Origin of the sequence: Paenibacillus sp. FSL K6-1096 (genome assembly GCF_037977055.1) — a bacterium.
Lineage (GTDB): Bacteria > Bacillota > Bacilli > Paenibacillales > Paenibacillaceae > Paenibacillus_AQ.
In genome coordinates, this window is record NZ_CP150274.1 from 1,095,757 (window position 1) to 1,557,129 (window position 461,373).

Annotated in this window: 390 protein-coding genes, 2 pseudogenes, 4 riboswitches and 2 other annotated features (2 of these 398 cut by a window edge); of the genes and pseudogenes, 124 read left to right on the top strand and 268 right to left on the bottom strand. The window is 54.8% G+C overall.

The window, feature by feature from the left end; translation table 11 throughout:
• The 6 genes from MHI24_RS04970 to MHI24_RS04995 all read right to left on the bottom strand — a co-directional run.
• Positions 1–323: the 5' end (the start) of a flagellar brake domain-containing protein gene (locus MHI24_RS04970; protein ID WP_340024461.1), read on the bottom strand. Its footprint begins 331 nt before the window's first position; 323 of the gene's 654 nt are visible here — the first part of the coding sequence; it begins with the start codon at positions 321–323; the stop codon falls past the left edge of the window.
• Positions 324–479: 156 nt separating this feature from the next.
• On the bottom strand, positions 480–1,838 hold the full coding sequence (ypeB, locus tag MHI24_RS04975) for a germination protein YpeB (protein WP_340024462.1): 1,359 nt from the start codon (positions 1,836–1,838) through the stop codon (positions 480–482).
• 117 nt (positions 1,839–1,955) lie between these two features.
• The gene (locus tag MHI24_RS04980) at positions 1,956–2,102 is read right to left on the bottom strand and encodes a hypothetical protein (protein ID WP_340024463.1); all 147 of its coding nucleotides are present in this window, start codon (positions 2,100–2,102) and stop codon (positions 1,956–1,958) included.
• A gap of 77 nt (positions 2,103–2,179) precedes the next feature.
• On the bottom strand, positions 2,180–2,875 hold the full coding sequence (prsW, locus tag MHI24_RS04985; protein WP_340024464.1) for a glutamic-type intramembrane protease PrsW: 696 nt from the start codon (positions 2,873–2,875) through the stop codon (positions 2,180–2,182).
• Positions 2,876–2,947: 72 nt separating this feature from the next.
• Positions 2,948–3,562: a genetic competence negative regulator gene (locus tag MHI24_RS04990; RefSeq protein WP_340024465.1), complete on the bottom strand. Its 615-nt coding sequence runs from the start codon at positions 3,560–3,562 to the stop codon at positions 2,948–2,950.
• Between the two features lie 252 nt (positions 3,563–3,814).
• Complete coding sequence (locus tag MHI24_RS04995) at positions 3,815–4,180, bottom strand: hypothetical protein (RefSeq protein WP_340024466.1); 366 nt, start codon at positions 4,178–4,180, stop codon at positions 3,815–3,817.
• Positions 4,181–4,265: 85 nt separating this feature from the next.
• Between MHI24_RS04995 and MHI24_RS05000 the strand changes: the two genes are divergently transcribed.
• Positions 4,266–5,174, top strand: a complete 909-nt coding sequence (locus MHI24_RS05000) for a polysaccharide deacetylase family protein (RefSeq protein ID WP_340024468.1) — start codon at positions 4,266–4,268, stop codon at positions 5,172–5,174.
• A gap of 91 nt (positions 5,175–5,265) precedes the next feature.
• Here MHI24_RS05000 and MHI24_RS05005 read toward each other — a convergent pair whose 3' ends face one another.
• Genes MHI24_RS05005 through MHI24_RS05015 form a run of 3 tightly spaced genes read right to left on the bottom strand, consistent with a single transcriptional unit; the run spans position 5,266 to position 7,078 of the window.
• On the bottom strand, positions 5,266–6,111 hold the full coding sequence (locus tag MHI24_RS05005; RefSeq protein WP_340024469.1) for a metallophosphoesterase: 846 nt from the start codon (positions 6,109–6,111) through the stop codon (positions 5,266–5,268).
• Positions 6,108–6,488 (bottom strand): hypothetical protein, encoded by a 381-nt coding sequence (locus MHI24_RS05010; protein WP_340024470.1) that lies wholly within the window; start codon positions 6,486–6,488, stop codon positions 6,108–6,110. Before MHI24_RS05010 ends, MHI24_RS05005 begins: the two co-directional genes overlap by 4 nt.
• A complete protein-coding gene (locus MHI24_RS05015; protein ID WP_340024471.1) occupies positions 6,485–7,078 on the bottom strand; it encodes a type II CAAX endopeptidase family protein in 594 nt (197 codons plus the stop codon). The genes MHI24_RS05010 and MHI24_RS05015 overlap by 4 nt, the downstream gene beginning before the upstream one ends.
• A 68-nt stretch (positions 7,079–7,146) precedes the next feature.
• Here MHI24_RS05015 and MHI24_RS05020 point away from each other — a divergent pair, with 68 nt between their 5' ends.
• The 8 genes from MHI24_RS05020 (at position 7,147) to MHI24_RS05055 (ending at position 16,947) form a co-directional block, all read left to right on the top strand.
• Entirely contained in the window at positions 7,147–8,052 is a 906-nt protein-coding gene (locus MHI24_RS05020) for a hypothetical protein (RefSeq protein WP_340024472.1), read from the top strand.
• Between the two features lie 116 nt (positions 8,053–8,168).
• Positions 8,169–8,394 (top strand) — a binding site (T-box leader).
• Positions 8,395–8,617: 223 nt separating this feature from the next.
• Complete coding sequence (serA, locus tag MHI24_RS05025; RefSeq protein WP_340024473.1) at positions 8,618–10,210, top strand: phosphoglycerate dehydrogenase; 1,593 nt, start codon at positions 8,618–8,620, stop codon at positions 10,208–10,210.
• 201 nt (positions 10,211–10,411) lie between these two features.
• Positions 10,412–11,368 carry a WYL domain-containing protein gene (locus MHI24_RS05030; RefSeq protein ID WP_340024474.1) on the top strand — a complete coding sequence of 319 codons (957 nt, stop codon included), beginning with the start codon at positions 10,412–10,414 and terminating at the stop codon, positions 11,366–11,368.
• 67 nt (positions 11,369–11,435) lie between these two features.
• Positions 11,436–12,686, top strand: coding sequence for a methyl-accepting chemotaxis protein (locus MHI24_RS05035; protein WP_340026602.1), 1,251 nt, complete (start codon positions 11,436–11,438; stop codon positions 12,684–12,686).
• Positions 12,687–13,190: 504 nt separating this feature from the next.
• Positions 13,191–13,289: riboswitch (cyclic di-GMP riboswitch) on the top strand.
• 143 nt (positions 13,290–13,432) lie between these two features.
• The gene (locus tag MHI24_RS05040; protein WP_340024475.1) at positions 13,433–15,046 is read left to right on the top strand and encodes a thiamine pyrophosphate-binding protein; all 1,614 of its coding nucleotides are present in this window, start codon (positions 13,433–13,435) and stop codon (positions 15,044–15,046) included.
• A gap of 45 nt (positions 15,047–15,091) precedes the next feature.
• Positions 15,092–15,460 carry a carboxymuconolactone decarboxylase family protein gene (locus tag MHI24_RS05045; RefSeq protein ID WP_340024476.1) on the top strand — a complete coding sequence of 123 codons (369 nt, stop codon included), beginning with the start codon at positions 15,092–15,094 and terminating at the stop codon, positions 15,458–15,460.
• Positions 15,461–15,565: 105 nt separating this feature from the next.
• Positions 15,566–15,916, top strand: a complete 351-nt coding sequence (locus tag MHI24_RS05050; RefSeq protein ID WP_340024477.1) for a hypothetical protein — start codon at positions 15,566–15,568, stop codon at positions 15,914–15,916.
• A 38-nt stretch (positions 15,917–15,954) separates the two neighbouring features.
• Positions 15,955–16,947, top strand: a complete 993-nt coding sequence (locus tag MHI24_RS05055) for a 3-oxoacyl-[acyl-carrier-protein] synthase III C-terminal domain-containing protein (protein WP_340024478.1) — start codon at positions 15,955–15,957, stop codon at positions 16,945–16,947.
• An 85-nt stretch (positions 16,948–17,032) separates the two neighbouring features.
• Here the strand turns inward: MHI24_RS05055 and glpK are convergent, their stop codons facing one another.
• The 21 genes from glpK to MHI24_RS05160 form a co-directional block, all read right to left on the bottom strand.
• Positions 17,033–18,526: a glycerol kinase GlpK gene (gene glpK, locus MHI24_RS05060; RefSeq protein WP_340024479.1), complete on the bottom strand. Its 1,494-nt coding sequence runs from the start codon at positions 18,524–18,526 to the stop codon at positions 17,033–17,035.
• 127 nt (positions 18,527–18,653) lie between these two features.
• Complete coding sequence (locus MHI24_RS05065) at positions 18,654–20,090, bottom strand: ATP-binding protein (protein WP_340024480.1); 1,437 nt, start codon at positions 20,088–20,090, stop codon at positions 18,654–18,656.
• Positions 20,091–20,807 (bottom strand): response regulator transcription factor, encoded by a 717-nt coding sequence (locus MHI24_RS05070; protein WP_036727360.1) that lies wholly within the window; start codon positions 20,805–20,807, stop codon positions 20,091–20,093.
• A 75-nt stretch (positions 20,808–20,882) separates the two neighbouring features.
• The gene (gene ccsA / locus MHI24_RS05075; RefSeq protein ID WP_340024482.1) at positions 20,883–22,145 is read right to left on the bottom strand and encodes a cytochrome c biogenesis protein CcsA; all 1,263 of its coding nucleotides are present in this window, start codon (positions 22,143–22,145) and stop codon (positions 20,883–20,885) included.
• Positions 22,142–23,830 (bottom strand): cytochrome c biogenesis protein ResB, encoded by a 1,689-nt coding sequence (locus MHI24_RS05080; RefSeq protein WP_340024483.1) that lies wholly within the window; start codon positions 23,828–23,830, stop codon positions 22,142–22,144. The genes ccsA and MHI24_RS05080 overlap by 4 nt, the downstream gene beginning before the upstream one ends.
• Positions 23,827–24,351 carry a thiol-disulfide oxidoreductase ResA gene (gene resA, locus MHI24_RS05085; protein WP_340024484.1) on the bottom strand — a complete coding sequence of 175 codons (525 nt, stop codon included), beginning with the start codon at positions 24,349–24,351 and terminating at the stop codon, positions 23,827–23,829. Before resA ends, MHI24_RS05080 begins: the two co-directional genes overlap by 4 nt.
• A 111-nt stretch (positions 24,352–24,462) precedes the next feature.
• Complete coding sequence (locus MHI24_RS05090) at positions 24,463–25,221, bottom strand: pseudouridine synthase (protein ID WP_340024485.1); 759 nt, start codon at positions 25,219–25,221, stop codon at positions 24,463–24,465.
• 20 nt (positions 25,222–25,241) lie between these two features.
• Positions 25,242–25,586, bottom strand: coding sequence for an N-acetylmuramoyl-L-alanine amidase (locus MHI24_RS05095; RefSeq protein WP_340024486.1), 345 nt, complete (start codon positions 25,584–25,586; stop codon positions 25,242–25,244).
• 521 nt (positions 25,587–26,107) lie between these two features.
• Positions 26,108–26,641, bottom strand: a complete 534-nt coding sequence (locus MHI24_RS05100; protein ID WP_340024487.1) for a spore maturation protein — start codon at positions 26,639–26,641, stop codon at positions 26,108–26,110.
• Positions 26,642–26,647: 6 nt separating this feature from the next.
• Positions 26,648–27,325, bottom strand: coding sequence for a nucleoside recognition domain-containing protein (locus MHI24_RS05105; RefSeq protein WP_340024488.1), 678 nt, complete (start codon positions 27,323–27,325; stop codon positions 26,648–26,650).
• 102 nt (positions 27,326–27,427) lie between these two features.
• Positions 27,428–28,789: a D-alanyl-D-alanine carboxypeptidase family protein gene (locus MHI24_RS05110; RefSeq protein ID WP_340024489.1), complete on the bottom strand. Its 1,362-nt coding sequence runs from the start codon at positions 28,787–28,789 to the stop codon at positions 27,428–27,430.
• A 167-nt stretch (positions 28,790–28,956) separates the two neighbouring features.
• Positions 28,957–29,442, bottom strand: coding sequence for a GerW family sporulation protein (gene ytfJ, locus MHI24_RS05115; protein WP_340024490.1), 486 nt, complete (start codon positions 29,440–29,442; stop codon positions 28,957–28,959).
• Between the two features lie 77 nt (positions 29,443–29,519).
• Complete coding sequence (locus tag MHI24_RS05120) at positions 29,520–30,218, bottom strand: DUF2953 domain-containing protein (RefSeq protein ID WP_340024491.1); 699 nt, start codon at positions 30,216–30,218, stop codon at positions 29,520–29,522.
• A gap of 200 nt (positions 30,219–30,418) precedes the next feature.
• Positions 30,419–31,030, bottom strand: a complete 612-nt coding sequence (gene scpB, locus MHI24_RS05125) for an SMC-Scp complex subunit ScpB (protein ID WP_340024492.1) — start codon at positions 31,028–31,030, stop codon at positions 30,419–30,421.
• Positions 30,999–31,790, bottom strand: a complete 792-nt coding sequence (locus MHI24_RS05130) for a segregation/condensation protein A (protein ID WP_340024494.1) — start codon at positions 31,788–31,790, stop codon at positions 30,999–31,001. The genes scpB and MHI24_RS05130 overlap by 32 nt, the downstream gene beginning before the upstream one ends.
• A gap of 133 nt (positions 31,791–31,923) precedes the next feature.
• A complete protein-coding gene (gene ribE, locus MHI24_RS05135; RefSeq protein ID WP_340024495.1) occupies positions 31,924–32,391 on the bottom strand; it encodes a 6,7-dimethyl-8-ribityllumazine synthase in 468 nt (155 codons plus the stop codon).
• A 47-nt stretch (positions 32,392–32,438) separates the two neighbouring features.
• Complete coding sequence (locus MHI24_RS05140; RefSeq protein ID WP_340024496.1) at positions 32,439–33,692, bottom strand: bifunctional 3,4-dihydroxy-2-butanone-4-phosphate synthase/GTP cyclohydrolase II; 1,254 nt, start codon at positions 33,690–33,692, stop codon at positions 32,439–32,441.
• Positions 33,693–33,748: 56 nt separating this feature from the next.
• Complete coding sequence (gene ribE / locus MHI24_RS05145) at positions 33,749–34,417, bottom strand: riboflavin synthase (RefSeq protein ID WP_340024497.1); 669 nt, start codon at positions 34,415–34,417, stop codon at positions 33,749–33,751.
• Positions 34,418–34,449: 32 nt separating this feature from the next.
• The gene (ribD, locus tag MHI24_RS05150; RefSeq protein WP_340024498.1) at positions 34,450–35,550 is read right to left on the bottom strand and encodes a bifunctional diaminohydroxyphosphoribosylaminopyrimidine deaminase/5-amino-6-(5-phosphoribosylamino)uracil reductase RibD; all 1,101 of its coding nucleotides are present in this window, start codon (positions 35,548–35,550) and stop codon (positions 34,450–34,452) included.
• Between the two features lie 221 nt (positions 35,551–35,771).
• A riboswitch (FMN riboswitch) is annotated at positions 35,772–35,945 on the bottom strand.
• Between the two features lie 106 nt (positions 35,946–36,051).
• Entirely contained in the window at positions 36,052–36,453 is a 402-nt protein-coding gene (mscL, locus tag MHI24_RS05155; protein WP_340026603.1) for a large conductance mechanosensitive channel protein MscL, read from the bottom strand.
• A gap of 425 nt (positions 36,454–36,878) precedes the next feature.
• Positions 36,879–40,367 carry a collagen binding domain-containing protein gene (locus tag MHI24_RS05160; protein WP_340024499.1) on the bottom strand — a complete coding sequence of 1,163 codons (3,489 nt, stop codon included), beginning with the start codon at positions 40,365–40,367 and terminating at the stop codon, positions 36,879–36,881.
• A gap of 275 nt (positions 40,368–40,642) precedes the next feature.
• Here MHI24_RS05160 and MHI24_RS05165 point away from each other — a divergent pair, with 275 nt between their 5' ends.
• The gene (locus tag MHI24_RS05165) at positions 40,643–41,380 is read left to right on the top strand and encodes a TIGR02206 family membrane protein (protein ID WP_340024500.1); all 738 of its coding nucleotides are present in this window, start codon (positions 40,643–40,645) and stop codon (positions 41,378–41,380) included.
• 110 nt (positions 41,381–41,490) lie between these two features.
• On the opposite strand, the gene MHI24_RS05170 is transcribed toward MHI24_RS05165, so the two are convergent.
• The 5 genes from MHI24_RS05170 to MHI24_RS05190 all read right to left on the bottom strand — a co-directional run bounded on the left by MHI24_RS05170 (position 41,491) and on the right by MHI24_RS05190 (position 47,267).
• Entirely contained in the window at positions 41,491–41,922 is a 432-nt protein-coding gene (locus MHI24_RS05170) for a peptidylprolyl isomerase (protein ID WP_238650100.1), read from the bottom strand.
• A gap of 130 nt (positions 41,923–42,052) precedes the next feature.
• Positions 42,053–43,387: a diaminopimelate decarboxylase gene (lysA, locus tag MHI24_RS05175; protein WP_340024501.1), complete on the bottom strand. Its 1,335-nt coding sequence runs from the start codon at positions 43,385–43,387 to the stop codon at positions 42,053–42,055.
• A 191-nt stretch (positions 43,388–43,578) separates the two neighbouring features.
• The gene (locus MHI24_RS05180) at positions 43,579–45,243 is read right to left on the bottom strand and encodes a spore germination protein (RefSeq protein ID WP_340026604.1); all 1,665 of its coding nucleotides are present in this window, start codon (positions 45,241–45,243) and stop codon (positions 43,579–43,581) included.
• A gap of 957 nt (positions 45,244–46,200) precedes the next feature.
• Positions 46,201–46,626, bottom strand: coding sequence for a stage V sporulation protein AB (locus MHI24_RS05185; protein WP_340024502.1), 426 nt, complete (start codon positions 46,624–46,626; stop codon positions 46,201–46,203).
• Complete coding sequence (locus MHI24_RS05190; RefSeq protein WP_340024503.1) at positions 46,623–47,267, bottom strand: stage V sporulation protein AA; 645 nt, start codon at positions 47,265–47,267, stop codon at positions 46,623–46,625. Before MHI24_RS05190 ends, MHI24_RS05185 begins: the two co-directional genes overlap by 4 nt.
• Before the next feature lie 192 nt (positions 47,268–47,459).
• On the opposite strand from MHI24_RS05190, the gene MHI24_RS05195 reads away from it, so the two are divergent.
• A complete protein-coding gene (locus tag MHI24_RS05195) occupies positions 47,460–48,632 on the top strand; it encodes a hypothetical protein (protein ID WP_340024505.1) in 1,173 nt (390 codons plus the stop codon).
• A gap of 81 nt (positions 48,633–48,713) precedes the next feature.
• Here the strand turns inward: MHI24_RS05195 and MHI24_RS05200 are convergent, their stop codons facing one another.
• Entirely contained in the window at positions 48,714–49,676 is a 963-nt protein-coding gene (locus MHI24_RS05200; protein ID WP_340024506.1) for a DMT family transporter, read from the bottom strand.
• A gap of 127 nt (positions 49,677–49,803) precedes the next feature.
• Positions 49,804–49,951, bottom strand: a riboswitch (FMN riboswitch).
• 194 nt (positions 49,952–50,145) lie between these two features.
• Between MHI24_RS05200 and MHI24_RS05205 the strand changes: the two genes are divergently transcribed.
• The gene (locus tag MHI24_RS05205; RefSeq protein ID WP_340024507.1) at positions 50,146–51,324 is read left to right on the top strand and encodes a substrate-binding domain-containing protein; all 1,179 of its coding nucleotides are present in this window, start codon (positions 50,146–50,148) and stop codon (positions 51,322–51,324) included.
• Between the two features lie 588 nt (positions 51,325–51,912).
• On the opposite strand, the gene MHI24_RS05210 is transcribed toward MHI24_RS05205, so the two are convergent.
• The 5 genes from MHI24_RS05210 to MHI24_RS05230 form a co-directional block, all read right to left on the bottom strand.
• Complete coding sequence (locus MHI24_RS05210) at positions 51,913–53,391, bottom strand: carboxylesterase/lipase family protein (protein ID WP_340024508.1); 1,479 nt, start codon at positions 53,389–53,391, stop codon at positions 51,913–51,915.
• Between the two features lie 19 nt (positions 53,392–53,410).
• On the bottom strand, positions 53,411–54,568 hold the full coding sequence (locus MHI24_RS05215; protein ID WP_340024509.1) for an AI-2E family transporter: 1,158 nt from the start codon (positions 54,566–54,568) through the stop codon (positions 53,411–53,413).
• Between the two features lie 115 nt (positions 54,569–54,683).
• Positions 54,684–55,415: an SDR family oxidoreductase gene (locus tag MHI24_RS05220; RefSeq protein ID WP_340026605.1), complete on the bottom strand. Its 732-nt coding sequence runs from the start codon at positions 55,413–55,415 to the stop codon at positions 54,684–54,686.
• Positions 55,416–55,450: 35 nt separating this feature from the next.
• Positions 55,451–56,260, bottom strand: coding sequence for a GNAT family N-acetyltransferase (locus MHI24_RS05225; RefSeq protein ID WP_340024510.1), 810 nt, complete (start codon positions 56,258–56,260; stop codon positions 55,451–55,453).
• A gap of 109 nt (positions 56,261–56,369) precedes the next feature.
• Positions 56,370–56,729: a (2Fe-2S) ferredoxin domain-containing protein gene (locus MHI24_RS05230; RefSeq protein WP_340024511.1), complete on the bottom strand. Its 360-nt coding sequence runs from the start codon at positions 56,727–56,729 to the stop codon at positions 56,370–56,372.
• 147 nt (positions 56,730–56,876) lie between these two features.
• Between MHI24_RS05230 and MHI24_RS05235 the strand changes: the two genes are divergently transcribed.
• From MHI24_RS05235 to MHI24_RS05245, 3 genes are all read left to right on the top strand, one after another.
• A complete protein-coding gene (locus MHI24_RS05235; protein WP_340024512.1) occupies positions 56,877–58,466 on the top strand; it encodes an AraC family transcriptional regulator in 1,590 nt (529 codons plus the stop codon).
• Positions 58,467–58,808: 342 nt separating this feature from the next.
• Complete coding sequence (locus MHI24_RS05240; protein WP_340024513.1) at positions 58,809–59,594, top strand: ABC transporter substrate-binding protein; 786 nt, start codon at positions 58,809–58,811, stop codon at positions 59,592–59,594.
• A gap of 144 nt (positions 59,595–59,738) precedes the next feature.
• Entirely contained in the window at positions 59,739–59,969 is a 231-nt protein-coding gene (locus tag MHI24_RS05245; protein WP_340024514.1) for a hypothetical protein, read from the top strand.
• On the opposite strand, the gene MHI24_RS05250 is transcribed toward MHI24_RS05245, so the two are convergent.
• From MHI24_RS05250 to MHI24_RS05385, 28 genes are all read right to left on the bottom strand, one after another.
• On the bottom strand, positions 59,966–61,072 hold the full coding sequence (locus MHI24_RS05250; protein ID WP_340024515.1) for a GerAB/ArcD/ProY family transporter: 1,107 nt from the start codon (positions 61,070–61,072) through the stop codon (positions 59,966–59,968). The genes MHI24_RS05245 and MHI24_RS05250 overlap by 4 nt on opposite strands.
• A gap of 32 nt (positions 61,073–61,104) precedes the next feature.
• Entirely contained in the window at positions 61,105–62,313 is a 1,209-nt protein-coding gene (locus MHI24_RS05255) for a Ger(x)C family spore germination protein (protein WP_340024516.1), read from the bottom strand.
• Entirely contained in the window at positions 62,303–63,859 is a 1,557-nt protein-coding gene (locus MHI24_RS05260) for a spore germination protein (RefSeq protein ID WP_340024517.1), read from the bottom strand. Before MHI24_RS05260 ends, MHI24_RS05255 begins: the two co-directional genes overlap by 11 nt.
• A 150-nt stretch (positions 63,860–64,009) precedes the next feature.
• Positions 64,010–65,050: an NAD(P)/FAD-dependent oxidoreductase gene (locus tag MHI24_RS05265; RefSeq protein ID WP_340024518.1), complete on the bottom strand. Its 1,041-nt coding sequence runs from the start codon at positions 65,048–65,050 to the stop codon at positions 64,010–64,012.
• Between the two features lie 28 nt (positions 65,051–65,078).
• Positions 65,079–66,113 carry an iron ABC transporter permease gene (locus MHI24_RS05270; RefSeq protein WP_340024519.1) on the bottom strand — a complete coding sequence of 345 codons (1,035 nt, stop codon included), beginning with the start codon at positions 66,111–66,113 and terminating at the stop codon, positions 65,079–65,081.
• Positions 66,114–66,115: 2 nt separating this feature from the next.
• Positions 66,116–67,174, bottom strand: coding sequence for an iron ABC transporter permease (locus tag MHI24_RS05275; RefSeq protein WP_340024520.1), 1,059 nt, complete (start codon positions 67,172–67,174; stop codon positions 66,116–66,118).
• A gap of 204 nt (positions 67,175–67,378) precedes the next feature.
• Positions 67,379–67,600 (bottom strand): hypothetical protein, encoded by a 222-nt coding sequence (locus tag MHI24_RS05280; RefSeq protein ID WP_340024521.1) that lies wholly within the window; start codon positions 67,598–67,600, stop codon positions 67,379–67,381.
• A 74-nt stretch (positions 67,601–67,674) separates the two neighbouring features.
• Positions 67,675–69,369, bottom strand: coding sequence for an oleate hydratase (locus MHI24_RS05285; protein ID WP_340024522.1), 1,695 nt, complete (start codon positions 69,367–69,369; stop codon positions 67,675–67,677).
• A gap of 130 nt (positions 69,370–69,499) precedes the next feature.
• Positions 69,500–70,108: a TetR/AcrR family transcriptional regulator C-terminal domain-containing protein gene (locus MHI24_RS05290; protein WP_340024523.1), complete on the bottom strand. Its 609-nt coding sequence runs from the start codon at positions 70,106–70,108 to the stop codon at positions 69,500–69,502.
• Between the two features lie 83 nt (positions 70,109–70,191).
• A complete protein-coding gene (locus tag MHI24_RS05295) occupies positions 70,192–70,932 on the bottom strand; it encodes a metallophosphoesterase family protein (RefSeq protein WP_340024524.1) in 741 nt (246 codons plus the stop codon).
• 195 nt (positions 70,933–71,127) lie between these two features.
• A complete protein-coding gene (locus MHI24_RS05300) occupies positions 71,128–72,711 on the bottom strand; it encodes a sigma-70 family RNA polymerase sigma factor (protein ID WP_340024525.1) in 1,584 nt (527 codons plus the stop codon).
• Between the two features lie 80 nt (positions 72,712–72,791).
• Positions 72,792–73,343, bottom strand: coding sequence for an RNA 2'-phosphotransferase (locus tag MHI24_RS05305; RefSeq protein ID WP_340024526.1), 552 nt, complete (start codon positions 73,341–73,343; stop codon positions 72,792–72,794).
• 505 nt (positions 73,344–73,848) lie between these two features.
• A complete protein-coding gene (gene sigF / locus MHI24_RS05310; RefSeq protein ID WP_238650125.1) occupies positions 73,849–74,604 on the bottom strand; it encodes an RNA polymerase sporulation sigma factor SigF in 756 nt (251 codons plus the stop codon).
• Between the two features lie 11 nt (positions 74,605–74,615).
• The gene (gene spoIIAB, locus MHI24_RS05315) at positions 74,616–75,074 is read right to left on the bottom strand and encodes an anti-sigma F factor (protein ID WP_340024527.1); all 459 of its coding nucleotides are present in this window, start codon (positions 75,072–75,074) and stop codon (positions 74,616–74,618) included.
• Positions 75,071–75,424 (bottom strand): anti-sigma F factor antagonist, encoded by a 354-nt coding sequence (spoIIAA, locus tag MHI24_RS05320; RefSeq protein WP_340024528.1) that lies wholly within the window; start codon positions 75,422–75,424, stop codon positions 75,071–75,073. Before spoIIAA ends, spoIIAB begins: the two co-directional genes overlap by 4 nt.
• A 227-nt stretch (positions 75,425–75,651) precedes the next feature.
• Positions 75,652–76,863, bottom strand: coding sequence for a D-alanyl-D-alanine carboxypeptidase family protein (locus MHI24_RS05325; protein WP_340024529.1), 1,212 nt, complete (start codon positions 76,861–76,863; stop codon positions 75,652–75,654).
• 180 nt (positions 76,864–77,043) lie between these two features.
• Positions 77,044–78,054: an acyltransferase family protein gene (locus tag MHI24_RS05330; RefSeq protein ID WP_340024530.1), complete on the bottom strand. Its 1,011-nt coding sequence runs from the start codon at positions 78,052–78,054 to the stop codon at positions 77,044–77,046.
• 406 nt (positions 78,055–78,460) lie between these two features.
• Positions 78,461–79,423, bottom strand: coding sequence for a dipeptide ABC transporter ATP-binding protein (locus MHI24_RS05335; protein WP_340024531.1), 963 nt, complete (start codon positions 79,421–79,423; stop codon positions 78,461–78,463).
• Entirely contained in the window at positions 79,420–80,397 is a 978-nt protein-coding gene (locus tag MHI24_RS05340; RefSeq protein ID WP_340024532.1) for an ABC transporter ATP-binding protein, read from the bottom strand. Before MHI24_RS05340 ends, MHI24_RS05335 begins: the two co-directional genes overlap by 4 nt.
• Before the next feature lie 96 nt (positions 80,398–80,493).
• Positions 80,494–81,774 (bottom strand): ArgE/DapE family deacylase, encoded by a 1,281-nt coding sequence (locus MHI24_RS05345; RefSeq protein ID WP_340024533.1) that lies wholly within the window; start codon positions 81,772–81,774, stop codon positions 80,494–80,496.
• Positions 81,775–81,892: 118 nt separating this feature from the next.
• Positions 81,893–83,494, bottom strand: coding sequence for an ABC transporter substrate-binding protein (locus MHI24_RS05350; protein ID WP_340024534.1), 1,602 nt, complete (start codon positions 83,492–83,494; stop codon positions 81,893–81,895).
• 142 nt (positions 83,495–83,636) lie between these two features.
• The gene (locus tag MHI24_RS05355; RefSeq protein WP_340024536.1) at positions 83,637–84,533 is read right to left on the bottom strand and encodes an ABC transporter permease; all 897 of its coding nucleotides are present in this window, start codon (positions 84,531–84,533) and stop codon (positions 83,637–83,639) included.
• Between the two features lie 30 nt (positions 84,534–84,563).
• Positions 84,564–85,574 (bottom strand): ABC transporter permease, encoded by a 1,011-nt coding sequence (locus MHI24_RS05360; protein WP_340024537.1) that lies wholly within the window; start codon positions 85,572–85,574, stop codon positions 84,564–84,566.
• A 236-nt stretch (positions 85,575–85,810) separates the two neighbouring features.
• Positions 85,811–87,337, bottom strand: a complete 1,527-nt coding sequence (locus MHI24_RS05365) for a PucR family transcriptional regulator ligand-binding domain-containing protein (RefSeq protein WP_340024538.1) — start codon at positions 87,335–87,337, stop codon at positions 85,811–85,813.
• 325 nt (positions 87,338–87,662) lie between these two features.
• Positions 87,663–88,313, bottom strand: a complete 651-nt coding sequence (locus tag MHI24_RS05370) for an aspartate/glutamate racemase family protein (protein ID WP_340024540.1) — start codon at positions 88,311–88,313, stop codon at positions 87,663–87,665.
• A 43-nt stretch (positions 88,314–88,356) separates the two neighbouring features.
• Entirely contained in the window at positions 88,357–89,301 is a 945-nt protein-coding gene (locus tag MHI24_RS05375; RefSeq protein WP_340024542.1) for an aminopeptidase, read from the bottom strand.
• An 18-nt stretch (positions 89,302–89,319) separates the two neighbouring features.
• Complete coding sequence (locus MHI24_RS05380; RefSeq protein WP_340024543.1) at positions 89,320–89,988, bottom strand: AroM family protein; 669 nt, start codon at positions 89,986–89,988, stop codon at positions 89,320–89,322.
• A 94-nt stretch (positions 89,989–90,082) separates the two neighbouring features.
• A complete protein-coding gene (locus MHI24_RS05385) occupies positions 90,083–91,033 on the bottom strand; it encodes a DUF1177 domain-containing protein (protein ID WP_340024544.1) in 951 nt (316 codons plus the stop codon).
• A 242-nt stretch (positions 91,034–91,275) separates the two neighbouring features.
• Here MHI24_RS05385 and MHI24_RS05390 point away from each other — a divergent pair, with 242 nt between their 5' ends.
• From MHI24_RS05390 to MHI24_RS05430, 9 genes are all read left to right on the top strand, one after another.
• Complete coding sequence (locus tag MHI24_RS05390) at positions 91,276–92,322, top strand: serine hydrolase (protein ID WP_340024545.1); 1,047 nt, start codon at positions 91,276–91,278, stop codon at positions 92,320–92,322.
• Between the two features lie 180 nt (positions 92,323–92,502).
• The gene (locus tag MHI24_RS05395) at positions 92,503–92,853 is read left to right on the top strand and encodes a hypothetical protein (RefSeq protein ID WP_340024546.1); all 351 of its coding nucleotides are present in this window, start codon (positions 92,503–92,505) and stop codon (positions 92,851–92,853) included.
• 75 nt (positions 92,854–92,928) lie between these two features.
• On the top strand, positions 92,929–93,615 hold the full coding sequence (locus MHI24_RS05400; protein ID WP_340024547.1) for a response regulator transcription factor: 687 nt from the start codon (positions 92,929–92,931) through the stop codon (positions 93,613–93,615).
• Positions 93,616–94,929, top strand: coding sequence for a HAMP domain-containing sensor histidine kinase (locus MHI24_RS05405; protein ID WP_340024548.1), 1,314 nt, complete (start codon positions 93,616–93,618; stop codon positions 94,927–94,929).
• A 101-nt stretch (positions 94,930–95,030) separates the two neighbouring features.
• Positions 95,031–95,729: a response regulator transcription factor gene (locus tag MHI24_RS05410; protein WP_340024549.1), complete on the top strand. Its 699-nt coding sequence runs from the start codon at positions 95,031–95,033 to the stop codon at positions 95,727–95,729.
• Between the two features lie 2 nt (positions 95,730–95,731).
• Positions 95,732–96,688 carry a HAMP domain-containing sensor histidine kinase gene (locus MHI24_RS05415; RefSeq protein WP_340024550.1) on the top strand — a complete coding sequence of 319 codons (957 nt, stop codon included), beginning with the start codon at positions 95,732–95,734 and terminating at the stop codon, positions 96,686–96,688.
• Between the two features lie 121 nt (positions 96,689–96,809).
• The gene (locus MHI24_RS05420; RefSeq protein ID WP_340024551.1) at positions 96,810–97,733 is read left to right on the top strand and encodes an ABC transporter ATP-binding protein; all 924 of its coding nucleotides are present in this window, start codon (positions 96,810–96,812) and stop codon (positions 97,731–97,733) included.
• Complete coding sequence (locus MHI24_RS05425; protein WP_340024552.1) at positions 97,705–98,484, top strand: ABC transporter permease; 780 nt, start codon at positions 97,705–97,707, stop codon at positions 98,482–98,484. The genes MHI24_RS05420 and MHI24_RS05425 overlap by 29 nt, the downstream gene beginning before the upstream one ends.
• Positions 98,485–98,496: 12 nt before the next feature.
• Positions 98,497–99,270 carry an ABC transporter permease gene (locus MHI24_RS05430; protein ID WP_340024553.1) on the top strand — a complete coding sequence of 258 codons (774 nt, stop codon included), beginning with the start codon at positions 98,497–98,499 and terminating at the stop codon, positions 99,268–99,270.
• A gap of 183 nt (positions 99,271–99,453) precedes the next feature.
• Here MHI24_RS05430 and MHI24_RS05435 read toward each other — a convergent pair whose 3' ends face one another.
• The 11 genes from MHI24_RS05435 to MHI24_RS05485 all read right to left on the bottom strand — a co-directional run bounded on the left by MHI24_RS05435 (position 99,454) and on the right by MHI24_RS05485 (position 110,100).
• Positions 99,454–100,860 carry a hypothetical protein gene (locus tag MHI24_RS05435; RefSeq protein ID WP_340024554.1) on the bottom strand — a complete coding sequence of 469 codons (1,407 nt, stop codon included), beginning with the start codon at positions 100,858–100,860 and terminating at the stop codon, positions 99,454–99,456.
• A gap of 206 nt (positions 100,861–101,066) precedes the next feature.
• Entirely contained in the window at positions 101,067–102,398 is a 1,332-nt protein-coding gene (locus tag MHI24_RS05440; RefSeq protein ID WP_340024555.1) for a pyrimidine-nucleoside phosphorylase, read from the bottom strand.
• A complete protein-coding gene (locus MHI24_RS05445; RefSeq protein WP_340024556.1) occupies positions 102,398–103,261 on the bottom strand; it encodes a purine-nucleoside phosphorylase in 864 nt (287 codons plus the stop codon). The genes MHI24_RS05440 and MHI24_RS05445 overlap by 1 nt, the downstream gene beginning before the upstream one ends.
• Positions 103,262–103,320: 59 nt before the next feature.
• Positions 103,321–104,145 carry a purine-nucleoside phosphorylase gene (locus MHI24_RS05450; RefSeq protein WP_340024557.1) on the bottom strand — a complete coding sequence of 275 codons (825 nt, stop codon included), beginning with the start codon at positions 104,143–104,145 and terminating at the stop codon, positions 103,321–103,323.
• Between the two features lie 18 nt (positions 104,146–104,163).
• Positions 104,164–105,342 carry a phosphopentomutase gene (gene deoB / locus MHI24_RS05455; protein WP_340024558.1) on the bottom strand — a complete coding sequence of 393 codons (1,179 nt, stop codon included), beginning with the start codon at positions 105,340–105,342 and terminating at the stop codon, positions 104,164–104,166.
• A 189-nt stretch (positions 105,343–105,531) separates the two neighbouring features.
• Positions 105,532–106,425, bottom strand: a complete 894-nt coding sequence (xerD, locus tag MHI24_RS05460) for a site-specific tyrosine recombinase XerD (protein WP_340024559.1) — start codon at positions 106,423–106,425, stop codon at positions 105,532–105,534.
• A gap of 141 nt (positions 106,426–106,566) precedes the next feature.
• Entirely contained in the window at positions 106,567–106,800 is a 234-nt protein-coding gene (locus MHI24_RS05465; protein ID WP_340024560.1) for a DUF4227 family protein, read from the bottom strand.
• 224 nt (positions 106,801–107,024) lie between these two features.
• Positions 107,025–107,492, bottom strand: coding sequence for a Fur family transcriptional regulator (locus tag MHI24_RS05470; RefSeq protein ID WP_238650149.1), 468 nt, complete (start codon positions 107,490–107,492; stop codon positions 107,025–107,027).
• A 154-nt stretch (positions 107,493–107,646) separates the two neighbouring features.
• Positions 107,647–108,276, bottom strand: a complete 630-nt coding sequence (gene spoIIM, locus MHI24_RS05475) for a stage II sporulation protein M (protein ID WP_340024561.1) — start codon at positions 108,274–108,276, stop codon at positions 107,647–107,649.
• 67 nt (positions 108,277–108,343) lie between these two features.
• Positions 108,344–109,528, bottom strand: a complete 1,185-nt coding sequence (locus MHI24_RS05480; protein ID WP_340024562.1) for an endonuclease Q family protein — start codon at positions 109,526–109,528, stop codon at positions 108,344–108,346.
• Positions 109,528–110,100: an NUDIX hydrolase gene (locus tag MHI24_RS05485; protein ID WP_340024563.1), complete on the bottom strand. Its 573-nt coding sequence runs from the start codon at positions 110,098–110,100 to the stop codon at positions 109,528–109,530. The genes MHI24_RS05480 and MHI24_RS05485 overlap by 1 nt, the downstream gene beginning before the upstream one ends.
• A 77-nt stretch (positions 110,101–110,177) precedes the next feature.
• Between MHI24_RS05485 and MHI24_RS05490 the strand changes: the two genes are divergently transcribed.
• Positions 110,178–110,351, top strand: coding sequence for a hypothetical protein (locus MHI24_RS05490; RefSeq protein WP_340024564.1), 174 nt, complete (start codon positions 110,178–110,180; stop codon positions 110,349–110,351).
• Between the two features lie 86 nt (positions 110,352–110,437).
• Here the strand turns inward: MHI24_RS05490 and MHI24_RS05495 are convergent, their stop codons facing one another.
• Entirely contained in the window at positions 110,438–111,565 is a 1,128-nt protein-coding gene (locus MHI24_RS05495) for a M20/M25/M40 family metallo-hydrolase (protein ID WP_340024565.1), read from the bottom strand.
• A gap of 103 nt (positions 111,566–111,668) precedes the next feature.
• Here MHI24_RS05495 and prli42 point away from each other — a divergent pair, with 103 nt between their 5' ends.
• Positions 111,669–111,770 (top strand): stressosome-associated protein Prli42, encoded by a 102-nt coding sequence (prli42, locus tag MHI24_RS05500; RefSeq protein WP_340024566.1) that lies wholly within the window; start codon positions 111,669–111,671, stop codon positions 111,768–111,770.
• A gap of 73 nt (positions 111,771–111,843) precedes the next feature.
• Here the strand turns inward: prli42 and lipB are convergent, their stop codons facing one another.
• The 5 genes from lipB to lpdA form a co-directional block, all read right to left on the bottom strand.
• Entirely contained in the window at positions 111,844–112,557 is a 714-nt protein-coding gene (gene lipB / locus MHI24_RS05505) for a lipoyl(octanoyl) transferase LipB (protein WP_340024567.1), read from the bottom strand.
• 60 nt (positions 112,558–112,617) lie between these two features.
• Complete coding sequence (locus MHI24_RS05510; protein WP_340024568.1) at positions 112,618–114,036, bottom strand: dihydrolipoamide acetyltransferase family protein; 1,419 nt, start codon at positions 114,034–114,036, stop codon at positions 112,618–112,620.
• Positions 114,037–114,375: 339 nt separating this feature from the next.
• The gene (locus MHI24_RS05515; protein WP_340024569.1) at positions 114,376–115,362 is read right to left on the bottom strand and encodes an alpha-ketoacid dehydrogenase subunit beta; all 987 of its coding nucleotides are present in this window, start codon (positions 115,360–115,362) and stop codon (positions 114,376–114,378) included.
• A gap of 3 nt (positions 115,363–115,365) precedes the next feature.
• Positions 115,366–116,397: a thiamine pyrophosphate-dependent dehydrogenase E1 component subunit alpha gene (locus MHI24_RS05520; RefSeq protein WP_340024571.1), complete on the bottom strand. Its 1,032-nt coding sequence runs from the start codon at positions 116,395–116,397 to the stop codon at positions 115,366–115,368.
• Positions 116,398–116,692: 295 nt separating this feature from the next.
• Complete coding sequence (gene lpdA, locus MHI24_RS05525) at positions 116,693–118,114, bottom strand: dihydrolipoyl dehydrogenase (protein ID WP_340024572.1); 1,422 nt, start codon at positions 118,112–118,114, stop codon at positions 116,693–116,695.
• Between the two features lie 167 nt (positions 118,115–118,281).
• On the opposite strand from lpdA, the gene MHI24_RS05530 reads away from it, so the two are divergent.
• Positions 118,282–118,575: a DUF2627 domain-containing protein gene (locus MHI24_RS05530; RefSeq protein ID WP_340024573.1), complete on the top strand. Its 294-nt coding sequence runs from the start codon at positions 118,282–118,284 to the stop codon at positions 118,573–118,575.
• A 585-nt stretch (positions 118,576–119,160) separates the two neighbouring features.
• On the opposite strand, the gene MHI24_RS05535 is transcribed toward MHI24_RS05530, so the two are convergent.
• From MHI24_RS05535 to MHI24_RS05550, 4 genes are all read right to left on the bottom strand, one after another.
• Complete coding sequence (locus MHI24_RS05535) at positions 119,161–120,264, bottom strand: IS4 family transposase (RefSeq protein ID WP_340024575.1); 1,104 nt, start codon at positions 120,262–120,264, stop codon at positions 119,161–119,163.
• 307 nt (positions 120,265–120,571) lie between these two features.
• The gene (locus MHI24_RS05540; RefSeq protein WP_340024576.1) at positions 120,572–122,419 is read right to left on the bottom strand and encodes an ABC transporter ATP-binding protein; all 1,848 of its coding nucleotides are present in this window, start codon (positions 122,417–122,419) and stop codon (positions 120,572–120,574) included.
• Positions 122,400–124,211 (bottom strand): ABC transporter ATP-binding protein, encoded by a 1,812-nt coding sequence (locus MHI24_RS05545; RefSeq protein WP_340024577.1) that lies wholly within the window; start codon positions 124,209–124,211, stop codon positions 122,400–122,402. Before MHI24_RS05545 ends, MHI24_RS05540 begins: the two co-directional genes overlap by 20 nt.
• An 18-nt stretch (positions 124,212–124,229) precedes the next feature.
• Entirely contained in the window at positions 124,230–124,439 is a 210-nt protein-coding gene (locus MHI24_RS05550; RefSeq protein WP_340024578.1) for a hypothetical protein, read from the bottom strand.
• Between the two features lie 183 nt (positions 124,440–124,622).
• Between MHI24_RS05550 and MHI24_RS05555 the strand changes: the two genes are divergently transcribed.
• A complete protein-coding gene (locus MHI24_RS05555) occupies positions 124,623–125,192 on the top strand; it encodes a thymidine kinase (protein WP_340024579.1) in 570 nt (189 codons plus the stop codon).
• A gap of 81 nt (positions 125,193–125,273) precedes the next feature.
• On the opposite strand, the gene MHI24_RS05560 is transcribed toward MHI24_RS05555, so the two are convergent.
• From MHI24_RS05560 to MHI24_RS05570, 3 genes are read right to left on the bottom strand one after another with little or no spacing between them, the layout of a single operon-like run.
• Positions 125,274–125,852, bottom strand: coding sequence for a hypothetical protein (locus MHI24_RS05560; RefSeq protein ID WP_340024580.1), 579 nt, complete (start codon positions 125,850–125,852; stop codon positions 125,274–125,276).
• A gap of 16 nt (positions 125,853–125,868) precedes the next feature.
• Positions 125,869–126,129, bottom strand: coding sequence for a hypothetical protein (locus MHI24_RS05565; RefSeq protein WP_340024581.1), 261 nt, complete (start codon positions 126,127–126,129; stop codon positions 125,869–125,871).
• Positions 126,130–126,149: 20 nt separating this feature from the next.
• Positions 126,150–126,668 carry a DinB family protein gene (locus MHI24_RS05570; protein ID WP_340024582.1) on the bottom strand — a complete coding sequence of 173 codons (519 nt, stop codon included), beginning with the start codon at positions 126,666–126,668 and terminating at the stop codon, positions 126,150–126,152.
• Positions 126,669–126,804: 136 nt separating this feature from the next.
• On the opposite strand from MHI24_RS05570, the gene MHI24_RS05575 reads away from it, so the two are divergent.
• The 4 genes from MHI24_RS05575 to MHI24_RS05590 all read left to right on the top strand — a co-directional run bounded on the left by MHI24_RS05575 (position 126,805) and on the right by MHI24_RS05590 (position 128,856).
• Positions 126,805–127,470, top strand: a complete 666-nt coding sequence (locus tag MHI24_RS05575) for a hypothetical protein (protein ID WP_340024583.1) — start codon at positions 126,805–126,807, stop codon at positions 127,468–127,470.
• A gap of 504 nt (positions 127,471–127,974) precedes the next feature.
• The gene (locus tag MHI24_RS05580; RefSeq protein WP_340024584.1) at positions 127,975–128,094 is read left to right on the top strand and encodes a cyclic lactone autoinducer peptide; all 120 of its coding nucleotides are present in this window, start codon (positions 127,975–127,977) and stop codon (positions 128,092–128,094) included.
• A 21-nt stretch (positions 128,095–128,115) separates the two neighbouring features.
• Positions 128,116–128,454 carry a LytTR family DNA-binding domain-containing protein gene (locus tag MHI24_RS05585; protein WP_340024585.1) on the top strand — a complete coding sequence of 113 codons (339 nt, stop codon included), beginning with the start codon at positions 128,116–128,118 and terminating at the stop codon, positions 128,452–128,454.
• A gap of 222 nt (positions 128,455–128,676) precedes the next feature.
• The gene (locus MHI24_RS05590; protein WP_340024586.1) at positions 128,677–128,856 is read left to right on the top strand and encodes a sporulation histidine kinase inhibitor Sda; all 180 of its coding nucleotides are present in this window, start codon (positions 128,677–128,679) and stop codon (positions 128,854–128,856) included.
• A 73-nt stretch (positions 128,857–128,929) separates the two neighbouring features.
• On the opposite strand, the gene MHI24_RS05595 is transcribed toward MHI24_RS05590, so the two are convergent.
• On the bottom strand, positions 128,930–129,238 hold the full coding sequence (locus tag MHI24_RS05595) for a hypothetical protein (protein ID WP_340024587.1): 309 nt from the start codon (positions 129,236–129,238) through the stop codon (positions 128,930–128,932).
• A 321-nt stretch (positions 129,239–129,559) separates the two neighbouring features.
• Here MHI24_RS05595 and MHI24_RS05600 point away from each other — a divergent pair, with 321 nt between their 5' ends.
• The 3 genes from MHI24_RS05600 to MHI24_RS05610 all read left to right on the top strand — a co-directional run bounded on the left by MHI24_RS05600 (position 129,560) and on the right by MHI24_RS05610 (position 130,541).
• Positions 129,560–129,919 (top strand): hypothetical protein, encoded by a 360-nt coding sequence (locus MHI24_RS05600; RefSeq protein ID WP_340024588.1) that lies wholly within the window; start codon positions 129,560–129,562, stop codon positions 129,917–129,919.
• Positions 129,920–129,930: 11 nt separating this feature from the next.
• Positions 129,931–130,002 (top strand): hypothetical protein, encoded by a 72-nt coding sequence (locus MHI24_RS05605; RefSeq protein WP_340026606.1) that lies wholly within the window; start codon positions 129,931–129,933, stop codon positions 130,000–130,002.
• A gap of 155 nt (positions 130,003–130,157) precedes the next feature.
• Positions 130,158–130,541, top strand: coding sequence for an Rpn family recombination-promoting nuclease/putative transposase (locus tag MHI24_RS05610; protein ID WP_340024589.1), 384 nt, complete (start codon positions 130,158–130,160; stop codon positions 130,539–130,541).
• A gap of 791 nt (positions 130,542–131,332) precedes the next feature.
• Here MHI24_RS05610 and MHI24_RS05615 read toward each other — a convergent pair.
• From MHI24_RS05615 to MHI24_RS05745, 27 genes are all read right to left on the bottom strand, one after another.
• Positions 131,333–131,911, bottom strand: a complete 579-nt coding sequence (locus MHI24_RS05615) for a hypothetical protein (protein ID WP_340024590.1) — start codon at positions 131,909–131,911, stop codon at positions 131,333–131,335.
• Positions 131,912–132,338: 427 nt separating this feature from the next.
• Positions 132,339–133,157 (bottom strand): sporulation transcription factor Spo0A, encoded by an 819-nt coding sequence (gene spo0A / locus MHI24_RS05620; RefSeq protein WP_340024591.1) that lies wholly within the window; start codon positions 133,155–133,157, stop codon positions 132,339–132,341.
• A gap of 198 nt (positions 133,158–133,355) precedes the next feature.
• Positions 133,356–134,465 carry a SpoIVB peptidase gene (gene spoIVB, locus MHI24_RS05625; RefSeq protein ID WP_340024592.1) on the bottom strand — a complete coding sequence of 370 codons (1,110 nt, stop codon included), beginning with the start codon at positions 134,463–134,465 and terminating at the stop codon, positions 133,356–133,358.
• Positions 134,466–134,603: 138 nt separating this feature from the next.
• A complete protein-coding gene (gene recN, locus MHI24_RS05630) occupies positions 134,604–136,331 on the bottom strand; it encodes a DNA repair protein RecN (RefSeq protein WP_340024593.1) in 1,728 nt (575 codons plus the stop codon).
• A 50-nt stretch (positions 136,332–136,381) separates the two neighbouring features.
• Complete coding sequence (argR, locus tag MHI24_RS05635) at positions 136,382–136,831, bottom strand: transcriptional regulator ArgR (protein ID WP_340024594.1); 450 nt, start codon at positions 136,829–136,831, stop codon at positions 136,382–136,384.
• Positions 136,832–136,863: 32 nt separating this feature from the next.
• Entirely contained in the window at positions 136,864–137,343 is a 480-nt protein-coding gene (locus MHI24_RS05640) for a hypothetical protein (RefSeq protein ID WP_340024595.1), read from the bottom strand.
• 74 nt (positions 137,344–137,417) lie between these two features.
• A complete protein-coding gene (locus MHI24_RS05645) occupies positions 137,418–138,311 on the bottom strand; it encodes a TlyA family RNA methyltransferase (RefSeq protein WP_340024596.1) in 894 nt (297 codons plus the stop codon).
• Between the two features lie 42 nt (positions 138,312–138,353).
• Positions 138,354–140,258, bottom strand: coding sequence for a 1-deoxy-D-xylulose-5-phosphate synthase (gene dxs / locus MHI24_RS05650; RefSeq protein WP_340024597.1), 1,905 nt, complete (start codon positions 140,256–140,258; stop codon positions 138,354–138,356).
• Positions 140,259–140,352: 94 nt separating this feature from the next.
• Positions 140,353–141,207 (bottom strand): polyprenyl synthetase family protein, encoded by an 855-nt coding sequence (locus MHI24_RS05655; RefSeq protein ID WP_340026607.1) that lies wholly within the window; start codon positions 141,205–141,207, stop codon positions 140,353–140,355.
• 85 nt (positions 141,208–141,292) lie between these two features.
• Positions 141,293–141,550 (bottom strand): exodeoxyribonuclease VII small subunit, encoded by a 258-nt coding sequence (gene xseB / locus MHI24_RS05660; protein ID WP_340024598.1) that lies wholly within the window; start codon positions 141,548–141,550, stop codon positions 141,293–141,295.
• Positions 141,522–142,907, bottom strand: coding sequence for an exodeoxyribonuclease VII large subunit (gene xseA, locus MHI24_RS05665; RefSeq protein WP_340024599.1), 1,386 nt, complete (start codon positions 142,905–142,907; stop codon positions 141,522–141,524). The genes xseB and xseA overlap by 29 nt, the downstream gene beginning before the upstream one ends.
• Positions 142,908–142,916: 9 nt before the next feature.
• Complete coding sequence (gene folD, locus MHI24_RS05670; RefSeq protein WP_340024600.1) at positions 142,917–143,774, bottom strand: bifunctional methylenetetrahydrofolate dehydrogenase/methenyltetrahydrofolate cyclohydrolase FolD; 858 nt, start codon at positions 143,772–143,774, stop codon at positions 142,917–142,919.
• A gap of 56 nt (positions 143,775–143,830) precedes the next feature.
• Complete coding sequence (nusB, locus tag MHI24_RS05675; protein WP_238650187.1) at positions 143,831–144,280, bottom strand: transcription antitermination factor NusB; 450 nt, start codon at positions 144,278–144,280, stop codon at positions 143,831–143,833.
• Positions 144,281–144,517: 237 nt separating this feature from the next.
• Positions 144,518–144,751: a DUF2273 domain-containing protein gene (locus tag MHI24_RS05680; protein WP_340024601.1), complete on the bottom strand. Its 234-nt coding sequence runs from the start codon at positions 144,749–144,751 to the stop codon at positions 144,518–144,520.
• A gap of 15 nt (positions 144,752–144,766) precedes the next feature.
• Positions 144,767–145,306 carry an alkaline shock response membrane anchor protein AmaP gene (gene amaP, locus MHI24_RS05685; RefSeq protein WP_340024602.1) on the bottom strand — a complete coding sequence of 180 codons (540 nt, stop codon included), beginning with the start codon at positions 145,304–145,306 and terminating at the stop codon, positions 144,767–144,769.
• A gap of 73 nt (positions 145,307–145,379) precedes the next feature.
• Positions 145,380–145,796, bottom strand: a complete 417-nt coding sequence (locus MHI24_RS05690; RefSeq protein WP_340024603.1) for an Asp23/Gls24 family envelope stress response protein — start codon at positions 145,794–145,796, stop codon at positions 145,380–145,382.
• Between the two features lie 119 nt (positions 145,797–145,915).
• Positions 145,916–147,259, bottom strand: coding sequence for an acetyl-CoA carboxylase biotin carboxylase subunit (gene accC / locus MHI24_RS05695; protein ID WP_340024604.1), 1,344 nt, complete (start codon positions 147,257–147,259; stop codon positions 145,916–145,918).
• 55 nt (positions 147,260–147,314) lie between these two features.
• On the bottom strand, positions 147,315–147,824 hold the full coding sequence (gene accB / locus MHI24_RS05700) for an acetyl-CoA carboxylase biotin carboxyl carrier protein (protein WP_340024605.1): 510 nt from the start codon (positions 147,822–147,824) through the stop codon (positions 147,315–147,317).
• 271 nt (positions 147,825–148,095) lie between these two features.
• Positions 148,096–149,013 (bottom strand): SpoIIIAH-like family protein, encoded by a 918-nt coding sequence (locus MHI24_RS05705; protein WP_340024606.1) that lies wholly within the window; start codon positions 149,011–149,013, stop codon positions 148,096–148,098.
• A 97-nt stretch (positions 149,014–149,110) separates the two neighbouring features.
• Complete coding sequence (gene spoIIIAG, locus MHI24_RS05710) at positions 149,111–149,743, bottom strand: stage III sporulation protein AG (protein ID WP_340024607.1); 633 nt, start codon at positions 149,741–149,743, stop codon at positions 149,111–149,113.
• Between the two features lie 18 nt (positions 149,744–149,761).
• Positions 149,762–150,565: a stage III sporulation protein AF gene (gene spoIIIAF / locus MHI24_RS05715; protein WP_340024608.1), complete on the bottom strand. Its 804-nt coding sequence runs from the start codon at positions 150,563–150,565 to the stop codon at positions 149,762–149,764.
• A 50-nt stretch (positions 150,566–150,615) separates the two neighbouring features.
• A complete protein-coding gene (gene spoIIIAE / locus MHI24_RS05720; RefSeq protein WP_340024609.1) occupies positions 150,616–151,866 on the bottom strand; it encodes a stage III sporulation protein AE in 1,251 nt (416 codons plus the stop codon).
• A gap of 47 nt (positions 151,867–151,913) precedes the next feature.
• Positions 151,914–152,303 (bottom strand): stage III sporulation protein AD, encoded by a 390-nt coding sequence (gene spoIIIAD / locus MHI24_RS05725; protein WP_340024610.1) that lies wholly within the window; start codon positions 152,301–152,303, stop codon positions 151,914–151,916.
• Between the two features lie 9 nt (positions 152,304–152,312).
• Positions 152,313–152,516: a stage III sporulation protein AC gene (gene spoIIIAC / locus MHI24_RS05730; protein ID WP_020426549.1), complete on the bottom strand. Its 204-nt coding sequence runs from the start codon at positions 152,514–152,516 to the stop codon at positions 152,313–152,315.
• A gap of 13 nt (positions 152,517–152,529) precedes the next feature.
• On the bottom strand, positions 152,530–153,048 hold the full coding sequence (gene spoIIIAB, locus MHI24_RS05735; protein WP_340024611.1) for a stage III sporulation protein SpoIIIAB: 519 nt from the start codon (positions 153,046–153,048) through the stop codon (positions 152,530–152,532).
• Positions 153,041–154,045, bottom strand: a complete 1,005-nt coding sequence (spoIIIAA, locus tag MHI24_RS05740; protein ID WP_340024612.1) for a stage III sporulation protein AA — start codon at positions 154,043–154,045, stop codon at positions 153,041–153,043. The genes spoIIIAB and spoIIIAA overlap by 8 nt, the downstream gene beginning before the upstream one ends.
• Before the next feature lie 82 nt (positions 154,046–154,127).
• Positions 154,128–154,370, bottom strand: a complete 243-nt coding sequence (locus MHI24_RS05745; protein WP_340026608.1) for a YqhV family protein — start codon at positions 154,368–154,370, stop codon at positions 154,128–154,130.
• Between the two features lie 348 nt (positions 154,371–154,718).
• On the opposite strand from MHI24_RS05745, the gene MHI24_RS05750 reads away from it, so the two are divergent.
• On the top strand, positions 154,719–155,585 hold the full coding sequence (locus MHI24_RS05750) for a YitT family protein (RefSeq protein WP_340024613.1): 867 nt from the start codon (positions 154,719–154,721) through the stop codon (positions 155,583–155,585).
• A 110-nt stretch (positions 155,586–155,695) separates the two neighbouring features.
• Here MHI24_RS05750 and MHI24_RS05755 read toward each other — a convergent pair whose 3' ends face one another.
• From MHI24_RS05755 to MHI24_RS05770, 4 genes are all read right to left on the bottom strand, one after another.
• A complete protein-coding gene (locus MHI24_RS05755; protein ID WP_340024614.1) occupies positions 155,696–156,949 on the bottom strand; it encodes an aspartate kinase in 1,254 nt (417 codons plus the stop codon).
• Positions 156,950–157,250: 301 nt separating this feature from the next.
• Positions 157,251–157,808 carry an elongation factor P gene (efp, locus tag MHI24_RS05760; RefSeq protein ID WP_340024616.1) on the bottom strand — a complete coding sequence of 186 codons (558 nt, stop codon included), beginning with the start codon at positions 157,806–157,808 and terminating at the stop codon, positions 157,251–157,253.
• 45 nt (positions 157,809–157,853) lie between these two features.
• Complete coding sequence (locus MHI24_RS05765; RefSeq protein WP_340024617.1) at positions 157,854–158,924, bottom strand: Xaa-Pro peptidase family protein; 1,071 nt, start codon at positions 158,922–158,924, stop codon at positions 157,854–157,856.
• A gap of 77 nt (positions 158,925–159,001) precedes the next feature.
• The gene (locus MHI24_RS05770) at positions 159,002–159,493 is read right to left on the bottom strand and encodes a YqhR family membrane protein (protein ID WP_340024618.1); all 492 of its coding nucleotides are present in this window, start codon (positions 159,491–159,493) and stop codon (positions 159,002–159,004) included.
• Positions 159,494–159,641: 148 nt separating this feature from the next.
• Between MHI24_RS05770 and MHI24_RS05775 the strand changes: the two genes are divergently transcribed.
• Together MHI24_RS05775 and MHI24_RS05780 are read left to right on the top strand one after the other, a co-directional pair.
• Positions 159,642–160,646, top strand: a complete 1,005-nt coding sequence (locus MHI24_RS05775; RefSeq protein WP_340024619.1) for a DUF1385 domain-containing protein — start codon at positions 159,642–159,644, stop codon at positions 160,644–160,646.
• 7 nt (positions 160,647–160,653) lie between these two features.
• On the top strand, positions 160,654–160,992 hold the full coding sequence (locus MHI24_RS05780) for a hypothetical protein (RefSeq protein ID WP_340024620.1): 339 nt from the start codon (positions 160,654–160,656) through the stop codon (positions 160,990–160,992).
• A gap of 423 nt (positions 160,993–161,415) precedes the next feature.
• On the opposite strand, the gene MHI24_RS05785 is transcribed toward MHI24_RS05780, so the two are convergent.
• The 3 genes from MHI24_RS05785 to mntR form a co-directional block, all read right to left on the bottom strand.
• Positions 161,416–162,402, bottom strand: a complete 987-nt coding sequence (locus MHI24_RS05785; RefSeq protein WP_340024621.1) for a patatin-like phospholipase family protein — start codon at positions 162,400–162,402, stop codon at positions 161,416–161,418.
• Between the two features lie 65 nt (positions 162,403–162,467).
• Complete coding sequence (locus MHI24_RS05790) at positions 162,468–164,138, bottom strand: family 10 glycosylhydrolase (protein WP_340024623.1); 1,671 nt, start codon at positions 164,136–164,138, stop codon at positions 162,468–162,470.
• Positions 164,139–164,316: 178 nt separating this feature from the next.
• A complete protein-coding gene (gene mntR / locus MHI24_RS05795) occupies positions 164,317–164,742 on the bottom strand; it encodes a transcriptional regulator MntR (RefSeq protein WP_340024624.1) in 426 nt (141 codons plus the stop codon).
• 192 nt (positions 164,743–164,934) lie between these two features.
• Here mntR and splB point away from each other — a divergent pair, with 192 nt between their 5' ends.
• Positions 164,935–166,011 carry a spore photoproduct lyase gene (splB, locus tag MHI24_RS05800; protein ID WP_340024625.1) on the top strand — a complete coding sequence of 359 codons (1,077 nt, stop codon included), beginning with the start codon at positions 164,935–164,937 and terminating at the stop codon, positions 166,009–166,011.
• Positions 166,012–166,019: 8 nt separating this feature from the next.
• Here the strand turns inward: splB and MHI24_RS05805 are convergent, their stop codons facing one another.
• The 26 genes from MHI24_RS05805 to MHI24_RS05930 all read right to left on the bottom strand — a co-directional run bounded on the left by MHI24_RS05805 (position 166,020) and on the right by MHI24_RS05930 (position 202,765).
• Entirely contained in the window at positions 166,020–166,733 is a 714-nt protein-coding gene (locus MHI24_RS05805; protein WP_340024626.1) for a cytochrome c biogenesis protein CcdA, read from the bottom strand.
• A 74-nt stretch (positions 166,734–166,807) separates the two neighbouring features.
• Entirely contained in the window at positions 166,808–167,611 is an 804-nt protein-coding gene (locus MHI24_RS05810; protein ID WP_340024627.1) for a metal ABC transporter permease, read from the bottom strand.
• Between the two features lie 601 nt (positions 167,612–168,212).
• Positions 168,213–168,962, bottom strand: coding sequence for a metal ABC transporter ATP-binding protein (locus tag MHI24_RS05815; RefSeq protein WP_340024628.1), 750 nt, complete (start codon positions 168,960–168,962; stop codon positions 168,213–168,215).
• 34 nt (positions 168,963–168,996) lie between these two features.
• Positions 168,997–169,983, bottom strand: a complete 987-nt coding sequence (locus tag MHI24_RS05820) for a zinc ABC transporter substrate-binding protein (protein ID WP_340024629.1) — start codon at positions 169,981–169,983, stop codon at positions 168,997–168,999.
• Between the two features lie 164 nt (positions 169,984–170,147).
• Positions 170,148–172,169, bottom strand: coding sequence for a methionine--tRNA ligase (gene metG, locus MHI24_RS05825; protein WP_340024630.1), 2,022 nt, complete (start codon positions 172,167–172,169; stop codon positions 170,148–170,150).
• A gap of 54 nt (positions 172,170–172,223) precedes the next feature.
• Positions 172,224–172,483: a binding site (T-box leader), on the bottom strand.
• 37 nt (positions 172,484–172,520) lie between these two features.
• Positions 172,521–172,784, bottom strand: a complete 264-nt coding sequence (gene yidD / locus MHI24_RS05830; RefSeq protein ID WP_340024631.1) for a membrane protein insertion efficiency factor YidD — start codon at positions 172,782–172,784, stop codon at positions 172,521–172,523.
• A gap of 1 nt (position 172,785) precedes the next feature.
• The gene (locus MHI24_RS05835) at positions 172,786–173,247 is read right to left on the bottom strand and encodes a Fur family transcriptional regulator (protein WP_340024632.1); all 462 of its coding nucleotides are present in this window, start codon (positions 173,245–173,247) and stop codon (positions 172,786–172,788) included.
• A gap of 171 nt (positions 173,248–173,418) precedes the next feature.
• Positions 173,419–175,725, bottom strand: a complete 2,307-nt coding sequence (locus tag MHI24_RS05840; protein WP_340024633.1) for a stalk domain-containing protein — start codon at positions 175,723–175,725, stop codon at positions 173,419–173,421.
• A gap of 306 nt (positions 175,726–176,031) precedes the next feature.
• Positions 176,032–176,820, bottom strand: a complete 789-nt coding sequence (locus MHI24_RS05845; RefSeq protein ID WP_340024634.1) for a response regulator — start codon at positions 176,818–176,820, stop codon at positions 176,032–176,034.
• The gene (locus tag MHI24_RS05850) at positions 176,798–178,651 is read right to left on the bottom strand and encodes a sensor histidine kinase (RefSeq protein WP_340024635.1); all 1,854 of its coding nucleotides are present in this window, start codon (positions 178,649–178,651) and stop codon (positions 176,798–176,800) included. Before MHI24_RS05850 ends, MHI24_RS05845 begins: the two co-directional genes overlap by 23 nt.
• 27 nt (positions 178,652–178,678) lie before the next feature.
• Positions 178,679–179,509: a carbohydrate ABC transporter permease gene (locus MHI24_RS05855; protein WP_340024636.1), complete on the bottom strand. Its 831-nt coding sequence runs from the start codon at positions 179,507–179,509 to the stop codon at positions 178,679–178,681.
• Positions 179,509–180,393: a sugar ABC transporter permease gene (locus tag MHI24_RS05860; RefSeq protein WP_340024637.1), complete on the bottom strand. Its 885-nt coding sequence runs from the start codon at positions 180,391–180,393 to the stop codon at positions 179,509–179,511. Before MHI24_RS05860 ends, MHI24_RS05855 begins: the two co-directional genes overlap by 1 nt.
• A 206-nt stretch (positions 180,394–180,599) precedes the next feature.
• Entirely contained in the window at positions 180,600–182,006 is a 1,407-nt protein-coding gene (locus MHI24_RS05865; protein WP_340024638.1) for an extracellular solute-binding protein, read from the bottom strand.
• A gap of 202 nt (positions 182,007–182,208) precedes the next feature.
• A complete protein-coding gene (gene pflA, locus MHI24_RS05870; protein ID WP_340024639.1) occupies positions 182,209–182,946 on the bottom strand; it encodes a pyruvate formate-lyase-activating protein in 738 nt (245 codons plus the stop codon).
• 121 nt (positions 182,947–183,067) lie between these two features.
• The gene (pflB, locus tag MHI24_RS05875; RefSeq protein ID WP_340024640.1) at positions 183,068–185,329 is read right to left on the bottom strand and encodes a formate C-acetyltransferase; all 2,262 of its coding nucleotides are present in this window, start codon (positions 185,327–185,329) and stop codon (positions 183,068–183,070) included.
• 262 nt (positions 185,330–185,591) lie between these two features.
• Entirely contained in the window at positions 185,592–188,213 is a 2,622-nt protein-coding gene (gene adhE, locus MHI24_RS05880) for a bifunctional acetaldehyde-CoA/alcohol dehydrogenase (protein ID WP_340024641.1), read from the bottom strand.
• A gap of 680 nt (positions 188,214–188,893) precedes the next feature.
• On the bottom strand, positions 188,894–189,532 hold the full coding sequence (locus MHI24_RS05885) for a hypothetical protein (RefSeq protein WP_340024642.1): 639 nt from the start codon (positions 189,530–189,532) through the stop codon (positions 188,894–188,896).
• A 186-nt stretch (positions 189,533–189,718) separates the two neighbouring features.
• Complete coding sequence (locus tag MHI24_RS05890; RefSeq protein ID WP_340024643.1) at positions 189,719–191,179, bottom strand: extracellular solute-binding protein; 1,461 nt, start codon at positions 191,177–191,179, stop codon at positions 189,719–189,721.
• Between the two features lie 131 nt (positions 191,180–191,310).
• Complete coding sequence (locus MHI24_RS05895; RefSeq protein ID WP_340024644.1) at positions 191,311–192,183, bottom strand: carbohydrate ABC transporter permease; 873 nt, start codon at positions 192,181–192,183, stop codon at positions 191,311–191,313.
• A 1-nt stretch (position 192,184) separates the two neighbouring features.
• Positions 192,185–193,108, bottom strand: a complete 924-nt coding sequence (locus MHI24_RS05900; RefSeq protein WP_340024645.1) for a sugar ABC transporter permease — start codon at positions 193,106–193,108, stop codon at positions 192,185–192,187.
• Between the two features lie 117 nt (positions 193,109–193,225).
• Entirely contained in the window at positions 193,226–194,554 is a 1,329-nt protein-coding gene (locus MHI24_RS05905; protein ID WP_340024646.1) for a response regulator, read from the bottom strand.
• Complete coding sequence (locus MHI24_RS05910; protein ID WP_340026609.1) at positions 194,532–196,364, bottom strand: histidine kinase; 1,833 nt, start codon at positions 196,362–196,364, stop codon at positions 194,532–194,534. The genes MHI24_RS05905 and MHI24_RS05910 overlap by 23 nt, the downstream gene beginning before the upstream one ends.
• Before the next feature lie 247 nt (positions 196,365–196,611).
• Positions 196,612–197,412, bottom strand: coding sequence for an alpha/beta hydrolase (locus MHI24_RS05915; protein WP_340026610.1), 801 nt, complete (start codon positions 197,410–197,412; stop codon positions 196,612–196,614).
• Positions 197,413–197,496: 84 nt separating this feature from the next.
• A complete protein-coding gene (pgmB, locus tag MHI24_RS05920; RefSeq protein ID WP_340026611.1) occupies positions 197,497–198,126 on the bottom strand; it encodes a beta-phosphoglucomutase in 630 nt (209 codons plus the stop codon).
• 5 nt (positions 198,127–198,131) lie between these two features.
• Positions 198,132–200,462: a glycosyl hydrolase family 65 protein gene (locus MHI24_RS05925; RefSeq protein ID WP_340024647.1), complete on the bottom strand. Its 2,331-nt coding sequence runs from the start codon at positions 200,460–200,462 to the stop codon at positions 198,132–198,134.
• A complete protein-coding gene (locus MHI24_RS05930) occupies positions 200,462–202,765 on the bottom strand; it encodes a glycosyl hydrolase family 65 protein (protein ID WP_340024648.1) in 2,304 nt (767 codons plus the stop codon). Before MHI24_RS05930 ends, MHI24_RS05925 begins: the two co-directional genes overlap by 1 nt.
• Before the next feature lie 391 nt (positions 202,766–203,156).
• Between MHI24_RS05930 and MHI24_RS05935 the strand changes: the two genes are divergently transcribed.
• A complete protein-coding gene (locus MHI24_RS05935; protein ID WP_340026612.1) occupies positions 203,157–203,873 on the top strand; it encodes a Crp/Fnr family transcriptional regulator in 717 nt (238 codons plus the stop codon).
• Positions 203,874–204,323: 450 nt separating this feature from the next.
• Here the strand turns inward: MHI24_RS05935 and MHI24_RS05940 are convergent, their stop codons facing one another.
• From MHI24_RS05940 to ric, 7 genes are all read right to left on the bottom strand, one after another.
• Positions 204,324–204,806, bottom strand: coding sequence for an NUDIX hydrolase (locus MHI24_RS05940; protein ID WP_340024649.1), 483 nt, complete (start codon positions 204,804–204,806; stop codon positions 204,324–204,326).
• Between the two features lie 42 nt (positions 204,807–204,848).
• Positions 204,849–205,496: a dTMP kinase gene (tmk, locus tag MHI24_RS05945; protein ID WP_340024650.1), complete on the bottom strand. Its 648-nt coding sequence runs from the start codon at positions 205,494–205,496 to the stop codon at positions 204,849–204,851.
• Positions 205,497–205,828: 332 nt separating this feature from the next.
• On the bottom strand, positions 205,829–206,647 hold the full coding sequence (locus MHI24_RS05950) for a formate/nitrite transporter family protein (protein WP_340024652.1): 819 nt from the start codon (positions 206,645–206,647) through the stop codon (positions 205,829–205,831).
• A gap of 19 nt (positions 206,648–206,666) precedes the next feature.
• Positions 206,667–207,008: a nitrite reductase small subunit NirD gene (gene nirD / locus MHI24_RS05955; protein WP_340024653.1), complete on the bottom strand. Its 342-nt coding sequence runs from the start codon at positions 207,006–207,008 to the stop codon at positions 206,667–206,669.
• A gap of 26 nt (positions 207,009–207,034) precedes the next feature.
• The gene (gene nirB / locus MHI24_RS05960) at positions 207,035–209,461 is read right to left on the bottom strand and encodes a nitrite reductase large subunit NirB (RefSeq protein ID WP_340024654.1); all 2,427 of its coding nucleotides are present in this window, start codon (positions 209,459–209,461) and stop codon (positions 207,035–207,037) included.
• 210 nt (positions 209,462–209,671) lie between these two features.
• The gene (locus tag MHI24_RS05965; protein WP_340024655.1) at positions 209,672–210,361 is read right to left on the bottom strand and encodes a hypothetical protein; all 690 of its coding nucleotides are present in this window, start codon (positions 210,359–210,361) and stop codon (positions 209,672–209,674) included.
• 133 nt (positions 210,362–210,494) lie between these two features.
• Positions 210,495–211,223 carry an iron-sulfur cluster repair di-iron protein gene (ric, locus tag MHI24_RS05970; protein ID WP_340024656.1) on the bottom strand — a complete coding sequence of 243 codons (729 nt, stop codon included), beginning with the start codon at positions 211,221–211,223 and terminating at the stop codon, positions 210,495–210,497.
• A 199-nt stretch (positions 211,224–211,422) separates the two neighbouring features.
• Between ric and MHI24_RS05975 the strand changes: the two genes are divergently transcribed.
• Together MHI24_RS05975 and MHI24_RS05980 are read left to right on the top strand one after the other, a co-directional pair.
• Positions 211,423–211,638, top strand: a complete 216-nt coding sequence (locus MHI24_RS05975; protein ID WP_340024658.1) for a helix-turn-helix transcriptional regulator — start codon at positions 211,423–211,425, stop codon at positions 211,636–211,638.
• Positions 211,625–212,068 carry a hypothetical protein gene (locus tag MHI24_RS05980; RefSeq protein ID WP_340024659.1) on the top strand — a complete coding sequence of 148 codons (444 nt, stop codon included), beginning with the start codon at positions 211,625–211,627 and terminating at the stop codon, positions 212,066–212,068. Before MHI24_RS05975 ends, MHI24_RS05980 begins: the two co-directional genes overlap by 14 nt.
• A 79-nt stretch (positions 212,069–212,147) precedes the next feature.
• Here the strand turns inward: MHI24_RS05980 and MHI24_RS05985 are convergent, their stop codons facing one another.
• The 3 genes from MHI24_RS05985 to MHI24_RS05995 form a co-directional block, all read right to left on the bottom strand.
• Positions 212,148–212,870, bottom strand: a complete 723-nt coding sequence (locus tag MHI24_RS05985; RefSeq protein ID WP_340024660.1) for a hypothetical protein — start codon at positions 212,868–212,870, stop codon at positions 212,148–212,150.
• A gap of 312 nt (positions 212,871–213,182) precedes the next feature.
• On the bottom strand, positions 213,183–213,500 hold the full coding sequence (locus MHI24_RS05990; RefSeq protein WP_340024662.1) for a helix-turn-helix domain-containing protein: 318 nt from the start codon (positions 213,498–213,500) through the stop codon (positions 213,183–213,185).
• Between the two features lie 125 nt (positions 213,501–213,625).
• Positions 213,626–213,955 carry a hypothetical protein gene (locus MHI24_RS05995; protein WP_340024663.1) on the bottom strand — a complete coding sequence of 110 codons (330 nt, stop codon included), beginning with the start codon at positions 213,953–213,955 and terminating at the stop codon, positions 213,626–213,628.
• Between the two features lie 132 nt (positions 213,956–214,087).
• Here MHI24_RS05995 and MHI24_RS06000 point away from each other — a divergent pair, with 132 nt between their 5' ends.
• Together MHI24_RS06000 and msrA are read left to right on the top strand one after the other, a co-directional pair.
• The gene (locus MHI24_RS06000) at positions 214,088–214,699 is read left to right on the top strand and encodes a VTT domain-containing protein (RefSeq protein ID WP_340024664.1); all 612 of its coding nucleotides are present in this window, start codon (positions 214,088–214,090) and stop codon (positions 214,697–214,699) included.
• Positions 214,700–214,788: 89 nt separating this feature from the next.
• Positions 214,789–215,775 (top strand): peptide-methionine (S)-S-oxide reductase MsrA, encoded by a 987-nt coding sequence (gene msrA / locus MHI24_RS06005; protein WP_340024665.1) that lies wholly within the window; start codon positions 214,789–214,791, stop codon positions 215,773–215,775.
• 60 nt (positions 215,776–215,835) lie between these two features.
• Here msrA and MHI24_RS06010 read toward each other — a convergent pair whose 3' ends face one another.
• Positions 215,836–216,969, bottom strand: a complete 1,134-nt coding sequence (locus MHI24_RS06010) for a DUF4349 domain-containing protein (RefSeq protein ID WP_340024666.1) — start codon at positions 216,967–216,969, stop codon at positions 215,836–215,838.
• A 358-nt stretch (positions 216,970–217,327) separates the two neighbouring features.
• Here MHI24_RS06010 and MHI24_RS06015 point away from each other — a divergent pair, with 358 nt between their 5' ends.
• Positions 217,328–217,480: a DUF1540 domain-containing protein gene (locus MHI24_RS06015; protein ID WP_238650251.1), complete on the top strand. Its 153-nt coding sequence runs from the start codon at positions 217,328–217,330 to the stop codon at positions 217,478–217,480.
• A gap of 59 nt (positions 217,481–217,539) precedes the next feature.
• Here MHI24_RS06015 and metE read toward each other — a convergent pair.
• Together metE and MHI24_RS06025 are read right to left on the bottom strand one after the other, a co-directional pair.
• Positions 217,540–219,871 (bottom strand): annotated as a pseudogene (gene metE, locus MHI24_RS06020) (5-methyltetrahydropteroyltriglutamate--homocysteine S-methyltransferase).
• Positions 219,872–220,039: 168 nt separating this feature from the next.
• A complete protein-coding gene (locus MHI24_RS06025; RefSeq protein WP_340024668.1) occupies positions 220,040–220,900 on the bottom strand; it encodes an undecaprenyl-diphosphate phosphatase in 861 nt (286 codons plus the stop codon).
• A gap of 229 nt (positions 220,901–221,129) precedes the next feature.
• Here MHI24_RS06025 and MHI24_RS06030 point away from each other — a divergent pair, with 229 nt between their 5' ends.
• From MHI24_RS06030 to MHI24_RS06040, 3 genes are all read left to right on the top strand, one after another.
• A complete protein-coding gene (locus MHI24_RS06030; protein ID WP_340024669.1) occupies positions 221,130–222,158 on the top strand; it encodes an NADH:flavin oxidoreductase/NADH oxidase in 1,029 nt (342 codons plus the stop codon).
• A gap of 107 nt (positions 222,159–222,265) precedes the next feature.
• Entirely contained in the window at positions 222,266–222,700 is a 435-nt protein-coding gene (locus tag MHI24_RS06035) for a MarR family transcriptional regulator (RefSeq protein ID WP_340024670.1), read from the top strand.
• A 163-nt stretch (positions 222,701–222,863) separates the two neighbouring features.
• Positions 222,864–223,598, top strand: a complete 735-nt coding sequence (locus MHI24_RS06040) for a class I SAM-dependent methyltransferase (RefSeq protein WP_340024671.1) — start codon at positions 222,864–222,866, stop codon at positions 223,596–223,598.
• A gap of 351 nt (positions 223,599–223,949) precedes the next feature.
• Here the strand turns inward: MHI24_RS06040 and MHI24_RS06045 are convergent, their stop codons facing one another.
• From MHI24_RS06045 to MHI24_RS06065, 5 genes are all read right to left on the bottom strand, one after another.
• Entirely contained in the window at positions 223,950–224,636 is a 687-nt protein-coding gene (locus tag MHI24_RS06045; RefSeq protein ID WP_340024672.1) for a YitT family protein, read from the bottom strand.
• Between the two features lie 321 nt (positions 224,637–224,957).
• Complete coding sequence (locus tag MHI24_RS06050) at positions 224,958–225,458, bottom strand: Crp/Fnr family transcriptional regulator (protein WP_340024674.1); 501 nt, start codon at positions 225,456–225,458, stop codon at positions 224,958–224,960.
• 155 nt (positions 225,459–225,613) lie between these two features.
• Positions 225,614–227,539 carry a fructose-specific PTS transporter subunit EIIC gene (locus tag MHI24_RS06055; RefSeq protein ID WP_340024675.1) on the bottom strand — a complete coding sequence of 642 codons (1,926 nt, stop codon included), beginning with the start codon at positions 227,537–227,539 and terminating at the stop codon, positions 225,614–225,616.
• A 46-nt stretch (positions 227,540–227,585) separates the two neighbouring features.
• Entirely contained in the window at positions 227,586–228,497 is a 912-nt protein-coding gene (gene pfkB, locus MHI24_RS06060) for a 1-phosphofructokinase (RefSeq protein WP_340024676.1), read from the bottom strand.
• A gap of 38 nt (positions 228,498–228,535) precedes the next feature.
• Positions 228,536–229,297: a DeoR/GlpR family DNA-binding transcription regulator gene (locus MHI24_RS06065; RefSeq protein WP_340024677.1), complete on the bottom strand. Its 762-nt coding sequence runs from the start codon at positions 229,295–229,297 to the stop codon at positions 228,536–228,538.
• Between the two features lie 299 nt (positions 229,298–229,596).
• Here MHI24_RS06065 and MHI24_RS06070 point away from each other — a divergent pair, with 299 nt between their 5' ends.
• Positions 229,597–229,890, top strand: coding sequence for a hypothetical protein (locus tag MHI24_RS06070; RefSeq protein ID WP_340024678.1), 294 nt, complete (start codon positions 229,597–229,599; stop codon positions 229,888–229,890).
• Between the two features lie 37 nt (positions 229,891–229,927).
• Here the strand turns inward: MHI24_RS06070 and MHI24_RS06075 are convergent, their stop codons facing one another.
• A complete protein-coding gene (locus MHI24_RS06075; protein WP_340024679.1) occupies positions 229,928–230,401 on the bottom strand; it encodes a general stress protein in 474 nt (157 codons plus the stop codon).
• A 161-nt stretch (positions 230,402–230,562) separates the two neighbouring features.
• Here MHI24_RS06075 and MHI24_RS06080 point away from each other — a divergent pair, with 161 nt between their 5' ends.
• Entirely contained in the window at positions 230,563–231,705 is a 1,143-nt protein-coding gene (locus MHI24_RS06080) for an AI-2E family transporter (protein ID WP_340024680.1), read from the top strand.
• Between the two features lie 68 nt (positions 231,706–231,773).
• Here the strand turns inward: MHI24_RS06080 and MHI24_RS06085 are convergent, their stop codons facing one another.
• The 4 genes from MHI24_RS06085 to MHI24_RS06100 form a co-directional block, all read right to left on the bottom strand.
• Positions 231,774–232,178 carry a hypothetical protein gene (locus MHI24_RS06085; protein ID WP_340024681.1) on the bottom strand — a complete coding sequence of 135 codons (405 nt, stop codon included), beginning with the start codon at positions 232,176–232,178 and terminating at the stop codon, positions 231,774–231,776.
• A gap of 29 nt (positions 232,179–232,207) precedes the next feature.
• On the bottom strand, positions 232,208–232,876 hold the full coding sequence (gene ung, locus MHI24_RS06090; protein WP_340024682.1) for a uracil-DNA glycosylase: 669 nt from the start codon (positions 232,874–232,876) through the stop codon (positions 232,208–232,210).
• 71 nt (positions 232,877–232,947) lie between these two features.
• Positions 232,948–233,625 carry a ribonuclease H family protein gene (locus MHI24_RS06095; RefSeq protein WP_340024683.1) on the bottom strand — a complete coding sequence of 226 codons (678 nt, stop codon included), beginning with the start codon at positions 233,623–233,625 and terminating at the stop codon, positions 232,948–232,950.
• 114 nt (positions 233,626–233,739) lie between these two features.
• Positions 233,740–234,315, bottom strand: a complete 576-nt coding sequence (locus MHI24_RS06100) for a TetR/AcrR family transcriptional regulator (protein WP_340024684.1) — start codon at positions 234,313–234,315, stop codon at positions 233,740–233,742.
• A 162-nt stretch (positions 234,316–234,477) separates the two neighbouring features.
• On the opposite strand from MHI24_RS06100, the gene MHI24_RS06105 reads away from it, so the two are divergent.
• The 3 genes from MHI24_RS06105 (at position 234,478) to MHI24_RS06115 (ending at position 237,384) form a co-directional block, all read left to right on the top strand.
• Positions 234,478–235,032, top strand: coding sequence for a hypothetical protein (locus MHI24_RS06105; RefSeq protein WP_340024685.1), 555 nt, complete (start codon positions 234,478–234,480; stop codon positions 235,030–235,032).
• Positions 235,033–235,045: 13 nt separating this feature from the next.
• Positions 235,046–236,410 (top strand): metallophosphoesterase, encoded by a 1,365-nt coding sequence (locus tag MHI24_RS06110; RefSeq protein WP_340024686.1) that lies wholly within the window; start codon positions 235,046–235,048, stop codon positions 236,408–236,410.
• Positions 236,411–236,481: 71 nt separating this feature from the next.
• Positions 236,482–237,384 carry a manganese catalase family protein gene (locus MHI24_RS06115; RefSeq protein WP_340024687.1) on the top strand — a complete coding sequence of 301 codons (903 nt, stop codon included), beginning with the start codon at positions 236,482–236,484 and terminating at the stop codon, positions 237,382–237,384.
• Positions 237,385–237,464: 80 nt separating this feature from the next.
• Here the strand turns inward: MHI24_RS06115 and MHI24_RS06120 are convergent, their stop codons facing one another.
• Positions 237,465–238,574: a DNA alkylation repair protein gene (locus MHI24_RS06120; protein WP_340024688.1), complete on the bottom strand. Its 1,110-nt coding sequence runs from the start codon at positions 238,572–238,574 to the stop codon at positions 237,465–237,467.
• A gap of 192 nt (positions 238,575–238,766) precedes the next feature.
• Between MHI24_RS06120 and MHI24_RS06125 the strand changes: the two genes are divergently transcribed.
• The 7 genes from MHI24_RS06125 to MHI24_RS06155 all read left to right on the top strand — a co-directional run bounded on the left by MHI24_RS06125 (position 238,767) and on the right by MHI24_RS06155 (position 246,393).
• A complete protein-coding gene (locus MHI24_RS06125; RefSeq protein WP_340024689.1) occupies positions 238,767–238,985 on the top strand; it encodes a hypothetical protein in 219 nt (72 codons plus the stop codon).
• Positions 238,986–239,180: 195 nt separating this feature from the next.
• Positions 239,181–240,176 carry a LacI family DNA-binding transcriptional regulator gene (locus tag MHI24_RS06130; RefSeq protein WP_340024690.1) on the top strand — a complete coding sequence of 332 codons (996 nt, stop codon included), beginning with the start codon at positions 239,181–239,183 and terminating at the stop codon, positions 240,174–240,176.
• A 137-nt stretch (positions 240,177–240,313) separates the two neighbouring features.
• Positions 240,314–241,735 carry a tagaturonate reductase gene (locus MHI24_RS06135; RefSeq protein ID WP_340024691.1) on the top strand — a complete coding sequence of 474 codons (1,422 nt, stop codon included), beginning with the start codon at positions 240,314–240,316 and terminating at the stop codon, positions 241,733–241,735.
• 30 nt (positions 241,736–241,765) lie between these two features.
• The gene (locus tag MHI24_RS06140) at positions 241,766–243,253 is read left to right on the top strand and encodes an altronate dehydratase family protein (protein WP_340024692.1); all 1,488 of its coding nucleotides are present in this window, start codon (positions 241,766–241,768) and stop codon (positions 243,251–243,253) included.
• A 135-nt stretch (positions 243,254–243,388) separates the two neighbouring features.
• A complete protein-coding gene (uxaC, locus tag MHI24_RS06145) occupies positions 243,389–244,813 on the top strand; it encodes a glucuronate isomerase (protein ID WP_340024693.1) in 1,425 nt (474 codons plus the stop codon).
• A 15-nt stretch (positions 244,814–244,828) separates the two neighbouring features.
• On the top strand, positions 244,829–245,521 hold the full coding sequence (locus tag MHI24_RS06150) for a rhamnogalacturonan acetylesterase (protein WP_340024694.1): 693 nt from the start codon (positions 244,829–244,831) through the stop codon (positions 245,519–245,521).
• A 29-nt stretch (positions 245,522–245,550) separates the two neighbouring features.
• A complete protein-coding gene (locus MHI24_RS06155) occupies positions 245,551–246,393 on the top strand; it encodes a sugar phosphate isomerase/epimerase (RefSeq protein WP_340024695.1) in 843 nt (280 codons plus the stop codon).
• 628 nt (positions 246,394–247,021) lie between these two features.
• Here MHI24_RS06155 and MHI24_RS06160 read toward each other — a convergent pair.
• Positions 247,022–247,855 (bottom strand): MBL fold metallo-hydrolase, encoded by an 834-nt coding sequence (locus MHI24_RS06160; protein ID WP_340024696.1) that lies wholly within the window; start codon positions 247,853–247,855, stop codon positions 247,022–247,024.
• Positions 247,856–248,062: 207 nt separating this feature from the next.
• On the opposite strand from MHI24_RS06160, the gene MHI24_RS06165 reads away from it, so the two are divergent.
• Positions 248,063–248,386: an antibiotic biosynthesis monooxygenase gene (locus MHI24_RS06165; RefSeq protein WP_340024697.1), complete on the top strand. Its 324-nt coding sequence runs from the start codon at positions 248,063–248,065 to the stop codon at positions 248,384–248,386.
• Between the two features lie 174 nt (positions 248,387–248,560).
• Entirely contained in the window at positions 248,561–250,498 is a 1,938-nt protein-coding gene (locus tag MHI24_RS06170; protein ID WP_340024698.1) for an NAD(+) synthase, read from the top strand.
• 75 nt (positions 250,499–250,573) lie between these two features.
• On the opposite strand, the gene MHI24_RS06175 is transcribed toward MHI24_RS06170, so the two are convergent.
• From MHI24_RS06175 to MHI24_RS06190, 4 genes are all read right to left on the bottom strand, one after another.
• Positions 250,574–251,002 carry a GreA/GreB family elongation factor gene (locus MHI24_RS06175; RefSeq protein WP_340024699.1) on the bottom strand — a complete coding sequence of 143 codons (429 nt, stop codon included), beginning with the start codon at positions 251,000–251,002 and terminating at the stop codon, positions 250,574–250,576.
• A gap of 181 nt (positions 251,003–251,183) precedes the next feature.
• On the bottom strand, positions 251,184–252,095 hold the full coding sequence (locus tag MHI24_RS06180; RefSeq protein WP_340024700.1) for a methyltransferase domain-containing protein: 912 nt from the start codon (positions 252,093–252,095) through the stop codon (positions 251,184–251,186).
• 206 nt (positions 252,096–252,301) lie between these two features.
• Entirely contained in the window at positions 252,302–252,706 is a 405-nt protein-coding gene (locus MHI24_RS06185) for an Rrf2 family transcriptional regulator (protein ID WP_340024701.1), read from the bottom strand.
• A 64-nt stretch (positions 252,707–252,770) separates the two neighbouring features.
• Positions 252,771–253,577 carry an alpha-L-rhamnosidase C-terminal domain-containing protein gene (locus MHI24_RS06190; RefSeq protein WP_340024702.1) on the bottom strand — a complete coding sequence of 269 codons (807 nt, stop codon included), beginning with the start codon at positions 253,575–253,577 and terminating at the stop codon, positions 252,771–252,773.
• 99 nt (positions 253,578–253,676) lie between these two features.
• Here MHI24_RS06190 and MHI24_RS06195 point away from each other — a divergent pair, with 99 nt between their 5' ends.
• Entirely contained in the window at positions 253,677–255,422 is a 1,746-nt protein-coding gene (locus MHI24_RS06195) for an ATP-binding cassette domain-containing protein (protein WP_340024703.1), read from the top strand.
• 95 nt (positions 255,423–255,517) lie between these two features.
• Here the strand turns inward: MHI24_RS06195 and MHI24_RS06200 are convergent, their stop codons facing one another.
• A complete protein-coding gene (locus tag MHI24_RS06200; protein WP_340024704.1) occupies positions 255,518–258,712 on the bottom strand; it encodes an alpha-mannosidase in 3,195 nt (1,064 codons plus the stop codon).
• Between the two features lie 153 nt (positions 258,713–258,865).
• Positions 258,866–259,906, bottom strand: a complete 1,041-nt coding sequence (locus MHI24_RS06205) for a LacI family DNA-binding transcriptional regulator (RefSeq protein WP_340024705.1) — start codon at positions 259,904–259,906, stop codon at positions 258,866–258,868.
• Between the two features lie 127 nt (positions 259,907–260,033).
• Between MHI24_RS06205 and MHI24_RS06210 the strand changes: the two genes are divergently transcribed.
• Both MHI24_RS06210 and MHI24_RS06215 read left to right on the top strand, forming a co-directional pair.
• Positions 260,034–260,672: a TetR family transcriptional regulator gene (locus MHI24_RS06210; RefSeq protein ID WP_340024706.1), complete on the top strand. Its 639-nt coding sequence runs from the start codon at positions 260,034–260,036 to the stop codon at positions 260,670–260,672.
• A 10-nt stretch (positions 260,673–260,682) separates the two neighbouring features.
• Positions 260,683–261,957, top strand: a complete 1,275-nt coding sequence (locus tag MHI24_RS06215) for an MFS transporter (protein ID WP_340024707.1) — start codon at positions 260,683–260,685, stop codon at positions 261,955–261,957.
• A 71-nt stretch (positions 261,958–262,028) separates the two neighbouring features.
• On the opposite strand, the gene MHI24_RS06220 is transcribed toward MHI24_RS06215, so the two are convergent.
• A complete protein-coding gene (locus MHI24_RS06220) occupies positions 262,029–262,544 on the bottom strand; it encodes a hypothetical protein (protein ID WP_340024708.1) in 516 nt (171 codons plus the stop codon).
• A gap of 214 nt (positions 262,545–262,758) precedes the next feature.
• Here MHI24_RS06220 and MHI24_RS06225 point away from each other — a divergent pair, with 214 nt between their 5' ends.
• A complete protein-coding gene (locus MHI24_RS06225) occupies positions 262,759–263,775 on the top strand; it encodes an ABC transporter substrate-binding protein (RefSeq protein WP_340024709.1) in 1,017 nt (338 codons plus the stop codon).
• A gap of 351 nt (positions 263,776–264,126) precedes the next feature.
• On the opposite strand, the gene MHI24_RS06230 is transcribed toward MHI24_RS06225, so the two are convergent.
• The 6 genes from MHI24_RS06230 to MHI24_RS06255 all read right to left on the bottom strand — a co-directional run bounded on the left by MHI24_RS06230 (position 264,127) and on the right by MHI24_RS06255 (position 271,845).
• Positions 264,127–265,482: a glycoside hydrolase family 30 beta sandwich domain-containing protein gene (locus MHI24_RS06230; RefSeq protein ID WP_340024710.1), complete on the bottom strand. Its 1,356-nt coding sequence runs from the start codon at positions 265,480–265,482 to the stop codon at positions 264,127–264,129.
• A gap of 15 nt (positions 265,483–265,497) precedes the next feature.
• Positions 265,498–267,135: a sugar ABC transporter substrate-binding protein gene (locus MHI24_RS06235; RefSeq protein ID WP_340026613.1), complete on the bottom strand. Its 1,638-nt coding sequence runs from the start codon at positions 267,133–267,135 to the stop codon at positions 265,498–265,500.
• A 57-nt stretch (positions 267,136–267,192) separates the two neighbouring features.
• Complete coding sequence (locus MHI24_RS06240) at positions 267,193–268,068, bottom strand: carbohydrate ABC transporter permease (protein WP_340026614.1); 876 nt, start codon at positions 268,066–268,068, stop codon at positions 267,193–267,195.
• 26 nt (positions 268,069–268,094) lie between these two features.
• The gene (locus MHI24_RS06245; RefSeq protein ID WP_340026615.1) at positions 268,095–269,018 is read right to left on the bottom strand and encodes an ABC transporter permease subunit; all 924 of its coding nucleotides are present in this window, start codon (positions 269,016–269,018) and stop codon (positions 268,095–268,097) included.
• 277 nt (positions 269,019–269,295) lie between these two features.
• Positions 269,296–270,315, bottom strand: a complete 1,020-nt coding sequence (locus tag MHI24_RS06250; RefSeq protein ID WP_340024711.1) for a LacI family DNA-binding transcriptional regulator — start codon at positions 270,313–270,315, stop codon at positions 269,296–269,298.
• 765 nt (positions 270,316–271,080) lie between these two features.
• A complete protein-coding gene (locus tag MHI24_RS06255; protein ID WP_340024712.1) occupies positions 271,081–271,845 on the bottom strand; it encodes a YheC/YheD family protein in 765 nt (254 codons plus the stop codon).
• A gap of 218 nt (positions 271,846–272,063) precedes the next feature.
• Here MHI24_RS06255 and MHI24_RS06260 point away from each other — a divergent pair, with 218 nt between their 5' ends.
• Positions 272,064–272,864: a DUF6492 family protein gene (locus tag MHI24_RS06260; protein WP_340024713.1), complete on the top strand. Its 801-nt coding sequence runs from the start codon at positions 272,064–272,066 to the stop codon at positions 272,862–272,864.
• Between the two features lie 15 nt (positions 272,865–272,879).
• A complete protein-coding gene (locus MHI24_RS06265; protein ID WP_340026616.1) occupies positions 272,880–273,893 on the top strand; it encodes a sugar phosphate nucleotidyltransferase in 1,014 nt (337 codons plus the stop codon).
• Positions 273,894–274,271: 378 nt separating this feature from the next.
• On the opposite strand, the gene MHI24_RS06270 is transcribed toward MHI24_RS06265, so the two are convergent.
• Both MHI24_RS06270 and MHI24_RS06275 read right to left on the bottom strand, forming a co-directional pair.
• Positions 274,272–275,066: a Nif3-like dinuclear metal center hexameric protein gene (locus MHI24_RS06270; protein WP_340024714.1), complete on the bottom strand. Its 795-nt coding sequence runs from the start codon at positions 275,064–275,066 to the stop codon at positions 274,272–274,274.
• Between the two features lie 91 nt (positions 275,067–275,157).
• Entirely contained in the window at positions 275,158–277,242 is a 2,085-nt protein-coding gene (locus tag MHI24_RS06275; protein WP_340024715.1) for an alpha-glucuronidase family glycosyl hydrolase, read from the bottom strand.
• A gap of 274 nt (positions 277,243–277,516) precedes the next feature.
• Between MHI24_RS06275 and MHI24_RS06280 the strand changes: the two genes are divergently transcribed.
• Positions 277,517–278,422 (top strand): AraC family transcriptional regulator, encoded by a 906-nt coding sequence (locus MHI24_RS06280; protein ID WP_340024717.1) that lies wholly within the window; start codon positions 277,517–277,519, stop codon positions 278,420–278,422.
• A gap of 66 nt (positions 278,423–278,488) precedes the next feature.
• Here the strand turns inward: MHI24_RS06280 and MHI24_RS06285 are convergent, their stop codons facing one another.
• Positions 278,489–279,142 carry a GntR family transcriptional regulator gene (locus MHI24_RS06285; RefSeq protein WP_340024718.1) on the bottom strand — a complete coding sequence of 218 codons (654 nt, stop codon included), beginning with the start codon at positions 279,140–279,142 and terminating at the stop codon, positions 278,489–278,491.
• 226 nt (positions 279,143–279,368) lie between these two features.
• Here MHI24_RS06285 and uxuA point away from each other — a divergent pair, with 226 nt between their 5' ends.
• Entirely contained in the window at positions 279,369–280,445 is a 1,077-nt protein-coding gene (gene uxuA, locus MHI24_RS06290; protein WP_340024719.1) for a mannonate dehydratase, read from the top strand.
• Positions 280,446–282,062 carry a mannitol dehydrogenase family protein gene (locus MHI24_RS06295; RefSeq protein ID WP_340024720.1) on the top strand — a complete coding sequence of 539 codons (1,617 nt, stop codon included), beginning with the start codon at positions 280,446–280,448 and terminating at the stop codon, positions 282,060–282,062.
• A 216-nt stretch (positions 282,063–282,278) separates the two neighbouring features.
• Here MHI24_RS06295 and MHI24_RS06300 read toward each other — a convergent pair whose 3' ends face one another.
• The 3 genes from MHI24_RS06300 to MHI24_RS06310 all read right to left on the bottom strand — a co-directional run bounded on the left by MHI24_RS06300 (position 282,279) and on the right by MHI24_RS06310 (position 286,650).
• Positions 282,279–283,865, bottom strand: a complete 1,587-nt coding sequence (locus MHI24_RS06300) for a glycoside hydrolase family 43 protein (RefSeq protein ID WP_340024721.1) — start codon at positions 283,863–283,865, stop codon at positions 282,279–282,281.
• A complete protein-coding gene (locus tag MHI24_RS06305; RefSeq protein WP_340026617.1) occupies positions 283,862–285,817 on the bottom strand; it encodes a YjhG/YagF family D-xylonate dehydratase in 1,956 nt (651 codons plus the stop codon). The genes MHI24_RS06300 and MHI24_RS06305 overlap by 4 nt, the downstream gene beginning before the upstream one ends.
• A gap of 74 nt (positions 285,818–285,891) precedes the next feature.
• On the bottom strand, positions 285,892–286,650 hold the full coding sequence (locus MHI24_RS06310) for an IclR family transcriptional regulator (RefSeq protein WP_340024722.1): 759 nt from the start codon (positions 286,648–286,650) through the stop codon (positions 285,892–285,894).
• A 94-nt stretch (positions 286,651–286,744) separates the two neighbouring features.
• Between MHI24_RS06310 and MHI24_RS06315 the strand changes: the two genes are divergently transcribed.
• A complete protein-coding gene (locus MHI24_RS06315; RefSeq protein WP_340024723.1) occupies positions 286,745–287,656 on the top strand; it encodes a dihydrodipicolinate synthase family protein in 912 nt (303 codons plus the stop codon).
• Between the two features lie 99 nt (positions 287,657–287,755).
• Positions 287,756–288,784, top strand: coding sequence for a sugar diacid recognition domain-containing protein (locus tag MHI24_RS06320; protein ID WP_340024724.1), 1,029 nt, complete (start codon positions 287,756–287,758; stop codon positions 288,782–288,784).
• 64 nt (positions 288,785–288,848) lie between these two features.
• Here the strand turns inward: MHI24_RS06320 and MHI24_RS06325 are convergent, their stop codons facing one another.
• From MHI24_RS06325 to MHI24_RS06335, 3 genes are read right to left on the bottom strand one after another with little or no spacing between them, the layout of a single operon-like run.
• The gene (locus MHI24_RS06325; protein ID WP_340024725.1) at positions 288,849–289,991 is read right to left on the bottom strand and encodes a glycerate kinase; all 1,143 of its coding nucleotides are present in this window, start codon (positions 289,989–289,991) and stop codon (positions 288,849–288,851) included.
• Positions 289,992–290,020: 29 nt separating this feature from the next.
• Positions 290,021–291,322 (bottom strand): SLC13 family permease, encoded by a 1,302-nt coding sequence (locus MHI24_RS06330; RefSeq protein ID WP_340024726.1) that lies wholly within the window; start codon positions 291,320–291,322, stop codon positions 290,021–290,023.
• Between the two features lie 18 nt (positions 291,323–291,340).
• Positions 291,341–291,928 carry a hypothetical protein gene (locus MHI24_RS06335; protein WP_340024727.1) on the bottom strand — a complete coding sequence of 196 codons (588 nt, stop codon included), beginning with the start codon at positions 291,926–291,928 and terminating at the stop codon, positions 291,341–291,343.
• A gap of 685 nt (positions 291,929–292,613) precedes the next feature.
• On the opposite strand from MHI24_RS06335, the gene MHI24_RS06340 reads away from it, so the two are divergent.
• The 5 genes from MHI24_RS06340 to MHI24_RS06360 all read left to right on the top strand — a co-directional run bounded on the left by MHI24_RS06340 (position 292,614) and on the right by MHI24_RS06360 (position 299,783).
• A complete protein-coding gene (locus MHI24_RS06340; RefSeq protein WP_340024729.1) occupies positions 292,614–294,404 on the top strand; it encodes a sensor histidine kinase in 1,791 nt (596 codons plus the stop codon).
• Positions 294,397–295,995, top strand: coding sequence for a response regulator transcription factor (locus MHI24_RS06345; RefSeq protein ID WP_340024730.1), 1,599 nt, complete (start codon positions 294,397–294,399; stop codon positions 295,993–295,995). The genes MHI24_RS06340 and MHI24_RS06345 overlap by 8 nt, the downstream gene beginning before the upstream one ends.
• Positions 295,996–296,082: 87 nt before the next feature.
• The gene (locus tag MHI24_RS06350; protein WP_340024731.1) at positions 296,083–297,039 is read left to right on the top strand and encodes an ABC transporter permease subunit; all 957 of its coding nucleotides are present in this window, start codon (positions 296,083–296,085) and stop codon (positions 297,037–297,039) included.
• A gap of 9 nt (positions 297,040–297,048) precedes the next feature.
• Positions 297,049–297,951, top strand: coding sequence for a carbohydrate ABC transporter permease (locus tag MHI24_RS06355; RefSeq protein WP_340024732.1), 903 nt, complete (start codon positions 297,049–297,051; stop codon positions 297,949–297,951).
• A gap of 77 nt (positions 297,952–298,028) precedes the next feature.
• Positions 298,029–299,783: an ABC transporter substrate-binding protein gene (locus tag MHI24_RS06360; protein WP_340024733.1), complete on the top strand. Its 1,755-nt coding sequence runs from the start codon at positions 298,029–298,031 to the stop codon at positions 299,781–299,783.
• A 68-nt stretch (positions 299,784–299,851) separates the two neighbouring features.
• Here the strand turns inward: MHI24_RS06360 and MHI24_RS06365 are convergent, their stop codons facing one another.
• Positions 299,852–301,060 carry a helix-turn-helix domain-containing protein gene (locus MHI24_RS06365; RefSeq protein WP_340024734.1) on the bottom strand — a complete coding sequence of 403 codons (1,209 nt, stop codon included), beginning with the start codon at positions 301,058–301,060 and terminating at the stop codon, positions 299,852–299,854.
• Positions 301,061–301,234: 174 nt separating this feature from the next.
• Between MHI24_RS06365 and MHI24_RS06370 the strand changes: the two genes are divergently transcribed.
• A complete protein-coding gene (locus MHI24_RS06370) occupies positions 301,235–302,566 on the top strand; it encodes an MFS transporter (RefSeq protein WP_340024735.1) in 1,332 nt (443 codons plus the stop codon).
• 681 nt (positions 302,567–303,247) lie between these two features.
• Here MHI24_RS06370 and MHI24_RS06375 read toward each other — a convergent pair.
• The 6 genes from MHI24_RS06375 to MHI24_RS06400 form a co-directional block, all read right to left on the bottom strand.
• Positions 303,248–303,895: a FusB/FusC family EF-G-binding protein gene (locus MHI24_RS06375; protein WP_340024736.1), complete on the bottom strand. Its 648-nt coding sequence runs from the start codon at positions 303,893–303,895 to the stop codon at positions 303,248–303,250.
• 299 nt (positions 303,896–304,194) lie between these two features.
• Complete coding sequence (locus MHI24_RS06380) at positions 304,195–305,529, bottom strand: glycoside hydrolase family 30 beta sandwich domain-containing protein (protein WP_340024737.1); 1,335 nt, start codon at positions 305,527–305,529, stop codon at positions 304,195–304,197.
• A gap of 46 nt (positions 305,530–305,575) precedes the next feature.
• On the bottom strand, positions 305,576–307,585 hold the full coding sequence (locus tag MHI24_RS06385) for a beta-galactosidase (protein WP_340024738.1): 2,010 nt from the start codon (positions 307,583–307,585) through the stop codon (positions 305,576–305,578).
• 39 nt (positions 307,586–307,624) lie between these two features.
• Entirely contained in the window at positions 307,625–308,449 is an 825-nt protein-coding gene (locus tag MHI24_RS06390; RefSeq protein WP_340024739.1) for a carbohydrate ABC transporter permease, read from the bottom strand.
• Positions 308,450–308,461: 12 nt separating this feature from the next.
• Entirely contained in the window at positions 308,462–309,352 is an 891-nt protein-coding gene (locus MHI24_RS06395; RefSeq protein WP_340024740.1) for a sugar ABC transporter permease, read from the bottom strand.
• Between the two features lie 87 nt (positions 309,353–309,439).
• On the bottom strand, positions 309,440–310,789 hold the full coding sequence (locus MHI24_RS06400; RefSeq protein ID WP_340024741.1) for an extracellular solute-binding protein: 1,350 nt from the start codon (positions 310,787–310,789) through the stop codon (positions 309,440–309,442).
• 190 nt (positions 310,790–310,979) lie between these two features.
• Here MHI24_RS06400 and MHI24_RS06405 point away from each other — a divergent pair, with 190 nt between their 5' ends.
• Both MHI24_RS06405 and MHI24_RS06410 read left to right on the top strand, forming a co-directional pair.
• Positions 310,980–312,788 (top strand): sensor histidine kinase, encoded by a 1,809-nt coding sequence (locus MHI24_RS06405; protein WP_340024742.1) that lies wholly within the window; start codon positions 310,980–310,982, stop codon positions 312,786–312,788.
• 43 nt (positions 312,789–312,831) lie between these two features.
• Positions 312,832–314,421, top strand: a complete 1,590-nt coding sequence (locus MHI24_RS06410; RefSeq protein WP_340026618.1) for a response regulator — start codon at positions 312,832–312,834, stop codon at positions 314,419–314,421.
• A 32-nt stretch (positions 314,422–314,453) separates the two neighbouring features.
• On the opposite strand, the gene MHI24_RS06415 is transcribed toward MHI24_RS06410, so the two are convergent.
• From MHI24_RS06415 to MHI24_RS06425, 3 genes are all read right to left on the bottom strand, one after another.
• Complete coding sequence (locus MHI24_RS06415; protein ID WP_340024743.1) at positions 314,454–315,254, bottom strand: hypothetical protein; 801 nt, start codon at positions 315,252–315,254, stop codon at positions 314,454–314,456.
• 21 nt (positions 315,255–315,275) lie between these two features.
• Entirely contained in the window at positions 315,276–316,373 is a 1,098-nt protein-coding gene (locus MHI24_RS06420; RefSeq protein WP_340024744.1) for a glycosyltransferase, read from the bottom strand.
• A 359-nt stretch (positions 316,374–316,732) separates the two neighbouring features.
• Entirely contained in the window at positions 316,733–317,506 is a 774-nt protein-coding gene (locus MHI24_RS06425; RefSeq protein WP_340024745.1) for an exosporium glycoprotein BclB-related protein, read from the bottom strand.
• Positions 317,507–317,954: 448 nt separating this feature from the next.
• On the opposite strand from MHI24_RS06425, the gene MHI24_RS06430 reads away from it, so the two are divergent.
• Positions 317,955–318,224, top strand: a complete 270-nt coding sequence (locus MHI24_RS06430) for a DUF6870 family protein (RefSeq protein WP_340024746.1) — start codon at positions 317,955–317,957, stop codon at positions 318,222–318,224.
• Between the two features lie 44 nt (positions 318,225–318,268).
• Positions 318,269–319,963 carry a recombinase family protein gene (locus tag MHI24_RS06435; RefSeq protein WP_340024747.1) on the top strand — a complete coding sequence of 565 codons (1,695 nt, stop codon included), beginning with the start codon at positions 318,269–318,271 and terminating at the stop codon, positions 319,961–319,963.
• Here the strand turns inward: MHI24_RS06435 and MHI24_RS06440 are convergent.
• The 4 genes from MHI24_RS06440 to MHI24_RS06455 form a co-directional block, all read right to left on the bottom strand.
• Positions 319,960–320,331 (bottom strand): hypothetical protein, encoded by a 372-nt coding sequence (locus tag MHI24_RS06440; protein WP_340024748.1) that lies wholly within the window; start codon positions 320,329–320,331, stop codon positions 319,960–319,962. The two genes, MHI24_RS06435 and MHI24_RS06440, sit on opposite strands and share 4 nt — an antisense overlap.
• 269 nt (positions 320,332–320,600) lie before the next feature.
• Complete coding sequence (locus tag MHI24_RS06445; protein ID WP_340024749.1) at positions 320,601–322,517, bottom strand: DUF2264 domain-containing protein; 1,917 nt, start codon at positions 322,515–322,517, stop codon at positions 320,601–320,603.
• A 14-nt stretch (positions 322,518–322,531) separates the two neighbouring features.
• Positions 322,532–323,674, bottom strand: a complete 1,143-nt coding sequence (locus MHI24_RS06450; RefSeq protein ID WP_340024750.1) for a glycosyl hydrolase — start codon at positions 323,672–323,674, stop codon at positions 322,532–322,534.
• Between the two features lie 47 nt (positions 323,675–323,721).
• Positions 323,722–325,536, bottom strand: coding sequence for a hypothetical protein (locus MHI24_RS06455; protein ID WP_340024751.1), 1,815 nt, complete (start codon positions 325,534–325,536; stop codon positions 323,722–323,724).
• A gap of 125 nt (positions 325,537–325,661) precedes the next feature.
• Here MHI24_RS06455 and MHI24_RS06460 point away from each other — a divergent pair, with 125 nt between their 5' ends.
• Positions 325,662–326,492, top strand: a complete 831-nt coding sequence (locus MHI24_RS06460; protein ID WP_340024752.1) for an AraC family transcriptional regulator — start codon at positions 325,662–325,664, stop codon at positions 326,490–326,492.
• A 53-nt stretch (positions 326,493–326,545) separates the two neighbouring features.
• Here MHI24_RS06460 and MHI24_RS06465 read toward each other — a convergent pair whose 3' ends face one another.
• Positions 326,546–327,316, bottom strand: a complete 771-nt coding sequence (locus MHI24_RS06465; protein WP_340024753.1) for a response regulator — start codon at positions 327,314–327,316, stop codon at positions 326,546–326,548.
• 18 nt (positions 327,317–327,334) lie between these two features.
• Positions 327,335–329,119, bottom strand: coding sequence for a histidine kinase (locus tag MHI24_RS06470; RefSeq protein WP_340024754.1), 1,785 nt, complete (start codon positions 329,117–329,119; stop codon positions 327,335–327,337).
• Positions 329,120–329,310: 191 nt separating this feature from the next.
• Here MHI24_RS06470 and MHI24_RS06475 point away from each other — a divergent pair, with 191 nt between their 5' ends.
• The 11 genes from MHI24_RS06475 to MHI24_RS06525 all read left to right on the top strand — a co-directional run bounded on the left by MHI24_RS06475 (position 329,311) and on the right by MHI24_RS06525 (position 341,670).
• On the top strand, positions 329,311–330,648 hold the full coding sequence (locus MHI24_RS06475; RefSeq protein WP_340024755.1) for an ABC transporter substrate-binding protein: 1,338 nt from the start codon (positions 329,311–329,313) through the stop codon (positions 330,646–330,648).
• Positions 330,649–330,660: 12 nt separating this feature from the next.
• The gene (locus MHI24_RS06480; protein ID WP_340024756.1) at positions 330,661–331,533 is read left to right on the top strand and encodes a sugar ABC transporter permease; all 873 of its coding nucleotides are present in this window, start codon (positions 330,661–330,663) and stop codon (positions 331,531–331,533) included.
• A complete protein-coding gene (locus tag MHI24_RS06485; RefSeq protein WP_340024757.1) occupies positions 331,533–332,363 on the top strand; it encodes a carbohydrate ABC transporter permease in 831 nt (276 codons plus the stop codon). The genes MHI24_RS06480 and MHI24_RS06485 overlap by 1 nt, the downstream gene beginning before the upstream one ends.
• A 184-nt stretch (positions 332,364–332,547) precedes the next feature.
• Positions 332,548–333,723: a hypothetical protein gene (locus MHI24_RS06490; protein ID WP_340024758.1), complete on the top strand. Its 1,176-nt coding sequence runs from the start codon at positions 332,548–332,550 to the stop codon at positions 333,721–333,723.
• 238 nt (positions 333,724–333,961) lie between these two features.
• Positions 333,962–335,122, top strand: a complete 1,161-nt coding sequence (locus MHI24_RS06495; RefSeq protein ID WP_340024759.1) for a YncE family protein — start codon at positions 333,962–333,964, stop codon at positions 335,120–335,122.
• Between the two features lie 213 nt (positions 335,123–335,335).
• Entirely contained in the window at positions 335,336–335,569 is a 234-nt protein-coding gene (locus tag MHI24_RS06500) for a hypothetical protein (protein WP_340024760.1), read from the top strand.
• 92 nt (positions 335,570–335,661) lie between these two features.
• Entirely contained in the window at positions 335,662–336,576 is a 915-nt protein-coding gene (locus MHI24_RS06505) for a hypothetical protein (protein WP_340024761.1), read from the top strand.
• On the top strand, positions 336,573–337,748 hold the full coding sequence (locus tag MHI24_RS06510; protein WP_340024762.1) for a hypothetical protein: 1,176 nt from the start codon (positions 336,573–336,575) through the stop codon (positions 337,746–337,748). The genes MHI24_RS06505 and MHI24_RS06510 overlap by 4 nt, the downstream gene beginning before the upstream one ends.
• Before the next feature lie 179 nt (positions 337,749–337,927).
• Positions 337,928–339,094 carry a hypothetical protein gene (locus MHI24_RS06515; RefSeq protein ID WP_340024763.1) on the top strand — a complete coding sequence of 389 codons (1,167 nt, stop codon included), beginning with the start codon at positions 337,928–337,930 and terminating at the stop codon, positions 339,092–339,094.
• A 210-nt stretch (positions 339,095–339,304) separates the two neighbouring features.
• The gene (locus MHI24_RS06520; RefSeq protein WP_340024764.1) at positions 339,305–340,465 is read left to right on the top strand and encodes a YncE family protein; all 1,161 of its coding nucleotides are present in this window, start codon (positions 339,305–339,307) and stop codon (positions 340,463–340,465) included.
• Positions 340,466–340,509: 44 nt separating this feature from the next.
• Entirely contained in the window at positions 340,510–341,670 is a 1,161-nt protein-coding gene (locus tag MHI24_RS06525) for a hypothetical protein (protein ID WP_340024765.1), read from the top strand.
• Between the two features lie 63 nt (positions 341,671–341,733).
• On the opposite strand, the gene MHI24_RS06530 is transcribed toward MHI24_RS06525, so the two are convergent.
• The 4 genes from MHI24_RS06530 to MHI24_RS06545 all read right to left on the bottom strand — a co-directional run bounded on the left by MHI24_RS06530 (position 341,734) and on the right by MHI24_RS06545 (position 350,773).
• Positions 341,734–347,334, bottom strand: coding sequence for an S-layer homology domain-containing protein (locus MHI24_RS06530; RefSeq protein ID WP_340024766.1), 5,601 nt, complete (start codon positions 347,332–347,334; stop codon positions 341,734–341,736).
• Between the two features lie 158 nt (positions 347,335–347,492).
• The gene (locus MHI24_RS06535) at positions 347,493–348,332 is read right to left on the bottom strand and encodes a carbohydrate ABC transporter permease (protein ID WP_340024767.1); all 840 of its coding nucleotides are present in this window, start codon (positions 348,330–348,332) and stop codon (positions 347,493–347,495) included.
• Between the two features lie 15 nt (positions 348,333–348,347).
• Positions 348,348–349,286 carry a sugar ABC transporter permease gene (locus MHI24_RS06540; protein ID WP_340024768.1) on the bottom strand — a complete coding sequence of 313 codons (939 nt, stop codon included), beginning with the start codon at positions 349,284–349,286 and terminating at the stop codon, positions 348,348–348,350.
• Positions 349,287–349,429: 143 nt separating this feature from the next.
• Positions 349,430–350,773: a sugar ABC transporter substrate-binding protein gene (locus MHI24_RS06545; protein ID WP_340024769.1), complete on the bottom strand. Its 1,344-nt coding sequence runs from the start codon at positions 350,771–350,773 to the stop codon at positions 349,430–349,432.
• Positions 350,774–351,015: 242 nt separating this feature from the next.
• On the opposite strand from MHI24_RS06545, the gene MHI24_RS06550 reads away from it, so the two are divergent.
• The 4 genes from MHI24_RS06550 (at position 351,016) to MHI24_RS06565 (ending at position 358,411) form a co-directional block, all read left to right on the top strand.
• A complete protein-coding gene (locus MHI24_RS06550) occupies positions 351,016–352,821 on the top strand; it encodes a sensor histidine kinase (protein ID WP_340024770.1) in 1,806 nt (601 codons plus the stop codon).
• 40 nt (positions 352,822–352,861) lie between these two features.
• A complete protein-coding gene (locus tag MHI24_RS06555; RefSeq protein WP_340024771.1) occupies positions 352,862–354,484 on the top strand; it encodes a helix-turn-helix domain-containing protein in 1,623 nt (540 codons plus the stop codon).
• Between the two features lie 535 nt (positions 354,485–355,019).
• On the top strand, positions 355,020–356,018 hold the full coding sequence (locus MHI24_RS06560; RefSeq protein WP_340024772.1) for a substrate-binding domain-containing protein: 999 nt from the start codon (positions 355,020–355,022) through the stop codon (positions 356,016–356,018).
• Between the two features lie 98 nt (positions 356,019–356,116).
• Positions 356,117–358,411 (top strand): alpha-galactosidase, encoded by a 2,295-nt coding sequence (locus MHI24_RS06565; RefSeq protein WP_340024774.1) that lies wholly within the window; start codon positions 356,117–356,119, stop codon positions 358,409–358,411.
• A 124-nt stretch (positions 358,412–358,535) separates the two neighbouring features.
• Here the strand turns inward: MHI24_RS06565 and MHI24_RS06570 are convergent, their stop codons facing one another.
• The 7 genes from MHI24_RS06570 to MHI24_RS06600 form a co-directional block, all read right to left on the bottom strand.
• Positions 358,536–360,974: a hydrophobe/amphiphile efflux-3 (HAE3) family transporter gene (locus tag MHI24_RS06570; RefSeq protein ID WP_340024776.1), complete on the bottom strand. Its 2,439-nt coding sequence runs from the start codon at positions 360,972–360,974 to the stop codon at positions 358,536–358,538.
• A 61-nt stretch (positions 360,975–361,035) separates the two neighbouring features.
• Positions 361,036–362,694, bottom strand: coding sequence for an AarF/ABC1/UbiB kinase family protein (locus MHI24_RS06575; RefSeq protein ID WP_340024777.1), 1,659 nt, complete (start codon positions 362,692–362,694; stop codon positions 361,036–361,038).
• 13 nt (positions 362,695–362,707) lie between these two features.
• Entirely contained in the window at positions 362,708–363,010 is a 303-nt protein-coding gene (locus MHI24_RS06580) for a hypothetical protein (protein ID WP_340024778.1), read from the bottom strand.
• 22 nt (positions 363,011–363,032) lie between these two features.
• Complete coding sequence (locus MHI24_RS06585; protein WP_340024779.1) at positions 363,033–363,830, bottom strand: patatin-like phospholipase family protein; 798 nt, start codon at positions 363,828–363,830, stop codon at positions 363,033–363,035.
• A gap of 75 nt (positions 363,831–363,905) precedes the next feature.
• Positions 363,906–364,583 carry an Lrp/AsnC family transcriptional regulator gene (locus tag MHI24_RS06590; RefSeq protein ID WP_340024780.1) on the bottom strand — a complete coding sequence of 226 codons (678 nt, stop codon included), beginning with the start codon at positions 364,581–364,583 and terminating at the stop codon, positions 363,906–363,908.
• A 157-nt stretch (positions 364,584–364,740) separates the two neighbouring features.
• Entirely contained in the window at positions 364,741–366,165 is a 1,425-nt protein-coding gene (locus MHI24_RS06595) for an SPFH domain-containing protein (RefSeq protein ID WP_340024781.1), read from the bottom strand.
• A gap of 15 nt (positions 366,166–366,180) precedes the next feature.
• Entirely contained in the window at positions 366,181–366,681 is a 501-nt protein-coding gene (locus MHI24_RS06600) for a hypothetical protein (protein WP_340024783.1), read from the bottom strand.
• Positions 366,682–367,053: 372 nt separating this feature from the next.
• Positions 367,054–367,232, bottom strand: a riboswitch (cyclic di-AMP (ydaO/yuaA leader).
• 329 nt (positions 367,233–367,561) lie between these two features.
• On the opposite strand from MHI24_RS06600, the gene MHI24_RS06605 reads away from it, so the two are divergent.
• From MHI24_RS06605 to MHI24_RS06615, 3 genes are all read left to right on the top strand, one after another.
• The gene (locus MHI24_RS06605) at positions 367,562–368,188 is read left to right on the top strand and encodes a TetR/AcrR family transcriptional regulator (protein ID WP_340024784.1); all 627 of its coding nucleotides are present in this window, start codon (positions 367,562–367,564) and stop codon (positions 368,186–368,188) included.
• Positions 368,189–368,216: 28 nt separating this feature from the next.
• Positions 368,217–370,571, top strand: coding sequence for an MMPL family transporter (locus MHI24_RS06610; RefSeq protein WP_340024785.1), 2,355 nt, complete (start codon positions 368,217–368,219; stop codon positions 370,569–370,571).
• A gap of 91 nt (positions 370,572–370,662) precedes the next feature.
• Positions 370,663–371,100: a GNAT family N-acetyltransferase gene (locus MHI24_RS06615; protein ID WP_340024787.1), complete on the top strand. Its 438-nt coding sequence runs from the start codon at positions 370,663–370,665 to the stop codon at positions 371,098–371,100.
• A 178-nt stretch (positions 371,101–371,278) separates the two neighbouring features.
• Here the strand turns inward: MHI24_RS06615 and cls are convergent, their stop codons facing one another.
• The gene (cls, locus tag MHI24_RS06620) at positions 371,279–372,721 is read right to left on the bottom strand and encodes a cardiolipin synthase (RefSeq protein WP_340024789.1); all 1,443 of its coding nucleotides are present in this window, start codon (positions 372,719–372,721) and stop codon (positions 371,279–371,281) included.
• Between the two features lie 36 nt (positions 372,722–372,757).
• A complete protein-coding gene (locus MHI24_RS06625; RefSeq protein WP_340024790.1) occupies positions 372,758–373,129 on the bottom strand; it encodes a helix-turn-helix domain-containing protein in 372 nt (123 codons plus the stop codon).
• A 171-nt stretch (positions 373,130–373,300) separates the two neighbouring features.
• Between MHI24_RS06625 and MHI24_RS06630 the strand changes: the two genes are divergently transcribed.
• On the top strand, positions 373,301–373,888 hold the full coding sequence (locus tag MHI24_RS06630) for an NAD(P)H oxidoreductase (protein ID WP_340024791.1): 588 nt from the start codon (positions 373,301–373,303) through the stop codon (positions 373,886–373,888).
• A gap of 20 nt (positions 373,889–373,908) precedes the next feature.
• On the opposite strand, the gene MHI24_RS06635 is transcribed toward MHI24_RS06630, so the two are convergent.
• The 23 genes from MHI24_RS06635 to MHI24_RS06745 form a co-directional block, all read right to left on the bottom strand.
• Complete coding sequence (locus tag MHI24_RS06635; RefSeq protein ID WP_340024792.1) at positions 373,909–374,796, bottom strand: PhzF family phenazine biosynthesis protein; 888 nt, start codon at positions 374,794–374,796, stop codon at positions 373,909–373,911.
• A gap of 292 nt (positions 374,797–375,088) precedes the next feature.
• A complete protein-coding gene (locus MHI24_RS06640) occupies positions 375,089–376,321 on the bottom strand; it encodes an IS110 family transposase (protein WP_340020827.1) in 1,233 nt (410 codons plus the stop codon).
• 455 nt (positions 376,322–376,776) lie between these two features.
• Positions 376,777–378,273, bottom strand: a complete 1,497-nt coding sequence (locus MHI24_RS06645; protein ID WP_340024793.1) for a glycoside hydrolase family 20 protein — start codon at positions 378,271–378,273, stop codon at positions 376,777–376,779.
• A 31-nt stretch (positions 378,274–378,304) separates the two neighbouring features.
• Positions 378,305–381,043: an alpha-mannosidase gene (locus MHI24_RS06650; RefSeq protein ID WP_340024794.1), complete on the bottom strand. Its 2,739-nt coding sequence runs from the start codon at positions 381,041–381,043 to the stop codon at positions 378,305–378,307.
• Positions 381,044–381,049: 6 nt separating this feature from the next.
• Positions 381,050–382,048, bottom strand: a complete 999-nt coding sequence (locus tag MHI24_RS06655; RefSeq protein WP_340024796.1) for a glycoside hydrolase family 130 protein — start codon at positions 382,046–382,048, stop codon at positions 381,050–381,052.
• A 38-nt stretch (positions 382,049–382,086) separates the two neighbouring features.
• Positions 382,087–383,406 carry a glycoside hydrolase family 125 protein gene (locus MHI24_RS06660; RefSeq protein ID WP_340024797.1) on the bottom strand — a complete coding sequence of 440 codons (1,320 nt, stop codon included), beginning with the start codon at positions 383,404–383,406 and terminating at the stop codon, positions 382,087–382,089.
• A 19-nt stretch (positions 383,407–383,425) separates the two neighbouring features.
• Complete coding sequence (locus tag MHI24_RS06665) at positions 383,426–386,572, bottom strand: alpha-mannosidase (protein ID WP_340026619.1); 3,147 nt, start codon at positions 386,570–386,572, stop codon at positions 383,426–383,428.
• An 18-nt stretch (positions 386,573–386,590) separates the two neighbouring features.
• A complete protein-coding gene (locus tag MHI24_RS06670) occupies positions 386,591–388,885 on the bottom strand; it encodes a glycoside hydrolase family 3 N-terminal domain-containing protein (RefSeq protein ID WP_340024798.1) in 2,295 nt (764 codons plus the stop codon).
• Between the two features lie 75 nt (positions 388,886–388,960).
• Positions 388,961–389,878 carry a carbohydrate ABC transporter permease gene (locus MHI24_RS06675; protein ID WP_340024799.1) on the bottom strand — a complete coding sequence of 306 codons (918 nt, stop codon included), beginning with the start codon at positions 389,876–389,878 and terminating at the stop codon, positions 388,961–388,963.
• A gap of 29 nt (positions 389,879–389,907) precedes the next feature.
• Positions 389,908–390,834, bottom strand: a complete 927-nt coding sequence (locus MHI24_RS06680; protein WP_340024800.1) for an ABC transporter permease subunit — start codon at positions 390,832–390,834, stop codon at positions 389,908–389,910.
• A 91-nt stretch (positions 390,835–390,925) separates the two neighbouring features.
• A complete protein-coding gene (locus MHI24_RS06685) occupies positions 390,926–392,434 on the bottom strand; it encodes an ABC transporter substrate-binding protein (protein ID WP_340024801.1) in 1,509 nt (502 codons plus the stop codon).
• Between the two features lie 210 nt (positions 392,435–392,644).
• A complete protein-coding gene (locus MHI24_RS06690; RefSeq protein ID WP_340024802.1) occupies positions 392,645–394,162 on the bottom strand; it encodes a response regulator transcription factor in 1,518 nt (505 codons plus the stop codon).
• Positions 394,155–395,981 carry a sensor histidine kinase gene (locus MHI24_RS06695; RefSeq protein ID WP_340024803.1) on the bottom strand — a complete coding sequence of 609 codons (1,827 nt, stop codon included), beginning with the start codon at positions 395,979–395,981 and terminating at the stop codon, positions 394,155–394,157. Before MHI24_RS06695 ends, MHI24_RS06690 begins: the two co-directional genes overlap by 8 nt.
• 104 nt (positions 395,982–396,085) lie before the next feature.
• Positions 396,086–398,893, bottom strand: a complete 2,808-nt coding sequence (locus MHI24_RS06700) for a hypothetical protein (RefSeq protein WP_340024806.1) — start codon at positions 398,891–398,893, stop codon at positions 396,086–396,088.
• Between the two features lie 836 nt (positions 398,894–399,729).
• Positions 399,730–400,725, bottom strand: a complete 996-nt coding sequence (locus MHI24_RS06705) for a glycoside hydrolase family 43 protein (RefSeq protein ID WP_340024807.1) — start codon at positions 400,723–400,725, stop codon at positions 399,730–399,732.
• Entirely contained in the window at positions 400,722–402,242 is a 1,521-nt protein-coding gene (locus MHI24_RS06710) for a glycoside hydrolase family 43 protein (RefSeq protein ID WP_340024809.1), read from the bottom strand. Before MHI24_RS06710 ends, MHI24_RS06705 begins: the two co-directional genes overlap by 4 nt.
• A gap of 324 nt (positions 402,243–402,566) precedes the next feature.
• Positions 402,567–408,515, bottom strand: coding sequence for an S-layer homology domain-containing protein (locus tag MHI24_RS06715; protein ID WP_340024811.1), 5,949 nt, complete (start codon positions 408,513–408,515; stop codon positions 402,567–402,569).
• Between the two features lie 183 nt (positions 408,516–408,698).
• Positions 408,699–409,787: a response regulator gene (locus MHI24_RS06720; protein ID WP_340024812.1), complete on the bottom strand. Its 1,089-nt coding sequence runs from the start codon at positions 409,785–409,787 to the stop codon at positions 408,699–408,701.
• A gap of 136 nt (positions 409,788–409,923) precedes the next feature.
• Complete coding sequence (gene treR, locus MHI24_RS06725; protein WP_340024813.1) at positions 409,924–410,643, bottom strand: trehalose operon repressor; 720 nt, start codon at positions 410,641–410,643, stop codon at positions 409,924–409,926.
• Between the two features lie 78 nt (positions 410,644–410,721).
• Complete coding sequence (gene treP, locus MHI24_RS06730) at positions 410,722–412,710, bottom strand: PTS system trehalose-specific EIIBC component (protein ID WP_340024814.1); 1,989 nt, start codon at positions 412,708–412,710, stop codon at positions 410,722–410,724.
• Between the two features lie 67 nt (positions 412,711–412,777).
• Positions 412,778–414,493 (bottom strand): alpha,alpha-phosphotrehalase, encoded by a 1,716-nt coding sequence (gene treC, locus MHI24_RS06735; RefSeq protein ID WP_340024815.1) that lies wholly within the window; start codon positions 414,491–414,493, stop codon positions 412,778–412,780.
• 798 nt (positions 414,494–415,291) lie between these two features.
• Positions 415,292–416,395, bottom strand: coding sequence for a Gfo/Idh/MocA family oxidoreductase (locus MHI24_RS06740; RefSeq protein WP_340024816.1), 1,104 nt, complete (start codon positions 416,393–416,395; stop codon positions 415,292–415,294).
• A 27-nt stretch (positions 416,396–416,422) separates the two neighbouring features.
• Positions 416,423–417,082, bottom strand: coding sequence for a ThuA domain-containing protein (locus MHI24_RS06745; RefSeq protein ID WP_340024817.1), 660 nt, complete (start codon positions 417,080–417,082; stop codon positions 416,423–416,425).
• Between the two features lie 190 nt (positions 417,083–417,272).
• Between MHI24_RS06745 and MHI24_RS06750 the strand changes: the two genes are divergently transcribed.
• The 13 genes and pseudogenes from MHI24_RS06750 (at position 417,273) to MHI24_RS06810 (ending at position 435,598) form a co-directional block, all read left to right on the top strand.
• A complete protein-coding gene (locus tag MHI24_RS06750; RefSeq protein WP_340024818.1) occupies positions 417,273–418,106 on the top strand; it encodes an AraC family transcriptional regulator in 834 nt (277 codons plus the stop codon).
• 121 nt (positions 418,107–418,227) lie between these two features.
• Positions 418,228–418,419, top strand: a complete 192-nt coding sequence (locus MHI24_RS06755) for a hypothetical protein (RefSeq protein WP_340024819.1) — start codon at positions 418,228–418,230, stop codon at positions 418,417–418,419.
• A gap of 192 nt (positions 418,420–418,611) precedes the next feature.
• A complete protein-coding gene (locus MHI24_RS06760) occupies positions 418,612–420,345 on the top strand; it encodes a collagen-like protein (RefSeq protein ID WP_340024822.1) in 1,734 nt (577 codons plus the stop codon).
• Positions 420,346–420,414: 69 nt separating this feature from the next.
• Positions 420,415–421,610 (top strand): annotated as a pseudogene (locus MHI24_RS06765) (collagen-like protein); the annotation flags it as partial.
• Positions 421,611–422,665: 1,055 nt separating this feature from the next.
• Entirely contained in the window at positions 422,666–424,402 is a 1,737-nt protein-coding gene (locus tag MHI24_RS06770; RefSeq protein WP_340024823.1) for a collagen-like protein, read from the top strand.
• Between the two features lie 108 nt (positions 424,403–424,510).
• The gene (locus MHI24_RS06775; protein WP_340024824.1) at positions 424,511–425,227 is read left to right on the top strand and encodes a hypothetical protein; all 717 of its coding nucleotides are present in this window, start codon (positions 424,511–424,513) and stop codon (positions 425,225–425,227) included.
• The gene (locus MHI24_RS06780; RefSeq protein WP_340024825.1) at positions 425,209–426,252 is read left to right on the top strand and encodes a hypothetical protein; all 1,044 of its coding nucleotides are present in this window, start codon (positions 425,209–425,211) and stop codon (positions 426,250–426,252) included. The genes MHI24_RS06775 and MHI24_RS06780 overlap by 19 nt, the downstream gene beginning before the upstream one ends.
• 508 nt (positions 426,253–426,760) lie before the next feature.
• On the top strand, positions 426,761–428,497 hold the full coding sequence (locus MHI24_RS06785; RefSeq protein ID WP_340024823.1) for a collagen-like protein: 1,737 nt from the start codon (positions 426,761–426,763) through the stop codon (positions 428,495–428,497).
• A gap of 108 nt (positions 428,498–428,605) precedes the next feature.
• Positions 428,606–430,348: a collagen-like protein gene (locus tag MHI24_RS06790; protein WP_340024826.1), complete on the top strand. Its 1,743-nt coding sequence runs from the start codon at positions 428,606–428,608 to the stop codon at positions 430,346–430,348.
• Between the two features lie 210 nt (positions 430,349–430,558).
• Positions 430,559–430,999: a hypothetical protein gene (locus MHI24_RS06795; protein WP_340024827.1), complete on the top strand. Its 441-nt coding sequence runs from the start codon at positions 430,559–430,561 to the stop codon at positions 430,997–430,999.
• 437 nt (positions 431,000–431,436) lie between these two features.
• Entirely contained in the window at positions 431,437–432,504 is a 1,068-nt protein-coding gene (locus tag MHI24_RS06800) for a hypothetical protein (protein ID WP_340024829.1), read from the top strand.
• 244 nt (positions 432,505–432,748) lie between these two features.
• Complete coding sequence (locus tag MHI24_RS06805; RefSeq protein WP_340026620.1) at positions 432,749–433,948, top strand: MFS transporter; 1,200 nt, start codon at positions 432,749–432,751, stop codon at positions 433,946–433,948.
• A 252-nt stretch (positions 433,949–434,200) separates the two neighbouring features.
• Positions 434,201–435,598 carry a collagen-like protein gene (locus MHI24_RS06810; protein WP_340024831.1) on the top strand — a complete coding sequence of 466 codons (1,398 nt, stop codon included), beginning with the start codon at positions 434,201–434,203 and terminating at the stop codon, positions 435,596–435,598.
• A 17-nt stretch (positions 435,599–435,615) separates the two neighbouring features.
• Here the strand turns inward: MHI24_RS06810 and MHI24_RS06815 are convergent, their stop codons facing one another.
• Together MHI24_RS06815 and MHI24_RS06820 are read right to left on the bottom strand one after the other, a co-directional pair.
• A complete protein-coding gene (locus tag MHI24_RS06815; protein ID WP_340024832.1) occupies positions 435,616–435,795 on the bottom strand; it encodes a hypothetical protein in 180 nt (59 codons plus the stop codon).
• A 234-nt stretch (positions 435,796–436,029) separates the two neighbouring features.
• A complete protein-coding gene (locus MHI24_RS06820) occupies positions 436,030–436,713 on the bottom strand; it encodes a GDSL-type esterase/lipase family protein (RefSeq protein WP_340024833.1) in 684 nt (227 codons plus the stop codon).
• Between the two features lie 209 nt (positions 436,714–436,922).
• Between MHI24_RS06820 and MHI24_RS06825 the strand changes: the two genes are divergently transcribed.
• The 4 genes from MHI24_RS06825 (at position 436,923) to MHI24_RS06840 (ending at position 440,083) form a co-directional block, all read left to right on the top strand.
• On the top strand, positions 436,923–437,606 hold the full coding sequence (locus tag MHI24_RS06825) for a pectate lyase (protein WP_340024834.1): 684 nt from the start codon (positions 436,923–436,925) through the stop codon (positions 437,604–437,606).
• Between the two features lie 248 nt (positions 437,607–437,854).
• Positions 437,855–438,628, top strand: a complete 774-nt coding sequence (locus MHI24_RS06830; protein WP_340024836.1) for an amino acid ABC transporter substrate-binding protein — start codon at positions 437,855–437,857, stop codon at positions 438,626–438,628.
• Positions 438,629–438,654: 26 nt separating this feature from the next.
• Positions 438,655–439,314, top strand: a complete 660-nt coding sequence (locus tag MHI24_RS06835; protein ID WP_340024837.1) for an amino acid ABC transporter permease — start codon at positions 438,655–438,657, stop codon at positions 439,312–439,314.
• A 25-nt stretch (positions 439,315–439,339) separates the two neighbouring features.
• The gene (locus tag MHI24_RS06840; protein ID WP_340026621.1) at positions 439,340–440,083 is read left to right on the top strand and encodes an amino acid ABC transporter ATP-binding protein; all 744 of its coding nucleotides are present in this window, start codon (positions 439,340–439,342) and stop codon (positions 440,081–440,083) included.
• A 278-nt stretch (positions 440,084–440,361) separates the two neighbouring features.
• On the opposite strand, the gene MHI24_RS06845 is transcribed toward MHI24_RS06840, so the two are convergent.
• Complete coding sequence (locus MHI24_RS06845) at positions 440,362–441,492, bottom strand: AI-2E family transporter (RefSeq protein WP_340024838.1); 1,131 nt, start codon at positions 441,490–441,492, stop codon at positions 440,362–440,364.
• Between the two features lie 177 nt (positions 441,493–441,669).
• Here MHI24_RS06845 and MHI24_RS06850 point away from each other — a divergent pair, with 177 nt between their 5' ends.
• Positions 441,670–442,341 (top strand): response regulator transcription factor, encoded by a 672-nt coding sequence (locus MHI24_RS06850; protein ID WP_340024839.1) that lies wholly within the window; start codon positions 441,670–441,672, stop codon positions 442,339–442,341.
• On the top strand, positions 442,338–443,411 hold the full coding sequence (locus MHI24_RS06855; RefSeq protein WP_340024841.1) for a HAMP domain-containing sensor histidine kinase: 1,074 nt from the start codon (positions 442,338–442,340) through the stop codon (positions 443,409–443,411). The genes MHI24_RS06850 and MHI24_RS06855 overlap by 4 nt, the downstream gene beginning before the upstream one ends.
• Here MHI24_RS06855 and MHI24_RS06860 read toward each other — a convergent pair.
• Positions 443,401–444,462 carry a suppressor of fused domain protein gene (locus MHI24_RS06860; RefSeq protein WP_340024842.1) on the bottom strand — a complete coding sequence of 354 codons (1,062 nt, stop codon included), beginning with the start codon at positions 444,460–444,462 and terminating at the stop codon, positions 443,401–443,403. The two genes, MHI24_RS06855 and MHI24_RS06860, sit on opposite strands and share 11 nt — an antisense overlap.
• A 164-nt stretch (positions 444,463–444,626) precedes the next feature.
• Here MHI24_RS06860 and MHI24_RS06865 point away from each other — a divergent pair, with 164 nt between their 5' ends.
• Both MHI24_RS06865 and MHI24_RS06870 read left to right on the top strand, forming a co-directional pair.
• Positions 444,627–446,384 (top strand): ABC transporter ATP-binding protein, encoded by a 1,758-nt coding sequence (locus MHI24_RS06865; RefSeq protein WP_340024843.1) that lies wholly within the window; start codon positions 444,627–444,629, stop codon positions 446,382–446,384.
• Entirely contained in the window at positions 446,384–448,144 is a 1,761-nt protein-coding gene (locus MHI24_RS06870) for an ABC transporter ATP-binding protein (protein WP_340024844.1), read from the top strand. Before MHI24_RS06865 ends, MHI24_RS06870 begins: the two co-directional genes overlap by 1 nt.
• A gap of 85 nt (positions 448,145–448,229) precedes the next feature.
• Here MHI24_RS06870 and MHI24_RS06875 read toward each other — a convergent pair whose 3' ends face one another.
• The 11 genes from MHI24_RS06875 to MHI24_RS06925 form a co-directional block, all read right to left on the bottom strand.
• Positions 448,230–449,414, bottom strand: a complete 1,185-nt coding sequence (locus MHI24_RS06875; RefSeq protein ID WP_340024846.1) for an NADP-dependent malic enzyme — start codon at positions 449,412–449,414, stop codon at positions 448,230–448,232.
• Between the two features lie 263 nt (positions 449,415–449,677).
• Positions 449,678–451,030 carry a 2-hydroxycarboxylate transporter family protein gene (locus MHI24_RS06880; protein ID WP_340024847.1) on the bottom strand — a complete coding sequence of 451 codons (1,353 nt, stop codon included), beginning with the start codon at positions 451,028–451,030 and terminating at the stop codon, positions 449,678–449,680.
• A 418-nt stretch (positions 451,031–451,448) separates the two neighbouring features.
• Positions 451,449–452,156, bottom strand: coding sequence for a response regulator (locus MHI24_RS06885; protein WP_340024848.1), 708 nt, complete (start codon positions 452,154–452,156; stop codon positions 451,449–451,451).
• 64 nt (positions 452,157–452,220) lie between these two features.
• Positions 452,221–453,822: a DcuS/MalK family sensor histidine kinase gene (gene dcuS / locus MHI24_RS06890; protein WP_340024849.1), complete on the bottom strand. Its 1,602-nt coding sequence runs from the start codon at positions 453,820–453,822 to the stop codon at positions 452,221–452,223.
• Positions 453,823–453,914: 92 nt separating this feature from the next.
• On the bottom strand, positions 453,915–455,495 hold the full coding sequence (locus MHI24_RS06895) for a sensor domain-containing diguanylate cyclase (protein ID WP_340026622.1): 1,581 nt from the start codon (positions 455,493–455,495) through the stop codon (positions 453,915–453,917).
• Positions 455,496–455,597: 102 nt separating this feature from the next.
• Positions 455,598–456,155 carry a hypothetical protein gene (locus tag MHI24_RS06900; protein WP_340024850.1) on the bottom strand — a complete coding sequence of 186 codons (558 nt, stop codon included), beginning with the start codon at positions 456,153–456,155 and terminating at the stop codon, positions 455,598–455,600.
• 150 nt (positions 456,156–456,305) lie between these two features.
• Positions 456,306–456,452: a lmo0937 family membrane protein gene (locus MHI24_RS06905; protein WP_340024852.1), complete on the bottom strand. Its 147-nt coding sequence runs from the start codon at positions 456,450–456,452 to the stop codon at positions 456,306–456,308.
• A 101-nt stretch (positions 456,453–456,553) separates the two neighbouring features.
• The gene (locus MHI24_RS06910; protein ID WP_340026623.1) at positions 456,554–457,207 is read right to left on the bottom strand and encodes a class I SAM-dependent methyltransferase; all 654 of its coding nucleotides are present in this window, start codon (positions 457,205–457,207) and stop codon (positions 456,554–456,556) included.
• 232 nt (positions 457,208–457,439) lie between these two features.
• Positions 457,440–460,223: an alpha-mannosidase gene (locus tag MHI24_RS06915; protein ID WP_340024853.1), complete on the bottom strand. Its 2,784-nt coding sequence runs from the start codon at positions 460,221–460,223 to the stop codon at positions 457,440–457,442.
• 22 nt (positions 460,224–460,245) lie between these two features.
• Positions 460,246–461,067, bottom strand: coding sequence for a carbohydrate ABC transporter permease (locus MHI24_RS06920; RefSeq protein ID WP_209871669.1), 822 nt, complete (start codon positions 461,065–461,067; stop codon positions 460,246–460,248).
• 21 nt (positions 461,068–461,088) lie between these two features.
• A protein-coding gene (locus MHI24_RS06925) for a sugar ABC transporter permease (protein ID WP_340024855.1) crosses the window boundary here: on the bottom strand, positions 461,089–461,373 show its 3' end. 582 nt of this gene lie beyond the right edge of the window; 285 of the gene's 867 nt are visible here — the last part of the coding sequence; the start codon falls outside the window, past its right edge — the gene reads right to left on this strand; its stop codon occupies positions 461,089–461,091.

Genomic DNA, 461,373 nt, shown 5'->3' on the forward strand with positions numbered 1-461,373 from the left:
CGGAGGAAGCTGCGCCGCTGAATTTTGTAAATCGCTTCGGGCGCAGGCTTGCGCAGCCGCACCATCCGGATCACTTCTTCCTTGAACCCGGTCACATGGGTGGTGAAATAATTCTTAATGCCGCCCTCAGTGATATAGTATACGGACAGCTCATCTCCGACAAACAGCTTTTTGAGCCGCCCGTTACCCTCCTGCATCGGAATTTCAATAAGAAAGTTATCCTCCTCCATGTCGGCAATCCTGGCCCGGTATTCAATCTCAGACTGCGCCGCATCGCTGGAAGCAACCTGAAGGTATAAATGTTCATTGATTTTGGGATACAAACCTGTCACCGCCGCTTGAGTTAGTAATAAATGCTAAGGAGATTATAGCATGGCTCCCCGTACCAGGTCAGAAATTTATTTCCCCCGTGCATCAACCCTCCGTCTGCAATAAAAAGACGCTCTCCGGTCCCGGAAAGCGTCTTCTCATACTTAAACTTATTTATCCTGCGCTCCTGAGGAGGTGCGGATCTGCTCTACCGCCTCTTCGTGGCCGTCTGCGGCGTTCAGATAGATGCGGAACTGGGAGCCGTTGATTTTGCCGCCGAATTCATAGGTCAGCACCTCTTCGGCATCCTCATTCTCGATCCATGCCAGCCGGTTGTACAGCTCCTTGAAATCGGGGTTCAGCATCGCTCTGGCTTCAGCCAGGGACAGCTGCGGCTTCGGCAGCACGCGCTTCTCCTTATGCTCATGGACATAGTCGCTGGCCTGAAAGCCCGTAGGCTCCCCGTTGTCCAGCCCGACCCGCACCGTCAATTTCTCGGGGTAGATCAGAACGCCGTCCTGGCTGCTGACGAAGGTCAGATTGCCCAGATTGTCATACCGGTCCGCACTGACTGCAGTCATCCCGGGATACCCCTTTTTCTCCAGGAACTTGCCCGCCTTCTCCACCGCCTGCTTCATCGGCACCTTGGCCGGTCCCACCTCGCGGTTGTCATTATAGGAGATCAGCAGTCCCCCTTCAGCCGTGAAGTCCATGCTGACCGGCTCCTTGTGCTCTGCGGAAGTTACCTTAGCCGTGTAGGAAGCCCATTCGGTCCCCTTCCCGTTCTCCTGAATCTTCACCTTGGCGCCGCCGCCAAGCTCGGCGAATTTCAGCGCCTTCGCTTTGATCTCCTCCGCTGTAACAGGCTTGCCGCCCAGCTTCTTCACTGACCGCTTATCATAGATGCTGGCAACCGAGGGGCCATAGTCCAGCTCCGGGTAGGCTGCAACGCGCTTATCAACGGTTTTGAACCCGTCAATGATAGTGTTGTCCTCCGCCTTCGCCGAAGTGGCTAATGCAGACTCGACATCCATCCAGCGCAGCTTCTTGCTGATAACCTTATCCTGCACCGCCTGCAAATCCTTCGAGATCTCGGCTGAATTCGTATACAGCGTCTTCAGATTCGCCATCTCGCCTTCGGTCAGCGGCTTTTTGGTGAAGTCGCGTACGGCGGCCTTATAGGAGAAGTTAGAGATTTTCGAGAGGAATTCCTCCGTTTCACTGAACGGCAGCAGCGTAAGCGGCAGCTGGTTGATCTCGTTCTGCGCCTCGCTGGTAATCCGCCATACGTTGACCAGCCCCTTACGGTGCATACCGTTGGAGGTGGTGTTCACGGCCAGCGTATTGCCCAGCTCTCCGTGCAGCCGCTCCACATGATAGGACAGATCGTGGAACGCCCGCTGATACTGGTTCTCCGCTTTGATCAGAATCGCATTCTTCTCCAGATTCTCCTGATAGCCCCAGACCAGCGCTCCAATCAGCAAGAGGGCGGTCAGCGGGAACATGATAGCACTTAATCTTTTATACATGGGTCCGCATAACTCCTTTCAGCAGCTTATTGCCGTTAGTTTGACAATAACTGAGAAGACTTATGCACTTAGCGCCAAACCTTCGCAAACCGGAATCTCAGCTTCTTAGTGTCAGCACTAGGCCCGCTCTTCAATCTCAAAGCCGCTCACGCTGCTGCACAGGCACTGCTTGAAGCCGGTCTGGATGACACCCTGTTCTTTATTGCCTCTTAATATGTAGGTTTCACCGCACTGCTTGCAGACAATCCGAACTTTTACACGCAAAAAAAGACACCTCTCTCCTTCCTGGAATCCCTTGCTCTTGAGGAATTGCCCTTCAGGATTAAGTGTGTCCATCTCGTTTACAGGTTAACCTCTTCCTCACGCTTCAAAAAACGAAACGGGGAGCGGCTGTTGGCCCGCGCCACCTTGCCCATGCCCCTGTACCATAATATAGCCATCAGCGGCACGATGAACCAGATCCAATATCTCGCGGTGTTAGTTAGCAGGAAATCATAGATTCCATGCCACAGCCAAGGCAGCAGCAGGGAGATTAGCAGAATCTTCCGCGTCCTGACACCGCCCGAGAACTTGGCCCTGCCCATATGGTAGCCCATAATGACGCCGAACATGGCATGTCCGGAAACCGGAAGAAGCGCCCTAACGATCATTGTGCCGAATGAAGCATTGCTGTACCAGGCATACATTACATTCTCTATTGTTGCGAAGCCGAGCGAGATCGCCACGGCATATAGTATTCCATCATAAGGCTCGTCAAATTCGGTATGATTGTAGATCATATGGTACAGCACGAACCACTTCATAGCCTCTTCCACACCGGCGGAGATCAGAAAGGAATCTGCATAAGGGCCGCCGTCCAGGCCAAGGACAAGCCCTCTCTGGATAATCATAATCGGAAATACGATAATCATGCCCAGCAGAAACACCTTCAGCACCATATGAAGCGGTTCCTGGTCGTACTTGTCTTTCAGATAGAAAAAAGTCAGCAGCGCAAGTCCCGGTGCTACTGCTGACGTAATGACCGATAACAAAAGCACCGATTAGCCTCCCTTGCGCCTAAACTTATGTCTGCTGTATGAAGGGTGTCCTCATCCGGCTCCCCGCGCTGATTATTCCTGGCGTTTGAAATGAGTGCACAGGGTCTGGATAGCGTTCTCTGCCATGACCAGCTTCCCGTACTCGGCCAGCACGGCCTCGGTGACCGGAGAGGAATCTCCAAATTCGGCAAGCACGCCTACAAGTCCAGATAAGGCTGACTCTTCAAATTCCTTCGGATCGAAGTAGAGATACCATTTATCGTTATAAGAATACAGCTGTCCTTGGGAAGTAATATTGCCGATGAGTACATGGGCCGCTTCAACCAGCACCTCAAAATCGCGGAACGCATACACAATGGAGTCGCTTTGTTCAAGAGTAACTTCCATTTCGTAAATCTCTTCAGGCAATTCATCTTCCCCGGCCCCACCGTACTGATGGTGATCATATTTCCCCCGGGTCACAATAACGACCATACCTTGCGCGGGCAATGCGAACACTTCCACGGCAAGCGGACCTGTGGCGTCAAAACCCAGCTCGCTGTACGCCTGGTCCATCATCTCCGTAAAGAGGTCGTGCACCTTGGGAACCTCCTGCCACATATCTTCCTTCTGGATGCCCCGCTCGCTCAGGTCGTCAAAAGTGAGGAAAATCCGTATCTTATCTTGACTTAATCGCTCTATTCTCATGACAGGATCCTCCTTTTGCAAGCTCATTTAGTATTAATGTATGATGAGTCCCGAGTAATGAGCCAAAAATGGTTACTATGTATGTATGTTATCATTTTGCCGCTGCAAATGCACGTAAATAAATACAGATTCGGCCCATTTCGCGGCCCATTCTGTTCCGGACCCGGCTGCTGTGCCCCTCAGGAGGTAAAAAAAGAATCATTCCGGCGATGACCGGCATCGCCAAAATGATTCTGAAGCGGCTCAGCGGGGTTACAAACCCGGTATGGCGGTATGCGTATCCTTAAGAATCTGTTCCACCTCATGCTTCACATCGGGGTTGCTGCGGATGAAGTCCTTCAGCATGTTCAGGTTGGATTCTCTGGATTTGAGCGAAGCTGCATCTTTGTGCTCGCCGCCGGAGGCATGGTCTTTATGATCCGGTCTGCCGTCCGCAGCGGTGCTTCCGAAGCCGGTCATAGCCATCCCCATAATTTTATCCTTGGCTTTGTCGCCGGCGCTGTACGAGGAGCCGCCCGCATTCAGCAGGGAGGACATCATGCTGCTGCGTTTTTTGGACATAATCATACTGGCGGCAGCCCCGATCAGTACGCCGCACAGAAATGACGAAGTATTCATATCTCTAACCTCCTTGTATGGTAAAATCATGCTTAGTGTTCGCGGAAAGATTCCGGCTCATACAGCCAAACAACAAGAAAGCGAGATGAAAAAAGTGGGTAAAGCAACAATTACGCTGCTCCTGGCGGCTTGTCTGCTGTCAGCTTGCAGCACGGGCGGAAATTCGGGGAACACGGCATCAGGAAATGAACCAAGTCCTTCCGCAAGCGTACAACCGGCCGCAACAGCGCAGCCGTCAGCAACACCGGAGGCTGCGGCTTCTCCTGAAGCTACGCCGGCTGCTGCCGGAGGCGGAGAGAGTACCTTAGCGCCGCAGCCGACTGAGGCTGCCGCCGCACCGGCGGAGGTGCCGCTGCTGTACCATATGAACAAGAATTACGATATCGTGCCTAACGATGAGGCTACGAACAAGAAGGTGGTCCTGCTGACCTTCGATGACGGGCCGAAGGAAGCGGCGATGATCAACCCGCTGATGGATACGCTGGACAAGCATAAGGCCAAAGCAATCTTCTTCGTCAATGGCTACCGGGTGAAGGAGCACCCCGAGCTGCTGGAGCTGATTCACAGCCGGGGCGGAATTATCGGGAATCACAGCTGGGATCATATTGTGCTGAAGGATAAGCCCGAAGCCGAAGTGAAGAAGCAGATTGAGGATGTCCAAAAAATTGTCAAAGAGACGATCGGCGAAGCGCCGCATTTCTTCCGTCCGCCGCACGGTGCAGGCGGTGATGTCGGCAAGCGGATCGCCGCCGAGAACGGCATGCTCTACATGACCTGGTCCAATGGCTCCCTGGACTGGGAGATGAAGGCCAAGGACACCGGCAAAACCGAGAAGCTGATTGCCAATGTGACCAGCCAGCTTCATTCCGGCAGCAATATTCTGATGCACGAGCTGCCTTGGACCGTAGAAGCGCTCGATTCCCTGCTGACCACGCTTGAGGGCAAGGGCTACAGCTTCGTCGATCCGCGCAGCATCGAGCTGAAGATGCGCTGAGCCTGAACGATACCTCCGTTTCAACAAGCAGAAACAAGGCCGTCCCCCGGCGGGGACGGCCTTGTTTGCGTGCACGTACATATTCAAAAGGTTACTTAGAGACGGAATTATCACTCCGGCGCAGCGTCAGCACATGCAGCTCGGCCGGACTCCCCCAGCGCAGGGGCAGATGCGCCGTGCCGAACCCGCGGCTGATCAGCAGCTTCAGCGGCGGCATACCGGAGCCCTGCGGCCGGGGAAGCTCGTACATGCCCGCAAGATACTTGCGGTAGAACGGATCGGTGTGCCTCTGCCCGATGAAGGGCAGCACAATCTGGCCTCCGTGGGTGTGCCCGGCCAGGATCAGATCGGCCGGCACCTCCTCCTGCATGGACAGCCAGAGCGGATCATGCACCAGGATGATCCGGCAAGTGTCCGCAGAAGGTGCACCGGTGGCAGGCAAAGGCCCGTAGGCCTTCTTGCCGCCTTGCCGCGGGAAATCTACTCCGGTCAGGATCACCCTCGCTCCCGCCCGCTCTATAACACAGTTCTCATCCACCAGCAGCCTGGCTCCGCTTCCCCGGATGATATTATCCACCAGGGAGATATTCGCCCGGTAATCATGATTGCCGTGAACAGCATACACAGGTGCAATGGAAGCGGCCAGTTTCATATTCTTCAGCAGGCGGTCCATCGGGCTGCCCTTCTCCGTCAGATCACCGCCCAGGAACACCGCATCCACCTTCCCTTGCAGCGGCAGCAGCAGCTCCTCCGGCAGACGGCGGCGGTGCGTGTCGGTAATGAACAGAATCCGGTAGCCGTCGAAGGCGGCCGGCAGGCGCTCCAGGAAGATATCCTGCGTGACCAGCCGGCTCCTGAAGGCAGCCGCAACCATCGCTGCTGCCATAACAGCTCCTGCGCCAAGGAATACAGCCGCAAGAACCAGCAGCCATATCATGGCCACAGCTCCCGCAGCGGAGGCGCCCCTTCGATGCCCCAGTACAGCAGGAACGCCAGCAGCATCAGGAAGAGGACAATCAGCGAGTTTACGAACATTTTACTGAATCTGATCCGCTCAGACGGATAGCTCTGCGTGCGCGACGGGGTCTCTCCACTCTCCGACTGGCGGTTCTCCTGCTCTGTGTTCACAGCGCCCCGGCGTCTTGCCAGACGGTCCTTTCTGGACAATGTGCCCGCTGCTGCCACCGCCGGCTTCCCCGCCTGTGCCGCTGTGTCCGCAGCAGATAAGCTTGCGGAGCCTCTGGACGAAGGCTTCTGTCCTTCACCCTTGGTATGTTTCTGGCGGGACCTTACCCGGCTTAATTGTTCTGTCATGACACCCTCCTGTAACGAATCACCATACCGGAGAACAGATCTATAAGGAAATGGCACAGGATCGGTGCCCACAGACTGCCCGAATGGATGTAGATATACCCGAGACCATAGCTGCTGAGAAAGACCCAGCCTGTAGGAATCCAGTGCCGCAGATACCGCACATGGATGACCGCGAACAGTATGCTTGTCCAGTATGGCCCGAGTGAATGCTGGATCGCTCCGCGGAACAGCAGCTCCTCGCAGACGGCAACCACAGCCGAAATAACAACGATATGCCACAGCGGCCGGTTGCCGAAAAGAAGCTCATTGATCCCCCCGTCATCCATGCTGTCTTCAGGAACAATATGGGTCAGCAGGAAATCAACAGCCAGCATAATAGCCGCGAGGCCGAGACCCCAGTACACGAAATGTACACTATCCGGAAAATTTAATATGTGAATAGGATTTCTTTTCTGTAATAATATCCATATCAAACCGATAAATAACGTAAGGCCTTGTGTAATGTATAGATTAACCAGTAACAGCTTGTCTGTTAACTGCTGCGGATCGGCCTTTTTTATTTTGAACTCGCCTAGTTTGAATTTTTTCATTATAACCTGCCTGTTCTATTAAATGTTTGTACATAAGATCATTTCACTTTACGAAGGAGCACCTAATCATGAACAGCCGTACCTCCCGCACTCAGATGTTATACACACTAGGATTTTTATTTTTTCTGATTTCCTCATTCGCTTCCTTCTTCACAGGAGTTAAGGTTGGGGCAGATAAGACCGAAGCCAAATATGCACAGCTGACCGGCCACAAGAGCGGCGAGGAATTCTCCGGCTCCTACCAGCAGCAGGATCTTGTTACTTTTTATCATAACGTATTTCTGCCGTACCGGGAATTCAAGCGCAGCTGGAACGAACAGGTGGACAGTCTCGCCCGCAGCTCGGATGCGCGGCAGAATGCGGCTACGCTGAAGAATCTGGGCATTCTGGCCGATAAGCAGTACGACAAGGTTACCCAGGACTCCCTGTTCACCAACTCGCCGCTGCTCTATGATTCCCAGCTCAATATTCTGAAGAGTCTCACGCTCTTCTCCCAGGCCTCAGGCAAGGTGACTGCAGGCTCTTCAGGTGCGGAGGCGGCCAAGCTGCTGCGCAGCGATAACTTCACGGCCAGTGCCGTGAAGTTCGGCTTGCTCGCCCAGAAGAACTTCTACGATGCTATGCTGAAATGGGGAGCCAAGACGAACCCGGCCATTCCGGGGCAAGCCGCCGGGCAGAAGACTATCTCGTTCATCCAGTGGAAAAAGATGCCGCTGCTGCTGAAGAATGCCACAATCGCGGATATCATGCTGAACCGCGGCATTTATGCCGGCTACGACCCGCAGGACATCACAGCCAAGATTGACGATATGATCTATTCCGGGACCGCCAGCTCCCTGGGGCTTAATGATATTCAGTCCTCGGTCAACCTGCTGATCTCCACCGGCGCAGTGCAGCAGCAGGACTTCATCAAATGGCGGGAGCAATATTACGGCAAGGAAGTAATGCCGCAGCTTCCCTTCTTCTATGAGTAGGACCAGTTATTGCATCATAACGAAAATTACGGCTCACTTCAAGGCGGAGCACCCGCCTGAAGAATCCTATTGACACACCCGCCATCACCATGTTACATTATGACAAAATTAATCAAGCAAAACCGATGATGGAACAAAGATTACTTGCAGTCTTCAGAGAGCCGGTGGGTGGTGCGAACCGGTGGCGGACATTAATCTTTAGCGCTCCTGAGCTATTGTATTGAACCTTAGTAGATACAATCGGATCACTCCGTTACCAGTGTGGCCTTAGCAGGCCAATGAGGCTGCTTCTTGAACGTTGCAGTGAATTAGGGTGGTACCACGACAACTCTCGTCCCTTACTACGGCAGTAGTATGGGGTCGGGAGTTTTTTTGCAGCCGGTAAGCACCGGAATTCCGCCTTTCTGCATCCAATTTCTTTCGTGCGGCAGCGCGTTACTTCGACATTCTTCTGCTTCTATGGCTGCCGGATCACCTCTTGCAACATCTGGTATTGCGGATTGCCTTACCCGGGCATCCTTGGCATACTTATCAGCTTTTCCATTTTGAAGGAGGACAAGAGACCATGTTTAAAGTATTAGTATCGGATCCGATCAGTGATTTGGGCATTCAGCAATTGATGGACGCAAGTGATGTGACGGTAGACAAGAAGACAGGACTCAGCGAAGATGAGCTGGTTGCCATCATTGGCGAATATGACGGCCTGCTCGTCCGCAGCCAGACCACCGTAACTGACAGAATTATCGCAGCCGGTACTAATCTCAAGGTAATCGGACGCGCCGGAGTCGGTGTCGACAATATCAAGCTGGAGTCGGCGACCCAGCGCGGTGTCGTTGTCATCAACGCGCCGGACGGCAACACGATTACGACCTGTGAACATGCTTTTGCCATGATGATGGCACTGGCCCGCCATATTCCGCAGGCTTACGCTAAGACGATCTCCGGTGTATGGGACCGCAAGACCTTCATCGGTGTCGAGCTGCGCGGCAAAACGCTTGGCGTGCTCGGAATGGGACGGATCGGCAGCGAGGTCGCCAAGCGCGCCAAAGCCTTCGGAATGGAGATTCTCGCGTATGATCCGTTCCTGACGGCAGACCGCGCCGAGAAAATGGAAGTGAAGCTGGCATCGGTGGACGATATTGTCCGCGGGGCAGATTTCATTACTGTGCATACGCCGCTTACCCCGGAGACCCGCCATATGATCTCCCGCCCGCAATTTGAGGTCATGAAAAAAGGGATGCGCATCATCAACTGTGCCCGCGGCGGCGTAATCGACGAAATGGCGCTGGTTGAAGCAATCGACAGCGGCATTGTTGCCGGAGCAGCCTTCGACGTCTTCGAGAAGGAGCCGCCGCAGGCCGACCACCCGTTCCTGACGCATCCGAAGATTATCGTAACCCCGCATCTGGGCGCTTCGACCATTGAAGCCCAGGAGAATGTGGCGATCGACGTATCGGAGCAGGTGCTGCATATTCTGCGCAACGAGCCGTTCATCAACGCGGTTAACATTCCGCCGGTAGCTCCAAGCGTGATGAACAAGCTGCAGCCGTACTTCACCCTCGGCGAGAAGCTGGGCAGCTTCGCAAGCCAGATTACCGACGGGGCGATCCGCGAGATTCATGTGGAATATGCCGGAGATCTCTCCGATGTGGATACCCAGCCGCTCACCCGTTATGTGGTCAAGGGCGTGCTCTCCCGCCACTTCGCGGCCGATGTCAACATCGTCAATTCGATGCATCTGGCGAAGACCCGGGATGTAAATGTAGTAGTGACCAAGGCCTCCAAGACCAAAGGCTTCACTAACCTCATCACTGTAACGCTTAAGGCAGAGCATGATGAGGAACGCCTGGTAGCCGGTACTCTGCTGCAGGGCTACGGCGAACGGATTGTCAAGGTCAACAAATTCCCGGTGGATATCGCTCCGGAAGGCAATCAGATCGTTATCTCGCATAATGATAAGCCGGGGATTATCGGACATGTCGGTACGCTGCTTGGCGAGAATGATGTCAACATCGCCTCGATGCAGGTTGGCCGGACCATCGTCGGCGGAGCAGCGCTTATGCTGCTGACTGTTGACAAGCCGGTGCCGCAGGAGGTTCTGGTGAAGCTGGCCGGACTGCCTGAGATCAACACCGCAGAGGAAATCATTCTGAATTAATTCTTATGTAGTCAAAATCAAACACTCCCCCGGATTGCAGGCGCTGGCCTTGCACTCCGGGGAGTGTTTTTGCTTTTACTCTGCAATCCGGAACGCCGGGACTTGTCTTTCATTTGCGTAAACCCGTATTCTTTATTAATATATACCTTATATATGACAACCACTGACATATATAATTATTCGTTTAAGGGGGCTGCCGTGATGAGAGCTGACCGTCTGTTATCTATTCTGCTGCTGCTCCAGAGCCGGGGCAAACTCAGTTCAAGCGAGCTGGCACAGCGCCTGGAGGTCTCGGAGCGGACGATCTTCCGTGATATGGAGGCGCTGGGCACCGCCGGTATCCCCGTACTGGCTGAACGCGGCCGTGAAGGCGGCTGGAGACTGGCTGAGGGCTACCGGACCTCACTGACCGGAATGAACCCGGGCGAGATCGCCGCGCTGCTGCTGCCCGCTGATCCGGCGATCCTGCAGGCGCTGGATATGGAGGAGGAGTTCTCCTCGGCAACCCGCAAGCTTCAGGCAGCCGTAATGCGTCAGCCCTCCACGCTTACGGGCTTCCTCAGCGAGCGGGTGTATATTGACGGCGCGGGCTGGCATCCTTCCGGTGAGGTGTATCCCTGCCTCACCATCCTCCAGCAGGCCGTATGGGAGGAACGCCAGGTGCTCATAACCTATGTACGCGGCGAAGACACAGCCGAGCGGACCATCTCGCCGCTGGGGCTTGTCGCCAAACGCGGTGTCTGGTATGTTGCCGCCGATACCGCAGGAGGACTGCGGACCTACCGGGTCTCCAGGATCACCCGGGCGGAAATCACCGGCGAGCCGGTGGTACGGCCGGCGGATTTCAACCTGGCGGAATATTGGGAGGCGTCCACCGCCGCGTTCAAATCCGCACTCCCCCGTTATCCTGCCAGTCTGCTCGTGACGGCGGACACCATGAAGGAGCTTGAGCGGGAGCGTTATGTCCGCATTCTGCACCAGGAGCCGGCTGCAGACCCTGGCTGGATCAAGGCGGAGGCCGAATTTCATACCCTGGAGTCGGCCTGCAAGATCATTCTGTCCCTCAGTCCGGGTATCAGGGTGACCGCACCGGAGGAGCTGACATCCGCTGTGACTTCGGCTCTGCGTAGGGCTTCGGCATTATATGAATTCTTATAGACCAATCGCCCTATAATCCCCTATAATATTACAATACACATTAATTTTTTAGGGGGAACTTTTCATGATGGACTGGATGAGTAAGCTGTCATTGAAACAAAAGATCGTTACCGGCTGTTACCTGGTCGCCGCTTTATTCGCTGTCCCGGTGCTGATCACACTGATCCTGATGGACAGGCTGTTCGTCGGCATCATCCTTGTGGCGGTGCTGGCTGCGCTGACTTATCCGCTCTCGCGCTTCATTGAGAGAACGCTTACATCCTCATTTGATAATATCTCCAATGTGACCCACACGATCGCCAAAGGCGATTTCACCAGCCGGGCCGACGAGACCGGGTCCATGGGGGACATCAGCCGTTCCTTCAACACCATGATCGACAAGCTCAAAAAAATCCTGACGGATGCCTCCCAGATTACCCGCCATGTTATGGACGCGAGCCGCGGCATCGAAGACAAGAATGCAAACTTGAAGATCGTTATGGCACAGGTCGCCTCCTCCTCCAATGAACTGGCGCTGGGTGCCAATGAGATCTCCGGCGATATCGCAGGGATGACGGAATCCATCAAGGATATAGAGACCAAGGTTTCCAACTACACGAACTCTACCAAAGAAATGAACAGACGCTCTGTACATACATTAGAACTGGTTGAGAAGGGTCGGCAGTCTGTAGATACCCAGGCCGAAGGGATGCGGAAGAACATCCAGGCCACGCAAAAGGTCGCCGATACCATCGAGGCCCTCTCACAGAATGCCCGCGGCATTACGATGATTACGAAGACCATTACTGAAATCGCCGAGCAGACCAACCTGCTGTCGCTGAATGCCTCGATTGAAGCGGCCCGCGCTGGTGAGCATGGCCGCGGCTTCGCCGTAGTAGCCCAGGAGGTCCGCAAGCTGGCTGAAGAATCAACCGCATCCACCAAAGAAGTGTTCGGTCTGGTACGCAGCATCGAAGCGGATATCAAGCAGGCCATCGATCATATCGCCATCAACGAAGAGGTTGTCCAGATGCAGAATGAGATGATTACCGAGACAGCCCACATTTTCTCCCAGATCGTAAACAGCGTCCAATACATAACCGAGCAGATCGCCTCCTTCTCGGCAGAGAGCGACCTGATGCTGGAGAGCGCGCTCAAGATCTCCGGAGCCATCGAGAATATCTCGGCCATTACCCAGCAGACGGCAGCCGGGACCGAAGAGGTATCCGCTGCCATGAACGAACAGATTCATGCCCTGCAGTCCGTCGCCGATGAGACAGAGCGGATGACCCAGGCTGTATTCCAGCTGCAGAAGACGATTCAAATCTTCAAATTCTAGCCTTGTCAGAGACAGGCATATTTGCAGGTTCACCTGCGGATGTGCCTGTTTTTTTGCCCCAAAATGAAGATTGTTATGTAATATTCACAAATTGTTAAGATTGTGCATAACGCATAAAAATGAGCTTTGTACTTCTTGACTGCCCGCCTTTTGAGGCTATATGCTCAATGCTTTTCCAGCCACCAAACGCATGATTCTTTAGCCCTACTTTCGTTCTTCCCTCCCCTCTATCCTCTGCTAAAACCTTCTACAAGCCTAATAACCCCCCCTTGTTAATGAGTCTCAAGGCTTATAATGCATAATTCCTTGGTTCACTGATTATTTGCATTTTAAGACTTTTGGCATCCTGACAGCGCTTCATTCAAAAGTTTGAAAATCAAAATATTTATTCGTTTTAACTCCTGATTATTCGTCAAATTCCGAGCTTCTTCTCACGGGGTATATTGACAAAAGCGGAGCTAGGAATATATTGTAAAGGAAAATTCCCCTTAGCCTTATATATAACAACATACCGGGCAAAATTCTCCGAAAGGAAATGACGCAAAGCCATGGATCTACAGTCTCATTCACCAGCAATGGGACCATGACAGCCAGGTTGCTGAACAACGTTGAACGCCTATTAGCGTTCTATTGTGGTGATTCGTGCAACAGACCTGTGCTCCTTTTTCAGAGTACAGGTTTTCTATTGCTAGATAGACAAACTAACAACTTGCGGGGTGGATGTTCTGAAGACAGTTGCAGATTATATGGCTGAAGCATTACGGAATCTTGGGGTTACCCATGCTTTTGGAATCATAGGCAAGTCGATTTGTCCCATCGCTCTTAAGCTTGTTGACTACGGTATAGAATTCATTCCCGGCAGGCATGAATCCAGCTCCGGCTTCGCAGCCGGCGGCTACGCCCTTCAGACCGGCAAACTCGGCATTGCCTTCGGCACCTCCGGTCCGGGCGGAACCAATCTGCTCACCGCAGCCGCCCATGCCAAGGCCAATAATCTTCCGGTTCTGTTCATCACCGGGCATCAGTCCATTAAGGAGCTGGGCATCCCTCAGTGTCAGGATTCGACATCCTACCTGGCCGATCTGGCGGAAATGTTCAGGCCGGCTACCCTATACAGCAAGCTGGTAGAGCGGGGTGACCATTTCAGTACGATTCTCAACCATGCCCTGTCCATCGCCCTAGGTGACAAAAAAGGCCCGGTCCATCTCTGCATTCCGTTCGATGTTCAGACAGAGCGCCTGGAGGAGTGCCGGGTTGTTCTGCCCGAGCGGGAGCGGCTCGTCAGCTACCATAACTATGAACGGGTTCTGTCCGCCATTCAGACTTCCGCCAGTCCGCTGATTATTGCCGGCAAAGGGGTTAACCGCTCCGGCGCACACAAGGAGCTGGTTCAATTCGCCGAGACCTTCAACATCCCTGTAGTGACCTCCCCCGGAGGCAAAGGCGCGATTGCGGAAGATCATCCGCTCTATCACGGTCCTGTCGGAGTTGGCGGCTGTGCTCACGGCGATGAAATGATGAACAGCAGTGACCTGCATATCGTACTGGGCTCCCGGCTCAGCGATATGACCATCTGCAATCTGAAGCCGGAGAATCATCCGAAGCTACTGATCCAGTTCGATACAGATCCTACCTTTGTCGGCAAAATCCTCAGCTCCCCTGCCATCTATGTCGGCGGCGATCTGCGGGACAATCTGGAGCTGTATCTGCAGAAGACGGCCCCTTCTGCGGTTGTCAGACGCAAGCTCCCGGTTCCTCCCCGTCCGCAGGAAGAGCTGCCTGAGCTGCCCAAGCTCTCCATGGCTTCGGTGATGAGCTCGATGAGCGGGCTGATTCCATATCACAGCAAAGTATTTGTCGATGACGGCAGCCACGGGTTCCATGCGGTGAAATGGTTCAAGGTCAGGAAGCCGGGAAGCTTCATATTTGATGCCTACTTTGCCTGCATGGGCAATTCAATTGGCATGGCCATCGGCGCCAAGGCTGCCTCTCCCGAAGAGACCGTCTTCTGCATTACCGGTGACGGGTGTTTTATGATGCTCGGAACTGAAATCAACACCGCGGTTTGCAAGAATATCCCAGTAATTTTCATCGTTGTAAACAACAAGCAGCTGGATATGGCCTTGAAAGGGATGGAGAAGACAACCGGCCGCATTGACGGAACAGTATACGAGGTTCCGGTGGATGCTGTGAAATTTGCTGAATCTCTGGGCGCAGCCGGCTTCCGCTGTGAGACGCAAGAGGAATTCGCCGCCGCAGTCAGCGATGCGCTCGCTCTGAACCGGACAGCCGTTATCGAGCTGCTGACCGATCGCGATGAAGTGCCGCCTACTGCCCACCGCACGCTGGATCTCAGTTAAGCCGGACCATTCATAACCAGTAACCTACAATCAGGAGGCAGACGAGTGAATACGAACATCAACCGCGGGCTGGATCATTTCAACAATCTCTCCGGAGACTACGGGGCCAAGGCCCTGGCTCCGATCAAAGAGCATTTCCCGGAATTAGCCGAGTTTATTATGGGGAACGCCTATGGCGATATTTTTCAGCGGACTACGATTGGCTCAGACTGGAAAGAGATTGCAGTGATCTCTTCTCTGATCACAATGGGCCAGTATGAACAGCTTGGCGTTCATTATGTAATGGCGCTGCGGGTAGGCATGACCGTCGATCAGCTCAAAGGCATTCTGCTTCATCTGGTGCCGGTAATCGGCGCTCCAAGGGTTATTTCGGCCTTCAATGTGCTGCTGGATACCCTTGAGGATATCAAATAGCAGAGCGCTGAGGTCATACCAACACTTCACTTTAGGTTTTGCAACATGATAACCATACCTTAACGGCTGAATTATCATGTTATTTCAAATATAGGAGAGATCAACATGGGACAATTTGTTCTGAAGACAGACACTGCTAAGAAAGTCATTAATATTGAACTGGAAGGAACCTTCTCCAACGAGGACGGACTGAAATCCATCCAAGCCTATCAACAGACCATTAATCCGATTAACCCGGCCGAATATGCCCTTGATATCGATTGCCGCAAGCTGAACGTCACTGCTCCTGATGTCGTGCCGCTGCTGGAAGGCTGCTTCATCATGTTCAAGTCGGACGGCTTCCAGAAGGTAAGTCTGACCCTGGAGAACAATCCGATTCTGAAGATGCAATTAGCCCGCCTGGGACGCAAAGCCGGCCTTGAGAACCTGGAGATCACCTCCACCGTTCAGGCTTAAGCACACTTACGCTATCATAACTTTGAGGAGGGTCTACTATGGCGGGAATTCGTATTAAGGACATTGATATCTACCATCCAAGCACAAGAATCGGCAATGATTTCTTCATTCAGCACTTTGATGATAAAGGCATTGATATCCGTGGACTGTTGGCCACTCTGGGCCGTGAATACCGCTACAGCATCGACAACCCGGATGAGAACTCCTTGACGATGGCTTATGAAGCCGCGAGCAATGTTCTGGAGAAGACAGGGCTCACCGGTGCAGACATTGACCTGATCGCTTATGCAAGCCAAACGCCTGAATACATTTTTCCTACGAATTCATTGATGATCCACCGGCTTATTAACGGGCCGTCCCATGCGATCTGCATCGACAGCAACGCCAACTGTGCGGGAATGACCGCTTCTGTAGAGCAGGTCAGCCGTCAGATGATGGCGAATCCGCGAATCCGCCGCGCCCTGGTTATCGGCTCGGATCATGTTGCTCCGCATGCGGACAAGAATGATGCCGTGTACTATGCCAACTTCGGCGATGCTGCCGCCGCAGTTATCTTGGAACGTGACGAGAATTCAGTAGGCTTCATCGACTCGATCTACCAGACGGATACCTGTGTATACGGCAATTCCCTGTTCCCGGCAGAAGGCTTAGCCAAGCTGGGACGCAGCGGTGTAGCCGCCGGAGAGTTCAATGTGAAGTTCATTCCGTTCGATGATTCGATCTGTGTGGATGCCGCCTCAGAGTCCATTAATACGTTGCTCAGCAATAACGGGATTGCCCCGGAATCGGTGAAGGCCGCCTGCTTCTCGCAGCTGTCCCTGCCGAATATTCAAGCCGTCTCCGGCAAAACCGGGATCGACCCGGACGCCGCCGTATACATAGGCGATGAATTCGGCTACACCTCAACAAGCAGCCCGTTCATTGCCCTGCACAAAGCAGTCTCGACCGGACAGCTGGAGCGCGGCGACAAAGTGCTGTTCTGGACGGTTGGCGCCGGATGGCAGAATGTTGCTTTTGTAATGGAATACTGATACAGCCGCAAACGGCCCGCAGCAGAATTTCTGCCAGCGGGCCGTTTGTGTTGGTACCTATAGGTTCAATCCGATAAGAATAAGTTCAAAGCCTGCCCTCATGCTTCTCCCAGCCCATGGTCCGCGATACGGCATCCTGCCAAGCATGATAGCGGCGTTCGCGTTCTTCCGGCTCCATCTGCGGCAAGAATACCTTCTCTGCCTTGTTGAAGCTCTCCAGCTCCTCCCGGGTCCAGACTCCGGAGGTCAGCCCGGCCAGCAGCGCCGCGCCAAGGGCGGTGGTCTCCGCATAAGTGGTACGCGTCACCTCACTGCCCAGGATGTCGGCCTGGAACTGCATGAGCAGATTATTGCGGACAGCGCCGCCGTCCACCCGGAGGCCGGTGAGCGGCATCCCCGCATCCTTCTCCATGGCTCCGATCACGTCCCGCGATTGGAAGGCCAGCGATTCCAGCGTAGCCCGGACCAGATGAGCGGAGGTTGTCCCCCGTGTTAATCCGAATATCGCTCCCCGTGAATACATATCCCAATAGGGAGCTCCCAGCCCGGTGAAAGCCGGTACGACCACCACCCCGTCGCTCTCCTCCACCTCACTGGCCTTCGCTTCTGAATCTCCCGGGGCGGCTATCAGCCCCAGCCCCTCCTGCAGCCACTGTACCGCTGCTCCGGCTACAAACACACTGCCCTCCAGGGCGTAATAGAGCTCGTCCCCCATACCCCAGGCTACCGTCGTGAGCAGCCCGTGGCTGGAGGCAACCGCCTCTGTTCCCGTATTCATCAGAATGAAGCAGCCCGTGCCATAGGTGTTCTTGGCGCTGCCTGCCTCAAGGCAGGTATGCCCGAACAATGCCGCCTGCTGATCGCCCAGCACGGAACGGATAGGGATTTCCAGACCGAACCACTGCGGGTCACAGGTCCCGAAGTCGCCGCCCGACATTCTCACCTCGGGCAGGATGGACGGCGGGATGCGGAGCGCATCCATGAGCCCCTCATCCCACTTGCGCTCGTGAAGATTGTACAGCATCGTCCGGGACGCATTGGTGACATCCGTTGCATGCACAGCACCAGCGGTCAGCTTCCAGATCAGCCAGGTGTCGACGGTTCCCGCCAGCAGTTCCCCCTTGGCTGCCCGTTCTCTGGCACCCGGCACATGATCGAGAATCCAGGCCAGCTTGGTTGCCGAGAAATAGGCGTCAATGACCAGTCCCGTCTTGGCCGCAATCTCTTCAGCCATTCCCCGGGACTTCAGTTCCTCGCACAGTCCGGCGGTCCGCCGGTCCTGCCAGACGATCGCCGGATAGATAGGGACCCCGGTCGCCCTGTCCCAGATCAGGGCCGTCTCCCGCTGGTTGGTGATGCCGATCGCCGTGATCTGCTCCGCCGGAGTAAGGCTTGCTTCAACCGCATCTCTGGCAGCAGCAAGCTGGCTCTCCCAGATTTGCTCCGGGTCGTGCTCAACCCAGCCCGGACGGGGGAAGGACTGCCTGATCTCATATTGTCCCTGCGAGATCATACCAGCCTTATCGTCAAACAGAATCGCCCGTGAGCTGGTAGTGCCTTGGTCCAAGGATAAAATCATTATGCCCAGCCTCCTGCAAGCCTCAGCTTGATTAGTATGTTCCACGATAAACAAGATTAATGTGGTTATTTCAACAAAAAGCACCTCTGCTCTCAGAGGCGCTGTCATGCGTGGTCTTGGTTTACTGTTATTCGACAGGAAGCCGCAGGGTAAACGTGGTTCCTTCTCCAAGCTTGCTGGAGGCGTGAATGCTGCCGTGATGCAATTCGACGATATTCTTCACGATGGCCAGGCCCAGCCCGGTTCCCCCCGGCTCTCCGCTGCGCAGACGGGCTTTGTCTGCCTTGTAGAAGCGGTCGAAGATAAAGGGCAGATCGTCAGGATTGATCCCGGCTCCCTCATCCTTGATTACAATCTCCACATAGCTCTTGCTGTCCTGCATGATCTTATCGGCCAGGATCGACACTCTGCGGTTGCCCGGAGTGTGCCGGAAGGCGTTGTCCAGCAGATTCGTCAGCACCTGCTCCAGCTTGTCGCCATCGGCAGCCTGGAGCAGCAATTCCGGCGCAGACCGCTTCAGCTCAAGCAGAATATCCCGCTCCTTGGCTCTGACCGAGAACTTGCGGTAGACCCGCTCCAGCAGCTCGTCTACATCCACCTGCGCTTTCAGCACGTCTGTGTGTCCCGCTTCCATGCGTGCCAGATCCAGCAGATCCTTCACCAGACGGCCCATCCGCAGGGATTCATCATGAATGACCTGCACCAGCTCGCTGCTCTCCTCCGGAGAGGCAGCCATGCCGTCCAGCAGCGCTTCACTGTAGCCCTGCATCATGGAGAGCGGAGTACGGATCTCATGCGACACATTGGCCACGAAGTCCCGCCGCATCTTCTCCAGCCGCACTTCCTCCGTTACATCGCGCAGCACGGCAACGACTCCGCGCAGCTTATCTTCAGAGTAGAGCGGAGCCATATGGACCGACCATACCCCTTGCCGGACATGGATGTTCGAGCGCTGGTCCCCGCCCTCCCTGAGCGTATTCTGGAACAGCGGGCGCAGCGGCGGCGGCACCTTGCCGGCAGCGGAGTCCGGCAGACCGGTGGTGCCGTCCTCCTCCTGGTCCCAAGCAAGGTCGCTCCAGGCTTCCAGCAGGGACTGCCCGTGCGGGTTGGTCAGAATAATCGCGCCGCCGATATCAAAGGTAATCACCGCATCGCTCATACTGCGCAGGACACTGGACAGATGCCCCTTCTCATTATTGAGATTGCGTATATTCTCTTCCAGCTCTTCCGCCATATGATTGAATGAGGTCGCCAGCTGGCCGATCTCATCGCTTGTTACCAGCGTCAGTCTGGTTCCATATTCCCCGCGGCGGATATTGTTCGCCGCCTCAATGACCTGCTGCATCGGCTGCGTGATCTTGGTGAACAGGAACAGCGCAAAAAATGTAGTCAGCGAGAACCCGATCATGCAGGTATACATGAACAGGCGTTTGATGGCCCCGGAATTAGTGAAGTTGCTGTCGATATAGGGCAACAGGAATAGCCCCAGAGTGATGAGCACGACAGCAACGAGACAGATGATCGTGATCCACAGCTTCCCGACAAGGCTTCTCCAGAAGTTCACTTATTTGGGCACCTCAAGCTTATAGCCTACTCCCCACACCGTGGTGATCATCGCCGCCGATTCCGGGGAGACCTTGTTCAATTTCTCGCGCAGGCGCTTAACATGGGTATCCACCGTACGCAAATCGCCGAAGAATTCATAATTCCATACATCCTTCAGCAGCTCCTCGCGCGAGAATACCTTGTCCGGTGAGATAGCCAGATAATGCAGCAGCTCATATTCCTTCGGCGTCAGGCTGACCTCTTGCCCGCCTGCGCTCACGCGGTGCGCATCATGCTCAATAATCAGGAACGGGAACACGATATTATTGCTTGAATTGCTCTCCTTGGACAGAAAAGCAGTTGCAGAGGAGCGGCGCATAATCGCCTTGACCCGGTAGATGACCTCGCGCGGGCTGAAGGGCTTAACCACATAATCGTCTGCGCCCATCTCGAAGCCCTGCACCCGGTTGATCTCCTCACCCTTAGCCGTAAGCATGAGAACCGGCGTCGATTTGACCCCTCTGAGCCGGGTCAGCACCTCGATGCCGTCGATGCCCGGCAGCATAACGTCCAGCAGAATCAGGCCGTAGTCATTGGCTGTTGCTTTGCGCAGGGCGATCTCTCCGTCCTCCGCCTCGTCAATCTCGTAGCCTTCTTTTTCAAGATACATTTTGAGCAGGCGGCGGATACGTTCTTCGTCATCCACCACCAGAATTCTATTCAAGTGCTCAGCCATTTACACAACAACCCCTTCATCAAATACAGTAGAACGCCACCCTGATGCCTATGCCTGACCGGAGAACGGAATTGCTCAGTCGGTCCCTGCATAAGAATGAAGTCCGGCAATAACCAGGTTAACGCCGACCAGCGTGAACATTACAATCAGAAAGCCGAGTACAGCAAGCCAGGCAGATTTCTGCCCCTGCCATCCGCGGGCTAGCCGCAGATGGAGATACGCACTGTAGAACAGCCAGGTGACGAGTGCCCAGACCTCCTTCGGGTCCCATCCCCAGAACCTGCCCCAGGCCACCTCAGCCCATATCATGGCAAAAATCAAAGCCCCCAGGGTAAAAATCGGGAACCCGATGGCAATCGCCCGGTAAGTAATCTCATCGAGGTCGCGCTCATCAATTCCGTCAAGCACCGGATGAATCGCCCGGCCGAGCGGCTTCCGCACGATCAGCCGGAGAAGCCCATACAGAACAAGCCCGGACAGCAGTGACCAGATCACCGTATTGAACTTGCGTCCTGCATTAACCCCGTTCATCCAGGAGGGTGCTTCAAACAAAGGCTTCTTCATGCCAAGAAACGGCTGGAAGCTCTCAATTTCGCTATGGTAAGGTGCCACAATCGGCGGCATTTTATAACTCACTTTCTCTATTGTACTATCTTCCTGCCCGGGGCTGTCAATCGTTACGTTCGTACGGATGAAAACTGATTCATAGCCTGCGCCGCGGAAGGCAAATACAGATCCGAGAAACCCAATTATAACAATGATTGAGAACAGAGTAAATTCGACAAGCCGCTGCTGCTTGCGGTCGCTGCGTTCCCTGCTGCTGAAATTCACCGTCCGCAGCAGGTACATCAGACCGGCGGCAAAGCCAACGGCGAAGAAGGATTCCCCCAGCGCCGCCAGCGTGACATGAATGTTCAAATAGATCGATTTCAGTGAAGGAATAAGCGGCTGCACTTCCTGGGGAAACACAGCTGCATACGCCATTACAATAATGGAGATCGGAACCGCGAAGACCCCAAGAATCATCTTGCGGTAGATCGCGAAGATGACGGTGAAGGCCGTCATCACCATCATGGATAGGAAGGTCATGAATTCATACATATTGCTGACCGGGATATGGCCCGCTCCCATCCAGCGGGTAATGAAATAAGCCAGATGGCATAAGAGGCCGAGCGAAGAGACGATAAAAGCGATTTTGCCCCACCGTGCGGTATGCTCCTCCGGCTTCCGGCCGGACCATTTCCGGCCCATAATGGCAATCGTGAACAACATGAATGCACCGCTGTATAAGAAGAATGCTGCAATAAAGACATCACTGCTGAAATCGAGCAAGTTCATGCCAGGCCTCCTCCGTTGTCCAATGATTGTTCATCGACTGTCATGTCTATTTTCTCCAGAATCGAGACCAGCTCCCGGCGGAAGCCGAACCAGTTCTTGTTCGTGTGGCCGCCCAGCACCAGCTCCCCGCCGTCAACAGTCAGCCAGATGCGTCTATGCTGCCAGTAGAAGCCGAGAATAAGCCCCAGCATCACGATTCCCGCGCCGATCCAGACGAACGGCATTGCCCGGTCCACACGCACATTCAGATAAGTAGTGGATTCCGCGAAGTCCACATCCGTCATACTGCCGACCTCTAGCTCCAGGAAGCGCTCCCCGCCGCCCAGCTTGTCGTTGATGGCATTCTGCTGGAACTGCTCCTTATCCACCTGCTTCGGAAAATAGAAATACTGCTGCCCTTCTGCAGGCAGGTCCGGCCCGCTGATCAGAAACAAAAACGCCGGAGCGTTCGGATACGGTGACTTGGATACCGGACGGCCTTCCTCGTTGAGTCCAAAGTCCATATACTTCTCCTTCAGCTCCAGCGTGTACGGCCCCGCCTTGAAGCTGCGCTGCGACCCCTTCATTTCCAGCTTGAACTTGCCGTAGCTCTCACCGGTTGAAGCGTTCACAAGATCGGGCTGCACAGAACGCAGTACAGGCGTCAGGTCATAATCAAACTGATACGCTTTCAATCCTTTGTAGCTAAGCGGAGAGTTCACCTGGATGTCATGCCAGGCTACCTCACGGAGCTGCGGTTCCTTGGAAGGATCGCTGCAGCCGGACGTACATTCATAGAGAACCGCCTTGGTCTCGTAGAGCTTAGGCAGCACCTTTTTGCCCCGGAATTCTTCCGGCATCTCTTCGTCCGTATAGAACTCCACTGTAAACTTCTCGTTCTTGAGGTACAGGGTGGTATCCGGTATCTTCACCGCCTCGCCCTGCGGAAAAGCAAGATGCTGATCCATATTCAGGCCGGGCAGTCCTCTCGCCAGTACAGCGAGCAAAAAAATAATCAGGCCAATATGTATTACATAAGGTCCCCAGCGGCTGAAACGGTGCTTCTCGGCCAGCAGAGCGCCGCCGTCTGTCTTGACCCGGTATCCCCTCTTCCTGAGCGGCTCTTCAATGCGGGCCACCCATTGCTCCGGTTCCTCTTCTACCGGCCGGATCAGCGTGAGCTTCTGGCGGGTCAGGAACTGGCGGTGCTTGCGGACCTTCTGCCGGGTGAGCGCTTTGTACAGCGGCAGCACACGGTCGAGGCTGCAGATGACCAGAGAGGCTCCAATCATGACCAGCAACGTCACAAACCACCAGGATTCATAGGTATGCGAAAGGCCGAGTCTATAATATATATTCCCGGCAGTTCCATACGTTTGTGGATAATAAGCCTCAGCATCAATGTTCAGAAACGTGCTCTCTTGCGGAAAAATCGTTCCCAGCATCGCGCCGAGCAGCGTCAGCACAATCAGGTAGATGGCTACCTTGACCGAGGAAAAAAAGTTCCAGACCTTGTCGATGATCCCCGGACTCACCCGCTGAGAACGGCGGGCTACCCCGTCATAGCGCATCTCAAGGTTGGCGGTGGAATTCCACTCCTTCTCGTCCAGCGGCTTGCCGCAGGCTTCACAAAGAACGGTCCCCACCGGATTCTGGTGACCGCATTCGCATTTGGTATTGCTGATCAGCGGCATATGCTCCTTCATCGTCCCACCAGCTTCCCGATTTGCTCATCCAGGGAGCTTAAATTCAGTTGGCCGGTATGAATGGTTTCCACCTTGCCCTTCGTATTAATGAAGAAGGTGGTGGGCAGCGGGGAGACCCCGTAGCTGCGGACTGCATCCCGTCCCTTATCCATGACTACCGGAAAGTTAATGTCAACCTGCTTAACGAAATTCTCCACAGTCATCTGATCCTCGCCCACATTCACGCCTAAGACGACCACGCCCTGGTCTTTCCATTTCTCCCATTGCGTCTGCAGTGCAGGCATTTCCTTCACGCAGGGTCCGCACCAGGAGCCCCAGAAATTAAGCACCACGGACTTCCCTTTGTATTCCTCCAGCGTATGTGTCACGCCGTCCAGCCCCAGCAGTTCAAAATTCGGTGCTTTTCCGCCTTCCTCAGGCTTGCCGTCCCCTCCGAATACAGAGGAGCTGATGGCGTAGCCTCCAAGCAGAAGAATTAGAAATAGGATCACGATTTGGATTGGCTTTCTGGCTTTGCCCACACGCCCTGCCCCCTTCTGTGACGCAACTCATTACTTTAGTTGTTAGGTGTGAACATCCTATGAACATTATAACGAATTTTGTCACAGTTTTAGGAGAGGAAATTGTGAACATTATGTGTCTTTACGGGTAGGATTCTCTCTGAGCGCTCCGGCTCTGGCCATCTGCTGCAGGTGGTTGATTTCATCCTTGGTCAGATGGCGGTAAGAGCCGCGTTTGAGATTCTGCAGCAGAATATCCCCGAACGAAATCCGCTTCAGCCGGATTACCGGATGTGAGATCGCTTCAAACATCCGCCGGACCTGGCGGTTGCGGCCTTCATGGATGGTAATGCTGATGACCGATTCCTTGTTCTCTTCGTCGATATCCTTGTATTCAACCTCCGCCGGCGCGGTCATGCCGTCCTCCAGCTTGATGCCGGCCTTCAGCTTGTCCAGTGCCGTGCCATGCGGTATCCCCTTGACCGTGGCCAGATACGTCTTCGGCACGTGATGCTTCGGATGCGTGAGCAGATTGGCGAACTCCCCGTCATTGGTCAGCAGGAGCAGCCCTTCCGTATCATAGTCCAGCCGGCCTACAGGGTATACACGCTCTGTGATGCCCTTCAAGTAATCGGTAACGACCTTGCGGCCCTTATCATCGGATGCGCTGGTAATTACACCCTTGGGCTTGTTGAACATAATGTAGATTTTATTCTCGCCCCGGATCAGTCTGCCCGAGACCTTGATGATATCTGTTGCCGGGTCTGCTTTCGTGCCAAGCGTAGTCACGAGTTCCCCGTTGACTTCCACTTTACCGGCCAGAATCAGTTCTTCACATTTGCGTCTGGACGCCACACCTGCCTGCGCCAGAACTTTCTGTAATCTTTCCATTGTCGATGACTCACCTCAGGTTAATGATAACCATCAGCGGCATAAATCACAAGGTCATTCCACGGAAAAAATGCACCGGGGCAACCCGGGCTGTGCGGTTCCACAACTAATGGGGAAATGTGGTAGCGCCGTGCCAGCTCCAGAATCAGCTTGCCTGCAGCGAACAGCTGCTCCTGGCGCTCTGAAAGCGGCGGGATCTCGTCCGCCTCCCCGTAATTGCCTTCCAGGCAAATATGAATATGCTCAGGGTCAGTCAGCAGCGGCGCAGCATAGATGTTGCCGCCCAGCCCGACCCAGAAGTCAAAGCCTTTGCCGTTAATCGACGGACAGCGGGAATGATGTAATATGAAGCCTTTGTAATCCACCCTTGGTCAGCTCCCTCTGTGTTGGTGAAATAGCATATGAAGGGTGGGGGCGGTGGGTGAGGACCGGTTTTTAAAATAAATGCGTTGACTTACACGTTGACTTAATCGTAACTCCGGGGAATGCTTGGACTTCCGGCCGCTATTAAAGTTGGATTTCCTTGATTCCGCTGCCATGTGGCAGTAGAAATCCAACTTTAAAGGCGGACGCTCCCGCTCCTCCAGTTCCAAGCTTCCCCTCCGTTACTCCGTCAACGCACGCACAAACAGTCCTCACCACCTGGGAAGGGGTGAGGACTGGGGCAAGCGGCTGCGCAGCAGCGCTTGGGGAACCTTAATCATTCCGCCTTGAGTTCCGGCGGCTTTAGTCAGAAGATCAAGTGCATTAATACCCTCCATTTTACTCAGAAGACGACTTTACCGAAATCAGGTGCATTTATACACTTCATTAGCTCACCAAGCCGACTTTTTCCGAAATCAAGTGCATTAGTACACCTCGTTAGCTCATCCAGCCGACTCTAACCCTACCCGAACACCAACAAACATACTGCGATGGCGGCGACGAAGCCGACGAGGTCGGAGAACAGGCCGACCTTGAGGGCGTAGCGGCCGTTACGGATGCCGACAGCGCCGAAATAGACGGTCAGCACATACAAGGTGGTATCCGTGCTGCCCTGTATAGTAGAAGCAATCATCCCGATCAGCGAGTCGGGGCCGTGGACACGGATCAGGTCTGTGGTATAGGCCAGTGACCCGGTGCCCGTCAGCGGACGCAGAAGTCCCAGCGGGAACACCTCGGGCGGAATGCCGAGGCCCGTAAGCATCGGGCTGATCAGGCCCATCAGGAAATCAAGCGCGCCGGAGGCGCGGAAGACGCTGATCGCCACCAGCATCCCGACCAGATGGGGGATGATGGCGATCGCTGTGCCGAAGCCGTCTTTGGCGCCTTCCACGAACGATTCATAGACCGGAACCTTACGCGTGAATGCATACAGCGGGATAAAGGTGACCATTACCGGAATCGCCCAGGCCGAGATAAGACTGATCAGTTCTAACAAGGACGGTCACCCTTTCACAGAAGATGGCGGGAGCGCCGCGTTTCCTGGCGCTGAGCCGGGGCCGGGGCCGGAGCCTGTAACAGGCGGCGCTCCCGGCGGCCGGCGCAGCAGGGCCAGACGGCGGCACAGCCTGTCCGCAGCGATGGCGGCCAGCGTAGCGACAGCCGTCGCCGCGAGCGTCGTGCCGACAATCGCCGCCGGGTCCGCCGAGCCGTAATTCAGCCGGATCGCGATCAGGGTGGCCGGAATCAGCGTAATGCTGGCCGTATTCAGTGCAAGCAGCGTACACATCGCCGGCGTCGCCGTGTCTTTATCGGGATTCAGCGTCTGCAGCTCCTGCATCGCCTTAATGCCCATCGGTGTAGCCGCATTGCCCAGCCCCAGCAGATTGGCACTCATATTCGAGAGGATGTAGCCGATCGCCGGGTGCCCCTTGGGCACATCCGGGAACAGAAAAGCGACCACCGGTCCCAGCACCCTGGCAATCTTCTTCAGCAGGTCGGCCTCCTCTGCAATCCGCATAATTCCCAGCCAGAAGACCAGCACGCTGATCAGCCCGAAGCTTACCGTGACCCCGCTCTTCGCCCCGTCGAACACGGCGGCGGTGAATTCGTTCATCCGCCCGTTGGCCGCGGCGAAGCCGAAGCCGATCAGAATCATCCCCAGCCAGATTCCATTTAACATCGCTTCCCCCTCCTCCTCAAGCATTCATGAAGCTCTATCAGCACCGCCGTGGTCGTCAGGAGCCTCTGCCGGTAATGGAGCTGAGTGTGCTATCAGCCTCCACTATGCGGCTCCCCGGTCCGTCACACTCTGGAACAATGCCCGCAGCGCGCTGCCGAAGGCCTGCAGCCAGTTGCCCGCCGGGTAAGCGGAGGCACTTGCACTTTCACTGCTGTATTTCCGCTCATAAGCAGGTGTCTCCGGCGGCAGTTGTCCTGACGTGTACACCGGAACCCGGCCGATCTCCTGACCGCCGAGCTGCAGAATGATCACACCCCTAAGCCCGAAGCTGAGGTCGCCCGCAGCGGCGCGCGCCTCCGCCCTGCCCGCACCCGCACTGTCCAGCCCCGCACTTGTACTGGCACCTTCACCTGATCCTGCTCCCGTCCTTGCACTGGCTCCTGCCCCCGCTCCTGCACTGGCACCTTCACTCCCTCTGGAGCCAGCTTCAGTTCCAGCTGCACTCTGCCCGTTAGTCAGCACCAGCTTGTTCACCAGCCGCTCTTCCTCTCCCTGCCCCAGCGGGTAGGCAAAAGTCTTCCCGGTCACCAGGCCGTAGCCCTTAACCGCTTCCCCCCGCTCCACCAGCGTCTTCAGCGGATAGTGGTTGAAGCCGAAGTCGAGCAGCGCGGCATGGTCATTCCAGTCATTGCCGTCGTTCAGCGTGACCGCTACCAGCTGCTGCCCGTTCCGGGTAGCGGAGCTGACCAGGCAGCGCAGCGCTTTTTTGGTATACCCGGTCTTCACCCCGTCGGCCCCTTCGTAGAGGCGCAGCATCTTGTTCTTGTTGCTCCATTTGTAATCCCATTTCTCATACGGATTGTCCGCCGTCTTCTCCTTGGTGGCCACAATCTCCTTGAACACCGGGTTATGCAGCGCATAAGCGGTCAATACGGCGAGATCATTGGCGCTGGAATAATGGCCTTCTGCATCCAGCCCGTGCGGATTGGCGAAATGCGTATTTTTCAGATTCAGCTCCTGCGCCTTGGCATTCATCAGGTAGACGAAGCCCTGCTCCGAGCCGCCGACATGCTCTGCAATGGCAGTGGCCGCATCATTGCCGGAGCGCAGCATCAGCCCGTACAGCATATCCCCCAGCGTCATTTCCTCACCCAGCTTGAGGTACAGGGAGGAGCCTTCCTTCGCATAGGCATTCTTGCCAACCTTCACCTTGGAGGTGATGTCACCATTCTCTATCGCCACAATCGCGGTCATAATCTTGGTCAGGCTGGCAATCAGCATCGGCTCATCCCCCCGGCTGCTGTACAGAAGTCTGCCGGATGTCACATCGATCAGCGCTGCTGCCCGGGCATGGGTGGATACAGACTGGTTCTCAGCCTGGAGGGCAGACACCGGGACCAGCGCAAGCAGCAGACACAGGATCAGGGACAGCATTGATTTTCGCGTGATTGTCTTCATGTTCATCCTCCGGCTTCTTATCCGTTCCCGGGGGAACGGTTCTTCAGTCTTGTCTGGTTGTACAAGTGTATGCGGCGGGCGGTGCAGGTATGTCCAATCCGTCCTTATCCATGAAAAAGAGGCATCACCCCTAAGGCGATACCCCGCTTCTCTTATTCGGGCCGCAGCAACGGTTAATGTGCCGACGGGTTATGGTGCGGTTCCGTTTTGACTACAGTCTTGGTTACCTCGACAGGAGTTTCTTCCCCTACATGGACACCGTTCGTCTGGAACATGCTCTGGATTTTATCGATCAGGTGCGGCGTGGCATCAATGATTTTCTCAAACAGATGGGTCTGATTGTCAAGCGGCACAATATGTACCCCTTCCCTGCCAACGACCAGGAATGCGATTGGACGAATCGATACACCGCCCCCGCTGCCGCCCCCGAAGGGAAGCATTTTGACACCGGAACCGCTGCCGTTCACGCCCGGAGCATCGTCTTCCACTCTGAAGTCACTGCCCCCTGCGGCAAAACCGAACGCCACCTTGCTGATCGGCAGAATCACACTGCCATCCGGCGTTTCCACAGGATCTCCGACAATTGTATTGACATCAACCATGCCTTTGATATTTTCCATCGCGGTCTGCATGAGACCTTGGATCGGATGCTCTGACATTGCTATTCTCCTCCTCGTGATATAAATGTACCTGCAGTATCTAGCTTGCCCACTATGGATGGGAGTATGTAGATTTTTTAGGCGCGTTCCCGGCTCAGCAATTTCTTCCACCGGCCCAGACCGCCTTCGATCTTCGAGGCCCGGCGCAGCAGGAGCAGCCCTGAGTACAGGGCATACCCGGCAGACAGCTTCCCCTTACATACCGCCTCTGTGGCAAAAGAAAATTCGTCGCGGAACACCGGAGCCACGAACATTCTCGGAGCTTTCAGCAGTCTTACACGCTGGGAGACGAATCCGATCATCGTCCACTTCATGCCCCATAATGCCCCGGCCGCCGTGGCGGTAGCAGCAGCATCGCCGAGAGAGAAATCCGTAGACCAGTCGAACGTGCTAATCTCGATATGGGACAAGGTGTCCCTAAACCATTTGTTGAGGCCCTTGGTAGCCTTGAGAGCAATACGAACGTTCTTGAGCCAGTCCGTGACCGCTTCTTTATCCACCTGCGCCTCCTCGTCTGAGTCCCGCTTCACCGGCGCGATGCCGCTTTGTTCAATGTGGACCTTAATTCCCCGTTCCAGATTCTCGAACACCAGGATCGGCACCTCATAATGGAACTTGACCAGTCCAAATACAGCTTTGATATCGAATTCAATCCGGTCATCCTTGCCCTTCCTGCATGCCCGAAAATGAAAATGGATCGAAGAGGCCAATACCAGCAGGAACATCAGAAGAACGAGCAGCAGCAGAATCAATGGAATCGCCAGCCATAACGTCACACGCTTAACCTCCAAGCAGCTTGTAGAATGCGGAAATATCGAGCCTATGGATTAGTATGGCAATTCTGGCAGAATAACATTCCGTTATAGCAAAATAACCCCACATAGTGAGGCTTTAGCTTCGTGATGCTTATCAAAAAGAAAACCGCCGCCCCGGCAGGGGCTGGCGGTCTTACCGGGACAGCGGCAGTGCGCTGCGGTTATTCTGTGTCAGGCTCAGGGACCTCATCGAAGGTCATCTGGCTGTCCAGCTTGCTGAACAGCAGCTGAGTCTCCTCTTCCAGGTCTTCGGAGGTATCGAAGCTGGACGGCTCCGGCAGCTCCTTCAGACTGGCCAGCCCGAAGCTGTCCAGGAACGACTTGGTCGTTCCGTACAGAATCGGACGGCCCACGGCTTCGGCCCGGCCCACCTCTTGAATCAGATCCTTGTTGCCGAGGGTATGTATCGCCCGTTCAGACTTAACCCCCCGGATCTCCTCGATCTCCACCCGTGTAATCGGCTGCCGGTAAGCCACAATGGCAAGCGTCTCCAGCGCCGCCTGAGACAGGGACGATCTGGAGGGCGAATAGGCCAGCCGCTCGAAATACTGGGCGTGCTCCGGCAAAGTTGCCAGCCGATAGTTCCCGGCAATCTGCACCACCTGCAGGCCGCGGCCCTGCGAGACATAATCCTGTCTTAAATCATCCAGCGCGCGGGTCGCCAGTTCCGGCCGCTGCTCGGTAATCTCGGCAATCTGCCGGACAGACAGACCTTCATCACCGGAGAGAAACAGCAGGCCTTCAATAATCGATTTCAGCGTGTTGTAGTCCACTGAACTCTTCTCCCCCTCTCCATTCCATTACAATATCATCGAACAATTTCTCCTGGTAACAGAAGATTGCCCGCATCTTCATCAGCTCCAGAATCGCCAGGAAGGTCGTAACAATCTCATGCCGGTCCATCTCCTCATGCAGCAGGGACGAGAAGCGCAGCCGGCCGCCTATACCTGTGCGCTGGAGCGCTTCAGTCACATCGCGAATCCGGTCCTTGACCGAGATCTCATCCCGGGTGATCCGCTGGTATGAGGTCCGCCGGGCCGCCTTGCTGAGCGCCTTGCGGAACGCGGCAATCAGATCGGCGGTATGCAGCCCCTTGGGAATCAGATCGGCCTGAGCTGGAACGTAGGGGCCAAGATCCTCAGGCTCCTTCGTAAAAATCAGACTGCGCTCACTCTCCATATCCAGCAGCTGCACCGCGATGCTCTTGAACTTGCGGTATTCAATCAGGCGCTGCACCAGCTCCGCGCGCGGGTCATAGCCGTCGTCCTCATAATAATCGAAGTCCTCGATTTCAATGACCGGCGGCTTCGGCAGCAGCATTTTGCTTTTGATCGACAGAAGGGTTGCTGCCATCACCAGAAATTCGCTGGTAATCTCCAGCTCAAGCTCCTTCATGCCCTGCAGGAATTCCATATACTGCTCGGTGATCTCGCTGACCGGAATGTCCTGGATGTCGATTTCCGCCTTGTCAATCAGATGCAAGAGCAGATCGAGCGGACCTTCGAACGTCTCCAGCTTGTACAATACAGTCACGCGGTTTCCTCCAGCCCAAAAAAAGTAAAGTGCAGCGCCGCACGGACGCTACACAAGTAGAAAGATCTATGTTCATGCTTTCTTCTCATACATATAAATAAGCACGATTTAGGCTGATTCGTCAAGAGGCGTATTATTTGAACAGCTTGTTGAGATTGGCCATTTCGATGGCCGCTGCTGCGGCATCCCAGCCCTTATTGCCGGCTTTGGTCCCGGAGCGCTCAATGGCCTGTTCAATATTCTCAGTGGTCACCACACCAAAGATTGTCGGAACACCGGTCTTCAGGTTAATGGCCGCGACACCCTTAGCCACTTCATTGCACACATAATCATAGTGGGTGGTAGAGCCGCGGATGACGGTACCAAGCGTGACTACTGCATCGTATTTGCCGCTTTCGGCCATTTTCTGGGCAATCAGCGGAATTTCAAACACGCCCGGCACCCAGGCCACATCAATCTCGTCATCGGCCACGCCATGGCGCTTGAAGGCATCCAAGGCTCCCGAGAGCAGCTTGCTGGTAATGAATTCATTGAAACGGCCAACCACGACACCATATTTCAGTCCCTCGGATACTAAATGTCCTTCTAAATAGTTCGGCATTGTGTTCATCAACCCTTCTGGTATAAGATAATGTTCTTTGGCAAGAGTCAGTTCTTGGACGCCTCATTCTGTTCGATATCGTCAAATTTCAGCAGATGGCCAAGCTTCGCCTGCTTCGTATGCAGATAACCCGTATTGTCCTTGTTCTCCGGCATCTGAATCGGCACCCGCTCCACCACCTCAAGGCCATAACCTTCCAGACCTTTGATCTTGCGCGGATTATTGGTCAGCAGCCGGATCTTGCGCAGCCCCAGATCCTTCAGAATCTGTGCCCCGATGCCGTAATCCCGCAGGTCAGCGGCGAAGCCCAGCTTCAGGTTGGCATCCACCGTGTCCAGCCCCTCTTCCTGCAGCTTGTAGGCACGCAGCTTGTTGATCAGGCCAATGCCCCGGCCCTCCTGCCGCATATAGAGCAGCACGCCGCGCCCGGCTTCCTCGATCTGGCGCAGTGCCGCTTCGAACTGCGGTCCGCAGTCACAGCGGTGCGAATGGAACACATCACCGGTCAGGCACTCGGAATGCACGCGTACCAGAACCGGCTCGTCACCGGAGAGATCGCCTTTGACCAGCGCGACATGCTCCTTGTCATCCACCTCGTTGGTGTAAGCAATCGTCTGAAACACACCAAAGTCTGTCGGCAGATTCACCGCCACCTCGCGGTTAACGAGCTGCTCCTTCTCATTGCGGTAATGGATGAGGTCCTTGATGCTGATCAGCTTGAGATCATGCTTCCTGGAGATCTCAATCAGATCAGGCAGGCGGGCCATCGTGCCGTCCACCTTCACCACCTCGCAGATCACGCCTGCGGGGTAAGCGCCGCACATACGGGCCAGGTCAACAGCCGCCTCAGTGTGGCCCGACCGCCGCAGCACGCCGCCCTTCTTGGCGATCAGCGGGAACATATGCCCCGGCCGGCGGAAGTCGCCCGGCTTGGCCGCCGGGTCCAGCAGCGCCTTGATCGTCATGGAGCGCTCTGCGGCGGATATGCCGGTAGTGGTGTCCTTGTGGTCCACCGACACCGTAAACGCTGTGCCGTGATTATCCGTATTCTGGGCAACCATCGGTGTAAGCTCCAATTCCTCCGCGCGTTCTGCCGTAATCGGCACGCAGACCAGACCGCGTCCTTCAGTAATCATGAAGTTGATCACTTCGGGTGTTGCCCGTTCCGCCAACGCTACGAAGTCTCCTTCATTCTCGCGGTCTTCGTCATCGACAACGATGATGACCTTCCCGCGCATCAGATCGTAGATGGCCTCCTCAATGGGGTCAAGGATGCGGTCTTTGGGTTCCTGCTCGCTCATCTTACTGTCCTCCTAATGGCTGTCCGCCCCGGGGCGGTAATCAGCCTAATCTATATTTATACGAAACCGTTGGCCGCCAGGAAGTCATGGCTGATCTTCGAGCTGCCCTTCGCCTCTTCATCGCCCGCACGCGAACCGTAATGGAGCAGATGATCCACGTATTTGCCCAGCACATCGCATTCCAGATTAACGCGGTCGCCGGGACGCTTATGGTTCAGTATGGTCTCTCCAAGCGTATGCGGGATGATGGATACCGTGAAGGTGGCAGCTTCTGCCGTAACCACGGTAAGGCTGATGCCATCAATGGTAATTGAGCCTTTGGGAATGATGAATTTGAACAAATCCTTGCGCTCCGGCGCAATCCCGAACACCACCGCATTCTGATTGCGCTTGACGCTGCGGATCTCGCCGGTACCGTCCACATGCCCCTGGACAATATGTCCTCCAAAGCGGCCGCCCGCCGCCATGGCGCGCTCCAGATTAATCCGGCTGCCGGGCCGCAGCTCCTTGAGCGTGCTGTTACGGTATGTCTCGGGCATGACATCCACAGTGAAGTGGCTGTCTCCGAGCGAGGTAGCCGTAAGACAGACACCGTTGACAGCCACGCTGTCGCCGATCTTCAGATCATCCATAATGAGGGAGGCGCCGATGCTCAGTACCATCATCTCCCCGCCGCCGCTCACGCTGCGGAGTACGCCTACCTCTTCAATTAAGCCGGTGAACATGCCATCCCTCCTTAATCGTTATGCCTTCGCTTCTAACGTACAGGGGTGCCGCTGACACAGATATTATCCCCGAGCACCTCTACTTCCAATCCTTCAAGCAGTACAGCATCGCGCATCAGCTCCACGCCCTGGAAGTCGAAGGTCCCGGCCGCCGCTGCACCGCCGCCTACAATCTTCGGGGCGAAGAACAGCACAACCCGGTCAACGAGTCCTTGCTCCAGCATCGCCCCGTTCAGCGTGCCGCCGCCCTCCAGCAGAATCGAGCCGATCTCCATCGCCCCCAGCGCAGCCATAGCCGCCTGCAGATCCACCCGGGGACCGGAGCCTGCATCGATCACCTGAACCCCGGCTGCAGCCAGCGCAGCCCGGCGGTCAGGATCGGCAGCTTCGGTGGTTACGACTACCGTAGGTGCCAGTCCGTCTGTGACCACAGCACTGTCGAGCGGAAGCCTCAGCGAGGAGTCGATAATGATCCGCAGCGGATTCAGTCCAGGCACATTCAGTCTCGTGGTCAGCGAAGGGTTATCGGCAATAACCGTATTCACTCCGACCATAATTCCCTGATGGCGGTGGCGCAGCGTATGTACCAGCTCCCGCGCTTCCGCATTGGAGATCCATTTGCTGTCACCGGTCCGGGTGGCGATCTTGCCGTCCAGCGTGCTGGCGCTCTTCAGGGTGACGAACGGCTGCTTCGTGAGAATGTATTTGATGAACTTCTCATTCAGCCGCAGCGCACGGCTGCGCAGCAGCCCCACTTCGACGTCGATCCCCTGTTCACGCAGCATCTCGATCCCCCGGCCGGCGACCTGCGGGTTAGGGTCTTCACAGGCCACCACGACCCTGGCGACGCCTTCATCGATCAGGCGCTGGCTGCATGGAGGCGTGATGCCGTAATGGCTGCAAGGCTCAAGTGTGACATAAGCGGTGCTGCCCTGTGCTTTGCCTGCCGCCATATTCAGCGCATGCACCTCCGCATGTCCGGTGCCGCGCTGCAGATGGGTTCCAATGCCGATCATAACTCCATCCTTCACCACTACACAGCCAACTACGGGATTAATTCCCGTCTGGCCCTGTGCCCGCTCCGCCATATCCAGCGCAAGGGACATGTAAAACTCGTCATTCATCTTATCCATGTCTTGCCTCCTGTTCCCCGGCTGTATTCTTAAGGTGTACCATCCAAACAGAAAAACCCGTCTCAATCTCCAGGAGGAGTTCAAGACGGGATATATGAGAGGTAACGATAGACCTGTAAAAGCGTGCGTCAATAAACATCAGACCTTACGGATTGTGAAACTTGGCACATATCATCCGAAAAACCTGCGGTCCGGCCGCACTGCCAAAGGCAGCTCGTCAATCTCTCCTTCTTCCATCCAGACTATACTGTCGGTCCCGGAATTGCACCGGGTCCACCGTCCGTGTAATGCTCATACGGAACGGGTAGCGGACTGAGCAGCAGATCCGGCTTACTTAAGCCAGATCCCGCAGCATCACCGCCGGTAGGGAATTGCACCCTGCCCTGAAGGATTGATCTATTCAGTTCAATTCTAGATTACGCCTACAACAAAATTATCACTTCACTGCCGGAAATGCAAGTGCGTTTCAGAAATTAACTATATTTATGTAACTTAATTCCCTTATATACCCGACTCACGCTGCTTGTCCGCTCTCAGCAGGTCACGGATTTCGGTCAGCAGGACCACCTCCGGTGCAGGAGCAGGCGTCTCAACCACCTCGACCTTAACCGTCTCCTTGCGTCTGAACCGGCTGCTCAGCTTCACCACCAGGAAGATGGAGAAGGAGATAATGAAGAAGTCGACAACGGTCTGCAGGAACATGCCGTACTTCACAGCAGCTTCACCACTACCGAAGCTAAGCCCTTGCAGGTTAATCCCTCCGCTGATCAGGCCGATAAGCGGCATAATAATGTCACTCACCAGCGAGGTGACAATCTTCCCGAATGCGGCACCAATTACCACCGCCACCGCCAGGTCGAGTACATTGCCTTTCATAGCAAATTCTTTGAATTCCTTCCACATCACGATCTTCCTCCGATACTATATTTTTAAATTTGAAATTATTATAGCATTTATGAGTCAAGCTGAAACCTGCTGCTTCAAAATTTCCTGTTCCCCCTACTGTCTCCTGCAAGCCCCCCCTGCCTCCGCAGCGCGGAATGTAGCCGGTTTTCCGATTACATTTGGCCCTCGCGCCTTCGTGATGCCTAATGTAGCCGGTTTTTCGATTACATCTGGCCCTCGCGCCTCCGCCATGCCCATTGTAGCCGGTTTTTCGATTACATCTGGCCCACGCGCCTCCACCATGCCCATTGTAGTCGGTTTTTCGATTACATTCTGGCGCACAACCGGATGCAGCCATAAGAAAGAGGTACGGAAACGCCGCAGCGCTCCCGTACCTCTATTCCTTTCATCCCAGTCTCTATTCCATTCATCCCAGCCCCAGCCTAGTCCTGCTTCCGCGGCTTGCGGAAGACGCGGCTGAGGATGAAGCCCGCCAGGATCAGGCCGGCGCCTGTCAGGTAGACCGGCATCGGGCTGCTCTCTCCGGTCTGCGGCAGCCTTGCTGGGCCGTCATCCGTACCGGAGACCGTCCCTTGCGGAACCGCATCATCTTCAACATCTATATCCGCATTGCCCAGCGGGATATCATCGTCAGCCGGCGTTACCACTACCGGAGTCGGTTCCGGGGTCACGGTGCCTGCCGGAGCCGATGGCTGCGCGGTTCCCGGCACGCCAGGCCCTGCCGGAACCTCGGGATCATCGATGATGACACCCGGTTCAAATGTCCCTGCTGGTGTAGGCACCGGAGTGAATACCGGACCTCCACTAGGTGATGTCGGAACAGGCGTGGACTCCGGCCCCGTTGAATCTGTAGGAGCTGGTGACGGGTTCACAGTTGGACCTGAAGTCTCAACCGGTGTATCCGTCGGCACCGGCGTAGCTGTTGGTGTTGGCGTCACTGTAGGCGTTGGCTGCTCTGCCAGCTTATTGTACAGCGTCAGATTTACCACTGCCGATGAGCCGATCGTAACCGGATGCTCTCCCGGATCAAGCACATAGCCTTGCGGAGCCGCAGTTTCGATCAAAACATAGCTGCCCAGCCAGAGATTGTTGAAGGCCGCAATACCTGCTGCATCTGTAGTGCGGGTATTCACCAGCACCCGTTCGCTGCCGTTCAGGCGGTATAGCTCATAGGTTGCTCCGGCAAGCGGCTTGGCGGTACCGCCCTCTTCAAGCTTGAGGACATTCAGCGTGCCTCTGACTCCGCTGCCGGTTCCCGAGCCGCTGGAGACTCCAACAATAATCTCCTTGGTCGTCTCCTTGTTAATCAGCTTCACATTGTTGCCGCTGAAGCTTACAGCGTTGACCAGCTTATCGCCTGTGTTCGCCATGATCAGCGACTGATATTCCAGCACATAAGCGGAACGGATATCATCCGGGAAGCTTAAGACGAAGGATTGCTTCCCTTCAGCATCGGCGCTGATATTCAAATAGTAATCGACATCCCGGACCAGTGCCGGGCCGCTTTTTGTCACCTCACCGCCAGCAGAGACCGTTGTTCTGTACAGCTGGAAGCTGTCCGGCAGCAGAATCTGGTTCGTGCTCGGCACATCCGTAATCACGGCATCCTTCACATGGGACTGGGTGCGGTTAATTGCAATCGTCCAGTTCAGCTTATCGCCGTTCTGTACCCCGTCCTTGAACACATATTCGTCCCCGTGCGGAATGTCTACCGACGCCTTCAGATCCTTAGATACGCTCTTCTCCCCGTCCAGCAGCTTGGCGGTATTGGCCACCTTGGCTCCAATCAGCTGATCTGCCAGACTCGTTCTGAAGACCACATAATAAGGCGAATCGATCGCTTTGTCCCAAATAACCCTCAGCTCATTATTACTTCCCACACTGTAGCTGTATTCACTCCGGTTCACCTCATCGCCGCGGCTGTGGCTTCCATCCTTAGCAATGTTCATCTTATAGATATGGAGTGAGTCAGGGACCAGCGACTGGCCGTCAGCCAGCAGATCCCGTACCTGCGGATTCGCAATGGCTTTGCTGTTGTAGTTGATGCCTACAGTCCAGGTCAGCTCTTTGGCAGAGGCATTATAAGCCCCGGATTTGAAGCCGTTGTTCTTCACCTCGGGAATGGGAATGAACTTGCCCTTGGCTTCAGTCCACAGCGCTTTGCCGTCGCTGTCCTTCCAGTCAATCCGGGCGACGTTAATGAATTCATCCGTGCTGCCATTGAGCCAGTCATTGCTGAATTCCGTGCGGTAACTGATCGTATAAGTTCCATTAACCGGTGAATTAAATTTCACCTTGAAGCTCTCATTCGGCTGGACCGGCGAACCGATAATTACCGAGTAGGCCGAAGGGTTAATGACTGTTCCGGACAGCGTACGGACAACCAGGGAGCCTGGGATTAATTTCTGGCCGCCCTCCGGGAACCCGTCCGTAACCACCACTTCATTCATCGGATAGTTATCGCCGTTAAAAGTTATTTTCCAGTCTGTGGTATGTTTGTTGTAATCTACGCCCGACAGATTCTTGTAAATGATAATCGGCCGGATCAATTGGGTGGCCCCGCTGCTGTAGGTGCTGTCAGAGACCGTATTGGTAATCTTCGTATCGCTGAAAACACGGTCTGCGGCTTTGGTCGTATATTCGATCAGATAAGCCGAGTTCACCGTATGCTTGAACGCCAGTCTGAAGCCCTTGTCGGCATCGCCGGTAACGGGTGTAAGCGTATAATCCTCACCTGCGGTCAGCGCCGGGCCTTTGGCTGCTTCTCCGGCAGAATTCAGTGTAACCGGATAGACACGGAGCGAATTCTCAACCAGGAGCTGGGAGCTGCTGAAAATATCCGTCAGCACCGCATTCTCCGGCGAGATAGTACGGTTATTGTAGTTGTACTCGATGGCCCAGGCGATAGTCTGGGTGCCCCAGTCATAACGCGTTGCCTTCTTGTTCAGACTGCCGCCGCGTTCGATCTCCACCGTAGCCGATGCATTTGCCGGAGCACGGCCTTCTCCAGTGAATGTCGCTGTATTGGTGAAGCTCGGCAGATTATCGTTAACAACCCGGGTCGTATATACGATGCGGTATGCGCCAGTAATTACCGGGGCATTGAATTTCAGGCCAAGCGTACCGTCTGCGACAACCGCTGAATATTGGCTGCTGTCCACCAGCGGTCCTTGGGTCACTGTGCCGTCAAGCAGAACGTTCAGCTGATAGACCGACAGGGTAACGGTGCTGTCCAGTGACAGCCCGGCAGGAATCGGATCCGTAACCGCCGCCTGGCTAACGGCCTCCAGACGCTTGTTGACATCTACCGTCCATTCAATATGGTCCGCATTGAAGCCGCTGGAGACCCCCTGCTTGGTGATGGTAGAGCCGACCGTAGGCTTGAACGAGACCGTCACAGTCTGGACCCCGCCGTTCACCGGGAACAGAATCTGCTGGACCGTGCTGCCGCTGATCACCTGCTTGTCAAACTGGGTATTAATACGCAGGGTGCCCTGTACATTGGCGTGACTCTCGATGTAATCGTTGAAGGTCATGACCACCTGATGGGTCGCCTGGCTGACCGTAAATGTTCCTACGGTCCCCTCATCGGACGTAAGATCGCCCTGAATGTCATTGAACAGCCTGAACTGCTCGGGCAGCTGGAAGGTGAAGGTGTCTCCCTGACCATACCCTTGACCATCCGGTAGTGACCAGGTGTAGTCCAGCGTCACTGTGGAGTCGACATCATACACACTGCCCGTCACTGTCTGTCCATCCGGCCCATATACTGCCATGGACACACTGGTAATAATGTCCCGGTCCTGCTCAATTGCCGCGGCAGTAGCCTGCTGGGTGAATCCCAGCCCGTAGGCAAACTGCACCATCAGCAGAATCAGGACCATTGCCAGGCTTGTTCTTTTTTTCACCATTTACCATAAGCCCCCGTTCTTAATATTGATTAGACAACATGCCGGAAGAATGGCTGCTGACCGCACCGGTACCAGACACACTTTACCTGGAGGCTTCCATATGTATATACGGGTACGGGCATCCACTTCTGTAAATCAACTAGCAAACTTGCCTTTTCTGCCCATCCCGGACGATATATACTTATATCACCTAAGAGTAGAACTTTAGAATCAGATTTATTAAAAAAATGAAATTTTATTTTCGTAGATTATTTCGACATCAAGGAGAGATAGGTATGAACCGCAATCCATTCTGGGACCGCGTGCGCGAGAGTGATTTCGTCATGCTCTCCGCCTCCCATCTGACCGCCCTGCTGATTATCGCGCTATGTATCCTGCTGCTGTTCTTCGCCCGGTTCACCCTGCGCAACCGTCCCGGCCTGCGTCTCCTGACCCGCCTGTTGCTGGTGCTGCTGCTCGCTGCTTCCGAGGGCGGGCTGCATGTCTGGTATCTGTCTCACGGAACCTGGGCCGGCAGTACCTCCCTGCCGCTGGAGCTATGCGGGATTACGCTGCTCCTGTCCATCGTTATGCTGCTTACGCGCAGCAGGCTGCTGTACAGCTTTCTTTATTTTGCCGGGATCGGCGGGGCCTTCATCGCCCTGCTCACCCCCAATCTGGTCTATCCGTTCCCGCATTTCCGCTTCCTGCTGTTCTTCATCGCCCACGGATCAATTATTCTCGCATCGCTGTATATGACCTGGGTGGAGGAATATAAGCCTGCCTGGCGTTCCCTGTTCTTCACCATGCTCTGCCTGAACGTTGTCGCTGCCTGTGTCTATGCCGCCAATCTGCTGCTGGATTCCAACTATATGTTCCTGATGCGCAAGCCAAGTACCTTGTCGGTGCTTGACTATTTCGGACCTTATCCCTACTATCTGCTGGTCGAGGAAGGCTTCGCGTTCATGTTCTTCCTGCTGATGCTTCTGGTGTTCTTCAAGCTGCCGGAGCGGTTCAGGCAGAGACGGACCTAAAGAGTATATGTACAAAAAAGCACCCGGCTGGATAATCCAGCCGGGTGCTTCGGCGTTAACCCCGGGAAGGCAAGCCTTCCCCGGTTAACGGTATATGCGTGTTGTGTAAATTATACTTCTACAACTTCAACACTTGTCATCTTGTCGCGGCCTTTGAAGGCATCGACCAGCTCCATGCCTTGAACCACCTTGCCGAATACAGTGTGTACTCCGTCAAGATGCGGCTGCGGGGCATACGTGATATAGAACTGGCTTCCGCCGGTGTTCTTGCCGGCATGGGCCATAGCCAGGACGCCGCGCTCATGCTTGTTCGGGTTGATCTCGCAGTCGATGGTGTAGCCAGGACCGCCGGTGCCGGTGCCGTTAGGGCATCCGCCTTGAGCTACGAAGCCCGGGATAACACGGTGGAATACCAGTCCGTTGTAGAAGCCGTCATTCGCCAGCTTCTCGAAGTTAGCTACTGTATTAGGGGCATCCTGGTCGAACAGGTCGATCAGCACGACACCGCCGTTCTCAAGGGTAATCTTTGCTTGCTTCGCCATATGTAAATGACTCCTTTCGAGTTGACAGAAATAGAACACATCCATTAGTTTACTATGAAACGCGGCACAAAGCAAAGCAAGCGGGGACCGCCCCGCTTGCCGCTATTCCACATGCCCTGAAGGACAGGACTTACTTCGTTACTGCCTGTTTCGCGATACGTGCCGGAATCACATCATTGGCTACAATGTCCTGATGGGTCTCGCGGCGCACAACCAGATCGCTCTGCCCGTTCTGCACGAACACCACTGCCGGACGGCGGATACGGTTGTAGTTGCTGGCCATGGAGTAGTTGTAAGCCCCTGTGCAGGCTACAGCGAGCAGGTCGCCGCTGTCCACCTTCGGCAGCTCGACATCCCAGATCAGCATATCGCCGCTCTCGCAGCATTTGCCGGCGATGGAGACCGTCTCTTCGTTCGCCTCTGTAGCCCGGTTCGCAAGCACTGCTTCATACTTCGATTCATACAGGGCAGGACGCGGATTATCGGTCATGCCGCCGTCAACGGCTACGTATTTGCGCACGCCAGGAATCTCCTTGCTGGTGCCCACTGTGTACAGAGTTGTACCGGCATCGCCAACGATGCTGCGGCCCGGCTCCACCCAGATCTGCGGCAGCTTGTCGCCGATGCCCGCGAAGTGCGTCTTCACCGCATCGGTGATCGCTGCCACATATTCCGACACCAGCAGCGGTGTATCGCCGTCCACATAACGGATGCCGAAGCCGCCGCCCAGGTTCACCACCGGGAAGCTGATGCCCAGCTCATCCTTGACCATGCGGGTGAATTCAGCAATCCGCTGTACGGCCAGCTGGAAGCCTTCGGTCTCAAAAATCTGCGAGCCGATATGCGAATGCACGCCGAGCAGGTTAAGATTAGCCTGACTGTCCGCCTGGCTGACCGCTTCACGGGCAGAGCCGTTGCCGATGTCGAACCCGAACTTGGAATCCGTCTGGCCGGTGGAGGCATACGCATGATGGGCATGGGCTTCAACGCCAGGCGTCACGCGCAGCAGAATATTAACGGTAACTTCCTTGCGGGCCGCAATCGCCTGCAGCATATGAAGCTCCACCAGGTTGTCGACAACGAAGCAGCCGATTCCGGCATCGATCGCCATCTCGATCTCATCCGGCGTCTTGTTATTCCCGTGGAAGTGAATGCGCTCGGCCGGGAATCCGGCCTGCAGCGCGGTGTACAGCTCTCCGTCGGATACGACATCCAGCGACAGCCCTTCCTCATCCGCCAGGCGGCACATCGCCATCACGGAGAACGCCTTGCTGGCATAGGCCACCTGGAAGCCCAGACCGGAAGCGGTGAAGGCATCCATGTATTCGCGGCAGCGTTGGCGGACCAATTGCTCGTCCACTATATATAGCGGTGTACCATACTCCGCCTTCAATTCGGTTACATCACATCCGCCGATCTCCAGATGCCCTGCATCGTTAATTCGGCTCGTCCCGTGTAAAAACATTGCGCAGTCCTCCAATTTCTGTGGAATATCCGTTCCACCCTGTCTAGTATATGATTTGGCGCCCCGTCTCGTTCATAAGATCCGGTCCCGGAGACGAAATCCGGCTTATTGCGGGGCGGTTTAGTGTATTCAGTATAACAGACAATGGGAACGCCATAGAATGGACTAATTTGCAGTTGTTTTGTATTTTCCTACGATTTGCGCGGAGCATCCTTATTTGCAGGCATCCGGGTATTGTCTCTTGTTTTGTTGAAGGACGGCCTTGTTTTGGAGCTGAGCACCGGCATGCGCAGGATGATTTCAGCCATTGCTTTTGCATTAAATGGTATAAACGGCCACATGTACGGCGAATTGTAGGAGCGGTGGGTGGTCAGCAATACCACCAGCAGCGTCGAGCCGATCATGAACCCGGGAATCTGGAACGCGGCCACGGCCAGCAGCAGCCCAAGCCTGACAATCCGGTTAGCCAGCCCCAGCTCATAGCTCGGTGTAGCAAACATCCCGATCGCCGCGACTGCCATATAGAGCACCACCTCGTTGACGAACAGGCCGGTCTGCACAGCGATATCACCGACCAGAATAGCAGCGATCAGCCCCATCGCCGATCCTAGCGGGGTTGGTGTATGCACCGCAGCCATCCGCAGCAGATCCACCCCCAGCTCAACGATCAGGAACTGGGCGATGAGCGGGATTTTGGCTGTCTTTTGCGGACCAATGAATTCCAGCATCGCCGGCTTCAGCTCCGGGTGAAGGACCAGCAGCATCCACAGCGGAAGCAGGAACATCGATGCGAAAATCCCGATGAACCGCACCCAGCGGAGATACGTTCCCATGAACGGCGTCTGGCGGTTCTCCTCCGCGTGCTGGCAGAGGTCGAAGAAGGTCGTCGGCAGCACCATGACACTTGGCGAGGTATCGACAAACACAACGACACGGCCCTCCAGCAGATGGGAAGCCACAATATCCGGCCGCTCCGAGTAACGGACCAGGGGGAAGGGATTCCAGCCGCCGCCGACAATGGCTTCCTCCAACTGCTTATCCGCCAGGGGGATTCCATCGAGATTTACATTTTTGAGCTTATCCGTCACAGCCTGTACCTGGGTCTTGTCGACAATATCATCAATGTAGGCTAAGCAGACATCCGTCCGGGTACGCCGCCCGATCTGGTGCATCTCCAGCTTCAGCCCGGGGTCGCGGACCCGTCTGCGGACCAGGGCGACATTGCTCAGCAGCGTCTCTGTGAAGCCGTCGCGCGCACCGCGGACCACCCGTTCAATCGACGGCTCATCAGGGCTGCGGGCAGGATACGAACGGGTATCCATAACAATGACCTGGGTTTCGCCTTCAATGAAGAACACACTCATGCCCGACAGCACTTTATTGATGCTCTCGCTGAGCAGCTCGCCCTTCTCCACCTGCACATGCGGGATATACTCACTCATGAAGCTGGCGAACACATCGGTGGATACATGATCCGGGGTCAGATAGGTCAGGCGCTTCAGAATTTCGTCAATGATGGTATCCTTGGCGAACCCGCTGACACAGAGCAGCGCGGCACGGCGGCCGCCGAAGGACATCTCCCTGAACACGATATCAAAAGAAGAGCCTAAGCCCAGCACCTCGGTCAGCGTCTTCTTGGTATCCTCCAGCGATGCCGGGATCTTGTCATTGCCCTGCCAATATTCAATAGACGCCTCCAGAGAATCCGAGCGTTCACGGTCACGCTTCTCCTGCAGCGGGTCTTTCGGCTGATCTGCCGCCTTCTTCTCCTGTCCGGGCTCCGCTTTCCCGGAGGCAGACTTCTTAGCATTCTCAGACTTCTCTGGCTGGCTGGACGGGCTTGCACCCTCCGCTATATCCTCGTCATCCTCTAGCTCTTCATCCTCACCGAATAACCGGGCGAAAAAGCCCTTGTGGCTCTTCTCCTGGCCCTGATCCTCTGCCCCCAGCTCATCCGCCGCCTCTGTATCCTGCGGGGGATCCATGGCCTGGGCTTCCTGCCCTTCAGCACTGTCCTGGCCCGCCTTTGGCGCAGGATCGGGCTCCTGCCTGGAGCCGTCCTCACTTTCCTGATCTCCCTGTCCGGTCATGCCCGGCTCATCCGCTGCCTCCATCTCCTGCCGCTGCCCATCCCCGGAGCCAGCTTCTTCCCCCTCTTCCGGCCCGGCCTCGTCTCCGAACAGGCTGCTGAAGAAGCCCTTAATGCCGCCCCCGGAGGAGTCCTGCTCCTCCTCAGCTCCGGCGGATGCACCGCTATCCGGGCCTGCTCCTCCGTCAGCGCCCGCGCCGTCTGAGGCGGAGGTATCCTCCTTCGCCTGGTATTCACCGGCTCCAGCCGGACTTCCGCTGTCATCCGCATCAGCGCTGTCCTTCGCCGCTGCCTCCGGCGCATCCGCTGCACCTGCGGTCTCCTCACCGCCGGACGGCTCATCATTCCCGCCCAGCCCGGCGGCGCTGTTCCCGCCATTGTCTCCGCCTGTCCCGGCGGCCGCGCTGTTGCCGCCGTGGTCTACGGCGTTCCCTTCAGTCTCCCCGTCCCCCAGGGGTTCCTCCGCCCCACCAGATGCAGATGACGATGGAGCATCCTTGCCGGACGGGCTGTCCTGCTGCCCGTCCTCCGCCGGAGCGGCTGACGCCCCCAGGTCCGCTGACGCCTCCAGCTCCTGACTCCGGCCGCTGCCGCTGTCCTGCGGCTGGTCACCGGCCGCCCGCTCCTCCTGCGGCGGGTTCTGCCGCGCAGCGTTCTCTTTCTTCTGATCCTCTTCCACCTGATCTCCGCTGTGAATGTACCTTACCACGCTCTTGCCCCCTTTTTACTGTCGGTATACAAACCAGTCAAACAACGATCCCGCTACCTTGCCGCAGACCATCGCCATCAGCAGGCCAAACAGCAGATGGGTCATATGCAGCCGCTTGGCCAGGATCGGCAGGACGTTCAGTACCTCGGTCAGCGCAGCCGCCAGCATGCCGATAAAAATGCCATTGAACAGCCCGACCCCCAGCTCTGCCAGCGGTCCTGCTGTGATTTTCCAATTCCAGAAGTCGCTCACCGTTCCCAGCAGCGAACCGCCGACCATGGCGCCTTCATACCAGTGAACCTTGTCGTAGGAGGAGGTGAGCTGCGCCAGCCGGGGGATGATGTCCAGCACAACGAACAACGCAATCACCCCGCCGCCCACAGCAACGCCCCCGGCAATCCCCAGCAGCAGATGCAGGCCAAGCGATAAAGGGGCGGTCATGCTCCCCCCTCCCGGCGGCGTTTCATTTTGCGGTACTCCTCATTGATGACGTACTGGTCGATATTTTTCTGATACAGAAACATTTCCACCTCAAGCGGGGTCGGCTCCTCGTTCCATTTCTTTTTGAACAGATGATTGAAAAAAATCACCATCCCCAGCCCAATCCCCAGCGAATAGGCGATCTGAAACAGATAAGGGTGCTCATCCCTGTGCCCGGTCAGCATCTCCACAATGCGGATTTGCACCTCTTGCATACTGACGTCGGCATGAAAGTTCATAATCGTCAGCGCGGAGCCAAAGAACAGCAGCAGCCACACCAGCACAAACAGGGCAATCGACGGCTTGCCGGCTGTAGCGGGACCCGCAATCTGCACAATCGTCCGCCCTTCGCCGATCGGCTGGATGTCTGCATGGGGATACAGCTCCTGAATCTTCGGAATGACGGTCAGCAGATCCACCAGAATCAGATTGCCGTCACTCTCCCGGGGCTGGAGCAGCAGCAGTGAATACAACGGCTCCCGCCATTCCTGCCGGGTGATCAGATAAGCCACATCGCGCAGCAGCACACTTTGTCCCTTGGGGACCGTAACCCGGTTTTTGAGCTGAATGTAAATGGCCGGAGCCGTATGGTCAGAGTTCATCCGCTGAAGCCTCCCTCAGGTTGGAGTATGGAGCAGGTGAAACAGCAAGAATAACGGTAGTATGGGAGGAAAGGCTTATTTTTACTCTTGAAACCCGGAATTCATATAGATTTGAATCGGGACCTGCGAAACATTTGGAAAATAGAACCGTCTATATAGGCGATATAGTTGAGGGAGAGGATGGAAGTACAAATGAAGAGAATGCTGCGTCAACATTTACGCCTGACACTCAGTGCGGCTATGCTTCTGGCGCTTGCCGCCCCGCTGAGCGCACATGCCGCAGAAGAAATTAACGTCTACGATTCGTATGTCAGCAAGAACAGCGGAGTCGAGCTCCATTCGGTCAGCCAGCTGGACGGGAGCCAGTTTGTCAACGCGGTGATTGCCAGGCAGCCGGACGGGACGTTCGCGAGGTGGCCGGAGCCGTTTTTGTTTTTCCGGAATAATGGAACCGGTAACCTGCCGCTGACAAACAACGATGACCCGGAGCAAGCCTATGTCTATGATACACAGAGCCAGTCCATTGTCCGCAAAAGCAACTACATCTTGTCGCCGGACGGCCGCTGGGGTTATCTGGAGCGTTCACGTTATGGCTGGCAGGAGGGGATTGCCGGGAGCAGCAGATATATGGGAAAATTCAACGACCAGTATCTCCGCGATACAGCTGCCGGTAAAGTTACCGTCTATTATTCCAGTCAACGCAGCTACAATGCCTTATGGATGAAACAGCACTCGCTGCTGGAGGGAAGATATGATGAGGCCAGCAAGCAGAATGTGATCAGCACTTACGATCCGGCAACCGGGAAACGTAAGGAGCTGGTGAAGGGCACGCTATACAATTGGAACCTCGAGAAGGGAATAATCCAATATGCCAAAAATGAGCCGCAGCGCCTTCCCTGGGTCTATAACCTGAAGGATGGAACGTCACGGCTGGTGAAGAACGACAGTGAGCTGACAGCCCTGTTCCCGTCCCGGTCCGCCCCCCGTGCGGAGCTCTCTCTGCCGAAGACCACCGTGCTGAAGGATCTGCCGGTCGCTGAAGTGCCTATCACTATGGGGTACGAATACAATGTGAATCTGGACGGCAAAGGTGTCGATGTCTCCACCATTTTCTCCAAGGGCGGACAGGAATGGATTCCGGTGAAGCCGCTGGCGGCCGCTCTGGGCTGGAAGATTGAAGTGATGAATATTACCCAGACAGGCGATCCGTCCGCCGCATATATCAATAAGATCACGAACGGCAGCAAGGAGACCGTCCTTACGCCCGTAAACAGCTTTACTTCCGGAAACAGGCTGTATATGACCCAGGCCCAGATCAAGGAGCTTGGCTATAATGCGGTTAAGTTAACACCTTATTTGAAGTAATCTCTGATTAGCAAAAATAAAGAGGATGCTCAGCCGTTGAATAGCGGCTTGTGGCATCCTCTTTCGTATATAAGGCGAAGATTAGTTCTGCTGAAGCTGCTCCGCCTGGCTGCTCTGCTGATTGGAGATGAAGAACAATGCGGTCCAGATCAGGGCGAAGCCGATCAGCTGCGGCAGGGTCACCAGCTGGTGATAGACAATCCAGTTGATCAGAATCCCGGTCATCGGGAAGCTCAGCTCGGCCAGCGTAGCTACGGAGGCCTTGGTGGTATTCAGACCCTTGTAATAGAGCAGCATACTGAGCAGTCCGGGCAAAAGGGCCTGCAGCAGCAGGTTAACGGCCACCGCCGCTGATCCGCCGATTCCACCGTTAATCTGCCAGGGAGCGCCCTCCATGCTCGTAATTACGAACAGCAGCGGGAGCGCAAGAATGAAGCGCAGGGAGGTGACCGTCTCATACTTCATCGAGCCCAGCAGGTAGCGGCCCATTACCGTGGAACCGCCCCACAGGGCGGCAGCGCCCAGCGCCATCAGGCTGCCGACACCGATGAAGCTGTTCACATGGCCGAAGGGAATCGTCCAGCCGAAGGTCAGCAGATACGTTCCGGCCAGGGCCACGATGATCAGCGGCGCGAAATTGCGCGGCAGGCGTTCCTTCAGGATCACAGCGGCAAGCCCGATGGCGAACAGCGGCTGAAGCTTCTGCAGCAGCAGCACAGCGTTGAAGTCTCCGCTCGTTAACGCCTTGGTGAACAGAATCGTCGCCAGGGCTGAGCCGCCCCACGATACGATCAGCAGCGCTGCGGCCTGGCGCAGGCGGATGCCCTTCAGCTCTGCGCGGTTGCGCCAGAGCACCGGCGCTGCCGCCACGAATAGCACCACATGCTCCAGCAGCACGATCTGTGAAGAGGTCAGCGATTTGAGCAGAATAATCCGGAACAGCGGGTCAACGCCCCAGAGCGCCGCCCCCAGAACCACCAGCCAGAAGCCGCTGCGCAGCGGTGCGGTACGGACCCCGCGCGATGAAGCCGATACATTACTCATCTTTCATTTCTCCTTGTCGATACAAACCCTCGATAAGCGACCAAAAGCCCCCGCGTCTCCTATACAGGAGTACCACCCGGGGGCCATTATCAATAAAGACAACCGGAATACACCGCCGCCTCTATCTTATGATCCTCTCCCATCCGGACTTTACCGTCGGCTCTGGATTGTCACCAGATCAGTCGCTTCCTCTTGTGATAGAGTAACGAGTCGCGGGCTTAGTTCGCTTGAACATCACCGCCGGTCAGGAATTTCACCTTACCCCGAGAATCTTGTATGCTGTTATTATTTTCACAATCTCAGGATACCTCTCTTTTTGCATTTCGTCCAGCTTTTTTATGCAAATTCAAGAAAATACATCATTCTATCATCCAAATTCTTCTCGGTTTGGAAGTTTTGCAGGCATCATGTAGAATAGAACAGGATTGAAGGGTCTCATATTACATTAACTACAATTTTGGAGGTCAACTTGAAGAGAACTTTTCTGTTGAATCTGCTGTATTCCATTCTTGCCCTGGCAGGCATCGCGGCTGCCGCCTTCATTGCTTATTTCATAACCGCATTTACCGGAGGAATGCTGTTCTATGGTCCGCTGGTCCTGGTAATCGCCGGGGGCCTTGCCCTGCTCTCCGTCATCTCCATCTTCGGCCTGTTCAGCTCGCGGGTACGCCGGATCATGCTGTCAGGGTTTATCGGGCTTTGTGTGCTGGCAGCCGCAGGCTATGAGATCAGACAGGCTTATATCCACAGCTTGGCGGAGGTTAGAGAAGGCGAGGTCAATCTGACCCAGTATGCCCCCTTTGCAGACGATACCAAAGCTGCTGCCCTGGGCCGTACAGCTTCCTATCAGCTCACGGATAACCTGCCGCGGCTGGACGGGGCTACGGCGCTGTACCCGCTGTATTCGGCTTTTGCCCAGGCGGTCTATCCGCAGGATCACTATTCCCCCTTCGTGCAGAAGGAAGGGACCGATTACGTGGTATGCACCAGTACCTCCGAGGCCTACAAGCGGCTCATTACCGGAGAAGCCGATATCATCTTTGTTGCGGCGCCTTCATTGGCCCAGACGAAGCAGGCGGAGCAAGCTGGTGTAGAGCTGAAGCTCACCCCGATCGGACGCGAAGCATTCGTCTTCTTCGTCAACAAGCGTAATCCGGTCAGCAGCCTGACCATAGAGCAGATTAAGGACATCTACTCAGGCACCTTGACCAACTGGGAACAGGCCGGCGGCAAGGACGCTCCCATCCGGGCCTTCCAGCGGGCCGAGGACAGCGGCAGCCAGACCCGGCTCCAGAAAATAATGGAGGACCGCCAGCTCATGGCCCCGCCGAAGGAGAATGTCGCAGACATCATGAGCGGCATCATCAGCCTAACCGCCAGCTACCGCAATTACAAGAATGCGCTGGGCTTCAGCTTCCTGTTCTACGCGTCACAGATGAATGCCAGCGATGAGATCAAGCTGCTGGCCATTGACGGGGTGCCGCCCTCCAAGGAGAGCATCCGCAGCGGAGACTATCCGTTCACAACCGAGTTTTACGCCGTAACCGCCGGCAGTACCAACCCGAACATCGAGCCGTTTCTGAACTGGATACTGTCAGCCGAAGGACAGGAGCTGGTGGAGAAGACCGGGTATACACCGGTGAAATAAGCAGAGGCAGCAGCGTCCTTTGGGGGAAGGATGCTGCTGCCTCATCGCTTTCTGGTGGCAAACATTTGGCCCGAATACCGCACACCCAGCGCTCGCCCATTGTAGCCGGTTTTCCGCATACGTTCTAAAGCGTTCTTCCACTCATTCCGGCGGTACGCCTAACTCGGGCCAATCTGAGTGTTTTCTTTCTCACTGACCGCTTGTATGGAGCAGCATTGTTGCACTTTTTGCATGATTTCTCTATAACTGTTACTGGCTGCGGGCACATTGTTGCATCTTTTGCAGGAATTCTGGTGTTTAGAGTAAGTTAGTGCTGGAGTTGTTGCATTTCGTGCAGGATTTCAGCATAGGCCGATTCTACTGAGCAGTATTGCTGCAATTCGTGCATGATTTTCTCTATAAATGTTACTGGCTGTGGAGCATAGGGCTCATTCCTTATCACAGCAGCGCCTAATGTGTTTGGTTTTTCGATTACATTCCGCCGCCTACCCACGCCGCCACCCAGTGTATCCGGTTTTCCACTTACATTCCGCCAGCATACAACAGCAGCCCTCCCGGAGGTCCTTCCCCGGTGAGGGCTGCTGTTATTTATCCCGCATAATGCTCAAAGATCCGTCCGCGCTTCACCCCGTCCGGGTCCTCCACCACCTGCGTGATCCGGTCAAACACCATCGTAGCGCGTTCCTCCGGTGTGTACTGCGGCCAGTCCAGCTCCGGGAGCGCTGGATCACCCTGGCGGGCGAAGGCGGTCCAGGTCCGCTGCATCGCTTCAGCCACCCGGACCATGTCCGGGGTCACGCTCAGGCCATACTGCTTCAGCAGCGGCAGATTATTGAATACATACAGAATCTCCGCCCCGTGAATCGCCTTCTCCAGCAGCGGATGGCCGGCAACCGTCCAGTCGAACCGGTACATCCAGACGGGAGCATGGGCACACTGCTTCTCCGCGAACGAAATGGAGCTGGCCCAGAAGAACAGGTCGGTCAGCACCTCAGCCTGACCCTCCCAGGAGCGGTTGTAATCCGCAGTCAGCGCTGAGAGGTCATCCACTCCCATCAGCTGCTCCAGCGCTTTGAGCGATTGCTCGAAGTTATCGGCCTTCTGCCCTTCGCGGAAGAACAGATTGCCTTCGTGCAGATTCGTTCCGATCAGCAGCGGAATCCCGCTTGCCGCCCCGGCAGCAACGGCCTGCGCCGGCTCCTGCGGCAGGGTGGAGGGCTCCACGACCGGCTGGAAGTACATGCTCATGGAGTCGCCCGACAGCTTGTACGTCATCCGGCCTGCCGCCTCCATAATGCGGTCCGCCGGCAGCGTGTGCAGCAGCCGGGTGTCGCCGCCGGGCTGCAGGCCCAGCTCGGCCAGGAAGGCGGCGGCGATCTGCTCGCCCTGCTGCGCAGTCAGCGTCTGCGCTGCGCCGCTCTCCATAATGGCGCGGGCGAACAGTCCCTTCGCTGCCGGCATCGCCAGCAGTGCAGCAATGCTCATGCTCCCGGCCGATTCGCCGAACACCGTGACCCGTGCCGGATCGCCGCCGAAGGCAGCGATATTCTGCTGCACCCATTCCAGGGCCGCAATCTGATCCAGCAGCCCCAGATTGGAGCCCAGTCCTCCGCCCAGATGGGACAGATGCAGGAAGCCGAGCGGTCCAAGCCGGTAGTTCACGGTGACGACCACGACATTCCCGGAGGCCGCCATATGGGTCCCGTCGAACATCGGCTGGCTGCCCGCCCCGGTCACGAAGGTGCCGCCGTGAATCCACACCATGACCGGCAGTGCTGCCCCGGGCGAAGCGGCCGGAGACCAGACATTCAGATACAGGCAGTCTTCATCATAGACGGGACTGGTTCCGCCAAAGCGCGTGCTGCTGGTGCTCACCGGCTGCAGGCTGACCGGCCCGAATTCCCGGGCCTCCCGCACACCGCTCCAGGACTGCGGCGGCACCGGCGCACGGAAACGCAGCTCGCCGACTGGAGGAGCGGCGAACGGAATCCCGCGCCACACCTTCACCCCGTTGCCCTGTTCCCCTTGCAGTTGCCCATAAGCTGTATTCACCAGTAGTCCTGTCATTGCACTCATCCTTTTCGCTTTATTCCTCGGTCTTCTCTTCAATCACCTTATAGAGCCCGGAGCGGAAGCGGAACCACTGGAAGATGTGGGTCACGACCACCTTGAGCACGGCATATCCCGGAACAGCAAGGATGATGCCAAGCACTCCGAACATTTTACCGGCAAATATAATCACAAAAATAATCGTAATCGGGTGAATCTTCAGCGACTTGCCCATGATCTGCGGCGAAATAAACTTCCCTTCGATCAGTTGGACCGCCGTCCAGACAATAATCATCTTCAGCAGCATGAATGGTGAGGTAACCATTGCCACGATCAGCGCAGGGGTTATCGCAATAGCAGGGCCCAGATAAGGGACGACCGCCGTACATGCAGCAACAATCGCCAGTACCAGCGAATACTCCAGCCCGATAATCAGGTAGCCGATATAGAGTAGCGCACCGATGCAGCAGCTGACGATAATCTGTCCGCGGATGTACGACGCCACCTGGCTGTTCATTTCCTGCATCACCATGCGGGTCTGCGGCCGCAGCGCCGTCGGGATGAATCTCATGAGGTAATCAGGCAGCCGCTTGCCGTCACGCAGCAGATAGAAGAGGATGAATGGCGTAGTCACCACGGCCAGCACAATCTCGGTCAGGGTTCCCACGAAGTTGCCCACCCCGGTAGCCGCATTATTCAGGAAGCTGGTTGCCCAGGCGGTCACTTTGCTGGTGATATCGCTCAGATCGGTGCCGATATTGGCCTGAAGCTTGCTGAACAGCTCACTGCCGGTAAGCTGGAGGAATTCCTCCTGAATCTGGGCGCTGTATTTGGGAAAATTATCGATCAGCCCCATCAGCTGGGTGCGGATGAGCGGGATCACGGTCAGCAGAATCAGCGTAATGATGCCGATAATGACCAGATACAGAATGACAATTCCGTAAGCCCGCTTCACGCGGCTGCGCTTCTCCAGCCTGTCCACCAGCGGATTCAGCAGATAGTAGGCGATTCCCGAGAGCAGCAGCGGCGCGGCCACGGTATGCAGCAGCACAGACAACGGCTTGAATATAAACGGAATCTTGGAGAATACCAGAATTGTAAGTCCAATCAGCAGGACGATTAGCAGCCACACCACAAACTTGTTATTCAGAAAAAACTTCTTGAATTTATCCGGCCATACCTGACGTCTATCCATAGACTGCCGTCCCCCCTGCTGCAACTTGTTCGATCAGAAGTGTGATTATTTGCACTATCTATTAAGCATAGTAACCCGGTGGCTGCAAGTCAAATCACATACTGTGTGCTCCGGCTTAGCGCAAATAACAGCCGTTGTTGATATCGAAGGTTGCTCCGGTGTAGCCCTTTGCCCTGCTGCTCAGCAGAAAAACAACTGTCCCGGCAATATCCTCCGCCAGCAGCGGTTCCGGGGTTAGCTGATGCTCCAGATACTCCTGCTGCCTCCAGGCCGGAATATGGGCCATCATCGGGGTGGCCGTCATGGTCGGAGCCACTGCATTCACCCGGATGTACGGGGCAAAGTTCATGGCGCAGCTCTTAGTCAGTCCTAGCACCGCTGCCTTGCTTAACCCGTACACCGCATCCGAGCTGCCTTCCTGACCGGAGACGGAGGACATATTGACGACGACACCCTGGCGCTTCTGCGCAAGCAGCAGCCGTCCGAAGCCCTGCGAGAGGTAGACATAGCCCTTAACGTTAATATCTAGCACCCTGCCGATCTCCTCCGGTGTATAATCCAGCAGACTGCGGCCCAGATAGATCCCCGCATTGTTGACCAGGCCGCTTACATCCGCATGCTCTTGTCCTATGTATTCGTAAAAGGCTTCTACCTCGCTGTATTGGCTTACATCCAGCTTGCAGGTGACGAGTCTGGCTGAATCCGCCTCAGTCTTCAACTCCTCCAGGCGCTCCGCATCCAGGTCACAGCCTATCACCTTTGCCCCTTCCTTCAGGCCCAGCCTTACGATCTCCTTGCCGATGCCTGAAGCGGCTCCGGTCACTATTATTTTCATGCCTTGCAGCATCATTAGACACTCCTCCCTGTACTTGGCTTAATAGCTTACTGAAAGCGCAAATCCGTGATACTTCCCGTCCGCCTGAAGCCCACCGACTGATAGACCTTGTTGGAATCGGGGTTCGCCGCATCGGCATAGAGCATGGGCGTTAGGCCCTTGCTGAGCAGCTCAGTACAAAGCGCTGCTACAGCCGCACTGGCATACCCGTGCTTGCGGAACTCATGCGGAGTGTACACCTCATTAATCCGTGCATATCTGGCAGACTGATGGGCCAGATTCACCATCGACACCGGCTGGTCCCGGTCGATCCACAGACGAAGCTTGCCTGACTCTGTAACCGCTGCGGCATAATCCAAATGATCCTCCGGTGCACTCTCTGTGCCGAAACAATCCTGCATGAATCCGGCTAAATACCCGGCAACCAGCGGGATATCGCCCGCTTCCGCCTGCACCAGCTTCCCGCTGACCCCCTGCGGCATCTGCACCTGCGGGCAGTGATAGGCCTCCATCCTCATCCGGACATGGTAAGCCCTTCCGGTAAGCTTACCATACGCATCGGCGAACAGCCTTCCCGTTTCTTGCGTGCCGATAACCCCCGGCAATTCGCGGTATGCCAGCATTTCCGCCAGCTCCTGGACAAGGGAACGGCGCCTCCCTTCAGCCAGCTCCGGTGATAACCATAACCACGAGTTACGCCCGGGGCTATGAGCGAAGATCAGGTCATTCTCCTCCGTCTTCAGCCGCATGTCTTCCTGATTCCCCGCGATCATGTGAATCAGATTATATTCCACCTCTTCCTGCATGAACAGTCTGCTGTTCAGCACCTCATCCCCCGGCCCAAAGCTTACGAACATCCATATTCCCCCTCTCAGGTTTTCTATCTATTGTAAAGCTCCCTTTGGCAAAAATAAACAGCCCGGAGCCGGAAGTACTCCGTCAGCGGGCTGTGCTAAGTCTATTATATTATTTCTTCTTCTTTCCTTTGGCACCCTTGGGGGTAGCGGCCTTGAAGCCTTCTTCATACGTATAGAGCAGATTCTCTTCGAGCTGTTCTCCCTTCAGCACCTTGCGCACCAGGCTTTTGGCCGACTTAGGGGTGACATTCCTGTACCATACGCCTTCCGGGTAGGAGATCACAACACAGGCATCCGAGCATCTTCCGTTGCAGCGGGTTACCGTTGTATGGATCAGCGCGTCTGCCCCTTGCTTCGTTATCTCATCCTCAATCGCTTCCGCTACCTCTTCCCCCTTGTGCTTCTTGCAGTCACTTCCGTTACAGATCAGCAAATGGCTGACCGTTCCTTGCAGATTCCAGGTTGTCATGGCCGTTCCGCCCCCTTCAATACAACAATACGCTGCTTGTCTTTAACCCTAAACTTTACCTTCCATCCCGGGGATCGTCAATAGAAGGAAAGACTGTTATACTATAATTGAGAATGATTATCATCTATGAAAAGAGTGACCCGAAACATGCAGACGCGAAATGCCAGCAGTTCATTGCCTAATCCTCACAGCTTTTATATTCCGGTTCATGTAACGGCTCTGGACAAGGCTGCCTTTGACCGCCAAAAAGCCATTCCCCCCTTCACCTCATTCCTGGCGGTGGTCACCGGAGGAAGCGCAGACATTGAGCTGAATGGCGAACGTATCCGCCTGTCCGCCGGTCATATTGTGTGCAGTGACAGCTCGGCGGATATTTGCCTGCCGCGCAGTCCTAAGCTGCAGGGCGTGTGGATCGAATATACGGTGATCTCCGGCAACAGCCGGCCCTTCAGCCCGCTGAACGATGCCCTGCCGGTCCGAAGCTGTCCCCTCCATATAAGCACGCTTGCTGTGCAGCTTCTTAACTGCTGGAGCCAGCCGGAACAGCGCAAGCCGTTTGCCCTGCAATTCCTGTTCACGGAGCTGCTGACTGAGCTGTATAACAGTGCTGCGGAATACATAGAACCGCAGGCTCAGTGGATTGACCGTGTATTGCATTATATTGAGTCGCACTATAATGAAGATTTGACGAGAGAACAGGCCGCCGGACTTGCCGGAGTCACCCCGGAGCATTTCTCCCGTGCCTTCCGCAAGCTCACCGGACAGACCTTCAATGAATATATCACGCTGCTGCGCATCCGTAAGGCCCAGCAGCGCATCCTTACCGGAGCGCCGAATCTGAGTACACTGGCACTTGAGGTCGGTTACAGCGAAGGAACCTATTTAAGCCGCAAATTCAAACAGGTCGTAGGAGTTTCGCCTTCAGCCTATCACCGCAAGAGCAAATCGGTAGTCTCACTGAATTTCAATCACACGGCCAGCCTCCATGCGCTCGAAGTCATTCCCCGGCTGGGGGTCTATTCGGCCTGGATGGAGAGTCTGCAGCCCGTTCCCTCCAGGAAGAAGCTTCCGGATGAAGGAACCCGCTCCGCAGGTCTATATGAACGTCTATCGTCCGCCCGGCCGGATGTCATTATCAGCTACTCCTTGCCTGACAATAGCAAGCAGCTCCTGTCCGTCGCTCCGGTGATTGAGATTCCCTTCATGCAAATGGACTGGCGGGAGCAATTCCGGCTGATTGCCGAGGTGACCGGACGTCAGCCGCAGGCAGAGGCCTGGCTAAGCCTCTATGACTGGCATTGTCACCAGGCTAATCAGCTGCTTGACCGGCGGATCGGTGACCGCGGAACCGCCATGGTCCTGGAGCTTGGTGCAGAGACGGCTTATTGCTTCAGCAGCAGCTACGGCCGCGGGACGCAGATTCTGTATCATGATCTTGGCTTCCGCCCGCCGCTTGGCCTCGTTGCCGAGGGTCTGCTGGATAAGGGCTATTTAGAGCTTGCCTTCCATGACATTGCCCGCTACCCCGCTGACCATATTTTCATTACCTCAAGCAGAGAGTCTGCTGAAGCGCTAAAGCCGCTGCAGAGCTTTCTTCACCCTGTAGAGCAACCTCCTGCCAATGACTCTTCAGGCGGAAGAATCTATTTCCTGAATCAGCCTGGTATGTTCTACGGCTTCGATCCGCTCTCCTCCGAGGCTCAATTGAAGGTCCTGATGCAGGCGCTGACATCATAAATTTACATAGCCGGAGATCACATTCAGCCATAGTCTAATCAGAGCAAACTCTGTAAAGTGTTATTGAGAATGATAATCGTTCTATATTAAGGAGGCTGCATTTTGAAAATCCCGTATTTATATTCACACCACATTCACCGGAAAGCATGGATGTTTCTTTCTCTGCTTCTGGCATTGACTCTTATGGCCTCGGGTTGCGGAAACAACATTTCTACTACCAGCAGTGATGCTGCTTCAGCTAATGCTAACGGAACACCCGCTCCCTCCCCTCAGCCGGAGAAGGCTGCTGCAACCGCGGCTCCGGCCTTCCATACTGTAACGACTGTGAATGGAGATATTGAGGTGCGGACAGCACCGCAGCGGATTGTTGCCGAGGAATATCTGGGCAGCCTGATGGCACTGGGTACGATTCCGGTCGGTGCGCCCGGGCTTGCACTGGAGAATATGTATTTCAAAGAATTCTTAACAGGAGTCGCCGATACCGGCACTTATGGTAAAATGTCACCGGAGAAGATCATCGCGCTGAATCCCGACTTAATTATCTCCGGCAATGCAGACAACTATGCAACGCTCAGTAAGATTGCCCCAACGGTTATTGTGCCATATGGCGACTTGAAGAATGCGCATGAAGAGCTGACCTATTTCGGCAAGCTGCTGGGCAAGGAGCAGGAAGCAGCAGCATGGCTGGCTGATTACGATAAGCGTATCGCTGACGCCAAGTCCCGTGTAGATGCAGCCATCCCTGCCGGGGCCACATTCAGCATTTTCGAGCATGCAGACAAGTCCACCTGGGTCTACGGGGACAACTTTGGACGCGGAGGACAGCCCGTCTATCAGGCACTGGGGCGCAAGCCGCCGGCTGAAGTTGCTGCTGATATCATGGAGAAGCAATGGGCAGAATTATCCGCTGAGACCCTGGGCAATTATGCCGGTGATTATCTGGTCATCACTGACAATACCCTGACTGCTGAAGACTTCCAGGCAGATCCGATCTGGGGCAGCCTGCCGGCCGTCAAGAACGGGAATATCTATGTATGGAAAGAAGAGCGCTCCTGGTATTATGATCCGATTGCCGTTCTGGCCCAGACGGAGGAGTTGGCCGATTGGCTGACCTCGATACAACAATAATGGAGTAAGGAGCAAGCTGCCCGGAGCCTGGAATGGCTTCCGGCAGCTTTTGGCGTTTACCCTCCTCATGACCCGGGGATACTATCTGTAGCCCGCCGGCCGGACCCGGTCAATACATGAGCGGTGCGAGAAGGAGTACAATCCATGAAGATTCTCGGTATCTATGCCCTGTTCGCTCTTCTTACGCTTGCGTTAATAGTCATCATTGATGTAATATCCGGGATCGGCCTGCTTGCCTCCCTTCATTCCCTATCCACGATCTTTGCCACTACAACCTTGCAGGAATCGATTTGTATCACGATCTTCCTGCTTCTTCCGTTCATCCAGGTAGCCTATCATGCTTCTAAGCGTCACTCCCGCCGGAAACCGTCTTAGTTCTGCCGGCGGTACAGGCCGAATTTGCTCCGGATGATATGGATCACCAGCAGCAGAATCGGAATCACCGCGCAGAATACCGGCAGAATCGTCTCCAGAAAACCCTTCCCGTCCTTCAAATGCTCCGAGTAATTCTGAGCGCTGACAAAGGAGCTGAACAGCATGATTACCCCCGCCGGATTCACCAGCTTGCGCGTATCACGGATATTAAAAAGATCAGCGGCTATAGCTACTGCAGCGTAGCAATAGACCGTCAGCTTGAAGAACACCCCGATGATCAGGGTCAGCATGACCAGCGCATCCAGCCGTTGAATGAAGTTGGCAATATTCACCAGTGTAATTGTTGTGAACATAGGGAAGGTCGTCCGGCTGTACAGGTTCTCTCCCAGGACAGCCATCTCAATAGCATGGGTGAAGCTGAGCAGAACTGCGCTGAGGATGATGGCCGTAATTCCGGCTTTTTTAACCTTACGGGATTGGTTGAAATGGGGCAGGATAGTCGTGAAGCACATCAGCTCTCCGTATGGAAAGATCAAAATGTTAGGGTAGGCAGATTTGAGAGCTTCCCTGTAATCGCTCATATGAAGCGGAAACAGATTTCTGTAGTCCACCAGTCCGGCAGCAATAACGGCTATAATGCAAATGCAGCCCATTAATATTGTTATCCAGAAGAAAATCTCCGCCGTTCTCGCAAACACCTCAATCCCCTTGTTCAGGATGTACATCACGGCCACAATCATGATTGAATTAATAATCAGGATCGGGGTCTTGTCATAGGATGCTGTGATCAGCAGATCGCCTGCTTCCCGCAGATTTCTGGAGCCGTTATACAGCAGCACCGGGAGAAACAGCAGACCCAGCGGCCAGCCCAGCCACGGGCCTAGAATTTTCCGCGCGTAGCCGCTGATGATCTGGTCCGGAAATTGAAGGTTGAGATTGGCGAACACCAGATAAAGAAGAAGTCCTCCGGGAAGTGCAAACAGAACAGCGAGCCAGACCGCATGTCCGCTCTCCAGACCGATCGGGACCAGCACCGCCGTTCCCAGCTCAAACAAGACGATCATGGAGAGCAATTGGCTCGCGCTCACCGCTTCTTTTCTCATATACTATCACCTGATTTCTGCATCTAAGCCGATTATTTGCCTTCGGGGATATACGGTTTCAGGCTCATGCCTGTGCTGCGGATGTAGGCTTCCACATGCAGATCCAGTCTCCCTTGAGCGAAGATCCGTCCCCAATTGCCGTCAAGCTGCGCCCACGCCTGCGGATTCTTCCGCTTCAGTTCATTACCGAAATTGAAAATATCGCTCTCCAGCTCCTGCCCCCTCCGGAAAGCCTGCTTCACTTCCTCCTCCGTCCGCATCGCCAGCTCTTTCTCCAGCTTGACGATCTCTTCCCGCCGGCTCAGATCCACGTAGCTGTCCGTTTCATTGACGCTCCCCTCTTCAGCGATTGTCACATGAAAGACAGGAAGCCCGTTCTCCACCGTGGTCTTTACCGTGGTTCTCGAATAGAGGATGTTAACGGCGATTGAATCTTTTCGCTTCGGGGCATCGATGTTAATAACGGTCTCTTCCATTTTATCCAGCAGCCACTGCGTTCCCCGCGCTTCTGAATCCTTCATCCAATAGAGCAGCTTGCCTTGCCGGAAAACTCCAAGCCCGTTCATGATCATCTTGGTGGGGGTCTCCGACTGCTCCAGATTACTGCTCTTCATGCCCTCCTCCACACTGCCTTTGATCTTCACCGCATTGATCGTCACATCCCCTTCCCCCGTAATGCCGTTAATGACATCGAAGACGCTGATCGTCCGGTTCTCCCCCCACACCCTTGAGGTATTCTGCGTCTTCTTGACCAAACCCGTGGATGGAATGCTCTCCACTGCGGTGAGCAGCCTCATGACGGATGCGGCGTCACTATCGCGGGCGACCAGTATGGCCGAGTTCAGCCGCAGCTCATGGGACCGCTCGAAGATATCGAACACATCGTTAATCCCGCTCCGGGCCAGGCTCTCTCCCAGAACAATAAGCTGGGTATGGGCAAAAAAAAGCTGGCGGGTCACATTCTTGGAAGCCCGCCGCAACGCTCCGAACATCGTTTTGTCTGTGGCGGACACCACGACAACGGCAGGCTTTCCGCTTCCGGGCGACGCACTGGTCGAGGTCGAAGAGGGATTAACCAGTTGGAACGTTACCTTGTATTCATCCGTCTCGGGCAACAGATCCATCCCTATACCGTTCACTATGGCCAGCTCATTAAGCTCCCGGCTGTTCCAGCAGCCGCCCAGCGGCAGCACCAGGAGCGGGATGACGGTTAACAACAGCAACAGCCGCTTAAGATTCATCGGATTTCCTCTTGGAGGCCCCTGTAGCCGGAGAAGCCGGGGTGTTGCGGCTGTTCTTCCGCAGACGCGGTCTGAGCTTCATGAAGCTCTGTGGCGAGCGGATGAAGGTATCCCGCAGGTTCTCGGGGACAAACGGCCCCATCGGCGTCATATAGGGTACACCAAGGGAACGCAGACTGCACAGGTGGGCGATCAGAATAATGGTGCTGATTGCGATGCCGTATAGCCCCATGAACGCGGCAACCGCCATAATGACGAAGCGCAGCATCCGGATGGATAACGCCATATTGAAGGCAGGCGTGGCGAAGCTGGAGATCCCGGTCAGCGAGACCACAATGACCATGGCTGGAGAGACAATTCCCGCCTGCACTGCTGCGGTCCCGAGCACCAGACCTCCGATAATCGACACGGTCTGGCCGATCGGCGAAGGCATCCGGACCCCCGCTTCACGGATTATCTCGAACGTAACCTCCATCAGAATTGCTTCGACGAAGGCGGGGAACGGCACACCTTCGCGCTGGGACGCCAGGTTGATCAGCAGCGGGGTCGGGATCATCTCCTGATGGAAGTTGAGGGCTGCGACGAAAATTGCCGGGCCGTACAAAGAAATAATTAGGCACACAAACCGCAGCATCCGGATTAGTGAGGAGATATCATAGCGCTGATAGTAATCCTCCACCGTATGAAAGAACATGAAGAACGTGGTCGGGGCAATCAGCACAAACGGAGTTCCGTCCACGAAGATGGCAATCCGGCCGTCCAGCAGGTTGGCTGCCACGCTGTCGGGGCGTTCCGTATTGAACAGTGTAGGGAACGGGGAGTACTTGTTGTCCTCCACGATCTGCTCAATATAGCCCGACTCCAGGATTGAATCGACCTCGATGCTCTTAAGCTTGTCTTTGAACACCTGGATCATCTCATCATCGGCAACACCGCGGATATACATCAGTGTGATGTCGGTGTGGGTGATATCGCCCAGCTTCATCGTTTCGGTCCACAGATCGGGATTCTTGATGATTTTGCGGACCAAAGCGATATTCGTGCTCAGGGTCTCTGTGAAGCTCTCCTTCGAGCCGCGGATCGCGACCTGGGTTCCCGCCTCCGTAACCGCTCTGACCTCTCCGCCGCTGGTGCTGCCGCTGACGCCTCCCTCCTGCCCGTCCACCAGCATAATCGTATCGCCCGACAGCAGCGCTTCCAGCAGCCCGTTGATGTCGCTGACCAGCTTCTCTTTGCCGATGCTCAGGGCGTTCTCTTTGATGTAGGCATAGACCTCCTGCGGGGTGACAGCAAGCAGCTCGCCGTCATGCCTGGTCTGAAAGGACATTACATGACTAATGAAGTGCTCAACCATATCCTTGTCAGTAATTCCGGACATATATATCGCTGCGACACGTCCGCTTCTATTAATCAAATCATAGGTGCGAATGACAAGATCGGGACTGTTCCCCAGTCTGGATTGAATCTCGCTGATATTATCTTGGAGCTTAGGGGAGATTGGCTTAGCAGACGCGGCAGGCGACTTAGACGGTTTAGACTTATCCATATCAGCACCTCCTGCCTTTTACTATTTGCCCGCCCCCCTGTTTTTATGCAGCATATGGCAGCCCCGCCATTCGCGGCAACAATAAAAGCTGTCCCCCGCACGGAACGACCGTGGAGAAACAGCTTAGATAGGTGATACAAGTCAATTAAACTAGTGGTCATCGGTGACGCCAAGCGCCTTATTCTTCTCCTTAAAGCGTTCATTATGCGAGGAGACGTAGGCTACCTTCTCCGCCTGCGGGTCGATATACAGCTTCGCACTGTTAAGCGCCAGCACCGCATCGGTGAAGGTTCCGGCAATCAGTCTTACCTTGCTCTCATAATTCACGAAATCACCGGCGGCGAACACGCCCGGCAGATTCGTCTCCAGCTTGCCGCTGACGTTCGCGCACCATTCGCCCATATCCAGGCCCCATTCTCTGAGCGGACCGAAGTCGCTTTTGAGCCCGTGGTTCACGATGACGGCATCCACCTCAAACTGCTCCTGCTCGCCGGTCTCCACGTGGCTGATCGTCACCTGGTCAATCTCGGCGCCATTGCTGCTGTGCAGCTGGCTGACCGCGTACGGCGTGCGCACCTCGACCGAGGATTCCTTCATGCGGGCAATATTCTTCTCATGCCCGCCGAACTGATCCCGGCGGTGCACTACCGTAACGCTTGCGGCAATGCCCTCCAGCTCATTTGCCCAGTCCACAGCTGAGTTGCCGCCGCCCGAGATCAGCACGCGCTTGCCCCGGAAGGGCTCCAGCTCCTGCACGGTGTAGTGCAGGTTCGTCACCTCATAGCGGTCTGCACCCTCAATTTCCAGCTTGGCCATCTGCAGAATGCCGTAGCCGATCGTCAGAATAATCGTCCGGGTCCAGTGCTGCTCGCCCGTGGACGAGGTCAGAATATAAGTTCCGTCCTCCTGCCGGGCCTGATGAATAATCTGCTGGCCGAGCACGATCGTGGGATCGAAGGTCCGCGCCTGCTCGGCCAGCTGGTCAATTAACTGGCGGCAGAGGGTGGGGGTGACGCCGCCGACATCCCAGATCATTTTCTCCGGGTAGATCAGCATTCTTCCGCCCAGCTCTTCCTTCGCTTCGATCAGCTTCGTCTTCAGATCCCGCATTCCGCTGTAAAAAGCCGTATACATACCTGCGGGACCCCCGCCAATAATCGTTACGTCGTATAATTCCAATGCGTCGTTCATGTATTATCCCTCCAAGGTCTGGTTGTATTTAGGATTTGGCACGGGCCAGAAGATACAGGAAATAAGGAGCGCCGATTACCGCCACTACAATACCGGTCGGAACCTCCGACGGCTGGAGAATCCAGCGTCCGATCGTATCGGCCGCCATGACAAGCAGCGCTCCGAGCAGCGCCGAGACAGGCAGCATCAACTGATGCTTCGGCCCGACCAGGCGTCTGGCCAGATGCGGGCCGACCAGCCCGACGAAGCCGATGCCGCCGCTGACCGCTACGCTGGAGGCGGCCAGCCCGACCGCTGCCGCCAGCAGCCGGAACTGCTCGCGCTTCACATCTGCGCCGAGCCCGGTGGCCGTCTGCTCACCCAGATGCAGCACATTCATCACCCTTGCCTTATAGAAGACATAAGGCAGAAGAATGACCACCCAGGGGAGCAGGGTCAGGACGAACTTCCAGCTTGTGCCCCAAATGCTGCCCGCTAGCCAGGTGGCGACGAACTGGTATTTCTCCGGGTCCAGGCGCAGCGTCAGCACGATCATCGCCGCGCTCATTCCCGCTGCGACGGCAACACCGGTCAGCAGCAGACGAACCGGGGCAATCCCCTCATGCCGCTTATAGGCAAGGCTGTAGATCAGCGCAGCCGTCCCGGCCGCCCCGGCAAAAGCAATAACCGGCAGCAGATAGACGGGGGCGGCTGAGGTCGTCGGATAGAACGAGACCAACAGCATAACCATCAGCCCGGCTCCGGAATTAATGCCAAGAATGCCCGGATCAGCCAGATCGTTGCGGAACACTCCCTGCATCACTGCGCCGGACACTGCCAGAGCGGCACCAATCAGCAGCGAGATCACGATCCGCGGGAGCCGGAACTGGAACAGAATCAGCTCCTGCTTCTCCGTCCCCCGGCCAAGCATGGTATGAAGCAGTTCCTGCGGGGTCAGCCTTATGTATCCTGTATTCACACTTATAATGAACATAACAACAATCAGAACGGCCAATACACTTATCACGGTCAGACCCTTCCTGAGTCTGGCCTCTTCAGAGAACGGGTTCTTTACACTCTGCATCTTCACAGCTCCCTTCTTTCTTTGCGGGCCAGATACAGGAAGAACGGTACTCCGATCAGCGCAATGATAGCACCCACCGGCGTCTCATGCGGCGGATTAATCATCCGGGCGCTCAGATCGGCCGCAACCACCAGCAGCGCACCCAGCACTGCCGAGCAGGGAATAATCCACCGGTAATCCACCCCTACGAGGTAGCGTGTCAGATGGGGAATAATCAGGCCGACAAACCCTACTGCGCCAACAATGGCAACCGAGGCTCCGGCCAGAATCAGGACGATCAGCGTCCCGGCCAGCTTGACCAGCCCGGTCCGCTGCCCCAGCCCTCTGGCAACATCCTCCCCCAGACTGAGCATCGTAATCGAACGGGAGAGAGCCACCGCGCCAAGGATGGTGGCAATGACCCAGGGCGACATTACCTGGAGCTGGATCCATTTCGTTCCGGCAAGGCCGCCGGCATACCAGAAGGCAAGGTCTTGTCCGATCCGGAAATACAGCGCGATGCCCTCACTCAGCGCCGTGAGCAGTGCACTGAGGGCGGCACCGGCCAATACCAGGCGCGCCGGGGTCAGCCCGCCTTTGGCCAATGAGCCTATTCCGTAGACGATTCCTGCTCCGGCACCCGCCCCGAGGAAGGAATACAGAATCAGATACATAAACGGCACAGCCGGAAAAAATGCAAAGCAGACTGCCAGCGCAAAACCGGCGCCTGCGTTAATGCCCATCAGTCCCGAATCCGCCAGCGGATTGCGGGTCATTCCCTGCATGATGGCTCCCGCCACGGCGAAGCTCGCACCCACCATCACCCCGCCCAGCACCCGGGGCAGCCTTAGCTCCCGGATAATCTGATGCTCTGTAATATCCGGATTGAAATGAAAAATTGCGGTCCATACGACCGAAAGCTTGATATCCGCTGCCCCGAACGAGACGGACACTGCAATCCCCAGCGCCAGCACGATCAGTCCGCCGATCAGGATCAAGGTTGCCGCCAAGGGGCGGGACCGCAGCTTCAGCGGCTCCGGCTTCCGGTCAAGCCCGCTCCCGGACACTGCCTGTTGATTCATGAATGTCACCTGTTTCTTATGAAATTGATTCTCATTATCATTATAATATTGTAATAGAGACATCCATGTTTGGCAATGGATAAAAAATAAAGACAGCCCATTCCTCAGGCCCATCCCCAAAAGGATGAACCTGAAGCGTGAGCTGCCTGTGTGGGACTGCTGGTTGTATACCGGTATTTCCGCGATACTCCAGCACCACTGCCATTACCTCGTATAGTCCTCGTATTCCTCTCTCCGGTTCAGCTTAGCGTACATATACTCATCATTCTTCAGCCTGTATAACTGGCCCATCGCGCCGAAGATAATCAGCAGCAGGACAATCAGTGCATACGCATAGGTGAACTGGTCGATATAGAAGCAGATTACAATCGCCGCAAAGGTCAGCAGCAGCAGCCCGAGGGCGATCCGGCTTAGCATTTTCTTCATTAACGTTCCTCCACAGAATCATCTTGGTCTTAATGTAGCATATTCTGCGGGCGAATCTTGTCGAAACCTGGCAATTAGATCAGCTTAGAGATCAACGTTCCGGCCAGCAGCTCGCCGAGCGTCTTGTCCAGCGGCAGCGGCTTGTTGCCGAGACAGGTACGCACAGCGGTCAGCAGGACCCGGATATCGTATTTGCTCGGGTGGACGGGGATCACTTCTTTTTCCAGCTTCAAAAGCTCATACACCGCCATCATGGCCGAGCGGACCGAATATTCCACCGTGAAGACGCAATCGTCCGGGACTTCGGCGAACTGGCCGAGGAAGGCCAGATTCACGCTGCCCTGCGGCACCACCTGCGGACGGTCCCCGGCAACACGCGGCATGAACTGGGATGTAATGTAGGGCATCATGCACGGAATAACGTTAACGGTATGCTCCAGAATCTCGGGAATGCGGTCCGCGAGGCCCATATGGTAGCACAATTCCTCCAGCAGCTCGGCTCCGGTGCAGTCGCTCATTTTCTTATGAACATAGTCGCCTTCAGCATCCGGGAACAGGCCGTACGCCCAGAGGACCTTCACATTGTCCGGCTGATTAATGAAATGCGGCTGCTTCGGTGCGGTCCAGGACATCATCCAGCCCGAATCCTTGATCGTAACTACGCCGCCCATCCCTGGCGCATCTCCAGTCAGCTCCAGCAGATGCGGGAAGACAATCTCATCATCGGTCAGAGTAATCGTGAATGACAGCCACTTCGACTTGTCGATATCGCCGCAGAACACCTCAGGACGGCCGAAATCCGGGGATTTCGCGGCAAGCTTTTCCCATAGGCTCCAGCAGCCGCGCTCCGTCACAGAGCGGTTCAGCACAGCCGGATGATGCAGATCACCCAGCGTCGAATTCTCTGTCATCGAGCCGTTCGTAACCATGACCAGATCCCCGCGGGCAACAGCGATGCGTCTCTGCAATCCGTTCACCAGCAGCTCTATAGCGGTAACCACCTTCTCCCCGCCGGTCAGGTCCAGCGTGAGATCGGTGACCTGATGATTTTTGTCAAAATGAACGCCCTCCCGCTCCAGCCACTTCATGAGAGGCAGAATCAGCGAATCGAACTGGTTGTATTCGGTATGCAGAATGCCCTTCAGCCGGTTCATTCCCGAGATCAGGTGCATGAACCGCTCCATGTAACGCTTGACCTCAACCACACTGTGCCAGTTCTCGAACGCGAACATCGACCGCCAGAAGTACCAGAAGTTCGTCTCCAGGAAGCTCGGGTCAAAAAACTGCTCAATTGTCACCGCCCCCAGCCGCTCCTCGGTAGCCAGCGCCAGCTTACCCAGTTGCAGGGAATGTGCGGTGGAGAGGCCAAGCGTGGAGAAATCGGCGGGGGTGCCCTGCTTCTCGACCAGGCGGCAATGCGATTCAATCGGTTCGGCCAGATTCAGCTCGCGGAATTCATCCAGCACCGTCCGGTCCGGGTTAGTCAGTGATGGAATGAAGCCGAACAGCTCCATGAAGCACTCGAAATGCTCCTCAATCTCGCGTCCGCCCCGGGCGCTGTAGCCGTCCTTGGCATTGCCCGCCCCGTCCATCGAACCGCCGTATACCGCCGACTGCTCCAGAATATGAATATTCCGGCCGGGCATATGCCCGTCACGGATCAGGAACGCCGCCGCCGACAGGGAGCCGATTCCGCCTCCAACCAGATATGCCTTGCGCGAAGCGATGCCTTCCTTCACCCGGGGATGAATTCTCTGATATGTACCCATGTGTCCTCTTCCTTCCTTAATCAGGGGATAAGTGCCTGCTAACTGCCTTCACTATATCCGCCGTGAACCCGGAATACGATGGACACCTTGATGCTTCTGTACAGGGATTACACATCCCTTATGGATTGTGTCATTTCTCAGCCGGAATGGCAGCCGACCAGTAATGCGCAAGCCCCCGGGCGATGCTGCCGTCCATAATCCGCCCCACTTTGTCCACTAGTCCCGCCGGATCGGAGTTGGCCCCTGCCCGGAGCCAGTGAATCACCTGTTCAAGAATCGCCAGCGTATAGAAATCGGCAAAATCCAGCCTGGCCTGCATCCTCACCTGCTCCGTAATGAGCGCCCGGCTGGTCTCCTCCCGCTCGTCCAGCTCCTCCACCACCCGGATCATCACGCGATAGATAACGCCGTACAGGAACTGCTCCAGATGCTCGCGCCCCAGGGAATGGAAGGTGTTCAGACACATGGTTTTGTTGTCTACCGTATAGCGCAGCACACTTAAGAACCCCTGCTTCCAGCCGGCAATGCAGCAGTATTGGTCCAGCCCTTCGATGACCTCTAATTTGTAGATCCAGCCAAGCAGCTCATAGATATCCTGAAAATGATTATAGAAGGTATGCCGCGTCACCCCGCAATCTGCGGTCAGCTGCTGGATGGTTATTTTGTTGAGGGGGGTGGTGAGCATCAGCTTTTTGAGAGACCGGGCTAAAGCGTTCTTGGTTAAGAGTGAACTCGACATCTCTTCCTCCTGAACTCTTCGAATTTGATATTCCAATTATAACCATTTCCCGGTTCCATTTCATCCCGGCTGCTCCACAGCCGTTACTCCCGCTCGCCGAGCCGGACTGAATAGGTCTTATATCCTGCATCGCTAATTTCCAGGCAGTTCAGCTGCTCACCGTATACACAGCCGCCGTCGATGCCGATTTTGTCGCCCAGCGGACTGAACCAGACACCTGCCCCGTCCTGCAGATCCACCGTAGAGGTATGGCCGAACACAACCGTCTTCTCCGTAGAAGTTACAGGATGATTATAGAACGGCTCCCGGATCCAGATAAAATCATACTCCCGCTGGCTCCGCCAATCGGCTAGAGAAGGATCTATTCCTGCATGGACGAACAGATGGGTATCCGTCTCATAGTAGAAGGGCAGCGAGCCCAGGAAATCCAGATGCTCCTTATACTCAGTACGCATGAATTGCTTCATCTCCGTATAGTCCTTCCAGCCTGAATCCGGGTGCAGCAGGACGGAATCCCGGCCTCCGCAATAGCTCAGCAGGGTCTGGAATCCCCCATTCGTAATCCAGTGGGTATCCCGCTTGTCATCTTCACCCGCCAGCGCATCTAACGCCATCTGGTCATGATTGCCCCGCAGCACAATAACCCCCTCATCTTCGGCAAGCCGCTTCACCTCCTCTACGACCGCTCTGCTGTCCGGCCCTCTGTCCACATAATCGCCCAACAGAATCAATTGATCCCTGGAGGGGTTATAGTCCGCGCGGCGGAGCAGCAGGTTGAATTCTTCTATACAGCCGTGGATGTCACTAATCACTAACGTTCTCATGCCGCTCTCCTCCTTCTTCACATGAAACTATACTATCACAAGATGAACGCAAAATTCCCTCACAAAGTGGGGCTTTAGCGTAGATGATGACTCAGGTACTTTGCGGGGACCCCAAAACATATCAATTCTTATCTAACAAAAAAAGAGGTTCACCCGCTGAGCGTTAGCTTAACGTTTGAACCTCCGTTTTACATTCTATTCTGCTTGGGCCGGTACGGGCCTTCCCGCAGCGCTGTCCCAGCGCCAGGAGGCGTTATGCCCCTGCAGGTGCAGGCCGCCGTACCATTCATCAATGCCTTGTCTTAGCACCCGGTCCGCGTCCCCAGCCAGCACCTGCTCACCCAGCGCTGTCAGTCTCACGCTGCGGTTCAGGAAGTCCGGGACTTGCCGGTAATCTGTAACCTCTGCCACTCCGTCAATTCGCAGCAGCGGATTCCCGCCAGCCGTCAGGGAACGCAGGATTTTCCAGTATTCCGTGTCGCCCATACCCAGCCGGTGCAGCTCATCCGTCACCTGCCGGAATAGCTTCAGCGGCGTATCAGTTCCGCTAGCCACAGCTTGAAGGGTGGTCTGTTCAGCGATCCCGAGGCCGTTCTCAACAGAAGGCAGCCGGGAGAGATGGGTCTGGAAGGCGTCATAGGCAAAAGCGAGCGCAGTGCCTGCCAGCTCCTCCCTGTGCTGCTCCAGATAATCGGCGAGCGTGCCCGGATTTGAGGCTGCATAAGCCTGCCACAGTCCGCTGCCGAGCGTAAGCTCCCTGCGCCCGATATTCTGCCAGGTTCCGCGCAGGGCGCCAAGCTGGTCTGCCGTCAGCTGCCCCAGGCCATGGAACGGTTCAATCCCGGGGAATTCGCCGATGCAGAGCAGGCTCAGCTTCGTTTTGCCAAGCTTTTGCCCATTGAACCAGTCTAGCAGATATGCCAGCATACTCTGGTCGAACAGATCATGCTCGAACCACAGCACCACCTCATCATACTGGCGGAAGCCGCTGATCCTGCGCTCCTGCTCCTCGCATCCCGCCATATATTCAGCCGAAGGAATGCCCATTGTTGATTGCAGAACCTCCGCCCGCAGCTTCCGTGCCTGCTCTTCCGCCGGATCTATGAATATCGGGCCAGCCGGATAAATCTCTCTCCATACCAGCACCTCTCCCTGAACAATACCCTGCTTCAGCTTGTCGCCTACGGAATCACCATTCACAATATGCAGCATACGCGCTCCCCCTTCATGTAACAGATGAAATGCGGCGGCCAGATCAGCAACAGGTAAAGCGCCCTTCAGCTTGCGTCTGCCGTCGTACAGCCTTTTTTTGAGTGCAGCGGCTGAAATGCCCAGATAACCCGCAATCTCCTGCACCGAGTACCCATAGAAGTAGAACAGCTGAAGCGGAATTCGCAGCTTGGGCGGCAATTCGGCCACACAGCGGTGCAGCACTCCCGTCCATTCCCGGCGTTCCGCCACTTCCTGAGCGCCTGGTGCAGCCCCGGCGACATGCTCCGCCGCCTCCAGAGGCAGCAGCACCTGAGCCTTCCGCCGCAGCAGCCGGTGGCATTGCCTGACGACAATCGTCTTGAACCATCCCGGGAACGCCGCCGGCTCCTGGAGGCTGCCGAGGTGCATATAAGCTTCAATGAATGCTTCCTGCACGGCATCCTCTGCCAGCTGAACATCGCCCAGCCGGTCATAAGCCACGACATAAGCCATCCCCCGCACATGCTCCGTCAGCTGCCGGAAGGCTTCCGCATCACCCTTCTGCGCCTGTTCGATCCACTGTTGCATATGTCTCCCGGACCTCATTTCTGTAAGTTGTTCTTCTGTTCTAATCATAAGTGCCGTTCCGGGAGAGAATGGTTACATTTCTATTCCGCGGCTCCAAGGACGGAGATGAACTCCGGCGGAAGCTCGTCTGCCAACCATATGTTATGATTGCCATGGTAGAATTTGATCCCGTCAGCGGCGGCCCGTCCGGCATCGATGGTTAAGATCACAGGACTCGGGTCCTTGCGTCCTCCCACCAGCTTGGCGGTATCCGTATCCACCGAGAAATGGACATACTGTCTCTTCATCGGCTTCAGACCCTCATGCAGAATCGTGTCCACCCATTGCCGGGCGGTTCCGTGGTACAGAACGGAGGGCGGGGCTGCGTCCTGTTTGATGATTTTTTGCGGAACAGAGTGCCCGTACAGCGCCCTAATCCGCCCGTCCACAATCTCATGCCGCTGCTTGTCCGATGCTGCGATCATCTTATCCAGATCCTCCGCTTGGACCGGCTGCCACTTCTTGTTCTGCTGCAAGGCATGGAGCAGCTGCCCAATATCCACCCATCCCTGTTCATCCAATTCCAGCTCATACTCCCACGGCGCATGACGCAGAATGTATGACACCTCTTTACTAAGCTTCATATAGTCCATTGGATTCAGCTCCTTCATTAATCCATTGTTGCTAATCGTCATCGATTATTACGAGTTTAGCATAGGTGAAGCTTCCGGAATAACCGTGACAAGGCCATTGATGCGCTCCATCAGCCAGATGAACGGACAGACATTCCGCTATTTCTGCTAATCAGGCGGTTATGCGGAGTGTGCGGACTCAGTGCAATTCGTTATCCGGCTAATTTCCGCATGATTGGGAGCCGAATAGTCACGATAGCGGAATCTCAGTCCGTCTCAGCTCCAAAAAGAGCCTTTTCGGCGAAATTAGGGAATCGGAGTCCGTCTGAGTCTGGTTAGTACAAGGGGCGTTGTGGGTTGTGCTCCCCGGCCTCACTATAAGTGCACGCAAAAAGCCGCCCCTCCCGAGGCGGCCCCTCCTTGCACCCGTCACTGTACATCATTTGCCCTAACATGCTACAATACGGACCCGGCCGCTGGCGGCCAGGCTTCCTGCCTGCTGCACTGCTGCTTGCTGTACCGGAACCTACTGCGCAATCTGCTCGCGGATATTCGCGAGAATCTTCTTCTCCAGCCTCGACACCTGCACCTGCGAGATGCCGAGGCGGCTGGCGACCTCCGACTGGGTCTGATCGCGGTAGTACCGCAGGTACACAATCAGCCGCTCGCGTTCGGTCAATGCGCCAATGGCCTCGTTCAGCGCCAGCTTGTCGAACCAGCGCTCCTGCGAGTCGTCAGCGATCTGGTCGATCAGGGTGATCGGGTCGCCGTCGTTCTCGAAGACGGTCTCGTGAATCGAGGTCGGCGGCTTGTTGGCCTCCTGGGCGAAGACGATTTCTTCAGGCGTGACGCCCAGCGCCTCCGCCACCTCACCGATGGTCGGCAGGCGGTCAAGCGTCTTCGACATCTCGTCCTTCATCTTGCGCACCTTGTTGGCCATCTCCTTCAGCGAGCGGCTGACCTTGAGCGTGCCGTCATCGCGGAGGAACCGCTGGATCTCGCCGATAATCATCGGCACCGCATAGGTGGAGAACTTGACCTCATAGCTGAGGTCGAACTTATCAACGGACTTCAGCAGTCCGATACAGCCGATCTGGAACAGATCATCCGGTTCATATCCGCGGTTCATAAACCGCTGGACCACCGACCAGACGAGGCGGATATTGCAGTTGACCAGCGTGTCGCGGGCCGTATGGTCTCCGGCCTGACTGAGCGCGATGAGACGTTTGACCTCCGCATCGTCCAAATAGGTCGGCGGAGCTTTTTTTGCTTCGGCATCCATGGCTCCAACCCCTAATTGTATAAAGCTTTTTTCGAGACGATGGTTTTCTTCATGGAGATGGAGGTTCCCCGTCCCGGTTCACTGGTAACCTCGAATTCATCCATGAAATTCTCCATAATGGTGAAGCCCATACCCGAGCGCTCCAGCTCCGGCTTGGACGTATAGAGCGGCTGCTGGGCCAGCTCCAGATCCTCAATGCCCCGGCCCTGATCCTCGATGACCAGATGAACCGTCTCCTTCTCGATGGAGGCCGAGATGCTGACAATTCCTTCCGGATCGCTGTCGTATCCGTGAATGATGCAGTTGGTGACCGCTTCAGACACCACTGTCTTCAGATCGTTCAGCTCCTCCATCGTTGGATCAAGCCGGGAGACGAACGCTGCTACGACAACGCGCGCGAACGATTCATTCTCCGACAATGCGGCAAACTGGACACTCATGAAATTACGGGCTTTGCTGCTGTTCGTCATAACGCAACCTCCAAATCCGAGAGTGCGGCGCTCTCGTTGTCATATAGGGGCATGATTTTGAACAAACCCGACATTTCCAGCAGGCGCTTCACCGGCGCATTGGCATCGCAGACGGCCATCTTCCCGCCCTTGGCGCGGATCAGCTTATACCTGCCGAGAATGACTCCAAGCCCTGAGCTGTCCATGAACTGCAGGTCCTTCAGGCTAAGGATCAGATGCTCCACCTGGCCCCGCATAATTGCTTCATCCATATCCATTCGTACGTAATCGGCTGCATGATGGTCCAGCTCTCCGGACAACCGGACAATCAGCACACCCCGGTGATGCTCCATCTCCACATGAGAATTCATTCTTGCCACTCTCCTCTTCGTTGCTGGGTCAACCGCCCTGTAACTTCATAACTTTCCCCTACAGGGACAAGGTTTCTACACCGCAAATGAGGATTCCTGCCTCACGACAAAACTAGAAGAAAACCCCTAATAACCTACATAAAACACAGAAGCACTCTACAAAAAGGAACAAATAAGTGGAAACAGCATTCCCGTCCTTTCAGGGACGGCAACGCACCGGCCGCCGCTTAATCCTTCGTAAACATTGAGCCTGTAGCCCGCTTGAACAACTTCCACCAGCCGGCCTTGGCGATATTCTCGCCTGCCTTCAGCTCGTATTCCTTCAGCATGTCGTTCCCCTGGTACACCACCAGCTTGCCGACCGTCTGGCCTTCAGCCACCGGCGCCTTCACATGCTCATTCAGCACCAGCTCATGGCGGATTCCTTCCTGGGTCACTCCTTTACGGAGCAGGATACTGTAGTCCTCCTCTGCAACCAGCGGCAGCTGGCTCTTGACGCCCTTCTCTACTCGTACGGTGCCGATCGTATCGCCTGCTTTGTGAATCGTATGCAATTTGTACTGGGAAAACAGGTAGTCGAACATCGCCGACACTTCGCTGTTACGCGTCTTGGTGTTCGGCTCGCCCAGCACCACCGCTACCGCACGCAGGCCGTCTCTCGACGCCGTAGCGGACAGGCAAAACTTCGCTTCCGAGGTGTAGCCGGTCTTGAGGCCGTCAGCCCCCGTATAGAAGCGCACCAGCTTGTTCGTATTCACCAGCCAGAACGGCTTGGGCGAATCCTTGCGCAGATAATCCTGGTAGGAGCCGGTGTATTTGATAATCTGCTCATGCTTCAGCAGCTCCCGGCTGATGACAGCAATATCATGCGCGGAGGAATAATGGTTCGCTGCCGGCAGCCCGTTGCAATTAGCAAAATGCGTATCCTTCAGGCCCAGCTCCTTCGCCTTCTCGTTCATCAGGTCCACGAACGCGCTCTCCGAGCCGGCAATTTTCTCTGCCATGGCTACAGAAGCGTCATTGCCGGAGGCCATCGCGATACCTTTTAGCATATCGTCCACCGTCATTTCCTCACCCGGCTCCAGAAAAATCTGTGAACCGCCCATCGATGCGGCATACTCGCTGGTCCGCACCTTGTCGGTTAGCTGCAGCCGTCCTTCATCCAGTGCCTCCACCGTCAGCAGCATAGTCATAATCTTGGTAATACTGGCCGGCGGAAGCTTATCATGGCTATTCTTCTGGTAGATAACCGTGCCTGTACTGGCATCCATGAGAATGGCAGAGCGTGCTCCAGGGGCCAGATCAGCGGCAGAAGCTCCTCCGGCGGAGCCGGAACCCGCGTTGCCTTTGGCTTTTTCCTCGGCGAAGGCGCCTGTTGCCCCTCCCAGAACCGATACGGCGATGCACAGCGCAAGCGTAACATAACGAATTTTCCTCACAATGGTTCCCCTCCTGAACTTAACCTTCATTTCACAGGTACTGTGTTCCAGTTTCGTCCAAAAGGCAGGGAATTATTCCATTGGGGATCAACAAAAAACAAGCTTCCCCTTGTCCCGAGCGACAATTGATGAGGAAGCCTGCTTCAATCTGCTTATTATGACTATGAGTTGCTCTGCCCGCTATCGTACACTGCCCGCATTGACAACTGGACGGCTGCGGCCGCCATGCCCCAGATAGAGCCTGGACAACACAGGGGAGCGCATGGCCCACATGGCTGCGAACAGCGGAACGGCGACACCAACGAGTGTAAAGGGCACCAACCCGTAATCTGTACCGAGCAGGTACTTAAGCCCGTAGTTCAGCGGCAGATGCAGGTACATGATGGCAATGGAGTTGCGCCCCAGCGCCCCCATCCAGTCCAGCGGCACCAGCTTCGAGAGCTGGTAGACTGCGGCGCAGATCGTCAGGGAGATCATCAGCGGAACCGCCAGGTCCAGCACCAGCGCGTCATACTCCTTGTATTTCATATTCAGGCTGTAATGGATGATTCCTTGCCGCTCCAGCAGCAGCACCAGCCCGGATAACGGAAGCAGCAGCGGCAGCGCCCAATAGCGGCGGAGCAGCGCAGGGATCAGGGTTTTACCGTAGAAGCCAATGGCATAATACGTGACGGCCAGCAGGGATACGTCGGCATTCCAGGGCATATTGAACGTTCGGAGGACGGTCAGTGAGATGAGATGCGACAGCAGATAAGCGGAGACGATCAGGAGAATTTGCGTGCGGCGGGAATACCGGATGATGTATCCGAACAGCAATTGAGTGAACAGCAGGCAGGTGATGAACCAGAACACCCCGTAAGGTCCGGTCAGCGTCATGCCGCCGTATAACAGCCTGGCTATATTCTCGGCGAAGCCTTTTACATTCAGGGTGAACAGCAGCAGCACCGCCGCAATTAGCAGTCCATAGGCGAAGTAGGGTGTCATCAGCCCCCGGGTGCGCTTCAGCGCCCATTGCAGATACCGGCCGGGCTCCACGGGCTTGAAGACCAGTCCGCTAAGGATGAAGAAGAGCGGCATCCGGAACCACGATAGATAATGATTCGCTGCAGCATCGCCGGAATGGCCCATGACCACAAAAATAATACTGAATCCCTTGGCGGCATCAATCCATAATTCACGCGGTTTATTCACTGTTCCCTTCCATCTCCTCCCATTATCAGCAGTAATTTAATATAATTATAAAAGCGCCGCTGTTTCTTTTCAAATTTTAATGAAATTTTTCAGCCGAATTTCTGAAACACAATTCTCTTAACAACGGGAAATCCGCTGCAAAAATAAGCCGATCTTCCTAGAGCGCTCCTTTCGGCCCCGGTGGGGCTTAAATAGGGCTAAAGTCGGGCGTCAGAGCGGGGAGATAGCGGGTAATGGAAAGGTCGCTGGCTAGGCGTGGGGATGCAGGGAGACGGGACGCGAATGTGATCGGTTTTTCGATTACATTTGAGAAGTGAGAGCCGGGAGTGTGGAGTGGCACTAGTAGCCTGGCAGACAGCGTAAGGGCCACCCGCTGGCGGATGGCCCTCTCTTGCTGTTGCTATATTTATACCAGGTGGCAGGCTGCCTGATGGCCCGAATCCACCTCACGCAGCTCCGGTGTCTCCGTCCGGCAGCGGTCCACCGCATAAGGACAGCGGGGGTGAAAGGCGCAGCCGGAGGGCGGAGTCTCTGGGTTCGGCACATCTCCGGTCAGGACGATGCGCTCCTTCTTCAGCCCCGGATTCGGGACCGGTACAGCGGACATCAGCGCCTGCGTATACGGATGCAGCGGCTTCGCGAACAGCTCCTTGGTCGGGGCCAGCTCCACAATCCGCCCCAGGTACATCACCGCCACGCGGTCGCTGATGAACTTCACGACCGACAGGTCGTGAGAGATGAACATATACGTCAGGCCGTATTGCTCCTGCAGATCCTGCATCAGGTTCAGCACCTGGGCCTGAATGGAGACATCCAGCGCGGATACCGGCTCATCGCAGACAATGAACTTCGGATTCAGCGCAAGCGCACGGGCGATCCCGACCCGCTGGCGCTGTCCTCCGGAGAATTCATGGGGATAGCGGTGGGCCTGATAGGGGGATAAGCCCACTACCTCCATTAGCTGCTCAACCCGGCTTTTTAGCTCGCCTGCTGGAGCGGAGCCATGGGTCCGAAGCGGCTCCTCCAGAATGCGCTGAACCGTCCAGCGGGGATCGAGCGAGGCGTACGGGTCCTGGAACACCATTTGCATATCGGTACGGAACTTGCGGAGCTGCTCAGGATTCAGGGCCCGTACATCCGTGCCCCCGAACCTGATCTCGCCGTCCGTCGGCTCGATCAGCCGCAGGATGGCCCGGCCGGTGGTCGATTTGCCGCAGCCGGATTCGCCGACCACCGCCAGCGTCTCCCCCTGCTCCACGGATAAGGTGATCCCGTCCACCGCTTTGACAGCGCCGACCTGCTTGGCGAAGAAGCCTTTGCGGATCGGATAGTGCTTTTTAAGATTGCGGACTTCAAGTAATGTCGTCATAGTACCCCCTCCTGCTGCAGAATACAGCGGCACGTATGGCCCGGCTGCACTTCCAGCAGCTCAGGCTGCTGCTCGCGGCAGCGGTCCACCGCCACCGGGCAGCGCGGCGCGAACCGGCAGCCGGCCGGCAGGTTCGCCGGATTCGGCACCTGACCCGGAATTGAGCGCAGCCGTTCCTCATCCCCGGCAAGCTGAGGCAGGGAAGCCAGCAGCCCTTGCGTATACGGATGCAGCGGCTGGCTGTACAGGGTAGCCACATCGGTCTCCTCGACAATCTGGCCGGCATACATGATAACGACCCGGTCACACATCTCGGCGACGACGCCCAGATCATGCGTAATCATGAGGATCGACATGCCTTCGTTCTTTTGCAGCTCCCGCATCAGATCGAGAATCTGCGCCTGAATGGTTACATCCAGCGCCGTGGTTGGCTCATCAGCTATGAGCAGTTGGGGATTACAGACCATCGCCATCGCGATCATCACCCGCTGCCGCATTCCGCCGGAGAGCTGATGGGCATACTGCTGCGCAATCTTCTCGGGGCGGGGAATGCCGACCTTGCGGAGCATCTCCACCGCCCGGGCATCGGCTTCCTTCCTGCTCAGCTTCATATGGTAGCGCGCCGATTCGGAGATCTGGCGGCCGATCTTGAACACCGGATTGAGTGAGGTCATCGGCTCCTGAAAGATCATTGCAATCCGGTTACCCCGGATGCTCCGCACCTCATTCATCGGCATCTTCAGCATATCCTTGCCTTCAAAGCGGATCTGGCCGGAGGCAATCCGGCTGATCCGTTTGGGCAGCAGCTGCATGATGGAGAGGGAGGTGATGCTTTTGCCGCAGCCGGATTCACCGACAATCCCGAGTGTCTCGCCTTTGCGCACTGACAGACTGATGCCGTCCACCGCACGGATGGTCCCCGCCGCTGTCTGAAATTCAGTGCATAGCCCTGATACCTCCAGCAGTTCTGTCATGATTACCCCTCCTCCAAAAAACTCCCCACAAAGTGATGTTTTGCTTCGATGTTTACTCAGGTACTTTGCGGGGGCCCCAACTAATTATTTCTCTTCTTATTTCTCTTCTTCCACGCCCAAATATTTCAGCGCCGTCAAGGCATAGACCTTCGCACACTGGATGATCTGCCAGACGGGAGCTTTTTCATTAAAGTTATGAATCGTGGACAGCTCGGCCGGGCCGTATTGCAGCACAGGAATGTTATGCGTCCGGAAATGGCGGGCATCGCTGGAGGCCCATTGCAGCACCCCGTATGCCTCTTCCCCGCTGACCTCGCAGATACTCTCCACCAGATCCTTGACCACCGGCTCCTCATTAGAGGTCCAGTTGGCGTTGCCCTGGAAGCCGAAGCCCTTCACTTCAGACTCAATGCCTGCTTCCAGAAGCAGGGAGCGGGCACGGTCCAGCACATCGAGGTAATCCACCCCGAACGGCACCCGGGAATCGACCTGAATGGTGCAGCGGTCCGCTACCACATTCACTTTGGTTCCGCCCTGGATCGTTCCAATGTTCACTGTTACATGGTCGAACACCTGATAGGCCACGGAGCCGTCATCTTCACGCTCCTTCACATAATCCTGCGAGATCCGGATGATCTCCCGCACCTCCTCCGGCACTTCAACCTTGATGTCCCACAGCCGCTGCAGCGCTTCAATCCCCTTGGCCGCCTTAACAATGGCGCTGTCGCCGACAACCGGCGCGAGGCTGCCGTGGCCCGGTGTCCCTTCCACAGTGAATTCAAACCAGCAGCTGCCCTTTTGCCCGATGGTCGGGTTCAGCGGGCCGGAAGGCTCGGCAATCACCGCAGCGGTTCCGGTAATCAGCCCGCGCTCCAGCACCCAGGGCACGCCCAGATGGCCGCCCGTCTCTTCATCGGGTACGATCAGCAGGGACAGGTCGCCCTTCAGCGGCACGCCCAGCTTCGACATCAGCGCAGTGACGTAGATTAACCCGGCCAGGCCAGCCTTCATGTCAGATGCCCCCCGGCCCAACAGGTAGCCGTCCACGATATCGCCGCAGAACGGATCAAAGTCCCAGCGCGAGCGGTCTCCCGCCGGAACGACATCGGTATGTCCGCAGTAGATCAGTTTTTTGCCGGTGCGCTCTTCCGCCCCTGCCTCAAAGGTCGATACAAGGTTGAACATCGTCTCGGTTGCCGGATAGATCGAAGTGTCGATCCCCGCTTCCTTCAGATAATTAATAATGAAAGCGCTGATCTCCCGCGAATCGCCCGGCGGATTCTCCGAAGGGAAACGGATCAGCTGGGAGCACAGCTCCAGCAACTCCTCTGTTCCGGCGTCGATCGCATCCAGCACCTTGCTTCTCCAGTCCGTCATGGTTCCGACTTCTCCTTTGCGGCCCCGCCGGCCTGCCTTAGGGCAGGTACGGGGTCCTGTGAATTTGTGCAAAGAGGGACAAGCCAGGGGCCTGTCCGCTCTCTTTTAGCCAAAATGCTTATTCTGTAATTGACAACGGATAGAAGCGGATGACTTCATCCGGGTAGAACGCATAGCCGCTGATCTTGTTGCTCATGCCAACAATGCGGTTGTATTCGTACAGGTACGCCCAAGGTGCTTCGGTGGTGATGATTTCCTGTGCTTTTTTGTACAGCTCATTGCGCTTCGCTGTATCTGTTTCGGTGTTCGCCTGCTCCCACAGCTTGTCTACTTCGGCATTCTGGTAGTTGATGTAGTTGGAAGAGCCCTTGCCGTACAGCAGGAAGCCGAGGTGATAGCCGGGATCATTGACGAATGATGTCCATTTCGAGATATAGGAGGTCAGATTATTGGTCTTCTGCTGCTCCAGGAACTGGGCGCGGGCCAGCTTGTTGATCTTCATCGTGACGCCGATTTTGGCCAGTTCGGCCTGGATCAGCACCGCATCGTCCTCCCAGTCATCGAAGCCGGAGCCGAGTGTGAAGTCGAAGGTGAACCCATTTTCATAGCCAGCTTCCTTCAGCAGCTCCTTGGCTTTGTCCAGATTGTGCTCGTAAACATAACCTGCATCGGTGAAGCCCGGCGTGTTGCTGGCTACTGCACTCTTCATCTGCTTGGCCTGGCCGTACATCACCCCGCTCAGCAGCTGATCGTAAGGAATCGCATAGTTGATCGCCTGACGGACTTTTACATTATCGAATGGCTTAACCTTGTTATTCATCCCGAAGAAAAGAATCCGGTTGCTCGCATTGGAGGCCACGGTCAGTGCAGTATTCTTCTCCAGCGAGGAAACATCCTTCGGAGGAATCTCAATCGCCATATCGACATCGCCTTTATCCAGCAGCAGCACGCGGTTGGAGGCTTCCTTGGTGAATTTCAGCGTGACCTTGCCCAGGCTTGGCGCACCCTGCCAGTAGTTCTGGTTGGCGGTGAACACCGCTTCCGTTGCCGGGTCCCACTTCGTCAGTGTGAACGGGCCGGAGCCGGCGGCATTTGTCTTCAAATAATCGGCACCCTCAGCCTCGACCTTTTTCTGGTCCACGATGGAGAAGGTGTACATAGCGAGAATCTGCAGGAAGTTATGGTTAGCACCCGTCAGGGTCACTTCAACGGTCGAAGAATCTTTTACCGCTACGGATTTAATGGAGGCCATGCCGTAGAGGAAGCTGCCGGAGCTGGATTTCGCCACCCGGTCAAAAGAGTACGCCACCGCCTCAGCATCCACCGGATTGCCGCTCTGGAAGGTTACGCCGGACTTCAGCTTGAACGTGTACACCGTGTTGTCGGCGTTCACTTCCCAGCTCTCGGCCAGCATCGGCTTAATATCCTCGGTGTCGGCAATGCTTGCACCATTCTCTGTCTTGACGCCGTAGGTAACCAGCTGATCATAAGCGGCCAGCACGAGCGTATCTGAGGTCAAATCGTTGGCTTCTGCCGGATCAAGCGTGGTGCCGCCCTCGGAATAGGCAACCGTCAGGTTCTTCTGGACCGGAGCCGCCGTAGCGGTGCTTCCTGTCTCTGCCGGTGTGGCAGCCGGGGTCTTCGGATTGGCGCTGCTGGCGCAGCCGGCAAGCATGATTGAAAAAGCGACGAGTGTGGACAACAGCTTAACTCTTTTCATCAATAATTCCTCCCTTTTCTATATCCTGCCTGCGTAACAACAATGGTGCTGCTGTGATCCTCTCTGCCGCTGAAGCTCCGGCGGGTCGTGATCTATCTAGATCGGGAACGGTGCGGCCCTTGGGAGAATCCCCGGCCCTGCCTCATTTGCCCGAACGCAACCGCGGGTCAAGCACATCCCGGAAACCGTCTCCGAGCAGGTTGAAGCCTAAGATGGAAGTGGCAATGCCCAGCCCGGGAAAAGTAACCAGCCACCATTGCCCGGAAATGATATATTCCCGGCCTTCCGAGATCATCGCGCCCCATTCGGCAACCGGAGGTCTTACTCCAAGCCCCAGGAAGCTTAAGCTGGAAGCGGTCAGGATGGCAAAGCCCATCCCGAGCGTCGCCTGCACCAGGAGCGGGGCAAGCGCATTGGGCAGAATGTGGCGGTACAGAATCACTGTATTCTTCACGCCGATCGCCCGGCTGGCTTCAATATATTCCTTCTCCCGCAGCGAGACCGTCTGCCCGAACATCAGCCGGGCGAATTCGGGAATGCCGACAATGCCGACGGCGATCATCGCACTGCTCAGCCCGGCCCCGATTGAGGCGGCAATGGCCATCGACAATACCAGTGACGGGAAGGACAGCAGGATATCCATGAACCGCATGATGATGGTTCCGGTGCGTCCGCCGTAGTAGGCGGCAATCCCGCCCAGCGGCACCCCGATCAGGAAGGATATGGAGACGGCGATCAGGCCGGTCCAGATGCTGATCCGTGCGCCGTACAGAACCCGGCTGAGAATATCCCGGCCGAAGTTATCGGTGCCGAACCAGTGGCTGCCGGAAGGCGCCTGCAGCTTGCTCGCCATATCCGTAACGTATGGATCATGCGGGGCCAGCCACGGGGCGAAGATCGCAACCACGGTCCAGATCAGGATGAAGGTCAGCCCGATGGCTGCCAGGCGGTTGTGCAGCAGCAGGGACCAGATCGTCCTGGGCTTCGCCTGTACCGGCTTCACCGGGCTGCCCTGTGCTGAATGTGCTGCAGTACTCACAAGCAATCTCCTCCTCTCACACAAGCTGTTCTATTCATAGCGGATTCTCGGATCGATCAGGCCGTAGATCAGGTCTACCGCCAGGTTAATTCCGCAGTAGAGCACAGCGCTGACTAAGGTAAATGCCTGGATTGGCGCATAATCCGCAGCCAGTATCGAGTCGGTGACATAACCGCCGATGCCCGGCCAGGAGAACAGCGTCTCCGTAATGACCGCGCCGCCCATCAGGAAGCCGAATTGCAGGCCCAGCACAGTCAGTGTCGGAATTAATGCATTGACCAGCGCGTGCTTGCAGATAATAGCGGATTCCCGCAGCCCTTTGGCCCGGGCGGTGCGGACGAAGTCCTGGTCCACAACCTCCAGCATACTGGAGCGTGTCATCCGGGCAACGATCGCCATCGTGCCGGTACTGAGACAGAGCGCCGGAAGCAGCAGATGGGCGAGGCTGCTCTTGAGTGCGGCGGTATCGGCGGAGAGCAGGCTGTCCAGCACGTACAGCCCGGTAATATGCACCGGCGGGTTCAGATCCCCGCTGATCCGGCCCATCGGTGCCGGTGCCCACCCCAGAATGGAGTAGAACACGTAAATGAACATCAGACCGAGCCAGAAGATGGGGACACAGGCTCCGATCAGCGAGAACACCCGGGAGATATGGTCAAGAATCGACTCCTTGCGGGTGGCGGCAATAATGCCGACCGGGATCGCTACCAGCACCGCGATCAGAATGCTGGCCAGGGTCAGCTCGATCGTAGCCGGGAAGCGCGAGGCCAGATCGCTCGCCACCGAATGCCCGGTATGATAGGCATAACCGATATCGCCCCGCAGCAGTTGCCCGATATAGGCGAAGAACTGAATATACAGGGCCTTGTCCAGCCCCATATCCTGACGGATTTTGTTCACAACCTCCTCCGGTGCCTGTTCGCCGGCCAGCATAATCGCCGGGTCGCCCGGCAGCACTCTTGACAGGATGAAGGTGATCACGATAATGCCGAGCAAGGCCGGAATCATCTGCACAAGCCGTTTTAGTGTATAAGCAAACAATGAATCAACCCCCTTACAGCTTCTGTGCCTCTTACGGCCGAATGTCTCTACTCATGTCAGGTCCTGCGTGAATCCTTTGTCTTATTAAAGTATTGAGCTAATTCTACAGTCAATTTCACCAGCCCTCTACGTCCCGTTCAGCTAAAAAAAAGCACAACCGTTTGTCGGTTGTGCACTATCCGCCCCTATGAATGTTATCTTTGCTTACATGACTTCCACAAAACTTCCAACCCGTCCTATTTTTCCTGGAGGTAGTAGTAGATCAGGCACAAATGGCAGACGAACTGCTCGCGCGGATCATTCAGATCAAAGCCGGTAATATCCCTGATCCGCTCCAGCCGGTATTTGACGGAATTGCGGTGGATGTAGAGGCTGTTCGCCGTCTCGATCAGGCTGCCGCGGCACTCCAGATAATGATAGAAGGTCAGCAGCATATTGCTGTCATGCTCCTGGTCATAGTGCAGCAGCTTGCCCAGCTTGCGCTCGAACAGCCGCCCGAACCCGGGGCCGTCCAGTCCCTCCAGCAGGTGGTAGACCTCCATGTCTTCATAGCGGGTGATTACGCCGGGGCTCTGCCCGAGCCTTCTGGAGATCGACAGCGCCTTGCGCGCTTCGTTATAACTGGTGTAGATATCCCACAGGTATTCCGGGGTTCCGATGCCGCAGCGGTAGCCGCTTAAGCCCTCGCCTTTGTCCTGCAGCCAGCCGGCCAGCGTCTGCTCCCACTGCTCCTCGGCGTCGCCGCCCGGCGTGAACCTGCGCCCCTCCTGGGTAGGCAGGAACAGCACCGCCCGGCTGGAGCGGTATTCCACGTGCGGTGTAACGCCGCGTCTTTTCGCTTCCCGCTCCAGCAGCCGGTTCACCGTCTCCTCGCTCGGCGCGGTCTCGCCTTCAATGACGGCCACCTCCCACTTATGCTCCGGGTTCATCCCGAGCTGGCGCGCCCGCCGCTGCACCTCATGCTTCGACGGCAGCGGCGGCGTCATCAGCTCATCGATGAAGTTGCCGCGCAGCCGGAATTCGGTGTCCTCGGCCACCTTGCGCCGCATCAGCTCCAGGGCGAAGACGAGCCGTGCCTGCTCGATACCGACCTCTTCCATATCATCAAGCTGCTCCTTGTCCACCAGCAGCCGGGCGACCGTCCGGCGGTCCACATGAATGTTCCAGTTCAGCGGCGATTCACTCCGTGTCCAGTCATAATCTGCCGGAGAGGATACGATAATCTTCCGCTCCGTATCCACCAGTGCCACCGGAGCCTTGAGGAACTCGGCCACGCTGTCGCTGACGGCCTGGATACCGCTGTTCTCCAGCACCATGGTGGTCAGCGTGCGGTAGACCTCCTCCGCCCGCCGCAGCAGCATCGCCTGCCGCCCGAGCAGCAGCTCCATCACCGGCTGGGTGATGTCCGTATAAGGAATTTCCGGCGGGATCTCCACAATCGGCAAGCCGCAGGCATTGCTGGCCTCGATTGCCCCTTGCGGAATCTCCTTCAGGAAGCGGGCCGGCTTGATCGCCAGCGCGGCCGCGCCCAGATTGTCGAGCGTATAGATCAGCTCGGTCAGCAGCGAAGGATCATGGCGGATCGAATAGGCGGTGGTCAGCAGCATGACCCCTTCGCTGATCCAGCCCTTCAGATCGGGCACCTCCATAATATCGACGAACCGGACCACCCGGTCCAGCCCCTGTTCGCCGCTGATGACCTTCGCTTTGCCAAGAACCGGAAGCTGCATCAGCTCCCGTAGCGTCATTCCTCGTGTATTCAACGTTCCGCCTCCCTCTGCTGTCTTCAGTATTAGATTGTTTTTCCTGAAATATGCCACATGCATGCCGCCAGCCTACATGTGTGTTCCAGCTAGTGTATCAGAGATTTCCGCCGAGCCACAGGAAATAGATATCCATTTACGGCATATTTTCGGTGTGAAAGCGTATTAGGTAGAAATTGGTAATGTTTTTCCCCAACCTCATAAACTCCTAATCGCCAAAAAAAGCGTTCCTCCGGCCTAAGCCAAAAGGAACGCTTAAAAGGGTGGCGTAAAGATAGCCGCCGGGCTGTGCTTCGGTGCTTAGGCTTCCGCCGTGAACCTGCGCCTACACCCTCCGCGCCGCACCCGCCGCCGTGGCAGAGGCTGCCGCCCCGAGGCAGAGGATCGGGTCGAACGCGCGGATGCCCAGCTGTTCTTCCAGCTCTGCGGCCAGCCCGATTGTGGCGAAGCCGGTGCAGGCCAGCACCAGGACTTCCGCCCCGCGCTCCACCAGCCGGGCGGCTCCGGCCAGTGCGCCTGCCCGTCCTTCAGGCGTGCCCAGATCCAGCGTGGTCGTCACGCCATCGGGGCGGTCCATGCCGATGTAGGCCTCACCGAGAATGCCGCGGATCAGCGGCGGGACCTCCTCCAGAATGGTCAGCACGCCCACCCGGCTGCTGTAGGCCATCGCCATATGGGCTGCACAGGAGCCTGCCCCCAGAACAGGAATCCCCACCGCTTCCCTGCACTCCGCCAATGCCGGATCGGCGGCACAGCTGATGCCGATGGCCGTGCAGCCCTGCTGCTCCAGCTCCCGGGCAAGCGCGATAATCTTCGGAATAGATTCTGCCTCCGTCTCGTCATTGAACACTCCCCGGGGCTGATCCGGGATGGAGCGGCTCATCACCGGCAGACCATACCGCTGCCCGATTAGATCTCCATGCAATTTCAGGCCTGTGCTGTCCTGCAATGTGATGACACGTATGATTCCAAGCATCCCTGTCTCCTCCTCGCCCCTAATATCGCTGCCTTGGCTTCGCTTAGAGCAATTCCCCGGCACGCATAATCAGCTTATCGTCGATATACACATCCGGCTTCATCACCACAGCGTCAATATGTACGCCTGCCGCGACTACCCCGCCGAACGTATTATTGCTGCCAAAAGCCACATGAATCGTGCCGTACACCTTCTCGTCCTCCAGCACCACACCTGTAATTCTGGCCTTGTTATTCGTCCCAATGCCGAACTCGCCCAGCAGCCGGCCGTCGCCTGCTCCCAGCATGTCCAGCAGCTTAGCGCCATGCTCACCATCGGCAGCGACCAGCCGTCCCTGCTCCACCGTCAGCACCATCGGGCTGTCCAAGGCTCCTATCCCGGCAATCGAGCCGTCCACCTTGATCTGGCCGTCAGCCGTGCCCTCCAGAGGGGCAATATACGCCTCACCTGAAGGCAGGTTACCCGATTCACCCGGATTCAGGTACAGTCCGGTACTGAGGATGCCCTCACGGCTCTCAATGGAGAAGCTGAGCGCAAGCCCGTCCTTCTCCACGCGTACCCGTCTGCCCGCCGACAGCAGCGCCGCAACCTGCTCGGTCAACGCTTTTACCTGGGCATAGTCCGCTGTGATCGCCCCATGGCTGAACATATCATCCGTGATCCCCGGCATGGTGGCTACCCGGGTTCCCGCTGCTGCGGCCTGTTTGCGAGCTGCGGTATGCGTCATCGAATGTGTCGTAATGCACACCGCCACATTCGCCTTCGCCATCGCTTCCGCAACAGGGGCCGGAGGCTCTTCACCCGACTTGCTGCGCGGCTGCATCACCAGCAGCATGGCCTCCGCGCCCAGCCGCTTGCCGGCCTCATAGACCGATTCCGCCAGCTCCCGCTTATCATCATCAGCCACTACAGCCAGCAGTTCTCCGCCGGCAAGCGCCAGACAATCCTTAAGAACGTTCATACTAATTGCTATTCTTGCTTCACTCATCTTCATTTCCTCCCGGATTTACACCATTTCTGCAATCAGCTTGCCCATCAGGGCATTAGACAGCACGGCGGGCACTCCTGCGGAGGCCGCCCACTCTCTATGCTGCTCCACATATCCCATACAGTCAAGCACGATCACATCCGCCTGGTCCCGCAGACGCTCCGCAGCAGCACGGAAATCCGCCTCCGTCCCGGTATAAGGCGAGGCCGCTGCGAACGGTATCCGCTTCCCCCCGCCGGCGAATTTCTCATTCATCGCCTCTTCCTGCTCCGGCAGCGGGCCGATCAGTCCCAGGCGGCGTCCGTCCAGCATCGCCCGGACCACCGGAGGAATCATCCGGTCCGGTTCAATCAGATGGGCAGATGAGGTATGCAGCCCCGGGAACACTCCGGTGCAGGCCAGCAGAATCGTGCGGATGCCTGCGGCTTCCATAGCATCAAGCTTCCCTTGGAGAACGGATTGTATCCGCTCGCGGGAGATGACTACGGCTGTTCCATCCGTCATCCGGGTGGTCAGCACATATTCACCCGGGCCGGGACTGAATTGTGCCCTCACCTGATCTGCCGTGAAGCCGTCCAGCACCCCGGACTGCACCAGCCCGGTTTTGCCCTCAAGGTACTTCTCAAGAATCGGCGCCACATCGCTGCGCGGCGCTTGTCCAATCGTAATTAGTCCGATGTTCTTCATTCCTGTCCCTCCAGACGCTATGGGATACCCCGGGATGTCTAGCAGAGCAGGCGCTGATTGAAGCTCAGCGCCTGCCTGCCATGCCATTATTCTGTTATTGCGAGAGGACCGCAGGATTGCCCATCGTCTGCAGCACCTTCATTGAACCGTATAAGCCGTTAATGTGCGAGAATTCTGCTTCGTCATAGAAGGAGCAGGTTCCTTGTGTGAATTCCTTGGCTGTCTCGATGGCGAAGCGCACCGCCTGGGCGATATCTACTTCATGGCTGGCACCCGTTCCGCAGCCCGGAACCATCGACTGGGCCGTGATCGCCAGCCCCACCACCGGCGCAGAGGTCGCAACGGCAGGCTGAAGGATCGAATTGATATGATACAGCCCGTTGCCGTAAGGCGTAATATCCTGCGTAGTCACCGGAAAAGTCACCGGATACTGCCCCGTTGTCATTTCCTTAATGCGCAGCAAATCTTCGCTGACCCGCAGAATGTATCCTTCTTTGACGGTCGGAGAGATTGCGATCCCTTTGTGGTTCACCACGCGGTTGCCTTTGGTGGTATCAATGGAGAGAACCGCTTCCATCTCCGGCAGCACCTCATGCTCATTCATCTGCAGAATGTCCACAGGGGAATCCATGAAATCCACCGGCTCATGCGGCAGGGTCGGAGCATCCGGGCAAATATGAGTCGTGACCAGCACATCCCCCTTCAGAATATCCCCTTTGAGCTGCATGTCCGCCAGCTTGAGCGCTGAAGCGATAGCTGCTACTGCACCGTCCGCATCAGAGACGATACCGACCCGGCTGGGGCGCGCCCCGATCCCGCCAAGCCGTCCGACAATGCCGAATGTAGGTGCAGATCCGCCCCCCAGCTTGCCGCTGCTGCCTGGAATCGAGATTTTGACGAATTCTGTGCTGCCCTTCTCCCCTTCTACCTTCTGTACCTCAACCTTAACCGCTGGATATGCGGCGAATAACTGCTTGACCTGCTCACCATTGACATAAGCGCTGTCCAGTGAATTCAAGACTGTAATTGTTTGATGAAGTGCCATATTGATTCCTCCCCGGTCCAAGCTCATGTTTGTGATGTTTGCATTTATACTATCTCATCCGGCAAAATGTCCACAATGTGCCGCCCTGCCAAACCTGAACAGCTTTTCTTGTCCTTTGCAGATAAACCTTACGTGCAGCGTGCACTCTTCCGGCGGATCTCCGGTAAATAAAGGTTATTTCTCCCAAAACGCGAACTATTACATAACCCCAGCAGTTATTTCAGACAGGAGGTGGCTTACCGGTGAAGCCTGAACATAAGATTATGAATGAAAAATTAACCGGGCTGATGAGTGAAGAAGCGCAGCGTTCAAAGTTCTCAGGGGTCGTACAAGTGGCGGACCGGGAACATATCCTGGCAGCAGCAGCTTACGGGCTGGCCAATATCGCGGAACTGCGGCTCAACCAGCTCCACACCCGCTTTCCTATCGCTTCCGGCAGCAAATTATTTACCGCTATTGCGGTCTGCCAGCTCGTAGAGCAGGGACGGCTTACCTTTGACGCCAAAATACTGGACATCCTGCCCAAGGCGGAATTCCCTCTATTCGACCCTGAGATCACCGTGCATCAGGTACTGACACACAGCTCCGGCATCCCGGATTATTTCGACGAGGAGACGATGGATGATTTCGCTTCACTGTGGGAGGAGACCCCGATGTACACGCTGCGGCGGCCGGCAGATTTCCTGCCCCTGTTCGCCGGTCAGCCGATGAAGTTCGCTCCCGGCGGGCGTTTCCACTACAATAATGCCGGTTATATCCTGCTCGCCTTGCTCATCGAAGCGATAAGCGGCAAGACATTTACTAAGTATGTAGAGCAGCATATTTTTCAACCGTGCGGGATGAAGGATTCCGGTTATTTCGCGCTTGATGCGCTGCCGGCCCATACTGCACAAGGATACATCGACGGAGACAGCGGGCAAAAGATCAGCAACATCTACTCGATTCCGGTGGTTGGAGGCGGAGACGGCGGAGCATATGTCACAGCTGCAGATATGCATAAGCTATGGAGCGGCTTGCTTGAACACAAGCTGCTGACGCCAGCGGTAACGGACTTGTTGTTAACGCCGCATATTCATGAGCGTGAGGATAGCTTTTATGGCTATGGCGTCTGGATTCAGGTCCGTGGCCCAAAAATACACAAATATCACATCATGGGCTACGATCCCGGAATCAGCTTCCATTCCGCCTGTTATCCCGGAAGCGGCTTAACCTGTACCGCGATCTGCAACCAGAGCAACGGGGCTTACCGGATGATGGCAGCCGTGGAGCCGAATTTGCCGGTGAAGTAGCATTATGTTCGCGCTGGACTGCCTATAACCATGAATGATCTTAAGAGCCTTAGTCCGGTTCCCCGGCTGAGGCTTATTGCTGTATTTGCCTCAACCTACAGGTTCGCTAAAGGTTCGCGCATTATGATGGAGTTGTAAGGCAGCTGCCTGCAAAATAACAGGAACATGGAGGTAATCGAAGTGACAGACAAATGGGCAAACCCGCGTCGTACAGGTAAAAGAAAAGCCGCCGCCATTGCACTGGCCGCAGTAGCAGTGTTATCCGTCAGCACGCTGACCGCATTCGGGGCAAGCGCTCCGGACAGTGTTGAAGTCACAACGGATAAACATGGAGAGCATAGCGTAAACGCCAGCACTCCCCCCTATGATGCGGCTAACGATGTGAATGCTGCCGTTGCTGCCGCAGCCGCAGCATTAGATGGCGCTAGCGCAGTAGTGAACCAGGAGGGCGGCAAATTCCGCTACTCTACAGACGGCGGACAGACCTGGAGTGAGCACGCTCCTGAGGGTGTCAGCGTAGACGCCCGGTAAATTAAACGGTAGGATGGATGGCAAGGAGGCCAGGCGGTCCCTTTTGCCACCCATCCTATATTCGGGAGCTGAACCATGAAGATACTGATGGTTGAAGATGAAAAATATATAGCGGAAGCCATCGCCCAAGTACTGAAGCAAAATAATTATAGCGTTGATCTGGCGCATGATGGTGAATATGGGCTGGATTGTGCCCTTTCCGGTATTTACGATATGATTATTCTTGACATTATGCTGCCCAAGAAGGACGGGCTGACCTTGCTCCGGGAAATGCGGGCAAACGGCATGAAGACACCGACCCTCCTGCTGACAGCCAAAGGCCAGATTGAAGAGAAGGTGTACGGCCTGGACTGCGGTGCAGACGATTATTTGCCCAAGCCCTTCCATACAGATGAACTCCTTGCGCGGCTGCGGGCACTAGCGCGGAGGCCTTCCGAATTAAATAACGAAGGAATCCTGGAGGCTGGCGATCTCCGGTTTAACCCGCACACCCTGCTGCTGACATGCGGCGCAAATCAAACAACCTTATCGCCAAAAGAAGCGCAGCTGCTGGAATTGCTGATCCGCAGAATGAGCACCGCTGTTTCCAAGGAGCAGATCATTGATAGATTGTGGGGTTATGATTCCGACGCCGGAGATAATCATGTCGAAACCCATGTATCACTCCTGCGCAAAAAGATAACCCGGCTGCAATCCGGCGTTATATTACGCACCATCCGGGGCGCAGGGTATGTGCTCCTGAGCGGGGAAGGCGGAGCCTAAATGCTTAAACGGCTGCGGAATAAAATTCTTGTGCTGAATATGCTGCTGACAACTGTAGTGGTGGCGATTGCCTTTGCGTTTATTTATCTGGTCATGGACAGCCAGATCCAAGCGGAAAACAAGAGAAAGCTGGACGCGATAACTGAAGGGAAAATTTCTTTTGCCGCTCAAGAGACGAATACGGACGGATCAGAGGATGCGGTTGCTGCCGATACAGTGCAGCAGCGGCTGCCCGCTGACTACGCATTGTCCTTCCATGTTAAGCTGGACCCGTACGGCAAGCTCCAAAATATTGATTCCCTGATCGATCTGCCGGAAGCCTCTTATCATCTGGCCGCAGAAACAGCGTGGAAACATAAAGACGGTCATGGACCTATATCCATCAACGGCAGGCTATGGCAATATGCTGTCGTACCCGCCACCAGCACCCAAGTCATCAATGAGAACGGTATGCAGACAATTATTGCTGCTCAAGACGGAAGCTATCAGATTTCGTTTCTGGATGTAACCGGCAGCATGGAAACATTAAGAACCCTGGCCATAACCTTTGTCTTTGTGATCCTCGCTGTGCTGGCTGCCATATTTCTGATCAGCCTTATGTTTGCCAACCGCTCGATCCGGCCCGTATCAGAGGCGTGGGAGAAGCAGCGGCAGTTTGTCGCGGACGCTTCCCATGAGCTCAAAACGCCGCTCTCCATTATCAACGCCAACTATGACGTTCTTGTATCCAACCAAAATGAAACGATTATCAGCCAAATCAAATGGCTCGAATACATGAAAGCCGGTACAGACCGGATGACGGAGCTAATTCACAGCCTTCTCTCTCTGGCAAGACTGGAAAGTGAAACTGCGGAAATCAATAAAGTACCCTTTAATATCAGCAGCAAGGTCTCTGACATCATTGAATCCATGGCGGCGGCCTTACACGAAAAAAAAATAACACTCACCTTGTCCATCGAGCCGGGGATTGTGATTAACAGCGATATGGACAGGGTTACGCAGGTATTTACCATTTTGTATGACAATGCGATTAAATACACGGAGTTTAGCGGACAAATCGGGGTCTCCCTGACACAAACCAGCCGGCTTATCACCTGTACCGTGTGCAACAGCGGGGATGGAATTGCGCCCCGGGATTTAACGAGAATATTTGACAGATTCTACCGAATAGATCAAGCCCGGACAGGAGATACTGGAGGTCATGGCTTGGGCTTATCCATTGCGAAGGCCTGTATCGATCAACTCGGAGGCCAACTAACCGCCTCAAGTGCGGATAATGAAATGACAACCTTCTCATTTAAGCTATCAAAATAAACCAAGCCGTACGCCAGCAATCGCTGAAACGTACGGCTTGGTTTGTTCATGTTCAATAAATACTGCTAAACTGGATACAGACTTAGCTAGGAGGTTACGGGATGCAAAGCAATATATTGATTATTGATGATGACATAGAGCTATGCCGGTTACTCAAAAAATGCGTGGACAAAGAACATATCACTGCCGACCTGGCACATACCGGTACAGAGGGCTTGAATCTAGCCGCGCAAGGTAACTATCATCTGATTGTCCTGGACATTATGCTCCCCGGCTTGGACGGCTTTCAAGTACTTGAAAAAATCAGAGATATGAGCAGCGTTCCGGTATTAATGCTGACGGCTAAAACAGCAAGCAGCGATAAAGTAAACGGCCTGCGGTCAGGTGCGGATGATTATCTTACCAAACCATTTGATGTTGATGAATTTACTGCGCGTGTGCTTTCTTTAATCCGCAGATATACAACCTTAAATAACGGCTCCATTGAAAAAGCGAATCGTCTTATATTTCAAGGGCTTAGGATTGATATAGATAACCGGATTATTACTGTCGGAGAAGAACCCGTCGAATTATATGCAAAGGAATTTAATATTCTCTGCTATCTCGCCAGAAATCAGGGAAAGATTCTGACCAAACAGCAAATATATGAAGAAGTCTGGCAGGAACAATATGCCTATGATGACAACAATATCATGGGCTACATCAGCAAGCTGCGGAAAAGCATTGAGCCTGACCCGAACAACCCGACTTATATTCAGACCGTTAAGGGCGTAGGATACCGTTTTAGCAGGGATGTGTAACGATGGAGCGCATGTATATTAATCAAGGACTGTTTATCGTTCTGTGTATTGTCGCTGTTATCGGTGTAGTTTCTTCCTTGCTGTTATTACGTAAAACACATAATGTCAGGAAAAAATTGAATAACATTTCGGATACGCTGGATGACATCGCACAGGGTAACAGCAATCTGAAAATACTGGCAAAGCCTTCGGATATGACTTCTGCCATCTGCTATCAAATCAATGATATTATCTATAACTTTCGGGAGCAGATCATTGATTTAAAAAAAGCGGAGGAAACAAACAAGCAATTAATGACGAGCCTCTCCCATGATGTGCGAACCCCCTTAACGACTCTTATCGGATATTTGGATGCTGTGCAAAAAGGCATTGTATCGGGTGCGGAGCGGGAAGAATATATTGAGATTGCCCGTAAACGGGCCCATGATATGAAAGAGTATGTGGATATGCTGTTTGAATGGTTCAAACTGAATTCCAGTGAAGAAACCTTTACGGTCCGGAAAACAGAGCTTGCGGAGCTGACCCGAAACCTGCTTAAAGATTGGATACCGATTTTCGAGAGCAGCTCCCTTGATTATGATATTGATATTCCTGACAAGCGTATTGAGATCCCCTTGGATACCGGCGCTTATGCCCGTATTCTGAACAACCTGATTCAGAACGTAGTTACCCATAGCAGGGCCAAACACATCCAAATCAGTGCTTCCGTGCTGGATAAGTATGTGATGATTACGATTGCAGATGACGGCGGGGGAATTTCCAAACAGGATTTGCCCCATATTTTTGAACGCCTCTATAAATGTGATAAATCGCGTTCGGCGAAAGGAAGCGGCCTGGGACTGTCTATCGTACAGCAGCTTGTAACCAGGATGGGCGGTAAGATAACGGTAACAAGCGAGCCTGGCAAGCAAACAGAATTCACCATACAGTTTCATTTGGCCGCTGAAAGTCCCTGCTGATGCAGGGACTATGCTGTGTCTGTCGAAGCCGAAATTTCAAGGTTTATGCAAGGTTCGTGCAAGGTTCATTCAAGGTCAAGCGGCTATAATCAAATTCATAACTGCAAAGGAGGATTAGATCTTGAGTGATTTTATCATTGAAACCAAAAATTTAACCAAAGTATACGGCGAACAGAAAAGCGTGGATAACCTGAATCTTCATGTGAAAAAGGGGCGTATCTACGGTCTGCTCGGCAGGAATGGCGCCGGGAAAACCACTACTATGAAAATGCTTCTGGGCCTGACTCAACCGTCAGACGGAGAGATCAGGATTAACGGTATGGAGCTGCGGGGAAATGAACAAAAGATTTATTCCCGGATTGGAAATCTGATCGAATCTCCCGGCTTTTACCCCAATCTGACCGGAAGCGAAAATCTGAAAATATTTGCACGGCTTCGCGGTGTGCCCAATCGGAACGCTGTGCAAAACGCTTTGGAAGTAGTTGGCCTCCCATACAATGACAAGAAGCTGTTTTCCGAATATTCGCTAGGCATGAAGCAGCGTTTGGGGATTGCCAACGCCATCATGCATGATCCCGAGCTCTTGATTTTGGATGAGCCGATCAATGGTCTTGACCCTATCGGTATTGCTGAAGTCCGTGATTTTATTAAGCGGTTGAGTACGGAGCAAGGCAAAACGATTCTCATTTCCAGTCATATTCTATCTGAAATCTCTCTGTTGGCTGATGATATTGGAATCATTGACCACGGCGTTTTATTGGAAGAAGAAAGTCTGGAGGAGCTCGCAAAGAAGAACAGCATGTATATTCATTTTACAGTGACTTCTGCCTCCCAAGCGGCCCGGATTATAGAGCGCGACTTCCAGACCTCCAACTTCCGCGTTGATGATGATTACAATTTACGGCTGTATGATACGGACATAGCTGTTGCTTCGATGATCCGCAAGTTTATAGAAAACGGTCTTGACGTATCGGAAGCGCATACGCAAAATGACACGCTGGAGGATTACTTCAAACATGTCACCGGAGGTGGCGGGATTGCTTGATTTGCTCATTTGCGAATTTTTAAAAATTAAACGGCAGAAATTTATCCGGCTGTCCCTGATGGCAGCCTTTCTCTTTCCCATCCCGCTGACCATTCTTATGGCCAAAGACAGGATGAACTTCGACCAGTTGTTCCGTGCCAATGTGATGTTCGGAGAACTGTTACTTTTGCCTTGTATCCTTGGAGTGATTGCCTCCATCCTGTTTTTTATGGAAAGAGATCACGACACATTAAAGAACCTGATTACGGTTCCGGTTTCAAGAACGAAAATTGTTCTTGCCAAACTGTTAGTCATGACAATTCTTTCTATTCTGTACACGGTAGCAGCTTTAGGGGCAAGCATCATTGGCGGCCTGATTGTAGGCGGTGTGGAAGGAATTATATATAGACTTGGCATTAGCATAGTGCTCGGCATACTGATTATGGTGGCTACCCTTCCGGTTGTGGCTGTCATCGTGTATTTTAACAAAAGCTATATTTTCTCAATCCTCGTATCTTTTATTTATGCGGTCGTTAGCTTTGTGATTATCATAATGTTTTCATCCACTCCGCAAATGGTGAACTCCATTGCCTCCATTCTTCCGATTCCAATTATTATAAAGTGGTATATACCCCTATTTCCCATTGAGGACGCATTAGCTTACGTGAAACCCTACTTGATAACAACGTCCGCTTGTTTTGGGATATTCGGAATTTATGCGGTTGTATCGGTCTGCTTAACAGCTTTTATCTACACAAGAAAGGAAATATAGGAGGTGAATACTGTGGGTACTCTAATTATAAGTGAATTTATAAAACTAAAACGGTATAACATACTCTGGATTGGAGTTGTCGCCGTTTTTTTCTCCGCGATGTTAGCTGTATTTCAATCGGGCAACGGCGGAAGGTCAATCATCTTTGAGAATTTCTATAACAATATCATCTGGAACAATTTCAGCCTGGTGTTCCCGTTTATGGTCGTACTGATAGGCGGGTTTATCATTAACCGTGAATATACGGACCGTACCTTAAAAACAGTGTTGACCGTGCCGGTTTCTTTTCGGAAAATGCTGACGGGAAAATTGATAGCCATCGGGTTGATTACCATACTGTTTGCTGTCCTCAGCTTTGTATGTACGTTACTGCTGGGCTTTGTTTTTCAAATTAAGGAAATGTCTATTCCGCTTATTGTGAAGTCGCTGTATCAAATTGTCGGGATAGGTGTATGCAACTACATCGCTGTGTTGCCGATTATCGCATTTTTCTGCCGCAAACAAAACGGTTTCTTCGCGGGTGTCGGTTTGGCGTTTGTTTACGGTTTTTGCGGGATCTTTGTTGCCGGCAGAGGTCTTACGGACTTTTATCCGGTTACAGCCGGGCTTGGTATTTGGGGTTACACTGGACAAGGAACCGTTTCTTATAATGCAGCTATTGGCGGTTTGACTTTACTCGTCATGCTGATCGTGACCGCAGTTTTTGTACAACGAACTCTGGACTACGACAACATCACTGCGGTTCCCAAGAAAAAAATGAAAAGCAATAATTTTAAACGTAAATAGCGCGGTATATTAAAATAAGCTAAACCAAGCCGTACGTCAGCAATCGCTGAAACGTACGGCTTGGTTTGTTCATATTCAATAAATACTGCTGGTCTGAATTCAGGTCCGCCGCCAAAAGTGCACAAGTACCACATCATGGAATAGCTTAGCTCAATTTCCGGCTAAGGCTATTTGGCAGACAAATCAGATTGTGAACGTGATAATATTTAAGTTTCGGTTAATAACTAATGCTGAGGTTATATTGGTATCCGTGGTAACAATTGCACGAACTTGATAGGTTACAGAAGCTGTAGCAGGAGCTGTGTCTACATAGGTGTCGGCAATTGGAAACCGTTGATTGCCTGCTGTATTTCCGCTGCGGTTCAGGGTTCTGGTTGAGATCAGGGTAGCATCCCGGTAGATCCGGATTTGAGCTACAATTGACCAGTTGGACGTAGTAACTGCTTCTAGCGATATCGCATAATCAATTTTCAACTGCTGAGAAATTACTTCATTCTGGGTAACCGATACGGTCACAACCTCTGTATTTAATGGCGGATAGATTGCTAACGAGCCTGTAGTATTTGCAAATGCAAGAGTAGGCAGATCTGTGGCTCCGGTGACTCCTGTTGCTCCCGTGGATCCTGTTATGCCGGTCGCACCGGTAGCCCCTGTCGCTCCTGTCACTCCAGTAGTACCCGTTACTCCGGTTGCTCCTGTACTTCCAGTTACACCTGTCGCTCCAGTAGCCCCTGTAGTTCCAGTCCCGCCGGTCACTCCCGTGGTTCCTGTTGCACCCGTCACTCCAGTAGCTCCCGTGCTACCTGTCATACCAGTGGTGCCTGTTGCCCCTGTGACTCCGGTCCCACCGGTAGCCCCTGTAATCCCCGTTATACCCGTTACTCCGGTTGCTCCTGTACTTCCCGTTTCACCTGTTACTCCGGTTGCTCCCGTGACCCCCGTGGCTCCTGTCACTCCTGTGGTACCTGTTATGCCGGTCGCACCGGTAGCCCCTGTCGCTCCTGTCACTCCAGTAGTACCCGTTACTCCGGTTGCTCCTGTACTTCCAGTTACACCGGCCACTCCGGTGACACCCGTTGCTCCCGCAACCCCCGTCGCACCAGTCCCGCCAGTAACTCCCGTAATTCCAGTTGTGCCCGCCTCTCCGGTTGCTCCTGTTGCTCCCGTTGCACCCGTCGCTCCTGTGACTCCTGTTGCGCCCGTTGCCCCGGTCGCCCCCGTTACTCCAGCGGCTCCATATGAGCCAACCAATTCGGCCGATACTAAGCGGTGAGGGGTGGTTAACTGTCCCGAACTTCCTTTTCCCCATACAGATATCTCTGTATCCTCAACGGCTCCACCGGTGACATTAAAAACAAACTCAAAAGAATCCAGATTACTGTAATAATCTTTAGACATCACTGTATTTGGAAGAATCTCATCTTGGCTGATGATATATAATTCCCTGGTCCCAGTAAGATTGTAACCCTGTGTTAAAACAACCACAGCCTGAGTGGTGCTTTGATTCGTAAGTTTTACCGTAGTGGATACCGTTGGTCTTGAACCGTTCACAGCGTTATTCTCAATGGGCCCTGTATTCCAAACTGCCATTATCCGCCCTCCTTTATATAATCAAATACGATGTGTTCTATACTATTCAGACCCATTTGCTGGTGCGTATGCCATTAACTTCAACATTAGCTCTTTGATGAGTTCACCTATGGATTTGGGAGTGCTATAACATAAAATAAGCAAAAACAAGCCGTACGCCCAGCAATCGCTGAAACGTACGGCTTGTTCATATACTTCCTATCCGCTTAGTACCGGGTCACACCATCGCGTGTAACCAGCGCGAACACCAGCGGCTGCGGCGGAACCGGCCGGGCGCTGATGCGGTAGGCCTCCAGCACCTTGGCTTCCGCCTCCTGCACCTTGCTCTCGCTGGCCTCATTGACATGCAGCACAGCCAGCGTATCGCCTGCGGCGACGGCATCGCCGACCTTCAGCGACAGCTGGATGCCGACTGCCAGATCGATGACGGACTCCTTCGTCTCACGTCCGGCGCCCAGCAGCATCGCAGCTACGCCGATCTCTTCGGCCTGGATGCTTTCCACATAACCGGCAGCCGCTGCCTTCACTTCAATGAACCGGCGCGCAGCAGGCAGCGTATCAGGCGATTCGATCTGCGAGACATCGCCGCCCTGGGCGGAGACCATCTGCTTGAACTTCTCCAGCGCGCTGCCGTCCTCAATATGGGACAGCAGAATCGAGCGCGCCTCGTCTTCATCCTTCGCCTTGCCGCCGAGCACCAGCATCTGGCTGCCCAGGATCAGGCAGACCTCCTGGAGATCCTTCGGCCCATGGCCCTTCAGGGTCTCGATGCCCTCCTTGATCTCCAGCGCATTGCCGATGCCGAAGCCCAGCGGCTGGTCCATATCGCTGATGACAGCGACAGTGTTGCGGCCCAGATGGGTGCCGATGTCCACCATGGCCTGGGCCAGCGCAATGGAATCGTCCAGCGTCTTCATGAACGCACCGCTGCCGGTCTTCACATCCAGCACGATGGCGTCCGCGCCTGCGGCAATCTTCTTGCTCATGACGGAGCTGGCAATCAGCGGGATGGATTCCACGGTTGCGGTCACATCACGCAGGGCGTACAGCTTCTTGTCCGCCGGGGTGATATTGCCCGACTGGCCGATTACCGCTGCGCCGATCTCGCCCACCTGCGCGAAGAACCGCTCCCGGTCCATCTCTACTGAGAAGCCGGAGATCGACTCCAGCTTGTCCAGCGTGCCGCCGGTGTGGCCGAGACCGCGCCCGGACATCTTCGCAACCGGAACTCCGGCGGCCGCCACCAGCGGTGCCAGCACCACGGTGGTTTTGTCGCCGACCCCGCCCGTGGAATGCTTGTCCACCTTGATGCCCGCAATCGGGCTAAGGTCGACCTGGTCGCCGGACATCGCCATCTCCAGCGTCAGATCACCGGTCTCGCGGGCATTCATGCCGCGGAAATACACGGCCATCGCCCAGGCGGAAATCTGATAATCCGGGATTTCCCCCTTGCTGTAGCCCTGAATCAGAAAAGCAATCTCCTCACGGCTCAGCTCGCCGCCGTCTCTCTTTTTCTGAATCAGATCAACGGCACGCATTAGACCTGTACCTCACGGACAAAGGCGCGCACCAGCCCGATGAACTTCGGCTTGGTCAGATTAGCAACCTTAACCACCTGCTCATGGGTCAGCGGCTCCAGCTCATCTCCGATCGCCATATCGGTGATACAGGTAATGCCAAGCACACGCAGGTTGCTGTGGCTGGCGACAATCACTTCCGGCACTGTGGACATCCCTACGGCATCGCCGCCGAGGTAGGCCAGCATTTTCAGCTCAGCCGGGGTCTCATAAGTAGGGCCGCTGATGCCGGCATATACGCCTTCCTGGAGCACAAGAGTTTCGCCCTCTACGCCTGTAACTCCTGCGGCCAGCTTCTTCGCCAGCGCGATATACTCAGGGTCATAAGCACGGGACATATCCGGGAAGCGCACGCCCAAGTCGGGATCATTCGGTCCGATCAGCGGATTGTCGCCGGTCATATTCAGGTGGTCGGTGATGAGCATCAGATCGCCCGCCTTGAAGGCCCGGTTCATCCCGCCGCCTGCATTGGTGATCACCAGCGTGCCTACGCCAAGCTTAGCCATAACGTAGACCGGCAGCACAACCTTACGCATCTCATAGCCCTCATAGTAGTGGAAACGGCCCTGCATGATGATGACATCCTTGCCTTCCAGCTTGCCGATGACGAACCGTCCGGCATGGCCTTCGACTGTGGAACGCGGGAAATGCGGAATTTCTTCATAAGGCAGATAGACTGCATCCTCGATCTGGTCGCCCAGATCCCCGAGGCCTGAACCCAGAATCAGCCCGATTACTGGCTTGTAAGCTCCCAGACGGGATTGAATATAGGCAGCGGCTTCCTGAACCTGAGTGCCGTAAGAGACTGTAGATGGTGTTGTCATAAAGTTGATCCTCCCGGATTATGAATTGTTTACGAAATAGCAGGTGGGTGAAGCAGGAACTACATTTTCGGAATAAAAGCCAGCACCAGCTTCAGGAACTGCTCCCGCACACGGTCAGCGGTCTCCATCACCTCGGCATGATTCAGCGGCTGTTCCAGAATACCGGCAGCCATGTTGGTGATGCAGGAAATCCCCAGCACCTCGATCCCGGCGTGGCGGGCAACGATCGTCTCCGATACGGTGGACATCCCTACGGCATCCGCGCCCTGGCGGCGCAGCATTACGATCTCAGCGGGAGTCTCATAGTTCGGTCCGAGCAGGCCGGCGTACACGCCTTCCTTGAACTTGAAGTTCATGGCAGCGGCGGCTTCCTTAGCAGCGGCAATCAGGCGCGGACTGTAGGCCGAAGACATATCCGGGAAGCGTACGCCCAGGGCGTTGTCATTCGGTCCGGTCAGCGGGTTGCGTCCGGTCAGGTTCAGATGGTCTGTAATCAGCATCAGATCGCCGGGAGTAAACTCCGTATTCACCCCGCCGGCAGCATTGGTGACCAGCAGGCTGGTAACGCCAAGCTCCTTCATGACGCGTACCGGGAACGCGGTTGTCTCCGGGCCGTAGCCTTCGTACATGTGGAAGCGGCCCTTCATCATCACCACGCGGCGGCCTTCAATCATTCCGATCAGCAGCTCGCCTTCATGCCCTTCCACTGTGGATACCGGGAAATGCGGGATATCCTGGTAAGGAATCACCACTTCATCCGTAATTAAGTCGGCCAGCACACCGAGGCCGGAGCCGAGGATCAGCCCGATCTCGGGGGCGACGGTACATTTGTCCTTGATATATACTGCGGCTTCTTGAATATGGCTAAGGGTTACATTGGTCATAATTGAGTTCCTCCCGGATTAAGTTAATTGAGCCAAAAAGCTTGTCCCGTACTGCGGCGCCTTCGCCCCGAAGTTGTCGGCGATTGTCGCGGCCACATCCGAGAAGGTCTGGCGGATGCCCAGGCTGCCCGGCGTCTTGAATCTCGGGCTGTAGACCAGCAGCGGCACATATTCCCGTGTATGGTCGGTTCCGGCATGAATCGGATCATTGCCGTGGTCCGCCGAGATAATCAGCAGATCGTCTTCGCCAAGAGTGCCCACCAGTTCAGGCAGCGCCTGGTCGAACACCTCCAGCGCCCGTCCGTAGCCTTCCGGATCACGGCGGTGGCCGTACAGGGAATCGAAATCCACCAGATTGGTGAACAGCAGCCCCTCAAACGGCTTGCGCAGCTCGTCAATCGTCACCTGGATGCCGTGTTCATTGCTCTTCGTCGGATAAGAAGCCGTAACCCCTTCACCTGTGAAAATATCATTGATCTTCCCGACAGCAATCACATCCTTGCCGATATCCTGCAGGGCATTCATCACGGTCGGCTGCGGCGGCTTCACCGCATAGTCATGCCGGTTCGGGGTGCGCACGAAATTCCCCGGCTCCCCGACATAAGGGCGGGCAATGACGCGGCCGACAGAGAACTCGGGAGCCATCGTCAGCTCGCGGGCAATTTTGCAGGCGCTATATAGCTCCTCCAGCGGAATAATATCTTCATGTGCAGCAAGCTGGAACACGCTGTCCGCCGATGTATAGACAATCCATGCGCCGGTCTTCATCTGCTCCTCGCCGTATTCCACCAGAATCTCGGTGCCGGAGGCCGGCTTGTTGCCGATCACCTTCCGTCCGGTAGCCGCTTCGAACTTCTCGATCAGCTCCGCCGGGAAGCCGTCAAAATACGTGTTGAACGGAACCTCGATCTTCAGGCCCATCAGCTCCCAATGGCCGGTCATCGTGTCCTTGCCTACCGATACCTCCTGCATTTTGCCGTAATAGGCTGCAGGGGCTGCTGCGGGTTCAAGCGGCGGCAGCGGTGCAATATTCGCAAGTCCCAGCTGCTGCAGGTTGGGAAGCTTAAGTCCCGGAACCCGCTCCAGAATATGCCCGAGGGTATGGGCGCCTGTATCCCCGAAACTCGCGGCATCCGGCGCTTCGCCGATACCTACACTATCCAGAACTATAAATCCGATGCGTTTAAATGAGGACATGCCGTCTTCACTCCTTATGGTAGTTTGCATAAACTGTGGGCGCTGCTTCAAGCAGGAAGAAACTCCGGGAGAACCTCTCCCGGAAGCTGTTTCTTCAGTATGATTCCATCATAACGTTCTTACTCGCAAAAAGCATCTTTTCCGCCCCATCCGCCCCCGAACCGGCTGCCCTCTGCGCAATAAGGCCGGCTATTTCGCCCGGGGATGGTGATTCTCATAGACTTCCTTCATATTCTTGCGGGCGATGCCGCTGTAAATCTGGGTCGTCGATATATCGGAATGGCCCAGCATCTGCTGCACGGAGCGCAGGTCGGCCCCGCCTTCCAGCAAATGTGCCGCGAAGGAGTGGCGCAGCGTATGGGGCGTAATGTCCTGCCCGATTCCGGCTTCGCGGGCGTATTTTTTGATGACTTTCCAGAAGCCCTGCCGGGTCAGCCGTCCGCCGAGACTGTTGAGGAACAGCGCCTGCTCTTCCAGGTTCGTACGCAGCAGCTTGTCCCGCATTCCGGAGGTATACCGGGCCACACACTCCGCAGCGATCAGGCCGATCGGTACCACCCGCTCCTTGCCGGAAGCGCCGCTGCAGCGGGCGAACCGCAGGGCCGTGTTCACATCATCGGTATTCAGCGAGATCAGCTCCGTGACGCGGATACCCGTGGCATAGAGCAGCTCCAGCATGGCTTTGTCGCGCATCCCCTGGGGGGAAGCCTCATCGGGTGCGGCCAGCAGCCGCTCAATCTCTTCGATGGTGAGAATCATCGGCGGCTTCTTGCTCGGCTTAATGGCCTCCATCCCCAGCGTAGGGTCTTGGGCAATCAGATGCTCCTTCAGCAAAAAATGAAAATAAGCGCGCAGCGAGACCGTATTCCGGTTCACTGTAGCCGCAGCCTTCCCTGCGCCGCGCAAGGCGCCCAGATAGAGCATAATATGCGATCTGCGGATCTCCTCCGCTGCGGCCAGGCCGCGTTCTTCGGCGAACTCCAGAAACTGCGTTATATCCCGTCCATAGGATTCCAGCGTACTCGGAGACAAGCCTTTGTCCCCCGATAAGTACTGCATAAACGGCTGCAAGTGTGACTTCATTAATTCACGCTCCTGTCAGACTCAGGCTGCTGTATGCGGCTTCGCAGCGGGTTTTGTTCAGCAGCCGGAACGGCAGGGGTTCCATGACATGCTAATTCAGTGATTCGACAGACTTCTCGCTTTTTCCTTCCAGGCGGCCCGCTACTCCCCGTACCAGTAGAACAGACGCAGACGGTCAGCCGCGCTCATCCCCTGTTCGCTGTAATGGAACTCCTGAAATGCGCGGACGGCCGTCCCCTCCGGAATCTCAGTATTGCGGGCCGGGCTGATCCACGCGCTGAACCAGCTCATGACATAATACAGCACACAGCTCACCGCAACAAGCATCGTCAGGAAATATAGGCGGCGGACCGTCTTGGGCAGAGATACAATCATTCAGGCAACCTCCTTAGTAGTAGGTGTCAGCATCTGCATCCTGCTTGCCGCTTAACTGTGCGTCAGGCCAGCACACAGAACTCGTCCTTCACTTTATGCGCCGGAGGGCCGTGTTATGTATGTTAAGTAATAATTAGCCGCAACGCCTGCACCATGAAAAAGCCCTCTCCAGCCAGTCAGCCGGGGAGAGCTTGCGCGGTAATCCTCATATATACCCTATAAGCTTATTCGGGAGTATTGCCTTCTGCAGGATTCTTCTCCTTGCAGCGGTGGCAAATTCCGTGAAAATCAAGTCTATGGTCTACTACCGTGAAATTATATTCCTTCTCCAGACGCTCTTCCAGCGGTCCCAGCCAATCCTCACGAATCTCATCCATCGTGCCGCATTGCACACAGATCAGATGGTGGTGATGATGCTTCGCCGTATCCGTCCGCAGGTCGTAACGGGCTACCCCGTCCCCGAAGTTAATCTTCTCCACGACATGAAGCTCGCTAAGCAGTTCCAGGGTACGATATACAGTGGCAAGACCGATCTCTGGGGCCTTCTCTTTTACAAGCATAAATACATCTTCAGCGCTTAAATGATCATCTTCGTTCTCCAGCAGCACTCTTAAGGTCGCTTCCCGTTGGGGTGTAAGCTTATATCCTTGGGATTGTAGCTGTTGCTTTATCTTGTCTATCCGGGCTTCCACCTGTCTCCCTCCCCCTTGGAAAATTACCGCACCGGGCTTCAAGCCACTTCTTCCATTATAGGGGGAGTCTATTTAAGAAGTCAAACGGTTTTAGCATGCGTACCGGCAGGTACAGTGTAGGGTGAATTCTTTATTCGGCATTTGGTTATTCTGATTATCGCAGCAGCAGCGGCGTCACCCAGCGCATCATCGCAGGCGTCAGGTAGGCCTCGAAGCCGGAGACGCCCATCACCAGCACAGCCATCCCCAGAGAGAGCAGCGTATACATCATGAACGGATGGGTTACCTTCGTCCGGCGCTGCTGGCCCAGCACCCGGCTGCGGATCATCAAGAGGGAGAAGCCGAGCGCAGCCGCGCTGCAGACGAGCAGCACCGGAATCAGCACCAGATTGTGCGGAGCCACCGACACCAGGGCGAACAGCATCCCGTGCCAGGAGTACTGGCTGACCAGAGTGCCTACGGTGAAGCCGATCAGCACGCCTTTGAGGAAATCCAGAATCAGAATACCGGGCAGCCCGATGACCGACAGGCCGAGAATCCAGATCAGGCCGATCCACTTCAGATTGAAGGCGGCGATACTCCAGTACGAATCCTGGGCGGACGGAAGTCCCTGCTGGTCAACGGTCACGAAGAAATTGCTTAAGTAATCCCCCAGCTCCTGCTGCTGATCCAGCGTCAACGCGCTGACAATAAGCGCCCCGAATACCACCCCGACCAGAAACAGGACCGCGACAAAAATATAAAGAGGCGTCTGTTCCTTCAGCATCTGCTTTAAACTGCGCACCCTGACATTCTCCTTTCCGGTCACATGTTACACCATATGAGGGAATGTCCCGGACTATGACTTGTCCTTAGGTCCTGATCACCTTGCCGTAGGTTCCTCCGCCTCCAGAGGAGAGTGCAAGCTTCCCGGTGCGGGCCAGCGCGATCAGCCCGGCCAGCTCCGCTCCCGCTACAGCGGCAAGCCCGGCTTCATCTGCCCGGTGCAATATATTCATCTCCGTGCCAAAAGCCTCCAGCAGCAGGTTCAGCTTACGCTTGCCCAACCCCGGGATGAACTCCAGCGGCACCTGGTAATGGTACGGCGGCCGGTGGGCCGGAACCTGCGGCTGCGAACGGTCGGCAATATGCAAAATCCGGTCCAGCACGCCCTGCACCAGCTTCGGACTGCCGCAATACGGGCAGCGCTCCGAGGTCGCATACGCTTCATCAATGATGCTGCCGCAGCCTGCGCAGTAGGTGCGGTGATATTTGCCCAGCCGGGGGTTCAGCCCGAAGTTGGCGCTGACCCGGCGTCCTTCAGCGCGCTGAAGTGCCAGCTTCAGCTCCTGGAAGGAGGGCTCGCGCATCTCGATGACATTGTACTCGCGGCCGATTTTGCCGAGGGAATGGGCATCGGAGTTGGTCAGGAAGCTGTAGCGGTCCAGCTCCGAGAGATAACCTGCCATCCCCGAATCCGCACTCAGCCCCAGCTCGACCGCTGCAATGCGTTCCAGCTCGAACAGCTCAGCCATACGCTCCGCAGCACAGCCGTAGAGACCCTTATGGGGCGTGAAAATATGCGCCGGAATCAGCAGCCCGCCCCGCCCGGTAATCTCGTCCTGAAGGACTCTGGAGGGCGCATACAGGCGCTGCGAGCTGAGATTCACATTGCGCATATGGGCGCTCATCCACTTGCTGAAATCCTCCATTGCCGCAAGGTCCGGCATGAAGGCCAGCACATGGCACTCTTTGCGCCCGGGCTCGCGGATCTCAATCTCGGTCCCCAGGAGGATAGTCGTCCCCCGGTAAGCAATGCCGCCCCCGGCGGCCAGCTCCATCTCCCCGGAATCGAGCGCCGCACGGATATCGCGCAGCACGCCCGGCGCGTGGCTGTCGATGATGCCGATCAGGCCGATCCCCTTGCGCTCCGCTGCCTCCTTGGCAATCCCGGCGAAGGTGAGGTCGCGGCTGCCGCTGATTTTGACCGCCTGGCCCTCCGAGGTCCGGCCGATATGCACATGCAGATCGCAGTAGATGCTCTGCAGCTCCGCCACTAGTGCCACTTACCTGTCAGCGTATACAGATGCCAGGCATAGACCGCCATCATCGTCTTGGCATCGGCAATACGTCCATCCGCAATATACTGGTAGGCCTCCTCCAGCGTCAGCTCGGAGACCTCCAGGAACTCATCCTCATCGAGCGACATCTCGCCCGGCTGGGCGTCCTCGGTCACATAGAGGTGAATGATCTCATCGGCGAAGCCGGGAGAGGTGTAGAACGATTTCAGCAGCGTAAGCCCGCCGCTGTGGAAGCCGGTCTCCTCCTGCAGCTCACGCCCCGCAGCCGTCAGCGGATCTTCGCCCGGGTCCAGCTTGCCGGCCGGAATCTCCACCTCCGTGCGATGCATCGGCTGGCGGTACTGCTCAACGACCAGCATTTTACCTTGATTCAGCGCCAGTACAGCAACGGCTCCGGGATGCTTCACCACCTCACGGGTCGCGGTCTTGCCGTCCGGCAGCTTCACGGTATCTACCTGCAGCGAGATGATATGCCCGTCAAATATCGGCTTGGTCGACAGCGTTTCTTCATCCAGGGCGGGATTGCTGTGCTTTTCATTATTTTTCATAGAGTTATGGTCTCCTTTGGCATCGTTATGCATAGGGTGTATTATAGCAAACTTATGAAGAAAGAAGGAATGCAGGCATGAATAACCCCCTGATCCAGGCAAGCTCATCCGCAGTAACAATGGTAGGTACACCGGAGCAGATTAAGTCGGTCCTCGCAGGCTGGATGAAGCAGTACGGGCCCGATATGCCCCTGTCCTACGTTCTGCTGCTCCAGGCGGATTCGCGGATCAAGGCTTCCAAGGCAGGTTAATGCCGCAGCGTTCTTCTTAATGCTTCCAAAAAGGAGCTGTCTCCCGGTATACCCGGAAGCAGCTCCTTCTTGCCGTGAGGACGCGGTCAGCCCTGCTGGCTCTCGGCAACAATGGCGACCACCAGCCGCGCCACCTTGACGATATCAGCAGCCTTAATCCGTTCCTTCGTAGTATGAATATGCTCGTAGCCCACGGCCAGATTGATTGTAGGCACCTTGTGGCCGTTGAACACATTGGCATCGCTGCCGCCGCCGGAAGCAAACTGCCGCGGGGTCAGTCCCAGCGAAGTGACCGCCCGTTCCGCCAGCTTGACTACCGGATCATTCTCATTAAAACTAAAGGCCGGATAGATCAGCTCGCTGCGGAATTCGCTCTGCGCACCATACTCGCGCGCCGTCGTCTCCAGCGCTTCCCGCATCGAAGCCACCTGCCGCTCGACCTTCTCCTGCACAATGCTGCGCGCCTCTGCATCGAGCTGCACATGGTCACAGACGACATTCGTCGGACCACCGCCGGAGAAGCTGCCGATGTTGGCGGTGGTCTCTTTGTCAATCCGTCCGAGCTTCATAGCCGAGACCGCCTTGCTTGCCACCTGAATTGCGCTGATGCCATCCTCCGGGTTCACCCCGGCATGGGCCGATTTGCCGATGATCTGCATCGCCATCCGGGCCACGCCCGGTGCTGAGGTAGCAATCGCGCCAACCTCACCGTTGGAATCCAGCGCGAAGCCGTAATCGGCATCCAGCAGCGCCGGGTTCATCGCCCGTGCACCCATCAGGCCGGATTCCTCGCCTGCCGTAATGACGAACTGAATCTGCCCGTGCGGCAGCTTCTGCTCCTGAATCACCCGGATCGCTTCGAACAAGGCGGCGAGTCCGGCCTTATCATCAGCGCCTAGAATCGTAGTGCCGTCGCTGGTAATCCAGCCGTCCTCTCCCAGGGAAGGCTTAATGCTCTGCCCGGGAACCACGGTGTCCATATGGCAGGTGAACAGCAGCTTCGGTGCACTGCCCCCGCTGTCCGCAGGCCAGGTTACGAACAGATTGCCTGCGCCGTGCCCCGTTCTCTCCATCGAATCATCTTCCACTGCGCTCAGGCCAAGGCCCGCGAACTTCTCCTTGAGCACCTCGGCAATCTGCCGTTCATTGCGGGTCTCACTGTCAATGCGGACAAGCTCCATGAATTCATTGATTAACCGGTCTTCGGATATCACTTGGACTTCCCTCTCTTTCACGGATACGTTACAATAGTAATATTGCGTTCAATACATGCCTATGCTCTATTCTTAACTTACACTATTCCCAAAGGAGTCACTCATGCAACGACAAAAATGGTTCCGTATCGTCATCTACATCATGCTGATCGCCATGATCGCCTCTACCGTGCTGTTCGTCATCGAGCCGTTCATGGCCGGTTAGGACTCATCTCTGGTTGTCTAATAGCAGCGTCCGGGTTCCCCGGGCGCTGTTTGACCTGGGCGCAATAAGGCGTTCACTGGTCAGCGGCGCTTAAGGCTCCGGCTACCGCTTCATAGGGAAATTCATGCAGGAAATACGGCACCAGCTCTGCGGCAACCTTTTCTACGTCAAAAGTCTGCCCGGTGCATTCCGCAAGCGAAGTCACCCCATACTCTGCAATTCCGCAGGGAACAATCCCCGCGAATCCGCTCTGCCCGATGCCGGCCGAGATGTTGAAGGCGAAGCCATGGCTGGTAATGAACCCCCTGCGGGATTTGCTCCGGTTGAACTTCACGCCGATGGCACATATTTTCTCGTCGCCGACCCATACGCCGGTATAGCCCTCCTTGCGCGTTCCAGTGATCCCATAGGACTTCAGATAAGCGATAATGACCGATTCCAGCCTGCGCAGATAGCCGTGCAGGTCTACCCTGCCGTCCCCGCCAAGCTTCAACAGCGGATAGCCGACCAGCTGGCCCGGCCCGTGATATGTAATGTCTCCTCCTCGGTCAATCTCAAACAGCGCAATTCCCTGCTGACTGAGCTGTTCCCGGCTGAGGAGCAGATGCTCAGGATGATTCTGTGAGCCGATGGTATATGTTGGCGGGTGCTGCAGCAGAATCAGCCGCTCGGGGGCGGTGCCGGCATCGATCGCCCGGACCGCCTCCTTTTGCAGCTCCCAGGCCACCCCGTACTCCAGCAGCGGGAGATAAGTAACCTCCAGTTTGCCTAAATTCAGGTGTTCCATGATTATAAGCACCCCTTCGCTTCTCATTCGCCCTGCCCCGGGGGACCCGGCCGTCTTCACTTAGTACAGCTTCGTATCCGGTGTATAGCCCTCCACGTTATCCTTCACCCGCTGCAGGAAGCGTCCGCTGATGACGCCGTCCAGAATCCGGTGATCCAGCGACAGGCAGATGTTCGCCATTGAACGCACAGCAATCATGTCATTGATAACGACCGGCTTTTTGACAATGGATTCAAAGGTCAGAATCGCCGCCTGCGGATAGTTAATGATAGGGTAAGACAGAATCGAGCCGAACGAGCCGGTGTTGTTCACCGTGAACGTACCACCCTGCATATCATCCAGCCGCAGCTTGCCTTCGCGAGTCTTCAGCGCCAGCTCATCGATCTCGCGGGCCAGGCCGGCGATGTTCTTTTGGTCGGCTTTTTGGATCACGGGCGTCATGACAGAATCCTCCGTGCCCACAGCCAGCGAGATGTTGATATCGCGCTTCACAATGATCTTGTCCACAGCCCAGACGGAGTTCATGATCGGGTAATCCTTGATCGCACTGACCACGGCCTTCATCAGAAAAGCCAGATAGGTCAGGTTAATGCCCTCCTTGCGCTTGAACTCATCCTTCAGCTTGTTGCGCAGCACAACCAGATTGGTCACATCAACCTCGATCATCGTCCAGGCGTGCGGGATCTCCGACACACTCTGCCGCATCCGGGTAGCGATTGTATTACGGATCGGCGTGACGTCGATCAGATACTCCGACATGCCGTCCCGTCCGCGCTCGACCTCAATCGTCGGAATCTTCGGCGATTCGCTGAGGTGCAGGCCGGAGTGGCGCACCGGCTGCAGCTCTTCACGCTCCGGCTGGGCCACCTGGACGGGCGGCTGTATTGGTGCGGCCGCCTGAGGTGGTGCAGCGGCAGGCGGTGCGGTGGCAGCAGGCTGCGCGGCTGCGCCGCTTGTAAGGAACGCGAGCACGTCCTTGCGGGTGATGCGTCCGCCCAGGCCGGTGCCCGGCACGGCCGCCAGGTTGATGCCGTGCTCGGCGGCCAGCGACTGCACGGCCGGAGAGTAACGGGAGCGCATTGGCGCGGCGGCGTCTACCGCCGGAGCGGGTGCGGACGGCCGCGCGGCGGCGCTGTGCGCCTGCGGCGCGGTGCCGGAGGCGGCAGATGCGGAGCTGCCGCCTGCCTGCGGCGGCGCGGCAGCAGCAGGCGCCGCCGGAGCCGCACCGGCCACGGCGATGCGGGCGATGATCTCGCCGACGCTGACCGTCTGGCCCTCTTCGGCCAGCAGCTCGGCCATCGTGCCGTCCACCGTGGCGGGCAGCTCTGCGTTCACCTTGTCGGTGATCAGCTCGCAGATCGGCTCATATTGCTCGATAGGGTCGCCCGGCTGCTTCAGCCACTTCCCGATGGTCGCCGAGACCAGCGATTCTGCCAGCTGCGGCATAATTACATCCGTCAGCGTTGTATTGTCAGACATAATGTCACTCCTTAAAGTTTTGTAAGCGTGGACTTCTCGAATTTGCTTCGTACAAAACTGGCTTCGGAAGCATAGGCTTAGTTTTGTAATCCCAATTGGATAATCAGCCATGAAATCCTGCACTGAATGCAACAATCGCCCATAACACTCTGCCCAAAATCAATAATGTTGCACGAAATGCAGCATTGCTCTTCATTCAGGCGGCTAAGCGGACATATTGTTGCATTTCCTGCAGCATTCTGCCCGTTCCACTGTTTATTTCATATCCAAAGTTGCAATTTCTGCAACATTCTTCCCCGGGTTCGGGTCGCAGTGTCCGGGCAGGATGAACGGTTGAACTTAGTACTGCGCCAGACGCAGCATCTCCGCCTTCACCTTGTCCTTGCTCAGGAGGAAGAACTTCTCCATCGGCGGTGAGATCGGCATTGCAGGCACATCCGGCCCGCACAGGCGGAAGACCGGCGCATCCAGGTCGAACAGGCAGTGCTCGGCAATGATTGCCGCCACCTCGCCGCCGATCCCTCCGGTCTTGTTATCCTCGTGGATAATCAGCACCTTGCCGGTCTGGCGGACCGCAGCGATGATCGCATCGCGGTCCAGCGGCTGCAGGGTGCGCAGATCGAGAATATGCGCGGTAATGCCGTGCTCGTTCTCCAGCTCCTCTGCCGCCTGCATGGCAAAATGCAGCGGCAGGCTGTACCCGATCACTGTAATATCACTGCCCTCACGCAGCAGATTCGCTTCACCGATCGGCACGGTGTAATCGCCCTCCGGCACATCACCCTTGATCAGCTTATAGCACTTCTTGTTCTCGAAGAACAGCACCGGATCGGGGTCACGGACAGCCGCCTTGAGCAGGCCCTTGGCATCCGCTGCCGAATAAGGGGCGACAATCTTCAGTCCCGGCGTGCCGAAGAAGATCGACTCCGGACACTGGGAATGGTACAATCCGCCGAAGATGCCGCCGCCGATCGGCGCGCGGATGACGACCGGACAGCTCCAGTCGTTGTTAGAGCGGTAGCGGATTTTGGCCGCTTCGCTGATAATCTGGTTCGTAGCGGGCAGCATGAAGTCGGAGTACTGCATCTCGGCAATCGGCTTCATGCCATACATCGCCGCTCCTATAGCAACGCCGGCAATTGCAGATTCCGCAAGCGGGGTATCGAGCACACGTTCAGCGCCGAACTGCTCCTGCAGTCCCTTCGTGGTGGTGAATACGCCGCCCTTCACGCCGACATCCTCGCCCAGCACGAACACCGACTCATCGCGTTCCATTTCTTCCTTCATGCCCAGCCGGATTGCATCGATATATTCCATCATCGCCATGGCTTATACCCCTCCCTTAAGGCCGGATTCATCATACACATGCAGCAGCGTGTCCTCCGGTTTCGGGAACGGTGCATTCTCCGCATAGGCAATGGCCTCTTTCAGTTCAAGATTATATTCGGCAGCGAGATCACTCTCCTGCTCATCACTCCATAGACCGAGTCCGGTCAGATAGGTGCGGAAGGCGGCGATGCCGTCTTTTTTCCAATTCTCATCGACTTCCTCCTGCGTCCGGTAAGCCAGATCGTTATCCGAGGTGGAATGCGGCGACAGGCGGTACATCATCGCTTCAATCAGGGTTGGACCTTCTCCGGCCAGCGCGCGCTCACGGGCTTCCTTCACTACCCGGTACACCTCCAGCGGATCATTGCCGTCCACCCGGACACCGGGGAAGCCGTAGCCGAGCGCCCGGTCACTGACCTTGCCGCCGAGCTGCTTGTGGGCCGGGACAGAGATCGCATACTGGTTGTTCTGGCAAAAAATAATCATCGGCAGCTTATTCACACCGGCAAAGTTGCACGCTTCATGGAAATCTCCCTGGTTGCTGGAGCCTTCCCCGAAGGTGACGAAGGAGACGAACTGCTTCTTCTGCATCTTGGCCGCCAGGGCGAAGCCTGCTGCGTGCGGAACCTGGGTAGTAACCGGACTGGAGCCCGTTACGATGCGCAGCCGCTTGTGTCCGAAGTGGCCCGGCATCTGCCGGCCGCCGCTGTTGGGATCCTCCGCCTTGGCGAAGACGGACAGCATCAGCTCCCGCGTAGTCATGCCTACCGACAGGACGAAAGCATAGTCCCGGTAATACGGCAGGAAATAATCGTTCTCCCGGTCCAGCGCGAAGGCCGCTGCCACCTGTGCCGCCTCCTGCCCGATGCCTGACACGTGGAAATTAATCTTGCCCGCGCGCTGCAGCAGCAGACTGCGTTCATCATATTTGCGTCCGAGCTGCATGAATCTGTACATATCAATTACCTGGCCATCAGTCAGTCCAAGCTGCTTATGTCTGTTAGCGGTCTCTACAGTACCTTGGGATTCCATATAAGAGGTACCTCCTAGAAAGTATTGCCAGCGCACTCCATCCAAGGACCTGCTCACTAACCGGTCCAGGATGTATCCGCCAGGCGGGTTGACCATAATAATACATATATATGCCCTGATCCTATAACCAGGTACTAAATTCATTATAATCGTTTTCGCTGCAAAAAGAAAAGCCAAAATCCATCCGCCCGGCGGAGTCTTTTGGAACCGACACGTATAGCCGGTATGGAGCGGTATTGGCGCATTACACGCCCTCCGCTCCCTCCGGCATTCTTGTTAATCCCTGTATCGCACGCTAGAAGCCGATTGCTCTTCCATCCACCGCCAGCATTGCCTCACCCAGCACCTCCGACAGCGTCGGATGGGCGTGAATGGTCTCACCGACCTCCCAAGGTGTAGCGTCAAGCACCTGGGCCAGTGCGGCTTCACCGATCAGATCGGTGACATGCGGGCCAATCATCTGCACACCGAGAATATCGCCGTTCTTCGCATCGGCCACTACCTTGACGAAGCCGTCTTTCATACCGTAGACGACCGCCTTGCCGATGGCCGAGAACGGGAACTTGCCGGTTACGGTCTCGCGCCCAAGCTGCTTCGCTTCCTTCTCCGTATAACCGACGCTCGCCACCTCCGGCCGTGTATAGACACAGCGTGGAACGAGATGGGTCTCATACGGATGCAGCGCCTCGCCCGCCAGGTGATTGACCGCCCGGATGCCTTCATGGCTGGCCGCATGGGCCAGCTGCAATCCGCCGATGCAGTCCCCGATAGCGTAGATATGCGGCTCCGCTGTCTGCATATTGGCGTTGACCGCAATGACACCTGTGTCGAAGCGGATGTCCGTATTTTCCAGGCCGAGATTCTCGATATTCGCCACGCGTCCAACCGAGACCAGCAGCTTCTCCGCCGTCAGCGTCTTCGCCTGCTCACCCTTGCGGGCTTCAATGGCAATTCCGGCCTCTGAGATCCGGGAGGTCTCCGCATCCACCGTGGTTCCGGTGAGCACCGTAACCCCGCGCTTCTTAAGCAGACGCAGCAGCTCGCGGGCTACCTCTTCATCCTCCTGCGGCAGCAGCTGTCCGGCAGCCTCCACCACCGTCACCTGCACCCCGAAGTCAGCCAGCATTGAAGCCCACTCTACACCGATCACTCCGCCGCCAACGATGATGATGGATGCCGGCAGCTCCGTAAGCGTCAACGCTTCCTCACTGCTCAGAATCACCTTGCCGTCCGGCTGAAGGCCCGGCAGAACACGCGGACGCGAGCCGGTTGCAATGATGAGATTCGTAGAGACCACGGTCTCCATCTCGCCATCCTCCAGCTCCACGGCCACCGCGCCGCTGCGCGGAGAGAAGATGGAAGGGCCGATAATCCGGCCTTTGCCCTTCACCACCTGAATCTTGTGCTTCCGCATCAAGTACTGCACTCCCTGGTGAAGCTGCTCGACGATTGCTTCCTTGCGCTGCTGCACCTTGGGAAAGACCAGCTCTACGCCGGCCGTCTCTATACCGTAGCTTTCGCTCTCGTTAATTTCAGCCAATACCTCTGCGCTGCGCAGCAATGATTTGCTGGGAATACAGCCGCGGTGCAGGCATGTTCCGCCCAGCTTGTCCATTTCGATCACGATGACAGATTTGCCAAGCTGCGCGGCGCGGATCGCCGCCACATAACCGCCTGTCCCTCCGCCGAGTATCGCCACATCACAGGTCATTGTCATGATATGTATCCTCCAGTCATTCCTCTTAAGTTCAGCCTAACCTATTATATTGTACTCCCATTCGGCCGCAATACAAAACTTACAAACGTCATATATCCGTAGACTTTTAACCGGGGAAACGTTATCATATGGGTGAATCGTAGCGGCTGCGCAGAGGAGGGACTGTTATGAAACTGCTGATTTCACGCTTCATTGCCATTCTGATCCTGGTCATCCCCGGCCTCCTGGCCATGACGGGCTTCCTGATGATGAAGGATGATCTCTTCGATTATTTCGCCATGCATGGCGATGAGACCGCCGTTCCCGTCTTCAACTGGCTGCATTTCGGCGGCGGATTGGTGCTTTTTCTGGCCGGAATGAGCTTCCTCGGCGGCTGGATTTTGACCCGTGACCGCAAGAAGAACTACGTCGGCCCCCGCTTCCGGGAGAAGCAGAAGGCCCAGCAGCCTCCATCCTCTTAATCTATTACCCCCATACAAGCAGGGGATGCCTCAAGCCATGAACGGACCGGCTGCTGAGGCATCCCCTTGTTGGTTACAGACTGATCCACACTGAACCAGGCGCTCCAGGTTTCCCCCAAATGCCTGCTTGAAGCTCACAATGTACTCTAGCCTACTCTCTGACTAACTAAACGATTGATCAGCTGATAAATGTAATTTGTACAACTAAAACGCTTGGTTTTCAGCCACATGAAGGTTTAATTGCAATTTGTACACTTATAAAAACCCATTCTGCTTTAACACACCCATTTGCCTAATTTTAATTGTATGGAATACATCTATACCGGTTGTCCGGGTCTATTCGACTCAAAATAACTGCAAAAATACAACTATCCATCCGCAATCCGCGGTCATCCTACCCACAATTAATTACCCGCTGGACACGATACGCATAGAGCAATTGCAGAACGTACAGCAGAATCGGGCCATATCCGGCAGAAATCAGCAGCTATTGTACTTTATACAGCAGAATGTTGCTCAAACCCGCTTTTAGGCTCAACTCCGCAAAATCTATTGTACTAAATACACGCCTGTTGATTAGCTAAATTATGGGAATGTAAGATCATTAGTCAAAAAAGTAATCCATTCTACGGGTAATCGTTGCAGCGTAAATAAGCGGTCAAAATCGGCAAACGTTAGTTTGGCGCTCCAATGAACCACTGCATTTCCTTTGTCAAAGAGGAATTTCAATAACACATAAACCAGTAAAGCGGTATACAACTGTCCGTACACAGCATTGGGTGTGGTCCCAAATAAGGTTGGAATGTTTAAATGCTGCTTAATCCAGCGAAAAAACACTTCGATCTGCCACCGCTTCTTGTAAATTTCTGCAATCCGTTCAGCGGAGTGCCAGTGTAGATTCGTAGCAAGAATCACCGGGTTGCCTTGTGGGTCTCTTAGAATTACTACGCGAAAACGGTTCTTGGAAAGCCGTTGTCCTTTTCCTAATTGGCAGGTGAAATCTTGTTCGAGAGTTCCTGTGAAGGGTTCGCTTCGTATCCGGGCAACCGGGGACTGAAAGAGCGTGTTGTCCCGAAGCCGAATGACAAAGCATTGGTGCTGCTCCAGATACTCATCGAATCGTTTGTGACTGCCATACGCCCGATCGGCTACGATAATAAACCGTTTGTCGATCAGCTCGGGACAGCTTTTAAAATCATGGGAATTCCCTGTGGTCTCGGTCACCTTAAAGAGCCGGCCTTCATCGGCCACCACCGACACGTGTAATTTGATTCCTGCGCGTTCGCCTTTCAGCGGAGCCCAAGGAAGCCGTTCTTTCCCGACGGTAATTTTGGTGGAATCGACGAGAAGTAAGGCTTTGGGAATCCCTAAATGTCTTCGGGTCGAGCGATTACACAGATCAATCATGAGGTTCAGCAATTGCTTAAAAAGCTCGAAGGGAACATCTTTCGCTTTTTTGGAGAGCGTAGAATGGTCCACGGGTCTAAGACCGCTGGAATCCATGCGTACTTCACCATCCCGATATCCCTCCCACTGCTGAAACGAAGCCTCCGCCAAGAATAAAAAGAGGTCATAGACGGTAAACTTTCTTGCTTTATCGACATATTCAAGTTCTTGAAGAAACGGTGAGAGTTTCTCTTCAGGAATCACTAATTGCAGAATGTTCGAGATTGAAGTAGACTTTTTCATGAGGTCGCCTCGTTTCGGATGTTTGTAGGGGTACAAACACTTTACCGAATGAGCGGCCTTTTTGCTACCTTTTTTTGGCTAATCAACAAGCCTGTACTAAATACAGTAGACGGAGCTTTTTCGCGGGAAATCCGGTTTTCTGTTGTACAAACTGCAATTACCTTACTCGAATAGCACCTGAATGGCATTAGCATTCCAGCTAAACCACCTCTAAACCGCCAGCGTACATTCCATTTATCGGCCTCCGCACATACTGCCTTCCTACATTCCTTCCGTACAAAGTCCACTCCGCGCACTCAGCGCTCACTCACTCGCCGGCAGCGCCCTTACTTCCCTGCACCAGCTCGCGGTAGAGACCGCCCTGCTCCAGCAGCTCCTCATGGGACCCTTGCTGCAGCAGACGACCGCCTTCCAGCACCAGAATGCGGTCTGCTGCGCGGATCGTCCCCAGCCGGTGGGCGATGACGAAGCTGGTCCGTCCGCGCATCAGGGTCTGGAGGCCTTCCTGAATCTTAATCTCGGTCACCGTATCGATGCTGCTCGTCGCCTCATCCAGCACCAGCATTGACGGATTCGCCAGTATTGCCCGGGCAATGGCCAGTAGCTGCTTCTGGCCCTGGCTGATGCCGCTGCCGTCCACCGACAGCATCCGGTCATAACCGTCCTGCAGACGCATGATGAACGCGTGGGCATTGGCCAGCTTTGCGGCTTCCTCAACCTCTTCATCGGTGGCATCCAATCTGCCGTATCGGATATTATCGCGGATCGTCCCTTTGAACAGGAAGGAATCCTGGAGCACGAAGGCCATATGGCTGCGCAGGCTCTCCCGGGTAATCGTGGACAGCTCCTGTCCGTCCAAGGTAATGGTTCCCCGGCTCGGATCATAGAAGCGGGACAGCAGGCCGATCAGAGTGGTTTTGCCCGCTCCTGTAGGCCCGACCAGCGCAATCGTCTCTCCGGGCTTCGCCTCGAATGTAATTCCCTGAAGCGTGTCCGCCCCGCCCTCATAAGAGAAGGCCACATCGGTGAACTTGACGGCTCCCGCCACATGCTCCAGCTTGACCGCCGCCCCCTCATCACGGGCTTCCGTCTCCTCATCCAGCACCTCAAACACCCGCTCCGCACCGGCGATGGCCGACAGCAGCGTGTTCCACTGGTTCGCCAGATCATTCAGGGGACGGGTGAACTGGCGCGCATATTCGGCAAAAGCAATAATAATCCCCACCGTCACCAGCCCGCGGATCGCCAGCAGCCCCCCGACCCCGGCCACGATGGCGAAGCTTAAGTTGTTCAGTCCGTTCATCAGCTTGGGAATGAAGCCCGAAATCGATTGGGCCCAGTAGCCCGACAGCATAATCCGCGTATTGCGCTCCCTGAAGCCGTTAATGACACGCTCCTCCTGCGAGAAGGCTTTGATAATCCGCTGCCCGGACAAAGTTTCTTCGATAAATCCGTTCAACTCGCCCATATTCCGCTGCCGCTCCTTGAACAGCGGGCCGGTCCGCCGGGTAATCCAGCGCATCCCCAGCATCATCAGCGGCACCACGATGAAGGTAAGCAGCGTCAGCAGCGGGCTGAGCCACAGCATCACACCGACCGTGCCGACCAGCGTCAGAACGCTGGAGAAAATCTGGATCGCTGAGCTGTTCAGCGTTGAGCTGATATTCTCAATGTCATTGGTCAGACGGCTCATAATCTCCCCCTGCTGCCTGCGGTTGAAGAAGGAGATCGGCAGGCGGTGCAGGTGGGAGAACAGATCCGTCCGCATCCGGAAGACGGTCTCCTGGGCCACTTCGATCATCCAGACATTTTGCAGCCAGGAGACCAGAGAATTCAGCAGGTAGACCAGAGCCAGCACCAGCAGAAAAATCCCCCAGGTCCTGCCCCCGGCCCCTCCCAGATAATCATCCACGGCGCGGCTGATCAGGTAGGGTCCAAGGAGCGCCAGGCCTGAGCTTAACAGCACCATGAACAGCACCAGGATCAGCTTGGCTCTGCGTTCGGCGAGATAGGCCCAGATCCGTCTCAGGGTGCCCGACCAATTCTTAGCCTTGGCCTTTGGCTTACGGTTGCCCATGGCTCCGAACACCTTGGCTTCGCCAAGCCCTACATCCAGCTTCGGATAACGGAATGGATCAATGAGTGCTTTGAACATGCTGCACCCCTCCTGACTGGGATTCATAGATTTTGCGGTAGAGCGCGGACTCTTCCATTAACCGGTCATGCGTCCCCTGCGCAATCAGCCTGCCTTCGTCCAGCAGCAGAATCAGATCGGCCGAGGCCGTAGAGCTGATCTTCTGCGTAATCAGGAAGGTGGTGCAGGACAGCTTCTTCAGTTCAGCCAGCAGCCGCCCCTCGGTCACCGCATCCAGGGCACTGGTGCTGTCATCCAGAATGAGGATCGCCGGCTTCCGGACCAATGCCCGCGCAATCGTCAGGCGCTGCTTCTGTCCGCCGGACAGATTGACTCCGCGCTGCCCGAGCTTGGTGTCATACCCCTCCGGGAGCGCAGCAACGGTCTGATGAATCTGCGCCGCAGCCGCGGCCTGCTCAATGTCAGCGTCGGTGGCCTGCTCATTCCCCCAGGCAATATTCTCGCGGATCGAGCCGGTGAACAGCAGCACCTCCTGCGGCACATAACCAATCGAGTGGCGCAGCGTCTGGATATCCATCTCCGTATGGTTCTTTCCATCCACCCGGATTACTCCGCTGCCGCATTCATACAGACGGGGAATCAAGGTGATCAGCGAGGACTTACCCGAGCCGGTTGCGCCCATAATCGCCACCCGCTGCCCCGGCTGTACGGTGAAGCTGATATCCTCCAGGACCTTGATATCACTGCCGGGATAGCTGAAGCTCACCTGTCGGAACTCTACCTTGCCTTCAAGAGCCGCCGCATTGCTTCCTGCCCTCTCCCGGTCAGTTCCCTTGCTCAGGCTTGGCCGGACACCGCCCTCCTCCTGCACAGGAACCAGACCGTTCCCGCCCGTCAGCTCTCCCGGTCCTTCGCTGGCGGCCAGCACTTCACCGATCCGCGCGGAAGAGGCGCGGGCGCGCGAGAAGCTGACCATAATCCAGGACAGCGCTGACAGCGCTCCCATGGTACGCAGCGAATAGTTAATGACGGCGACGGTCTCTCCGAGTGTCGCATCGCCTGTAGAAATCTCAATCCGGCCGAACCATAGCACCGCTAGAATCCCCGCATTGACAATAATCATAATGAACGGGGTTGACGTCTCGGTGAGCCTCAGGGCCTTCACCGTCGATCGCATCAGCGTCCCGCTGAATGAAGCGAACCGGCCGATCTCATGGCCCATGCGCACGAAGACGCGGATCAGCCGGATGCCGGTCAGGTTCTCCTGAATCACACCATTTACATCATCGAGCCTGCTCTGCACGGTGCTGAACAGCGCGGAGGCTCTGCGCATCAGCCAGATCATGAAGAACACCAGGAACGGCAGCGTCACCGCCAGCAGCAGCCCCAGCTTGACATGCACAACGAGCGCCATTAGGACGCTGCCGATCACCACCAGCGGGATACGGGTCATGAACCGGAGCCCCATGAATATGGTATCCTGCAGTTGCGTAACATCCCCGGTCAGCCGCGTGATCAGCGATGAGGTGGGAAAGCGGCTGAAGACCTCATAAGTGAAGGACTGCACCTTCTCATACAGCTTATCCCGCAGGTCAAACGCAAACCCTTGGCTGACATGGGATGCAAAAAAAGAGCTGAGTATGCCCGCAAGAAACGCTACAGCCGCGCTCCCTACCAGCACACCGCCCCATAACCAGACAACAGCGTTGTCCTGCTGGCGGATACCTTGATCGATAATTTTGGAGATCAGGAGCGGCTGCGACAGCTCTACGGCCAGCTCAATCAGCATCATAACCAGCGCCGCAATGGCGGCTACACGATATTTGGTAAGATAAGACATCGTTAGCTTCATCGAAGATACCCCATTTTTTTATTCGTAGAGCGCTTCCCGCAGACGGGTGGACATCGCCGAGCCCTGTCCCGATTTCAGGATTACCCGGCGCAGCGCCTTGTTGCTGCGGTCCAGCTCAGCCAGCCCGGCCAGCATATCCGTTAGTAATTCCTCCGTCTCCGGGGTTAGCTCCCCCTTCTCCCGAAGCCGTTCCATCCGTTCCTTGTATTGCTCCACCATCTCTGCCACTTGACCTTACTTCCTCTCTGTTCACTGGATTCTCCTGCTGAACACACAATTGGATATATTATAGCACATCCCGGACCGCAGGAATGTTAGCACTGGCTACCCCGGCACAGAATATGATACTCTAGTAAGGTCGATTTTTCGGATGTGTAACAGAGAAGCTGAACCGTGAAAGGATAGATGGACGTGGCACAGTTATTTTTTAAGTATGGGGCAATGAACAGCGGCAAATCCATTGAGATTCTCAAGGTTGCCCATAATTATGAAGAGCAAGGCAAGTCGGTGCTGCTCTTTACGCCTTCCATCGATAACCGGGATGAAGTCGGATACATCTCCTCCCGGATCGGTCTGCGCAAGCAGGCCATTCCGATTGAAGAGAATACGGATATGTACAGCATCGTCAAGAATAGTCTGCCGAAGCCCCACTGTGTGCTGGTCGATGAATGCCAGTTCCTGAGCAAGGACTGCATCCTCCAGCTGGTGCGCATTGTGGACGAGCTGAATATTCCGGTCATGGCCTTCGGCCTGAAGAATGATTTCCAGAACAATCTGTTCGAGGGCAGCAAATATATGCTGATCTACGCCGACAAGATTGAGGAGATGAAGACCATCTGCTGGTTCTGCGAACGCAAGGCCACCATGGCGCTGCGGGTCGAGAACGGCAAGCCCGTCTACAGCGGCAAGCAGATTCAGATTGGCGGCAATGAAGCATACTATCCGGTCTGCCGCAAATGCCATAAGAACCCGCCTTTATAACATACCCGCTCTGGGAATAGCAAAACGCATTTCGGCCCTGGAAAGGCTGAAATGCGTTTTTTCATAACTTCTATCTTCCGATCAGTACAGAATCTCAATCTGCCTATATTCCTTCACTGGTTCAGTGCTTATAAAAACATCCGGTTCCGAATGAGCGCTCACAAGCGCATTCAGCGTGTTCAGCTCATAATACCATTCTCCCGTATCCTGATAGAGATATCTGCCGTTATAGGAGATTCTTCCATATTCATTGGGACCCAGCCCAAAGGCCGGCTCGTTCAAAGGATGATACCGCTGGTCATACCGGACTGGCTTTCCTCCATCCTTGGAGTAGTGGTAACTGAACAGGTATTCCCGTTCAATCTTGTCCACTTTGACGCAGCCTATAATCCAAGACTCAGCCCCGGGGTCCAGGATGACGCTCTTGTTGTGAACAACCTCGAACCCTGCCTTGTTCTGCGCAATCAGTATACGATGGAAGGGAAGACCATAGGACAAATCGTATGTAAAAATGGTGTCCGGCAGGGTAAAGTTAGCCTTGTAATTGTTGCGCGCCGTTGAAAAAGGAGCCCCCCTCACTTCCTTCTCCCACCTGATGGTCATGAATTGCAGGAGCAATCTCTCTTCGTTCCGGCGGCCTTTATGCCAGGTCTTGTGCATATTTCATCCACCTCATTCAAGACTTATGAATTGCCCCGAGTGCCCGGTGCTCATCCTCCTTGCGGACGAACAGATCATGCTGTACTGCAGCCTTCCCGCCGAAGCTGCCGCGCTGGGTGGCCGCCTTCATTCCGCCGTTAATCCGCGAACGGTGCGGGATGCCTGCCGCCGCCAGGCGGCTTTTGACTCTGAAGTATTGGCTCTGATCGAAAGTGGTGTACACCAAGGTCCGTTCCTGCGGGACGAAAAAATGCCAGATGCCCTTGAGCCAGCTCATCTGCACTCCCCCTCTGTCGGTTAGTTCAGATAGCGCTCCTTAAGAATCCGCAGATGATGCAGCTCATGTCCGATAATTACGCAGAGCTGCGCCCGGACTGACATGGCAACGCCGCCGAAGCTCCCCTTGCGGGTATATACTTCTTCGGGCAGGCTATCGACCAGCGCAAGAGTAGACTCCCTGACGATCCGGTAGTGGGTAATCATCTCCTGCAGCGTGAAACGGTCAAAGCTACCTGCTGCTACATAGTCATTCTGTTCATAGCCCGGCAGCGGCGCTTGTTCTCCTCTGGCAAAACAGAGCAGGCGGTATGACATAATGCGGTCATTGTCCGTCAGATGCCCGATCATTTCCTTAATACTCCATTTGCCGGGGGCGTAGCGGTACGCTCCCTGCTCCTCGGTAAGCCCGTTGAACAGCTCCAGCATCGCCTGGGTCTGCTCGCGCAGCATCACCCTCATCTCTCCTTCAGGCGGCACCAGCTTGACATAAGTCCACTGAAATTCATTATATTCTTCCTTAGATGGACGCTGATTCATGGTAAAACCCCTCTCCCATACATTTTTCAAGAAAAATTTGCCGGATTGTGTCAAAACCTGTTGTTGGAACTTATCCTATTATGTATAATATCACCAGAGTTACAGATTTGTTAATCGAATCTTCGGGAGTGTACGCATGTTGGATTTTGTGCTGTATATGGTGTTCTCCATTCTAGAAACCTCAGCAATGTTTTATTTGGCTTTCAAAGTCTTTAAGATTGATATTTATCCCGTGGAAATAGTATTTGCTGGTTTACTTATGGCTTTTATATCTTACTTCCTTCGTCATGATTATGAACTAGTACTGACAGATGTAGCGATACAATACCTGCTTACCTTCTGCTTTTTATGGCTTTTGTTTAAGATTCATGTGTTTTACGCTATTGTTATGACAGCATTAACATACCTTACCTATATGTTCATTCAATCCACATGCTACTTCCTCTTAAAAATAACAGGATTGTACTATTTGGAATTGTCTTATACATCAATCGGTGTTTATATTCTGCAACTTATTTCTGCAATGATTGCATTTAATATCGGAATTTATATCGGTAAAAAGAGAAAAGGCTTTGATTTCGTGCCGGATAAACAAAATGTCAAAATAAAGATTGAATTGCGCGAAATTAAAATTTTCATTTTAAGTGCACCATCCCTAATCTTTGTTGTATTAATGGTGTACCTAACACAAAAATATTCTCAATACTTTTTCCTGATGCCTATGGTTTACGCCATTTTACTCTATGCTTATCTATATCTTTCATACAAGAAGGATCGAACAGACAATGAATTCATTAGCTAATAGAGTTGCCGTCAGCATCAAAAAAGCAAACCCTGAAGAGACTCATTCCGTTGAGGTTATGGAATACTCCTTGGGCATTATATTGAATACTCTCTTAATTATAGTATGTACTGCCATCATTGGTCTATTTCTGGGCCGTTTTGCAGAATGTATGACCTTTCTTTTGTGCTTTTGCATTCTGCGCCTCAGCTCTGGCGGTTTTCATCTAAAAACAGCCCTGGCGTGCAATATTGTCACCACCCTAATAAGCACTACCCTCCCTTCATTCATTACCTTGTCGGATTCATCGCTATGGATTGCTAATTTGATCAGTTTGGTTATTATGATTGGGTTTGCCCCCAACCCCGACAAAAATGTAAGGATCCCCACTTCGATATACCCTTTATTGAAGTTGGTTTCTATAGCAATGGTATCATCTAACTTTTTTCTGCAATCAACTGTCGTCGGGTTGGGATTTCTGGTTCAATCCCTAACAATCATCCCTTGGACAAGGAGGAGAACACAGTGAAAAAAGCAATCGCAAAGCAAGCTTCAGCCGTTCTTGCCAGTTCTGCACGTTTCTTTGTATCTATCATGAAACCAGCGATTCACAGCCCGGAAGCGCCAAAAGAATTGCGCAAGTAATTACACAAGGATGGGGAATACATGCGTGTCTTACTAAACGACGGCTCATCCCGCAGTATCACGGATGAGGAAATATTGTATTTCTCGAATTACAAGAATACAATATTCGTCCATACGAAAGAAGGCGAATTTGTTCTCCCCACCACTCTTTCCGATTTGTATGCAGCATACGGGAGCTCAGGCTTTGAACGTCTTGACCGCAGCAATGTAGTGAACATTGGCAATATTGACGGTTATGATCCGGAACGGAAGATTGTTCTGTTCAATCAAGGGGAACAATTTGCAACGGTATCTGAGTCAAATGAACCACGTATCCGAAGATTTCTGGCCTCACGGAAGAATGAAACGACATCATCCTAGGATCATAAAAATATCCCGGGGCCCATCGGCCCGGGATATTTTTATATTTCTATACTTTTTACGAGCAACAAGCTGACCAATTATCATTACATAACATCCAACTTATGTCAATAAAAATTCAGAGGGCGAATGCCAGCAGACGGATTAAATTCCAGATGGTACCATTTACATAGATTCTTACGAGACTTGCTTCTACACTCTCAACCCTGATGGAGGATTTCTATGGACACTTACTTTCATCCTTCTCCACGCCCCTCATCACTTGAGCTATTGTCTGACGAGCAATTATTGAACATCTATGAATTGGCGCTGGAAACCAAGGCATCACCCGATTTTATCCAGATTATCAGGAACGTCCTCACCGTGCGGAACCTATCAGACACAGACCGTTACGATGCCTGAGCCGTAGTCCCTACTTATTTCACACGCTTAAGTACATTGAACCGTACCCTGGGGCAATGTACTTTTTTTCGCCTTATTCCACAATTTCCGTCTTGAAGACATTCTCCAGCTTGCCGCCAAGCCGTTTCTTCAGCGGAACCTTGATATCGCGTCCCAGCTCCTTGAAGAAGGTCTCTGCATCGCACTTTACATTCTGGGCCATGGCCACAACAGCCCCATCCCCTACGATATTCTGATTGACTTCACGCGGAATATCCACTTCGATATCGTATTTTTTGGTCAGTGTCTTGATGTATCGGGCAAAAATCTCCAGCAGCTCTTCATTGTTAAAATTCTCGATGGCCGCTTTACCTTTGCTGGTAAACTTCATGTTAATTCTCATCGGTGGTATCCCCTTTTCTGTCTAACCATTTGTTAGGTTGTTATGGATCAAGATGAATAGATGGCTGCAAGAAAGGGCAACATTATCCATTTCCGAGGGCGTTCGGTGGAACAACCTTCTTCCTTTATCATAACACAGGAGATTACATTCTGTTTCAGATTCCCTGCGGTTTGTGTAAATTCTTCGCATCCGCTGTAAAGTTCTGGTTCTATTTTACATAACTGTGAGCCAATCTGTTCTGATTTCCTTATTCTCTCATATCCTTCCCGATCTTATCCGATAAACATCATGTAACATAAAACCACATCTGGAGGAATGATCATGTCTTACACAATGGAAGTCAATGCAGCCAAAAATCAGGTGGTTGTCAAAGCCTATGGACTCACCGAAAGCGATGTCCCCTCATACATAAACGATTTCGAGAACGCGCTGAAGCAGCTGAAGCCCGGATTCACCGGCGTAACCGATGTCACCGGCTCTCCAACAGTTCTCTCGCCTGAAGTGGCTGCCATGCTCGCCCCCACCGGTGACCGCGCAGTAGAAGCAGGCGTTGGCGGCTGGGCCTACGTTGCCGATTCTCCCGTCTGGAAAATGCAAATGAAACGCCTCTTCGGCAAATTCGCCGTCCATTTCCCTACCTATGAAGAAGCCGATGCTTATTTGAACAGCTTGGGTAAGTAAGCGAGGTGGAAATGCAGTTATTTAATAAGTACGATAATGAAAAGCGCACACTGTACTATTGGAGCAAGCAGTATGCCGGGTAGCTTGAAGAAGGGCACTCCTACAAGAAGCTTAGAAAATGTGTTACCATCAATATACTCAATTTCTCTATTCTGCCTAATGACCGTTACCATAACATTTTTATCTGCGGGAAGATCACAGCGGCATCACACTGATTGACGACATTGAAATCCACATCATGGAGCTCTCCAAGCTGAACTTGCAGCACATTCCAAATGAGGGCGGGTTACTCAACTGGCTGCTATTCCTGAAAAGTGAAGATACAACAAACTGGGAGGTGTTACGGGTGAATGAACCAGCTTTGAGTAAAGCGATGACCGCGCTGGAATATTTAAGCCAGAATGCAGAAGCACGACGTATGTACGAAATGAGACAAAAAGCTCTCCATGATGAAGCTTCCATGTTGGAGGGTGCCCGGGCAGAAGGCGAGTCCGTTGGCCGGACCAAAGAAAAATTAGACGTTGCCCGGAACATGATCAACAAAGGTATGGATTTCACGATCATTGCAGAACTTACGGGACTTTCCGTTGAGGAATTGGGCAAACTGAAACAGACACATTAATGCTTAAAAGCTGCTGAGATTTGATCTCCGCAGCTTTTTTATGAAGATAATATAATTTTTAACATATTACACTACTCATCATTGCAGTACTTTCCTTTATTCGTCTGCTCATCAAAGACCTTGCTGAAATTATGGAGAAACGCAAGAAAGTATGCAAAAAGAAAACGTCTAAGACTTCCGCAAAAAGTCGTAGACGTTAGCCCTAGGCCTCCAACAGCCTGATGATATTGAACGGAACGGACACAACACCGTTCCGCTGTCCCGGTCGATTGAAGTGCATAAGGATGGTTCAGGGTTATACATACGCACATAAGCGAGTCTTATCCGAACTGGGTCGCCCATTCTTACTGGGGTTTGGATTGGAAGCCCATTGTACGCCGGCCTGTTGCCCAGCCTCCGACGCTTCAGGAGCAGTCAATCCGGCAACTCACCGCCACAGAGATTCACCACATGTAATAACCCAGATGTTTTTTGTTATTCCTTAATATCCCGGCCAATGATGCCGCACACAATATTATATAGAGTCCCAGAAAGAGCGGCATGGACAGGGATCCGTTACGCTCAGCAATCCCCATCCCAATAAAAGTTATCCCTAATATGAGATACGGCAGGACCATCCCTCTTTGGAAAGAGGCTCGCTCCTCCTTACTCAACCTGTTCATAACGGATTGCCGAAGAAACACATGTTGTCCAAAAAAATGACAAGCCGCTTGTGTGAGCATCCACATCCCTAAAAAAATCTGTGCTACGATTTCTCCCACCTCCTTCGCTTATCCCTTAATTTCGATTACCTACATTTTTTCTAAATCAAAAACGATATTTCCTGATTTATTAAAAACCTCAATTTTTCTCGGATTGTTGCCATTATGATTACTTTTCCCTTCCTCTTTCTCTATAACAAAAGCCGAAGTTGAATTATTTTCTTTATTAACTTCTTTAAAACTTCCTTCTTGAAAATAAACTCTTACTTTAGACATTTCACCTAATATTTTTTTATCATTAATAAAAAAAACAGAATAATAAAGGCCTGTATTTGTACCCATTGTAAAGACTCTATCCGTCATCATTTTAACGAATTGCGCTTTGCGGTAATCCAATTTACCATCCTTGTTTGAGGCTTCTATTATTCCTGCTTCATCATCACTTTTATAGGGTAAAATTGTAATTGATGCTCCATCAGCCTCAAGATTTTTAGCTCCTAGAATTTCAATTTTTTCTTTATCGGTAATCTCAGCTATCTCTTCGTTAGTAACATGTATATACTTCCCACTCTTCAAGTGATGGGAAGTTTCCAAATACCTATAACTATCACCATTACAACACTCACCAACACCACAGTACCTTTTTTCTTCAATAGGCTTCCCCCACATTATTTTAATAATCTCTATAAACAATCATATAAAATTAAAATAAATTTGTAAACATCTTCCTCTTATTTTATGTCTTTTGTAAATGAAGTCACGTACAACTGCTGCCTTCTCTCACCAGGAGCATGTAGGGAGCAGCATTGTTGCACTTCTTGCATCGGGCAGCATTGTTACACTTTTAGCAGGATTTCTCTATTAATGTTATTAGCTGTGGAGCATTAGGCCCTACATCATTGCAGCACGCGAAATGTATTCGGTTTTTCGATTACATCCGCCCACACACCACACATACCTCACCCGTGAAACAAAATACCACTTGCTGTTGGGTACTACGCTCTCCCCATTAGCAAGTGGTATGTATTGATATGCTTCGCAGTATTTACGGCCTCAGAACTACATTATCCCTTCACGTATCCTGATCCTTACCCTTTCAAGACACCTTATGCTCAATGCGCAGCTTGTCGGCGACCATGGCAATAAATTCTGAGTTAGTTGGCTTGGATTTGGAGATATTAATGGTATAGCCGAACAGGTGGGAGATGCTGTCGATGTTGCCACGGGTCCAGGCGACTTCGATGGCGTGGCGGATGGCCCGCTCTACGCGCGAAGGCGTTGTCTTGAATTTCTCGGCAATGGCCGGGTATAGCGTCTTCGTAATTGCGCCCAGAATTTCGATGTTGTTGTAGACCATGGTAATGGCTTCGCGCAGATACTGATAACCCTTGATGTGGGCAGGGACGCCGATCTCATGAATAATGGAGGTAATATTGGCATCCAGATTCTTGCCTTTGGACAAAGGTACCACATTACTGGCAGATCTGGAAGCGGAATAGCCGGTCATGCTGGAGGAAGTGCTCATGCTGCCCTGGGTGCCGACCAGCTGACGCACACGGTTGGCCAGAACCTCCATATCGAACGGCTTCAGAATATAATAAGATGCTCCAAGTTGAACAGCGCGTTGTGTAATGTTCTCCTGCCCGAACGCGGTCAGCATAATGATCTTGGGCTGCGGGTTCAGATCCATATCGCGCAGGCGCTCCAGGACGCCAAGGCCGTCCAGATGAGGCATGATGATATCCAGAATAAGCACATCGGGGATTTTGCGGGCTCCGCTAAGCATCTGAAGCACCTCTTCCCCGTTATAGGCGATGCCTGTTACGGTCATATCTTCTTGTTCCGTAATGTACTCGGCAAGCAAGTTCGTGAACTCCCTGTTATCATCGGCCAACAACACTTCAATATTCTGCACTGGCTGCTTCCTCCTTATTTATATAGCTATTCACAACATCATAATCATCTTCTCTCCCTATAACTTTCGACATCTGGTTTAAATATCCTTCTGTCGAAAATTATTTTTCTTTATTTTTTTTCGGGGTTGATTTATAATTAATTATTTTATTTCATGATTCGATGTTAATCGCTGCCCTTCGACAAAAAAATCTTAAGGCTATACCGCCTTAAGATTATATTGGAGCTCTTGCTGCTGGTGGACTACACCAGAGTCACGCAGCATCCACTCGATGAAGCAGCCGTAACCGGACTTGGGATCATTGACGAATACATGGGTTACCGCACCGATCAACCGTCCGTTCTGGACGATGGGGCTGCCGCTCATGCCCTGGACAATGCCGCCGGTCTTATCCAGCAGACGGGGGTCTGTAATGCGCAGCACCATACCCTTGGTCGCCGGGGTCGCTTGACGGGCAACATGGATGATCTCCACATTGAAGCGCTCCACCTGCTGGCCGTCAACAACAGTAAGAATTTGCGCGGGACCTTCTTTGACTTCAGTACTCATGGCTACCGGAATCGGCTCCTGGTACAGGCTATGCTCGGGGTTGCGGGTCATTTTGCCGAAGATGCCGAAATCCGTATTGCTCTCCACATTGCCGAGCACCTGGCTCTCCTTCAGGAAATGGGCCCGCTTCTCCCCGGGATCGCCATCCTGGCTTTTGGCAATGGAGGTGACACTGGACTGCACGATATGGCCGCTGCCGACGACAATGGGAGTTCCGGTATTCATGTCGGTGATGACATGTCCAAGCGCCCCGTAGACCCCCTGCTTCGGCGCATAGAACGTAAGGGTTCCTACACCTGCTGCGGAATCACGGATGTAGAGGCCCAGCCGCCACACCTTGTCTGTACGGTCATACGCCGGCTTCAGCCGGGCCGTATGCTCCTTGCCGCCGCGTTTGTACACGATACTTAACGAATTATTGCTTCGTCCGGCCTGTTCCACAAGCTTGGCTACCTTAGACACCTCGTCCAGCTTCACGCCATTCATGGAGATCATCAGATCTCCCGGCATCAGCCCGCTGTTCTCGCCTGGTGAAATCTTGGACTCACTTGAGACTTGAATGAGATGATGGCCTACAACCAGTACACCTGCCGACTTCACCTTCACGCCGATGGTCTGTCCGCCGGGAATGACCTTCAGCTCCTTGACGGTTCCCTCTGCCGCCTGAAGCGGCCGGTATTCCAGTGGTGCTGCGCTACTGTGTGAGGCTCCAGTTATGCCGGATACACTGAGAAAGAAGGCAAATATAAGTCCGGGCATTAACTTCCTGAGGTAAGGCTTCAATGGCTGTCACGCTCCCCTTTGCTTCTTTCGCTTGACGAAAAAGGTGGTCGCCAATTGCGTACCTATAAGATAACCTTGCCCCCAGGCTTTTATTACTGTCAATCATTGTCCCGCTTAGCTTGCAGCAGCCTTGCTGGCCTCGGCCAGACCGAGCATTTCCTGTGCGTGGTGCAGCGTTTTCTCGGTGATTTCTACGCCGCCCAGCATCCGGGCCAGCTCCATCACCCGGCCTTCGTCCGAGAGTGAATTCACCTCGGTCATCGTGCGTCCGTCCTCGACCTTCTTGACGATCAGGTACTGATGGTCGGCCATACAGGCCACCTGCGGCAGGTGAGTAATGGAGAACACCTGGCAGATGGAGGACAGCTTGTACAGCTTATCCGCAATCGACTGGGCTGCGCGTCCGCTGACCCCGGTATCCACTTCGTCGAACACCAGGACAGGAATGGCATCATGCCGGGCAAAAATACTCTTCATCGCCAGCATAATCCGCGACAGCTCGCCGCCGGAGGCGATTTTGCCCAGCGGCCGCAGCGGCTCGCCCGGGTTCGGGGAGATCATAAATTCAGCGCTGTCGATGCCCTGCCGGGTCAGCCGGTAGCGCCGGTCCTCATATTCAATGCCGCGCGGGTCCTCCAGCAGCTCCATCTTGACCTGCAGGGAGGTCCGCTCCATCTGCAGATCCTTCAGCTCACCCTCCACCTGGGCCGCCAGCTCCGTAGCACACTGTCTCCGGGCTTGGGTCAGGGCAGCGGCTGCTTCCATTAGAGTACTGAGCAAGCCATCTCTTTTGACCATTAATTTGGCAATGTATTCGTCCTTATTCTCCAGCAGATCGGTCTCGTGCTCAATCTTCTGGTAGTACTCCAGAATCTGCTCCACGCTGTCCCCGTATTTGCGCTGCAGTCCGTTGATCAGATCGAGCCGGTTCTCAATATCCTCCAGCCGCGCCGGATTGAATTCAATCTCTTCCCTGTAATCCCTGAGCTGGAAGGCCGCATCCTCCAGCTGATAATACGCCGACTGCAACTGCTCGAACACCGCTCTGAGGCCCTTCTCATCATAACGGACCGCGTCCTCCAGCCGGGAAATGACCTTACCGATGGACTCCAGCCCCTGCCTGTCATACAGCAGCTCATAGGCGCCGGATACCGAATCCATCATTTTCTCACTGTGGGATAGTTTTACCCGTTCCTCGGCAAGTAATTCATCCTCTCCCGGTTTTAGTGCCGCCTGTGAGATTTCCTCCAGCTGAAAACGGTACAAATCCAGCATCTGATACGCCTTTTGGCTGGATTCCTGCAACTCCCGCAGTTCTTTTTCCACCTTGGCGAAGGCGGTATATTTCTCCTGATAATCCGCTTTGAGCGGTCCGATTACGGCTTCGCCGTACGTATCCAGCAGCCCCAGGTGGCGCTCCGCCTTCAGCAGGCTCTGGTGCTCATGCTGCCCGTGAATATTAACCAGCTGCTCGCCGATTTCCCGCAGCATACTCAGATTCACCATTTGGCCGTTCACACGCGATGTGCTTTTGCCCTGGGAGGTAATCTCCCGGCGGATCACCAGATGCTCGTCCCGGTCTGCCCCGATGCCCAGACGCTCCAGGGTCTCCCATACCGGGTGGCTGCCCGGCAGGCTAAAGAGCGCTTCCATTTCTGCTTTATCGCACCCGTACCGGATGGAGTCCGCTGAGCCGCGGCCCCCGGCAATGAGTGCGAGCGCATCGATGATGATGGATTTCCCTGCGCCGGTCTCCCCGGTCAGAACATGAAAGCCCGGATAAAAATGCACATCCACCGCTTCAACTACGGCCAGATTGCGTATAGACAATGTCTCTAGCATGAAATTCTGCACCTCCGACAAGATGATCGCTTCCCGATTCATGATCAGGCTTATGAAATATAACCCATGACCTGTGAAATGACGTCCTTGCTGTCTTCCGGCTGGCGGCAGATAATCAGGATGGTGTCATCGCCCGAGATCGTTCCCATAATCTGCGGCCAGTCAATATTATCAATCAGGGCCGCCACGGAATTGGCCGTACCCGGCAGACATTTCATCACCACCAGATTCGCGGAATGGTCAATGCTTACAAAATTATCCACCAGCACCCGCTTCAGCTTCTGCGTCGGATTGTACCGCTGGTCTGTAGGCAGGGAATACTTGTAACGCCCGTCATCCATCGGTACCTTGATCAGCAGCAGCTCCTTGATGTCGCGGGATACGGTGGCCTGTGTCACCTGAAATCCGGCTTCGCGCAGTGCCTCCACCAGATCGTCCTGGGTTTCGATTTCCTTTTGCGAGATAATTTCTCTAATCTTGATATGCCTGTGTCCCTTCATTGTTGCCTCCCGTATATATGTTGTGCTTGCCCTTAACCCGATTCTCCGTCGTCCTTGCCGAATTCGATCACATGCAGTCTGGAATTCACCGTATCCACGTATAGCACCCCGCTGCAGTCCGGATAGATCAGCAGATAGGGAAGCAGGGTATCGCGGAGTCCGCTGCCGGTGAACTCAAGCTCCTTGCGGGGGCGGGACAGAATAACCAGATAGAAGCGCTCCTCATCCCTTACGGCCACATAGTCAATGAACAACCGGCTGTACATAGGGGCCCCGTCCACCTGAAAAGCCAGCGGAATCTTCAGCTTCCCCCCGACCACCTCGTACCCGGCATCCTCCAGCAGCCCGATAGATGGGTGAGGCTGGATCACCTTATTCAGCGGCACCCGGTCCCGGATGAAGGAGCGTGGGGAGCTTTGCAGCCAAATATAGATTCTGTAAATGATAAAGATCGCCGCCGCCAGGCCCATCAGCGCCACAACGGCCTTGTCCGAGCTTGCCACTCCCATCACCTCGGTGACTCTATTCGCGCGGGGAGAGGCGAAATCCTGCTAACATGGAACCTTATATTTGCAGCAAAAGAAACTCATCGCTTTGGCGATGAGTTCCCAGTGTTCGCAGCGCTAAAGGTAGCATTCGCTTCCTTAATGACCGTATCGGCCAGCGCGGCGAAAGGATTCGGCTGTGCTTCAGCCCGTGAGACTTGCGTATCAGCAGCGGAATTCTCCGCAGCTTCAGGCAGGAGCCTCCAGTGTGCCAGAAATTCAATATTGCCTTCCCCGCCGGTAATCGGCGAATACGTCAGGCCTGCAAGGGTATAGCCAAGCTCAGCCGCCATCGTCAGCACATTTACAAGTACCTCACGATGAACGGAGGATTCGCGGACAACACCGGACTTGCCTACCTTCTCCCGGCCGGCTTCGAACTGCGGCTTAATCAGGGCAGCGATATCGGCCGGACGGCGCAGCAGCGCCATCAGCGGCGGTAGAATAATCTTCAGCGATATGAAGGATACATCAATGCTGGCAAAATCGGGAACCGGCCCCTCCAGGTCGGACGGGGTCATATAACGGAAGTTCGTCTGCTCCATCACGGTGACACGCTCATCATTCCGCAGGCTCCAGTCAAGCTGGTTATGGCCAACGTCAATCGCGTAGACATGGCTGGCCCCATGCTGGAGGGCACAATCGGTGAACCCTCCTGTGGAGGAGCCGATGTCCAGCATATTCCGTCCGTTCATGTCAATTCCAAACTGCCTTAACGCCTTCTCCAGCTTCAGGCCGCCCCGGCTGACATACGGATGCACCGCGCCTTTGACCCGCAGAACGGCACTGCGCTGCACCTTCATGCCCGGCTTCTCGATCCGCTCTTCGTTCGCCAGCACAAGACCGGCCATAATGGCCGCCTTAGCCTTCTCCCGGCTGTCATAGAAGCCTTGCTCTACTAACAATACATCAATTCTTTCTTTTGGGTGTTCCATGTTCATCTCCCGATCACTTCGGTCCGGCTTCCATCCTGGCTGTCAGGAGGTGGAAGTTGACTTATAGGTAAAAGTACTTCGCGCCATCATGGCCTTCACCTGCGCACAGAGCGCTTCTACAGTGAGCCCGGTCTGCTGGCGCTGCTCCTTGATGGAGCCATGCTCCACGAAGAGGTCCGGCACTCCCATCAAGTGGACATGCGCATCATAGATCTCATGCTCCGCATAGAATTCGAGTACGGCGCTGCCAAGGCTCCCTGCCTGGCTGGCCTCCTCCAGCACCACCATCTGGGTGCCCGCACGGCCCAGCTCCAGCAGCATGGTATTGTCCAGCGGCTTCAGGAAACGGGCGTTCACGACACCGATCTGAATGCCTTCGCGCTTCAGCAGCTCTGCGGCTTCCTCCGCTACCTGCACCATCGGTCCGCAGGCCAGCACAGCATAGTCATCGCCGGGGCGCAGACGCTCCCAGGTTCCGATCGGCAGGCTGCGCAGCTCCGCATCCAGGTCCACACCGGTCCCGTTAATCCGCGGATACCGGTAAGCAATCGGACCGTCATTATAATCCAGCGCCGTCTTCATCATATGGCGCAGCTCATTCTCGTCCTTCGGCATCATAAGCACCATGTTCGGGATATGGCGCATGAATGCAATGTCATACACCCCCTGATGGGTCTCCCCGTCGGCGCCGACGAAGCCTGCCCGGTCGATGGCGAACATGACATTGGCATTATGGCGGCAGATATCATGGACAATCTGGTCATAGGCCCGCTGCATGAAGGTGGAGTAGACGGCGAACACCGGCTTCATCCCCTCCATCGCCAGCGCCGCACACAAGGTAGCGGCATGCTGCTCGGCAATGCCGACATCAATCATCCGTCCCGGAAATTCCTTGGCGAACGGGAACAGTCCCGAACCGCCCGGCATGGCTGGTGTTACGGCAACCAGCCGTTCATCCTGATGGCCCAGCTCAATCAGCGTCTGTCCGAAGACTTCGGTGTACATCGGATTGCCGACGGCCTTGAGCACCTGGCCGGATTCAATTTTGTATGGTGAAATCCCATGCCACTTGTAGGAATCGACCTCGGCCGGCTTGTAGCCCTTGCCCTTGGTCGTAAGCACATGCACCAGCACCGGGCCGGACACATTATCCGCCTGCTGGAAGGTATCAATCATCTTCTCCAGATCATGGCCGTCCACAGGGCCCAGATAGGTAAACCCGAGTTCTTCAAACAGAACGCCGGGCACCAGCATGTTCTTCAGGCCGTCCTTCACATTCTGGGCTGTCTTGGCCAGCCGCCCGCCGATAGCAGGGATCTTCTTCAGCAGGCCTTCCACTTCGTCCTTGGCCCGCAGGTAATGACGGTCGGAACGGATCTTGCTTAAATAGTTATGCATCGCCCCGACATTCGGCGCGATCGACATCTCATTATCATTCAGAATGACCATCAGCTTGCGGCGTTCATGACCGATATGGTTCAGCGCTTCAAAGGCCATGCCCCCGGTCAGGGCGCCATCGCCGATCACGGCAATCACCTTATTGTCTTCCCCCTTGAAGTCACGCGCCATGGCCATTCCCATCGCTGCGGACAGGGAAGTGCTGCTGTGTCCGGCTTCCCAGACATCATGCTCGCTCTCGGCCCGCTTGACGAAGCCGCACAGACCGCCCTGCTTGCGCAACGAGTCGAACCGGTCCTGCCGGCCTGTCAGAATTTTGTGAACGTATGCCTGATGGCCTACGTCAAATATCATTTTATCCCGTGGGCTGTCATAACAGTAGTGCAGGGCCAGCGTGAGCTCCACAACTCCCAGATTGGATGCGAGATGCCCCCCTGTGACAGACAGCTTCTCCACGAGGAACTGGCGGATCTCCTCCGCTAGCGCAGTGAGTTCCCCGATTGATAAAGATTTGAGCTCCTGAGGATCATTGATTTGTGGAAGCAGCACGAGTATTCCCCGCTTTCCTAGATGTTGTAAAATATAAACCCCATTATAACACAAACGAAACGGCTGTCGAAACACAGCCGTTCCCGAAACTGATTTAGTGATCGCGTTTCATCAAATATTCGGCAATTTCCAGCAGCCGCTGCGGGTCCTGAAATCCGCCCTCAAGAACCATCCGGCGCGCTTCCTCCGTCAGCCGCTCGACTTCTTCGCGCGAAGCGTCAAGGCCGATGAAATAAGGATAGGTTACCTTCTGCTGCTTGATGTCGCTGCCGGTACTCTTGCCCAGCTTGCTCTCGTCGCCAACCAGATCCAGAATATCATCCTGAATCTGAAAAGCCAGACCGATGCGCGTACCGAACCCGCGAAGCGCCTCCAGCTGGCGCACAGAAGCGCCGGCGATTCTTCCGCCCGCCAGCAGCGAGAAGATGATGAGATCGCCGGTCTTGTGCAGATGAATGTACTGCAGTTGCTCAAGGTCCGTCATTCCCTGCTCGCCTTCCATATCGGCCACCTGCCCGCCAACCATTCCGCGCGGACCGGCCATCTCGGCCAGATCCTCTACGATGGACAGCACATTCTCTGCGGGTACGCCGTGCTTGCGGGAGGCTTGTACCACGCTATAGAACGCGTGAGTCAGGAGAGCATCGCCCGCCAGGATCGCCGCTGCTTCGCCGAAGACCTTGTGATTCGTCGGCTTGCCGCGGCGGAAATCATCGTTATCCATCGCCGGCAGATCGTCATGAATCAGCGAATACGTATGCACCATCTCAATCGCAGCGGCTACAGGCAGCGCAGCCTCACGGCTGCCGCCAAGCGCTTCGCAGGCGGCAATGACCAGCAGCGGGCGCAGGCGCTTGCCCCCGGCCTGCAGCGAATAGTCCATCGCTTCCTTCAGCGCCTGGGGCACGCTCCACTGTGCCGGCATCACCGACGCCAGCACATCGGCCATCAGTCCGCCAACCCCGGCGATGTACTGCTCCAGCGGCTCACGGCCGGAGGATTCCGCCATGCCGCCCGTTCCCGATGCGCCAACCTCAGAACGGCTCATCGCTATCGCCTTCCAGCCGGGCCCCGAACGGCTTCTTGCGCAGCTCGCCATCCTCCGCTGTAATCATCTCAATCTTGCGCTCCACCTGCTCCAGCTTGCTGCCGCAGATCTGCGAGAGCTTCATGCCCTGCTGGAACAGATCAATCGCCTTCTCCAGGGGAACATCGCCATGCTCCAGCTCACGCACGATTTCCTCCAGACGCTCCATGGCTCCCTCAAAATCCAGTTCCGCTTCCTTCGTCATCCGTTACGCCCTCCTCCTTCATGCCCCATACGTGGCAGTTCAGCTGTCCGTCATTAAGCTTTATGTTCACGATATCGCCGAGTTCAACTTCCTTCAGCGATTTGATTACATGCTGTTCCTTCTCGTCATATACGAGGCTGTAGCCCCGTGACATGACCTTCAGCGGGCTGAGCGCGTCCAGATGGCGCAGCTCGGACCCGAAGCGCGCCCGCTTCGCCTGCAGGTGCGCCTGCATGGCCCCGGACAGCTCACGGGTGAGGCTGTCCGCAGCTCGGCGCGCCGCGCTGATGCTGCTCAGCGGGTGGAAGCGCTGCAGGCTCTGGTGCAGCACCGCGCTGCGCCCCTGCGCGCGGCTGAGCCTGGCCTCTGCAGCGCGGAGCAGGGCCGCGCGCAGCATGTCCAGCCGCTGCGCGTGCTGGGCCAGCTGCCGGCGCGGGCCGGCCAGCGCCAGCGAGCGCTGCAGCGCCGCCAGGCGCTCGCCGCCGCGCTGCGAGCGGCGCAGCAGGCCCTGGCGCAGCCGCTGCCGGGCAATGCGCAGCTGCCCGGCCAGCTCGGCTGCGCTCGGCACGGCGAGCTCTGCCGCTGCCGTAGGGGTCGCCGCCCGCAGGTCAGCGGCGAAATCGGCGATCGTGAAGTCGGTCTCATGGCCGACTGCCGAGATCACCGGAATCCGGGAAGCGGCAATCGCCCGGGCGACCGCTTCTTCATTGAAGGCCCACAGCTCCTCCAGGGAGCCGCCGCCGCGGCCCACGATCAGTACGTCGGCCTCACCCATAGCATTCAGGTTCTCAATCGCCTGGACAATGGACGGGCCGGCGCCCTTACCCTGCACAAGCACAGGGTAGAGCACCACCGCTACCTGCGGATAGCGGCGCTGCAGCGTTATGATAATATCGCGGACCGCTGCGCCGCTCGGCGAGGTCACCACGCCGATGCAGCGCGGGAAGCGCGGCAGCGGGCGCTTGCGCTCTGCGGCGAACAGCCCTTCCTTCTCCAGCTTCGCCTTAAGCTGCTCATAAGCCAGATACAGGCTGCCGATCCCGTCAGGCTGCATATGCGTGGCATAGAACTGGTACTGCCCGTCCCGTTCATAGACGGTCACATTGCCCCGGGCAATGACCTTGGTCCCTTCCTTCGGCACAAACGGCAGCCGCGAGTTATGGGAAGCGAACATGATCGCTTTGATCCGGCTGCTCTCATCCTTCAGCGTGAAATACATATGCCCGCTTCCGTGATGGGTGAAGTTCGAGATTTCACCGCGAATCCATACATCGGAGAGCAGGGCATCCGAATCCAGCTTCATCCGGATGTACTTGTTAAGCTCCTTGATGGAGTAGATCTGCCGCTCCGCCGCCATAAGCCCGTCCTATTCCAGACCGTGCAGGCGTTTGGCTGCGGTCAGCGTGTTGCTCATCAGCATGGTGATGGTCATTGGTCCGACGCCGCCCGGCACCGGTGTAATATGCCCGGCGACTTCGCGGGCGCTCTCATAATCCACGTCCCCGGCCAGCTTGCCGGTGTCCAGACGGTTCATGCCGACATCGATCACCACCGCACCCGGCTTCACGAAGGAAGCATCGATGAAGTTGGCGCGGCCGATCGCCACGACCAGGATATCCGCCTGGCGGCAGAGCTCAGCCATATTCGCTGTGCGGGAATGGCACATGGTCACGGTCGCATTCTCCCGCTGCAGCAGCAGGGAGACCGGCTTGCCGACAATGTTGCTGCGGCCGATGACCACCGCATGCTTGCCGGAGATTTCAGTGCCGGTCCGCTTGATCAGCTCAATCACCCCGGCAGGTGTGCAAGGGAGCAGGCTGTCATCGCCGATTACGAGGTTCCCCACATTGACCGGGTGGAAGCCGTCCACATCCTTCTCCACTGCGATGGCGTCAATAACCGCCTTCTCCTCAATATGCTTCGGAAGCGGCAATTGCACCAGGATACCGTCAATGTCCTTACGGCTGTTAAGCTCGGCGACCAGCGCCAGCAGCTCCGCCTGGGTGGTAGCAGCATCCAGCCGGTGCACCTCCGAGTGGAAGCCCAGCTCGATACAGGATTTCTCCTTGTTGCGCACATAGACCTGGGAAGCCGGATCTTCGCCGACCAGAACGACAGCCAGACCGGGCTTCACGCCGCGCTCCGCAAGCTCTGCAACCTCCCGGGCAATTCCCTTCCGAATGTCGTCCGATACCTGTTTACCGCTGATAACCGCTGCTGTCATGTAAGTCTCTCCCCTTTGGTCTATTTAAGTGTATCTGAAAAATGTAATGCTCAATTTTACCGTTCTGCTCTAAGCTTGTCCACATCCTGAATCAGCTTGCCGAGGACGCCGTTCACGAATTTGCCCGAATCCTCTGTGCCGAAATGCTTCGCCAGATCAATCGCTTCATTTACCGCAACCTTGGCCGGCACATCGCTGGCGAAGATCATCTCGAAGGTGGCCAGGCGCAGAATCTGACGGTCGACGCGCGACAGGCGGCTCATCTGCCAGCCCTTGAGATAATGCTCCAGCATATCGTCGATCGCCATTTTGTGCTCCCATACTCCGTTTACATGCTCCACCACATAAGTCTTCAGCTCATGCTCATCGGTAATCACACGCTCGGTTTCATTCTCGTCCGCCGCCTCTTCAATCAGCATATCGACCGCCTCGGTCACCTCAACATCGTTCATTTCCATCTGGTACAGGCTTTGGACAATAATCTCTCTCGCTAAACGTCTTTTCATTTGGTTCCTCCTACGAACATTCATTCATTCTTGTAATGGTGTTACATGCTTAATTCTTATCCTACCCAGGCCGCAAAATAACCCCACAAAGTGGGGCTTTAGCGCAGGTGATTACTCAGGTACTTTGCGGGGACCCCAAACATATAAATTCTATCAAAAAACCGCGCAGCCTCTCTTCCGCAGGTCAGCAACTCAAAGTAACGGGTTCCAGGCTTCCGGGAGAAAGACTATCGCGGTTCATTTGAAGGGACGCCAGCGCCCGGACAGCCGCTCGATCAGCTCCTGCCACTGAAACAGGGGAGCCTGCGCGGTATCCTTGCGTTTGCCAAGCGTATATCCGATGAACACTACCAGTGCAAAGAACAGCATATCCCAAAACCCGCTAATCAGATAAATCAATCCGAGAAAGACACCGAAGGCCACTCCGGTAATTCTACCCCCGTGACTTTCCCATATTGCTCTCCAGGACATAAGGGAAACTCACCTCTATTCCACTCGACTTTTGAAGCTTGGCGACTGTGTAAGATTCGCGATGTACACAGACACATCTGCAACCGGAATTCCGGTTGTCTCCTGCACGAAGTCATGCACATTACGCTGCACCTCAGTCGTCAGCAGAGGCAGGGAATGCTCCCCGTCGACGACGGCACGGATCATAATCTCAAGACCCGCCTGCGAGACGCGGATGCGCGACTTCAGGTCACGGATGCCCTTCACTTTGCCCGCCGCCTTAAGGCTCAGGTTCTCAATGGTCTCCATCGAGATCTGAATATCCCCGTATTCCGTGCGCTGGTCCACTGAAGGCAGGGAAGCACGGTCGCGGCGCAGGGAGATGTAGAAGAAGCGGATGCTGAGCAGGAACAGAATAACCGCTACAGTGATCGAAGCGATATAGACCGCCGGTCCGTCCTGAAGCTCATACTCATCAGGGATCACACCGCTCAAGAGGAGGATGGCTATAACAGATAGTATTCCAATACTTAAGCTGTAGAGGAACAGCAGAAGCCTGTCCAGAATTTTGGCCACGAGTCTCACAACCTCCTATAAAGTAAGGTAAACCCTCGACGTACTGTCGGGGGTTTATGGGGGGAAGAACGCTTTACTTCACGCGGGTAACCGCTTCAGTATCCTCGCTCTTGTCAACGCTGGTATTGCTCTTGAACTGCACATCGTGAATATGCACGTTCACTTCCACAACGGTCAGACCTGTCATGGTCTCGATGGAACGCTTGACATTGCGCTGGATCTCGCCAGCCACTTCAGGAAGACGGTTGCCGTACTCAATGATCACGGACACATCGACTGCCGCCTCGCGCTGGCCCACCTCAACCTTAACTCCCTTGGACAAGTTCTTGCGTCCCAGCAGCTCTACGATTCCGCCGGCGAAACCGCCGCTCATTCCGGCTACTCCTTTGACCTCCACGGTCGCCAAACCGGCGATCACCTCGATCACCTCAGGAGCGATCTGGATCTCACCGATTTCGGTACGTTCATATTCTGTCGGCAATGTACTCATTTCGGACTTCACACCTTTCCAGCAAAAAGATAATTTGGGCGCTTCAAGCGGACAGCACGTCTCTTATTAAACATACTATATCATTTGGCGAACTTTATGACAAACGATGGGAAGCCGTCCTAAATTTCATATTCCTCCAGGAACTTAATATCGAAATTCCCGTCCAGAAAAACCGGATGCTCCAGCAGCTTCTGGTGGAAAGGAATGGTGGTATGTATGCCCTCCACAGCAAATTCGGCCAGGGCACGCTTCATCTTCGCAATCGCTTCCTCACGCGTCGGCGCCCAGACAATCAGCTTGGCAATCATCGAGTCATAGAAAGGGGAAATCGTATAGCCCGGATAAGCTCCGCTGTCGACACGCACGCCAAGGCCGCCCGGAGGCAGATAGAAGCCGATTTTGCCGGGTGAAGGCATGAAATTGCGCTCAGGGTCCTCCGCGTTAATGCGGCATTCAATGGACCAGCCGTTGATGACGATATCGTCCTGGGTGAAGGACAACGGATTGCCTTCGGCCACAGAGATCATTTCCTTGATCAGATCCACCCCGGTGACCATCTCTGTTACCGGATGCTCAACCTGAATACGGGTATTCATCTCCATGAAATAGAATTTCCCGTCAGGACCCAGCAGGAATTCCAGTGTACCGGCGCCCGAGTAATTGACAGCCAGGGCCGCCCGCACTGCCGCCTGGCCCATGGCCTCACGGATCTCAGGAGTCAGAACCGCACAAGGCGCTTCCTCAACCAGCTTCTGGCGGCGGCGCTGCACCGAGCAGTCGCGTTCGCCAAGATGGACCACATTGCCGTGATTATCGGCGATAATCTGAATCTCCACATGCTTCATGCCGGTCAGGAATTTCTCCAGATATACCCCGGCGTTGCCAAAGGCCTTCTGCGCCTCCTGCTGGGCGGCGGTAATCTGCTTCACCAGCGACTCTTCATCCTCGGCAATGCGGATGCCCTTGCCTCCGCCGCCTGCGGTGGCCTTGACGATAATCGGATACCCGATATCCCGGCCCAGCATCACCGCTTCCTCGATGTCGCCGACCAGCCCGTCCGAGCCCGGAATAATCGGAACGCCGGCCATCTTCATGGTCTCTTTGGCTACCGCCTTGTCGCCCATCCGTGTAATCGCATCCGGGGACGGTCCGATGAAGGTAATATTGCAGGATGCACAAATCTCGGCGAAGTCGGCATTCTCGGCCAGGAAGCCGTAGCCGGGATGAATGGCATCACAGTCGGTCAGCGTAGCCACACTCATAATATTGGTAAAATTCAAGTAGCTGTCCTTGGCGGGCATCGGTCCGATGCAGTAGGCCTCGTCAGCCAGGCGGACATGCAGGGAGTCCCGGTCCGGCTCCGAATAGACGGCCACTGTGGAAATACCCAGCTCGCGGCAGGCCCTGATAATGCGGACCGCAATCTCACCGCGGTTGGCAATCAACACTTTTTGAATGTTCATGCGTTTCCTCCCGTAGTTTAGCGAAGCTTGCAAGCTCCTCATGATTCTCGCGTCATTAATCCGCTCTTACCAGGAACAGCGGCTGGCCGTATTCCACCAGCTGGCCGTTCTCGGCCAGGACAGAGACGATCTCGCCCTTCACTTCCGCTTCCAGCTCATTCATCAGCTTCATCGCCTCGATGATGCAGACGGTGGATTTCTCAGTCACCCGGTCGCCGACCTTGACGAACGACGGGGAATCCGGCGAAGCGGCACTGTAGAAGGTCCCTACCATCGGCGAGACAATTTTATGTAGCGTGCCGTCTGCGGACGGGGCTTGCTGCTGCGCTGCTGCAGGTGCTTCACTGGCAACCGGAGGGGCTGCTACCTGCGGGCTAAGCGGCTGCGGGGCTGGCGTAAAGGGGTAGGCATAAGGAGTCGCCTGAATTGCCGCCGCATCAGCTTCAGGGCGGTCCGGTTTGCGGATAGCCAGCTTCATGCCTTCGCTTTCAATCTCCAGCTCGTGTACGGAGGAGGTCTGGTCCAGCAATTTAATCAATTCCTTAATCTCGCTTAATTTGAACATTGAATAGTTCACTCCTTCAGCTTTCTCTCGAAGCCATTATAAACGCAGCTTGGACAGGGGGCTTCGCTTCCATCCGTCCGGCAATTCTGTAATCCGGTCCGGCCGGACCGCGGGAACCGCTGTCCGTGTAACCGCTGCCTCGTAATCTTCTTCTCATGCTTTCCGATAACTTTATGTATTATATCACAAACGCTAGAAATGGAAAGAGCCCGGGACATGCCCGGGCTTTTTCGGCATTTTATTCGGTTTTCCATGCTTTTATGCAGGATGTTTACTGCTCCGAGACATATTGAACCTTGATTTTGTCCTGGGTGATGCTGAGTTCCTTCATTACAAAATCCACGATACCGACCGCCTGCTTCACATCCAGCTTGTCGCTGAGCACAACGACGGTATAGGCATCTCCCGCTTCCTCTTTCACAATGGCTTCCCCGTATTGCTGCTGAAGCTTCTCTTCAATTCCGGTAATCTTCGATTCCTTCTCCTCCAGCTTGTTCAGCTGCTCCTGGGCAGCGGCACTCTCAGCCGGTGTCTTATCCATATCATTGATCAGCGCCAGCAGATCATTGTGGTCCTTCAGATTCTTCTGCTCGCGTTCGTACAGATAATTGGTGAACAGGCTGCTGGCCGAGACGCTCTGCGAAGCGACTTCGTCCAGAATGGCTGCATCATCCTTCTCCGGGGTCTTGGCAGCCGAGGCCGATGCATCCTTGCTCTGTGCTGCGTCCTTGGTGTCTGCGGAATCCTTGGTTCCCTTTGTATCTTTGGTATCTTTGGTATCCTTGGTATCCTTGGTATCTTTGGTATCTTTGGTGTCCTTGGTGTCCTTGGTGTCCTTGCTCTTGTCGTCCGCAGCGGCAGCGCTGCTGTCATCTGTCACTGCCGGAGTAGTGCTGTCGTCGTTCACAGCTGCCGTTGCTGCTTCATCTTTGGTGGTCTTACTGCTCTCATCTACAGTTCCTGCCGCGATTCCTTTGTCTGTGCTGACTTCCTTGATGACCAGGCCGCTGTCCAGCGTAGTGGATGTGCCGCCGCCTGTGCCGTCCTTCACCGTGTCCACCTGGATGCTGCCTGCTGTTTCCTTGGGAATGGAAGTCCCGGTATCTTCCGTGAACAGATAATACGCGGAGAGCACGACCATCAAACTGAGCATCGATACCAGCCAAATCGTTTGTCTTTTGCCCTTCATTGTTTATTCCTCCTATAATTTTGTTGCCAGCCCTTTTGTCATGTGCTTCGTACAAGCCTCGCATTTTAAGCATATGCCGGACTTGCCTGCCTCATGACTATTCCTGCTTGCGCGGGACAACAGAAATCCGGTAGCCTGGTACATTGAGCCCTTTCTCTACCGCCTGCTCGATCAGGCTGCGCACCACCTTGTTCTCGGCCCCCTTGGCTACAATCAGCACACCGCGCACCTGCGGCTTGATCCGCTTGGTAATAATCGGGGTCTCGTCGCCGGACTGGCTGTAAGTCACTATTTCGCCGTCCCGGGTGTATTGTGTGGTATGGCGCTTTCCGCCGCTGGCATCGGTTTCTTCACTCTGCTGCTGGGAATCATTCATATTGCGCTGCACGACAATCTCCTCGGTAGAATCTACGGTGACCATAATATCCACAGTACCGACACCGACGATCTTCTCCAGAATCTCCTTCGTCCGGTTCTCCATCGCCTGTTCAATACTTGCAAAAGAATTCGCGTTCGCCGGCTCCTGCTGCAGAACCGTCTGCGCGGTTCCGCCAGCCGGCGGTTCCCGCCCCGTATTCTCGTTGTCCAGCTTCTTCACATTCACGAAGGAGTTGAACAGCATAATCGCCACTCCCAGCAGCCCGAGGATGATTAGCCAGCGGAAGGTGTGGCTGCGCTTCGGGCTGCCGCCTCCGGCCCACTGCTCCAGCTTGTTCAGCCATTTGCCCATTGATGTCCCTCCTTCATCTTATGATTTCACGGTATCTTCCCCGGCGCTCTGCACCTTGATCTGACCGGGGTCCAGATTCCAGTTCTGCTCCAGCAGCCTGATAATACTGCCCGCTTCGGCTTCAGCCTCAGCAGTCTGCTGCGTCTCCCCGCCCCGGCTGTTGGCCCCGGCCGGTACGGACTCTGCATTGCCTGGTGAAGCCTCCGGGGCTGAAGCATCCCCGCCACTGCCCTCCAGGCTGACCTGAACGGGCTTCACCGGTTCGATGTGAATTGCACTGCCCTCCGTTCCAGTCCCGGCCGCAGCGCCCGCTGCACTGCCCCCTGAGCCGCTCTCCTGCGCAGGAAGCGATACGGTAACCGAGGAGATCTGCGGCACCTCTTCGCCCAGCGGGGCCTCGGGGTTCTTCCCCATCCCCAGCGCCACCGTAACCTTCACTCCCTTGACGCCGGTGCTGCCGGCAATCTGGTCACGCATCTGCCCGGCAATCTCCTCGGCGGCGAGCTTCAGGCTCTGCTCGCGGGCTCCGGCCGCCAGTCTCCGGCCGTCCGCCAGAATCTGGTCCAGCGACTCCCCGCCCTTCCCTTTGCCGCCTGCGTCCCAGCCGCTTTTCTCCTGCTGCCGGACTGCCGCGCTCAGCTCCCTGCTGGCATCGCCCTTCAGCAGCGAGATCAGCGGGCTGAGCATCGCCAGCAGAATCAGCAGGCTGAGGACCAGCCTGGCGTAGCGTTCCATCGATTTGCTGGGCAGCAGCATCTCCACGAACGCCGCCATCAGCACTACCAGAATCAGCTCATGAAGCCAATTGCCAAGCCAGGCCATGGCGCACCTCCTTGAATGTTATCCAGCGGTGAACCCGGCGGCAGGATGCCTCACCGCATCATCACCGTGACATTGCCTGCCGTCAGCATAATCGTCACCGCCAGGAAGAACATTAGCGACACGGCTGCCAGGGCGGCGAAGACGTAGATCATGCTTTTGCCGATCGTCTGCAGGCAGGTTACAATCGGTGTCTCGCCCAGCGGCTGCATGACAGCGGCAGCCACATTGTAGATCAGGGCGAGAATCAGAATTTTGATCGCCGGGAACGCGCACAGGAAGAGAATAATGATGACCCCCGAGAGCCCGATGGCGTTCTTCACCAGCAGCGAAGCCGAGATGACCGTGTCCGTGGCATCCGCGAACATTTTGCCGATCACCGGTACGAAATTGCCTGTAATATATTTAGCCGCCCGTATGGTCACCCCGTCCGTCACCGAGCTTGTAATTCCCCGGACCGAGATTACGCCGAGAAAAACAGTCAGCAGCACGCCCAGCAGTCCGGCCCCGATATTGCGCAGCAGGTTGGCGAGCTGGGTCAGCTTGTATTTCTCCGACATGGCGCTCACCAGATGCAGCACCGCCGAGAAGAACAGCAGCGGGAAGACCAGCGTATGAATCAGCGTGCCTACGGTATGGATCATGAACACAATCAGCGGATGGGTGACCGACACCGTGACGATATTGCCCATCGAAGCCAGCAGCGCGAACAGCAGCGGAATCATGGCCATCATGAAATCGATCATCCGGTCAATGGCATCCTTGGCGTAGCCGATGGCGATGTTGAAGCTGTTGACGGCGATGACCAGCACCACCATGTAGCAGAGCATATAAGCGATTTTACTGACCGATTTCCGTTCAAAAGCCGTCTGCAGCGTCTCCAGAATCATGCTCAGCACGCTGATCATTACAATTGTCACCAGCAGCTTGCCGTTATACAGCACCTCATGCCACATGAAGTTCGTCAGTCCGCGCAGCACGCTCTTGAAGCTTAGGCCCTGGTCTCCCGGCAGCAGCATATCCATCAGCGAAGGTGTCTTACTGTCCGGAAAAAATCCGCCGTACTCCTTCATCAGCTGGTCCCAGTAAGACTCCACCTTGTCCTTCGGCAGATTCTGCACCTGCCCCTTCACCCACTGGTCCACGGGAGACGTTGAGCCGCCAGCCCCGCCTGAGCCTTGCCCTCCCTGATCCGGATCAGCCCTCACCGGGCCCGCAGCCGTCAGAATCAGAAGCAGGAGCAGCAGAACGGACAGCAGCAGCCTGCGGCCTTCCGGCGGACGAAACACACTGCGCTTCTGCATTCTCCCTCACCCCTGTTCTCCCCGGTCTTGTCTGCATTAACGCCGCCTTAGGCTGGCAGCAGCTTCATCACTGTTTCGATAATGATGCTGATAATCGGCACGGCGAGTACCATAATCAGCACCTTGCCGGCCAGCTCGATTTTGGAGGCGATGGATTCCTGTCCGGCATCCCGCACAATCTGCGCCCCGAACTCCGCAATGTAGGAGATGCCGATGATCTTGAACACAGTCTTGATGTGGATCATTTCCATCCCGGAGGATTCCGCGACCCGCTCCAGCGTGCCGAGAATCATGCCGATCTTGCCGATCAGGAACAGGAAGATCAGGATGCCGGCCGCCGTAGTGAGCAGGAAGGCGAACACCGGCTTTTGTTCCTTCAGCACGAGGATGAGGACGGTTGACAAGATGCCGATTCCTACAATTTGAATGATTTCCATAACATCAGCCTATTGAAAAAGAAAGATCGTTTTGATTTCCTGAAGCAGTCCATCCAGCATCCGGATGACCATGAACAGCACGATGATGAAGCCGACTATCGTTACCCAGTGGGCGATGTCCTCTTTGCCCATCTGCTTAAGCACCGTGTGGATCATGGCGATAATGATGCCGATGCCGGCAATCTGAAAGATCGCGTTGACTTCAATATTCATTCCTGGCACCTCGCTAAAAGATCAAAATGACGATCAATGCTCCAAGCAGCAGACCCAGGCTTTTGCTCACCTTCTCATATTTGCCCTGATCTTCTCTGGCCGCTGTCTCCTCCTGCTTCAATTGCTGCAATGCCAGAGCAATATGCGTGCTCTGATTCGGCCGGTCGCTCGTCCCGAGCGTGCAGCTGAGCTGCCGCATAATCTCCCGCTCATTGCCTTTCAGCGAAGCGCTGCCGAAATGCGCCTCCATTGCGCGCTGCACCGCTTCCTCGGCACTGCGGTTATGCGGCGGGCTCATCTCCTCCGCCGCCGTGAGGAAGAAGGCTCTCAGCGGCTCCTTCGTCTGCTGCCCTATCCGGTGCAGCGCCTCCGGCAGCGGGGTGTAGCCGTACAGAATCTCGGTCTCCAGCCGCTGCAGCGCAGCGATCAGGCCCCGCAGATGCCGCGGGCGGTCGGCATACTGGGCAGCGCGCTTGAAGCCGGCCAGCGTGCCGGCCAGGATAATAAGTACCGCTCCCAGCAGCTTAAGCATGTCCGCCACCGCCCGCTCCTGCCTGCATGTCCGGTGAGACCAGCAGCATCGCCCGCTTCTGCGCATCCAGAATCCGGAAGGACATGCCGGTCTCCGCGCGGTGCAGAATGACATACCGCTCGAACATCCGCTGCTCCAGCAGACCGCCCAGCCCCGGCCGCCGGGCCAGCTCGGACACTTCTTTGCCGTGTGCGGAGGCAATCACCGAGATGCCTGCATGAAGCGCCTCGGTCACGGCTTCCGCGTCCTCCATGCGGCCAATCTCGTCGGCTACCAACACCTCGGGGGAGAGCGAGCGGATCATCATCATCATGCCCTCGGCCTTGGGGCAGCCGTCCAGCACATCCGTCCGCGGCCCCACATCGAAGGCGGGAATGCCCCGGCGGCTGCCGGCAATCTCGGAGCGTTCATCGACGATGCCGACCTTCAGCCCCGGCCGGGCACCCTCCCGGGTGCGCCCTCCGGCCGAGATCTGCCGGGCCAGGTCGCGCAGCAGCGTCGTCTTGCCATGCTGCGGCGGCGACAGAATCAGCGTATGCATGATCCGCTGCCGCCCGCGGTCGAGCAGATATGGCAGCACACCGTCAGCAACGCCGTGAACCTCACGGGCAATCCGCACATTGAAGCCGGTAATGTCGCGCAGATGCTCCACGCCGCCTCCGCTTAACACCGTGCGGCCGCAGAGGCCGATCCGGTGACCGCCGGGGATCGTGATGAAGCCCTTGCGCAGCTCCTCCTCCATCGTATAGAGCGAGTGGTTGCTGATAAGGTCCAGCAGCCGGTGCGCATCCTCCCGGTCCGGCTTGTAGGCTTCGCCGGGAAGCTGGGTCAGGCTGCCGCCAGCCCCGACAAAATGATATTTTCCGGAATAGTTAATCTCCAGCGGGCGTCCCTCGCGGACACGGACCTCCTCCAACTTGTCCAGAAGCGCAGCGGGGAGGCCGCCGAGCAGCGCCCTGATCCTTTCGGGAAACAACAATAGCCAATCCTTCGCCATGCCAAGTACCCCCAAGCTGTCCTCTACTAATTTGCTTTATTCCATATTTATGCTTGTACCTGATCTTTATGCCTATCATCTATCATTTCTTCAGAATCCCGAATAAGAGAAACGCCACCCCGCAGCCGATCCAGCCCAGCTTGCCCCAGGACAGCTGCTCTGCCATCCCTGTCAGGCCGACAGCCGTTGTCAGGATGAGAATCGTCGGCCCCACCAGTGCCAGCCCGGAATTCACAGCGAGGGCCTTGTCCACCTGGTTCAGCCTCAGCATAATCAGGGCCGCTGCAATCTCCACACTGCCGGAGAGAAACCGCAGCGCAGCCATCCAGCTTACATACTTGTCCAAACCTCTCAACTCCCTTATTCGTTCTATGGAACATAGACCTATGGAACCTCCTGTCAATGAAACAAGCTGTTATCCATGGATATGCGCAAGAAGACTACTTTAGACAAGAAGAAATCAAGGAGCTGCGCAGAGATTTCAGAGGGTGTGAAAGAAGTCATAGTACCAGCCTCTATAAAAAAATATCATCGGTATGATAAAATTATTTTTGCGCGAGTGAAAGAAGGATTTGTGGAAATAGAAGCGCGGATTGCGGGAGAAACTAAGCCTCCCAGAGGACAACCGGAGAGACAGCATCTAAAGACATCGGACAAAGAGGGGATCATAGTCATGCAGGTTCGTAATTTCGTAGTACCGCTTGTGTCAGGAACAGTAGCCAGACAGGTGAAGGAGGTTGCTATTATTATTTTTTCAGCTTTTCTGGTAGCGGCAGGGCTGCGCCTGTTCCTGATTCCGCATCAGCTGCTCAGCGGCGGCGTGGCGGGAACGGCCTCCATCATCGGATACTTAACGCATCCCAAGTATATTTCTCTGTATTATTTCGCCATTAATCTGCCTATCCTGATCTGGGGCTTCATCGCCGTAGGCAAAAAATATATCTGCTACAGCATGTTATCCGTCCTGTCCACCACCTGGTTCCTGACGATCATCCCGGTGGTGAAGCTGACCAAGGACCCGATTCTGGCGAGCATTTTCGGCGGGGTTATCATTGCCGGGGGTGTGGGCTTCTCGCTGCGGGCAGGCGGCTCCTCGGGCGGGTTCGATATTCTTGGCTCGATTATTACGCGTAAGCGGGATATTCCGATTGGCACGGTGCTGTTCGTCTTGGACGGGATTGTCATCTTAAGTCTGGGCTTCTTCAAAAGCTGGGATTCCGCGCTCTACGCCATGCTCTGTATCTTCGTCAAAAGCCGGGTCGTGGACATGATCCACATCCGCCATGTGAAGCTGACCTGCTTCATCGTCACGAAGGAGCGGGAGAAGATGCTGGCCCGGCTGACCAGTCTGCCCCACGGGGTTACTGTGGTCAATGCGGAGGGCGGGTACAGCCATGAAGGCAACACGATGCTGATGACCGTCACCACCCGCTACGAGTTGGCTGATCTGCGCAAGACCATCCTGGAGACCGATCCGAAGTCATTCGTGAACGTGCTGGAGACCGTTGAGATTATGGGCCGGTTCCGGCGGTTAAGCTGACCGTAGAGGCTGTTGCGCGGTGCCGCCAGACATGAAACAGGGACGTCCCTCAGCCTGATGCTGATGAGACGTCCCTGTTTTTTTGTTATTTTGGAGGGAAAATCTATAGTCTAACGGCGGTCCTGCGGTCCGCCAACGAAGGCTTGCTCTTGTGTATCCAGGTTGTATGCTGTGTGCAGCGCCTGAATAATCTGCTGGAGGTTGCCGGCTTCGATGACACAGGACACTTTGATCTCGGAGGTGCTGACCATCTTGATGCTTACGCCCTGATTCGAGATCACCTCGAACATCTGCGCCGCTACCCCCGGATGGCTGACCATGCCTGCGCCGACAATCGACACCTTGACCAGGTTATCTTCAGAGGTCACTTCACGGTACGGCAGCTCGCTGCGCATGCCTTCAATGACCTGTGTGGCCTTCTGCAGATCTCCCAGCCCGACCGTGAACGAGAAGTCTGCCTTCTCATTCTGCACGCCACTCTGGACGATAATATCGACGTCTACGCCCTCTTCCGCCAGCTTGCCGAAGACCTGGGCGAGTACCCCCGGTACATCGGGAACCCCCAGAATACTAATCCGCGCCACGTTCTTGTCATAGGCGATTCCGCTAACCACTACACCCTGCTCCATGCTTGCTTCCTCCTTCACAACAGTACCTTCATTATGGTTAAAGCTCGATCTTACGACCAGCTTCACTTGATATCGCTTCGCATATTCCACCGCACGCGGATGCAGCACCGCTGCCCCGAGGTTCGCCAGCTCCAGCATCTCGTCATACGAGATTTCCTTCAGCTTGCGGGCGGTCTTTACGATACGCGGATCGGTAGAGTAGATTCCGTCTACATCCGTGTAGATCTCGCAGACATCCGCCTTGATCGCCGCAGCCAGCGCAACGGCTGTTGTATCCGAGCCTCCGCGGCCCAGCGTGGTGATCTCGCCGTCCAGCGTCATTCCCTGGAATCCGGCGACAATGACAATCTGGTCGCGCTCCAGCGACTCCAGAACACGGCGCGGCACAATCTCACTGATCCGTGCGCGGCCATGGGTCTCATCGGTACGGAATCCGGCCTGCCAGCCGGTATAGGAGACGGCATTGCGGCCGATCCCGTGCAGAGCGATGGACAGCAGGGCTACAGAGATCTGTTCCCCCGTAGTCATCAGCATATCCATCTCGCGTGCCGGAGGCTGCCCGTTCAGCTCTTTCGCCTGATCGATCAGGTCATCTGTAGTATCGCCCATCGCCGACACCACGACAACGCAGCGGTGGCCTTCATCCTGCTTGGCCGCGATACGCCCCGCGACACGCTTCATGCGTTCAATGTCGCCAACGGAGCTGCCCCCGAATTTCATGACATAAAGTGACAAAGTTCCATTCACTCCCTATTTCGCTCTAAGTAGTAGCTCAAATTTTGATTAACGCTTTAACACAGTATAATACGAAAATCATCACATGCGTTAATGGTTTCACAAAATAAACCGCCCAATTTTAAAAAACCGGGCTTAACCCCGAACCCTCCGCGGCCTGCTTAGGCTCTATTCTGGTGCACTAATGCACCTTATTTGCTCCTCCAGCCCGCCGCAACAAAAAGACCCCCGCCGCAGCAAGCGGGGAGGCCATAAGCGAGCTACAGCACCTAAAGAACTGAAGGCTCCTAAATACGTAATACTAAGCGCGGGAAATATACTTTCCTTCGCGGGTATCGATCAGGAGCATGTCGCCTTCATTGATGAACAGCGGAACCTGTACGGTGTGGCCGGTCTCCAGGGTAGCGGATTTGGTTGCGCCTTGAGCGGTGTTGCCCTTCACGCCCGGCTCAGTTTCAGTAACCTTCAGCTCTACGCTGGTAGGCAGGTTGATCCCGAGAATTTCGCCCTGGTAGCTGACAATGTTCACGGTCATGTTCTCCTTAAGGAAGTTCAGCTCCCATTCGAGCTGCTTGGCCGACAATTCGAACTGGTCGTAAGTCTCGTTATCCATGAACACATGGTCCGAGCCGCTGGCGTAGAGGTACTGTACCCCGCGGTTCTCGATGATCGCACGGCCAATTGTTTCACCGGCGCGGAAGGTGCGCTCTACAGTGTTGCCGTTGCGCAGGTTCTTCAGCTTGGAGCGGACGAACGCCGCGCCTTTACCCGGTTTCACGTGCTGGAAATCGAGGACGGTGAAGATGTCCCCATCTACTTCTACGGTCAAGCCTGTCTTGAAATCATTAACTGAAATCACAATAATCCCTCCTGGAATCGATAAATGAACTTGGATAAAATAATCTTACAGCACCGTATAATCCTTCGATGAATGTGTCAGCAGCTGAATGCCGCTCTCGGTGATGACAATATCATCTTCAATCCGCACGCCGCCCAGGCCTGAGAGATAGATCCCCGGCTCTACGGTAACGACCATGCCGGGCTGCAGCACTTCGTCAGCCAGCTTGGACAGGCGCGGCCATTCATGAACCTCCATACCCAGCCCGTGGCCGGTACTGTGGCCGAAGTATTCCCCATAGCCGTAACGGGTAATGATATCGCGGGCCAGCGCATCACATTCGCGTCCGGTCATACCGGGCTTAATATGGGCCAGAGCATGAAGCTGCGCTTCCAGCACCACATCGTAGATTTCCTTCAGCTTGGGGTCCGGTGTTCCCAGCGCAATGGTGCGTGTGACATCGGAGCAGTAGCCGTCCAGCAGCGCGCCGAAATCGAACGTAACGAATTCGTTATTCCCGATCACTTTGCTGCTGGCTACCCCATGCGGCATAGCGGAGCGTTCGCCGGAAGCCACAATCGTATCGAACGAAGACGAGGTCGCCCCGTGCGTCCGCATGTAGAATTCCATCTCCAGATCGACATCACGTTCAGTCATGCCCGGCTTGATTACATTCAGGATATGACTGAACGTGGCGTCAGCCAGATCGGCTGCCCGCTGCATAATCACCAGCTCTTCCTCATCCTTGAACATACGCAGGTTCTCGACCGTCTTCGACAGCGGCACCAGAACTGCAGGCTGAAGCGCCTCCGCATAGGCGGTGTAAGCGCTGAAGCTGACATCATCCTGCTCGAAGCCGACCCGGACTTGTCCGCCCTGCGGCAGCAGCCCGCGCACGGTGTCGATGAATTTCGTGTCATGCTGCACTACCTTCAGGCCTTTAACCTGTTCCGAGGCCTGTGTCATATACCTGAAGTCAGTCAGCAGATAGCTGTCATCACCGGTAACCAGCACAACCCCGGAGGAGCCGGTGAATCCGCTCAGATAACGGCGGTTATAACCGCTGGTAATTAACATCGCATCCAGTCCCAGGTCCTGCAGAACCTTGCGCAGCCTGGAGACGCGCTTGTTGCCCATTTTCATTCTCCTCTCGAAATAGCCACATTGTATTTTAACATAGCGGCATACCACCTGAGAAGTTTTTTCGGAAGGCCTTAGGCCAGCTTTGTCTGCTGCTCCCGCTTCCGCTCATCTGTATACTCAATGGCTGCGGTATATCCGATGAATAACCCCCATAGAAGGAACAGACAGAATTCACTGATCACCGTGTCCCAGGGCAGCTTGAACGGCGGCTGCAGCAGGAACAGGCGGGAACCGGCCAGGAACAGGGCAGACCACCAGAGTACCCCGTAGATCATCCCCGGCCAGGGCCCGTTCAGCCTGCGGAGAATGAACACGTAGATCATGGAGACCAGCACGGAGAACGCTATGAAGAATAGATATCCGAGCAGATGCCCGGCTGGCGTCATCAGGAAATCATGCTTGAAGAAGGGCTCCGCCAGGAAGCCCGGAAGCACCTTCGTGAAATGCAGGACATACATGAGCCAGCGGGCACCACCCCAGATCAGGCCGGCGAAAAAGCCCAGCTCGACAGAAAAATAAAACGGATTCGTATGGACGGACGTTTGCTTGGTTCTAGATGGCATAGCGCTGCCTCACTTTCCATATGGGTTGATCCGGCTTCTCTCTCTGTAGCTAGTATGTACAACAAACGGCAATCCAACTAGTAATGTAGTTTAAAATTAGTTACAATGTATTATATAAATCATATCAAATTACGGGAAGGTGAATTGGTTGTCCCAGGAAACTCCCAGTTACGGCGGCCAAGCCGTCATTGAAGGCGTCATGTTCGGCGGCAAGCATATCAACGTAACAGCCGTAAGACGGAAGAATCAGGAGATTACATTTTTGGAGGTGCCGAAGAGCGATAAGCGCTGGGTCGTTAAGCTGCGCAGGATTCCGCTGCTTCGCGGCATTGTCAGTATTATAGATTCCAGCGCCAAAGGCTCGAAGCACCTGAATTACTCAGCGGAATCCTACGCTGAGGACGAGACGGAGCCAAAAGAACTGGCGAAGCAGCAGGCAGAGGGCAAGGATAAGAAGAAGGACGAGGGCTGGAGTCTTGGCATGATTTTCGGCGTCGCCGTCATGGGGATTCTCTCCTTCCTGTTCGGCAAGCTGATTTTCACCCTGGTGCCTGTGTTCGTCGAAGATTTTTTATTCAAGAACGTATTTGACAACTACATTCTGCACAACCTGGTGGAAGGCGGCATTAAGCTGATTCTCCTGCTGATCTATCTCTGGGGGATCTCACAGACCCCGGTGATCAAGCGCCTCTTCCAGTATCACGGTGCAGAGCATAAGGTCATCAGCGCATTTGAAGCCGGTGAAGAGCTGACCGTAGAGAATGTTCAGAAGTACAGCCGTCTGCATTACCGCTGCGGAAGCAGCTTCATGATGCTGACCATTATCCTCGGTGTCATTATCTACTCTGTCGTTCCCTGGGATAGCCTGATGGAACGGGTGCTGCAACGGATCGTCCTGCTGCCGGTGGTGATCGGAATTTCGTTCGAGGTTCTGAAGGGCACCAACGCCGTAAGAGATGTTCCCGGCCTTAAGTATCTCGGGTATCCGGGACTGTGGCTGCAGCTGTTGACCACCAAGGAGCCCAAGGACGATATGGTAGAGGTATCGATCGCTTCATTTAACCGGATGCGGGAGCTGGACGCCGCAATCGAAGCCAGAGGATATTCGGAGGCAAGTGTGTCAGGCGGCATATTGGATCCTGCGAAAGGATGAGTGGCCCATGATCAGACATGCTTTGATTTTTTGGATTACGACAGTGCTGGCTTTATGGGGGCTGGTGGTGGATGTGATGACACGGGGCCTGATGGCCTTCTCCTTCCTCATCTTCCCGCTGATTCTGGTGGCGCTGATCTATTACGCCTACAAGGTTGGTCCCGGAAGAATGGGCGGCGGTCCCGGACGGCCGCGCACCAGAGTGAAGCCTTCCGCCAAGACGATGGCCAAGGTTGCCGGTATCCGCAAGACCAGCTCCTCGCCCGGCAAGCGCAAGAGCTATCCCTTCCAGGTTATTGAAGGCAGCAAGGGCAAGAACGACGAGCAGCTGCCCAAATATCACTGAATGCTGCAAAAGGGGCTGTCCCAAAGTGACAGCCCCTTTTATTGTGAAATTATGTATGCGGAAAACAGCATACATTTGCCGATGCAGGCATGTAGCCCGAATGTATGCGAAAAACAGCATACATTTGCTGGCGCGCAGGCGTATGGCCTGAATGTATGCGAAAAACAGCATACATTTGCTGGCGCGCAGGCGTGAGGCCCAAATGTATACGGAAAACAGCATACATTTGCCGATGCGCAGGCATGTAGCCCGAATGTATGCGAAAAACAGCATACATTTGCTGACGCGCAGGTAATATCATCGATGGGAACAAAGTTCTATTGCGGAGCGTCCCCTTTCCCAAGTGCTAACGCTGAATCTACTCCAGCATAAAGAGCTATCCCAAGCAGCCGTTTCACGGCTTCTGGGATAGCTCCTTTTTGGTTAGCGGCCGGGAACAGGAGCCGCCGGAGGAGCAGGCTGCTTCCACAGCTTCGCCGGAAGGCCGGGCCGCCAATTCGTGAAGAAGTCTTCCCCGGCTGCCAGGCCGGCTTGATATAAAGCTTCGGTCTGCTCCTTGGAAATACGGAACTGGGTGGTTGAGATTCCCAGCGTCGGGATTTTTACGGTACGGACGAACTTATCGGTCTCGATATACCGTTCGTCATGGGCGGACAGCATGGTCTCGATGAGCGCCTCCAGCATACTGAACGGCCCGGTGATGTTATGCGGATGAGGCGCAGTCTTCCCGATGAGCTGGTAGCCCACGGTCGGCGTCCTGCGCTCAGGCGACTTGAAGCCCTCCGGCTGCTCATCGAACAGCCAAAGCGGGAAATTGCTCAGCACCCCGCCATCCACCATATAGACCCATTGACCGGCAAAAGGCTTTCCCCGCGCCGCCTCCCCCGCCACCCGCAGAATTACCGGATCGAAGAAATAAGGGATGCTGCAGCTCATGCGCACCGCCCTGGCCACTTCAAAGCTGTCCGGGTCTATCCCGTATAACGGCAGATCATCAGGCAGGACCACAATCCGCCCGCTGGAAATATCCGAAGCGATAACTCTCAGCTTACCCTTCGGCAGATCACGGAACGTAACCACCCCCTTCTCGCGCAGCAGGCCGCGTATCCAGGATTCCAGCGCCTCGCCCGAATACAGCCCCTTCTTGAGCAGCACCCGCAAGGCCGGGCCGATGTACGCTGTATTGAATAGCGCCCCGCGCTTCAGGAAAGCGGTGAACGGGGTCTGCCGGATGATCCGGCTCAGGGCCTCCCCGCTGTAGCCCGCTGCCAGCAGCGAGGCGATGATCGAGCCTGAGGAGGTGCCTGCTACCTTGCCGAAGGTCCGGCCCGCCCGCTGGGTGGCCTCTACCGCGCCCGCAAGCGCAATGCCTTTGACCCCTCCGCCTTCAAATACCGCGTTAATCTCCATACATAGCAAACCCCCGTTCCATAGCGTTATTGTTATCTATGTCTACGGGGGAGTATTCATGACATTCAGGAATTGAAATAAAAGCTCAGCAGGCTGGCCAATCCGTAAGGGTTGCGGACAACGATATCATTCGCCCGGAACAGGATGCTGCCGGCCACCTCATCGTATTTCTCATTGTATTTGAGCTGGTTGATAATCTGCTCACCGCTCTGCCATTCTGCCGTCTGCTTGGTGTCCCCGACTTTGTAGGAGGCCAGACCGATATACAGCTTAACGTTGGTTCCGGCGACCTCCTTCACCCACCAGTCCACCAGCTTATCGTACCGCGCGGCATTGAAGGATAAGCTCCAGTAGACCTGGGGAGCAACATAGTCGATCCAGCCCTTCTGAATCCATGTCCGTACATCGGCATACATGTCATCGTACGCAGAGACGCCAGCGGTCGTATCGGAGCCGGTGCTGTCCATCTTCTTGTTGCGCCATACCCCGAACGGACTCACGCCATAGGAGACCGACGGCTTGGCGGCATGAATCTCCTGGCCGAGCTTCTGGATGAACTGGTTTATATTATCCCGCCGCCAATCTCCTTTGGATACGATGCCTTGGGAGTTGTAGGACTTGAAGGCAGCATCATCGGCAAAAGTAACATTGGACGGATAAAAATAATCATCCAGGTGCACGCCGTCGATATCATACCCTCTGACCACTTCCATCACTGTGTCGATAATATGCTGCCGAGCTTCCGGGATGCCCGGATTAATGTAGAACTTGTTCTCCGCCTTAACCATCCATTCCGGGTGCAGCTTCGCAACGTGGTTCGCGGCAAGCCCGCTTGTTGAGGCATCGGTCGTAGCCCGGAACGGGTTGAACCAGGCGTGCAGCTGCATCCCGCGGCTGTGGGCGCTGCTGACCATATACGCCAGCGGATCATAGCCGGGCTCCTTCCCCTGTGTTCCGGTCAGTACCTTGGACCAGGGAACGAGCTGCGAAGCATAGAGCGCATCTGCCGAAGGCCTTACCTGCACGAACACACTATTGAATCCGGCGGCCTTCAGCTTGTCCAGCAGCGTGTCGAACTCCTTGCGCTGCTTGTCGGCATTGCCCGCTGAAGAGGTGGAGGGCCAGTCCAGATTATATACCGTGGATACCCAGGCTCCCTTCATGGCCTTGCTGTTCTTGGCTCCGGGAAGGGTCGGTATAGTCGGCGACGGCACCGTCGGGATAGGCACGGCAGGTGTAGGTGCCGGAGCCGGGGTAGGGACCGATGGTGCTTCAGGTGTAGACGGTCCTCCAATCTCGATGTTGGAATACAGGGAGATATGCTTCGCGGCCTGATCCCACACTACCTGCAGCCCAAGCTGCTCGCTTACGAACCGCAGCGGAACCATTACGCGGCCCTGCGTGATCTGCACTGAGGTGTCCAGGGAGACGGAAGCCCCGTTCACGATGGCGCTTGTACGTCCGCTGGTCAGCTTCAGGACATCATTTCCTTTGCTGATCGTAGCGGTCTTGCTAACCTGATCCCATTTCACACCGGCGCCCAGCCCCTGGCTGATCACTCCGGCCGGAACCATGGTTACATTCGTCCGTGTAATATAAGGCGGTACATCCGGGCGAAGGGCCTCCCCGTCCAACTCAATCGTAATCTGCACGGCAGCTGCCTTAACCTTCGGCGTCCACACCGGAAGACACAATATAACCACAAGTAATGCCATGATCCATTTACGGTAATTCATAATTCCTCCCAGATTGTAAAAAATATATTTATGTACAAAAACGGCCCTCTCATCCTCTGTTCAGGGAGAAGGCCGTTCTTTTGTAAACGGAAATCTTCCTTAAGCCGAAAAAGGAACATATCCGTTTTGACGTAAATAAACTGGAAAGGTTGCGCTAATCAAACAAAAAAAGCCACATTTACGAATCGTTGGCCATCTCATGGTGAATATCGTATAAGGTCTGCAGACGCGCTTCATCCCGGCGGAAATACTCCACCAGCGTTTCGATCCGGGTGATGGAATCCCAGCTCAAATGGTGCTCAATGCCTTCAACATCCTTATAAATATGCTCTTGCTGTACCCCGATTATCCCGAGGAATTCCTCGAGCAGCTGATGGCGGTCGACAAGACGTTTTCCCACTTTTTTGCCTTTGCTTGTTAGGACAAGCCCACGATATTTCTCATAGATGAGATATTCGTCCTTATCCAGTTTTTGGATCATCTTGGTCACAGATGAGGGATGGACCTCCAGCCCCTCGGCAATATCCGAGACCCGCGCATACCCCTTCTCGTCGATCAGCTTGTATATGCGCTCCAAATAATCCTCCATGCTGGGTGTTGGCATTCTGGCTTACCTCTTTTCTATAATGAACGTAACGTTGGGACCATGCCTTGCTCTAACCATGATACATGTTTCTGCCGCCCCTTGGCAAGTCCTGCCGGTCCGCCGCTCCCCTGCTTAGCGATGATTACCATGATTCCATCCGCCTGAGAATCGGCACAATAAGGGCATCCTCATCCTAAGGAGTGTGACAAGATGTCCTTACTAACGCCTGAACGCCCTCCTGCGGCCAGACCGCGCAAGCCGACCGGACTGTTCATCCCGGAGCTGGTTTACTTTGAACCGGATGCCCTTAACTATCCCAAAGGCGAGCGGATTATGGAATGGGTCAAGTCCCGCAACATCCCTTACCGCATGACCACCTCGCATAACCGGATCACGAATCTGCCCGGCGAGTCAGAGCTGGAGCAGTACAAAATCGCCAAAAGAACCCTCGTCGTCGGCCTGCGCAAAACGCTCACTTTTGACCAGTCCAAGCCGTCGGCAGATTATGCGATTCCGATTGCGACCGGCTGCATGGGCCACTGTCATTATTGTTACCTGCAGACCACGCTGGGAGCCAAGCCCTACATCCGCGTCTATGTCAATACAGGGGATATCATCGATGCCGCCAAAAAATATATCGTGGAGCGTTCCCCGGAAATTACCACCTTTGAAGCCGCCTGTACCTCTGATCCGCTGGGGCTGGAGCATATTACCGGCTCCCTGGCCGAGCTGATTGAATTCGTGGCCGAAGAACCGCTCGGGCGGCTGCGCTTCGTGACCAAGTACCAGCATGTCGAGCCTCTGCTTCATTTGAAGCATAATGGCCATACCCGCATCCGCTTCAGTGTGAATGCCGATTATGTTATCAAAAACTTTGAGCCGGCCACCGCCCGGTTCGAGGAACGGATTGAGGCTGCCGGACAGATCGCCCGGGCCGGTTACCCGCTGGGCTTCATCATTGCCCCGATTATCTGGCATGACGGCTGGGAGGAGGGCTATGCCGAGCTGCTGGCCAAGCTTAAGGATGCACTCCCGCCAGAAGTCGGCAAGGGCCTGACCTTCGAAATGATCCAGCACCGGTTCACCAAGACGGCCAAGGCTGTCATCGAGAAGCGTTATCCGAAGTCGAAGCTGGAGATGGACATGGAGAAGCGCAAGAAGAAATGGGGCAAATGGGGCCAGAACAAATATGTCTACCCGGATGAACAGCAAACCGCCCTGCGCGAATTCATCACAGAGCGGATTTTTGAGCATTTTCCCGAGGCGGCGATTGATTATTTCACTTAAGCGTCAGCCTAGAAAATCAGCCAGCTCGGCGTCATATCCTGCAGCCAAATCGTAATCCGGAACATCTGGTCCGTGAACAGCAGGATTCCCATAAATACCATCAATCCTCCGCCCAGCTTCATGAGCAGATTGGAGTATTTCAGAATCTTCCTTGCACCGGAGAGGAAAAAGGCCAGGCCGAAGAACGGCAGCGCAAAGCCGATGCTGTACGCTGTAATCATCGTGAACCATGTTCCCGGGTCGCTGGCGGACAGCGCAATAATCGCCGTCAGAATCGGGCCGATGCACGGCGACCAGCCTGCCGAGAACCCGATGCCGAAGATGAAGGAGCCGAGGTAGCCCGCCGGCTTCCATTTCAAGTTCAATTTACGTTCCCGGAGCAGGAACTGCGGCTGGAACAGGCCCAGCAGGAACAGGCCCATCACGATAATCAGAATAGCCGACAATTGGCGGATCAGGTCGCGCTGGCCGTTGAAGAATTCGCCGAACAGTCCGGCTCCGAAGCCTAAGGTGTAGAACACGGCCGAGAAGCCCAGGATGAACGCCAGCGTATGCGAGAGGGTCCGGAGACGGACCTCTTTGCTGTTGCTGCCGCTCTTCAGCTCCTGCACCGATAATCCGGTGATATAAGACAGATAGGAAGGATACAGCGGCAGACAACACGGCGAAATGAACGAAGCCACTCCGGCGGCAAAAGCGATTCCTGCATTCAGATTGGACACGGGGCGCTTCTCTCCTTCCATACTCGGGGATGATCCGGTTATGTAGTTGACTTGGGCTGGCCTTTAGCTTTAGTTTAGGTGGGCAGCCCTTTTTTGCCGATCAGCGTCAGCGTCAGCAGCGCAATCAGCAGCAGAACAATCGTTGCTCCCGGCGCCAGGTTCCATACCCCGGCAATGACAAGTCCGGCGATGACGGCAATCTCAGCGATGATTACTGACAGTATAACCGAAGATTTGAAGCTGCGCGACAGCAGCAGGCTGACCGCTACGGGAATGGTAAGCAGCGCCGAGACCAGCAGCGAACCGACAATCTTGATCGCTGTACTGATTACGAGCGCCGTCAGCACGGTGATCAGCATGTTCAGCAGCTTGACGGGAAGTCCGCTGACACTGGCAGCATCCTCCTCGAAGCTCAGCAGGAAGAACTCCTTGAAGAACAGGCTGACTACCACTACCACCGCTATCGTTACAATCCCCACTACAATAAGGTCCGTATTATTCAAGGTATAGATGCTGCCGAACAGATAGCTCATGACATCTGCATTATACCCTTTGCCCAGGGTGAAGAACAGGGAAGCCAGCGCCACCCCGCCCGACATGATGATGGCGATGGACAGCTCGGCATAGGTTTTGTACGCCTTGCGCAGCTTCTCGATCGCAAACGAGGCGGCCACGGCGAAGATCAGCCCCGCGCCCAGCGGATACAAGCCGGTCAGGAAGCCCAGCGCTACCCCGGCGATGGTCACATGCGCCAGCGTATCGCCGATCATCGACAAGCGCCGCAGCACGAGAAAAACGCCGATGAGCGGCGCCGTAATGCCAATCATCAGCCCGCCGGTCAGCGCCCGCTGAAAAAAGTCACTAAAGAGGATTTCCAAGGTGTTCTCTCCTACAATTTCAAAGTATAAAACCTTTTACTTCAAAAGCTTTATCAAGCCCTTTATCGATCCCTCCCAAACCCTCCCTTCCCCAAGGGAGGGCCCCAAAGGGCTGCACCCTCTGGACTCCCGCTAAGTGCAATTGGCGAGGGAGAGAGGGTGGCGCAGCTTAGAGAAGTTGGCGGAAGGATCGCTTTGCCTCCCTGCGGGATACGCTTTACAGAGGGAGGGATCTACTCACGTCACAAGATTAAGATCAAAAGACTAAGGGATCGTCCTATGTTATACAATGGACGATCAACTGATTTAGATCGTCCTATGTTGCACAATGGACGATCCGGACAACAGATTAGACCAACACCTTCCCCCTCGATTGCAGAACGTACAACAGAATCGTCAATTTTGAGCGTATAATCTGATTCTGCTGTATTTTGTACAATTGATATCGGCAGAAGGGCTGGAAAATAGCCGGTATCAAAAAATCTAATGTACAAACTGCAACAGAACTGGGAATGTGGCGGCAATACGAGCAATCTGATGTACAAAATGCAATTGGTAGGCAACTACGATCAGGACAACGAGTATTGCCAAGCAGCTGCGATCAGGACAACGAGTGCTGCAGGTTATCGACTTCGCAGTTCTGCGCTTCATGCGAGTGGCGGCAGTAGAAGTTGATTTTACCGTTCTTCTGGACCGGCTCGCTGCCGAGGTAGTTCTTCATCATATCGATATCATGCGACACCATCAGGAAGGTCATATGGTGATGGGCGTGCATATGCATGATCAGCTCGAAGAAGCCGGCCTGGGTCTCGGCGTCGATGCCGACGGTAGGCTCATCCAGAATCAGCAGATCAGGATGGTTGATCAGGGCACGGGCCAGGAACACACGCTGCTGCTGGCCGCCGGACAGCTGGCCGACTCTTTTCTCCGCGATGTCCTGAATCCGCATCACTTCCAGTGCGTCCTCACACTGCCGGTGCTGGGCTTTGGAGACCCGCCGGATCAGGTTCTTGTTGTTGTAGAGGCCCGACAGCACCACCTCGCGCACGGTAGCCGGGAACAGCGGATTGAACGCATTCTTCTGCGGCACGTAGCCGATCCGCTCCCAGTCCTTGAACTTCCTTACAGGCTGGCCGAATAGCCGGATCTCTCCGCTAGTGGCAGGCAGCAGACCGACAATCATCTTCAGCAGCGTCGTTTTGCCCGCACCGTTGGAGCCGAGGATTCCGAGGAAGTCGCGTTCTTTTACCGTGTAATTCAGATTGGAGATGACCTTCTGCTCGCCGTAAGAGAAGGACAAATCCTGTATTTCGATCATATGCTGATGGCAGTCCAGGGATACCGGTTGCATGTGAAGTACCGCCTTTCACTTATTACTTTCCTTATTATTGTAAGGCCTGAATGAGATTTTGCAAATTGCGCTCCATCAGCGTGAAGTAGTTATCCCCGTTCTTCTGCTGGTCCTCGGTCAGCCCCTCTACCGGATTCAGCACCATCGTGGACACGCCCGTTTCACTGGCCAGCGTCTTCGCCAGCTTATCGGACACAAGCTCCTCGAAGAAAATATAACGGATGCCCTCCTCCTTCACCAGCGCCGCCAACTTCACCAGATCCTGCCCCCGCGGCTCGGCATCCGGTGACAGCCCCATGATCGCGTGCTGCGACAGGCCGTAATCCCGCGCCAGATACGCGAAGGCCTGATGGGATACGACAATCTCCTTATTAGGCAGCTTGCCCAATTCCTCGGTGAACTTCTGATCCAGCGCGGTCAGACGGCCGGCCAGCTTCTGGTAACGCTCCTCGTAACCGGCAGTATGCTCAGGGTCAACGGATTGAAGACTGTCCTTGATGTTCTTGGCCATCACAAGCGCTGACTTCGGACTTACCCAGGTGTGCGGGTCGGTATGCAGGCTGTCGCCATGCCCGGCTTCCTCCCCTTCGCCTTCACCTTCATGCTCATGACCGTGATCATGCCCGTCCTCTTCATCGCTCTTAATGAGATCCACTCCGTGGCTGACCTCTACGGCCTGTGCCTTGCTGTCACTGTCCAGGCTTTTGAGGAAGTTCGGCACCCAACCTTCAAGTCCTGCGCCGTTGTAGAGAAACAGCTGTGCTTTGGACGTATTTATAATGTCCTGGCTGCGCGGCGTCCAGTCATGCGGCTCAACACCAACGGGGAGCAGGTTGATGACATTGGCATCCTCCCCCCCGATCTCACTGGCGAATTCATATATAGGATAAAATGTCGTAACAACATTCACTTTACCTTCCACGATATTCCCGCTGCTCTTCGGACCACATGCGGCCAGCACCAGAACCAGCAGCAACGCAACGGCAGGCAGCAGCCGTCTAACCATCCTTCTAGATAACATCTCTCTATCGACCCCTTAAATCGTAAAATTTACTATGAGAATTATAATAGTAATCGTTACGATAAGTCAACCGCAGATCTGTAAACCGCGCTGCCGCATAGCGCAAGCATCCCCGCAGCTTTTGGGCTCGCGGGGATACTCTGAGTTCGTTATGTGGGGGAAGCTTACTTCACAATCGCTCCGTTCGGCATGCTGTCCGGCACCGTAGCAATCGTCAGCTGCTCGCCCTTGGAGGCCGCCAGGATCATGCCCTGGGACAGCTCACCGCGCAGCTTCACCGGCTTCAGGTTCACAATGCAGATCACCTTGCGTCCCACCAGCTCCTCCGGTGTGTAGAACTTGGCAATGCCAGAGACGACCTGGCGCTGCTCATAGCCAAGATCCAGCTGCAGCTTCAGCAGCTTATCCGCCTTCTTCACCGGCTCGCAGGCGATCACCTGGGCTACGCGCAGCTCCGCCTTGGCGAAATCGTCAATGCCGATTTCTGCCTTATGCTCCTCTTCCTCCGGGTCGGCAGCCGCCGCCGGAGCAGGTGCCGCTGCCGGCGCTGCCTCAGCAGCAGCCGGCTTCCCGGCTCCCATCGCTTCGGCGATGTACGCCACCTCCTGCGCTACGTCCAGGCGCGGGAAGATCGGGTCGCCCTTCACCAGCTTAGTGCCCGCTGGAATCAGGCCGAACGTTCTGCCGCTCTCCCAGGTGGTCAGCTCGCCCGGCTCAATGCCCAGCTGCGCCCAGATCTTCGCCGGAGCGCCGGTCAGGAACGGCTGAAGCAGGATGGACGCGGTACGCAGCCCCTCCACCAGATGCCGCATGACCGAGGCCAGCTCGCCGCTGCGGCTCTCATCCTTGGCGAGTACCCACGGCTGGGTCTCGTCAATGTATTTGTTCGTCCGGCTGATCAGCGCGCCGATTGCAGTCAGGGCCACGGAGAATTCCATCTTCTCCATCGCCTCTTCCACCTTGGCGTAGGTGCTCTGCACTGCCGCTTCAAGCTCGCCGTCAAATGCGGTGACCTGCCCTGCATACGCGGGAAGCTCGCCGCCGAAATACTTCTCGACCATCGCGCCGGTCCGGTTCAGCAGATTGCCGAGGTCATTGGCCAGGTCATAGTTGATCCGGTCCACGAAGCTCTCCGGCGTGAAGGTTCCATCCGAGCCGAAAGGAACCTCGCGCAGCAGATAATAACGCAGGGCATCCAGGCCGTAGCGGTCAATCAGGGTCACCGGATCGACGACATTGCCTTTGGATTTGGACATTTTGCCGTCCTTCATCAGCAGCCAGCCGTGGGCAAAGACCTTCTTCGGCAGCGGCTCACCCAGCGCCATCAGAATGATCGGCCAGTAGATTGTGTGGAAGCGGACAATCTCCTTGCCCACGATATGTACATCAGCCGGCCAGAACTTGTCATACAGGCTGCGGTCCTCCGAGCCATAGCCGAGCGCCGTAATGTAGTTGGTGAGCGCATCAATCCATACATACACGACATGCTTGTCATCGCCTTTTACCTTCACGCCCCAGTCAAAAGTCGTACGGGACACCGCCAGATCCTCCAGACCCGGCTTGATGAAGTTGTTGATCATCTCGTTCTTGCGCGATTCCGGCAGGATGAACTCCGGGTTCTCCTCATAGAACTTCAGCAGACGGTCAGCATACTTGCTCATGCGGAAGAAATAGCTCTCCTCCTTGACCAGCTCGACCGGATGGCCGCTGTCAGGACTTTTCCCGCCGATGATCTTGCCGTCAGCGTCACGTTCGATATCCACCAGCTGAGTCTCCGTGTAGAAGGTCTCATCCGAGATACAGTACCAGCCTTCGTACTCCCCTTTGTAGATATCCCCCTGCTGCAGCAGCCGGTCAAAAATATCCGCAACCACCTTCTTATGCCGCTCCTCCGTTGTACGGATGAAATCATCATTAGAGATGTCCAGCTTCTTCCACAGCTCCTTGATGCCGACCACAATTCCGTCTACGAACTCCTGCGGGGTCTTGCCGGCCTTGGCGGCCTTCTCTTCAATCTTCTGCCCATGCTCGTCCGTCCCCGTCAGATAACGCACCTCATAGCCGCGCAGCCGCTTGTAGCGGGCCATCGCATCACCGGCAACGGTTGAATACGCATGGCCGATATGCAGCTTGTCACTCGGATAGTAGATCGGTGTTGTTAAATAAAAGGTTTTGTGCTCGCTCATTACTTCATCATCCCTTCGTTATCCTAACTTTGACGCAAAAAACTCCCGCCCCGATTATGGGGCGAGAGTAACCTCACGCGATACCACCCAACATTCCCCGGCTCCTCACAGAGCACAGGCTTCGTCAGTTCCATGCGAACTGTCCATTAACGCTGGAATACGCCGTACTCTTACGCAGGCAGAGGCTTCCGGGCCTGGCGCTCGAATACAGTTCCTCCCGGACCATATTCAATCTGGCATCCCATACCGGCTCCCAGCAGCCCCGGCTCTCTGTAATGGTTGTCCACATCTACTCATCCGTTCCTCGGAATATACTTATTATTCAAAATATACCCATCGGCACGCCCCGTGTCAAGTCGTCTGCACCGGCTTGTCCCCGGAAGAGTGCCCTTTGGCCGGCGGCACGGGATCAAGCCCACCCGGATGAAAGGGATGACAGCGGGCAATCCGCCTGGCCGCCAGCCAGGACCCCTTAAGCGGCCCGTGCACTTCAATCGCCTCCAGCGCATAGGCGGAGCAGGTCGGATAGAAGCGGCAGGTCGCCGGCTTCAGCGGCGAAATGAACTTGCGGTAGACCCGGATCGGCGCCTGTACCGTTCTTCGCAGGTCAGCCATATCAGTGGCCCTCTTTGGCGTGGGAGAGTGCGGCAGCTTCTTCTTCTCTGCCTTGCTCACACTCCTTACAATAACCGAACACCTCGAATTTATGCTTGACGACCCGGAATTGATCCGGGGTATCCGTTAGATTCATCGGACAGAATTGGATGGGGTACGTCTTCATGCACTGCAGACAGATCATATGATGGTGGTGATGGTCCTCGCTGCAGCTGGCCTTGAACTTGACGCCTTCTTCAAAAACAATCTGCTCCAGTACGCCCAGCTCTTCCATTACCCGCAGATTGCGGTAGACCGTATCGAAGCTGAGTCCGCTGTACTTGCGGCCCATATGCTCATATACATCCTTCGCCGACAAATATCCCGTATTCTCGCCGAATAAGCGGGCAAGTGTCTTGCGCTGATCGGTGATTCGCAGCCCCTGCCCCGACATTGCTTCTAATATTTGATCTGTCGATAGCATTCGCTCATCTCCTAATAGTATAGGTCGTTTGTATTGCCCTCTCTTTATAATGCCCCAAAAGCAAGGTCCCCGTCAATAAAGCCTGTTGCTCAGTGGCCAGCGGGAATTACAGGCACAGCAAAGCGGCAGCCGTTCCCTGAGGAAGGCTGCCGCATTTGGGATATATTCAGTTTACTTCTTGGCCGGTAGCGGCGTGAAGACGAAGTTTACTGGCAGATTACTGCCGGAAGCGACGGTGAAGACCATCTCCACCCGGCCTTCATATTCTCCAGTCCGGTAAACGACTGCGTTCATGTCGGACTTGTTTAACTGCCCCTTGTTCGGCAGATTTACAATTGTACCGTTCACCAGCACTGATCCCAGATAACCGCCGCCGCGCGGATTGAAGGTGATCAGCGTGTTCGCTGCTACACGGTCCAGAACGATTTTGTACAATACACCGAAGTTCCCGGAGTTTGAGGCGGTTGTCCCGGTCATCGGATCAATGCCGTCCAGATTCAAGTCATTCTTGTTGTCGCCAAGGATCAGCTTGGATTGTGTAGCACCCACCAGATCCGTTACATTCATGATTCGGGTTGAATCCGGATAGGTTCCCCGGTTGTGAACGCCATCACGGTCAAGAACAGGCAGATATGGCAGCTCAGCGACCGGGTCTTTGCTCTCCTCCACCATGACTACGTTATACTGGACCGGCAGATCACTGAACAGATCCGCGCTCAGCGACATTACGTCTTTCGGCTTCATGGCAATTTTGTTAAGGTCTGTCATAATCGGCAGGCTTTGCCCCGGCTGCAGGGTAATCTGCGATTGGGCGAGACCGGTAATCATAGAATTATAGTACTTCTCAACCGACACCTTACCAGTATATTCAGGCGATGTAACCGGACCGGCAATCCCCAGATACTGGGTCGTAATGGTTGTCGGATACAGGTTATTGTTCGTTGCGATCACATAGAGCTTCTGTCTGGTGGCCATATTGTTCATATGATGCACCAGGAATCGGGTATTGCCTACAGAATTCTCGCGGTACAGAACGCCTTCCGTATTTACAGTCTCAGGACTGTTACTGCGGATGAGCGTGTAGCCCTCGGAAGAGAGATTGTACGGCAGATTCGGAAGCCCCGGAATCAATCCGCCATCCATGCTGATGATATCGCCCGGAGGGGTGAACAGCTTCGTCACTTCATCCTGTGTATACAATTGCTCACTGGTAATATTAATGATCTTCTCGGCAGTACTGGTGAGACCATGCTTATCTGTTACTGTCAGCTGGATGGGTACAGGCCCCGGAGTGAAGTAGGCCAGCGCCCGGTTATTCCAGGTGACGGTCAGCTCTTCATTCTCAGGGTCATAACTGGTATCTGTCAGGATAACCGGCTCACCCATTTTGTACTCGTCCTTATCGGTCGTGAACTGGGCTACAGGCGGCTGGTTGGGCTGCAGAACCTGGATCGTCACCGGATAAGGATCACTCCACATATTGTTGGCATCGCGTACAGAATAGGTGACTGTATAGAAGCCCGGCTGATCATACATGTCCTGCTTGTTGTCGCTCCACCGTTCTTCCACAATCGGCGTGCCGTTCGGCGAAGAACTGGAGGTCACATAATTAACGATCGTCTCCCCGGCATAGATTTCCTTCGGCGACACGGTGAAGGAAGCGGTCGGCTTCGTATTCAGCGACAGGATTACCCGCTTCTGCACATTGTCAACCGTGTAAGGAATGTTAAGCGCATAGGTTATGGAAGTCAACGGGACCATGAAGGTGCCTTTGAATTGGTAAGCCGGGCCTTTCATGGTGAACTTGGTGCCGTTGACCGTATAAATCTTGCTGTCGGTCTTGAAGCGCATGATGCTGGTGCCTTTGGTTACAATAACCTCTTTGGTTTTGTAATCATACGTGAAGGCTACTCCAACCATCTCCACCATCGCACGGATGGACACGTAGGAGACTCCGTTCTTGACGGCCATCGGCTGATTGGCCGTATACGGTACACCGTTGCGGAACATCTTGTTGCTGTTCATCATCAGAATCAGCTTGCCTGCCCCATCTTCTGGAGCAGCTATTCCTGGAGTTGGTGTAGGCTGCGTGAATGGAGTCATCGCCGGGTCTTCGGTTGGTACAGTACCGTCAATAGTACCGTCTGCAGGTGCTGTAGAATCGCCGGGAACGGCAGTTGCTGCCGGAATTGGTGTTTCTGCAGGTACCGTAATCCCCTCTACCGGTGTTGCTTCAGGAACAGGTGTCGGCGTTGGTGTTGGCGTTGCGGTCACTGAACCTGCAGGCGTCTCCGTAACCAGTGGAGGCAACGGGTCTGTGGATTCAGGCTGAAGCTGGGTTGCTGCGGTATTCACCGCTGAAGCAACACTCCCTGTTGTTGTTGTCTGCGTGCTGACTGGTGCTGCGAATGCCGGAACCGCTGCTACGGATTGCGTCACAGCCAATACGGCCACCAAGAACGTTCTTTTCAAATTCATTGTACGACTCCTTCTGCTCCCATTTGTAGTATATAAGGCAGTCTCTTCATTACCTTCTCTCCACCTTATATTCCCCTCAAAAACGTGAACCGCCCTCTTGATGAAGGCAGAATGTTTTGCCACGTTCATTTTACAAAACATAGTATTAGACGCAACGAACCCCGAAAAGTTTCATTTTGTGTAAAAGAAAATCGGTAAATATCTCCACCTCACATCCCCGGGGAGAATCGGGCGGACAGATCCGGTCCGGCAGGCAAAAAAAAACGACCGCCCCGCCAGGGACAATCGTTGTTCTCAGCTTAACATTCAACGGGCTTCCGCTTTGTGCTTGCTGCGGTATTCCTTCGGGGTCATTCCCGTCTGCTTCTGGAAGACCTTGGTGAAGTAACGCCGCTCCTGATACCCTACGCCGGAGCTGATCGCGGTGATGCTCTTATCGCTGCTCGCCAGCATGAACTTGGCCGCCTCAATCCGCTGCTGGGTGACATACTCCACGAAGGTCATGGCGAAGCGGTTCTTGAACAGCAGGCAGAAATAGCTGCTGCTGATCCCGATTCTATTCGCCACCTCGTCGATGCCCAGATCCGAGTGAAGCCGCTCCGTGATGTATTGAGCGGCCTGGTGCATAAGCTGCTCCGGTGTTTTTTTGGCGGAATCCTCAGCCGGAGGCATCTCCTGGAACAAAGGAATGCTGTTATACAGCTTATCCTTGTATTGCCTGCTGCGGATACGGGCACCGATCTCCCGCACCTTGTCGCCAAGCTCCCCGTAATGAATCGGCTTGCAAATATACTCCTTCACACCCAACCGGATCGCTTCCCGGGCGTAATCGAACTCCTGGTAGCCGCTGAGCAGCAGCACCTCGCTCGTAAGCCCCATCTCCCGCAGCTTGCCGATGAAGGTCAGGCCGTCCATCACCGGCATCCGGATATCGCAGAGCACCAGGTCCGGCGGCTGCTTCTCCGCTATGCCCAGTGCTTCCATCCCGCTGCGGGCCATCCCGGCCACCTCCATGCCCATGTCCTGCCAGGGAAGAACCCGGTTAAGATTATTCAGAATCGGCGCCTCATCGTCAACTAATAATACCTTTAGCATAATGATCTTCCCCCTGCCCGTATTTAGGGATGATGCACTGGATGACCGTTCCCTCACCCGGACTTGCACAGATAAAGATGCCGTACCGGTCGCCGTACTCAATCCGGATGCGGTCTGCGACACTGCGTACGCCCAGTCCCCGCCGCTCCAGATGAATGCCCTGCCCCGGCTCTTGAGGCGGCTTCTGTCCGGCCGGATCGTTCACCATATACTGGAACATGGAGAGCTGGGCCGGGGTCATGCCGATTCCGTTATCCTCAATCCGCAGAATCAGATTGCCTTTGTTCTCCCAGACCCGCACCCGGACCAGACCCTTATAGCTGATTCCCTCGAAGCCGTGCTGAATGCTGTTCTCCACCAGAGGCTGGAGCGTGAGCTTCAGAATCCCGCAGCCCAGCAGCTCATTTGGAACCTCCAGCTCATAATCGAACAGATCCTCGAACCGGAACTTCTGGATGTCCAGATAATTGCGCAGATGCTTAATCTCTTCCTCCAGCGTAATCTCATCCCTGTCCTGAATGCTGATCCGCAGAATGCTCGCCAGCCGGTAGACCATCTCACTGACCTTGCGCCCTTCATTCTGCACGGCCAGCACATTTATCGATTCCAGAGTGTTGAACAGGAAATGCGGCTTGATCTGGGCTTGAAGCACCCGCATTTCGGCCTGATTCTTACGCCGCTGCTCGATATGGACCCGGCTAAACAGCGTGTTGATTTTGTCCATCAGATCATTGAAGCCCCGGGCCAGCAGCGTCATCTCATCATTGCCCTTCTCCTCAACGCGGGTGCTGAGGTCCCCGTCCTCCACCCGGCGCATGAAGCGGACGATCACGGCGATACCGCCGGTAATCCGGTTCATGAAGAACAGGTTGAAGATGACAGCGCCCAGCAGACACAGGAACATCACTACCACAAACCAGCGGGCGAACACCGTCACTTCATGAGACAACGTGCCCCAAGAGGTCACGGAGACCAGGCTCCAGGGATAATCCTTAAGGTGATAGACCGACAGGATGCTTTTCTCGCCGTCGAACTGGGTTCTGAAGCTCTGGAAGCCGGGCTTGAAGACAATCTCCTTCGTCGTGAAGCTGCGGAAATCCTGTCCGTCCAGCTTGCGGTCGGGGTCCAGCAGAATCATCCCGTCATCATTGACCAGCATGAAGGACACCTTCTGGTTGCTGTCCCCAATTTTCAGATTGCGGAAGATGGATTCGAACTCCCAATTCTTGATCTGCACGACCAGAATCCCGATGTTCTGAAAGAAGCTAAGCTCCTTAATCAGCCGGATTTGCGTGAACACCGCTTCGGTGCCGGTCAGCTCAGGATATTCATGCGGAGCCAGCCATTTCGGCACCCCGTTCAGCTTCATTACCTCTTCGTACAGCTCACTACCCTTGAACTTGTCGTAGGGCAGCGTGCGGAAATTCTCTTTGGTGAAGACCGATACAATCTCTGAGCTGCCTTTGCCGTTGAAATTGTACAGAAAAGCGTAGCTGATCGACGGATGATTATAGAGCAGGCTCCGGAAATTGCGCTGGCTGGCATTCAGGCTGAGCTGCTCGGCATCGGTCAGGTCCTGCTTCGACGGATCATCTGCACTGAGCGCCATGTGGAACACCGAGGTGGCAATGCCGTTGTCGGTCACATTGTTCATATCCTTGAACACATTAGAGATGCTGTAGCTGATTGCCTTAAGCGAATATTCGGACTGCTCGCTGTATTTCTTCTCAATCGAATTATAAGTCACGAAGAACATAATCATGCCAAGAATGAATAAAGGGATGATAATGAGGCCTAAGAATGCCGTAAATAATCTATAGCGCAGATTCATCCGCCCATGCTCCTGACATGAATAAGGTTAACCTTTCACACTGCCTGCGGTAACACCTTCAATAATTTTCTCCTGAAGGACGGCATAGATCACAATGACCGGAACTACGCTGTAGACAATGCCCGCTGACATCTGCGCATAGTTCATCTGATACTGGTCGCGGAACTGGACCATCCCCACCGGGAGCGTGCGCAGCTCGTCATTCGAGAGGAAGTAGTTAGCCAGCAGGAACTCGTTCCAATTTCCCAGGAAATTAACAATGAATACTGTAACCATGGCAGGAACTGTCAAAGGTACAATAATCTTAGCAAAGATACCCGGAGCCTTCAAGCCATCCATGACCGCAGCTTCTTCAATTTCACCGGGCAGTGACCGCATAAAGGCCGCCAGAATAATAATCGTGAACGGAATCGCATTGGCGATATAAGGGATAATCAGCGCCCAGTGGGTGTTCAGGATGTGCAGCTTGCGGACAATGGTGTAGATCGGCAGCATCAGCGCGTTGTTGGGAATCAGCATCCCGACCAGAATCAGCGAGAACAGCAGCTTGTTCCAGCTGCCGTGCCGCATCCGGGTAACCGCAAAGGCAAACATCGACGCCAGCAGAATCGACACCACCGAGGCCAGGATAGAGATATATAAGCTGTTGAAAAAATAAGTGCTGATCTTCGCGTTCACCCAGGCTTCCACATAGTTAGAGAATTCCAGGCTCTTAGGAATCCCGAACGGATTCAGCGCAATCGCATTATTATCCTTCTTCACCGAGGAGAACAGGACGAAAAGAAACGGGAACAGAACAACGACCAGATAGCCCAGCAGGGCAATATGCGGCAGACTTTTCTTCAGGGCGCGCGGCATCAGTATTCAATCCTTTCCGTTCGACGGGCGAAGAGCAGCTGATAGAGCACTGTTACCACAAGTGTGAACAGGAAGATCAGCACAGCAATGGTATTGCCGTACCCATACTTGAAGTTGGTAATCGCATATTTGATCATATAGGTGGCCATCACCTCGGTTGAACCGGCCGGACCGCCCTTGGTCATGACAATGACAATATCCGCTGCCTTCATCGCTCCCGCAATGGACAGCATAATTACAACTGAGATGATCGGGACGATCAGCGGAAGGGTGATACGGGTGGCGCGCTGGAATCCTGTAGCCCCGTCAATGGCCGCAGCTTCATCCAATTCTCCGGGAATAGAGAGGATCGCGGCCAGCACCATTACAATATAGAAGCCGGTCCACTGCCAGGCGTTCGTAATCAGGATCGACAGCATCGCGAACCGTTCATCCGACAGCCAGTAAAGCGGCTCAATGCCGACAAGGCCCAATATCCGGTTGAATAGTCCGATGTTCGGCTCGTAGATGAAGCCCCACAGAATGCCGATTACAGCGGTCGACATAATGGAAGGCATGAACACAGCCGTCTTATACAGCCCCTTCAGCTTCTTCACATTGGCAATCAGCAGCGAGAACAGGACGATCAGCGGCACTTGAATACATACAGAGAACAGAATGAACCACCCGTTATTTTTGACAGAGATCCAGAAGCGCTCATCCCCCAGCGCCTTCTCGTAGTTGCTCAGCCCCGTATATTTCACCGTATCGGATACACCATTCCAATTCGTGAAGCTATAGTAGATTGAACTGAAGATGGGATAGATGAAGAACATAACGAACAGGATCAGGGCCGGAATAACGAAGAGAAAGAACACCAGGGGATTTTTTAAGGCCTTATTCATGACTACCTCCAGGTTGCTAAGACATCATTCTGCCCCACAATGCGGGGCTATAGCTTCGAGGCTTACTCAGGTACTTTGCGGGGACTCCGAAATCTATATCTCACAATTGGAAACGGCTTTGCCGTATCGTGTGTGCAACATTTTATCCTTCTATTTTTAAAAATGCACCCTGGAGCAAGCACCAGGGCACATCCGGTTAAGATCATTTATTCAACGGCTGCGTTGGCCTCTTCCTGAATCTTCTGCAGTGCATCGCCCATCTTCTCAGGAGTCGTCTGCCCGCCGATCAGGCTCTGAATCTGGATGTTGCTGATTTCAGTGGTGACATCCGCCTGTACCAGCGAGTCGAAGGCCGGGAAGGACGACTTGGAGCTGTTCAGCACGGCAACAATCTCGCTCATCAGATCATCCGTAATGTTCTTGTTCAGTACATCCTGGTCAATCTTCATCGCCGGCAGAACACCGTCTTCCACCAGTCCGCGTAGCTGCATATCCTCATTGAACATATTCTTAATGAAGGATTTGACTGCTGCCAGCTTGCGCTCATCTTCTCCTGCCGCAGCCGAGAAGCCATATCCGTTGTTGACATCACGCATCAGCGATGTCTGATCGCCTACACCGCCCTCAACCGGCGGAATATTGAAGAATCCGACCTTGCCGATCAGACCTTCACCGGATTGTCCGGCCTTGAATACAGAGGATTTCCAGGTGCCGTCATACATCAGAATGGCTTCACCACTGGTGAACTGGGTCGTATATTCCGCATACTCGAACCCGAGCTCGCCTTTCTTGAAGTAGCCTTTATCGACCCACTCCTTATATTTTGCGAAGCCCTTAACGACATTCGGATCGTTCCACTTGGCCTCGCCTGTGGCGAATTTCGCGGTAACATCCGGCCCGGCATAACGGGACCAGAGGTGATTGGCCAGCATCAGCGGTACCCAGCCTGCCTTGGAAGCACCAGCCATCGGCACCTTGCCGTCCGCCTTGATGTCTGCCAGCTGCTGTTCCAGCTCCGCGAAGGTCGTCGGTGCCTTCCAGCCCTTGCTCGTATAGTACTCTTTATTATAGAAGAAGCCTTCACCCGAGCCGCCAATCGGCAATCCGTAGATTTTACCCTCATAGGTGAACGGGTCCAGGTTGGCGAATTTATCCTTGATGCCTAATTCATCGAGAATCGGGGTCAGATCGAGCAGCTTGCCTTCCTTCGCATAGATTTTGGAGTCCGGGCTGCCGAACAGATCGAAGATCTCCGGCGGATTACCGGCGGCCATTTCCCCGCGCAGCTTCTCCTTGCGGTTCACATCGGAATCCACTCCATCCAGCTTGAAGGTAAGTCCGGGTACATCTGTCTGTACCTTGCCGACCACATCCTCCAGAATCGCCAGACGCTTCTGCTTATCTGCCCCGACCTGCGTGTGGCGGATGGTCATTTCAAAGGGTTCATCACTTACCGGCTTCTCTGTAGCCGCCGCATTCGTTGCAGCAGCTTCATTCGTCGCGGCCGTCTCACTTTCCTTGTTAGCTGCATTATTTTTGCTGTCTCCGCAGCCTGCCAGCAGCGCCGAGCTCACGAACATCAGGGACAACAGCAGTGTTAGGCTTTTTCTCATTACGGGTGACCCTCCCTATATAGTGGTTTCCCTTACAAGCTTTATTATAGGAAATCACAAATGTAATCGGAAGGTTAAGATTCATCTTCAATAGGGATAAAATCCTCTATTGTAAGCGGATTCTGTAAGATTAGATGACATAACAAAAAGCGAAACTTCTCTGAATGGAAGCTCCGCTTGGGTTCAATAATAGTGTATGAGTTTAGACCAGGGCTGTCTCCAGACGGCCTTCTTCAATCAGGCTGTAGGCACGCTTCACTTCTTCGTCCGAAGGTGTCTCTACTCCTTCCAATTCATAGGCCCGGCCAAGTTCTTTCCACTTGTATATGCCCATGACATGGTATGGGAGGATTTCAAACTTCTCGACGCCGTTCAAGGTTCCAATGAACCGTCCCAGGTTCCGCAGATCCTCTTCCTTATTATGAATGCCGGGAACATAGACGTGGCGGACCCACATTTTGCGGTTATGATCGGATAACCAGCGGGCCAGCTTCAACGTGCGGTCATTGGATTTGCCGGTCAGCTTGATATGCGCTTCGTCATCGATATGCTTCAGGTCCAACAGCACCAGATCGGTCACATCCAGCAGATCGCTGATCTTGGAGCCGTCATTGTAGCCGTTCGTATCCAGCGTGGTGTGCAGATTCCAGCGTTTCTTCACTTCAGTGAACAGCTGCTTGACGAAATGCGCCTGCAGTGTCGGTTCCCCGCCGGATACGGTAAGTCCGCCGCCGGAGGTTTTATAATAATTCAGGTAAGGTTCAATTTCCGCCAGCACATCCTCGACGGTCATCTCCTTGCCTTCATTGAGTTCCCATGTATCCGGGTTATGGCAATACTGACATTTCAGCAGGCAGCCCTGCATAAATAGCACGAAGCGGATACCAGGGCCATCCACCGTTCCAAAGGTCTCCAAAGAGTGGACATGTCCTTTAAGCATGAGGGGTCATCCTTTCAAAAAAACTTAAAATTTTAATCAATTTTGAACAAGAGTGTACCGCCCTCTTTCAAGGGCGGCAGCACTTGGATTGATCTCAATTCTTCAAGGGCTAGAACACAGCTTACATGGAGCTGTGGAAGGTACGGTTGATAACGTCCATCTGTTGTTCACGGGTCAGCTTGATGAAGTTAACCGCATAGCCCGATACACGGATGGTCAATTGCGGGTAGTTCTCAGGATGATCCATAGCATCAAGCAGCTGCTCACGGTTAAATACGTTAACGTTCAAGTGCTGAGCGTTATTGTGGAAGTATCCGTCCATCATGAATACCAGGTTAGACTTACGGGACTCTTCATCCTTACCCAGGGCCTTAGGCACAATGGAGAAGGTGTTGGAGATACCGTCTTGAGCATCGGAGTAAGGCAGTTTGGCAACAGAGTTCAGGGATGCCAGTGCGCCCTTCTTGTCGCGGCCGTGCATTGGGTTCGCACCAGGAGCGAACGGTTCACCCTTCTTACGTCCGTCAGGAGTAGTACCAGTCTTCTTACCATATACCACGTTGGAAGTGATGGTCAGTACAGATTGAGTCGGTACAGCATCACGGTAAGTTTTGTTCTTGCGAATCATGGTCATGAAGGTTTCAACCAGTCCAACTGCGATGCTGTCAACAGCGTCATCGTTGTTACCGTAGCAAGGGAACTCACCTTCAATTTCGAAGTCAACTGCAATACCTTCTTCGTTGCGGATCGGCTTAACCTTAGCGTATTTGATAGCGCTCAGGGAGTCGGCAGCAACGGACAGACCGGCGATACCGCAAGCCATTGTACGGAAAACGTCACGGTCATGCAGCGCCATTTCGATACGTTCGTAGGAATACTTGTCATGCATATAGTGAATGATGTTCAGCGTATTGACATAAGTCTTAGCCAGCCATTCCATCATTGGTTTGAAGCGTTTCATAACTTCATCGTAATCTAGGTATTCGGAAGTGATTGCAGGGAATTCAGGACCAACCTGAACGCCGGATTTCTCATCCTTACCGCCGTTAATTGCATACAGCAGAGCTTTGGCCAGGTTGGCACGGGCTCCGAAGAACTGCATTTGCTTACCGATGCGCATTGGGGATACGCAGCAGGCAATTGCATAATCTTCACCCCAATATGGACGCATTACATCATCGTTCTCATATTGGATCGCGCTGGTCTCAATGGATACCTTGGCACAGAATTTCTTGAAGTTCTCAGGCAGCTTCTCGGACCACAGTACAGTCAGGTTCGGCTCTGGTGCAGGTCCCAGGTTGTACAGAGTGTGCAGGAAGCGGAAGCTGTTCTTCGTTACACGGGAAGTTCCGTCTTCAGCCATACCCCCGATGGATTCAGTTACCCAAGTCGGGTCACCGGAGAACAGGTCGTTATAGTCAGGTGTACGCAGGAACTTCACGATGCGCAGCTTCATTACGAAGTGGTCAACGATTTCCTGTGCCTGTTCTTCAGTAAGAGTGCCTTCTTCCATATCGCGTTGTGCATAGATATCAAGGAAGGAGGATACGCGTCCAAGGGACATTGCCGCACCGTTCTGCTCTTTAACTGCTGCCAGATAACCGAAGTATACCCATTGTGTAGCTTCTTTGAAGTTCACAGCCGGCTTGGAGATGTCCATTCCGTGAGCAGCAGCCATCTGTTTCAGTTCGCCCAGAGCACGGATCTGCTCGGACAGCTCTTCACGCAGGCGGATCACGTCTTCTGTCATGGAGTCTACTTCAAGCTCAGTCTGTTGCTGTTTCTTGTCTTTGATCAGGAAATCGATACCGTACAGAGCAATGCGGCGGTAGTCGCCGATGATGCGTCCGCGGCCGTAAGCGTCAGGAAGGCCAGTGATTACGCCGGATTTGCGCACAGCTCTCATTTCTGGTGTATATGCATCAAATACGCCTTGGTTATGCGTTTTGCGGATGTTCGTGAACATATCAACGATATTCTGCGGAAGCTCGAAGCCGTATGCCTTAGTGGCATCGATCATCATCTTGATTCCGCCGAAAGGCTGAATGGAACGTCTGAACGGAGCGTCAGTCTGAACGCCGACGATCTGTTCCTTGTCCTTGTCAATGTAGCCTGGAGCGTGGGAAGTGATGGTGGAGACTGTGTCGAGGGATACATCCCACACGCCGCCTCTTTCTCTTTCTTCCTTGCTCAGCTGGGAGATAATCTTCCACAGTTCAGTTGTATTATTGGTAGGACCTACGAGGAAATCTTCATTTCCTTCATAAGGCTTGATGTTCTTAGCAATAAAGTTATTAACATCAACTTTCTTGGACCAAGAACCTTTCACAAAACTTCTCCAACCTGATTTCAGTTCCTGTACTTCTTTTTCAATCACCGACATGCTAAATCCCTCCATTTATATTTAAGTATATTTGTAGAGATCGCGGGCTTGAAGGTTGATCCCGTGTCTCGTGATCCCTTGGCTATTAGTTGTTATAAAATTCACAATCGCAGCTTTATAACGGGGATCGTTGTTTATATAAACATTTTAGTTTATTTTCTGAAAAAGGACTGTGACAAATATCACTCTTTCGGTGATATTTGTCACTTCCAGCCAGTCCCATATTAACCTTTAAACTTATTCTTTACCAGCCAACCGTTAATTAGTTGTCAAATCTTCCGTAGAATGCGTTGCGGTATACATCGGCAAGCTCAGATACCAGCGGCAATTTCGGATTGGCAGTTGTGCACTGGTCTTCAAATGCACGGTCTGCCAGGTAATCTACACGCGATTCAAAGTCCTTAGGATCGAAGCCCAGAGCCGAGAACGATTCTTCGATACCCAGTTTCTTATTCATATCACGGATGGCATTGATCAGGCTGGTTACGCCCTCTTCAGTTGTCCGTGCAGGCAATCCCAGGATGCGTGCAATTTCAGCATACCGTTCGTCAGCTACAAAGTGCGAGTATTTAGGGAACGAAGCGAACTTCGTAGGCTTCTTGGCATTGTAGCGGATAACATGCGGCATCAGGATTGCATTGGTGCGGCCGTGTGCGGTGTGGTACTGTCCGCCCCATTTGTGCGCCAAGCTGTGGTTAATGCCCAGGAAGGCATTGGCGAAGGCCATACCGGCAAGTGTCGATGCGTTGTGCATTTTCTCGCGGGCCAGCTTGTCGCCGGTCAGTGCCGATTTCTCCAGCCACTGGAAGACCAGCTGAATGGCTTTGATGGCCAGACCATCTGTATAATCACTGGCCATTACCGATACATAAGCTTCAATCGCATGGGTCAGTACGTCCATACCTGTATCAGCTACTGCAGTTTTTGGTAAGCTGTATACGAACTCAGGATCGATGATCGCTACGTCCGGAGTCAGCTCATAGTCAGCCAGCGGGTACTTAGTATTATTTGCAGTTGTCTTGTCTGTAATAACCGCGAACGAGGTAACTTCCGAACCTGTACCTGAAGTTGTAGGAATCGCTACGAATTTCGCTTTGTTGCCGAGCTTAGGGAATTTGTATACGCGTTTGCGGATATCCATGAACTTCTGCTTCAGACCGTTGAAGTCTGCATCCGGGTGTTCATAGAACAGCCACATTCCCTTGGCAGCATCCATCGGGGAACCGCCGCCGAGTGCAATGATGCAGTCCGGCTGGAATCTGTTCATCATGGCAGTACCTTTTTCAACTGTGGTAGTCGACGGGTCCGGTTCAACTTCCGAGAACACTTCGATCGCTACCGGAGTCTGGCGTTGACGCAGATAGTGCTCCACTCTTTCAACATAGCCCAGTTTAACCATCATCGGGTCAGTGATAATCGCTACGCGGGTAATGTCAGGCATTTTGGCCAGATACTGAGTGGCGCCCTTCTCGAAGTAGATCTTGTCAGGTACTTTAAACCATTGCATATTCACGGTACGACGGTTCACCCTTTTCACGTTAATCAGATTGATGGCTGTTACGTTTTGCGATACCGAGTTGCGTCCGTAAGATCCGCAGCCCAGTGTCAGTGAAGGGATATTTGTGTTGTAAATATCGCCGATTGCGCCGTGTGTGGATGGCGAGTTGACGAGAATACGTCCGGTCTGCAGACGGTTCGAGAACTTCATGATCACTTCTTCGTTGTTCGAGTGGATTGCCGAGCTGTGGCCCATGCCGCCGAATTCAACAACCTGAGCTGCGCGTTCGATACCCTGGTCAGCGTTCTTCACTTTGTAGCAGGCCAGAACCGGGCTCAGCTTCTCAGCGGACAGTGGATATTTCGTACCTACGCCTTCAAGCTCAGCCACCAGAATCTTCGTTCCGGCAGGAACCTGGATACCGCACATTTCAGCGATCTTCATTGCGGACTGGCCGACGATGGCCGGGTTAACCGCACATTTCTCAACGTTCATTGCACCGCTGGTCAGCTTGGCAGCTTCTTCTTTATTTACAAAGTAGCAGCCGTTCGCAATCATTTTCTTCTTCACTTGGTCGAAGATGGCTTCTTCAATAATAACTGCCTGTTCGGAAGCACAGATCATACCATGGTCGAAGGATTTCGACAGGATGATGTCGGTTACGGCCTGATCGATATCCGCACTCTTCTCAATGAAGGCAGGAACGTTACCAGGACCTACGCCGAGTGCCGGCTTGCCGCAGCTGTAAGCTGCCTTAACCATTGCCGAACCGCCGGTTGCCAGGATCAGTGCAACGTCAGGATTGTTCATCAGTGCGTTTGTTTTGTCCATTGTAGGAAGCTCGATCCATTGGATGAAGTTCTCAGGAGCACCGGCTTTTACACCTGCGTCATGCAGAATTTTGGCGGCGGCTGCACTACACTCTTGCGCTGAAGGGTGGAAACCGAATATAATAGGATTACGCGTCTTTGCGGAAATCAATGCCTTGAACATCGTGGTGGATGTTGGGTTGGTTACCGGTGTGATACCCATGATGATTCCGACCGGTTCGGCAATCTTCTGGAAGCTGTCGTATGCGTTATCCTCAATAACGCCTACTGTCTTGTCATACTTGATTCCGTGCCAGATATATTCAGTGGAGAAGATGTTCTTCGTAATTTTGTCTTCGTAGACGCCGCGTCCTGTTTCTTCAACAGCCAGCTTCGCCAGGTACATGTGTTTGTCGAGACCGGCAAGTGCCATTGCATGAACGACTGCGTCAGTCTGCTCTTGGTCCAGGCCCATGAACGCTTCTTGGGCTTTCTTTGCTTTATCCACCAAAGTCTGAATATATTCTTCAGCGGTGGTTTGTTTCACTTGGGCGGCGACTTCGTTTTTAACTGCCATCTCCCTCGTCCTCCTGTCAATTTTTAGGTTGTTTTTCTCTACACACTTATCTTAACACATCCCCTTCACCTTGTATAGTGAAATCTTTCACAAAGTATAAAGTTTTTTTTGATTCTTTTTCAAAGCGCTTTCATTCGATTATTTAGAGCCATATATTCCAATAATTATGCAATATTAAATTGAATTTTGTCTAATCTGCAAACGGAAATCGTGCGGTTGAGTACGAAAAAGCTTGATTTGTCTTAGAGTTGGAGGAATGGGGATAGGCTGGGCGCTGCGGACAGGGAGCGAATGTCTGAAGAGTCATGATCGGACCAGGGGTGTGCCTGTCATGATCGGGCCGGGAAGCCGTCCCCCTCCCACGCTGCTTCTGCCGAAAGTGTGCTGGTGCGGGAAACGGAGGGGCGGCGCTGTAGTAGCCAAATGGGTAAGTATGAGGGGCTTTAATGCCCCTCGGTTCAGTGGATGTGGGCGATCAAGCCAATTGTGGTGCATTTATACACCTGATTTCAGCGAACACAGCCGATCGAGCCAAATGTGGTGCATTTATACACCTGATTTCAACGAACGCAGCCGATCGAGACGAATGAGGTGCATTTATACACCTGATTCCACCAAGAGGCCAAAAGCAGCCTCCCCTCTCGTCTCAGGCGCACCAGTGCACCTGAGCCGCTTCACTATTACCGCTGCCCACCATCGCCGCCGCCATCCAGATTCCCCAGTATCCGGTTCCAGGCGCCGAAGGGAAAGTCGGGATTGCCCGCGCTGCGCAGCGAGTAAGCATCCTCCCCTTCGCACACCCATCCGTAAGGCGGCTGCTCGCGCCAGTGCCGGTCCAGCCTGTCCCACAGGTACGGTTCAGCGAGCAGCGGATGCGCGGGCCATGCGGCCAGCTCATCTGCGCTATAGAGCCCCGACAGCTGGCGCATCTCCATCCCCTGCCGGACGATCGCCTCCAGCTCTGCGGGCGAGTCATAACCTACGAAGCGCTGGAGCAGCAGAGCCGGAATCCACTCCGGCACGCCCGTCCGCGCAGCGGTCTGCTGTGACAGCCGCTGCCACTCGTCCAGCCGCAGGACGAACGGGTGGAAATGCGCCTCATCATCCCAAGCGATCTCGGTCAGTTCCCCTTCGCCGTCCTCCAGCAGCAGTGAGATGTAGCTGAAGTCGTCGCCGGTCTCCAGCACCAGGCTCACCTCGTCCGTTACCGGCAGGCTAATTGGCTCCTCCTCCAGCTCCGGGTAGGCAAAATCATCCTGCAGCCGCCAATCATAACGGGCCCAGAATGTTTTGTCATGCGCAAGCGTAAGATCCAGCATGAAGACGATACCTCCTAGTAAGTAAATAATATTCAGTAGTTACTCTCTTGATCATGCCAAAGGATCAGCGCTGAAGTCAAGAAGCGCCGCAATAGCCGCAACAAACGCAGGGCGGGGAGAGCGCATCGCTGCGTTCTCCCCGCCCTGTTGTTGTCCCTCTAATCCGGGACGCCCTCCTAATTTACTCTACTCCACCTTAATCGAATTGAAGAATTTCTCCTGTACGGTTGCAGCCGCTGCATCCAGCTGGGCCTTGGAATCTGTTCCTTCCTTGGCGAACAGCTCCTGGATTACGTTGGACATCGTAGCGTAGTAATCCTGAGTGTTGTACTGGGCTTCTGGCTTACCGTCCAGCAGTGCCATAATTTCCGGGCTGTACTGATAGACGATATCGTATTTGTCATAGATGGCTTTGGTCTTCTTGCCGAATTCGGAATCCGCAGCATAGTAATCCAGCAGTGGCGGGATGTAGTATTTGCCGTCCGTTTTGCGCTGGCTGATAATCGCATCGAGCGCCTCCAGCCCTTTATCCGAGAAGTAGTCGAAGGTAATATAGCGGAAGGCCATCTCCTGCTCATCCTTGCTGGCATTCGGGTTAATAACCAGATAGTCGCCGCCGAGCACTCCGGTATGCTTGCCGCCCTTCTCAGCCGCAGGCATCGGATAAGTCAGCACATCCTCCGGCTTGAAGCCTCCCTGATTGAGCGCCTGTTCAATAACGCCGTCAGAGCCGGCCATCACCATCGCGGTGCGGCCCTGCTGGAAGGCACCGACCGCATCGCCCCAGCCGAGCGCCCAGTCCTGGGGAACCGCTTTGGCTTCCCATCTAAGCTTCTTATAGAAGTCCAGCGCTTTGATCCCGGCATCAGAATTGAAGGTAGCTACTACCTTGCCGCCTTCGATCTTCTGAATCTCCCCGCCCGCCTCGAACAGGAAGTTGGTCCAGTTCCAGCCGGCTTCGTTCCCCTTGCCCATCGGGGCAATTCCGGAGATGCCCTTCTTAGGATCGGCCACACCCTTGGCTGTGTTCAGCATATCCTCCCAGGTCCAGTCCATCGGCGGAACGGCTACACCTTTGTCATCCAGCATCTTCTTGTTGATCATCGTTGTGGTGACATAGCCTTTCTGCGTTACCCCATACACCTTGCCGTCAATGATGAACTGATTCTGCAGCACAGGATTGATCTGGTCCTTGAACTCATAGTTGTTCCACAGATCGGTGATGTCGGCCACCCAGCCCTTCTCGACCAGGAATTTCGCTTCCGTAGCATAGGTGTTGAAGAAGGTCGGCGCTTCGTTCGCAGCCATCTTTACCCCGATCTCGCTCACATTATATTGCCAGTCGTCCTTGACAATCTCAACGTTCGGATAGACCTCCTGGAACCGCTTGATCTTGTCATCCTCCTGCGCTCTCACCTCGGTCAGGTCGGGCGTAGGATAGTGGATTTTGATCGTCACTTTTCTCTGGGTGATATCGTCAGCCGGTGCTGCAGACGGAGCAGTTGACTCTTCAGCCGCCTGACTAGCAGCAGGCGATGCCTCCCCTCCATTTGCCGCCGGCTTGTTCCCGTTATTATTGCCGCCGCAGGCGGACAATAACGTTCCCGTGACCAGGAGACAGGCGAATACGCTGGAAACTTTACGCATGGTAACTCCCCTTTTCATATCATAATGAGCTTACAAATTCATCTTAAAAGAGAAACCGTTTACAAACGAGGTGTATTTATATTCCCTTCATGTGCAGGTTTACGATCTCTGCCGGATCTTATCCTTACTGCCTAGCCCTTGACTGCCGACAGCGAAACCCCGCGCATAATGAACCGCTGGAACACCAGGAACACCAGAATCGGCGGCAGCGACACCAGGAACAGAATGGCGAATTTGATGTTCGTATTCAGCGCTTTTACATTAATAACATACTTATAAATAGCGGTAGCGAGCGTATACTTATCCTCACTGTGCATAACGAGCGACGGCCAGAACCAGTCATTCCAGGCGGTGGAGAAGATGAAGATCGCCAGTGTGGCAAAAATCGGCACCGACAGCGGAACCGCAATACTGAAGAAGCTTCTCGGCTCCGAGGCTCCGTCGATCCGCGCCGCTTCCAGAATCTCGGGATGAATCCCGTCGAAGAAGTTCTTAAGCAGCAGGAAGAAGAAGGTGTTCGCACCTGCCGGCAGCCAGAAGGCCGCATACTGATTGAGCAGGCCAAGCTCCTTCAGATTGACAAAGTTCGGAATCATGTAGCTCGTAGCCGGAATGAACAGCGTCATCAGGAAGAAGAAATAGAAGGCCCTGCGGTACGGCACGTTCATCCGGGAGATGCTGAAGGCGGCCAGCCCGAGCACAATCAGGGTAACAACCATATTGCCCAGGAAAATATACAGTGTATTCCGCAGGAACATCGCCAGATTGATATACCCGAGCGCGTCCTTCAGATTACTGAAATGCCATTCCTGCGGGAAGAAATGCGGCGGAAAGGAATTGACCTCCACGTTCGATTTCAATCCGTTAAACATCGTCATGAGAATAGGGTACAGCATGCTGAAGACCATCAGCAGAATGCCCAGCACCATTATTCCGTATGCCACCCTGTTGCCGGTCTTCTTCAGGTCATGCTCCGAGAGAATGCCTCTGTCTGCGCTCTTCATCTTAGTTGTCCTCCTTGTTAAGCTTGAACTGCAGAATGCCCAAACCGCCCAGAACAACGAACATCAGCATGCCCAGCGCAGTCGCCGTACCATAATCCAGTCTGGTAAAAGCATACTTCACAATAAGCAGAGCATACGTCAGCGTAGCATTGTTCGGTCCTCCGTCCAGCAAAGCCAGCTGGGACTGATAGCCCTGGGAGGTGGCAATGATCTGCAGGATCAGCATCAGCAGAATCAGATTGCGCAAGGACGGCAGAGTAATATGGCGGATACGCGCCCATACCCCTGCACCGTCGATCTCGGCGGCTTCGTACCAGTCACGGGGAATGCTGAGCACCGCAGCGAGATAGATCAGCATCCCCGAGCCGAACTGCTGCCACGTCTCCATGAGGACCAGCGAGATCATCGACCAGCGGGTATCCGTCAGAAAGGCGATCTGCTCCGCCCCGGCACTGCCAAGCAAGGCATTGATCGGCCCGACCGGATCATACAGCCAGCGCCACAGCCCGTACAGGACTACAGCAGGCATAACATAGGGCAGATAAGCGGCAACACGCACGAATCCGCCGAATCTCCGCAGCTCTGAGATCGCGATGGCAAAAGCAATCGGAACCCAGAAGCCGATCACCAGACAGAGCAGCATATAATACAGCGTGTTCTGGACCGCAATCAGCACATCGGGGTCGGTCAGCGCCCTGGCGTAATTGTCCAGACCTATAAAGGTGTTGCCTTTGACGAAATCGACCGTGTAGAAGCTGTACAGGAACCCTTTGAAAATAGGCACCCACATAAACATAACGAAGATGATCAGCGCGGGGACAAGGAACAGCAGGCCCCACATATTCTTTTTCCAGCGGTTCTGCCTGAGCGCCTTGCGCTCCGGCTCCGCCTGCAGATGGTCATGCAATACAGCAGACTGGTTCATTCGGACTCCCTCATTCCTCTTGTCTTTCAGCACTTGTCAGCAAGTGCCGCCTGACTTCATTGTAGGAAATGCGGAAGCGGCTTAACATGTCTATATCTATGGCAATCGTAAGCGTTCTTACTTCTTCAGTTCGCTGGGGCTGAGCCCAAAGTATTTCTTGAAAATCTTGCTGAAATGCTCCGGCGACTCATACCCCACCCGCTCGGCAATCTCGTACCGGCGCAGATCGGTATGCAGAATCATCTCCCGGCTCTCCTCCATCCGCAGCTTAATCACATATTCCCACAGGTTGTAGCCTGTATTCTTCTTGAACAGATAGCTCAGGTAGTTGGGGCTGACATGGTTCTTCCTGGCGACTTCATGAATGGTCAGCCCCTTCTGGGCATAATTCGCGTCAATGTATTCCTTGGCCTTCTGCACGATCAGATTATTGTGCGTATGCAGCTCCTCGGGCGAAGGATCGGCGGCGTAGTTGTTCCAGCTGAAGTCCCCGTAATAGAACACATAATGATCGGTATGCTCCTTGTTCCACAGAATCGCCTTCGAGGCCTGCCGGTTCAGTACATCCATGAAACTTAGCCCCTTCAGAATCTGGCTGATGCCGATAACGGCCCGGAGCTGCAAGTAACGGTGAATATTGTAATGGAGGCTGCGCCCCAGCACCTCAAGCCGGTTAAGCTGGCCGGTTGCCGGCTCGTCATAGCTCTGCTCATCCCACTGAATAATTACCGTAATCTCCTGCTCCGGCGAATAGAACGCTATAGAATTCCACTCCTGGTCGAGCAGCTCCTTGGCGATATTCAAGGCAGCGTAGCGGAGCAGGCCATAATCCCGGTCGGTATAGCTCTGTTCACGCCGGGCCTCCTCCAGCAGCAGTCTGATCCGGATCACCGCGAAATACGGCCCCTGCAGCCTAAGCTCATCCAGCTTGCGCAGCTTCATCTCCGCCCCCAACACCCCCGCCGTGTCCGTCAGCAGGCTGTTCAGCAGCTCGCTGTACTCGGGAAGCGGCTCCTGCAGCCGGAAGCGGTCTGCATTGCCGTCCATATAAGCGGACAGCTCCGGCGACGGCTTATCCATTTTGAGCACCACACTGCGCACCGAATCCAGGAACTGCTCGCTGTTCAGCGGCTTGATCAGATAATCTCTGGCCCCCAGCCGGACCGCCATCTGGGCATATTGAAAGGTCTCATGCGCCGAGATGACGATCGTCTGCACCCAGGGCTTCGCCATTTTGGCATGCTGCATCAGCTCGATTCCGCTCATCGCCCCCATCTGAATATCGGTGACCAGCAGGTCAATCTCCTCCATACGAATGCAGTCCAGCGCCTCTTGCCCGCTGCTGGCCGTGTAGATATGGTCAATATCCAGCCCGGAAGCAGCCAGCAGGCTGCTGAGTCCTTTGCAGATGAGCGGCTCATCATCAACCACCAGTATATTGAACACCGTCTTCCTCTCCTCTACTCTGTAGTTCCTCTACTGTCTCCACTTTGGGGAGGAGCACTTTGACTACAGTGCCCCCGCCGCCGCGCGGCCCGTAGCTGATTCCGTACTCCGCGCCGAAGTGCAGCTGCACGCGCTGATGGATGTTGCGGATACCGTAGCCGCCGGCCGGGTTCTTGCCGTCATCATGAAGGACCTGTGCAATAGCCTGATAATCGACCGGTTTATACCCGTTATCCTCAATGGTGATTACAATCCTGTCCTCCTCCAGAACGGAGCTAATGATGATTTCCCCGTCCTCGCCCATATTCTTGACCCCGTGGATAATGGCGTTCTCGATCAGGGGCTGCAGGGTGATCTTGGGGATCAGATTGCTCCGGGTCTCCGGTGCAATCGTCCAATTGACGGCGAACACATAATCATAGCGGTGCTGTTGCAGCTTGATGTAGGCACTGGCATGCTCCAGCTCCTCTTCGAGCGTGATCAGCTCCCGCCCCCGGCTTAAGCTGATTTTCATCAGCTTGGATAATTCCTTGATCATTTCCGCGGATTCCACGTTGCCTTCCAGCGAGCTTTTCCAATAGATGCTCTCCAGGGTGTTGTACAACAGATGCGGGTTGATCTGCTGATAGAGCAGCTGCAGCTGGGATTCCTTCTGCTTCAGCTCCATCTGGTATTTGTACATAATCAAGCTGTTGAGCCTGCGGGCCATATCATAGGTGGAGGCAATCAGCACACTGACCTCATCATTGCTCCCCCGTCTGGGAGTCTCGGGCACCCGGTTGCCGGGCTCATACTTGCGGACGAAGAACGCCAGCTTCTGCAAAGGCGTCATCAGTGAACGCCAGAAATACGTGATGATAATCAGCCCGAACAGCGCGTACGCCACCGTTATGTATTGAATCACACGTTTCATCTCGCTCTGCTGCTGAAGCAGGGACTTGACGGGGACCTTGTATACCAGCTTTTGCTCAAAGGCATGATTGTTGTTGATGACATAAATGAAATCACTCGTAATAATGTCCTCGGTCCCCTCCGGCTCTCCCTCCCCGGGTCCTTCCGGCAGCACGATAACCTCCCCGGTTGTATTCGTGGTCGAGGCCAGCACGCGGTTGTCCATATCCGTCAGATAGATCTCGCCGTCCGGCAGGGAGATCGACCGCAGCGATTCGCCGATCTTTGCTTCCATCTTCGTGACCACCAGCACACCAATCGTCTCTTCCCCCCGGTAAATATTATTGACCGCCCGGACATACGTCAGTGTCTTCAGATTCTCTGCCTGCGGGCTCAGCTTCTCCATGAACATCAGATAGCCGCGCCCCCGCTGCTGCACGACCTGGTCGAACCAGAACGGCCGCTCCTCCTTGGAGAAAAAATACACTCCCGCCTTCTTCACCTGCGGAAAATTGGGAGCGAAGAAGTAATAGTTCTGCGGATCATACACGTACAGCGAGTAGTAAATGCCGTCGCCCCGTTCCGCTCCCTGCGAATAGCTGCCAAGCAGCTTCTCAATCGTCTCGTAACGCTTCACGCGCTCCATCACCGTATCGTCCCCGCGCATGTTGAGCTGCTGCAGAACCGGATTCTGGATGATGGTGGTTGTGATTTTGTTGACTGTATCGAAGTCTCTGTTAATGATGGCAAAGTTCTGCTTGTTCAGCTCCACGTAGGCATTGGTCACATGGCGCTTGAGAATCTCCTCCGCCTTGTAGTTGCCGTAGCTGTTCAGAATCAGAATAGGCGTAATCATAATCAGGAACAGCAGAATCAGCTGCTGCTTGACACTGAGCCTGACAATGGGCTTCACAAGCATGGATAGCACCCTGGATTCACCTCCAGAAGGATAAATGATCGTGTGAAACATATAAGTTCTTATATTTTAACAAACCTATAAGCGCTTACACAGGTTTATTTCAATGGAAATGATGTTCATTTGTATCGACTTTCAGCTGAACAAAAAAGAACGTCCCGCCGCCGGCCGGCAGCCCTGGAACGTTCTTCTTCTGTACTGGGGATTGGCCGCCGCCATAGGCGCAGCCTGGTACGCTTCCGTCTTATACTTAAGCCCGGGTGTAACCGTTCAATTGCAGCCAGGAAGCACAGGCCTCCGTCCAGGTTCTGGTGTGCGGCTCATCGGAGGCTAAGCCAAGCCCGTGCACACCATGCGCATAGACATGCAGGTCGAACGGAACATGATGGCGGCTAAGCGCTGCGGCGAACAGCAGGCTATTCTCTACCGGGACGTAATCATCGTCCGAGGTATGCCAGAGGAACGTCGGCGGCGTGTCCGGGGTCACCTGGAATTCGCTGCTGAGCTTAAGCGACAGCTCCGCATCGGGCACGGCCCCCAGCAGATTGTCCTTCGAGCCCTGATGCGTGACACCCTCGGTCATCGAGATGACCGGATAGCAGAGAATCAGGCAGTCCGGGCGGCAGGACAGCCGCTCCAGCGGCTCAGGATGCTCAGGATTACCCAGATCATAAGATGTCCCGGCGGTAGATGCGAGATGTCCGCCGGCGGAGAAGCCTAAGATACCCAGCCGGTCCGGGTCAATGCCGAATTCGTCCGCGCGGAAGCGGATCGTACGCAGTGCCCGCTGTGCATCCCCCAGCGCACTCGGGTATTGATAAGGCGCTACACGGTAGCGCAGAACAAATGCGGAGATGCCCAGTGTATTCAGCCACTCGGCCACCGGTCCTCCTTCATGATCGGCACGCATAGCGTACCCGCCTCCCGGACAGACCAGCACGGCAGCATTCCCCTTGCCTTCCACTAAATACGGTGTAATCGCAGGCTGATCCTCTTCGCCGGCTCCCAGCGCTCCAGGCGCCCCTTCAGGCCATAGCAACAACGTTTCCATCATCATCCCTCAAGCTTTCCTTCTATAATAGAATAGATAATAGAGGCCAATAACTGAACTCTCTAGCGCCATTCTATCAAGCTCTTACAGTTCGTGCAATCCGGATATGACAAGGTCCGCCGCCTTCAGCAGCTCCGGCCGGCCGATCCCGACCACGTACATGCCGGCCGCCTTCCCGGCGGCTAACCCGGCTTCCGCATCCTCGAACACCACGCAGTCCTGCGGCTCCAGCCCCAGCTCCCGGCAGGCGGTCAGGAAGACCTCGGGGTCCGGCTTCGCCCGCGACACCTTGTTGCCGTCCACCACCGTATCGAACAGCTCCGCGATATTCAGCTTATCCAGTATGAATGCGGCATTCTTGCTGGCAGAGCCGAGGGCAACAGCTACGCCGCGCGCCCTAAGCGAGCTCAGATAAGCTCTGACACCCGGCAGCAGCTCCGATTCATCCAATTGGGAGATATATTCTACGTAGAGGCGGTTCTTCTTCTCCGCCATCGCCAGCTTCTCTGCTTCGCTGAAGCTCCGTCCGCCGATCTCCAGCAAAATATCCAGCGACCGCATCCGGCTGACGCCCTTCAGCCGCTCATTGTCCGCCTCCGTGAACGGGAAGCCCAGCTCTCCGGCGAGCGAGCGCCAGGCAAGGAAATGGTACTTCGCCGTGTCTACAATCACGCCATCCAGATCGAAGATAGCGCCCTTCATATGCTCCAGCATCATGGTCATGCTCCTCTCTGATTGGATGGGGGCGCTAACTCCAGGATAGCACCGGGCGGGCAAGGCACAGCCTCACCGCCGAATCCGGCGAAGCTTACCGCTTCGCTGTTGTCCGGCGCTGCCGTAACCGCGATCTCCTCGCGGCTGATCCGCAGCCGGAAGCTGTTCCCGCGCAGCACCACCGGCAGCTCAACAGCGCTCCAGCCCTGCGGCAGGGCAGGCTGGAGCCGGGCGGCCTCTCCGTCAAACTGCAGGCCGGCATAGCCAAGCACCGCTGCCATCCACGCGCCGCCGTTCGCCGCCGGATGCGTTCCGCCAATGTAGAGATCGCCGACATATTGCTTCGACTCCCCGGTGAGATCAATGGTGGCAGTGCGCATGAAATACGGATATCCCCAGTCCGGCAGGCCGATATCCGCTGCACCCATCGCGTAGATGCACGCGCTGAGGCTGGAGCCATGCTCGGTACGCGGCTCATAGAACTCCCAGTTGGCCCGCTTCACTTCCCTGCTGAAGCTGTCCCGGAACAGGTGCAGCATCAGCACCACATCGGCCTGCTTCAGAATTCCTGTGGTTGTAGCAAGCCCGTTACCTCCGCCCCAGTATTCATTCGGATGAATGACCCGTGTTTTCAGCTCAGCCAGGGACACATCCTCCAGCTGCAGATACCGGTCGAATTGTTCAATCACCAGCGTCTCCGGGTCCGGCTGCGGAACATAGAGCTGGGCCAGCATCGCGGTGAACTCATCCAGGAACGGCCCGTCCGCATACGCTTCAGCAAGACCGTTATACACGGCAGGGTATTTGTCCTGCAGCCTCTTGGCGGCCTGGAGCGCGATCTTCAATGTCTCCTGAACCATAGCGCTCGTAAATGCGTTATTGTTCACCCGCTCATGATATTCATCCGGTCCCGTCACATCCAGAATCTCATAACGCTTCTTCACAGGATTATAGTAAGCATAGGAATAGAAGAACCGCGCGCATTCCCAGATGACCTCCGCCCCGCCGTCTGCCAGGATGCTGTCATCTCCTGTGAAAAGAATGTATTGCCAGAGTCCATGGACGACATCTGCACTGATATGAACCTGCTTATCGCGGAAATAGGTGCGCATCGGCCGTCCGGTAAACACATCATTCACATTGAACAGGGTGCAAGCATCATCCCCTGAATCCTGGCTCTCCCACGCATAAAAAGCACCCAAATATCCGTACTCCGCCGCCTTCCGCCGCGCACCATCCAGCGTGTGGATGCGGTACATCATCAGATTGCGGGCAATGCGGGGATCGCTGTGCAGGAAAAAGGGCAGCATGAACATTTCCGTATCCCAAAAGACTGCTCCCTTATAGACCTGGCCGGACAGTCCGCGCGCCGGAATGGATACTCTCTCTGAAAGCGTAGGCGATATGATCAGCAGCTGATAAATACTGTAGCGCAGCGCAAGCTGCGCCTCTTCGTCCCCTTCAATGACACAATCGCTGCGCGACCATCGCTCCTCCCACTTCCGCCGGTGAGTCTCCAGCAGTCCGGCATAGCCTGTAGCGGCGGCCGCCCGGACGGCCCGCACCGCCCGCTCATCAGGACCGCCTTCCGCAGGATTGTCTTCCGTATCCAGACCTGTGTACACCGCTGCATATTTCCACCATGTATAGGTCTCACCCGCCTTGGCTTCTATAGTAATATGGCGCAGCGCGGTTCCCTTATCCAGCTCGATAACAGCGGCAACCCGCTTCGCCTGCTCTGCTGAGCCGAACACTGTAAGCTCCGCCACCGCCACCGGCAGCCCCAGCTCCCCGGTAACTGCTGTTGACAGCAGCGCCTCACCGGCAGAGCCGCTCTGCTGCTCCAGCAGATGCGGGCCGTTGATATCCCACACCCGGCCATCGATTCCCGTCGTCATCTCAATCCGGCAATCGGCGGTGCAGTGCAGGGTCCATTTGGCGGCCAGCAGATGGAGCTGATCCATGCTGGCGAACCGCTCTGCGGTCAGAGTCACCCTTTCGCCTTCCCCGATCTCAAACACCGTCTCCCGCCGGTGAATAGCGGAGCGGAGATCCAGGCTCTGTGTATGAGCCAGCGGCCTGGTCTCCAGCACACTTAGCTTGCAGCCGTTGGCACTGACTACCGTATACAGCCCGTTCGGGGCGTTCACCGGCTCGCGCCACTGGCTGCCCGACTTGTCATATACCCCGGCGAGTGTAACCGCCGCAAGCTGCTCCTTCCGGAACTCCTCCAGCACTCCCCGGAAGCCCATGTAGCCATTACCGGTCATATATTTGTTGCCGTTCGCTGTAATTCGCCCGGGCTCGAAGCTCTGTTCGCTAACCGTCCAGTCCATTACACAGCCATCCCTTCGGCCAGCGGAAGCTCTATCCCAGCTTCATCTACGGTCACCCGCTGATCATAGATCAGCACCTCTGCGCTTCCGCCATTCACCGCTCTGAAGCTGACCGTATCTGTATTCACCGTAATACCCAGCAGTACACCCCTGCATGTCACCTGGAAGCTGTAGGCGGTCCACTTCTGCGGCAGAACCGGGCGGAAGGACAGACAATCCCCGTCAGAGCGCATTCCGCCGAAGCCATAGACGATGTTCATCCACGCTGCGGCGATCGAGGTCGTATGCAGGCCTTCTCTGGTATTGCGGTTATAATTGTCCAGATCCAGGCGTGTAGCGAATTCGAAGAACCGGTAGGCTTCCTCCGGCTTGCCGATTTCACTGGCCAGAATCGAGTGAATAGACGGCGAGAGCGAGGACTCATGAATACATCTCGGCTCATAATATTCATAATTCGCCAGCTTGGCCTCGCGCGAGAACTGCCCGTTGTACAAGAACATGAACATCAGCACATCCGGCTGCTTGATCATATCGTAACGGTACAGGCGGTCATAGGACCAGTTGGCATAGAGCGGGAACTCGGACACCGGAATCGAATGAATATCCAGATGCGGCATGTCGAAGAAGCCGTCATGCTCCTCGTAGATGCCGCTGCCGGGATCGAACGGAATTTTCATATGCGCACGCTTGTGGTCCCAGTCGGCCAATTCCTCTTCCCGGAGCGCAGTTGCCGCTATAACAGCCGCATAATCCTCCGGTGCCTCCGCCTTCATGAGAGCTACCGTTTCCAGCGTAAACTCAAACAGCTTCTGAGCCATCAGATTGATGTAACAGTTATTGTTAACCATGAGCTGAAATTCATCCGGCCCCATCACGCCGAAATATCCGTATTCCCCGCTGCGCTGCCCCCACTGCCCGCGGGATGCGTAGAAACGGCTGATCTGAATCAGCATCTCTGCGCCTTTGCTGTAGAGGAATTCCAGGTCGCCGGTGTTCTTCACATAATGCCAGATACCGTAGGAGACCGCCGTCCCGACATGCAGCTGCAGGTTGGAATGCTGCCACAGGTCACAGCTCTCTGTCCCGTCAATCGTGGCAATCGGATAGAATGCGCCCTCGCAATCCACATCCTTCCCGCGCTGGAGCGCCTGGGGCAGCGTTTTATAGCGGAATTCCAGCAGACTGCGGGCAGCCTTCGGGTTATTGAACAGATAGAACGGCAGACAGTAGGACTCGGTATCCCAGAAGGCAAGCCCCCGGTAAGCTTCGCCGGTTAATCCTTTGGCACCGATGTTGTACCCGGGATGATCCCCGTGATACGTCTGATACAGCTGAAAAATGCAAAAACGGATGCCCTGCTGATTCTCCGGGTCGCCCTCAATCCGGATATCGCTGGTGGTCCAGATGCTGCTCCAGTAGGAGGCCTGGTCTGCGAACACCTCCTGCACCTCCAGGCGGTCAGCGGCCATGGCGAGCTCCATGCCTTCAGTCCAGAGACTGTCTGCTGTGTGTGCAGCCCCGCTGCCCGTCACATTGACCACAAGCTTCGTGAAGGACGCCGGCTCTCCTTGGGAGAGATTCAGCGAGAATTGCCGCCCGATATACCGGTCATCTTCCACAAGCTCCGTATGCAGCGCCTGCGGAGACTTCAGGACAAAGCCCGAGAATAGCTGATTTCCGGTTGTCAGCGTGCTGGCCATAATGGCTGTAACCGACCCTTCCCCGCCGCGCTGCTGCTCCTTCCACATACTCTGACCGTGTTCCTCATGGATCATGCCGAAGTCAAGGCCAGTACGAATATCTACCTTACCATTGAAATTAAGCGGAGTGAAGGTAATCTGCTGCAGCCCCAGATGGGACATCGTCATACTGACCAGCCGCGTGAAGCCGAGCTTTAGCTTTTTACCGTCCGCCAGTTGCCAGATGAACTCCCGTGTGTAGGTTCCAGTCCGGAAATCCAGTCTGCGCGTGTACCCCTCTATGCGGGAGTGCGCCAGATCCAGAGCTTCATCATCCACTGAAATCCGGGTATGCAGCCAGTCCACGCCGTTCACCATGTAGCGCAGCGACCGGATAATGCCCTTATAATGATTGCTGACCTCCATCTGCTCATTCAATCCGTTGAAATAGCTGCCCGGCAGGGAATCGCCGCTGTAGCCCTCGTCTGCGTACCCCCGCACCCCCATATACTCATTGCCCAGTGAAAAAATCGATTCCGAAGTCCGGTTGCGTTCCGGATCAAAGCCTTCCTCAATAATTGCCCAGGGATCGACCTTCAGATAGGGATCTGCTACTTTTGCCATAATTGGAACTCTCCTTCGCTAAGAGATGCTCGGTCCGCCCCGCCGCTCCCGGCGGAAGCACGGACGTCCATTCCAGCGTATCGCTAAGACTATCCGGGACCAAGGTCTGCGTGTAAGCGAGTTATGTGCATTTGTACGCAAAAAAAAGCTGCTTCTCTTCCGGTCTATCCAGAATAAGAGGCAGCTGTTATAATATCCTGTAATACAGGTGATTTCGTCCATGATAGAGCTAAAAACATGCGTTTTCTCACACAAATGAAGTGAAAATTATCACAATGTTAAAAATTCGACACTTTTAGGGGAAAATACTTACCCATAAAGAGGAATTTCAAGGTATAATTAATTTAAAATTTACTGAAAAACTGAGGGAATAAAGGGGATATCGATTATGATAAAGGAACATTATAATGTTATCGAAGCCCGCGGCAATACAAACTGTTTCTCCGAACAGAATTTTAACCGCCTGTTGGTCACCATGAAAGAACGTGTAGTCCCTGAAGGATCACACCTGTTCTGGGAAGGCGATTTCTCGGATAAACTGTTTTATATCAAGCGTGGACGTGTGAAATTGACCAAATCTACAGATGAAGGCAAGGAACTGATTCTGTATATGTATCAGGCCGGCGACATGGTAGGTCAGGCTGACCCGTTCTTCAGCACGAAGCACAGCTTCACAGCCGAAGTTATTGAAGAGAGTGAAGTAGGCGTGATCGAGCAGAAGGATCTGGAGATTCTCATCTGCCAGCACTGCGACTTCGCTATCGACTTCATGAAGTGGATGGGCATTCATCACCGTCTCACCCAGACGAAATTCCGCGATCTGATGATGTACGGTAAGCCGGGCGCACTCTGCTCCACGCTGATCCGTCTCGGCAACACCTATGGCGAGAAGACCGGCGACAGCATTCTCATCAACAAGAAGATTACGCACACCGACCTGTCCAACATGATTGGCGCTACCCGTGAGAGTGTCAACCGGATGCTGAGCGATCTGCGCAAGAAGGATGCTGTGGAGTATGAGAACGGCATGATAGTCATTAAGGATCTGCCGATGCTGCAGGAAATCTGCCATTGCGAACTATGTCCTAATGAAATTTGCCGAATTTAATTCCTATCTATAATACCCTCTATTCACCTCATTGAAACATACCTGACCCCAGAAATTTAATAGAGTGGTCAAGGCGCCTTTTACGGCGTCTTTTTTTCATGTCTGGCGATGAATTCACTGCGCAAGTATAGCATCAGAGGCAGCGTCTCATTCGCACAGCATTCATTCAGATGCTGTAGGCGCTGGAACGATAGTAACTGCATTTTGTACAGTAGAATACTGTTAAAAAGGCTTCGAAATAGAATCTATTGTATTCCGCACAATTGAATGTTGAACTAAGGCCAGTTTTCACCCAAAACCCAACATTCTACTGTATGAAATACAATAGAATCTCATTTTACGGTCAGTAACCCATTTTCTATTGCAGGAAATACAATCACCTACTTGAATATAAGAGCAGAGATTGGTAACAGGTGCAGGATCAGCCTAATATCTGGCTCGATGATCATGCTATGTACCTTTTACTTCCCAGTCATCATGGTATTCTGGTGTTACAGGCAGCTCCTCACCTCTAAGGAACCTCGCAGCATATACGGCAAAAGGAGAAGCTGATTCAAGTGTTATTCTAGTGATATCCACCCATTCCGCCCCTCGGGAATCCTGTTCTTCGAACATTGAAATAGCAACAGGCTCCTCTTCCCCGGTCAATTCCACCTGATACAAGGCTGCCAGATGATGCATTTGCGTATAATGATCTTCGTTATGCCGGATAAAGAAATCGTAGGTACCCAGGTTCTGCTGCACCTTTACTGTGTAACCCGTCTCTTCAATAAACTCTCTAATTAATCCGTCTACCAGTGCTTCACCAGCCTCCAGCCTTCCACCAGGCAGATCGTATCTTCCACTATATGGGCCTTTTCCTTTATGGATCACCAGCAGTCTGCCGTCACGCTGACAAATCCCATATACGCCAAAATGGTTAAAGCTTTCCATCACAGTCTCTCTCCTTATCAGTGAGCTATACCTACACGGGATTTAATCAAGTAGGCTATCTGCAATTAATGCGATTTCGGTAAAAGCAGCTTCAATTCCCAAGCCCGCAGAAGAAATGATATGCATTCCATAATGCTCACCTACAATCCGGTAACTGTTCAGGCTTTTCATCAGATGTTCCCGCTCGACAAAAGAATCTTCAAAGCTTGTACGTTGTTGTATTCGTTCAATGCACGTTTCTAAATCGACATCCATAAGAAATGCTGCATGCGGCTGCCGGATTAATGGAAGCAGCTCAATAAGCCACGGCTCAGGGGAATGCCCCCGGGCTATCATTGTGGCAAGCATAGTATAAATGTAACGATCACTGATCACGTAAGCCCCCTCCCGCAAGGCAGGCTCGATAATTTCTCTATAATGCTGCATGCGGTCTGCGAGCATATACATCTGCAAGGCGTTGTAATCTACAAGATGACGTTTTTCGGGCTCATAAATATAGGTTTTAAAAATATGAAGCTGTCGCATTTCCGGCGTGGGCTGCATCGTCAACAGAACCTGCTTACCTTCCTTGCGGAGCTTTTCAGCAAGCATTTCAATCATTGTGGTCTTGCCTGCACCATCGACACCATCAAATGTAAATAATCTGCCCTGATATTCTTCAGCAAAAATTGGATTAAGCGCTGGAAACATGGACTGTCCCTCCTCTGAACTGTTTGGCTAAATACGTATAAATATACCATTAAATACTCTATAGCCACCGAACAAATTACCCTAACGAATGGAGAATGTATTCGGTTTTCCGCATACATTTTACCACCGTCCCCCTCACCTGCCCAATGTATTCGGTTTTTCGCATACATCTGAGCCCGCACGTTAGCACCAGCCTAATGTATTCATTTTTTCGCATACATTTGCCCGGACGCCATCGCGCCAGTCCATTGTATTCGGTTTTTCACATACATTACTCCACTACTTCACGAAAAAAGCCCCGCAGCCGTTACCAGCTGCGGGGCCATTCCTATTCAGCTCGCCTTCTTCGTCTGCGGAGGAGCAGATTGTACACGCGGAGTCCGTACAGGCGAGATCAGCCAGTAGGCCATGCCGACGAAGACGCCGCCGCCGATGATGTTGCCGAGCGTAACCGGAATCATGTTGTGGAACCAGCCGGCGAGGCTTACGGTCTCCGGGTGATTCGGCAGCAGCACCGCTACGCTGAGCAGCGTCATGTTCGCAACGCTGTGTTCATAGCCGCTGGCGATGAAGGCGAACAGACACCACCAGATCAGCACCAGCTTGGCAGCTTCACTCTTGGCGCGTGAGGACATCCACAGCGCCAGGCAGACCAGCCAGTTACAGAGGATGCCGCGGAAGAACAGCTCCGAGAACGGCAGGCTCATTTTCTTGGCGGCGGCCGCGAAGATCAGATGCTCGGCAGGCGCGGCCTTGAAGAGGCCTGATCCCTGGATCAGCAGAGCCAGCACCACAGCCCCCGCTACATTGCCGAGGAATACCAGGGCCCAGTTCTTCAGCGTATCCCAAATTGTAGTCCTTCCGGCAAGTGTGCTTACTGTGAAGAACATATTATTGCCGGTGAACAGCTCAGAGCCGGCGAACACCACCAGGGTCAGGGCAATCCCGAAGGATGCGCCCATAATCAGCGGCTGGAACGGGGACTTAATCGCTGCCAGCGGCGCCCCGAGCGAGAAGATCAGAATAATACCAATACCTACATAGGCTCCTGCGAGGAGTGCCGCCAGAAAATACTTAGGCAGGCTCTCATTCATCTTGTCTCTTTTGCCTACAGCTGTCTCAACGATATTCTCTACGCTCTGCGTGAACATATCCGCACCTGCTCTTCCTTTAATTTAGGGTTGCCGCCGCTGGCAGAGTGACTTTAACCACTCCGCTCTCTACGGTGACCGGATAGACCTCCGCCTGCCCCCGGTCCGGTGCCTGAACCTCTCCGGTGCGCAGATCGATTTTCCAGTCGTACAATGGGTCGTACAAATAATAGCCGGAGACGATGCCCTCGGCGAGCGGCCCGCCCTTCGGATGAGGACTCTGATTGCGGATGGCATAAACTTCACCATCCGATGTGCGGAATATGGCTAATTCCACCTCTCCCGCAGTCACTACCCGGCCGATCTGCAGCAGGAAGTCTTCCACTGCTCCTACGGTATATTCGCGGTTACCCAGCTCCATAATGCTCTCTCCCTCTCCCTTAAGACTTAGACCTGCGTCTGTTCGAACAGTGCGGTGCGTGTACCTTGATCATTCAGCATTCTCTTCCATGGATCACTAACCTGGGCCAGGGCAAAATCAATCCGTGCCGCCAGCTCCTTACGGTTATCGTCACTGCCCAGAATCACTGTCTTAATCTGCTCCAGGCCCATCCGCTCTACCCACTCGGAGGTTCTCTCCAGATAGTTCCCGGTCTCCCTGTAATACTGGATTACAGCAGAGCAGACCTCAACCAGCTCTTCATCGGTCTTGACCTTGCAGAAGGCATCCGCGATGCGCGGCTTGATCCCGCCGTTGCCGCCGATGAACACTTCCCAGCCGCCGTCGTTGCCGACGATTCCGATATCCTTCGTGCAGGATTCGGCACAGTTGCGCGGGCAGCCGTTCACCGCCATTTTGAACTTGGCCGGCATGTCCAGCCGTTCATACTTGCGTTCAAGCATAGCTCCCATGCCCATCGAATCCTGTGTCCCGAAGCGGCAGAACTGCGAGCCGACACAAGTCTTGACCGTGCGCAGCGACTTCGCGTAGCCATAACCGGATGGCATATCCAGCTCTTCCCACACCTTCGGTACGTCCTCTTTTTTGACCCCGATCAGGTCCAGGCGCTGTCCGCCGGTCACCTTCACGACCTTCACATCATATTTCAGGGATACATCCGCAATCCGCTTCAAGTCCTCTGGAGTGGTGACCCCGCCGTACATCCGCGGAATTACCGTATACGTTCCGTCCTTCTGGATATTGGCACTCATCCGTTCATTGACGAACCGCGATTCCTTCTCATCCTCATGGGTGTCAGGATAGATCATGCCCAGATAATAGTTCACGGCAGGGCGGCATTTCGAGCAGCCCTCCGGCTGCTTCCAGTCCAGGACATGCATAACTTCCTTGGTGGTGCGAAGGCCTTTCGCCGTAATCTCGGCTACGATCTCATCCCGGCTGAGCGAAGTACAGGTACAGATTCCCTGCTTGGCACTTTGCTGGAAGCTGTCACCCAGAACGAACTGCAGAATCTGCTCGACCACAGGCTTACAGCCGCCGCAGGAACGGGTTGCCCCGGTACAGGCTTTAATTTCATCCACTGTTGTGAAGCCATTCTCGGTTACAGCATCCACAATAGCCTTCTTGGTAACCCCGTTGCAGCCGCAGACAATTTCTTCATCGGCCATCGCTTCAACGGACAGCCCTTTCTTGGCTTCACCTCCGCCGCAGCAGCCTGTCCCCATCACCTCGGCGTAGATCCCGTCGGTCATCTCCGTGCTATTTTTTACAAGCTTCTGTAAGCTGGCCGATTCCGTCACATCCCCGAACAGAACGGCACCGACAATCTTGTTGTCCTTAAGCAGAATCTTCTTGTAGGTTCGCTTCCATTCATCCTTCGCCGCAATGACCGTATGCTCCGCAGATTCCGTGAACTCTCCTGCCGAGAATACATCTACACCGGATATCTTGAGCTTGGTAGCAACAACCGAACCTTCATAGCCCGCCGTCTGCACACCCGACAAATGCTTGGCCAGCACCATGCCCTGCTCGAACAACGGGGCTACCAGCCCGTAACAGATACCCCTGTGCTCTGTACATTCGCCAACAGAATACACATCCGCCATGGAGGTCTGCAGGTAATCATCTACCACGATCCCGCGGTTCACGGTAATTCCGCTGTCTGTGGCAAGCTGCACGTTGGGCTTAATTCCGACAGCCATGACCACAAATTCAGCAGGCAGCTCACTGCCGTCACTGAACCGCAGTCCGCTCACCCGTTCGTCCCCAGTCAGCTCTACCGTCTGTTTGCCCATGGCGAACTTGACGCCTTGACGCGTAAGCTCAGCCTGGAGCATCGACGAAGCCGTATGATCCAGTTGCCGCTCCATCAGATCCTCCAGCAGATGCACCACAGTGACATCCATGCCGAGATTGACCAGGCCCTTTGCCGCTTCGAGACCAAGCAGCCCGCCGCCGATGACCGCCGCCGTCCGGTATTGCTTCGCTGCCGCCAGCATCGCGTCGCAGTCTGCAATATCGCGGAAGCCGACAACGCCTTCCTTCGTGCTGCCCGGTATAGGGAGAATGAAGGAATTCGAGCCAGTGGCAATGATTGCTTTGTCAAAGGGAACCACAAGGCCCGTATCTGTCATCACCTGTTTTGTCTGCTCATCAATCTTGACGACAGTCGTTCCGGTATGCAAAGTAATCTGATTATCCTCATACCACTGCCGGTCGTTCAGGATAATATCTTCAATGGTTTTGCTGCCTTCAAGGACATAAGATAACATAATCCGGTTGTAATTGGGGTGAGGCTCGCTGCCGATAATCGTAATATCATAAGCGCCGCCCAGCTTAAGGATCTGCTCAATCGTGCCTACTCCCGCCATGCCATTGCCGATCAGCACTAACCTCTGTTTTTCTGCTGTCACTGGTTGACCCTCCTTCAGAGACTATGAATTTCTACATTCTCTTGCTTGATAGGAGAATTATACTGCCGGAAATTCCTCACCAAGGGTGATTCCAGTCACATTAGATGTGAAACTTTTCACATTAAAATTGAATACAAAAAAACGGATCTCCATGCCATAAGCACAGAAATCCGCCACTTCTTCCCCCGTAACTCTCAAGTTCCCAGTGATTTATGAATTTCTAAGCACCAGAGCAATCTCCAGCATGTCCTGCGGCTTCAGCTTCATGTCCACACCGTTACTCAGCAGGGCCTTGTCATTGACCCTTAGTCTCCATTCCTCATTGCTGAGCGGAGTGTACTCCATGACATTCAACAGCGTCCGGTTATCCTCGGCAAGCCGCACCATCCCGCTGTTCTTCATCAGCAGTTTGACGGACAGATCCTCGGTAAACGGCAGCACATGACAATGGGTCAGCTCCGGCTGCTCGCTCCCCCCGTTCACCATGATGATGACAGGCTGAAGCGTTGTCCCAACCGTATCCGGCCGCACTGACATCACAATCGATGCTCCCGGATCAACCGTACTGTTCAAGGATGGAAGCTTCTTGCCGTTCATCTCGATATTCCAGGCCATCCCCGGACCCAGCAGGATCCTGTTCACCTCAGTCAGCATGCCATCCGCTGAAAATTCCGCCACACCGCTCTTCTTGAACAGCTCCAGCAGCGATATACCGTCAACATAGGCCTCATTCAACAGCCTGGCCGAGCTTCCCGCCATCTCACGTTCGCCCACCAGAACCGACAACTCTATTCCATTGCTCCCGTTACTGCTGCCGGCATCCCCTGCTCCCAGGCCGCAGCCGCCTGCCGGTACAAGGATTACCAGACACAGCAACAGGCGCATCCATCTCGCGGACATTCCATGGCACCGCCTTCAATATGTATTCTCCCAGACTCTTTAAGGATACCGCATCGAAGGCTTGTTCTCAAATCCTTTGTGTGGAAAATGGTCCTTACAAAATCCCCGAAGGGACTTCTCACAGGCAACCGTTCTATTGATACCGCAGGAACAGAATATTGTTCTCCAGATGCACATGCTCGAATGTCATCGCTTCCAGCTCTTCAAGCCGGGCATAGGTCAGGCGGTATGTTGTGCAGGCATGGGCGGGCGGTGTGTAGTCATTGGTTACCCGGCGCAGCTCACGCAGAATCTCCCCTGCCCCGTCATGCTCCTCCTCCAGACCCTGCAGCAGCCCGCGCAGCTCGTCGAGTCCTTCTTGGCTCGGATTCCGGGAGTAAGCCAGCATCTTAGGGAATTCGCTCTCCTCTTCCTTCGCCGTATGCTGCAGCAGCTCCTCACGCAGCGTATTGAAGAGACGGTGCATTTCACCCAGGTGCGGGGAATCCTCTCCATGTACACGGAACACCTTGGTTACATTCTGGCTGATCAGCGGAAGCTCCTCCCGCAGATAACGGTGATGCTTGTTCACGATATAATCGACCAGTTCCTCCGGTGAAGCATCGTTCCAGGCGGTATCCTCTTCCAGCACGGGGTGCTGCTGCCGGAGCTGATTGAGCTCCTGTGCCATCGCCTCCGCATCCAGCCCCTTCTCAGTAGCGGCCTCCGCCAGCGGCTTTGCCCCTCCGCAGCAGAAATCGATCCGCTGTGCCTTGAAGTAATCGGCTGCCTTAGGGAACTGAAGGACAATATCTCTTACCATTGCTTCCGGGGTAAACCCGGGATGAACTGCTGTTGTATCGTTTAGTTGATTGGACGCCATATCGGCCCCTCCTCATGTTAAGTGGTTAATTGCTGCTTATCACTTCTACACCTTAACACCGGCAGGAAGCCATACTTGTGATTGTACGCACGAAATATAACAAATTTTAATGAACAAGAAATCTCAATCTTTAAGCCTAAATGTAAAATATACTAGACATTTTGTTTTATATATTTTACACTATGGGTGAGGTGAGGGAATGGGAAAGAATCTGAGGCTCAAAGCCTCCAGGGCGGCAAAAGACATGTCGCAGAAGCAGCTGGCCGACGCTGTGGGAGTGACCAGGCAGACGATTATTGCCATCGAGAACGGTGACTACAATCCCACGATCCGGTTATGTATTGACATTTGCTTAACACTCGGGAAGACGCTAGATGAACTTTTTTGGGAGGGAACGAACGATGGGCAGAACTAATCTGGATGAGAGACAATTGCAGAAACGGCATAAGGCGGGGAATCAGGCTTTTCTACTAATGGCGTTCTTGCTTCTGGCGGACATGGGTCTGGAGAATTACGGGATTGTATGGCTGAAGTATCCATTAAGCAATTACACAATTTTCATGCTTGGTGTGGGTTCTTATCTGGTACGGCTGATCTGGAGCGGTGCGTATGTGGGACCGGGCGGAGGGCAGAGCGGAGCGAACGGGCGGGGCGTATTGGGTGCGTTGCTGGCTATAGTGGTGGCGGCCTGTATCATTATTGTGACATTCGTGAATCCATCCGTTCAATCAGCAGCTGACGGAGGCGCGAACGGACCAATCATTCTGGTCATTGCCGTAGCGGCAGGACTGGTTATCTTAAGCACTGTGTATTTGATCAGACGGAGGAACAACCGGGCGGAGTAACGCAGGGAGAAGTGCCGCTGCTGCAGGGATTCACCCCTGTAGGCAGCAGCACTTTTGATGGGGGAAGCCTCAACCTGACCTACTGAACTGTCGCCTGCATGTAAGTCCGTTTGCCCTGAGCATCCTTAAGATAGGGACCCAGCCCGGCAAAACGTGAATGATCCACATACACCCCCGTCATCCACCTGCCTTCAGTCAGCCCCCCGTTCCATTGCAGCACCAGATCAGGGGCCGAGATCCATTCCTGATAGACCCGGATCTTCTTGTCTTTATACTCTTTGGCCGGCTTGTTCATTTCCAGCAGCGGGGCCGGGGTCAGATAAGTAGGCACGAAATAGGCAGCAATCAGCTCCAGATCCTCTACGCTTAAGAAAGCCTCGTCCCCCAGATAAGGCTCAAACAGCAGCGTATTCTCATACATGGACCAGATTACTGCCTGCAGCACCATGCTCTGGCTGATTCCGTTGTGAAAGGTGAACCGGCGCTGCGGGGCGGCAGAGTCATCCCCTTCAACCGTAACCGGCTCCAGGCAATGCCGTTCACAGCCGATGCACTTCCAGCCGGACGGGCTCTGAATCCATTTCTGAAACACGCTGCCGCTGTCATTATCCCCTTTGTATAGTGAAGAGATGATCTCATAAGGGACACCAATCCACGCATCCCACAGCGAAGCCGGCAGATGGCTATGAAGCATGAACAGCACCTTGTCATATAACAGCTGTACTCTGATCGATGCGGTCTCCAGCTCGGCGACATCCTTCTTTCCATAGGTTATTTCCCGGGAAAACAGGGTGATGGTCATGATCCTCGCCTCCTAAAAGTTTTGTTAGCGTTCCATCCTGAACTCACTGTGACAAAACTTGCACCTGAAGCAGACCTCTGGGCTTTTCCCACTTTTGTTAACGCTTCCACTCATCCGGAATATTAGTTTGTTCTATTATATTACACTGGTTTGGCCGAAGTGCAAGATTTATTTGACTCAGCATGGGATATTATTACTTCGTATGCTGTTATTATGTGCTGGATTAGATACCCGTTATACCTGCACTGCCCAACGATGAAGAACCCCTCACCGCATAGCGGCAAGGGGCTGACATCCGAGAAAGGGAGCGGATTACTCGACCCAGTTCTCGGCCCAGGATTGAATCTGCTGCATAACCGGCTCCAGGGCGCGGCCCTTGACTGTTAGTTCATACTCGATGCGGACCGGTGTCTCCGGGTAGACGTGGCGGACCAGAATGCCTTCGCATTCAAGATCCTTCATTCGCTCGGACAGCATCTTATCGCTCATTGACGGAATCAGCCCGGAAATGTCCTTGAACCGCTTCGGGCCGCTCATCAATGTCTGGATAATCAGTCCATTCCAACGCTTGCCCAGAAACGAGAAGGCAGTTTCAAACCGCGGGCACATCGTCAGTTGCTGTTCTTCCATTATTATCACCTCTCACTCATGAAGCTTACGATAAGTTAGTATATATAATTTTACCACATTTAATCCGGAATGAACATCGTTTACCATAAAAAAGTTCATTAACCATAACTATTATATCCCCGTTGTCAATCCTTGGTGCCTTCCACCTGCCCGCGCTGCTGTATAGCCTCTGTCACCACATAGGCCAAATCATCGTTGCCGTACAGGGAGAGCACGCCCAGCACCGTATCATCCGAGATGAATCCGGCCTCTTCCTCCGATACGGTTAACGCCAGCGCCCGGCTAAGCGCCTGATTCCCCTCCTGCTGCGGATAGGCCTGCAGATACAGGGCGTGCGGGTCCAGCCTGTTATTCACACACCACTGGGCAAAGACCAGGATCATCATCTCCTCATCCCGCTTGTAGCTCTCAATAATTCTCTCTTCCATAGACTTGCTGTAATCGTAATCCTCCATGCTGTTCTCCTCTCTGCTGAGCCTCTTAGATGTATTATACCGTCCCAGACCGCCGGGACAATGATCTTTGCTTCAATAATCACTTTTTTTTGAGTATCATGAAATGGATGGCGTGAAGAAGGGGCATAGTATATGAGAAAATGGCTGACCGTAATTGTGTATATTTTGTGTATCATACTCGCATTTATTTACAAGGAAGAGATCCTGTCCTGGCTCAAAAAAGATCACAACCTGTACCTGTCGCTGCTGGCTGCAACAGTCCTGGCCCTGCTGCCTGTGCTGCCTTACAAGCTGATCATCGGCCTGTTCGGGTATGCGTACGGAAGCCTGGGCGGAGCGCTTCTGTGCTGGACGGCCACCACGATCGCGGCTGCATTAGTATACGGCTGCGTCAAGTATATGTTCCGGGAGCAGTCCATCGCTTATCTTAGCTCGATCCCGGTGCTGGAGAGGTTCACCTCCGCTGTGCAGCAGCGTCCCTTTGCTTCGGTTGTTCTTGCCCGGCTGGCGCCTGTCATTCCGCAGATGGCTGTGAATATCTATGCCGGTGCTGCCGAACTGCCCTTCTGGAGCTACCTCAGTGCAACGGCCCTGGGCAAAGTCCCCGGCATCGCCCTCTACGCCTTCCTCGGCGGACAGATGCTCCAGCATCCGCGAAGTGCGGTGATTGCCGTCCTTGTATATGCTGCCGTGCTGGCTATTGCCGCCTTCTCCCTGCGCCCGCGCTCTTCTTCCGGCCGCTGAAGTCCGGGCGAACTGGCGGGAAGACTTCATTTGATTTATAATTAAATTGTGATCTATTTAATTGCATTTTCGCAAATGGAGGGATAACGATGAGTGAATTTCAAGCTGATTCTATAAACGCCAAGACCGAAAAGGCTACCTTTGCCGGCGGATGCTTCTGGTGCATGGTATCCCCGTTTGAAGAGCTTCCCGGGATTATTGAGGTGGTCTCCGGGTATACAGGCGGACATACCGTTAATCCGACCTACGAGGAGGTCTGTTCAGAGACCACAGGACATGTGGAGGCCGTGCAGATTACCTTCAATCCGGATATCTTCCCATACAGCAAGCTGCTGGAGCTGTTCTGGCAGCAGATTGATCCTACGGATGCCGGAGGACAATTCCATGACCGCGGCACCTCTTATGGAACGGCCATCTTCACTCATTCCGAGGAGCAGCGGGAGCAGGCTGAAGCATCCAAGGCTGCGCTTGCGGCCAGCGGGCGCTTCTCCGCGCCGATTGTGACCCCGATTCTTCCGGCCAAGCCCTTCTACCCGGCCGAGGAGTATCATCAGGGCTACCACCGCAAGAATCCAGGGCATTACAAGCGTTACCGCAAGGGCTCCGGGCGGGAAGCGTTCATTGAAGCCCACTGGACCCACAAGGAGGACCCGCAGAGTCTGAAGGCCCGCCTGACTCCGCTGCAATATGAAGTGACCCAGAACAGCGCCACCGAGTCTCCGTTCCGCAATGAATTCTGGGATCATCACGGGGACGGAATCTATGTGGATATCGTCTCCGGTGAACCTCTGTTCAGCTCACAGGATAAATACGATTCCGGCTGCGGCTGGCCTAGCTTCACCCGGCCGATCCGGGACATTGCCGTGAAGGAGAAAACTGACCTCAGCCATATGATGGTCCGTACCGAGGTGCGCAGCACCTCAGCCGACTCCCATCTCGGCCATGTCTTCAACGATGGGCCCGGGGCGAACGGGCTGCGCTACTGCATCAATTCGGCAGCGCTCCGCTTTGTTCCCAAGGAAGACCTGGAGAAGGAAGGGTACGGCGAGTACCGCGTTCTTTTCCAGACGGTCTGAGAACCAGCAGCAACAAGAAGCCTCCAGCCCTGGAATCCGGGACTGGAGGCTTCTTGCTGTCTATTTATTGTCTTGGTCCGGGTTATCCGCCGGAGCAGCCGGAGCCGCAGGCGGCGGAAGAGGATCGGCAGGGTACTGTACATCTGCTTCCGGCAGACGGTTGCCCGGACGAATCCGGTCCGGCTGCGCCGGTTGACGCCGCTTCATCACTCGGCGTAACCAGAATACAATTGCCCCAACCACAGCAGCGATGATGAGCACGGGAAGTGCAGCTGCCAGTATAACCACCAGCCACTGGAACATAACGGATAAGGCCTTCATGCTGCCTTGCAGCGCTTCGGAGGCCCGTGCTCCCAGCGGTCCCTGTGCCTTGCTTTTGGTAGCGGCCAGGCTCTCCTGTGTCTCGTACAGACGAAGCTCTACCGTCGAGAAGGCGACATTCTGGTCAATATAGCGCATTCTGCCCTTAATCTGTTCAATAGATTCCTGGATCTCACCGAGCTGGTTGGCGAACTGGACGAGATCTGCCGGTTTGGTCGCTTTTTTCATGAAATCAATGTATTGGGTCTCCATCAGCTGCTTCGCCTTGAGGCGCGACTCCAGATCGACGTACTCCTCTGACACATCCTGCCCCTGAATGCTCCGCTGCAGCTCCTCATGCTTAACCTTCTCCAGATTATTCAGGAAAGGTGAGAAGCCCGACGCAGGCACCTTCATCACAAAGGTTCCGCCCTTCTCATATTCAGACATGCTCTCCGAGAATTCAATAATGTATCCGCCGGCCAGCGTAACCATATTGCGTACTTCAGTCTGTGCAGCCCCGTAATCGGCAACCTCCATAGTGAGGTTAGCCTTGTAGATCAGCTTCTTGTTCAGGCCCGCCACGACATCAGTTCCGGTGAACCCCGCCGGTGTCTGCGCGGTCTCAGGACTTCCCGCAGCCGCATCAGAGCCGCTCCCTTGCTGGGCAGCCGGATCATTGGCCGCAGCCGCGTTGTTACTGGTGCTGTCATTCTTTTCCGCTACCTTAGAATCAGGAAGGCTGGCGGATGATCCTTCGGTCTTCGCTTCAGAGGTGAAGGCATTCTCCACTGCCCGGTCTGCCCCCGAGTCTTCATTTGCCGAGCTGCAGCCTGCCAGAACAACCGCCGTAATAAATATACACAATAAATAATGCAGACCCCATTTGCGCATGTTCATTCCTCCAAATCATTGTTATGGTCCTCGCTCCGAAGGTTCGGGCTTTCACGGCGGACGGCCGTTATCTCTGTAGGTCTCATCCGCGCTTATCCCTCTGACGTTCCAGAAGCTGGAAGGTTGCAGTCACCTGGAAAAATAATCAACAGAACCGTGCTGCTGCGGTTGGCCTGTTTGCGAAATGGGTATTCATTTGTTACAATAATGTTGATTTAGCTAAAAAACCACACCAAATACCCTTATTCGACTCGAATAAGGGCAGGCACTGTCCGGACAAGCTCCACCTTGTACCGGAAGCTGTATTCAGTTCTTGACGGATGGTTGTGGCCATCAACGGTTAGAGGAGGTGAACCTCATGGCAAAAGACGTATTGTGTGCAGTAAATTCCTGTACCTACTGGGCTGAAGAGAACAAATGCAACGCCGAGTCCATCTTTGTTGCTTACCACAGCTCCAAGCAGCCTACAGAAGCTGAAGAAACAGACTGCAAAACCTTCGAAAGAAAATAATAAATGACTTATTAAGTGAATGAAGGGGCCCTCCACGGTTCCTTCTTTCTTTTCTCATTCTAGCAAGAATGAGAATTATTATCAAGTGTTTTATTGGCTGACTGCCCCGCTCTTCTCTCTGACAAGCTCCGCAGCCTTCACCATATTACGCAGGGCTGCTATCGTCTCCTCCCAGCCGCGTGTCTTCAGTCCGCAGTCCGGATTAATCCAGAATTGCTGCACCTCCAGTACGCGCAGTGCCCGTTCAATGGCTGAGGTCATTTCCTCTACAACAGGTACACGCGGGCTATGGATATCATAGACACCAAGGCCAATCCCCTTGTCGTATTCCTGCTCCTCGAAGCTGACGATCAGCTCTCCATGACTGCGTGAGGTCTCAATCGAGATCACATCCGCATCCATCGCCGAGATCGACTCAATCATGTCATTGAATTCACTGTAGCACATATGCGTATGCACCTGTGTAGTCGCCTTGACATGATTCGTGGCAGTGCGGAAGGACTTCACCGCCCAGTTCAGATAATGGGCATGGTCTCTTGCCTTCAGCGGCAGCCCTTCGCGGATCGCCGGCTCATCCACCTGGATCATCTCGATGCCTGCGGCTTCCAGGGCGGATACTTCATGGCGGAGGGCCAAAGCGATCTGTCCCGCGACCGCTTCGCGGCTGAGATCGTCACGGACAAAGGACCAGTTGAGAATCGTTACCGGACCGGTCAGCATCCCCTTCACCGGCAGCTTAGTCAGCGACTGGGCATATACGCTTTCTTTGACGGTCATCGGCTCGGTGAAAGCAACATCGGCGTAAATGACCGGCGGCTTCACGCAGCGTGAGCCATACGATTGCACCCAGCCGCCTGATGTGAAGAGATAACCGGCCAGCTTCTCCCCGAAGAATTCCACCATATCCGTACGCTCGAACTCTCCATGCACCAGTACATCGAGACCAAGCTCCTCCTGAATTGTAATGGCCTCAGCAATCTGCCGTTTGATGAACCCGTCATAGCGCTCCTGGTTCCAGACTCCCTTGCGCCATTTCAGCCGGGCCTGGCGCACCTCAGCCGTCTGCGGGAAGCTGCCGATGGTCGTCGTCGGCAGCAGCGGCAGACGCCATTTCTCCTGCTGCACCTTCACGCGCTCGGCAAAGGGCAGACTGCGGTAATCCGGCAGCGCGGCCAGTGCGCGCACCTGCTCTGCCACATCGGTGCGGCTGCGTTCCGGCAGCGCACGGAACTCTGCCAGTGCCTCGCGGCTGCGGGCCAGCTCAGCAGCGTACTGCTCCGCTCCTTCGTTCGCAGCGGCTGCAATCAGCACCAGCTCTGCCAGCTTTTCATTGGCAAATGCCAAGGCTTGCTTGACTGGTGCCTTCAGCTTGGCTTCCCCTTCTACCGTTACCGGAACATGCAGCAGGCTGGAGGATGGCTGGAGAATCAGCTTACCTTGAGGCACAATTTTCTGCAATTCAGCAACCAGCGCCAGCTTCGCATCCAGGTCAGCCCGCCAGATGTTGCGTCCATCGAGAATCCCTGCGCCAAGCGTCTTATCCTGCGGCCAGCCGAGGCGGGTAACCGACTCCAGATTCTTGCCTCCGTCATGGACGAAGTCAAGGCCCAAGCCCTGCACAGGCAGCACCAGCAGCGCTTCAAGCGGCTCCGCCGCCTCGAAATAGGTCTGCAGCATAAGCTTCAATCCAGGGACAGCGGCGCTAATCTCACTGTATATGCGCTTCAGCAGCGCGGTATCCTCTGCGGTCAGGCCGGTAACGATAGCCGGCTCATCGATCTGCACCCAGGCTACCCCTTCCGCCTGCAGCTCCTGCAGCACCTGCACATACAGCGGGAGGAAACGCTCGGCAACCTCGTTGGTTTCTGCTGCCGGGAAGCCTTTGGACAGCTTCAGGAAGGTATACAATCCGACTATAACAGGCTTGCCTTCAATGCCTGCCCGCTCCTTGGCGAACCGGTAGGCGGCCAGCGGCTTGTTCGCAGTCAGCGTTGGTGTCACACCGCCGATCTCGGGAACGATGTAGTGGTAATTGGTATTGAACCATTTGGTCATCTCGCAGGCTGTAGCTGCAGCGTTGCCGCGGGCCATGGCGAAATAGAGCTCCAGCGGAATGTCGCCGCCCTTATACCCATAGCGTTCAGGCACAATTCCGAACATTACAGCGGTATCCAGCACATGGTCATAGAAGGTGAAGTCTCCCACCGGAATCAGCTCAACCCCTGCCTGCTGCTGAGTCTGCAGATGCTGAAGCTGGATCTCCTCCATCTGCGAGCGGAAGCTCTGCTCATCGGTTTTGCCGGCCCAGTATGACTCCAGCAGTTTCTTCCATTCACGGTTCTTGCCGATTCTCGGATACCCGAGACTGCTTGTTATGATTCCTTTGCTCATTAAGTCCACTCCTCTGTGTACGAATTCTGATGCCATCTTACTGGACTCCCCCGGCGGCGGGCAACAGATTCCGGCGATTTCCGCTATACAGATTCCCTATAGCAGAACGCCAAAAAAGCTGCCCCTCACGAATGAGAAGCAGCTTGAGCTTGTGCAGCCCTACCCTTTTCAGAACCAGACCAGATAGACCACGCCCGCAAGTACAATCCGGTAAATGGCAAAGGGCAGCAGCTTGATCCGGTTGATCAGCTTCAGGAAGAAACGCATGGATATGAGTGCAAATACGAAGGCGCTAATGAAGCCCGCAATGAAGAACGGCAAGGCGTCCAGCGTGAAATACTGCCAGTTCTTCAGCAGGGAGATCAGGCTTGCTCCGGCCATAATCGGCACGGCCATGATGAAGGTGAAATCGGCTGCCGCCCGGTGGCTCATGCCCAGCAGCACTCCCCCGGAGATCGTCGAACCGGACCGCGAGAAGCCCGGCCAGAGGGAGACACATTGAATCAGACCGACCGATAGCGCCTGTCTATATGTAATCTGGTCGATACTCTCGGTTCTGGCCTTGCGGGGAGCGAAACGGTCCGCACAGATCATGAATAGCGCTCCAACGACAAGACCGATCAGCACGGTTGAAGTGGAGAACAGATGCTCATCGATGTAGTCCTCCAGCAGGAACCCGAACACACCGGCCGGGAGCAGACCCACAATGATATGAGTCAGCTTAAGCTTTCCCTCTGTAACCACCTGCGGCTGCCCTTCCGGCACCACCGCCATTTCCTTACGGCTGAGCTTACGGAGTCCCAGCAGGTCAATGAACCGGTTGCGGAAAATAATCACTACGGCGAGTATCGAGCCTAACTGGATCACAACCTTGAACGTGTTGGCTGTGTACTTGCCGAGGAATTCCTGCGATTTCAGCCACATATCATCCACGATGATCATATGGCCCGTTGAGGATACCGGAGCAAATTCCGTCAGCCCTTCGACAATACCCAGGATGATTGCTTTGATAATGGTCAGCAGCTCCATCGTTAACCCCCTTTATTGTTTTCATTATAATAACTGTAAACTCGCGCAGCCATTTCTGAAACTTGCAGATCACTTGCAATAAATGCATAAAGTAATGATTCAGGTTGACAGGCCGAAATTCACAATCTATAATTACATGCATGTGCATGCATTTAATTTGCGGATTAGCTTCATTCTCTCTTAATCTGCCGCGTGCCAATCCCAGCCATAATGAAGGAGCGAGCCCCCAATGAATGATCTGTTCACGCCTTATACGTATAAAAGCCTGAAACTGAAGAACCGGGTAGTCATGCCGCCCATGTGCCAGTATTCAGTTGCCAATAAAGATGGAATCGCCACAGACTGGCATTACAACCACTATGTCAGCCGTGCGGTCGGCGGCACCGGACTGATCATTGTCGAGATGACCGACGTTGAACCTGATGGCCGTATTACAGATTATGATCTGGGCCTCTGGTCAGATGATCAGATCCCGGCGCTGGCGCGGATTGTTGAAGCCAGCCACGCCCATGGTGCCAAGATCGGAATTCAGATTGCCCATGCCGGGCGCAAGGCAGAGGATGCCAAGCTTCCTGTCTCTTCTTCCGCCATTCCTTATGACAGCAACTCCAAGACTCCCCATGCGCTGACGACAGAGGAAGTGAAGGAGATGGTTCAGAAATTCAAGCGGAGCGTGCAACGGGCTGTCCAGGCCGGGTTCGATACCATTGAACTGCATGGTGCCCATGGGTATCTGATTCACCAGTTCCATTCGCCGCTGACCAACAAGCGGACAGATGAGTACGGCCAGGATCGGACCTTGTTCGGCCGGGAGGTTATCTCTGCCGCCAAAAGCGTTATGCCGGAGGACATGCCGCTGATCATGCGGATTTCGGCCCGGGAGTATGTGGAAGGCGGATACGGCATCCGCGAGAGTCTGGAGATCAGCAGAGCTTATAAGGAAGCTGGAGCGGATATTTTCCATATCAGTTCAGGCGGTGAGGGACCGGTTGGCGCAGAGGGCGGACCAGGCACTCAGGCGGCCTATCAAGTATCACTGGCAAGAACAATCAAGCAGGAGCTGAATGTGCCGGTCATTGCTGTGGGCCGGTTGGATGAAGCCGTATTAGCCGATGCAGTAATAGGCAATGAGGAAGCTGACTTGGTGGCGGTTGGCCGGGGAATGCTCCGTAACCCTTACTGGACACTGGAGGCTGGTGTGAAGCTGGGCAAAGACGCAGACGTTCCTAAGCAGTATAAATTAGGGTTCCCGCGTTAAGGACAGCTTGTCAGCAGCCTGGGCCAGGGTGTCCTTCACTTCTTGCGGGTGGTATACTGTATAACAATTAATATTCATCACAGCTATGCAACGGAAGGATGAAAGACATGACGATCCCCCCTGCCAATGACCTGATAACCAGCTGGTTGTCTCTCTCTCATATACAGATGAATGTAGCCGCAGCCCTTGAAGCGAAGCTGACCGAGAACTATCAGCTATCACTCAAGGAGTTCTATGTATTGTTGTTTCTGTCCGAAGCTCCCGAGAAAAAGCTGAAGCTGCTGCAGCTGGAATCCATGGTCGGGCTGAGCCAAAGCGCTATGTCCCGGCTCGTCAGCCGTTTCGAGGCCAAGGGCTGCGGAGCGCTTGAGCGCAAGTCCTGCGAGGAGGACCGCAGAAGCATCTATACGTCCCTGACTCCGATCGGTCAGAGCAAGGTGGACCAGGCGCGGCAGACCGTTATCGAGGTGCTGCAGGAAGCATTTCCTGTGGCGGACACGCAGCAGTTGCTGGAGCAGCTTATCCAATTGAAGCAGTCCTAGACCCGGGCAGATGCCTGCCGGGTGAACCCGCCGTCCCTTCTTAGGGGCGGCGGTTTTTTTGCTTGTCCTGCTGATTATCCGTTACCGGAGCAGCTAACAAAGCTGAAATACGGTATACTAGCAGCAAACAGCTGGACGGGAACGTCCATGTGGAGGGACTGCTATGAAGGAGAACAAGTATGACGAGGCCAGTTTTTTTGCGAATTACAGCGTGATGCCGCGCTCTACCGGGGGGCTTGAGGCTGCCGGGGAATGGCAGGAGTTCCGCTCTCTGCTGCCGGATCTTCAGGGCAAGCGGGTGCTGGATCTCGGCTGCGGGTTCGGCTGGCATTGCCGGTATGCCCGGGAGCAGGGGGCTGCTTCTGTCCTGGGCATCGATCTGTCGGCGAATATGCTGGAGCGTGCCCGCGTAATGACAGATGATCCCGGAATTGAGTACCGCAGGCTTGCTATGGAAGATGCCGCCTTCAGTGCGGGGCAGTTCGATACCGTCCTCAGCTCGCTGGCGATCCACTATATTGAGGATTTCAGCAGTCTCTGCCGGCAGGTGGAACATTGCCTGAAGCCCGGCGGAGCGTTCGTCTTCTCGGTGGAGCATCCGATTTTCACCGCACTGGCGGCGCAGGACTGGCACTACGGCCCCGAGGGGGAGAAGCAGCATTGGCCCGTGGACAGCTATCATCTGGAAGGGCTGCGGCAGGCACATTTTCTCGGCCATGAGGTTGCTAAATACCACCGGACCACTGCGACTTATATCAATACACTGCTGGAATCCGGCTTCAGCTTGAAACGCATCTCCGAGCTGCAGCCGACCCCGCAGATGCTGGAGCAGAATCCGGCCTGGCAGGAGGAGACCCGGCGTCCGATGTTCCTGCTGCTGTCGGCGGTGAAGAACTGAACAGCACCCCAATTCCCCGCATCTCTCATACAATTTGGCCCAAACTCCGCTGCCCCGGCCAATGTATTCGCTTTTTCGATTACATTCGGCCTACGCGGCGCGCACAGTCCAATTGTGTTCGGTTTTTCGCATACATCCGGCCTCCGTGGCGCTTCCAGTCCAATTGTGTTCACTTTTTCGCATACATTTCGCCCGCACGCCTCCGCCACGTCCATTGTGTTCGCTTTTTTCGCATACATCCGGACCGCACACCCGCGTATCCGCCACAGACGGTCCCCACATTTTCCCCTAAAAAAAAGACCAGCCGGACTTCCGTCCGCTGACCTTTCGTTATCCCCGCCGCTGCAGGGTTCATACTGCGTTGTTCATTTTCACCGGTCCATCCTGGGTCTTGGCCAATGCCGTCTGGATCTTCGGTGCCTGGACCAGCTTCCGTCTGCCGAGAGAAGTGGTGAAGGTGATCACATAACCCGCCACAACCACAGCCATCACGGTGTACAAGGTCTCCCTTACCGGCATATAGAATAGTGATAACGCCAGTACACTGACATCCATCAGGATGAATACGGTGCCTACCTTAATGCCTTTCCATTCACTGATCAGCAGCGACAGAATATCATCCCCGCCGCTCGCCCCGCCGCCCAGCAGGACCATTCCCGCTCCGAGACCGGTCAGTACACCGGACAACAGTGCCGCAACCGGCAGGTTATCCTGCAGATTGAACACTAAGCCGGAATAACGCTCCATCAGCCCGTAGAATACCGTGAAGGCCACTACAGAGATGAAGGTTTTTACCACAAATGACCGTCCCTTGAAGATCATCGCGATGATCAGTACCGGAATGTCCAGAATCAGAATGGTCAGTGATGGTGAAATGCCTAGAATATACTTGCCGAGCAGCGATAAGCCTACAAATCCGCCCTCGGTCAGCTGGTTCTGATAATTGATGTGATAATACGTAAATGCAAGCAATAGTGTTCCGGTCAAAATAAGCGCCAGCCGGAGCAGCACATTCCTGCCACTGTCTTGTTTCCTCATTACTTGGTCTCCCCTTATCGTATATGGCGGCTAGACGTCCCACCAGCCTCTACGACGGGTTAAACCGGAGGTGTTGCTGTTACTCCTTCGCATACAATACTCCTTCCCTCGCAGAGGCGGCCTCGTCATTACATGGCGGTTCGCACATACTCTGCAGGGAAGCTAAGTATAAGACAGATCATAACGTTTCCAAATCGTCCTTTGGGGAATCGTCCTTCGGGGACACATGGTATCCTGATCCTTTCTTTTGTGTGATAGTTTCTGAATAGATTATACCACGCGGAGGGGCAGCGCTAAACACTTTTAATGTAAAATAAGCAATCAGCCCGGATTCCGCAGCAGCCGGTTGACCGTCTCACGCCGTACACCAATCAGTTGTCCGATCTCTTCCTGGGTCAGCAAATCTGTAAGCTGTGCGCCATGAGAATATTCGTTCAGCCAGCGGGTCAATAGCGCCATGCGCTCCCCGGGAGTGCCGACGGTGAGGTGGTCGAGCCGGGTCTGCATGAACCGCACCTTCTCCTGCAGCAGCAGGGCGACCTCCATCACCTTCTCCGGGCTCTCCCGCAGCTCGCGGTACCACTCCGCAGCCGGAATAAGCTCGACCTCGCTTTTCATCATCGCCACCGCGGTTCCATGCGCCTCCTTCGGCGAAATGAGGGAATGATGCGGAACCGTCTCGCCCGGATAGAGCAGGTTGAACAGCACCATATTCCCGTTCTCATGCAGTCTTGTCACTTTGAACAGCCCGCTCTTCACCCGGTACAGGTTCTGGCCGCCGTCGCCTTGCCGGAACAAGACTTCACCTCTGTGCAGAATCATTTCGCATTCTCCTTTGCCTTCTCTGTATATGTATTGCTAATTATACCGAAATACGACACCGAAATGGAGGGGCCGCCCGATTAAGACACAAAGAAGCCGCCCGGGAGCAGATTTATCTCTGCGGCCAGGCGGCTTCTTGGGCAATTCAATCAGGCTTACAGCTTCACATCTACCGGCTTCTTCCACAGCCCCAGCATCAGCCCGGAGATGACCGAGCCGATCAGCACCGCCAGAAGGAACAGCGCAGCGTTGCTGGACAGGAAGGCAACGAATACCCCGCCATGCGGTGCGGGAACGTTGATATTCCACAGCTGGGTCAGTCCTCCGGCCACGGCAGAGCCGATGATACAGGAGGTGAGCACGCGCAGCGGGTCAGCAGCAGCGAACGGAATAGCTCCCTCGGTAATGAACGACAAGCCCAGCACATAGTTGGTGAGCCCGGATTTGCGCTCCGTCTCTGTGAATTTATTCTTGAAGAAGGAGGTTGCGAGCGCAATCGCCAGCGGCGGCACCATACCACCGGCCATAACTGCGGCCATCATCAGCCCGTTCGTATTGCCGCTGGAAGTGAACACCCCGATGGCGAAGGTGTAGGCTGCCTTATTGAACGGTCCACCCATATCAATCGCCATCATACCGCCAAGCACGAGGCCAAGCAGAACTTTGTTGCCGGTACCCAGATTGTTAAGAGCATCAGTTAGTCCGCCGTTGATCCAGCTGAATAACGGATCGAAGAGGAAGAACATTACGCTTCCTGTAATCAGGAGACTGAAGACGGGATAGAGCAGAATCGGCTTCAGCCCGTCAAGTGTGCGCGGCAGGCCCGAGAAAACTCTGCGGAGCAGAATCACAACATAACCGGCCAGGAACCCTGCGGCCAGTCCGCCGAGGAAGCCGGAGTTGGAGTTGAGGGCCATCAGACCGCCGACCATACCGGGCATCAGCGCCGGACGGTCGCCGATGCTCATCGCGATGAATCCGGCCAGGATCGGAATTAGGAAGTGGAACGCTCCATCCCCGCCGCCGATCGTCTGCAGCAGCTTCACCAGCGGATTATCTACACTGGCTACCTGCTCAATCAGGAAGGAAATCGCCAGCAGAATCCCGCCGCCGACCACGAAGGGCAGCATATGCGAGATACCGTTCATCAGGTTCTTGTAGATCTGGCTGCCTACGGAGCCGGACTTTGCAGGCGCTGCTCCATCTTCATTCCGTCCGGTGCCGCGGTAGACCGGCGCTTCTCCCCGGGATGCAAGCCGGATCAGCTCCTCCGGCTTGCGGATACCGTCGCTAACCGGACGCTGGAGGACAGGCTTGCCGCTGAAGCGCTCCATCTCCACCTTTTTGTCCGCAGCGACAATTACGCCGCTGGCCCGGGCGATCTCATCAGCGGTGAGTACATTCTGTGCACCCTCCGAGCCATTCGTTTCGACACGGATGTTAATGCCCAGCTCCTTAGCCTTCTTCTTCAGCGCATCCTCCGCCATGAAAGTATGGGCAATGCCTGTCGGACATGCCGTCACCGCCACTACGAAGCTCTCTGAATCAGGATTGCCGGTGATAACCTTCGCCGGTTCGGCCTTAGGTGCGGCTGTCTTCGCTTCCGCTTCAGCCTGGGCCTCCGCCTCTGCCTGCTTCGTATCGAACAAAGCGGTTACCTCGGCGGGAGTCTTGGCATTCATCAGCTGGTTGGTGAATTCGCTTTCAATGAGCAGCCTGGACAGTGCAGCAAGGGTTCGCAGGTGCATATTTCCAGCTCCATCCGGAGCCGCAATCATGAAGAACAAGTGGGCCGGCGCTTCATCCAGTGAAGCGAAGTCGATGCCGGCGCTGCTCTTCGCGAATACCACCGTTGCCTCCTTCACAGCCTTCGTCTTGGCGTGGGGCATCGCAATCCCTCCGCCGATGCCTGTGCTGGACTGGGCTTCCCGGTCCATAATCTTCTCTTTAAACAGCTTCACATCACTGATGCGCCCATGGTCGGCCAGGCTGGCGATCAGCTCGTCGATCGCCTCTTCCTTCGTTGTCGCCCGCAGCTCCATAATCATCGTTTCCTGTATCATCAAATCTGTAATTTTCATGAGAACTCAACTCCCCGGATTAACTTGAACTTCTTATACTTTCTCTTTATAGCTGAGATACCGTAACCAGCGGCCGGAGCTGTTCGATCATTGCCCTGTCTGCCAGATCATCGGAGAATGCCGTCGCACTTCCAGAGGCTACCCCGGCCCGGAAGGCTTCCAGAGCATTCCCGGTCAGCGACAAGGTGCCTACGAAGCCGGCGATCATCGAATCTCCCGCCCCGACTGAATTCTTCACCTGACCCGCCGGAGCGCTGGCATGGTAGACGCCCTGCTCCGTAATGAACAGCGCGCCTTCGCCGGCCATGGACACCAGTACATGCCTGGCGCCGCCCTCCAGCAGCTTGCGCCCGTAGGTAATAATCTCTTCTCTTGTGCTGATCTCCGTATCGAACAGCTCTGCCAGCTCATGATGATTCGGCTTGATCAGCAGCGGTCCCTCGGAGAGTGCAGCCTTCAGTGCCTGCCCTGTAGTATCAATGACGAACTCCGCCCCCTTGCGCTTGCATCCAGCAATTAGCCGGGCATAGATATCTCCGCCCAGCGACGGCGGGGCGCTGCCGGACAGGACCACAATGTCCCCCGGCTTCAGAGCATCCAGCTTCTGCAGCAGAGCAGCGGTCTCGGAATCGGTAATCTCAGGCCCGGCTCCGTTAATCTCCGTCTCTTCGCCCGCCTTCAGCTTGATATTAATCCGGGTATCGTCCGCGATCTGAACGAAGCTGCCGGCTATCCCTTCCTGCCGCAGCCACTGTTCAATATAGCCGCCGGTGAATCCGCCAAGAAATCCGGTCGCAGTACTGTCTACTCCTAGCTGCTTCAGCACGCGGGAGACATTGATCCCCTTCCCTCCGGGAAGCTTCATATCCCGCTTCATCCGGTTCAATCCGCCCAGTGTAAGCTCCTCCACCTCGACGATATAGTCGACAGACGGATTAAGCGTCACGGTATAGATCATTTGTTCATCCCTCATTTATCATGTTTGTCTTCTTAGCCTCACACGAGCGTATAATCCACATTCAACTTCTCCAGCTGCCGCCGGAAGCTGTCCGGTGTAGCGGTATCGAGAATACAATGGTCCAACTCCTGCAGGTCCGCCACCTTGCAGAAGGAGATCTGCCCGATCTTGCTGTGGTCAGCCAGCAGGATGGTCTGCTTCGCAACGGCAATCATCTTGCGTTTGGTGGCAGCCTCCAGCATATTCGGGGTGGTAATGCCTTCCCGGATATCGAGTCCGTTCGTTCCGAGGAAGACCTTGTCAACACGTACCATGTCAAGCGAGCGCTCGGTCATCGGCCCGACGAAGGCCATCGTATCGGGCCGCAGCATGCCTCCGGTCATCGAGACCTCAATATGGCGGCAATCCTTAAGCTCATTAAGCGCCATAATCGAGTTGGTAATGACCTTAAGATCACGGAACGCTCTCAGCTCGCGGGCAATCTGGAGCGTAGTGGTTCCCCCGTCCAGCAAGATGGCGTCGCCTTCCTGGATCATCTCCACAGCCTTGCGTGCAATCCGCTGCTTCTCCTCCAGGAACCGGTCCTCCTTATCGGCAACAGCCGCTTCAAAGTTCACGCTCTGCAGGGATACCGCCCCGCCGTGCGTCCGCTTCAGCAGCCTCGCCTCTTCCAGCTCCTTGAGATCCCGGCGGATGGTCGATTCAGATACGGACAGCTCCTGGCTTAGCTCCTGTACAGATGCTCTTGTATGCTTCTCAACGAACTGCAGAATCTTCCGCTTGCGTTCTTCTTCAAACATGCAGCACACTCCTTAGGATGTGCAGCCACCCGGCAAGGGATTCCTCGATGCACATCGTCTGTTTGAGTTGGAAATAACGTTGACTGAATAAGAATCATTTGTGACTGATTATGCTCATTTGTGCTCATTTATGATTGTAACAGCGTTTTCATGAACTGTAAAGAGCATTTCCTGCTTATTTCTTATCCTGGCACCGGCCCGTTAGCCTTAACCGCAAATAACCTCCCGATTGCCTATTTCATATTAGTGAAGAGCGACATATTTTATAGTACATATGGGGAAAAGCGGGTGAACAAGAGATGGCCTATAACAGGAACAATGGGAATGGCAGTTCTAACAGCATAGCCGGGGGAGGCGCTGGCAGCGGCGGACCGGTGGAGACAGAGGAGCTAAGTGCTGAGGATTATGCAATCATTGCTGCCGGCTTGGGCGCCTTGGGCGAAATCTTTGCTTTTCTGTCCCTGGTCAAGGCCAAGCAGGTCACCAAGGAAACCGGAGGACAGGTAGGGGAGGGCCTGGGCCTGGGGCCGGCTCTGTTCGTTCAATCCAGATATAAAAAAGCAGCCAGACGGAAATCCCGCCGGCCGCGATAAACCCTCTTATCTCTAAGCTGCTCACATCTGCATCGTGCTATACGGGGTTAAGCGGCAAGGCCTCATGCCTGGCCAGAACCTCTTCCACGCTCCCGCGTGAGTTCTCCTCCTTAAGCAGCACGATGACAATAATATGCTCCAGATCGGCATGTCTGGCATAGTCTTCCGCGTCTTCCGGCGGGATACCCATCCCGATCAGGCTGACCGCCAGACTATCATCCTCTATATCGGCTCCAGCCAGCTTACGTGCAGCGGGACCTGCGGCAACGGCTGAGTCGCCGATCATGTCCAGGCCTACTCCCAGTGCACGGGCTGTCCCGAACAAGCCCTCATTTCCCGCCCCGCTCTCTGTCTCCCCGATTCCGGTATCATGGGTGATGATTTCCAGTGTATTTTTCTGCTTCGTGACCGCTGAGATCTGCTTCGCCGCAATTCCCTTCTCCTTCAGCTCGCTGATCGCCAGCGCGGCATCGCTCCGGTGTGCGAAGATCCCGAGTACCAATGTAGGCATATGACATCCCTCCTGTTACAGGGGTATTACCACTCTGCCCCGTGCTTGAACCCGGTGGAATGCGCTGCACGCTGCGAAGTGAATCAATCTCTTCTATTTCGGTTATAAAGATAGAATGAGATGAATACATAAACATATTAATAGAGAAAGGGGGAGCTGCTGTGCTGGATAGCAAGTATTTCCGGACAAGCCTGGCCATCATCGCTTTTTTGACCATACTGTACTTGGGCTCCAAGGTTGCCTTCCTGGTTACACCGGTCTTATCTGTAATTAACCTGCTGCTGGTACCAATGATGCTGTCCGGCTTCATGTATTATCTGCTGCGTCCGATTGTCAATTACCTGGGAACCCGGAAGGTGAACCGCGGACTCTCAGTTCTGCTGATCTACCTGGTCTTCGCCGGGCTGTTCGTCCTGTTCTGGATGCTGGTCTGGCCGACGCTGCGCGAGCAGATTCAGAATTTCATTGAGAATACCCCATATCTGGTAGAGGGAATTCAGAACCAGTTCAATCAGCTGCGGAATGATCCAACGTTCTCCCGCTTCTTCAGCGGTGAGAGTGATGTGACTACACGCCTCACGGAGTATGTGAACAACGCCATCACCTGGGTGACCAACTCCATGTCCAATCTGATTGCAGTCGTCTCCAATATTGTGGTTCTCATCGCTACCTTGCCTATCATTCTCTACTACATGCTGAAGGATGGACACAAGCTGTCCCCGATTCTGTTAAGTCTGGCTCCGCGGAAATACCGCAAGGAGGGTCAGGAGATGTTGAAGGATATCGACAGCGCCCTAAGCGGCTTCATCGTGACGCGCGTTCTGCTGAATGTGATACTGGGCATCCTGCTCTATATCGGCTTCCTGCTGATTGGCCTGCCCTACTCTCTTCTGCTGGCGGTGATCTCTATTCCGCTGAATTTCATTCCGTATATCGGTTCCGTGCTGGCAGCGGTTCCGGTTGTAATCGTAGGATTCATCGAATCCCCTACGATGGCCATCTGGTCGCTGGTCATTATTCTGATCGCGCAGCAGATTCAGGACAATGTGCTGTCCCCGATCATCTACGGCAAGTCGCTGGATGTGCATCCGCTGACGACCGTGCTGCTTGTCCTCGTTGGCGGCGATTTCTACGGGCTGATCGGCGTGCTCATTGCACTACCGGTATATATGATTGTCAAAATCCTGTTCCTGCGCATCTACGAGATTATTATCGCAGAGCGGACGGAACCGGTTATCCCCATGCCCGATGCTCTCCCGGATCTGGATTTAACATCCAAGCGCGGCAAGGATGATCACGTGTAGCCTCCGGCACGCAAGAAGGCGGGCAAGTCTCCAATCTGGAGGCCTGCCCGCCTTGCTGTGTAATGGGCCTATCCCCGCAGGGAGCGGACCACAAAAATATGACTGCCCTTGGCCAGATTCTGCCCGTCCCGCAGCGTCACGGAGCCTTTGGTATGCGCCACGATGACCGTATTGTATGCCACAAGCTGATCGCCCCGCCAGACCGTAACCGCTGACTTGAAATAGACAGCATTGTCGAACTGCTGGCGCGCGCGCATAATGTATCCGATGGAATTGAGAACCGGGGGCAGCGCCCTCTCCTTGGGAGCCAGGGCCTTGATGAATACAATATCGCGAAAAGGAACAGCAATCTCCTGATGCCCGATGACAGCCACCGAAGCGGCCGGGTCCCACCGGCGGAGAACGCCTTTCATAATCGTATACGGCTGCTCCCCGCAGTACATAATGACCGGTCTGCCTACCCAATGCTTCATGGCTCCGCTCCTCTCGCTGTGTGTGCTACTTATACATTCGGTATAGACCAGTCAATTCCTCTCAGCCCGTGCTCCTCCAGAAACTGATTAGCCCGGGAGAAGGGCTGGCTGCCCAGGAATCCGCGGTGCGCCGAGAACGGGCTGGGATGCGGAGACTGGATCACCAGATGTCTGCGGCGGTCAATCGCCGCCCCCTTGAGCTGGGCATGGCTGCCCCAGAGAATGAACACCATCGGCTCCGTCCGTTCATTCAGCTTCTCCATAATCGCATCGGTGAAGGTCTCCCAGCCCAGTCCCTTATGCGAATTCGGCTGGCCCTCACGCACGGTCAGCACGGCATTGAGCATCAGCACCCCTTCCTCCGCCCAGTGCAGCAGCGAGCCGTGGTTCGGAATGGCGATGCCCAGATCACTATGTAGTTCGGTATAGATGTTGCGCAGTGACGGCGGAACCCTGACGCCCGGCTCTACCGAGAAGCTCAGGCCATGGGCCTGTCCTGCGCCATGATACGGGTCCTGCCCCAATATAACAACCCGGGTCTTGCTGTAAGGCGTCAGCTTCAGCGCCGAGAACAGCTTGTCCTTTGGCGGATATACTTTGTACTGCTTGTACTCGCGTGCCAGGGCATAACGCAGCTCCTGGAAGTAAGGCTTCTCTGTCTCCTCCTGCAGCACTTCATCCCAATCATTGTCAAACATCCCGTTCTCCTCCCGTACACCTTATGATTAGTATTGATCCATTACCCGTTATTAACCATTAATCAGGGAACTTATTTGCGGCCGTAGTCCGCTTTGATCTCGCCCCAGGCCTTGGTCTGCCATTTCAGCACCTTGTTCTCATAGGTATGGGTGCGCAGCCAGTGCTCCGCCCGGTCGATCAGCGTCCAGATCTCCTCCGTGGAAGCATCCCTCGGCAGCGTCGTAGCCACCTTCTTCTGCTTCACCCATTTCATTGCATTCACGGAATCGCTGTAGACGGTCTTGCTGCTGCCCTCCTTCTTCAATAGAGCCAGCGCATGGACAATGGCCAGGAATTCGCCGAGGTTATTCGTGCCTTTGCGGATCGGACCGCAGGAGAAGATCACGTCCCCGGTCTGGGTATCCACCCCTTTGTATTCCACTGGCCCGGGATTGCCCCGGGTCCCCACATCGACAGAGATGCTGTCATAATCGATCTCTTCATCAGTCTCCGCAGCGGCACTCCGCCCCCGGGCATACGCAGGCTTGCCCTTGGCCCGGCCGGAACTGCCGGAAGCAGCGAATGCCGCCCCTGTTCCCCAGTTGCCCTTCCAGCCTGCCTTATAGGCAGCCTCCGCAGCGGCCTTGCTCTCATAGGACTTATACTTGGCTCCTGTATAATGATCGGTCTGCGCCTGGCATTCCGCCCAGGTGCTGTAGACGCCGGGCTGCTTGCCTTCCCATACTACATAGTATTTCTGCTTCGCCAACCAAGTCAGCTCCTTTCTGCCCCAAAATCATATTGTAATTCAAACCATAGCGATAATGAAGCATGATCTATTGGATAAATCCCTGCAGGCGCGTTCATACTATGACGGACACCATTACTCCAGCATTCCAAGCGTGGTGTTCACAATCATTTCTAGCTTGTCTTTGTCCTTGACGGTTTTGACCATGACTCTCAGTCCGATCAGGGCATTATTCAGAGACGCAGCCAGCGCCTCAGGAGTATACCGGGTAGAGATTTCACCGCCGGCCTGTCCGTGCCGGACTAACTGCTCTATCAAGGCTTCGGTATTCTCAAAAGCTTCATTGGCTGTGGCAGCAGCCTCAGCATCATGGTTGGACAGCTCAACGGCCGTATTGACCAGCATGCAGCCCTTGGGCTCAGCTTCACTGCGGTGAATCGTAGCCTCAAACAGCAGGCGGATGGCAGCAGCAGCCGAGGTTACCCCTTCGATCCGGCCCTCCAGCCTTGAGCGCTGAATGGAGGCAAAGCGCTCCAGCGCTTTGATATATAAAGTATGCTTGTCGCCAAAAGTATCGTACATGCTCCGCTTGTGAATGCCCATGCCGGCGACCAGATCCTGCATCGAGGTTTTCTCATAGCCCTGCTGCCAGAAAATATTCATCGCCTTGAGCAATACATCGTCGATATCAAATTCCTTGCTTCTCGCCATGCTCATGCTCCTTTCGCGGTCTATTTTACCATTTATAGAACGACCGGTAAATATTATACCCCAGTGTGAAGAAGCTCACATTAATTCTGCACCAATCATTCTATATTAATTTTAAAGGAAATCCATATCAACAGCAACACATACCTGAGGGAGGTTATTCACATGAGAAAAATCGCAGCTATTCTAACCGTATTCACCTTGACTCTGCTCATCGGTTGCGGCAACAACAACAAGGCGGCCGATAACAATACGTCTGCCGGCAACGGGGGCAATGCTGCCGCCACACAAGCGCCGGATGCAGTAACATCGGCTTCGGTAGTAGATAACGGGGAAGCCTTCAAGAAGGCGATCAGCAAGGACGGCACATGGATTGCCGCAACCTTGAACGATCTGTCCTTCAGCGAGGAACTGGTAGTGGACGGACAGTTCATTAATAAGGAGAAGCCAGCCCGCAAAATCGCGCTCTACACCCAGGACGCTGACCACAATATCACAAACAGCTTCAAGCTGACCGCCCCCAAATTGACGATCCGCAGCGAGAATACCCGGATACAGGGCGGCACCTTCATCGGCGATGTCTATGTGGAGGCAGACGGCTTCGCTGTGGTCAATGCAACAATTGAGGGCAATGTCTATTTCTCCGATGCCAAATATCAGGCCACCTACTCCGCAGCCGACCAGGGCAAGGTGACCGGCGTAACCGAAGTGAAGCAGTAATCCGTGGTGCTCTATGATGACTATCCGCAGGACAGCCCTATTTCCCCTGCTGCTGCTCCTGCTGTCACTCGGCTCCTGCAGCGGGCATGAGGCTGGAGAAGGGCCGGTATACCGTATCCGGTCCGGCCATGATCTGAATCTTCTGACTACGAGCGATATCCATTATCTGTCACCCGGCCTAAGAGATGATGGGACGGCCTTCCGCCAGTTCCTGGCTGCGGGGGACGGCAAGCAGCTGGAATACAGCAGCGAGATGCTGGAGGCGCTCCGCTATGACGTCGCCCTGCGGAGGCCCGATGCTGTGATCATCAGCGGAGATCTCAGCAACAACGGCGAAGAAGCCAGCCACAAGGAGCTGGCCGGACAGCTGAAGCAGCTTGAGCAGGAGACGGGAACCCGGGTCTATGTGATTCCCGGCAATCACGATATCCGCAATCCCTGGGCCCGGAGGTTCAAGGGGAGGAGGCAATATGCCGTGGATTCCGTTACCGCCGGAGAATTCCGCAAGATCTACAGCAGCTTCGGCTACGGGGAAGCCCTGCTGACAGACAAGGACTCGCTCAGCTATCTGGCCGCCCCGTCGGATGAGCTGTGGCTGCTCATGCTGGACACTGCGCAGTATGAGGACAACAAGGCGCTCGGCCACCCTGAGCTGAAAGGCAGAATCAGCGCCGGGACGCTGGAATGGATCGGCGCCTGCGGCCGGATGGCGGCAGAGCATGGCGCACAGCTCATAGCAGTGATGCATCATAACCTGATGAATCACAGCAGCTTCATCCAGGAGGGCTTCACCGTGGAGGATCACACAGAGGTTATGGATGCTCTTGTGAAGAACGGTGTCCGCACCGTGCTCAGCGGCCATATCCATATGCAGGATATCAGTGAAGCCACCCGCGACGGCAAGCCGGTCTATGACATCGCCAGCAGTGCCTTGTCCGTGTATCCCCATCAATACGGCCTCCTGCACTATTCCTCTGCCGGCCGGACGCTTGATTACAGCACGGCGACACTGGGGATGGAACCGTGGGCAGCCACAGCGGGCATCACCGATCCGAAGTTACTGCATTTCAAGGATTACAGTGAGCAGGAGTTCCGTAAACGCTCGGCGGGGCGGACCTTCAGCCGGCTCGCTTCAGACAAGGCTTACGCCGGATATTCCGATACCCAGCTCGGGCAGATGGCTGATGTGGTCGGAGCGCTGAATGCGCTCTATACCGCAGGCATGACCAGTACCGGCCTGGCCGCTATACTCGATACGGACGGCTACCGGCTATGGCAGACCGCCCCGGCGAGCGGAACCAGAAGCTACGTGCTGGAGATGGCAGCACAGCAGCCGGAGAATAACCGGCGGCTGCACACCCGGCTGGCGGAGCCGTGATGTTTGAATACCTGGAGAAAGGTGCAAGATAGACAAGTGCACTTACACCTATTGCTGAGGAGATGATCATTTTGTTCAAACGCATGGATGAGATTATGATTGAGATCCCAGAGACCCAGAAACCCGACCCTAATGCTGCAGCCGCAGTTCAAGAGCTGCTTGGCGGCAAATTCGGCGAAATGTCAACCCTTAACAATTACCTGTATCAGTCCTTTAATTTCCGGTCCAAGGAGAAGCTGAAGCCCTTCTACGATCTGGTGATGAGCATCACTGCAGAAGAGCTGGGCCATGTTGAATTAGTCTCCCATGCCGTGAACAAATGCCTAAGAGGCTCAACGGATTACAAGAAGCCGGACGACTCGCCGCTTGGGCCTGCCAAGGATGCGCGGCTCTCCTACCACTTCCTGGCCGGAGCCCAGGGAGCCATGCCTTTTGATTCTATGGGCAATCCCTGGACTGGCGCGAATGTGTTCAACAGCGGTAATCTCGTTGAGGATCTGCTGCATAACTTCTTCCTGGAGTGCGGAGCGAGAACCCATAAGATGAAGGTTTACGAGATGACTGACCACCCTGCAGCCCGTGCCGTTGTCGGCTTCCTGCTTGTCCGCGGGGGTGTTCATGTGGTGGCCTATGCCAAAGCGCTGGAGATGGCGACGGGAGTCAATGTGACTAAGCTCGTGCCGATTCCTTCGCTGAGCAACAAGGCCTTCAGTGAAGCGCACAAATATGAAGAGAAAGGCGTTCATACGAAGCTGTACACCTGGAGCGACAAGGATTTCGGCTCTATTGGCCAGATCTGGAAGGGCACTCACCCGGAGGACGGGCTTCCGCTTGAGGTCATTCAGGGTGCGCCCAAGGGTGTACCGATTCCTGAAGCCCCCGAATCCAAAGAAGAATTCGCACCGGGAATCTCCGAGGAAGAATTCAAAGAGATTGCCAAGCGGCTCAAAATGGCCGGAAACATTAAAGATTAGTCTAGAAGAAAATGCACATCAAAAGCGGATGCTCCCAGGCCGTATACCGGCCGGAGAACATCCGCTTCGTTGTGTTTGCGTTATTGCTGCGGCTCAAGCAGCAGTGAAGTGCCCGCTACCTCCCGCCCGTTGACCAGCAGCGTGATCCGGTGCTCACCGGGGTAGTGCTTCCGCGTGGTCAAGTCGGCCCAGCGGTGGGTGCGGGCGCCTGTCAGCCTGGAGCCGCCAGGGACGGTTCTGTCGGATAACAGGAACAGCTTGCGCGAGGTCTGGCCCCTGGCCTTCACGAAATCGATTCCGTATTCGATACGGATGCGCACCGGCTCGCCCTCCCGGATAGTAAGGGCATACCTCAGCTCACAGCTATCACCGATGTGCAGCCCGGCCGGATCTGTGTCAAGGACCGCTGCGGACACCAGCGGGTCCCCGCTCTCCTCTGGAGCATATCCGAACAGCGCCATGATCTCCGGGTCCGCCTTGCGGATCAGCGAGCGGCAGCCATGCCGCACAATCCAGTCCGTATGGGCATTGCTGCCCATCCAGCGGCGGGCCGCCGCCTTCACGATATCCGGGTGATCCTTCGCAATATCGTTCAGGTTGTTAGCCACACTTTTTCTTACATAGAGCGAAGGGTCGGTCTTAAGCTTCTCCAGCACCGGCAGCACCGGGGACGGGTCCTGCTTGAACATCGGCAGCGCCTGGCCCCACGGCAGACGGGGCCGGCAGCCTTCGCTGGCCAGCCGCCGCACATGCTCGTCTTGATGCTCCGCCCAGAGCAGCATCCGGGCCATTGCCCGCTGCGGATCACGCAGCAGGAACGGCCGGATGGCGAATTCGGCCGAGGATTTGGCCGTGAACCGCTCCAGCGCCGCCATCGAGAGCTCCCAGTGCTCCTCCCTTCCGCCGAACACTTCCACGAAATCAGGGAAGAACAGATAAGGAAATCCCACACAATCCTCATCTATCGCATATAGAATGTCCAGCGCTTCTTCGTAACGCTGGGGCAGGAGGCTTCCAAGGGTCTCCGTGATCCGCCGCATTCTGCCCTTAAGCTCAAGCGCCTCCCAAGACTCCTTCATTACATCAGCCGTGAAGCGCTCCGGGTCAAACGAAGGATAGACGGCCCGAACCTTCTTGCCGAAGCCGCGCAGGAATTCCTTGTTGTACATTGCTTTTAACGGTTCCGCCATCTCTCAATTCCTCCTGATGATTGTGCTCATACTGATTTGTGAGAACAGCATACCATACCGAACCGGACAACCCTGTGTCATATTCGCCGGATGATTTTCTGCAAACAAAAACCTGTTTTCAAAATGACCTGCCTGTCGTAGAATAGGATGTAAATTGCCCGGACAGACCATCCGCGGAAAGGACTTAGACCATTGCCACAGACACTTGCCAAAAATATCGATTTCTTCGTAGCCGCCTTATCACAGACCTTCGTGTCTGCGCTCCAGCTTGATCCTGACGGAATGTATACACAGGTAGGGTCAGGGGTAGTTGAGAAATTCTCCGATGACTACGTGAGGCTGAAACGCTTCGACGGCACGACCTCGCACTACGCCCGCGACATTACGAAATTTCAGCGCAACCAGCCCTGAGACCGTTGTGACCGGCAAGGCCAAGCTTTAAGGCCACTATACCTGATAATGCACAGATCCGGGATCGTCTCCCGGGTCTTGCCGGTATGGATCGCCATAAATTTTTAACGTGTGCATTTCATATAACTATTGACTTGACGCTGTGCGCGAACTACACTGAAATCGTTAACAATTCCATGTACCCGGAGCGAAGCTATGATTACCATTAAGGATATTGCCCGCGTTGCCGGTGTATCCCATACGACCGTATCCCGGGCACTGAACGGCAATCCGCTGATCAAGAAGGCCACCCGGGAGCGGATCGAACGGATCGCCGCCGAAATGAACTATGTACCGAATTACAGCGCCAAGAGCCTGGTCACCAAGCGTTCCTTCACCATCGGGCTGTTCTTCTCCAGCATCGAGCAGGGAACGTCCGCCAGCTTCCTGGTGGATGCCATCAAGGGCATCACGCATATCCTTGACGAGAACTACAATCTGACAGTGAACGGGATCGACAGTGTGCAGCATTTCAGCAACATCCTGCCCCAGCGCTTCGACGGCATCCTGGTGATGAGCCAGAGTGACGAAGACAATGCTTTTATCTATCATGTGAAGAAGATGGGCATTCCGCTCGTTGTGCTGAACCGCCAGCTGGAGGACCCCGGCATTATGAACGTTGTCGCCAACGACCGCGAAGGTGTGAAGGAAGCGATTGACTATGCCGCGCTGCAAGGACACCGCAGGCTGGCTATTATTGAGGGCAAGTCCGGCTTCAAATCCTCCAGCGAGCGCAAGCAGGGCTTCATGGACAGCCTGATTGCCGGCCGGCTCGGCCTGAATCCAGATTACTTCGCCTCAGGAGATTACAGCATTGAGAGCGGGTATGAGGCAATGGGCAGGCTGCTGGAGCTTGCGGAACGTCCTACGGCGGTCTTCTGCTCCAATGACGATATGGCGATCGGCGCCATGAATGCCTGCTACGCCCGCAAGATCCGTGTGCCGGAGGAGATCTCGCTGATCGGCTTCGACGATATTATGTTTGCCCGGTACACGAACCCTGCACTGACCACCGTCCGCAAGCCGATTGCCGAGATCTGCGAGCTTGGGGCCAGCATGCTGATCCAGCTCCTGCAGCAGCCGGAGACCCCGCCGCAGCAGCTGTTCGTCAAGACCTCGCTGGTCGTACGCGATACGGTTGGTGCGCCCTGACTCAGGCTTCAGACCCAAGCCGTTATTTTGTGCAGATACGGAATTCCTGTGAGGAACGGGAAGCTCCGTATTTTGCTTAAAATAAAATGTTAACGTGTGCAATTTATCACTGTATTTCAAAGGAGATCATGACCACAATGACAAACCGCTTATCCAGAAGCACTCACCCGGAACTGACCCTGCATCCTGAACGGATGATCCAATTCGGCGAAGGCAATTTCATGCGCGCTTTCGTGGACTGGCAGCTCCAGCAGATGAACAATCAGGGCCTGTTCAACGGAAGCGCCGTGCTCATCCAGCCGATCGCCCAGCACACCGGCGGAGTTGCCGACCTTATGGCCGAGCAGGATTATCTGTACACCGTGCTGCTTAACGGCATCATGGATAATGAGACGGTGAATTCCCGCGAGATTATCAGCTCGGTCAGCCGGGTGATCAACCCATTTGCCGATTATGAGGCTTATCTTGCCCTTGCGGAGAATGATGACCTGGAGTTCATTACCTCGAACACCACCGAAGCGGGCATTGCCTATCTTCCCGGTGACCGCGCGGACGGCGCACCTCCGGCCAGCTTCCCGGGCAAGCTGACGGTCCTGCTCCACCGCCGGTATGAGCTTGGCAAGAAGGGCTTCGTCATTATTCCCTGCGAGCTGATTGACCGCAACGGCGAGAAGCTGCAGGAGATTGTGGAGCGTTATGCGGCTGACTGGAACCTCGGCGAAGGCTTCCTGCAATGGCTGAAGTCCGAGAACACCTTCTGCTGCAGTCTGGTGGACCGCATTGTGCCGGGCTACCCGCGCGGGCAGGCCGCTCAGCTCGAAGCGGAGCTGGGGTATACCGACAAGGTTATGGTGACTGCTGAGCCGTTTCTTTTCTGGGTAATTGAAGGGCCGGAATCCCTTGCCGAGCGGCTGCCGCTGGCCAAGGCGGGATTGAATGTTGTGGTTACCCCTGATATGACGCCATACCGCGAGCGCAAGGTGCATCTGCTGAACGGGCCGCATACCGCCATGGTTCCGCTGGGCCTGCTGGCAGGCCTTACGACCGTTGAGGATGTAATGAATGACGGGGCGTTCTCCCGTTATGTGAAGGTGTTAATTGAAGAAGAGCTGATTCCGATGCTGGATCTGCCTGCGGATGCGCTGCTGTCTTACGCCGGTGCCGTGCAGGAGCGGTTCCGCAATCCGTTCATCCGTCATGAGCTGACTTCCATCCTGCTCAACAGCATCTCCAAATTCAAAGCCCGCCTGCTCCCGGTGATGCTCCGCTACCAGGAGGAACGCGGCAGATTGCCGGAGCGGATCACCCTGGCTCTAGCCGCCCTGCTGCTCGCCTACCGGGGAGACCGCATCGCCCGGCAGGACAGCGCCGAGGTGCTGGCCGCGTTCGACCAGGCCTGGAGCCGGCCGGACAGCTTCGTGAATACCATTCTGGCCGACACCAGCCTGTGGGGCCAGGATCTGACCCTGCTGCCGGGCTTGCCGGCCGCCATTGCCGCCCATCTGCAGCAGCTTGAACGGGAAGGCTCCCGCGCAGCATTGCAGCAGCTTGTCGGCTGAACGATAAACTATTATTTTAGGAGGGACAACATGAAGAACTTAATGAAAATGAACCCGAGGGATACGGTGGCTGTAGCCCTGCGTCCGATTACCGCCGGCGAAGAGCTGACAGTGGACGGACTTGCGGTTAAGGCTGCCCAGGATATTCCGCAGGGCCACAAGATTGCGCTGACGGACTTCAGCACAGAAGATGTTATCACCAAGTACGGATATCCCATCGGCCATGCCACGGAACCGATTGCCGCAGGCGACTGGATTCATACGCACAATATCAAGACCAACCTGTCCGGGGAAGAAGAATACGAGTATGTGCCGGATGTGCATCAGGTGACTTATCCCCGCCGCGATCTGACCTTTCAGGGCTACCGGAGGGCAAACGGCAAGGTCGGCATCCGCAATGACCTGTTCATTATTCCGACCGTCGGCTGTGTGAATGGCATTGCCGAGCAGATGATCCAGGAATTCAAGGCGGAGCATCCCGATCTCGGCGGCTTCGACAACCTGACGGTGCTGAAGCATCCTTACGGGTGCTCCCAGCTTGGCGATGACCACCGCATGACCCGCAGCATTCTGCTCGACGCGGTGAATCACCCCAATGCGGGCGGCGTGCTCGTCTTCGGCCTCGGCTGCGAGAACAACATTGTCTCCGAGTTCCGCAGCATGCTGGGCGATTATGACGAATCACGGGTCAAATTCCTGGTGGCCCAGGAGGTGGGCAATGAGCTGGAGGCCGGTCTGTTCCTGCTGGATGAGCTGTACGAAGCCGCCAAGGATGATGTGCGCGAGCCGGTGCCGCTCAGCGAGCTGAACATCGGTCTGAAGTGCGGCGGCTCTGACGGGTTCTCCGGTATTACGGCCAATCCGCTGCTGGGCGCATTCTCCGACTTCATTATCTCCCAGGGCGGAACATCGGTGCTGACCGAGGTGCCGGAAATGTTCGGTGCCGAGAAAATGCTCATGGCCCGCGCCGAAAGCCGCGAGGTGTATGAGGACATCGTCTCGCTGATCAACAACTTCAAGCAGTATTTCCTGTCCTACGGCGAGCCTGTGTATGAGAACCCTTCCCCCGGCAACAAGGCCGGCGGCATCAGTACACTGGAGGACAAATCACTCGGCTGTACCCAGAAGGCCGGAACGTCGCCGGTGGTGGATGTCCTGGATTATGGCGTCAAGCTGCGCAAAAAAGGGCTGAGCCTCCTCCAGGCTCCCGGCAACGATCTGGTGGCCGCCTCTGCGCTCGCCGCTTCGGACTGCCAGCTGGTGCTGTTCACCACCGGGCGCGGCACGCCGTTCGGCAGCTTCGTGCCTACGGTGAAGGTGGCGACCAATAATGAGCTTTTTGCCAAAAAAGGCCACTGGATGGACTTCAACGCCGGTCCTCTGCTGGAAACGCCGATGGAGCAGGTGCTGGAGGAATTCATCACTTATATCATCGATGTCGCAAGCGGCAAGAAGACCCGGAATGAGCAGAATGAAGTGCGTGAGCTGGCTATTTTCAAAACTGGCGTTACCTTATAGGCCTTATCCTAATTCATACAAGTGGAAACGCCTTTACCGTCCTTTTAAAGGACGGTTCCATTTCAGCGAGAAATAGAAGGATAAGTTATCGTGTGAAACCTATAAATTCTTATATTTTAGAGGGAGATCCTATCCATGTTTCTAAACGAGAACTTCATGTTATCCGGCGAAACAGCACAGAAGCTCTACCATAATCACGCCAAAACGATGCCTATTATCGACTACCACTGTCATCTGGACCCGCGCGAAATCTATGAGGATCAGCCGTTCCAGAATCTGACCGCTGCCTGGCTCTACGGCGACCACTACAAGTGGCGGCTGATGCGGGCAAACGGGGTGCCTGAATCGCATATTACCGGGGATGCCTCCGATTATGACAAGTTCCTGGCCTGGGCCCGCACGCTTCCCAAGACTGTCGGCAATCCGCTGTACAGCTGGACCCATCTGGAGCTCCGCCGCTTCTTCGGAGTGGATGAGCCGCTGAACGAGGCCTCTGCTCCGGCGATCTGGGAGAAGGTGAACCAGAGGCTGGCGGAGTCCGGCTTCACCCGGCGCGGCCTGATCCGCCGGTCCGGGGTCAAGGTGATCTGCACCACCGATGATCCGGCTGACTCCCTGGAATACCACCAGCTGCTGAGGGGCAGTGAGACGGCCTTCCGTGTGTTCCCGACCTTCCGCCCCGACAAGGCGCTGAATATTGATGCTGAGGGCTTCGCAGACTGGATCAGCAAGCTGGAGCAGGCTGCAGGCCGGCCGGTTCAGACCTATGCCGCGCTGCTTGAGGCGCTCCAGGGCCGCGTAGAATTCTTCCATGAGAACGGCTGCCGCCTGTCGGACCATGCGCTGGATGTGCTGCGTTATGAGGCGGGTGAACCCGAAGCGGTTGAGGCCATCTATGCCAAAAGACTGCAGGGCGCAGAGCTGTCCCCGCAGGAGGTCACCGTCTACCGCACCGAGCTGCTGACGGCGCTGATCGGCTTCTATCATGACAAGGGCTGGACCATGCAGCTTCATCTCCATGCCTTCCGCAACAACAACACGCCGATGTTCCGGCGGCTTGGGCCGGATACCGGCTACGACGGCATCAACGATCTGCCGCTGGCCGCCGCGCTGTCACGGCTGCTGGACCGGGCCGAGAGCGGCAGCGGGCTGCCGAAGACGATTCTGTACTCGCTGAATCCCGGCGATTACCCTGCCCTGCTGGCTCTGCTGGGCTGTTACCAGAAGGATACCCCGGGCAAGCTGCAGCTTGGCTCCGGCTGGTGGTACAATGATACGTACAGCGGAATGCGCCAGCAGCTGACCACACTTGCCGAAGGCAGCCTGCTGGGCAACTTCGTCGGGATGCTGACGGATTCCCGCAGCTTCCTCTCCTATACCCGGCATGAATATTTCCGCCGGGTGCTGTGCGGGCTGCTCGGTGAACTTGCTGACCGCGGCGAGGCACCGGATGACCTGGAGCTCCTTGGCTCCATGGTCGAGGATATCGCCTACAACAATGCGGCCCGCTATTTCGGATTCGAGACCGCCGGCAGCGAAGCCGCCGGGCTTACCGTCTAGCGGAGGATACGGAAAATGCCGACTCTTTATATCGCCGGAGATTCTACCGCTGCCCGCAAGGGCGGCGGGGAATGGCCGATGGCCGGATGGGGCGAATTCCTGCATGAATATGTCAGTCCGGAGCTGCGGATCGAGAACCGGGCGGTCAACGGCCGGAGCACCCGCTCCTTCCTGGCCGAGGGCAGGCTTGCGGATATTGAGCGGGACTGCCTGGCCGGAGACTTCCTGCTGATCCAGTTCGGCCATAATGACCAGAAGCTTGAAGACCCGGCCCGTTACACGGACCCGCAGACGGACTACCGCCGGAATCTGAAGGTGTTCATTGATTCTGCCCGCAGACGTTGCATGTTCCCTGTGCTGCTCACCTCCGTGAGCCGCCGCCGCTTCACCGCGGACGGGGAGCCTGACCCGCAGGCGGTCGGCCTCTACCCGCAGGTGATGCGGGAGGTGGCCGCAGAGACCGGAACGCCGCTGCTCGATCTGTTCGCATCCTCCCAGCGGCTCTACCGGGATTTGGGTGTCGAGGCCTCAAGGGAGCTGTTCCTGCATCTGGCCCCGGGAGAGCGGCCTAACTATCCGGACGGCATAGCGGATAACACGCATTTCTGCACCGCCGGGGCGCGGCGGATTGCCGCGCTGGTGGCGGAGGCGGTCGCGCGGTGTGCGGTGCTTACTGCATTGCATCCGTATCTGCGGATCAAGCTATGAATGAGCCTTAACTCAAGGAGGTTTTCACTATGACCGTTCCATTTAATCTGGGCGTGCGCGCCCATGACTTCAACCACTGTCCGCTGCCGGAGCTGATCGGCAAGCTGCGGGCGCACGGCTTCCCGGCGATTCAGTTTGCCTTGCACAAGTCTTTTCCGGAGAGTGTGACGGAGCTGTGTGCACTTAGTCCCGGCGCAGCTGCGTACTATGGCGATGCCTTCAGACAGGCGGGGATTAAGATTGCCGTGCTCGGCTGTTATGTGAACATCATCGACCCAGATCCTTCCAAGCGCACGCAGGCGCTGAACGAGTTCAAGACGCATCTGCGGCTGGCCCGTGACTTCGGGGCAAGCCTGGTCGGCACAGAGACAGGCAGTGTCGGGGACGGATATACGGAGGATAATTTCACGGAAGAGGCTTTTGGACAAGTCGTAGAGTCGGTGAAGGCCATGGTGGCCGAGGCTGAGCGCTTTGGGGTCACAGTCGGCATCGAGGCAGGCGTCAACCATCCGCTTTATTCGGCGAAGCTGGTCAGACGGCTGCTGGATGAAGTGGCATCGGGCAACCTGCAGATCATACTGGATGTCGCCAATCTGATGACGCCGGAGAACTATCTGCAGCAGGAGCAGATTGTAGCAGAAGCGCTGGAGCTGCTGGGCAACCGGATCGCTGTGCTGCATCTGAAGGACTTTACGATACAGGACGGCAGGATCGAGATCGTTCCTGCTGGCCAGGGGCTGATGAATTTCGCGCCGCTGCTCAGCTATATGAAATATAAGCGGCCGCATATCCAGGGGCTGCTGGAGAGCACCCCTGAGGAGGGGCTGCGGGACAGCGCGCAGTTCCTGCGGAGTCTGTACAACGAGCTATAGAATCTGGAGTGCTCGCCCATATATGGCGGCATCCGGTATCATGAGGGATTACGAGGGGCAGAAATGCCCCTCATTGGCTTGAGTGGGCCGTTTTGGTGGATTCTGGTGCACTAGTGCTCCTCATCCCGTCCACGCACCCTCGTACCTAACCAATGTGTTCGGTTTTTCGCATACATCTGGCCCACACACCGCATACCTAACCAATGTGTTCGGTTTTTCGCATACATCCGGCCCACGCACCGCATACCTGCCAAATATGTTCGGTTTTTCGCATACATCTGGCCCACGCACCGCATACCTGCCAAATATGTTCTGTTTTTCGATTACATTAGGTCTAAGAGCTGCCGCCAGTCCCATTGTAATCGGTTTTTCGATTACATCCCCCCACGCATCCACGTCCGGCCCGATGTAATCGGTTTTTCGATTACATCCCCCATACGCCCGCCGCACCCATCTGCCCATTGTAATCGGGTTTCCACCTACATTCCTCTCACGCCCCCGCACCTGCCCAATGCAATCGGTTTTCCACACACATCCCGCCCGCTCCCCCTGCGCCAGAACAAAGCCCCGGACCCAATCGGGCCGGGGCTTTGTTGGATGGCTAAGGTGACGCCACCGGGACGGGCTCTTATGACTTAAAGGCCTGCGGCGACACGTACACGAACCGTTCCGCTCTCGCCATCATATGGAACTTCTGCTCAGGGAAGTGGCGGTACAGGTAGTCTACGAAGTAGCCCGGATTCTCGGCGTTCCCGGCGAACAGGTCGTAGTGCAGCGGAACGACGGTCTCGAAGCCGCTGGTGGCCGCGAACTCTGCCGCTTCCCGGTAATTCATATTGCCGACAATGTGGCGGCGGTTCCGGTAATAGTCGCGGCCGTTGATCGGCAAGAGCGCCAGATCGATGGTCCGGCTGCCCATCTCTTCAACCAGCTCAGGGAACAGCACGGTGTCTCCGGCATGATACAGCGTCACCCCGTTCAGCTCCAGAATGTAGCCGACATACTTGGGGTTGCCCTGTTCATCACGCTCCAGCTCTTCATGCGCCGCTGCCACCGGATATACCTTCAGCCCGTGCGCAGGCTCTGCCGCCTGGCCGGGCAGGGCAGCCGCCAGTCGCTCCTTGCCGATTCCCAGCTCCTGCAGCCGCTCCAGGCAGACGGCCGGAGCCATGAACTGCGCACCCGGATTCAGTCCAGCCAGCACAGGCAGCGCCTCTTCATCCAGATGATCCGAATGGTCATGGGTGATCAGACAGACCTCCATATTATTAATCTCCCCCGGTCCAACCGGCGGCGGGAAGGTGCGGTCCGGATTCGGCGATACATAAGGATCGATATAGACCGTCACCTCCGCCCCTTTAACAATGACACTGGCTTGTCCCAGGAACCAGACGGCTACACAGCCATAGGGTACCTTGGTGGCCCGGACTTCTTCGATCAGTTCTTGTCCTGCAAATGGCATATCTGTATACTCCCTTCCTGTCTTTTCTATCAAACTCTAACGCATATCCGCCCCATCCGCAAATGTGTCTTCAGGTCCCGCTGCCTGAATTACAGCACCTCGCCATAACTATCCATGCACTGCCGCCTGAACCGCCCTGCCCCTATACAACAGATTCACTATAGATGTAGTATATTAGGGTATTCATTACCGACTGGAGGAACTACTATGAGCAGGATTGCCAACACCCCCGCACCACCTTATTATGCAGTGATTTTCACCTCTGAACGAACAGACGGTGACCAACAATATGCGGACATGGCAGAAGAAATGGTGCAGCTTGCCGCCGCCCAGCCTGGATTCCTCGGCATGGAGAGTGCCAGGGAAGGCGTGGGGATTACGGTATCCTACTGGGATTCTCCCGAAGCCATACGGCAATGGAAGCAGAACGAGCGGCATCTGGTCGCCCAGCGCAGAGGGATCGGGGAATGGTATCAGTCTTATAAGACAAGAGTGTGCAAGGTGGAAAGAGATTATGGCTTTGAAAAATAGTCCCGCTCCACCCCGCCCGCGCTTCCCTGACATGCGTGATTGCAGGCGTACCCGGCAGCTGATCCCTCCCCGAGTGGACTTGTGTGCCCCTCGGCTTGTTACCAATGCCATTTGATGGGTACAATTATTAAATAGTGTAACTACAACAGGACAGGTAAAGGACAGGTGACAGGCATGCAGAATTACGGATTCGCCAGAGTCGCGGCCGCATCCCCCGAGCTTCGGGTAGCTGACTGCGTCTTCAATGCAGAACAAATTATAGAAGTGATTAAAACCGCACATGCCCAGGAGGTGGAGTATCTGGTCCTGCCGGAGCTGTGCATCACCGGCTACAGCTGTGCGGACCTGTTCCTCCAGCCCCGGCTGCAGGATGCTGCCGTAGAGGCGCTGCTGCGGATTACCGCCGCAACGGTGGAGCATCAGATGATTGTGATCGCCGGCCTGCCCCTCCCCATCAAAAGCAGGCTGTTCAACTGTGCCGCTGTCATCCAGCAGGGCCGGATTCTCGGGATTGTGGTCAAGACCTGCATTCCCGGTTACAGTGAGTTCTACGAGCCGCGCTGGTTTGCCGGTGCGGAGGAGCTGGAGACCGATGAGGTGCGGATCGGCGAAGCTACCGTGCCGGTCGGCAATGATCTGATCTTCGCTTGCAAGGGTAACCGGAATCTCTCCTTCGGCGTCGAGATCTGCGAGGACCTCTGGGTGCCGGTGCCGCCCAGCAGCCTGCTGGCCCAGGCCGGAGCCACGCTGCTGTTCAACCCGTCAGCCAGCAATGAGCTGGTCGGCAAGGCCGATTACCGCCGCCAGCTCGTAAGTAGCCAGTCCGCCTCCTGCGTGGCCGGTTATGTCTATGCAGGCTGCAATACCGGCGAATCGACCACCGATGTCGTCTTCGGCGGGCATTCGCTGATCGCGGAGAACGGCCAATTGCTGGCCGAATCGGAGCGTTTCACCCATGAGAGCCGGATCATCACCGCCGACATCGACCTGCCGCGCCTTCAGTACTCCCGCACCGTGATGGGAACGTTCCGGGCCGGCAAGGGCGGCCGCAATTACCGCGAGCTGCTCTACGCTTCACCGGCCAGCGGCAGCAGCCGCCGGGAGCTGAAGCGGACGGTGGGCGTCAACCCGTTCGTGCCGGGCAATCCGCTGCAGCGGGACGAACGCTGCCAGGAGATCCTCTCGATCCAGACCTCCGGCCTGATGAAGCGTATCCGCCACATCGGCACCAAGCAGGCGGTCATCGGCATCTCCGGCGGGCTGGATTCCACGCTGGCGCTGCTGGTCGCCGTCCGCGCGATGGAGCGACTCGGGCGTCCGGCCAGTGACGTGCTGGCGGTCACAATGCCCGGCTTCGGCACGACAAGCCGCACCTATGACAACGCCGTCGGCTTGATCAAGGCGCTCGGCGCCACCCTGAAGGTCGTAGACATCAAGGCGGCCTGCCTCCAGCACTTCGAGGACATCGGCCACGACCCCGAGGTGCATGACCTGACCTACGAGAACGTACAAGCCCGCGAACGCACGCAGATTCTGATGGACCTTGCCAACAAGAACGGCGGCATTGTTATCGGCACTGGCGATTTGTCCGAGCTTGCCTTGGGCTGGTGCACCTACAACGGCGACCACATGTCCATGTACAGTGTGAATTCGGGCATTCCGAAGACGCTGATCCAATATGTGGTCGCCTGGTATGCGGACCATGAAGCCGATGAGACCGTCAATAAGCTGCTCTACAGCATCATCGAGACCGGAATCAGCCCCGAGCTGCTGCCGCCTTCGGCCACAGGGGAGATTGTCCAGCTCACCGAGAACATTCTCGGACCTTACATTGTGCATGACTTCTTCCTGTATTACATGCTGCGCACAGGGGCCACCCCCGGAAAAATGCTCTACCTCGCCGAGCACGCCTTCGGCGGAGCCTATCCCAGAGAGCAGCTGATCGCCTGGCTGAAGGTGTTCGTCACCCGCTTCTTCACCCAGCAGTTCAAGCGCTCCTGCCTGCCGGACGGCCCGAAGGTCGGCACAGTCAGCCTCTCGCCGCGCGGCGACTGGCGGATGCCGAGCGATGCCTCTGCGGCGCTCTGGCTGCAGGAGATCGAAGAATTGTAGTTTCTGTACAACAGCAAAGAGGCGTCCCCCATCATCACAGGATGATCGGGGACGCCTCTTCTTCAATCTTCAGCCTCACTCATATACATTATCAAGGATCAGCACTTCATCACTTCCGAACGGGGTCTGAATTGTCACGGTATCCCCCGGACAGGCCAGAATCAGTCCTCTGCCCATCGGAGACCAGAGCGAGATACAGAATTCATCCAGCTCGGCTTCACCGGGAATCACAATCCGGTATGCCTCCTTCAGCGTCTCCTGGCCGATCCGCAGCGACACCTGCGACCCGACCAGCACCATTGAACGCTGAAGCGGCCCGTCATCACCGGCCAGAATCCGCTCCACCGTCTCCTGGTACCTGCGGATCATGGCCTGCACCTCGGCCCGCTCTGCCGGCGACTCCCAGGTCCCCCTGTCCAGAATCGAGAATTTATGCTCATCGAGATAGACCAGCTGCTGCACCAGTTCCTCCCGCAGTGAAATCGTCTTGAGACTATGGCTCATAGTAGATTTCACCTACCTTTTTCATCAGGTCATGCTCGAAAACACGCTTGTTCCTGCTCATAGCCCTCATTCCTCCCAAATAGTAAAATAGATCCCGCGTGGGGATCTACTCTCTATGATAGCATCTTTCCAGAGAAAGACAATCTCATGGACAAGGGAGAAATAACCTGAATTCAGCGCTTCACTGAATGGACGAAGCAGCCGCCGCCCGGCTGTACATCCTCTGGTCCTGCAGCCGGATCAGCACCTTGCCGAACCGACCGCCCTGGCGGATAATCACCTTTTGCTCCGGATAAGCAGTGTGCAGATAATCCTGTACAGTCTGGCGGACCGTATCGTTCCCGTCCAAATGATGCAGAGGCAGCATCTCCAGCACTTCAGCAAATGCCTCCTCCGGGGAGACCTCCTTGCTTTTGGCTTCCCGGGATATAATGGACTCGTAGCTATACCCCTTCAGATACAGCAGTTGCATCAGATAGGCCATATCCGAGGATTCTGCATGGACCTCACGGCCGGTCAGCAGCGGCAGCAATTCGTTCATCAGGCTATGCTCCTGGACGCCTGCCGACGTGCTGATGTAACAATACTGACGGGCACAGCTGATCACCTTCTCGGCGCTCTCCCAATCGAATACGGCCGGACACATGGACACGAAGACCAGATCGAAGGCATTCAGCCAGCCCCGGGCGGCAATGTCGATATCCTCAAACGCTTCGCGCACCAGCTCAACCTGCCCGGGAGCCGCTGCCGCCGTGTTTTCCAGAAAAAGCTCAGATAAAGGTACATTAGGCTCTACCGCGGTAACCCTGGCCCCTCTCTCCATAAAAGGCACCGTGAAGCCGCCCGAGGCGGCCCCCACATCCAGCACAGTCAGGCCGCTGAAGTCCACCCCCTGGCCTTCCATCCAGGTAATAATCCGCTCGCTTCGCTCCCGCCCGGCACTGCTGAATACCTCCTCATTGAAAACCTTCGCCTTATGGTCGAAGCTTGTGTGCGGGTTCATCCCCATCGCCTTGAACTTGTTAGCCATCGCCTTGGGGTCCTCCTGCCAGGCCTTCTCCCATACGCTTGCATCAAATAATCCGTTATTCATCTCTGATTCATCCTCTCTTGCGGGCTTGCTTGCCCTATTATCGCTATCGCTTATTACACAGACTTAAAAGACTCTGAATATCCGCAATATATCCGGCAAAAACGGCTTTGCCGCCCTTAAAGGGTCGGCAGCCGTTTCAGCAGGAACAACGCCAAACACCGCCAGCCCCCGTCCTTACTGCATGACCGCATTGTATCAGCCATTGCCTACTGCTGCCATGCCCGCATCTTATCTGCCAGCTCAGACATCATCTTATTCCGCAGATAATCCTCCATCTGCCCCTCGGCCTTGACCATCTCCTGCTGGATCAGGCACTCGCTGGGATGGTCCAGGGTGCAGTCGAACAGCGAGGCCGTGCCTTCGATGGCATGGATGATATCCAGGAAGGAGATCTCTTCCCCCTTGCGCCGCAGGCGGTACCCCCCGTTCGCGCCGGAAGTGGACTCGATCAGCCCCGCCTTGACCAGCTTGGTCAGAATCTTGGACAGATAGGTAGGCGAGACATTCTGCCGCTCGGCCAGCTGCTGGACCCCAATCGGCTTATCCGGCGTGTGCGCGACCAGGAACAGCATCGTGTGCAGCGCGTAGTTCGTTGCTTTGGAATACTTCATGTCTTTTCCACCTTACGTATAAGCTTTGCTTTTAATTACAGACTTCATTTATCTATGATATATTTTATACTCCGGAAATGCAAGTGTAGTTACAAGCAAATCTGTATTCCCCGGAGCCGAGTGTAAGCTTCACGCCCTGTGCCAGTTGTTCGGCGGAATGAATACCGGGGACCTGTTCAAGCTGCTGTCCGTTCCCCGCACCGCTCTCAGACACTTCCGTCAGCAAGGCGTCCGGCAGTAGCACCGTAGCTGTAGTATTCGGGGGAACAACGGCGGTCAATTCCATCCGGCCGGAGCTAAGCGTCCATTCAGAGCGGATCATCCCGTACATCGATTCCAGCCCGGCGGCAGCAGAAGTCAGTCCGCCTCCCGGATGCGGCTGGATCAGAAACTGCTTATAGCCCGGCCCCTCCTCTGTCTGCTCAATCCCGGCCACATAGCGGTACAGGAAATCGCCAACCGCTCCGTAAGCATAATGATTGAACGAATTCATCGTCGCACTCCAAAAGCTGCCGTCCCAATGCTCCCAGATCGTAGTGGCCCCGCGGGTGACCGGATACAGCCAGGAAGGATAGTCCGTCTGCAGCAGGAGCTTGTAGGCAGCAACGTAACGGCCCGCTTCAGCAAGCACCAGATTCAGATAAGGCGTCCCGACAAACCCTGTCGTCAGGTGATACCCGCTCGCCTCCAGCAGTCCGATAAGTCCCGCAACTGTGCGATCTTTCGCTTCCCCCTCCACCAGACCGAACATTAACGCCAGCACACAGGCTGTCTGGGTAGCCGGACCTGCCGGCCCCCTTGGTGCGATGAAGACCTTATTGAACGCATCATGGATTCCACCCCGCCCTATTCTAAGATTGGCCTTATACATAGGAAACGCGTTCCATTCCAATTATAGAACCCCCGATTCCCCGTGTAATCTGTATAATAGGGAAGAGTCACTATTCCAGCTACACAGAAAGGTAGTCCTATGATTAAAGTTCAACACCTGAGCTTCTCCTTCCCGCACAAAGAGCTCTACACTGACATTTCGTTTACGCTTGAAGAGGCGCAGCATTGCGCTTTTATCGGAACCAGCGGCAGCGGGAAAAGCACCCTGATCGACATCCTGATGGACCGGGACAGATATTTGTTCGACGGCAGCGTTGAGGTGGAGCCTGGTTGCAGCATCGGATATGTCAGCCAGTTCGCCAAGCCGGACCTGTCTCTGGATACGACCGTATTTGAATATATAGCCGGCCCCTTCATCAAGCTCCAGGCTGAAATCCAGACCATCTGCACAGAGATGGAGACCTCTGCGGAGATTGAGCCGCTGCTGGAGAAGTATCAATTGGCTCTGGACGCTTTGGAAGCCCTGGGCGGGGATGATTATGAGAGCCTCATTCACAAGCAGCTTAATCTGGCCGACCTCATGAAGCACAGGGATCTTAAGATATCCGGGCTGAGCGGCGGGGAATTCAAGCTGGTGCAGGTAATGAAGGAAATGCTGGTCCAGCCAGACGTCCTGATTATGGATGAGCCGGATGTATTTCTTGACTTCGACAACCTGAATGCGCTTAGGCAGCTCATTAACTCCCATAAGGGAATCCTGCTGGTGGTTACGCACAACCGCTATCTGCTAAACCATTGTTTTAACAAAATCATTCATCTCGAAAATAAGGAGCTGCAGGAGTTTGACGGCCGCTATCTGGAGTACAACCTCTCCCTGCTTCAGACGAAGATAGAGCTGCAGGAGCTGGCCCTTGCCGAACAGGAGGAGATTGAGCGCAACGATGTGATCATCGATAATCTCCGCGCGATCGCCACCTATAATGCCGAAGCCTCCAGAGGACGGGCGCTGAAAGCGAGAGTGAAGTTCCAGGAAAGGCTGGAAGCCCGCAGAATTAAAGCGCCGTTCGTGGATATTAAGCAGCCGCAGATTCATTTCGGGATGGTGCATGAGCCGCAGGACGCTGCCGCTCCTGTTGTGACGGTCCATGAGTACCGGGCCGCCTTCGATGAGCTGCTGCTCGATCAGGTTAGCTTCGAGATGAATGCTACGGATAAAATCGCCCTGATCGGTCCCAACGGAACCGGAAAGACGACCTTACTGCGCGATATTGCGCTGGGCCGGCACGATTCTATAACCTTCAGCCCGGAGGCTAGAGTTGCCTATCTGTCCCAGCTTCAGGGTGAAGTGCTGAACGATTCCAACACCCTGCTCGAAGAATTCATTGAGGCCGGAATGACCACGTATGATGAGATCCGCCTGCACTTGGCAAGCTATGGCTTCGAAGGTGAGATCGTGAACCAGCGGATAGCTGCCCTGTCCGGCGGCGAAAAGAATCTGCTGCAGCTGGCCAAGGTATCCGCCTTGAAGGCCAATGTCCTGCTGCTTGATGAGCCGACCAGCCATCTGGACACCTACACGCAAATCGCGCTGGACAAAGCGATCCGGGAGTACAAGGGTGCGATTCTGATGATCTCCCATGACTTCTATTCCGTGGTCAACGGGATGGATTATGTGCTGATCATTGACGGGAAGACGATCCGCAAGATGACGGTCAAGAAATTTAAGAAGATGATCTACGCCCGGCATTTCGATAAGGATTACCTGGAGCTGGAGCAGCAGAAGCAAGCTGCGGAAACCCGGGTGGAGCTGGCGCTGCAGGATAACAATTTTGAGCTTGCCAAAAGTCTCGTCGCCCAGCTGGAAGAATTGATAAAGCGGATGTAAGGCTACGGGAACAGTATTAAATGTTAAACAAGCCGCCATTCCGGTAGGGTGCAGTAAAACTCCCTTTGCCGGAATGGCGGCTTTTTAGAGGTGCATCAGGCAAAAGTCAAATGAACCGTATGGATCTCATAAGGCTTGAATTCAAGCCGGATCGCAGGTCCGTCCACCGGCTCCGCGTCCAGCGGCCGCTCCATCAGGTCGCATAGCTGCCAGGAGGCGGTCGAATAATCACTGCTTACAGTAGCTGTGCTGCGTGTTCCCGTATACTCATGCAGCCTGATGATGCATCCGCTGCCGTCCTCGGCAAGCTTAACCGCGTCGATGGCAATGTTCGGAGCATCGCAGGTAATCAAGGATTTGCCACTACCTGCGGCGTAGGCTCCTTCCACGGCCAGAAGCGGCTGGTTCAGCGCCCATGCTTCCTGTACCGTGCCCGCAGCCACCCAGTCCCCCTCATGCGGCAGCAGGGCATACGTGAAGTGATGCTCTCCCTGGTCCGCCAGCCGGTCGGGGCTGGTGGCCGACTTGATCAGCGACAGGCGCATCGTATAATCCTTGATGTCATAGCCGTATTTGCAGTCGTTCAGCAGGCTGACCCCGTAGCCCCGCTCCGACAGATCCGCCCACTGATGGCCCACGCTCTCGAACCGGGCATAATCCCAGCTTGTATTCCAGTGGGTCGGCCGCTTCACGTTGCCGAACTGGATGTCATAAGTCGCTTCCGTTGCCCGCACGGCCACCGGGAAGGCCGCCTTCAGCAGCTGATGCTGCTCATGCCAGTCGACATACGTCTCGAAGTCAATCCGCGCGCTTCCGGCATAGACCTTGACCTTCTGGATGATAGTGGAATCCATGTAGCCCCAGACGAATTCCAGCACAGCCTGGAGCGGGCCGCATTCGAGCAGCTTGACGGAGCGCAGATCGCGGATGACCTGCATTTTCTCCTGATAGAATAAATCAATATCCCACGCATCGAACATCTTCGGCTTATCCTCGAACACCTGAAGCACATTGCCGCATTCCCCGGGAGCCAGCACCTCGCGTGCGGCGCTGCGGTCGAAGACCCGGCTCAGCTGTCCGTCCGTATTCCACTCCAGAATGTAGTATGGAGTCGTTAGTGTGGAATCCTGCCAGCGGAACGGTACCGTCTGCACTGGTTCACCAGCCCCGGTGCTGCCCGGATCGGCGGCAAAAATAACGGTGCTGCCCATCGCCGGAACCGCCGCTGTCTGCACCAGCCACTGTCCGCCGGAGCGTTGTGCAGCCAGCCGGTTGCCCTTGGCGTCTGTCCAGACAGCTTTCTCTGCATCGTGAGCCACAACGGCCAGCCGGGGCGCGGTGAAGAAGGCGCTGTTGAACAGCGTATAGGCTGTACCCTGCGGCGCTTCCGCCGGATTGGCGGCTTCCGGGGCGATCTGGCCGGTGGAATCCTCCAAGCTGACCAGCCCCTCTGCCGCAGCCGTCCGCGCTGCCAGGCCAAGCTGCTCCGCTTCCGCATATTCCACCCGGCAATCCTGATACACCTCGTGAATGGAGGAGCCGGGAATAATGTCGTGGAACTGGTTGCGCAGAATAGTCTGCCAGCCTGTGAGGAGCGAGTCCGCCGGATATTGGCCAAATTGGCCGCTCTCCGCCGCCCACAGCATCTGCAGCCATTCCGCTTCGCGGTAGAGCAGCTCCAGCTTGCGGTTCATTTTTTTGTTATAGGCCTGGCTGGTATAGGTTCCCCGGTGATACTCCAGGTACAGCTCCCCATCCCAGGTGTGCACATACTCTTCTGTAGCATCTATAGTCTCATGAAGCCGCTCGAAGTACTCCGTTGCCCGGCCCGTCTTCACCTGCGGAAGACCCGGCATCGTATCCAGCCGCCGCCGCATCTCCAGCATCTCGCGGTTGACGCCGCCGCCCCCGTCCCCGTAGCCGTAGGACAACAGCAGCTCGCGGTTCAGGTTCTTGTCGCGGTACTGCTCCCAGATGCCCTGCACAGAGAAAGGCTCGATCAGACCGTTGTAGGTGTAATACCAGGCCCCCGATTCCGGTCCCTCCGGTGTGGTGATGAAATGGGTCAGCACCTCGCTGCCGTCAATCCCCCTCCAGCGGAACGTATCATGCGGCATCCGGTTGTACTGGCTCCAGCTGATCTTCGTAGTCATGAAGGTGTCAATGCCCGACTTGCGCAGAATCTGCGGCAGCGCCCAGCTATACCCGAACACATCCGGCAGCCATAAGTATTTGCAGTCCACCCCGAACTCCTCGCGGAAAAACTTCGTCCCGTACAGAATCTGCCGCACCAGCGACTCGCCGCTCGTCAGATTGCAGTCTGCCTCCAGCCACATCGCCCCTCCGGCTTCCCAGCGGCCTTCTTCCACCCGCTGCTTGATCTCCTGATAGATCTCCGGGTAATCCTGCTTGATGTACGCATAGAGCTGAGGCTGGGTCTGCAGAAAAATATACTCCGGGAACTCCTTCATCAGCCGCAGTACGGTGGAGAAGGAGCGGGCCGCTTTCTCCCGCGTGTGGGTCAGGCGCCATAACCAGGCCACATCGATGTGCGTATGGCCGATGGCGGTTACCGTCACCGGATGCTCCCGCTCCATTTGGGAGAGCGCTTCAAGCAGCAGTGCTTCTGCTTCCCGGACTGAGGCATAGAACGCCGCGCTTCCCGGTTTGGACCAGTCCAGCCTGTTGAACGCCTTGTTCAAGGCGGTTAGCAGCTCATGCTTCTCCGTCCGGCTGTCCGGAAGCTGCTTGATAGTCCCAAGCACCGCCCGCCCGGTGTAATAGAGATTGTCGGCGGACTCATCGAGATAGGCCAGCTCTGCCCGCTTGATCTTGTGCTCCTGCGGGATGATCTGCCCGTCACCGTTCAGGCCTGACCATAGGCGGAAGGTGAAATCCAGCTCGCTCCCGGCTGCACCGTCTTCCAGGAACACCTCCTGATGGTTGGAGTCCACCCCCTGATACGGCTTCCCGTCCAGGTAGAGCAGCGACTCGAACCCGCTGTTATTCCCCCCGCCGGTGCGACCGAAATCGAACAGACCCACAACCCGCTTCCCCTGCCATTCCGCAGGCACAGTTACCTTGCGGTGCAGCCACAGATAGGCATCATAGCCGGTCCAATACTCTCCCGTCCGCAGCTTCCTGCCCCCGTCAAGCGCAGGCGGATAGGCACCGTTAGCCCCCTCCGGATCCTCAGTAACCTGCCACTCCTCTAACTCAATCTGCTCACGGTATCTGTACCCCGCAAGCTCTCTCAACCGCGAGCCAAGCTTCTCTTCTGTCCAGAACATTAACATTCTCCTCCCATGTTATAACACGTGTTATTAAACGGGCAAAAAGTGGGGGCTGGCTGAGAACAGGTGCACTTGTGCTCCTCATTCGCTCGTATAGCTCATCTCAACTAGCCTACTTCCAGCCACCCCCAGCTCCACTCCCGCCAGCCGCTACGCACTTTCCCCCGGCCGCAACACGGCCGGGAGCCAGATTTTCTCCGTCTGGCCAGCTTGCTTTCCGCCGCTCATCTGCTGAAGCACACAGCGTACCGCCTCTTCCCCCATGCTCACATAAGGAATCTCTACGCAGCTGAGGGAGGGCAGGCTGAGCCGGTGGCCCTGGATGGTATTGTCGGCGGCCATGATGCGCACATCCTCGCCGATCCGCAGGCCCAGCTGATGGGCCGTCCGGTACAGCTCCGGGATCGCGCTCGACCAGTTGACCAGGAGCGGCGCATACGGCTGGCCGTGATCTCCCGCGAGTCCCTGCAGGCATTCTGCCCACTCGCCGCCATACTCCTTGATGCGGACAATCACCGGCTTCATCCCGTGCGCTTTGCACCAGCCTATGTAGGCGTCCCGGCGGTTCCGCTCTGCCCAGTTATCTGCCGCCGCCTCATGATAGACCTCGGCATAGACCGGTCCGGGCTGCGCCGCTGTTCCCTCGCGCATCAAATACCCTAGCGCGGTCTCCACACTGCCGGAATAATCAGCCAGTATAGAGTACACACCAGGCACTTCCGCATAGCCTTCCACGGAGACATAAGGAACTCCGGCGCTGCTGACACGGGAGGCCCATTCCTCGTCCCGGTAGCTGGTGTGGTCCAGGGTGACAATGCCGTCAATCTTCCGCTGGTGATACAATTCCAGCAGCTCGGCCCTGCCGCCCGCATTCCCCTTGGGGCGCGGAGAGCAGAGCAGGATGTGATACCCGCTCAGCTCGCACTCCTGCTGCATCCCCTCCAGCAGCCGGATGAACAGCGGATGGCGGGTATCCCCGTAAGCGGCCAGCGTCATGCTTCTTCCTGTCTTCATGCTGCGCGCACCCGCGTCCACATGATAATTCAGCTCACGGATCGCTTCCAGCACCGCCTCGCGTGTGTCTGCCCCCACCCCGATGCCGGGCGTATCGTTCAGCACCGCCGAGACGACACTGCGGGACACGCCGGCCCGTTTGGCTACATCGAAGCTGGTCACTCTTTTTTTGCCCATAGTTCAGCACCTCAAGGGAAGTATAACACGTGTTATCAAATAATGTATAGCGCTCTCTTGAAAAATGACACACATGTCACTATAATAAAAATGACGCATGTGTCATTATAAACAAGGAGGAATCCTCATGTCACCGAGAATCTCCGATCAGCAGAAGGTGGAACGGCGCCTGAAGATCCTGAATGCTGCGAAGCTGGTATTCACCGCCAAAGGCTATGAAGCTGCTACCTTCAAGGACATCCTGGATGAGACCGGGATGAGCCGCGGCTGGATCTATCTGTATTTCCAGACCAAGGAGGAAATCTTCGAGGCACTGCTGGACCAGCAGGACATAGAGTATGAGCAGTATCTGGCGGAGCTGACAGCGCAGCACCCTACGGTCTGGGACGCCATCACCCGAATGTACGCCGATCAGCAGACAGACCTTATGCGGATGCCGGGCGGAAGCTTCATGCCGGCCTTCTACGAGTATTTCCTTGGCGGTTCAAGAGATGAGCGGCGGCGGAAGCTTCTGTTGAAGCGGTATGAGTCAGGTCTCGCACGCTTAGAAGGACTGCTTCGCACAGGAGTGGAGCGCGGGGAATTCAGCCCGGTGCTGCCGCCCGCCCAGATAGCAAGAATTGCCGCCGCTTACCAGGAAGGAATCTTTACACATACCCTGGCTGTGGGGCCTGAGCTTGCCCAGACAGAATTACAGATAGAAGCGCTGCTGGATTATCTGAAGCAGCTGCTGAATCCGCCGCCCCGTCTGGCGGCTCAGGAATAGGAGGCTGTATATGGCGGCGCTTTTTCGCAACCCTGTCTTCACCAGGCTGTTCCTGGCCAACTTCGCTTCCCAGCTCGGAACGGTGGTCGGGAATATGGCCTTTGCCTATTATCTGGTCGATCATTTCAGTACCCGTCCCGCGCTGGCGGCAACCGCTGAACTGATGTATTCCCTGCCCACTCTGGCTGTATTCTGGCTGGTAGGGGTTATCGCCGACCTGCTTGACCGGGCCAAAATAGCAGTATACAGCGACTGGATTAGGGCCGGATTAACGCTGCTGCTGCTGGTAAGCTTGCATTTCGACCTGCTCACCTTATGCTTCATGCTGCTGTTTCTGCGCAGCGCTGTAGCGAAGTTCTTCGGTCCCGCCGAGATGGGGTTGCTGCAGGGCAGCATCGGCCAGGAGCAATATGTGCAGGCTGTCGGCCTGAACCAGATGATTATGGGACTGTTCATGCTGTTCGGCATGAGCCTGGGCGCATTCGCTTACCGCTTCCTTGGCATTGAGGGCGCCATTCTGATCGACGGCATCAGCTTCCTCGTCTCCGGACTGCTCATTCTGAGCTGCCGGTTCCATGAGGATGTGCGGATGCCCGGCGGCCGCCACGCCCTGCGGGATATCCGTTTTCCCCGGCTCATCGGAGATTTCCTGGAGGGTCTTCGTTACATTCTCAGTCACAAGCTGCTGCTGACGCTCATCTCCGGCTTCCTGTTCTTCGGTGTCGTGAATGGGGTGTTTGCGGTCCTGCCTATTTTTGCGATGAAATATAAGCTCAGTCCCGATTCCTACATGCTTCACGCCTCTCTCATTACGCTGTGCCTGGGCATCGGTTTCCTGGCCGGAAGCATGGCAGCCTCCCCGCTGATCCGCCGGTTCACGCGGACCCGGGTGCTGATCACCGGACTGCTGCTGTCCAGCCTGCTCATTGTTGCCCTCGGCTCGGCGAATAGCGTCTGGGTCTATCTTCCGCTTGTTCTCATTGAAGGCCTCTGCATCGCTCCGGTGAACATCGCCATCGGCAGCTGGCTGCCGGAGCTGGTGGTCCCGCAGACAATGGGGCGTGTCAACGCTCTCATCGAGCCCATTATGATGCTCGGCCATTCGCTGGCGCTTGGGCTGATGGCCCTTGCTTTTCCGGCTGTCGTATCCGTCACCTGGCTGCACTACATCCTCGGCCTCTGTACGCTGCTGGTTTGCGTGTACTACGGATTCGCCCTGCCCCCGCTGGTCCGCAGACTGGCCCGGAATAATAGCAACTCTTCACCTGCTGAGAGAGCAGGCTAAAGTGCCTTCCCCAGAGACAAAAATGCCCCACAACCCGTGATCTGTCGCATCACGGCTGCGGGGCACGCTGTTTATTTCTGCAGCTCCTGGTCCTTCTGCTTCAGGAGATCAGCGTAATCTGCCTTGTACTGCTCCAGCTTCTGCTTCAGTTCGGCATTGCCGGGGCTGGCCTTGAGCTGGCTGCTGGTTGCCAGGATATTATCTACCACGGAATCAATCTTCTCGTCAATAATCTCGATCTTGCTCTTAGCCGCCGTCAGCGCAGGATCTGGGGTATTTACCGGCGCCGGGCCGACCAGAGAGCTTTTCTCATCAGACAGCGGAGGAGCCTGCTGCACCTTATCGTCCAGACTGATCGTTTTGCCCTTCACCGACACCTGGAAGCCGGCCAATTCGCCAATCGCCCGGACGGGCGCATAGCTCTTGCCGTCAATGACAATGGCCGGATCAGCCAGCTTCTTGCCATACACATTCACCGTATACTCCGCTTGGATGGCCTTTCCTACCAGTGATGACGAAGCGCCCAGCGCCTGCGCCCCCACCATCAGTATTGCTCCGGCAATGACTCCGGCTGCAATCTTTTTCATAAGAAATTCACTCCCCGTAAAAGACTATGACTACTATTCTATCATTTTACGGCCGCGAGCGCTTCCTAATTGATTGACAACTCCTGGATTCCTCTCTATGATATGAGAATAAAGTCTATTGATAATGATTATCATAATCATAGATATGGATAACAGATGCTGTTCTTACAGCCCTGCGCAAGTACATACCATTGTTCCGAAAGGAGAACCACAAATGCCAAGCCTCAAAAAGACTCTACTCTGGCCGCTCACCCTGCTTCTCTTCGCAATTGTCCTGGCCTCGTGCGGCCAACCGGCCGGCACGGATTCCGCCGCTGCCCCGGCATCGGCTGGCAACGCTTCTGCGGAACCAACCGCATCCGCTGCTGCGGGTCCAGCAGCTACAGAGGCCGCCGCTACAACACGGATGTACACGGATTACAAGAAACGGGAGGTTGAAATTCCGGCCGATCCTCAGAAGATTGTCTATGTCGGCAGCAATCCGGGTGACCTGCTGGCGCTGGGGATTAAGCCTGCGGGAGCTTCGTTAAGCGTCATTGGCACACAGGTGGCCTACCCTGATCTGCTCGAAGGGATTGAGGACATCGGCTATCCGTTCTCCGCCGAGAAGATTCTGGCCTTGTCCCCGGACCTGATTATCTTCGACGACTGGGACGAGACCGGAATTGAAGCGTTAAGTAAGATTGCACCGACCGTGGTGGTAGGACTGGACGGCACCTTCCCGACGGAGGAGCGTGTCCGGCAGCTCGCTGACTTGTTCGGCCGTTCAGATGCTGCGGACCAGTGGTTCAAGGATTACCAGGCGAAGGTTGACTCCGTGAAGAAGCAGCTTAACCTGAAGGACGGAGAGACTGCCACCTCCCTGCTTGTCCTGGGCCAGGATCTGTATATCATGGGCAACAAAGGATTGAACGAAACGCTGTACGGACGGCTCGGCTTCAAGCCGGCGGATGGCGTGCAGAAGGTGATTGATGCCGATGAACGGTTCGTAACTATATCCGACGAGGTATTGCCGCAGTATATCGGCACCCACCTGTTCCTCCTGACGGACAACAGCAGCGAAACCGCCGCGAGACAGGCTGCCCTGATGGACACCGGCTTGTGGAAGTCGATTCCCGCCGTCAAGGAGGGCCGCGTATACACCATCGACAGTAAATATAACTTCGATGATCCGATTACGCTGGACAGGCTGCTGGATGAGATCGCGGGTATTTTCAAAGATAAACAGTAGTTAGAAAAATATTGCGCTGGCGCACTAACCAATATGTTCGGTTTTCCGCATACATTTGGTTCGTGCGCCTTCGCAACGGTAATTGTGTTCGATTTTTCGACTATATTTCGCTCACGCACCTCGTGTCGGCCCAATGTATTCGGTTTTTCGCACACATTTCATTCGCGCAACTCATACCAGCAAATTGTGTTCGGTTTTCCGTATACATCCGGCCAAACACCTTAGCTTCAGCAGAATGTATTCGCTTTTCCGCATACATTCCGCATACGCACCAGTACACTACTCCTCAAAGAAAAGCCTTAGGCTGCCTGGAATAATCCCGGCAGCCTAAGGCTTCGTCTATACTAACTTCTACTCCAGCTTGCCGCCCGCCTTCACCGATACCGCACCCTTCGCAGCGATGGTTAGGGTCAGCAGCTCTTCCCCCGCCAGTCGCACCGACACGGTTTCTTCGGCGTCGCTGTCGTTGAACAGCACGGCGGCAACCGAGCCGTCCCTGTTGCGGAAGGCCACGGAGCGCAGATGCTCCCGGCTGGCGTCAGAGGCCAGGCGCACCGCCTGCGGGCGGATCACCTTGCTGAAATGCGCTAGCGCGTAGTAGTCCAGGGTATACGTCAGCTCCCGGGTCTGCTGGTTGACCGTCACCACCCCGCGGCAGGTGCTCTCGCCGAAGCCCGGGACGGTGGGTCCGTTCTGCTCATCCAGCGCCAGATTCCATAGCACGAACGACCTGCTGTGATTGCGCAGAATTTCAATCCCGGTGCGCATCACATTGGAGAAGGCCTGCTCGAACGGGGGAATCCATTCCCCGCCGGAGCCTTCGGTGAAATGCACCTCATGATTGGGGTACACCGCCAGCACCTCCGACTGTGCAGCAGCCGCACCGCCGTACCAGTGCCAGGCCACGCCATCCACGTCTGCTGCGGCTCCCTCCAGCACCGACAGCGGGTAATCCGGCCGGTCCCAGTTGTGGTCGTAGCAGAAGATTTTGGCGGCCAGACCGTGCTGTCTGAAGACAGGCTTCAGATACCCCGTAATGAACTCCCGCTGCTCCTCCGGCAGCATGAGCATACTGGGGTAATGCTGCGGCTCATAGAGCGGCTCATTCTGCACGGTGACCGCATAAATCGGCAAGCCGTGCGCGGCATAGGCCTGAATGAAACGGACGAAGTACTCTGCGTACACCCCGTAATATTCCGGCTTCAGCCGCCCGGCGATCATCGAGCCGCTGGTCTTCATCCAGCCGGGTGCGCTCCAGGGCGAAGCCATCAGCTTCAGCTCAGGGTTAAGCTGCACAGCCTGCTGCACCAGCGGAATAATATCCGCTTCATCGTGGGCGATGGAGAAGCCGGACAACTCCGGATCACTCCCGCCTTCAGACAGATCGTTATAGCTGTAGACCGTTCTGGCATAGTCCGATGCCCCCATCGGATTGCGCAGGAAGGACAGGCCGATGCCCTCCTGCGGATCGAACAGCTTCCGCATCACCTCCGTCCGCCGCTCTTCGCCAAGCACCTGATGGATCAGGTAGGCGGCCGAATCGGTGAAGGAGGCCCCGAAGCCATCCATTTCCTGATACGTCCGGCCCGGATCAATGTCTATGGTGACCGTAGCTCCATCCGCAGGGAGCTGCGGCAGCGACCCAGCAGGCTGTTCCACGAACAGGCTGTTCTCCCCGCTGGACCGGTATACGATAATGTCCGGCATGTTGTCCCCTCCCTTTTATTGAATGCCCAGCTTGGCCTTGTTGGCCTTCATCTTCTCACTGCGGACTTCTGCGATCTTATCCCAGTTATTCTTATCCAGGAAGGCCTTATGCTCCGCCAGAACGCTGTCAAAGGTTGCATCGTCCTTGGCCCGGATCATGCTGACCAGCGTCGTGTTCCAGTTCGTATTAATCGCGGTGAGGCCGCGCGCTTCCGGTGTTCCCTGATCCGGGTTGGTATTCTCCAGAATGAAATGCGGCTTCAGCTTGCCCTTGCCCCATTCCTGCATCTGCTTGATCGCTTCCGGGAAGGCATCCTTGCTCAGCGCTTTGTGGCGGTCATGTCCGAAGAACATGAATTCGCCCATCCGGTAGTCCTTCTTGAACTTATCCGCATTGTTGAGTTGCAGGTCCTTCACCTCCGGCAGCAGCTCCACCGTACCGTCTGCATTGGTCTTGTAGGTCTCGCCTTCAATCCCGTAGTTCATCAGCTTCTGCCCTTCCTCGCTCAGCAGATACGTGAAAATCTGAATCGCCTTGGCCGGGTCCTTGCAATCCTTGGTGATATAGCTGATCATCCAGCCGGTAATGCCGGACTGGTTCAGGGTCGGCTGATGCCCTACAGTGCTGTGCGGCCCGTCAACCGCCATATACTCTTTACCGGGATTGGCGCTCATGAAAATCTGCAGATTGCCGCCCTGCTGAGGCGTACCGTCGAGCAGCATCGTCGCGTATTTGCCGGACTTTACCTTTTCCTCGAAGCCGGTACCGTCATCCGCGAAGCTGTCATCACTGATCGCCCCGTCCCGGTACACGGCGTTCAGCGTCCGCAGCCAGGTCAGATAATCCTCATCCAGATTGCGGTTGTAGAATTTGCCGTCCTCCGTCTCCAGCGGTACGCCCAGGAAGTCCTGGAGCACATCGCCCAGCGAGCCGGTGCCTTCGCCGACAGCGTTGAACCCAAAGGGAATCATATCCGGGAACTTGCTCTTAATTTCGCTCATCGTCTTGCGGAACGCTTCCGGGGTCGCGAAGTCAGGGCTGCCCAGAGCCTCATACACATCCTTGCGGATGACAAAAGCCGTCTTCGCCGGAATATTCCCGCTGTCATAATCCGCCTGCGTATTGGAGTAGTTAGGATAGCCGTACGTATTGCCGTCCTGCGACTGGAACCAGTTCAGCGTATCGGCTGCCGCCACCTTGGTGAAATACGGATCGTATTGCTCAGCCAGCTTGTTCAGGGGCTGCGCCCAGGTCGCCGCCTTCTGCACAACCGGAGAGTTGGAGTCGAAGATCGTCAGGAGATCCGGCATATCGCCGCCCGCGAAGAAGGTGTTCAGCTTCGTATCATCCCCGGTAATGAACTTGATGTTGACGTTCAGATCCTCCTTAATCTTCTTGGTCACCACATCCTTGCCAAAATCCGTATTCCACCAGTCCGCGTTAACATACCAGGTTAATTCCGTGGTCTCGCTTTTCTTATCGAGCTGCCAGGCCGGAGTCTCCGGGTCCGGCGTATACCGGTCCTCAATTGACACCTCACTGGCCTGCTTGGAGCCGCCTCCCGAGCCGCAGCCTGCCACAACCAGCATCGCCGCGAGCAGAAGCAGCATGAGCTTAACCGCCTTGTGTCCCGGAACCTTGTTTCCTGTCATCATCGTATGACCTCCCAAATCATTTTGAATGTTAAGCCCTTAATTTCCTTCATCCGATTATTCCTTGACCGCGCCCACCATCATGCCGGAGATGAAGTACCGCTGAAGCAACGGGTACATGGCGACAATCGGCAGGGTGGTAATGACAATGGTCGCGAGCTGCACCCCTTTGGTGGTGGTCTCAATCACGACAGAGCCTCCGATGTTCTGCATCGACTGGGTCTGCGACTGCACGATAATCTCATACAGCTTCATCTGAAGCGGGTAGAGCGCCTGATTCGTCACATACAGCTTCGTGGTCATGAAGTCGTTCCATTGCCCCACCCCGTTGAACAGAGCGATGGTGGCCATGGCGGGCATGGAGAGCGGAATGAAGATTTTGAGAAAAATATGCCAGTCCCCCGCCCCGTCAATCTTGGCCGATTCCTCCAGCGAATCCGGTACATTGCGGAAGAAGTTCATCAGAATCACCACATCGTAATAGCTGAATAAGGCCGGAATAATGTACACCCAGAAGGTGTTCAAGAGTCCAAGCGATTTGATGAGCAGATAAGTCGGAATCATCCCCCCGGAGAAAAACATCGTAATCACACCCATCGCCACATACAGCTTGCGGCCGCGGATATACTGTTTGCTGAGCCCGTAGCCGATCATCGCGCAGAAGAAGACATGGGTGATGACGCCGATAAAGGTTTTGGCCACCGAGACGAGAAAGGACTGCCCGATGCTGCTGTCATTGAACACAGCACGGTAATTCTCCAGCGAGAATTCCTTGGGCCAGAAAATGAATCCGCCCTCGGCCAGCGCCCGGCCCGAACTAGATGAAGAGATAATCACGTTCCATAACGGAACGAGAATAATGACCATGAACACACCGAGGAGCACCTTATTGACCGCATCGAAGATCCGGCCGTCGAGGTCTCCTGCAACCATTTTCCGATTCACAAGCAAGACCTCCCTTATAACACCGATTGATTGTCATTTAATTTACGGGTGACGGAGTTGGCGGCAACCAGCAGGATCACCGATACGATCGAGACGCCCAGCCCGACGGCGGTGGCATAGGAGAAATCCCCCTGCGTCATCCCCATGCGGTAGACATAGGAGTTGATGACCTCCGCTTTCTCGCGGTTCTGCGAGTTCATCAGCACCAGCGTCTGGTCCAGGTTCGAGCCAAGCAGGCCGCTTACCGTCAAAATCAGATTCAGGCTGATAATCGCCTTCATATTCGGAAGGGTAATGTTCCAGATCTGCCGAATCCGGCTGGCTCCATCAATCCGGGCAGCCTCATAATAGGTCGGGTCGATTTTGGCCATAATGGCCAGATACAGAATCGTGCCCCAGCCGGCTTCCTTCCAGATATCCGACAGCGTGGCAATCCACCAGTACTTGCCTGCATCCAGCAGGATGTTGGCCGGCTTCGAGATCAGCCCCAGACTGAGCAGCAGCTCATTGAACAGGCCGGAGGTGGAGAACCAGGTGATCAGCATCCCGCCCAGGACGATCCACGACAGGAAATGCGGCAGATAGGAGATGGTCTGGACGAATTTTTTGAAGCGGCCCATGTTCAGCTCGTAGATCATAATGGCCAGAATAATCGGAATGATGAATCCGATGCCCAGCTTCAGGAAGCTGATTCCCAGCGTATTGATGACCGCATCCCAGAAGTATTCGTCAGACATAATAATCCGGAAGTTGTCGAGACCCACCCAGGGCGCGGAGGACAGCGTGTCGATGACCGTGTAGTTCTTGAAGGCGATAGTCAGCCCGTAGATGGGTATGTAGCAGAAGATAATCATGAAAATAACGCCCGGCAGCACCATCGACTGAATCTCCCACTGTCTTTTGTAATCGGTTACAAATTCTTTGAAGCGCTGCCCCATGGGCTTCTTGGCGCCTGGCGGCCTGGAGTCCGGCGCTGCCGGGGCGGATGTTGCGCTTGCTGGTTTGTTCACGTTCGGCTCCCCTCCTGCTGCATAATTGATACATTCGATTCGATAAAAACGTTTTTATTTTTGGACAAGCAGAAACGCAATGCCGTCCTTTTAAAGGAAGGTATCGTTTCAGCGAGAAATAGAAGGATTTTTTATAGCGGGAAGCTTATAAAATCTTCTATTTCAGAAAATCCCCCCTGCACGAAATTTAGTAAAAATCAGCCTGCTACTTGCGCCCGCTGCGGTCCAGCTTCACATGGCTTGAGCCTCTGACGATCAGCTCTCCCTGGAGCTTCTGCACAGCGCCCTGCTCCTTCTCCTGAATCAGGCGGACCAGATGGTCAATCGCCAGCATGCCCTGCCGGGCAATCTGGTTCCGTACCGTGGTGAGCGGCGGTGAATAGTAAGGGGCGATATCAATATCATCGAAGCCCATGACGCTGACGTCCTGCGGAACCTCATAGCCGCAAGCCTTGAGCGCCTGGATACAGCCCATCGCACTGATGTCATTGCCGGCCAGGAAGGCATCGGGCAGCTTCGCGGGATGCTGGCGGATGAAGGATTTCACTGCATTGTAGGTGCTGTCTTCCTCGAAGTACCCCTGCAGGATATAATCATCATCCACCGGAAGCTGATACTCGCGGAGCGCCGCCAGATACCCCTCCCGCCGCTGCACGCTGTCGAACATCGTATCCACCCCGGAGATATAGGCAATGTGCTTATGCCCTAGGCTGATCAGATATTTTGTCGCCTCATAACCGGATTCATAGGAATCAAAAATAATGCTCCCCATCCCCTCATTCTCCAGCACCCGGTCCAGAAAAACCGCCTTGATCTTATCCTTCCGCATAGCCGCAATGTCCTGTTCGTCGATGCCCAGCTCTTCATAGATAATGACGCCGTCCACACGCCGGCCGAGAATATTGCTCATAATCACCTGTTTGTCCTTGGTGACGAAGACGTTCAGCCCGTATCCAAGACGGTCGCATTGCCGGGCCATCGACTCTACCAGCTTGTAGAAGTAAGGGCCTGATACACTGGTGGTGAAGAACCCCAGCATCTTGGTCGTACCGGACTTCAGCAGCTTGCCGTTCAGGTTCGGGACATAATTCAGCCGCTGCGCCACCTTCAGCACATGGGATTTCGTCTCCGGGCTCAACACATCCACATCATTCAAGGCATTAGAGACAGTGGAGATGGATACTCCGGCCTCTCTGGCCACATCTTTGATCGTTATCTTCCCCATATTAGTGTTCCCCTGCAATAAAAACGTTTTTATTGAATATAAAATAACATGAAACCGTTTTAAACACAACCCTTTTTCTCATGAGCTTGTCCTGCCACCTTTGCATGGTTAGTAATCGCCTTAAATATCCTCCCTTGGAGGGGAGGGTCCGGGGTCAAATTTATCTTATTTTACTATAAAGCACCCGGATTTAGCTATCGCTGGTCGGGCAGGCAGGCGCGCCTCTGGTTTAGAGGGCACGCAGGAGGGGCTGAGTGGGCCGGGGGCGATGGAGTGAGGGCGGCGGAGCTCGGAGCGGTGGAGTGATGGCGGAGGGAAAAGCTCGGCTGGGGGCGCTTACTCATAGCATCGTTCCCAGCCGAATGTTAGGGTCTAATAGGTTCGGTTTTTTTCACACATTTGACCTTATGGCCTCCTTATGCCTACCGCACCATTTCAATTCCATAATTTCAGTAAGGTGTGAAGCTGCGTTAGTAGAGAATAATCAGAGATAAGTGTATTCTGTACAACTAAAAGCAGTGAAACAGAAGGAGTTCCTCCTTTAACTGTATTCTGTACAACTACATTTACCCGGATGGGCGAAAATCCAAGTGTAATGGCATTTTAATTGCACGAAATACAGCTAAACAGAGATTCGGTGGCACATCCGGGGATTTAGTTGTACAGACTGCAATTAAGCCTCCCCCTTGCACCGTAATCGGGCACGGCAACAATCACCAAGAGATGAGTTAAAGTACATTTCAGACGTTTAATTCTGATGCTGTACTATTTGCTTTTCCGCTTCACACCCAGCCCCCGGTATCTCATGACTCTGCGGTACATCGACTTATCCTTGAGCTGATTGAAAATATAAGGGTCCGGGTTCATGTTCACTTCAATAATCCATGGCTTCAGAGCGCGGTCAAGGCCGACATCGACTCCGAATTGCCGGTGGTGCGGATAGGTCTTCCGCAGCTGCGAGGCTATACGGACACCCAGCCGGTTCATTTCCCCCTTAAGCTGCACAAGCTGCTGCGCAGACAGATGGGTGGAGAGCAAATGCTCCACTGCAGTCGGTTTACCGCCGCTGTGGTAATTGGTCACAATTTTGCGCGGATGCCCCAGCCGGCCGATAATCCCGGTAGCTTCCCATACCCCTTTGGGACTGAGCTGCACCATCACCCGGATATCGAAACGCCGCCCGTTATGCTTCAGCAAGTGGATGCCTTTTTGCAGCAGATAGCTCCTTTTGCCAGTTCTCTTCGCCAGACTGTGGTGAAAGGCATCGAACGTATCGAAACGGCGGACGGTCTCCTCATACTGGTACATGTACCCCTGCCGGTTCACCCGCTCAGCGCGGATCACGCCATTGCCATAGGTTCCCCGTTCCGGCTTGATATAGATCATCCCATAACCGTGGATCATCTGCTCCAGATTGCGCCTGTTGAATCTCCGGGTATCGGGGATGAAGGTCTTGATTCCCTCGTTCTTAAGCAGCAGTTGTGTCTTATACCATTTGCTCACTCCTGATTGAACCTGTTTGGCTGTCACTTATGCACTCTCCTGTCCGGGATGGAGGTCTCGGCTCCGTTTTTTACATAAAATTACATACACGCTGCATCTTATGCCGCTGAAGGCGCTCTTGGATATGTCATGTGTCCCGTATGAAAAGATTAACTTGTGCTGGACGATTGCCCTCTCCACCGGCGCTCCGCAGGCATACCCTAGTGAAGACGTTCGAATGTCAATATATGTATGGAGATGAATCCATGTCCGTGACCTCAAGCGCTCCACCTGTCGATATTCTGATCCCGGCTATTGCTAAAGATCTCGCCACCCTCCCTTATGTCATTGATAGTCTCCGCCGTTATGTCCGGCACCCGATCAGCAATATCTATATTGTCTCGCCGGAGAACAGCAGCATCAGACAGCTGTGCTCCCGGAAAAGCTGTATCTTCGTCAATGAAACCACCGTCCTGCCGTTCACCAAAAAAGCGATCCGCTATTCCTCCTCCCGCTGGAACCGCTCCGGCTGGCTGTATCAGCAGCTGCTGAAGATGAACGGGGATCAAGTGTGCCGCGAGAAGTTTTTCCTGGTCATCGATGCGGATACGGTGCTGATCCGTCCCCATCGTTTCCGTTCCGGCGGGAAAAGCATTTTCTATTGCCGCAGCTGGAGCCAGCCGGAGTATTTCCGCACCTACCGCAAGCTGCTCGGTTCCCCGGCACCTTCGCCCAAGTCGTTCGTGACCCATTACATGCTATTCGAGTCCGCGAAGCTGGCCAGCCTCAAACGAAAAATTGAAGCCCGCCACGGAATGTCCTGGCATGCTGCCATTCTGCGCTCCATTAACAAAAAGCGGCAGTTCGGCTTCTCTGAATTTGAGACCTACGCCAACTATGTGTACAGCACAAACCGCAGCTCCGTGCTGCTCAAGAATGCCAATAATAAAGCTCTGAAGATCCCGGTTGGCTCATTGGGAAGAACGCAGCTGAGCAAGTATGCCCGAACTTACCGTTCGCTCTCCTTCCATCAGCGCAAGGGGTACTCCATTCCGGGCAAGCCCTAAGGAGGCAAGAAAGTGATGCATACTATTCTGCTGTGCGGCGGCTCCGGCCAGCGGCTGTGGCCTCTGTCCGGCAGCATCCGCTCCAAAATGTTCCTGCCACTGCTCCCTGCACCGGGCGGCGGCACAGAATCGATGATCGGGCGGGTATGCCGGCAGCTCGGTCAGGCCGGACTGGATGAATCCCTGTTGCTGGTGGCCCATCAGGAGCAGATTGCCCTCACCCGTCGGTATACCGGAGGCAAATATCCGGTGACCGGGGAGCCGTGCAAGCGCGGCACCTTCACCGCTGCCGCGTTAGGCGCCCTGCACCTGCTTGCAGCCGGCAAGGCACAGCCGGAGGACATCATCTGCATCGCTCCGGCGGACATGTTCGCGGATGATGATTTCTTCGGTCATTTTCATCAATTTGAAGCGATCCTGGCCACCTCACAAGCGGAGCTTCTTCTGCTGGGAACGAGACCTGCCTATCCCTCGGAGCAATATGGCTATATCGTCCCGGCACAGGCAGACGCTGGCGCATATGCACCGGTATTAACTTTTGCCGAGAAGCCGGATACGGCTACAGCACTGGAGCTGATGCGTGAGCAGGCCTTATGGAATTGCGGGGTATTCGCCTTGCGGCTGGGCTTCCTGCTGGAGCATCTGGAGCGGCTGGGGCTGCCCTCCGAATTGGCAGCGTTGACCGCCCAGTACCCGGATCTCCCGGTCCGCAGCTTCGACAATGAAGTGGCGGAGCGCAGCACCAGAGCTGTTGTCGTCAGGCATGAAGGAGAATGGTCTGATCTGGGGAGCTGGGATACGCTGGCGGACCGGCTGCCCTCACAGGTTATTGGCGAAGGGGGACTATGGGGAGAATGCGGAAACAGTCAGCTAATCAACGAGCTGGAGGTGCCGCTGCATGTGATTGGGGTCCCCGGTATAGTTGCCATAGCCGGCCCTGATGGTATCCTGATCGCCTCCAGGAAGGAAGCGAATCTGATCAAGGAGATTCTGGCGGAGAATAAACAGCGTAGGCAGGACTGCCCCTGACAAGTGGAAACGGCTATGCCGTCCTTTTTAAGGACGGCACCCGTTTCAGCGAGAAATATAAGGATAAGTTATCGTGTGCAACATATAAATTCTTATATTTTCAAAAAAACGCTACTGACAGCCTAATGTCAGTAGCGTTATTGTATTAGTCGCGTTTATAGAACCCTGAGCTGTATGCTGTTTTTCATATACATCCGGGCCGTGTGCCTGCTGCGAGCACAATGTATGTTGTTTTTCATATACATTCGGTTCGTGTGCCTGCTTGCGAGCATAATGTATGCTGTTTTTCACATACATTCGGGCCGTGTGCCTGCTGCGAGCACAATGTATGTTGTTTTTCATATACATTCGGTTCGGGATATCTCTGAGCTACGCTACTTATAGGATCTGATACACAGGCTTCTCTTGAATGTATTGTACCGGCACCTGCGGGAACTGCCCGGCCAGCCGCGCGGCCAGCAGCTTCATCCCGGGCGCTTCGCTCTCAGCGTGCCCGAGCATCAGCAGCGCCCGGTTCCGGTCCTGCTGCCCGGCATCGCGGATATATTCAGGCACCTCCCACTCGAAGCCTTCACCGGCGATGACCAGATCAAGCGACTCCTGCTCGTACATCGGGATGACCGTACTGCCGTTCCCCCGGAAACCCACCAGCACCCCCACCCTGGAGCATGTGGCCGAGAGGTTTCCCGCTGCGCGGACATAAGAGAGATTCAGCTTCCGCTTCACATGGGCGGCCACTTCCGAAACGGTCAGCTCAGGGATCGTGAGGATCGACACCTCGGGGAGATGCCGCTCGATATACGGCTCCCACTCCAGCTCCTGGAGCAATCCCTCCACAATCCCGTCCGGCGTATAACGGTGTATGCCATCATGGAAGCGGTAGATGCTTATCCCGCTCTCTTTGATAAGCGCAGACTTCTGCTGATAGACGGAATCCTGCTCCAGCCCGGTCCTGTGATCCTGATGGCTATAGAACACACCTTCATGTGTGATTACAAGATTCGCGCCAAGCGCGGCCGCCTGCTCAATGACATACTGCGAAGCGGCGAAGGCAGTCACGATGCCCTGTACTTCCGTATCCGCAGCCTCCGGCTCCAGCTTGTCTACCGTATTCACGGGCAACTGCACCCCTGCGTTCAAGTGCTCCAGCACATCACTGAAAGTCAGTGCCATGAGATCTATTCCTCCTTGATGTTACCCAAATGAGTCCATGGCTCACCCTGTCAAGAGACAGGGCGTTGCCGTCCGGTACACGGATGCTGCCTTAGTAGATGGTCCGGCCTAATGCATCTGAAATTCCGCTCTTGCGGTAGAAATACGTATTGATCTGGTCACGCCATTCCTTGGCATGGGCTGCCTGTCCCTTCAGGCGATCCTCCACCTGGGTATACAGGCCGTCTGCGATGCTGCCCTTCAGTCCGCGCCACGCGTCCAGCAATCCTTCGGCACGCTCTGCACCCTCAAAATGAGTGTCGTAGATATGCTGGATGACGGTTTTGCCGGAATGCAGCACATGGGTATACGGCACATGGTGGAAGAACAGCAGCAGCTCATCCGGGCATTCCTCCAGCGAATCGTAACGCACGGCGTTGCTGCCCATGTACTGCGCGCTGTAGCCTGTTCCGGTCGCCACGGTGCGGTCTACCCCGATGCCCAGATGATCGGCGTAATGGTATGTCCCCCACATGGAATACTCATAGCCGTCCACATTCGGGCCGTAGTGATGCTCAGGGTTAATCATCCAGCCAACGCCAAGCGGCGAAGTGTAAGATTCATAGATCTCCCAGGAATCGAGCAGAATCCGGCTGATGACTCCGGCTACCGCAGTGTCCGTACCGAATGTTAATGCGATCCACTCCGCCGCAATCTCTTCTGCACTCAGCTCAGGATTCCAGGCCAGCCGGCCGAAGCCGTAGAGGTTCGCCTGGGCCAGCAGATGCCCGGTCCAGTTGCGGTCATTGCCCACGTTGGATACCGCTGCAATCCCGCTCAGGCGGTTGCCCCACAGTGATCCGTCCACAATCCGCTTCACCGGAGCCGGGCCGCTTTTGGCCTCCGTATCGAATTCGAGGATTTCCTTCCACTGGGGAACGAGATAGCAGACATGACGCTGCTGTCCGGTATATTCCTGGGCAATCTGGAATTCAATCACCTGATTGGTGCGTTCCAGCGCCCCGAAGAGCGGAGATACCGGCTCTCTGACCTGGAAGTCCATCGGGCCGTTCTTGATCTGCAGAATGACGTTATCATGGAACTGGCCGTCCAGCGGCTTGAAATGATCATAGGCCGCTCTGGCCCGGTCGGTCTTGCGGTCACGCCAGTCCTGCTTGCAGTTGTATACAAAGCATCGCCAGATGACAATGCCGCCGTAAGGCTCCAGAGCTTCAGCCAGCATGTTGGCCCCGTCTGCATGGTTCCGTCCGTATGTGAACGGGCCGGGACGGTTCTCCGAGTCGGCCTTGACCACGAAGCCGCCGAAATCAGGAATTGCTGCATAAATATCGGCTGCTCGCGACTTCCACCATTCGCGCACGCCGGCATCCAGCGGATCTGCAGTGCCCACTTCCCCTTCATGCATAGGTCCGGCGAAGTTCACGCTCAGGTACAGGCGGATGCCATAGATCCGGAAGATATCAGCGATTCTGGCCACATCAGGCAGGTAAGTAGAGATAAACAGCGTTTCCAAGGCATGGACGTTAACATTGTTGATGGCAATAGCGTTAATACCGGCGGTAGCCATCAGCCGCGCGTAATCCGTAATTCGGTCCATATCCTTCGTGAACTCGTTATTCTCATACAGGAAGGAACGGCCGGAATATCCCCGCTCCACGCTGCCGTCGAAGTTATCCCAATGATTAATCATCCGCAGCGAATTTACAGGATTCACTACTTCATCCAGGCTTCCGATATCCTGCCCGGTTGCAATAAGGCGCAGAAGGTGGAGGACACCGTACAGCACGCCCGCCGGTGAGGAAGCTCCTACGGCGATGCACTTCAGGGACTCACTGGTACGGATCACGAAGCCTTCCGCTTGAACAGCCAGGGCTGTCTTGTCATCAAACACCTTCGCGATCAGCTCATTCCCCCCGCCGAAGGTGCCGAAGGCCACCTTGAACCCTTCCGGCTGCGGTGCAGATACCGCCTCAAGGTCCAGCAGGGAAGCGATTCCCCGCTGCCATTCATGTAGCGCCGCCTGAACCGTATCATGCTCTTCCGTGACCGATACAGCGCCGCACCATTTGGTGTATTGCTCGCGTACAGCGCCCTGCGGCAGCTGCGGATAGCTCAGCCACGCATTGTATCCGCTCTCATATACAGCTTCATTCCCGTTCCCGGATTGTTGTCTCATGTAATCTCTCCTCCAGTTCTTAATGCTTGCGCCAGCAGGCCAATAACGGTTCACTGCGCCCGGCCTCCTGTCCATTGACAGGGAGGCATCCCTGACAACCAAATCCATCTTGTATACTAGTTCTCGTTCAGGTTCATCCTACCACGCCCCAGCCGGGCCGGAACATTGTCAAATCAGGCTATTATTTACCCAAATCAAGCAGAAATCCTGTATACTAACTTGTAGAGCTTCTTCACTCATTATACTTAAGACAAGGTGTCAGGGGGACGTACCATTGGCTTCAGCTTTCTTACCGCCCGTACCGGGACAAAGCCTCAGTGAAACCATCATCCCGGATGTAAAAACTACACTTAACCTGTTCGGTATGCATCTGCGCAAGGTCAGCGGAGACTGGGATTATCCGCAGCATGTCCATCCGCAGTATGAATTCAATTATGTGCTTGAAGGGGAGCAATTACTGGTTGTGAACGGCCAAAGCTACCTTCAATGCGCCGGGGACCTGGTGCTGCTGAGGCCGGGCGATGCCCATTCCAGCCGCAGCGGGAACGGCGGGCCTTTTACCTATTTCTGCATTCACTTCGATATCAACGACAAGCTGCTAATCTCCCTGCTCAGCCGCCTGAATCATGTCCTGTTCACCTCGGAGAGCAGTATCGCCCATAGGCTGGGCCCTATTCTCGCCAGGCTGGTGGAGATCTCCGCTTCGGATTCGGGCGCCGTCACCATGTCCCAGCGCATGAGGCTGCAATCTGCTGTCTTCGAGCTGTTCGCCCAGCTATGGGATGTCTTCTCGATTGATGCCGACATTTCCTCTCCCGGTACCTATGAGAAGATCGAGCTGGCCCACCAGATCCGCAGCCGTCTGCAGGGTCTGGTCTACCAGCAATTCAAGCTGGACATGCCTGACGACAGCCATTACGGAGTGGACGACATCGCCTCCGAGCTGGGGATCAGCGCCTCACATTGCTACCGGGTGTTCCGCCAGGTCTTCGGCATCTCCCCGCGCGCCTTCCTGTCCGAGCAGATGCTGCATGAGGCCAAGGTGCTGCTGGATGACCACAGCCTGTCCGTCAGCCAGGTCTCCGGCCTGCTCGGCTACCGCGACATTGCCCATTTCAGCAGACAGTTCAAGCGCTGGAGCGGCCAGTCGCCCCGCGAATACCGCGAGGGCCTGGAGTAGAGAAGCCGATGGCCTAGCGCGTGTATTGCCTGCCTTCATCGCTGATGAGGGCGGGCTTTTTCTGCTCTATTTTTTGATATACATAGCGAAGTGCTCCTGAAGATTCTTGGAATCGATATCCGCCCGCAGATGGTGGTGCAGCAGCTCGTCGATCCCCGCAGTGTCGCCCTGTACGATATAGTCCAGCAGCTGCTGGTGCTCCTGCCGGATGGCAGCCAGCTTCTCGTCCTTCAGCATATGCAGCTTCCGGTAACGGATGTAGTGCACATTGAACTGCTGGAGCACGCCCCACAGGAATTCGCGCCCGGCCAGGCCGAACATCGTGCGGTGGAACTGGTCATCAAGCTGCAGGAACACCTCTGCTCCCTCGGCCCGCTCAATACACTGCTGCTGCTTGGCCAGGTTATCCCTCAGCTCATGCAGCCCCTTCAGCGGGATATTCCCGGCCAACGATTTCATAATCTCCTTCTCCAATACATTGCGCAGATAGATAATCTGTTCCACGGACTCCAGGTCTATGTAGGATACGAGATTGCCTTTTTTGGGATAGATATCGACGTATTGCTCCAGGGACAGCTGCTTCAGCACATCGCGGATCGGCGTCCGCGACAGCTGGAAGCGCTCGGACAGAGCCGTCTCACTGATCATCGCCCCCGGCTTCAGCTCAAGGGAGAGAATCTCCTGCTTGAGGTAGGCCATTATTTCTTTTTTGGAAGTCATGGATAGACCAACTTTCTGTTCGGGATTGTTCTTCCCCCCATTATATAGAAAAGGGATATGAATTTCATTGACAAAGATGAACGCATATTCTATGATCATTACGAATCCAATCTTGTATACAAGATTATGCCACATGTTCCGATGATTCTGTAAGGTCAATTGTCACAAGGCTTCGGATGGTTACCATTTGTATTTATGCTTATCTTACTTAAGGAGGAAAATGACAATGAATATGACTTGGAGATGGTACGGCGAGGGCAACGACAATATCACCCTTGACCACATCCGTCAAATCCCGGGCGTTATGGGCATCGTCTGGTCGCTGCACCACAAGGTGGCCGGTGAGGTCTGGGAGATGGAAGAAATCCAGAAGGTTGCCGATCAGATCACAGCCAAGGGGTTCAGCACAGCGGTGGTTGAAAGCGTCAACGTTCATGACGATATCAAGATCGGACTGCCGTCCCGCGACAAATACATTGACATCTATATCGATACAATCCGCAAGCTGGCCAAGGTTGGCGTCAAGGTCATCTGCTACAACTTCATGCCGGTGTTCGACTGGACCCGCACCGAGCTGTACAAGGAGCTGCCGGACGGCTCAAACGCACTCTTTTATGAAAAGGCTGCCATTACCGACAATCCGCGCGAGATGGTGGACCGCATCCTGAAGGGTGCCGGAGAATTCACGATGCCGGGCTGGGAGCCGGAGCGGCTGGCCAAGCTGGATGAGCTGTTCGCGGCCTATGCTGACGTTACTGAAGATAAGCTGTTCGACAACCTGAAGTATTTCCTGGAGCGCATCATTCCGGTGTGTGAAGAAGTGGATATCAAAATGGCGATTCACCCTGACGATCCGGCCTGGCCGATCTTCGGACTGCCGCGCATTATCCGCAGCCGCGATACAATCCGCCGCTTCCTGGACATGGTCGACAGCCCGTATAACGGCCTGACCTTCTGCACCGGCTCGCTCGGAACGAACCCGGAGAATGATCTGCCGGCGATGATCCGTGAATTCCATGACCGGATTTATTTTGCCCATATCCGCAATGTGAAGGTGTTCGATAACGGAGACTTCATTGAAGTATCCCACCGCGGACGCGATGGCAGCGTAGATGTAGCCGAGGTTGTTAAGGCGTACCATGAGAGCGGCTTCACCGGTTATGTGCGTCCGGACCACGGCAGACATCTCTGGGGCGAGGAGAAAAATTGCCGTCCAGGCTACGGCCTCTACGACCGGGCGATGGGCATCATGTATCTGCTGGGCGTATGGGACAGCCTGGAGAATGTTAAGGGGGCCAAGTAAATGCTGAGTCTAAGCAGAAGCAGCATTGCGGACCGGGCGGCCTGGGAAGCCGCAGGCGTGGCGCTGCCGCAGTTCGATTACGATGCGGTTGCGGCGAATACGCAGAAGAAGCCGGAGTGGGTTCACTTCGGAGCGGGCAATATTTTCAGAGGCTTCGTGGCGAATGCCCACCAGAAGCTGCTGGACAGCGGCAAAGCAGACACCGGCATTATCGCGGCCGAGACCTTCGACTTCGAGATGATCGACAAGGTCTACAAGCCTTACGATAATCTGACTCTGCTCGTGCTGATGAATGCGGCCGGCGACTTCCAGAAGCGGATCGTCAGCAGCATCGTCGAAGGCATCACCGCAGATAAGACCAGGGAAGCGGATTACAGCCGCCTGACTGAGATTTTTGAGAATCCCAGCCTGCAGATGGCGAGCTTCACGATTACGGAAAAGGGCTATTCGCTCACCGGTCCGAACGGCCAGTATCTGGGCATCGTGGAAAAGGACATCGCCGGCGGGCCGGAGCATCCGGTTCACGCGATGAGCATCGTGGCTTCCTTCGCCTACAAGCGTTACCTGAAGGGCCAGTACCCGATGACCTTCGTCAGCATGGACAATTGCTCGCATAACGGCGACAAGCTGAAGCAAGGCGTGGTCACCATTGCTAAGGAATGGGCCGCGAAGGGCCATGTAGAGGAAGGGTTCGTAGCTTATCTAGAGGATGAGCAGAAGATTACCTTCCCGCTCTCCATGATTGACAAAATCACCCCGCGCCCGTCCGAATCCGTCCAGGCCGCACTGCTTGCGCAGGGTATCGGCGGCATGGATGTAATCGTCACCTCCAAGAACACGTATACCGCTCCTTTCGTCAATGCGGAGATCAGCGAGTATCTGGTCATTGAGGATAAGTTCACGAACGGGCGTCCGGCGCTTGAAGCAGCGGGCATTATCTTTACGGACCGCGACACAGTGAATAACGTGGAGACGATGAAGGTAACCACCTGCCTCAATCCGCTGCATACGGCGCTGGCGGTCACCGGCTGTCTGCTCGGCTACACGCTGATTGCCGACGAGATGCAGGATGCTACGCTGCGGAAGCTTGTCGAAACTATCGGCTACAAGGAAGGCCTGCCGGTTGTTGTTGATCCGGGCATCCTGAGTCCGAAGCAATTCCTGGATGAAGTGCTGCAGGAACGGTTCGCCAACCCGTTCATCCCGGACACTCCGCAGCGGATCGCCACCGATACCTCACAGAAGGTCGGCATCCGCTTCGGCGAGACGATCAAGTCGTATATCCGCCGTGAGGAGCTTGATCCTAGGGATTTGACCGCGATACCACTGGCGATTGCAGCGTGGTGCCGCTATCTGCTCGGCGTGAACGATGAAGGCGCTGAGTTTACGCTTAGCCCCGACCCGTTGCTGGAATCTTTGCAAGCGCGTCTCGCGGGGATTACGCTGGGCGCAGATGCGGCGAAGGCCGCTGGCGTGCGCGCGGTGCTGGAGGACCAGGCCATCTTCGGCGTGGACCTGTACGCCGCCGGACTGGGCGAGACCATAGAGGCGATGTTCGCCGAGATGGTGGCTGGGCCGGGTGCGGTAAGAGCGACGCTGGAGAAGTACACCGCCTAAGGAGTGGGCGGTGGGCGAGTGTGGCCCGGCGGGCGAATTGATTGGAGGCCGGGGAATTGGGCTGCTAAGGAATTCAAGTTCATTAATGCTCTTCATTTCGGCGGTTTCGCTCAATTTTCCAGCTTTGTCACCGGCCGTATACCTACCTATATCACACCAAAAAGACCAGGAGAATGGCTCCCGGTCTTTTTGGTGCTGCTTAAAGCTTCCACTACCCTACTCCTGCTCCAGATACTCAAAGTAATCAAAATCCGCCGGATGCAGCGTGCCGCTGAGGTCCTGCGCACACATGCCGATGAACGTGCCGGTGAAGCGGATGTAGGCCGGGAAATCATCGGACAGATGATAAATTTCCAGAGCCGGGCCGATCTTCTCCCAGGTGGATTCGCCAACCTTGTAGTAGAACTGGGCGAATTCGCCGTCGATGACGACCTTGAGCGCTACGCTTGCTCCGGCAGGCAGCGGAATTTCAGGCGTCAGGGTATCTTCATAGACTCCATCCTTGGAGCGGATGAGTCCCAGGGTTCGGCCGCCGAGGACTTCATCGTACGTGATCCGCAAATAGAGGTAATCCTTCGTATCGTAATAGACGATCAGGCCGGCCATCTGCTGGAAATGCTGCGGCTCGAAGTCCACAGAGGTCTCGGCGCTGCACCGGAAGGCCTGCTGGCGCAGGGCGACCAGGCTCTGGCGGTGCATGGAGCTCATCGACTCCCTGCCCCGCAGGCGCAGATAGCCGGGACGCTCCTGAAGCGAGAGCCATGATTCATCGGCCGGCACGCGCAGCGTGCTCCAGCGGACATCCAGCTGCGGAGCCTCGAAGTCGTCGCGCGGAGCGGCGGGTTCAAAAGGATGCGCCGGAAGCTCCGGGCCCTCCACCGTCAGCTCCGGGGCATTGCCGCCCCCGGACAGGGCCAGCCAGCCGTCTGCCGTAAATTCGACGCGCTGAATTGATGTCTCCCGGCCCAGGTTGCAGTACTTGTCCTTGACCGGCCGGCCGCACAGATGCACCATGTACCATTCGCCGGTCTGGGTCTCGACCAGGCTGGCATGGCCGGCCTTTTGCAGCGCCAGCTCAGGGTTGCCGGCAGAGGTCAGCAGCGGATTAACCGGAGCAGTCTCGTAAGGACCTTCAATCTGCTTGGCACGGGCTACGGTCACCGCATGATCATACTGCGTACCGCCCTCAGCCGTAATCAGGTAATACCAGCCGTCCTTCCGGTACAGGTGCGGGCCTTCGGTCAGCGCCAGCTCCGTTCCCTTATAGATGTTAGTGACCGGCCCGATTAGGCGCTGCTCTTCCACCGAATATTCCTGGAGCACAATACCGGCGAAGCTGTTGCGGCCGGTGCGGTGATCCCACAGCATATTGACCAGCCATTTGCGCCCGTCCTCATCATGGAACAGCGAGGGGTCAAAGCCGCTGCTGTTCAGATAGACCGGCTCCGACCAGGGGCCTTCGATATTCTCGGCCGTCACCAGATAGTTCGGCGTATCCTTGAAGGCACCCTGGCGGCTTTTGACATCGGTATAGATCAGATAAAAGAGTCCATTGTCGTACGTGAGGCAAGGTGCCCAAATGCCCCCGGAGTCGGGGTCCCCTTCCATATTAAGCTGCGAGCTGCGGGTCAGCGCATAGGTCAGCGGCCGCCAGTTCACCAGATCGCGCGAATGATGAATCCGCACGCCGGGGAACCACTCAAAGGTAGAGGTGGCAATGTAATAGTCATCCCCTGCCCGGCAAATCGACGGGTCAGGATGAAATCCGCGCAGAATGGGGTTATGAATCAGATTGTGGCTCATCGTTTCTCCTCCAATGCTTGCCGTCCTGCTTCCAGTAAGGCAATGATTTTGTCAGTATCGTAGACACAGCCCGTCCAGGTTCCGCCGCTGGCCGCCTGCAGCGCAGCCCACAGCCGGGTATCCTCCGGCAGGCCCGGATCGACCGCCAGTCCCGGATGCGGTGTCCGCGAAGCCAGAATCAGCGCTCCCGCTTCGTTCGTCAGCGGCTCATCGCCCTCGCCCACCAGATTCACGCTTCCTTCCAGGTTCACGGTATCGATCCGCACCTCTACCCAGTCATTGTCGCGCAGCTTGCCAAGCGGGCCGCCGGCCAGCGCTTCCGGTCCCATATGCCCGATGCAGGCACCGGTGGATACGCCGGAGAAGCGGGCATCCGTGATCAGCGTCACGTATTTGCCGTAGGGCAGATGCTTGAGCGCCGAGGTGAGCTGATACGTCTCCTCCATCCCCGTCCCGCTCGGCCCGCGGCCAATAACGGCCAGAATATCGCCCGCATGAACCATACCCAGCTTGATGCTGCGGATGGCGGCTCGCTCGGTGGTGAATACCTTCACCCGGCCGATATGGCGGTAGACGCCCTCTTTGTCCAGCACGGACGGATCAATCGCCGCCGATTTGATGACTGCACCTTCGGGGCAGAGATTGCCGATAGGGAACGTCATCGTGGATGCCATGCCCTGGCGCTTGGCCTCTGCCGGGCTCATGATTACGGAATCCGGGTCTACGCCGTCCGCTTCCAGCAGCCGCTGCCGCAGCTCCGTCCGGCGCTGCGAGCTCTCCCACCAGTCCAGATTCTCGCCCAGTGTGCGTCCGGTTACCGTCAGCACGGACTCGTCGATCAGCCCCAGCTTTCGCAGGTGCAGCATGACTTCAGGGACACCTCCGGCGAGGAATACCCGGATGGTCGGATGCGGCACCGGACCATTAGGCAGCACGCTGACGAGGCGCGGAACCATCCGGTTCACCCGGTTCCAGTCCTCGACAGTCGGAACCTTCAGCCCGGCAGCATGAGCGATAGCGGGCAGATGCAGCAGCAGATTCGTGGAGCCGCCGAAGGCCGCGTGCAGCACCATGGCGTTATGAATGGACTTATCCGTAAGGATGTCGCTCATGACGATTCCGTTCTGCTCCAGATGCTGCAGGGCCCGGGCCGACTGGCGGCCGATATTCTTCCAGATCGGCTGGCCCGAAGGTGACAGGGCCGAGTGCGGCAGCGCCATGCCCAGCGCCTCTGCAATGACCTGGGCAGTCGCGGCAGTGCCGAGGAATTGACAGCCGCCGCCCGGGGTTGCGCAGGCCCGGCAGCCGAGGTCGGCCGCCTCCTCCAGGGACAGCTCCCCGTTGCTGTAGCGCGCCCCGATGCTCTGCACCTTGCCCGCATCCTCCCCGTTCACCGGGGGCAGGGTTACGCCGCCGGGCACGATGATACCCGGCAGCTTGTGCATTCCGGCAAGGGCCAGCAGCATGGCGGGCAGGCCTTTGTCGCAGGTGGCTACGCCGAGCACTCCCTTGCGGGTAGGCAGGGAGCGGATCAGCCGACGCAGCACGATGGCCGCATCATTACGGTAGGGCAGGGAATCGAACATGCCGGCTGTTCCCTGGGAACGGCCGTCACAGGGATCGCTGACATATCCGGCAAACGGAATCCCTTCGTTCGCGGTAATCTCTTCGGCGATCTCCTCCATCATGACGCCGATCTCCCAGTGGCCGGTATGATACCCGAGCGCCAGCGGACTGCCATCCTCGCGGCGGATACCGCCCATCGTTCCGAGAATCAGGTACTGGGGCCGGTTCAACAGCAGCGGATTCCAGCCCATCCCGGCATTCTGGGTCATGCCGAAAATTTCACCGCTCGGCGCATTCCGCAGCACCTCTCCGGTAATCGGCAGCTGGCCTGCCGGTCCCTCGGCGGCGGTATGTACAGGATCATTCTCAATGATGTCTTCCTTCATTAACTCTTGCACACTCAGTTTCACAGTAACCCCTTCTCTCCCTCAGTATGAATGAACTTGCCCGGATGCCTAAGCTAAGACAGCGATAGCTTCTCTGCCAGCGCCTTTACCTCCCGCAGCGCAATCTCCCGCTTCGCATCGAATGCGTGCTGAAGCATCGAGGTGCTGACGGCGGCAACTGCCCGTCCTGACGCATCCAGTACCGGTGCAGCCACGCAGCTGATGCCTTGAATAATCTCCTCCTGATCCAGCGCGCAGCCGTCCTTACGGATCGCCGCCAGCGCTGCGGTGAACTCAGACCAGTCTGTCAGCGTGCGGGCAGTGACCGCAGGCAGCATTTTGGCCGGATAACGATGTTCCAGCTCCCCCTCCGGCAGCAGCGCCAGCATCATCTTGCCCATCGCTGTGGCATGTGCCGGAAACCGCATCCCGGGACTGGACTCCAGTCTGACCAGGGACTGCCCTTCCTGCTTCGCCAGATAGATGATCTCATTGCGGTCAAGCACCGACAGCTGGAAGGTCTCCCCCACCTCGCGGACACTTACGGCCGATTCCTCCAGGAACCGCTCCACCAGATTCATATTCTGCTTAAGGGAATCATTGTAGACCGTGTTATAGTAAGAGATCCCCGCTCCAAGCGCATACCCCTCATTCGCCCCCTTGACCACCCATTGCAGGGCTTCCATTGTGCGCAGCAGCGAGAACATCGAGCTTTTGTTAATGCCGGTTTCTTCACACAGGTCGGTCATCTTGTTCGCTCCGGGCTGCCTGGCAATGGCCTTCAGAATCAGATCAGCCCTCTCCAAGGCCGGAACCCAGTATTTCTGCTCCACACGCTATCCCCTCTCATAAATGCGTTGCTTAAGCCCAATCAGTTCACTATAATAATCTTATGTTTATAATAACAAACCAGGAGGCAAAAATAAAATGAAACTTAGCCACCCGAACGCAGGTGTCTTTCCTCCCGTCCCGACGATTCTGGATTCTGCCGGGAAGTTCGACCGTGCCGGTATGAAGCTGCTGATCGACCGGTTGATTGAGCAGGGGGTTCACGGCATGTTGTTCTTAGGAACCGCCGGAGAATTCACCCTGTTCACCGCTGAGCAGCGCGAAGAGATTGCAGAAGCATGTCTGGAGTATACCAATGGCCGCATTCCGGCCTGGATCGGCACCGGCAGCAACACCGTTGCCGAGACCCTGCGGCTGTCCCGCCATGCCGCGGAGCATGGAGCTACGGGCATCGTCATCATGAATCCGTATTACTATAAGCTGAGCGAGGATGCTCTGTTCGCGCATTACGCCGCTGTGCTGGAAGCAGTCGATGTGCCGCTCATGCTGTACAACTTCCCGGCTATGACCGGTCAGGACCTGTCCCCGGCCTTCGTTGCCCGCCTGGCCGCCCATTATCCGAATGTACTCGGCATCAAGGATACCGTGGACCAGCTTAGCCATATCCGCCAGATGATCATGCAGGTTAAGGCAGTCAGCCCGGACTTCTCCGTCTTCTGCGGATTCGATGAATACCTGCTGCCTACACTCGCTGCGGGTGGAGACGGGGCGATTGCTGCCAGCGCCAACTTCGCTCCAGAGCTGATGCTGGGTGTATACGACAGCTTCAAGCAGGGCGACCTGGCCGGTGTGCTTGCCTTCCAGAAGCGTCTGATTGAGATTCCGGCGCTGTATGCCATCGATGATCCGTTCGTAGCTTCTATTAAAGAAGCCGTCCGGCTGTCCGGCCTGCCGGTATCGACCTTTAGTCTGGCTTCGCCCGGGGTGTGGAGCGCGGAGCATGAGGATAGGCTGAAGCAGATTTTCAGCCGGGCGGGAATTGCTCATTAACTCCGCCGGCGTTGACGCGGTACACCTTCCTTCTCTGTGCCTGATCGGGTATACTTTTGTTCAGATGCACAACTGCACAGTCTAAGGGAGGAATCCGGGTTGTTCCAGCTATCTGGCAAGCAGGCGCAGGAGATTGTAGACAAGATGATGATGGATATTCCCTATAACATCAACATTATGAACCATGAGGGGATTATCATCGGCAGCGGGAACAAGGCCAGAATCGGCACGGTCCATCAAGGGGCGATTGAGGCGCTGTCTACGGGGCAGATGGTCGAGGTGATGGAGGACGGACGCTATGAGAAAAAAGGCACCAACGAACCGATTGTCATCGGCAACACCCGCGTAGGTGTAATCGGCATCTCCGGCAGTCCGGAGGAAGTCCGGCCCTTCTGTAACATTGTCAGAACTACGGTCTCGCTGCTGATTGAGCAGAGGAACACGCTGGAGCATCTCGCCAATGAGGCCAACCGCAAAAAGGCGCTGCTGGAAATGCTGCTCGCCCATCAGGGCGCTTATTCCCAGAAGCTGCGCAAAGAAGCGGCGCTCTATCAGATTGACCTGCTGCTCAAGACCACTGTACTCTATCTCACGCATGTGCGGCCGGAGCCGGAGGAGACGAAGCTGCTGTTCACCCATCCGTCCTTCCAGCTCGATGAGGATACATGGGTGATGCTGGTCCAGAACCGGCCGGACTGCAGCCGCCTGATTGCCGAGCTGCTGCACAGCCAGCCGCAGCTGCTGGTGGCCTCCGGCAGGCTGGAGAACAGCATCGCCGAAGGATACCGCCAGGCCAAAGCCGCCCTTGGCGTTCTGCTGGCGCTCCGGCCTGCCGTCCGGTCCATCCGCTACGAGGATGCGGAATTCCTGGTGAAGCTCAGTCATGCGAAGCTGGCGGACAAGCCGGGTACGGTGATTAAGCTGGAGGATACCGCCGATCTGCTGGAGACACTCCGCAGCTTCATCAATCACAATTGCAGCGTCTCGCAGACGGCGGAGCATCTGAACATCCACCGCAACACACTGCAATACCGGCTGAAGCGGATTGAGACCATTACCGGCAAGGACCCGCGGAATCTGCTGCAGCTCTTCGAGCTGACGCATGAGCTGCTGGCGCTGTATAAGTAGCGGTTTTTGTAAAAAAGCGTAGCCCCAGGGATAAGGGTTCCTGGGGCTATCTCTATGGCAAGTGCTACTCAGCCAGCTTCAGCAGTCTGGCAATATTCTCGCAGGTGCGCTCGACATTAGCCGGTCCGTTAGCGAGCAGCTGCTCCAGGCTGGCCGCGCCCGGCACGATGCCGAATATGGCATCGATGCCTTCGGCATACAGCGTATCAATGCCTTCGCCGATGTAACCGGCCAGGGCAATCACCTTCTTGCCGGCGGACTTGGCGGTGCGGGCGACGCCGTATGGGGTTTTGCCGAATTTGGTCTGGAAATCGATTCCGCCTTCACCGGTGAAAACCCAGTCGGCCTGCTCCAGCTTCTGCCGGAGAGCGGTGTATTCGATAACGATCTCGATTCCCTTCTGCAGCGTGGCCTGCGTGAAGATCATCAGGCCCGCACCCAGTCCTCCCGCTGCTCCGGCTCCCGGCAGGTCGCGCACATCCTTGTGCAGCTGCTGCTTCACGACTTCCGCATAATGAGCGAGGTTGGCGTCAAGCTGCTGCACCATGTCAGGGGTGGCTCCTTTTTGCGGACCAAATACCGCCGAAGCCCCCTGCTCCCCGCATAACGGATTCGTGACATCGCAGGCTACTATCAGCTGCGTGTCCTTCAGTCTGGCATCCAGGCTGCTAACGTCCACTTTCGCCAGTCTGCCCAGAGCACCGCCGCCGCGCGGAAGCTGCCCGTCCGCTTCATCCAGGAACCTTGCACCAAGCGCTTCGGCCATACCGGCCCCGCCGTCATTGGTGGCACTGCCGCCGATGCCGATAATAATTTTGCGGATGCCCCGGTTCAGACACTCCAGAATCAGCTCGCCCGTCCCGTAGGTTGTGGTGATCAGCGGATTGCGCTCCGCCTTGTCCACCAGTTGAATGCCGCTGGCCGAAGCCATCTCGATCGCCGCCGTCTGTCCGTCGCCGAGAATTCCTAATGTGGCCGTGACCGGCTGGCCCAGCGGCCCTATAACCTCTTTATGATGAATCTCTCCGCCGGAAGCATCGACCAGGGATTGGACCGTCCCTTCCCCGCCGTCAGCCATCGGAACATGAATATAGGTTGCTTCCGGGTATATTTTGCGCAGTCCCGCTTCCATCGCTGTGCACACTTCCTTCGCGGTCATGCTCTCCTTGAAGGAATCGGGCGCCAGTACAAAGGTTCTCTCTCTCATTTCCACACCTCATCTATCTTAATTTATGATTATAGTAAAAATCCGTAGACGATTGTAGCCACAACCGTCATTGTGCCGCCGACCAGCGCTTCGTAAGGGATCAGACCCATGCGCTGCTTGATCGTCATTTTCATGCTGTCAGCGGTGACATGGAAGTACGTGCCCTGCGGCAGCGAGTCGATGACGGTCGCTCCGGTGTGAACCATTACGGCTGCAGCCAGCGGTGCAGTGCCCATGTTCAGAATGGCTTGTCCGAAGGAGCCGGTCGCCACGATGACACCCGTTGAGGTGGATGCGGTCGCCGCCGCCATCAGAATCCCGGAGATCGGTGCCAGGAAGGTGCCGGAAATACCGGACAGCTCAATCAAATGTACCACCTGGGCGGACAGATCGGAAGCCGAGATCAGCCCGGCGATCCCGCCCGCACCGATGAGGATCAGGACAGTTGCCGTCATTTTGCTGAGACCGGAGGACGTATATTGCAGCACCTTGTTCCCCTGCCCCATCGCCAGCATCCCGATAATTCCGGCCAGCGGCAGGATGTACATTGCATCCACCTTGAGCTTGGTCAGCGCCTCAATCCCCGAGATCGAACCAATCGGGTTGATCATCAGCAGGACGATCGCAACCAGCGGGGCCACAATGGCTCTGCTGAGCGGCGGATACACGGCGTTGTTTGCATTTTCGCTGCCGTTAGCTGCTTCTTCGTCGGTGACCTTAATTCCTTTGGACTTCAGCATAGAGGCGAGGATAACGGTTACAATTAATCCGCAGATGGCCGGAATGACGCCTGCCAGCATCACATGGCTTAAGTCGAGATCGAAGCCGCGCGCCGCAGCAATTGTATTCGGATTCGGCGAGATAATGTTCCCTGCCTTCCCCCCGCCGGACAACGCCAGCAGCAGCGCCAGCTTGGAGATTCCCATCTTGTTGCCGACAGATAAGGCGATCGGCGCTACAATCAACACCGCTACCGGGATGAATACACCCATCGCCGTAATGACCATCGTTGCCAGCGCGAGGGCGAGGATAGCTTTGCTTCCGCCGAACTTTTTCACAATCGCCTGGGCTATCGCTTCCGCCGCTCCCGACTCCATCATCACACCGGCAAGCACACCGGCGGCCAGCACCCGCAGCACCGTGCCCATAACACTTTGCGTACCGCTTACAAGAACGCTTACAGTCTGTTCGAGATTGGCTCCCCCGATCAGCGCGCCTACGATGGCCCCCAGGAACAGTGCGTAGACCGGATTCAATTTCTTCAGAATCAGAATAATGGCAATTGCCAGTCCTGCCAGTGCCCCGTACCAACCAATGATTAACCCTTCCATTTTCAAAAATCCCCCTAACTACTTGTTGAACACGCTCTCATTATACGGCCCTTGAGCAGCAAAAGAATATTGATGAACGGACGAAATGCATTGTGCAAGTGACCAACGGAAAAAGTGATGTTTCGCACAGTTTGGTGGGGGGAGTACACTTGGCCCGGCTGCCTCCCACGCGTCCAATGTGTTCGGTTTTTCGATTACATTTGGTCCACGCGCCGCAGCCAGTCCAATTGTGTTCGGTTTTTCGCATACATTCGATCCACGCGCCGCGCCTAGTCCAATTGTGTTCGGTTTTTCGATTACATTTGATCCACGCGCTGCATCCAGTCCAATTGTGTTCGGTTTTTCGATTACATTCGGTCCACGCGCCGCATCCAGTCCAATTGTGTTCGGTTTTTCGCATACATTCGATCCACGCGCCGCATCCAGTCCAATTGTGTTCGGTTTTTCGCATACATTCGATCCACGCGCCGCAGCCAGTCCAATTGTGTTTGGTTTTTCGCATACATTTGGTCCACGCACCGCATCCAGTCCAATTGTGTTCGGTTTTTCGCATACATTCGATTCACGCGCCGCAGCCAGTCCAATTGTGTTCGGTTTTTCGCACACATTCGGTCTGCTCAGTTGTCCTCGGGTTATCTGTTGGGGAGAACATAACGCTGCTGGGCGGTTGGGCTGCTGGAGAGTAGTTGTTGAGGTGATCGGCTGCTAGTCGGTGGGGTGCTGATGGCTAGTGAGTTAGTAGGCTAATCCTGCTACCTTCTGCGGACTCACAGTACGCTATTTGTGGATTTGCCGGGTTTATGAACCGTTCGCGGACCGTGAGGCCGTTATCCTCCATATGGAGGGTCCATTTGACTAACAATTGCTGCAATAAGCGCATTTCTAATTGCATTCAGTCCGCGAACAGGGTCAAAACGGCTTGTTCGGCCGAATTAGCGGAATCTCAGTCCGCAGGCAGCGTTTGGACGAGGTTTGGGCGAGGATTGCTGCGGCTTGGGGTTTTGCGTGGATGGATGCGGCGGGATGCGACGAAGGATGGTGGTAGCGGACGGTGCGGCGAGAGAATATGCGGATAGGGACGGCAGGCAGCGAGGTCTGGACGAGGCTTAGGCGAGGATTACTGCGGCTTGGGGGTTTTGCGTGGATGGATGCGGCGGATGAACTACAGCACGAAATACTATCAAAAAATAATCCCATCCCCCGCAACATTACATATATTGGCTAAACATTTCGCGCTATACTCTATTGTAAGCGTTATTACACTCATGTGCTTACGGAGGGGATTGTATTCGTGTATACCCGCATCATCACCTTGATGAACAACCTGAGGCTCAGGACCAAGCTTTTCCTCTCGTTCGGCAGTGTCGTGCTGATTCCGGTGCTTATCGTGGGGGTATTTCTAACCAGTGAGCTGCGGAACATGGCGATGAACAATGCGCTGGAGCAGGTGGCCGCCAATGTGGACCGGGTCAAAAAGCGGACCAGCGAGATGCTGAACATCCCGCTGGATATCGCTTACCGCCTGTCCAACGACAGCCGGCTGGAGGAAGCCGCGAACCACCGCTATGAATCCGTCTATGATGTCGTCCAGGCCTATTGGGAGTATCCCGACTTCCGCGATTTCGTCCGGCTGTACAAGGAAATCTCCAGCATCCGGCTGTATATCAACAACCCGACGGTACTGAACAATTGGGAATTCCTCCAGGCCGATCCGGCGGTTACACAGGAGCCGTGGTACCAGCTGGCTCTCAGCCAGAAGGGCCTAGCCTTCTGGAGTTATATTCCCGATACCCGCAACGGCCAGTATTATCTCAGCCTGATCCGCAAGGTTGATTTCCTCAAGCAGCGGACCAACGGGGTACTGGTCATCAACGTCAATTCGGAGCAGCTCAGCAGCATCCTGAACCAGGAGACGTTCGAGACGATCATTGTCGATGAGAATGACAATATTGTGGCCTCCAACCGCGCGGGAACGCTCGGCAAGAACCTGCAGGAGATCAACCTGAAGCCGCACTCCACGCTCTCCGGCCACGGAACGGCAGATATTACGATTGACGGGCAATCCTTCAAAATGCTGGTCGATGACTGGCATCCCTCCGGCAGTCTGAACAGCCTGCGGATTATCTCGATTTTCTCGGTAGAGAGCATTGTGAGTGAGCCAAACCGCATTATCTCGCTCGCTACCACTGTTATTATCTCCTCCCTCATTCTCGCAATTATCCTGATCTATTACTTCTCGCGCCTGCTCACCGGGCGGATGCTGCACTTAAGTAAGCATATCTCCAAGGTCGCCTCCGGAAACCTGGGGGCCAGGCTGGTGATTGACGGCAAGGACGAAATCGGCCAGCTGGCCCGGCAGTTCAATCATATGGTGAATAATATCAACGAGCTGATGAGCGAGGTGCAGGAATCCAACCGCCAGAAGAACGCGATTGAGCTGAAACAGAATGAAATCAAATTCAAAATGATGGCCAGCCAGATCAACCCCCACTTCCTGTTCAACGCGCTGGAATCGATCCGCATGAAGGCCCATACCCGCGGGCAGACCGATATTGCCCAAGTCGTCCGGCTGCTGGGCAAGATGATGCGCAAGAATCTGGAGGTTGCCGGAGGCCGGATCACCCTGCAAAGCGAGCTGGAGACGGTGAACTGCTACCTGGTCATCCAGAAATTCCGTTACAATGACCGGCTTGCCTATGAGCTCTACGTCGATCCGGCCGCCAATGCGGTCCTGATCCCGCCGCTGATCATCCAGCCGCTGGTCGAGAATTGCGTCATTCATGGCCTGGAAGACCGGATGGACGGAGGAATGGTCCGTGTGGACATCCGGGTGGAGGATGCTCTGCTCAAGGTTGAGGTATCCGATAACGGCATCGGAATACCGGCAGCCCGGCTGGCAGAGCTCCGGGAGATGCTGGACAACAATGACGGCTATGAGACCCACAGTATCGGAATGCGCAATATCCATCTGCGCCTGAAGCTGACCTACGGCCCGGAATGCGGCCTGGTCCTGGCCAGCCAGAGCGGATACGGCACACAAATCAGCTTCGCCATCCCCCTAAGGAGTGATTCATATGTATAGTGTGTTAATCGTCGATGATGAGCTGTCCATCCGTGAAGGCCTGACCACACTGCTCGACTGGGAGAGCCTCGGCTACCGGGTAGTGGATACGGCCGCCAATGCGGTGGAAGCCCGGCACAAGGCGGAGCTGTACTCCCCGGATCTGATGATTGTCGATATCCGCATGCCCGGGAAGGACGGGCTGGAGCTGATCCGCGAGCTGCGCGAGGCCGAAGCGGAGATGCACATCCTTATTCTGAGCGGCTATGCCGATTTCAGCTATGCCCGGCGTGCGCTGTCATACGACATCGATAATTATCTGCTCAAGCCGGTGGATGAGGAGGAGCTGCAGTGCTACTTGACCGGCCTGTCTGCACAGCTGGCCGAGCAGGCCGCCAAGCGGAAGAACCATGCGGCTGCCAAGGTATGGAGCCGGGAGATGCTGGTCCAGTCCCTGCTGCTGGAGCACAGCATGGGTCCCTCGTCCGCTCTGATGGACTCCGCGCTGGAGGCCGGGCTGCTCTGGGATGCGTACCAGATTGTCCTGATCCGCCTGCTGCTGCAGGATTATGCCGACAACCGTCCGGCCGCCGCCGTCAAATCCCGGCTGACATCCAGTCTGGAAGGCAGCGAGCGGGGCATCGTCTTCTCGCTGGACTCTTATCTGGGTGTGCTGCTTCAGCCTTCTTACCAGAAGGAGCTGGTCAGCCAGATGATGGTTCGGCAGATTAATGAGGCTGCCGCCGCAGAGGGGGTGGAATGCATCATCACTGCAGGAGACCGCGTGGAGCGTCTGGAGGCGTTGCCGGTCTCCCATCAATCGGCGCTGGCCCGGATGAAGGACCACTTCTTCTATGACGAGCCGGGGATGATCGGCCCGGATTCCCGCAAGCTGAAGCTGGGACAGCCCGTCAATCCCCAGGAAGCCGAGCGCCGGCTGATGCCGGTGATGGACCGGCTGTATTACGCCATGGACACCGGTAACCTTGCTGCAATCTCCGGCCTGATCCAGGAGACGGGGGAGCTGATGACCGCTGCCGGATTATCCGAGATGGCGGTGAAATCGTTCTATGTCCGGGCGGTCACCTCCATCTCCGGCAAGCTCTCGGTCCACTACAAGGAGCTGGGTCCGGCGCAGAGCCGGATGGACGGACAGGTCGAGCAAATCTACCGGCATACCTCTCTGCCCGGGCTGCAGCGCTATATCACCGGTCTGCTGGAGCAGTATGCCGGGAACATTATCCGCGATGATATGGAGGTGCTGATGAAGCGGATGGTCGATCTGATCCACCGGCACTATGCCGAGAATCTGAAGCTGGAGACGCTGGCCGATGTATTCACTTACAGCAGCGCCTACTTAGGCAAGCTCTTCAAGAACAGCATGGGCTGCTCCTTCAATGCGTATCTGGATACGATCCGTATTGAGAAGGCCAAGGAGCTGCTGGACCAGGGCAGCAAAATCCATCAGGCCGCAAGCCAGGTCGGGTTCAGCGATGTCGACTATTTCCGCGAAAAGTTCAAGAAAATCGAGGGCATCTCCCCCTCCGCCTACCGCAGGCGCGGACTGGAGCCGGAGGACAATTTTTCAGAAAGCGCTTACGAAAATGACTGATTTCTCCCTGTTTTTCCGCTCAAATCTTCGGGTGTTGCCTGATTTACCGGGAGTTTATGATAAAGCTATATCGAAGGAGGGACATAAATGAAAGCGATTACCACCGCAGTGAAGCGCGAGCCGGACAAATCCCCCTCCCGCTTCTGGGCAAAGTTCCGGCAGCAGAAGTACCTCTATATGATGGCTGTCCCTTTTGTCCTCTGGGCGTTCGTCTTCAGCTATTTGCCGCTCTGGGGATGGACGATGGCCTTCCAGAAGTATAAGCCGGGCAAATCCTTTTTCGAGCAAAAATGGGTCGGACTCCAGTACTTCCGCGAGCTGTTCCAGGATGAGCAGTTCTTCAACGCCCTGCGCAATACCCTGGCGATGAGCCTTATGGGGCTGCTGGCCGGCTTCATTATTCCCGTAATCTTCGCCGTGCTGCTCAATGAGGTCAGGCTGCAGGTGCTGAAGCGCTTCGTCCAGACGGTCTCCTATCTGCCGCACTTCGTCTCCTGGGTGGTCGCCGCCGGGATCATTACCAAGATGCTCTCCACCGACAACGGTGCCGTGAACGATCTGCTCATGGGCCTGCATATCATCAACGAGCCGATCCAGTTCATGGCCAAGGGCAATCTGTTCTGGGGTATTGTGACCGCCTCGGATGTCTGGAAGGAGACCGGCTGGAACACAATTATCTATCTCGCCGCCATCTCGGGGATCGGGCCGGAGCTGTACGAAGCTGCCAAAGTAGACGGCGCCAGCCGGCTGCAGCAGGTCCGTAACATTACGCTGCCGGGCATCCGGGGAACGATCATTATCCTGCTGATTATGTCCATCGGCCACCTGATCAGCATCGGGTTCGAGAAGCAGTTCCTGCTCGGCAACAATCTGGTGCGCGACTATTCCCAGACGCTTGACCTGTATGCGCTTAATTACGGGCTCGGTATGGGTCGGTTCTCCTTCGGGACGGCGATTAATATTTTCAACTCTGTGGTGAGTGTGATTCTGCTCTTTACAGCCAACGGCATCTTCAAAAAAATTACCAAGGAAAGCATCATATAGGAGGCCCATATGTCCATGAAAAAACTGGCCGCCGCATCCTGGTCGGACCGCATCTTCGATTTGGTTGTCTATCTTGCGATTACCGTGGTGACCGTGGCTACGCTGTACCCTTTTCTGAACGTGCTGGCGATCTCCTTCAACGATTCCACCGACAGCATCAAGGGCGGAATTACAATCTATCCCCGGATGTTCACCCTGAAGAACTATGAGACTATCTTCGCCTACTCCGGACTGATGACCGGCTTCAAAATCTCGATCCTGCGCACCATTGTCGGCACTCTGCTCGGACTGATCAGCGGCTCCATGCTGGCCTTCACCCTAAGCCGGGTGGACTTCCAGGGCCGCAGGTTCGTCTCCACCTTCCTGGCGCTGACGATGTATGTATCGGGCGGTCTGATTCCGTTCTACATCCTGATCAAGGATCTGCATATGATGGGCACCTTCAGCGTCTACGTCCTGCCCGGCCTGGTCAGCGCCTTCAATGTGTTCGTCATCCGCTCGTTCATCGACGGCCTGCCTTATGCCCTGCAAGAGTCGGCGAAGCTGGACGGGGCCAATGACTTCACCATCTACTGGCGGGTGATTCTGCCGCTGACCAAGCCCGCGCTGGCTACCATTGCCCTGTTCCTGGCCGTCGGCCAGTGGAATGCCTGGATTGACACCTACCTGTACAACGGCTCGAAGGATTCCCTGACGACGCTGCAATTCGAGCTGATGAAGGTCATTCAGAGCACAACCACCAATGCGGACAACTTCCGCGGCCGGAATATGACTGAGGTCATGGCCCAGATCTCCCCCGAATCGGTCAAAATGGCGATTACCATCGTAGTCACAGTTCCTATTCTGGTGGTCTATCCGTTCCTGCAGCGCTATTTCGTCAAAGGCATGACGCTGGGTTCGGTCAAAAGCTAGTCTGCTCACGGTATCTTCAGGCTGAGGCCTGTGCATACAATATGATTTTCACCAGACAAAAGGGAGGGTTTCTATTCATGACAAGAAAGACGGCGAAACCGTATGTGGCGCTGATGCTTCTGACCTTGCTGCTCAGTGTGCTGGCCGGCTGCGGCGGAAGCAATAACGGCAACTCCAAGAATGCAGCTGAGGACACCGGAGCCAAGGCTACCAACAGCAGCACCCCTGCCGCCAGCAGTGAAGCCACGGCTGCTGCGGAGGATTTAAGCCCGCTGACCTTATCCTTCTTCGCTGAAGACCCGAATCCGAACTGGAACAACATGCAGGATGAGATCAGCAAGGTCATTACGCAGAAAACAGGCGTGACCCTTGATGCCGAATTCGCAGTCGGTGATCCGCAGCAGAAGATCGCCCTGATCGCAGCCGGCGGCGAGTATCCCGATATTATATCCGCCAAGGGCGATATCGGCAAGCTGGTGGATGCCGGTGCCGTCATTGACCTGACCGATCTCATTGATAAACATGCCCCTAACATCAAACGGGTGCTGGGCGACAATCTGGCCCGGTCCAAATACACGAACGAAGACCAGTCCATCTACGCCATCCCGACCTGGGCGGCTGTAGACGAGAAGAAATTCGTGGCCGGCGGCGGCTTCGAGCTGCAGCACCGGGTCGTGAAGGAAGCCGGGTATCCGGAGATCCGCACGGTGCAGGATTATGAGAACGTGATCAAAGCCTATCTGGAGAAGCATCCGACCGACGAGAACGGCAACAAAAACATCGGCGTCTCCCTCAACGCAGATGACTGGCATATGTATATTTCCGTCACCAACCCTGCGGTAGCTACTACCGGCGGCTCCGATGACGGCGAATATTACATCGACCAGGAGACGCATGAAGCGATCTATCACTTCCGCCGTCCGGAAGAGAAGGAATATTTCCGCTGGCTGAACCACATGAATGACATCGGTCTGCTTGACAAGGAGAGCTTCGTGCAGAAATATGACCAGTACAAGGCTAAAGTAGCAACGGGACGCGTGCTGGGCCTGATTGACCAGGACTGGGACTACAACGATGCGCAGCAGGCGCTCAAAACCGCCGGCAAATTCGATCAGACGTACGGACACTATCCGGTCACCTTAACTAAGGATTACAAAGAAACCAGCTTCTGGCCTACGGGCTTCATGGGCGGATACGGGATCTCCATCTCGACCACCAACCCTGATCCGGTCCGCACCATCAAGTTCCTGGATTACCTGGCCTCCGATGAAGGACAGATCCTCAACAACTGGGGGATCGAAGGCAAGCATTATGTCGTTGAGAACGGCAAACGCGTAGTGCCTAAGGAAGTCCAGGACCGCATCAACAATGACAATACCGCCTTTACTAAGGAAACGGGGATTGGCTTTTACTGGAATATGATGGTCCACTACGGCGACGGAGCCAAGGATTCGACCGGCAACTACTACACCAAGAACTTCCCTGAGCAGTTGGTCATCGGCTACAGCGATGCGGAGAAGGAGACGCTGAAGGCTTACAACGCCACGACCTGGAAGGATCTGTTCCCGAAGGAAGAGGAATTCAAGGAAAAAGCCTACGGCGCAGCCTGGAACATCGCGATCCCCGGCGAGGATGAGGTGTCCATTCTGGCCAACAAAATGAAGGATATTACGTGGAAACGCATCCCGCAGGCAATTCTGGCCAAACCGGCAGATTTCGATAAGATCTGGGATGATTATATGGCCGATCTGGAAAAAGCCGGCGTCAAAAAAATGGAGGCAGGCTTCACCAAATATGTGCAGGACCGTGTCGCGCTGTGGAGCAGCAAGTAGCGGTCTCGCTTAAAAACACCCGTGCGGGGAGCTGCACGGGTGTTCTTCATGCTGCGCTTTAAGATTGATTAGCTGTGCAGCTCCTGATAAGTCTTGTTAATCATATCAGTGTATATAGAAGGCGGGTATTCCTTCACCTGATCATAGGCAAACTGTGACAGCCGGAGCGCCTCTTCCCTGTTGCCCTGACGCAGACAGATCAGTGCCCGGTAGGCATAAGCGGTGAACAGATTGGCACGGTCAAGCGGATGGTAGACCTGGCTGCCAAGCTCCACCTGGCTTAAGGCTGTCAGCGCCTCCTCGTCCTCGCCCAAATGATACAGTGCAATACCGGACAGAAGCTGCACATTCGCAGCATGTCCGGCGTCTTCAAGCGGGTACGCCTTCGCCAGAGCCAGCGCCTCCGCATAACTGCCCCGGGCCACCGCCAGTCTGATCTCCCCAAGCTCCACCAGCCGCAGCGATTCCTGCATCTCCGTGAATTCTGCGAACGCTCTCGCTTTTATCAGAGCTGCCTCAGCAGTTGCCGTATCTCCTTCAGCAATCGCCAGTGTACTCCGCACCCGATGCAGATGATCGGTCAAATAATAGATGCCTTCTTCCCTGGAGACGTGAAGTGCCGCAAGTGCCGCTTCCCGGCTGCCTGCATAGTCACCCAGAGCAGATAAACAAATACTCTCGGCATAATGAAGCTCGATTTCAAAAATAAAATCATTCCCCACCTTGTTATCCTCATACTCCCAGCGTACCCGGCGGATCAGCTCCAGCCCCTCCGCATACCTGCTCTGTGCGAACAACAGGGCATAGGAGATATACTGCAGCTTCGCCCGTTCCACGAATAAGCCGAACCGCTCATAGATCAGAGCGGCCCGCTCCAGCTCCGCCTCCCCGCCGCCCCTGCCTGTATAGAAGCAGGAGCTGACATAGAATTCGAGCAGACGGGCTGTATCAATCGTCATCGGCAGTGTATGCGGGTTGAGCGGCTCCACCCGGCTGATGACCTCGGCGTATTTCTTCTCCTTGAACAGAACCTCCAGCTCGCGGACAAGCGGGGCAAGCCCTGCTTCATCCTCCCCCTCCAGAAAGTAACCCGGATCAACCCCCAGCCGCCCGGCCAGGAATTGCAGGCTGTTCATCGAGGGCAGAGCCCGTCCGTTCTCGATCTGGCTGAGCATGCTTTTGGTCATATGTTCTCCGGCCAGGTCGGTCTGCGTTAGCCCTTTGGCCTTGCGCAGCTGTTTGACCTTGTCGCCGATTGCGGTTTGTTTCGTGTTCATCTGCTGTGCCAACTTTCCGTAGCTTTTCTTTCAGTATAGCCTAATGAGAGGGTAAGAAAAAGCCGAATTTCGAGTAAAGTTAAATAAAATTAAACTTTTGATTGCAATTCTTGTTAACCAGCCATACAATAAGTTTAATTAAATTTAACTTTCGTGCGAAAAGGAGTGCTAATCATGCCCCATCATCTATCAGGCCCGACCGCTACGAACCGGAATATCTTCCTCTTCTTCTCCGGCAAGCTCGCTTCAGTACTAGGCTCCAGCATGTATACCTTCGTTGTTGGCCTGTATATTCTCCAGCAGACTGGTTCAGGCAGCAGCTTCGCCGTTACGCTGCTGTGCGGGCTGCTGCCCGGGATTCTGCTCTCGCCGTTTGCCGGTGTACTCGCCGATATGGTGAACCGCCGCCGGCTGCTGATTGGCTCAGACCTGGCCAGCGCCGTGATTATGGCCCTGTCCTTTGCGGCTGTCTCGCTGGAAGGCCTGTCCCTGCCGCTAATCTATATCTCGCTTATTCTTTTGTCGGTCTGCGCGAACCTTTACAGCATCGCCGTCTCCTCTTCGATGATGCTGCTCGTGGACAGCAGCTCCCTGCAGCGGGCCGGCTCACTGAACCAGACGGCCGGCTCGGCCGGGCGACTGTTGGCTCCTGTCCTGGCGGGAATGCTGTACGCCTACCTTCCGCTTCAGGACTTCATGCTGGTGAATGCTTCGGGCTTCACCATTTCGACTCTTATGGGGTTCATGCTGAGGTTCAAGCCGCTGCCCGAAGCCGCCGCCGGGAACAAATCTGAGTCTGAACCCTTAGCCAAACAGCCGCTGCGTGAACGTCTAGGCAGTGTAGCCAGTGAGGTCCGCGCCAACCTGAAGGACGGCTTCGCCTATGCCATCCGCCGTCCCGTGATCCGCTCGCTGCTGCTCGTTATTTTCTGGATTAACTTCTTCTTCGTGGCGCTGAATGTCGTGCTGCCCTATGTGGCGGTGCAGACACTGGGACTTTCGTCGAAGCAATATGGCGTGCTGGAAGCGATGCTGGCGGCCGGTGTGCTACTGATGTCGCTGCTGCTGACGGTTCTCCGCCAGAGCAAGAACCCGGTGAAGCCAATCATCGGCGGATTAAGCGCGCTGGGGATATTGTTCCTGGCGCTGGCGATTCCGCTGCTGCTTCAACTCAGCCCTGCTGCTACCTTTTTCATGTATGTACCGCTGCTGATTCTGATCGGGGCCCTAATTATGGTCATTAATATTCCGGTGCAGGTCTACTTACAGCAGACGATCGAAGAAGAATACCGGGGCCGCGTCTTCGGGCTGGTGGAAGGTGTCGCCGGGTCCATCGCCCCGCTGGGGATGCTGCTCTATGGCGTGCTGCTCGACCACATACCGGGCTCAGTAATCCTGCTCGTCTCCGGCGCAGCGATTCTGGCGGTCACCCTAATCGGGCGGAGAGGCTTAATCAACAGCAATGCCGCCGAGCAGCGGGTGGAGGTTAGGGAGGCGGGGGCTTAGAGGTTTTAGGCGGATCTGTTAGAGTAATAGATGAAGGGTTGCTGGGAATGTTTGTTTTGAGGGATTAGAGGTCGTAGCACGCTGCGGGATAATCATGGACTTTGAATGAACTCGCTTCGGCAAACAACTGGATAAACGTATCTTAATTTCTCTGTTCCGGCCCACACTAGGAAAACAGGTGGATAAAGAGCAGCTCCTGTCAGGGATTTCTGGCATATGGTCAAAATGTTGCGGAATTAAGTGTTGTTTATCCAACTGCTTCCACTCAAAGTCCAGTTTACTCCTTAGCAAGTGGATGAAATCCAATTGCTTCTCTGTAATAACAACACAAACAGCGCGGGAATCTTCCCGCAGAAACGTTTAAGCTCTTTCCATCTAGGCATCGATTAATTTGATTACCTCATCCAGATTATCTTTAGTCACAACGTGAAGAATGTAGGGAGAATGGGACTTCCGGTTGGGGGACTTACCAATAGGCAAAATGTATTCGCTTTTCCGCATACAATCGGCCAGCCCCCTTCGCATCGGCACATTGTATTCGCTTTTTCGCATACATTCCAGGCTCGCATCAGACGGGAAGCATAACGCCCTAATCTAATACAAAAATAGAGCAGCCTCCCCCAACAGGCGGAATGCTGCTCTACTCTGCTCTATTAATTCGTCTGTACCATTAGGTCCAGACTATTTGCGCACGGACAATACGAACTTCTCCAGTGCGCTGATATCGGTAATGCTCTGATTGCAGCACTGATTATCCATGCATACATATTGGCCTATGGAGGAGTAATTATCTGCCGCAGCTAACTGGGGCTTCATCTTGACCGTCAGGAAGGCCAGCTCCTGCTGCCGGTTGCAGAACAGGCAGTAGCCTTTCTTGTGTGTCGGTACGATGCGGCCCTCTACCCCGATGAATTGTCCTTCATGCGGGTAGACAATGAACAACTTGTTACTGGAGATATCGACCCAGGCCAGATACGTCACATAACGGAAATCAACGGATTGCAGATCAGGCAGCTTCATCTTCTTATTCTTCGGAAACAGCTTCTGAATCTGCTTCAGGGTAATCGGCGGGAACGGCTCCAGATGCGGCTCCAGGTTCTTCATATACTCCTGGAATTCCTCAGCTGTAGCAAGCGTTGAGATCGGCCGCAGCAGTTGCTCCTGTTCAGTGCTCAGCGAAGCAAAAGCCCCGGTCACCTTCATCTCGGCATCCGCCCGTACGGTCTCCAGCACACGCCGGTCCGCTACTGTACGCAGTGTCTTCAGTACAAAATCAGATTGCTTCTTAATGTAATTAAATTGATGGTTTCTAATAAATGTTGTCTTCACAGCTCTTCAGCCCCTTATATATATTGGTCAATCCAATAAGGGCAGAGCCTGCGATTAGAAACGATAAAATCAGTTTGGGCGATCAAGAATATCCTGCCGCACCCCACGCAAAGTATCGCCCCGGATCAGGCTCTGCATGAGGACTTCCTAGCCAATGAGCAATTCATTGCCATCATTGTAACCCCCTATCCGCTTACATGCGAAAATTATAGCAGGAAATGACGAAGGCTACAATTCCAATTCTGCACTGCGGCGGCTGGACGGTTAGCGGCGGGAGGCTGCTTGTTCAGAGAAGATTTTCATAGAAGAATGGTGTTAAAAGACTCCGCAGCAAGTCCCAGCTTGTATTGCGAACCCTCACAGGACAGCTCAATCGTCCGCTCTTCCTGAAACGGATTGGCGATGACCAGCACCCGTCTGCCCTCCGGCGTCTCGAAGGCGATCCCGTTTCCCGACCATCTGCCCTTCAAGCCGATTCTGCGGGAGCCGGGAGGGACGAAATAGGAGAAATGCTTCATCACGTAGAATTCAGGATTCTGCACTGCCTTGGGTCCGTCCGGGTCTACCGTCAGCATGGCGTTCTGCTCCCAGCCCCAGGTGCTGCGGCCTTTCGGCTGCAAAACCATATTCCAGTAGATATAGGCGTTGACACCATTCGTGAAGTAATGCTGATACAGATTGAACACGTATTTGGCATAGAACCAGGTATTCTCCCCGTCGCCGCACTCATTCTCCGTCTGCATGTAACGCAGCTCAGGATAGGCCTGCACGGTACGCTGGATGCCGTATTTGCCCGCCCACTGGTAGCCAACGCCCTTCACATACTTGTAGGCCTCCGGGTCGCTTAATACCGTGTGCGCATAAGCATCGAAGCTACTGTCCTTCTGCTTCAGCCACTCATCCCACGGCTCCGGCGCGTTGATCGTACCCAGCCAGATCTCTGTCTCCAGCCCATGCTGTGCAAAAGCGGGTCCCAGATAATCGCGGATGAATTCGCGCAGCTGCTCGCCTGTCCATACACAGGAAGGGAATTTCTGGTCGGCCACCACTTCATTCTGCACATGGATCTGATGGATGGTAATCCCTTCTTCGGCATAGGCCTTTACGAATCTTACAAAGTACAGTGCGTATGCCTCCAAAATCTCCTTCTCCCAGCGCAGAGTGCCGTAGTTATAGGCCTTCGGGAACTTCATCCAGGTTGGCGGACTCCAGGGGGAGGCGAACAGCTTCAGGTCCGGGTTCAGCTTGAGCGCTTCCCGGATGTAAGGAATTAGATACTTCCGGTCCCGCTCAATCGAAAAATGCTCCATCGCCAGGTCGCCGTCCGCCTCATTCAGGCTGTACCATTCCAGTGCGTAGTCGCTTGCCCCGATCGGCAGGCGGCAGATGCTGAACCGGAGGTCGCCTTCCGGGTGAAACAGCGAATGCAGTACGGCCTTCCGCTCTTCCTCCGGGAGCAGGTTCAGCGCCTCCCAGCCCAACTCGTTGAAGCAGCCGCCGAACCCTTCCACATCCTGATGCACCTGGCCGGTAAAGGCCAGATCTGCTCCCCTGCCTGCGGTGCTCTCCAGCGTTCTGGCTACCCACGGCTCACCCTCTGTGCTCGATATCCAGACTTGTCCAGTCACGTCCATGCTTTCAGCCTCCTGAATGCTAACTGAATGTTCCCTGATCTGAATGCTATGCCTGCGCGATGATGTTTACGCCCCAAGCCTCAAGGGTGATCTCCTCATCTTGAGCCACCTGAGTGCCCTTCAACAGCTCCTGCCCGGCACCATGCGGATACTTGAAGGCAACCGGCTCAGCCGAATAATTGTAATAGTAACGGATCGTGCTGCCCTGCCGGTTCACACCGGACTTGACGATGACCGGGAATGAGAGCTGCTGATCCGGGCCCCACAGCCCGGCGTTCTGCAGCGTATCCTTCAGGATCACGGCAAGCGCGGCAGGCTCCGTCATGCAGCCGATATAGGTCGCCGTTCCTTCGCCGTAAGCATTACGCGTGACCGCCGCGAATTCGTCCCACTGGGGATGATTATAGCTGGCCAGCACCTCCGCTGAACCTGGAACAAGCATCTCCATCCAGGTATTGACGGTGTTAACGCCTGCTGCCTCTCCCTGAGGAAACAGCTTCCCGGTAAGGCCGGTACGGGCATTCGGCGTAGCAAAATGGCTGTAAGCAACACCACAGGCTTCATGGATCACGCCCGGCTGCGCGGTATGACGCACCTTCACCTGTTCATCGGTGAACCCGCTTTTGAAGGAGTAGACCACATGTCCGCCGCTGTGCACGTAATCATTCAATTGCTGTAGCGCCTCATCTGAGACAGCATACAACGCAGGAACCACAACCAGCTCATATTCGCTGAGGCGCGGGCTGCCCGGCTGGATGAAATCGCAGGCGATGTTCATCCGGTACAATTCATCGTACATCCAGCGGACCACATCGTTGTAAATGAGACCGCCGGGAAGCTTGAACCACTCCATCGCGGACAGCGCTTCATTGCTGACCATCACGGCCACCTTGCTGCTCTTCTGCAGTCCGATAAGCTGATCGCTTAACCGCTTGAAGTCAGCGCCGATCGTCTGTGCTTCCTTATAGACCGGATTCGGCAGGAAGTCGTGGCTGAGCAGGCCCTTCCAATACGTCTCGAAGGAGTTATGAATGGAATGCCAATGCCAGTAAGCCACCATCGACGCTCCTGAACCCAGGTGACTGAACGCCAGCTGCCGCAATTGGCCGGGATACGGCGTCCACTCCGGGAATGCCTGGGCCTGAGTCTCCAGCACGAAGTAATTATCTTGCTTCAGCGAGCGGGTCATGTCTCCGCCAAATGCAATCTCGGCACCTGTGAGCTGATCCTGGGACGGATGATAAATATCGGTTCCGGCGATATCGAACGGCTGCGACGCCTTGAAGTGATCCACCGAAGGCTGAACGCCGAACGAATAGCCCCGCCACTCGAAATCGAAATTGTGGGTGGTAAACTGCCCCGGCTGCTTATACTCGTTCACAATTCCGACCTGCCAGGCCAGGAATTCATTGACCAGCCCGCGCTGGAACCGGGCAAATTCCGCCCCCAGGCTGCCGTTAATCGTTCCGACCATAGACGGGAAGTCCTCCCAGCTGTCGATCCGGTTGCTCCAGTAATCCAGCCCGAACTGATGGTTGATGGCTTCAAGCGTGCCATAGGTCTCTCTCATGTATTTCACGAACCGGAGCTGCACATTCGGTCCGGCCGTCTCGTAATGCTTGGTCTCATTGTCAATCTGATACCCGATGACCGCCGGATGCTTATGTACCACCTCCATCAGCTTGCGGATAATCCGCTCCGCGTAGAACAGATAAGCCGGACTGGTGATATCCATAATCTGTCTGGCCCCGTACTTGCCCGGCCCGTTCATAGTGACCGCCAGTACCTCGGGATGCTCCTTGACCATCCAGGCCGGAACGGCATAGGTCGGCGTGCCTACAATGACATGAATGCCGGCCTCATGCATCGCATCCAGCACTCTCTGCACCGAGCTGAAGTTGAATACCCCGTTCTGCGGCTCATGGGTGCTCCAGGTGGATTCGGCAATCCGCACCGTGTTGATGCCTGCATCCTTCATCATCTGAATGTCCTGGGCCAAGCGGTCGTAAGGCATATATTCATCATAGTAAGCAACGCCGTATAACAAGTGATCCATTGATAGTCCTCCTGGGAAAATGGTGGTTGCGACGGAAATTTAGCCTTTTACCGCTCCGGCAGTGACGCCCTTGGTAATCTGCTCATTGAAGATGGCGTAGATGATAATGGCCGGAATCGAGGTCAGCACCATGACCGCAAACTGTGAGCCGTAGTCTGAAGAATACTGGCCGGCAAAGTTCATGACTGAGAACGGCAGCGTCTTCAGTGAATCCTTGCTGAGGAAGGTCGAAGCCATAATGAACTCATTCCAGCAGTTGAGGAAGGTCGTAACGATAACCGTCACCAGCGCAGGTGCGGTAAGCGGTGCGATGATCTGAAACACAATCCGGTAAATATTCGCTCCGTCCACTACTGCCGATTCCTCCATCGCCTTCGGAATGCTCCGCATGAAGCCGGTCAGGATGAAGGTGCCCAGCGGTACGGATACAGCCGTGTAAGGCAGGATCAGACCCAGATAGGAGTTCGTCAGCCCCAGCGCCTTGAAGATCGCAAAGTTCGGCAGCAGGGTCGCATGAATCGGAATCATGATGCCCAGCAGAATGATGGTGAAGAAGACGGACCGCAGCTTCCACTGCATCCGGGTGAAGGCATATCCGAGGGTCAGCGACAGAATCACCGTCAACAGAATAGTTACCGTAGTGACGAAGGCACTGTTAATGAAATAACGCAGGAATTTGCCGTCGACCCAGGCGTTGATATAGTTCTGCCATTGGGGATCGCTGGGCCATTTCAGTACGCTCGAAGAATAGAATTCAGTACTGCTTAAGAATGAGAAATCAACCAGCCAGATTAACGGGAACAGCTGAACCAGGGCGACGATCAGGAAGAACACCCATAGTATGGTTTTTGTACTTTTGCTCATGGTGGCTCCTCCTTAGAATTCGGTCGCATCGCTGCGGGTCAGTTTGTTGCTCAGATAAGTGGCCAGCAGACAGACGACGATGAACAGAATCGAGATGGCATTGGCATAACCGTATTGGCTCGCCGAGAACGCCTTGTTATAGAGATACACAGCCAGGAATTGGGTGGAATCGCCGGGACCGCCGTTGGTGGTCAGGAAGACGGTTTCCATCTGCTTCAGGGCGGTAATCATAGCCAAAGTAATCTGCACCGTAATGACCGGTGACAGCAGCGGAACAGTGATCCGCCAGTGTAAGCGGAAGCCGGAGGCTCCGTCGAGTGAAGCGGCTTCATACATATCATCGGGAATGCCTTTGAGTCCTGCATAATAGAACAGCAAGCCCCAGCCGAAGCCGGCCCAGATCAGGATGAATAGCATGGAGACGAGCGCAGTGCTGCTGTCCCCCAGCCAAGCGTGCTTCAGGAAGCCGAGTCCCAGGGAATCCAGCATTTTATTGAAGGCGCCGAAGGTCGGGTCCAGCAGGGATAACCACATTTTTGAGATAACAACGACAGAGATAACACATGGGATGAAGAAAATCGTTCTGAACCATTTCTCCGCTTTACCGCCCAGACGGTCCAGCATGATGGCAAAAAAGATCGCAATCGGATGCTGAATCAGGATAAAGCCGAGACCCAGCAGAACGGCGTTTCTCAGCGCCAGCCAGAACCGCGAATCATGGAACAGCAGCTCCGTATAGTTGGCGAACCCGATGAATGCCGAAGGTGTGCCCGGAGACAGCGTATCTCTGAACGAGTAGTAGCCGCTGAGCACAATCGGCACCAGAAAGGTCAGAGCGAACAGGAGAATACCGGGAAAGACGAACAGGAAGATTGCCAGTTTGTTATTGAATACTTTTTGCATGGAAGTCACCGCTCCATCCTTAAGATTAGAGAGGGGCAAGAAATGCTTCCCGCCCCGTCTCCTTTCATTCTCTGTATTGGTTATTTGTTATTGAGTTTCTGCAGCCTTCTGCAGCTCAGCCAGCAGCTGCTCAGGCGTTGATCCGCCGGCGAAGAACTTGCCGAATACGTTCTGGGCATCATCCTTGAACTTCGGTGTGCCGGAGTCGAGGGCAATTGCGCCAGCTGTGCTGGTAGCTCCGGTCAGAACGTCGGTCAGCTGTTTTTGCAGCTCGCTCTCTTTACCGGACAGCTCATATTTCTGTGCAGGTACAGCCGCGCCGGTATCCCAGACAATCTTGGCCCACTGATCGGCAGACATCATGTAGTCGAAGAACTTCTTGGCTTCCTCAGGATGCTTCGAGCTGCTTACCAGGGAATATCCGCCGCCGTTCCAGGCCAGCAGGTCGGTGTCCTTGCCTTTGCCGCCTTCCACAACCGGGAATCTCAGCACATTGACATTGTTGCGGAAGTCTTCGGGCAGCTTGTCATTGGTAGCCATACCTGCTTCCCAGGAGCCCATATACCACATCGCTGCCCGGCCCTGCGTGAACAGGTTCTGCGAAGCGCCGTAGTCGGCTGTCATGAACGATTCCTGGAACAGCTTGGTGTCTCTGGCCTGGGCCAGCAGCTCAGCAGCCTTCGTGAAGTTCTCGTCGCTGGTGAAGCTCTTCTTCTTGGCTACCGCATCCAGCATGAGGTTCTGGTCACCGCTCACACGTTCCACCAGATCCTGGAAGAAGGCGGCGAAGCTCCACAGGTCCTTCCCGTTCATCGACATCGGCTCAATGCCTTTGGCGCGGAATTGCTTGCCCGCCTCCAGCAGCTCGGCGTAGGTTGTCGGAATCTTGATGCCGTTGTCATCGAACAGCTTTTTGTTATAATAGATCACTTCGTAGTCACTGTTGCGCGGCAAGCCGTACAGCTTGTCATTGAAGGTGAAGGATTTGTATACCCCCGGCAGGAATTTGTATTTATCGCCTTCATATTCCTTAGGGTCAAGCTCTTTCACATAACCGGCTTGAACGAGGGTGTTCAGCTCCGCTCCGCCGTGAACCATAGTCACATCCAGCGCTTCGTTGGACGCCATGTAGGCCTTAAGCTTATTTTTGAACGGCTCCTCGGCGAGGGTTTCGATATCGATTTTGACGTTGGGATTCTCTTTCACGTAGTTGTCAATGACCATCTGCTCGGCCAGCCCCTGTCCGGATTTACGGTCGGGAAGGTTCGAGAACAGACGCAGGGTTACTTCCTTGCCCGCATTGCCGCCAGATGTATTTCCGCCTCCGGTATTGGTGCCCGCATTATTCTTATCGTTGCCGCCTCCGCATGCGCTGAGGACCGAAACTGCGGCCAGTGCAGTGATCAGCAAGATGTTCCGTGTGGACTTCTTATTCATGTAATCATCCCCCTATAAGTTGTGTATCTCGCTTGTCTTCTTTGTTCTGAACACATCGTACCAGAGTCCCTAAGCCAGGGTCAGTAGAGAAAAAGAGAGTAATGTTGAATATTGTCGACTTCCAGGACCTGCTCTCTTGTATCTGCCTGACATTACGCATAAGATAAAAAACAAAAAGGTTAGTGATCCTGTGCTGCGCTACTACTTGAATATGAACCTGCGATACAAGATAACCATACTTATCTTCCTGCTGATTACCGCAGTGGCCTGCACGCTGGGCGGTTACTCCTATACGATCTCGAAGCGGCAGATCATCAATAAGGTGAGCAACTCCAACCAGAGTGTGCTGAAGCAGATTGACAGCAATCTGAGCCGGATGCAAAAGACTCTCGCAGACTGGGTGACCGTCTTCAGTCTGGCCCCGGTGGTCCAGGACACCCTGCGCAGCAACCCTTCGGATTCGGTGAAGATTGAGAACCGGTTCTATAACGGGCCCACCGCGTCTATCATGAACCAGATGCTGGTCACCGGAAGCTTCGATTATCTCGCCCTGTACGGCAGCCTGCCGGAGCCGCTGTTCCAGGTCGCTACAGATGACAGCAGCGGTGCGTATAGCTTGGACAAAATCAAGGCAAACCATACTTATAAACAGTCGGTTGCCTTGAACGGTGCCTCCTACTGGTTCCCCTTGACGGAAGAGAACAATGTTTTCATTCAGAGCAACCGCAATGACAAGCTTGGCATGACCCGGATTATCCGCGATATCGTGAACGGCAACCGCATCGGCTTCGTCTTCGTCGGCATCAATCTGGAGACGATACGCCGGACCTATCTGACGAATCTGTATGACAAGGATCACGGCATTCTCATCCTGAATGAACACGGCGAGCAGCTGCTGTCCGCCGGTAAGGAGACGTATAGTCAGGAAGCTGTCGGATACGTCATGGATCAGGCCCGGGCCGGTATTCCGGCCGGCAATACCATTGTCAATCTCCAGGGGAAGGACACGCTGCTGAATTACAATATCAACGAGAGCGGCTGGATTACGGTCTACAGTGTTCCGCTCAGCTCGCTGACGCAGGAGCTTAATTCCATTAAGTCGGCTGTGCTGGTGATGGTGCTGGCCAGCCTGTTGCTTAGTATACCCCTGCTGATGTTTTTTTCTTCATTCCTGACCGCTCCGATCAAGACCCTGCTTCTGTCGATGCGCCGCTTCCAGAACGGGCAGTTCGAGGAGAAGGTCGAGATCAAGTATTGGGACGAGATCGGCCAGTTAAGCCGGGGCTATAATAATATGGTCGGCAATATCAAAGCACTGGTGGACAATGCCTATTTATTGAAGCTGAAGGAGCAGGAAGCGGAGCTGAAGGCGCTGCAGTCCCAGATCAACCCGCATTTCCTCTATAACATGCTGGACACGATCTTCTGGGAGGCGGAGGCGGCCGGCCAGGACAAGATCAGCGAGATGGTAATCAACCTCTCCCGGCTGTTCCGCTTAAGCCTTAATCAGGGAAAAAGCTTCACCAGCGTGGCCAAGGAGAAAGAGCTGATCGAGCTGTATCTGACTTTGCAAAAGATGCGGTTCCAGGAGACGCTGGAGTATGTCATAGATATTCCTGCAGAGCTGCACGACTATGTCATTCTGAAGCTCAGCCTGCAGCCGTTCATCGAGAATGCGCTGATTCACGGGATTGAACGCAAGCGCGGAGGCGGGCGGGTGAGCATCAGCGGACAACGCAGCGGGGACAAGCTGATCTTCGTGATTGAGGATAACGGGAGCGGCATGAGCGACGAGACGCTGCAAAAGATTCTCACTATGCCAGACGAGACGGATGTGTACACGGCCCGGGATGTCGGCGGATATGCGGTGCAGAATGTGTACGCGCGGCTGAAGCATTTTTATAAGGGAGACTTCGCCCTGAATTATACCAGCGTTCCTGGTGAGGGAACCCGGGTGGAGATTATCGTCCCGGTGATATTGAATGAGGTGCAGGATTAACGGACTAGTGAACAACAGGATTGGAGGAGATCCCTTGTACAATATGATGATTGTGGATGATGAGGAGCGGGCCCGGGTCGGTATCCGCACCCTGATTGACTGGCAGGCGCACGGGATCAATATCATTGCCGAAGCCAGAGACGGTCTGGAGGCACTGGAGTTTCTGGGTAAACGGGATGTTGATATTATGCTGACCGATATCCGGATGCCGCAGATGGACGGCCTGGAGTTAATCTCCATCGTCTCCCGGGAGTATCCCCAGATCAAGTCGGTAATTATGAGCGGCTACGATGATTTCGCCTACGCCCAGCAGGCCATCCGGTCGGGGGTCAGCAATTATCTGCTGAAGCCGAGCCGCAGACAGGAGATTCTCGATACGGTATTGGCCATCACGGAGCAGATACAATCGGAGAAGCTGGAGCTTAGCACTCTGGAGCATCTGCGCCAGGGCTTCCGCGAGAGCCTGCCCCTGCTGAAGGAGAAGACCTTAAGCCAGCTCATTCTGGCGGAGAACCCCTCTTATCCGCGCCTCTTGGCTAATCTGAAGATGAACAATCTGGTTTTCCCTTATCTGCTGTACGGCATCATTCTGCTGCGGATTGACAACTTTCAGCAGCTTCACCAGAAATATCAGCATGAGGATACGGAGCTGCTGAAGTACGGGCTGAAGAATATTTGCGAGGAATCGCTGCCGGCGGAGGTATTGTGCATTGCCTTCGAGCATCAGGATGATATTGTGCTGATTCTGAATATGGACGAGTTGCCCGGTCAGGAGGAATTAAGCGGGTATATCCGGATTATTCAGGAGAATATCGCCAGCTTCCTGAGGTTCACCGTATCCGCCGGGATCGGCAGCATCGACAAGAGTATTGAGCATCTGCGCCAGTCGTTCCAGGAGGCCTCCCAGGCCCTGAATACCACCAACTACAGCGGCATCGCTAAAATCGTGGAGTACAGCGGCGAATTCGACGCCGATTCCTCCCAGTCCTCCTATCCTCTTCAGGAGGAGCAGGAGGTGCTGAAGGCTGTACGCGGGGGATCTTCCGAGGAGATTGCCGCGAAGCTGACGCAGTTCAACCTGGCTCTGCAGCCCGAGACGGTGTCCAGAGACCAGGTGATCAAGTCCAGCTTCGCCCTGTTCTTCGCGCTCTATAAATTATGTATCGAGAACAACGTCAACGTGAACAAGGTGTTCGGGCAGAATCTGACCGAGCTGATCCATGTCCTGTCCCGCTCCAGCCTGGATAATCTGTTCCAGTCGCTGCTGGAGACGGCCCAGCGGGTCAGCGAGCATCTGACCTCTAAGAAGAACAGCAACAAGCTGCTGGAGGCGGCCAAGAGCTACATCGGCGAGCACTTCATGAAGGATATCAACCGCGAGATTGTCGCCAGGGAAATCTATATCACTCCCGGTTACCTAAGCCTGTTGTTCAAGCAGCAGCTTAAGATCAGCTTCATCGACTACCTGCACAAGGTCCGCATTGAGCACGCCTGCCAGCTGTTCAAGGACCCCGGAATGCGGATCGAGGATATCGCCCTGCAATCCGGGTACAATGACACGAAATACTTCTACCAGGTGTTCAAAAAGTATAAAGGCGTCACGCCCAACCAGTTCCGCAGCAATACGGAGTAACGCTTATCCCTGCTGCCCGGCTTAGTTAGAAATCAGGCTGTCCTCTTGTATGAAGCCAAGGAACGTTTAGACTTACTTTTTGTAGCTTTTGAATGTTCCTTTCCAACCTTTTTACGGAATTTCAGCTGGGCGGTATTGCTGCACTTCATTGATTTTTGTCTGCATCTGACAACGGTAAGGGTTTTCTTGATCATTTTTTTATCGCTTCGGACAAGGGTGCATTTTTTGCGCTTGGCTTTGCTCTTCTTGAGCGGAGACAGCTGACGTCTCTTGAGTTTCTTTCTTTGCTTGCACTTGGTCGTCCGAAACAGTCTGCTTCGTTGATGATTTCTGCTCTCTTTCAGATCAGTCGCTGGAGGCATCACTAGTGATGCCGAGGATGCCGAATGGGCAGCTGCCGCTGCAGAAGAATCTGGAGCAGCCGGAGTAATCACCGGAACGGGTACAGCAGCTGGCGTATTCGCCGGAACCGGTGCGGCGGCTGGATCGTGGTTTGCTGCAGGGTCTGCCGGACGGATGATTCGCGGGTCTTCACCCAAGAAATCCTTTAATGAATCCATTTTGGAATGCAGCACCATTTCTGTCCGGAATACCTCCTTTAGCACATCACGCACAGAACGGTTGACACGGGTAATATCATTCAAGGTAGGACGGGACAGGGTGCCTCCTCTGGGCAGCGTACCGAGGATATACTGAATCTTCTCGGCCTCGGCATTGATAATATGACCAAGTCCAAGCTCCTGCATTGCAATAGAGGATAGTATCAGATTAACCGTATCATTGCGGTCAAGGGCTATGTTCGGAGTGATATTGGGAATATTAGGCTGGGACATCTCCTCTTGCCTCCTTTCATGTTATAAATTGAAGCCTTGTGTAGCCATGTTCTGATCGGTCAACAATTTCTGAGCCATATCAAAGGCCTTCTGGGCCTCCATGAGCATCCCCAGCTGCTTATGACAGCAGCCGATATAATACCAGGCCTGGAAGCTGCCGGAGCCTGTAGCGGTTAGATGGGTGACGTTATGCTCTCCCAGCTCCAGACAACGGTAAAAGGCCTGGATGGCTGGCTCATACTGCTTCAAATTCAACAGAATAATACCTTTATACAGCTGCAGATCAACATAATCAGGGTACAAACGGATAGCATTCTCTATATTCGGCCAGGCCTTTGCATAATTGCCCGTCTCAATGAACAGTAAATATTTCAGCCTGTACAGCAGAGAGGGAGGGAGCCTATTCTTGCTCAAAAAACCGATGATCGCTGTATTTATGCAGTCCATCGCTTCCCCGTAATTGCCTACCCGGTACAGCTCACTGCCTAAATGATAGTCAAACCAGGGGTCATGCCCCTCCTCTGTGCAGACAGATCTGATTAGCTGAAGGTTGCGCTCTGATTTGCGCTTGCTGCATACGATATCATCAAGATACCCATAATGGTGAACGGTTACAGGCAGAGTAACAATGTCCTGATCAGTCAACCCAAACCCGGGGCTTAATTGCTCATGGATGGGGTTCTGAAAGCGCAGTGCGGGATGATTGCGAAACAACCGGTACTGTGCTATACGATTCGAACGATGCGGCACCGGCGGAGAGGCTCCGTAATAATTCACAACCTGCACACTCCCTAACCACTTCTGGCTATGCAATACTTCACGCAGTGTACTTCTGTGCTGCACATCAACGGTCTCATCGGCATCAAGATATAACACCCATTCTCCTGTAGCGTGGCTTATACCTATATTTCTGGCATCAGCAAAGCTGCCGTTCCACGCGAAGGATACCACGGAAGCGCCACAAGCTTCGGCAATCTTAATGGTCCGGTCATCTGAGCCGGTATCGACCACAATCATTTCGTCCACTATACCTTTTACACTGTCAAGGCAGTCTTGTATACACCCTTCTTCATTTCTGGCAATCATGCACAGGGACAAGCCCTCTGGTTTTGTTGACATACACGTCATATTTCCGATAGCTCTTTTTGGCCGTAAGGCTGATCAGCAGCAGAGGGTACAGCCTGCCGGTCAAGAAGCACTGCATTGTTACTTCCGAAACTGTTGACATGCGAGGAATAGCTTAGCAATGATGACGGGTCCGTTGCATAGGAGTTACGCTTTTTTTTAACGTAATATTGATTGACCATCCTGTAGGTCCCGATAAGCTCACTGATGACATTCCTCTGAATTCTGGATAACCTTCTCCTATTCACTTTGCCAATTCCTCCCTTGAATACATCTGCAAGCATCACTCATGCCGCGAATGAATAATAGCCACCCGGCGGGATAGCGCCGGGTGACAAGGTCTGCAGACCGGGTTAACTTATTGAAACACCTGCACTGGCATAACCGGTAAGCGTTACGGCTAAAGCCGAGGTACCGGAGAATACCATGAGAAGACGGGTTCCCGCTGTGACAGGGATATTAAGCCCTGGTGTGTTGCCATTGACCGCATCTCCGATGCTGATCAATCCAGGCAAGCTCAAATTCACCTCTGCTCCTGAAATCGGAGCAAAGATGTTACTGTCCGGCGTAGTGGATGCAAAAAGTTGGGCTGTGACCGTTACAGGCGCCAGTAAAGACAGGCCTACAACTACACTGAAGAAGGCTGAAATTGAAGTAATTATGCCATCGCGCGGAACTACAAAAGCATAGTTGGTCGCAACTCCGGCACCGCCGACAAGATTGACATTGCCGCCTGCGAGAGAGACACCCGGGAAATTGCCTCCGAATCCGACCAAAGTGGTTGTGCCTACAAGATTGCCAAGCAGTCCCGTAACGACAACCGGCAATCCCGATGAGAATGGAATAATGGCAGAGGAACCGGCGACTCCAGTTGCCCCTGTCGCTCCGGTAAGCCCCGTCGCTCCCGTCACCCCGACTGCACCATCGGCTCCGGTGGCTCCCGTCGGGCCCGTCACTCCGGCAGGCCCCGTTGCCCCCGTCACTCCGGCTGCACCATCGGCTCCGGTGGCTCCCGTCGGGCCCGTCACTCCGGCAGGCCCCGTTGCCCCCGTCGCTCCGGCTGCACCATCGGCTCCGGTGGCTCCCGTTGGGCCCGTCACTCCGGCAGGCCCTGTTGCTCCCGTCACTCCGATTGCTCCAGTCGCTCCAGTCGCTCCGGTGGCTCCCGTTGGACCTGTGGGCCCAACGGGCCCCCCAGCTGGGCCTGTAGGCCCGGTCGTCACACACTAATAAGGAAAACCGGTATCCCCCAAGAAATTCGCAGAACACCTCTTACTTCGACAAGCAAAGCTATTAGATCATCTGAAAGAAAGGTCTGGCAGACAATTTAGTTTATGCAGAGAATAGTGTGATTCACATCACGCCAGCAGGAATTATGTGGTAAATGAGTAACCAGGCATTCTATAATTTTAGCACCTCTTGATTAGATATATATACCAAAATTGAAGAGGCCGAGGCACACTGTTATGCAGTTTATATGGCTTCAAATAAAGCCTCTTTATAGATTCAAAATCATAGGACAATCCGAGCTATGCATACGTATGATAAAGATTAGGCTTAAGAGGAGGCGACAAAATGCATCTAAAAAAACGTATTAAGCTTTCAGAGTTAGCAGAAGTAGATATCACAACTGTGAACAAGGAGGATTTGGCTGATCTTAGCGGTTTCACCTTCGATAACACTATTATTCAAGAGCAACGTGCAAAAGGTGTCATAACGGCTGCAAAAAACCCCTACTGCTTTCGCCTAGGTGAGACGGGTGTTAAATTGGAGTTCCCTGAGGATGCCCCCACTTTGCAGGATTTGTTCTCCGACTTTCTGAAACGTAACAAGAATGGTCTTTAGAGCTATTTATGGCCAGAGCTGAAAGGTAATGAGAGGGGGATAAAATGCATAAAACCCGAGTTAACCCTGCGGAATTAGCTGCATTCAAGCAATCAAGGAAGGTATGGTATGTCGGACTCTATATCAGATTATCCAAGGAGGACGAACACTTACTTAAGCATGACGATTCCGGGAGTATTAATAATCAGGTAAAAATTTTACGAAGGCATTTTTCTGAAATAAAAGATGGAGATATATACCATATAGTCAAGATTTTCATTGATGATGGTGTATCAGGAACAACCGACGAGAAGCGGGAGAATTTCCAAGAGATGCTCGCCTATATTGTAGCAGGAAAGATTAATTGTGTTGCTGTGAAGGACTTGGCCCGTTCATTCCGCAACTATAGTGACCAGGGTTATTATCTGGACGATTTTTTTCCCCGTTATAACATACGTTTTATCTCGTTATATCACCAAACGCTGGATAGCTATAAAGCCCCCTATAACATGCGTAATATCTCCGTTCCCATACAAGGCCTGATCAATGAGAACCATTGTGCTGAAACCTCCGACAAGGTCAGAGCGGTATTTGACTTGAAACGCAGCAACGGCGAACATATCGGCTCCTTTGCCCCCTTTGGTTATTTGAAGAACCCGAATGATAAAAATGCTCTAATCATTGATGAAGCCGCTGCAGCTGTTGTCCGGAATATTTACAGCAGTTTTTTGGGAGGCATGAGCAAAAATGCGATTGTCCGGAGCCTAAATGAACAGGGCATTCTATGTCCGGCCTTGTATAAGCGGGAGGTTCTAAAACAGAAATATACAAATCCGAATCTGGATGCAACAAAAAAACCTTTATGGTCAGCTACATCCGTGACGACAATCTTAAAAAACCGTATGTATTGCGGTGATATGGTGCAAGGGCGCTATCGCAAGAAAAGCTATAAAATTCATGTGCAGGAAAGAATGCCGGAGAATGAATGGTACATTGTCGAGAATACCCATGAATCGATTATTGAACGGTCACTCTTTGAAAAGGCTCAGGTATTGTTGACGAAAAATACCCGAACCGGTCCGCAACAGAAGGAGCTGTACTTATTCAGCGGTTATCTGCGCTGTGCAGATTGCGGCAAGGCAATGGCGCGCAGCCAGGTTAAAGGCAACATCTATTACTTCTGCCGTACCTACAAAGACCAATCCAAAACAGCTTGCTCAAAGCACTCTTTCAAGCATTGCCAATTAGAGAAGGCTGTACTTTATGCAATCCAACAGCAGATTTATCTGGCAGTTGACTATTGGAAAACGATTGCCATCATCAACAAAGCCCCATTGTATAAAAGCCCGTCTGTTAAATTACAGAATGCTCTGGAGCAGAGAGAAAAACAGCTTGCAAATATTGCCCGATATAAGCAGCTCGTGTGGCAGGACTGGAAGGATGGTTTAATCTCCCAGATGGAATATCTCCAAATGTCCGAGGGTTACAGCAGTCAAATGCAGGAGCTGGAACAGATCATTGATACATTGAGAGCGGAAAGGAAAACACTTAAACACGAAGTGGATGCCACGGAGCCCTTCTTCAAAGCATACAAGAAGTTTCAGAACATAGAGAAGCTGACTAGGGATGTCCTGGTTGAACTTGTAGAGCAGATCAAAATCTATGAGAACGGAAATATCAGCATAAAATTCAAGTTCATAGATGAAATTCAAAGAGTGTATCAATATGTAGTGATTAATACTCAATCTGAGGTGGTTTAACTGGCTAATAATTCGCTAACTGCCCGTTTTCCTAATTTACGTGCTGCGGTTGCGCCAGTTGGCCCAACAAGCGTAGGAGTACTCAGAATGCTGTCAAGCTTGCTGCTTAATAACCATTCCTTCTTTACCGTTTCACGCAATGTGCTGATCACACTGTCATTGACACTGAGAATATCGCTTATTGTAACATCTGGAGCACTCACACCAGGCAAAGTTCCCAGAATATACTGCAGCTTCTCCCCCTCAGCATTAATAATGTGACTAAGGCCCAGTTCCTCCATGGCTATAGATGAGATCAGTAACGAAATGGCGTCTTCTCTGGATAATGAAATAGTTGGCGTTATGTTGGGCAGGTTCGCTTGTGACATATAATGTCTCCTCTCAATAATGAAGTATTTGCTTACAGTGTTACCAATATCCCCCTTCCTCTGTTAGTGCTTTATAGTATTATTGAGGGCACGCACATGTGTGGGCGAACAGCCCCCTGCTTTGGATACGTTCAACAAGTTTCCTTAACAGAGGGCGGAAGCCCCGCCTGACGAAACATCATTCTTAAGTTCATCTTTTATAATTCATTATTATGTTTGTTTTAGGCACATTGAGACCATTTTTCTGGAAATGAAATCCTTTAATTACATTAAATATTATATCTCATTTGATCATGATCCATTGGAATATGGATTTTCGCCTCACCAGCCGTTGTCAGTATGATCTTATCTTTGGCAATATCGACCTTCAACAAAGTCTCTGGGGACTCATGCAAAATATTACCAGACGCACTGATCTGACGAGCAGAATATTCAGCTGAAGGGTCGCCGTATACCGCCGAGGCCAGCCAATGAACTCCAGGCTCCAGTGATGCCGTCAGGGTAGGCAGCACCGTCCGGGGATGAAGCAGATTCGTGTTGGCATTCGGCGAGATTAGCTGAGCCTTCGTATAACCCATCAACCCTTTGATGGCGCTCGTTCCCCATGGGGTCGCTGCTGCCGCAGCCAGACCGTCCAGGTGCTGCACCAGCTCCGTCTCCTGGCCCAGCGCGAAGCCTCCTTCTGCGACGTCCAGCGCCCGGCCTGTCTCAATCCGGTGAATACGGATGTGCCAGGGCAGGCCGGCTACCACCCAGGTGCGCACTACTACGTCTCTCCAAGGCAGCCACACGGAGCGCAGTACATTGTCGATGATCTCCGTCTCCCGGTTCCGGCGGCGCACCCGGTACAGATTGTCCCCGCCTTCACTTAGCGCCAGCATGGAATCATACGCTCCTTGTGCCAAGCCCCATTCAGCCCGGGGCACGCTGAAGCCGAAGCCGGTGGAATAGACGAATTTCTCGTATTTGGCTGAGGTATGAGTATGCTCATTGGTGTACAGATGCCCGCTGTTGAAGGCAGCGACATGGCCGGAATCCGGCTCGCGGACCAGGACGAGATGCGGCGGGTTCTGCACCATCACCGCAGGCAGCTCCGGCAACGGCAGCTCGGGCTCACTCCAGAACGGATGCTCTGCACTGAGTGCCAGCGGCAGGAATGTCTTCAGCGCCCAATACGGCGAGCCGGGCGCATTATAATTCTCAGCCATGATCAGGTTCGGATAGGTATATCCGACGGTCAGCACACCTGCGGCATCGAAGATCGGCTGACTGAACCACCAGCGCAGATTGCGCAGCACGATACCTTTGACCACACCTGCCGGAATGCCTTCAACTCCGGCATAGGCGAAAGCGCTCCAGAACGCGGATTGGGCGAACCGGTAAGCAAGACTGCGGCCATACGGGAGTGCAGCGCCGTCCGGCGCGAACCAGCCGATGAATCCGGCGGCGAACAGCCGGGCCCGTTCCTTGAACCTGCGGGAGCGTTCAGGATCATCATGCTCCATCAGCTTGGCGTACATCAGTGAATAATAATGGATAGCAAACGGGCCGTAATAATCGCAATGGCCGTCAATGCCGTCGCTGTACCAGCCCTCGCCCAGATAGAAGGCATCCATCCGCTGGAGGTTGTTCTCCAGCTGAACGGCATCATACGGCCGTCCGATATGGCGGAACCCGATATTGACCAGCACGTTGAAGAACAGCCAGTTACAGTCATAACAAGGATGGCTGTTAATCTGATTCAGCCATTGATAGAGGTGCTCCTGCTCCTGCGCAGTGAGCGGGGTCCAGATATGCTCCGGCGCACTGGCGAGCGCGAACCCGAAGGCGGCCATCTCCACCAGCCGCTGGTCGTAGTCCTGCACCTCGCCCCAGTATTCTTCATGCCCAGGATCGGTCCCATGCCGGATACCGTCCAACACTGCGGCCCATAGGTCACTCTTCCCGCCTCCGCTCAGCAGCGGAATCAATCCCCACAGCACCCGGGAGAAGCCTTCCATACCGGCAATCGCTGCCGGATAACTCGCTCCCGTTGCGCCCACTTCAAGTCTCGCGCCTCCGCTGCTATAGAACGGGCGAAGCGGACCGGTAAGCTGGTCCAGCGCTGTCCGCAGGTCGTCCCGGGTCTTCAGCGGATTGTCAGCAACCGGTAGCCGCCGCTGCGGCGAAGCTGCCTTAGCATTCATGCTCCTCACCCCTCCTACTCCCAATAGAATGGCCCGGCGTCTCTGATCCGCGCCAACGCCTCAACATAGAAGAAATCACCGTAGATCAGCGGCACATCGATGTTCCGGTTCTCCGGGTAGTTGCTGGTGCCGTGAAGCAGCAGCCCTTCTTCCCCGTCATCGTCCCAGGTGCCGTAATTGCGGTAGAGGGACTCAGTGATGCGGAGAGCCGCATTCCGGTAGACATGTGCTTCGGATGCCTCCGTCTGGCTGGCCAGCAGCAGCAGGCCGCTGGCCGCGCAGGAGCCGGCAGAGGTATCGCGGATTTCGCCAACTTCTCCCGGTGCGCGGAAATCCCAATGCGGCACATGGTCCTCAGGCAGACGTGTGATGAAGAAATGGGCCACCTGCTTGGAGGCGTCAAGATAGCTCTGCTTGCCGGTATGGTGATAAGCCAGCGCCAGGCCGTAGAGCGCCCAGGCCGCCCCGCGGGACCAGGCCGATTCCGGCGCATAGCCTTGCCCGCCGCGCTTCTCCAGAACTTCGCCGGTCTCCGGGTCAAAGTTGACAATATGATAGACCGAGCCGTCCGGCCGGATGAAATGCTCCAGCACGGTGTCCATATGCGCCTCGGCAATATGCCGGTAACGCGGGTCCCCGCTTACCGCTGAAGCCCAGAACAGCAGGCTTGTATTCATGCTGCAGTCGATAATCGCCACTCCGCTGTTGTCCTCGCCTTCGCGCCAGGGATTCCAGGCCCGGATATAGCGGCCCTTCAGGTTGAAGCGGGCGGCCAGATGGCTCGCCGCCTTCAGCCCGCGGACGCGCGATGCCTCCGCACCCGTCAGCTTATAATTGGCTACGCTGGTCAGCAGCCACATGAAGCCCAGGTCATGATCCAGCTTCACATAACCGTCCAGCACCTCATCCAGCCGCTGCTCGCAGTCTTCAGCAATGGCCTTCAAGCTGACGTCCCCCTCCCCGCTCCCGGCATAGAGCTGCCAGAGCATGCCCGGCCAGAAGCCGGCGGTCCACCAGCTCGGGGCCTCCAGCACATACTTGCTTCCCTGGCTGGCATGGGGAAATTCAGCCCCAATGCGTGCGCTGTTCCGCCTGGTTTTGGCCAGCGCCTGGTTCCACGCCTCGTCTACCCACACCTGCTGTGTCGTTCCGCTCATCTTATAATCCCGCCTTTGTCACAATATTCGGCTCTCCCGCCGTTCACTTACAGAAATTGAAACGTAAATCTCAGCACACCCTCTGCCTCCGGCCGGAGAAGCTGAAAGTCCAGACTATGCCACTGCGTGTCCCGGCCATAATGATCCTTGTATACATGAGCGTTAATCTCAGGCTGCACCAGCTGCGGATCATAGGCAACCTGAACGCCATTACCCGCAATAGATCCGGGCAGCAATACGCTGCCGGGCTGAAGCAGCTCCGGCCTGCGCCAGGTGACAAACCGCTCCGTCCAGCTTGCCGGTGCTCCGTTATACTGGTAGGTTTCGGTCAGCTCCAGACGGGGCCGCTCCTCCTTATGCCAGACCAGCGAACGTACCAGGGACTTCAGCCCGCTGACCGGATACGCCCCGGCCAGCTCCAGCGTCAGCTCATCCCGCTCTTCCCCCGCTGAAGCATGAAGCACCTCAGCGCGGAACTCCCGCCCGGCCCCTTGATACTGTCCGTCAATGATTGGCACCGAATGTCCCTGCGAGCCATTGCAGTCATACCCGTAACGCCCGGCGCCGAAATACTCGGCCGTATACTCCCCGCAGCCCAGATCGGCGGCGAGGATCTCCCCCCGGCTGCTCAGAATGAATTGGCCGAGGTCATTATGGTTGTGCGGCTCGTCGTTATGCCCGCCCTTGGCGGCGAAGCCGAAGGCTCCGGCCACAGATACATGCCGCGACACCAGCCAGGCGGCATCGGGCAGATAACAGCTGCCCGCCTCCCAGGCCTCCTGCTCCCCGCCTGCTCTCACCCAGAGCAGGTTGCGGAGCGCCGGAGCGAAGCGGCTGCAATGGTCCTCCGTGAACGGGGCACGCAGAGCGGACGGCGGACGCAGCACACCTTCACAGGTCTCCGCGAGATAGTGGGAGAGTCCCATGTGCACTCTCACCTGCGGCTGCGAATCCGAGAAATTGGCGACATAGCTGCCGTCAATGAAGCACTGCTGCTGGAAGCGGGCGATCCGCGCCACCTTGTCCTGCCTGAACCAGTCCAGCCGGCCCCCGCTTCTGGCGCGGAGCAGATCGCTGTAATACGTGAAATAGCCGAAGCCGTAATTCCAATAGCCCAGCCCCTCCTGGCACGCGCCGTCATTCCCGAAGCCTTGCAGGTAATAATCCATGCTGCGTTCTGTCTTCAGCAGAATATCCGCCAGCATGGAGTTATCCTCCACAAGCAGCAGTGCAGCAGCCCCGACCGAGCCTGAGCAGACCGCCGCCCAGTTATGGGTAGAGGTCTCCCAGAAATACGGGCCATGGGCAAGGAACGGCTGGAAGATCCGCTTTTGCAGCTCATAGCGTATCCGGTCCTTAAGCAGCGGGGCAAGCCGGTCCCCGAGCAGCACCCGGATTTCACTTAGAGCAAACCCCGTCTCCGCTGAGAATAGGTCAATATGCCGGTGAATCCCGGACGCCTCCGGCGCTGCGGGCAGATGGGCGGGAACGCACCAGGTATACTCATCGCAGACCGCCCAGACAATGTCACCCAGCTTCTCCAGCCAGTCTGCCCGCTCCGGCTCCAGCAGGCTTAAGAGGGCATACGTGTTCAATCTTCTCCGGCGGTCAAAATAGAGCCGTTCATACTCCAGCCGCGAACCGGTCCGCGCATACAGGGTGAAGGTGCTGTATGTCAGCACCGGGATCGGCTGCCCGTCCAGCCTGCGCGCCTCCGCGCGGATCTCTTCAATGTCTGCCTGCAAGGCTGCGGAGGACATGGCCCCGGTCCAAAAAGCTCCCGCATCCCCCTGCGGATAATAGAGACTTAAGTCAGCCGGTTTCATCCCGGCAACGATGTCCGTAAGCTCCTGCTTGTTCATGGCTGGTTCTCCCTCCGAATAATACGTTTTCATATATAGTGTACCTGTGATATTATTGCAATGTCTTTGCGGATATTAACGATTTATTGCGAATGTTGTGATTACCAGAAAGGGAGGCAGCGGCCATGAAGCATAACCGGTATTACGAGAAATTCGACGGCGATATTCTGGCCGGCCTGGGTAACTCCCCGGTCTCGCCGACCCGTGATTTCCATATCCACGACCACTATGAAATCTTCCTGTTCCTCGGCGGCAGCGTGAACGGCTTCGTCGACCAGTACAGCTATCCGCTGCAGCGGGGCAACGTCCTCCTGTTCAACAATCATGAGATTCATAAGATCTTCAACGTCACCGGCCAGCCTTACGAACGGCTCACGATTCATTTCAAGGCACAGCTGGTCTATCCGTTCTGTACGGCGGCCACGAATCTGCTCGCGTGCTTTCAGAACCGTAAGCCGGGGGAGAATAATCTCGCACAGATGGAGGAGCCGCTGCTCACGGAATATACCAAGCTGGCCCTGCAGCTGATCTCGGCCCTGGAGAACAGGCAGTACGGCAGCGAGGTGCTGGCACTGACCTATCTGATCCAGCTTCTGGTGATGGTCAACGAGCTGTACAGCCGCTCCCGTTCCGCCGTGCCCAGCCTGATCTCCCCACATATCCAGTCCGCCATGAGCTATATCGACAACCACCTGCACCTGAAGCTGACAATCGAGCATATCGCGGGCGAGCTGAACCTGGACAAATATTATCTCAGCCATCTGTTCAAGCAGCAGACCGGGGGCACCCTCTACCGTTATGTTTTGCTCAAAAAAATTGCCCTAGCCAAGCAGCTCCTCTCCGCCGGAACCTCCGTATCCGATACCTGCTACCTGTCCGGGTTCAACGATTACGCCAATTTCATCCGCACGTTCAAGAACATCACGGGCATTCCGCCAGGCAAATACGGCAAATAGAACGGTACTGCCCCCCGCCCGGGAGCGATACCGTTCTTGTGCATGAAGACCGGCTACCCGCTGTTGCTCCGGCCTTCCTTGTATTCGGTCGGGCTGACGCCCGTGTATTCCTTGAACACCTTGGAGAAATAGTGCTGATCCGCGAAGGCCAGCGCCTCCGACAGCTCCTTCACCTTCAGCTCCGGCTTGGCGGCAATCAGCCGGCAGGCCTCGGTAATCTTAAGCTGCATATAGTAATGCACGAAGGTCCGCTGCGAATGCCGTTTGAAGATCCGGCTGACATAGGACGGGCTGACATGGAACTGGAGCGCCACCTCTGTGATAGAGAGCTGGGAGTAGAGATGCTGCTGCAAATATTGCTCCAATTGCCGGAACAGCTCTTCGCTGCTCTTAGGCCGCTGCTCTGAAGCGGCCAACACCTCCGGCAATCCCTTATTGCTGCCCCCCTGCTCCTCCAGATGGGCGACCAGCCGCTGCATCACCTCAGCCAGCTGTTCCCGCTCCACCGGCTTCAGCAGATAATCGAATACCTGCAGGTTCAGCGCCTTGCGCGTATACTCGAAGTCGCTGTACCCGCTGATCAGCACCGCCTTGAGCGCTGGCTTCACCTCCCGGCACTGCCCGATTAGCGCCAGCCCGTCCAGCTTGGGCATGCGGATATCGGTCAGCAGGATATCCACCGGGTTAGCCTTGATGTACTCCAGTGCATCCAGTCCGTTCGATGCGGTGAAGGTAATCTGCACAGGCAGCTCTGTGGAGCGCATCAGGGCCTCAATATTCCGCAGAATCGGCTTGCTGTCTTCTGCAATAACAGCGGTATACATGGCTGTCCCTCCCGGTTTCTAGTAGAAGTCTTTGCTCATGGATGCGATAATCTGGACCGTGGCGCCTTTTTCCTCCTCCGAGTGGTTATAGATGTTGAAGAACAGCCGGTTCCGGTACATCAGCTTGAGCCGGTTCACCGTGTTCACAATCCCCATATTGCCGATCCCGGAAGTATGATGCTGAAGCTCGTACACCCCGGAATCCGATTCCTGAATATGATCCAGAATGTCCCTGATCCGGCCCGGCGCGAAGCCCTCCCCGTTATCCCGGATCTCAATGGCCCACAAGCCGTTGTACACCTTCACCCGTACCTGGATTCTCCACGGAGGATCGGTGTTCCTGAATGCATGCTCGATACAATTCTCCACGAACGGCTGGAGGACCAGCCGGGGCAGCTCAATCCGGTCAAAGCCCTCATCTGCATCAATCTCCCACTCCAGATCGTCCTCGAAGTTATGCTGAATCAGCGACAAATAGTGCTGGGTATGCTTCAGCTCCTCGGTCAGCGTCACATGCTGGTAAGGCGAGGAGACAATATAGCGCAGGCTGTCCGACAGATGCTTGCACATCTCCGTCACCACGTTATTCTTCCCTTCCTGGGCGGCAATACTGATCAGATACAGCACATTGTGAATAAAATGCGGGGCAATCTGGGCTTGCAGCGCGGAATTGCGTGACTTCACCTCTTCATGCAGCGCCAGCTTCTCCCGCTCAATCGATTCCTGCAGCCGCTCCAGCAGCTCCTGGAACGCGCCATTCAGCTGGATCAGCTCATTGTTGTGGGTACGCGCATCCGTCTTGATATTCAGATTGCTGTAGTTGATCCGCAGAATCTGGCTGCGCAGCTTGCGGATCGGCAGCAGCAGATTCTTTGTCGAGAAGTAGATGAAGATGAACGAGAACAGAATCAGCGCTGTAATCAGCAGGATGGAGATATATTTTACCGAGTTGACCGGACCCAGTACCACATTCCTGGGGTTCACCACATAGGTGGTCCAGCCCGTCTCGGCAGACCGGTGATAGGCCACATAATCCTCGCTGCTGCTGAGATAGATTCCGGATGCCGAGGAAGGCACTGCGAATGCCGGAGGCTTTTCTCCTTCCGGAAGGCCCGCAGAGCTGGCGACCAGCCGCTGGTCCTGATCCATAATGTAGACCTTGCCGCCGGACACTCCCCCCGCCGCCCTGTCCAGATACCGCTGGTCCAGCCGGACCGCCAGATAGCCGAACACCTGCCCGTTCTGATTCATAATGGCCCGCACAAAAGAGATAGCCTCCCCCTGATGGCGGTACAGTGCGTAACCGCTTGCATTCCAGGTCGCCAGCTTGCTGCTCTCCGCCAGAAACGGCCGGAGGGAAGCCGGATTGCCGGCGTATCCGATGTAAGAGGCGACTCCGTCTCCTTGGAGATCATAGATAATCATATCTTCGATATTGAGACTTGGACCCAGCGCCTGGAACATCATCTCCTTCAGTCTGCGGCTGCGGGTCAGCCCTTCAAGGGTAAGCTGCGAGTAATCCCCGGCAGACAGCAGGGTGAACACATCCTTGTTCGAAAGAATCCGCTGGGAGAGCTGATTCTGGTTATTGATATAGAGGTTCAGCTGATCGCTGACGTTGACGGCGGCCAGCTTCATTTCATCCTCTGTCTTGTCCTTCAGCGGCCGGATGACCATATAGTTCACATAGACCAGGAAGCAGCCCAGCACGAACAGCAGCAGCAGCATGAAGGTGAAGAAGAACTTGGTCTGCAGACTGGCCTGAACCCCGCCTTTGCGTAATCTGTCGTAGATGGTAGCCAAGCCGGACCCTCCCTGAAACTTAAGATGCTGCCTACTTTACAACCAATCGGGCCAAAAGACAAGCCGTCTCCTAAGTTCAGGATATTACACAGAAAGAGTCAAGCACAAACATGTACCTTAAGCAGCGCTCACTCTATAATCAAACATGCAAGCGGATACAATACAATAAATCACACTATGGGGGCGATCAGATGAGCACCACAAGCAAGAAAATCGCAACAGGCCTGCTGGCCGGAATCATGACCTTATCCCTGGCGGCATGCGGCTCCGGCAATACAGGCAAGAACAATGCCCAGGCAACAAACGGCGGAGGCGGAGCAGATAACGGCGGGAGCGGCGGCAAGAAGGTAACCATCGAGCTGGCCCTGTCCAAAAGCTCGCAGGATTCGGCGTTCGTCGCCCAGGATGTGCTGGATGAGTTCGAGCAGAAAACCAATATCAAGGTCAACCTCCAGCTGCTACCGGCAGAGCAGACGGCCACCGTATTGCAGACCAAACTGGCCGTCGACGAGGTGCCTGACCTGATTCAATACAATCTGGCGAGTGCGACCACAGACCTTAACCTGGAGCGTAATTTCGAGATTCTGGATAACGAGCCTTGGGTCAGCCGGCTGCTGAACAAGGATGTTCTCTCCGCCTATGATCATATCTACAGCTTCCACTACAGCCAGGATACCGGGATGCAGGGTGTCGTCTACAACAAGGATATCTTCAAAGATCTGGGGCTTGAGATTCCGAAGAATTATGAGGAATTCCTGGCCGTCTGCGAGAAAATCAAGGCCAGCGGCATCACACCGGTCTTCATGCCGTTTAAGGATAACTGGGCGGCGAATATCTGGCCGGCAGCGGCTTTTGCAGACTGGGCAGCCAAGAATGATCCTACTCTGTTCGATGACATCAATGCCGGACGCAAGAAGTGGTCCGATATTCCGGAGTTCGCCACCTTCCTGGATCAGCAGTATGAGGTCTACAAGAAGGGCTACACCAACACCGACATTCTCAGCGACAGCTACGATATGGCCGTGGGCAAATTCCTGAACAAGGAGACTGCCATGATGTTCATGGGCGACTGGCTGATTGTGAATGTGGCTGAGAAGGACCCGAATGTGCATCTGGGCCTGTTCGCCATTCCTACCTCGGAGGATGCGAATCTCGGGGCAAGCCCGCTGGGCGGACAGCTGTTCATTCCGAAGAAGGCCAAGCATATGGCCGAAGCGAAGCAGTTCCTGGAGTTCCTCGCCAGCAAAGAGGTTGCCCAGAAGATGGTGGACAGCCAAGGCTCCGTGTCGAACTTCAGCGATGTGACCACACCGAAGCTGCCGGATTACAAGCAGGAGATTGTCGATCAATATATCACCCCGAAGAAAACTACGCTGACCACCGACGCTTACATGATCGTGGACCGCAGCGAGCTGTACCGTCTGCTTCAGGATGAATTCGCCGGCGGCCTGGACGCCAAGGGTGTACTCAAGGCCTGGGATGAGAAATTCAGCCAGCTCATGAAGGATAAAGGGGTAGAAGGCTTCTAGGAGTGTGAGGACATGAATGTATCCAAAAAGCTGTACGCGTATTACCTGATCTGGCCGGCGCTGCTGATTTACTCGATCTTTTTCGTGCTGCCTGCGCTGGCCGGACTGTATTATTCCTTCACCGATTGGCGGCTGGACCGCGATACCATCAAGTTCATCGGCTGGGATAACTTCGAGCGGATCTTCACCGACCGGACCCTGCTGCTTGCGATCAAGAATACAGCGATCTTCGCGGTGGTTACCGTTATCGGCAAAAATCTGCTCGGCATCGCGCTGGCGGTCGGCCTCAATATGCGGCTGAAAACCAGAAACCTGCTGCGGGCGGTCTTCTATTCGCCGTCGATCCTGAGCGTACTGGTGATTAGCATCGTCTTCACTCCTATGCTGCGCTCTGACGGGACGATTAACCGCATCTTCGAGGCGGTTGGACTGTCCTCGCTGAGCCAGGCCTGGCTGACCAATCCCGCGATTGTCATCTGGACCGTTGCCGCCGTCTCCATCTGGCAGCATACAGGCTTCCAGATGGCGATCTACCTGGCCGGACTCCAGTCGATCTCGAAGGAATATTATGAAGCCGCGACCATCGACGGCGCCGGCTCCTGGCGCAGCTTCCGCAGCATTACCCTGCCGCTGCTGCTCCCTGCCATCAACATCAATCTGATGCTCACCTTGATCGGCGGGCTTAAGGTGTTCTCCGAGGTATTCGTGCTCACCGGCGGGGGACCCGGCAATGCCTCCCAGGTGGTCGGAACAATTATCCTCCGCTCCTTCGGGGAAGGCAGCTGGGGACTGGGTACCGCCGTCAATACCCTGCTGTTCGCTGCTGTAACCATCATTGCCATTCCCCTGCTGATCTTCATGCGGCGCAAGGAGGTATCGGAATAATGAGCTTCACACGCAAAATGGCCTGGCGCAACTATCTGGTAGAAGGGTTCCTGATCTTGGCCTCCCTGCTGATTATTCTGCCGCTGCTGATCATGCTGTTCGGCAGCTTCATGACCAGCTCCGAGGTGCTGAGGTTCTCCCTGCGGCTGCCGCAGCAATGGCAATTCTCCAATTATACGGAGGTGTTCCGCGAAGGCGGCCTGGGACGCGCATTCCTGAACGGGATGCTGATTACCAGCGTATCTTCCATCTTGAATATCTTCACCTCCTCGGCAGCCTCGTTCATTCTGGTGCGCCGGGAGACCAAGATGTCAGGCTTCCTGTATATGTTCTTCTTCATGGGCCTGATCGCGCCGATGTCGACCATCACCACGATCCGTGTCGTGCAATGGATGGGCTTCTACGGCAGCATCACCAGCGTCATTCTGATCTATGCTTCGCTGAATACAGCGTTCAGCGTGTTTCTGTACAGCGGATTCATTCGGTCCATTCCAAAGGCGCTGGATGAGGTCGCTTTTCTGGAGGGGGCGAATACCTTCGGTGTGTTCTTCCGGATCGTCACCCCGCTGATCGTCCCGGTTAACGCCACCGTAGCAATTATGGTGTTCATGTCTGTCTGGAACGACATCACCATTCCGCTCTATTTCCTGACCGACAGCTCGGACTGGACGATGCCGCTCTCGGTATACAATTTCTACGGAAAGTACAGCCGGGACTGGAATTTGATCTTCGCGGATCTTGTGCTAACCTCGCTCCCTGTACTAATCCTGTATATCTTCTGCCAGAAGTACATTGTTAGCGGACTTACGGCGGGAGCGGTGAAGGGGTAACCTCAGCCCCTTTTGTGGCTTTCTTGGACAAATGGATTATTCGGGCCGGAGCATCCGGACATACTCTACAGCAGACAACCTGATGCGGCATCCGGACTTCACCGGCGCGCCTGCCCATCCGGTTGTCTGTCCGCCGGGCCCGGCGAGTCCATGAGTCAGAAAGACATGAAAGGGGTTTTTATTCGTGAATACGGGTATAGCAAACCACAGAAGAAATCTAGCATCAAATTTTAATCCTTACGTGTTTGCGAGTTATGAACTTTCCCATTATTATGGCTATGTCGCTGTCATTGATCCTGTATACAATAAGGTCACCAAACGGATTCCGGTAGGCCTTAACCCTGGTCCTATGTGCTTGAATCCAAGTGTGGATAAGCTCTATGTAGTAAATACGGGCAATGATTCGGTCACGATCATAGATGCATTTAACTTTAACGTGATCAAAACCCTTCACATTGGCTCTTCATCCACCTCTTCTAGCGCTCCTATTGCTATCTTCGCTGCTGCTAACGTGAACAAAGTCTATGTAGCCCATTCGGGTGACAGAGCCGTTACAATTATTGACTCCGTCACAGATACAGTTATTGAGCAAGTGGATTTGCCTAGCGGAAGCGGCTACCCTTTTGCCTTTGCGGGTAAGGTGGAAAGCCCCTTTGTCTTTGTTGCATGCAAGTCTAACGATAATGATAAGGGTAATGTTGTCGCTATTTCCGCTGGTGATAACACCGCTTATCCAGTCGGGGACGATATTGAGCTCGAATTTGACGGGACCCACAACCCCTTGACCGTGTACCCAGGCGGAGTGGAGCTGGTCACACTTGGGCCGACTGGCATGTTGACTTCCCTTGCAATCGATGCAATTGGTAAGTCCAAAACTTCAAGTATGCTGGACAATACGGTATCCGGGATCTATCTGGATAACAATATGTTATTTTGCACCTCGCGAGAAGATAGAGCCTATCTGAAAAAATTCAACAACCTGTTCATGGACCAGCAAGGAAACATCACCCATGATCAATTCACAGAAATCCCCAGTTACAAAGGCCAGGATAAAATCCGTGTTACAAGTGATGAAAGTACTACTATTTGCATCACCATTCAACCCACCACTTTCCCGACAGGTGGTCTGCAAATCTACGATGTAGACGCTGCTAGCTCAAAGTTTGTTCCGCTCCCTTATGTCGGTGATTTAGCAGTTTACGATGACGTCATTGCCTATGTAGGACAACTGACTTCGATTCAACCGTTTGTTTTGGGAGATCCAAGTAATCCCGTTCCTGCTATTCCGATTGGCACAAGTCCCTCAGACCGCGTCAACGTGAAGAACATTATTACCGGTTATAGCAATCAATCCTTGTAATGCACATTTGAGTATAATAATCGAGCTGTCTCTTCAAGTCGAAAATGGACTTGGGGGCAGCTCTTTTTTCCACCTTACTGGACATTAGGACGATTCGGGCCGGAGCATTCAGACATAACCTATAGCAGACAACCTGATGCGCCATCCAGACCAAACCTGCGCGCCTGCCCATCCGGTTGTCCGTCCGCCGGGCCTGGTGAGTCCATGAGATTGAGCTGTATGAAAGGGGATTTTATCTATGAATATGAATCAAACAGCACAACAACGCAGGAATACACGGAGCGGCCTTTCTTATGTCTATGTGTCTTATGTAACTAGCAATGCTGGGTATATCGCTGTTATTGATCCTACTAACGATAAAATCATCAAACGGATTACGACCGGCCGCAATCCTGCCGCGATGTGCTTGAATCCCTCTGGGGATAAGCTTTACGTGGCGGATGCCTATGAGCCTGCAGTCTTTGTCTATAGTACGGAGACCTTTAACCTAATAGGAAAAATTCCAATTTTCGGCATAAATCCTGTTGCTATCTTCGTAGATCCTAGCGGTAAAAAGGGCTATGTAGTCAACTATGGAGATGCCAGCTTGACGGTTTTTAATGCCATCACTATTTATTTAATTGGAACTGTATATTTGTACAACACACCTCTCGCCTTTGCGGGCAATGAGAACAGTCCTTTCTACTTTCTTGCCTGCAATGTAGTCCCTCCCGATCGAGATTCTATTCTTGTAATTGCCACTGACACTAACACTGACATTGACACTAATAACAGTGGGGCTAATTTTGGCATTGGAACAGACCTAGAAGGTATAAATAACAGGCCTCCCAACCCCTTGACCGTTCACCCGAATGGACACACTGTGGTGCGGCTTGGAGATAGTGGATACCTTTATTTTATTAATCCTAATGGTAATTTCATTTCAAAGGAGACCAGTTTGCTGGACAATACGGTATCCGGGGTTTATCTGGACAACGGCATGTTATTCTGCACGATGCGAGAAGACAGGGATTTTTTGAAATTATTCAAGAACCTGTATATCGATAAGAATGGGAACATCACCTATGATGATTTCAAAGAAATCCCCAGTTACAAAGGTCAGAATAAAATTCGCACTTCGCTTACGCAAAAGTATATTGGTGTCACCACTCAACCCTATGATTCCCCTCTTGGTGGTCTGCAAATCTACGATGTAGATCGTGGCACTTCCAGGTTTGTTGAACTTGCTTCCATTGGCGATCTTGCATTCTTCTCAGACTCTAAAGCCTATGTGGGAGGATTTAACCACGTTACTCCCTTTGATCTGGCCACTGCACGACCTCTACATCCGATCACCATAGGGACAGTGCGCTTCAGAGTGAAGAATGTTATTTGCGGTTACAGCTATCAAACCCCTTAATTCTATTCTAGTATCACGACGAAGGGATAGCATACGCCTTTTGTGGTCTTATAGGACGTTTTGATGATCGGGCCGGAGCATTCAGACATAACTTATAGTAGACAAACTGATACGGCTTTCCGGACATAAACCGGCGTGTCTTACCATCCGCTTGTCTGTCCGCCGGGCCCGGCGAGTCTACAAGATTCAAACACAAGAAAGGGGATTTCATTCATGAATCCAAACCATGCGCCCGTAAAGAGCAGTAATTTATCATCAGGTATTAATCCTTATGTCTTTGTGAGTTATGAATATACCGGTTTTGGCTTTGTCGCTGTCATTGATCCTGTAAAAAATGAGATCATCCAACGGATTCCAGTGGGCAACTATCCTGGTCCTATGTGCCTGAATGAACAGGAGGATAAGCTTTATGTATTGAGTACCTCCAGGATACGGTCACTATTATAGATGCGTATACCTTTAAAATTATCAAAAACCTTTACATTGGAACTTCGTCCACCGGTACCAGCGCTCCTGTTGCTATCTTCGCTGCTACTGGCGTGAACAAAGTCTATGTAGCCCATTCTGATGACAAGGTTATTACAATTATTGACACCTTCACGAATACGGTTAGTAAGCAAGTGAAATTGCCTGACGGAAGTGGCTACCCGTTCGCCTTTGCCGGTAAAAAAAATAGCCTCTTAGTCTTTATTGCCTGCAAGTCTAAAGATAATGATAAAGGTAATGTTATCGCTATTACTGCTACCTATGACACCGTTTTTCCAGTTGGGGATGATATTCCGCTTAACTTTGACGGGACCCACAACCCCTTAACCGTTTACCCAGGCGTACAGGAACTGGTCACATTTGGACCGACTGGCATGTTGACTCCTTTTTCTTTTTATACAATTAATCCGTCCAAAGCTACAAGTCTGCTGGACAATACGGTATCCGGAATCTACCTGGACAACAAAATGTTATTTTGTACATCGCAAGAAGATAAAGCTTATCTGAAAAAATTCACCAACCTGTTCATTGACGGGAAGGGAACAATTACCTATGAACAATTCACAGAACCTTCCAGCTTCAAAGGCCAAGATAAAATCCGTGCTTCACGTAGTCAAAATTATATTGGCGTCACCATACAGCCCACCACTTCACCGAAAGGGTATCTGCAACTCTACGATGTAAACACTTCTAGTTCAAAGTTTGTTCCGCTCTCCCATGTCGGTGATTTAGCGTTTGCCAGTGACAGTACGGCTTATGTAGGAGAACCGGCTTCGATTCGTCCAATTGATGTGGCAACAGCCACAGCCCTGCCTCCTATACTGATTGGCAATTCCCTCACGGATCGTGTCATCGTTAAGAACATTATTTCCGGTTATAGCAATCAATCCTCTAAATATGTTCAAGTATCACTGCCGGGCCGGCGAGTCCATGAGCCAGAAGCACATGAAAGGGGTTTTTATTCGTGAATACGAGTATAGCAAACCGCAGAAGAAATCGAGCATCAGGTCCTAATCCTTACGTGTTTGTGAGTTATGAAGTTGACAATTACACCGGACAGGTGGCTGTCATTGATCCTGCACAAAATAAGATCATCAAACGGATTTTGGTGGGACCCAAAGCGGGGCCTATGTGCATGAATTACCAGGAGGATAGGCTTTACGTATTGAGTTTTTTAGAGGAAACGGTCAGCATGATGAGTATCATTGATGCATATACCTTTGAAGTTCTTAACACCGTTCTTATTGACAATCCGGGCCCGGCCCCCCGTCCTGTTTATCCCTTTGCTGCCTCTAGTGCGGACAAAGTCTATGTACCCATTCAAGGACAAATGGCCATCTTAGTTATTGACACCCTCACGAATACGGTTAAGCAAGTAGAATTGTGGCTACACGGAAGCGGGTACCCTATCGCCTTTGCGGGTCGTGCGGATAGTAACTATGTCAGTATTGCATGCAAGTCTGCTGATTCTGAACAAGGTATTGTTGCCGCCATTTCCGTTGATGACGATACCGTTCATCAGTTTGCAGACGGAATTGAGCTTGCTTTTGACAGGTCACACAACCCCTTGACGGTTCACCCCGACGGAAAGACGCAAGTCACACTTGGACCGACTGGCATGTTAACCTATACTGGAATCGATAATTTTGGCTTATCCAAAACATCAAGTCTGCTGGACAATACGGTATCTGGAATTTACCTGGACAACGGATTGTTATTTTGTACCTCCCACGAAGATAAAGCCTATCTGAAACAATTTAAGAATCTGTCCATTGACAAGCAGGGAAACATTACCTACGATCAATTCACAGAAATCCCCAGTTCCAAAGGCCAGGATAAAATTCTGACGTCCCGTACTCAGCGATATATTGGCGTTACTATTCAGCCTACTACAACTCCTATAGCGGCTTTGCAAATTATTGATGTAGAGACTGGCAACTCAAGATATGTCCGACTTCCTTATGTCGGTGACTTCGCATTCTTCTCCGACACAATGGCCTATGTTGGACAACAGACCTCAGTTCGCCCGATTGATGTAGCGACCGCAAAACCCCTGCCTGCTATTCCGATTGGCACAAACTCCACTGACAGCATCACCGTCAAGAATATAATCTCCGGTTATAGCAATCAATCCTTGTAATGCATATTTAGTATAAAAATTGAGCTGTCTCTTCCTTCAAGTCGAAAATGGACTTGGGGACAGCTCTTTTTAACCTGATGCGGCATCCGAACCTAAGCCGGCGCACCGCCCTTCCGGTTGTCTGTCCACCGGGCCCGGCGAGTCCAAGAGCCAGAAGCATATGAGAGGGGTTTTCATTCGTGCATACGAATATGGCAAAGCGCAGAAGAAATCGAGCATCAGGTCCTAATCCTTACGTGTTTGTGAGTTATGAATATACCAACTTTGGCTTTGTTGCTGTCGTTGATCCTGTACAAAATAAGGTCATCCAAAGGATTCAGGTGGGGGCTAAACCCGGGCCTATGTGCTTGAATTACCAGGAGGATAAGCTTTACGTAGTGAATATCGGCCAGGATACAGTCACTATCATTAATGCGTATACCTTTAAAGTTAGTAAAACCCTTCACATTGGTACTTCGTCCAACAATAGCGCTCCTGTTGCTATCTTCGCTGCATCTAGTGTAGACAATGTATATGTAGCCCATTCTGGTGACAAAGCCGTTACAATTATTGACTCTGTCACGGATGAGGTTATTACACAAGTGAATATGGTCCCAGCCGGAAGTGGCTACCCTTTTGCCTTTGCGGCTAATGAGTTTGCCTACTATGTCTTTGTTGCCTGCAAGTCTAAAGATAATGATAAAGGTAATGTTGTCGCCATGCTCATTGACAGTAACAACGCTTATTCAGTTGGGGATGAAATTGAGCTTGAATTTGACGGTACCCACAACCCCTTGACCATTCACCCAAGCGGAATGGCACAATTAACACTTGGACCGACTGGAATGTTGACTAATCTTGGAATCAATGCAATTGGTCCGTCCAAAACTACAAGTCTGCTGGACAATACGGTATCCGCAGTCTATCTGGACAACGGATTGTTATTTTGCACCTCCAAAGAAGATAGAGCTTATCTTAAACAATTTAACAACCTGACCACTAACTATCAAGGAAACATTACCTATGATCAATTCACAGAAATCCCCAGTTACAAAGGCCAGGATCGAATCCGTGCTTCACGTAATCAACGTTATATTGGCATCACCATACAGCCCACCACTTCTCCGACCGGTGGTCTGCAACTCTACGATGTAAACGCTGCTAACTCACGATTTGTTCCGCTCTCCTATGTAGGTGATTTAGCGTTTGCCGGTGATACCATGGCCTATGTAGGAGAAGTGAATTCGATTCGTCCGATTGATGTGGCAACAGCGACAGCCCTGCCTTCGATACTGATTGGCATGAACCTTATGGATCTCATCACTGTCAAGAATATTATTTCCGGTTATAGCTATCAATCCTCCTAATTTACGGCGGAAGCGGTTATGGTAACCTCTGCCCTTTTTGTGGCCTTACTGGATATTAGGACTATTCGGGCCGGAGCATTCAGACATAACATACAGCAGACAATCTGATGCGGCATCTGGACATAAACCGGCGCGCCTGCCCATCCGCTTGTCTGTCCGATGAGCCTGGCGAGTCCATGAGCTAGAAACAAATGAAAGGGGTTTTCATTCATGAATACGAATATGGAACACCGCAGAAGGAATTTATCATCAGGTAATCGTTATGTCTTTGTTAGCTGTCAAGCTAATGGCTATGGCTATGTCGCTGTCATTGATCCTGTACCCGATAAGGTCATCAAATGGATTCCGGTAGGCAAAAAACCTGGTCCTATGTGCATGGACCCTTCAGAAAAAAAACTTTATGTGCTTAATACCGAAAGTGACTCAGTCACCGTAATTGACACTGTCAACCTTATCGATATAAAAACCATTAAAATTGGCAATTCGTCTACACAGGTCCTTCCTAATACTATCTTTGCTTCTGCTAAAGGCAATAAAATCTATGTATCCAAAGCAGATACTAAATATAGGACGTATGTAACTATTATTGACTCCCTCAAAGATGAGGTTACAGAAGCAGTGCCATTACCATTACAAAAAAACTACAGTTTCGCCTTTACAGGCAATAAGAATAGTAATTATGTCTATCTTGCATGCCTTAGTATGGATGGTTCGCCACAGGATAGACTTTTCGCTATCAACATTGACCAAGATTTCGCTTATCCGGTTGGAGTTGGGATGGATATATCCTTTGACGGGTTCCACAACCCCTTCACTGTTCACCCAGATGGGCACACATTAGCCACGTTTGGATTCTACGGATTGCTCACCTATTTTGACGGCTATGAAATTGGGAACAGCAGAGTTCCAATGGCGTTGGAACAAACAGTATCCGGGATCTACATGGACAATAAAAAGCTAGTCTGCACCATGCGCGACGAATTAGACTATCTGGCATTAATTGACAACCTGTCCATTCATAAGGATGGAAGCATCAGCTATGGAGATTTTAAGAAAATCCCCAGTTATCGATGGCAGGATAAAATTCGTCTGTCACGTAATCAAACCTACGTTGGTGTTACCATTCGACCTTTTGGCGACTATAAGAGCGGTGTGCAAATCATTAACATAGCGGAAGAGAATGGAATGAACAAGTTAGTTGAATTGCCTTTTGTCGGTGATCTCGCATTTTACGGTGACACCAAGGCCTATGTGGGAGAGGAGAGCTCGGTTCGACCAATTGATGTGACAAATGGAACGGCTCTACCCCCTATCGACATGAAAGCCGGCGTCGCAAACATTATTTCCGGTTATATCAATCAGTCCTTGTAATGCACAGAGTCCATGAGTTAGATGACATGAAAGGGGGGGCATTTGTGAATACGAATATGGCAATCCGCAGCAGGAACTTATCATCAGGTAATCCGTACGTGTTTGTGAGTTATGATGCCAGCTATAATATGGGCTATGTTGCTGTCGTTGATTCTAGACAAAATGAGCTCATCCAACGAATTCAGGTGGGCACAAAGCCCGGGCCTATGTGCTTGAATTACCAGGAGGATAAGCTTTACGTAGTGAATATCGATCAGAATTTTATCACTGTCATTGATGCGTATGGCTTTAAAACAATCAAAACCGTTCACATTGGCGGTCCCTCTGCCAACAGCACTCCTGTTGCTATCTTCGCTGCTGCTAACGTGAACAAAGTCTATGTAGCTCATTCTGATGACAGGACCGTTACAATTATTGACTCCGTCACGGATAAGGTTATTAAACAAGTGGATTTGCCTAGCGGAAGTGGCTACCCTTTTGCCTTCGCGGGTCATCCAAACAGCAATTATGTCTTTGTTGCATGCAGATCAAATGATACGAATAAAGGTAATGTTGCTGCCATTTCCATAGACGACGACACCGTTTCTCCGTATGGAGATGGAATTGAGCTTACTTTTGACGGGAGCCGCAATCCTCTGACCGTTCATCCCGATGGGCATACCCAAGTCACGTTTGGACCTGATGGTATGCTTACCTATTTTGACAATGATTCAATTGGGGGCTCTAGTACGTCAAGTCTGCTGGACAATACGGTATCCGGGGTCTACACGGATAAACAAATATTATTCTGCTCTATGCGTAAAGACAAAAACTATCTGAAAGTCATTAATAATCTGGCCATTAATAAGAATGGAATCGTCACCTATAAGAGTTTTGCGGATTTCCCCAGCTACAAAGGGCAGGATAAAATTTGTCTTTCACGGACGCAAGCCTACATTGGCATTACCGTTCAACCTACTGATTCTCCAAGGGGTGGCGTGCAAATCATTGACTTAAAAGAAGGCTCCTCCCATTTAGTTGAGCTTGATTATGTCGGTGATTTAGCGTTTGCCGGTGATACCACGGCCTATGTAGGAGATGTAACCTCGATTACTCCGATTGATCTGGCAACGGCAACAGCTCTGCCTGGTATATTTCTAGGCACAAACTTCATGGATCTCTTCACTGTCAAGAATATTGTTATTGGTTATAGCAATCAATCCTAGTAACAAAATCTTGAATATACGCAGAGAAGCGGTTCTCCGGATATCGGAGAACCGCTTCTGAAGTTACATATGCTCCAGCAGATTAGCAAGCACCTGCGCACTCTCGGCACGGGTCATGGTGGCTTGCGGTGCGAATTGCTGATTGCCGCGCCCCTTGATCAGGCCCGCCTGTTCGGCAGTAACGGCTGCGTTCTTCGCCCAATCACGAATCAGGGTATGATCGCTGAACGAACTGGCAGCTGAGTCACTGCTACTCTTGCTTCCCTTCAAGTGATCATACGCACGGACGATCATGACCGCCATCTCCTCGCGGGTAATGAGCTCATTCGGAGCGAAGGCGTCCTTGCTGCGTCCAAGCACAATGCCTGCTTCATTCACAGCGGCAACCGCTTCAGCATACCAGGCCGTGGCATCCACATCAGTGAAGGACGATGCGGCTGGGCTTGCCGTCTTAAGGCCAAGCGCACGGGTAATCATCGCGGCGAATTGCGCTCTGGTGACCTCTCCCTGCGGATCGAAGCGGTCACCCGGCATTCCTTCGATGATATGCTTCGCAGCCATGGACTTAATGACTGAGCTTGCCCAGTGGCCGCTGCTGACATCGGTGAAGCTCTTATCATACTCCAGCACAGCGTACTGGCTGAAATGCCGGACATCAGCTGCAATTTTACTATTACCTTCCGCCAGCTTACCGCCCACATATTCCACCGCTCCGCTGGCAGCGATATGGTAGACGCCAAGCAGCTCGCGGTTCGCCTTAGAGTCTACTGCGAAGGTCAGAGTCAGCGGCTTGGCAAAAGCCGTCACCGGTACGGTGCTTCCGTCCGCAGCAACAACCTCCAGGCTGAAGCTGATGACCCCGCTTGCCGCTGTTAGCCGGACAGACCCGTTGACCGCCGGATCATTGATCCGCTGCTGGAGGCTATCAGCGTCTGACTTCACCGCCGACAGTCTGATGGCCGCTCCCTCCGTTTGACCTCCACCACCGGCAACGGTATCCAGGATGCTCTTCAGGGCGTCAGGGCTAAGATCAACAGCAACTGAATTCCAGGCAAGACGTAAGGTGTTTGCGCCTGTCATGCTTGTGACGCCTGCCGGAAGCAGCACGGATTCAGTAGCTTCCGTAAGCTGAACAGTTACTATTCCACCCACCGCAGCCTTGAAATCATCCTGTTGAAGCACCTTCTCCGTCTGGGGTGACGGGGACGGCGTTGCAGCCGGTTTAGGTGTTGGTGTTACAGCCGGTGCCGGTATCCATACCGGTTCATCCGTTGGAGCAGGTGTGGTTGACGGTTCCGGTTCCGGCGATGGTGTTGGCGTCGGAGTTGGCTGCTCCACCGGCGGCTGCTCCTCTTCACTCACTGTCACCTTTCTTGTTACTTCTGCGGCTGCGTTCCCCGCTGTATCACTGACATTATAATGGAAGATATATTCTCCTGCCTGTGCCGTATCCAGCTCCGCCAGGTTATAGACATCACTGGTCACGGTGGTCACTATGCGGTCTGTGATATCCCCGTCCTGATCGTCATAAGCAGTAGCGCCCGCATCGGTGTATTCCGCACCCAATGCTAGAGTCACTTCGGCATCGCCAATCAGGTTAATCACCGGCGGAACTGTATCCGGCTCCGGCAGCGTGATCGTTCCGCTGGCCGAGCTGTCTGCTCTTGCTTCACCCTTGCTCAGCGTTACCGAGAAAGTGAAGCTGCCCTCTGTCTCCTCAGCGGCTGCCTGGAAGGCAGACAAGCTAATGTCGCCCAAGGTAACCCCGGTATCGCTGAAACCCGGCAGCCCGCTAATGGTCTGCTGCAGCCAGACCCGGACAGCTTCTTCATCATTCGCTTGGGCCATCTTAACGCTGTAAGCCGCTCCTTCAATGATACTCTTCGCATCAAGTACAGCCTGTTCATTGGCCGCGCTGACCAAGTCCTTCTCTACAGCCAGATAGCTGATCAGCGAAGCCTGGCTGAACGTATTGTTTATCGAATATTTCACCGTACCGCTGACCGGCAGCGTGAAGTCGTGTTGAACGACAGCTCCGCCTGCACCGGCAATAAGCCCTGTCTTCACCGTCTCGGTCATGATCTCTCCATCAGCGTCTGGATAGCTGAGAGTAATATCCATCGTCCGGTTCCCGTTATTCCACCAGTCCAGATGATACGAAGTAACCGTGTATTTGCCAGCACTCAGAGGCAGGTTGTAGACCAGCGGCGTATTCCGCGTATTCGAGCCGTACACTCCGGTCTGGGCTTTATCGGTGGTGACTACAGCACCGCCAAGTCCTTTGACACTATAGGTAGCGCCCGTATTCGTATGTCCCCATACCGTATCTCCTGTGGACAATTGGTCTGCCTTGTGATTCAGCAGGCTGTCACCTGCAAGCTCCCGGATGGCTGTATACGGCGGGGTTGCGCCATCCCCGGCAACACCCATGTCCAGGAAGTATACCAGCCCTTCAGGAACCACTTCCACATAAGCAATGGTCTTCAAGCTTCCATAGGTGCCGGTGACCGCTACCCGTTCATATGGCGTGTCGAAGCGGACCGCATCAAGATTCCACTTCACCGCCACCTGTGTGGTCTTGCCGTCTGCGAGCGTGGCTTCTACCTTGGCTGGCAGCTCCGGCAGCTTCCCGGCATAGGTGGCCCTATCGGGAATGGACGCAAGCTCTCTCACATCTCCGAGCAGCAGCAGATTAAGAGCGGAGGACAGACGTTCTACAAGCTGTGCTGCCCCTTCCTGGTCCAGCCGGTAGGAAGCCGGATCATTCAGCGCTGCCTGGGCGTTATCCAGCGCATTCATGAACATCTCCCAGTCCTTCTCCGGGTAGCCGTCTTCCCTGCTGACCGCAAGCGCAGCACTCACCGCCTGACTAAGCCCGGTGGTATCCGGGCTTCCTGCTCCTTCCCCGCCGATAACCGCAACGGAATCCACAGCGAGGGTCCCGCTCAGCACTTTGAGCTGCACCGTATGTTCACCGTGCTTCAGTCCGCGTAGCGTGAAGGTCTGGTACAGCTCCTTCGCCGCATTAGCAGCACCCGAGACTACCAGAGTCTCGCCGTCCACCACAGCCTCCAGCTTCGCGGAGCCGTCGTTCGGTCCCAGAATATCAAGGCCCGTGCCGGTAAAAGTATACTTCAGCACCGCACCGGCTCCTTGGCTGGTAGAGAGGGAACGCTGATAGACATACATGCCTTTTCCATTCTCATGGGCCCAGTCACCTTCATAGACCAGCTTCGTCCCTGGGACTTCTGCCAGATCCGTCATCTCCAGATTATCCAATTGCTCAGCATAATAAGGCGTATACCCGTCTACCTTCTCCACCTTCAGATTATCGAAGCGGGTGTGATAGAAGCCGCTGGCGAGCTGCACGCGCCCGGAGAGCTTCGGATTCGGATCGGTATAGGAGGCAAGCTCAACCTGATCCAGATAGGCAGTGACCGTGTCCCCAGCCACCTGAATGGCAATGTTATGCCACGCGTCATGTGCCGTGTTGAAATCAGCAATCTTCACACCGCCGGAGCCGGTAGCTGCGTTGCCGCTGGCCACAACGGTCCCGCTGGACAGCAATTGCCAACCGCCATCGAACCAGAACTTGAGCGCATAAGGGGTGCCGTTAATCGTCTGCGGCCCGCCCTGATATCTGGCTCCAATCGCAGCGTAATTATTCCCACCATACGTGCTATTTTGTTCAAAAGACACATCTGCACTGGCCTTATAATTGGTCCAGCGGTAATCCCCGATAGCTGTGACCGGGTCGCCGCCGTTCCAGGCCCCGCCCACTCCGGTGGTCGTCTGGTCCAGCTGCTGCCGCAGCACATAGTTGTCCGTGCCATCCACCAAATAGCCCTCGAATGCTCCGTTGAGATCATGTGTATAACGCGGTATGACACTATACGGGCCGCCGCGCGAGCTGACATAGCTCTCTTCGCCGGTAATCTGTCCGCCCTCTCCGATCACGGGAACGCTCTTGTCGCCATAGTTGAAGTCATCCGCATATAGCCACTGGTCTTCTGTATTCTGTACGGACCCTGTGGCATCGGTATCCAGCACGGTGCGTTCGCCCTCCACCGGAAGCGGTGTGCTGAACCCTTCCTTATTGCGGTTGTCCAGCGTGGTGACCGTGACAATGGAGAACGGCTTCACACGGATGGTATACACCCCGCTGCCGTCTGCCTCAACATCCCCAAGATCCTTCATATAATTGCTGTTAAAAGCCTGACCTGGCTCCGCCGCACGCGTCTCCCACATCTCCAGAGACGGATTGCCGGTGTAAGCCATGTTGACGGCCTGAAGCTTGTATATCTTCTCAGTCTCGCTGTCATTAATGATGACCGTCGAGAAATCTTGCTTATCAGGTGAAGCCAGAGTCATATAGCTCGGAGTCCCGTTGCGCCCGCTGACCGGGTTCGTCCCGGTGGCTCCGGTGTAGCTCGCCTGGGGAACGGCCCGCCAGATGCCTGCCGTATTATCTTCGTTCTCCCAGCCGGTCTTGGCGAACCCGTTAAAATGCTTCAGGACAAGCAGTCCCGCATCATAATGAATGAAGCCCGACCACGGGTCGCGTGCGCTGACCAGCTCCTTGAAGGAGTATTGCCCGCCTTCATAGAAGGAGCCAATCGCCGGCTGGTAGATGAAATGCGTCCGGCGCGAATTCACAAAGCCCTTGATGATGGTATTGCCCATCTCCAGCGGACCGCCGGTGCCGCCGATCCCCGTCCCGGGCACTGAAGGGTCCTTCATATTATTGTGGGGACGGAAGGCCGAGTTACTGAAGGTGGCCTGGGCTTCACTATTCCAGATCTCCTTGTCGAATTCATCTGCCAGCCGCTTGAAATTGCCTTTGCTGTCGTCGTCAGTGTTGTAATGATACCCGGCAGCGGCTACCGCTTCGCGCAGGGACAGGTCATTCACCAGCGCATCGCCGAAGGAGCCGATGCCGACTTCATCAGAAATGACCAGCTTAATGCTATGGTACAGTTCCTTCTCCTGCTCGTCCTTGAAGTCTGACGTATCTGATTGGACTCTCTCGCCATACTCCTTCGTCCAGGCCAGATCCGGCGCGTGCTCATTGATATGGGGATTCACATAATCCACCATATAGCCGTATTCGCGGTAAGCGGCCAGAATGGTCTTCTTATACCAGGTATAAATCTTGTCATTATTGTCCGCCCAAGCCGGAGCATTCCAGCGCAGGAAGCTAACCTTGACCGCCGGATTGACAGCCTTGGCATCGGCCGCAAGCTGGAAGCCGGGGTGCCGGGATACATTGGCCTCCTCATCCTCGGTGCGCATGGTCGCTGGGTCTGGACCGGTAGAGTTATTGCGGTCATTGCCCATCTCGATTTTGACATGATCGATCAAAGGCCGGTCGCCCCCGAACAGAATCTGCAGCAGTTGCGCATAGACCTCCGGCTGCTCGGACTTGTAGTCCATCAGCAGGGCGCTGGTACTGTTGCCGCTCAATACGCCGAACCCCTTGAAGGTCAGCCCGTTAACATTCCCCTCCTTGATGTCCTGACCGTCCAGCTGAATCCGCACCGCAGAAGCATCAGTCTCGCTGGCAGAGGCTACAGGCACACCTAATGCTGGAACCATTCCCGCTACGAGTGCAGCCGATAAAAGCACGGAGAAAAGCCTTTTCTTAACACGGTTCTTTCTGTTCATTCATTAATCCTCCTCTTTCTCAATGAAGTAAGCGCATTCAACATGTCGTTAGAAGAATGAGTGACTTGGGCAGACCTATAAAAATACCTGGCAGACTGCAAAAGCTGCAACTGCCAGGCTGAACCTCTTTCTAGTCTCAAAAAGTTAGAAAAACTCCACTACCCCTTAATCCCCGAAGCAGCCACGCCTTGTACGAAATACCGCTGAAGCGACAGGAAGACTATGACCACCGGAATGATAGACACAACACTAGCCGCCATAATCAGGCCGTATTCCGCCGAGTACTGCGAGATGAACATCCGCAGCCCGATCTGAATGGTCTTGAGCTTCGTATCGGTCAGATAGATCATCGGCCCGAGGAAGTCATTCCAGGTGGACACGAAGGTGAAGATGGTTAGTGTGGAGAGCGCAGGCTTGGACAGCGGAAGCATGATCCTTGCCCAAATTCCGTATTCGCTCAGTCCGTCAATCCGGGCCGCTTCACATAATTCATCCGGTACGCCCTGATAGAACTGGCGCATCATGAACACGCCGAAGGCCGAGAAGGCTTGCAGCAGAATGATCGACAGGTGGGTATTGTTCAGTCCCATATAGCGCATCAGAATGAACTGCGGCACCATGTAGGCCTGCCAAGGGATCGCAATCGTGGCGATATACCCGAGGAAGATCGTATTTTTGCCGCGGAAATGCAGCTTGGAGAAGGCATACGCCGCGAAGCTGGAGGTCAGCAATTGCAAAATAGTGACGATCACCGACAATTTCGCTGTATTGTAGATGAAGCGCCCAAGCGGTATCCGGGTCCAGATATCCTGGAAGTTCTCCCAGCGCGGATTCGCCGGAATCCACTGCATCGGGAAGGTGAATACATCCTTGTTCAGCTTGAGCGATGACGACAGCATCCAGATATACGGTACCAGCATCGCCAGCACGGTCAGAGCTAACAGGGCATATACAAGCACCATTAAGCTGATTCTAAGTCCTTTACTTTTACCAACCATATCTTATAGATCCCCCTATTGTCCGTATTTCTTCTCGCCGCGGAACTGGACGATGGTGATGCCGAGTACCAGCAGGAAGAGTACAATCGCCATGGCACTGGCATACCCGTAATCCAGCGAGCGGAACGCCGTGTTGTAGATCTGATAGACCATAACCCGTGTAGCATCGCTCAGCTGGTTATCCGCACCGGCGAACAGGTTGATGAAGATGTCATAGACCTTGAACGAGTTGATGACCAGAATCATCAGGACAAAGAAGGTGGTTGGGGCAAGCTGCGGCACAGTTACGTTGCGGAATCTTCTCCACGGGCCTGCGCCGTCCAGCTCAGCCGCTTCATACAGCTCGGGGTTGATCCCCTGGAGGCCGGCCAGATAGATGACCATGTAGTAGCCCATATTTTTCCATACCGTGAAAAGCACTACCGTAAACATCGCCCACTGCTTATCCGCCGCCCAGCGGGGCAGCTCCTCCAGCGGAATGCCGGTGATCAGATGCAGAATGTTGTTCACCGGACCCATGGTCGGGCTGAAGATGAAGTTCCATACCGCCGCAACCGCGACCAGTGATGCCACATAGGGGAAAAAGAAGACCGTTCTCATGAAATTACGGCCCATAATCTTCTGATTGAGCAGAATTGCCAGCGCCAGCGCTACAATCATGGTCAGCGGCACGACGCCGATCGTGTAGACAATCGTGTTCCACAAGGCTTTGTGGAAGGTGGTATCCGAGATCAGCCGGGAGAAGTTATCCAGCCCGATGAACTTCATCGGATTGGCCCCGTCCCATTTCACAAACGCCAGAATAAAGGCAAAGATCATCGGTACCAGAGTGAACAGGGCAAATCCGATAAAGTTCGGCGCAATAAAGCTGTACGCGACCAGGTGATCCCGGAGGCCGCGCGACAACCGGCTTTTTGGGCTCTTATTTGTACGCAATATGGTTTCGTTCTGCATTCGTTCTCCTCCAAACCTTATATAACATCCCCGCAAAGTGGGAATTTCATCGAGCCCTACTCAGGCTCTCTGTCCTATATCTGTATCTGGAAGGCGGGCCTTCGCCCGCCCTTCCTTCTGTACACTATCCTTACACGTTCACATTAATTGTTCAAAAGCTGGCCGACCCGGTCATTCATATCCTTCAAGCCTTCATCGATCGTAGAGTTTTTGGTCATGATGTTGTCATGGGCTTCATTCAGAATAACCTCGATGTCCGCACTCTTCTCATGAATCGGCATTTCCAGATAAGTCTGAACCGTATTCAGTGCAGCCTTGCTGTTCTCGTCTGACGGGAAGCCGTCGATGGAGGTAATGGAATTGATAACATCGTCGTTCTTGATCGCCGGAATCGTACCGGTCGAAGCAATCACCTTAGCGCCTTCCGCACCGGTTACGAAGTTCATGAAATCAAGAGCTGCCTCTTTGTGCTTGGACTTCTGGTTCACGGCCAGGGAAGTAATCGTTCCCAGCGTCGTTCCGGCTTCAACGCCTTCCGGATGAGGATATTTCACGATGCCCCATTCGGTGGACTGGGATTCTCCGCTCTTCACCTTCTCGATCTGGGTGGCAATGAACCAGCTGCCCATGTTCATCATGGCAACAGAGTTGTTGTAGAATACGCCGGAGTAATGCGTGCTGGAGGTCTTCAGCGTGGCGTAATCCATAACGATGCCGTCGTCCTGCTCCTTCAGAATCCGCTCATAGGTAGGCTTCAGGAAGTCATAGTTGCCGCCGACCACGGTGTTCTTGCCGTCCAGAATGCCGAACAATTGAACCGCGCTGCGCCAGGTGTGGTAGTGGGCGCCGTATACCTTTTCCGAGCCGCTGCCGGAGGTCATCTTGCGGGCCAGCTCATCATATTGGTCAAAGGTCATATCATTGGTCGGATAATCCACGCCTGCTTTGTCGAACAGGGCTTTGTTGTAATAGATCACCCAGAAATCACTGCGGAACGGAAGCGCATACACCTCGCCGTTCACTTCAATCTGCTCCACCGTACCGCCGTATACCGAAGGATCGATCGATTTGTCCGCCATGTAAGTCTTCAGCGGCTCCAGGTGGTTCTGCTTCACCAGGTTCGAGTAGCCCGGAATGTCTTTGATCGTCAGGACATCCAGATCCGCCCCGCCCGAGAGCTGGGTGCTGAGCATAGTCATATAGTCGGTGGAGCCAAGGTCGACGTATTCAATGGTTACATTCGGATGAGCCGTCTTGTAAGCATCGATCAGCGGTTTGTAGTATGCCGTAGCTTCCCAGTCCCAGAGCGCCCATTTCAGCGTTACCGGCTCCTGGCTCGGTTCGGAGGAAGCGGTTGCAGCATTGCCCGAAGCAGGTGCGTTCGTGGCAGCGGCGTCTTTCGTATTGTTATTGCCGGAGCATCCGGCCAGCATGCTCACGGAGAGCGCAGTGGCAAGGGTCATGCCGTAGAATCTTTTCAAGTTCATTCGATTATCCCCTTTATCTTCTGATGATAGTTCAGCAGCCGGCTTCTGTTGCTCCGGCCTTAGTTCACAGTGTAAGCCTTTTCAAGCCCGATGGGGATGCAAAATTAAACACAGTTCATTCACTATTCTGTGCTTTTCTCCGCGCAGCCTGTTCCGAACCTGTAAATTCTTATCCGAAACCTGTAAAATTCTCAGCTTCTCCTCTTCACTCTATATTGAAACGCAGGAATATGCTATGGTAATTGAAAACGCTTTATTATAATGAAGGAGTGTTCAACACGGTACGGAAATCTACTATTAAGAGCCGCATTATTCTGCTCATGACCGCCTTCGCGCTGCTGATTGCCTCGCTGCTGTCCTGGTTCAGCTACGAACTGATTACGTATTATCAGCGCAAAACAACGATTCAGGCAACCGAATTCAACCTTCAGCTCGTCTCCCATATTATTGAACAGGATCTGATTAACCTGACTACGCTGGCGATGACCAGCAGCACCAACTCGTCCACGAACACCCTGCTGACCGAATATTTCGGTTCGGCGGAGGCCAGCCCCAAGCAGGCGCTGAATGTGTTCAATGCGATGCAGGATGATGTGCGGATCAACCGCTCCTACAGCTATGTACGCCGCCTGATTGCTACAGACAACAACGGAAAGTTCCTGCAGGTGGAGAATTTCGGCACCTCCGTTCCGCTTACGATCCATAATATCGGTCAAGTCACCGGTCTTACGGATGAAGCTGAAGAACAATGGAACCGGGTCATTAAGGACCCGCTCTCCAATTCTTACGGTATTCCCTTCGTGTTCCCGATCTATGGCCGGGGGGCCACCCGGGTGGGCACCGTCTACCTGCTCGCGAGTACCTCCGTCATTACGGATAAGCTGAAGGGGTACGCTCTGCCGGAGCACTCCCGGCTGCTGCTTACACTCGGCGATCATCATTATCAGCTTAACGGCGACCAGGTGAAGGCCATTGAAGAACCATATGAGCCGGTTGCCTATACCAGCGACAAGCCCGTCGGCCCGGATACCAAGCTGTCCATGGTGAAATTGCAGGATGATAAAGAAAGCCATATCGTGGTATCGTATCCGGTACGCAGCGGTGTCATGCTCTCGCAGACCTTATCGAATGACCAGTTCGCGCCCCGGAGCAATATCTGGATTCTTGTCCTGCTCGGCGTCTGTCTGCTCGTGCTTGTCTTAAGCGCGATCATTACACTGTATTTAACCCGTACGATCAGCCTCCCGGTGGAGAAGCTGAAGAAGCGCATGGACAAGATCGCCCAAGGTAACTTCCTGCTGGACCGCAATATTGAATGGAACAGCGAGCTGGGGGATGTCGGCCGGGGCATTAACCGCCTGTCCCAGGATATCGTGGCCCTGATGGACAGCCGGCTTGCGGATGAGAAGCAGAAGCAGGAGCTGGAATACCGGATGCTCCAGAATCAGATTAATCCGCATTTCCTGTACAATACCCTGAATTCAATCAAATGGATGGCGACGATCCAGAACGCCACCGGCATTGCGGAGATGACGACCTCCCTGTCCCGGCTGCTGCGCAGCATCGCCAAGGATAACCGGCGGCTGATGCCGCTGAAGGATGAGCTTAGCCTGCTGGAGGATTATTTCCTGATTCAGAAATACCGCTACGGCGGCACGGTTACCATGGTCACCGAGATTGAAGAGGAAGCGCTGCTCGGCGGGCTTATTCCGCGCCTCACCCTCCAGCCGCTGGTGGAGAATGCGATCTTCCACGGTATCGAGCCCAAGGGCCGGGGCGATATTATCATTAAGGTGGCGCGAAGCGGCTTCGCTGACCTCCTCGTCACGATCGAGGACAACGGGGTCGGGATGAAGCCGGAGCAGATCGCTACCATTCTCTCCGCTGCCGAGGACGCATCCGCAGGAATGCTGGAGAATGTCGGGCTGCGTAGTGTGAATGAGCGGGTGCAGCTCGCTTTTGGCCGGGAATACGGCTTGTCCATAGAGAGCGAGCCCGGCCGCTATACCTTAATGAAGCTGCTGCTCCCCTTCCGGCTGAGAGAATAACCCCCGTGTGCCCTGCAAACTGAGCAAGGATGTGATGAGCTTGATCAAATTATTAATCGCAGATGATGAAGCCCTGGTCTGCATCGGACTCCAGTCCATGCTGAAATGGGAGCAATATAACATTGAGATTGTCGGCATCGCCCATAACGGCGCACAAGAGGAAGAGATGATCGACACCCTCCGCCCGGACATTGTAATCAGCGATATCAAAATGCCGATCAAAAGCGGCCTGGAGGTCGCCGGCTCGGTCCGCCGCAAATACGGGCGGCTTCCGCTGTTCATCATGCTGACCAGCTACGAGGAATTTCAGTATGCGCGCAGAGCGATTGAGATCCAGGCGACCGATTACCTGGTGAAGCTGGAGCTGACCCCGGAGGCGCTGGCGGAATCCATCCGCCGGGCCCTTGCCATCCTGGAGGAGTACCAGACGATGGAGAGCTATCCGAAGCTGGTGCATCGCGGCAATCTCCAGGCCCAGCGGGATAAATTCTTCATCCGGCTGTTCAATAACCTGTTCGAGAACAAGAACCAGTATCTGCTGCAAAAGGAGGATCTGGAGGTGGACCTCTCCGCGCCGGCCTATCTGGTCTGCACCTGCCGCATTCTCGGGCCGGACACCGTCCCCCCGCGCGGAGACAAGCTCGTTGCCCTGTGCTCCAGCACGGTGCAGATGGCGAAGGATACGCTCTCTTCGCGCAGCGCCTGTTATGTCACCAGTCTGGATCTGCGCAACTTCGCGCTGGCCCTGCCTGTGCCGGGCCCGGACCCGCAGCTCTGGATGCCAGACATCCAGAAGCTGCTGGCGGATATGGCTTCCGTGCTACATAACTACTTCAATGTGACCATCATTGGAGCGATCGGCTTCGCGGTGGAGGACCCGTTTCTGCTGCAGGGGAGCTATCTCGCTGCCCGCAAGGCGTTGCCCGCCGCTGTGAAGGAGCGTTCCTTCGTCTTCTTTACGGAGGGCGAGGCCCCGTTGCAGGAGCAGCTGCTGTTTGATTTCTCGGAGTCGCGGCTGGAGATCCGCAGAGCTTTTGAAGAAATGGATACCCGCGCCCTGCACAGCATTATCTCCCGGATGATCGAGAGCTTCGCCGGACGGGACGACCTGCTCGTTCCCGCCACCGATGCCGCCTGCAACATTCTGTATATGGCGACCTCCCTGCTCGCTGACGGGGAGAACATGGTGGAGCAGATCTTCGAGCAGGAGCCGGAGGGCTACCGGGCGATCTACCAGATGCATACCATTGAAGAGATTGCCGGCTGGCTCATCCAGTTCCGCGACGGCTGCGTCGGAATGCTCGCCACCCGCAGACAGAGCTATAAGGAGCAGGTGGTGAAGAATGTCCAGGACTATATCAAAAGAAATCTCGGCACCAAGCTCTCGCTGAACCAGGTAGCGGATGTGTTCAACTTCAGCCCCAACTATCTGAGCCACCTGTTCTCCAAGGTCGCCGGGGTGAACTATGTCGAGTATATCACCGAGACCAAAATCGCCGCCGCCAAGGAGATGATGGTCCGGGGCGAAGGCCGGATCTACGAAATCTCCCAGAAGCTCGGCTACGAGAGCGCCTTCTATTTCAGCAAGGTGTTCAAGAAGGTCACCGGGCTCTCTCCCCGGGATTATATGCAGCAGATTGAGGGGAATGCGGGCGGGGAATAGACGAACCATTGGATTAAATGAGGTTAGCTACGTGGGAAAAGCGGACAAGGCTGGGGCTGCCGGTATAGGCAGCCTCTTTTTAATTGCGTGCAAACTCCGATTATGGGCTGCGGTAACCTTTGCCGAAGGAGCAAGAGCCGGGTAAACAAGCAAAGCCTGCTGTGCGCGCAAGAATTCCACCCAGCCGGTGACGATTAACCTTGGTTAGAGCTCCTTTTTGGCTTGTTTGGCATCTGACGGACTCAGGGGACGCTATTGTGTGAACAAACAGACTTTTGGTGGTTTCGCGGACTCAGAAGCGCTTATGCTGCCTTGTAGCGCTGAAAACGAGGGGAATGTGGTTCATTAGCGGAATCTGAGTCCGCCTAGCCCGGCTGGATTGCGGAATGCTGACAAATAACGGCCTGTCAGTCTGCATATTTTGGGGGCAGCACTTATGTAAGCGCTCAAAAAATCCTCTTGAAAGAACCTTCGGCGGATGATAGGATTAAAGCAGTAATTTAGTAAATTTATTAACTAAAAAGGCGGGAGCAGCTTGGCAACGATCAAAGACATTGCCCGTGAGGCCGGGGTATCCGCAGCAACGGTATCCAGAGTGCTTAATAATGACCCGTCCCTGGCGGTCAGTGAGGACACGCGCAGCCGGGTGTTCGCCGTGGCCGGACAGCTTGGCTACAAGCCCTCCCGGGTGCGGCAGCGGAAGCGGGAGAGCGAGCTGGGCAGCAAGACTGTTACGCTGCTGCTCTGGTGCACCGCCGAAGAGGAGCGGGAAGATCCGTACTTCGGCTCGATCCGGCGCGGAGTGGAGCTGCGCTGTGAGGAGCTGGGCCTTGTGCTCGGCCAGACGCTGCGCGGGCGGAACGCGCAGGCTTCGATCCGGGCCGGGGACGGCCTCATCGCCGTAGGGGGAAGCTTCGATCCGGGGGAGCTGGCGAAGCTGCACCCGGACCCGGGCACCACGGTACTGGTGGATCAGTATATGGAGCGCCCCGGCTATGACACGGTGCGGACGCATTTCCGCCAGGCGGTCGATCAGGCGCTGGGCCATCTGCTGGCGCTGGGCCACCGCGACATCGCCTTCATCGGCGGCGCTAATGAAGACGAACGCCGCCGGCATCACTATATGCGGGTGATGCAGAGCCAGGGCTGCTATGATCCCGCACTGGTCCGCACCGGCAGCTGGACCAGCGCAGACGGCTACCGGATGATGGGCGAGCTGCTGTCCGGCACCAAGCGGCCGACCGCCTGCTTCGCGGCCAGTGATCCGCTGGCGGTCGGCGCGCTGCGCGCCCTGCATGACCGTGGCATACAGGTGCCTGCGGACATGGCGATCGTCGGCTTCGACGATATTGAGATGGCGGCTTATGTCCAGCCTCCGCTGACTACAGTCCGCGCTTACCCCGAGCAGATGGGCAAGGCAGCGGTCCAGCTGCTTGCCGAGCGGTTTGAAGGCCGCGAAGCACCCTCCCATTCGATCATCGGCACGAAGCTGGTCATCCGGGAGAGCAGCGGCGGCACACCGGACCAGACTTAGACTTAGCAGTACACCGGATTGTGTAATACCCAATCAGCCGGGACCGCCCGCTCACCCGTGTTGTCCCTGCATCTCACCCGATAAGGAGCGATATGACAATGAACATTTACGCTGACGAGACGCTAGGCTTATTCCACCTTCAGTCCAAAGACACCAGCTACATCATTAAGCTGGTCGAAGGTTACCCCGCCCATGTCTACTGGGGCGCTAGGCTTCGCCATGACAACAATCTGGCCGGCGTGCTGGAGCTGCGCGAACGCGCTTCCTTCTCGCCGACCCCGCTGCCGGATAAGCCTTCCCTCTCGCTGGATGCCCTGCCCCAGGAGTATCCGCAGTACGGCAGCGGCGACTTCCGGCGTCCGGCTTACCAGGTTCAGCTGGCTGACGGCACACGGATCTCCGAGCTGAAGTATGTGGGCTATGTTATTACGCCGGGCAAGCCGGCCCTTGAAGGCCTGCCTGCCGTATATGCTGAGAACGAGTCGGAAGCGCAGACCCTTGAGCTTACCCTGAAGGACGATTACGCCGGACTGACAGTCAGACTGCTATATACAGTGTTCGCCGATCATAGCGCGATCACCCGTTCCGTGCGCTTCGAGCATCAAGGGGATGTCCCGCTGCGGCTGGAGCAGGCGCTTAGCGCCTCGGTCGATTTCGCCGATTCCGCCTATGACACGCTGCATCTGAGCGGCGCCTGGGCGCGGGAGCGCCATGTTCAGCGCCGTCCGCTTACCCCCGGGGCCGCCCTCTCTCTGGAGAGCCGCCGCGGTTCGAGCAGCCATCAGGCCAACCCGTTCCTGGCGCTGCTGCGCTCCGGTGCGGATGAGGACCAGGGCGATGTCTATGGCTTCAGCCTGGTCTACAGCGGCAGCTTCAGCGCCACGGCCGATGTGGAGCAGTTCGGACAGACCCGGGTAAGCATCGGGATCAATCCGTTTGACTTCTCCTGGCTGCTGGAGCCTGGCCAGTCCTTCCAGACCCCGGAGGCGGTGCTCGTCTACTCCGGCGAAGGCCTCGGCGGCATGTCGCGCACGTACCACCGTCTCTACCGGACCCGGCTCTGCCGTGGGGTCTACCGCGACCAGGCCCGGCCGATTCTGGTCAACAACTGGGAGGCGACCTACTTCGACTTCGATGCCGACAAAATCGCCACCATCGCCAAAGCAGCAGGCCCGCTCGGCATTGAGCTGTTCGTGCTTGACGACGGCTGGTTCGGACGGCGCGACAAGGACGACAGCTCGCTCGGCGACTGGTTCGAGGACCGCCGCAAGCTGCCCGAAGGGCTGGATGATCTGGCAGGCCGGGTGAACCGGGAAGGCCTCCAGTTCGGACTGTGGGTGGAGCCGGAGATGGTCTCGCCCGACAGTGAGCTATACCGCAAGCACCCGGACTGGTGCCTGCATGCCGCAGGACGCCGCCGCACGGAAGGGCGGAACCAGCTGATCCTGGATCTCTCCCGCCCGGAGGTATGCGATTATCTGTATGAGACATTAAGCACGGTCTTCTCCAGTGCACCGATAAGCTATGTCAAATGGGATATGAACCGCAACATGACCGAGATTGCTTCAGCGGGCGCCAATCCCGAACGGCAGCAGGAAACTGCCCACCGCTATATGCTGGGCCTGTATGATCTGCTGGAGCGTCTGACCTCCCGTTTCCCGGATATTCTGTTCGAGAGCTGCTCCGGCGGCGGCGGCCGGTTCGATCCGGGGATGCTGTTCTATATGCCGCAGACCTGGACCAGCGACAACACCGATGCGGTGGAGCGCCTGGCGATCCAGTACGGCACCAGTATCGTCTATCCGGCCAGCAGCATGGGCGCACATGTATCTGCCGTTCCGAACCATCAGGTAGACCGCATCACCACCCTGGCTACACGCGGGGATGTGGCGATGAGCGGCAACTTCGGCTATGAGCTGGACCTGACGAAATTCACTGAAGCGGAGGCCGAGCTGGCGGCCCGGCAGATTGCCCAGTACAAGGAGATCCGCACTCTTGTCCAGCAGGGCGAGATGTACCGCTTGCTTAGCCCATTCGAGGGCAGCGGAGAGACAGCTTGGATGTTCGTCAGCGAGGACAAGACCGAAGCCTTCGTCGCTTATTTCCGGGTGCTGGCCATACCGAATCCTCCAATCTCGCGCCTTACGCTCAAAGGACTTAATCCCGAACTGGATTATGTCATTGAGACGGGGGCAAAAGGCAGCAACGGGCATATCCACGGCGGCGCAGAAGCCTCTGCACCTGCAAATGGCGTCAGCTCCGCTCCATTCCAGACCGCCTTTGACGGCACACCGCTGGGCGGTGACCGCCTGATGCGTATCGGTCTTGTGGTCTCCGACCTGCGCGGGGATTACGCCAGCTGCACCTACCGGTTAAGAGCAGTTCAGCGTTAATCCTAAGCAGAATAGCTCCCCCCGAGCGGGGATTCACTAACAAAGCAAAAGAACTTTAGTCTCCGTAGAGGCTGAAGTTCTTTTTTATTGTGGATACTCATTCACATCGAACAAGCACCTTCTGTTAACTTTGATCAAGCAATGCCTGCTCTTTGTCTTTATCCAATAGAACAATAATCGCCGGAAGGACAATCAAGGTGCTGAGCAGGCACAGTAACGTATCCAGCACAGTAGTCACCCCAAAAAGCTTAACCACTTCAAAGTTAGTAAACATCAGTGCGCTGAAGCCGCCTACGACAGTGAGACCCGAAGCTGTAACCGCCCGCCCTACTTTTGTCATCGCCGTAATTATAGCTGCCTTTATATCCAATCCGTTGGCTTTCTCTTCCAGATACCGTTCCATGAACAGGATTGTGAATTCTGTACCAATGCCCAGCACAAGCGCACCAAGAACAGCGGTTAGCGGGTTGATATCTATACCCAGTATGAAGAGCAATGCTGTCGACCAGCCATTAACCAGGATGATAGGTAGAATCGGGAAAAAGGCCCGCTTTAAATTACGGTACACAAAAAACAGTCCTGCCATAATAGCCAGTAATCCGGAAAATAACGATGTGTGCCGGCTATCCGTCAGACCATTCAGAGCTTTGACCTGCAGCACTTGAATACCCACGGAATGGGCACGGACTCCATCAGGAAGATTGCTATAGTTCTCTAAGCGGCTAAGCAGCTGCTCTTGGTCCTGCGTACTGATATTATCTATAGTAAAACGGATATGAGCCATTCTCCGGTCCTCCGACAAATACGGAGCCGTCATCTCAGTGGGAAGCTGAGCCAGAATCTTCGCTATCGTAGCTGAATCAGCTGTGACAACCTCCGGCTGGATTGCAGACATGGCATTAATGATACTTGAGCTTCCCTGTATCTCCGGATTCCCGGTAACGGCCTGCTTTTGGAACATATCCATCCACTGTATAATTTCCGGCTCTGTCACATCCTGTGCTTCGATCATCCAATCCAGGGTCAAGGAGTTGTCCATCACCTCGCGGATCTCATTCAATTCAACCAGAGCAGGCACCTTTTGCGGCATGAGCTTCTCAATGTTACTCTCCACATTCAGTTTGTGATCCACACTGAAGCCTGCAATAGCCACGATAAGGGGAAGGATCAGCATCGCTTTGGGATGCTCGATTACGTACTTCGCCAAGCCACCAAGGGCGCGTTCGACCACATTGTCAGCTTTTCCTGTACGCAGCTTGATGCCCTTCCGGTCTCTAAGAATAAGCAGGGGAAGGAGGAGACCAAGACTCACCGCGTACATGATACATACGCCAATTGCCAGCATTAGGCCAAAGTCCTTGATCATCGGCATCTCCGAAAATAGCAGGGTCAGGAAACCCGCAGACATAATGATGACCGCTATACCCACAGCAGGAGCCATATGTCTTACCGCAGCAGCCATTGCTTTGGGTGAATCCCCTTTTTTGACCAATTCCTCTTCGTAGCGGTTATGGAACTGCAGTGCAAAGTCTGTCCCCAGACCGATCAGGATAGGTAACAGCGCCATTGTTGCTATGCTCAGCGGCATACCGATGTAGCCCATCAAGCCGAACACCCACACCATTCCTACCATAACCACAGGTAACGACAGCAAACGCCAGCGGACCGGGAATATAAGCAGCAGCACGATGATCATTAAGATTATAACGGTCAGCAGCATAGTAACAATATCTTTCGAGATGAAGTCGTCTATGGTTTTGGAAATGGCAGGTATTCCGGAAAATAAAGAATGGGTTTCAGCAATGGAATGCTCCGCAATGATCAGTTCCAGCTGATCGGTCGCATCCGACATTTCTTGTAAGCTCAAACCGCTCTCCAGCTGGATATTAAATAGAACACTGTGGCCATTCTCGGAAAGCAGCTGGGCAACGGCTGTTTGCGGTGCACCTGACTCATCAAATAGCGCATAGCGCACAAAAGCCTCATTCGTTGAAGCCAATCCGCCAATCTCGTTCATTTGACGGATTTGTTCTCCATATTGAGCAGCGATGGCCTGTTCTGCCTGCTGTTTGGCGGCATCGGCTGCCTGCGCTTGTTGCTTCTCATCTCCCCCTTTATTCTTTACAGCAGCCGTTGCCTCCGTCATAGCTTGCTGAATTTGCAGGGACATTTGTTCTTGGAGTTGACTCGATTGCTGCTCAGCCTGCCGGGCATACACCTCGGCGATCGATACCGGGCTGGTCACGGAGAAGACCCTGTCACCCGCGGCAAGCTCCTGCTGAAGACTGTTCAGCGTCGATAGTATGTCGTGATTCAACAGCAGATTGTCACTTCCGCGCAGCAGCAATACGAGACTCTCTCCCCCGAATTGCCGCTGAAAGCGGTCATTGTGAATGGACACCGGCGAATCCTTGGACAACAGCATATCCACATTCGTTTTTACCTCAATACGGGTTAATCCATACCCCATTCCTCCAGTAATCAATGCCATAATGATCACAATCGGAGTAGCCCGTCTCGTGATCAGCATTCCTGCGTTATGAAAAAGATTCTTCAGAAACAATTCTCTCACTCCAATTCTATTGTCTTCACACAAAAAACCAAAAAACTAGCCATAACGCGACTTAAAAGCGACCTGAGCGAAAGATGGAATACAGCAGCCAGGCGAACATTAACAGTGAGATCACGATTGCGGTTTCCAGTACCGGAAGCCTCCAGAGTATTGTTGGTACCCCATTGATGGAATAGCCTATAATCAGGCCGAGCAGCACAAGGCTTAGCGCAAGCAGAACTATACTGAAGGACATCTGATTGCTGATCCGGTCCAGCTTCTTCATGAGCTGCTCAAGCTGTGGAGAGACTACCTCCACCTGCACCTTCCCCTTGTTTAACATTGCAGTTATACGTTTCATTGTTATAGGCAGCTCGCCCATAATCTGCAGATAATCCGGGACACCCTCAAATGTATTTTTCAAAAAACCCCAGGGGCTCAGCCGTTCCAGATACAGCCTTCTTCCGATCGGCTCTGCCACATGCAGCATACTGAAATCCGGGTCCAGCTCAGCAACTACTCCTTCTGTAGTAAGAATGGCTTTGCCAACCATCGTTAACTCGGAAGGAACACGTATCCCATGCTTGAACGCCACGCCAAACAAATCATTCAGCATATCTCCCAAGCGCACATCTTTAAGCGGAATATCGTAGAACTTCAGCCGCATCTCCTCTACATCTATGTACAGCTTATCCCGGTCCACCTTCTCAGGGATCATGCCGAGCTGTTCGATGGCACGCATTACGCCTTTGGAGCTTCTGTTCCGCAGAGCGATGATGAAGGAAGCGAAATGCTTCTGGGTATGCGCAGATAACCGTCCAACCATCCCGAAATCCAGCAACGCAATCTCTTCCCCGGAGAGAACGAGAATATTGCCAGGGTGGGGATCGGCATGAAATACACCGTCAACGAGTATTTGCTGAAAAATAGCACCTGCGAGCCGTTCAGCCACTACACAGGTCCGTATCCCCTCTTCACTCAGCTGCTCCACATTCGATAAGCGTATACCTTCGATATATTCCATGGTCAATACCCTTTTGCTGGAATACGGCCGGTACACGGCCGGAATGCGCAGATGGCTCTTCCTGCCCGCCGTGCGGGCAAAGTGTTCCAGATGAGCAGCCTCCTGGCTATAATCAAGCTCGGCAAGCAGTCCTCTGCCCAGCTCCTCCACCACCTCGGTCAGGCTGTAGCTGGCCATCCAGCTGCCCCGGCGGTCAGCCAGCCGCGCCAGATCTGCCAGGATATCCAGATCTGTCTCGACCAGCGCGGAAAGCTGCGGCCGCTGAATCTTCACCGCCACTTCCTTGCCATCTGCCAGAACTGCACGATGAACCTGTCCTATCGAGGCGGAAGCCATAGGTACGGGCTCAAACGAGCGAAAGAGCTGTGAGACCGGAGCTCCCAATTCCTCTTCAATGACTCTCGATACATCGGCATACGGAAACGGAGGCACTGCATCCTGAAGCTTGATCAGCTCCTTCACAACAGGTTGCGGAACCAGATCCGGCCGGGTGCTGGCCAGTTGTCCCAGCTTGATGAATGTAGTACCCAGCTCTTCCAGCAGCAGGCGGATATGCTTGCCTGCACCCGGCCAATCCGTTTCACTTGCTGCAGAAACACCGTCTGCTCCAATGCTGCTGTGGACAATGAATCCGAATCCGCTGCGGGCGATTGCGGACGTAATCGTCCGGTAACGCTGCAATTGTCTGAACCTTTTTTGTACCCCCAATCAAGCACCCCCATTAGATATGTAGATCTTTTTGGTGCTCTAGTGCAAGCACACGAAGCTTCAACTGCCCAAGCTCCTCCAAGACCGCCTGGTTGTGTTCGGACCATAGCGCCTGAACCTGTCCGGTAATCCGCGCTTCCATCCGCTGCTCCTCTGCCTCCTTGCGGTGAATGAGCTTATCTGCCAGGGAACGGGCCTCTTGACGGCTCACCTCTCCTTTTTTGACTAATTCCCCGACGGTTAGTTCAATTTGTTCTTTCCCCGCAGCCGCCAGGCCAATCCCCAGCATTATCGCTTTATCTAATGTTGTTCTCATTCGTCTCCAGCTCCTTATAAGATCATGATTTACTTGCTATACGAATTTGAATTTGATGCTTGAGCTCCTCCATGCTCTGTTCGGCAGCCTCCTCTCCCGCTCGGATACATTCCTGTGTCTTGGTAAAGTCAAAGGCTGCATAGGAGCCAACGTCAGGCCGGATCACATAATCCGCCAGCTTCAGGCTTGCATGTTTACGCTCGGCCGTCATTAGACTATACGAGCGGTAGACCACTTCGAACATATTGCGCGGCGGCTTATTCTCATGCTCTCTCGCCACGTCCACAGCAATCACATAATCGATATCCCCGCCCAGCACCTCCTCCACCGGCAGGTTGTTCAATACCCCGCCGTCCACAAGCATTTGATCCCCAGCCATCAGCGGTGCAAAAACACCTGGAAATGCGGTGGTAGCACGGAGTGCAACGCCCAGCTCACCTTCATCCAGCACCACCTGCTTGCCCCGAATCAGATCTACGGCAATCGCTCTGAATTCCACCGGAAATTGTTCGATTCGCAGGTCATGCTTACCGCGGCTCTGCAGCAATTCGTTGATTGTATGATGGACCGTATTGCCGGCAAACAAGCCCCTGTGCCGGATTCCTATATCCAGCAAACGGTATTTCGGTGTTCTTAGCAGCAGCTGTTCAATATCCCCGGCAGAGATGCCTGCTGCATATAGGCCCCCAATGGCCCCGCCCATGCTTGTGCCGGCAATCCGGTCTATCCGGATACCATGTCTCTCAAAAGCCTTCAATACGCCCAGATGCGCCAGCCCCCTGACGGCTCCGCCGCCCAATGCAAGTCCTGTTCTCCCCATATGGCACTCCACTTCCATCCGGATTTATTTTAATAAGTCACAAAAGACCCAAAAACTCAAAAAGCAGAAGCTTTGTCAAGCTAAAGCTTCGTGCAGCAGATCCAACAAGCGTTGTTGGTCTTGACTCGACAGCTGATCCATGATGCGGAGAAATTCGGATACCAGCTCTGTGAATTCGTCCCCAAGCTCGTCATTGATGGCTTGAATAACCGTCCCGAGAACCGTTCCGACAAACATCAGCATTCCGTTCTCTCTCTTCGGTGTTTTGGAGACCACAAGACGGATCAGCATTTCAGTTCTACCGCCCAGCTTCTTCACATAGACCAGCAGCAGTCCGAGAATATAGCCGCAGAATTCAATGCTGGATGACTTGGAAGGAATTTCGTTCATCATTCTTTGAATCAGGTCGTTAACATTGCCATTCTTTACGCTTTGGAGCAGATTGCGGATATGGGCCACCGTCTGCTCCCAGTCCGCCGGATTTAAGGAATCGCTCAAATTTTGTTTGAACAGGTCGGACGCCTTGACGGTTGGAGCAAACACTACCTGAGAACGTCCGGTGTCCTTGGAGTTCACTTCATAGCTGCGGGTTACAAACCCGAGCTTTTCGATTTCCTTCAGCATATCATAAGCCGTCCATTTACTGACTCCGAGTGAACGGGCCAACGTCTCATAATGAATCGGCAGGCTGGTGCGCTGATACAGTTCAACCAGCTGCCCCAATAATTGCAGCCGTCGTTTTGTAAGTGGCATAGATGCACCTCGAGAATTTTTGTTTTTTGGTTTTTTGGTTTTTTGGTTTTTTGTGTTTTTTATATTACCACTCCCTTCCTTCGTTCGTCAATCTAAGATTCACGGGCAGAAACGGCAAAGAACCCTCATTGGCTGAAGGTTCTTAAACTCTCAAGTCCTACCCTTGCTCCTTATCCCGGCCAAGCAGTCCGCTGAGCGCCTCAGTCACGTTCATGCCGGTAAGTGTCTGGGTCAGCTCTGGAACCTGGGCCATAATTTTGGCGATATCACCCGTAATCTTGTTCACGCCTGAAGAAGCGCCGTCCTGGGAGATGACCGTGATCTTGTCGACCTTGGCCAGCGGGGAGGCGATCTTGTCGGCCAGCTCCGGCAGAATCTTCAGGAATTCCACGGTCAGCGCCGCTTGCGTGAACTGCTTGTAGGCCTCCGCTTTCTTCTGCAAAGCTCCTGCTTCGGCTGCCCCGGCGAGCTGAACGATCTCCGCATTCGCCTTCCCTTTCGCCAGCTCTGCTTCCGCCGTTGCCAGCCCGCGCTTGGTCGTCGTGGCCGCTTCAGCTTCCGCCTCCAGAATCTGCCGCTGCTTGGCGGCTTCCGCTCTCATAATGGTCGCCTGATTCTCCGCCTGAGCCGGCTTGATCACTGTCGCCTCCAGCTCCTTCTGCTTCAGCTCAACTTCAATCTCGCGGACCGTCCGGTTGGCTTCGGCTTCCATTTGGGTGATTTTGACCTGCTCGGTGACCAGCGATTGCTTGATCTTGTTCTGTTGCAGTTCGTAAGCCAGATCCGCCTGCGCCTTCTTCACTTCGGTCTCCAGCTTGAAGTCGGCCTGCTTAATATTCAGCTCCTTCTCGAACAGGGATTCCTTCGCACGGGCTGCCGTTCCCGCTTCTATCGTCGCCTGGTGGGCATTGGCTTTGGCAATCGAGGATTCCTTCTCCGCCTCAGCCTGCTTGATCTGGATGTCGCGCTCTGCCTCCGCTTTGGCAATGCTGGCATCACGGCGGATACGTTCAATCTCGGGTACCCCCATATTGTCGATGTACCCTTTGTCATCGGTAATCTTTTTGATGGTGAAGCTGACGACCTCCAGCCCCATTTTGTCGAGGTCCTCTGAGCAGGTCTCCCGCATCTTGCTGTTGATCTCATCCGGGGTCTTCAGAATCGATTCGACCGACAGCTGGCCGATCAGTCCGCGCAGATGGCCTTCCACCGAATGCAGGATAATCGTCTCGCGGTCCTCCTCCGGCCGGTCAATGAACTGCTCGCTGGCGGTCAGGATTGCGGTGGGATCGCTTTTGATCTTAATCTGGGCGACGGCCTCCAGGTTGAGCTTGATGCCCTGCCGGGAGAACATGGCCTGCGCCGGAATGACATCGAAGCTCATCAGCATCATCGAGATGGTCTTATTGTTCTGAAAGCCGGGGATGACGAAGGTCCCGCCGCCTTGCACCACTCTTTTGCCGCCGAGGCCGTATACGATCATTGCCTGGTTGGGCGGTACCTTCTTATACGCGGTCACGATGCTGGACAGGACCAGCAGAATCACTACAACGATTGCTCCAGTAACATAGAGAATTAACATTAGCTCCGACACTCCCTATTCAATTTGTCCCATTTCCCGTTCAAAAAGCGTTACCGCTGCAAGCCCCTTCTCCACCCGCACAATAATCACCCGGTCGCCCCGGTTCAGCTCCTGTCCGGGTTCAGCCCTTACGCCGATGGAGCGCATGGTGCCGAGCAGCACATATTTCATCTCCCCGACGGCTCCGTCCGCTGCGGCGATGCTAATATATCCGAGCTGACCGGCCGGGTCATACTCCCATTCACTCATGCTGCTGTCGTACCGGGTCATGATCCGGGCCAGCACCGTATAGAGCAGAATGCCCGGCAGCAGGGCAATCACGGTGCAGACCAGCACCACTGGCAGCAATTGCATCCCGCTGAATTTTGTCAGCATGTAACCCGTGCCGCCCCAGACGGTGACCGACACCATCAGCGGCAGAATCGGCAGTACCCCCGGCCCTCCGGCATCACTGCCACCCGCATGGATATGTCCCGCCAGGCCATGCCCGTGAATACTGCCGCTGAGCAGGAGCACCAGCCCCGCCCAGAAGCAGACGATGAATACAGTAGCGATGGTAATCCCCTCCTTTCAGTGGATTGTGGTGATGAGTCAAGTGATTAATTATTGTTGTTATAAGATGTTGTATTACTATCGCCGTTACTAATCCGCCTGGGTTTCCAAGCAGGACTGCTTGGTTAGATGGGAGCGGAGGCGCAAGGTGGTTCGGGTGCACTAGTGCTCTTCATTAACTCTAACTCCCGTCCACTCTTCGCCCCCAGTAAACTTCCGGCTCCTTCCCCCCAGCCACTTCAAGCGCAACCTGAGGGCTTCCTCCCTTACCCGTACAGCAAAAAGACCACAGCAGCAACAGGGCTCTCCGTGGTCGGTTAATCGATCATGGCGCTCATCCTCTCTCTTCGAGGCTTACGGGGTTAGCTGACGGATTCGGGCAGCGAGATTGCCCTACCTTACCGGTGTCATAGCAGCACGCAGTAAGGATTCACCCCAGAGTGCAGCAGCATCACTTCCGCCGCTTCACCCGTTGGTTCCCCCGTTCCCGTAACGGAATTCAGCCGCCTGTGAGAACAGTGTTATGTCATTCGGTTGATGATTGAATCTTACGCCTGCGGCCCGGCAAAGTAAAACGCGGCAGTTGGCAAAAGAAGCCAAACCCGCCGTCCCTATACGAATGAAGGCGCATTCTTGCGCTGCGCTCTTATGCGGCCGGGGATTTGCTCGTTCTTGCGCCTTTTTGCGAAAGCGGGTTTATTCGTAAAATTTGAAATATTCACATTTCCGTCACTAGATGCTCATTGTGCAACATTGCCCTTTGGGCAATAATATAACCTATAGCTATTACTATTCAACCCATGCTATTCAGCGCAATAGCAGCAGAAAGGAGGAAACAGGAAGCTTGAATTCCAAACTGAACCTGCGGGACAAAAAAAAGGAGGCCACCGCCTACGCCTTGTCCACCGCCGCCTTTGAGCTTGCGCTTGAGCACGGCATGGACGGCTTCATTGTGGACGATGTGGTGCAGAAGGCCGGTTATTCCCGGCGGACCTTTGCCAATTACTTCTCTTGCAAGGAGGAGGCGGTCGCCGCTTATTTCATTGGCAATATTGCAGCCAAAGAGAAAGAAGAGGCGGATCACACGCTGGCCGCTCAGCCGCCGGATGCTACGCCGCTCGATGTCCTGTACAATCTGCTGAAACTCCAATTCACCTCGGAGTTCCTGCATAAGCTGCGGCAGTTCGTCTCCCTGGCGCATCAGCATCCGTCCCTGGAGCCTTACATTCTCAATGTCTTCCGGCATTTGCAGATCACCGCCCAGGAGACGCTGGAGCAGTTCACCCATGGACGGTATGCCGATGGATATACCCACCTGCTGGCCGGTGCCGTCTACGGGGCCTTCGTGCCCATTCTGGACGGACGGCTGAATGTGATGCTGCCGGGCGAGCAGCTGAGTGCAGACTCCGAAGCTATGCCGTTTGACCAATATTTGAATTCGATGTTCGCTTACTTACGCAACGGCTTCTAAATTTAGAGATACAGAGGAGAAACCATTCATGTCTACTTTTCTATACCGTTTAGGCAAATCGGCTTATGCCAGGCCCTGGATGTTCATTGCTGTCTGGATCGTCATACTCGGTGTGATCGGCACCCTTATCGGAGTGAACGGCATTCAGTCCAGCTCCGAGATGAAAATTGAAGGCACCGAGTCGCAAAAAGTGCTGGATAAGCTGTCCAAAGAGCTGCCCGCTGCGGCCGGAGGTCAGGCAAGTGTAGCCTTCACTGCACCTGAAGGCGAACGGCTGGACACGCCGGAGCGCGCTGCGTTGCTGCTGAAGGCGATCAATGATGTGTACAGCATGGAGTATGTCATCAACCCTGCTGAGCTGGCTGCCCAAGCAGCTGCTGCGGCTGGTCAAGGCGCTACCGATCCTTCTGCTGCCGCCGCAGGCCAAGGTGCTGCCGCCGATCCTTCCGCTGCCGCCGCAGGCCAAGGCGCTGCCGCGGCCCAAGCGGTCCCGTTCGGCCCGCTGATGGCTGACGGCATGCCTGTTCCCGGCGTAATGCTGTCGGCGGACGGCAATATTGCCTTGTTCCAGTTCCAGTTCACCGTGCAGCAGACCTCGCTGCCCTCCAATGTGCCGGATGATATCATCGACACAGTGACCGAGGTCGAACAGTCCGGCTCCGGGATTACAGCGATTCCAAGCGATTCGCTCAAAAGCATTCCGGCCATCGGCTCCACCGAAGCTATCGGAGTTGCCGTCGCCGCCATCGTATTATTCATGACGCTGGGCTCGGTGGTGGCCGCCGGTCTGCCGCTGATTACTGCGCTGCTGGGCGTGGCCATCAGTGTCGGAGGCGCCTTCGCGCTGGGCAGCCTGATCCAGATGAACGACATCACCCCGGTACTGGCCGTAATGATCGGTCTGGCTGTAGGGATCGACTACTCGCTGTTCATTGTGAACCGGCAGCGCCGCCTCATTCTTGATGAGAAGCTAAGCGCCGGGGAAGCCGCCAGCCGGGCGCTGGGTACGGCGGGAAGCGCGGTGTTCTTCGCCGGACTGACCGTTATTATTGCCCTGTGCGGGATGCTCGTTATCGGCATCGGCTTCCTGTCCACGATGGCGCTTGTAGCAGCGGCCAGTGTGCTGGTCAATGTTCTGCTGGCATTAACCCTGCTGCCTGCACTGCTCGGACTGGTCGGCGAGAAGATCGTGACCGCCAAAGCCCGGACCAAGCAGACGGCCGCCGCCAAGCAAGCGCAGCACAGCTTCTCGCACCGCTGGGCGAATGCCACTGTGAAATTCCGCTGGGCCATCATTATTCTCGTCGTGCTGGTGCTGGGAACAGCTGCTATCCCGGTCAGCAAAATGGAGCTGGGCATCCCGTCCGGCGCCTCAGCGAACCTGGATACACCTGCCCGCCAGAGCTATGATGTAATCTCCAAGGGCTTCGGCGAAGGCTTCAACGGACCGCTGCTGCTGGTCGCTGAGCCGAAGAATCCGTCCGACAAAATTTCCATGCCTGTCCTGGGCAAACTGATTCAAGAGCTGCAAATGCACGATAATGTGACCCTGGTCTCACCGCTGGGCACGAATCCCGCCGGTGATATCGCCATTATCAGTCTGATTCCGAAGACGGGGCCTACAGACACCGCAACCAGAGACCTAGTAGAGGAGCTGCGTGATCCGGCCTCCGCTCTGACGGACGGCAACAATATTACTCTGGGCGTGACCGGCTTCACCGCCATCAACATTGATATGTCTTCCAAGCTGGCTGAAGCCTTCCCGGTCTATGTCGGCATCATAGTCATTCTGTCGCTGATCATTCTGCTGCTGGTCTTCCGCTCGATTATCGTTCCAATCAAAGCCACGCTCGGCTTCGTGCTAAGCATTCTGGCCACCTTCGGCGTGACCACGGCGGTCTATCAATGGGGATGGCTGCACTCGCTGTTCGGCTTCGATACCGGCGGACCGCTGCTGAGCTTCATGCCGATTCTGGTCACAGGCATCCTGTACGGGCTGGCTATGGACTACCAGGTCTTCCTCGTCAGCTCGATGCGTGAGGCTTATGTCCACGGCCGCCACGGCAAGGACAGCGTCATTCACGGCTATGATCTGGCCAGCCGTGTGGTCCTGGCCGCAGGAGTCATCATGGTATCCGTCTTTGCCGGCTTCATCTTCGCCCCTGACGCGATGATCAAGCAGATCGGCTTCGCCCTGGCCTTCGGCATTCTGATCGATGCCTTCATCATCCGGATGACGCTCGTTCCGGCCGTCATGGCCGTCTTCGGCGACAAAGCCTGGTGGCTGCCGAAATGGCTGGACCGCCTGCTGCCGAACCTTGATGTAGAAGGCGATAAGCTGATCGCCAGACTGAACGCAGAGAGCGGACAGAAGCAGCATTAATCTCTCCTGTCTTCCCCTGCACCAACAGAGCCTGCGGCTTCATGCCGCAGGCTCTGTTATGTTATATTTACTTCGAGAAGGAGTGATTCCTATGAACATCATTGAAATGGAGCTTGAACAGAATCAGCAGGAAATCTCCCGCTTGCTGGAGGAGCACAGCCGCCGCATGGACAGCAGCATCCCGTCGTATCAGCGCGAGGTGATCTCTCTAGCCGCCTATGAGAACGGAGTCTTCGTTGGCGGCATTACCGGGGATATCGTCTGGAATATCCTGAATGTGCATTTGCTGGCCGTTGATCCCGGATACAGGGGGCATGGTCTCGGCGGAACGCTGCTGAAGGAGTTGGAAGCCAGAGCAGCAGAGCGCGGCTGTAAGGTGAGCGAATTGACCACGATGAGCTGGCAGGCGCCGCATTTTTATCGGAAACAGGGGTATGAGATCTTCGGGGAAATCAAGGACTGCCCCAATGAAGGCCAGACGAAATATTACCTGCAAAAAAGCCTGAAGACCGGGTCCTCTCCCTCCTGAGAAGGCCCGGGGCTTCGCGCGGCCAAACTTACACTACACTGAAAATAACATGCTTCCCGGCCGCCGCTGCCTTCCGGTAGAAGTCCAGCAGCCCGCTATCCTCATCGGCCAGCACATATTGGCCCCGCATCCCCATCTGTTTTTCCTCCTCTTATAAGGTACAGCTGCCCATCTCAACTTACAAAATAGGCGACAGCAGCCGCGATATGCCTTCCTTCAGCTTAATCACCAGCGAGCGCTGCGCATAACGTTCAGGGGTAAGCTCAGAACACAGCCGGACATCATTCAGGAAAATATCCTCAAGCTGCTCCGCGATCTGCCGGTCATAGATTATCGCATTTACCTCGAAGTTCAGCCGGAAGCTGCGCGAATCGATATTCATCGTCCCTACTGAGGCGACCTCTCCGTCGGCCACAATGGTTTTGGCGTGGAGGAAGCCGTTCTCGTAGAGCAGGATTTTGGCCCCGTAATTCAGCAGATCGCCGGCATACGCCCAGGTGGCCCAGTACACAAATGGATGGTCAGGCTTGTTTGGGATCATGATCTGCAGATCGACTCCGGAGAGCAGGGCGATTTTGCAGGCATCCATGAAGCTGGTGTCCGGTATGAAGTATGGGGTCTGGATGTACACACTTTTCTTGGCCGATAAAATAAGCTTGATGTACATATTCTTCAGATGCTCGGTGGACGAATTGGGGCCGCTGGTAATAATCTGGACCGGACTGTTCCCTGTGTGCTCCTTCGTATTAAACTGGAACTCCCCGTAATCCCCGCGCTCATGCTTCCCGGCCTGATGCCAGTCGAGAATGAAGCGGCCCTGAATATGGCTGACGGCATGTCCGGTGATCCGCAGATGAGTGTCACGCCAATAGCCGAATTTCTTGTCCAGCCCCAGGTACTCATCCCCCACATTGAACCCGCCGATATACGCGGTCCGCCCGTCAATAATACACAGCTTGCGGTGGTTTCTGTTGTTGATCCGGAAGTTCAGCGGCTTGAGCAGGGACGGGAAGAACACCTCCACCTCTCCCCCCGCAGCACGTAATTCCCGGAAAAAATGCCGCGAAATCCGCTTCGACCCCACCTCATCATACAATAGACGCACCTTCACGCCCTCCCTGGCCTTCACGATCAGCATATCCCTCAGCTTCCGGCCCAGGTGGTCCGGCTGAATGATGTAATATTGAATGTTGATCTCGGAGCGGGCCGTGCGGATATCCTCGAACAAGGCGGCGAACTTCTGGTGGCCGTCACTGTAGATCACAATCTCGTTATCGCTCGACAACAGGCCGTGGGACGACCGGATATTCATGTTGACGAGCTGGGCATAGTTCTGCAATAGCTGCGACTGGTCATCCGCCCCTTCCGCGAAGGCCGTCAATTGCTTATCCGCTTCCGCCTGCACATATTCCTGCTCTTCTAGGAAGAGCTTGTAGAAATTTTTCTTTTTCAGATTGCGCCCGAAGAAGATGTACAGAATGAACCCCAGGATCGGGATGAAGAACAGCACCATCAGCCAAGCCCAGGTATACCCCGCCTCTCTCCGCTCAATGAACAGAAACCCTAACGCCAGAATGATATTAATAACCGTGATAATGGACGTTATACTTGTAAAATCCATGCCTGAACCCCTCTCGTCTGTCTCTGTCTCTGCTGCCTAAAAATCCTCCAGCACCCTGGATCTGTCGCCATAAATCTTGTCCAGATGCTCCTCGCCCCAGTAGCATAACAGGTCCAGCGCGGGCTTCAGCCCCCAGCCGTAGGCCGTCAGCTCATACTCCACCCTGGGCGGGATCTCCTGGTAGATGGTCCGCGAGATAATCTCATCGCTCTCCAGGCCTCTTAACTGGGCGGTCAGCACCTTCTGGGTGATGCCGGGAATGAGCCGCAGCAGCTCGGAGGTGCGCTTCTGTCCGGTCATGAGATGGTAGATAATTAACGGCTTCCACTTGCCGCCCATCACTTCCAGCGCCGCCTCTACGCCAACTTTGTACTTCTTCGGAACGTGATCTTCACGCTGCTCGGTCATTGCTTCTGCCTCCATTATGTAGGGAACCTCAAGGTTCCTAAGGTGCGATTATCTTCCTATAGCACATCAAGGTGCGTACTTCCGGGTAAGTATGATTCCTGTATATAATAGCATCAGCCACGCAACAAGGCTACAAACCTGTTAGATAAGAAAGGTAGTGAAGATACTAACATGAGCATATTAATCGTCGTATCGCATCCGAGACAGGATTCCCTGACCTTCCAGGCTGCCCGCCGTTTCGCTGAGGGATTGAGCCAGGCCGGCCATGATTATGAGATATTGGATTTGCATGGAATCGGGTTTGACCCTGTATTGCAAGGAATGGAGGAACTCCATATGACCGCAGGTGAAGAGGAACAGCCCTATTCTCCTGAATTAGAGCGGGAAATGGAGCGGGTGCGGCAGCATGACGGGCTGGCATTTGTGTTTCCGCTGTGGTGGTGGCATCTGCCGGCCATGCTGAAGGGGTATATCGACCGGGTGGTGAACAACAGGATTGCCTACGGCACAAATAATCTGCAGGGTTATCGTGCGCTATGGCTGGCGCTGGCAGGCGTATCCGAGGCGCAGATGAAAAAGCGCAGCTATGATGAAGCGATTGACCGTCTGCTTAACGTGGGAATTGCCGATTACTGCGGAATCACAGACTCCAAGGTAGAATTCCTCTACGAGACTGCGAGTTCCGCACCCGGACATCGTGAGGCGTTGCTGGAACAGGCCTATCAGGCGGGATTACAGTATGGCAAGGGGGAGAACTGACAAATCATAGGAATGAGGGATCACAGCGTCACATCAAATTCATTCACATACACCGCGTTGCCCGTCACTTCTATAGTGTTGCCGTTGTCCGACACGGACACCCTGACTCTGCCGTCCCTGCCGATCTCAAGGCCCTGCTCAACCAGCAGCTCAAAGGAGGAGGCTGGTTCTTGTCCGCCGATGTACCTGGAATAATAAGCCCCCATCACCCCGGAGGCGGTGCCTGTAACCGGGTCCTCAACCGTCCCTGAGAAGGGGGAGGAGAAATGGCGGGCGTGCATATGCGCCTCAGGATCATACGTCTCCAGGCAGAACGGGTGAATGGACGAGCGGGGCATCTCCTTCAGCACCTCGGGGAACCGCTTGTTATCCGGCACCATCCGGGTGAAGGCGTCAAGACTTGTAATCGGGACAAGTAAGGTCCACGTTCCGGTGCTGCCGTACAACACGGGGAGCGTCCCGTCTATATCACCGGGTTCGAGGCCAATCGAGCGGGCCAGGTCCTCAAGCGATCCGTTAAAAGGCTTGAACTGCGGGCTGGCCTGCCTCATTGTCATATAGAGCCCGCCATGGTCTTCTGTGATGCGGATGGGCAAGACTCCCGCCTTGGTCTCGATGGTCAGCTCGCTGGCGTCTCCAAGCAGCCCCTTTGTCTTCATAGCATACAACAACGCCATCGTCCCGTGGCCGCAGAGATTAATCTCATGCCCCGGGGTAAAATAGCGTATTCTGAGATCCGCCTGATTGGATTTTAACGGAAACGCTGTCTCATTGAAGCCTACCTTCGCTGTGATCTCCTGCATTTGCTCCTCCGTCAGACCCTCGCCGTCCAGCACAACCCCTGCCGGGTTTCCCTTGTTTGGAATGCTGCTGAACGCATCATAATGATAGACTTTGATATTCTGCACACCTGCACCGCCTGTCTTTTTTGAGTAATATGATAGCATAAATGTATTTAATGTGAATTTTAGATATTTAGGCATCAATGGTGTCAGCCTGGAGAAATTCGGCCCATGGACGCCGCGCGCACCCAATGTAGTCGGTTTTTCGATTACATTTGGACCATGCGCCTCCGTCACGCCCAATGTAGTCGGTTTAATACGAAAATAAAAGTACCGGAAAACGCGCCGCAGACTGGGTTTTGACAAAAAAAGACCCACCGCCCCCAAAAAACGTTTCGTTTTTTTGAAAAAGGGAAGACTATGGGGTAGGATTTAGTTGCACGCTATATCCTAACTGCTGGATATATTGAACGTACCGATCCAACCTGTTTTTCTTGGACGTCTCATCGCCTAGTGAGACGTCTATTTCTTGGTATGACCTCTTCTCCCGCATCAGGGCATGGAGGATTCGAATCAGCAAATGCGCCGTGGCGACGTTTGCTTTTTTATCTCCTCGTCTCTTCCGGATTCGTCGAAAGAATTGGCCGATCCGGTTCGAGGAGCGAGCGTTCGCCCAAGCCGCCTGACACAACGCACCTTTCAGATGCTTGTTCCCTTGCATCGTTTTTGACTTTCTTCGCTTTCCCGCACTTTCGTTGTTCCCTGGACACACTCCCGCCCATGAAGCGAACTGCGCATCACTCGGGAACATTTCCGCGACATGCGGCCCCACTTCGGCAAAAATGGTCACAGCAGACGTCCGCTCAATTCCTGGAATGGAGTCAATTTGTTCAATCACCTCCAGGTACGGTTCTGCCTTCGCCTCGATTCGCGCTTCCAGTTCCGTGATTCTTTTCTCCAAATAGACCAAGTGGTCCCAGTGGTCTCGAATCATCTCCCGATGATGACGGCGCAACTTGCCATTGAGCGCGTCGAGTAGCTGCGGAACTTTCTTTTTTAAACGGGTTTTGACCAGGTTTTTAACGGTCACTTCGTCCACGACCTCGCCGTCCATGATCTTCTGGAGCAGGCCCCGTCCCGTAACCCCATAGAGATCGGACATAAAGGTGGTTAGTTTGATGTTGGCATCCTGCAGGATTTTGTGAATGCGGTTTTTCTCCGCCGTCACCGCCTGCACCATCTTACTCCGGTAACGAGTCAAATCCCGCAAATCCCGGATGTCCTGTTCGGGCACCATACTGCCTTCAATGAGCCCGCAACGGTGCAATTGCGCTAACCAGCGCGCGTCTTGCATGTCCGTTTTTCGACCCGACGTATTCTTTACCCGCCGGGCGTTGGCCAGGACGAGGTCACAACTGCCCTCTAAGATGTTCCATACCGGTTTCCATAACACGCCGGTGCTCTCCATCACCACTTCCCGGCAGCCGTGTTCACTCAGCCAATCTTGCAGGCCGAGCAATTCTTTGGTTGTCGTCCCAAACGTTTTCAGGTGATATTGGGGTTTCTGTTCGATCGGTCCTTTTAACACGCAGGCTACAACGGTTTCCTGATGCACGTCCAGACCGGCGCAACACATACGTACAGCATCCATTCCTACCATCCTCCATCGTCAGTTTACAAATCATGCGCTCGAGTGAGTGTAATTTAATACACGTACTTTTGGGGGCTACAATAGGCGATGCTCGAAAAGCGCAATAGAACGGTTTTTCGAACGGGGTGGGTCCCAGTAACCGTTTCCGCCCTTTGATTTGTATATGTAAGTGTTGACGACTACAGCCTCATTTAGAATGGATGCGACGGATGCCAACCACTTATTTTCATTCCTGGGGGTGACAAGGCCTCTGCCTTGTCATGCCTGTTTTTCGACTACATTTGAACCCCGCGCCTCCACCGCGTCCATTGTGTTCGTTTTTCCGCATTCACACAAAAAAGCAGCAACGAACCTCTCCCTAAAGAGGACGGTATCCGTTGCTGCAATCATAAAGAATATACGATTTGTTTACTTAATTCTCTATTCAGCCATCTATTCAGCCATCTACTCACTGTCTACTCAGCCGCATCCTGCTTCCCCAGCCAGGCTAACTCCGCCATCGCCCGCAGCGGGCCGCGGAGGCCAGCCGCCACTTCCGCTTCGCTCTGCGCTTCCGGCTTGTCGCTCCAGATGGAGAAGGTGGTGCCGACCAGTTCACGCGGATAGGCTCCGGTGTATTCCTGCTTGACTTCCCCGGTGCGGGCCGGGAATAGGCCGGGATGCCAGGAGGCACGGATTTTCCCGGCTGTCGGATACTTGTAGCCTGCATGCTCGCCCAGCACATAATACAAGTAACCGTCGTTGTAGTTGATTACCTGATGACCCTTGGCCAGAATGTCCTCCACCGGGGCCATCATCGGGTGCCACTTCGTCCAATACGTAATTTGTATGGATGGCTTGGGTGCGACCCGCTGGATCTGATCCGCACGATAGAGGCCATCATTCCAGGCACGGACCGTCCAGCCCTTAGACTCCAGATGCTCAGCGACCTCGTTAAGATAATCAATATAAGTGTCCACACCCGTACCGCCGCTGATGTTCAGCACATTCTGAGCATATTCCGCGAGCTGAGGATACTTGTCGAACTCTGCAAAGTTGATGAATTCATCTCCGCCGATATGAAAATAACGGCTGCCGGCAAACAACTCGGCGTATTCGTCAATCAGCTCCAGCACGAACCGGCGGGCTGCCGGATTCGTGATATCCAGCGCACCCGGTGCCGGGTTTCCCGATGAATCCTTAAGCAGCCAATCGGGACGAGCGCGGAGCGCCTGTCCCAGATGCCCCGGTGAATCCAGCGAAGGGATAATGTCGATATGATACCGCCGGGCGGCATGGATAATCGCCTTCATCTCCTGCTTGGTTAAAGCCTGCTCCGACACCACCTCAGGATGGCTCTCACTCATCAGCCGGAAGCCCTCGTTCTCGGAAAAATGCAGCTGTAACGTATTCAGCCTGAGCCGGGACATCTCCCTGATCCGCTCCAGCAGCCAGTCCTCGCTGTAAAATTTGCGGCCGATGTCGATATGCAGCGCCCGCTCCGGCATGACAGGGGAATCGGTGATGGTGCCGCAGGGCACGGAACCGTCATCGGCCAGCCGCTGCAGCAATGTCCGCAGACCATATATCACCGCCCGTTCACTTGAGGCGGTGATCTTCGCATAAGTTCCGATGTCAATGACGTAAGCTTCCTGGCTGTCCAGGTCTCCAGTAGCTTCATGATCCGTCAATTCAATAACGATATCGCCCGAAGCAGGTGTCTCACACTCCCCGTAAACGACAGGCAAGAGCTGGTCAGCGGGTGTCAGACTGCCTGCATACTCCGAGAGAACAATGAAGATGGTATCGTTCAGGACCATGTTCCCCTCAGACCTGGGATTGTCCACAATCCGGGCCTTGGACCCGGCAGACAGCCGCCATGGCTCCCCGGATGCCGCCGCAATCTGCTGCTGCACAACAGTGAGCGGGCCATTATTGGAGGCGCGCCGCTCTACTGGTTCATTCATATCCATACTCTTCCCACCTCCTCCTTCTGTTCATGGATCAACGCAGCCGGATGCCTACTGTCTTAATCTCATGTCCGCCAAGCGGAAGCTTAACTGAAGCGGTACCTTCAGTCTGAAGCTCTTCACCTGCTGCCTCCAGTATATTCGAAGTATAGATAGAGGCAAGCGGAAGCTCAGGCTCCAGCTCCAGCTCGCAAGGCTGTTCCGTCAGGTTGAACCAGCGGAGCAGCACATCGCCGCGCTCCTTGTTCAGCTTCATGGAGGAGAAGGCAGCGGTCACGCCGCTCCAGCGGACGGCCGAATACACGGCAGGAATCGTCCCTGTATGAACCTCTGCCTGCGCCGAGGTCCATGGAATCTGGAACTGGTAAGCAGCAGCGGCAGCACCAGAGCTTACGGTGTCCCCGCTGTGCGGCAGCAGCAGCATATCCGCTGTCTGTTCACCCAGACACTGGGCTTCAGGCGTTGGGAACCAGCCCCAGTCGCCCATCTCGCCGACACTGCGGAGCAGCGTAACGGCAATCGTATTGCGGTCATCCCGCAGAATCTCGTATTCGTGTAATCCAAGGTTAGCGACCGTGAGGCCGGCATTCTCCCCGGCAACATCCACGAAGCATTGCTGATGCTGCGCATTGCTCGGGTTCTGCCATTCCGGTGCCGGCTCGTTCGGGCGTTCCGCCAGCTCGAACATCGAATCCACACGGTGCGAGGCTGCAGTCAGATCCGCAGGGAACAGCATCCGCAGACGGTGGTCTTTAGCCGTATTATCGATATAGCTCTTCACTTCCAGCCCTTTGCCGCTGCGCTCCAGTCTTAAAACAGTCCGCAGCTTAAGGGTTACAGTAGCGCTACTACGCTTAGCCTGCCGTTCCGGGTAATAGACCAGCGCCCGCTGCTCTTCTTCCAGCAGGGCATCGGCCGAAGCCGGAATCTCCCAGGCATGGCTGATTTCGATGGCAGCCCGGTATGGCGTATCTTCAATAACGGCGATATCCGCGTTAAGGCCAAGAGTCGTCAGCGGCACTTCACCCGCAGGCGCTCTGTACATATATTCATTCCCGATGTCACCGGTATTCTCGTACACACCAAGGTCACGGTAAATCTTGCCGCTCGGCTTATGCTCCAGCGTGAAGGAGCCGTCAGCCATTACTTCTACCCGCAGCGTATCGTTCTCCAGTACGCGCTCACCTTGAACCAGCGAGGAGGCTTCTTCAACGGCAGCTGCCCCAACAGGACGCACCCAGGCATAGGTGCGCAGCCCAAGCGCCGGAACATCCGCCGCTTCAAAAGTCAGCCGCACTTTGCGGCAGCTATATGGCTGGCGGAACCGGTCATCCGGCAGATCATAACCGAAGGACAGGCCGAGATCCTCCACCGTACAAGGAAGCGGCTGGCCCTGTTCATCGACCAGGACCCGTCCGGCCAGGTTCACGGCCTGCATCAACCGTGCATTCTCTTCAAGAGGCAGCCCGTCGCGCAGATACTGGCGGGCCGCATCCAGTTCTACGGTCACCGTACCGGTGCGGCTCCAGCCGCTGGTATTCGTGACCACGAACGGAACGGCCTCTTCCCCGTAAGCGGCGAAGCCGGAGGTGTCGACCGCTGCGGTGATCGCCTGCATGCTATCGGCTACGATGCCCTCAGCCATGTGATAGCTTTTGTCGAACCGGGTGACCATCTCGCGGTGCACCTCATCCACGCTGCAGCCGCAGATGGAATCATGCGGATGGTTCTGCAGCAGCGTTTTCCACGCATAATCCAGCAGGTGATGCGGATAATCCCCGCCGTGCAGCCCCGCAATAACCGCCAGCGGCTCGGCCACCTTCTCCAGCATGGCCTGGCCCCGCTGGTTGAGCTGCTTCAGGTACACGCGGGCGGACGCGGTATTAACCAGCGTTCCCCAGCCGTCCGTGCGCTGGCTGCGCAGCTCGCCTTTTACCGTGGACAGACTGCGGCCGGCCAGTGAAGCTTCCACTGCCTTGATGTAATCAGGGAAGTTCGAGTGAACGAAGGCGACCTCCGGGTGCAGCTTCTCCGCCGTGCGGATCGCCTCCGGCAGGTCGGTCTGCAGCGGCTGGTGATCGCAGCCGTTCATGAACAGCAGCTGGTCGGTCGCGGCATACTGGCGGGCATCGCCCAGCTTGCGTTCCCAGAAGCGGCGGGCCTCCTCTATCTCAACAGGAACCTCATTCCCGTTAGAATACCAGTTGGCGAACAGGATGCCCAGCACCTGCGAGCCGTCCGGCCCTTCCCAGACCAGCTCCGAGAACGAGGATTCGTACCCGTCATCCGATACCATATTATTGAAGCCCGTCGGCTTCACCCCGCGCCCGAAGAAGGCGTTGGTAATGCCCGCCTGCTGCATAAGCTGCGGAATCTGTCCGGTCAGGCCGAAGGTATCCGGGAAATAGCCGATTTTGGACACTTCCCCATAGACTGCCGCATCCTGATGCCCGAGCTGTAAATTACGCACATTGGCCTCCGGGCTGGTCAGGAACGCATCCTGCAGAATATACCAAGGCCCGATGTAGATCCGTCCCTCCCGGATATGCCGCATGAGCCGCTCCCGGTTCTCCGGACGGACCTGCAGATAATCCTCAATGATAATCGTCTGCCCGTCGAAGAAAAAGCTGCGGAAATCCGGGTTCTGCTCCAGCGTATCCAGCAGCGTGTCCACGAGCTGAATCAGCCGGAGATGATGGCGTTCATAAGGCAGATACCATTCCCGGTCCCAGTGCGTATGCGAGATAATATGTGCCGTCTGTTTTGTGGTCATAGCCGGTTACCCCTCAATCTCCAGCGGATATTCATCCATATAGCTCATCAGCTCATCCACGGTTGTGAAGGCCAGCCCCGTCACCGTATCCGCACAGCCGTAGTAGATGGCAATCCGTCCGGTAGCCGCATCGGTCAGTGCCGCGCAAGGGAACGTCACGTTCGGCACATCGCCGACACATTCATATAACTCCTCCGGGCCGAGGATATAGTTGCGTGAGCGGGCTTTTACCTTCCAAGGCTGATCCAGATCCAGCAGCGCAACACCCATGCGGTAGACGAATCCGTTGCAGGTGTTAATAACGCCGTGATAGATCAGCAGCCAGCCCTTGTCGGTCTCAATCGGAATCGGCCCCGGACCAATCTTCTTGGACTGCCATGCGGAAGCGTCGCCGTTCACCGTGCCCATCACATAGCGGTGTTTGCCCCAGAAGGTCAGGTCAGGACTCTCACTGTAGAAAATATCGCCAAACGGCGTATGCCCGGTATCGCTCGGACGGCTGAGCATCGCATAATTATCGCCAATTTTACGCGGGAGCAGCACCCCGTTCCGGTTATAAGGCAGGAAGGCATTCTCCAGCTGGTGGAAGGTTTTGAAATCGAATGTATAAGCAAGACCAATCGTAGGCCCGTGGTACCCGTTGCACCAGGACACATAATAACGGTCATCAATCTTGCAGACACGCGGATCATAGCGGTACTCGCGCTTGGTGATCTCTTCATCGCCCTCGAAGACGATTGGCTCATGGTTGATCTTCCAGTTCACACCGTCTTCACTGAAGCCCGCAAAAATATCCATGCTGACCGACCGCGAATCACAGCGGAACACGCCTGCGAAGCCGCCTTCAAACGGAATGACCGCCGAGTTGAACACACTGTTCGAGTTCGGAATGGCGTTGCGCGGGATGATCGGGTTGGCGGAATATCTCCATACTGGGGAGTTGCTGCCTTCAGGCTTTTCCTGCCAAGGGATGTTCGGTAATGCTTCTCCAATAATTGTACTCATGCTCAGGTCTCCTTTATCTGTGAAAAAGTATATTTGTCTTAGAGAATGCCTTCCTTCAGCGCCCGCAAAATCAGCTGCGAGAACAAGCTGTTCGACCAGGCGAACCACTTGCGGGTGAACACGGACGGATCGTCAGCGTGGAAGCCTTCATGCATATAGCCGGTATCGGCGTCGGTCGCTTCCAGCATGGCGATGACCGCCAGCCGCTCTTCCTTGCTGTCTGCCGTAATGCCTTGCATCGACAGCGCCATATGCCAGATATAGCCCGGAGGGGTATGCGGACTGCCGATTCCTTTGGCGGCCTTACCCTCGAAGTAGAACGGGTTCTCCTTGCTCAGCGCGAAGCGTCTCGTATTCTGGTAGACCGGATCGTCATTGTTCAGATAGCCCAGATACGGAATGGATATCAGGCCCGGCGTTCCGGCGTCATCCATCAGGCTGTAATTGCCGTAGCCGTCTGTTTCGTAGGCATAGATCGGGCCAAATTCAGGGTGGCGGTAGATGCCGTACAGCTTGATGCCGTGATCGACCTCCTGCTCCAGCTCCTTCAGCTCAGCCAGGAAATCCAGGTCCCGGAAGACCCACTCGGCAAAATCCTGCATCTGCCGCAGCGCCACCACCGCGAACATGTTGCCCGGGATGTTGTAATGGAAGTCGCAGGCATCGTCACTGGAGCGGAAGCCGGACCAGATCATGCCGGTGTAATTCACAGGCATCCCCAAGCCGCCGTTACGGATGGAATCCTCGATAATCCCGTTGTTCCGGGTGAAGCGGTACGGGGACTGCTCGGCATGATGCTGCTCGCGTTTGAACAGGTCGGTGATGACGCGGAGCATTTTTTTGAAATCGGCGGTGAAGAAATCGGTCTGCTTCGTCTCTTCCCAGTAGGCATGGGCCAGCCGGATTACGAAGCACAGCGAGTCGATCTCGAATTTGCGCTCCCACACCCAGGGCGACATCTCGGTCACATCGGCGGCATTCCAGTGCCAGTCATTGGCCGATTCATTGAACGCGTTGGCGTAAGGATCGATCAGCACATACTCCGTATGGCGCTTGATCAGCCCGCCGATAATCCGCTGCAGATCAGCATCCTCCGCGGCAAAAGGCACATAATGTATAACCTGCTCCACCGAATCGCGCAGCCAGCAGGCCGGGATGTCGCCTGTAATGACAAAGGTGGTTCCGTCATCAAGCAGCTTGGTGGTCGTCTCCAGTGTATTCGGGAAGCAGTTGCGGAACAGCCGCTGCAGCTTGGGCCGGTGGGCCAGCTTCGCTTCGGCGTCGGCCAGCACGGCCTGAATGGATGACGGCAGCGCAAGCTCCGGCATCTCGATGCGGGGAAGTCTGAATTGTTCCAAGGTAGTAGTCTCCTTCTGCTTAATCTATAGTAGGATGAATAATCTTAATCGTCTTGATCTCGAACGGATGGAAGTCTAGCGTCAGCACGCCGTCTTCATCCGGCAGCAGTTCAGTCTCTTCCTCCAGCGCATTGGACAGGTAGATAGCCGAATGCGGCAGCGGCCAGCTGATCCGCACGGTCTCGCGTCCACCGGCTGATTCATACAGCCGCAGGATGCTGCCGCGTCCGTCTTCCGCCAGCTTGACGGTATCGAGCACCACCTGCTTCCCTTCGTAGGGAAGGAGGGAACCGGCGGACGGATGCTGCCCTGCACTTGCCGCGCAGGCTACCGCATAAGAGGCGTGATTCAGCTCGGCAGCCTTACGCTGGGTGTGCGCTGCGCGCCAGTCTTCACTATGCGGATAGAGGGAATACGTGAATTCATGCTCTCCCTGATCCGCTGAATGGTCCGGCCAGCGCGGTGCTCGCAGCAGTGACAGACGGATGGTGCTGCCCTGCGTGTCATAGCCGTATTTGCAGTCGTTCAGCAGGCTGACGCCGTAATCATGCTCCGACACATCGGCATACCGGTGTCCGCAGACCTCGTACTGCGCCTGCTCCCAGCTGGTGTTGCGGTGCGTGGTCCGCTCCAGTGCGCCGAAGGGAATCTCATACGTGGCCTTGCTGGTCACTACATCAATCGGGAAGCCAACCTTCAGCAGCTTGTGGGCTTCGTGCCACTGCACCTTCGTCTTGAAGTCGATCCGCTTGTCGGCGTGGTACAGGATCAGCTCCTGCTGGATTTCCGATTCTCCGAGGCTCCAGCGGAAGAACAATACATCGCAGACCGGACCTGCGGACAGCAGCCGCTTCTCCAGCAGCACCGCCGCTCCGGCAGGTTGTTCTTCATAACGGCTGTCGATATCCCAGGCATCCCATAGAATCGGACGGTCGTGGAAGAAATGCAGCCGGTTCAGCGCTTCCCCGGACTTCACAATCTCACGCCCGGCTTCCTTGTCATACAGGCTGATGATCTCGCCCAGCTCGTTGAACTGGAGCCGGTAATAGCCGGTCTCCCAGCTGTCATCGAACGCAGCGGAGTCCGCCGCAGGGATGGAGTTGTTGCCTGCATCCGATGCATCCGCACCCTGCGCGTCTTCCCGCAGCCATACGGTTGCATAACCGAACGCCGGAACCTCCGGCACCCTTACACGCAGCACTGCCTGCTCTCCTGCTGTAGCCAGCTCTGCCGGAAGCCGTGTTCCGTTCCCGTCATAGACGGCGGCAGTGGCAGGCTCCACATCAGAGGCCACCGCAAGCTCGGCTACCATATCCCGGGTCCAGCCCAGACCGTTCAGGATCACATAAGGCTGTCCTTCTCTGCGGGTATCAATATCCGCTACAGCAGCCTCCATCACAGACTTCAGGCTGCTCTCCCCAAGGACGAAAATATTCTTATATTCCTTCTCTGAGGTCTCATAGACCTCGGGAATCGACGAGCCGGGAATAATATCATGGAACTGGTTCAGCAGAATCAGCTTCCAGCCTTCATGCAGAGCCTGCCCTACCTCTTCACGCCGCTGCGGCGTCAGCCGGTGTCCGGCCAGGGTCTGCCATAGCTCCGCTTCCCGGTAGAGGATCTCCGCCTTGCGGTTATTGCGCTTGTTGCGCGCATGGGTTGTATAGGTTCCCCGGTGCAGCTCCAGATAGAGATCGCCCTGCCAGACCGGCAGCTCCGGCGCTGCCTGCTCGATGCCGGCGAAGAAATCCGCCGCCGTGCTGTAGCCGGAGGCCGGCTGGCCTACCATCAGCTCCGAGCGCGACAGGTATTCCAGCATCTCCCGGGTCACGCCGCCGCCACCGTCTCCGTGTCCGTAGAGCAGCATTTGCTCGCTGTGAACGGCTTTTTGGCGGTAGGACTGCCAGTGCTCGTGGACATCCTTCGGCAGCGTATTCTCATTCACGCCATGGTTCATATAAGATAACAGTGCTGTCCCGTCGATGCCGACCCAGTGGAACAGATCATACGGGAACACGTTCGTATCATTCCAGCCAAGCTTCGTAGTCATGAAGTAACGGACATTACCGTGCTTCAGAATCTGCGGCAGGGAGGCGCAATAGCCGAAGGTGTCCGGCAGCCATTCAATTTCGGACTGCTGGCCGAATTCCTCCTGATAGAAGCGCTGCCCGTACAGCATCTGCCGCATCAGGGACTCTCCGCTTGGAATATTCAGATCCGGCTCCACCCACATGCCGCCGACCAGCTCCCAGCGGCCTTCCTGAATCCGTGCCTTCACCTTCGCATACAGCTCAGGATCGTTATCCTTCAGATACGCGAACAGCTGCGGCTGGCTCTGGGCATAACGGTATTCCGGGTACTCCTCCATCAGGGCATGTACCGTCGAGAAGGTCCGGCTGGTCTTCCGCACCGTCTCCCGGGTCGGCCATAACCAGGCGATGTCGATATGCGACTGCCCGATCATATGAATGAAGCCTTCGCTGTTGCCGCCGATGGCCCGCACCTTCGCGGCCAGCTCCTGTTCAATTGCTTGTATCTCCTTACCAGCCTGCGAAACATCGGACCCCAGATTCACATAAGCATCCATCGCCTGATGCAGCGCCTCCAGCATGCGGACACGCCGGAAGTCCTGCTCCGGCAACAGCAGCGCCGAATCGCGGATTACGGTCAATGTATACATCAACGACTGCACCGGCCGGTTCACCCGGACGAGTGCAGCGGTGATGGAGCGTACCGGCGGCTGAATCACCGCCTGCTTATTGAGCGGATCATCCGGCTCAGGAATCGGATCATACAGCTCAATCTCAATCTCCGGGCGTCTTCCCTCCGTCTCCGGGATCAGGGAAGCATAGGTATGATTGCGGTCGAGCCCCTGCCGCGAGGCTCCGTTCACCCGCAGCAGCCCTTCGCCGCCGGAGTGGAAGATCAGCCCGGTGTCCGCGTCGGTCCAGTCCGCCGGGATATCCAGGGTGATACGGAAGTAATACGTTGTCCCTTGCACACTCGGAAACAGTCCGAACGATTCGCTGCCCGGATACGGCTGCGGTTCGTCATAATGTCCCGGCTGCCGGTAGACGGTGGAGAAGACCTTCCAGTCCTCAAGCACCCGGTATTCCAGCCATTGCTGCTGCGAGCATTCGCGGATGAACCGGTTAATCCGTTCGATGTTTATCTGCTCCATCCTTTAATCCTCCATGACAACAAGATCTGTGTTCAGCGTATCGTTCACATTCCGGCCGACCCCGATGCGGAAGCTTCCCGGCTCGACCACCGGCTTGTACTCTGCTCCGATATAGCTCAGATGCTCTGCACTCACCTCAAAAGTCACCTTCCGCTTCTCTCCCGGCTCCAGCACGATCTTGCGGAATCCCTTAAGCTCCTTAGCCGGTCTCGTCACCTTGCTGACCAGATCAGAAATATATAATTGCACGACCTCCGCACCGCTGCGGGAGCCCGTATTCTCTACTTCCACGGTAACCTCTGCTGTTCCGCCCGCCCGGATCACCGCAGGCTCGACCTGGAGTCCGCTATAGCTGAATTCGGTGTAGCTGAGCCCGAAGCCAAACGGATAACGCGGCTGCGAAGTTCCTTCCAGATAGCGTGCACCCCGGGAGCGTTTGCCTAAGTAGTATACCGGCAATTGTCCAACATCCTCCGGGAGGGACAGCGTCAGTCTACCGGACGGATTGACATCGCCGAACAGGATATCCGCAATGGCATGTCCGCCCTCCTGCCCCGGATACCAGGCTTCCAGAATGGCATCCGCCTGTTCATCGATCCAAGACTCGGCGATAGGGCGTCCGTTGATGTACACAACAACTACCGGCTTACCGAGCGCCTTCAGCTCCTTGAACAGCTCCAGCTGAACGCCGGACAGGTGCAGCGACATGCGGTCGATGCCCTCGCCGCAGTCCATATCGCTTAGCGCATTCTCCGTTACCTTGGAGGCTCCGGTCCGCAGATCGATGCTGCCCTCACCGAAGTCCCGGGCGCTCGACCCGCCAAGCGCGAGCACAATGACATCTGCTTCGGCGGCCACCTTGCGCGCCAGCCCGAAGCCCTCGGTGGAGTGGTCCTTGATCCGGCAGCCCGGGGCGTAACTTACCCGCTCCGGCTCGGCGGCCAGCTTGGCCCGGATACCGGCCAGCACTGTTGTTACCCGGTCACGCGGCTGCGGCGAGGTATAATCGCCGAGCTGATTGTAGCCGATATCGGCGTTTGGCCCGATGACGGCAACCTTTCCTTGACCCGCAGATAAGGGAAGTACTCCGTTATTCTTCAGCAGCACAATCCCTTCTGCCGCCACGCTGCGCGCCAGCTCCGCATGCTCCGCGCTGCCGATCACCTGCTCAGCCTGATCAGGATCAGCATACGGCTGCTCGAACAGGCCCAGCCGGAACTTCAGCTCCAGCACACGCGCCGCCGCCTGGTCCACCAGCTTCTCCTCCAGCCGCCCGGAGCGCAGCGCCGTAAGCAGATATCCGCCGAACATGACGCCGGACATCTCCATATCAATCCCGGCCGAGAGCGCCTGCACCGCTGCATCCTCGCCGCCGTCCGCTGTATCATGGCCGGAGGCCAGCATATCGATCGCGCCGCAGTCGGTAATGACCATGCCCTCAAAGCCCCATTCGCCGCGCAGGATATCCTCCAGCAGCTCCTCATTGGTGGTGCATGGCACACCGTCAATCTCGTTATAGGCGGGCATGATGGAGACCGCACCGGCTTCCACCGCTTTGCGGAACGGGTACATATCAACCTCAAGCAGCTCCCGCTTACCGATATGCGCCGGCCCGGCATTCCTGCCGCCCTCCGAGCTGCCATAGGCTACGAAGTGCTTGAGCGTCGCCCCTACACTGGAGCTGCTGTCAAGCCGTTCGCCCTGCAGTCCTTCCACAGAGGCTGCGGCATATTCGCCGATTAAGTACGGGTCTTCCCCGAAGCATTCCTCGGTCCGGCCCCAGCGCGGATCACGTACCACATCCAGCACAGGGGAATAGGTTACGGCTCCGCCCTGCGCCCGGGTCTCCCGCGCGACCGCCCGGGACATCTCCCGGTAGAGGTCGACATTCCAGGTGCTGCCGATCAGCAGCGGAACCGGGAATACCGTGGCCCCGATCGCCATATGCCCATGCGAGCATTCCTCGCCGATCAGGAGCGGAATGCCCAGTCTGGAATGCTCCAGCGCATAACGCTGGATCGCATTAACAGCCTCCGCTCCGGCCCGCGCATCCAGCCCGCTTTCCAGCGTAACTCCTGTCCAGGGATCGGCCCGCAGGGTTCCGTATAATGCGCCGACGCCGCCTTCACGGATCTGGCGCTTGAAATCTTCCGTTAATTCAATGGTTCCATCTGTATGATTATAGGTCTGCCATCCGAACAGCTGCACCAGCTGGCCGACCTTCTCTTCCGGCGTCATCAGCCCGAGCAGATGCTTCGTCCGCTCCTTGACGGGCTGTGTACGGTCTCTATATAACATCCTGGCTCCACTCCCTCTCTCCTGCTGGTTCCCAGCTATCCTTCTGTATCCTTCAGAATCTGTCTCTATGAACTCTTATTCCTTAACCGCCCCGACGGTAAGACCCTGGATGAAATAACGCTGGAAGAACGGATAGGCGAAAATAATCGGTCCGGTCGCCAGCACCACCATCGCCATACGCGAGGTATCCTGCGGCATGGAGCGGAGCGCTTCCAGGCTCAGGGAGCTGTTCTGGGAATTCTGCAGAATGAATTGCATACTGGTCTCAATCCGCATCAGCATCGACTGCAGCGGCACCAGATTCGGGTTATCAATATAGAGCAGGGCATTGAACCAGTCATTCCAGTACCCCAGGGTGCTGAACAATCCAATCGTAGCGAGACCCGGCAGGGACAGCGGCAGCACAATTTTCAGGAAGGTGCGGAACTCGCCCGCGCCGTCGATTTTGGCCGACTCAATCAGCGCATCCGGTACACTGGTAATATAGAAGGTCCGCAGAATCATAATGTAAAAAGCATTCACCGCCAGCGGCAGCACCAGCGCCCAAATGCTGTCCTTCAGGCCCAGCATCTGAGTAACCACAATATAGGTCGGAACCAGACCGCCGTTAAACAGCATGGTGAAGAAGGCAAAGAACGAGAAGAAACTGCGGTATTTGAAGCTTTTACGTGAAATGGCATAGGCATAGAGGGAAATAATCATCAGGCTGACAATTGTACCTATGACCGTTACAGCAATCGTCACCCCATACGAGCGGAGCAGCGTATCCCCCGAGCTAAATACATATTTATAAGCTTCCAGACTCCATTTGGCCGGAATTAATTGATAGCCGTCCCGCGCCAGCGCCCCTTCGTCCGTGAAGGAGATCAGTACGACGAACAGGAACGGGAAGATACACAGGATGGCAAAGCCCCCGGCGATAATATTGAAGATGATATTCCATACTGGCGACAGCCGGTGAAAATCGCGCGATCTCACAGAGTTAGCAGACATTGGATGACCTCACTTTCCTTCTTTTCTCCCTAGAATAATGCACTGTCCTTATCAAATTTGCGCACGATGTAATTCGAGGTCAGCACCAGCACGAATCCGACTACGGATTGATACAAGCCCGCTGCCGTACTCATTCCGATCTCACCGGTTGTCTTAAGACCGCGGTACACATACGTATCGATAACGTTGGTCACGCTGTAGAGTGTTCCCGAGTCTCGCGGCACCTGATAGAACAGCCCGAAGTCCGCATAGAAAATCTTCCCGATCGCAAGCAGGGTCATAATCGTAATGATCGGCTTCAGCATCGGCAGCGTAATGCTGCGGATCTGCTGGAGCTTGCTGGCCCCGTCGATCATCGCCGCTTCGTAGAGCGACTTGTCAATCCCCATAATTGCGGCCAGATAGACCACGCTGTTATAACCGACCGCCTTCCACAGATAGACGAAGATCAGAATGAACGGCCAGTATTTTGATTCCGAATACCAGGAGATATTGCTGCCGAACAAGGAATTGAGCAGGCCGCGCTCCGAGCTGAGGAAGCTGAAGGCGAAGTAGCCGACTACGACCCAGGACAGAAAGTACGGCAGGAACATGCCGGTCTGATAGAACTTGGCCAGCTTCTTATTGGCAATCTCGGACAGCACTACGGCCAGCAGCACCGACAGAATCAGGCCCAAGACAATGAAGGCTACATTATATAGAATCGTATTGCGTGTAATCAGAAAAGCATCATTCGTGCTGAACAGAAACTTGAAGTTATCCCACCCGACCCACTTGCTGTTCACAATGCTGGCCCAGAAGCCGTCCCGGCTGAAGCGGTACTCCTTGAAGGCAATAACCGTACCCGCCATCGGCAGGTAGGAGAAGAATAAAAACCACAGTGTGCCCGGGAGAACCATCAGCAGCAGCACTTTATTTCTTAATATGTCCTTGGCGGACTTTCCTAATTTCCCCATGCTTCCAGTTCCTCCTATGCCGGAAAATTGTTCCATTGAATGAAAAAGACCGGGCCAAGTCTAATCACCCGCCCGGTCTTGTCAAAGAAAACTACTTATTGTTCGCTGCTTTCCAGGCGTCAATCTGTGCTTGTGCTTCTGCGATGATTTTATCCAGACCGGCAGTCTTCAGCTTCTCATTAGCCTTGGTCAGATACTCATCCGGGTCTACAGAGCCGGTCATCAGCGGGGACCAGAATTCTTCCTTCACGTTCTGTACCGCAGCAATCTCATTGGTGATCTTGGAGGTATCGAAGTTGAAGCCGAGCAGCGGTGCATTGATACCGGCATCATTGAACTTCTTGAATTCTTCCCATTTGTTCTCAGGGTCGCCTTCATTCAGGTAGTTGATCATGATGTTCCCCAGGGAGAATGTCGGCATATCGTAGTTCTTCGCTTCCGGGAGATTCTTGATCATGTTGTCGCTGATCTTCTCGTAGTGCACGCCTTCAATCCCGGAGTCAATCATGTTGCGCAGCACGGGGTCAGTGTTGAGCAGGTTCAGGAATTCCATCGCCTTCTCAGGATACTCGGAGTTGGCGGAGATGGCCTGCATCGAACCCATAACGGACCAGTTGTAAATGTAAGGCTCGCTCGCTGGTGTCGATACTACAGGGTAGCCATAGCTGGCACTCCAGAGATTATCGGCCATCGGCTGCGTAGCCGCGCGGTCTGTGAACCATTTGCCGGATTTGTACAGGTCATCCACGGAGCTTGTAGTTGCGACCTCAGGCGAGATGTAGCCGGCCTGGTAGAATTCGCGGACCGTCTTCAGCGCTTCCTTGATTTCAGGCGTATCCAGAATGTTCACCACTTTGTAATCCTTGGTGTCCATATATACAGCCATCGGCATCTTCTCAATCACATAGTCGAACGGCATGATCGGCATGAAATCCTTCACCATTGCGTATGGAGTGATTCCTGGCTCGTTGTCCTTGATCGTCTGGAGCATCGGCTTCAGATCAGCCATCGTTTTGACCGTGGTCATATCCAGATTGTATTTGTCCAGCAGCTCTTTGTTGAAGCGGAAGACCTCTTGCGCCGGCAGCTCTTTGTTCGCCGGAATCGCGAAGTTGTGGCCATCCACCTTGGAGCCTTCCAGGAACGCCGGGTCAATCGTATCTACAATGCCCTTGCCCTGGTTCTTCAGCAGATCGTCGAGCTGCAGGAACGCGCCCTTACGTGCATTCTGCACGTAATCGAAAGCCCAGGAGGAGGTGAAGAGGATATCCATTGGCTCACCGGAAGCCACCATAACCTGCATCTTCTGTGTGTAGTCCCCGAAGTCGATCATTTTGATATCAAGTGTTGCATTGATTTTGTCCAGGGTGTATTTGTTTACCTCGGCAAGTACCTTATCCATATCCTTCTGCGGCGCCCCGATGGTGTACCAGATCAGCTCCACCGGCTTCTCCGATGACGTAGCAGGCTTGTTGCTGCCTGAAGCGGCTTCCCCGCCAGTATTAGCCTTGTTCGTGTTCCCGCCGCAGGCGCTAAGTGCCAGCGAAGCAGTTAAAAGCGTTGTCATCATCAAGGAGAAGTGTTTCTTTTTCTTACTCATTTACTGTACCCCCTTTAAATTAGCTGTCCGGGAATCCTGGTCTGCCGGGTGCTCCCCGCTGTCGTTCCCGTGAGCTATACCTTAACTTTATAAGATGAAAGCAGTTTCAAATAGAAGAGAAACTATATATATTCAGGTATGAAATAAAGAAAATAAGCTGCCCTGTAAAGGCAGGTTTATCCTTCTTCCGGAATTTCAAACAGGGCTGCCTCACAGCAGCCCCTTGAATTCTGTCGGCGAGATGCCCACATATTTCTTGAATTGTTTGTAAAAGTAGCCCATTTCCCAGTAGCCCACATTCCTCGCAATCTCCTGCACCTTGAGGTTCGTCGTGCGGAGCTGCTCCTTCGCCTTATCAATGCGGTAGCGGTTCATATACTCTGCAAAGGATTCGCCGGTCGTCTTATGGAACAGCTGTCCCAGATATACCGGATGGATGTTGAACATGAAGCCCAGCTTCTTCAGCGACAGGTCCTCATTGTACGATTTCTCAATATAATTCAGCACCTGGTTCACCACCGGGCTCTTCAGCTCCCGGTCCAGCAGCTCAATGATGCTGGCCGCGGTCTGCCGGAGCGCAGCGGATAATCCGGGCAGCGAATTCGCCCTGCGGACCGCCGTCAGGCTCTCGGCAATGCATTCACGCTCGGTCTCACTGCGGATATCCTTGATCAGCACACGGAAGAACAGAATCCATTCCAGCGACATTTCTTCCAGCAGCCCGGGCGTTAACCCTTCCATGCCCGGAGACGAGAAATAGAGCTCCAGCCGCTCCGACAGTCCCTCCAGATTCTTGGACATAATAAGCTTCGCATATTCGCTCCAGTCCTCCGGCAGCACCGCCTGCAGATCCTCCTTCCGGTCCTTGAGCTGCTCATAATAGATGGTGCTCTGCTCCGGGTGGATCTCCAGGAACTCCTGCGCCTGCTTTGCCTGCTCATAGCTGGACGGTGCAGCGTCCACCCCGTCTACACGCATGCCTATCGCTGCGCGCACCCTCTCCCCGTCCGTGCATAAGCCGGCAATCTCCTGCAGCATGAACGCCATCTCCGCCGCTCCGCCGGAGGCTTCTTCATAGTTATGTATCAGCACCAGATCATTGTCCGAGTCCCAGAACATGAAGAACGAAGCCTCAGCGCCGATCCGGTCAGACACCCTCTTCCTGAAGGCCTCCGTGGCCGGCTCCACCTGCAGCAGGGCCACCTGCACATAACGGCTTGCAAGCGGCAGGCCGACCAGATTGAGCCGCTCGGAGCGCTCCTTGGGATCAATCTGCCCCCGCAGCCAGCGCAGCAGCACATTATCCTTCAGCACGGAATTCGTATATTCCCACCACTCCGCATCCAGCCTGGTGACGTTCAGCTTCTCCACAATTGTCTCCAGCGTCCGCTGGAACTCCTCCAGATTAATCGGCTTCAACAGATAGTTCTCGATTCCGAGCGACAGGCCTTCCTTCACATACATGAATTCATCGAAGCCGCTCAGCACCACTACCTTCATATCCGGGCGGAATTCGCGGACAGCGCGGATCAGCTCAAGGCCGGTCATCACCGGCATGGAGATATCGGTAATCAGAATATCGGCAGGCGTCTCCCGCAGCCGCTCCAGCGCCTCCTGCCCGTTCTCCGCCTGTCCTACAATGGTGAGGCCAAGCTGCTCCCAATCCAATATATCCTGCAGGCCGCTGAGAATGAACGGCTCATCATCGACAATAAATACCTTATACATCTGCATTCTCCTCCTTCAGCGGGTATGGAAAAATAATCGTAACCTCTGTTCCCGCCCCTTCCTCACTGTCCAGCAGTACCCCGTAGGGCTTGCCGTACATCAGCCTCAGCCGCTCATGAATGCTGCGCAGCCCGAAGGACTCAGATCCGGACACTTCGCCGTGATCCTCCAGCGCCTCGCGCAGCCCGGCCAGCCGCTCTTCAGCAATTCCCTTGCCGTTATCTGTTATGACCGCCCGGATATGCTCCGGCTCCGGTGTAATCACAATACGGATCACATTATCCGACTGTCCGGTCCGCATACCATGCAGCACATAGTTCTCGATGACCGGCTGCAGCGACATTTTGAGCACAGGAAGCTCCTCCAGCTCCGGATTGCATTCAATAACATAGGAGAACCTGTCCTTGTACCGGATGCGGAATAATTCCAGGTACAGGCGGCAGGCCTCCAGCTCATCCTTGAACGTATATTTCAGCTTCGGACGGACGTACGACTTGAACAGCATCGACAGGCTGTAGATCATCTCACCCACATCCTTCGCGCCGCTCGATATCGCCCGCATCCGGATAACTTCCAATGTATTATACAGAAAATGCGGATTCACCCTGGCCTCCAGCGTAGCGATCTCCGTATGCTTCTGCTTGATTTCTGCCTTATAGACCTGGTCAATGTACTGGTTCAGTTCATCTAACATACTGTTGAAGCTTTTGGCAATCTGGCCTAATTCATCTTCCTTGCCGTCCACAATCCGGATATTCAGATCTCCGTTCTTGACTTTGCGGGTGAAGCGGATAATGCGGTGGGTCCGTTTGGCAAAATTAGAAATGAACATTGCGGGCAGCAGCACAGCGAACAGAATACAGACGAGGGCGATGGATAGAATGGTGCTCTGTGCACTGCTGTAGGTCTCGGCCAGCTCCTTTTTGGAGATCATACTGACTACCGTATACCCGGCCTGGCTCTGGGTCTGGCTGGTAACCACCATTCCATCCACGGTAACCTCCTCGCCGGCGTTCATTCCTTGCAGCTTCGACAGCTTCCGGCCGTACCCCTTCCCAGAGGAATCGAAGATCACTTCATTCTGGGCCGAGAGCACAAGGATGTCACCTTTGAAATCCTCCTTATAATTATTCATCGCCTGCCAGATCGCATCGGAATCGAAGTAGACCAGCAGCTGGCCGATATTGAGCAGCGAGGACTTGTTGTTGATCGGTATTTTCACAGAGAACATGGGGGCTGCCTGCATGCCGATACTCTTCAGCACCCAGATATTCGGAACCGAGACGACACTCTCTTCCCCCAGCACCATCGAATCGGGAACGAAGGAATGGGCCGCATTGGTGGAGATCCGCTCGAATTGCCTGCGGTTGTCGTAATAATACATCACCTGCTGGTTGGCGCTGTACAGAATCAGGCCGCGGATATCGGGATCATCGTCAATCTTGTTCTGGAAATATTGAATGGCGTTCGAGGTAGACTGTTCTCCCATCAGATAGCGGTCCAGCCGGTGCTCGATATAATCGCTTAAGGGATTCTCCAGCAGAAAGGTCGTATTGCTCGCCAGACTTGCGTCCCTGTAGACATCGCGGAGCATATCCTGGACGGATTGATATTTGCTCTCCACATAATTGCTGATGCTCTCCATACTCTTGCGCTGGATGTCCATCTGGCGCTGCACCGCCGAATCCGAGATCAACAGCAGCACCAGATAAGAGAAGGCAATAATCGTTGCAATGAAGATACAGGACACGATCAGTGTGAAGCGCAGGAATATATTATCCTTAAAATATTTGCGGTACAGCGAAAGGCTTCGCATCATTCACCTCCTTTACACAAGAAGCGCTCCCCCCTGCGAGTGGTGACAGAGGGTGAGCGCTTTGTGTATGTTGTGCAGAATTGGCGGAATCTATTCCCTATTATGCCTTACTGCATGGCTTGGCCTCTAAGGTATACAGGCTGCGACTTGTTGCCGCTGTAATCCTCCATGACCACGGTAACTACTGCTGCGGTAGAATTGAAGCTTAACGCAGCCTTCGTCGTGCGGCCGCGGATGATCATCGGCTTCATGCCCGCAGTGCCGGACAGGTACGTTACCGGGAATGACCGGTTCAGGCCGTCTTCGTTAATGTACATATACCGCCAGTCACGGGTGCTTGGCATCGGCAGATTCAGCGTATTCCCGTTCCAGGACCAGTTCCCGGCATAAGGCTCGGACACCTTGTCGGTGAACGTTCCGTTATAGGTTATTTTATCGGTATTTCCGGCCTGAACGGTTACGGTATACTCATCTCCGTTAACCGGCATATTCTGGAACAGCGCTGAGGTTGCTCCCTGGGGTACGGTCAATTCTCTCGATACCGGCTGCGGTGTGGTAGTCCAGTTGACCGATTTCACCGTAACCTTGATATTACCCTGTGCTGCGGCGGGATTGGTCCACTTCACCAGGAAGTCTCCATTCGCAGCAGACTCGGCAGTAACTTTGGACACCCCAGCATTCAGGTCGAAGGACAGCGTGGCTGGATCGCCCTCCAAGCCGTCTGCGCCTACTGCCGCTACCTTCAGAACGCCGGATTTGGCCGGAAGCTTCTTGATATAGAAGGTCTCATCATACTTCCCGCCCAGGAAGATATCATTCACATAGACATTATATTGCTTCACTTTGCTGTAATCGGGGTCCATGCTCCACTTCACGATCATCTCATCCGTGCCGGACAGTGCCTGTGCAATGGAGAGACCGGCAGGAGCAGATGGCTTGACCGCCGACCCGTCATGAATCCGCAGCTGGCCGATGTTGATCTGGTAATCGGCTGCTGGAGCGGCTCCAGGGGTGAACACCAGGCCGAAGGCCGCGATCTCCCGTCCCGCATACGCGCCAAGATTCAGCTCGGCTGTTGTCCAGCCTGTCGTGTGCTTGCCGCTGTCCGCAACCGGAAGCTTAACCACTTGATTCGGATTATCGCGGAAGATGAGTCCTGCGCTAAGCACAGAGGCATCGTCTGCTGACGGCTTGTTGTAGGTGATGGACAGCTTGGAATCAGCTTTTACAGCAAGATTGCTCTTATAGAGGCGCAGGAAATTCTCGCTGTTCAGATTCCCGCTTACCGCCAGCGAGCTGCCGCCGTTATAGCCGCCAAGTTGCTGGTAATTCACGCGCGAATTGGCCGTCTGGTCATAGTCCGGGCCGTAATCGAAGTCTACGCTCAGGCGGTTGCCTGTAGTATCCTGCCACCACTGCCAGGTGACCGGAACATCCTGCAGGCTCATATTGGACCACTCTTCCCCGCTGGATACGGCCCCGTTCTTGTAATAGGCAAGGCCGTGGCCGGTATTGAAGCTGGTATAGAAGTTGGAATCCTTCACCACCGAGCGCTCGGCAATGACCGAAGCGATCCCCGGCCAGTACCGGTTATCGGCATATACGTCGGATACCGTATTGGACGAGGATACGGCTGTATTCTTCGGATTCACCTGCGGCCCTGACCACCATAGCTGCTCGCGCAGGTTCGTCATCCACTGGTATTTGTTATCCGAACGGTTCGAGACAGGCCAGGATTTGTTCATATCCTCATCCAGGCCTGCATGGACGAAGTCGGCTCCGAGCGTTGCCAGGCTGAGCCGCGGAATACCGCCGGACAGCTTGCTGCTCAGCGCTGTTCCCTGCACGCTTGTGAAGCGGTCGCGCCCGGCTTCAAGTCCGGCAAAGCCGGTCTCAAAGAGATTGTAGTCCGTTCCTTGAGCCGCGTTGAAGGTATTGAGGTAATTCGCAGCTGAAGTGATCTGTGAGCTGCCCATGCCGTAATCGAAGAAATATGAATTCGAGACCTGTTTGTTGTCCTCTTTGTCATAGAGCATGGATATATTGTTATTATTGAAGGTTCTGGCGAAGACATTGGCTCCCGTCGCCGTATTCAGGGAATCATACCACTGCACATACAGCCCGCCCTCCTGCAGCACCTTCAGGAAGTCGATATAGTCGGGAATATCGGCTGTTGCCACATTCGGATTCTGTTCCTCCTGATTGAAGAAATACCCGTCGTAGCCGAAGTATTCGGCCATTTCAATCATTTTCTCGGCCACCGGGAATTTCCCGTTCGCATCCTTCACGATCATCTGCTTATAGGTCTGCTGCCCCCGGTCATTGTTCGAGAAGAACACCCCGGCCAGCGACAATACCCCGTTCTTGTGCGCAGCATCGGTATAGGTCGGATTAGGAATGTTCAGGATGCCGAATTCGAACCATTTCTGCTGCCAGTCGGACTGGGCCAGATCGTCGTAGTATTCGCGCGGCGTGTAGGCTGTAGCGGTGCCGTGCCAGTAAGAGTAATAGTCAATGTACTGCCAGAAGTTGAAGTGATATTGCGCGAACTTGTTGGTGTACGGGGCATTCTCAATAAAAGCATTGCCATAATCGCCCGCCACATTCATCATCTGCACCGCCGGATTCAGTGCCGGATTGGCCTGGGTCGGCTGGAAGGGTGCAATCCGCTGCTGCAGGGGAACCCGGGAGCGCAGCAGCGCCGCATCCTGATCTCTCTCTGGACTCCAGTCTGCAATGTGCTGGCTGGTATAGCCGTGTACACTTGGCTGATTAGCCCCGTGGGCGCTGTCGCCCTTGAACGGCCAGGTGTCTCCGGCCATCGCCGTCTGCGGCAGCAGCGTCACCAGCAGCGCTGCGCCCAATACCGCTGAAGTCAGCTTACGAATTCTGTGTGTCCGGGATGTAGCTACCATGATTCACTCTCCTCATTCTTCAGATTGATGAGAACGCATTCATAACAACTGGATGAATCTTCCTTCTTGGTTGATGGTTATCAACGTTACTATATAGCAGCTCATGAGGGGACTGATAGAAGCGAAATTAAAGATTCGCTGGGCAAATTAAAGAAAAGTGCAGGGTAGGGGGCCGGAATGGCTATCCTACTGTGCTGACTAGTTACTCTATTAACTACCTGCATCTGGCCCAAACGCCTCCACTGCCGCCATTGTGTTCGCTTTTCCGCATACATTTCGCCCAGACGCTTCCGCTGCCGCCATTGTGTTCGCTTTTCCGCATACATTTCGCCCAGACGCCTCCACTGCCGCCATTGTGTTCGCTTTTCCGCATACATTTCGCCCGCGCGCCTCCGCTGCCGCCATTGTGTTCGGTTTTCCGCATACATTTCGCCCACACACTCCGCGCCTGCACATTGTAATCGGTTTTTCGACTACATTCGGCCCACACACTCCGCGCCTGCTCAATGTAATCGGTTTTTCGATTACATTTGGCCCACGAACCCCACGCCAACACAATTTAGTCAGTTTTTCGACTACATTTGGCCCACACACTCCGCGCCTGCACATTGTAATCGGTTTTCCGACTACATTCGGCTCGCACAGCACCACTTGACGCATTGTAATCGGATTTCCGACTACATTCCGTCCACACACCCCACGCCAGCACATTGTAATCGGTTTTCCGACTACATCTGCCCCACGCACACCCTTGCCACGCCAAAAAGCAGCCCCGCAAGGAGCTGCTTCTTATTTGCCTCATATGTTACTTACTTTCATTCCATAAGTCCGCCAACCTACTCCGCATCCGGATAAGGATTGATCTTCTGGATCGTGCCGTCCTCGTTGTATTTCAGCTCGGAGTACTTCACACAACGCTTGTGGTTGACGCCTTCCGACAGGGAACTGTCGTGATAGAACAGATACCATTTGTCTTCAACCTGCACGATCGAGTGATGGGTTGTCCAGCCGATAACCGGGGACAGGATCTCGCCCTTGTACGTGAACGGTCCCATCGGGTTCTTGCCGACCGCATACACAAGCTTATGCGTGGTTCCTGTTGAGTAGGACAGGTAGTAATCACCGTTATATTTATGCATCCATGGGCCTTCAAAATATCTGCGGTCCTCGTCCCCGGCCAGAATCGGGTTACCGTCTTCATCGACAATCGAGATCTCGGCAGGCTTGCCCTGGAAGGACAGCATATCGTCGCTTAGCAGTGCAACCTGCGGTCCAAGTGCAGGCTGGTCGGGAGCCGGTCCTTCCGCATCCGCTACGAAGCTGCCAGTCTGCCATTTCTCCAACTGACCGCCCCAGAGTCCGCCGAAGTAGATATATGCCTGGTTGTCGTCATCCACCAGTACGGCCGGGTCAATACTGAAGCTGCCTTCAATATAATTCGGCTGCGGCGTGAACGGGCCTGCCGGAGACTCCGAGGTGGCCACACCCAGGCGGAAGATGCCGTCATGGTCGCGGGCCGGGAAGAACAGATAATAAGTGTTGTTCTTATAAGCGGCATCCGGTGCCCAGAGCTGCTTGGAGGCCCACGGAATATCTCTCAGATGGAGCGCTTCGCCGTGATCGACCACCGGGGAATCGAAGTTGTCCATCGAGAGGACATGATAGTCTTCCATCTTGTACTGGTCGCCGTTATCATTGCTCGGCTCATCATGATCGAGGTCATGGGAAGGATAAATGTAGATTTTGCCCTCATAGACATGGGCGGACGGGTCCGCAGTGAAGATGTGGGTTACGAGCGGCTGGTGGGGCTTAGGTGGTTGTTGTTGGTTCATAAGGCATCTCCTTTGGTATTGGAATAATAAAATCCTTCATAATAAGCAGGGCTGGCATTCTCTGTACCGTTGCCCGAGGCGTGCAGCCCCAGGCAGACACCGGTGAAGCCGCCGTTGACCTCCGGGGACAGGACGGATACATGAACCGTCTCCGGGACCTCATGCCAGGACACCCCATCTGCCGAGTAGGAGCAGAGGTAATGATGGCCATCGCAGCGGAGACGAAGCTGAACGGGTCCTTGAGCGCTCACCTCATACTGGTGAACCTGCCGGTCTTCCCCGTTCTTGACGGCAAGCTCCATCACCCGGCGGCCGCTGCGCAAGGCCAGTCCCCAGAAGAGATAGCCCCGGTTGTTCAGCCGCGCGGCCAGTCCCGCATACTCGCCTTCGGTCACCTGCGAGAAGTCAAGGCTGACACCCGTCTCCATCCGGTGATGCTGCTGGCGGAGGCACGCGAACACGGCAGGCGCCTCATCGTCCAGCGTGTAGGCATTCCCGCGCACGGTCAGGCTGCCGTCCCGCTCCGTCCAGGAATAGCGCTCCGCCTCATAAGCGCGGAGGAATGCCCACTCCGGCCCGAAGCCGTTCTCTGGCGTAAACCGTACCACCTGGCTGTCCAGGCTGGATTCATCGGCGGCTATAACGGTGCCTTCATTGTTGTCAATCATCGGCCAGCCGTCCTCCGTCCAGGTGACCGGGGCCAGGAAGGTCTCCCGCCCCAGCGGGGAATAACGGCCTTCGACCGGGCGCATGGCCAGGAAGACCGCCCACCACTGCCCGGACGTATCCTCCACCAGATCGGCATGTCCAAGGCATTGAACCGGGTGGTCCTTCAGCCCCCGGTGGGTCAGGATCGGCTCCGGCTTGTCCTCGAACGGGCCGTAAGGGCTGCTGCTGCGGGCAATAATCTCGCGGTGATCACCGGCCGTGCCGCCGGAGGCGGTCATCAGGTAGTAGACGCCCTTGATCTTGTACAGATGCGGGCCTTCGACCCACGGGCCGTCATCCCCGCTCCAGATGTTAACCGGCTCTGACAACACTTCCCCGGACACCGGGTCAATCTCATACTGGATGATATGCGATTCATAGCCTGCCCCGTTCTGCACCGTCACATAGGCGCGCCCGTCATCATCGAAGAACAGGGAAGGGTCAATGCCTCCGTGCGGGAGCAGAATAGGATCAGACCAGGGACCCTCGGGCTTGTCCGCAGTCACATAGAAGTTGCCAATGCCCCTAACATCCGTAGTAATCATGTAGAAGCGCCCGGCATGATAGCGGATCGTCGCCGCGTAGATGCCCGACGAGCTCTTCGTGGTCCGCAGATCCAGCTGGGACGGCCGGTTCAGCACATGCCCGAGCGGAGTCCAATGGATCAGATCCTTACTGTGAAAGATCGGCACACCCGGGAAATATTCAAACGAGCTGTTAATCAGATAATAATCTTCACCGGCACGGACCACGCTGGGGTCAGGATAATATCCGGCGATTATGGGATTACGGTAATTCATGGAATGCATCGTACCCTCCCTCTGAAATCAAAGCAAGCGTTTACAATCTCTATGTTATTGTACAGGCCCCGATGGGTCTTTCCTATGCGCATACTAAAGATCTTCCCCCGAAAAAATGTACAATTCCCGCATACATCCGATTGTACTGGAAATAACCCCCGTTTGCTCGCCATTTTGCTTACCCGGGTGGACATTTTTTGCTGAGTTTTATAACAGGCCGCAAACTTTATAACAGACTTTCTCTACATATTAAAAAGCCGCCCCCCAGCCATGAATCTGGCTTGAGGGACGGCTCTGGTCTTGTAACATACGCTACTTACGTGATGCTTCTGCTTACGGATTAATCAGATTCGATTGAATCAGCAATCTGCGGATCGCCGCCGATGCCTCGGCGCGGGTAATATTCTCGTTCGGTGCGAGACGCTTCTCGTCTCTGCCCTGAATAATGCCAGCGGCCAGATTCTGCTTCACATTAGCAACCGCCCAGCCCGCTACCGATGCGGAATCGGCATAGGACTTCAGCAGCTGCTGAGCCTGTTCTTCGCTGCGCGAAGACTTCAGCGCTGTAATGCTCATCGCTCTGCTGACAATCGCCATCGCTTCCTGTCTGGAGATGTTGTTGCCTGGTCTAAAGGTTCCGTCCGGATATCCGGTGATTAGGCCGTTCTCCACCGCAACCTGAAGCTCCAGCCCGTACCATCCGCCGGCGGAGACATCGCTGAACTTAACCGGCTGTTCCTCATGCGTGACAATACCGAGAGCTCTGGCCAGCATCGCTGTGAATTCTGCCCGTGTGATTGCCCGCTGCGGTTCAAAGACATCTGCCTTCGTGCCGCTGACCACCAGTCTTGAGCCCATGTCATTCACATCCGGCTTGCTCCAGTGCTTCGCCACATCCGCGAATTCGAGCGGATTCCAGATCAGGCCGAAATCACCGTTCTCCAGACTGTTGATCGTCGCATAGTAACGTCCATCCTTCACCGTTACATAGGTTGGCTGATGATAGATTTTACCCTCCCGGTACAGCACGCCAGTCGTAATCTTCATATCTGCTGATACCGGCAGCGTATATTTCACCCAGCCGTGATTGTTTACTGTTACGGTCTGCCCCTGATATTCGGCCTTGATGGAGAAGTTCGCAAGTATGCCGCCAGCCTGGACATTCTGCTTGCCGGCCGCAAGCTTGAAGCCTTCAAGATTGCCTTGAGCGGATGCGGCCAGTTCAGCATAGATAACGATGTCATCCGTATTCACATTCGCGAGTCCGAATTGCTTGCTGATCTCAGCCAGATTGATTCCTGCGGCAGCCAGTCTGGCCGTACCCAGATCGGACTCGACGACGATCTCGCCGCCCTTATTCTGCAGGTCCTTCAGATTGCCGGCAGTAAGCTCTACTCTGCCTGCCGGAACGCCAGCTTGCGGAGCCGGTGTAGCTGCCGGCTTAGGTGTCGTGGCCGGTGCAGGCTCAGGACTCTTGTCTGCTATCCGCACGATCTGGAAGGTGCTGAACTTGTTAATCGGAATCTCCAGCGCTACAGGCTCACCGCTGGAATTATACACAATCGCTGGAGTGTAGACAGCAATCTCACCGTCACTGTGTTCAACGTATACCCGCAAGCTGTCCAGGAAGGCATCACGCGCGCCTGAGCTTTGCAGCGGAATGTCAGCCGCAATCTCAGACAGCGGGAGCAGTACCCTGGTGCTGATCTTGCTGTAGTTCGTCTCAATCTTCCGTGGCGCTCCAAGGGTCTGAAGCGTCTTGTCACTGGTCAGTGATAGCTTGGAGACACCGTTCAGGATCACATTGCTCTGGACATTAAGCTGCTCCAGTGTATTCTTAACCGGTACAATACGGAAGTACAGGTCTGTAGCGGTCGCTTCGAGCTGCCCCAGGCTGGCTGCATCCAGATGGACCGAGCCCAGCGCGGTGATAATATCCAGTGAAGCGTTGCGTCCGGCCAGAACCGAGACTGCGCCGGAAGGAATCTCCACTGCGATCTCATCTGCCTCTGACGCAGCATCGTCCACATGGGTAATGGTAACCTTCCGGTTGGCCGCATCCGGGTCATTCGGATTCATGCCCTCCGCCAGGCTGTATACCTCATTCTCATCCATTACAATCGTGTCAATCTTCGTGCCGTTCGACAGGTTCGTTCTAAGAATCGTTACGCCCTGCTGCAGCGGATTGCCGTCATTCGGCGTAGACAGGCCAGCCTGTCTGGAGGTTGGCTGACGGACAGCGCCGTCCTTAGTCACGCCTTGTGCCTTAACGATCAGCAGATAATTCTTGACGGCACTCTTGCCGCCGCGGGTGAAGGTCGCGGTCAGAATGACATTCGTATCCTTCGCCGGAAGGGTTATATTGCCCTTCGCCTCATCCGCATTCTGCCGGACAGCGATGACCGAAGCTTCACTGGAGGTCCAGGTGATCTTCGTATCGTGTTTGCCGGTCTGCAGCAGCACGAAGGCTTCGGTCACACTCTCCCACGTATCTCCGGGAGCGAAGGTGGCCGCTGTACTGATGCCGGTGCTTCTTGCCGCATCCTCTGCGGCTTCCTGGTCACTAAGCTTTTTGATCACAAGGGTAAAGGTCTTGACCAGCGTCTCACCCGGACGATCCGGGTCAGCCAGCTTCACGGTAAGCTCTACCGTCACATCCTCTTCATCCGGTCCCGGCCGCTTCACGCGTCCTGTATTTGTAAGTACATCCGGATTACTGGAGGTCCAGGTCAGCACAGAGCCAGTCTCACCGGTCTTCGGCAGGAACAGATTCCGGGTCACCGACTCCTCAGAATCGCCTGGAGCATAGGTTACCTGAATATTCAGCTCATCCTGCGGAAGATTGACCGGACTGGTTCCTTTAACGGTAATATAGAACTCCTTCTCCCGGAAAAAGCCTTCCTTCGCCACACGCGCCGTCAGCCGCACCACCGTATCCTTCAGCGGACGCTGCACTTCGCCTGTGCTGCTGACAATATCGCTGCGGTGGCTTGTCCAGACAACATCAGAATCGTAGAAGCCCTTCGAGATCAGCGTGATGGCTTGCGTTACGCTTTTCGCCGAATCCTGTCCCTGATACCCGATCGCCAGAAGCTCGGCAGCTTCATCAAGCTGGGCGTCAAGGCCCTCACGCGTCTCTTTGACGGTTACAGTGAACTCTTTGGTCACGGTGACACTGCCTTTGCTAATAGTTGCGGTAAGAGTCACCTTGCGGTCCCCTGCTCCAGCAACAGGACGGTTCACCATACCGTCTGTTCCCAGTACGGACGGCTCCGTGGAGGTCCAGGTAATTGTACTGTCATAGCGGCCTTGTGTAATCAGATCCAGCTTGGTCTTCACCTGCTCCGGTGTCTCATTGCCTGCCCGGATCATGTCCCAGGTCAGAGCCTCGAGACTCTCCTTCACAGATTCTTCGTCTGTCAGCGGGTGTTTCACTACAGTGACTACGAATTCTTTCGTTTCGGTTACATCCCCCTTGGTAATGACCGCCGTCAAGGTTACGGTGCGGTCTCCATCCAGGTAGGCAGGTGCATGCAGCTTGCCGTCCGGTGTAATGACCCCTTCATCGGACGAGGTCCAGGTAATTGTGCTGCCATTCTCGCCGGTCACCGGCAAGTATACATCTGAAGTCACCGAAGCCTGGTCGATATTCTCCTTGCGGATGGTATTCCAGGTCAGCAGGTAAGTATCTTCGGTTACCGATTGTTTATCGGTGCCGGCTTGTTTTTTGACTACCAATACGAAGTTCTTGGTCTGCTCCAGGTCTCCGTTCTTCAGCACCGCAGTCAGCGTAATCTCCTGATCCCCTTCGGCAAAAACAGGACGGGTTACGGTACCATCCGCCGCAATGACCTCTTCGTTGCTGGAGGTCCAGGTAATCGTGCTGCCGCCCTCTCCTTCCACTGGAAGATGCAGCGCGGACAGAACCGACTCCTGCGTCACATTCTCCTGACGGATCGTATCCCAGGTGATTGCCGCGGCATCGCGGTTCAGCAGGGAGTTCGAGCCGGGAAGCTGGAGGTCAAAGTTATTCGAGGTCACCGGCTTAGTCCCGTCAACGATAACAGACGGATCTACGGTCACCGAAGCGAAGGCTGAAGCCTCAAGCTTGCCGGTGGCTTCTCCGGTAATCTGGATTTCCAGCACAGTGTCGCTGATCCGCACCACCTTGTAGTCCAGGCCTTCCGGCAGATTGTTGACGTTAATACCTCCGGTAACCTCTTCGGTGAATACACCGTTACGCAGGGTAACCGTCAGCTTCTCTGCTGCTGTTCCATCGCCTGCATCGTGAATGACATCAGGTGACACTGTAATCGCTGCCGGAGGGGAGCGGAACAGAATGGCGAAGGTTCCTGACGGAATACCTGCCACCGTAACCTCTGCCCGGTCTACGCTATCAGCGGACTTGTGGCTGGCTGCCCGTCCGGCAATAGCGATTGTTATCTGATTCGGGCTGTCCACCGTAATCTTGCCCGGTGTCAGGCCCGGCGGCCAATGGATGGCTTCGATGGCATCGGTAACGGCTTCATCGAAGGAACCGTTCTTCAGTTCCAGCACAAGAGCTCCCTCAACCGAGCCGTCATTCAGCTCAGACTCATAGAGCAGCGGTGACTTGACCGTCAGATACGGCTCTTTTTCCATGAAGTCGAGTTTGAAGGTATTCGAGCTGAGATCCGCCGGTGCTCCTGTCAGCTTGCCGGAAGCCACCGTTACATAAGCTCCGTAGACATCGCTGGTTACCGTAGCGGCACCGGTGAATGTCAGCTCCAGCTCGGTATCGGAGATTCTGGTCACAGTCGCGCCAAGACCCGCTGGCAGGCCATGCACCTGCACATCGCCCGGATTGATCGGTGCGGCGAATTTGCCGCCTGTAAGCGTTACGCCGAGCGTCTCGGTGATTTCACCAGCGCCGTACACGGCTTCGGATACAATCCCCTTATTCAGGCTGAGCACGGCAGGGTCCCTGAACGTTACGCTGAAGGTCTTAGTTGTCAGACCCGAGGAAGTTCCGATCAGATTCTCCTTATCCACCGTAACAGACAGATTGTTCGTGGTCGCATCCTTGCCATGGTTAACTGCTGCACCTGTCAGTGTGAAGTTAAGCTCCGTATCACTAAGCCGGGTGACATCGAAGTCAAGCCCTGCCGGCAGGTTGTTCACACGGATGTGGCTCGGATCAATGGGATCTGCAAGGGTGGCCCCGACAATTTTGACCTTCTGGTTGCCGGTAACTGTACCGTCGTTAGCCTGGGCTTCCGTCAGCTCGGTGCTGCCGCCTTCATCCAGTTCAATCTCCGAAATGACTTCGCTGAAATCTCTCTCGTCCAGACTCGTGTAATACGTGAAATTCTTGCTCTCCAGCGGAGCCAGCGCACCGGAATCCCAAGTGATGGTGATCCCCGTGTCGTCTATTACTTCGAAGTTCTTGGCAGCCGGAGTATCATAAGCGGCTTTTTCATAAGGGTCTGTATTGGTGAACCCGAAGACAGAAGCCTTCGCCCGCGGATTGCTGGAATAGAAGAAGATCGGTGCTCTTGAATTAAATGCCTTATAGAGCGGATCTTCATCCCCGATCGTATTGGCTCTCACTACGGCTGCACCATCTTCTTCGATGGTGTGTGTCACCATATTAGAGGTTTCAAATTCGCCACCCTGATCGACTGTATTATCCGGGTCCATGGAACGCATATACCGTGCCCCGTCCCAGTTCTTGTCCGTCAGATTGGTGATCGTTACATCATTACGGTAGAATTTCTGGTCTTCCTTGAAGCTGATCACCTGCTTGATCTCCATCGTGTCAGCCCAGGTGGAGGTTACAACAGCACTTAGCAGTCCGTCCCCCGTCCGGGAAGTATTTACTACAGTAGTAGGCATTTCTTTGGAACCTCTCACAGCGGCATTCGTCTTCGCATATGTATTCCCGCCTGACTGATAACCCACGACGAAACGCTCTTCTGGTGACCCCGGCAAATAATAATCGACAGGCAGGTCTTTACCTTGTCCATAACCGTCATGATCTGCACTCATACCCAGACTATTTCTTCTATCCGTTCCACGGAAATTAGCGGGTTTATTCCCTACTGTCCCGAAATCTCCCCAGTTGCTGATTCCCAGCTCTATGTATTTGCCTCCCAGGAAAAGCTCTGTTCCGCCTTCCCCGCCATATGCGGCTCTCGCTCCCCAATCCGCTGTATCTGCATACGCGGAATTAGGAGCTGCAGGGAACATAGACAACAGCATAGTAGGAATGATTAACATCGCCAACAGCTTGTTGCGCTTCATTGTCCACTCTCCATTCTTGTTAATTGAATTGCAGCTTCACCCCCATATAACCAGACCATTCTGACAAAATTCTAACAAATCCTCGAATAATGTCGACCAAAGACGCAAAAATCCAAAAAAAATAGAGCCCACGATCTATTCGTGAAAGCTCTATTCGTCTTCCGGCAGGTGAAATGACATATTTCACTGCCGGGAGTGATCCTCCAGCAGCCGGGTATATAACCGCTGAATACGCTGGCTCTGCTCCTTGGCCGGGAACAAAGCCAGCAGCTGGCGGTAAAGTTCTTCATTCAGCGGATCAGCCAGCAGACAGGCATAGAACCGTTCCTCCGCTGCTTCATAGGCCCCGCTGGACACCGCCCCGCCGATCAGGCGGAGAGTAAGCTTCTCATACACCAGCCGGTAGCTCTCTTCCAGCGAAATTTTCCAGACATAAGACTTGCCATGAAACAGCGGCCCCTTGTAGAGTCCAAACAGCAGGTCAAGCTGCTCCAGCTCCGGGTTCTCTTCCGTCAGAAGCTGTCCGGCGTGCTGGTAATGCAGAATATCATAGACAAAAGCATCTGTATCCAGAGTGTAGCCCTCTGCGGTCTTCATAATTCTCATGGGGAGGCCGGCCGCCTCCATCACCCGCTTCACTCTATAGATGGCCGTATGCAGGCTGCGCAGCGCCCGCTCTCCGTCTATATCCGGCCACAGCAGCTCGGCCAGCTTCCATTTATCTGCTTCGAGGTTGGGATGGCAGAGCAGATATGCAAACAGCTCCTCCGCTTTGCGGGTCGGGAACCTGATCAGCTCCCGGTCAGCACTACGAACCTCCAACCGCCCGAATCCGGTTACGGTTGGGACTCTCGCCGGCGCTGGCAGCTGGGCGGCAGCGGAAGAGAACTGCTCCGGCGCATTCCGGGAGAGCTGCTGCCTGGTGAGCCGGTCATATACCCGGGCGATCGCTTTGGGGGTAACCGGCTTGACAATGTAGTCCAGCGCCTGCACATCGAAGGCTTTTAGAGCATAATGCGTATGACCTGTTGTGAAGACAATATGGGAACGCTCCGACATCTGACGGAATCTCCTGGCGATCTCCAGACCGTTCATCTGCGGCATTTCAACATCCAGAAAGATCACGTCCGGCTGCAGCCCGGGCAATTGCTCCAGCGCCTCCTCCGGATTGGTGAAGGTAGCGGCTACCGTGAAGCTCTCATGACGGTCCACCAGAAGCTCCAGCACTTCCAGGGCAGGAATCTCATCTTCCAATATTACGGCAGTATACACCCAGTCCACTCCTAAGATTAAGTTCTACGATTAACTGGACTGATAATCTATCAGCATGCTTCATAGTATAGCTTATCTGCAGGAGAGACATCTACAATTTAAAGGAATATTTTTCCGGGGACTGTGATCCGGCCCGTTACCTCCGTACCCTTCTGGCGAATTCCGTGAACTGAAATTTGTCCAGCCTGTGCCTGGACTCGGTGTATTGGAACAGTACAGTATTCTCCAAATATACGTAAGTGCGCACCACGACAATATGCGTATCCTGATTCAGGTCGAGCAGACGCTGATCCTCCTCCGTCACGGGCTCCACCGTGATCTGCTTTTTGGCATAGCTGATCTTCAGCCCCAGGTCATGCTCCAGATAGTCGTAGATCGAGCCCCCGGCAATGCTCTTGCTTAAGAAAGGCACAATATCAGCGCGAAAATAATCTTTGTCGAGGATGATCCGTTCCTCTGCAATCTCCCGGGCACGGATCACCTTCCATACCGGCGCATCCTCCGCAAGCTGAAGCTGTATGGCTATATAAGCACCGGCCGGCGCCAGAACGGTCTCATCAACCAGCGTCCGGGCGGGGAGAGCAAGCAGCTCGGACATTTCCCGGAAGGAGATCAGCCCGGTGACCGGGAATTCCATCCGGGCCGTATCGAGCACAAAGGAGCCGCGGCCTTTGATTTTGTTGATATAGCCTTCACGGAACAGGAGATTCAGCGCTTTGCGCACTGTCTCCCGCGAGGTATTGTAAGCCTCTGTCAGCTCACTTTCGGAGGGCAGCTTGCTCCCCGGTGCCAGCTCCCCGGATTGAATCTGCCCGCTGTAGTCCGCATAAATCTGCAGAAATTTATTCTCTCTCATCGTTCATCGCCTTCCTTACAGAAAAGCAGCCCCGCAGGGCTGCCTCCTCTCCTGATCATTGTGGCCGCACGGCACGGATTAGCCCTTGAGATGGACCGTCAGAATACGGGTCTGCTTCGCAGTGGCCGGACCGCTCCGTTCCTCAATCCGCTCCACCATCTCCTGTCCGGCCGGGATAATTACCGGTGTGATCAGCGGGTAACCGGCGGCCCGGATGGCCTCCATGTCGAATTCCAGCAGCAGCTCGCCGGCCCGGACCTGATCGCCGATATTCTTACGGGTGGTGAACCCGCTGCCCTTCAGCGATACGGTATTGATTCCGACATGAATCAGCACCTGCACGCCGCTGGAATGCTCCAGAATCAGCGCGTGCTTGCTCTTGATTACATGGGCTACTGTCGCATCAAAGGGAGCATAAACCTTACCTTCGGCAGGCTCAATGGCAATTCCTTCTCCCATCTGCTTCTCGGCAAAAGCGGGATCAGGCACCTGCTCCAGCGGCACTGCCGTTCCGCTGATAGGCGACGCCAGCTCCAGAATATTTACCGGCTCCTCCGAGCCCTGAACCGCACTGCGGCTGCTCAGCTCCCGGCTGCTGTCCGTAGCATTCGCTGCCGCCATCTGTGTTTCTGTTGCTGCCTGCTTCCCGGCGCGCTCGGCGCGCTGCACGGCGGCGCGGCCATACAGCACCGTGGCTGCAAATGGTACAATCAGAACGATGGCCATTCCGATGAAGAATACGCCCCACTGGTTCGGGAAGATCGACAGGAAGCCGGGAATTCCCCCTACCCCGATGGATGTGGCGCGGACCTGATTAATGGTAAGCAGCATCCCGGCTGCCGCTGAACCGATCATCCCGAATATGAATGGGTACTTATAGCGCACATTCACCCCAAAGATCGCCGGCTCGGTAACTCCGAGGAAGGCTGAGACAGAAGACGTCACGGCCAGCCCCTTGGTCTTCTGCTCTCTGGCCACGAACATCATGGCCAGGGCGGCGGCCCCTTGGGCGATGTTGGAAAGCGCCAGCATCGGCCACAGGAAGGTGCCGCCCTCGCTGCCGATCAGCTGAACGTCAACGGCCAGGAACGTGTGATGCATCCCTGTAATAACAAGCAATGAATAGAAACCGCCATAGATCAGGCCGCCCAGAATGGCGAAGTGATCGAAAATATACACTAAGCCTGAGGTGATGGCATTGGCAATGCCAAAGGTCACAGGTCCGATGATCGTGAAGGCCAGGAAGCCGGTAATCAGCAGCGTCACGGGCGCAACCACCAGCAGCTTGACGGAATCATGGACCCGCTTATCGAGGAACTTCTCGATGCGGGCCAGGAGGTACGCCGACACCAGGACCGGCAGCACCTGCCCCTGATAACCGATTCGCTCCAGCTCCCAGCCGAACAGATTCCAGACTGGAACGGTTCCTTCCGTAGAGGCGCTGGCATAGCTGTAAGCGCTTAACAAATCCGGATGAACCAGAATCAGTCCGAGCACGATCCCGAGCAGCGGGCTGCCGCCGAAGCGGGTCACGGCCGCCCAGCCGATTAGCGCAGGCAGGAAGGTGAAGGCGGTGCTCGCAATGGTGTTGATAATGGCGGCGATGTCCTTCCACTGCGGATAGACATCCACCAGCGAGTCCTTGAAGAATATCCCCGGGCCGGTCAGCAGGTTGTTGATCCCCAGCAGCAGACCTGCCGTAACGATAGCCGGAAGAATGGGGATGAAGATATCGGACAGCGTCTTAATCGCCCGCTGAAGCGGGTTCTGCTTGCGGGCGGCGGCCGATTTCACCTCATCCTTGGAGGAACGGGCGCCGCCCGTAATTTCAATCATTTCATCATATACCTTCTCAACTGTCCCGGGTCCAATCACAATCTGGAACTGTCCCTGGGACGAGAATTGCCCTTTGACGAGGTCATTGCGGTCCAGCGCCGCTGAATCCACCTTGCTCTCGTCATAGAGCGAGAACCTCAGCCGGGTAACACAATGCGTGGCTACCTCAATGTTCTCCTTGCCTCCGACAGCCCGGACAATATCCTCCACCTGCTTGCGGTCTATCGCCATATTCTCACTCCTCTTGTAGTGATGGTTGCCTGCTTCCTGACTAATGCGACTTAAGGGTATCCCTTGGCTACTTGCTGAGCAGCCACAGGTATGATGCATATGGAGTTAGGGATATTTCTTGGGCAAAAGCAGGCTGCTCCCCGGTATTGCCAATCAGGAGCCTGCCCCCGCCTACAGCACTTAGGTCTGTCCAGTGATGATCCGGGAATCGGAATGTGAGTTTCTTCGCGCTAAAGTTCGAGATCACCACCAGCGCCTCACCTCCGGCTGTCCGCGCATATGCGTACACCTCGGGATGTTCTTCGTCGAGCCTGCGGTACAAGCCTTCACTGAAGATGCTGTGGGTCTTGCGCAGTGCAATCAGCTTACGGTAATGATGAAAGATCGAATCCGGCTGCTCCAGTGCCTGCCGCACATTAATCTCAGGGTACCGCTCATCCACCTTGATCCACGGCGTACCGGCAGTAAACCCGGCGTTCGGGCTGTCATCCCACTGCATCGGCGTCCGGGCGTTATCCCGCGAGCGCTCCTGCAGGATCGCCAGCGCCTCTTCGGGACTTGTTCCCTGCTCACAGAGGATACGGTACATATTCAGCGACTCGATATCGCGGAATTCCCCGATGCTGGTCCATTTCGGATTCGGCATCCCGATCTCTTCCCCTTGATAGACATAAGGCGTTCCCTGTAGTCCATGCAGCGTGGTCGCCAGCAGCTTGGCGCTCTCTTCGCGGTAAATACCATCGTCAGTGAATCTGGAGAGCGCGCGCGGCTGGTCATGGTTGTTGAAGAATAGAGCATTCCAGCCCCCGCCCTCTTGCATCCCGGTCTGCCACTCGCTGAACAGCCGCTTCAGCGCCTCGAAATCATAAGGCATCAGCTCCCATTTGCGGCCGCCGGGATAGTCCACCTTCAGATGATGGAAATTGAAGGTCATCGAGAACTCCCGCCGACCGGGATTGGAATAGCGGATGCACTCCTCCAGTGTCGTCGAGGACATCTCGCCGACCGTAACCATCTGATGCGGGCCGAACACCTCGTCATACATCGCCCGGATGTATTCATGAACCCGGGGACCGTCTGTGTAGAATTTCCGCCCGTCTCCCGGCGGCACACTTCCGTTATCGTCCGGGAACCGCTGGTCCTTGGAGATCAGGTTGATGACGTCCATGCGGAAGCCGTCCACACCTTTGCCGACCCAGAACAGCATCATCTCGTTCACCGCACGGCGGACCTGTTCATTCTCCCAGTTCAGATCCGCCTGGGTCTTGTCGAACAGGGTCAGGAAATATTGGCCTGACGCCTCATCCAGCTGCCACGCCGGGCCGCCGAACTTCGACTGCCAGTTGTTCGGAGGCCCTCCGTCCGGGGCCGGGTCCCGCCAGATATAATAATCGCGGTACGGATTCTCTTTACTGGAAATGGCCTGCCTGAACCACTCATGCTCCGTTGAAGTATGATTGACCACGATATCCGTCATCAGCTTCATGCCGCGCCGGTGCAGCTCCTGCACCAGCTCCTCGAAGTCCTCCATTGTGCCGAACTCCGGGTTAATCCGCTCGTAATCGGCCACATCGTAACCGTTATCATGTCCGGGCGAGACATAGACCGGCTGCAGCCAGACAATGTCGATGCCCAGCTCCTGCAAGTAATCCAGCTTCTCCGTCAGCCCTCTGATGTCACCCGTTCCGCTCCCTGTCGTATCCTTGAAGCTCTTGGGGTACACCTGATACACCGTAGACCGGCGCCACCATTCCGCTTGCCGGGACTCGCTCAATCCCCTCACCTCCGCAGTTCTTGTTTTTCGTATGGATAAAAGTTTTGTTGCTGTTCATTAAACCTGTATATACAAGTTCAAACAGGTGGACAGGCGGGGAATTAAAAAGAGGCGGGCGAGCGAGGAAAATCGGACATGAATTGCGGCTGGGATTTCATACGCGAAGCCTCAGACGCCCCCCAATGTAATCGGTTTTTCGCATACATTTAGCCGCACGCCCCCACCACTGCCCAATGTGTTTGGTTTTTCGCATATATTTGGCCGCACACCCTCACCACTGACCAATGTGTTCGGTTTTTCGCATACATTTGCACCGCACGCCCCCACCACTGCCCAATGTGTTCGGTTTTTCGCATACATTCGGCCGCACACCCTCGCCGCTGCGCACTGTGTTCGGTTTTTCGCTCGCACGCTCACACATGAAGTAACTGAAGCAGCATTGTTGCACATCTTGCAGGATTTCTTTATAAATGTTACTGGCTGTGGGTACAATGTTGCATCATTTGCAGAATTTCCGCTGTTTGGAGTACGTTAGCGCTGGCATTGTTGCATTTCGTGCATGACTTCAGGCATAGGCCGCTTCTATTGGGCAGCATTGTTGCAATTTTTGCAGGATTTCTTTATAAATGTTACTGGCTGTGGAGCAGAGTGGGCCATTCCACATTACAGCAGCACCTATTGTGTTCAGTTTTCCGCATATATTGGCGACTTCCCTTCGTGGCAGCACAAACAGCGCCCCATCCCCCGGCAACCGGGGACAGAACGCTGCCCAAATAGTGCTGCTATCTCTTGTCTATTACTCCAAAGTTACTCCAAATATCCCTTAACCAAGCCCAGCGGCAGCAGCTTCGGCTGCTCGCAGGTGGTGGTCAGCTCGGCATAACGCTTGGAGTCAGAGCTGGTGTGGAAGGCGTGCATCATCTCCAGCACATGATTCGCCAGTTCGCCGTTCGCGCGCGGGGTCTCCCCGGTCTCGATGCAGCGGGCCATATCGGCCACGCCGATGCCCCGGCTATTCTCTGAATAACTGTGCACCACCGGAATCTCCTTAAATTCCGCGCTGTGAGCCGGACGGAGCAGGATCGGACCGCCGAAGGTGTTCGGGTCCGGCACGATCAGGGTGCCCAGCGAGCCGTAGATTTCAATCCGCGGCAATGTGCTGTGCCAGACATCGAAGCTGGTAATCATCGTAGCGACCGCGCCGCTGGCGAACTGGATCGTTCCGGCCACATGCGTAGGCACCTCGACCTCCACTACTTTGCCGAACTTCTTCTCGCTCGTAATCGTCCGTGTAGGGAACGAGGTCTTGGTCATGCCGCATACGGTAGTCGCCGGGCCCAGCAAGGATACCAGCGCTGTCAGATAATACGGACCCATGTCGAACATCGGGCCGCCGCCCGCCTGATAATAGAACTCAGGGTCCGGATGCCAGCTCTCATGCCCGTGGCAGAGCATGAATGCTGTTGCCGCCACTGGTTCTCCGATGTAACCGTCCGCAATCAGCTTGGCGCAGGTCTGCAATCCCGCTCCCAGGAAGGTGTCCGGCGCGCAGCCGATGAACAGGCCTTTTTCCTTAGCCAGCTCCACCAGTTCGGTTCCATGCTCAAGCGTCAGCGACAGGGGCTTCTCCACATAGACATGCTTGCCGGCCAGCAGCGCCTGCTTGCACACATCGAAATGGTAATTCGGCGTAGTCAGATTGACTACAATCTCAATCTCATCGGAAGCCAGCAGCTCGGCGGTGGTCCAGACATTCGGCACCCCGTACTGCTCGGCGGCCTGCTGGGCCCGCTCCAGATTAAGGTCGGAACAGGCATAGACCTCCGTATTCACGAACGTTCCGGTCAGATTCTCAAAATATATGCCGCTGATATTCCCGCAGCCGACAATCCCTACTTTTACTTTACGCACGCTGTCTCCCACCTTGTCCCGGTTTGTTTATTTCGCGGCCCACACGAAGCCTCTGCGCATCAGTTCCTTGGCTTCCGGGATATCGAAGATATCCGCATGATGCCCCAGCGAGTTATAGAATACCTTGCCCTGTCCCCATTTCTTCGTATAGACAACAGGCATCGTGATCACACCATTGGCCGAATGCTCGCCTTCGCTCATTACGAACGTCGTGGTCGCCAGCACATCCACAGCCGGGTCCACATGCAGATAATACTGCTCGGACTTCACCTTGAAATCGTGCATCCCTTCGACAATCGGGCTGGAGCCAGATTTCACGATGTTCACCTCGTAATCCACCCCGTCGTTAAACGGATGGGCCACCCACTGCGATCCGGTCAAAAATTGCCATTCTGTATTATTACGGAAGGAATCGCACATGCCGCCGTGGCAGCCGGCAATCCCTACGCCCGATGCGACAGCCGCCAGCACTGCTGACACCTGCTCCCCTTTGATCTCACCCATGGTCCACACCGGCACAATCAGATTCAGCGCCTTCAGCGCCTCCGCATCATTGAAGCTGTCCAGCGTATCGGACACCTCCACCTCGAAGCCTTCCTCCATCAGGACACCGGCAAAAATCGCCGCCACCTCATTCGGCTCATGGCCGTCCCATCCGCCTTTTACAATCAGTGCCTTCTTCGCCATATCACGTTCTCCTTTTTTCTCCTGAAATCTACCTGACAACATTGTAATCGATAGCGGGCAGTCCATCTCGCCATTTTGCTTGTAGGAGTGGTCATTTTTTGCTAAATTTAAGATTGCATTATCCTAATAGCAGGTAATCATTGAAACCGCTTCCTGATTAGTTCAGGGAATGGTGAGAACAGGAGCAGGTATGAGAGCTTTTCATGAAAATAGAACCTACGGGTCAGCGTTCCCCTTCACTGCCTTCGTCAGCCACAATATCGATTTCCTGGCCCACTGGCATAACGATCTGGAGATCGTCTATGTGCTGGAGGGCTCGATCCGCATGGGGATCAATTCGGAGACGAAGGTGCTGAACGCCGGGGACATGGCCGTGTGCAGCAGCGGCGACATCCATTATTATGACAGTAAGAACAGCCAGTCCAAGCTGCTGATGATTATTTTCAACCCTTCGCTGATCGGGTATCCGGCCGGGTGGCCGCTGAATATGCGGCTGGAGTCCCCTTTTCTGGAGAACCGCCCGTCCAGTCCTGAAGAAGAGCTTGTCCTTGTCCGTCTGCATACCATCATGCAGGAACTGTTGAAGGAGCGGACCCGCAAGCTTCCGTATCATGAGCAGTTAATAACCGGGCTGCTGCACGAGCTGTGTGCCCTGATTCTGCGGCATATGCCGCTGGATATCATCGATCCCCACAAGGATAAGCGGCGGATTACGAATATGAAGATCATGCAGGAGGTACTGGAATACCTCGACGTCCATTACATGCAGCCCATCACCCTGGCCGACGCCGCAAGGCACGCTAACATGAGCCTGTTCTATTTCTCCCGCTTCTTCAAAAGCATCTCAGGCATGAGCTTCGTCGCTTACCTGAACAGTATCCGTGTCAATCAGGCGGAACGGCTGCTGCTCGCCACCGACAAAAGCATTCTCGACATTGCTCTGGAATGCGGCTTCACCAACATCCGCACCTTCAACCGTGTATTCAAGCAGGTCAAGCTGCGGACACCGAGTGAGCTGCGTTAGCACACCGCTGCCTCTACTATAGAGGTTGGCCAAATATATAATAAGTACTAGGTTGTCACCGTCTCCGTGGGGAATCTCCAAGAATAGGATGAAAGAACCCTATTTCAAGGAGGGAAATCTATTGTCGAATCCCAATATACCCAATATCAGCCCCACGGTTACGTTAACAAGGGACGATGTCATTAACCTGCTGTTGTCCTCCATTGCCATGGAGGAGCTGGCACTTGCCCATATTATTAATGCTGAGGGTGAGAAAATCCAGTTCGTTTTGGGGACTCTGACTGGAATCAGCGGTCCTTCCGGCCAAGTATGAAGCTGAGTGGCAGGTTCTCAGATTATATAATATGTAATTTTTTACTCTATAATCGTAACCCAAGGAAGCCGACAGCAAGTAGTCAGCTTCCTTATTTATATTACTTTTAATTCACAAGATAGGTTCTTATCTATTTCGTCAACCTTCTTCAAAGAATACGATGGGATAAACTTAAAGAAGGAGGTTATGGTATTGTCCAATCCCAATATCCCCAACATCACCCCTTCCGTTTCGTTATCCAGGGATGATGCGGTCAATTTGCTGTTCTCTTCCATTGCTATGGGAGAGCTTGGGCTAGCCCATATTCTAAATGCTGAAGGAGAGAAAATCCAGTTCGCCTTGGGCACACTCCCAGGACTAACGGGTCCTCCTGCTACAGTAGCCCAGATACTGGATTTGAATAAAAATGTTCAGTCCATGCTGCGTACCACCTTCAAGCAGGATATGGTGCTGGACTCCAGGCTTACTAGCGCCGCCAATCTTCCTGCTGTTGTAACTGGACCTGGCGGTGCTCCAGGACCCCAAGGTCCTCCAGGTGGTGTCTTAAGTGTCAACGGCGAGACCGATGCAGTAGTGCTGGATGCGGAAGATGGCGTTTTCCCCATCTCACTTAACGAATCCCAGAATAGAGAACTGGGCCTGCTTACTGAGCCCGGCGTCTATAGCTCGAATAATCCGGTGGGTCTGGGGCCCCCGGACGGTCCGCCGGCTCCGGGCAACCCTCCTCTGCCACACCCTGCCGTCTGGACCATTTATGTCTCCCGTGTCGGCAACTTTGTGCAACAGCTTTACGTCTCCAATCCTGCCCTCTACTACCGCAGCAGTCAGAATGGCGGTCCCCCTTACACTCCCTGGATTCCCATCGAGGAACAAGGGCCTACGGGGTCTACAGGAGTGGGAGTTACAGGGCCGACTGGGCTGACCGGGATGACCGGGCTGACCGGCGTGACTGGCGTTACAGGACTGACTGGGTTGACCGGAATGACTGGCGTTACAGGACTGACCGGGGTTACCGGGCTGACCGGCCTCACAGGGTTGACCGGAATGACCGGAGTGACGGGGGTTGAGCCTACCGGGGCTACCGGACTTACTGGACTCACGGGGCTGACCGGAATGACCGGGGCTACTGGACTCACAGGGCTGACCGGGATGACCGGCGTTACCGGTGTCGAACCCACCGGGGCTACCGGGATGACTGGACTCACGGGGCTGACCGGAATGACCGGGGCTACTGGACTCACGGGGCTGACCGGGATGACTGGGGTTACCGGTGTCGAACCTACCGGGGCTACCGGCGTCACCGGCCTCACAGGTCTTACCGGAATGACCGGCGTTACAGGCCTCACCGGAATGACCGGACTGACTGGACTGACCGGTGTGGAGCCTACCGGGGCTACCGGGCTGACTGGACTCACGGGGCTGACCGGGATGACTGGGCTGACCGGCGTTACAGGCCAGACAGGGCAAACCGGATTTACCGGTATGACGGGATCTCTCGCTACCGTCCGCCATTCGACTTACGCAAATAATGTAACTCCCGTTACTTTACCTCCCAATCAGCCCGTCCCCCTCACGGTGAATATTGTTGATCATGGCAGTCCGGACATTACGAGGAACGGTTCGACCATAACACTATTGACCGGTACCTATTTAATTACATGGACTATTAGTGGAGGTCCTGTAACAGCCGGAGATGGTATGTTTTTCGAGATGCAACAAAATGGTGTTCCAAATTCAATTATTGGTAGCAGAGTAGCCGATAGTGCTGCTCTAAATACTGAATTAATAACTTTTTCTTGCACCTTCCTTCTAACCGTGGGGCCTACTCCTGTAAATGTCACTTTAGTGAACGTTGGCCCAGGGGATGTCGCCATAAGCTCAGGTGCAGAAAGACGTGGAGCCATGGTAACAGTAGTCAAAGTCTGATTATTCAGGATAAGCACCCTGAGCATAAACGGATATTATAGATGAAAATCATTTAAGGAGGTTACTCTATTGTCTAACCCCAACATTCCCAACATCAGCCCCACGATTACGTTAACAAGGGATGATGCCGTTAACCTGCTGCTCTCCTCGATTGCCATGGAGGAGTTAGGACTTGCCCATGTCATTAATGCGGAAGGCGAGAAAATCCAGTTCGCCCTGGGTACGCTGCCTGGAATCACCGGTACTCCTGCTACACTCGCACAGGTACTGGATGTCAATAACAGCACCCAGGCTATGCTAGATACCATCTTGCGCCAGGAGATGATGCTCGATTTCAAGCTGGATGCAGCGGCCAATGTTCCCACACTGGTCGGGCCTACCGGACCTACCGGTACTACCGGGGCCGCAGGAGCTGTAACTAGCGTCAATGGCCAGACAGGAGATGTGGTCTTGAATGCTGAGCATGGCGTCTTTCCCATCTCCAATGATGAGCCTCAGAATAGATTCCTGGGCACGCTTACTGAACCCGGCGTCTATAGCTCGAATAACCCGGAAGGCGAGGGCCCCCGGACGGTCCGCCAGCTCCAGGCAATCCTCCGCTGCCACACCCTGCCGTCTGGACAATTTATGTCTCCCGTGTGGGCAACTATGTCCAGCAGCTTTATATTTCCAATCCTGCCCTCTTCTACCGCAGCAGCCAGAATGGAGGGCCTCCTTACACCCCCTGGATTCCCATCGGGGCCCAAGGGGTCACGGGACCAACGGGTATGGGAGCTACAGGTCTGACCGGGGCTACAGGATTGACTGGTGTTACTGGCAACACTGGAGCCACTGGCCCTACCGGCCTCACGGGATTGACGGGACTTACCGGGCTGACCGGCCTTACGGGAATGACCGGAGCTACCGGGGTGACTGGCCTCACAGGGCTTACAGGGTCTACCGGGGTTACCGGAATGACTGGGCTGACCGGGGTGACTGGCGTTACCGGAATGACCGGGCTTACAGGAATGACCGGGCTCACCGGGCTCACCGGCGTTACCGGGCTTACTGGCCTCACGGGGCTGACCGGGGTGACCGGCCTCACGGGAATGACTGGGCTTACCGGGGCTACCGGGCTCACGGGTATGACTGGGCTTACCGGGACTACTGGCGTGACCGGAATGACTGGGCTTACGGGTCTTACTGGCCTCACGGGACTTACCGGGCTCACCGGGGTGACTGGCATGACCGGAATGACCGGGCTGACCGGGGTGACTGGTATTACTGGAATGACCGGGCTTACGGGTCTTACCGGCGTTACCGGAATGACCGGACTTACAGGTCTTACCGGCCTTACGGGAATGACCGGCCTTACCGGCGTCACTGGACTAAGTGCTACTGCACGTAACTTAACCGTTGGAAATAATTCTGCCACCGTAACTATAGCGGCAAGTAATGGAGTCGTCCCTCTTAATTATATTGGTCCTGACAATGGCTCCCCTGATATCACTGTAAACGGAAATTCCGTGCAACTATTGACAGGAACGTATTTAGTTACCTGGATGATTAGCGGAACTGTAGGAACACAAGGCCAACCCTTAATTTTTGAACTGCGATTAAATGGTGCTAACAATTCTATTCCGGGCAGCAGAGCTGCCAAAACTTCACCCACTGCTGGTGCAGCCACTGATCTCATGAATACCATCCTCGTTAATATAACTGCAGCCAGTGGACTAATAACACTAGTCAACGATGCTACTAACACTGTAGACTTAACCACAGATGGTGCCCGATTAGGGGCACACGTTACATTTGTCAAGCTCTCTGAATAAAAGCTAATTCCAAAGACAGCTCCACGAGGGTTTCAGCCTGTGGAGCTGTCTCTTTCTGTCTGCCTAGACCTTCTCCCAGCCAATTCTGCCCCCAGGTCGCGCCACAGTGTTGTTGGTACGATTACGGTAGGAAACAGCCAGGACTCCCCTGCAATGAATCTATTCCTCACACTGTTACGAAATTCCGTTCAATCTAACCTTGTCTATGACCCGTGCTCAGGTGATAACTTGAGAGATACGCCTGACCAGCGTACCTCTTTATTTAAAACTGGATAACAGGAGCGACCGGAACAACCATAAAGTATTGCACAAATGGTGCCAGAAGCAGATACTGCCGCATGGGGCCGCGCCTCCTCCCGCACGCTGATACGTAATCCGGCGCTGTGGATGATCTTCATGATCCTCACCTTTGGTGTGGTCTCCGAGCACTCTATAAATAGGCTCCTATATGTTCCCGTAAGAAACGCTGCGAATATAGTATAAGGTGGCCAATTATAAGGAGGTATCTTATGTCCAATCCCAATATCCCCAACATCACCCCTTCCGTTTCGTTATCCAGGGATGATGCGGTCAATTTGCTGTTCTCTTCCATTGCTATGGGAGAGCTTGGACTAGCCCATATTCTAAATGCAGAAGGAGAGAAAATCCAGTTCGCCTTGGGCACACTCCCAGGACTAACGGGTCCTCCTGCTACAGTAGCCCAGATACTGGATTTGAATAAAAATGTTCAGTCCATGCTGCGTACCACCTTCAAGCAGGATATGGTGCTGGACTCCAGGCTTACTAGCGCCGCCAATCTTCCTGCTGTTGTAACTGGACCTGGCGGTGCTCCAGGACCCCAAGGTCCTCCAGGTGGTGTCTTAAGTGTCAACGGCCAGACGGACACAGTAGTGCTGGATGCGGAAGATGGCGTTTTCCCCATCTCACTTAACGAATCCCAGAATAGAGAACTGGGCCTGCTTACTGAGCCCGGCGTCTATAGCTCGAATAATCCGGTGGGTCTGGGGCCCCCGGACGGTCCGCCGGCTCCGGGCAACCCTCCTCTGCCACACCCTGCCGTCTGGACCATTTATGTCTCCCGTGTCGGCAACTTTGTGCAACAGCTTTACGTCTCCAATCCTGCCCTCTACTACCGCAGCAGTCAGAATGGCGGTCCCCCTTACACTCCCTGGATTCCCATCGAGGAACAAGGGCCTACGGGGTCTACAGGAGTGGGAGTTACAGGGCCGACTGGGCTGACCGGGATGACCGGGCTGACCGGCGTGACTGGCGTTACAGGACTGACTGGGTTGACCGGAATGACTGGCGTTACAGGACTGACCGGGGTTACCGGGCTGACCGGCCTCACAGGGTTGACCGGAATGACCGGAGTGACGGGGGTTGAGCCTACCGGGGCTACCGGACTTACTGGACTCACGGGGCTGACCGGAATGACCGGGGCTACTGGACTCACAGGGCTGACCGGGATGACCGGCGTTACCGGTGTCGAACCCACCGGGGCTACCGGGATGACTGGACTCACGGGGCTGACCGGAATGACCGGGGCTACTGGACTCACGGGGCTGACCGGGCTGACCGGGGTTACCGGTGTCGAACCTACCGGGGCTACCGGCGTCACCGGCCTCACAGGTCTTACCGGAATGACCGGCGTTACAGGCCTCACCGGAATGACCGGACTGACTGGACTGACCGGTGTGGAGCCTACCGGGGCTACCGGGCTGACTGGACTCACGGGGCTGACCGGGCTGACTGGGCTGACCGGCGTTACAGGCCAGACAGGGCAAACCGGATTTACCGGTATGACGGGATCTCTCGCTACCGTCCGCCATTCAGCTTACGCAAATAATACGAATACCATTAATATACAACCAGGTCAAGTCTTCCCTCTCACAATAAATATTCTTGATCATGGCAGTCCGGACATTACGAGGACCGGTTCGACCATAACACTATTAACCGGCACCTATTTGATTACTTGGGAAATTAGTGGAGGTCCGGTAACAGCCGGCGATGGTATGTTTCTCGAGATGCAACAAGATGGTATTCTGCATTCAATTATTGGCAGTGGAGCAGCTAATAGTGCCGCAATTAATTCTCCAACCACTGTTGATCTTTCTGCTTCTTTCCTTCTTACCGTAGGACCGACTCCCATAGGTATCACTTTAGTGAACGTTGGCCCAGGAGCTGTCCGCATAAGCTCAGCTTCAGAAAGGGTTGGAGCGATGATAACAGTAGTCAAAGTCTGATTATTAGTATAAACAGCCTCTTCTAATCCTCTTCTAATAAAGTTGGCTAAATATTGATGAGTGTTTACGGATATTGTAATTGAAATTTAATTTTAGGAGGTTACTCTATTGTCTAATCCCAACATTCCCAACATCAGCCCCACGATTACGTTAACAAGGGATGATGCCGTTAACCTGCTGCTCTCCTCGATTGCCATGGAGGAGTTAGGACTTGCCCATGTCATTAATGCGGAAGGCGAGAAAATCCAGTTCGCCCTGGGTACGCTGCCTGGAATCACCGGTACTCCTGCTACACTCGCACAGGTACTGGATGTCAATAACAGCACCCAGGCTATGCTAGATACCATCTTGCGCCAGGAGATGATGCTCGATTTCAAGCTGGATGCAGCGGCCAATGTTCCCACACTGGTCGGGCCTACCGGACCTACCGGTACTACCGGGGCCGCAGGAGCTGTAACTAGCGTCAATGGCCAGACAGGAGATGTGGTCTTGAATGCTGAGCATGGCGTCTTTCCCATCTCCAATGATGAGCCTCAGAATAGATTCCTGGGCACGCTTACTGAACCCGGCGTCTATAGCTCGAATAACCCGGAAGGCGAGGGCCCCCGGACGGTCCGCCAGCTCCAGGCAATCCTCCGCTGCCACACCCTGCCGTCTGGACAATTTATGTCTCCCGTGTGGGCAACTATGTCCAGCAGCTTTATATTTCCAATCCTGCCCTCTTCTACCGCAGCAGCCAGAATGGAGGGCCTCCTTACACCCCCTGGATTCCCATCGGGGCCCAAGGGGTCACGGGACCAACGGGTATGGGAGCTACAGGTCTGACCGGGGCTACAGGATTGACTGGTGTTACTGGCAACACTGGAGCCACTGGCCCTACCGGCCTCACGGGATTGACGGGACTTACCGGGCTGACCGGCCTTACGGGAATGACCGGAGCTACCGGGGTGACTGGCCTCACAGGGCTTACAGGGTCTACCGGGGTTACCGGAATGACTGGGCTGACCGGGGTGACTGGCGTTACCGGAATGACCGGGCTTACAGGAATGACCGGGCTCACCGGGCTCACCGGCGTTACCGGGCTTACTGGCCTCACGGGGCTGACCGGGGTGACCGGCCTCACGGGAATGACTGGGCTTACCGGGGCTACCGGGCTCACGGGTATGACTGGGCTTACCGGGACTACTGGCGTGACCGGAATGACTGGGCTTACGGGTCTTACTGGCCTCACGGGACTTACCGGGCTCACCGGGGTGACTGGCATGACCGGAATGACCGGGCTGACCGGGGTGACTGGTATTACTGGAATGACCGGGCTTACGGGTCTTACCGGCGTTACCGGAATGACCGGACTTACAGGTCTTACCGGCCTTACGGGAATGACCGGCCTTACCGGCGTCACTGGACTAAGTGCTACTGCACGTAACTTAACCGTTGGAAATAATTCTGCCACCGTAACTATAGCGGCAAGTAATGGAGTCGTCCCTCTTAATTATATTGGTCCTGACAATGGCTCCCCTGATATCACTGTAAACGGAAATTCCGTGCAACTATTGACAGGAACGTATTTAGTTACCTGGATGATTAGCGGAACTGTAGGAACACAAGGCCAACCCTTAATTTTTGAACTGCGATTAAATGGTGCTAACAATTCTATTCCGGGCAGCAGAGCTGCCAAAACTTCACCCACTGCTGGTGCAGCCACTGATCTCATGAATACCATCCTCGTTAATATAACTGCAGCCAGTGGACTAATAACACTAGTCAACGATGCTACTAACACTGTAGACTTAACCACAGATGGTGCCCGATTAGGGGCACACGTTACATTTGTCAAGCTCTCTGAATAAAAGCTAATTCCAAAGACAGCTCCACGAGGGTTTCAGCCTGTGGAGCTGTCTCTTTCTGTCTGCCTAGACCTTCTCCCAGCCAATTCTGCCCCCAGGTCGCGCCACAGTGTTGTTGGTACGATTACGGTAGGAAACAGCCAGGACTCCCCTGCAATGAATCTATTCCTCACACTGTTACGAAATTCCGTTCAATCTAACCTTGTCTATGACCCGTGCTCAGGTGATAACTTGAGAGATACGCCTGACCAGCGTACCTCTTTATTTAAAACTGGATAAAGGAGCGACCGGAACAACCATAAAGTATTGCACAAATGGTGCCAGAAGCAGATACTGCCGCATGGGGCCGCGCCTCCTCCCGCACGCTGATACGTAATCCGGCGCTGTGGATGATCTTCATGATCCTCACCTTTGGTGTGGTCTCCGAGCACTCTATAAATAGGCTCCTATATGTTCCCGTAAGAAACGCTGCGAATATAGTATAAGGTGGCCAATTATAAGGAGGTATCTTATGTCCAATCCCAATATCCCCAACATCACCCCTTCCGTTTCGTTATCCAGGGATGATGCGGTCAATTTGCTGTTCTCTTCCATTGCTATGGGAGAGCTTGGACTAGCCCATATTCTAAATGCAGAAGGAGAGAAAATCCAGTTCGCCTTGGGCACACTCCCAGGACTAACGGGTCCTCCTGCTACAGTAGCCCAGATACTGGATTTGAATAAAAATGTTCAGTCCATGCTGCGTACCACCTTCAAGCAGGATATGGTGCTGGACTCCAGGCTTACTAGCGCCGCCAATCTTCCTGCTGTTGTAACTGGACCTGGCGGTGCTCCAGGACCCCAAGGTCCTCCAGGTGGTGTCTTAAGTGTCAACGGCCAGACGGACACAGTAGTGCTGGATGCGGAAGATGGCGTTTTCCCCATCTCACTTAACGAATCCCAGAATAGAGAACTGGGCCTGCTTACTGAGCCCGGCGTCTATAGCTCGAATAATCCGGTGGGTCTGGGGCCCCCGGACGGTCCGCCGGCTCCGGGCAACCCTCCTCTGCCACACCCTGCCGTCTGGACCATTTATGTCTCCCGTGTCGGCAACTTTGTGCAACAGCTTTACGTCTCCAATCCTGCCCTCTACTACCGCAGCAGTCAGAATGGCGGTCCCCCTTACACTCCCTGGATTCCCATCGAGGAACAAGGGCCTACGGGGTCTACAGGAGTGGGAGTTACAGGGCCGACTGGGCTGACCGGGATGACCGGGCTGACCGGCGTGACTGGCGTTACAGGACTGACTGGGTTGACCGGAATGACTGGCGTTACAGGACTGACCGGGGTTACCGGGCTGACCGGCCTCACAGGGTTGACCGGAATGACCGGAGTGACGGGGGTTGAGCCTACCGGGGCTACCGGACTTACTGGACTCACGGGGCTGACCGGAATGACCGGGGCTACTGGACTCACAGGGCTGACCGGGATGACCGGCGTTACCGGTGTCGAACCCACCGGGGCTACCGGGATGACTGGACTCACGGGGCTGACCGGAATGACCGGGGCTACTGGACTCACGGGGCTGACCGGGCTGACCGGGGTTACCGGTGTCGAACCTACCGGGGCTACCGGCGTCACCGGCCTCACAGGTCTTACCGGAATGACCGGCGTTACAGGCCTCACCGGAATGACCGGACTGACTGGACTGACCGGTGTGGAGCCTACCGGGGCTACCGGGCTGACTGGACTCACGGGGCTGACCGGGCTGACTGGGCTGACCGGCGTTACAGGCCAGACAGGGCAAACCGGATTTACCGGTATGACGGGATCTCTCGCTACCGTCCGCCATTCAGCTTACGCAAATAATACGAATACCATTAATATACAACCAGGTCAAGTCTTCCCTCTCACAATAAATATTCTTGATCATGGCAGTCCGGACATTACGAGGACCGGTTCGACCATAACACTATTAACCGGCACCTATTTGATTACTTGGGAAATTAGTGGAGGTCCGGTAACAGCCGGCGATGGTATGTTTCTCGAGATGCAACAAGATGGTATTCTGCATTCAATTATTGGCAGTGGAGCAGCTAATAGTGCCGCAATTAATTCTCCAACCACTGTTGATCTTTCTGCTTCTTTCCTTCTTACCGTAGGACCGACTCCCATAGGTATCACTTTAGTGAACGTTGGCCCAGGAGCTGTCCGCATAAGCTCAGCTTCAGAAAGGGTTGGAGCGATGATAACAGTAGTCAAAGTCTGATTATTAGTATAAACAGCCTCTTCTAATCCTCTTCTAATAAAGTTGGCTAAATATTGATGAGTGTTTACGGATATTGTAATTGAAATTTAATTTTAGGAGGTTACTCTATTGTCTAATCCCAACATTCCCAACATCAGCCCCACGATTACGTTAACAAGGGATGATGCCGTTAACCTGCTGCTCTCCTCGATTGCCATGGAGGAGTTAGGACTTGCCCATGTCATTAATGCGGAAGGCGAGAAAATCCAGTTCGCCCTGGGTACGCTGCCTGGAATCACCGGTACTCCTGCTACACTCGCACAGGTACTGGATGTCAATAACAGCACCCAGGCTATGCTAGATACCATCTTGCGCCAGGAGATGATGCTCGATTTCAAGCTGGATGCAGCGGCCAATGTTCCCACACTGGTCGGGCCTACCGGACCTACCGGTACTACCGGGGCCGCAGGAGCTGTAACTAGCGTCAATGGCCAGACAGGAGATGTGGTCTTGAATGCTGAGCATGGCGTCTTTCCCATCTCCAATGATGAGCCTCAGAATAGATTCCTGGGCACGCTTACTGAACCCGGCGTCTATAGCTCGAATAACCCGGAAGGCGAGGGCCCCCCGGACGGTCCGCCAGCTCCAGGCAATCCTCCGCTGCCACACCCTGCCGTCTGGACAATTTATGTCTCCCGTGTGGGCAACTATGTCCAGCAGCTTTATATTTCCAATCCTGCCCTCTTCTACCGCAGCAGCCAGAATGGAGGGCCTCCTTACACCCCCTGGATTCCCATCGGGGCCCAAGGGGTCACGGGACCAACGGGTATGGGAGCTACAGGTCTGACCGGGGCTACAGGATTGACTGGTGTTACTGGCAACACTGGAGCCACTGGCCCTACCGGCCTCACGGGATTGACGGGACTTACCGGGCTGACCGGCCTTACGGGAATGACCGGAGCTACCGGGGTGACTGGCCTCACAGGGCTTACAGGGTCTACCGGGGTTACCGGAATGACTGGGCTGACCGGGGTGACTGGCGTTACCGGAATGACCGGGCTTACAGGAATGACCGGGCTCACCGGGCTCACCGGCGTTACCGGGCTTACTGGCCTCACGGGGCTGACCGGGGTGACCGGCCTCACGGGAATGACTGGGCTTACCGGGGCTACCGGGCTCACGGGTATGACTGGGCTTACCGGGACTACTGGCGTGACCGGAATGACTGGGCTTACGGGTCTTACTGGCCTCACGGGACTTACCGGGCTCACCGGGGTGACTGGCATGACCGGAATGACCGGGCTGACCGGGGTGACTGGTATTACTGGAATGACCGGGCTTACGGGTCTTACCGGCGTTACCGGAATGACCGGACTTACAGGTCTTACCGGCCTTACGGGAATGACCGGCCTTACCGGCGTCACTGGACTAAGTGCTACTGCACGTAACTTAACCGTCGGGAATAATTCTGCTACTATAACTGTAGCGGCAAGTAATGGAGTCGTCCCTCTTACTTATACCGGTCCTGACAATGGCTCCCCTGATATCACTGTAACTGGTAATAACGTACAATTACTGACGGGATCGTATTTAGTCACCTGGATGATAAGCGGCAATGTGGCAACACAAGGCCAAGCCTTAACTTTTGAACTGCGATTAAATGGTGCAAACAATTCTGTTCCGGGCAGCAGAGCTACGAATACTCAACCTATCGCTGGCGAAACCATTGGTGTCATAAATACCGTCCTCGTTAATATAACTGCAGCCAGTGGACTAATAACGCTGGTGAATGATGCTCCTAACCCTGCCATCTTAACTACAGATAATGCCCGATTAGGGGCCCAGATTACATTTGTCAAGCTCTCTGAATAAAAGCTAATTCCAAAGACAGCTCCACGAGGGTTTCAGCCTCTGGAGCTGTCTCTTTCTGTTATTCATAGACCCGGTCATCGCAAATTCTGCCGCCCGGTCTGCACCAAAGTGCTAAGTCTGAATATTTCTATATTATTCATTAATTATAATGCTGGCTCAACATGTGTACTGATGCGAAATCCGTTTATAACCAAAGGAAGTGATAAAGAAATGGCCTTTTTATCAACAGGACCGATCGAAAATAACCCGGTTAACGGAACGAGGCCCACTCAGCAGGTTACCGTTAGAATCGTTAACCGCAGCGTGGAATCAGCTTCCTCCATATCCATTCAGGGGTACTATTTAAACGGTTTTGAATTTACATTTGTTATACCTGATAATCTCGCTGATCTGAATGATCCTGTTCAAGTTTCAGTGTGGGGCAAGAACAGTAAAGGCCAGTTGGTAACCGCACACTTGGAGAACATAATGACGGCGAGGCAGGACCTACTGGAGCTACAGGAGCAACCGGGCCTGCTGGAGAGCAAGGTGTACCAGGAGAACAAGATCCCCAAGGATCTACAGGACCGACAAGTTCAGGGAAAGGGACTACAGGTCATACCGGACCCACTGGCACTACCAATATCGGCTTCACCGGCTTCACTGGCCTGACGGGCGTTACCGGGGTTACCTGTACCCTTTCAACAGCCTATGCCGTTAGCTTTGCAGATTCTGCAGGTTCCGTTACTCTGCTTGAAATTTTCCCCCCAAACACTAACGACAGAATTGCCATTAGAAATGGCGGTTATCACTCTGTTACCATGCTAACCGGCGAGATCAACAATAGACGTCCAAATATGCAAATATCACTATCGTCAGAATCTCCTAAGCATCCCGTATAAAAAATAAAAGAGACAGTTATAGAAGTAATCAAACTTCTCAAGCTGTCTCTTTTTGTTATTCATAAACCTGGCTACAGCAACTACTGCTCCTAAGTCTGCACCAAATCGTTAAGCCTGAATAGGCTTATAGTAATCATTAATTATCCAGCTGACTCAGCGTGAATCCTGAAACAAAATCCAAATCTACAGACTGGAAGTGATAAAGGAATGGCCATTTTATCAACAGGACCGATCGAAAATAACCCGGTTAAAGGGATGAGACCCACTCAGCAGGTTACTGTTAAAATCGTTAACCACAGCGTTGACCAGGCTTCCTCAATATCCATTCAGGGTTATTATCTAAACGCGGGGACAAGGGTTATGTATGTTAATGAAGTACTCTCTATTGCAGAGAATCAAGTCATTACGAAGGATTATTACGCTGATTTTAATGGTTTTGAATTTATATTTGTTACGCCTGATCATCTTACTGATATGAATGAACCTGTTCAAATATCGGTATGGGGAAAGAGTAGTACAGGTCAACTGGTAACCGCACACCGCTTGGTATCTGAAGAACTGCTTGGAGAACGTAACGGCGGAGAGAAAGGAGCTACTGGAGCAACAGGACCTGCGGGAGAGCAAGGTCCTCCTGGAATGACTGGACCCACCGGAGCAACAGGTCCCCGGGGTTCAACAGGACCAGCAGGCTCAGGGGCAGGGGCAACAGGCCATACCGGACCTACCGGACCTACTGGCATCACTGGAATGACAGGTGCAACCGGACTCACGGGTGTGACTGGACTTACCGGCGTCACTGGACTTACAGGCTTCACTGGTGTCACAGGAGTCACCGGGGCTACTGGTACCCTTTCAACAGCTTATGCCGTTAGCTTTGCAGTTTCTCCTACTGCAGCCGTTATTCTTGCTTCAACTGAAAAAATAAATTTCATCGCACCACCAGCTCAATCTCTTGGTATTACATGGGATGCCACTTCAAGAGATTTTACAGTTCCTGAAAATGGGGTTTATCAAGTAACATGTACTGTTTTTGTTGCAAGTGGTACGGACGGGGTGTTTGAGTTCATGAGCGGGCCTGGACCATCATCTGTAAGCAGGTCAATCGCATATGCAAGTCCCTCTGGTTCTGTTACCATGTTAGACACTTTCTCCTTAAACGCTAACGACAAAATTGCCGTTAGCAATGGCGGCAATGCCAGTGTTACGATGCTATCCGGCACTATCGATGGAAGAACTCCAAATTATGCAATGATCACTATCGTCAAAATCTCCTAAGCCTAAGGGCCACGTAACAATGCAGTTGAATTTCACTGGCTCGTATTGGCAGGGAAGTCAGAGAACCCTGCCAATATGAGCTTTTTATGCGTTATACGACGAGATAACTACCTCTTGCCCTTTCACCGGAAACTGGCTACAATGCACTTATTGTCTGAATTATCATCCAGGAGGCCCTATTGTGAGCGCTACGTCCGGAAATTCTGCCGGCACACCCGGCAAGAAACGCAACACCGTTTATATTATGCAGCTTGTGACTATTTTCCTGGGCTTTGTCGTATTCGGCATCTCAGAAAATATTAAAGGGCCCGCCATCCCGCGCATTCAGCTTGCCTTCCAGTTAGATGAAGGACAGCTCGGCACCCTGCTCTCGCTTAACGCGTTGGGATATCTGATCGCCTGCTCCTTCACCGCGATTCTGGTCCGCAAATGGGGCATTAAGGCCGTCACTATTATTTCATTTGCATCCATGGTGCTCTCCGGGGTGCTGATCTTCCTGTCGCACACCTATCCGCTGTTCGCCTCCTCCTACTTCCTGATGTATATCGGCAATGGGATGCTGGAGATCGGGCTGGCGATTCTGGGAGCACGTATTTTCGTCAAAAACACCGGGCTAATGATGAACCTATCCCATTTCTTCTATGGATTAAGCTCAACCGTAGCGCCGCTGCTGGCTACTGGCGTCATGTCACTGAGCTTCTACGGGCATGTGCTCGACTGGCGGGGCATGTATCTGGTCATGCTGTCGCTCTGCCTGCTGCCGATTATTACATCGCTGCGCAGCACCTATCCCGGAGATGATCTGCCGCACGAAGACCGCACCTCCTTCCGCATGCTGATGCGTGATCCGGCGCTGTGGATGATGGTGATGATCCTCACCTTCGGCGTGGTTTCTGAGCTTGCCGTCGGCGGCTGGCTGGTTAACTTTGTGGAAAAAGCTTACGCCTGGGACACGGTGCGGGCCTCCGGCTTATTGTCGGCGTTCTTCCTACTGTTCTCCCTGGGACGGCTTGTGCTCGGCGCGCTGACCGACCGGATCGGGTTCGTGCTGTCGCTGATTATTTTCTCGGGCTTCTCTGCGATCTGCACCTTCGCCGCCCTGGCGGGCGGGGAGCGCCTCGCCTTCCTGTTCGCCGTATCCGGCGCAGGGATCGCGATCATCTACCCGACCGTGATGGCCTTTATCGCCCGCCGCTATCCGAAGGGAAGCGACACCGCGATTACCTTCGTAGTGACCATTATGGGGCTGGGCAGCGTTGTCGGCAATTACATGATCGGCTGGGTCATCGAGGCCGTCAAAGCCATGTATGGCCGTACCACCGCACTTGGCCTGCTGCGCGGCCTCCAGGCCGGGTACGGATTTATCGGACTATGTGCAGCCATCTGCTCGGTAGCGGGCATTGTGCTGTATGTGTATTTGAAGCGGCGACAGGAATTGATCTAGGAAATCCACACGACAACTCTACAAATACGTTCCTAATATATCCCCTGTCTTTTCTTTGAGTTTATCTAATGACATTGGCCTCTGGGGCTATTTTTTTGTTATCCATAGAACTGACTCATAGCATATTCTGCCTCTAAGTCTGCACCAAAGCGTTAATTCTGAATAGTCTTATATTAATCATTTAATATGCAGCTAACTCAAGATGCACCCTGGAACGAAATCCTAAATATATGGACAGGGAGTGGTAAAGGAATGGCTTTTTTATCAACAGGACCGATCGAAAATAATCCGGTTAACGGAACGAGGCCCACTCAGCAGGTTACCGTTAAAATCGTTAACCGCAGCGTGGAATCAGTTTCCTCCATATCCATTCAGGGGTACTATTTAAACGCGGGAACAAGGGTTTTGTACGTTAACGAAGTCCTTCCGATTGCAGCGAATCAAGTTATTACGAAGAATTATTACGCAGATTTAAACGGTTTTGAATTTACATTTGTTATACCGGATAATCTCGCTGATCTGAATAATCCTGTTCAAGTTTCAGTGTGGGGCAAGAGCAGTTCAGGTCAACTGGTCACTGCACACCGGCTGGTGTCTGAAGAATTAATCGGAGCCAATAACGGCGGAGAGGCAGGCGCTACTGGAGCTACCGGTCCTGCTGGAGAGCAAGGCCCTCCTGGAGCTACCGGTCCTGCTGGAGAGCAAGGCCCCCCTGGCGCTACCGGGCCCGCTGGAGAGCAAGGCCCCCCTGGCGCTACCGGACCTGCCGGAGCTGGGGCTGGCGCTACCGGACCTACCGGGTTTACCGGGCTTACTGGCGCTACTGGCATGACGGGGGCAGGACTTCCCGGGCCTACCGGGGCTACAGGGCTCACGGGCTTTACTGGCGCTACCGGCATGACCGGTGCGGGACTCCCTGGGCCTACCGGCACGACCGGTATCGGACTTCCCGGGCCTACCGGCACGACCGGTGCGGGACTCCCCGGGCCTACCGGCACGACCGGTGCGGGACTCCCCGGGCCTACCGGCACGACCGGCGCTGGACTTCCCGGGCCTACCGGCACGACCGGTATCGGACTTCCCGGGCCTACCGGCACGACCGGCGCTGGACTTCCCGGGCCTACCGGCACGACCGGTATCGGACTTCCCGGGCCTACCGGTGTCACCGGGCTTACCGGGCTTACTGGGCTTACTGGGGCTACTGGACTCACTGGGGCTACAACTACGGCCCGCCACCTGTTTATTGGAAATAACACTCTCGGTACATTTACTGCTGACACCGAAGTTGAGTTTAATCAGACGCTTGTCGATAACGGCGCTCCTGATATCGTATTATCATCACCAAGCTCAGTTACTCTGTTACGAGGAAGCTATTGGGTTTCATGGAATATAAGCGGAGGTCTAGCCACTGGAGGTACCGCAATGTCCTTCGCCCTGCGGAATAACACTACATTAATTCAGGGAGGCAGAGCAGTAAATAGCGTTGCTCCTATTGCTCCACAGACCATTTCTTTAGGGGCCGATCTAATTGTATCCATAACGGGCGCCACTGGCACTATTAATTTATATAACGATGGCGACGATGCAAATGTAACTTCAATAGGTGGTCGGCTTGCAGCCCAATTATCCATTATGAAATTATCGGATTAACTGTCCCAAATGTGCATTTAAAGGACTTCCATCCCTATTGAAGGTAAAGCAGCCTCCTTTACAGAGGTTGCTTTTTCATTCCTGCTTTTAAGTGCGGCCATTCCGGCAGAACCCGCAAATGGTATGGCCAGATCGCTCCCAGTAACCATAAATTTCAATAAAGTAATTAACTTTATATTATTTTCTGCACCACCCATCTGCCCTCGCCTTTTACAAATACTCCTCCCTCATTCACATCGATGCAGTTTTAATAGTCCAAATTTTCACAGCAGTAAATATAAAAGAACGTGGCTTATCGAGTGTTAAGTGAGATGTTTAAGAAAACATCGAAGTAGCCGATTACATTTCAAACGAATTTATAACAAACACACTGAAAATCATGAAACGAGCTGACACAATACAGAAGGCCCTCCCACTCCGCTCTTGCCTTTTTACAAATACCCCTTAAGATTATGCAGCACCACCGAGTACCCGTTCCCGTACATATGAACCCCGTCCATCGTGTACTCCTCCTTCAGATTCCCTTCGTCATCCGTCAGCCCCTCATTCACATTAATGAACGCATAGCCGTGCTTCAACGCTAATTGCTCCACAGCACGGTTCGCCTCCTGCAGAGATGCATTCGTTCTAGTCCGGAAGTAGCTGTCCTTCGCCGCCTGATCCATTCCAGGAAAATCGGCCTTGGCGTTCACCGGATAATAAGCCATGACATATACCTTGCATTCCGGCAGTCTCGCACCGATCTTTGTCAGAATTTCGTTATAGTTCGCCAGCAGCTTCTCCAGCTCATATTCTCCGTCCGCAGAGCTGATGTCGTTGGTGCCGATGTTGATGAACAGCTTCGCCGGCTCCAGCTCAAAGATACATTCCTCCATTGTGTTCAACAATTCCCGGGTCACATACCCGGCAATCCCGCGATTGTAGATGATCGTCTGCCGGTCCAGCGTCTGCTGCAATTCATTCACCGGAAAAAATTCCATCAGCGACGACCCCGCCATTACGGTCTGTCCCTTGCGGGCATAGGTATTCAGCACCTTGTACTTCTTGACCTTGTCCTCCTTCTCCCGCTTCATTTGCTGTTCCATCATCTCGTTGATAAGCTCTTCCTGAGTCAATTGGATCTCCCCCATTTCTGCTGCACTGCTATTCTGTTATTCTACCATTGTTATCCTTAACCGGCTGTTATCCTTATTAGACCTGCTTCCCACCCGTGCCTAAATGTGTCGAATATATGGTAATTGATTTCATAACAAGGAAATTGTTCTATGCACACGTGTTCCGAATATCCTTAATATCGTATCACCATTACATGTTGAAGGGCGGAATGTTTTTGAAAAAGGTAATGAGCTTGCTCCTGTCGGCTGTCCTGCTGTCCTCGTTCTATGTTGCTGCTCCTCCCAAGGCCTCTGCGGCCTCGCCGATTGTGGTTAGTACGACGATTGTCGTTCCAGCCGAGCAGACGTATAACGGCAATGGCCAGACGTTCGTCGCTAATCCGAATACGCTTGGGGACGGCAGCCAGGCCGAGAACCAGAAGCCGATCTTCCGGCTGGAGAAGAATGCTACGCTCAAAAATGTAATCATCGGCGCTCCCGGCGCAGACGGTGTGCACTGTTATGGTAACGCTACCATCTCCAATGTGACCTGGCTGGATGTCGGCGAGGATGCCCTGACGCTGAAGGCGTCCGGCACCGTCAATATTACCGGCGGGGGTGCGTACAAAGCCTACGATAAAGTGTTCCAGATCAACGCTGCGGGCACGATTAACATCAAGAATTTCAGGGCGGATGACATCGGCAAGCTGGCCCGCCAGAACGGCGGAACCTCCTTCACCGTCAACTTCACGCTGGACAGCTCCGACATCTCGAATGTGAAGGATTCCATCTTCCGTACAGACAGCAGCAGCAGCGCCGCCAAAATCACCAACACCCGCTACCGCAATGTCCCTACCCTATTCAAGGGCTTTGCCTCAGGCAAGACCAGCCAATCGGGCAATACGCAATACTAGAGGAGCATAGACATAAGCTGCTAAAATAACTCAGCCGTAACAAGTAACCGCCTTCATCTCTGCTCCGCAGGGATGAGGGCGGTTTGCGTATTATGGGAGTGCGCGAATTGGATTTATTTTGGACACATCTGTCTCTATGAACTCTATCGACATAAGCTCACATGGTATGCTATTATGATAGCCTGATAACGTATTAACGAACTAAAGCGGGCGGATGCGGCACGCAATCTACTAGGAGGATTAGAGAGATGAAGAAGCAGGGATTAGGGATACTATTATTAATGGTGCTGGCTGTCGCCATGTTATCCGGCTGCTCCAGTTCCGGGAACAAGGACGGCAAGCTGGTGATCGGGATTGACGACAAGTTCGCCCCGATGGGCTTCCGCGATGATAAGAACGAGATTGTCGGCTTCGATATTGACTATGCCAGAGCGGCTGCTGAGAAAATGGGCAAGGAAGTCACCTTCCAGCCAATCGACTGGTCGGCCAAGGAATCGGAGCTGAACAGCGGGCGCATCGATATGATCTGGAACGGATATACGATCACGGATGAGCGCAAGGAGAAGGTATTGTTCACTAAGCCTTATCTGGAGAACAGCCAGGTGGTGGTCGTGCTGGCTGATTCTCCGCTGACGAAGCTTCAGGATCTGGCCGGCAAAGAGGTCGGACTCCAGAGCCTCTCCTCTGCTGCCGATGCCCTGGAGGCAAATCCGGTGAAGGCCTCACTGAAGGGCGTGTCCGAATACACCGATAATGTGCTCGCGCTGACCGACCTGAAGTCTGGCCGTGTGGACGGGGTTGTCATTGACGAGGTAGTAGCCAGATACTACATAGCCAAGGAGCCGGATACCTACAAGCTGATGGATGAATCGCTGGCCCCTGAGCAGTATGGCATCGGGATCAAGAAGGGTAACGAGACCCTGCTGAATGAGCTGCAGAAGGCGCTGGACGAGCTGAATAGCGACGGCACCGCCGCAGAAATCTCCACCAAATGGTTCGGGGAAAATAAAGTATTGAACTAGATTGTTCTTTAGGAGCCGGTTAAGCCATGAATATTGATTATATTATCCAGATTTCAGGGCCGATGCTGGAAGGCGCGCGCACCACGGTGCTGCTGTTCCTCATCGTGATTGTGCTGTCCATTCCGCTGGGAATGGCGGTCACCCTAATGGCCAAAAGCCGGTTCAAGCCGCTGGCCTGGATTGCCCACACCTATATCTACATCATGCGCGGCACACCGCTGCTGCTGCAATTGCTGTTCTTCTGCTTCGGCCTGCCGCAGATTCCCGTGATCGGGCAATATCTGGTCATGGACCGCTTCGTGGCGGCCAGCCTAGGCTTTATTCTGAACTATGGCGCTTACTTTGCCGAGATCTTCCGCGGCGGCCTGCTCTCCATCGACAAAGGCCAGCATGAGGCCGCCAAGGTGCTCGGTCTTAGCCGGTGGCAGACGCTGCGCAAGGTGATTCTCGCTCAGATGTTCCGGGTGGCGCTGCCTGCGGTCGCCAATGAGTCGATTACGCTGGTCAAGGACACCGCCCTGCTGTATGCCGTGGCTGTGCCCGAGCTGCTGAACTTCGCCAAAACGGCGGTGAACCGTGATTTCACTGTTGTTCCTTTTGTCGTCGCGGGGGTTATCTATCTGCTGATGACACTGGTGCTGACGTTGTTCTTCAAGGCGCTGGAGAAGCGTTTCAAATTCGAGTAGAAAGGCTGTTACCGCTATGAGCAGCATGAGCAATATAATAGAAGTCTCGCAATTGCAGAAATCGTTCGGCAGTCTTAATGTACTGAATAAGATCAGCTTCGACATTAAGCCTGGAGAGGTCATTGCAGTGATCGGTCCCTCCGGCTCCGGCAAAAGCACGATGCTGCGCAGTCTGGTACATCTCGAAGAGGTGACCGGGGGCAGCATCCGTATCAGCGGACAAGCATTGGTTGAGAACGGCCACTATGCCAGCGGCGCTGCGATCAAGGACATCACCGCTGGCATGGGCATGGTGTTCCAGCATTTCAATCTGTTCCCGCATCTGACGGTGCGGGGGAATCTGGAGCTGGCCCCGCGGACCCTGAAACGGAAGAGTGTCCAGGACATCACGGCGGCAAGCCGGGAGCTGCTCGCCAAGGTGGGCCTGGCCGACAAAGCCGATGTCTACCCCTCCACCCTGTCCGGCGGACAGAAGCAGCGGGTCGCCATCGCCCGGGCGCTGATGCTGAGCCCGGAGATTCTGCTGTTCGACGAGCCGACCTCGGCGCTTGATCCCGAGCTGACCGGCGAGGTGCTGCGCGTCATCCGCCAGCTGGCCGAAGAGAACATGACGATGATGATTGTCACGCATGAGATGAGCTTCGCCCGCGATGTCGCCGACCGCGTCTTCTTCATGGACAACGGCGAAATTGCCGAAGCGGGCACCCCGGAGGAGATCTTCGGCAACCCGAAGCTGGAACGGACACGGGCGTTTTTGATGCGGGAGTAGGCTCGCTGGCTAACGTGTCTTCACGCGAACACAATGTGATCGGTTTTTCGATTACATTACGCCCACGCGCCCACTCAGCGCCGAATGTGATCGGTTTTTCGATTACATCCGGTCCGCGCGCCCTTACAGCGCCGAATGTGATCGGTTTTTCGATTACATTTGGCGGACGTGCCTTCGCGCGCGCACCAGCTTTACTGTATATGTTTTCGCAACAAAGGACCGGAACGCCATTACGGCGGTTCCGGTCCTTTTCTGACATTTCCCTGCCCTGTCAATGCTCACGCCTCCCGCCCCGGTTCCGGCCCCAACGGTCCCACAGGCGCTGCCGGCTCCGGCTCCTCCCACCGCTTACGGACGAACAGCTCGTAGACCTTGGTCACGATGATCTTCAGGATCATGTAGACCGGGATAATAACCAGGATGCCGATAATGCCGCCGAAGTCGCCCCCGGCCAGGACCAGCAGGATGGTCGTGATCGGGTGGATGTCCATGCTTTTGCCGAAGATATAGGGGGCTACCAGGTTATCCTGAATCTGCTGCGCGACCAGCACGACCACAATCGACCAGATGGCCGTGGACGGCGACTCGATCAGGCCGAAGATGAAGATCGGCACCGTCGACAGAATCGCCCCGATGAACGGGATGAAATTCATGATGACCGCGATCAGGGTCAGGATTAACGCATACGGCAGGCCAATGATCAGGAACCCGAAATACATCAGGACGCCCAGCGCCAGATTCACCAGCACCCGGCCAACAATGAAGCTGCTCAGCACCCCGTCGATCTCCGCTACTACCCCCGCGCCTTCTTCATGGTAACGCCTTGGAATGAAGCTCACCAGCCGGTTCCCGAACTTTCCGCCCTCCTTCAGCATGTAGAACAGCAGAATCGGGAACGTGAACAGCACAATGGCAAAGTTGGACACAAAAGAGAACAGTCCCGTCACATACCCCGTAGCCAGCGAGAAGCCCTTGTTTAAATACTCCATCAGCTGGCTGGCCGGATTCATATCCTCCGGGATCAGCTTCGACAGCAAATCGCTGTTCTCCAGCCGGTTCAGCTGGTCGCCTACCGCCCGGAGCACACCCGGCATATTATTGATCAGATGCACCAGCTGGTCCCTCAAGGAAGGCCAGACGCCCACCGTGAATCCAAACAGCAGCACCGCAAAGACCAGATAGACCAGCAGAATAGCCAGTGTCCGGTTCAGCTTGCGGGAGGCCAGGTAGTCGATCAGCGGCCGCAGCAGATAATAGAAGAACACCGCCAGCATTAACGGGACAATCACTACATTAAATAACGAAATCACCGGAGTAAAAATAAAATTCACCAGTGTGCCGACATAGATAATGCCCAGCACCAGCAGCACGGCGATGCAGATACGGATGAACAGATTCAGTTTGGCCATAATCGACTCCCGTTTTTATATTTTGTGTGGTCAACCTGTTCTCATAAATATAGTCACTCAATCTTAATTCAGACTAAACCCGGCCTAAAGATAAGCTAAAGATTTTGTCTTCTGCCCTGCTTTCTATTAAAATGGTGGGCATAAGCGGTGAAATACGGCAAGCTATGGAGTGAACCTATGATTACGATCCTTGTGGTAGAAGATGAGAAGCATATCAGGAAGCTGATGAATGCTGTTCTGCAGCGCGAAGGCTATGAAGTGGTCACCGCCGGAAATGGTATCGAGGCCCTGGAGATACTGGAGGTCCGGCATATCGATCTGATTATTCTTGATATTATGATGCCGGAGATGGACGGGTATGCGTTCGCTGAAGAGCTTAAGGAGGCCGGCAGCCGGATTCCCCTGCTTATGGTGACGGCCAAGCTGCTCCCTGAGGATAAAAAGAAGGGCTTCCGGCTCGGAACCGACGATTACATGACCAAGCCTGTCGATACCGAGGAGATGCTGCTGCGGATTCAGGCACTGCTCCGCCGTTCGCAGATCGCGAGCGCCCGCAAGCTGGTGATCGGCCAGGTTCAGTTGGATTATGACACGTTAACTGTGACCCGGGACGGGGAGAAGCAGACGCTGCCGCAGAAGGAATTCTACCTGCTCTATAAGCTGTTATCCTACCCGGAGCGGATCTTCACCCGCATCCAGCTCATGGACGAAATCTGGGGAATGGACAGCGAGTCTACGGATACGACGGTGAATGTACATATCAACCGCCTGCGCAAGCGGTTCGATACGTATCCTGAGTTCGAGCTGGTCTCTGTCCGGGGACTCGGCTATAAGGCGGTGCGGACATGATCAGGAAGCTGAGAGAGCGGGTCGGGAACTCGCTGTATTTTTCTGTCGGTGTATTTATCATCTTCCTCTATATTGTGCTGACCACCGGAGTTTTGCTCTATCTGTTAACCGTCTTTGGAGTGCTGAATATCGCGGTATTCGAGGACATCCGAATGCTGACCCTCATAATCCTGATTGCCTGCCTGATCGTCGGCACCGTCGCCTCGCTCTTCGCCAGCCGTCAAATGCTGAAAACGTTGCGCAGCTTCATTGACGCGACGCAGCGGCTGGCAGCAGGTGATTTCACTACCCGCCTGGAGCTGAAGAAACCGCCGGAGTTCAAGATCCTCTCCGCCAACTTCAACCGGATGGCCGAAGAGCTGGGCGGTATTGAGCTGCTGCGGACGGACTTCGTGAACAACTTCTCGCATGAGTTCCGCACCCCGATTGTGTCGATCAAGGGCTTCGCGGAGATTCTTAAGGATGACGCCCTAAGCAAGAAAGAACGGGATGAATATCTGGATATTATCATTGAGGAATCCACCCGCCTCGCCTCACTGGCTACGAACGTTCTGAATATGTCCAAGGTCGAGGCCCAGAGGATCCTGACCGACCGTGAGTCCTTCAATGCCGGAGAGCAGCTCCGCCAGTGTATTCTGCTGCTGCATTCCAGAATTGAACAGAAGCAGCTCTCTCTGCAAGCCAATATCAAGGATTATACGTTATACGGGAACAAGGAGCTGCTGAATCAGGTGTGGCTCAATCTGCTGGACAACGCGATCAAGTTCACCCCTGAACAGGGAGAGATTGGGGTGTCTATGACGCCAATAGGGGATGACATTGAATTCAAGTTTCAGGACAGCGGGGCAGGCATCAGCCCGGCCGCTCTGCCCCGGATCTTCGACAAGTTCTACCAGCAGGACGCTTCGCATACGGCTTCCGGGAACGGATTGGGGCTGTCCATTGTCCGCAAAATCACAGAGCTGCACGGCGGGAGCATCCGCTGTGACAGTGTTCCCGGTCAGGGTACCACCTTCACGCTGCTGCTCCCCGCTTCCGCGAAGCACCCGTCCGCATCGGTCAGCCGATAGTCTCGACGACATTGCCCTCCTGGTCCTTGATGTACGTCTTGCGGATCTGCACCTTCAGGTCTTTGGCGGCGGACAGCCGGAATTCGCCCTCCTTGGGCTGGAGCTTCGTCTCCAGCTCCAGGACCGCCTCGTCTGTGAGGCCGATGCTGACAAATTCCGGGTTAACCACACTCTCATTCTGCGGTCTTGGCTCCAGCATCACCTGCAGCTTCTTGCTGGTCAGCGTCAGCGGCGCGCCCTTCAGCAGACGGCCGCGCAGCAGCTTGGCAATGACCGGCGCCTGCCGCGCACCGATGGTCAGGACTGCCGGGGCAGAGCCCAGCAGCCGGTTTTTGGCAGGCTCATAGCCTAATTCATCCACATACAGCATCCCTGTCTTGGAGCCGTCACGCGTTATCCCCTGGCGCACCGCCTCCTGGATGGCCGGCAGCCGGAGCAGCGAATCCCGGGCAAGATCGGTAATACAGTAAGGAAGTACATCCTGGCTGGCCGCAAGGAAGGCGTTGGTATTCCAGGTCATCATCGCCTCCAGCTCCTCTGCGGTGATTCCCACCATCTGTAAGAATTCTACCCGGCCGTTAGGCGTATCAATGGCTGGGAGCTCCGGGTCATCGGTGAAGGCCAGCGCTGTCAGCTGCGTGTCCGCCCCCAGGCAGATGGGACCATTCGCATCCAGATGATGGCCTGAGGCGAAGATGTTGCCGCTGGAGAATACATATCTGGCCATGTTCTGCAGCAGATTGATCGCCCACGCAGGAGGCTCCTGCTCGCCGTGACTGCGCGCCAGCCGGAAGGTCAGCTCGAAGCCGTAGCCGCTGTATTCAGGGTCCTCGGACTCCTTGTCGAACAGCTCAGAGAAGCCAAAGGTCACGAAGTGCCAATGCGGATAAGGCCGCTCGGCTTCGTACGCGCTGATTCCGTTCAGCGGGTCATTGCCCCCCAGCGAATACGGCAGCATAGCCGCATAATGCTTCGGCTTCTGTTCCCCGTACAATCTTGTCATCTGTTCCTCTATGGCATCCCAGCCGACCGCTTCCACTTCTTCGCTCATTTGGTTCCCTCCGGTATCTAATTTATGTACTTCTGGTAAATCATGCTGTATAAATCTCCAGTTCATTACCCGGAATTCCGTATTTATAACCAGCCGCAAAGTTAATGTTCAGTTTATCATTCTCCCTTACGATTACAGCAACCTAAAGTAAAGGAGTCATTCTTATGCTGAGAATACTGAAGAATCTGGAGCGCGGAGAATGGTTCTTGTTCGCCATCAGCTTACTGTTTATTAGCGCGCAGGTGTGGCTGGATCTGGAGCTGCCCGGCTATATGAGCGAGATTACCCGGCTGGTCCAGACCCCGGGCAGCGAGCTGCGGGAGATTCTGACCGCCGGAGGGTGGATGCTGTTATGCGCGCTCGGCAGCGTCGCCACTTCGATCGTTGTGGCCGGGATTGCCGCCCGGATCGGCACTGGCTTGTCCGCAAGACTGCGGGCGAAATTGTTCGACAAGGTGCAGTCCTTCTCGCTGGAGGAGATCAGCAGCTTCTCCACGCCCAGCCTGATTACCCGCTCCACAAATGATATTACCCAGGTGCAGATGCTAATTGTCATCGGCCTGCAGATGCTGGTCAAGGCCCCTATCCTTGCCGTATGGGCGCTCCTCAAGATTACGGGGAAAAGCTGGCAATGGTCGCTCGCTACAGGCGTCTCGGTTGGCTTGCTGGTCTTGATCGTCTCTGTAGCCATTGCGCTGGCGCTGCCTAAATTCACCAGGCTGCAGAAGCTGACCGACAACCTGAACCGGGCCTCCAGAGAGAATCTGACCGGCCTTCAGGTGATCCGGGCTTACAATGCCGAGCAGTACCAGGAAGGCAAGTTCGCTGCTGTGAACGACGAGGTGACCCGCACCAATCTGTTCGCGAACAATGTCTTGACCACTCTGATGCCAAGTATCTCGCTGATCATGAGCGGACTCAGCCTCTCGATCTATTGGATTGGAGCCTTGCTTATCCAGTCCGCTGATGTTCCTGCCCGGCTGGGATTATTCTCGGATATGATCGTGTTCTCATCGTATGCGATGCAGGTGGTGATGGCTTTTATGATGCTGATTGTGATCTTCATTCTGCTGCCCCGGGCCCAGGTATCGGCCGTACGCATCCAGGAAGTGCTGGAGACGGCTCCCCGCCTGAAGAACGGAGCGGTTACCCGCTTCCCTGCGGACAGTGAGACGGTGCTGGAGTTCAGGGACGTCAGCTTTAAGTACCCCGATGCGGAGGAGGAGGTGCTTGATAACATCAGCTTCACGGTGAAGCGCGGGGAGACGGTGGCTTTTATCGGGTCAACAGGCTGCGGCAAAAGCACTCTCCTCAACCTCATCCCCCGCTTCTACGATGCTACCGGAGGCGAGGTGCTGGTCAAAGGGCTTAATGTCAAGGAATATGACCAGCAGGTGCTGCGCAGCATCATGGGGTATGTCTCCCAGAAGGCAGTGCTGTTTGGCGGGACGGTTGCGTCTAATATTGCATTTGGCGGGAAGGGCTCCGGCGAGATCCTCAGCTCCGATGTTACTGATGCAGCTTACACCTCGCAAGCCTCAGAGTTCGTGGACAAGCTGGAGGGCGGCTATGATGCTCATATCGCGCAGGGCGGCTCCAATCTGTCCGGGGGACAGAAGCAGCGTTTGTCGATTGCCAGAGCGATTGCCCGGCGGCCGGAGCTGCTCATCTTCGACGATTCGTTCTCGGCGCTGGACTACAAGACGGACCGCAAGCTGCGCAGCGAGCTGAAGAAGGATGCCCGAAGCGCGACGAAGCTGATCGTGGCCCAGCGCATCGGGACGATCAAGGACGCCGACACGATCATTGTGCTTGAAGCCGGACGGATGGCCGGGAAGGGCACCCATGACGAATTGATGCAGACCTGCGCAGTCTATCAGGAGATTGCTTATTCCCAGCTGACGAAGGAGGAGCTTGCCTAATGCGAACCAAGAATACAGGACAGAACACCTGGAGCAAGCTGCTCCGCTACAGCCGCAGATATGTTCCGGTCATCGCGATTGCTCTGCTGAGCGCGGCAGCCGGAACAGTGCTGACACTGCTCGGCCCGGAGATGCTGGCGGACATTACCGACAAGATTACGGCCGGCCTCGCGGGCGCGATTGATATGAAGGGTATCGCAGCCATTGGCCTTACCCTTGCCGTGATCTATGGCATCAGCTGGGTATTGTCGCTCACGGAGGGGCTGATTATGTCGTATGTGACCCAGAAGGTCTCGAAGGGGTTACGGACTGATCTCGCGCACAAAATGAACCGCCTCCCCCTCTCCTACTACAACAAATCCGCTACAGGGGACATCCTCTCCCGGGTGACGAATGATGTGGACAGCATCGGGCAAGCGATGAACCAGAGTGTGGCGATGATCGTGACTGCCGCAGCCATGTTCACCGGCTCGATGATTCTGATGCTGCGCACGAATGTTGTAATGACTCTTACCGCTGTCGCGGCGACCCTCATCGGCTTTGCCCTGATTACGGTGATTATGAAGCAATCGCAGAAGTATTTTGCCGGGCAGCAGGAATACCTGGGCAAAATCAACGGTCATGTCGAGGAGGTCTACACCGGACACCAGGTGGTCAAGGCCTATAACGGTGAAGCGCAGATGCGCAGCACCTTCCAGGAATTGAACCAGGGGCTGAAGAGAAGCGCGTTCAAGGCCCAATTCCTCTCCGGGCTGATGCCGCCGCTGATGGACTTCATCGGGAATCTCGGCTTCGTCGCCGTCTGTATCGTTGGTGCAGTGCTGACGCTGAAGGGCACCATCTCCTTCGGCGTGATCGTTGCCTTCATTATGTATGTGCGTTATTTCACCCAGCCGTTGTCGCAGATCGCCCAGGCTGCGCAGAATCTGCAGCTGGCCTCCGCCGCCGGAGGACGCGTATTTGAATTTCTGGAGGAGGCGGAAATGGCCGATGAGAGCGGCAAAACGCAGAAGCTGCCTGCTGCCCAGGGCAGGGTGCGGTTCGATAGGGTGAAGTTCGCTTATGAGGGGTCGGAGAAGCTGGTGATCAAGGACTTCTCGGCTGAAGTGGCGCCCGGGCAAAAGGTTGCCATCGTCGGTCCAACCGGAGCAGGTAAAACCACGCTTGTGAATCTGCTCACCCGGTTCAACGAGCTGACCGGCGGGGAGATCTATATTGATGATGTCCCGGTCAGCAGCCTGACCAGAGAGAATATTCATGACCAGTTCTGCATGGTGCTGCAGGATACCTGGCTGTTCGAGGGCACCATCCGCGAGAATCTGGTCTATAATCAGCCGGATATTACGGACAGCAAGCTGGAGGAAGCGTGCAAGGCTGTGGGCCTGCACCACTTCATTCAGACCTTAAGCGGCGGGTACGACACTATTCTGGACGATAAGGTCAATCTGTCAGCCGGACAAAAGCAGCAGCTCACCATCGCCCGCGCCATGCTGAAGGATGCGCCGATGCTCATTCTGGACGAAGCCACCAGCTCCGTGGATACGCGGACCGAGCTCTTAATTCAGCAGGCCATGGATCAGTTAATGGAAGGCCGGACCTCCTTCGTCATCGCCCACCGGCTGTCCACGATCAAGAACGCCGATGTAATCCTTGTCCTGAAGGACGGCGACATCCTGGAGAGCGGCAATCATGCGGAGCTGCTGGCGAAGAACGGCTTCTATGCCGAGCTGTATAACAGCCAGTTTGAGCAGGCTTCCTGAGCAGGAAGCGGGGACAACCTGGTCCAAAAAAGGCAGGCTCATCCGTGAGCCTGCCTTAAGTGTTTCTATAGTATCTGTGTCTGTATCAGTTAATGCCGACCATCAGGTTTTTGCGGGCTACGCCACTCTTGAATGCAGCCTCGGCTACAGCCATGCGGATTCTCTCCACCACACGCGGATCGAAGGCATCAGGAATGATATAATTCTCATGCAGATCGGCCGGGTCAATCACGGAGGAAATGGCCTCTGCCGCCGCCAGCTTCATATCATCGTTGATATCGGTGGCTTCGCAATCCAGCGCCCCTCTGAAGATGCCCGGGAAGCACAGCACATTGTTAATCTGGTTCGGGAAGTCGGAGCGGCCGGTTGCCATCACTCTCACATGCGGCGCGGCAATCACGGGATCAATCTCCGGGGTCGGATTCGCCATGGCGAACACAATCGGGTCTTTGGCCATGTTCAGCACATCTTCCAGCTTCAGCACATCCGGTGCGGAGACTCCGATGAAGACATCCGCGCCTTTAATGACATCGGACAGAGCGCCGGTTTCCAGATTAGGATTGGTGATCTGGGCATATTCGCTCCAGTGGCTGCGCTCATAATCCGTCTGCCGGTTGATCGCGCCTTCCCGGTCCACGCCGATCAGGTTCACGGCTCCGGCGTGAAGCAGCATTTTGGAGACAGAGATTCCAGCAGCCCCGATACCATTGACTACAATCTTGACATCCTTGATATCCTTGCCGCAGACCTTCAGCGCGTTCAGCAGTCCGGCCGTGACCACAATCGCCGTCCCGTGCTGGTCATCATGGAATACCGGAATATCCAGCTCCGCTCTCAGCCGGCTCTCGATCTCGAAGCAGCGCGGGGAGGAGATGTCCTCCAGGTTAATGCCGCCGAAGGTCGGAGCCAGCGCCTTAACAATCGCAATAATCTCTTCAGTGCTCTTGGTATCCAGGCAGATCGGCACAGCGTCCACATCTGCGAACTGCTTGAATAATGCTGCCTTGCCTTCCATTACCGGCATGGCCGCCTTCGGACCAATGTCACCAAGACCCAATACAGCGGTTCCGTCCGATACGACAGCTACGGTGTTCTTCTTGGTCGTAAGCTCATAGGCCTGATTCTGATCCTGGGCAATCGCCTGGCAAACCTTCGCTACTCCCGGAGTATATACCTTGGACAGGTCCTCTTTGGACCGGATCGGATTCTTCAGGGTTGTTTCCAGCTTGCCGCCCTTGTGCAGCAGCATAATTTCTTCTAATAATTCCATACTAATCTCCTCCATTCAACTGGTTCACCGTTAGTTCCATATTACTCTGATTTTCCATTATATTTATCGAAGCTTCCCCGGCATCCGGAACCGTTCAAGATCCGTATGCAGCCCCGTCAACTCTGCGTTCATATGCACCTGTAGTCATTCTCCGCGATAATGAACGGATTGGCAATACAAAAGCTGACATCTGCGAATTGTCCATGATTTAGACACGATTGAAGGCGATTTCATGCGAATGGGCTGCTGTTGGGACAGCCCGCTTAGCCGCCCCATACAGCGATGAGCAGCGTGGCTAAAACCACAGTCAGCGCTCCGCCGATCCGGGTAGAGATCTGGGCGAATGGCATCAGCTCCATGCGTCCGGAGGCCGACAGAATCGCTACATCGCCGGTTCCGCCGAGGCCGCCGCGGCACCCGGTTACAATCGCTGCTTCAACCGGATACATATTGACCCATTTGCCGGTAAAATAACCGGTAATCGTCATCGCCACAATCACCGTAGCACAGACAATAATATAAGGAAGCGAGATCAGGGCCGCTACATCCTTCAGCGGAATGTAGAGCATTCCCAGGCCGACCATAAGCGGCCAGGTTAACGTGCCGGAGACCAGCTTGTAGAGCTGATAAGCGCCCTGCTCAATTTTGGCCGGAAGCAGCTTCGATACCTTCAGCAGCGCAGCAGAGAAGATCATCAGAATCGGACCCGGAATGCCGACGAACGGCGACAGCAGATGTCCGGTAATGAACAAGCCGCAGGCGAACAGCAGTCCCGCGCCCATCAGCAGGAAGTCCGGCTTCAGGCTGTCATACGTGCTGCCGGCCAGCTTCTGGCCGTCCTTTGCCTTCACGAGTACACCGTTACCGGTGATGGACGGATTTTTGTCAGCCATCCGCTTGAGCAGTCCCGCACCGATAATTGCAAACACATTGCCGATAACCGCCGCCGGAATCATCTGCGCCACATACGAGCCGGATTCACCGCCAAGAATCTGCGAGAACGCGATGGACAGCGGGAGAATCCCTTCACCGACGCCGCCGCCGATAATTGGCACGATGATGTAGAACAATGTCCGGTGTGCGCTATAGCCGAGCAGCATCCCTACGCCCATACCCGCAGCTACTGCGGCGATGGTTCCGGCCATCATCGGGATGAAAATGCGGATGAAGCCGTTAATGAGTGTGGTACGGTTCATCCCGGTGATGCTTCCGGCTACCAGAATCGAGATGTACAGGTACAGGAAGTTCGATGTCTTCATCAGTGTGTTGACGGATTCGAGTACCGAAGGGTCGAGTACATTCCAGAACACCAGGAACGATGGAATCATTAACGAGAGAATTGCCGGACCGCCGATGTTCTTGAGAATGGGAAGCTTGAAGCCGAGATCGCTTAGCAGTACCCCGAGTACAATAATGACTGCAAAGCCGCCGATCATATCATTTGGCAGTTCACCTAACACCGATGCCGCAAAGATGATTAGTGCAAAGACCACATACAGCGGGAGCGGAATGACCCCCACCTTTAAGTGCAGGACCTTCTGGACGAAGCTTTGCTCAGCTTCAGGTTGAACCTGCTGCTCCGGTACAGATAATGGAGCCTGAATTGCTTTTTGCATATTAACCTAACCTCCTTAACTCTTCTACACACTCATCATAGCGGCTTTGAAAGCGCTTTTGTTTTTATGAAAGTAATAAAGAGGTTTTGTAAATTATTAAAGTAAGCGCTGTCTTTTGGCGGTTGATTTCGTCATATTGTAGACGCAGCTTAGCTGAATATACTCCAGCATCAAAGGGATTTCTCCCTCTCCTCTCACCCCCCCTCTCCACCCGCTCAAAGCTAGTTAGTCTAGTTCGACGATGAACAAAGACTAAGGATTTCCCCATACTCCGCAACGCAAAAAAGCCCCGCCGCAACATTCGCAGTGGAACTTGGCCTCGGATTGTCCAGACCTGTTCAATCCTGATCTATTCTAGTTCACTTATGATCCAGTCCCGTCCGGGGTTCCCTCACTCTTGCCCATCCGCCCGCAGCTGTCACAAATACTTACTAATCAGCCCTTTGCCGCTGGGGGCGATGCGGTATTTCTGCACCGGGCGGCCGATGCTGCCGTAGACGAGGTCCATCTCCAGCACGCCCATCTCGGTCAGTCCAACCAGATACTTGCCGGCAGAGACGCGGGAGATGCCGGAGACAGCCGAGATGTCCTCGGCGGAGAACAGCTCGCTGCCGCAGGCCTCCACCGCCCGCCAAATCGTCTGAAGCGTCTGGCGGGTGAAGCCCTTGGCCAGCTCCGGCACAGCGGTCCGTTCCTGCTTGAATCTCGCCAGCTTGTCCAGCTCCGACTGGTTCAGCCGCTCCTGGGTGCGGAACAGCCGGTTCTGCTCCCGGTAGCCGTTCAGCGCTGCGCGGAACCTCGGGAATTCGAACGGCTTGATCAGGTAATCCACCGCTCCGTTCTGGAGCGCTTCCTGGATGCTCTCCTTGTCGCTCGCCGCCGAGATCACAATGACATCAATCTTGATGCCCCGCCGCCGGATCTCGGACAGCAGCTCCAGACCGTTGCTCTCTTTCATGTAGATGTCCAGCAGAATCAGGTCATAGGCCTGCTCTTTCAGCATCTCCAGCACTTCCTCCGCAGAGCTGGCCCAGCCATCCGCGCGGAAGCCCTCCACCTGCTGGAGGTAGAACTTGTTCATCTCCGACACCATAGGATCATCTTCAACGATAAGTACTTTGATCATAGTGGGCTCTCCACCCTTTTCATGAATTATCCACACTCTTCATCATTCACACACACTTCGGGCATTAATCCGTCTTCGCCCGATAAGGAATCTGCACCGTGAATTCGGTGCCCTCCCCTTCCCGGCTGTCATATGTAATCGACCCGCCCAGCTTGGCGACACTCCGGCGCACCAGATACAGCCCTACGCCCCGGTCGCTGCCTTTGGTCGAATAGCCCTGCTCATACAGGTGCGCTCCGTCCTCCGCAGAGATCCCGGCACCGTTATCGCTGACCTGGAAGGTCAGCCGGTTATCCTCATAACAGAAGCCAAGCCCGATCTGCTTGTTGTCTGCACCCTGGACTGCCTCCAGCGCATTATCCAGCAGGTTGCCGGCAATCGTTACCAGCTCCCGGGAGACCTCATGATCCGCACATTCGGGCAGCACGCCTTCCTCCCGGATCACCAGCCGCACATCCGCCTCCCGGATTCTGCTGAGCTTCCCGAGCAGGAAGCCGACCATCACCGGGTCTTTGACCTGCCGGACAACGGAGTCGGCTTCGGTCCGTATGCTCTGCAGCGTATCCGTCAGATACTCCTCCAGCCGGTCATAGCTGCGCATCGTGTTCAGTCCCATAATCACATGCAGCTTGTTCATGAATTCATGGGTCTGGGCGCGCAGCGCCTCCGCATACAGTGAGATGCCGGAGAGCCGCTCCATCAGAATGGTGATCTCAGTCTTGTCCCGGAACGTAGCGATGGCTCCCTCAATAATCCCGTTCACCCGCAAAGGCACCACGTTGACCAGCAGTGTAATCCCGCTCTGCTCCACTTCCTTGTCCTGCAGGGCTTCCCCGTTCTCCAGCACCTTCTCCATCCGCAGCAGAGGCCAGAGCTGCCCAACCAGCTTGCCGAGCGGGTCCTGGCATAAGCCGACACTGCCCATCAGCCTCCGGGCCTCGGCGTTGACCAGCGTCACCCGGGATTCCCGGTCTATCGCCAGGATTCCCTCCTTGGTGGATTGCAGCATCGCGCTACGCTCCTCCAGCAGCTTAGCGATTTCGCCCGGCTCCATGCCGAACATCATCCGCTTGAATTTGCGGGCCAGCAGCACCGCTCCCAAGGTCCCCATCAGTCCGCCCACCAGTATCCCTGAGTAGATGATCCAGCGGTTCTGCTGCACCGCGGAACGGACACTGCTGAGCGAAATGCCTACAGCGACTGCGCCGACCTGCGCGCCGTCCGGGGCGAAGATCGGTGAGAACGCTCTCACCGAATAGCCGAGCGAGCCCTCAGCCACGGACACGGTCTCCTTGCCGTGCAGAGCCTCCGTCTCATCTCCGCCCATGAAGTGCTTTCCGATCAGCCCCGGATCAGGGTGGGAACGGCGGATCCCCTGCATGTCCATCACCACCACGAACTGGACATCATTAATCGCGCTGATGTCCATCGCATACCGCTGAATGCTGCCGGAATCCGCCGGTTCCCGCAGCTCCTCCACCACCATTGGCGTCCGTGAGACGGTCCGGGCAATGGTAACCGCCTTATTCTCCAGCGAGGCCTGCGCCTCACGGGAGAACCTCATGCCGAACATCACATAGACAATGACCAGCACAAGGACAACGATCAGGCAGATCATCAGGGTGATGGTGGTCTGAAGGCGCAATCTTTTATGGCCAATTCTCACAATGCTCCACCTTCAAGAAATTTTTCTAGATTATAACGTAAAAGCTGCCAAAGTGCGATACCTTCCGCCCGAATGCCACAAATCCTCCCCATCTATTCCGCAACAACCGTCCGGTTCCGGCCGCTGCTCTTCGCCAGGTATAACGCCTGATCGGCCTTCTCCAGCAGTCCTTCCAGGTCTGACGCGTGGGTAGGGTAATGGGCAATTCCCTGGGAGACCGTCAGCGTTCCCGCCGAAGGAGCTTGGCTATGTTCGACCGCCCGGCGGATTCTCTCGCCCACACTGAAGGCTTCAGTTGGCATCGTTCTGGCCAGAAGGATAACGAACTCCTCCCCGCCGTAACGGTAACAGACGTCATCAGGGCGCAGCGAAGCAACGATAACCCGGACCACATGCTTCAGCACCTCATCCCCTACCTGATGCCCATAGGTATCGTTTACCAGCTTGAATTTGTCTACATCCAGCATTACTACCGAGAAGGGAAGCCCGGAGTCCATCCATTGATGAATCGTATGCTCAAGGGAACGGCGGTTCATAAGCCCGGTCAGCACATCCGTCGAGGCTTCGTGGGTTAGCTGGTCGGTCTGCTGCTGAATATTTGTCAGGGCCAGCTTCACCCCGTCCGTCAGCAGATAAGCCTCCCGGCTCCAATATTTCTGCGAATCCTGCATTTTGATTGTCTCCTTGCCCATCCGGCTGACCACATCCGCCAGATAGACGAAGGGCCGCGTGAATTTGCGCACCAGCAGAATGACACCGAGCAGCAGGACGATAAAAGGCAGCGATGAATACCCAATCAGAATGCGAATATGCCCTATCAATTCATGATGAATCTGGCTGACCGGGGAGACCACCACGATGCCCCAGCCGTTGGCTGGAACACTGGAGTAGCCTGCCAGCATATCAATTCCCTGGGTATTGCGGACGGGCATATTCCCGCTTTTCTTCAGCATGAGCTGCCGTACCGCCTTATTGCTGCTGACATCCTTGCCGATGAGCTGCTTGTCGGGGTGATACACCAGATGGCCTTCCGAATCCACTATGTAATAGTAAGCCCCGGTATCCGCCACCTGGCCGTTATCAAAAATCTCAGAGAGAATATTGTTCTCCTGAAGATAGATCGTACCGCTCAATAATCCAAGATAAGTACCCGCAGAACTGAAGATCGGCTGGCTCAAAAACACGATTAACCGCTTGGTATTTGCAGTGAGGTAAGGCGAGGAGATATACGGCTTGCGGAGCGCCAGCGCTTCCTTGCTGTTGCTGGAAGTGACATGCTTGCCGGTCGTGCCCAGGCTGGCAGGCGACACATTGCGTACCAGCCCGCCGGACTCAACAACGGTAATGGAATTGAAAAAGTTACTGCTGCTGCGCATCAGATCGAGAGACTCATTAACATCCTCGGGTACCATTGCTTTAATATTCGACAGCCTTCCGGCATTGTACTTCAAGCTGTTGCGCATGGACTCAAATACGGAATCCATCGTTCTCGACATACGGTCAGCGTTGACATAATTGAGGCGTAACGTCGTCTCGGTCAAGGATTCCTTCTTGGATTCATAGGAACCTAGCAGAAGAATACTTGAGGTTAACAGAATCACCAAAGTCACCATGCCGGTCAGCAGCGTGGTGAGACTCAGCCTCCTGCTATGACGAAGCGCCCTTTTTAACATTCTATACAATACTGCGGTCCTCCTTGGTGCCTTGTAAGCATAATGCCTTAATCATACAGCAAATAATGATAATATTCGACACCTGATGAATCGCAGCAGCGGCTAGACCAGCAGCATCTCATCCACCCGTTCCTTCGCCCCCCGCCAGGAAGTCATCAATGGAAAAGCATACTCCTCCCGTGCCCGCAGGTTCCAGGGATGCGGAATGCACAGCACCTTTCTTCCGGCCTGTACAGCGGGTAACAGATTATGCGGGCCGTCATCAATCAGTAGATCGTAAGCGATCAGATGCTTGCGCCGCGCGGTGAAGAAATTCTCAGGCGGGATATACGGCATATGCTTCTGCAGCCAGTTCCATTTCTCACCCACCGTCTTCGGCGCAGCCGCCGTAACAATGATGACATCATACGCATGGTGAAGCTTCTCCATCTCTTCCACTACATATTCATCGAACAGCTCCAGTTCCTCATATAAGCCGGGTCTCCCGAAAAAAAGCTCCATCGTGCTGTCCGGGTGACGCAGGTGGTCCGTGTTCCAGTCCGTCATATCCTCGTACCGAAGCGGATGCGTAGGAAAATCAATATTGTTGTGGTAGATCGCCCGTTTGACGAGATGGCAGATGGTATCGTCCATATCGACGGCGATGATCGGTTTACGCATTGCTTGTCCTCCAAAAATGCATTTTCATCCATTATAGGCATCCGGGGGATGGGTGTCCAGACCTGCCCGCCGCCACACCAAAAAGCACATGCCTCCCAAGCTGCAGGGGCACATGCCTCATGTTCTATACGTATTCCATTAATAGATGTCTTATCTCCGGGAGCGTCCCCGGAACAGGTTAACCACGAACAACACCGCTGCTACGAACAGCAGCAAATGGATCAGGTTACCCATGAAGTTAAAGATGAAGCCGAACAGCCAGACTGCCACTACGAGTCCAATGAGTCCCCACAGCATAAGATGTACCACCTTTCTCCTCTGGGTTGTTTGACTCTATTTTACCCGTGTGGAGACGGAATCAAACGGCTGCTCCCGGACATTGCTAAATTAGGGGTAACTTAAGGATACAGCGGCTTGATTACATTCCAGTTAGCGTGCATGTACAAGGTTACCGGGGAGCAGCCCTTGGGCATCAGAATGCCAAGTCCATAGCTATGCTCAAATTGTACTGCATAGTACTGCATCTGCAGCTCTTCCCAGTAGCGGTATACGCCGAAGTCGTCCAGCATCGCCGCAATATCATGGAACAGAATAACGCCGTTCACCGCCAGCTTCGGCAGCCATGACTCATAATCATGCTTGACCGCCTCATAAGTGTGGAGACCGTCAATATGCAGCAAGTCGATGCTTCCGTCAGCAAATTGAAGCAATGCCTCATCGAAGGTCATGCGCAGCAGATGGGAGATCCCGGGGTAATAGGTGCCCGACGAGGATAACACGGACTGGTAACAGGATTCATCGTACAGTCCCGAATGCTGGTCCCCCAGCCATGTATCGATTGCGTAGCATTCCGTTGCAAGCCCATGATCCTTGACTGCCTGACAGAAGGCGAAGTGAGAAGCTCCATAATAAGTTCCTAACTCCACCACCCGGTTCGGCTGCATATGTCGGACCAAGTCATAGCCGAATCTGCGATGCCCTTCCCAAGCGGTATTCAGATGCGTCCCCCGCTCATCCGTCTCAAACACAGGTCTGCTGCTGTTCCATACCATCATCTACGCCCCCCCTGTCCCATTGATATACGTTAGTATATTCACAGTGAGTGGGATTGGACTGGATATCTGTATCCGTCAAATCCACTTAATCCACTTAATCCACTTAATCCACTTAATCTTCAGACTGTCCGGATTGCGCACCAAAAAAGCGGCACAAACCCAAGGCTCATTCCTGAATGAGCTTCCAGGTTGTACCGCTTATCTTCAATTTCCATTCAAGCTGTATGGCCTATTTCTCTAACTCGTACACCCGGGTAACGATCTTGTAGCCTTCCACCGTCTGCTCCGCCGCAGCAAGCTTCGAGACCCGGCGCTCCAGCACATCGCTCTCGTAGACAGCCTCTGCGCTGAAGGCAGGCTCTACCTTGAGCTCTGCCGGTTCGCCGCCCAGATTGTACCAGCGGGCCACAAGGTCGCCTGTCTCCTCAGCCATCTTCAGGGTTGAGAAGGCCAGCGGTGAAGCCTCGGAGTTCCAGCTTAACCATTGCCCGGATACCGGCAGGGTTACTCCGCCCGAATGCGGTTGTCCGTTCACGGCCGGGACACGTGTTGCCGGGCCTTGCGTTTGAAGGACGGTCCACGGAATCTGGTATTGGTAGGCCTGTGCATAGGCACCGGATACCGCACCATCACCCGTATAAGGGATGATCGCATATTCTACCGTTTGCCCGCCCAGGCACTGTGCCTCCGGTGTCTCGAATACGCCCCAATCCCCCAACTCAGAGGATGAGCGCAGCAGGGTTACGGCAATGGTGTTTTTGCCGTCCAGCAGCACTTCATATTCGTTCAGGCCTTTGTTCGCAACGGCAAGTCCATGGACTCCGTCCGCTACGCTGACGAAGACCTGCTGATGCTGGGCGTTGCTCGGATTGATCCATTCCGCCGCAGGCCGGTTATTGCGCCTGGCCACCTCGAATACAGAATCCGCATAGTGGTGATCCGCTTCAAGACCTGTAGGGAACAAGGCTCTGAGCCGCTGATCCTTGGCCTGATTGTTGAAGCTGGTGCTTACCTGTACCATTCCGCTTCCAGCTTCCAAGGTATAGTGTGTGGTCAACACAAGCGGCACCATCCGAGCCGAACGCTGCGCGGTACGCTCCGTGAACGGAACCATCTCCCGCTTCTCGGTGAGGAAGGTCTCATCTGCACTGGCCGGAACCTCCCAGCGCAGCACCGTCTCCATCACCACACGCGCCGGGGACTGCTCCTTGACTGAAATCTCAGCTGTCAAGCCTTCGGTGGTCAGCACCCCGCTGCCTTCCGGCTGGCGGTACACATATTCATTGCCGATGTCGCCGGTGTTCTCGTAGGCGTTCAGTCCGGCATAGACCGCTCCTGACTGCTTGTCTGTAACAGTTACGGTACCATTACTTGCAACCGCAACGATAAGCTTACTGTTCTCCATCGTGTTGCCTTGCACACTTACACTATCCAACACGGCTGCTTCCGCTCCGGCGGCTGCCTCAGCGGGAACCAACGCATAGGTACGGTAACCAAGCGCAGCCACATCCGCTGCCGGGAAGCTCACCCGGACCTTGCGCGCCATATAAGGCTGGCGGAAGCGGTCCTTGGGCAGCTCGTACCCGAAGTGAACGCCAAGATCCTCAATGCGGGCCGGGTACAGCTTGCCCTCTTCGTCCATAACCTGCCATTCGCCCAGCGGCTCCTGTGCAAGCGCTCTGGCCAGAGTCTGCGGGTTAGGTCCTTCAGGGAAGTATTTCTTGACCGTAATCAGCTCCACCGTAACCATCCCGGTTCTGGACCAGCCGCTGGTATTAAATACGGTGAACGGAACCGCCTCAGCTCCCCAGGCTGCTACTCCAGCCAGATCAATGGCTTCCGTAAGTGCAGCCGCGCTCTTAGCGGCAATCGCCTCAGCCATCTGGCTGCTCTTGGCGAACCGGGTCACCATCTCGCGGTGCACCTCATCCACGCTGCAGCCGCAGATGCTGTCATGCGGATGATTCTGCATTAAGGTCTTCCACGCATACGTCAGCAGGTGATGCGGGTAGGCCTCTACCCCGGCCAGCGCGGCGAATGCCGCCAATGGCTCAGCCACCTTTTCCAGTAAGGTCTGGCCAGACTGGTTCAATTGCTTCAGATACACCCGCGAGGAGGCCGTGTTGACCAGTGTGCCCCATCCATCCGTATGCTGGCTGCGCAGCTCCCCTTCCACTGTCACCAGATCGCCGGGAAGATTGTCTTCCAGTGCCTTCAGGTAATCGTCGAAATTGGAGTGTACGAACTCTACATCGGGATACAAGCTGGAAGCCGTGCGGATCGCCTCGGACAGATCGGTCTGAATCGGCTGGTGATCGCAGCCGTTCATAAACAGCAGATGCGGGGTAGAAGCGAACTTCTCCGCGTCCGCAAGATTCTTGTCCCAATAGGCCTTGGCGGCAACCGGGTCGGCCGGAACCTCCATGCCGTTGCAATACCAGTTGGCGAACAGCACGCCCAGCACCTCCGAGCCGTCCGGGGAACGCCAGATCATCTCGGAATAAGGAGACTCGTAGGAATCCGTCTCACTGACTTCATTATTGAAGCCGGTTGGCTTCACGCCGCGCCCGAAGATGGCATTCGTTATCCCGGCCTGCTGGAGAATTTGCGGTGCCTGCCCCATGTTGCCGAAGGAGTCGGGGAAGTAGCCGGTTTTGGAGATAATCCCGAAGGGTCTTGCATCCATATGCCCGATCAGCAGGTTGCGCAGATTCGCCTCCCCGCTGGTCAGGAACTCGTCCTGGAGCACGTACCACGGACCGAAATGAATGCGTCCTTCCCGGATATAGCGGTCCAGCCGCTCTCTCTGCTCCGGGCGGACCTGAAGATAATCCTCGCGGATAATGGTCTGTCCGTCCAGATGGAAATAGCGGTAATCCGGATCTTGATCAAGCGTATCTAGAAGCTTATCCATCAGTTCAATCAATAACAGATGATGATGTTCATAAGGCATATACCATTCGCGGTCCCAGTGGGTGTGCGAGATGATATGTGCGGTTTTGCGCTTAGCCATTGGTGTAATCCTCCATTATCCCTTATCCTTTTGTTGCTCCGCCCATGCTGAACCCCTTGGACATATACCGCTGGGAGAACATATACAGCACTACGGAAGGCATCGTGTAGAGCAATGAGAAGGCAGCAAGTCTGCCATATTCGACCATGCCGTGGCTGCCGAAGAATTGATAGATCGTAACTGAGGCCGGCAGCTTCTCCGGTGTCTGGAGCAGGATATACGGCACGAAGAAGTTGCCCCAGCTGCCTGAGAAGGTGAAAATCGCAATCGTCGCGATCCCCGGCAGCATGAGCGGAGCAACGATTCTCCGTAATCCGCCCCAGACCGAGGCGCCGTCAATCCAGGCCGCTTCCTCCAGGTCAATCGGCACGGAATCCATGAAGCTTTTCATCATCCAGATCCCGTAAGGAAGCGAGGAGGATGTGAGGAAGAGCATGGTCGCGAAGATCGAGTTCTGCAGCTTGAAGAACAGGAACATTTGAAATACCGGAACCATAACCGCTGTAATCGGCAGAGCCGTCATGAAGAGGATGCTGAGCAGGAAGCTTTTTTTGAAGCGCATCTCATAACGGGATAAAGGGTACGCAGCCAATACGGAGGCAAGGACGACTAAGGTCGCCTGCCCGCCGGAGAGGATGATCCCTACGCCGAACGAGCGCAGATTGCCGCTGTCCCCGAGCACTGCCGAGAAGTTATCGAGCGTGAAATTGGGAAATTTAATACCCTGCTGGGCATTTGTATCAAACGAAGCGAGCAGAATCCAGAATAACGGCAGCAGGAAGCAGAGTCCCAGAACCACCAGAATCCCGTATTGGATATTACGTTGAAGCCTATGCTTGACCACAGTGATGCACCTCCTTCAGGGTTAGACCTTGACTTTCATGGATTTCATATAGAACAAGCTTGCAACAATTCCGATCACCAGCAGCACGAGCGAGATCGCGGTGCCGTATCCGAACTGATAATTGACGAAGGCCTGGTTGTACATAAATACCGGCAAGGTCTGAGTGGCCGTTCCCGGCCCCCCTCCGGTCATGGTATAGATCAGAGTGAACACGCCCAGAGTCTGCAGCGTGACGAGCATCATGTTGGTGACGATCGAGCCTTTGACCATAGGAATAGTAATATAACTCAGAGTCTTGAAGCTGCT

Bases quoted from the DNA above. Each gene is read 5' to 3' on its own strand.
- ypeB (WP_340024462.1), bottom strand. From the start codon at position 1,838: ATGTATAAAAGATTAAGTGCTATCATGTTCCCGCTGACCGCCCTCTTG.
- MHI24_RS04990 (WP_340024465.1), bottom strand. From the start codon at position 3,562: ATGAGAATAGAGCGATTAAGTCAAGATAAGATACGGATTTTCCTCACT.
- MHI24_RS04995 (WP_340024466.1), bottom strand. From the start codon at position 4,180: ATGAATACTTCGTCATTTCTGTGCGGCGTACTGATCGGGGCTGCCGCC.
- MHI24_RS05000 (WP_340024468.1), top strand. From the start codon at position 4,266: ATGAAAAAAGTGGGTAAAGCAACAATTACGCTGCTCCTGGCGGCTTGT.
- MHI24_RS05005 (WP_340024469.1), bottom strand. From the start codon at position 6,111: ATGATATGGCTGCTGGTTCTTGCGGCTGTATTCCTTGGCGCAGGAGCT.
- MHI24_RS05010 (WP_340024470.1), bottom strand. From the start codon at position 6,488: ATGACAGAACAATTAAGCCGGGTAAGGTCCCGCCAGAAACATACCAAG.
- MHI24_RS05015 (WP_340024471.1), bottom strand. From the start codon at position 7,078: ATGAAAAAATTCAAACTAGGCGAGTTCAAAATAAAAAAGGCCGATCCG.
- MHI24_RS05020 (WP_340024472.1), top strand. From the start codon at position 7,147: ATGAACAGCCGTACCTCCCGCACTCAGATGTTATACACACTAGGATTT.
- serA (WP_340024473.1), top strand. From the start codon at position 8,618: ATGTTTAAAGTATTAGTATCGGATCCGATCAGTGATTTGGGCATTCAG.
- MHI24_RS05030 (WP_340024474.1), top strand. From the start codon at position 10,412: ATGAGAGCTGACCGTCTGTTATCTATTCTGCTGCTGCTCCAGAGCCGG.
- MHI24_RS05035 (WP_340026602.1), top strand. From the start codon at position 11,436: ATGGACTGGATGAGTAAGCTGTCATTGAAACAAAAGATCGTTACCGGC.
- MHI24_RS05040 (WP_340024475.1), top strand. From the start codon at position 13,433: ATGGCTGAAGCATTACGGAATCTTGGGGTTACCCATGCTTTTGGAATC.
- MHI24_RS05050 (WP_340024477.1), top strand. From the start codon at position 15,566: ATGGGACAATTTGTTCTGAAGACAGACACTGCTAAGAAAGTCATTAAT.
- MHI24_RS05055 (WP_340024478.1), top strand. From the start codon at position 15,955: ATGGCGGGAATTCGTATTAAGGACATTGATATCTACCATCCAAGCACA.
- glpK (WP_340024479.1), bottom strand. From the start codon at position 18,526: ATGATTTTATCCTTGGACCAAGGCACTACCAGCTCACGGGCGATTCTG.
- MHI24_RS05070 (WP_036727360.1), bottom strand. From the start codon at position 20,807: ATGGCTGAGCACTTGAATAGAATTCTGGTGGTGGATGACGAAGAACGT.
- ccsA (WP_340024482.1), bottom strand. From the start codon at position 22,145: ATGAACTTGCTCGATTTCAGCAGTGATGTCTTTATTGCAGCATTCTTC.
- MHI24_RS05080 (WP_340024483.1), bottom strand. From the start codon at position 23,830: ATGAAGGAGCATATGCCGCTGATCAGCAATACCAAATGCGAATGCGGT.
- MHI24_RS05090 (WP_340024485.1), bottom strand. From the start codon at position 25,221: ATGGAAAGATTACAGAAAGTTCTGGCGCAGGCAGGTGTGGCGTCCAGA.
- MHI24_RS05105 (WP_340024488.1), bottom strand. From the start codon at position 27,325: ATGTTAAATGGAATCTGGCTGGGGATGATTCTGATCGGCTTCGGCTTC.
- MHI24_RS05110 (WP_340024489.1), bottom strand. From the start codon at position 28,789: ATGAACATGAAGACAATCACGCGAAAATCAATGCTGTCCCTGATCCTG.
- ytfJ (WP_340024490.1), bottom strand. From the start codon at position 29,442: ATGTCAGAGCATCCGATCCAAGGTCTCATGCAGACCGCGATGGAAAAT.
- ribE (WP_340024495.1), bottom strand. From the start codon at position 32,391: ATGCCGAACTATTTAGAAGGACATTTAGTATCCGAGGGACTGAAATAT.
- MHI24_RS05140 (WP_340024496.1), bottom strand. From the start codon at position 33,692: ATGAGCGAGCAGGAACCCAAAGACCGCATCCTTGACCCCATTGAGGAG.
- ribE (WP_340024497.1), bottom strand. From the start codon at position 34,417: ATGTTCACCGGCTTAATTGAAGAGGTAGGCGTACTCCGCAGCGTGAGC.
- ribD (WP_340024498.1), bottom strand. From the start codon at position 35,550: ATGGATAAGATGAATGACGAGTTTTACATGTCCCTTGCGCTGGATATG.
- mscL (WP_340026603.1), bottom strand. From the start codon at position 36,453: ATGTGGAAGGAATTCAAAGAATTTGCTATGAAAGGCAATGTACTCGAC.
- MHI24_RS05160 (WP_340024499.1), bottom strand. From the start codon at position 40,367: ATGGTGAAAAAAAGAACAAGCCTGGCAATGGTCCTGATTCTGCTGATG.
- MHI24_RS05165 (WP_340024500.1), top strand. From the start codon at position 40,643: ATGAACCGCAATCCATTCTGGGACCGCGTGCGCGAGAGTGATTTCGTC.
- MHI24_RS05170 (WP_238650100.1), bottom strand. From the start codon at position 41,922: ATGGCGAAGCAAGCAAAGATTACCCTTGAGAACGGCGGTGTCGTGCTG.
- lysA (WP_340024501.1), bottom strand. From the start codon at position 43,387: ATGTTTTTACACGGGACGAGCCGAATTAACGATGCAGGGCATCTGGAG.
- MHI24_RS05185 (WP_340024502.1), bottom strand. From the start codon at position 46,626: ATGACCGCCCCTTTATCGCTTGGCCTGCATCTGCTGCTGGGGATTGCC.
- MHI24_RS05190 (WP_340024503.1), bottom strand. From the start codon at position 47,267: ATGAACTCTGACCATACGGCTCCGGCCATTTACATTCAGCTCAAAAAC.
- MHI24_RS05195 (WP_340024505.1), top strand. From the start codon at position 47,460: ATGAAGAGAATGCTGCGTCAACATTTACGCCTGACACTCAGTGCGGCT.
- MHI24_RS05200 (WP_340024506.1), bottom strand. From the start codon at position 49,676: ATGAGTAATGTATCGGCTTCATCGCGCGGGGTCCGTACCGCACCGCTG.
- MHI24_RS05210 (WP_340024508.1), bottom strand. From the start codon at position 53,391: ATGACAGGACTACTGGTGAATACAGCTTATGGGCAACTGCAAGGGGAA.
- MHI24_RS05215 (WP_340024509.1), bottom strand. From the start codon at position 54,568: ATGGATAGACGTCAGGTATGGCCGGATAAATTCAAGAAGTTTTTTCTG.
- MHI24_RS05220 (WP_340026605.1), bottom strand. From the start codon at position 55,415: ATGCTGCAAGGCATGAAAATAATAGTGACCGGAGCCGCTTCAGGCATC.
- MHI24_RS05225 (WP_340024510.1), bottom strand. From the start codon at position 56,260: ATGTTCGTAAGCTTTGGGCCGGGGGATGAGGTGCTGAACAGCAGACTG.
- MHI24_RS05230 (WP_340024511.1), bottom strand. From the start codon at position 56,729: ATGACAACCTGGAATCTGCAAGGAACGGTCAGCCATTTGCTGATCTGT.
- MHI24_RS05235 (WP_340024512.1), top strand. From the start codon at position 56,877: ATGCAGACGCGAAATGCCAGCAGTTCATTGCCTAATCCTCACAGCTTT.
- MHI24_RS05245 (WP_340024514.1), top strand. From the start codon at position 59,739: ATGAAGATTCTCGGTATCTATGCCCTGTTCGCTCTTCTTACGCTTGCG.
- MHI24_RS05250 (WP_340024515.1), bottom strand. From the start codon at position 61,072: ATGAGAAAAGAAGCGGTGAGCGCGAGCCAATTGCTCTCCATGATCGTC.
- MHI24_RS05255 (WP_340024516.1), bottom strand. From the start codon at position 62,313: ATGAATCTTAAGCGGCTGTTGCTGTTGTTAACCGTCATCCCGCTCCTG.
- MHI24_RS05260 (WP_340024517.1), bottom strand. From the start codon at position 63,859: ATGGATAAGTCTAAACCGTCTAAGTCGCCTGCCGCGTCTGCTAAGCCA.
- MHI24_RS05265 (WP_340024518.1), bottom strand. From the start codon at position 65,050: ATGAACGACGCATTGGAATTATACGACGTAACGATTATTGGCGGGGGT.
- MHI24_RS05270 (WP_340024519.1), bottom strand. From the start codon at position 66,113: ATGCAGAGTGTAAAGAACCCGTTCTCTGAAGAGGCCAGACTCAGGAAG.
- MHI24_RS05275 (WP_340024520.1), bottom strand. From the start codon at position 67,174: ATGAATCAACAGGCAGTGTCCGGGAGCGGGCTTGACCGGAAGCCGGAG.
- MHI24_RS05280 (WP_340024521.1), bottom strand. From the start codon at position 67,600: ATGAAGAAAATGCTAAGCCGGATCGCCCTCGGGCTGCTGCTGCTGACC.
- MHI24_RS05285 (WP_340024522.1), bottom strand. From the start codon at position 69,369: ATGGGTACATATCAGAGAATTCATCCCCGGGTGAAGGAAGGCATCGCT.
- MHI24_RS05290 (WP_340024523.1), bottom strand. From the start codon at position 70,108: ATGTCGAGTTCACTCTTAACCAAGAACGCTTTAGCCCGGTCTCTCAAA.
- MHI24_RS05295 (WP_340024524.1), bottom strand. From the start codon at position 70,932: ATGAGAACGTTAGTGATTAGTGACATCCACGGCTGTATAGAAGAATTC.
- MHI24_RS05300 (WP_340024525.1), bottom strand. From the start codon at position 72,711: ATGCAACAGTGGATCGAACAGGCGCAGAAGGGTGATGCGGAAGCCTTC.
- MHI24_RS05305 (WP_340024526.1), bottom strand. From the start codon at position 73,343: ATGGACTATATGAAGCTTAGTAAAGAGGTGTCATACATTCTGCGTCAT.
- sigF (WP_238650125.1), bottom strand. From the start codon at position 74,604: ATGGATGCCGAAGCAAAAAAAGCTCCGCCGACCTATTTGGACGATGCG.
- spoIIAB (WP_340024527.1), bottom strand. From the start codon at position 75,074: ATGACGAACAGCAGCAAAGCCCGTAATTTCATGAGTGTCCAGTTTGCC.
- spoIIAA (WP_340024528.1), bottom strand. From the start codon at position 75,424: ATGAATTCTCATGTGGAGATGGAGCATCACCGGGGTGTGCTGATTGTC.
- MHI24_RS05335 (WP_340024531.1), bottom strand. From the start codon at position 79,423: ATGACGACATTACTTGAAGTCCGCAATCTTAAAAAGCACTATCCGATC.
- MHI24_RS05340 (WP_340024532.1), bottom strand. From the start codon at position 80,397: ATGACAGAACTGCTGGAGGTATCAGGGCTATGCACTGAATTTCAGACA.
- MHI24_RS05345 (WP_340024533.1), bottom strand. From the start codon at position 81,774: ATGACGGACTGGAGAAGCAAGGTGCTGGATGCGATCGACGCCGGAACA.
- MHI24_RS05350 (WP_340024534.1), bottom strand. From the start codon at position 83,494: ATGAAAAGAGTTAAGCTGTTGTCCACACTCGTCGCTTTTTCAATCATG.
- MHI24_RS05370 (WP_340024540.1), bottom strand. From the start codon at position 88,313: ATGCTTGGAATCATACGTGTCATCACATTGCAGGACAGCACAGGCCTG.
- MHI24_RS05375 (WP_340024542.1), bottom strand. From the start codon at position 89,301: ATGAGTGAAGCAAGAATAGCAATTAGTATGAACGTTCTTAAGGATTGT.
- MHI24_RS05380 (WP_340024543.1), bottom strand. From the start codon at position 89,988: ATGAAGAACATCGGACTAATTACGATTGGACAAGCGCCGCGCAGCGAT.
- MHI24_RS05385 (WP_340024544.1), bottom strand. From the start codon at position 91,033: ATGGCACTTCATCAAACAATTACAGTCTTGAATTCACTGGACAGCGCT.
- MHI24_RS05400 (WP_340024547.1), top strand. From the start codon at position 92,929: ATGAAGATACTGATGGTTGAAGATGAAAAATATATAGCGGAAGCCATC.
- MHI24_RS05405 (WP_340024548.1), top strand. From the start codon at position 93,616: ATGCTTAAACGGCTGCGGAATAAAATTCTTGTGCTGAATATGCTGCTG.
- MHI24_RS05410 (WP_340024549.1), top strand. From the start codon at position 95,031: ATGCAAAGCAATATATTGATTATTGATGATGACATAGAGCTATGCCGG.
- MHI24_RS05415 (WP_340024550.1), top strand. From the start codon at position 95,732: ATGGAGCGCATGTATATTAATCAAGGACTGTTTATCGTTCTGTGTATT.
- MHI24_RS05425 (WP_340024552.1), top strand. From the start codon at position 97,705: ATGTCACCGGAGGTGGCGGGATTGCTTGATTTGCTCATTTGCGAATTT.
- MHI24_RS05435 (WP_340024554.1), bottom strand. From the start codon at position 100,860: ATGGCAGTTTGGAATACAGGGCCCATTGAGAATAACGCTGTGAACGGT.
- MHI24_RS05440 (WP_340024555.1), bottom strand. From the start codon at position 102,398: ATGCGTGCCGTTGATCTGATTCAGAAAAAGAGAGACGGCGGCGAGCTG.
- MHI24_RS05445 (WP_340024556.1), bottom strand. From the start codon at position 103,261: ATGACAACACCATCTACAGTCTCTTACGGCACTCAGGTTCAGGAAGCC.
- MHI24_RS05450 (WP_340024557.1), bottom strand. From the start codon at position 104,145: ATGACCAATGTAACCCTTAGCCATATTCAAGAAGCCGCAGTATATATC.
- deoB (WP_340024558.1), bottom strand. From the start codon at position 105,342: ATGTCCTCATTTAAACGCATCGGATTTATAGTTCTGGATAGTGTAGGT.
- xerD (WP_340024559.1), bottom strand. From the start codon at position 106,425: ATGAAGTCACACTTGCAGCCGTTTATGCAGTACTTATCGGGGGACAAA.
- MHI24_RS05465 (WP_340024560.1), bottom strand. From the start codon at position 106,800: ATGATTGTATCTCTGCCCAAGACGGTCCGCCGCCTATATTTCCTGACG.
- MHI24_RS05485 (WP_340024563.1), bottom strand. From the start codon at position 110,100: ATGAAAAATAATGAAAAGCACAGCAATCCCGCCCTGGATGAAGAAACG.
- MHI24_RS05490 (WP_340024564.1), top strand. From the start codon at position 110,178: ATGAATAACCCCCTGATCCAGGCAAGCTCATCCGCAGTAACAATGGTA.
- prli42 (WP_340024566.1), top strand. From the start codon at position 111,669: ATGCAACGACAAAAATGGTTCCGTATCGTCATCTACATCATGCTGATC.
- lipB (WP_340024567.1), bottom strand. From the start codon at position 112,557: ATGGAACACCTGAATTTAGGCAAACTGGAGGTTACTTATCTCCCGCTG.
- MHI24_RS05510 (WP_340024568.1), bottom strand. From the start codon at position 114,036: ATGTCTGACAATACAACGCTGACGGATGTAATTATGCCGCAGCTGGCA.
- MHI24_RS05515 (WP_340024569.1), bottom strand. From the start codon at position 115,362: ATGGCGATGATGGAATATATCGATGCAATCCGGCTGGGCATGAAGGAA.
- MHI24_RS05520 (WP_340024571.1), bottom strand. From the start codon at position 116,397: ATGGAATCCCAAGGTACTGTAGAGACCGCTAACAGACATAAGCAGCTT.
- lpdA (WP_340024572.1), bottom strand. From the start codon at position 118,114: ATGACAATGACCTGTGATGTGGCGATACTCGGCGGAGGGACAGGCGGT.
- MHI24_RS05530 (WP_340024573.1), top strand. From the start codon at position 118,282: ATGAAACTGCTGATTTCACGCTTCATTGCCATTCTGATCCTGGTCATC.
- MHI24_RS05535 (WP_340024575.1), bottom strand. From the start codon at position 120,264: ATGAAAAAGTCTACTTCAATCTCGAACATTCTGCAATTAGTGATTCCT.
- MHI24_RS05540 (WP_340024576.1), bottom strand. From the start codon at position 122,419: ATGTTCAAAGCACTCATTGATCCATTCCGTTATCCGAAGCTGGATGTA.
- MHI24_RS05545 (WP_340024577.1), bottom strand. From the start codon at position 124,211: ATGAAGCTAACGATGTCTTATCTTACCAAATATCGTGTAGCCGCCATT.
- MHI24_RS05560 (WP_340024580.1), bottom strand. From the start codon at position 125,852: ATGCACAAGACCTGGCATAAAGGCCGCCGGAACGAAGAGAGATTGCTC.
- MHI24_RS05565 (WP_340024581.1), bottom strand. From the start codon at position 126,129: ATGAGCTGGCTCAAGGGCATCTGGCATTTTTTCGTCCCGCAGGAACGG.
- MHI24_RS05570 (WP_340024582.1), bottom strand. From the start codon at position 126,668: ATGAATCAGCGTCCATCTAAGGAAGAATATAATGAATTTCAGTGGACT.
- MHI24_RS05575 (WP_340024583.1), top strand. From the start codon at position 126,805: ATGTTGGATTTTGTGCTGTATATGGTGTTCTCCATTCTAGAAACCTCA.
- MHI24_RS05585 (WP_340024585.1), top strand. From the start codon at position 128,116: ATGCGTGTCTTACTAAACGACGGCTCATCCCGCAGTATCACGGATGAG.
- MHI24_RS05590 (WP_340024586.1), top strand. From the start codon at position 128,677: ATGGACACTTACTTTCATCCTTCTCCACGCCCCTCATCACTTGAGCTA.
- MHI24_RS05595 (WP_340024587.1), bottom strand. From the start codon at position 129,238: ATGAGAATTAACATGAAGTTTACCAGCAAAGGTAAAGCGGCCATCGAG.
- MHI24_RS05600 (WP_340024588.1), top strand. From the start codon at position 129,560: ATGTCTTACACAATGGAAGTCAATGCAGCCAAAAATCAGGTGGTTGTC.
- MHI24_RS05610 (WP_340024589.1), top strand. From the start codon at position 130,158: ATGGAGCTCTCCAAGCTGAACTTGCAGCACATTCCAAATGAGGGCGGG.
- MHI24_RS05615 (WP_340024590.1), bottom strand. From the start codon at position 131,911: ATGTGGGGGAAGCCTATTGAAGAAAAAAGGTACTGTGGTGTTGGTGAG.
- spoIVB (WP_340024592.1), bottom strand. From the start codon at position 134,465: ATGCCCGGACTTATATTTGCCTTCTTTCTCAGTGTATCCGGCATAACT.
- recN (WP_340024593.1), bottom strand. From the start codon at position 136,331: ATGCTAGAGACATTGTCTATACGCAATCTGGCCGTAGTTGAAGCGGTG.
- argR (WP_340024594.1), bottom strand. From the start codon at position 136,831: ATGAAGGGACACAGGCATATCAAGATTAGAGAAATTATCTCGCAAAAG.
- MHI24_RS05645 (WP_340024596.1), bottom strand. From the start codon at position 138,311: ATGGAACACCCAAAAGAAAGAATTGATGTATTGTTAGTAGAGCAAGGC.
- MHI24_RS05655 (WP_340026607.1), bottom strand. From the start codon at position 141,207: ATGGCCGATGTGCTGGCGTCGGTGATGCCGGCACAGTGGAGCGTGCCC.
- xseB (WP_340024598.1), bottom strand. From the start codon at position 141,550: ATGACGAAGGAAGCGGAACTGGATTTTGAGGGAGCCATGGAGCGTCTG.
- xseA (WP_340024599.1), bottom strand. From the start codon at position 142,907: ATGGCGGCGGAGCGGCAGATCTACTCCATCAAGGAGCTTAACAAGTAC.
- folD (WP_340024600.1), bottom strand. From the start codon at position 143,774: ATGACAGCAGCGGTTATCAGCGGTAAACAGGTATCGGACGACATTCGG.
- nusB (WP_238650187.1), bottom strand. From the start codon at position 144,280: ATGAAAAGACGTTTAGCGAGAGAGATTATTGTCCAAAGCCTGTACCAG.
- MHI24_RS05680 (WP_340024601.1), bottom strand. From the start codon at position 144,751: ATGTCCTGGAGAGCAATATGGGAAAGTCACGGGGGTAGAATTACCGGA.
- MHI24_RS05690 (WP_340024603.1), bottom strand. From the start codon at position 145,796: ATGAGTACATTGCCGACAGAATATGAACGTACCGAAATCGGTGAGATC.
- accC (WP_340024604.1), bottom strand. From the start codon at position 147,259: ATGAACATTCAAAAAGTGTTGATTGCCAACCGCGGTGAGATTGCGGTC.
- accB (WP_340024605.1), bottom strand. From the start codon at position 147,824: ATGTTCAAATTAAGCGAGATTAAGGAATTGATTAAATTGCTGGACCAG.
- MHI24_RS05705 (WP_340024606.1), bottom strand. From the start codon at position 149,013: ATGAAGGGCAAAAGACAAACGATTTGGCTGGTATCGATGCTCAGTTTG.
- spoIIIAG (WP_340024607.1), bottom strand. From the start codon at position 149,743: ATGGGCAAATGGCTGAACAAGCTGGAGCAGTGGGCCGGAGGCGGCAGC.
- spoIIIAF (WP_340024608.1), bottom strand. From the start codon at position 150,565: ATGGCCTGGCTTGGCAATTGGCTTCATGAGCTGATTCTGGTAGTGCTG.
- spoIIIAE (WP_340024609.1), bottom strand. From the start codon at position 151,866: ATGCAGAAGCGCAGTGTGTTTCGTCCGCCGGAAGGCCGCAGGCTGCTG.
- spoIIIAD (WP_340024610.1), bottom strand. From the start codon at position 152,303: ATGGAAATCATTCAAATTGTAGGAATCGGCATCTTGTCAACCGTCCTC.
- spoIIIAC (WP_020426549.1), bottom strand. From the start codon at position 152,516: ATGAATATTGAAGTCAACGCGATCTTTCAGATTGCCGGCATCGGCATC.
- spoIIIAB (WP_340024611.1), bottom strand. From the start codon at position 153,048: ATGCTTAAGCTGCTGGGAGCGGTACTTATTATCCTGGCCGGCACGCTG.
- spoIIIAA (WP_340024612.1), bottom strand. From the start codon at position 154,045: ATGGCGAAGGATTGGCTATTGTTGTTTCCCGAAAGGATCAGGGCGCTG.
- MHI24_RS05745 (WP_340026608.1), bottom strand. From the start codon at position 154,370: ATGGCTGCGCTGCGGTTTCTCTCCGGCAGTGTGGAGATTGCAGCGGCC.
- MHI24_RS05750 (WP_340024613.1), top strand. From the start codon at position 154,719: ATGCAGGTTCGTAATTTCGTAGTACCGCTTGTGTCAGGAACAGTAGCC.
- MHI24_RS05765 (WP_340024617.1), bottom strand. From the start codon at position 158,924: ATGGGCAACAAGCGCGTCTCCAGGCTGCGCAAGGTTCTGCAGGACCTG.
- MHI24_RS05770 (WP_340024618.1), bottom strand. From the start codon at position 159,493: ATGCCATCTAGAACCAAGCAAACGTCCGTCCATACGAATCCGTTTTAT.
- MHI24_RS05780 (WP_340024620.1), top strand. From the start codon at position 160,654: ATGATCAGACATGCTTTGATTTTTTGGATTACGACAGTGCTGGCTTTA.
- MHI24_RS05785 (WP_340024621.1), bottom strand. From the start codon at position 162,402: ATGGAGATTAACGCGGTATTTGAAGGCGGAGGGGTCAAAGGCATTGCG.
- MHI24_RS05790 (WP_340024623.1), bottom strand. From the start codon at position 164,138: ATGAATTACCGTAAATGGATCATGGCATTACTTGTGGTTATATTGTGT.
- mntR (WP_340024624.1), bottom strand. From the start codon at position 164,742: ATGCCAACACCCAGCATGGAGGATTATTTGGAGCGCATATACAAGCTG.
- splB (WP_340024625.1), top strand. From the start codon at position 164,935: ATGTCCTTACTAACGCCTGAACGCCCTCCTGCGGCCAGACCGCGCAAG.
- MHI24_RS05815 (WP_340024628.1), bottom strand. From the start codon at position 168,962: ATGCAACCGGTATCCCTGGACTGCCATCAGCATATGATCGAAATACAG.
- MHI24_RS05820 (WP_340024629.1), bottom strand. From the start codon at position 169,983: ATGTTATCTAGAAGGATGGTTAGACGGCTGCTGCCTGCCGTTGCGTTG.
- metG (WP_340024630.1), bottom strand. From the start codon at position 172,169: ATGAGCGAGCACAAAACCTTTTATTTAACAACACCGATCTACTATCCG.
- yidD (WP_340024631.1), bottom strand. From the start codon at position 172,784: ATGGCTGACCTGCGAAGAACGGTACAGGCGCCGATCCGGGTCTACCGC.
- MHI24_RS05835 (WP_340024632.1), bottom strand. From the start codon at position 173,247: ATGCTATCGACAGATCAAATATTAGAAGCAATGTCGGGGCAGGGGCTG.
- MHI24_RS05840 (WP_340024633.1), bottom strand. From the start codon at position 175,725: ATGAATTTGAAAAGAACGTTCTTGGTGGCCGTATTGGCTGTGACGCAA.
- MHI24_RS05845 (WP_340024634.1), bottom strand. From the start codon at position 176,820: ATGCTAAAGGTATTATTAGTTGACGATGAGGCGCCGATTCTGAATAAT.
- MHI24_RS05850 (WP_340024635.1), bottom strand. From the start codon at position 178,651: ATGAATCTGCGCTATAGATTATTTACGGCATTCTTAGGCCTCATTATC.
- MHI24_RS05855 (WP_340024636.1), bottom strand. From the start codon at position 179,509: ATGCCGCGCGCCCTGAAGAAAAGTCTGCCGCATATTGCCCTGCTGGGC.
- MHI24_RS05860 (WP_340024637.1), bottom strand. From the start codon at position 180,393: ATGAATAAGGCCTTAAAAAATCCCCTGGTGTTCTTTCTCTTCGTTATT.
- MHI24_RS05865 (WP_340024638.1), bottom strand. From the start codon at position 182,006: ATGAGAAAAAGCCTAACACTGCTGTTGTCCCTGATGTTCGTGAGCTCG.
- pflA (WP_340024639.1), bottom strand. From the start codon at position 182,946: ATGCTTAAAGGACATGTCCACTCTTTGGAGACCTTTGGAACGGTGGAT.
- pflB (WP_340024640.1), bottom strand. From the start codon at position 185,329: ATGTCGGTGATTGAAAAAGAAGTACAGGAACTGAAATCAGGTTGGAGA.
- adhE (WP_340024641.1), bottom strand. From the start codon at position 188,213: ATGGCAGTTAAAAACGAAGTCGCCGCCCAAGTGAAACAAACCACCGCT.
- MHI24_RS05885 (WP_340024642.1), bottom strand. From the start codon at position 189,532: ATGCTGGATCTTACGCTTGCGCATGACAAAACATTCTGGGCCCGTTAT.
- MHI24_RS05890 (WP_340024643.1), bottom strand. From the start codon at position 191,179: ATGCGTAAAGTTTCCAGCGTATTCGCCTGTCTCCTGGTCACGGGAACG.
- MHI24_RS05895 (WP_340024644.1), bottom strand. From the start codon at position 192,183: ATGAAGAGCGCAGACAGAGGCATTCTCTCGGAGCATGACCTGAAGAAG.
- MHI24_RS05900 (WP_340024645.1), bottom strand. From the start codon at position 193,108: ATGAACCAGTCTGCTGTATTGCATGACCATCTGCAGGCGGAGCCGGAG.
- MHI24_RS05910 (WP_340026609.1), bottom strand. From the start codon at position 196,364: ATGCTTGTGAAGCCCATTGTCAGGCTCAGTGTCAAGCAGCAGCTGATT.
- MHI24_RS05915 (WP_340026610.1), bottom strand. From the start codon at position 197,412: ATGGAAACGTTGTTGCTATGGCCTGAAGGGGCGCCTGGAGCGCTGGGA.
- pgmB (WP_340026611.1), bottom strand. From the start codon at position 198,126: ATGCTGGAGCATATGAAGGGCGCTATCTTCGATCTGGATGGCGTGATT.
- MHI24_RS05925 (WP_340024647.1), bottom strand. From the start codon at position 200,462: ATGGACTGGACGGTTAGCGAACAGAGCTTCGAGCCCGGGCGAATTACA.
- MHI24_RS05930 (WP_340024648.1), bottom strand. From the start codon at position 202,765: ATGGCAAAAGTAGCAGATCCCTATCTGAAGGTCGATCCCTGGGCAATT.
- MHI24_RS05940 (WP_340024649.1), bottom strand. From the start codon at position 204,806: ATGGAAAGCTTTAACCATTTTGGCGTATATGGGATTTGTCAGCGTGAC.
- tmk (WP_340024650.1), bottom strand. From the start codon at position 205,496: ATGTTTCCAGCGCTTAATCCAATTTTTGCTGAAGAATATCAGGGCAGA.
- MHI24_RS05950 (WP_340024652.1), bottom strand. From the start codon at position 206,647: ATGTTCACGCAGAGCGTAGAGAATATCGTTGAGACAGCTGTAGGCAAA.
- nirD (WP_340024653.1), bottom strand. From the start codon at position 207,008: ATGGAGCTGGGTAACCGCGAATATACCGTAGGAGCAGTGGAAGACTTC.
- MHI24_RS05965 (WP_340024655.1), bottom strand. From the start codon at position 210,361: ATGTCCGCGAGATGGATGCGCCTGTTGCTGTGTCTGGTAATCCTTGTA.
- ric (WP_340024656.1), bottom strand. From the start codon at position 211,223: ATGGCGTCCAATCAACTAAACGATACAACAGCAGTTCATCCCGGGTTT.
- MHI24_RS05975 (WP_340024658.1), top strand. From the start codon at position 211,423: ATGGGAAAGAATCTGAGGCTCAAAGCCTCCAGGGCGGCAAAAGACATG.
- MHI24_RS05980 (WP_340024659.1), top strand. From the start codon at position 211,625: ATGGGCAGAACTAATCTGGATGAGAGACAATTGCAGAAACGGCATAAG.
- MHI24_RS05985 (WP_340024660.1), bottom strand. From the start codon at position 212,870: ATGACCATCACCCTGTTTTCCCGGGAAATAACCTATGGAAAGAAGGAT.
- MHI24_RS05990 (WP_340024662.1), bottom strand. From the start codon at position 213,500: ATGGAAGAACAGCAACTGACGATGTGCCCGCGGTTTGAAACTGCCTTC.
- MHI24_RS05995 (WP_340024663.1), bottom strand. From the start codon at position 213,955: ATGGAGGATTACGATTACAGCAAGTCTATGGAAGAGAGAATTATTGAG.
- MHI24_RS06000 (WP_340024664.1), top strand. From the start codon at position 214,088: ATGAGAAAATGGCTGACCGTAATTGTGTATATTTTGTGTATCATACTC.
- msrA (WP_340024665.1), top strand. From the start codon at position 214,789: ATGAGTGAATTTCAAGCTGATTCTATAAACGCCAAGACCGAAAAGGCT.
- MHI24_RS06010 (WP_340024666.1), bottom strand. From the start codon at position 216,969: ATGCGCAAATGGGGTCTGCATTATTTATTGTGTATATTTATTACGGCG.
- MHI24_RS06015 (WP_238650251.1), top strand. From the start codon at position 217,328: ATGGCAAAAGACGTATTGTGTGCAGTAAATTCCTGTACCTACTGGGCT.
- MHI24_RS06025 (WP_340024668.1), bottom strand. From the start codon at position 220,900: ATGGAGCTGCTGACCATTATCAAAGCAATCATCCTGGGTATTGTCGAA.
- MHI24_RS06030 (WP_340024669.1), top strand. From the start codon at position 221,130: ATGAATGATCTGTTCACGCCTTATACGTATAAAAGCCTGAAACTGAAG.
- MHI24_RS06035 (WP_340024670.1), top strand. From the start codon at position 222,266: ATGACGATCCCCCCTGCCAATGACCTGATAACCAGCTGGTTGTCTCTC.
- MHI24_RS06040 (WP_340024671.1), top strand. From the start codon at position 222,864: ATGAAGGAGAACAAGTATGACGAGGCCAGTTTTTTTGCGAATTACAGC.
- MHI24_RS06045 (WP_340024672.1), bottom strand. From the start codon at position 224,636: ATGAGGAAACAAGACAGTGGCAGGAATGTGCTGCTCCGGCTGGCGCTT.
- MHI24_RS06050 (WP_340024674.1), bottom strand. From the start codon at position 225,458: ATGATTCTGCACAGAGGTGAAGTCTTGTTCCGGCAAGGCGACGGCGGC.
- MHI24_RS06055 (WP_340024675.1), bottom strand. From the start codon at position 227,539: ATGAAAATTACAGATTTGATGATACAGGAAACGATGATTATGGAGCTG.
- pfkB (WP_340024676.1), bottom strand. From the start codon at position 228,497: ATGATCTATACCGTGACGCTTAATCCGTCTGTCGACTATATCGTCGAG.
- MHI24_RS06065 (WP_340024677.1), bottom strand. From the start codon at position 229,297: ATGTTTGAAGAAGAACGCAAGCGGAAGATTCTGCAGTTCGTTGAGAAG.
- MHI24_RS06070 (WP_340024678.1), top strand. From the start codon at position 229,597: ATGGCCTATAACAGGAACAATGGGAATGGCAGTTCTAACAGCATAGCC.
- MHI24_RS06075 (WP_340024679.1), bottom strand. From the start codon at position 230,401: ATGCCTACATTGGTACTCGGGATCTTCGCACACCGGAGCGATGCCGCG.
- MHI24_RS06085 (WP_340024681.1), bottom strand. From the start codon at position 232,178: ATGAAGCATTGGGTAGGCAGACCGGTCATTATGTACTGCGGGGAGCAG.
- ung (WP_340024682.1), bottom strand. From the start codon at position 232,876: ATGTTTGACAATGATTGGGATGAAGTGCTGCAGGAGGAGACAGAGAAG.
- MHI24_RS06100 (WP_340024684.1), bottom strand. From the start codon at position 234,315: ATGGCGAGAAGCAAGGAATTTGATATCGACGATGTATTGCTCAAGGCG.
- MHI24_RS06105 (WP_340024685.1), top strand. From the start codon at position 234,478: ATGAGAAAAATCGCAGCTATTCTAACCGTATTCACCTTGACTCTGCTC.
- MHI24_RS06110 (WP_340024686.1), top strand. From the start codon at position 235,046: ATGATGACTATCCGCAGGACAGCCCTATTTCCCCTGCTGCTGCTCCTG.
- MHI24_RS06120 (WP_340024688.1), bottom strand. From the start codon at position 238,574: ATGGCGGAACCGTTAAAAGCAATGTACAACAAGGAATTCCTGCGCGGC.
- MHI24_RS06130 (WP_340024690.1), top strand. From the start codon at position 239,181: ATGATTACCATTAAGGATATTGCCCGCGTTGCCGGTGTATCCCATACG.
- MHI24_RS06135 (WP_340024691.1), top strand. From the start codon at position 240,314: ATGACAAACCGCTTATCCAGAAGCACTCACCCGGAACTGACCCTGCAT.
- MHI24_RS06140 (WP_340024692.1), top strand. From the start codon at position 241,766: ATGAAGAACTTAATGAAAATGAACCCGAGGGATACGGTGGCTGTAGCC.
- uxaC (WP_340024693.1), top strand. From the start codon at position 243,389: ATGTTTCTAAACGAGAACTTCATGTTATCCGGCGAAACAGCACAGAAG.
- MHI24_RS06150 (WP_340024694.1), top strand. From the start codon at position 244,829: ATGCCGACTCTTTATATCGCCGGAGATTCTACCGCTGCCCGCAAGGGC.
- MHI24_RS06155 (WP_340024695.1), top strand. From the start codon at position 245,551: ATGACCGTTCCATTTAATCTGGGCGTGCGCGCCCATGACTTCAACCAC.
- MHI24_RS06160 (WP_340024696.1), bottom strand. From the start codon at position 247,855: ATGCCATTTGCAGGACAAGAACTGATCGAAGAAGTCCGGGCCACCAAG.
- MHI24_RS06165 (WP_340024697.1), top strand. From the start codon at position 248,063: ATGAGCAGGATTGCCAACACCCCCGCACCACCTTATTATGCAGTGATT.
- MHI24_RS06170 (WP_340024698.1), top strand. From the start codon at position 248,561: ATGCAGAATTACGGATTCGCCAGAGTCGCGGCCGCATCCCCCGAGCTT.
- MHI24_RS06175 (WP_340024699.1), bottom strand. From the start codon at position 251,002: ATGAGCCATAGTCTCAAGACGATTTCACTGCGGGAGGAACTGGTGCAG.
- MHI24_RS06180 (WP_340024700.1), bottom strand. From the start codon at position 252,095: ATGAATAACGGATTATTTGATGCAAGCGTATGGGAGAAGGCCTGGCAG.
- MHI24_RS06185 (WP_340024701.1), bottom strand. From the start codon at position 252,706: ATGAAGTATTCCAAAGCAACGAACTACGCGCTGCACACGATGCTGTTC.
- MHI24_RS06190 (WP_340024702.1), bottom strand. From the start codon at position 253,577: ATGTATAAGGCCAATCTTAGAATAGGGCGGGGTGGAATCCATGATGCG.
- MHI24_RS06195 (WP_340024703.1), top strand. From the start codon at position 253,677: ATGATTAAAGTTCAACACCTGAGCTTCTCCTTCCCGCACAAAGAGCTC.
- MHI24_RS06200 (WP_340024704.1), bottom strand. From the start codon at position 258,712: ATGTTCTGGACAGAAGAGAAGCTTGGCTCGCGGTTGAGAGAGCTTGCG.
- MHI24_RS06205 (WP_340024705.1), bottom strand. From the start codon at position 259,906: ATGGGCAAAAAAAGAGTGACCAGCTTCGATGTAGCCAAACGGGCCGGC.
- MHI24_RS06210 (WP_340024706.1), top strand. From the start codon at position 260,034: ATGTCACCGAGAATCTCCGATCAGCAGAAGGTGGAACGGCGCCTGAAG.
- MHI24_RS06215 (WP_340024707.1), top strand. From the start codon at position 260,683: ATGGCGGCGCTTTTTCGCAACCCTGTCTTCACCAGGCTGTTCCTGGCC.
- MHI24_RS06220 (WP_340024708.1), bottom strand. From the start codon at position 262,544: ATGAAAAAGATTGCAGCCGGAGTCATTGCCGGAGCAATACTGATGGTG.
- MHI24_RS06225 (WP_340024709.1), top strand. From the start codon at position 262,759: ATGCCAAGCCTCAAAAAGACTCTACTCTGGCCGCTCACCCTGCTTCTC.
- MHI24_RS06230 (WP_340024710.1), bottom strand. From the start codon at position 265,482: ATGCCGGACATTATCGTATACCGGTCCAGCGGGGAGAACAGCCTGTTC.
- MHI24_RS06235 (WP_340026613.1), bottom strand. From the start codon at position 267,135: ATGACAGGAAACAAGGTTCCGGGACACAAGGCGGTTAAGCTCATGCTG.
- MHI24_RS06240 (WP_340026614.1), bottom strand. From the start codon at position 268,068: ATGGTTGCAGGAGACCTCGACGGCCGGATCTTCGATGCGGTCAATAAG.
- MHI24_RS06245 (WP_340026615.1), bottom strand. From the start codon at position 269,018: ATGGGGCAGCGCTTCAAAGAATTTGTAACCGATTACAAAAGACAGTGG.
- MHI24_RS06250 (WP_340024711.1), bottom strand. From the start codon at position 270,315: ATGGGGAAGATAACGATCAAAGATGTGGCCAGAGAGGCCGGAGTATCC.
- MHI24_RS06260 (WP_340024713.1), top strand. From the start codon at position 272,064: ATGTCCGTGACCTCAAGCGCTCCACCTGTCGATATTCTGATCCCGGCT.
- MHI24_RS06265 (WP_340026616.1), top strand. From the start codon at position 272,880: ATGCATACTATTCTGCTGTGCGGCGGCTCCGGCCAGCGGCTGTGGCCT.
- MHI24_RS06270 (WP_340024714.1), bottom strand. From the start codon at position 275,066: ATGGCACTGACTTTCAGTGATGTGCTGGAGCACTTGAACGCAGGGGTG.
- MHI24_RS06275 (WP_340024715.1), bottom strand. From the start codon at position 277,242: ATGAGACAACAATCCGGGAACGGGAATGAAGCTGTATATGAGAGCGGA.
- MHI24_RS06285 (WP_340024718.1), bottom strand. From the start codon at position 279,142: ATGACTTCCAAAAAAGAAATAATGGCCTACCTCAAGCAGGAGATTCTC.
- uxuA (WP_340024719.1), top strand. From the start codon at position 279,369: ATGAATATGACTTGGAGATGGTACGGCGAGGGCAACGACAATATCACC.
- MHI24_RS06295 (WP_340024720.1), top strand. From the start codon at position 280,446: ATGCTGAGTCTAAGCAGAAGCAGCATTGCGGACCGGGCGGCCTGGGAA.
- MHI24_RS06300 (WP_340024721.1), bottom strand. From the start codon at position 283,865: ATGAGCCACAATCTGATTCATAACCCCATTCTGCGCGGATTTCATCCT.
- MHI24_RS06305 (WP_340026617.1), bottom strand. From the start codon at position 285,817: ATGAAGGAAGACATCATTGAGAATGATCCTGTACATACCGCCGCCGAG.
- MHI24_RS06315 (WP_340024723.1), top strand. From the start codon at position 286,745: ATGAAACTTAGCCACCCGAACGCAGGTGTCTTTCCTCCCGTCCCGACG.
- MHI24_RS06325 (WP_340024725.1), bottom strand. From the start codon at position 289,991: ATGAGAGAGAGAACCTTTGTACTGGCGCCCGATTCCTTCAAGGAGAGC.
- MHI24_RS06330 (WP_340024726.1), bottom strand. From the start codon at position 291,322: ATGGAAGGGTTAATCATTGGTTGGTACGGGGCACTGGCAGGACTGGCA.
- MHI24_RS06345 (WP_340024730.1), top strand. From the start codon at position 294,397: ATGTATAGTGTGTTAATCGTCGATGATGAGCTGTCCATCCGTGAAGGC.
- MHI24_RS06350 (WP_340024731.1), top strand. From the start codon at position 296,083: ATGAAAGCGATTACCACCGCAGTGAAGCGCGAGCCGGACAAATCCCCC.
- MHI24_RS06355 (WP_340024732.1), top strand. From the start codon at position 297,049: ATGTCCATGAAAAAACTGGCCGCCGCATCCTGGTCGGACCGCATCTTC.
- MHI24_RS06360 (WP_340024733.1), top strand. From the start codon at position 298,029: ATGACAAGAAAGACGGCGAAACCGTATGTGGCGCTGATGCTTCTGACC.
- MHI24_RS06365 (WP_340024734.1), bottom strand. From the start codon at position 301,060: ATGAACACGAAACAAACCGCAATCGGCGACAAGGTCAAACAGCTGCGC.
- MHI24_RS06370 (WP_340024735.1), top strand. From the start codon at position 301,235: ATGCCCCATCATCTATCAGGCCCGACCGCTACGAACCGGAATATCTTC.
- MHI24_RS06380 (WP_340024737.1), bottom strand. From the start codon at position 305,529: ATGGACGTGACTGGACAAGTCTGGATATCGAGCACAGAGGGTGAGCCG.
- MHI24_RS06385 (WP_340024738.1), bottom strand. From the start codon at position 307,585: ATGGATCACTTGTTATACGGCGTTGCTTACTATGATGAATATATGCCT.
- MHI24_RS06390 (WP_340024739.1), bottom strand. From the start codon at position 308,449: ATGAGCAAAAGTACAAAAACCATACTATGGGTGTTCTTCCTGATCGTC.
- MHI24_RS06395 (WP_340024740.1), bottom strand. From the start codon at position 309,352: ATGCAAAAAGTATTCAATAACAAACTGGCAATCTTCCTGTTCGTCTTT.
- MHI24_RS06400 (WP_340024741.1), bottom strand. From the start codon at position 310,789: ATGAATAAGAAGTCCACACGGAACATCTTGCTGATCACTGCACTGGCC.
- MHI24_RS06410 (WP_340026618.1), top strand. From the start codon at position 312,832: ATGATGATTGTGGATGATGAGGAGCGGGCCCGGGTCGGTATCCGCACC.
- MHI24_RS06415 (WP_340024743.1), bottom strand. From the start codon at position 315,254: ATGTCCCAGCCTAATATTCCCAATATCACTCCGAACATAGCCCTTGAC.
- MHI24_RS06420 (WP_340024744.1), bottom strand. From the start codon at position 316,373: ATGTCAACAAAACCAGAGGGCTTGTCCCTGTGCATGATTGCCAGAAAT.
- MHI24_RS06430 (WP_340024746.1), top strand. From the start codon at position 317,955: ATGCATCTAAAAAAACGTATTAAGCTTTCAGAGTTAGCAGAAGTAGAT.
- MHI24_RS06435 (WP_340024747.1), top strand. From the start codon at position 318,269: ATGCATAAAACCCGAGTTAACCCTGCGGAATTAGCTGCATTCAAGCAA.
- MHI24_RS06440 (WP_340024748.1), bottom strand. From the start codon at position 320,331: ATGTCACAAGCGAACCTGCCCAACATAACGCCAACTATTTCATTATCC.
- MHI24_RS06445 (WP_340024749.1), bottom strand. From the start codon at position 322,517: ATGAATGCTAAGGCAGCTTCGCCGCAGCGGCGGCTACCGGTTGCTGAC.
- MHI24_RS06450 (WP_340024750.1), bottom strand. From the start codon at position 323,674: ATGAGCGGAACGACACAGCAGGTGTGGGTAGACGAGGCGTGGAACCAG.
- MHI24_RS06455 (WP_340024751.1), bottom strand. From the start codon at position 325,536: ATGAACAAGCAGGAGCTTACGGACATCGTTGCCGGGATGAAACCGGCT.
- MHI24_RS06460 (WP_340024752.1), top strand. From the start codon at position 325,662: ATGAAGCATAACCGGTATTACGAGAAATTCGACGGCGATATTCTGGCC.
- MHI24_RS06465 (WP_340024753.1), bottom strand. From the start codon at position 327,316: ATGTATACCGCTGTTATTGCAGAAGACAGCAAGCCGATTCTGCGGAAT.
- MHI24_RS06475 (WP_340024755.1), top strand. From the start codon at position 329,311: ATGAGCACCACAAGCAAGAAAATCGCAACAGGCCTGCTGGCCGGAATC.
- MHI24_RS06480 (WP_340024756.1), top strand. From the start codon at position 330,661: ATGAATGTATCCAAAAAGCTGTACGCGTATTACCTGATCTGGCCGGCG.
- MHI24_RS06485 (WP_340024757.1), top strand. From the start codon at position 331,533: ATGAGCTTCACACGCAAAATGGCCTGGCGCAACTATCTGGTAGAAGGG.
- MHI24_RS06495 (WP_340024759.1), top strand. From the start codon at position 333,962: ATGAATATGAATCAAACAGCACAACAACGCAGGAATACACGGAGCGGC.
- MHI24_RS06500 (WP_340024760.1), top strand. From the start codon at position 335,336: ATGAATCCAAACCATGCGCCCGTAAAGAGCAGTAATTTATCATCAGGT.
- MHI24_RS06520 (WP_340024764.1), top strand. From the start codon at position 339,305: ATGAATACGAATATGGAACACCGCAGAAGGAATTTATCATCAGGTAAT.
- MHI24_RS06530 (WP_340024766.1), bottom strand. From the start codon at position 347,334: ATGAACAGAAAGAACCGTGTTAAGAAAAGGCTTTTCTCCGTGCTTTTA.
- MHI24_RS06535 (WP_340024767.1), bottom strand. From the start codon at position 348,332: ATGGTTGGTAAAAGTAAAGGACTTAGAATCAGCTTAATGGTGCTTGTA.
- MHI24_RS06540 (WP_340024768.1), bottom strand. From the start codon at position 349,286: ATGCAGAACGAAACCATATTGCGTACAAATAAGAGCCCAAAAAGCCGG.
- MHI24_RS06545 (WP_340024769.1), bottom strand. From the start codon at position 350,773: ATGAACTTGAAAAGATTCTACGGCATGACCCTTGCCACTGCGCTCTCC.
- MHI24_RS06565 (WP_340024774.1), top strand. From the start codon at position 356,117: ATGAACATTTACGCTGACGAGACGCTAGGCTTATTCCACCTTCAGTCC.
- MHI24_RS06580 (WP_340024778.1), bottom strand. From the start codon at position 363,010: ATGAGAACAACATTAGATAAAGCGATAATGCTGGGGATTGGCCTGGCG.
- MHI24_RS06585 (WP_340024779.1), bottom strand. From the start codon at position 363,830: ATGGGGAGAACAGGACTTGCATTGGGCGGCGGAGCCGTCAGGGGGCTG.
- MHI24_RS06590 (WP_340024780.1), bottom strand. From the start codon at position 364,583: ATGCCACTTACAAAACGACGGCTGCAATTATTGGGGCAGCTGGTTGAA.
- MHI24_RS06595 (WP_340024781.1), bottom strand. From the start codon at position 366,165: ATGTTAATTCTCTATGTTACTGGAGCAATCGTTGTAGTGATTCTGCTG.
- MHI24_RS06610 (WP_340024785.1), top strand. From the start codon at position 368,217: ATGTCTACTTTTCTATACCGTTTAGGCAAATCGGCTTATGCCAGGCCC.
- MHI24_RS06615 (WP_340024787.1), top strand. From the start codon at position 370,663: ATGAACATCATTGAAATGGAGCTTGAACAGAATCAGCAGGAAATCTCC.
- cls (WP_340024789.1), bottom strand. From the start codon at position 372,721: ATGGATTTTACAAGTATAACGTCCATTATCACGGTTATTAATATCATT.
- MHI24_RS06625 (WP_340024790.1), bottom strand. From the start codon at position 373,129: ATGACCGAGCAGCGTGAAGATCACGTTCCGAAGAAGTACAAAGTTGGC.
- MHI24_RS06630 (WP_340024791.1), top strand. From the start codon at position 373,301: ATGAGCATATTAATCGTCGTATCGCATCCGAGACAGGATTCCCTGACC.
- MHI24_RS06640 (WP_340020827.1), bottom strand. From the start codon at position 376,321: ATGGATGCTGTACGTATGTGTTGCGCCGGTCTGGACGTGCATCAGGAA.
- MHI24_RS06645 (WP_340024793.1), bottom strand. From the start codon at position 378,273: ATGGATATGAATGAACCAGTAGAGCGGCGCGCCTCCAATAATGGCCCG.
- MHI24_RS06650 (WP_340024794.1), bottom strand. From the start codon at position 381,043: ATGACCACAAAACAGACGGCACATATTATCTCGCATACGCACTGGGAC.
- MHI24_RS06655 (WP_340024796.1), bottom strand. From the start codon at position 382,048: ATGAGTACAATTATTGGAGAAGCATTACCGAACATCCCTTGGCAGGAA.
- MHI24_RS06670 (WP_340024798.1), bottom strand. From the start codon at position 388,885: ATGTTATATAGAGACCGTACACAGCCCGTCAAGGAGCGGACGAAGCAT.
- MHI24_RS06675 (WP_340024799.1), bottom strand. From the start codon at position 389,878: ATGTCTGCTAACTCTGTGAGATCGCGCGATTTTCACCGGCTGTCGCCA.
- MHI24_RS06680 (WP_340024800.1), bottom strand. From the start codon at position 390,834: ATGGGGAAATTAGGAAAGTCCGCCAAGGACATATTAAGAAATAAAGTG.
- MHI24_RS06685 (WP_340024801.1), bottom strand. From the start codon at position 392,434: ATGAGTAAGAAAAAGAAACACTTCTCCTTGATGATGACAACGCTTTTA.
- MHI24_RS06690 (WP_340024802.1), bottom strand. From the start codon at position 394,162: ATGTATAAGGTATTTATTGTCGATGATGAGCCGTTCATTCTCAGCGGC.
- MHI24_RS06695 (WP_340024803.1), bottom strand. From the start codon at position 395,981: ATGATGCGAAGCCTTTCGCTGTACCGCAAATATTTTAAGGATAATATA.
- MHI24_RS06700 (WP_340024806.1), bottom strand. From the start codon at position 398,893: ATGGTAGCTACATCCCGGACACACAGAATTCGTAAGCTGACTTCAGCG.
- MHI24_RS06705 (WP_340024807.1), bottom strand. From the start codon at position 400,725: ATGAACCAACAACAACCACCTAAGCCCCACCAGCCGCTCGTAACCCAC.
- MHI24_RS06710 (WP_340024809.1), bottom strand. From the start codon at position 402,242: ATGCATTCCATGAATTACCGTAATCCCATAATCGCCGGATATTATCCT.
- MHI24_RS06715 (WP_340024811.1), bottom strand. From the start codon at position 408,515: ATGAAGCGCAACAAGCTGTTGGCGATGTTAATCATTCCTACTATGCTG.
- treR (WP_340024813.1), bottom strand. From the start codon at position 410,643: ATGAGAGAGAATAAATTTCTGCAGATTTATGCGGACTACAGCGGGCAG.
- treP (WP_340024814.1), bottom strand. From the start codon at position 412,710: ATGGCGATAGACCGCAAGCAGGTGGAGGATATTGTCCGGGCTGTCGGA.
- MHI24_RS06745 (WP_340024817.1), bottom strand. From the start codon at position 417,082: ATGGCGAAGAAGGCACTGATTGTAAAAGGCGGATGGGACGGCCATGAG.
- MHI24_RS06750 (WP_340024818.1), top strand. From the start codon at position 417,273: ATGAGAGCTTTTCATGAAAATAGAACCTACGGGTCAGCGTTCCCCTTC.
- MHI24_RS06770 (WP_340024823.1), top strand. From the start codon at position 422,666: ATGTCCAATCCCAATATCCCCAACATCACCCCTTCCGTTTCGTTATCC.
- MHI24_RS06780 (WP_340024825.1), top strand. From the start codon at position 425,209: ATGGGAGCTACAGGTCTGACCGGGGCTACAGGATTGACTGGTGTTACT.
- MHI24_RS06785 (WP_340024823.1), top strand. From the start codon at position 426,761: ATGTCCAATCCCAATATCCCCAACATCACCCCTTCCGTTTCGTTATCC.
- MHI24_RS06795 (WP_340024827.1), top strand. From the start codon at position 430,559: ATGGCCTTTTTATCAACAGGACCGATCGAAAATAACCCGGTTAACGGA.
- MHI24_RS06800 (WP_340024829.1), top strand. From the start codon at position 431,437: ATGGCCATTTTATCAACAGGACCGATCGAAAATAACCCGGTTAAAGGG.
- MHI24_RS06805 (WP_340026620.1), top strand. From the start codon at position 432,749: ATGCAGCTTGTGACTATTTTCCTGGGCTTTGTCGTATTCGGCATCTCA.
- MHI24_RS06810 (WP_340024831.1), top strand. From the start codon at position 434,201: ATGGCTTTTTTATCAACAGGACCGATCGAAAATAATCCGGTTAACGGA.
- MHI24_RS06815 (WP_340024832.1), bottom strand. From the start codon at position 435,795: ATGGGTGGTGCAGAAAATAATATAAAGTTAATTACTTTATTGAAATTT.
- MHI24_RS06825 (WP_340024834.1), top strand. From the start codon at position 436,923: ATGTTTTTGAAAAAGGTAATGAGCTTGCTCCTGTCGGCTGTCCTGCTG.
- MHI24_RS06830 (WP_340024836.1), top strand. From the start codon at position 437,855: ATGAAGAAGCAGGGATTAGGGATACTATTATTAATGGTGCTGGCTGTC.
- MHI24_RS06835 (WP_340024837.1), top strand. From the start codon at position 438,655: ATGAATATTGATTATATTATCCAGATTTCAGGGCCGATGCTGGAAGGC.
- MHI24_RS06840 (WP_340026621.1), top strand. From the start codon at position 439,340: ATGAGCAATATAATAGAAGTCTCGCAATTGCAGAAATCGTTCGGCAGT.
- MHI24_RS06845 (WP_340024838.1), bottom strand. From the start codon at position 441,492: ATGGCCAAACTGAATCTGTTCATCCGTATCTGCATCGCCGTGCTGCTG.
- MHI24_RS06850 (WP_340024839.1), top strand. From the start codon at position 441,670: ATGATTACGATCCTTGTGGTAGAAGATGAGAAGCATATCAGGAAGCTG.
- MHI24_RS06855 (WP_340024841.1), top strand. From the start codon at position 442,338: ATGATCAGGAAGCTGAGAGAGCGGGTCGGGAACTCGCTGTATTTTTCT.
- MHI24_RS06860 (WP_340024842.1), bottom strand. From the start codon at position 444,462: ATGAGCGAAGAAGTGGAAGCGGTCGGCTGGGATGCCATAGAGGAACAG.
- MHI24_RS06865 (WP_340024843.1), top strand. From the start codon at position 444,627: ATGCTGAGAATACTGAAGAATCTGGAGCGCGGAGAATGGTTCTTGTTC.
- MHI24_RS06870 (WP_340024844.1), top strand. From the start codon at position 446,384: ATGCGAACCAAGAATACAGGACAGAACACCTGGAGCAAGCTGCTCCGC.
- MHI24_RS06875 (WP_340024846.1), bottom strand. From the start codon at position 449,414: ATGGAATTATTAGAAGAAATTATGCTGCTGCACAAGGGCGGCAAGCTG.
- MHI24_RS06880 (WP_340024847.1), bottom strand. From the start codon at position 451,030: ATGCAAAAAGCAATTCAGGCTCCATTATCTGTACCGGAGCAGCAGGTT.
- MHI24_RS06885 (WP_340024848.1), bottom strand. From the start codon at position 452,156: ATGATCAAAGTACTTATCGTTGAAGATGATCCTATGGTGTCGGAGATG.
- MHI24_RS06895 (WP_340026622.1), bottom strand. From the start codon at position 455,495: ATGTTAAAAAGGGCGCTTCGTCATAGCAGGAGGCTGAGTCTCACCACG.
- MHI24_RS06900 (WP_340024850.1), bottom strand. From the start codon at position 456,155: ATGCGTAAACCGATCATCGCCGTCGATATGGACGATACCATCTGCCAT.
- MHI24_RS06905 (WP_340024852.1), bottom strand. From the start codon at position 456,452: ATGCTGTGGGGACTCATTGGACTCGTAGTGGCAGTCTGGCTGTTCGGC.
- MHI24_RS06910 (WP_340026623.1), bottom strand. From the start codon at position 457,207: ATGGTATGGAACAGCAGCAGACCTGTGTTTGAGACGGATGAGCGGGGG.
- MHI24_RS06915 (WP_340024853.1), bottom strand. From the start codon at position 460,223: ATGGCTAAGCGCAAAACCGCACATATCATCTCGCACACCCACTGGGAC.